Here is a 461373-nt window from a genome sequence, read left to right as displayed (position 1 = left end):
AATAATACCATGGTAGAGAAGGACATGGCTTGTACACCTTGTTTTTTTAGTTCATATTCAATCTCAGCAATTACTTCAAGTTCAGTAATGCCTTCTTTTAGAGCGTTCACTCCAGTTTGAACACCGAAATCAGCAAGCTCAGCAGCTTTTTTTAGTAATTCATATTCCTGTTGATTTTTAATGACTCGAAGGGATGCTAAAAGTTCTTGTGACTGCTTAACTTCCGTATCAGGTAGAATTCCTTTTACACTATTATAGCGGCTTAATGTAAGATAATCTTCCTCTACACCGAGTGTCTCAGGTATTTTTCCAGACTTATTCAGAAATGCTAGAAATAATTCCCAAGGATCCTCGTGATCATGATAATCAATCATGGAATAATTCCAACCAGCAGCTTTTGCATCTTCTGCTTCCATCGCTGGTAAAATTAAGATTGGATCATGTTGTGTTGTAACGTAAACAGCAACCACTCTCTCGTGTGGGTCAGTATAATAGTTACTTAAATAATAGACATTAGCTGGAGAAGTAACCAATATGCTATCTAGTTCTTTTGTGTTTAGTTCGTTTAATAATGCTTCAATTCTTGTAGACATATATATCACCTCATTTATTATCCATTATAAACTTTTTAAAAAATATTGTACAACTAGATAAATATTTGAAACCATTTTAGTTTATCATCGTATTAAAGATAAACGTGTTATAAAATTTAAATAATTGGAGGGTACTTAGTATGTTTAAATTTTTCAAGCGAATGAAGACAATTGTAAGTTCAGAATTAAATACAATGCTAGATAAAGCGGAAGATCCAGTTAAAATGCTGGACCAATTCCTGCGTGATATGGGAGAAGATATACGCGAGGCTGAAGCCGCAGTTGCGAAACAAATTGCCAATGAGAAGATTCTGAAGCGTAAAGCAGAAGATGCGCAGGCTATGGTGGATAAAAGACAGGCCCAAGCTGAAAAGGCAGTGGTAGCAGGTGAAGATGAGTTAGCGAAACGCGCATTACAAGAAAAGAAAGAATATGAAAACCAAGCTACATTATTACAACAGTCATATGAGCAAGCTAAAAACGATTCACAAATATTGAAAAGTAAGCTTGATGAAATGAAGAGTGAATACCAAGAAATGAATCTGAAGAAGGATTCATTAAAAGCACGTGCAGAGTCTGCACAAACACGTACGAAGATTAACCGTAGCATGTCATCAATCGGTGGCGATGAATCAAGACGTGGTTTTGAACGAATGGAAGAAAAAGTACTTCGATTTGAAGCGGAAGCAGAAACAAGTGAAGATTTATCCACCGAAAGCCGTACGTTAGATGATGAGTTTAGAAAGTTAGATTCTAATGTGGATGAGGAGCTAGAAGCTTTAAAGAAGGCAATGGGGAAAGAGTAAACTAAGATGAAAAGACAGCATTTTAAATGAATGCTGCCTTTTTTTATGTTTATGAAAGGAATATTCGTGTAAATATAGAATCTATAATAGTAGACCAATTGGAAAGGATGATTTTAATGAAAGTATCATATCACGGACATTCAGTCGTATTAGTTGTAACAGGAGACCATACTATATTAATTGATCCGTTTATCAATGGGAATGGATTATGTGATTTAAAAGCGGATATGGTAAAAGCAGACTACATACTGTTAACTCATGGTCATAATGATCATGTAGGGGATACAGTGGAAATAGCGAAACGAAATAATGCTGTAGTCATCGCTCCAAATGAGCTTTCTGATTATATGGTGACTAAAGGTGTCAAGTCGCACGGAATGCATATAGGTGGCTCTCGTGAGTTTGAGTTTGGAAGGGTGAAGTTTACCCAAGCATTCCATGGTTCTGCTTTTACGGAAGAGGATGGAACAATGGTCTATACCGGAATGCCATCAGGAATACTATTAACTGTTGAAGGAAAAACCATTTATCACTTAGGTGACACTGCATTATTTTCAGATTTAAAGATGTATGGGGAAATGAATGATATTGACCTTGCATTTATACCAATTGGGGATAACTTTACCATGGGTCCTGAAGATGCATTAGTTGCAGCTGAGTGGGTTAAAGCAAAAACAGTAGTACCAATTCACTATAATACCTTCCCAGTAATTGAACAAGATCCCGTAGAATTTGTTCAGAAATTGCTTTCAGGGCAAGGGAAGGTTATGCATCCCGGTGATGAATTGGAATTGTAGGATGAAGTCACGTGGCAATAAATCATCAAAGGAGTGAATGAATGGATTTTCTTAGTTGGCATGATTTTATTCAACCAACAAATCCGATTGCTTCGATATTTTTTGGGTTAATATTTGCGATTATTGTGACATTGGCAGCTTGGTTTGAGACAAGGGAGAAGAAGACAGCTGTTGTGTTTTTTGCTATAGGGATTATTGTTGTGATTGTTGGAGTTGTAGTTTTAAATATCTTCGGGTATTACAAATGACACCATAAAGTTAAAAAGCCGCTACTTTAAGCGGCTTTCTTTGAGTAATTAATTACTCAAATACTATTAATCCCAAAAAAGCTCAATTTCACATGATTTTATGTTATTGATATCTTCAACTTTACAAACTTTCCCTTCCACTTCAATTTTGGCATTAGGCTTATAATATTCTTGAGATTGAATATAAAGATTTCCCTTTATAATAATTCTTACATGGTTACCTAAAGTGAAATTATTACCGAAAACATACATATTCTCATTTACAGTAATAGTATTATGATTAAAAACCTCCAATCCCCCAAAAAAGGCAGCGTTTTTCAAAAAGTGAAATTCCCCGTCACATAGTGCTCTATTTTGATTTCCGTTTGTAGAAATATTAACGTAACTATTAAATTTTGTGTTTTCCTCAAAAATACAACCTGAAATATCATCTTCTTCAGTAAATTCATTAGGTGGTTTATTACCACTCAATAATTCCATACTATACGATAATGTTTTTTTTTCAAAAGCAGTTTTAAATTCTTTCTGATTACCGTTAAGTAATGCAGTCAGTGTAAAAGACAATGTGTCCTGTGCAGGATCTACTTCTATACAATTTTCACTTGGAGTTCCATTTGTAATATCGACAAACGTAAATTGAATATCAGCTTTTGTAATGCAAAGCAAATCCTTACCATCATCATATTGATTACGTAATTCATTTAAAGCTACATTGACTTCTTGATTCAGTGAATTATTATTACTGACAGTTTCTTTGTTGCCTATTAATTGGGTTAATGCTGAGCTAGAAAGTACTATTACAACTGCTAATAATCCAATAGCAGCGAGTAATTCTATTAATGTTACCCCTTTTTCATTAGAAAGATGAGATTTATTCATATATACACTTCCTCTAGGAATGATATAATAGGTATAAATACATACAAAGGATTGAACTCTATTGTATTCCAAAATAGATCGTCATTCATATAATGGTTTTACTCTTATTGAAATTATAGCATCAATTACGATTGTAAGCATTGTGATTATAATATTAATACCAATATTTTCGCAAATTCTTAATTGGTCAGAACGATCAGAAGCGAATTTGACTACTAGTAATTTGGTGGGTCAAATTACCTATGAGTTAAAAAATAAAACTAATGATTGGAAAGAATTTATAGAAGGAAAAACGGTTAACACTTGTGGACATTCAGTTCTTTTTGCGGATGACTATAAAACTTACACTTTAAATAACGAAACATATGAAGCAAAACTGTCTATTTGTCAGGAAGAAGAGGTAGATTTATATCGTGTAAATATCAAACTTTATGACTTAAGTAGACTAGTAACTCAATCTTTTACATATCTGCCAGTAGAAGGTGAAACGAATGAATAATAGAAAAGAGGATGGGGTGGCGCTAGTATTTACGTTAATGATAGTGACCTTAGTTCTATTATTTATATTAGTAATATCAAACCAAATATTAAATACTAATAAGCAGATTACGAAAATGGAAAAGCAAATTATCTCTGAACAAATAGCTCAAATGGGGGTAGATTTTTATCGTGCAGCTATTAAAAAGAATCTACCTAAAGAATTTAACAAAGATGAATTGAAATTACCTAATATGCAATTAGATGAAGTTGTATTAGATAATGAAAATAATTTTGCGTTTTTGATTAAGAATCCCACTTTAGATGAAACAGAAATGGTGATTAGATTTACAAGTGTAGGTAAAGCTTATGATGAAGTAAGTGAAATTGAATCATCTATTATCATTAATATAGTAGAAAGTGGTGAATAATTTGTCTTTTCGTAAACGGTTAGGAGATCTTCTTCAAGAAGCTGGGCTGGTGACCAGTGAGCAGATTAACGAAACACTTGAACATAAGCGAAGTAATCAAAAACTAGGTGATGCATTATTAGAACGTGGTTACATTACAGAGCGACAGTTGATAGAGGTATTAGAATTTCAATTAGGCATCCCTCACGTTTCCTTATATCAATACCCGATTGATGAAAGGGTACTTGGATTTGTTTCAAAGGAAATTGCTCAAGAACGACATATAATCCCACTTAGAATGCAAGATAATGAACTGTTGCTTGCTATGAACGATCCCATGGACTATTTTGTAATTGATGATTTAGAAATATCAACAGGATTAGGTATATCCCCAGTTATTGCGACAAAGGACGACATCTTATTTGCCATAAATAAGTACTACTTTAAAAGTGATGAAGGAATAGACCCAGGAGTATTTGAGGATGATGATGAATCCCCTGTAATCAATATACTAGATCAAATATTGGCAACGGGTGTTCAGCTTAAGGCAAGTGATATTCATTTAGACCCACAAGAAGCAAAGGTACATATACGATATCGAATTGATGGACAGTTACGTTCAGAAAAAATTGTTCCAAAACAATTACAAAACTCTTTAATAGCTAGGATTAAAATATTAGCAAATTTAAATATTACTCAGACTCGTTTACCACAAGATGGACGGATTAAAACGACTGTTGGTGTAACACCTGTGGATTTACGAATATCAAGTTTACCAACAGTAAACGGTGAAAAAGTTGTTATTCGTATTTTAGATTTAAATAATGCATTGATGCAGTTAGGTGAACTTAACTTTTCAGAACAAAACAAGAAAAAATATAAACAATTAATTACTCAACCTTCAGGATTAGTTTTATTAACTGGTCCAACAGGTTCAGGAAAAACATCTACACTCTACGCTTCCATCAACCATTTAAATAAAGAGAGTGTTAATATCGTAACGATTGAAGATCCTGTAGAATTCCAAATGGAAGGCGTAAATCAGGTTCAAGTAAACAGTTCGGTTGGATTATCGTTTGCAGAGGGACTAAGATCTATTTTAAGACAAGATCCTAACGTTATAATGGTTGGTGAGATTCGTGATCAGGAGACTGCAGAGATTGCAATTCGAGCTTCATTGACAGGGCATTTAGTATTAAGTACGCTTCACACGAATAGTGCTTTGGATACCATTCCACGTCTAATTGATATGGGTATTGAGCCGTACCTAGTTGTATCGTCTTTAAATGGAGTAATAGCACAACGACTAGTACGTAAAATATGTCGAGACTGCACAACAAAAAGACAACCTACTGAAATGGAAAAAGAAATTTTCATAAAAAATAATATGGATGTTGAAAGTGTGTATTATGGTAGAGGTTGTAGTAGCTGTCATCAACGAGGATACCGAGGTAGAATTACAGTCCACGAGGTTTTAGTTATGGATGAACAAATTAAAAGTATGTTATTAAATCATCGTTCAATAGCAGATATTCGTTCTTATGCAAAAAATGAAGGAATGGAATTTTTAATTCATGATGGACTGAATAAAGTAAAGTCCGGCCAAACAACAATCGAAGAAATTATGCAGGTTTCAATAAGTGTTTAAGGTGGAATAAAGATGCAGGAAATATTTAATCAATGGTTAAAAGATGCTTTCTACCAAGATGCATCAGACGTACATTTAACGATTGGAAAAGCCCCTATTTTTCGAGTTAATGGAAATTTGATTGAACAAGGTATGCCAAAATTAAATCCAGGTGAGACGAAAAAAATTGTACAATCTATTATCCCAGAAGACTTATGTGTAAAATTAGAAAAAAACCGGGAGTTAGATTTTTCTTATGGCATTAATGGTATCTCAAGATTTCGTATTAACACTTTCTTTCAGCGTGGGGAACTATCATTGGCAATACGTATCGTTCCCACTAGAATTCCATCAATTGAGGAACTGTATTTACCACAGATTGCAAAACAAATTGTAAACGAGCAGCAAGGTTTAGTGCTCGTTACTGGACCAACAGGAAGTGGAAAGAGTACAACCTTAGCTTCGATGATTGATTATATGAATCAGACGATGCAGAGGCATATTATAACATTGGAAGATCCGATTGAGTATATGCACTCACATAAGAAATCTGTTGTTGATCAACGTGAAGTGGGTTTTGATACTAATAGTTTTGTCAATGGATTACGAGCTAGTTTACGTCAGGATCCTGATGTTATTTTGGTAGGGGAGATGCGTGATTTAGAAACAATCTCTACTGCCGTAACTGCTGCGGAAACCGGACACTTAGTACTAGGGACGTTGCACACGACTGATGCTGTTTCAACAATTGAACGAATAATCGATGTTTTTCCAGCAGAGCAACAAACTCAAATACGAATCCAACTTTCATCTATACTTAAAGCGGTAATTTCACAGCGCTTATTGATTACAAAGGATGGGACAGGCCGGAGAGTAGCTACGGAAGTATTAATGAATACTTCTGCGGTCAAAAATTTGATTCGCAATGAAAAGCTTCATCAAGTTCAAAATGTATTGCAAACGTCAAGAGAACAAGGTATGCATACATTAGAAATGGATTTAAAACGATTAATGCAAGAAGATATTATTTCATTTGAAGCGGCAGCTCCTTTTATGCAGGAAAGGGGTTACTAAAATGAACTTTCAGTACGTTGCAAAAAGATTATCAGGTGAAAAGGTCAAAGGAAAGATAGATGCCGAATCTAAGAAAGAAGCTTTACTAGAATTAGAAAAAAGTGGATTAATTGTTATTAACGTAGATGAAACAAAGCCATGGAATAAAGATATTATTCTAAATAAGAAGATTAAAAATGAAGATTTTGTTATATTTTTAAGGCAGTATGCAACCTTAATACACGCCGGTGTTTCCATATCAGATGCTACAAAAACGATGAGTAAGCAGACCAATAATTATGCATTAAGGAATGCGTTAGAAGATATTGATAAGCATCTTGATCAAGGACAAGCTCTTTCAGCGGCTGCAGAACGCCATCCTAAAGTTTTCCCGACATTACTTGTAAATATGATTAATGCAGGTGAAGTAGCTGGTAAACTAGATGATATTTTAAATGAGATGGCTGACTACTATGAAAAAGAGCACAGAAACAAGCAAAAATTAGTTTCAGCTTTAATGTATCCTGCAGTTGTTGGTGTTGTAACGTTCTTTTTATCTGTATTTTTATTAGTGTTTATTGTTCCGCGGTTTGTTGGTATGTTTAATTCTTTTGGAGAAGACATACCAGCTTATACAAAATTCATTCTTAATCTAAGCGAATTTGTCGGTAGTTTTTGGTGGGTACTAGTAGTGTTTGCAATTTTGTGTTTTATTCTTTATAAGTACTTTTTACAATACGATAAATTTGCCTTTCGCATTGATTACTTGAAAATTAAGTTTCCGTTTATTGGGGTTCTTGTGCATAAAGGGGCTCTAGTCAGAATGACCCAAACGTTAAGTACTTTGGTTAATAGTGCTGTACCTATTTTACAATCAGTCGAAATAACGGAGAAAATTGTTGGTAATCGTGTAATTCAAGGAGTATTAGTGAAATCTAGAAAAACGTTGGAGAAGGGCGAATCCATGACTAAGCCAATGAAAGATAGTTGGGCATTCCCTCCACTGGTTATTCAAATGATACAAATTGGTGAGAAGACTGGTACATTAGACCAAATGCTGCAAAAGGCTGCTCAGTTCTATGAAGAAGAACTGGAACAACTATCTAATCGGATTAAAACTTTAATAGAACCATTGATGATTATTATACTTACAGTTATTGTCGGAAGTATAATTACAGCAGTAGTTATCCCGATGTTCTCTCTATTTGAAAACATTCAATAAAAATGTAGATATTAGTCAAATAGTGGCTTATAATAATTATGTAGTACTTATGTAATGGATAATAATAACTACTGGTAATTGTTGTTGCTTAATCAATAATTACTAATACAACAATGGCTAGACATAAATATACTTTTAATAGGTAGAGGGTGGGAATTAAATGTTGAAAAAGCTTTGGAAGAAAGTAAAAAGAGAAAAAGGGTTTACATTAGTTGAACTTTTGGCTGTAATTGCTATTTTGGGGATTATTGTGGCGATTGCTGTTCCTGTTATCGGGAATGTTATTGGAAGTTCTGAGACTAAGGCCCACGAAGCTAATGTGGAGTTAATAGAAAATGCAGCAAAACTTGCAGCTATCTCTGAAAGCAAAACTACAGTTACGTATACTATTGAAGACCTTGTAACAAACGGGTTTTTAGAAAATAAACCTGAAGAAGTTGGATCAAACACATATGATTCAACAGATGAAGTAGTAGTAACAAATTCCATAGCGGTTTATACTAAATACAGCAACTAGAAGGTTCAATATAATAATTTTTAGCAGTATAATAATTAGTTTTTATAGACGCCCATGCATCATATAGTGCTGGGCGTTTTCCAGATATAATATTTAAATAGATTTTTTAAGGAGAAATAATAAGTTGTTAATGATATTTTTATTATTAGGTTTAATCTTAGGTTCTTTCTTCAACGTAGTAGGGATTCGTGTACCAAATAACCAAACCTTCACCAACGACCGTTCCTACTGCCCACACTGTAAACACACATTATCCTGGTACGAACTCATTCCAGTTTTTTCATACATACTCCAACGTGGAAAGTGTAGAAACTGTAAAACCAAAATTTCTATCATATATCCTGTCTTCGAATTAGCAACAGGATATTTATTTGCGTTAAGTTATGTGCATTATGGATTAACAATAGAATTAATTACTTCACTGCTACTAGTATCCATGTTAGTTATTATAACTGTATCGGATATAAAGTATATGCTAATCCCAAATAAGATACTCTTATTTTTTCTCCCGTTTTTTATCATCATGCGAGTCATACAGCCGCATGACCCATGGTGGTCGCCAATTGTTGGTGCGATAATTGGTTTTGGAATTATTGCTATTATTATATTTGTTAGTCGTGGTGGCATGGGGGCTGGGGATATGAAATTATTTGCTGTCTTAGGAATAGTCTTAGGAACGAAAAATGTACTGTTAGCGTTTTTTCTATCTTGTTTAATAGGATCAGTTGTTGGTATAGTATTGTTGGCTACTAAGATAATAAATCGTAAGCAACCAGTTCCATTCGGTCCCTATATTGTGATTGCTACTTTAATAACATATTTTTATGGGGAGAATTTAATAAACTGGTATGTAAATCTGTTAATATAAGCGGGTGAAATAATGGCTTTATTGAATAATGGTAGAATTAATATGGCGATTACAAATCGATTTCTACGGTATTCCTATCATAAAAGCCCTTCCATTGATAGTCTTGTCACCCATGGTGAAATAGAACTACCAGAGGGTGTTATGGAAGATGGGATTATTGCAAATGTTCCTGTATTTGAAGAAGTGATAAATAAGCTGGTTAAAGAAAACAAATGGAGAGGGAAGAAGTTATTTTTTTGTATGCCTGACGATACTGTCGTTATCAGGAAACTACAAATACCTGTTTCTTTAACCAAGGAAGAATCGATCGGATATATTAAAACACAAATAGGAAATAGCTTTTATCTTCCTTTTACTAATCCTGCCATTGCAGTGGAAAATTTAGATGCAGATGAGAAGGAGAGAAATGTACTTTTATATGCCTATCCTAATGATAAAATTTTAGCTTTTAAAAATGCTTTTGAGGATAAGGGACTTAAGCCAGTTGTTGCTGATTTAACTTCTTTGTCCGTCTACCGCTATTATTACCAGCAAAAGCAGGTGGATAAAGAGAATATTTTACTAATCCATTGGAATCAGGATGCTTTATTCTTAACGGCTTTTAAAGAACATAAAGCAGTCTTTACGAGGCATATGAAGTTATCATATTCAGATGAAAAAGTTGAAGACACAAAAGAAAATATAAATCGATTGATAAATGAACATTTGATAGAAATTAATCGGATTATCGATTTCTATCAATACTCCATTACAAAAGGTCAATCTAGTATTAATTTATTACTCTTATCTGGCGATTTCCCATACCTTACTGATGTAAGAAAGATGTTATCAGATAATGTGCAGATTCCGTTACATCAATTTAGTGAAGAAAAGCTACCCGTCAAATACCTGGATATAGTAGGCTTGGCTATTAAGAATGAAGTGTAAGGGGGAAATGTATGAACACCGAAATTAATTTTCTCGAGAAAAAATCTAATAAATATATTATTTCTCTTATACTTGGGCTAGTTTTTTTATTACTATCTTCAGTTGTTGTTGGTGTAATACTTTTTCAACAACATAGATATGAAACGGCTATCAATAGCACTAATGATAGAATTAATCAATATGAAATACTAATGCAAGAACAAAGTGCTAAAAAAGGAAATGTGAAACAACTTCAACAGCTCAGTGAGGAAGTTGGATCCATTAAAGAAGAATTAATTCCTAATGTTGCCCTTTATAAAGAGATTCTGGGGGAATTAGATAATTTTAATCAAATGATAAGCTATGATTTTAACGGGGAAAATCAGTTTGTCATTGTGGCTATATTTGATGACCTGGATTCTATAGCCCACTATGTAAGATCTATAATGGAACTTGGTTATATATTAGATGGAGAGTTATCTAATGTAATAAATACTGAAGGAGCTTACGAGGCTACCTTAACGTTTATAGTAGACACTAAAATAATGCGAGAGGAGCTTGTTGACAATGACTAAGTGGACAAGAATCTCAACCTTTATTTTACTCGGAATTATTTTACTAAACGTTGCTCTTTATGGTATTGGTTATTTATTATTAATTAAACCTTTGCAGGAAGAACGCAATTCTGTACAACAGCAATTAGATTTGTTTGAATCTCACTTTGAATCTTCAAGTAATTCGCCGGATGAAAGTGATATGAAAGAATTCTCGAACCTAATGTTAGAGGTTCCTAATAAGAAAGTACCTGATCATGTATTATTAAATTTGCAAGAATTAGCATCTGCTACAGATGTGGTGATTACGTATATAGCTTCTAATGGCAGCGAATCTGTTGAGGATACGGAAGATAATAATCTTGTTCATACTTCTGGATACGCAATTGACGTAACCGCTAATAATTTGGGAGATGCCAATACATTTATAGATTCCATACTTGATTTGGATTTGTTAATCGTAATTGATAGTATGTTTATTGATAAGAATGATGACTCTGTAGAACTGAATTTAATGATTACAACCTTTTATGCAAATTATTAAGCTATAAGAAATATCCTTTCTAAATTAAAATATAATTTCCAGAGGACAGCTCTTTTGAAGCTGTCCTTTCTTACTAGAATTTGGTAAGTTCTGTTTGCCCAAACTCAATCATAAATATAATATTAGAAAACTTGGCGTTCACTCAGTATTTGTGTGTATGCCTTAGTTGTACTTATGCAGAAGGGGAAGATTATCTTTTCTGCCAAAAAGGAGGGAATTGTCCATGAGACACTACGCTTTTTTAAGGTTACTACTAGCAGCATTTTTTCTATACTTCGCCTGGCCACTAGTACCACAAGCTACTTCACAATTAGAAATGTTATTCTGGGGAGTTTGGTTAGCATTTTTTGTATTAGTCTTTGGAGCAAACTTTGCTACTTTACTAAAGATGTCAGAGCCGCCTGTAATGGAACAGGAGTATGCTAATATGAGGCAAACAGATGGTTAAACATTGAGTCTGAAGCCATTCATCTGTATAATATAGTTACTAAAGTTGACTAGTACAGTTGGAAGTTGGTGAATAAAGTAGTGGCTACAAAACATGAACAGATTATTCAACATATTATTTCTTTGTCTGTCGGGAGTAAAATATCGGTTAGACAAATTGCAAAAGATTTAAATGTAAGTGATGGTACTGCTTACCGTGCTATAAAAGAGGCAGAGAATATTGGTTTGGTTAGTACAATTGAAAGAGTTGGAACCATTCGAATAGAACGAAAGAAGAAAGAGAATTTTGAGAGATTAACGTTTGCTGAGGTAATCAATATTGTTGATGGACAAGTACTTGGCGGACGCGAAGGGCTTCATAAGACACTTAACAAATTTGTAATTGGTGCGATGCAATTAGATGCGATGATGCGTTACACGGAGGCAGGATCATTACTAATTGTTGGAAACCGAATTAAAGCACATGAATTGGCGCTAAATGAAGGTGCTGCTGTTTTAATAACAGGCGGATTTGATACTGAAGATTATATTAAGAAACTTGCCGATGAAAAGCAGCTTCCGATAATTTCAACAAGCTACGATACATTCACTGTAGCTGCAATGATTAACCGCGCAATTTATGACCAACTAATAAAGAAGGAAATTGTACTGGTTGGTGACATTTGTACAACTGTTGAAAATGCCCATTACATGCAAATAGGAGAACAAGTAAGGGATTGGTATGAAATTAATGAAAAATCTACTCATTCTAGATTTCCTGTTTTGGATGGGAAAAAACGTGTAGTTGGAATGGTGACATCAAAGGATATCATCGGAAAAGAGAAGGATTTTCCAATTGAAAAAGCTATGACAAAAAATCCAATAGTAGTGCAATCTAAGACTTCTTTGGCAACTGTAGGACATATGATGGTATGGGAAGGGATCGAAGTGGTGCCTGTCGTTGATGAATCATCCGTTCTGAAAGGAATCGTATCAAGACAGGATGTTCTAAAAGCATTACAACAAATACAACGTCAACCACAAATAGGTGAAACAATAGATGATATTGTAAAAAATAATGTGGAATCCATTGAGGACGAAAAAACTATCTATCGTGCTAAAGTAATTCCTCAAATGACAAACCAGTTAGGTACCTTATCTCCTGGAGTATTTACATCACTAGTTACTGAGGCTAGCAGTCGTTTATTACTCCGGTTGAAAAAAGGAGACCTAGTAGTAGAGAACATTACCGTTTACTTCATCAAACCGGTACCAATCGATGCCAACCTAACAATCAAACCAACCATCATCGAAACCGGTCGTATCTATGCTAAAATAGACGTAGAAATGTACAATGAAAAAAAACTAGTAGGAAAAGCACTACTAATGGCTCAAATAATCGATAGATAAAACATAGTGGTTTATTATTACGATAAAATAGAGTTTTAATTATTGGCATTATTCTCTGAGTGGCCTGTATACACGTAGACTGTAGCGGGAGGATAAGCAAAGGTGAGACCCCGCGATGGTTTATTTGAGCAGATGTCGCCCCTGTGCTCTGGAGTAAAAGTGAAGTGTATACGGGTCACGGATTAGGCCAGAAAGCCCAAATTAAAAAAAGCTGACTAAAATCTAGTCAGCAGGATTTAATCTTTTCCATTCATTACGATAATGCTTCGTTTCTTTGAAGCCCCGAACAAGCTGCATAGCACCAAGAAAAACAAAGAGAATACCAATAAATAAAGAAATTCTAGTCTGATAGAATACATATTGGTTTATTCCAAATGCAAATAAAAATAAACCAAGACAAATCCTAGATTTTGCATTAAAATAACTTTGAGTTAACCCATCCTTTGTCTTAAGGATTGAAACCTTATAATAAATATACATAACAGCGGATATGACAATAACAATTGGAAAAATAACCATAAAATCCATATAATCTACTCCTAATCAATACTAAAAGTTGTCCAACACATATTCTAACATTTTATATACAACCTTAGCCAGTTATTATGTGATAATATATTGAACAGTAAGGAGAACAGCAATGTCTATAAAAGCAATTCAACAAGCCATAAAAGAATATAACACGATTATTATCCATCGACATGTTCGACCAGACCCGGATGCGTTAGGCTCTCAAGCTGGATTACGAGAGTTAATTAAAGCATCGTATCCAGAAAAACAAGTGTATGTAGTTGGAGAAGACGATCCATCACTAACCTTTCTAGTTAAAATGGAGAAAATTGATGATTCTGTTTATCAAAACGCTCTAGTCATTATCTGTGATACAGCAAATACTGCAAGAATTGCGGATGAAAGATATTCTCTTGGCGATAAAATTATTAAAATAGATCATCATCCAAACGTTGATCCATACGGAGACATCAGATGGGTAGACCCAACCGCTAGCTCAACAAGTGAAATGATCTATGCGTTTTATTTACAGGCAGAAGGATTAACCATGAATGACGCTGCAGCTAGATTACTTTATGGCGGAATTGTAGGGGATACTGGAAGATTTTTATTTCCAAGTACTACAAATAAAACATTACAATATGCAGCTGAATTAGTTACATATGACTTTGACCGAACAAAATTATATGATGGTATTTATAATGTCAAAGATAATATTGCTAGAATGCGCGGATACATTCTCCAAAACTTTACACTTGATAATGGACTAAGTGTTATCAAATTAAAAAGAGATATTCTGGATGAGTATAATATTAGTCCGTTAGAAACTGGACAGCTAGTTGGTACTTTAGGAGAAGTTGAAGGAATTTTAGCATGGGTATTCTTTATCGAAGAAGAAGACCAAATCCGTGTACGGTTACGGTCAAAAGGTCCAGTAATTAACGGAGTAGCTGCAAAATACAATGGTGGCGGACATCCACTAGCATCAGGAGCATCCATCTATTCCTGGGAAGAGGCTGACGACGTTGTAGAGGATTTAAAAGAAACGGTCTTGCAATATAAGTTATAGTATTACTTTCTAATTAAAAGGAAAGAACAATTAGATTTTAGCTATGAGCAACCCACATACAAGGAAATCGGAGTGTATATAGATTACTTGTTAGTTTATCAACAACAAACCAAACAAAAAAGGTGCTGATTTCCTTTTAGAAATCAGCATCTTTTAACTACTCTTACTAGCCTTCACAGGAATAAACCAACAACCAGTAGGGGTTTCATCGTAAAACACATTAAGTCCATACCGTTCTATATCTCTCTTAATCAAACGGATAACCTCTTTTGATTCCGCATATGCAGTACGACCATTCATTAATTGCTCAATCTTCCGGTCCCGAATACTTCTTTCATTCATAATTAACATAAGATCTTCCCCTTTCCCAAATTATACTAGAACAAATAACACTTTATTTATTAAGGTACATCTGTTTTTGTTTTCAATATGAATGTCTATTCATCTATACTTATTTTACTTGAAAAAATTTCAAATTAATACCTCCAAAAGTACTGTTTCATTAAATGTTCACATTATCTAAAAGCCAATGTAAAAACCCTTCCCTCATAAACATATGAAAAAGGGAAGGATAGGGTGTTTGTATACGTATGAATTTAATTTGAAAGTTTAGCGTTAACGACAATTCTGACCGTAGGAGAAATAATTAACCGTTCTATTTCAAAATAATACGTGAAATCATCTACTTTAAACGTCTTATTCTCAATAGAAGAGAACAGGAGAGAATCACTATCAGCGATGGACTCGATATTTCTTCCAATAATATCGTCAATTTCTTCTTTGACTAAGCCTTCTAATTGGTGAAGTAGCAACTTATCGATTTTTAAATCCTTTGCATTTAGAATTACTAAGTCAATTTCCTCGATTGTTATTTTTTGCTTGGATTTTTCATTTAAGTCCTCTTTGTCCTTCTCTAATGCAAGGATTTTATTTTCGGCATCATTCAACTTTTCTTGAATTTTACTGTTTTCTTCTAATAATCTCTCATACATCGTTCCATACATAAATAACACAACCCAATATGAAATAAGTCCACCAAAGAAAATACCAACTAAGAATCGTTGCCATCCAGGTTTTCGGTAGTATCTAGGGATATGCATTACGTAAATTCCTCCTGGATGAGCCACTCTAGAATAATCATACCGACTTTTGCTCCTCCCATTGCGGATAAAATGAGAAGGCCTTGTTTCAGAACTTCAATAAATGGACCTTCGAGAAACCCTTTTTGTAAGTTTTCAATCGCATCAAATGTACCTCCTATTGCAGCAACAATAGCCCAGATACCAAGCTTTTTGGCAATTCGGAGCACCTCTGTTAAGGGCGCATCACCAGTAGCAAAAGCACCGATACTGCCAATTAACGATCCACCAAGAATTACACCTAAGGCAATAAAAAAACAATGTATAAATTGTGCAAAAAATCGTTCCTCCATTATAACTTCTCCTTAATTGATAGTTGTGTTCCCTTCATTCTATGAAGAATAAGGACAAGTTATGTTTGTTGATATACAGATAGCCTCTAATTTGGCTATAATAGAATAAGAGAAAGAAGAGGCGGGATAGTATGTCGTTTACTCATTTACAAGTTAAAACTGGTTATAGTTTCTTTAATAGCACGATTACCATTGAGAAGTTGGTCAAACAGGCTAAGCAGTTAAACTTTGATGGGCTGAGTATTACAGATGAGAATGTGTTACACGGTGTTATTCCATTTTACAAGGCCTGTAAGGAGAATGGTATCAAACCCATTATTGGAATGACAGTTAGCCTATTAGACGATGAGGAAAATATAGAGGATATTATTTTACTTGCTAAAGATACTAGCGGTTACAAAAATTTAATTAAGTTAAGTACGGATATTCAACGAAATCAGGAAAAGCGTATGGCAAAAGATAAGATAGTAAACTATATCGGTAATCTGGTTGTCATTCTACCTGCACATAAAAGTAGGGTGCACGATTTAATACAACATTCCACCCATAACCATCTAGAAGATTATCTAGCATTTTGGAAAACTCATGTAAATCATAATGACTTCTATTTGGGTATTAGTGATTTTGGTTCAGAACAGGACAAACTGATAAATAAAGGGATACGCTCCTATCATGATATACACCAAACACAGGTTGTTGCAATCAATGATGTTTCATATCTCCAGGAGAAGGATATGTATGCTTTTGATTGTTTACAAGCAATGAAACAAGGAAAAAATTGGTCCGTTCAACAGGCAAGCATGAAAAAGAAGCATCATCATTTACGTTCAGCCTATGAAATGGAACAATTATTTTATGATTGGCCAGAAGTAATTCAAGAAACAAGAAACATTCAACAAAAATGTACTGTTAATTTTGATTTTGATGCAAGAATGCTTCCGACATATCCGGCCCCCGATGGAACACAAGCACATGATTACTTGGAAAAAGTTTGTTGGACAAGCATTCATAAACGTTATCCAACCATAACAGAAAAGATAAAATCAAGACTTGAGTATGAACTAAACATTATTAAATCGATGGGTTTTAGTGATTACTTTCTAATTGTTTGGGATTTTATCAAATATGCGAAGGAACAAAGCATAATGGTTGGGCCAGGACGTGGTTCTTCAGCAGGATCGATTGTAGCCTACACCCTAGGGATAACAGATGTAGATCCAATTAAATATAATCTATTGTTTGAACGTTTCTTGAATCCAGAGCGAGTTACCATGCCTGATATTGATATTGACTTTTCTGATATCAGAAGGGACGAAGTAATTGCTTATGTTCGGGATAAATATGGTCCTGAGCATGTTGCGCAAATTATTACCTTTGGTACATTTGCACCCCGTTCCTTAATTAGGGAGCTAGGGAAAACCATGGGTATAAACCAACAAGATATTTATTTTATTTTAAAACAAATTCCAAGCCAAACTCCTGGTACATTGGCAAGCATTTTAAAAGCATCTCCAGAACTTACGAATTACGTACAGCAATCAGAGAGTTTAAAAGGGCTATTTAAAATTGCAACTGTCTTAGAAGGTATTCCAAGACATGTTTCCACACATGCTGCAGGTGTCGTGATTAGTGAACAAGCCCTTGTGGAGCATGTTCCACTTACTATCGGGGCAACCAGTACAGCTTTAACACAGTATCCAATGACAGATTTAGAGTCATTAGGTTTACTCAAAATGGACTTCTTAGGGTTACGTAACTTGACGCTTATCGAACGAATTGTGGATTCCATTCGTTTAAAGGATGCGAAGAACTTTCAATTAGAAGAAATCCCTGAACATGATGGCGTAACTTTTGAATTATTAAAAAGAGGAAAAACGAATGGTGTTTTCCAATTGGAATCAGATGGAATGAAACAAGTATTGGAACAATTAAAGCCAAGTACATTTGATGACATTGTTGCGGTAAATGCCTTATACAGACCAGGTCCTATGGACTTTATTCCAACTTATATTGAACGAAAGCATGGTAGAAAAAAAGTAACATACCCACATCCAGACCTAGAACCTATTCTGAATAAAACGTATGGAGTATTAATATATCAAGAACAAATTATGGAAATTGCCCATCGAATTGCAGGGTTCTCATTAGGGGAAGCCGATGTTCTAAGGCGTGCCGTCAGCAAAAAGAAACAAGACATCATGGACCAACAAAAAGAAGCATTTATCCGAGGCTGCGTGGAAAATGGTTATGATCGAGAAGTGGGAGAAGAGATTTTTGCATGGATTGTAAAGTTTTCTAATTATGGATTCCCCAAAAGTCATGCAGTTGCTTATAGTAAAATATCTTATCAACTCGCCTATTTAAAGGCTCATTTTCCGAAACATTTTTATTCGGAGTTGTTAACTTCAATCGGTAATCAGCACGATAAAATTCACACGTATATAAAAGAAATGAAAGACTTAAATATCAAAATTGGTTCTCCATCGATAAATAAAAGTTATGGCCGATTTACAGTAGAAAAAGAATGTATTCGAATGGGATTACAATCCATTAAAGGGGTTGGAAATCAAGCAGTTCAAGAGATTATCCAAGCTCGTAAACAGGGACCATTTAAAAACCTATTTGACTTTTGTCTACGTATCACACCAAAAATCGTGAATAGAGCAACAATGGAATCCTTAATATTAACTGGAGCATTTGATGAAACATACGAAAATAGAGCGAGTCTTTTAGCTTCCATCGACCAGGCAATTGAATCTGGTGAATTATTCAGAGAATTTACCGATCAGCCAAGTTTATTTCAGGATCAATTCGATTTAGAACCTAACTATGTAGATATAGAAGATTTTACCAAAATAAAAAAACTTTCGGATGAAAAAGAGTTAATAGGCATCTACATATCCAGTCATCCACTCCTTCAATTTCGAAATCAGCTAAGGGAGAATGGTTATATTTCCTTATTTCATACTGAAAGTATAGAAGCTAGTAGAAGCTATAAAAGTGCAGTAATTGTCCAAGAAATTAAAACGATTCGTACTAAACGAGGTGAGCCAATGGCTTTTCTAACCATAAGTGATGAAACTGAAGATATGGATGCTGTAGTATTTCCGGAACTTTATCGCAAGGAGAGCCGTTATATTGAAGAAGAAAAGTTAATTTTTATTACTGGGAAAATTGAAACACGAAATGGTAAGAAACAATGGTTGCTATCGACTATTGAACCTTTTGATGAAAATAAATTGGATAAAGAAGTAAATCAGAGATTGTTTATCAAGACTACAGAGCAAACTAGTAAGGACGCTTTACCTGTAATCCTGAAAATAGCAAAAGCTAACCCAGGATCAACCCCTGTCATTGTATATCATGCAGAACAAAAAAAATCCTATCAGTTAGCAAAAGATTATTTTATCCATGTTAACAAAGAAACAATGAACTCTTTAACAAATTACTTTGGAAAATCAAACGTAGTTTATGAAAGGTCGTAATAAAAACGAAACTTTACAGAGTTCAACATTTTGTTATAATGTAATAGTTAAGTGGTCAGACCACTTTGACTCGCAAAAAGGAGCGAAATAGAAGTGAATTTAAAAGATGAAGCATTGCATATGCACAAACAAAATAAGGGGAAACTGGAAACCGTATCAAAGGTGCAGGTAACAAATGCAAAAGAATTAAGTCTTGCATATTCCCCTGGTGTTGCTGAGCCATGTAAGGTAATCCATGATCGGAAAGAAACTGTTTATGATTATACGATGAAAGGCAATATGGTTGCCGTTGTAAGCGATGGTTCCGCGGTTCTAGGCTTAGGTAATATTGGTCCAGAAGCTGCATTACCAGTTATGGAGGGAAAGTCTGTACTATTTAAGACTTTTGCCGGAGTTGATTCTTTCCCAATTTGCTTGGATACTCATGATGTGGACGAAATCGTAAAAACCGTAAAACTGATGGAACCTACTTTTGGTGGGGTTAACTTAGAAGATATCGCAGCTCCTAACTGCTTTATTATCGAAGAACGATTAAAAAAGGAAACGAATATTCCTATTTTTCATGATGATCAACATGGTACGGCAATAGTTACAGTTGCTGGTTTAATCAACGCCTTAAAACTGGTTGGAAAATCTTTCTCGGAAATTAAAGTAGTTTCCAATGGTGCAGGTGCGGCGGGTATTGCGATTGTTAAATTGCTTTATCATTTTGGTGTGCGAAACCTTATTATGTGTGATTCCAGAGGTGCAATCTTTGAAGGGCGTTCTTACGGGATGAATGATGTCAAAGATTCCGTTGCCAAAATTACAAACCGTGATAAAAAAGAGGGCTCATTGGAAGAAGTGCTTGACGGTGCTGATGTTTTCATTGGCGTATCCGTAGGTGGAGCTCTAACACAAGATATGGTTAGAAAAATGAATGCCGATCCGATTATTTTTGCAATGGCCAATCCAGATCCGGAAATTCTACCAGAAGATGCAAAGGAAGCAGGAGCAAAAGTGATAGGTACAGGACGCTCTGATTTTCCTAACCAAGTTAATAATGTACTCGCGTTTCCGGGGATTTTCCGTGGTGCTCTAGACGTACGTGCAACACGGATAAACGAGAAGATGAAGGTTGCTGCAGCAGAAGCAATTGCGTCATTGATAGCAGAGGAAGACCTGAATGAAGACTATGTGATCCCTGCTCCATTTGATCCAAGAGTTGCCCCATTAGTCGCTTCAGAAGTGGCAAAAGCAGCAATGGAATCAGGAGTGGCACGCATGCAAGTAGACCCTGAAGAAATTAAAGAAAAGACCAGTAAACTTGCAAAAATTAAATAATACTTTTCCTTCCTAGGAAGGGGTTTTTCTTAAAGGAGTGAAACATGGGGTGTCCATGTCACCAAAACAAAAGGTATATCAAGGGGTTTTACAAGAAATTCGCAAGTTTATAGAGGTAAATGATTTGAAACCTGGTGATAAACTTCCATCTGAAAGAGAATTATCGGATAAGTTAGGTGCAGGAAGATCTTCTATTCGGGAAGCACTCAGAGCAATGGAGTTAATAGGAATTATCGAGACTAGACATGGAGGAGGTACATTTTTAAGTAAGTACCGCCCTTACCATACTGTTGAGCTTTTATCTACATTTATTCTTAGCCAAACTACTAAGGATGAACTACTTATTGTCAAGGAACTCTTAGAAAAAGAAGCAGCCAAACTTATCTTTCAACAGCTAGATCATGTGAAACTAGAACAGTTAAAAACTATAATGAATGATTCCTCTTTAACGATGAAGGAACAGCATTATTCCTTTTTTAAATATATAGTAGAGTTGACAGACAACCAATTTTTAGCACGTATTTGGGGATTAATTAACGAGTATTCGAAAAGTTTTACAGGTCACTATTCAAGAGAATTTTATATGAAATTAATTAAACTCTATAAAACCCAAAACTATCCATCAATTGAAGGTCTTTTTAACGAAGAAAAAACGTATTAGGTTTTGTAATTATATACTATTATTTTTTTCTATTTCTTCGACTATTAATGACAACTTTTTTGGATAGACTTCTGTATAGTTAAATAATCAGGTTAAAAATATGGTGTTTAGACGGAGTGGAAATCTGTCAAGTATAGTGGTTGGTTATGAAAAGGGGGACTTATATCTTGCTTAAAGATCTTTTTAATAAGAAGAAGAAATACGCCTCTATCCCGACTGAAGGATCAAAGGTTGATATTCCAGAAGGATTAATGAAGAAGTGTGATAAATGTAATAAAATTATTTATCGCAAGGAATTGAGTACGAATTTAAATGTATGTCCAAACTGTGGTCATCATCATCAATTAAGTGCATGGGAACGTATTAATAGTTTATTTGATGAGGGCACATTTATTGAATGGGATAGTAATTTAATAACTTCAAACCCATTAGATTTTCCGGGATATGATGAAAAAATGGAGAAGGACCGGGAAAAAACTGGGCTAAATGAAGGTGTTGTCACTGGTAAAGGTTTAATAGATGGACAAGAAACCGCATTTGCTGTAATGGACTCAAGATATCGAATGGGTAGTATGGGCTCTGTAATGGGTGAAAAAATTGCTAGAGCAATTGAAAATGCTAGAAAGGAATCTATACCATTCATTATCTTTACTGCATCTGGCGGAGCAAGAATGCAAGAAGGCGTTCTAAGTTTAATGCAGATGTCCAAAACATCAGTGGCAATTAAACGATTTTCGGATGCTGGTGGACTAATGATTTCAGTCATGACTCACCCTACAACCGGTGGGGTTTCAGCTAGTTTTGCCTCTCTAGGAGACTATAACTTTGCTGAACCAGGTGCATTAATCGGCTTTGCCGGAAGACGTATTATTGAGCAAACAACTAGGGAAAAGTTACCAGATGACTTTCAAACTGCAGAGTTCTTGTTAAAGCATGGACAACTAGATAAAGTAATCCATCGCCATGATCTAAACAATGTTTTAGGAACACTGCTTAAGATGCATCAGAAGGGGGCTCGTCCTGAATGAAGCAAATACTAGAATTTGAAAAACCAATAGTGAATTTAAAAGAAAAAATTGCTGAGTTAAAGAAGTTTACAGGAGAAAGTGATATAGATTTGTCCCAAGAAATTTCTACCCTTGAAAAGCGTTTAGAAGATTTAGAGGATAATATTTATGGTAACTTGAAACCTTGGCAACGTGTTCAGATGGCAAGACATCAAGAAAGACCAACCACTTTAGATTATATTGACGAATTGTTCACGAATTTTCTTGAATTCCATGGAGACCGAAACTTTGGTGATGATGAGGCAATTGTATCAGGTATTGCTTATTACAAGGACATGCCTGTAACTGTTATTGGTCATCAACGTGGTAAAAACACGAAAGAAAATATTCGTCGTAATTTTGGAATGCCGCACCCTGAAGGGTATCGTAAAGCTTTAAGACATATGAAACAGGCTGAGAAGTTTAACCGACCTATTATTTGTTTTATTGATACAAAGGGAGCTGATCCTGGTAAGGAATCTGAGGAACGCGGTCAGAGTGAAGCAATTGCAAGAAACTTAATGGAGATGGCAGGTCTTAAGGTCCCAGTAATATGTATTGTTATTGGTGAAGGTGGAAGTGGTGGAGCGCTTGCTCTAGGTGTTGGAGACCGCATTTTTATGCTAGAAAACTCAACCTACTCTGTTATCTCTCCAGAAGGTGCAGCAGCACTCTTATGGAAAGACTCTGGACTTGCTCAGCGAGCTGCTGAATCCATGAGGATCACAGCGCCAGATCTATTTGAACTTGGAATTATAGATGAAATTATTCCAGAACCTAAGGGTGGAGCTCATCGAGATATTAAACAACAAGCAAAAAACATCGATGTTGTTATAGACAAATCACTTAAAGAATTAATTAATTTATCTAACGATGAATTATTAGAGCTAAGATGGGAAAAATATAAAGAAATTGGAGAATACAAGGAACTGTAAAAAGAGCTGTCTCATACAGGGGGGATTCCCCCTTGGGACAACTTTTTTTATTTGTTTTGTAATGGGTATAACGTAATTCCAATATGTTTTACTTATTCATTCGAATCATTAGAATAAGTAAAACACATATCAATAAACTAGCTAATTTCAGCGTTTTTTATTGATATTTTAAGATTTTAAGCTTATCTTGTAATGGAAGGTTAGCAATTTCGGCTACTATAAATTAGGTTTACGTACCACTACTAATCGTAGTAAACCAAACTATCAAGTACATACTAAAACTGAAAATGATCATAGAGGTGGGAATGGTATGAAGAGACTAGGAATACTGACGAGCGGCGGAGATGCCCCGGGGATGAATGCAGCAATACGAGCAGTTGTAAGAAAATGCATTTATCATGATGTTGAAATATATGGAATTAAGAATGGCTACCAAGGATTAATGGAAGGAAATATTGAAAAAATGGATGTTGGTTCTGTTGGAGACATTATTCAACGTGGCGGAACGATGCTTTATTCGGCTAGAAGTGAAGAATTTAAGACAGAAGAAGGTCAACAGAAAGGTATAGAGCAATTAAAGAAATTTGGAATACAAGGATTAATTGTAATTGGTGGTGACGGAAGTTTCCGTGGTGCTCAAAAATTAACAGAAAAAGGATTTCCTTGTATTGGTGTTCCAGGTACAATAGATAATGATATCCCCGGTACTGATTTTACAATCGGCTTTGATACTGCCCTCAACACAATTATTGAGGCTATTGATAAAATTAGAGACACGGCTACTTCGCATGAACGTACATATATAATCGAGGTTATGGGAAGAGATGCTGGTGATTTAGCTCTTTGGGCTGGACTTGCAGATGGAGCGGAATCTATTCTTATTCCAGAGAAAAAGGATGATTTAGATGAAGTAGTATCACGTCTAAAGCGTGGTATTGAACGTGGGAAAAAACATAGTATTATTATTTTAGCTGAGGGTGTAGGAAGTGGGATTGAATATGGCGAAATGATCAGTAATGCTGCTAAACTAGAAACAAGAGTTACCGTTCTTGGTCATATTCAACGTGGAGGATCGCCTACCGCAAATGACCGTGTACTAGCTAGTCGATTAGGTGCAAAGGCTGTAGATTTACTATTGGCAGGAAAAGCTGGACGTATGGTTGGTATCCAAAATAATCAATTAGTAGATCATGATATTAATGATATTTTGAACAAAAAGCACTCCATTGATGAAGAAATGTACCAATTATCTAAGGAATTATCGATATAATTTAGGAGGAATTTATTCATGAGAAGAACAAAAATTGTCTGTACAATTGGACCAGCTTCAGAATCGGTGGAAACATTGGTAAATTTAATGGAAGCTGGGATGAATGTGGCACGCCTGAATTTTTCCCATGGGGATTATGAAGAGCATGGTGCACGAATTAAAAATATTAGAGAAGCCGCTGAAAAGACCGGGAAGACTATTGCCATCCTACTTGATACAAAAGGTCCTGAGATTCGTACAGGTAATTTTAAAGAAGGACAAGCAGAACTTATACAAGGTAATACCGTATTTGTTTCTATGAATGAAGTTGAGGGTACTGCCGAACGTTTTTCCATTACCTACCCAGGATTAATTGATGATGTTCATGTTGGATCTAAAATCTTACTAGATGACGGATTAATCGAACTGGAAGTATTGGAAATTGATCAAGTTAACAAAGAATTAAAAACAGTGGCACTTAACTCCGGACTAATAAAGAATAAAAAAGGTGTTAACGTTCCAAATGTTTCCGTAAATCTTCCGGGTATTACAGAAAAGGATGCAAATGATATTATGTTTGGTATCGAACAAGATGTTGACTTTATTGCTGCTTCCTTTGTACGTAGACCTTCCGATATTTTAGAGATTAAAGAATTACTTGAGCAACAAAATGCAACCCATATTCAGCTTATACCTAAAATCGAAAACCAAGAGGGCGTTGATAATATTGACAGCATCCTTGAGATTAGTGATGGTTTAATGGTTGCTCGCGGGGACTTAGGTGTCGAAATACCGGCAGAAGATGTACCACTCGTACAAAAAATGTTGATTCAAAAATGTAACACAGTTGGTAAGCCAGTCATTACAGCAACTCAAATGCTGGATTCCATGCAACGAAATCCGCGTCCAACAAGGGCAGAAGCATCGGATGTGGCGAATGCTATTTTTGATGGAACAGACGCTATTATGCTTTCTGGAGAAACTGCAGCTGGAAATTATCCAGTTGAATCTGTTAGAACGATGAATAACATTGCCGAAAAGACTGAAACAGCCCTTGATCATCAGTCCATTCTAAAAAACCGTAGTCAATTAGTTGATATGACAATAACCGATGCAATTAGTCAATCTGTAACACATACGGCTATGAACCTATCTGTAAGTGCAATTGTTACTCCAACAGAAAGTGGACATACGGCTCGAATGATTTCTAAGTATAGACCAAAAGCTCCGATTGTTGCTGTGACTCATGATGAGCGTGTTAACCGTCAGTTATCGTTGGTTTGGGGTGTCAATGCTATCTCTGGTGAAAGAGCAAACTCAACAGATGAAATGCTTGATAATGCAATTGAATTAGGGCTTACCAAAAACCTACTTAAACGTGGCGACCGAGTAGTGATTACAGCAGGTGTTCCTGTTGGAGAAACTGGTGCAACGAACATTATGAAAGTTCATATTATTGGTGATGTCATAGCCAAAGGTCAAGGTATTGGAAAGCGCAATGCATATGGAAGAGCAGTGATTGTAAAGAATGCAGAAGAAGCACTCAGCAAGGTACAGCAAGGAGATATTATTGTTACGTATGGTACTGACCGTGATATGATGCCGGCAATCGAAAAGTCTGCTGGTATTGTAACTCTCGAAGGTGGATTAACCTCACATGCGGCAGTAGTAGGATTAAGTCTAGGAATCCCAGTTGTCGTTGGTGTGGAAAATGCATTCGAATTAATAAAAGACGGTGAAGATATAACAATCGACAGTACAAAAGGTGATATTTATAAAGGTCATGCTGGAGTACTATAAATTGGCTAAGGATATCTAAGTTGATTGTTATTCTTTAATAGTAGTTTTACGTTGTAATGTACAATTTTAAGAGGCTGAGACAAAACTTTTAGTGTGATTCCATTGACGAACAATGCGCAATATTTCCGGACCGGGTATATGCACCTACCATCAATTTGTTCGGTTTTAATACACTTTAGTCACAGCCTCTTTTCCATGAAAGGGTAGATGTTCATGAAATGGTTGCTATTTTTTCTAGTTTTATCTGCAGCAGAGATTGGATTATTTGTTTGGGCTGGTGGGATTATTGGACCATGGTGGGTCGTTATTCTCATCTTACTAACAGGATTCATAGGAGTCTCTTTGGCCAAAAAAGAAGGTTTGGAAACCTGGAGACGTGCGCAAAGTGCTCTACAATATGGGCAAGTTCCTGCTAGAGAGATCATCGATGGAATATGTATCTTCGTAGGTGGGGTCCTTTTGTTTAGTCCAGGATTTATTACTGATGTTACAGGTTTTATACTTGTCTTACCTTTTACAAGAAAATTTGTAAAACCATTCCTAGGGATATTAATCAAAAGATTGGTAGATAAGAATAGGATTATTATCCACCGAAGATAATATTAGCCCTTTATAAAATGGAACAACTTGATGAATATACCAGATTGAAATAATACATAAACAGATATTAGAATAAGTGGTGCAATAACGACACCTGCAATTCCCCAAAGTTGAATGGTAACAAACAATATGATTAAACTAACCAAAGGGTTTATTCCAATGCTTGCAGATAGTATCTTTGGCTCAATCATTTGTCGAACTATGATAACTACCATATAAAGAATACTCAATCCAATTGTTAATGGAAAATCTCCCGTTATAAAGGTGTAAAGTATCCAAGGTACAAAAATAATTCCTGTTCCAATAACCGGTAATAGGTCAACAATTGCTGCAATTGCTGCAATAGTTAAGGCATGATCTACTTTCAAGATTACTAACCCCATATAAATCTGTACAGCTGATACAAAGATTAAGATGAATTGTGCTCTTATATATCCTGAAAATGCCTTTTTAGTGCCCTTATGAAGATCACTTATAAAGGCTAGTATATTTTGCGGAAGCACATGATGTAATTTTTCACTTAGATTATGCCAATCCTTTGTCATCATAAATGTAGCAAGCAGAATAAAGATGAAAATTGTAATGGAATTTGGAAAAAAACCAACAATTTCAGGTAATTGGCCAATAGCAGTCTGGATAATCTTAGTTCCGGTGTTTGTAAGATTCTCAAGAAAATTTTCCATGTTTTCTTGAATGGCAGTTTGCTGTGAAGGATCCAAGGATTTAAATAATGTAGCAATGTTTTGATAGATTGGTATGATTTGTTCATTTAAAATAGTTTCCATTATTTTCACTAAGGATTGTAAGTAGTCTGGAAGTTTTTCTAGTAGTGAGAACATACCTTGAATGATTTCATTTATTATGAAAACGATAATGCCAAAAAATAGCAGAAAAATAACGGAAATAACTACAATAGTTGCAACGGTACGTGGAATCTTCCATTTCAGTTCCAAATAGGTAACGGAAGGATTCAGCATTGCAGCAACAATAAAAGCAATAATAAAAGGATAAATATAGATAATAGTAAACTTTGTCATAAAGAATAAAAAAGTTAAGATTAGAAGTAAAAAAAATCCCCTAGCTATCGGTTCAATAAACTGCTTGTACAAGATAATAACCCCATTTAAAAGTATTGTAGGTAAGCAATCGCACAAGATGAATAGTGTTCAATAATAAGTGAAAAAATGGCCTTATCTATAAAACTATATGTAAACAAGAGAAGAAATATTATTAGACAAGTACTCATTGGAAAATAAAAACATGATACTAATTAAACGGTTTCATTTCACTTTAACCTAAAAATACTTTATAATTAGTTTGGGGTTGACGATATCCGATTAAATCACTAGGGAATTGTCGAAATTATTTAACATTATTCAATGCTTAATGTTAGAACAATATAGAAAAAGGAGAGGGTTTTATCATGACAGCAACGAAAGGTCTTGAAGGGGTTGTAGCAACACAATCATCAATTAGTTCTATCATTGATGACCAATTAACGTATGTAGGATATAGAATTGATGATTTAGCCGAGAATGCAAGTTTTGAAGAAGTAGTGTTTCTGCTATGGAATTTAAAATTACCAAACCAAGCTGAATTGGAAGCCTTTAAAAAAGAACTTGTTGATAATATGGAAGTCCCTGATGCAGTATTAGAACAATTACGTTCTTATGACTTAACCAGTGTTCATCCTATGGCAGCACTAAGAACCTCTATTTCTTTACTAGGATTATATGACGAAGAATCAGATGTGATGGAGGAAGCGGCGAATAGACGTAAAGCAGTTCGTATTCAAGCTAAAATTGCTACTATCGTTGCAGCATTTTCTCGCATTAGACAAGGTAAAGACCCAGTTAAACCACTGAAAGATGTTAGTTATGCAGAAAACTTTCTATATATGTTAAAAGGTGAAAAACCAAGTCCGATAGAAGTAGAAGCAATTGATAAAGCATTAGTTTTACATGCTGACCATGAATTAAATGCATCTACTTTTACTGCAAGAGTATGTGTTGCTACATTATCAGACATGTATTCTGGTATTACTGCAGCAATTGGCGCACTTAAAGGGCCACTTCATGGTGGTGCTAACGAGCGCGTGATGAAAATGCTTACTGAAATTGGCACAGAAGAAAATGCACTTCCATATGTTAAGGAAAAACTAGCAAACAAAGAAAAAATTATGGGCATGGGCCACCGTGTATACAGAAGTGGTGATCCTAGAGCTAAACATCTTCAAAAGATGTCCAAAGAATTAACAGCACTTACTGGCCAAGAAAAATGGTATAATATGTCTGTTAAAATTGAGGAATACATTAAGCAGGAAAAGGGTCTACCTGCAAACGTAGATTTCTATTCTGCATCTGTATACCATAGTATTGGAATTGATCATGATTTATTCACACCAATTTTCGCTATGAGTCGTGTATCTGGCTGGATTGCTCATATTCTTGAGCAGTATTCTAATAACCGTCTTATTCGTCCTCGTGCGGAATATGTTGGTCCAAACACACAAGAATATGTACCATTAGAAAATCGTTAAACATTAATCATGTTAGTTCTAATAGCCGGTCTTCCGGCTATTATTACGATAAGCTTACTAGTCTAGGAGGAATTATTTATGTCACAAGGTGAAAAAATAGTAGTAGAAAATGGTAAATTGAACGTTCCAAATAACCCGGTTATTCCATTTATTGAGGGAGATGGAACTGGACCAGATATTTGGGCAGCTGCAAGTCGTGTATTAGAAGCAGCAGTTGAAAAAGCATATAACGGAACAAAGAAGATCGAATGGTTAGAAGTTTATGCTGGCCAAAAAGCTTTTGATAAAACTGGTGAATGGTTACCACAAGATACACTAGATAAGATTGATGAATATAAAATTGCAATCAAAGGGCCACTTACAACACCAATTGGTGGAGGAATCCGTTCTTTAAACGTAGCATTACGTCAAGAGCTAGACCTATTTACATGCCTACGTCCGGTACGTTACTTTGAAGGAGTTCCTTCTCCAGTTAAACGTCCGGAAGATGTAGATATGGTTATTTTCCGTGAAAATACAGAAGATATCTATGCTGGCATTGAATGGCAAAAGGGTTCTGACGATGTGAAGAAAGTTATCGAATTCCTTAAAAATGAAATGGGCGTACATAAAATCCGATTCCCTGAAACTTCTGGTATTGGTATTAAACCTGTATCAGAAGAAGGAACTAAGCGTCTTGTACGCGCTGCAATTGAATATGCGCTAAATGAAGGACGCAAAAGTGTTACATTAGTTCATAAAGGAAACATCATGAAGTTTACGGAAGGTGCATTTAAAGGTTGGGGTTATGAAGTTGCCGAAGAAGAATTTGGTGATAAAGTATTCACTTGGGCACAATATGATCGTATTGCTGAAACAGAAGGCAAAGACGCAGCTAATAAAGCACAAGATGAAGCAGTTGCTGCAGGAAAAATCATCGTAAAAGATGCAATTGCTGATATCTTCTTACAACAAATTCTTACTCGTCCAAATGAATTCGATGTAGTAGCAACAATGAACTTAAACGGAGATTACATCTCTGATGCTCTTGCTGCACAAGTAGGTGGAATTGGAATCGCTCCAGGAGCTAATATTAACTACAATACTGGTCATGCTATTTTTGAAGCTACTCATGGTACAGCACCTAAATATGCTGGCTTAGATAAGGTAAACCCTTCTTCTGTAATTCTCTCTGGTGTGCTAATGCTTGAACACCTGGGATGGAGAGAAGCTGGTGATTTGATTACGAAAGCAATGGATAAAACTATCGCTTCTAAAGTAGTTACATATGACTTCGCACGTCTAATGGATGGTGCAACAGAAGTTAAATGTTCCGAGTTTGCTGATGAATTAATTAAGAACATGGACTAATCCATAAGGAGGAAACCAATGAGAAACAAGCGCAAAAAGATATCAGTCATCGGATCTGGCTTTACAGGAGCAACAACAGCATTAATGCTAGCTCAAAAAGAGCTTGGGGATGTCATTTTAGTGGATATTCCAACTATGGAAAATCCAACTAAAGGAAAAGCACTTGATATGTTAGAAGCAAGTCCAGTTCAAGGATTTGATGCTACTATTATTGGTACAGCCAACTATGAAGATACAAGAGATTCTGATTTAGTAATCATTACTGCTGGTATCGCTAGAAAGCCTGGAATGAGCCGGGATGACTTAGTGAATACAAACGCTAAAATCATGAAGTCTGTAACACAAGAAGTTGTAAAGTACTCTCCAGAAGCAGTAATTGTTGTATTAACAAATCCTGTTGATGCTATGACTTATACTGTCTTTAAAGAATCTGGATTTCCGAAAGAACGTGTTATCGGTCAATCAGGGGTTTTAGACACCGCTCGTTTCCGTACTTTTATTGCACAAGAGTTGAATATATCCGTGAAAGACATTACTGGATTCGTTTTAGGGGGACATGGTGATGACATGGTTCCATTAATTCGCTACTCTTATGCAGGTGGTATTCCTTTAGAAAAGTTAATGTCTAAAGAACGTCTCGATGAAATTGTTGCCAGAACACGTACTGGCGGAGGAGAAATCGTTAACTTATTAGGGAATGGAAGTGCCTATTATGCACCTGCTGCCTCACTAGTTGTGATGGCTGAAGCAATTCTTAAAGATCAGCGGAGGGTATTACCTTCTATTGCTTATCTTGAAGGTGAATATGGGTATAACGATATCTACCTTGGCGTGCCAACAATCTTGGGTGGTAACGGTATTGAGGAGATAATTGAATTAGAATTAACAATGGATGAAAAAGCAGCACTTGATCAATCTGCTTCGTCTGTTAAGAAAGTTTTAGATGTATTGAAATAAACACAGGCTTCATTCCACTAGTAAAGTGGGGTGAAGCTTTTTGTTTTACCCGCATACCAGAGCCTAAGAGGACATCTAATCATCATTTTGGATGGATATCTGAGTTTAATTGGATAAAAATAGTTAAGTTATAAATAGAATTAATTTCTGATAAAAGGAGTAAGACACTTAACATCCTGAATCCAATCTAAGATAATATAAATGGATTCGGGACTAAAGTTAGATAATCCCCCTATTCAATGTAAAAATTTATTTACAATAGCTTTCTATCATTTTCTTTACTCTGGTTTCATTGTAAGATGAAGATAGATAGTTTAGTTCGTAGCATAATAGAAATGGGGAAATGATAGTATGAATGAAAAAGTACTAATTGTAGATGATGAACAGTCTATTGTAACATTACTAAAATACAACCTAGAAAAAGCAGCCTTTACAACAGATGTTGCTTATGACGGTTTAGAGGCTATCCGAAAAACGGATAGCAATAGCTATGATTTTATTATTCTTGACTTAATGCTCCCTGAAATGGATGGAATTGAAGTTTGTAAGCATCTAAGAAGAAATCAAATTGATACACCAGTTCTGATGCTTACAGCGAGAGATGAAGAGTTTGATAAGGTATTGGGACTAGAAATAGGGGCAGACGACTATTTAACCAAGCCGTTTAGCCCTAAAGAAGTAATAGCAAGAATCAAGGCAATTTTGAGAAGAACGAATACGACAGGAACTAGCAAGACTAAACAACTAAAAGTAGGTGATATCACGATTTTTCCAGAACGATATGAAGCAGAGAAGAATGGTGATGTACTCACATTTACTCGTAAGGAATTTGAATTGTTGTATTACCTTGCCACACATAAGGATAAAGTATTATCAAGGGATCAATTATTAAGCGCAGTTTGGGATTATGATTTTGTAGGTGATACTAGAATAGTGGATGTACATGTTAGCCATCTACGGGAAAAAATTGAACCAAATACCAAAAAGCCAATTTATATTAAGACCGTCCGTGGACTTGGTTATAAAATGGAGGACCCAATGTGAGTTTCTTTTCATCAAAACTAATTATGCGATATGCATTAATTATATTGTTTATCATCATTCTAACAGGAGCTGTATTTAGTCAATTTACCGATAATATAATTGTTTTAATTATCGTGTTGTTAACAGAATTCATTATCCTCATGATGATGCTTCATTATGTATTTGATAAGTATGTGAAGCCAATTAAGAAGGCTACCGATACATTAGATGAATTAGTAAAAGGGAATTTTCGTGCTAGAATGCATCATCCTGTTTCTGGAAGTATGGCCTCGTTACTGATGAAAATTAATAAGCTTGCTCGTAGTTTAAGTGAATTATCCATTAATGAAAAAATCCAGGCGGAACAATTAACAACGGTTATAGAAAATATTCAAAGTGGATTAATATTAATCGATGAAAAAGGATATATACACCTGGTAAATAAAAACTTCCTTTCCATTTTTGGCAATACAGATAAGGATTATATCGGTTATTTGTATTATGATGTATTAGATAATGAAATATTGCATAAAACGATTCAACATACATTTTTATATGAAAAAAATGTTAAAGAATCCATTATGGTCGAAAATGGTTTAAAGCAATATTTTGAAATTGTAGGAGCTCCGATATTTGATGAACGTAATATGTTAAAAGGTGCTGTATTAGTTTTATATGATATAACGGAATTAAAGAAATTGGAAACGATGCGAAAAGACTTTGTTGCAAATGTTTCCCATGAGTTAAAAACACCTATTACGTCTATTCGGGGATTCTCCGAAACATTACTTGATGAGGATCTTAATGATAAGGATACAGCGCGGCATTTCCTAGGAATTATTAATGAAGAAAGCAAACGTCTGCAAACCTTAATTCAAGATTTGCTTACATTATCAAAGTTAGAGAAGGACGATTCGAGAATACAACTTTCTACTGTTGATTTGTCTGAAGTCATTAAGGAAGTTATTCCTGTTCTTAGTCAATATTCTGAACGAAAAGAAATTACATTAAATGTACAAAGTGGGAGTACCTTAAAGTTTAGTGCGGACTTATCTGGTGTCAAACAAGTCCTCATTAACCTACTAGAAAATGCTATCAATTACACGCCTAAAGGTGGAGAGATAACACTATTTTCAGAAGAGCAGGAAGATTTTATTCATATTATGGTGAAAGATACTGGTATTGGAATTCCAAAAGATGCATTATCCAGAGTGTTTGAACGATTTTATCGCGTGGACAAGGCAAGAAGTCGAAATACTGGTGGGACTGGTTTAGGGCTTGCTATTGTGAAACATATTGTAGAACTTCATAAAGGAAGAATAGATATTGAAAGTGAAGTTAATGTTGGAACCGAATTTCATATTTATTTTCCAAAAGATTAAAAGGCTTAGTTAAAGAAAAATCCGAATTACGATACAAAATTCTTCTATTAGAATTTGTATTAGTTCGGATTTTTCTATTTTTGGGTAAAACTTTGTTTATAATTGATAGAAACTGTGCGGTAACTATTGACTAATATCTTTTTCTTACGGATGGAGTGCTAGGATACCGCTCCGGAATACTATGCTTTCCGTAGCGGGTACGTTGCTGTAACAAAATTCTCAAATACCGCATAGTTTCTATCGACTACTAATTAAGCTTATAACCTAGCATACAACAATCAACAGTCAATATTTTTACGACAGGTTGTTTAAATGGTAAAATAGACTAAAAGCGTGAGGCGGTAAGGAGGAATTTAGACATGACGAATAAATTAGTATTGATAGACGGAAATAGCATTACTTATAGAGCCTTTTTTGCACTTCCTTTGTTAAACAATGATAAGGGTGTCTATACCAATGCAGTCTATGGATTTACAACGATGTTACTTAGAATATTAGAGGAACAAAAGCCAACACATTTGTTGGTGGCCTTTGATGCAGGAAAGACAACCTTTAGACATAGTACTTTCAAAGAATATAAGGGTGGCCGACAAAAAACACCACCTGAATTATCAGAGCAATTTCCATTAGTTAGGGAATTACTTGACGCCTTTAATATACGTCATTATGAGCTAGAGAATTATGAAGCAGACGATATTATTGGTACATTGTCTAAGCAGGGCAAAGAAAAGGAATTTGAGGTTACCGTTATTTCTGGAGACAAAGATATGTTGCAATTAGTTTCTAATGATGTAACTGTAAATGTAACCAAAAAAGGAATCTCAGAAGTAGAAGCATATACACCTGAGTATTTGTTTGAAAAGATGGAGGTCACACCTGAACAGATTATTGAATTGAAGGCGCTAATGGGAGACACCTCAGACAATATCCCCGGGGTTCCAGGTGTTGGACAAAAAACTGCAACTAAGTTATTAAAACAATATAAAACATTAGATAACCTATACGACCATCTAGAAGAGGTTAGTGGTAAAAAGTTAAAAGAAAACTTAATCAATCATAAAGATGATGCATATATGAGTAAAGAGCTTGCAACGATTAACTGTGCATCACCAATTGAAGTATCAATAGATAACCTGTCATATGAAGGCTACTCTAGTCAGGATGTTTCAACTCTCTTTAAGGACTTGGGTTTCCAATCTTTATTAAATCGTATCGGTGCAGAAGAAGTAGTTGTAGAAACGCAAGAAGAACTGGAAGAGATAAACTTTGAAATAGTGGACGATGTTAGCCCGGAGATGTTTACAGGTGATGAAGCATTGATTATAGAAATGCTTTCTGATAGTTATCATACAGCTCCAATTGAAGGTATCGGTGTTGCTAACCGGGAAAAAGCATATTTTATTCCAACTGAAGTAGCATTAAAATCAGATGCGTTTAAAAAGTGGGCAGAGGATTCAAAGAGTAAAAAAGTTGTTTTCGATGCAAAACAATCTCTAGTTGCTCTATTAAAAAAAGGAATTCATCTACAGGGTATGACTTTCGATGTGCTACTAGCCTCTTATTTGCTAGATCCTTCTGAAAATAATCATGATATTCCAGCAATTGCTCACAGAATGGGTTTAAAGTCAGTCCTATATGATGAAGAAGTATATGGTAAGGGAGCAAAAATGAAAGTACCCGGGCAAGAAATACTTGCGGATCATATGGTTCGGAAAGTTAATACACTCCATATGCTTCAAGAAAGAATGGAAGAAGAACTTCGTGAACATGAACTTTATACATTATTGAAGGAACTTGAAATGCCATTAGCATTAATCCTAGCGGAAATGGAGCATACTGGTGTCCTAGTCGATGTTCCCCGATTAGAAGAAATGAGAACAGAATTAAAACGACGTCTCGAGGAAATAGAGAAGGAGATCTATAAACTAGCGGGGGAAGAATTCAACATAAACTCGCCTAAACAATTAGGTCCTATTCTATTTGAAAAACTTGGGCTTCGAACCATCAAGAAAACGAAAACAGGTTATTCAACAGCTGCAGATGTATTGGAACAGCTAGAACATGATCATGAAATAATTCCGAAAATCTTGTTATATCGTCAACTTGGAAAGCTCCAATCAACTTATATTGAAGGATTATTAAAAGTGGTTGATAAGGAAACTAGCAAAATTCACACTCGATATAACCAAGCTTTAACGCAAACGGGTAGATTAAGTTCAATTGAACCCAACTTGCAAAATATACCGATTCGTATTGAAGAAGGACGTAAAATTAGACATGCATTTGTACCTTCTGAAAAGGATTGGATTTTATTTGCAGCAGATTATTCTCAGATTGAATTAAGAGTATTAGCTCATATTGCCAAAGATGAGAAGTTAATTGCTGCCTTTAATAGTGGGCAAGATATCCATACTCAGACAGCAATGGATGTTTTCCATGTAAAAAAGGATGAAGTTACATCAAATATGAGAAGACAAGCAAAAGCTGTTAACTTTGGTATTGTGTATGGTATCAGTGATTTTGGGCTCTCACAAAACCTTGGTATTACTCGTAAGGAAGCGAAACAATTTATTGAACGTTATTTTGAAAGCTATCCAGGGGTAAAAGTATATATGGACGAAATCGTTCAAGAGGCAAAACATAAGGGTTATGTTACAACATTAATGAATCGTAGAAGATATTTACCAGAAATCACAAGCAGAAATTTCAATTTAAGAAGCTTCGCCGAAAGAACAGCAATGAATACGCCAATTCAAGGTTCTGCAGCAGATATAATTAAGAAAGCTATGATTGATTTAAAGGAAAAGCTTAGAGAAGAAAAGATGCAGGCACGTATGCTTCTCCAGGTACATGATGAACTTATCTTAGAAGCGCCAAAAGAAGAGCTTGAGAAATTAAAGGAAATTGTTCCAGCTATGATGGAAAACACTGTCGAGCTTAATGTGCCACTAAAAGCTGAGTATTCATATGGAGAAAGCTGGTACGATGCAAAATAAGGAGAAATTGAAATGCCAGAGTTACCAGAAGTGGAAACAATACGAAATACACTAAAACGTTTTGTGTTAAATCGTACGATTAAGGATGTCCATGTATATTGGGGGAAAATCGTAAAAAAGCCAGATGATGTAGAAGAGTTTAAGCAACTTTTATTGGGGCAAACCATACAGGATATAAAAAGAAAAGGCAAATTTCTGTTATTTGAGTTAGATGATATAACATTGATTTCTCATCTTAGGATGGAAGGGAAATACAGTGTTCATTATAAGGATGAACCAGTTAAGAAGCATACACATGTCATATTTGAATTTACAACAGATGAGGAACTTCGTTATAACGATGTTCGTAAATTCGGTACGATGCACATTGTGAAGAAGGGGGAGGAATTAATTCAGAAGCCATTAATTCAACTCGGCCCCGATCCGTTTGATAAAGGATTTACGTTAGATTATTTTTACAAAAAACTAAAGACTACAAACCGCTCCATAAAGGCGGTGCTGTTAGATCAAACTGTAGTTGCTGGATTAGGAAATATTTATGTTGATGAAACCTTATTCAAAGCACGGGTTCATCCGTTAAAAAAGGCTAGCAAGCTGACTAAAAAAGAAGTCGGAGAGGTTCGTAAACAGGCAATAGCGACACTAGAAGAGGCGGTCAAGCAAGGCGGAACTACTATACGATCCTATGTCAATAGTCAAGGGGAAATGGGAATGTTCCAACAGGAATTATCTGTTTATGGTCAAGAGAATGAAGAATGCCCGAGGTGTGGAAGATCTATTACTAAAATGAAGGTCGGCGGACGGGGTACCCATGTCTGCTTACATTGTCAAAAGCTCTAAAGGAGAATTAGTATGACTTTAGTGATTGGGTTAACAGGAAGTATTTCTAGTGGAAAAAGTACTGTATCTTCTATGTTTAAAGATATTCAGATTCCAGTTATCGATGCAGACCAAATTTCAAGAGATGTAGTGGAACCTGGTGAGGATGCTCTAAAGGAGATTGTTAGTGAATTTGGGAGAGACGTACTTTTTCCAGATGGAACCCTTAATCGAAAAAAATTAGGGTCGGTTATCTTCTCTGATAATGAAAAACGTAAGAAATTGAATTCGATTGTTCATCCTGCAATAAGAAAAAGAATGCTAGAACAGAGGGAATCTTATCTGGAAAATGGGGAACCCTGTATTGTCATGGATATTCCTCTGTTGTTTGAAAGTAAGCTGACACATATGGTTGATAAGATATTAGTTGTATATGTAGATGAGTATGTCCAACTGGAACGGTTAATGGAGCGGGATAACTCCACAAAAGAGGAAGCATTAGAACGAATTCAGTCGCAAATAGCACTAAAAGAAAAAGTGAAACAAGCAGATGCTGTAATTGATAATAATGGGTCCAAGGAAGCCTCCTATAAGCAGCTAAGAAATATTCTAGAAAAGTGGCAAGTTCTATCATAGTGGAGAATATCCTTGGTAATTAACAGGAATGACTATCAACGTTCAGTTTGATAGTCATTTTTTGCCTAGTTGCTATCCTATTAAAAGAAACTTTACGAAAATGATTGATTCTTTGTAAGGTTTACTTGACATTGGAAATAAAAATAGTTAATCTATATGTAAGGTTAACCTTACTTGTGAAAGGGTATTAGAAATTGAAAAATAATGTCAAAGTATTACGAGAACAAAACGGTCTAACACAAGCACAGTTAGGTGAAAAAGTTGGTGTTTCAAGACAGGCAATTAATGCAATTGAAAAAAATAAATTTGACCCGTCTATTTGGTTGGCTTATGACTTAGCGAAGTTTTTTAATATGTCAATCGAAGCGTTATTTGTTTTTGAGGAGAGTGATAGGAAGTGACTTTGTTAAAGGAGCCAATAGTGAATATTGTTTTTATAAGTCTATTGTCTTTTTTTTACGCATTTATCTTCATTTTTACAGCTGGTCATATGGAACTTGTAAGTATGCTGTCAAATGCCAAAACTTTAAATTCATCTTTTTGGAATGGGTGGTCTGACTATATTACTGAAGGAAAAATGCGATTTATTGGGTACATTATTATCGTCTTAACCATTGCAATTATTGGATTTATTATAGTGAAAAGAAAGAAGAAATACGATGAGTATCAGGTAAGTATTCTAGCTAAAAGTTTAATTGTTACTGGTATACTGTCAATCATAATGATTCCTTTTTTAATGCTATTATTACTAAGTGATCCAAACTATACAATAGAAACAATATTTCTTTTTGCATCTGTACAATGGATGGGTCTTTTGGTTTCATATTTAATTTATGTTATTAAGTTTTAGCATTATAAATGTTGTAAGCTGAACTTTTCCAATGTTTAAGATGCAATATCTCAGGAAGGGCAAAAATACCTCTCCTGAGTTTTTTTATTTATGCTTACATTCCGACACTAATGTGTTATACTATATGTGAATTTTTATAAAATAGTATATCATAATGCGGGAGGACTTTTCATGAGTAAAACTCGAATTGCAATTAGTGGATTTGGACGAATTGGGAGAATGGTTTTCAGGCAAGCAATTACAGATCCTAATTTAGAGGTTGTAGCCGTTAATGCTAGCTATCCTCCAGAAACATTAGCCCATCTTATTAAATATGATAGTGTACACGGAATTTTTCAACCCGAAGTGAAAGCGCTTCATGGCGAATTGCAGGTAGATGGAAAAAAAGTCAAACTCGTAAATTCTAGAGAGCCAGAAAAATTACCTTGGAATAGACTTGAAATTGATGTTGTAATTGATGCAACTGGAAAATTTAAAACAAGAGAAACTGCTGGATTACATTTAAAAGCTGGAGCAAAAAAAGTTGTCATTACAGCACCTGGAAAAGAAGTAGATAAAACAATTGTAATGGGGGTAAATCATGATACGTACGACGAAGCAAATGATAATGTTATATCTAATGCTTCTTGTACAACAAACTGTCTAGCACCAGTGGTAAAAGTTTTAGATGAAAACTTTAAAATTAAGAACGGGCTTATGACGACTGTTCATGCTTTTACCAATGATCAAAAAAACTTAGATAATCCACATAAGGATTTGCGTCGTGCACGAGGTTGTACGCAATCCATTATTCCAACATCAACAGGTGCAGCCAAGGCTTTAGGAGATGTACTGCCACATCTAAATGGAAAATTACACGGAATGGCTTTGCGTGTTCCAACACCGAATGTTTCATTAGTTGATTTAGTAGTTGATGTCGAGGAATCTGTAACGACAGAAATAGTGAACAATATATTCCAAACTGCAGCTAAGAATGAATTATCTGGCATTATCCAATATAGTGATGAACCGTTAGTGTCAATAGACTATACAACTTCAGAATTCTCAGCAATAATAGATGGATTATCCACCATGGTAATGGATAACAACAAGATTAAAGTATTAGCATGGTACGATAATGAGTGGGGCTATTCTACTAGAGTAGTCGAGCTTGTGAAATATGTTGGAAGTTTTTTAAAGGCAAAAAAAGTATCCGTTTCATAACCGAATAATATGATAGAATGGTAGAGAGTTGAGCTAAATATTACGCTCAACTCTCTTTGCTTTTTTAATTTTTACTAGGGTAAATCTATAAAACATGTTAAAATAAATAGAGTTATAGTATTCGGAATGAGAAGAAATGGGAGTGGAATGGATGTCTTTTGGCAAGAAATTATCCAGGTTTTTTTATAATCAAGCTGAAACATCGGAGAAGCATTGGGACAAGGAACTCGAGACCCATTATTATAAAACAACTAAGGATAAAGGACTAACAAAACTAGAGGAGATAATTAAAGGATCAACTAACTATAATATCAATTCCGTCTCTTTAGAACACGGTGAAATAAGCTTCCATGTTGTGAAAGGTAATAAAGCATTTGTTATTGCAACCGTTATTATGGTCCGTCCATATCAAACCGCAATTGATTTTACAGTTACAAGTGAATCTGCACTTCCATTTGACTTTGGAAAGAGTTCGAAATTAATTAAACAGTTTTATGAGAAGTTAGATAAGGAATTACCATTAATTGATAAAAATTAGTCATTGTTTAGTAAATGGGGTTATTTAGGATGAGATGTTCAAACTGCCAAAATAAAAATACAAAAGTTTTAGATTCTAGACCAATCGAAGAAGGGCGTTCTATTCGTAGGAGACGCGAATGCGAAAACTGTGGCTATCGTTTTACAACGTTTGAGCGTATGGAGGAAGTCCCGTTAATCGTTGTTAAAAAAGGTGGTACTAGACAGGAATTCAGTCGTGAAAAGTTAGTTCGGGGACTAATTAAAGCGTGTGAGAAGAGACCCGTTTCAATCGACCAAATTGAAACACTTGCTTTTAATGTAGAAAAAGAATTACGAAATACAGGAGCATCTGAGATTGATAGTAAAGAAGTTGGAGAAATGGTGATGGAGCTTCTTTCTAAGGTGGATGATGTTGCGTATGTACGTTTCGCATCAGTATATCGTCAATTTAAGGATATAAATGTTTTCTTAGATGAATTAAAGGATTTAATACAGACAGACAAAAAGAACTCCTAAGACTCCTTATTATCTTGAAAGAAGGGTTTAGATGAATTTTATTGGAAAAATATTACCAGTTGATGGTTATACGGTTGTTTTACATGGTAATTTGCCAGTTGACTATTCAAAGTCATTAACCCATCTTTATCAGCCATTACTTGGGATTAAAGCAGTTATGCTTTATCAAACATTACTACATGAAATGGACTTTCAAAAAGAAGTACCTATTCAGACACACCATACATTGATGAACTATTTAAACATCTCATTAGTTGAAATTTATGAGGCGAGGTTAAAGCTTGAGGGAATAGGATTATTAAAAACATTTGAGGAAAAGTCAACGGAAGAAACGGTCTTTCATTATGTATTACAAAGCCCCTTCTCACCGTATGACTTTTTCAGAGATGCCATGCTCTCACAACTCTTATACCATCATATTGGTGAAGATAAGTATTCTTTACTTAATTCTCATTTCGTTAGGCAACCGGAACAGTTATATGGTAGCAATATTACCGCCTCATTCGGGGATGTATTTGATACGATTCATTCAGATTTTATGCCAAAACAAAATGTAAATCGTTTACCAGAGAGCAATGGCCCGCAATTAGAGACCATTGACTTTTCTTGGATGGAACATGTGTTGAAATCACGGATGATTCCATATAAGCGTGTTTTGACAACTGAAAATAAACGAATTATTAACCAAATGATGCAGCTTTATGGATTAGCAGAATATGAAGTAGAGAAATGTGTTTTATGGGCGCTAACTGATGAAAACAAACTAGACATCGCGGAATTTAAAGAGGCGTGTCACGATATCTTTAAGACCTCACGTAAAGAAGCTTCTGTTCAATTAGTTACGAAACAGTCGGAACCTATAGTAGACATAAAGCAAGCCGATCTTAAGAAAGCAATGAGTAAAGAAGAACAACTGATTCATGAACTTGAAACAATTTCACCAAAACAATTACTAGAGGATTTATCTAGTGGTAATCACGCTTCTGAACAAGATTTGAAGGCGATTCGAGAAATCATGACAACTCAAGGGCTACCATCTCCAGTTATGAATGTATTAATTCATTATGTATTGTTACAAACTAATATGAAGCTATCAAAAGCATATTTGGAGAAAATCGCTAGTCATTGGTCGAGAGCAAATTTGCAAACAGCAAGAGAAGCTATGGTGTTTGCCAAAAAAGAAAAAGAACAATATCGAATAGCTACTGAGAAAAAACAGCAAAACTATCGCAATTATAAGCAACAAGGCAATCGTAAGGAAGTTGTTCCAGAGTGGTTTAAGGAACGGAAAAACAATACCAATGAAACGAAAAAGGGCTCTACAATTGATCTAGAACGAGAAAAAGAAGAGATTTCTTCTTTACTAAAACAATACTCCAATAATTCAAAAAAATAATCATGTATATACAAGGATGATGGACGTGAAACCAGTACAATCCACACTCAAACAATGGATGGACAAGAACAAGAATTTTCAAGAAAACTATATAAAGATTAAAAATGAAGTATTGAGTGACCCTGAGATTAAAGAATTCTTATCTTTACATCCAGAATTACCGAAACATGAAATTGAAAGAAGTCTTATCAAATTATATGAGTATAAATCTCAGTCGAAACAATGTGAATTTTGTGCTTCTTATGGATCTTGTAAAAATATTGTTCCAGGATATTCCCCAATTCTTCGTGTGGAAAACAACGAAGTCAGTTTATCATATGAAAAATGTCATAACCGCATCTTACATGAGAAGAATCAACAACAGCATAAGTTAATTCAGAGTCTATATATGCCGAAAGAAATTTTAGAAGCTACAATTGATGGGATTGATAATGATCCAAATAGAAGTAAAGCAATTCGTGAGATCATTCATTTCCTAGGAGAAGTCAAAAATGGTCTACCAAAACGAGGACTATATCTTTACGGACCATTCGGTGTAGGGAAAACGTACTTCCTTGGAGCAATTGCTAACGAATTGAAAAAATACAATCTTTCATCGATGCTAATATATATGCCTGAATTTGTCAGAGAAATGAAATCATCCATTAAAGACGACTCTATTAATGAAAAGATAGACTTTTTCAAGAAAGCTGACGTATTAATGTTGGATGATATTGGTGCTGAAACGCAGTCTGCATGGTTCCGTGATGAAGTACTTGGAACAATTCTGCAGTATCGCATGATGGAACGTTTACCAGTTTTCTTTACATCTAATTATAGTATGGATCAGTTAGAGGATCATTTGGCGAAAACTAATCGTGGAGATATAGAAGCGGTTAAAGCAGGGAGAATTATGGAGCGAATCAAGCAAGTAACAACAGAAGTTCCTATCTTTGCAGATAATAGGAGAGATACGTAAGCCAGTAAAAGATTTATCTTTTATTGGCTTTTTTATATTATTAAAGAAAATAAGGTAGAATTATTTAAGTTTATTCAAAATGAACTCGAACTCCATATTAGAGCTTTGTTCAAACCCTCCTTAATAACTATTGTTACTAGTTTTAATGGATTTATCATTTTTTAAAAAGTATGTCCATATAATGTAACAGTTTGGTTTTTGATGAGGGTGAGTGAAGCTTAATGGATGTTTATTTTTCTTCGAATAAAGAAGTTATTAGTTTCTGTGAGCAATTATTCCATTATAACAAGAAAATTGAATTACACTGGAAAACACATGAAGATTGGGGGAATCAATTAAAAATAGACTACCATCAACCTGATAATGAATTAATCGAATCTGTTGTCAAATCAATGATTGATGTTTTTGTCACACATCGGTTATCAACCATGATAAAAGGAATTACAGAAGAGTATTATTATTATTCTGATCCAGATGAAATTGAAAAGATATTGGATATTACACATTGGCTTTTTGCTGGTGAAGATGATGAAAGTGTACAAGTGAGGAAGGAAAAAGATGACCCATTGCAATTGCTTTACTCCTTATTTGTATCTAATGTGAAAAATACAACAACCGTACATTTTGATTCGATTGTTAATTTTCGCTTGAAGGTATTTAAAGATTATTTAATAAATATGGTTGGATTAGCTATTGACGAATATAAGCGGGAAGAAGACCACCAGGAATTTGTAAACATGTTACGAGAATATATAGCCAAAAAAGTACCAATATACAATGTAGTTCATATCGTGCAGGGTACTACATTCTCATTTTTTAAAGCCGATGGTAAACGATTTACCCGGATGGAATTACGAATGTTAATGCAAAAGGAGCCACTTTACATTGTTGGTTTAGATGAAGATGAACTAAATTTGGCCCCGTTAGTTGCACTAGCGCCTAAGAAAATTAAAATATATGGGGATCATCCTTCCGAACCGAAAACATTAACCGTTATAAATGTATTTCAGGAAAGAGTAGATTTTGAACCGTTTAGTAAGTTTCCATTTCCTATTTATTTAAAAAATGAACGATAGGTCTTGATTATCCTTGTAAGTAGCGCTATAATGTGGATTATATTTAGTATATTTATCTGTAACGATAAGGACATGATCATTTGAATACTGTTATGCATAGAGAGGGAAGCCAAGTGGTGAAAGCTTCCACATACAGCCAAATGATTACCACCTTTGAACTCTACTATCGAAATTTTTCAGTAGATGGTAGCGTAGATCTGCGTTAAAGATTTAAGCCGTGTATTTTTTACGGAAATTAGGGTGGAACCACGTGACCAACGCTCGTCCCTTTGCAAATGTATGCAGAGGGATGGGCGTTTTTTAATTACAGAGAAAATAATAGAATAAGGAGTGTTAGTCATGGCAGAAATCAAAATCGTTTTTCCAGATGGCGCGAGTAAAGAGTTTCCACAAGGAACGACTGGAGAAGATATTGCAGCCTCTATTTCTCCAGGTTTAAAGAAACAAGCATTGGCTATTAAATTAGATGGGAAACCGTATGATTTAAAGCGTGAATTAAACCAAGGTGGGGCAATTGAAATTATTACCTATAAAAATCAAGAGGGTGTTGAAATCGCAAGACACTCAACAGCCCACTTAATGGCACAAGCAATTAAACGTCTGTATAAAGATGTGAAGTTTGGCGTTGGTCCTGTTATTGAGGAAGGATTCTACTACGACTTTGATATGGATGAAAAAGTTACTCCAGAAGACCTTCCAAAGATTGAAAAAGAAATGAAACGTATTGTGGATGAGAATCTAGAAATTGAGCGAATTGAGGTAAGTCGAGAAGAAGCGAAGAAAATGTTCTCTGAAATTGGAGACGACTTAAAGCTTGAATTAATCGATGCAATACCGGAAGAGGAACAAGTAACCATTTACAAACAAGGAGAATTTTTCGACCTTTGTCGTGGAATCCATGTTCCTTCTACTAGTAAAATAAAAGCATTTAAATTATTAAGTATTTCCGGTGCTTACTGGCGTGGAGATAGCAATAACCAACAACTTCAACGAATTTATGGTACAGCTTTTGAAAAGCCAGCACAGGTTGAAGAGTATCTGCAAATCTTGGAAGAGCGGAAAGAACGTGATCATCGTAAACTTGGTAAAGAACTTGGTATTTTTACAGTCAACCAAAAAGTAGGTCAAGGTTTACCACTATGGTTACCTAAAGGTGCTACCATTCGTCGGCAGATCGAGCGTTATATTGTTGACCTAGAGGAACGTCTAGGATATAACCACGTGTATACACCAGTACTTGCAAATGTTGAGTTATACAAGACAAGTGGACACTGGGATCACTACCAGGAGGATATGTTCCCTACTATGCAAATGGATAATGAAGAATTAGTTCTTCGCCCAATGAACTGTCCACACCATATGATGATTTTCAAAAATCAACTATGGAGCTACCGTAACATGCCAGTTCGTATCGCAGAATTAGGTACAATGCATCGTTACGAAATGTCTGGTGCTTTAGCTGGTTTACAACGTGTTCGTGCAATGACACTAAATGATGCACATATTTTTGCTCGACCAGACCAATTAAAAGAAGAATTTATTCGTGTGGTTGAACTAATTCAGCATGTATATAAAGACTTTGGAATTGAAGATTATTATTTCCGTTTATCATATCGTGACCCTGAAGATAAAGAAAAATATATCGACAATGATGAAATGTGGGAAAGAACACAAAGTACTTTAAAAGAAACAATGGAAGATATGAACCTGGAATATGTAGAAGCAGAAGGAGAAGCAGCCTTTTACGGACCGAAGCTAGATGTACAGGTTAAAACAGCTTTAGGTAAAGATGAGACACTATCAACTGTACAAATTGATGTTCTGTTACCAGAGCGTTTTGAACTATCTTATATAGGTGAAGATGGTAAAGAACACCGTCCAGTCGTAATTCACCGTGGTGTTGTATCCACAATGGAACGATTTGTTGCCTTCTTACTAGAAGAATATAAAGGTGCCTTCCCAACTTGGTTAGCACCAGTTCAAGTGAAGATTATCCCGGTATCACCACAGGTTCACCTTGATTATGCTAAGAAAGTAGCTGAAAAGTTACAATATCAAGGAGTTCGAGTAGAGGTTGATGAGCGTGATGAGAAAATTGGTTATAAAATCCGTGAAGCTCAAACTGAAAAAATACCATTTGCTCTTGTAGTTGGAGACAAGGAAGTAGAAGACAACGCGGTTAATGTAAGAAGATACGGAGAACAAAAATCTGAAACACTTGTCTTTAATGACTTTGAGAAACTTATTAAAGAAGAAATTGAGAAGAAGACATTACACAGAAAAAAATAGCTCGAAAAAATTATCTTGTTATGATAAAAAAGACTATCAAATGAAGTTGATTTGATAGTCTTTTTTTATAGTTAAGTGAAGTGAGCTTGATATGTTATTCGGAATATTGTGGTAAAATAAAAGCGGAGTTCATAGAGGAAATTCCTTAAAAATCAAAACAGTTTTGATAGGTTGGAGAAATAATTATAAATATCCTGGAGTTACATAAAAAGGGGTGAGTTCAGTGGACAATTTATTTTTATATGAAACATTATAATTTATTAAGAAAGGGGCATGTTTTTGGAAACAAAATTACTATTGGTAGAAGGACTTCCCGGATTTGGTAAATCCACTACAGCGAATTTGCTTTACAATATTTTATCAGAAAGTAAAGTAGATGCTTCCTTATTTCTCGAAGGTAATTTAGACCACCCTGCAGATTATGATGGGGTATCCTATTTTAATAAAAGTGATTTCGAGAATCTGATAGCAAGTTGCGGAGAAATAAAAGAAGTATTACATGATAAAGTTATAAAAAGAGATAATGCCTACTTTTTGCCATACCGAGAAATTACAAATGAATATGGATCGGTTTTTCCCAACAACTTATTCGAAACTATCTTCAAAAACGATATTTATGAATTACCATTAGAAAAAAATATAGACTTAATCACTCAGAGATGGGTAGAATTTGTTGAACAAGCACTCAATGAAAATAAAACTTATATATTCGAATGTTGTTTTATACAAAATCCACTAACAATTGGAATGGTTAAGTATGGTGTGGGAAAAGAGAAAGTTATAAATTATGTTCTTACATTAGAAAAAGTCATAGAAAAGCTAAATCCTGTACTGTTTTACATCGAGCAAGATGATTTAGATTTCTCATTCAAAAAAGCATACAAAGAGAGACCAAAAGAATGGTCCTCTGGATTTATAGAGTATTACACAAACCAAGGTTATGGGAAGATGAAAGGATACAAGGGTTTAGAAGGAACCATTAAAGTGTTAGAAGCAAGAAGACATATCGAAAATGAATTATTTGATATGTTACAATTAAAAAAGACTAGAATAAATAATTCACAATATGAAACTGCTAATTATAAGTCAATGTTAATTGAAGAATTATGCTCATTTGAAGTTTTAGATTAATGTAGTATACGTAACTAGTGAGTGTAAAAATCTATAATTAGTTTCCATATTTTTAACCAATAGTTTTACTCAGGTCTATGGGGTACTATACAATTAAATTATGAAAGTCGATATAGACTTCCATAATTGGGGTAAGTAGTGTATACTAGATATTGAACAAAGGGTTGACAATTTATTCATATACATGTTACTCTATAAAAGTTGAATAAAATTGAATGATTCTGATGACAAGTAGAGGCACCCGCTTCTCACCTTTCAACGCTACTGTGGTTGTTGGCTGGTTTACATCTTTTATGAACGACTAAAGACGTGTGGGTGCATTTGTGTGCCCACACTTTTTGTTTAATAAGAACTTGTCAGGTAGTGGATCAGAAACCCAAAAAATTTGGAGGTGGCTGGCTATTAGCAAAGATATGAACGTTAATGAAAAGATTCGTGCGAAAGAGTTACGATTGATTGATGCAAACGGTGATCAACTTGGAGTAAAATCACGTCAAGAAGCATTGGAACTTGCACAAAAACAAAATTTAGATTTAGTTTTAGTTGCACCAACTGCAAAACCACCAGTTGCAAGAATCATGAATTACGGTAAATTCCGTTACGAGCAACAAAAGAAAGAAAAAGAAGCTCGCAAAAATCAAAAGATTATTAACGTCAAGGAAGTACGTTTTACACCAGGAATCGGCGAACATGATTTTAATACGAAATTAAAGAATGCTCGTAAATTCCTTGAAAAAGGCGACAAAGTAAAAGCAGCAGTTCGTTTCCGCGGACGTGCAATTACCCACAAGGAGCTTGGCCAAGAGGTTTTAGACCGCTTTGCAAAAGAAGTAAAGGATATTGCAACAGTGGAATCAAAACCGAAAATGGAAGGCCGCAACATGTTTATGATGCTAGCTCCAATCAATGAAAATAAGTAATAAGCATTAAGCTTTCGAGGAGGAAATCAACATGCCAAAAATGAAAACTCATAAAGGTTCTGCTAAACGTTTCAAAAAAACTGGTAGCGGAAAAGTAAAAAGATCACATGCTTACACAAGCCATATGTTTGCTCATAAATCTCAAAAGCAAAAACGTAAATTACGTAAAGGTACACTAGTTTCTTCTGGTGACTACAAGCGTATCAAAGCAATGCTTCCTAAATAAGAAGTATTTCTAGTATCAGCAATCATTAAAACTAAACTAAATTGACATATATCGAGTCGTATTAGGAGGGAATTACTATGCCACGTGTAAAAGGTGGAACAGTTACGCGCGCTCGTCGTAAACGCGTACTTAAATTAGCTAAAGGTTACTACGGTTCTAAGAGAACGTTATTTAAAACTGCAAAACAACAAGTAATGAAGTCAGGTCAATATGCTTATCGTGACCGTAAAAATAGAAAGCGTGAATTCCGTAAGCTGTGGATCGCACGTATCAATGCTGCAGCACGTACAAATGATCTATCTTACAACAAATTAATGCACGGTTTAAAATTAGCAGGTATTGAAATTAACCGTAAAATGTTATCTGATCTAGCTGTTAACGATTCACAAGCATTTGCTCAATTAGCTGAACAAGCTAAAGCTGCATTAAACAACTAATTGAAATAACCAAACCAGTAAAAGCTGGTTTGGTTATTTTTACATAATGGGAGGAAAAAGAATATGGGTGAATTACCTGAGTTGTTGTTTTATATTGGATTTGCTAATCTTCTTGGTTTTGTTTTAATGGGGGTGGATAAAAAACGCGCAAAAAAAAATGAGTGGCGTATACCTGAACGAACCCTCTGGGGAGTAGCTGTTTTAGGAGGAGCAATTGGTTCTTTTATTGGAATGCATGTATTCCGTCATAAGACAAAACATACCCCTTTCCGTATTGGAATGCCATTATTGATTATTGTTCATGTTGTGCTTTATGGTTATTTTTTCATGTCATAATAGCTCGTCTCTTGTCATATACATGTACCGTTAATAGATCATGCTTTTTATATCTTTCTTACCTGTGAAAGAAGGAGGAGTCGTATGGAAATATTCGGGAACTACATCATGGCAATTGTACAGACAGGAGGATTATTTGCCCCGTTATTATTTATAAGTGTACACTTACTCCGTCCTCTGTTTTTCTTACCTGTTGTGTTTATTTGTGTATCTGGTGGGATTATATTTGGTGTGTTTTATGGTACTGTATTCTCCATCATTGGTATTACATTATCTAGTATGATTTTTTATATTGTTATTCAGTGGATGCCTAAAACATCGAAACGTTTAATACGTATGAAGAAAAAACTAATTGGTAAACATACCGAATTAACAATGACACAAATTTCTTTGTTACGTCTTATACCTTTTATACATTTTCATTTATTATCGTTATGTTTAATTGAAATAACATCAGATTTCTCTGATTATACGAGGTCATCTCTATTAACTAGTATTCCACTAGCGTTATTGTATACATCTATTGGTGGATGGTTATCAAGCTTATCCCCTATGCATATCCTCTTATCCTTATTTGCATTATTGCTTTTAATCTACGCATTAAGACGTAAAGAGATTGTTATAAAATGGGAAGATTTCTTTCCATCTAGTACACAGTAGTAAAAAAGATGGCTTAGGGGAGAAACCCTTAAGCCATTTTTTTAGTTAGTAAGCAATAATTTATTAATAGGATGTTTCCAATTTATTGTTGCATGTGGATAATGAATCAATAGTTCTTGTTCTAAAAAGTAAAGATCTTCACGGGTTAAGCCTTGTAATTCAAGTGGATTAACTACTGTTACATATATATCTACAATTTCAAAGGAACTTTCTGTTGTACCTACATACTTTTCTCCTTCAAATTGACATCCTTTATAGACAAAACGAATATTTTTCTTACTGTTTCCCTGTTCATCCAAATAGTAAAACCCTTTTGTTTGTTTGGCATTTTCTAAGAGTCTTTGCGGATTGCGAAAGTATTGTATAATAGAATAAGTTAGCAAAATAATGGCCGCCACAATTAATACACGAAACATAATCACTATCATTACCATCGTCTCCTAAGGTTTAGGTTATTATTATGCAATACGTATTGAAGGTAAACAAGGTTTCATATTTTATGTGAAAAAGATGTTACAAATTGATATAAATTTATTATACCAATACTGTTACACCAGAAATCAAAGAAAAAGAGGGATAGAAATGGACTATACATTAAAGATTAAGTTAATCCATGAGGATGCAAAAATGCCGTATCGTGCGAATGAAGGGGATGCTGGTCTAGATTTATTTTCTACTGAAGAGAAGATAATTAAACCTGGTGAATCTGCGTTAATTGGAACAGGCATTCAAATAGAATTACCAAAAGGAACCGAGGCACAGATAAGGCCGAGAAGCGGTTTAGCATTAAAACATTCCATAACCATACTGAATACACCTGGAACCATTGACGAAGGGTACAGAGGGGAAATAAAAGTAATCTTAATTAATCATGGGAAGGAAGATTTTATAGTTGAGAAACAGATGAGAATTGCTCAAATGGTAATCGCACCAGTGTTAAAGGTTAAACTTGAACGAACAGAGGTATTATCCAGTTCCGTTAGGGATCAAGGAGGATTTGGTTCATCTGGAAAGTAACAGTTGATATCTTGACTTTATAATTACATACTAATATATAATATGAAAGATACTGCTATGGGTAAAATAAAGGATGAGAATTTGGCTATAATATGCGAATGGCAAACACAATAACTTTAGTAAACAAATATCTAATAATATCCAAAATTTTCATTTCGCGTTATACTAAGAGAATAAAGAAATAGGAGGGAAACATATGGCTCAATTAGACGAAACGCTATCGATGCTGAAGGATTTGACAGATGCTAAAGGAATTTCTGGAAATGAAAAAGAAGCAAGAGATGTGATGGAAAAATACATAAGCCCTTATGCAGATGAGGTGTATACTGATAATATTGGTAGTTTAATCGCCAAAAAAGTCGGTAATGAAAATGGACCGAAGATAATGGTAGCCGGTCACTTAGATGAAATTGGATTTATGGTAACTAGAATTGATGATAAAGGATTTGTTTACTTCCAAACGATTGGTGGCTGGTGGAGCCAAGTTATGCTTTCCCAACGAGTAACTATAGTTACTTCAAAAGGTGACGTTACTGGGGTAATTGGTTCAAAACCACCACATATCCTGTCTGCTGCGGAACGTAAGAAACCAGTTGAAATTAAGGATATGTTTATTGATATTGGTGCTTCAAGTAAATCTGAAGCGTCTGATTTTGGTGTGAAACCAGGGGATTCAATTGTTCCGTACTTTGAATTTACTCCAATGAAAAATGAAAAACTATTACTTGCAAAAGCGTGGGATAACCGAATTGGTTGTGCGATTGCAATTGAAGTCTTAAAGCAATTACAAGGTGAAAGCCATCCAAACGTCGTGTACGGTGTAGGAACAGTACAAGAAGAGGTAGGACTTCGTGGAGCTAAAACTGCCGCGCATGCGGTTAAACCGGACATTGGATTCGGTGTTGATGTTGGTATCGCTGGTGACACTCCAGGAGTTAAAGAACAAGATGCAGATAGCAAAATAGGAGAAGGTCCACAACTTGTTCTTTACGACGCATCGATGATTTCCCATAAAGGTGTACGTGACCTAGTTGTTCAAACTGCTGTGGAGAACAATATTCCATTCCAGTATACATCTATTGCAGGTGGAGGAACGGATTCTGGTTCTATCCACTTAACAGCAAACGGTGTACCGTCCTTGTCTATCACAATTGCAACACGTTACATTCATTCACATGCAGCAATACTTCACCGAGATGATTTTGAAAATGCTGTGAAGCTAATTGTTGCTGTTATTAAGAAGCTTGATCGTGAAACCGTAAATGAGATTTTCTTAGCTTAATTCATAGATAAGAATCGTACAGTAATCATTACTGTACGATTTTTTTGCATCTAGAGGAATTTGCCCAAACAAATAGGGCTTGAATAATAAAAATTATCTGAAATATATGGTACAATGTCTGTATTAATGGTTAGTGCATAGATGATTAAACTAGAAACAGTTTGGCGGGGGGAGAATTTATTGAAAAAAAAATGGGGTTATATAATTGCCTTTATTATGTTGTTATTAATAGGGTCTCAAATTCATCTGAGTCTAAGTTATTTTTACACACCACTTACATATCCTAAAGGAAACATTTCCCTATTTGAAGATATTACGTTTACAGATTTCAAGAAAAAAATGGGAATTGAAGTGATAAAGTGGGAAAATGAAGTTCGAAGTTCTTATCAATTTGTTACGGATAAGAAAGAAATAAAAGATCTATTGGAGCAATTTGACAATGCTGATAAGCTTGAGGATTATGATATGGATAAGTATTTGGCGGACTTACCCGAAAAAGATAAAGGTACAAAGTATAATATTATGTTTAGACAATTAGAGGAATTGGACAATAATTTAAAGGTTGGTGGAAGAGTAATTATTTCATTTGAATTTTATGAGAACCATGATGTCTTGGAAGTATCAGATTTTTATTTCTTTACATTAAGTAAGCGTTTTAAAGAGGATATATATTCTGCAATATCAGATGAAGAAAAATGGATAACGAATGATTAGTAACACAACGTTACGGGATGAGGTATTTGAATGAATTTACCAAAGGATGTAGAAACCATTCTAGAAGAATATATAAAACTATTAGATGAGCATTTTCCTAGTACTCTGGAGGAATTTTATATACATGGCTCAATTGCTATCGGAGCTTATGAAAAGAACTCTAGCGATATAGATTTTCTTGCGGTAATGAACCGCCGTTTGACAGAAGAAGATACTGAATCGTTAAATTATATCCATAAAATATTAGCACAAAATTACAGGAGGCCAGAATTGGATGGAGTTTATATCAGTTGGGAGGAATTATCGAAAAACAATTCTAAATCAATTGATAGCAATGGAAAATACCCGTTTTATAATGATGGTGAGATACATTTTGGCAACTACTTTAATTTTAATCCGGTAACCTGGTGGACCTTAAAAAATAATGGAATCAAGTTAATCAGTAGAGATCCAAAGGAATTTGATTTTGAGGTGTCAGCAGAAGAATTACTTTTGTACGTACATGACAATATGAATTCATACTGGTTAAGTTATATACAGCAAATAGAAAAGAATAAACCGCATTTACTTAATTTTATGTCTGAAGAGATAGATCAAGAGATTGAATGGATTGTTCTCGGATTGTTACGTCAGTTTTATACCATGAAGGAACAAAATATAGTTTCGAAGTTAGGAGCAGGAAATTATGGACTAAGCCATCTTCCAAGTAGGTGGCATAATATAATTCAAGAAGCAATTAATATAAGAAAAGGAGAAAACGATAGAATGTTTTCCTCAGACATGGAAAGAGTGGAAAACACTATACATTTCTCTCAATATTTGATTGAGCATTGTAATAGTTTTGTAGGTATTAATTAGTTTAGAAATAAAATCTATCTTGGGGTGAGGGTATTGTTGGAAATGATTCAAACAGTTGAGTTAACAAAAGAAAATATACATGACAATGGGTGTTATTGTCTTCGTAGCCAACCTAAATCAACTGGTTACAAAAATAAAACGGAATGGTTATTGGATAGGTTCAATGAAGGATTAACATATAAAAAAATAATGGAGAATGGTAAACCAGCAGGATTTATTGAATATACACCTATTGAGTACTCCTCAAGAGTCATTTATGGAGAGAACTATTTAGTAATTCATTGCTTATGGGTGGGTATAACAGGGAAAGGCTATGCATCAGAACTGATCCAGCAATGTATAAATGATGCGAAGGAACAAAATAAAGCTGGTGTTATCGTTGTCACGAATCCAGATACTTCATGGACACCAAGTAAGGAAGTTTTTATTAAAAATAATTTTGTTGAAGTAGATCATGCACCTTATGGGTTTGAATTACTTGTGCATAAACTGAATGATTCAACAAATCCATATTTTCCCATTGACTGGGATGAAAGACTAGAGATCTTTGAGAAATTAACAATTATTCGCACACAACAATGCCCGTTTATTGAGATCGCAACTGATAATGTTCTTACTGCAGCAAACAAGTTAGGTATAAAAACAGACATTGTAAACTTGAAAACCCGGGATGAATTGATGGGGTTATCACCAACTCCATATGGTGTATATGGAGTAATCTATAAGAAGAAATTAATTGCTTTTCATAGACTTACTACTCACTCTGCTTACAAAAAACTAAAAAGTATGTCTAATATGTAAATTACTTTATCGTAACTATAAGAATAGCGAAGAGGAAGTCCTAAAAGGAAAGGACGACCTCTTTGTTTTGAAGTGTTAATAATTTGCTAATTACAACGATGCATTAAGTTGCTTCATTTTCCCTTACTAAATAAATGGGACCAGGTACTTTTTTCGGTCAATTAACTCATCGGAATACTAATTGTAACTTTAGTTCCTTGTCCAAATGTACTATCAATTTCCAAGCGGCCGTGATGAAGATCGATAATATGCTTACAAATAGCCAGTCCAAGCCCTACACCAGTAGTCTGCTGATTTGGTTTATAAAAGGGATTTGAAATATTTGGCAAATCAGTATTTTTAATTCCCGCTCCATTATCTTTCACCTCAATCATACAATGGTTTCCACTTAGGTAACAAGAAATGATTATTTTTCCTTCTGGACTACTGAATTTAATAGCGTTGTCTAACAGATTTATAAGTACTTGCTTTATACGATTGCGATCAGCAATTAAGTCTATATAATCTGAAACATGAATACCCAATTCGATTTGCTTTTTTTTAAGTTGCTTTTCTAATTGCTCCGCGACTTCCTTGATTAAATTTTCAACATGGAACTTATTTGGTTCAATATGAAAAGCCTCGTTATTCATCCTGGAAAAGTCTAATAGTTCCTCTACTAGAATAATAAGTCTCTCCGTTTCCCTCGAAATTATCTTCATCCCAGTTTTCATTTCATCAGGATTATTTAAACTTCCTACCAATAAAGTTTCGCTCCATCCTTTAATACTTGTTAATGGTGTGCGTAATTCATGGGAAATAGAGGACACAAATTGGTCTTTTAGTTTTTCATGTTGCAATAATGCATTGCACATGTCATTAAAGGATTTTGCAAGTGTTCCTAATTCTCCAATATAACTTTCATTAATACTTGAGTCAAAATCACCTTTGGCAAAACGCTTTGAAGCCTCTGTTATTTGTGTTAGTGGAGTGGTGATTTTTGTTGCCAATGCTTTACTTAATAACAAAACAACAAAGATAATGCTTACACCAATTGCTAGAGCGATGGTAATGATTTTTTGTACAAGATGATCAATGTTGGACAGTGAAATAACATAACGAAAATAAATAATCGTTTGACCATCATAGTTTAAAGGTACCACTGCTGCCATTATCCGCTCATCCGTTCCTGGATTTTTCCCTTTCCAAACACTTGGTTGATCAATGGAAGCTGTATTTAATATGTTTTCTTCAATGTTATGCTCCGGAAGAAAACCAGTTGAAGAAGCTAATACCTTACCTGAGGGTAAAACAATTTGCATTTCTGCTCCTTGCATTTTAAATTCACGAATCATATCCGGAAGGCTATTCTTCAAATTGTAAGGTGATAGGTCTGAAAATTTCATGGCAAAGTTTGCTGAGCTTTGGGCATGAGAGGAAATAACATCCTCCGTATTTCTGTAATAATATTGATAAATACCTATAAAGAAAATACTCTCGAATAAGACCACTGTTAATGTAATAATGAACAGGTGTAGGCGCAAGAGACGTTTTCGTATCCCTGGTTTTGATTTATTTACTTTTCCCATTTATATCCATAACCCCAAACAGTCTGAACATATTTTGGATCAGAAGGTGTATCCTCAATTTTTTGTCTAATACGACGAATATTTACGTCAACAATCTTGGGGTCGCCGGGAAAATCAAGTCCCCAGACCTCATCTAAAATATCATTCCTACTTACTGCTTTTCCCTTGGCCAGATCCAGAATAGAAAGAATTCCATATTCCGTAGGGGAGAGCTCTATCTTAATTCCATCCTTTTGGATACAGCGTTGCTCTCTATCCAATTTTACTCCGGACACCACGTTTGTTTTATTGAGATTGATACGACGCAGTAGAGAATTTATTCTGGCGATTAATTCATTGGGACTAAAGGGTTTTGGAATATAGTCATCGGCTCCAGTCACAAGTCCAAGTATTTTGTCCGATTCTGTTGTTTTTGCTGTTAGCATAATGATACCCATTTGTTGATTGGTTTCCCGGATTCTTTTTGCAACCTCGAAGCCATCTATACCAGGGAGCATAATATCTAATAAAATAATCGAAGTGTCAGGATTCTTCTCTAAAAGTTGAAGTCCCTCCTCACCAGTCTCTACTTCCATTACGGTAAACCCATATCGTTTTAGATTTATTGTAATAAAACCTCTAATACTTTCTTCATCTTCAATAATTAATATTTTTTCCATTTTTTCATCCCTCAGTTAATTAAATCAAGTGGTTCTATTAAATGAAATAAGAGCCTATTGTTGTTTTTAGTTGTTTTAGTAAGATAGAGATATTCATCTGTTTCAGCTATAACATGCCAATCATCATTAGGTGCTTTCTTATTTTTGGTTATATAAACATCAAAAAACACAACTTCTGTTCCGGCTGGTTTTATCTCAAGATGTCTTCGGTCATCAGAACGATCAATTTGAATCCTGGGCCAGTCCAATGGAATGTCTACTCGAAAAAGATGTTCATAGTCATAGTACGCTTTTGAAACAACTTCTGAATTCCAATTATCATTTAATTGATAGTGAGTTGTAATATAAGGTGTGGTAGCATATGGAAGTAATTCCTCCATATAGGGTTCTTCTAACACGCCATATTCTAGAATACCATCATTGTTTGTGTCAGTGCTAACTACAGCAGATGCCTTAAAGGTGGGGTCTTCTGAACCAGAAAATAGATTGGTTAACTTACCGTTCTTAATTGAAATGACAAAAGTTTGAGCAGAATGTGCTCCGACACCGGCATCTAGCATCAGTCCGTGCTCTGTATTTGATATTTGGCCACTTTGATAACTGTAATATCCATTAATATAAGAATCTAATTCTAGATGATCCCGTTCTACAATGCTAGAATTTAGGTTTTCATATAGATAAACTGTATTATGTTGTCCCCTATTAAATTTTATTAATACTAGACTGTTTTTATCTTTAGAAAATTGATCCACAAGTAAGTAAGAATAAGGTTTATCAAGCAGAATCTTCGGTTTGGATCCAGATGATATATCATAGACCAACAAACCATAATCCTCAGAATCCTCTGTATAGGCATATCCTGCAAGAATCTCTAAAATTCCATCCTGATTTAGATCATAAAATGCTAAATCAACCAGAATTCTCCCTTCTCCATCAATATTCATCACCTTTGTCCAACCATTAATATCTTTTAATACGATTCCTTTTATTAAATTTGATTGTTGCTGTGATTTATAAAAGGCTACTGCCTCATTCACTTGGTCTCCATCTAGGTCAATAAGCTCAATTGGACTTCCATCTTCGTTATTTAAAGGAGTTAGTAATTCAACATTTTCAGGCAGATATTTTTCTATTGCAATTCTTAGTTCTTCTTTTGCCAATGGAAGTTGTGGAGGAGTTATTAAATCGGCATTTGATTGAAAAATAGAACACCCTCCAACTACAATCAAGGCACCGATTAATAGCAATAATTTAAGCAATAACTTCATTTAAGTCCATCCTTTAACATTAGTCCTAAGATAATAGTATACCGAAATAATTAAATAAAAAAACATCAAATTAGTTACAAAAGGATTGTCATTTTAATGTAACTAATGACATAGAAAGATAGCTTACTATTGTGATAGAAGATATTGTCGAGGAGCTGAGAATTTTGTCAATGACAACACGAAAAAAATACAGATTAAACAAGAAGGGGAAAGTAGCAGTTATATTCATATTTCTTATGCTTATCATACTAACATATTTTACTTGGGGATTAATTTCTAATCAAAAGGTTGTGGCAAAAAATAGTAATTTATCAAAAACTAGCTCATTAAACTATGAAAAGCCTTCAAAAGAATTGGTTAAGAAACCCTTTCCAGTGCAAAGGGATAAGGTAAGTAAAGAAACATTAAAAAAAGATGAAAAAGTAATTTCTCCATTAGAGGAATCTGGTAATAAAGATATAGAACCCCCTTTGGAAACTGGCAAAATTGTTTATCTAACATTTGATGATGGACCACATCCAATTGCTTCTAAAGAAATAATTGAATTACTAGACCAATATGACGCCAAAGCAACATTCTTTATGCTAGAGCCTAATATGAATCGAAATACGGAAATTGTAAAGACTATGAAAGAAAAAGGGCATACCCTAGGGGTACACGGAATAACACATGATGTATCCAAAGTATACAAATCACCAGAAAACTTCGTTAATGAAATGAACCGAGCAATTGATTCTATTCATGAAATAAGCGGAATTAATACACACTTAGTTAGGGCACCATATGGATCAAAACCTTACATTACTCCTAAATTTAAAGAAGCTTCAGATAAAAATAACTTTATTCTTTGGGATTGGAATGTGGACTCGAGGGATTGGCAATTAACAAATGGAGAATTTGTCGAAAATACAATTACACAAGTAAATCACCTTGTTGAAAAAGAGCCAATAGTGATATTGTTACACGAAAAAACAACAACTTCGGCACACTTAAAGAGATTACTTCAATACTTTGTGGATAATGGATATGAAATGCGAGCAATAAATGAATGGATGATACCTGTTCAATTTAAATAAGCAAAGAATTAATTTAAACTAGATGTTAGGTAGTAGAATAAGTCTATCTAATTCTAGTATTTACAATGAATGAAAACTAGATTAATAGAAAAAAATACGGTTTAATAGTAAAAAAACTAAAGGCACTTGCAAATTGTATTGCAGTGCCTTTAGCTCATATTCTTATACGAAATAATTCTCCATAACTTTCTTCACATAGTTCTGAGTTGCTTCAAATGGTGGCACACCTTGATATTTATCCACATTACCTGGGCCAGCATTATAAGCAGCTAATGCAAGCTCCATATTTCCATCATATCGGTCTAACATCTCACGCAAATACTTCGTTCCACCATAAATATTCTGTTGAGCATCATAAGGATTCAAAACACCCAATCCACGAGCAGTTGTAGGCATTAGTTGCATCAAGCCTTGTGCACCAGCACTACTTTTAGCAAATTGATTATAATTTGATTCTGTCTTTATAACAGAATGAATTAGTTTTTCATCAATACCATAACTTCTAGATGCTTCTGCAATAATAGAATCATAGTCATTTGGTATTGCCTGTAAACCACTAGGTTGTAAGTTATTCAGATTATACAACTGTGGGGAGGACAATACAGGAGTGTTGACCTGTTTGCTTGTCAAAGTCGTATCACCCAATTTGCTTTCTAGTATTTGCTTAAAAGCGAGGTCTACAATAGGAGAATAATTTGATAATCCACTATTGTTTGAGCTCAAAATCGACATGGCTTGATATGTCATAAGGGTCTGTAATTGTCTTATATCCATCGTAATATCGCTCCTAATCTCTTCTACTATTTTACTATATTCTTTCGAAAATACTAGATAGAAATTATTTCCTTACCTGATTTTGCTAGAATACCCTCATAAAACGGATCATGACCAATACAGATAATTCTATCACAGAGCTCTTTTATTTCATCCATATCATGTGAAGTGTAGACAATCATTTTATTATGTTCTTTAGCCTGTTTCCATAAATAGGAACCAATTTCCTTTTTGGACTTTAAATCAATTCCTACAGTAGGTTCGTCTAGTAATAATAAATTCGGATCATGGATTAGCGTGATGGCCATATTTAGTTTTCTTTTCATTCCACCAGATAGGGTCTTGGCTTGTTCATACCATTTATCGAGATTCATTTCTAAGCATAATTCTCTAAGCTGACTTTCGCTTTTTGATGCATAGGACAACTTCTCAAAAAAGAGCATATTTTCCTTAACTGATAATTCTTCCCAAATGGCAATATCTTGTGGGACATACCCAATAGATTTACGTACGTTTTTACGTTTTGTTTCGTAGGAAAAATTAAACAGTTTGATACTCCCATTATCTGGTTTATCTATGGTGGCTAGTATTCTTAATAGAGTAGATTTACCGGCACCGTTTTCCCCGACAAGCCCAATGACTTCACCAGGATTAACCGTAAAAGAGAGGTTGTGTAATATATGATTTTCATCATAACTTTTGGCTAGTGCTTGTACATCAAGCATTGGAAGTCTCCTTTCGTATAAGAACCATGGTAATGGTGATGATCCCGGTAATATTCCATAGGATTGTTAGATCCCCTTTTAAAAAAGCTTGAAGGGGATTTAAGAGTTCTATCATATTACTTTGTGGCAGAATAGGAATAATTGTACCACTGATAACGGCTAGAATTAATGTAATAAGAATAGAAAAACCGTAAAACACACCTGTTTTTCTAAAGCATTGTGCAAGGCTAAAAGTTAGCAAACAAAGCATCACTCGAAATGTTACTATAACGAATAAAAAACTTATGGAGAAGGCTTCGTTTAAATAGATCGTAAATACTGTTATGCTAATTAAATCAAATAAGAAAAACAGTAAGAAATAGCATACAATGTTTTTAAAATAGTAACTAAATCGAGTCATCTTTATAAAGGAGAACCGATTTGTCACAGCTAATGACTTTTCTCTGATAATCCAGTCTGATAAGAAAAGGGCACTTAGTAAACTAAGGATAGCCCATATACCCCATGTATCCCAAGATAGAAGGGATGGGTTATCAACAGGCTCATTAGTATTAGAATAGGAAAAGCTAGTATTCAATAAATTTTCATCGACCTGAATCTCTTTACTCTTTTCATTTACTTCTTCCCATGTCCAGTTGTCTTCGCCCTTATATTCCTCATTCATGTTTAGGATAAAGTTTGCGACCTTTGCTCGGCCACTTTCTTCTTGAACGAGGGAAACAATCAATTCTTTTACTGGGGAATAAGCAAATGAAAGCTCCGTTCGGTAGCTAGAAATAAGGTTATTTCGCTTACCGCTTAATATGGCTTTTTCAAATCCATCATGTATGACAAAGACACTATCGAGCTCGTGTTTTTCCAATTCATAAAGTGCTTGTTCTACTGAATATTTGGATACTCGAACTAACTCTGATGCTTCTACGGAATTGATTAATTCCGAAGCTAACTCAGTATTATCCTCTGAAATAATGCCTATTGGTACTTTAGAATCTTCTTCAATTGTACTCACAGTAGTGATAAATAAGCTTGTACCAACTACAGGCAAGAGTAACCAAAATAGCATACTGACAGCTTTTTTCTTCCATAGAAGTAGTCGTGTAAATAATATATCCATCATGATTTAACACGCTCCCTCAGTGTCGAGATTCCTACTGTCGCAAATGCCCCAACAATGATTGATAGTAGTAGGGGAGTATAGTCCACATATATTCTTTCATTTAGTAAGATTTCTTCTAACCAAAAAAATATTTGATTAGAAAATACAAATTGCAAATAATCTTGCATGTACAATGGTAAATAGATATCAGGAATAAATGACCCACTAGAAAGCATTAAAACAGCAGTTAAGCCAATTTGTAGAAATAATCGTATTTTCTTGGAATCAATAATTGATTCAATAATGGTTAATACAAATAAGAAAGTAAGGTTAAAAATGCTTATCAACACAAACATTCTAGCGTAATTTTCTAGAGGAATATCTAATTGTAAAAGATGAATGATTCCTATAAATAGTAGTATTCCTAAGAAAGTTGTTAAGAAAAATGTAACGATTACTCTTGCTATCATTTGTTGTAGTTCTGTAACACCGTAAAGCATCATTCTAGTTTGGATTTCTTTCGATTGTTCCTTAAATAAAAGCTGATAAACCGAAAGTACCCATATAGTTAGGATGAAAAAACCTGCTGCTAAACCAAAATATTCCTTTGGTGAAGTGGTTACTTTATTGGAAAGGACTTGTTGGTCTAATACATTGTCTTTTCCAATTGCATAAAGCAAGAACTCGTTGAATTGTTCTAAGACAATCTGATTTCTTGTTTCAGAATCCATATCCAATTGCTTTGCAAAGTAATTAATGGTTAGGATATTCGCTTGTGATGAGCTAATATGTCTTGTAGCACTATCAACCAATTCTTTAATAAAATAGCTTTCCATTTGTCGATTAGGATGGCCGATTACCGACACAATAACGGATTCACCATTGTATAATTTTTTGGTAAAGCTTTCAGGGAAAAGGATGTACGCGATTAATTCATCTTGGGCAATTTTCTTTTTGGCTTCATCCTCTGATACTTGTTCCATATGTAAAAAGTCACCAAGCTGAGAGGATTCGGCTAACAGTTTCAACACCATTTCAGTTTCCGTTGATTGATCTAAATCTACTAAACCAATATGTAAGGGTTTCTCATCTAAGCTAGTAATATAATTCACAAAAATAAAGGATACTAATCCAATGAATAAAAAAGGAAAAAGCAAAAGAAGAGGAAGTGATCGCCACTTCCTCCTAAGTTGCAAGAAATTATTTTTGGTGAATAATGATAAAAGCTTAAGAAAATGCATTATGTTCACCTTCTTCAATTGTTACAGAAAAAATTAAAATCCAAAACCAATAACACTCATTAGCCATTCTTCAAATTGTGGAGCAACTTCCGTTTCAAAATATGTCATTAACTCTTCAGCAGACATACTTCCAATATCTTTTACTTCATCTTCTTTAGGTAATTCAATACCATCCGATACTTTTGCTTCTTTATCAATGTACAGCACAACTAGGTCTTGTGCAATATCATTACTAGCAACGGATAATTCATGCGAGGAATTCATGCTATCTCCATTATATTCAGCATTTCCTGACCAAATCAGGTCAAATTGATAAGATGTTGCGTCTACAAAAGAGAATGTACGGTTGAATTCTTTATTACTATCTTTTAATGTTTCATTAGATTCATAGATTAGTTTACCATCAGGAATAGAGAGGGTAACGGAATCATTAATTTCACCTTTATCATTTGATAGTGTACCTTCAAGTGTAAGGGATTGGTCAAGACCCTGTTCCTCAACACCTAAGTCATATTCAAATGAAAGGTCAGTTTTATCTTGGCTCAGGTTACCGGTTAGATACAATGTAACTAGTTGATCTGCAGTTGGACCTAACTCAATGGAAAAATCACGCTTTACGATAACATCCTCCGCAACCCAAATGGTAGAAGTAAATCCTTCTGGAACCTTAAAATTATCTAGTCCATCGATAGCATCTTGTATCACTTGGTCATACTCTTCTTCAAAATTAGGAATTTCAAGGTTTGCATTTTCACCCAATACAAATGGTCCTGTACCTTGAGTTTGAATGTAATTTAGTAAGATGTCTTTTAATTTTTCATCTTCTGCCATTTTTGTTAATGTATCGTTTAATATTTCTTTTACTTGCTCTTCAGTTAGGTGGAAAGTGATTTTTTCTGATTTTACATTGTCATTTCCAATTTTAACAGTTTCGCCTACAGATTCAAATGCTTCATCTGGAAGAGCATCATATAATGCCTTAACATATTCATCTTCCAAATATTTTGCATCTTCTTCAGCAATAACATTACCTTCGAATAGCATATTAAAATCCAGTTTTTCTTCCCCGGTAAATGTCATTGGGTCGAATTGCTGCACTAACTTACCAAAATCGTCACCTTTAAGTTGAAGTACCTCATTAATAAAAGGAAGACCAAGCATTAACTTTTCAGAAGTTAAGTAAAAGTTAATGTCTTCAATTGTAAAATTGCCGAAACCACCCTTTAATTCAGCAGAGGCAATTTTTTCTTTGCGATCTAAGTTTGTTGTTAATGTAACAGTAGAGTTGTTAATGATTTGATCAGGTGATACAAAGCCAGTGCCCTGTGACAATGGCATGTTTACTTCGGCTGATAGCTCGTAAATATTTTCAATTGGTTTTTCGAGTGATTTTTCAGACCAATCTATCTCAGAACCATAGCGATCCTCCATTTGTTCAACAAACAAATCATAGGTATTCTTTTCAGCAAGAAAATAGTTTACTTTAGGATTATTATCTAATAGGACAAATGCAGCTACACTTCCGCCTAAGAGTAAAACTGCAGCAGCAATAATAATTGCAATTACCTTATTAAATCCCTTCTTTTTTTGTCCCACTTCATGATTGTTTTCTAACATCGATATTCCCCTTTCAAAGCTCCTAAATAATAAAAAAATCAATACATTCATTGTATAACACCAAGTGCAAAAAGAGTCAATTAATTTTCGAAAAGCTCTAAATAAACTAAAATGAATAAAATTACCTATTTAAGAGGGTTTTAATGATTTTTAAGTAGTTCTTTTTACCTGATATCATTAGCCTATCAGCAGTTGAATTTTCTGTTATTAAAATATATTAGACAAGCTTAGGTAAAATGACTTATTTTTAGAAAAAAAAGAAGGTATCATATTGATACCTTCTATACTTCCTGATGCTATTTAGCTAGTTGTTGCGTTTTTAACACCTTGTTCTAATGCCTCGACCATTTCTTGCTTCTCTTGTTCATCAGATTGATTCCATATTAACTCAAATAATACACCGAGTCCCGGTAGCATCTTTTCCTCACCAGATTGAATAGCATCTACGATAGTTGCTTCAAGTTGGCTCTGGTCATTTGATTCAATATTGGAAAGAATCGCATTACGTAAATTCAAATTCAAATAAATCACCCCTTATTTGGATTAAACTATGGATAGTTTGACCAGATTAGTCTTAAATATGTATGATGGTATGAGATTAAAGATAAGGAATGAAATAAATGTTAACATCTATTAAAAATGAAAAAGTTAAAAACTGGCGAAAACTTCATAATCGTAAAGATAGAGAAAAGTCTGGAACCTTTTTAATTGAAGGGTTTCACTTGATAGAAGAAGCAATAAGGAGTCATTGGGAAATACAAGAGGTCATTCTTCAAGCAGGGGTTGAACTGCCAGATTGGGTTGGGGAAATTAATGTGGTAGAAGTTGACGAGAAGGTATTTCACCATATTTCGCAAACAAAAACTCCACAGGGAATTGCAGCAGTTGTTGACTTTAAAAAGGTAAAGAAGGTAAGCGGAGAATTTGTATTATTACTTGATCGTATTCAAGATCCAGGTAATTTGGGGACGATTATTCGTACTGCAGATGCAGCAGGTTTTGATGCTGTAATTCTAGGTGAAGGTACGGTTGACCTCTATAATGATAAAACAATTCGTGCAACGCAAGGATCCGTATTTCATATTCCTGTGGTTCAGGAAAATCTTTTTGAGCAAATACATAATCTGAAAAAAGAAGGGTTCAGAATTTGGGCTAGTGCACTCACTAATTCAAAAGATTTCCATACAATAAAGACTAATTCAAGAGTTGCTCTAGTTTTAGGTAATGAGGGAGCCGGAATTCAACCGCAAATATTGGAAGTAGCTGATGAAATTGTAAAAATTCCAATCTACGGGAAAGCAGAATCCCTTAATGTAAGCATTGCAGCAGGAATTCTAATGTACCATATAAAAGGATAATTCTTGCAAAACTTCGGTAAAATGACTATAATTTAATCTAAATGTAAATAGAAAAAAGCAATGAAAGAGCGATTAACAGTATCGATATGGATTACAGGGAAGAAATGCCCTAGACTGCAAGCATTTCTACCATAAACTGTTTAATCTTTCACTCTGGAGCTGACACTCGGACCTAATTAACATTAGTAAAGGTGTTCCGGATCAAATCCGTTATGCAAACTTAAGTTGGACACATCATTAAAAGTGTCAACAAGGGTGGTACCGCGACCAAAGCCTCGTCCCTTTTTTAGGGATAGAAGGCTTTTTTATTTGGTAGAGTTTTTTGATAGCTTTTAAGAAATTTGGAATAAAGAGTTAAATATTCTTGGATTCTGCAGGGAGCGGGCCGAATACACGTAGACTCCCGCGGGAATAGTGGCAAAGGTTTTCGATGGGGCGAGTAAACGCAGTCCCAAGGGTGAGACCCCGCAAGAGCTTAAGCTCTGAGGAGGCTCACCGCCACCCGCAAAAAAGCGTAGGACCGCGGACTTGGCCGAAGAATAGACTCACTTTATTAACTTAACATAATGATTAATAGGAGGTAAAAACCATGCAAGAACAATTAAAAGCAATACAACAAGAAGCACTTGCAAAAGTACAAGAAGTAAACAATTTAAAAGAGCTACAGGCCATTAAAGTTTCTTACTTAGGAAAAAAAGGCTCCCTTACTCAAGTACTACGTGGAATGGGCAAACTTTCCCCAGAAGAAAGGCCAATCGTTGGTGAAGTCGCTAACCAAGTACGCGAAGCGATCACTAATGCAATCGAAGAAAAAAATACAACCCTTGAAAATGCTGCTTTAGAAGAAAAACTACAAGCAGAAGCAATCGACGTGACGTTACCAGGACGTCCAACAAAAGTTGGAGGACCACATCTTCTTACTAAGGTTATTGAAGAAATTGAGGATTTATTTATTGGTATGGGATTTGAAGTGAGGGAAGGTCCTGAGGTAGAAACAGACTATTTCAACTTTGAAGCATTAAACTTACCTAAAAACCACCCAGCAAGAGATATGCAGGATTCATTTTATATCACAAATGAATTATTACTTAGAACCCATACTTCACCAGTACAGGCTCGTACAATGAAAGAGTATAAAGGTGAAAAAGCGTTTAAGATGATTTGTCCGGGTAAAGTTTATCGTCGTGATACTGACGATGCAACACACTCTCATCAATTTACTCAAATTGAAGGGCTATTTGTGGATAAAGATGTTAAAATGAGTGATTTAAAAGGCATTCTTAACTTGTTTGCGAAGAAAATGTTTGGTGAAGAACGAAACATTCGCTTACGTCCAAGCTTTTTCCCATTCACAGAACCATCAGTTGAAATGGATATTTCCTGTAAGGTGTGTCAAGGTGAAGGTTGTTCTGTATGTAAAGGAACAGGTTGGATTGAAATTTTAGGAGCAGGAATGGTTCATCCGAAAGTACTGGAAATGGGTGGATACGATCCAAAAGTTTACTCAGGATTTGCTTTTGGAATGGGGCCAGAACGAATTGCAATGTTGAAATATGGTGTAAATGATATTCGTCAATTCTATTTGAATGATAGTCGATTCTTAAAACAGTTCCATCAAGCTTAAGGAGGTCTGAAACATGTTAGTTTCATTAAATTGGTTAAAAGAATATGTAGAAATAGATGGTATTAGCCCAGAAGAACTCGCAGATAAAGTAACGAGATCCGGGATTGAAGTAGATAATGTTGAGTATGTTGCAGAGAACAGTTCCAACGTTGTAATCGGTTATGTTGAATCATGCGAGAAGCATCCAAATGCGGATAAGTTAAATCTTTGTCAGGTGGATGTTGGTGAAGAGAAACTACAAATTATTTGTGGTGCACCAAATGTGAGTCAAGGTCAAAAAGTAGCCGTCGCAAAACCGGGAGCAGTTTTACCAGGAAATTTTAAAATTAAGCGTGCAAAACTTCGTGGTATCGAGTCAAATGGTATGATTTGCTCCTTACAAGAATTAGGCTTTGATGAAAAGCATATTGCAAAAGAGTATGCAGAAGGGATTTTTGTGTTTCCTGAAGACGCACCAGTCGGGGAAAGTGTAGAGCCTCTATTAAATTCAACTGATGCAATCTTAGAATTTGATTTAACACCTAACCGCGCAGATTGCTTAAGTATGCTTGGTGTCGCTTATGAGGTTGGTGCTTTACTTGATAAGCCAGTTAACTTACCAAGTGAAGAAGTTCATGCAGGGGAAGAAAAAGCAGCCGATTATATATCAGTTAAAGTAGAAGATGAAAAACTAAATCCTTACTACGGTGCTTTTGTTATCAAGGATGTTGAAATAAAACCTTCACCACTTTGGATGAGAAATTATCTGTTAGCTGCGGGTATCCGTCCTATTAATAATGTAGTCGATATAACAAACTATGTGCTTTTAGAATACGGTCAACCACTACATGCATTTGATTATGACCGATTAAACTCTAAAGAGATTGTTGTTCGTACCGCAAAACAGGATGAAACTATTGTTACGTTAGATGATGTAGAGCGTACCCTAAATCCTGAAAATCTTGTCATTACAAATGGTCAAGAACCAGTTGCACTTGCTGGGGTTATGGGTGGAGCAAATTCAGAGGTAACAAGTGATACTAAAAATATTCTATTAGAAGCGGCTTACTTTGATTCTGTTTCTGTAAGGAAAACAGTGAAAGCTACTGGTCTTCGTAGTGAATCTAGTACTCGTTTTGAAAAAGGAATTGATCCAAATCGAGTAAAACATGCTGGTCTACGTGCATGTCATCTGTTAGAAAAATATGCAGGTGGAAAAGTACTTGAAGGTGTTGTGGAATTCGATACCTTAGATCGTTCTGAAAAAGAAGTCGATATTGATACAGAAACGATTAACAATCGACTAGGAACTGATATTTCTTCTGATGAAATCGCAAAAATTCTAGAACGACTACAGTTTAATTTTGATCGTAATGAAGATCGCTTCAAGGTATATGCTCCATCTCGTCGTGGTGATATTACTATTTTTGAAGATATGTTAGAGGAAGTAGCGAGAATTTATGGTTACGATAATCTTCCATTTACATTACCAACTGGTACTGCAACTGCTGGTGGTCTAACAAAAAGACAACTGTTAAGGCGTGCAGTTAAGAACTACTTAGAGGGCGTAGGATTATTGGAAACAAGAACCTATTCCTTAACGAGTGAAGCATATATTCAAAAACTTGTAAGTAATGAAGTAAAAACATTAAATCCAGAACCGATTAGCTTGGCAATGCCAATGAGTGAAGATCATAAGTATTTGCGCTTAAGTATTTTACCTGAGCTCTTAAAAACGGTTAGTTATAATCTTGCAAGAAATCAATATAACCTTTCCTATTATGAAATAGGTTCAATCTTCGTTACCAATGAAAAAGATTTAACGAAACAACCAGATGAGCAATTAAGACTTTCAGGAGTGTTAACTGGTAAATGGTTAGAGCATCTATGGCAAATGGAAAATAAGAAAGTTGATTTCTATCTTGTAAAAGGTATTGTGGAAGGTTTATTTGAACACCTAGAATTACCTTTAACTGTCAATCAGGCTCAACTATCTTATATGCATCCTGGCCGAACTGCTAGCCTTATGTTAAATGGTAAAGAGATTGGGTTTATGGGTCAATTACATCCAGCACTTGAAAAAGAAATGGATCTAAAAGAAACCTATGTATTCGATATTAATATGGAAACTGTACTTGAAGAACATCATCACGAACCAAGTTATACACAAATTCCAAGATACCCATCCGTAACAAGGGATATTGCATTTGTATTGGATAATGATGTTCATGCTGGTGTTGTTCAAGCGACAATCTCTGAAGTTGGTGCTCCACTTGTAAAACAAGTAAACGTATTTGACCTATATAAAGGGGAAAACCTACCAGAAGGCAAGAAGTCTGTAGCATACAACTTACTATACCAAGACCCAGAAAAGACACTAGTAGACGAAGAAGTAGAAAAATCTTACCAAGAAATAATTCAGGCAGTAAACGAAAAATATAACGCATATGTAAGATCATAATTCATTCGATAAATTCAGAGCCGGTTCGGATGATGCAGGGACATAGATCACATAGTCAATATAGACTGTGTGATCTTTTTTTTGGTATTGAATTGGAAAAATACAGTGAAAAGGAGAAAAAGCGTTAAAGGAGTCAGAGTATTATGATAGAATATGAATTACTCTTAGGATTATTTATATTGGGGGATTAAAACATGGGATACATAGAAGAATTAAGAAAGCAGGTTGGTAGTCAACCTTTAATTTTAGTTGGGGTTGCAGTTGGGGTTATCAATGATAAAGGTGAAATATTGCTACAAAAAAGGCATGATGGCAGGTGGGGAGTGCCTGGTGGGTTTATTGAATTAGGAGAATCAACAGAAGAAGCTGGCAGAAGAGAAGTTTTGGAAGAGACAGGAATTGAAATTGGAAAAATGGATCTAATTACTGTTGTCTCAGGTAAAGAACACTTTGTTAAGCTACCAAATGGTGATGAATTTTATTCGGTGACTATTGCTTACATTTCCAACGATGTTGTAGGTGGAGAATTAAAAGCGGACGGCGTTGAATCAGTAGAAGCTATGTTTTTCAAACCAACTCAATTACCTGAAAGTCTAAATCCATTGATTAAACAAATAATATACTCATTTGCTACAAGAAAATAACAGTTAAACGGAGTGGTGGTTATGAACGTAGAGTTAACTAGGTTTAGAGTTAAAGAAGGTAAATCAGAAAAAGTTGATGAATGGTTAAGGTTTTTGAACGAAAATATGAAAGATGTTCTTCTCACTTTGGAGGATGAAAAGATGTATGTGGAAACCATTTTTCGAGAGACACTTAATGGAATGGAGTACTTATATTGGTATTCCGTGCAAGGTAAAGGTGGACAAGAAGTTGAGGAGTCAGAAAGTTGGATTGATAAAAAGCATTTAGAGTTCTGGGATGAATGTATCGATCCAACATTTAGACCGGTCGATTTATCGACAGAGGTTGTTATGATCCCTGAAAAAATTCAAAAGGCAATGGATGTTAAAATATAGAGGGTGATTGAAGTTGAGCAATACTGATTTTCGCTACACGAATAGAATGAATCGCATAAAGAGAAACGCGGAGAAAGAATCCCTTATTTCGAAGGCTGGAGTAATAAAACCTGCTCATTTACTAATCGCTTGTTTGCAAGAAAAAGGCGGTGCGATGGGTGAGTTAATTTTATATGCTGACATCTCTTTAGACATACTTCGGGAAGCTGCGGGAAGTATGGAAACCTATAAAACTATTAAAGTTGATTTCTTTAATAATTTAGTAACGGAAGAAGTAGCTGAAGTATTCGGTGTCGCTGTTGATTTGATGAAGCGTTATAACCAGATTTTTGTTAATGAAGGACATTTGCTAAAGGCACTAATTACGACAAAAGTATTGGATGCATATTTATCTGAAGAAGCAAAGCGGATTATTCTAACACTCGGTACAACCTCCCGAGATATGATTACCCATCTTGGGAACTATACTTTTCCTGAAGTCAATTGCGAACAATTAAGAAAAGCTAAACCAGATGATGAAGAAAAACTTGTTAGTTTTGTGGAAGAGAACTTTTCAGATGAGTGGGCTGGAATAATAAAAGATGCCTTTTTATCTAGCGAACCTACAGTTTATGTAGCTCTTGATGAAAATGATAATTTTATAGGTTTTGCGGCCTTCGATGTTTATCAAAATAAAAAAGGATATTTCGGACCAATGGGAGTAGTGACTACGAACCGTACCCATGGCACAGGTTATGCTCTTCTTCATCATTGTTTAAAAGAGATGAAAGAAGTTGGATATGAATATGCGATTATTGGTGGTGCTGGGCCAATTGAATTCTACGAAAAAGCTTGCAATGCGGTAGTGATTCCAGTAGCAAAGTAGAAGTAAAAAGGGGAAACACTTATGGTAACAATTGAACTAATGAAACAAAATGAATTAGAGAATGTGTCAAAGTTTATATCAGAATTAAATAACAATGAAGAATCCCATATAGGATTCTGTGGAAAAGATAGTAAGGAAATTGCAGAATACATAAAGGAGGAAATTCCATATACTGAATGCTTTGTAGTTGCTTATGATGCAGAGAAATTAGTCGGAGTCATTGGCTATGACCCTGATTATGATAGTAGTGTCGCAGAAATATGGGGGCCGTTCTTGTTAGAGGAACATTGGAAAACTGCTAATGTGATGTGGGAAAGATTGATGGGCATTCTACCGAATAAGATAAATGCTATTCACATGTTTCCAAATAAGAAAAATAAAAAAGCATGTGAATTAGCAACTAACAATAATTTTACAAAACTTAGTGATCAAGCAATATTAGTGTTTAACCGTAACGATAGCCAACTATTACCTGATGTGCATATGAAAGAACTAACTCCTGAATATCACTTCGATATGGAAAAATTACATGATGAAACCTTCCCAGGTACTTATTACAGTGGGCAACAAATTATCAGACGGTTGAATGAAAATAATAAAGTTTTTATAGTAACTGAAAATGAGGAACTTTGTGGATATATCTATGTTGAGGCTGATCCGGAATATGGGGAATCTAATGTTGAATTTTTCGGGGTAGAGAAGTCGAAAAGGGGGAAAGGCATAGGGGTGCAATTATTAACTGGCGCAATAAACTGGCTGTTTTCATTTGAAGCCACAGATTCTATTATTCTCACGGTTAATTCTGAAAGTGAAATCGCTATTAAATTATATAAGAAAGTTGGCTTTCAGCTACGACATGAGTTGCATTATTTTAAAAAGATTATACGAGCAAAGGTTAACAGTTTGTGTGAATAAATAGTCAGTAGGGTAGTGGTATGGTGAAAACAAATGCCTTAATGGAAAAAGTCCTTTTTCCCCGGACATTCATAAATAAAAATAAACTTTATAATGAATTAACTGGTAAAACAATTCTAATTACGGGTGCTAGTTCGGGAATAGGTGAGCAGCTAGTTTATTATTTAGGAGATATAAATTGTCATTTAATACTAGTGGCTAGAAGAAAAGATAAGCTATTAGACATTCGGAATATCATTAAAGCAGCAGAGGTAAGTATTTTCGCTGCGGATTTAAGAGATGAATATGATAGGAATGAATTTCTTGTATTTATTAACAAGCTAGATCATATAGACTACTTTGTAAACAATGCTGGGATATCCATTAAAAGATCGATTTATGATTCTTTGGATCGATTTCACGATTTTAAGCGATCCATGGCAATCAATTATTTTGCACCTGTTGAAATTTTGTTATCTATCATTCCGCTTCTAGAAAAAAATAAGGGACAGATCATAAACGTTTCAACAATAAATACACTACTGATACCGTTTCCTAATTTTTCTGCTTATCAAGCATCAAAACAAGCTTTGGATACTTGGTTTCAATCTGTTTCACCTGAGTTAAATGTTAAAGGAATATTCACAACTTCTATTTATCTGCCATTAGTTCGCACACCAATGATTGAACCGACAACCGGATATCAGAGAATGCCAGCAATGTCTTCTGAGCATGTTGCTATTATTATAAGCAAGTCTATGTATACAAAAAGAACTAGATTTAAACCTTGGTGGATTATTGGTGGGCAAGTAGCATCACTTCTATTTCGTGGATTATGGGGAAAAATCGGGAAAAGTTTTATGAAAAAGAGGGGATCACGATGAAAGTTATAAAACTAATTCTCGTATTATATAAAGTTAATTTACTTTCGCCTTCAAGTATAGTTTATCTACTGAAGGCTCTTTTTCATTCCGGGATGAATTTAATGACACTATTAGAAGTAGCTGCTATACGTTATGGAAATCAAATAGCTATAGTAGACGATGAATCAACAATCACCTATAAGGATTTACTCTATAAATCAAATAGTTTAGCTAATTACTTTTCTAGCGGATTGAATTTGCATAAAGGAAAAAAGGTAGCAATTCTTTGTCGCAATCATATCTCACTTATACAAACTATATTTGCTGTTTCTCGAGTAGGATCGGATATATATTTCCTAAATATAGAAATTGGGAAAGAGCAGCTAAAGGAATTGGTGAAGTATGGCAAATATGATGTGCTTGTTTATGATTTTGAATTTAATTGTCTTATTGAAAGCTTGGACTTCACAGGGGTTAAATTTATTTGTAACAAAAATATAAATCATAATACCAGTACAGACCTTCCAAGAGTTTCAAGTGGAAAGATTATTTTACAAACTGGAGGAACAACGGGAAAACCAAAAGAAGCAAGACACAAGCCTTCTCTATTTAACTATTTAGATCCATTTATTGCCTTTATACAAAAACTGAAGGTATCCGACTATCAAACAGCTTATATTGGAACGCCAATCTTCCATGGATATGGTATAGCTGTATTATTGTTGTTTATTCCATTAGGTAAGAAACTTGTGATTACCTCTCGCTTTAAAGCTTATGAGGCTTGTAAATTAATTGAAAACAACCAAGTTGAGTTTATAACCGTTGTTCCAGTTATGTTGGATAGAATGTTGCAATGTAATGTAAAAGAATTAAGTTCATTACGCTGTATTGCATCAGGTGGAGCTAAGCTTAATTCCAAGCTCGTGAGAAGAACTCTTAATCACTTGGGGGATGTTCTATACAATTTATATGGTACTTCAGAAGCAGGGCTTAATATCATTGCTGGCCCAAAAGATTTACAGTACTCACCAAACACATTAGGGAGGAAAATAGCTGGTGTCCATTTAAAGTTAGTAGATAGAAATGGTCATAACGTAAAAACGGGGGTTATTGGAGAGTTTGTAGTTCGAAATTCTTGGTCCATGAAAAATAAAAATAAGGGTTGGATTAGAACTGGGGATATGGGCTATAAAGATAAAAATGGTTACTTATTTTTGAGTGGTCGAACTGATGAAATGATTATATCAGGTGGAGAAAATGTTTTTCCTAATAACGTCGAACAAACCCTTTATGATCACCCTCAAATAGAGGATGCTATTGTAATAGGAGTGAAGGATAAGGAATATGGACAGCGGCTAAAAGCTTTTGTTAAAACAAAAGGACTAACAGAACATGATATCAGAATCTGGTTAAAGGATAGAATTGCTAGATATCAAATGCCCAAAGAGATTATTATCGTGAATGAAATTCCATATACACCAGTCGGTAAGCCTGACAAGAAAAGATTAATAGAAAATGAAATCAATCGTGCCAAACTTTAGTAACAAATCCATTTAATATATTTGACCCAGAATAAAGGTCCCGGGCTCTCTTCCGAATTCGAGAAAATCCAAGAGGCCTGGCACCCTCCTCATCTATAAATACTGTCTTGCTTTCTGTGTATTTGCAAAGTGTACTTTTGCACAGGAATTGAGTTTACCTTCTCCTTTTTCGAGTATTATTCTAGCAATTGTTTGATCGACTATCTTGGATGCTCCTTTTTTCAATTCAAAACCCATATCTTCAGAAAGCTTATCCATTTCCTCTACAAAGCTTGCTCTGGCAATAATAGACCCAGTGGCAACTGCAATCGAATAACTTTCAGCTTTGGTCATGAAATAGGTATTGTTTGGAAGTACGCCTTGCTCTGAAGCAATATGTCTTTTATAGATACCAGGCTCACAAAACTGGTCGATAAGAATTCCATCATATTCTGCATTGCCAATCTTTTTTAATAGTTTCTGGATAGCGTGATGATGGAGCATTGCCTTCATCTTTCCTTGTGACCACCCTCTCTTTTGCAAGGTGTTGTATTTGGGATTATGTAAAATTAATAAAGAGTATGGTATGCGTAAGTTAACAATTTCTTTTGCTAATTTTAAGATAGTATCATCTGTTAAGTTCTTCGAATCCTTAACTCCTAGTTCCTTAAGTAATCTAATTTGAGATGGAGTTACATAAGCACTAGCAACTGTAATAGGACCAAAGTAATCACCGGTTCCAGCTTCGTCCGAACCAATGTGGGAAGAAGAAAAAAGAGATTCTGGTGGTGTATAAAAAGATGTTTTCGGAGATTTTTTTGCTTTTGAATCATTCGGTTGTATAACTTGATTATCTGCCCATTTCTCATATTCTATCTGTGGGTTATTTCCTTGAAATAATACCTTTCCAGATCTATATGCTGTAATTACTGCATCCTTCGTTTTTGCTCTGAAAATAGCCCCTTGTGGAGTTGAAGTTAGTGATTTATGATAATATTGTTTCATTTTTTCTATAGTTTCGACTGATAATACATAAACGTTTTGAGACATAAAAAACACCCTTTCTTTACAATATTGACTATATCAAAGTATGAACAAGAAAGAAATGTAAAAAAATCTGGGGAGAACAGTTTCCCATTTGTTATCTTCATGTTAAGATAAACTATAAGAAAAAATGCTAGAATCGTAAGAATTAAGTAGGAGGCTAACCCCAGTGACCCAAAACTCAGAAAAAACTCGGGTAACAGTTGAAATAAGAAATAGATCCTATACAATTGTCGGTGATGAGGAAGCTAGCCATGTTCGTTTAGTTGCTAGTCTAGTGGACCAAAAAATGAGAGAAATACATGAACTGAATCCATCACTTGACACAGCAGCTCTTGCTGTTTTAACTGCAATAAATTCCATGAATGATTATTTAACTTTAAAAGAAGACTATGCAACACTATTAGGTTCAATAAAAAAAGAAAGAGGATAAACGGCTCATGATAGATTTGATACTAATATTATTATTGATTTTCGGATTCCTTGTGGGACTTAAAAGGGGTTTGATACTTCAGGCTGTACATTTAATTGGATACATAGCTGCATTTATAGTTGCTGCCGTATTTTATGATGACCTTTCAAGTAAATTAGCACTTTGGATACCTTATCCAGAATTACCAGATGAAAGCCTTTGGGCAGAATTTTTACAGACTCTACCATTAGAAAGTGCTTTTTATAATGCGATTTCTTTTGCAATTATCTTTTTTGTCGTTAAATTTGGTTTGCAAATTTTTGCATCTATGATTGATGTAATTGCCTCATTACCAATCTTGAATTCTATCAATAAAATATTAGGTGCTATTTTAGGATTCCTTGAAATTTATTTGATTCTTTTTGTCATCCTATACATACTTGTATTAACCCCACTTGGAGTTATTCAAGAATGGGTAAATGATTCAAGTGTCGCGTTATTTATAGTTGAGAATACACCATATTTCTCAGAGAAAATAAAAGACCTCTGGTTTACCCATGTTGTGACCATGATTAATTAATAAAAAAAGGGCTAATTCAAATACTAGGAATATCATTGTATGGTCGGTACAATACAGATAGCTCCTAATTGAATTAGCCTTGTTTTATGGATTAGGCTTTTTCGAATAGTTGTTGTAAAACTGGGGTATACACTTGGGGTTACTCCCGAGTAAAGGGGAGAAAAATATACTTGTGTGGAAAATATCGCAGTATCTATCTTGACGAGTATGTAGAAGGGGTATTTAGGGTTTTCTACGATTGCCTCGATTGCTCTAAGAAGAAATATCATTTAAGCAGGTGATGGAAATGGCTATTAATAAGAAAGATGTTATTAAATTACTAGAAACCATTGCAGTATACTTAGAATTGAAAGGAGAAAATTCCTTTAAAATTTCAGCCTTTAGAAGAGCAGCTCAAAGCTTAGAACGTGACGAGCGTTCTTTAACCGATATAGAGGATTTTACGGAAATAAAAGGCATTGGTAAGGGTACGAGTACTGTTATTGTAGAATATTTACAACTAGGAAAATCTAAAACATTAGAAGAACTACAGGAAGAAGTGCCAGAAGGACTCATACCACTATTAAATGTTCCTGGTTTAGGTGGAAAAAAACTTGCAAAGTTGTACCAGGAATTAGGTGTAAATGATGCAGATAGCCTTAAGAAAGCAATAGAATCCGGTAAAGTAGAGAGCTTGCCAGGGTTTGGTAAAAAATCTGCGGAGAAGATTTTAGCGGCACTAAATGAAGTTGGCAAAAGGCCTGATAGATTGCCTATTGCTTATATGTTACCTATTGCAGAGAGAATAGAAGATTACTTAAGTGGTATTTCATCTATTAGACAGTTCTCGAGAGCAGGTTCACTTAGAAGAATGAGGGAAACCATCAAGGATTTAGATTTTATCATTTCGACAGATAACTCAAGTGAAGTAAGGGAAGAATTATTGCAGATCCCTAGTATCAAAGAGGTAATAGCAAAAGGGGATACAAAGGTCTCTGTAACCCTTGATGATGTGTATGATGTGAATGTTGATTTCAGATTGGTAACCGAAAATGAGTTTGTTACCACATTACACCATTTTACCGGATCGAAGGACCATAATGTTGCTATGCGTCAGTTAGCAAAATCTCGTGGTGAAAAGATTAATGAGTATGGTATTGAAGTAGAGAAGACAAATGAAATTTTGACCTTTTCTTCTGAGAGAGATTTCTTTAACCATTTTGGTTTAGAATTCATTCCTCCTGAGGTTAGGGAAGATACTGGAGAGGTTGATGCTTTTAAGGAACCAGTGAAATTAGTGGAATTAAGCGATATTCTTGGTGATATCCACATGCACACCACTTGGAGTGATGGTGCACAAACATTGGAGGAAATGGTCAATCAAGCTAGAGGAATAGGTTATGAATATATTGCAATTACAGATCACTCGAAAAACTTACGTGTTGCGAATGGTTTAGATGAAACTCGTTTAAGGAATCAACGTGAAGAAATCATGAAATTGAATGAAAAATACTCCGACATTCATATTTTTGCAGGAGTAGAAATGGATATCTTATCGGATGGCACATTGGATTTCACCGATGAATTTTTACGTGAAATGGATTATGTAATAGCAGCCATTCATTCAAGCTTTAGTCAAACAGAAGAACAAATTATGAAAAGGTTATATGCAGCCTTAGAAAACCCTTATGTATCATTAATTGCGCACCCAAGTGGAAGATTGATTGGTAGAAGAGCAGGCTATAAGGTTAATATGGAAAAGTTAATCGAACGTGCAAGTCAAACAAATACTGCGCTTGAGATTAACGCAAACCCAAACAGATTAGATATAACTGCAGATTGGGCTAGAGCTGCTCAAGAAGCTGGAGTAAAAATAGCCATTAACACCGATGCCCATAGTTATCAAATGCTTGAGCATATGAAATATGGGGTAGGCGTTGCTAGAAAAGGTTGGTTGCAAAAAGATACCGTGTTAAATACTTGGAAAAAAGAGAAACTTATCCAGTATTTCAATCGTAATAAGTGATAGGTCGTATAGACATCATGTAAAGGAGCAAGACAATGAATGAACGTATCTTACGAGTACTAGATTTTCAAAAGATAATAGATCGATTAATGAATCGCGCTCAAACTAGTTTAGGAAAAGATTTAGCGGCAAACATAAAGCCTTCTACTGAATTAGACGAAGTAAATCAATTACAAAAGGAAACAGATGAGGCAGCTCAAGTTGTTAGGTTAAATGTACCTGTACCGCTTGGTGGGATATTTGATATTCGAGCTAGTCTGAAACGCAGTGTGATTGGTGGCATACTTAGCACTTCGGAATGCCTAGATGTAGCAAATACTATTTACGGCGGGCGTCAAGTAAAGGATTTTATTGATGGATTAGAAGAGGAACTTCCTATCCTAAAAGAGTTAGTCGGAGGGATAGAGCCTCTTCGAAATCTTGAACTACAAATCAAGAGTTGTATTGATGACCATGGACATATAATGGATAGTGCAACTGAAAAACTTAGAGGAATTCGGTCTTCTATAAGGACACACGAAAGTAGAGTTCGTGAAAAGCTTGAAAGTTATACTAGAACAAAAAGTAGCATGTTATCTGATGCAATTATTACCATTCGAAATGACAGATATGTATTACCAGTTAAGCATGAATATCGCGGAGCATTTGGTGGTATCGTCCACGACCAATCAGCATCAGGTCAAACTTTGTTTATGGAACCAAAAGCAGTAGTTGACTTAAATAATCAGTTACAGGAATTATATGCCAGAGAGAAGCAAGAAATTGAACGTATCTTAAGGGAATTAAGTCAAAGCATTGCAGTTGAAGAAAGCTTTTTATCAGAAAATGTTCGTATTCTGGCTCAAGTAGATTACATGTTTGCCAGAGCTAACTTAGGTCGAGAAATGAAAGCAAGCCGACCTACGATGAATGACCAAGGTTATATTAGGATGCAACAAGCTAGGCATCCACTAATTGATATAGAGGATGTAGTTGCCAATGATATTGAAATCGGAAAAGCATATACTTCAATTGTAATTACAGGCCCTAATACAGGTGGGAAGACCGTTACAATAAAAATGGTTGGGTTATGTACCTTAATGGCACAATCTGGTTTGCAAGTTCCTGCACTTGATGGGTGTGAAATGGCTGTCTTTGAGCATGTCTTTGCAGATATTGGTGATGAACAATCGATCGAGCAAAACCTTAGTACGTTTTCTTCGCATATGACCAATATAGTAGATATTTTAAAGCATGTAGATGATCGTACACTAGTGCTCTTTGATGAACTTGGTGCAGGAACAGACCCACAGGAAGGTGCTGCACTAGCTATGTCAATCCTGGATGAGGTTGTTTCTAGAAATGCAAGAGTAATTGCCACGACTCACTATCCAGAGTTAAAAGCCTATGGATATAATCGTAAGCATGTTATTAACGCTTCAATGGAGTTTGATGTACAAACATTACAACCAACATATCGGTTGTTAATTGGTGTTCCTGGAAGAAGTAATGCCTTTGAGATTTCTAAAAGGCTCGGATTAGACGAATCAATTATTGAAAGTGCGAAGAGTCATATTGGGGTAGATTCCAAGAATGTTGAAAATATGATTGCGTCACTAGAAAAGTCTAAAATCCAAGCTGAGAAGGAATATGAGGAGGCACACAACATTCTACTCGAAAGTGAAAAGTTACGAAGCCAAATTGAAGACGAATGGAGTCAATTTGAACGTAAAAGAGAAGGATTATATAAAAAAGCAGAAGAAAAAGCTGAAAAAGCTTTAATGAAAGCTCGGGAAGAAGCGGAAATAATTGTTAGTGAAATTCGAAAAATGAAATCCGATGCAAAGTTAAAGGAACATGAATGGATTGAAGCAAAGAAAATGCTAGAAGAGGCTCAACCACAATTATCAACAAAACAGAATAAGCAGAAGGAAACAAATACTTCAAAGGAAACCCTAAGCCCAGGAGACGAAATAAAGCTATTAACAATTAATCAAAATGGCACAGTGCTTGAAAAGGTAAATGATAAAGAATATTTAGTGCAGGTGGGTATTATGAAGATTAAGGTAAAAAGAAGTGAACTTCAATTAGTTGGAAAACCGAAGCAAACTTTTCAGAAGCCGTTGACAACTGTTAAAGGTTCGAATTATCATGTACCACTAGAATTAGACTTGCGTGGGGAACGTTTTGAGGATGCATTGTTGAAGTTAGAAAAGTACGTAGATGATGCAACATTGGCGGGTTATCCAAAAGTCTTTATTATTCATGGGAAAGGAACCGGAGCACTTCGCAAAGGCGTTCAGGATTTTGTGAAAAAACATCCAAGTATTGCATCTTCAAGACCAGGCGCTGCTGGTGAGGGTGGAAGTGGCGTAACGGTAGTTGAATTTAGGTAATTAAAGGGGATGTTGAAATGGAAAGCTTTTGGGAAAATGTGTTAGTTGACACTGCGGCAAGCTATAGTGTTGTTATCCTTTGTACAGTTGTATTCCTAGCAGTCTTTGAACTTGTAACAAAATACAAAAACTGGGTCGAGATTAAAAAGGGAAATATGGCTGTCGCTATGGCTACTGGTGGAAAGATTTTTGGTATATCCAATATATTTCGTTATTCAATTGAACATAACGATACATTAATAACAAGTATCGCTTGGGGAACAGTTGGTTTTATTTTACTTTTACTTGGCTATTTTATTTTTGAGTTTTTAACGCCTTCGATTAGAATTGATGAGGAAATTGGAAAAGGAAATAAAGCCGTTGGTCTTATTTCAATGATTATTTCCATTGGGTTATCATATGTGATTGGTGCAAGTATAATTTAGCATAAGGGAGATTTATATGTTAGAGACATTAGCAAAGATTTGTATTGGAGTTGCGCTTTTATTTGTAATAGTAGGTGTATTATATCTCGTATTTGATTTTGATTTTAGTATTTTTTAAGTTATTAGGGACCTGTACTGGCCAAGTCCACGGCTCGAATACACTCGTTATTACTCTCAGACAGGGGCGACATCTGCTTGAAAGTACCTCGCAATGTCTTCTTTACCGTAGGTGGCCGGTGAACTTCCTTAGAGCTGAAGCTCTTCCGAGGTCTCACCAATTAATTTTCTCCACAGGACAGATATTTTCGATGGGAAAAGTAATTGCAGTTCCAGTCCCAAGGAATGCTTCGGTAGCGATACATCGCACGCAGAAAAAATGTTCTTCTTTTTGAAGGACTCTCCGTGTATTCGGGCAACTATATCCTTAAAGAATTTCTAGCACACACTCCAAAATTACCCAATAAACGTAAAAATAAAAAAATATCAAGAAAAAATAAAATAAGATTTCAAAAAATACTAATTAGTCGCTATAATGGAAATAAGTACATAAAAAAGGAGGTTTAGTTATGGGGGAAGAAAAAAGATGGCATCAACATTATCCAAAGGAAATACCGACTACGCTTTCGTATGATGATAAACCTCTCCATATGTTTTTAGAGGAAGCTGCTTCTGTTTACAAAGAAAAGAAAGCGCTTTATTTTATGGGGAAGGAATTATCCTATGCAGAAGTCAATATTCAGGCAATGAAATTTGCAAATTACCTTCAAAGCTTAGGGATTCAAAAAGGCGACCGTGTAGCTATAATGCTACCAAACACACCACAATCGGTTATTGGCTATTATGGTGCTTTAATGGCAGGGGCAATTGTGGTTCAGACCAATCCTTTGTACACGGAGAGAGAACTTGAGTATCAATTGAATGATTCTGGTTCGAAAGTGATTGTGTGTCTGGACATCTTAGTTCCGAGAGTGAGTAACGTGAAAAAGAATACTCCTTTAGAGCATATGATTGTTACTGGAATTAAAGATTATCTACCATTTCCAAAGAACTTAATCTATCCATTTATTCAAAAGAAGCAGTATAACATGGTAGTTAAAGTTGAGGAATCAGCTGATACTCATGTCTGGAAGAGTGTAATGGATAAAGCAGAAGCAAGTTATCAGAAAGTAAAGGTTGATCCAATAGAAGATACAGCTTTACTTCAGTATACTGGTGGAACAACTGGTTTTCCAAAAGGGGTTATATTGACACACCGTAACCTTGTTGCTAACGCGCAAATGTGTGATGCCTGGATTTACAAAACCAGAAAAGGGGAAGAAACTGTCTTAGGTGTATTACCATTTTTCCATGTTTATGGTATGACTGCTGTTATGAATCTATCTATCTTAAATGGTTCTAAAATGGTTCTTCTACCAAAATTTGATGCTGGTGATGTGTTGAAAACGATTCATAAACTTAAGCCAACATTATTTCCGGGGGCCCCTACAATCTATATTGGTTTACTCAATCACCCAGAACTTAAGAAATATGACTTATCTTCCATTGAGGCTTGTATTAGTGGTTCTGCACCTCTTCCTGTTGACGTTCAAGATAAATTCGAAGAGGTCACTGGAGGAAAGCTTGTTGAAGGATATGGATTAACCGAATCTTCTCCAGTTACTCATGCTAATTTGATATATGGCAATCGAATTAGTGGTAGTATTGGACTTCCATGGCCAGATACAGATGCTAAGATTTTAAATATGGAAACATATGAAGAAGTCGAAGTTGGCGAGGTTGGGGAATTGGCAGTTAAAGGGCCGCAAATAATGAAAGGCTACTGGAATAAGCCCGAAGATACAGATAATACATTAAAAGAAGGATGGTTATTAACCGGTGATTTAGGATATATGGATGATAATGGCTATTTTTATATTGTTGACCGCAAGAAAGATATGATAATTGCCGGTGGATACAATATCTATCCTCGTGAAGTAGAGGAAGTTCTTTATGAGCACGAAGCCATTTTAGAAGCAGTTGTTGCGGGAATACCTGATCCATACCGTGGCGAAACTGTCAAAGCGTATGTTGTCTTGAAAGAGGGATATGCTGTTACAGAGGATGAGTTAAACAAACATTGTAGAGAAAATTTAGCAGCTTACAAAGTTCCAAGAATATATGATTTTCGTGATGAGCTTCCTAAGACTGCTGTAGGTAAAATTCTCAGAAGACAACTTGTGGATGAAGAAAAAAGAAAAGAAGAAAAAGAAGAAGTTAGTAATTCCCTGAGCTAATTGCTCAAGTTTTTTTTCTAAAAAGTGTACAAGCATTATATTGACAGAAGATTATTTGACCTTTACAATAAATTATGAATGATGATTCATTCATTCGTCTATTTTGCTTGTACGCTTGAAGGAGAAAAGTAATGAAGAATAACAAACCGAAATACAAGTTAATTATTGAAGCAGCTGTCGATGTAATTGCAGAGAATGGCTATCATGCATCACAAGTTTCGAAAATAGCTAAAAAAGCAGGGGTAGCTGACGGTACTATTTACTTATATTTTAAGAACAAAGAAGATATATTGATTTCTGTTTTTAAGGAAAAAATGGGACAATTTATAGAACAAATTGCTGCTGCAACTAGTGGTAAAGAAAATGCAAGTGAAAAATTACTGACGTTGGTTCAAATGCATTTTGGTCAATTAGCAGCAAACCACCATTTAGCAATAGTAACACAGTTGGAGTTAAGACAATCTAATATTACCTTACGGCAGGAAATAAACCGTATCTTAAAACCATATTTAGTTGTTATTGATGGCATTGTTAAAGAGGGAATGGATGAGAATTTGTTTAGACGCGATATTAATGTACCGCTAATAAGACAAATGATTTTCGGTACTCTCGATGAAACGGTAACCAACTGGGTAATGAACGAGGAGAAATATGATTTAGTAGCCCTTGCTCCTTCTGTTCATCAATTAATTACGAGAGGCATTATAGTCAATTAAGTTACATACCTTTTTTACGGAGATTTAATTGACTTATTTAAATAGATGTAACCTATAAATGTTTTAATATACCCGGGTACACAATAATTTTATCTTAAACCACTTTTTAGTGTATTCGGGTAAAGAATATCAGTATTATAAGAGAGAAGGGGTGTGAAGCTTTGGGAACGATAAATTATGAACTACAAGGGCATGTGGCGACATTAACCATTCAAAGTCCACCTGCCAATGCTTTATCTAGCAAACTATTGAATGCGCTTTCCGAAAAGCTGGATTTAATTGAGAAAGAAGATAAAGTCAAAGCGATTATTCTAAAAGGAGAAGGAAGATTCTTCTCGGCAGGAGCTGATATTAAGGAATTTACCTCCTTACAAAAAGCTTCTGATTATCGGGAGCTCTCTAAATATGGTCAAAGACTCTTTGACCGAATTGAAAACTTTTCTATACCGGTAATTGCAGTCATTCATGGGGCATCTTTAGGTGGAGGTTTGGAACTAGCTATGGCATGTCATATTCGAATAGCTGCAGATAATGCAAAACTTGGACTTCCTGAGTTAACACTTGGGATTATACCGGGATTTGCAGGGACACAACGCTTACCACAATATGTGGGTACAGCAAAAGCTTATGAAATGATATTATCCGGTGAACTGATAACAGCAAAAGAGGCTCATCAGTATGGATTAGTTAATCAGGTAGTTAGCGAAGAGGAAGTATTTGAAGTAGCAGCTAACTTAGCAGTAAAAATTGCATCTAAGAGTAAGCTTTCTATCCATCGAATTATGAAATTAATACCATATGCAAAGGCTGATAATTTTGCACTAGGTGCAGAAGCAGAAGCAAATGCATTTGGAGAAATCTTTGGTTCTGAGGATGCAAAAGAAGGGGTTCAAGCTTTCATTGAAAAACGAAAGCCTAAATTTATAGATAAATAGATAACCTGAGGAGGAAATCATATGAACATTTTTGTTTTATTAAAGAAGACATTCGATACGGAAGAAAAGATTGTTGTGTCAAATGGACGTATTGAAGATGATGGTGCTGAATTCATCATTAATCCTTATGATGAATATGCAGTTGAGGAGGCAATTAAACAGCGGGACGAACACGGTGGGGAAGTAACCGTTATTACAATTGGTGATGAAGATTCTGAAAAACAACTTCGTACAGCACTTGCGATGGGTGCTGATAAAGCAGTTCTTATTAATACAGAGGATGACCTTGACGAAGGTGATCAGTTTACAACAACTAAAATTTTGGAAGCGTTTTTTGAAGATAAGGATGTTGACTTAATTCTGGCAGGTAATGTTGCTATTGACGAAGCAAGCGGGCAAGTGGGTCCAAGACTTGCTGAACGTTTAGGATTCAATTATGTCACCACCATTACTAGCTTAGAAATTGATGGAAATACAGCAAAAATTGATAAGGATGTTGAGGGAGATGTAGAAAAAATCGAAACATCTCTACCACTACTAGTTACATGTCAACAAGGTTTAAATGAACCAAGATACCCTTCCTTACCTGGTATCATGAAAGCGAAAAAGAAGCCTTTAGAAGAGCTAGAAATCGATGATTTAGAACTTGATGAAGATGAACTAGAACCAAAAACGAAGACAGTTGATATTTTCTTACCACCAGAAAAAGAGGCAGGTAGAGTGTTAGAAGGAGAAGTCGATGCACAGGTGAAAGAACTGGTTACGCTGCTTAGAAACGAAGCGAAAGTACTTTAATTGGATGACGGAAAGGAGAAATTATGATGAGTGAAAAAATATTGGTTATTGGTGAATCAAGAGATGGTGTTCTACGTAATGTGACTTTTGAAGCAATCGGTGCAGCGAAAAAAATAAATTCTAGTGCTGAAATTGTTGGTGTTCTTTGTGGTAATGATAATTTAAACAGTCAAGCAAAAGAAATGATATATTATGGAGCAGATAGGGTTGTTACTGTAACGAATGAAAAGTTAGCAACTTATACTTCTGATGGTTATGGGCAAGCAGTATTAGCTGTAATGGAAGAAGAAAGTCCTGACGCAATTGTCATGGGACACACAGCAGTAGGTAAAGATCTAACGCCAAAGCTTGCTAGTAAATTAGAATCTGGTTTGATTTCAGATGCTGTCGACATTAATTTAGTGGGTGACCAGGTTGTATTTACAAGACCAATATATTCAGGTAAGGCATTTGAAAATAAAATCATAACAGAAGGGCTTGTATTTGCAACAATTCGTCCAAACAATATCAAAGCATTAGATCGTGACGATTCTCGTTCTGGTGAAGTTCAGGAAAAGTCTGTGGATATATCTGATTTACGTACTGTTATTAAGGAAGTATTACGTAAAGCGTCAGAGGGTGTTGATCTATCAGAGGCAAAGGTTGTTGTAGCTGGTGGGCGAGGTGTTAAAAGTGCAGATGGATTTAAACCTTTATATGAATTAGCTGATGTTTTAGGTGGTGCAGTTGGTGCTTCTCGTGGGGCATGTGATGCAGATTACTGTGACTACTCCCTACAGATTGGTCAGACAGGTAAAGTAGTTACACCAGACTTATATATTGCAGTAGGTATTTCAGGAGCAATACAGCACCTAGCAGGGATGTCAAATTCAAAAGTTATTGTAGCAATCAACAAAGATCCAGAAGCGAATATCTTTAATGTTGCAGACTATGGAATTGTAGGAGACCTTTTTGAAGTTATTCCTATACTTATTGAGGAAATTAAAAGTCTTAAAGTTAACGCGTAGTTTTTTCTTTTAAAAGTATTTTATTAATTATTATTCTGTTGGAAGAAAGGCAAATTAATAACTGCTCGTAGCTGCCCGTATACACGTAAACTCCTATGGGAGGATAGGCAATAGGTAAGACCTCAGAAGAGCGTTAGCTCTGTGGAGGGCTCACCTGCTACCCATGGAAAGCGGAGTGTATACGGGCTTCGGTCTTGGATAAATAACAAAAACCAAATCAATCATTTGACTCGGTCTTTTTCAGAGGCTGTTTTCTATAAGAATGTTGTCTCTAAAACAATAGATAGAAATTGTGCGGTAACTTGTAACGCACAAAGTTTTCGGTCAATGGTCCCCTGATTTGGGCAAACCAAAATTTTCAAGCTACCACACACTTTCCATCAATACAGAAGATTAAAAGCAGCAAACTATACGAAAAAAGCCTTTCCATTTGGATATTGTTTGGATAAGAATTTCTAGAATAAGCAAACTGTTAGTAAGGATTATATAATAATGGTATACTCATTTTGAAATGATGTATGAAGAGGAGGAAATAAAGTGGCAATTAAAAATGTAACCGATCAAAACTTTGCAGATGAAACTGGCAAAGGTCTGGTTTTAGCTGACTTTTGGGCACCTTGGTGTGGACCTTGTAAAATGATTGCGCCAGTACTAGAAGAAGTAGATGGCGAAATGTCTGATAAAGTACAAATCGTTAAGTTAGATGTGGATGAAAATCAAGAAACTGCAAGTAAATATGGTGTGATGAGTATCCCAACATTACTACTATTCAAAGATGGTAATGTGGTGGACCAAGTAATTGGTTTCCAACCTAAAGAAGCACTTGTTGAACTAATCAATAAGCACGCTTAATCTAATATATAGTTTTACATGAACAATCCCTTGTTGCATATTGTGACAGGGGATTATTTTCTAGAAAGCACTTTATTTGTTAAGGAATGACGAGAATGAACCAGAAAATTCAAGAAAAATTAGCTGTATTACCTGCTAAACCAGGTTGCTATCTCATGAAGGATAAGCATAATACAATCATATATGTTGGTAAATCAAAATTACTAAAAAATAGAGTTCGTTCATACTTTACAGGTGCACATGACCAAAAAACACAAAGGTTAGTTCAGGAGATTGAGGACTTTGAATATATTATAACTTCCTCTGAGATAGAAGCACTTATTCTAGAAATGAATTTAATTAAAAAGTATGACCCGAAATATAATGTCATGTTAAAGGATGATAAGTCCTATCCTTATTTAAAAATAACCTCAGAACGACATCCTAGATTACTCATCACCCGTAAAGTAAAAAAAGATAAAGGTAAATATTTTGGTCCCTATCCGAATGTTATTGCAGCTAGGGAAACAAAGAAGTTACTGGACCGGCTTTATCCCTTGCGTAAATGTAATAATCCCTCGGGAAAGCCCTGTCTGTATTATCATTTGAACCAATGTTTAGCATGTAGTGATAAACCACCTTCTGAGGATTTTTATAAAGATATCATTCATAATATTACATCATTTTTGCAGGGTGGATTTAAGGAAATAAAGAAAAATCTAATTCAAAAAATGCAAGAGGCTAGTGAGCAATTAAACTTTGAACGGGCTAAAGAGCTTCGTGATCAAATTCAACATATTGAAGTTGTGATGGAGCAGCAAAAAATGACGTTAAATGATAGAGTGGATCGAGATGTATTTGGTTACAGCTTTGATAAGGGGTGGATGTGTATCCAAGTATTCTTTATACGGCAGGGGAAACTTATTGAACGAGATGTTTCTGTATTTCCATTCTTTGATGAACCAGAGGAAACATTTATTAGCTTTATCGGCCGATTCTACTTACATGAAAATCATCCTAAGCCAAAGCAAATTTTCGTTCCAATTGGTATTGAAACTGAACTGTTACAAGAATTACTAGAAGTTGACGTTCACACTCCATACCGTGGTAAGAAAAAAGAATTAGTAGAACTTGCAATGGAAAACGCAAAGGCTTCTTTACTAGAAAAGTTTTCTATTATTGAACGGGATGAGGAGCGAACCATTCTTGCGGTTGATAAACTTGGCAGTGCATTAAATATTGAAATTCCTCATCGAATTGAGGCTTTTGACAATTCTAATATTCAAGGGACAGACCCCGTTTCAGCAATGGTAGTTTTTGTGGATGGTAAGCCAAGTAAGAAAGATTATCGAAAATACAAAATTAAGGATGTCAAGGGACCGGATGATTACGAAACGATGAGGGAAGTAATTAGAAGAAGATATACTCGTGTTCTAAAGGATTCTCTTCCATTACCAGATTTGATTCTTGTAGATGGCGGTAAAGGGCAAATGAGCGCTGCATTGGATGTGTTAGAGAATGAGTTAGGCCTGGATATTCCATTATGTGGACTAGCGAAAGATGATAAACATAGAACTAGTGAATTATTGTACGGTGATCCGCCAAGTGTTGTTCCGCTTTCAAGGCAATCACAAGAGTTTTATTTAATTCAACGGATACAAGATGAGGTACACCGCTTTGCCATTACATTCCATAGACAACTTCGTGGAAAGAACTTATTCCAATCCGAATTAGACAAAATTCCTGGTGTCGGTGAAAAAAGAAGAAAATTATTATTGTCTCACTTTAAATCAGTAAAAGAGATTCGAAATGCTTCCATACAGGATATCGCCAAATTAGGTATTCCACAAAATATTGCTATGATTGTTCTAAATCATTTAAATGAACCAAAAGAGAAAAAGGATGCTGAAGACTAATCCCATACTAAGGGAGTTTGTCTCAGCATCCTTTTTATTCTACAAAGATGATTGTGAATTCAACCTGATGTATTTTTTTTCTTACTTCTTCAATACACTCACATTCTGCACCTTTTAGCATAGAAATAGCCTCAGCTAGAAATCCAGCTTCCAGTCGGAATTCTACATCTACAGGCATTGCTAAACGCTGCACAACTGCGTCGGAAAGTAGATGGAATTCAAGTTGATTACTTTTTTCTTTAAATAATTCCAATCGTCCCCAACCAATTTTTTCAAAAAAGTAAATAATATCACTCAAGGCGTTAATTTCAAATTTTCTTGCTAAGCTTCTCCCCATGAAGTAAAGTAATGCTTCAGATTCAGACCCGAATATATCTGGCAAACTAACATATCGTAATAAATCATATCCAGCCCCAGATGATTGAATCTGATCCAGTAATTCAATTGGAAGCGTCTCTTTGTTTGTTTTCATCGTTAGATTCCTTCCTGTATGTAAAATTCACATAATAACATTATAAGTCTAATAATATTATCCATGCATTTTAATTTAAACGCAAGGTTATTGAGTACTATAATCAGGATATTTCGTTAACTAAAAATGAATACCTTTTCTTGACGCTAATTGGAGATAGTCGTACAATAAACATGTTGCAAAATCTACATTTTAGACAAAAATAATCTTTTCTTTTTGTACGAAATGTCAGACTAATTATTAAAAATCATCAGAAGAACTAAGGGGGGTATCACATGGCGGAACATAGGGAGTATTTTTATAGGAGATTACACTCGTTACTCGGGGTAGTTCCTATCGGGCTTTTCATGGTTCAACACTTGGTCATTAACCACTTTGCAGTATATGGAGAGGAAAGCTTTAATAAAGCAGCTAACTTCATGCATAATCTTCCTTTCGTACTTGCATTGGAAATCTTTATTATTTATTTACCCATTTTATTCCATGCGATTTTAGGGGTTTATATTGTATTTGTTGCAAAAAACAATGTAAGAAGATATGGATTTGTCCGTAACTGGTTATTTTTCTTACAACGCATAACTGGAATTATTACGTTAGTATTTATTGCATGGCATGTGTTTGAAACTCGTGTACAAGTAGCTCTTGGTGCGAGCTTGGATTACAGTCTTATGGAAGGGATTTTAACAAACCCAATCATGTTTTGGTTTTATGTTATTGGTGTTCTTTCTGCTGTATTCCATTTCTCTAACGGCCTTTGGGGATTCTTGGTTTCTTGGGGAATTGCACAATCACCAAGATCACAGAAGATTGTTACATATGCTACTATACTAGTATTTTTAGTAGTAAGCTATATCGGTATTAGAACTTTAATTACATTCGCTTATGGAGTTTAAGTAAAGAGAGAAGGAGTGAGGTTTCATAATGAGTAACCGTAAAATCGCTGTTGTTGGCGGAGGCTTAGCTGGTCTAATGGCAACAATCAAGGCTGCTGAAGCTGGTGTAAGCGTTGACTTATTTTCAATAGTTCCAGTTAAACGTTCTCACTCTGTATGTGCCCAAGGTGGTATTAATGGTGCAGTAAATACAAAAGGGGAAGGGGACTCTCCATGGATTCACTTTGATGATACCGTTTACGGAGGGGACTTCTTAGCTAACCAACCACCGGTAAAAGCAATGTGTGAAGCGGCACCGGGAATTATTAATATGTTAGACCGTATGGGTGTTATGTTTAATCGTACCCCTGAAGGTCTACTGGACTTCCGTCGTTTTGGTGGTACACAACACCACCGCACAGCATTTGCTGGGGCAACAACAGGTCAACAATTATTATATGCATTAGATGAACAAGTTCGTCGTTATGAAGTAGAAGGTTTAGTAACTAAATATGAAGGATGGGAATTCCTTGGAGCAGTACTAGATGATGAAGGTGTCGGACGTGGAATCGTTGCACAAGACATGAAGACTCATGAGATTAAATCATTCCCATCAGATGCAACAATCATGGCAACAGGTGGCCCAGGAATTATCTTTGGTAAGTCTACAAACTCCATGATTAATACTGGTTCTGCGGCATCTATTTTATATCAACAAGGTGCGAAGTATGCTAATGGTGAATTTATTCAAATCCACCCTACAGCAATTCCTGGTGATGACAAGCTTCGTCTTATGAGTGAATCTGCTCGTGGTGAAGGTGGACGTGTTTGGACTTATAAAGATGGAGAACCATGGTATTTCCTTGAGGAAAAATACCCTGCATATGGAAACCTGGTACCTAGGGATATTGCAACTCGTGAAATCTTTGATGTCTGCGTTAATCAAAAATTAGGTATTAATGGCGAGAACATGGTTTATCTAGACCTTTCTCACAAAGATCCGAAAGAACTTGATGTTAAACTTGGTGGTATCATTGAAATCTATGAAAAATTCGTAGGCGAAGATCCGCGTAAAGTCCCGATGAAAATTTTCCCTGCTGTTCACTATTCTATGGGTGGACTCTGGGTTGATTATAATCAAATGACAAGTATTCCTGGAATTTTTGCTGCTGGAGAATGTGATTATTCTCAGCACGGTGGCAACCGCTTAGGTGCTAACTCATTACTATCTGCAATTTATGGTGGTATGGTTGCAGGACCTAAAGCAATAGAATATACAGAAGGCTTAGATAAGCATGTTGAAGATTTAGATTCTAGTCTATTTGAAAATCGTGTTAAAGAAGAAGAAGAAAAATTCGAAGCACTTATGAATATGAGTGGAGAAGAAAATGCTTATCAAATTCACCATGAGCTTGGTGAATGGATGACAGATAATGTTACTGTTGTTCGTGAAAATGCGAAACTACTAAAAACAGATGAAAAGATTCAAGAATTACTGGAACGCTTTGAAAATATTAATATCAACGATACTTCTCGCTGGAATAACCAAGGTGTTATGTTTACTCGTCAGCTTAAAAACATGTTACATCTAGCTCGAGTTATTACAATTGGTGCCTACAATCGTAATGAGAGCCGTGGGGCACACTATAAGCCAGAATTCCCAGAACGGAATGATGAGGAATGGTTAAAGACAACAATTGCAGAATTTGATGCAAATGCGAATACACCAGTATTCTCTTATGAAGATGTTGATGTATCCTTAATTCCGCCACGTAAACGTGATTACACGACAAAACACTAGGACGGGAAAACAAATAGCGAAGGGAGTAAGTGAAAATGGCTGAACAAAAGACTGTTACATTTATTATTACGCGTCAAGATAGCCCAGATTCTGCTCCATATGACGAAACATTTAATGTTCCATATCGAAAAAATATGAACGTTATTTCTGGGTTAATGGAAATTCGTAAAAATCCCATTAATGCTAAAGGGGAAAAGACAACACCTGTAGCATGGGATATGAACTGTTTGGAAGAGGTTTGTGGAGCTTGTTCTATGGTTATCAATGGAGTGCCAAGACAATCTTGTGCAGCTCTTGTAGATGAATTAGAACAACCAGTTCGACTAGAGCCAATGTCTACATTCCCGGTAGTTCGTGACTTAGTTATTGACCGTGAGCGCATGTTTGATGCGTTGAAACAAGTAAAAGCTTGGATTCCAATTGATGGTACTTACGATTTAGGTCCGGGACCCCGTATGCCAGAGAAAAAACGTCAATGGGCTTATGAACTATCAAAATGTATGACTTGTGGAGTTTGTTTAGAGGCTTGTCCAAATGTGAATGACAAATCAAACTTTATTGGACCTGCTCCAATCTCTCAAGCTCGTTTATTTAACTCACATCCAACAGGTGAAATGAATGCAAGTGAAAGATTAGAAGGATTAATGGAAGAAGGCGGACTAGTTGGTTGTGGTAACGCACAAAACTGTGTACAAGTTTGTCCGAAAGGTATTCCGTTAACAACTTCAATTGCAGCTATGAACCGTGCAGCTACTGTACAATCATTTAAGAATTTCTTTGGTAGCGATAATGCACATTGATTCATAATGTAAACAACAAGATCCTTACCTCAAGTTAGGTAGGGGTCTTTTTTTCATCAAGCGAAAGGAATGTAAATCATGCGAAAGATTTCATATATTCAAGACCTAACTACATGGAGAGAAGAATTTTCTTTTTTTATACCTATTCGAATTCGTTTTTCAGAAACAGATATGTTTGGGCATGTAAACAATGTTAGTCCTTTTATTTATTTTGAAGAAGCTCGAATAGAGTATTTAAAATCAGTAGGTGTTTTTGGTGATGATGCAAATACAGAAGGAATTCCAATTGTAGCTGACTTACAATGTGATTATCTAAGACAATTGTTTTTTCAGGATAGTTTGCGAATCTATGTTAAAGCAGATCAAGTGGGTAATACATCATTTGATATCCATTATATGGGTGTTAACCAAGAAGATGAAATCTGTCTGACGGGTAGGGGACGAATTGTTTATATAAATTCCGTTACAGGAAAATCACTGCCATTGGGTGAAAATATAAAGGAAAAATTATCAGTTATTAGTTCCAATCAATAAATAAGTATGTTTTCGAAATGATTGTTTTTTTATTCTCAAGGTTGAAAGAAACTATGCGATATCTAATTCAATTCCCCCATAGTTAATGAATAAAGTGGTACGATACCGTTCCGACCCGCTTTCCGCAATCACGGCCTCAGCCAGGATACTACTTGAATATGTTTCTTTGCACCGCGGAATACTCTTCGTAGCGTTACTAGAAGACGCAGGTGCATCTTTTGCGGGGTCTTCGGACACACGTGCTATTCACACAGGAGTCTTCCTATTCTGACTACGCTAGTTTAGCTTTCTAATTATGGTTAGTAATTAAATTATGTTCTTGAATTGTGTGATGTCAAATTCATACCACTATCATAGCGGAAGAAATACACGGAGACTCCTGCGGGAGGATAGGCTTCGGTGAGACCCCGCAGTGTGAAAATGCGAGGATACTCACCAGTCGCCAAGTGGCAAGATAGACACTGCGATTGTCTTTTCGAGTAGATGTCGCCCCTGTGCTGGAAGTGAAAGCGGAGTGTATTTTCGTAGCGGGTATGATGCTCAACCATATATCTCTAGTTAATTCACAGTTTATAGAAATTGTGCAATTAACAACTATTCTTTAGAAAACAGCCATGAATAAAAACCGACTTCCGATTAAGGAAAGTCGGTTTCTTCTAGAGCTTCAATTCACCCATACGGATGAGCTCTACAACTGCCTGTGAACGCCCCTTGACTCCTAATTTTTGCATAGCATTTGAAATATGGTTACGGACAGTTTTTTCAGAAATAAACAATTCCTGGGCAATTTCCTTTGTTGTTTTGTCTTGAACTAAAAGCTCGAATACTTCTTTTTCTCGTTTTGTTAATAATTGCTTCGGTTTATACTCGTTGTCCTTCAAATGTTAACCCCTCCTTGCTGTCATAGAGCTGCAATTTGAGGGAAATTATTTAGTCATTATAGCTTATGTGGTGATTAGTAATCGGTGCGCACAATTCTTCAATGTTAAAAATATATTATCATACCCCCTAATACCTATAAAAATTACTTTTTGAAAATAATTCACAAGTTTTTCGTTTCTTTATGATAAAATATGACTATATGACTGGAATTTCGGGAGGAAACGTCTTGAAAAACAATAAATCACCAGAATCTATTGCTCAAATAGAAAAAACACTCCGACATATATCGGGAGCTATCAAGCAAAATGGTCGTAAGATATTAAATAATTATCCAATAACAAATCCGCAATTTATTGCTTTACAATGGTTGAGAGAAGAAGGGGATTTAACTATTGGCGAACTATCCTCTAAGAACGGGCTAGCATTTAGTACAACAACTGACTTAGTCGATCGTATGGAAAAAAATGACCTAGTGGAACGCGTGCGTGATACAAATGATCGACGTGTCGTTCGAATACATGTTTTAGAAAAGGGTCATCGTATAATTGAAGAGGTAATTTTAAAAAGACAAAATTATCTTAACGAGGTCTTAGAGAATTTTACCGAGGACCAAACAAAAACATTAATTGAACTTCTTAACTTATTGCATCATCAAATGAAAAATGTAAATGAAAAATAACATCTTAGAAGAGGCGGTAATTTTGAATAAACCCATTGGTGTCATTGACTCAGGAGTCGGTGGATTAACAGTTGTACATGAATTGATGAGACAACTTCCTAGAGAAAAACTTATTTATCTTGGTGATACATTACGTTGTCCATATGGACCGAGAACAGCGAAAGAAATCATACGATTTACTTGGGAAATGGTTGATTTTCTATTAACAAAGGATATTAAAATGCTGGTTGTTGCTTGCAATACCGCTACTGCTTATACACTAGAAGAATTGCAGAAAAAGCTAACTATTCCAGTTGTAGGTGTTATTCAACCTGGAGCAAGAGCAGCTATTAAGTCAACTTTAAATAACCATATAGGTATCATTGGTACTGAAGGTACTATTCGAAGTAATGCGTATTCTAATGCCCTATCTATGCTAAAGCCTGATTTGTATACTATTTCTTTAGCATGCCCAACATTTGTACCGATTGTAGAGAAAGGAATACTTTCTGGTAGCTTAGCTGAACGGACTGTAGAACATGCACTTTTACCTTTGAAGAAGTTTGATGAAATGGATACACTTATCTTAGGATGTACACACTATCCGTTACTAAAAGAAGTGATTCAACAGGTAGTTGGACCTGAAATAACTTTAATTTCTTCTAGTGAAGAAACTGCTAGGGAAACAAGTACAATATTACAAATTAACCAGCTATTAAACGATGAAACAGAATCATTTTACCATCAATTTTACACAACTGGTGATGTAGCTAGTTTTACTTCTTTAACGAAACGTATATTTAATAGTTCAATTGATAATTTAAAATCTGTAGCTATTGAAAAAGCAGTTATTTAACTTAATATATGTAGGAATTAGCTCTGCCCTTCAAATTTTTAATATGAGGGGCGGATTTTTTTTTTGATCAAAAGGTCTAAATTAAAAATAGGCTCGTATACATAATAGTACAAACCATCGTAGGAGGGAATGACATGAGAAAGCGATATTTGCTAATATTACTTGCATCATTATGTACGTTATTGTTATTAACTGGATGTTTCCAAGGAGAACAATCTCTCCCAGATATGGATCCACCACCAAATGCTGAAGCTGTTGATGGACAAGAGAATCAAGCTACTGATAATGAAGCAGGCAATACTGAGGACACAGGAGAAGCAGACCAAACAGAAGAACCGAATCAAACAGTTCTACGTCAATTGTTTTTGCTAGATTCTAATGGTCTAGTAGCTCCGCAATCAGTGGAGTTACCAGTTCCTGATTCAAAAGCAGTGGCTTCACAAGTTTTGGAATATCTAGTACAGGATGGCCCAGTTACATCATTATTACCAAATGGATTCCAAGCGGTTTTACCTGCTGGAACAGAAGTTCTTGGGGTAAGTATTGAAGAAGGAACAGCAACTGTAGACTTATCAGAAGAATTCAATGAATATGCAGCCCAGGATGAGAAGAAGATTTTAGAAGCAATGACATTTACATTGACCCAATTCGATACGATTGACCGTGTTAAGCTTCGGGTCAGTGGGAAAGATTTAACTTCAATGCCTGTAGATGGTACACCGATTTCAAATGGGTACACAAGAGCTAATGGAATTAATATCGTCCAATCGGATACTATTGATTTAATTAACAGTAAAGCAGTTACCATGTATTTCCCAACAGAACATGATGATAACCAATATTTTGTTCCGGTAACCCAGTACGTTGAAGTCAAGGATGGAGATGTACATCAAGCAATTGTAGATGCACTTATCGAAGGTCCAACCTATGACACAAATTTAATGCATGTGTTTAATGATCAGACCATGTTACTAGATGATCCGAAATTAAATAGTGGTGTACTTGAACTCGTATTTAATCAGGATGTTTTAATAGACAAGGGAAATGGAGTAATACCGGATGAAGTAATGGAAACGTTGGTACGAACATTAACAGAACAAGAATCTATTGAAGCAGTAAATATCAAAGTAGAAAATGTTGAGCAAATTGCCAATGAAAATGGTGAGGTATACTCAGAACCTGTAACACGTGAATCACTTTCACCTTCAGAAAAGTTATAGTAATAACAGATAAGTAGAGCAGTCTAATGGTACCGCCCCCCAAAGGTTAGAGTAGAAATCTAACTTTTGGGGGTGTTTTTTTTATTTTACTTTGGCTATTAATTTCATATAATATGAAAAGGCTTTGTGTTATTCAATTGTAATAAGGTGAATCTTTCCAGTAAAATATGATAAGCTAATTTCTAGAGAAGGAGGAGTAATAATGAGAACAGATCAAAGAAATGTAAATAGTTTACGACCTATAACGATAACTACAAATTTTATTAAACATCCAGAAGGCTCTGTCTTAATACAAGTTGGCGAAACAAAAGTAATTTGTAATGCTACCATTGAAGACAGGGTTCCTCCTTTTATGCGTGGTCAAGGAAAAGGGTGGATCACAGCAGAATATGCAATGCTACCACGTGCCACCCAAGATAGAAATATTCGTGAATCTTCAAAAGGTAAAGTATCTGGCAGAACCATGGAAATTCAACGACTAATTGGAAGAGCTCTTCGGTCCGTTGTTGATTTAGATAGTATCGGGGAAAGAACAGTATGGATTGATTGTGATGTCATTCAAGCGGACGGTGGGACTAGAACAGCATCTATTACTGGAGCGTATGTTGCACTTGTGCTTGCCTTTGGAAAACTACTCGAAAAAAATACATTAAAGAAAATGCCAGTAAAGGATTTTCTTGCAGCCACATCTGTTGGTGTACTTTCGGATGGTACGGAGATACTTGATTTGAACTATGAAGAAGACTCCAAAGCAAATGTCGATATGAATATTGTTATGACTGGTTCAGGTGAATTTGTTGAAATTCAAGGAACAGGGGAGGAAGCTACGTTCTCCATGAATCAATTACAGACACTGTTGAAATTAGCAGATGAAGGTTTGCAGGAAATCTTTTCAATACAAAAAGAAGCCTTAGGTGAACTAGCAACCCGAATCGGTGAAACTGCTAAATAAGGAGTGAAATAGATGAATGAAATCTTAATTGCAACAAAGAATGCAGGAAAAGTGGAAGAATTTAAGACGTTATTTGAACGATATGGAATAAAAGCAGTTTCCTTATTAGATTTAGATGAAGAACTTCCCGATATTGAAGAAACAGGATCAACGTTTGAGGAAAACGCTACTTTAAAATCGGAAGGAATACGGGAGATACTAAACATTCCGGTCATGGCAGATGACTCTGGGTTAATCATTGATGCATTGGAAGGGCGCCCTGGAATATATTCCGCACGGTACGCAGGAGAACCTAAAGATGATAAAAAGAATATTGAAAAAGTATTAAATGAGTTAAAGAATGTACCAGAAGAAGAGCGCACTGCCAGATTTGTATGCGTATTATCTGTTTCTATACCGGGGAAACCAACACTATATAAGAAAGGTTTCTGTGAGGGAACAATTGGCACTGAAGAAATAGGAAACCGTGGGTTTGGCTATGATCCTATTTTTATACCAAAGGGATATCAACAAACTATGGCAGAACTAACCCCAGACGAGAAAAATAGAATTAGTCATCGTCGTAATGCAATCAGTCAGCTAGAGGATTGGATAATAAATCAAAGCTAGTGGAGTGGATAGCGTGACAAAAATAGTGATTTTGAGTGATAGCCATGGGTTAACAAACGATATTCAAAAGATTAAGGATCGTGAGAAAGCAGATTTAGTTTTCCATTGTGGTGATTCTGAACTTAGAGAGGATGCCAAAGAATTAGAAAATGTTATTACCGTTGCAGGGAATTGCGATTTCTATGGAAATTTTCCAATTGATCAGAAGAAGGTAATTAATGGTATAACATTTTTCGTTGTCCATGGTCATTTACATAATGTGAAAATGAACCTGATGAATTTAGCTTACCGAGCAGAAGAAGAAAATGCAGATGTTATTTGCTTTGGACATTCACATATTGCAGGAGCAGAAAAAGTCGGGACAAAGCTATTTATTAACCCTGGAAGTATCCGTTTGCCAAGATTAAGGACAGAAAAAACCTATGCTGTCTTAACATGGGAGTCATCTGGTAAAATCGAAGTAGACTTTTTTACTATAGAAGGACAAAAGGTTGAAGAATTATCTTTTACAACCTCTTTATAAGGATTCAGTTGAAGGATGAATTGTTTCAATCCTTCAACTGAAATTTTAATTAACTTTGTGCAATAAAATAAAGTGTTGACATTAAGTACTAAACTGCCTATAATGATTCTTGTGACCAAAAATTGCTGGTTGGAATTGCAAAGTTAACAAAATTAAATAATACTTATTCTGATTCTAAATGCGGGTGTAGTTTAATGGTAAAACTCCAGCCTTCCAAGCTGATGTCGTGGGTTCGATTCCCATCACCCGCTCTTATACATTTGTCCCAGTAGCTCAGCAGGATAGAGCAACAGCCTTCTAAGCTGTGGGTCGGGAGTTCGAATCTCTCCTGGGACGCTAATGAGAAGAAACCTATTTTTATAGGTTTCTTTTTTAATGTTTAGGTCTTCGAATTAAATACGCGTCAGGGACTACAATGTATTTTACATGTGTCAATCGATAAAACTACTTAAATAAGAGGTGAAAACATGCATACTGAGGATGAAAATATTATTCTTTTTCCAAAATGGAAAGCAGCTTTAAAAGATGAGAGTCTTCAAGACTTACAGGCGAAACGATATGATGAAGCATTGGAAAAAATAAATGAACTAATCCAATATCATGTAAAGGATCACGAAATACTTATTGGTAAAATGATGTGCTTAATGGAGTTAGGTCGTTTTCAAGAAGCAGAAGATATGTGTGAAGAAATTATCCGGGATAAGCAAGATGAGCATTATTTTCATTACGTACATATTTATTTAACCATTTTATTTCAAACTAATAAATATGATCTTCTAATGGACAGAATAGAGGATGAACTCTCCTCTGATAACTTACCATCTGTTCTCAGAGAGCAGTTTCTACAGTTATATGACGTAAGCGAAAAAATGGAATCCGATTTAGTCGAGAAGAAAACGCCTATCTACATAGTAGAATTACTAGAAGCTGTACAACAATCTGACCATAGGAAACAATGGCGCAGTCTAATGAGACTAAAAACAATGAATATTAAACCGGATAATGTTGTCATACAATTATTGGAACATGATGATGTACATCCAGTTTTGAAGACTGCCATTTTTAATTGGCTAAAAGAACTTAGCCATTCCAAGGTGGTTAAGGTCCGTAAACTTGGGCAAGAATTACTGATAAAGCCAATAGACATCTCGGAAATAAAAGAATTGGAGATGTATAAGGAAATTATGTCTCATTTGCAAAATATAGAACAAAAAAATCCAATAATGCATACGTTTTTAGCGGACGCATTATACCGCTATTTTTATGTGCGATATCCAATACTTCCACCAAGTGAGGATACAGAATTTATAGCTGATGCTTTGAAGAATATGTATTTATTTCTACTAAATAATGATTCCCCAGATTTGGATGATGACCTTGTTACATATTACATTGATGAATTAAGGAAGGGTGAGAAACTATACCTTTCTATCATTGAAGATTAACTTATGAACTTTTGCTTATGGCTTGAAAGGGTATGTAATTATGGTATAATAAGATGGTTGCAAATTAACAAATGAATTGTAAAACAAGTACAAATCTAATTAATGAATTTAAGTAGTTAATGGAAATAATAGATTTTGGAGGGAATTTATATGTCAGTAAAATGGGAGAAAAAAGAAGGTAATGAAGGAGTATTAACGTTTGAAGTTTCTGCAGAGGAATTTGAAACGGCTTTAGATAAAGCCTTCGCAAAGGTTGTAAAAACAGTTCAAGTTCCAGGATTCCGTAAGGGTAAAATGCCACGTGGAATGTTTGAAAAACGTTTTGGTGTGGAATCATTGTATCAAGATGCGGTAGATATCGTATTACCTGATGCTTATGTAAAAGCAGTTGAGGAATCTGGTATTGAACCAATTGATCAACCAAGTATAGATATTGAAGAAATTGAAAGAGGTAAAGCTTTAGTATTTACTGCAGATGTAACAGTTAAACCTGAAGTAAAACTAGGTGATTATAAAGGTCTTGAAGTGGAAGAGCTAGAAGTAGCAGTAACAGATGAGGACATAGATAATGAATTACAACAATTAAGAGAACGTCATGCAGAATTAGTTGTTAAAGAAGAAGGTACCGTTGAAGAAGGCGACACAGTAGTAATGGACTTTGAAGGTTTCCTAGATGGTGAAGCTTTTGATGGTGGAAAAGGTGAAAACCATTCGTTAGAAATCGGTTCAGGTCAATTTATCCCTGGATTTGAAGAAAAATTAGTTGGTAAAGAAGCTGGCGTTGAAACGGAAATTCAAGTTACCTTCCCAGAAGATTATCATGCTGAAGAATTAGCAGGTAAAGAAGCTACATTCAAGGTTACCATCCATGAAATTAAGTCAAAAGAGCTTCCAGAACTTGATGATGAATTTGCAAAAGATGTTGATGATGAAGTAGAAACATTAGATGCATTAAAAACTAAAAAACGTGAACAACTAGAATCTGAGAAAAAGCAAAGTGCAGATAACGCAAAACGTGAAGATTTAATTAATAAAGCTACTGATAATGCAGAAGTTGATGTGCCAGAAGTAATGGTCGAATCGGAGCTTGACCGTATGATGCGTGAATTTGAACAACGTTTACAAATGCAAGGTATGACTCTAGATCTTTACTATCAATTCTCTGGTCAAGATGAGAATGCACTTAAAGAGCAAATGCGTGAAGATGCTGGTAAGCGAGTGAAAACAAACCTTACTTTAGAAGCTATTGTAAAAGCTGAAAAGCTAGACGTAACCGATGAGGACGTTAATACTGAATTAGAAAATATGGCTGGTATGTATGGAACTGATACGGAACAATTAAAACAAATGCTAGGTGGCAACCTGGATGCCATTAAGGAAGATTTATTATTCCGTAAAGCAATTGATTTCTTAGTAGAAAACAGTAAAACAGTTGCATAGTCTTATACAAAATTGTTACGATACAAAAAAACAAGGTGCGAAATTTCGTACCTTGTTTTTTTACACTAAAGATCGAATATAACTACTTTAAAAAAGGGATAAGAAAACACAACCCTTTTCTTTAGTAATTTAAAGAATTTTTTAGTATGATTAAAAACAAAGTCCAAACTTGCGTGTTTCATTGTCAATTTTATTGGGCATAGTGACATATACTAATATAAACAAATAAAATACAAAATGAATAGGTTATCAATAACAATAAGATTGGAATACAAAGTAAACCATTTTAAATAAGCTATTATAACAACCTCAGGGTAAATTATTTTGTTTTCAAAACACCTTCTGATATGATAACTATTATAACTTAACGTTTTGTGTTATTCGACCAGAAACTTTAGGGGTGAAATTTATGTTTAAATTTAATGATGAAAAAGGGCAGCTTAAGTGCTCGTTTTGTGGAAAAAGCCAAGAACAAGTACGTAAACTAGTCGCTGGTCCTGGCGTTTATATATGTGATGAATGTATAGAACTTTGTACTGAAATCGTAGAAGAAGAGCTTGGAACAGAAGAAGAAATGGAATTCAAAGAAGTTCCAAAACCGAAGGAAATCTGTGACATATTAGACGATTATGTAATTGGACAAGAAAAGGCTAAAAAGAACCTTTCTGTAGCAGTATATAACCATTATAAGCGCATTAACTCACCTAAAAGTAGTGATGATGTAGAATTATCAAAGAGTAATATTGCGATGCTTGGGCCAACAGGTAGTGGTAAAACATTACTTGCACAAACGTTAGCTCGGATTCTAAATGTTCCTTTTGCAATGGCGGACGCTACTTCTCTTACAGAAGCAGGATATGTTGGTGAAGATGTAGAAAATATTCTTCTCAAACTCATCCAAGCAGCGGATTATGATATTGAAAAAGCTGAAAAAGGAATTATTTATATTGATGAGATAGACAAGGTTGCTCGTAAATCAGAGAATCCATCTATTACAAGAGATGTTTCTGGTGAAGGTGTACAACAAGCACTTCTAAAAATCTTAGAAGGAACTGTTGCAAGTGTACCTCCTCAAGGTGGTCGTAAACATCCACACCAAGAATTTATTCAAATTGATACAACAAATATCTTATTTATTTGTGGAGGAGCTTTTGATGGTATCGAACAAATTATTAAAAGAAGACTTGGTAAAAAAGTCATTGGTTTCGGTGCAAATGAAAAGCAAGAAGAATTGGACAAAGGCCAACTATTAGCTAAAGTTTTACCAGAGGATTTACATCGTTTTGGATTGATACCTGAATTTATTGGGAGATTACCTGTAATTGGTAGCTTAGAGCCATTAGATGAATCTGCTTTAGTTGAAATTTTAACGAAGCCTAAAAATGCCCTTGTTAAACAATATGAGAAATTATTCCAAATAGATAATGTAGAACTTGAATTTGAAGAGGAAGCATTAGCTGAGATTGCTAAAAAAGCCATCGAACGAAATACTGGTGCACGTGGCTTGCGTTCTATCATTGAAACAATTATGTTGGATGTTATGTTCGAACTTCCATCACGTGAAGATATAAAGAAATGTGTGATTACAAAAGAAACGGTCATCAATGAAAATGGTAGCCCAAAACTTTATTTTACTGATGGAACAGTTATGGAAGAAATTACAAAGTTACCAAAAGAAAGTGCTTAAACAATAAACAAACTTTAACCAAAGAGGCTGACTAGGATTCTTTGCTCCCAACCAGATGCAACATCTGAAGCGGAATTAAAGTCCCTAGCCAGCTCTTTTTAATGTAGGTATTTTCTCAAATATTGTTGTTAATTACACTTGATAGAAACTGTGCGGTACTAGGAATTTTGTTAGAACAACATACCCGCTACGGAAATACACTCCGCTTTCCGCGGGCGGCTGGTGAGCCTCCTCGCGCTTACGCACTGCGGGGTCTCACCGAAGCCTATCCTCCCGCAGGAGTCTCCGTGTATTTCCTACGCTATAATAGCGTGAATAAATTAACAGCACTTATATCTAAAAATCATAATTCACCAACTATCTATTAATTAGGAAACTAACCTAGCGCAGGCAGAATACGGAGACTCCTGCGGGAATAGCACGTGTCCGAAGACCCCGCAGAGGCGAACTTTTCTCGAGGAGGCTGAGGCCGTGACCGCGGAAAGTGGAGTATTCTGCCGGAGCGGAGGATTACACTATACTCATTAATCATGGGAGAAGTTATAGTAAGTACCGCGCAGTTTCTATCAACTGTGATAATGAAAAAACATATACTCTGAAAACAGCATTAAGGTATTATGAATACTTTTAAAATTATTTGTTTATAGTTATTATGGTGCTAGAAGAAAAAAAGAAGTGTGACTTGTTTTGGATATGACCTGAACGTAATTTCAAGAATTAGTTAAGAAATCCAAGGGTAAACTATTAATGAAACACAATTAATTTACAAACTAATTATAGTTCTATAAACTTTAAGAGAATGTAGACATATTTCTAAAATGAAATTTGATTGTTTGGAGGTACATACATAATGACAAGTGAATCAAAACAAGTTCCCCTCCTTCCATTACGTGGTTTATTAGTATTTCCAACAATGGTGCTTCATCTAGATGTAGGAAGAGATAAATCCGTCGCTGCAATAGAAAAAGCAATGGTAGATGATCAAATCATCTTTCTTGCTGCTCAAAAAAAAGTAAGTATTGATGAGCCGACTCCTGAAGAAATTTACCGAATAGGTACATTAGCAAAAATTAAACAAATGCTAAAGCTTCCAAATGGAACATTTCGAGTACTTGTGGAAGGGCTAAACCGAGGAGAAATAATACGTTTTATTGAACAAGAAGAGGAATTTATAGTTGAAGTGCAAGATTTAGAGGAAGAGAACGGTGACGCAATCGAAGAAGAGGCAATGATGCGGAACATATTAGAGCTTTTTGAACAATATGTAAAAGTCTCTAGAAAGATAACAAAGGAAACACTTACAACGGTTAGTGATATTGAAGAACCAGGTAGACTAGCTGATATTATTACCTCCCATCTTTCACTAAAATTAAAAGAAAAACAAGAGTTACTTGAAATGTTGAATACACAGGAAAGACTTCGACATTTAATCCAATTAATTTCTAATGAAAAGAAAGTATTAGATTTAGAAAAGAAAATTGGTCAACGTGTAAAGTCGTCCATGGAGAAGACACAGAAGGAATACTACCTCCGTGAGCAAATGAAAGCAATTCAAAAGGAACTCGGTGATAAGGATGGTAAATCCGGTGAAGTAAGTGATTTACGAAAAAAAATTGATGACTCGGATATGCCAGACCGGATTAGAGAAGTTGCACTTAAGGAGTTAGGTCGGTATGAAAAAGTTCCACAGTCATCCGCAGAGAGTTCCGTAATCCGTAATTATCTAGAATGGTTATTAACCTTACCATGGACAGAAAAGTCACAGGATACAATTGAGATTAATCATGCTCAAGAGATTCTTGATAAGGATCATTTTGGACTGGATAAAGTCAAGGAAAGAATTCTAGAATACTTAGCTGTTCAAAAGCTTACGAATTCTATAAAGGGACCAATTCTTTGTTTAGTTGGACCTCCTGGTGTCGGAAAAACTTCCCTGGCCAGATCTATTGCCAAATCAGTTAATCGAAACTTTGTTCGAATTTCCTTAGGTGGCGTCCGTGATGAAGCTGAGATTCGCGGTCATCGTAGAACGTATATTGGAGCAATGCCAGGACGAATTATTCAAGGCATGCGTAAAGCAAAAACAGTAAATCCTGTATTCTTATTAGACGAGATAGATAAAATGTCAAATGACTTCCGTGGTGATCCTTCTTCGGCAATGCTTGAAGTACTAGACCCTGAGCAAAATAATAGCTTTAGTGATCATTTTATTGAAGAACCATATGACCTATCCAATGTTTTGTTCATTGCAACTGCAAACTATGTAAACAATATACCAGGTCCCCTTTTAGACCGAATGGAACTCATCTCACTATCGGGCTACACAGAGTTTGAGAAGCTTCATATTGCCAAAGAACATCTTGTTTTAAAACAATTAAAAGAAAACGGTTTGAAAAAAAGCAATTTGCAAATTCGTGATGAAGCCTTGTTAAAATTAATAAGGGTGTATACAAGGGAAGCCGGTGTACGTACACTTGAAAGACAAATTGCTAAGATTTGTAGGAAAGCTGCCAAACTAATTGTCTCAGATGAGAAAAAACGTGTAGTTGTTACAGAGAAGAGCCTAGAAGATTTGCTAGGAAAACCAATCTTCCGCTATGGGCAGATGGAAAAAGAAAACCAAATTGGTGCAGCAACAGGTCTTGCGTATACAACAGCTGGAGGAGATACGCTATCGATCGAGGTCTCACATTATCCCGGGAAAGGTAAACTAACACTTACTGGAAAACTAGGAGATGTTATGAAAGAATCTGCTCAAGCTGCATTCAGTTATATACGCTCCAGGGCTGAAGAGCTCGGAATTGACCCTGATTTTTATGAGAAATATGATATTCATATTCATGTTCCAGAAGGGGCGACCCCTAAGGATGGCCCATCTGCTGGGATAACGATGGCAACAGCTCTAGTTTCAGCACTTTCCAATCGTGCTGTTAAGAAAGAAGTTGCCATGACTGGTGAAATTACATTAAGAGGTCGAGTTCTACCGATTGGTGGCCTCAAGGAGAAATCATTAAGTGCCCATCGTGCGGGAATTACTACGATTATTTTCCCTGAAGATAATAAAAAAGATTTAGATGATATTCCTGAAAGTGTAATCAAAGAACTCACATTTATATCGGTTAATCATTTAGACCAAGTCTTAAAGCATGCCTTAGTGGAGGAGTCACATGAAAGTAACAAACGCTGAAATTGTAATTAGTGCGGTTAGCAAAAAGCAATATCCAAATGATCAACTACCAGAGATTGCGCTAGCAGGTCGTTCTAATGTTGGAAAATCTTCTTTTATAAATAAATTAATTAATCGTAAAAGTTTAGCTAGAACATCTTCGAAACCAGGGAAAACACAAACACTAAATTTCTATAGAATAAATGATGCTTTTTACTTTGTGGATGTTCCAGGTTATGGATATGCAAAAGTATCCAAGACAGAACGTGAAAAATGGGGCAAGATGATGGAGGAATATTTCCAAACAAGAGAAAATCTAAAAGCAGTTCTTCTTGTTACGGATATTCGTCATGAGCCTACAAGAGATGACATTCAAATGTATGATTTCCTAAAGCATTTTGAACATCCTGTCATTGTAGTGGCAACAAAACTGGATAAAATACCAAAAGGAAAGCGTGCAAGTCATTTGAAGAGAACAATTAATACGTTACAAGTCGAAAAAGGTGATTTAGTATTACCATTCTCAGCAGAAACTGGTGAAGGTAAAGATGAGGCATGGGGTATTTTGAAAAAATACTTATAAGAATGATGAAAAAGATCAAATTCGTAAAGGATTTGGTCTTTTTTTGTCTGTCAAAACTAACCTGATTCTTGACAGAAGATATTAGGCACCCACAAATAAATAAGTTTTTATTCTAATTTTGATGATTTTAGAGTTTCAGGAAGTATCTATTAGTATTTATAAGGGATATACAGTTATACGCCCATAGCGAGGATAGTTCCCATTCAATTCATATTAATCTGATTATTTGCAATTAGTTGTTCGATTGATAACTTGTTATACTTTTAAAACAGGAAATGATTTTCGTCATTTTCAAAAATAGGAAGAGAGGAACTATTTATCTTATGAGAAAACTGAAAATTGTATTTTTTTCCGTGTTATTTATAGTAGGGTTAGCTGCATGTGGATTGAAGGAATCTACAGATGATTCTAAAGATAATTCAACAAACGGCGACAGTAAAAACTCAGCTTCGGAATATGGCCTGATTGAGGAAGGTAAACTTATATTTGCTGCATCTGGGGAGTTTAAACCGTTTAGTTATATGGAAGGTAATGAAATGGTTGGTTATGACATTGCTGTAGCAGAAGCAATTGCTGAAAAGCTTGGCCTTGAAGCAGTTCAACAAAAAGCAAAGTTCTCTGGTATTGTTACTGGGGTAAATGAGGGACGTTATGACATTGCGGTTGCTAGTCATACGATTACGGATGAAAGACTAGAGAAAGTTAATTTTTCAGAAGCCTATTATTATTCTGGTCCAGTTATCTATACCAGACCAGATAGTGATATCCAATCAGCAGATGATCTGAATGACAAAGAAATCTCAGTTTCAAGAGGTTCAACCTATGTAGAGATGGCGGGTGAGTATACAGATAATATCCCTCAGGTTGATAGTGATGTTGTAGCACTACAATCGTTAGCGAAAGGGCACCATGATGCAGTAATCACGGATGACATTACAGGTCAAACTGCAATTCAGAATGGGCTAGAAATTGAAAACCGTGGACAATTAGGGGTTAGTGAGCAAGCTATTGCTATCAACCAAGAAAATGAAGTTTTATTGGCAGCTGTTAACCAAGCACTTCAAGAGTTGAAAGATAGTGGTGAACTAGCGAAGTTATCAGAAAAATGGATAGGTGTTGATATAACTCAAGAACCAGAAGAATTAGAATAAGTACTTCATCAACATGTATAAATCGTAAGGAGTTGTCACACGTTGTCTCATTTTTTTGATGTATTTATGGTAAGCTATCCAATTTTTTTGGAAGGTCTAAAGATTACACTGTATCTATCGGCGGCTTCCTTGATTATGGCATTTGTAATTGGATTGTTCTTTGCAATTTTAAAAATTTCCAGTATCAAGCCATTACAATGGATTGCTGATGGGTATATTTGGTTAATCAGGGGTACCCCCTTAATTGTCCAGATTTTTGTCCTATACTATGGGATTACCGAAATTATATTGATTGATGCGTTTTGGGCGGGTGCAATAGGTTTAGCTATTCATAGTGGTGCATATATTGCGGAAATAATCAGAGGGTCCATACAATCCATTGCTAAAGGGCAAATGGAAGCTGGTAGATCTCTCGGTATGACTAAGCTTCAAACCATGAGAAGAATTATTCTACCTCAAGCATTTCGCAGAGCCATTCCTTCACTAGGAAATCAATTCATAATTGGTATAAAAGACTCTTCACTTGTATCCTTTATCGGAGCTCAAGAGTTATTTGGTGTTTCAAGCTCTTTAGGCTCTAATTCATTTGATTTTCTAACTTTCTATTCCATCGCGGCAGTATATTACTTAGTTATAGTGCTAGTCCTGTCTGTTGTTGTGAATAGGATAGAGAAAAGATTGGCGAAAAGTGATTAAGGAGGTATTAGAGGAATGGCTAACAAATTAATGGTGCAAGTAGAGCAATTAAACAAATCTTTTGGAGATTTACACGTATTAAGAAATGTTGATTTGCAAGTGGAAGAAAGTAATGTTGTTGTCCTTATTGGTGCAAGTGGTTCCGGAAAGAGTACGTTATTACGTTGCTTGAATTTCCTTGAAATTAAAGATGAAGGAAGAATATTTCTAGAAGGTGAGCAAATTGAAAAAGAAACACATAATTTAAATGAAATTCGTCAACGAGTTGGTATGGTCTTCCAACATTTTAATCTTTTTCCACATAAAACGGTGCTAGAAAATGTTATTGAAGCACCGATCTTAGTGAAAAAAACGCCCAAAAAACAAGCAATCGACGATGGCAAAGCATTGTTAGACAAGGTAGGGCTGGCAGATAAATATCATGTCTATCCATCAACATTGTCTGGTGGACAAAAGCAAAGAGTTGCCATAGCGAGGTCACTTGCAATGAAGCCAGAAGTTATGTTATTTGATGAACCAACTTCAGCACTTGATCCAGAGTTAGTTGGGGAAGTATTAAACACCATGAAAGAATTGGCTGATGAGGGAATGACAATGGTAGTTGTAACCCATGAAATGGGATTTGCTCGTGAGGTAGGAGACTGGGTAGTTTATATGCACGATGGAAAAATCGTTGAATATGGACGACCTGAAGAATTATTCGATCAACCGAAAGAACAACGAACAAAAGAATTCTTAAGCTCTATATTATAAGTGACAAAGAGAAATCCGAACTATTCCTTTAATTAGTTCGGATTTCTCTTTGTTTGTTTTTCAAAACTTTGTTGCTAATTAGATAGAAACTATACGGTAATATTTCATGGACAGTACTATACTACCACTTCGGCAGAATACTCCGCTTTTACTTCCAGCACAGATGTCGCCCCTGTACTTGAAGTGAAAGCGGAGTGTATTTCCGGAGCGGGTATGATTCTCAACTATAAATTTCAAGTTACTGCACAGATTCTATCAATAATGAAATAGGATTCTACTCTTTTAGAAGCAATATTTATCTTGTAATCGCAGGTCTTTCTCGTTTTGCGATCTAGTAATGTCTGGGCCAAATTATTTCTTTTTAAGAAGATAAATACCAATTATAACTAATACTATTGGCCAATAAACATCAATGAAATTGACCACATCATGAATCCAATTAAACCACGAAGGAATATTAATAGAAAAGATAAAGATACAAGAAATAAGCAGAAGAATAAGTCCAGGCAATAATCCTTGTTTTGTCTTGACATATCGTACAAGAAAAGCAATTCCGACTATCAACGGATACATAGCCCAATGGTCAATCCAAAAACTATAGTGTCTAATTCCATGGAAATGGATCCCAAGTCCGAAAACAAGCGTTCCACTAAATAATGAATTATAATCTTTTGTTTGAAAGCTATAGATTAAGAGTGCAAGACCAATAATAATTAGGATTGTAGGCCAAGAATAAAAGTCTGTAAAAATTGGAAGCTTTAATTGTCTTAGTAAAAAATAAAGACCAATTCCGATTAACACATAAGCAGTTAATGCATTTTTGTTTTTCATTGTTTCACCTCGCATATCTTAAGAGTTCCATATAGTAATTGTTGATTTCTTGATTCTAATACTCTGGTATGTTAGAGTACATCTGTATTTATCTATATGATAGCATATTGTTTCGAAATCTGTTCACAAAAGCAGAAAATGAAACGATATTACTATGTTATAATATAAAGTACCATTATTATGTTCAAACCTATTTGAACCGCTTAACTTTTGGAGGAGAGATAAGGTGCATATATTAAAAGTTGGTTTAAATTATAAGACAGCCCCTGTTGAAATTAGAGAAAAACTGACTTTCTCAGAAAACTCTCTTCAGGATGCCATGAGAGAATTGAAAGAACGTAAAAGTGTATTAGAAAACGTTATTGTTTCAACATGTAACCGAACTGAAATCTACGCTGTAGTCGACCAAGTACATACAGGTCGTTATTATATAAAGCAATTTCTTGCTGATTGGTTTGGTATGGATAAGGAAGAGTTTTCTTCTTTTCTACGAATTACAGAAGATGATGGAGCTTTAGAGCATTTGTTTAGAGTTTCTTCAGGACTAGACTCTATGGTTCTTGGTGAAACACAAATACTTGGTCAAGTAAAAAATGCGTTTCTAGCTTCACAAGAAATTAAAGCAACAGGAACAGTTTTTAATGAACTGTTTAAACAGGCAATTACATTTGCAAAAAGAGCTCAAAAAGAAACAGCTATTGGTGAGAATGCAGTCTCTGTAAGTTATGCTGCAGTTGAACTTGCTAAGAAAGTCTTTGGCACTTTAGCAGATAAACATGTTGTTATTCTTGGTGCTGGGAAAATGGGTGAATTAGCAGCAAAGAATCTACAAGGTTCCGGTGCAACTAATATAACCGTTGTAAACCGTACATTAGAGAAAGCAATGGATCTAGCAGAGCAATTTAATGCAAAGGCCGAACAACTTGATAACCTTACTCAAGTGTTAGTCAATACAGATATCTTGATTAGCTCTACGGGCTCTAAGGAATATGTCATTACAAATGAAATGCTTCAATCCATTCAGAAATACCGTAAAGGTAAAGCACTGTTCTTAGTTGATATTGCTGTGCCTAGAGATATAGATCCTGTTATCAGTAAAATGGACAATGTATTTCTATATGATATCGATGATCTTCAACATATTGTTGATGAGAATTTAGAATCGCGTAAAAAAGCTGCAGAACAAATAGAAATTTTACTCGAAAAAGAAATTATCACCTTTAAGGAATGGCTAAAAACATTGGGTGTCGTGCCAGTAATCTCAGCGTTAAGAAAAAAAGCTCTTACTATTCAAGCGGAAACTATGAAGAGTATTGAAAGAAAGATGCCGGACTTAACAGATCGAGAAAGAAAAGTTCTCAGTAAACACACGAAAAGTATTATTAACCAGCTTTTGAAAGACCCTATTACACAAGCAAAAGAACTAGCAGGTTCTAATAATGCTGCAGAAGCATTGCAATTATTCATTGATATTTTTGGTATTGAAGAACAGGTGAAAGAGGAAGTCACTAAACAAGCAGAAAAAAATGAGATTATATTACAATCAATAAAAAACGAAATTCCTTTAATTAATAATCTCGCTACGAATTAAATAAGTAAAGGATTTGTAGTATGGTTGATGTTCGTTGGTTTTATGAGGGAATATTATTTATTTATATGTTAAGTTTAATTGGATTCTTTATTGATTTTGTACAGCAAAACCGGAAGGCTAAAAAATTCGCCTTCTGGTTACTTTGTATGGTTTGGGTCTTACAAACCTTTTTTTTATTTCAACATGTATTGATTGAAAAAAGTTTTCCTATTGCCACAATAACGGATAGTCTTTACTTCTATGCTTGGGTACTTGTAACGTTTTCAATCATAATGAATCGACTTTTTAAAATGAATTTTATTGTTTTTTTCATTAATTTATTTGGATTTTTTATCTTACTAATGCATGTATCCCTTGTAGCACAAACACAGATTGTTAATAGTGGAATTAAACTTGTGGATGAAATACTAATCGCCCATATATCTTTGGCTATTTTATCATATGGTTTTTTTACAATTTCGTTTCTTGTATCGTTAATGTATATGGTGCAATATCATTTCTTAAAAGAGAAAAAAGCGATAAAATGGATGTGGCGAATGGGAGATTTAGATAGGCTAGAGCACTTCACCTTTCGAACAATATCAATCGGTGTTCCATTATTATTTATAGGCATAATTTTAGGCTTCGTGTGGGCCTATACTGAACAGGTTGAATTTTATTGGTTTGATTTAAAAACATTAGGATCTATACTAGTTTTATGTGTATATACTGTGTATTTACTATTACGGATGGTTCGTAGATTTTCTGGCAAAACACTAGCAAGATATAATACGTATGCATTTCTAATATTAATTATAAATTTCTTTTTATTTACCAGACTATCGAACTTTCATATTTAAGTAGGAGGAATTAGATTGCGAAAAATTATTGTTGGTTCTAGGCAAAGTAATCTTGCATTAACTCAAACAAATTGGGTTATAAATGAATTAAAAAAAGCTGGAGTAGAAAATGAAATTGAAGTTAGAAAGATAATGACAAAAGGAGACCGTATCCTTGATGTAACACTATCTAAAGTTGGTGGAAAGGGCTTATTTGTAAAAGAAATTGAAAAAGCTCTATATGATAAAGAAATTGATTTCGCTGTTCATAGTATGAAAGATATGCCAGCTGTATTACCTGAGGGATTAGTTATTTCTTCTATACCAGTTCGAGAAGATCACCGAGATGGCTTAATATCCAAGAACAATATGTTGTTAAAGGATCTACCGCAAGGGGCCATTGTTGGAACGAGTAGCTTACGTCGTGCTGCACAAATACTTGCTACTAGACCAGATATTGAAATTAAATGGATTCGCGGGAATATCGAGACTAGAATTCGTAAATTAAAAGAAGAAGATTATGATGCAATCATTCTTGCTGTTTCTGGTTTAAAGCGTGTTGGATTAAATGAAGAATTGATTACGGAATACTTGGATCCAGAAGTGTGTGTTCCTGCGGTTGGTCAAGGAGCATTAGCAATAGAATGCCGTGAAGAAGATGATGAGATTCGTTCTATTCTTTCAAAAATCAATCATGATTACACCGTAAGAACGGTGACTGCTGAAAGAACATTTTTGAATCTACTAGAGGGTGGATGCCAGATCCCAATTGGTGGATTTGCCTATTTAGAGAATGATGAAGTAGTCTTAAATGCACTAGTCGGTACGCCTGATGGAAAAACTATTCTAAATGAGGTTGTACGTGGAATAGACCCAGAGCAAGTGGGAAGAGAAGCTGCTGAAAAATTATTGCAACAAGGAGCAAAAGAAATTATTGAGCAAGTGAAAGAGGAGCTCGATAAGTAATGGCTCTTCCATTATCGGGGAAGGAAGTTTTGGTAACACGAGAAGCGAGCCAAGCTAAGTCGTTTTCAAAACAGCTACAAGATTATGGAGCCAGTGTAATAGAAGTTCCATTATTGAAAATAGCATGTGAGAATGATAATTTCGAAAAAATACCTCATTTGAATGAATTTGAGTGGATATTTTTTACGAGTGTTAATGGAGTAGAATGTTTTTTTGAAATACTAACGAATAAGAATATTAATTTACCCCAAGTAAAATTTGCTGTAGTTGGTCACAAAACAGAGGAAATATTAAACAAATATGGTTACCAAGCTGAAATAGTCCCTTCTAAATATGATGGAGAGACCATGGTCAAGGAATTCCTTGAAAATTTTCAAGACATAGGACAAGTATTATTAGTTCAAGGGAGCCGCTCTCGTGATGTAATCGAAAAAGGGTTAATGGAAGCGGGAATACGCTATCATACATTAATCGTTTATAAAACAATTTATAATGATGAAGTGAAAGAGCGATTACAGCATGTGCTTGGTACAAGTAATTTTGATTTTATTACCTTTACGAGTCCCTCAACAGTTGAGGCATTTGTTAAGTTTTCAAATCGTGAAATGTTGAATACAACAATAGTTGTTTGTATTGGAACAACAACCGAGGACCGGGCGAGACAACTTGGATTCAAAAATGTCATTTCATCAGAAATATTTACAATAGAGGGTATGGTACAAGTTATGTGCGATATTGCTAAGAGAGAGGATCGAAGAACATGGAATTAAATACAAATTTTAAACGTCATCGTCGATTACGTTCATCATATTCTATGAGAGCAATGGTAAAGGAAAATCATCTGAGAGTAGAAGATTTTATCTATCCAATGTTTGTTGTAGAAGGAAACAATATTAAAAAGGAAGTTCCATCTATGCCAGGCGTTTTTCAAGTTTCAATGGATCTTTTACTCGATGAAGTGAAAGAAGTGGATGATTTAGGTATCAAATCTATTATTTTGTTTGGAGTTCCAAATGACAAAGATGAAGTCGGTACCGGTGCTTATCACAATCACGGTATCGTTCAAGAAGCTACTCGCCTAGTTAAAAGTAAATATCCAGAGATTTTAGTTGTTGCAGACACTTGTTTATGTGAATATACTTCGCATGGACACTGTGGAGTAATCCATAATCAAGATGTCGATAACGACGAATCATTAAAATTACTAGCAAAAACTGCCGTATCTCAAGCAGAAGCTGGTGCTGATATTATTGCACCATCAAATATGATGGATGGATTTGTACGAGTAATTAGAGAGGCATTGGATGGAGCTGGATTTTCAAATATCCCAATCATGTCATATGCTGTAAAATATGCTTCTGCATTTTATGGTCCTTTCCGTGATGCTGCAGATAGTACACCTCAATTTGGTGACCGTAAAACATATCAAATGGACCCAGCGAATCGCTTAGAAGCTTTAAGGGAAGCTGAATCTGACGTAGAAGAAGGAGCAGACTTTCTTATAGTGAAACCAGCAATGTCTTATTTAGATATTGTACGTGATGTGCGAAATAACTTTAATCTACCAATTGTTGCTTACAATGTAAGTGGAGAATACTCCATGGTTAAAGCGGCAGCTCAAAATGGTTGGATTAATGAAAAGGAACTTGTATTAGAGAAACTAACGTCGATGAAACGTGCTGGTGCCGATTTAATTATTTCGTATTTTGCTAAAGATGTTGCAAATTGGCTAAAAGAGGCTAAATAGTGAGGTGTAAAAATGAAGCAATTTAATCAATCAATTGAAGCATACAAGGAAGCCGTAGATTTAATGCCTGGTGGTGTTAACTCACCAGTTCGAGCATTTAAATCAGTTGGTATGGATCCAATTTTTATGGAAAGTGGAAAAGGCTCTAAAATAATAGATATCGATGGGAATGAATATATCGATTATGTTTTGAGTTGGGGACCACTTATTTTAGGACATGCTGATGAGAGAGTTGTCGGTAAGTTACACGAGGTAATTGAAAATGGAACAAGCTTTGGTGCTTCTACTCTATTAGAAAATAAATTAGCTAAATTAGTTATTGAACGAGTACCGTCTATTGAAGTTGTTCGTATGGTTAATTCCGGTACTGAGGCTACCATGAGTGCTTTAAGATTAGCGCGAGGGTTTACTGGCAGAGACTTAATCTTAAAATTTGAGGGAAGCTACCATGGTCATGGAGATTCTCTATTAATCAAAGCGGGTTCTGGAGTTGCAACACTTGGACTACCAGATAGCCCAGGAGTACCGAAGTCAATTGCTCAAAATACGATTACAGTGGCATATAATGACCAAGAGGGAGTGCGGACTGCTTTTGAGAAGTACGGCGATAACATTGCAGCAGTAATTGCTGAGCCAGTCTGTGGTAATATGGGTGTTGTACCACCAGTAAATGACTTCTTACAATTCTTAAGAAAAATAACGGAAGACCATGGTTCATTATTAATATTTGATGAAGTTATGACAGGATTCCGTGTTGATTATCAGTGTGCACAGGGTTATTATGAGGTAATACCAGATTTAACTTGTCTTGGTAAAGTAATTGGTGGAGGATTACCAGTTGGAGCATATGGTGGAAAACGAGAAATCATGCAGCAAGTCGCCCCAGCGGGACCGATTTATCAGGCTGGAACCTTATCTGGTAATCCTTTAGCAATGACAGCGGGGTATGAGACATTAGATGCACTAACGAAGGAATCCTATGAACAGATGAATAAAAGAGTGGATCAATTAGTAGAGGGCTATACAAAAGCAGCAGAAGACTACAACGTTCCACTACAAATTAACCGTGCTGGATCTATGGTAGGAATTTTCTTCGCTGAAGAGCCCGTTACTAGTTTTGAGACGGCCTCAAGATCAAATCTGGAATATTTCAACCAATATTACCGAACAATGATTGAAGAAGGTGTCTTCTTACCTCCATCACAATTCGAAGGGTTATTCCTATCAACCAAACATACAGAGGAAGACATCGAAAAAACAATCCAAGCAGCAAGAAAAGCATTTTCAACATTTAAGTAAAGTAGAATAATGATTTAGAAAGAAGGCTAAATTTGAGAACTTTCTCAAAATAGCCTTCTTTATTTTATATTTTATCTTATAGAGATATATATTTATATTTCCGTTGCGGGCTTGGCAAATGTTAGTCTAAGGTCTGTAATTTAAAAAGAGATTTCCCTTACTTAGCATATCCTAGGGTCTTGGCTCATATAGATAATTAGTAGCTAAGAGCATATCGCATGCATGTTTTGAAGGGAGGAAACAACTTGGTAAACGAAAATTCAGTATTTCGTTTTGAGCTAAATGAATCGCTTTATTTTGAAAAAGGCCAAGAAGTCGCTGAAATTATGGGGATTTCCCTAGAACCTGAGATTTCAATACAAGAGTTTTCTGATTATATTTCCATTAGAGGGGTAGTTGAATTACATGGTTCTTATCAAAAAACTCAACATTTAGGAAGTGAAGATGACGAGTCATACTTAGAAGGATATGATTCAAAACGTTATATGGAGAGGGTTACAGATACGCAGTTTGGAGGAGCCGAATTTATGCATCGCTTCCCAGTGGAAATAACTGTACCATCCTATCGCGTGGAAAATTTAGATGATGTCACGGTGATGATTTCTGAATTTGATTATGAACTACCAGAGTCAGATCATCTATACTTACGATCCACCATTGAAATTCATGGTATCAATAGCCATGCCGAAGAATTAGATGAGGAAGAATCTGAGAGTATCGAGAATGAAGAATTGAGTTTAATGGCAAGAGATACAGACGATCATTTTGAGTTTGAAGTTAAACAAGAACTCGAATCTTCCAGTTACATAGAAGATTCACCAGAACAACTACCAACATTAGAAGTCCAAGAAGAAGAGGACGATAGTGACCGTTGGAAATTTATGCAAAAGACGCAAACTTTTGATGAATTCTTCCAAAAGAACAAAGAGCCTGAGGTTGTAGAAGAGGTAGAGGAAGAATCATCATCATCCTTCTTAGATGCTGAATCACCTAGCATCGATGAGAGCTATGAATCTAGGACAGAAAAAGCAGACCTGACGTATCTTGCAGATATGTTCCGAAGTGATGAGGAAGAATTTGCAAAGGTCCGATTTTGCATTGTACAGAACAAAGATACATTAGAAACGATAGCGGAAAAGTACGAAACCTCAACATTACACATTCGTAATCATAATAGCTTAGAAGATGATGATGACTTAAGAGAAGGGCAATTACTATATATACCTGTGAAAAATTAAATGAAAGTATGTGCTACCCCTTGCCTTCTGTCAAGGGGTCTATTAATGGATACACAATAGGTGGTGAAAAGTTTGGAGAATGTCAGACGAGTACTAGAATCCTATCAAGTCTATCCGATAGATATAAATAAAGTTACCAGTCGAGTTTATCACGTGAAAGGTAATAAACAACAGAGCTATGCTTTAAAAAAAGGTTCCATACAGGATAAAAGTCTTCCGTTTTGGCTAGAAATTTACCGGATAGCACAAACACAGAACCTCCAAAATATATTACCTGTATATCTGAATCAGTCAGGTAATTTATATTCAATGGATGGGAACGATGTTTATTATTTAACCCCTTGGATTGAATCGCATAATCGAAACCACTCAATAGAAAAAATCTATCAAAATTTAGGTTTAATTCATGCTAAAACTAGAAAAGTTCAGTCTCTTTCAAATGAAATGAGGGAAAGCTCTCGTGAAAATTTTCTAGTCTATAAAAAGAAAGTTGGAGAATTAAGAAAGAAGTTGCTAAACCACGTTGAACAATTCGAAGCACAGCATTTCATGTCCCCGGTAGAATTGTTGGTTTGTACACAGTATCGTGATTTAGTTCAAGTGTTTTATGTGTTAGAAAGAAGATTAAACCAATACTTGGAATCACTTGAGGATATAACGGAATGGAAGGTAAGTCTATGTCATGGAAAATTAAAAGATTCCCATGTGCTTCATGGGAATCAGCTCTATTTTATTAATTGGGAACATGCTACATATCAACACCCAATCATGGATTTAGCTATGATTATTAAGGATAAGACCTTATATTTTGATACGGACAAAAGATTATTATTAGATAAATTAAAAGTATATACAGAAGAAAATATACTGGAAAATCATGAATTAACATTACTGGCTATCTATTTACTCGATCCAGAGCGTTATCTTCAAACCATCGATAATTATGTTAATAAAAATTCAGAAGATAATACGATAGATTATGTGATAAAATTACAGCGATACCATCGTCAAGTTTTATTTGGAGTTCATTTTTCTGAATTTGTAGAAGAAGAATTTGAGATGGTCTCGTTAGATGAAAGTGGAAGCGAAAGCTAAATCCATTTTAGGTAAAATGCGATAAAGATGGTTGCAAATAATAGTGTAAGTAATACATCAAATGTTGTTGGTATGAATATCGTACGAATTAATTGGAATATGAGTAATGGCAATGTTACTTTTTCTGCGATATACAAGCAATTTCTAGCCCAGGGTGGTAAGCGGTAGCGGTAGTATCTAGACATAAACGGTCACCTCAATCTATTATTGATTCACCAAACAGACTTCTTTGTAATAATATATGAATAAACCAAGCTAATTCGTGCAATAATCCATTTAATAGTTGATTTTAAAATGGAAATTGGCTAAAATAAGAAAATAATACTATAGGTGAAGCAAGTGAGAGGGAAGAGTACAGAATAGTTGCTTTTAAGAGAGGAAAACATTTGGTGAGAGTTTTCCAGGTAAACGTTTTGGAAGTCGCCCTTGATGCAGCAACTCTGAAATTCGAAGTAGGAGATTGCCGGTTCATGACCGTTATCAAGCAATGAGTGTACAGGTTTCTTTACCTGTAAACAAAGGTGGTACCACGGAAATTATACCCTTTTCGTCCTTTTATTTGGATGAAAAGGGTTTTTTATATTTAAAAGGAGGAAAATAAAATGCAGGAAAAGAACACAACATTACCACCCAAGTATGATCACAAGACGGTAGAAGAATCCCGTTACAAGTTTTGGCTAGATGGAAAATATTTTGAAGCAAAAGATGACCCAGAAAAGGAACCTTTCTCAATCGTCATTCCACCTCCAAACGTTACTGGACGTTTACATCTTGGCCATGCATGGGATACAACTATGCAAGATACGATTTCTCGTATGAAAAGAATGCAAGGATATGATGTCTTATGGCTACCAGGAATGGACCATGCCGGAATTGCAACCCAAGCAAAGGTTGAAGCACGATTAAAGGAAGAAGGAACAAACCGTTACGAGCTTGGTCGAGAAAAATTCCTTTCAAAAGCTTGGGATTGGAAAGAAGAGTATGCGTCATTTATTCGTTCACAGTGGGAAAAGTTAGGGTTAGGTCTTGATTATTCAAGAGAACGATTTACCCTTGATAAAGGATTATCGGATGCGGTAAAGGAAGTATTTGTTTCACTATATGAAAAAGGCCTAATTTACCGTGGAAAATATATTATCAACTGGGATCCACAAACTAAAACAGCATTGTCAGATATTGAAGTTATTTATAAAGAAGTCAAAGGTAATTTCTATCATATGAAATATCCAATTAAGGATAGTGATGAAACAATTGAAATTGCCACTACACGTCCAGAAACAATGTTAGGGGATACTGCAGTTGCAGTTCATCCTAAAGATGAGCGCTACCAACACTTAATAGGAAAAACCGTTATTCTCCCAATAGTTGGCCGAGAGATTAAAATTGTTGCTGATGAATATGTAGATAGAGAATTTGGATCTGGCGCAGTTAAGATTACACCAGCACATGACCCAAATGACTTCGAAATCGGAAATCGACATGACTTAGAACGAGTTCTAGTAATGAATGAAGATGGAACGATGAATGAAAATGCTGGAAAATATGAAGGTATGGACCGTTTTGAATGTCGAAAACAGATTGTAAAAGATCTTCAGGATATGGAAGTACTATTTAATATAGAAGAGCATATCCATCAAGTTGGACATTCTGAACGTAGCGGTGCAGTTGTCGAACCATACTTGTCTACACAATGGTTTGTAAAAATGCAACCACTGGCCGATGCCGCACTAGAAATGCAAAATACGGAAGAGAAAATTAATTTTGTACCGAAAAGATTTGAACAAACATATTTCAATTGGATGGAAAATATTCGTGATTGGTGTATAAGTCGTCAGCTATGGTGGGGACATCGTATCCCAGCATGGTACCATCAAGAAACTGGTGAAATTTATGTAGGGAAAAATGCACCAGCTGATGTTGAAAATTGGGTTCAAGATGAAGATGTATTAGATACTTGGTTTTCAAGTGCGTTGTGGCCGTTCTCTACAATGGGTTGGCCGAATGATGACTCAGAGGATTTAAAACGTTATTTCCCTACAGATTTGTTAATTACCGGATATGATATTATCTTCTTCTGGGTTGCACGTATGATTTTCCAATCGAAGGAATTTACTGGTAAAAGACCATTCAAGGACGTATTACTTCATGGTTTGATTCGTGATGAGCAAGGTCGCAAATTTAGTAAATCATTGGGGAATGGTGTTGACCCGATGGATGTTATTGAAAAGTATGGTGCCGATTCTTTGCGCTACTTCTTATTAACTGGTACATCACCAGGTCAAGATATGCGATTCTTTTGGGAAAAGGTTGAATCTACGTGGAACTTTGCAAATAAAATTTGGAATGCATCGCGATTCTCCTTGATGAATTTAGAAGGCTTTACTTACGAGGATATTGATTTATCTGGTGAGTTATCACTTGCTGATAAATGGATTCTGACAAGGTTAAATGAAACAATCGAACATGTAACCCGTAACACTAATAAATATGAGTTTGGTGAAGCGGGACGCCATTTGCATAACTTCATTTGGGATGAACTTTGTGACTGGTATATTGAAATGGCAAAAATTCCACTATATGGTGAAGATGAAAAGGCTAAGAAAACGACACAATCTGTTTTAGCGTATGTTTTAGATCAAACAATGCGCCTATTACACCCGTTCATGCCATTTATTACGGAAGAAATTTGGCAAAAGTTACCACATCAGGGTGAGTCTATTACCGTCGCTAAGTGGCCAGAAGTAAGAGAAGATTTCCATGATGAAAAAGCATCGGAGGAAATGAAAAGATTAGTATCTATCATTAAATCTGTTCGTAATATCCGTGCAGAAGTAGATACGCCAATGTCCAAACAAATTAGTCTTCTAATTCAAGCGAAGGACGATACTATTGTAGCTGTACTAGAAACAAACCGAGGTTATTTGGATCGTTTCTGTAATCCTAGTGAGTTAGTAATTGCTACAAAGGTAGACGCACCAGAAAAAGCGATGACTGCAGTTATTACGGGTGCAGAAATTTTCCTACCACTTGAAGGATTAATTGATTTTGACAAGGAAATTGCACGGCTTGAAAAAGAATTAGATAAGTGGAACAAGGAAGTTGAGCGTGTTCAGAAGAAACTACAAAATCAAGGCTTTATTTCTAAAGCACCTGAAGCGGTAATTGAGGAAGAGAAGAAAAAAGAAAAAGACTATTTAGAAAAGCAGGAAGCTGTAAAAACTCGATTAGCTGAATTAAAGGGTTAATAATAAACCCAGGATTCATATGAATTGCTATGAATCCTGGGTTATTTTTGTTTTAATAAATGAAACATATTTTTCTAAAATATTTATATTACTAACTGTACTTAAGGTTCTGGAACCAACAACATCTTCTATTTCATTAAACAATAACTCATCTTGATGACCAATTAAAAAATCTATCCCAACCATTCCAAAATCGAAATGGTTGACTATCTTATTAATTATCTTCATTTCAGCTTGAGAAAGTTGGTATAGACTCGCTAATCCACCGAGTTTAAAATTTGCTCGGAAATCCGTGTTACTTTCTCTTAAAACAGCTGCAACGATTTCTTTACCAATTACAAAAACTCGCAAATCTTTGCCTAGTTTAACTGCAGCGGATTGTATTACATAATCTGCGGCTGTAGCTTGTGGAATAAACGCTTTCCATTGATGTTCATTTTCAATAAAATAAACTTGTTTTCCGCCCCTTCCAGTTGCTTCCTTAATGACAAATGGATAGGGTATTTGTCCTTGATTTGTTATATTATTTCTTTTAATAAAAATTGTGTCTACCATTGGAATTCCGAGTTTAGCCACTTCATAATATGTCCTTGCTTTGTGGTTAGAAATCTCGGATACATCGGATGAGTTAAAGACAGACATACCTAGCTGTTCTAATTGTAGATTTAGCAATGGTTCAACCGTTCTAACTATAGCAAAATGCGGTAACTCTGTTTTCTTTCCCTTTAATAATACCAAATGTTTATTTTCGAAAACTCCTATCGTAATTTCTTCACGTAGAACTAATTGAAGAGTGATATTCTGTTTAGTTGCTTCTTCCATAAACCAATTTATATAGGAGTGATTTTCTATTGCGTCTTGTTCGCTATAAATTAGCCAACCTTTATACATACTTAATCCTCCAACTTTTCTAGTATATAGGCAACAATCGAGTCTGCTGCATTAATTCCTGTACAGTCGTATAGATTCCTGATATGTGCGTTTGAATTGATCTCACAAATTATATATTGGTCATTTTCCCCAAATAATAGATCCACTCCACAAAAATCTGCACCAATGGCTTTTGAAGCTGAAATAGCAATTTCTATTGCTTTTAGAGATGGTTCATAGGCTTCCATTTGACCACCTGCTGTTATGTTTGCCCGAAAATCATCCGCAGATGTACGTTTCATTGCTGCAACTACTTGATTTCCGACTACCTGTAGCCTTAAATCTCTTCCTTCACTTGTTCTAATAAATTCCTGAAACATAAATGGTTTCCCATAAAGCGCCTGCACCTTTTCTATCAGTTCTTCGCGAGTATGAATTAAGTAAACCTGTTCACCAAAGGAGCCAAAGGCCTCTTTAACAATCATTGGTAACCCAACACTTTCAATAATTTTATCTAGGTCAGGGAGGTATTTTTCATCGCGATTAAAATACACTTTGGGTGCAACTATTGTTCTTGGAATGGGTAGTTTATGTTTTGCTAGGATTTGGTAAGTTGCTATTTTATCATCACTTGTTTCGATGACACGAGCACGATTAAAAACAGGAATTCCTAACAATTCAAGTTGTTTTGCTAGATAAATATCCTTGTCGGTAAATATTACAAAATCCGGTAATTCATAGTCCGTAATAATACCAAGATTTTTAGAATCAAAAGATGAAATAAGGTCATTATTTTTTATTATATGTGTTATGGAATTTTGCTTAGTTGCTGCTTCATGAAGCATCTCAGCAAAATCTATGAACTTATTGCCCGGCAAGTTGCCATTATAAATAATCCAACCAGTTTTCAATGAACGATTTTCCTTTCTTCTTATGCTATACTTTATGTCTAATTGACTATAAAGATGGTGATGTAGATGTTACAAAGTCTTGAACAAGTAGAATCTTTTTTTGACGGAAGAAAAGCATTTGGGATAAAACCTGGCCTTACCCGTATGTATAGACTATTAAAATCGCAATCTAATCCACAGTTAACGTTTCAAGCGATTCATATCGCTGGGACTAATGGTAAAGGGTCAACATTAACCTTTATCAAAGATGCTCTTCAAGAAAATAACTATAAAGTTGGTGTTTTTACCTCACCTAGTTTAACTGGCTACACAGGACACATGTTAATTAACGAACAGCCAATTGGTAAAGAGCACTTCTTACGATTATTGAATCAATTATTACCTGTCATCCATACACTTGATCTAGAAGAGATGTATCCAACTGAATTTGAAATTATTACCACAATAGCTTTTATGTATTTTGCTGGAAATGTTGATATTGCTATTATAGAAACAGGAATGGGCGGTCGGAAGGATGCGACAAATTGTATTCAACCCATTTTATCTATTATAACAAATATCGCCATGGACCATGCCAAATTTTTAGGTAACACGCTTGAAAAAATTGCCTATCATAAGGCAGGTATTATAAAACAGAATGTACCTACTGTAATTGGTGACGTACACCCTACTTGTCTACCTGTTATTTATAAAGAGGTAACTAATAAAAACTCTCCCATCTATCAATTAAACAATGATTTCACCTATGAGGAAACTTTGAGAACAAGGAATAGCCATTTGTTTAAATGGAGATACAAAGAGTGGACCTATCCGATTGAAATCCAAATGAAAGGCCAGCATCAAGTTGAAAATGCATCAATAGCCATGATGGCATTAAAAATCATCAACGAACAAGGGCTACCATTAGATTGGGATAACGTGTATAGAGCCTTAAGCTCGGCCCAACTTACTGGGAGATTTGAGAGAGTACATGAAAAACCGGTAATTATTCTAGATGGTGCCCATAATCCAAATGGAATGGAAGCATTTCTCCATACGGTTCGTCATCTATATGGAAATAATAAGAAGCATTTAATTTTTGCTGGTTTTCATGATAAGGAATTAATCAAAATGATAAAAATGGCATTACCTGTTTTTGATACGGTTTCGGTAACTTCATTTGACCATCCTCGGGCAGAAAAAGCAGAGAACTTAATGGAGAGCTTGCCAACTGGTATGGTTAAACACGTCAATTGGTCGGAAAAAATAACCGAAATTCAGAGCCAGCATGACATCTATTTCTTTGTTGGTTCTCTTGCGTTTATTGGAATAGTACGAGATTATATAACTAAAAAAATGATGTAGAGTTATTGCACTTTATGTTGAAATAAATTGTATTAGACATGACAATATTCTCCTTACTTTTTAGTTTTACTATGCTAGAGTTGATTAAACTAATCTAGCGAAGTGGGGGACATAATGTGAATGCAAAGAAACCGATTGTTGTCAGGATAGATGGAAAGCAAACGAAGGAAAAACTTAATAGAGAAAGAAATCGTAATATTGAAGTGATAGAAAAGTTAGGAAGGGAAGAAGAGGCAGCTACTCTAGAGGAATCTAGTGAAAACAAAATCCATACTTTAGCTAGAGAGTATGATGCACCCTTAAAGCTTTCCAAATCTCCAACAAGGAAGCAGAGTAGCTTTAAAATGTTTAAACCTATTATTATTGCAGTTATTTCTGCAATTACCATTGGTTCCATAATGGGTTTTGTCATGTTAAAAATAATTGTGAATTTCGATAATGATTTAAATGCTACCCCTGCATATTCAATACCTGGTCAAGGTCAAGATGATCAAGATACAGGTAACCCGTCTAGTGAGGGCACATTAATTTCCCTTGATTCAATGTCCGCATTTGTTATACAAGGAGGAGTTTTTTCAAGTGCTTCTAATGCAGATGCTGAGTCAGTAAAGTTTATTGACCAGGGTTATTCACCTGTAATTTGGGAAAAGGATAACCAGTTTTACCTTCTGGTCAGTTTAGGATTATCGAAAGAAGATCTGCAAGGTGATATAAATACTCTAGTAAATAGCGGAATAGATGTTTATGCAAAAGAATGGATAATTGGTGAGAGAGAAGTAAAGCTTTCAGAAGAAGAATATAACTGGGTAAATTCTTTCCAAGATGAATGGAATATTGCCACGGGTAAAGGTACTGTGGAAGTTGATACTTGGAAAAAATTAGTGGAGCAAGCGCCTAAGGGGACAGAATCGTTTAATAGTTTTGTGAAGAGCATAAATGAACAAATAACTAGTGTAAACGATGAAAATTCAGGCCAACTATTACTAGCTATGTGGAAGGCGTATGACGAATTCTTATCATTTGAGTGAATGAATCTTGAATAATATATAATTTTTAATTTTGTATGATAGGCAGTATTGAAAATTGGTATTTTCAATACTGTTTTTTGATGTTTTTAGAGTAGAGTACTATCGCAAAATAAGTATTAATAAATTTGTAAGGTGCATCTATCTGGGCTATTCTATTTTTGAATAGAAAGGAGGTTATTTAATTGAAATCGACATCTATTATGATAAAAGATGTTCCAAAAGAGGATCGTCCAAGGGAAAGGCTACTAAATTTAGGAGCTAATCATCTATCCAATCAAGAATTACTAGCTATTTTATTGGGAAGTGGATCTAGAGATGAATCTGTAATGGCCTTAGCGAACCGATTGTTAATGCATTTTGAAGGTTTAAAGCTCTTAAAGGATGCAACAATTGAAGAATTAACAGCAATAAAGGGTATTGGTAGTGCTAAGGGGGTATTAATTCTATCTGCTTTAGAATTGGGTAAGAGATTAAGCCAATATAAGCCAAATGAACGATATGTTATTCGTTCCCCGGAAGATGGTGCAGATTATGTGATGGAGGAGTTGCGAAACCTTAATCAGGAGCACTTCGTTGTTCTATTTCTTAACACAAAAAACCAGATTATTCATCGGCAAACTATCTTCATTGGTAGTTTAAATGCCTCTATCGTACATCCTCGTGAAGTTTTTCGTGAAGCTGTAAAACGCTCCGCAGCCTCTATAATTGTAGCACATAATCACCCTTCTGGGGATCCAACGCCATCCCAAGAAGACATCCATGTTACTAGAAGATTAGCAGAATCAGGAAAAATGATTGGGATTGAGTTGCTCGATCATCTTGTCATAGGTGACCGTAATTTTGTATCGTTAAAGGAAAAAGGCTACTTATAGCACTATCAATTTTTATCATTTTTTCGTATAATTGTATAGATGGATACATTGCGCCATTTTCGTTCTCTCTGAAAGTGGCGCTTATTAGTTGAAATAAAGGTAGAGAAATTACATACCTGTTTTGGAAATTGAGATATTTGGATTATATTATCTGGAGCATCACATAAACTAAAATAAGAGTCAAGCTTTAATATAAAGAAATACTGGAGAGGGAGATTTTATTGGGGATTTTTGGCTTTTCTCAAGATTTAGGTATTGATTTAGGTACAGCTAACACACTAGTATTTGTTAAAGGAAAAGGTGTAATTTTACGAGAACCATCTGTGGTTGCCAAAAATGTGGAAACTGGTGAAATTGAAGCGGTTGGAAAATCAGCAAAAAATATGATAGGTAGAAATCCTGGTACAATTTCTGTCATTAGACCAATGAAAGAAGGGGTCATTGCTGATTATGATACGACTGCAACAATGATACAATATTATATTAAACGCGCAATGAGAAGCCGTTCTTTTTTTGCAAAAAAACCTAATGTGATGATTTGTGTTCCTTCTGGGATTACAATGGTTGAAGAGAGAGCAGTAATTGATGCGTCTAAACAAGCCGGTGCTAAAGAGGCTTTTCCAATAGCAGAACCATTTGCCGCTGCTATCGGTGCTGGTCTTCCCGTTTGGGAACCGACTGGAAGTATGATTGTTGATATAGGCGGTGGAACGACAGAAGTAGCGGTTATTTCATTAGGTGGAATTGTAACAGCACAGTCGATTCGAAAAGCTGGTGATAATATGGATCTATCTATCATCAATCATATTCGTAAAACTTATAACTTAATGATTGGTGAGAGAACTTCGGAACAGATTAAGCTCGAAATAGGTTCGGCTTGTGATGTAAACCTTGAAAATACGGAGATGGAAATTCGCGGTAGAGATTTGCTGACAGGATTACCAAAAACGATTACGATAAATGGTAAGGAAATCTCGACGGCATTACAGGACACAGTAAACGCTATTGTTGAAGCTGTAAAAGCTACATTGGAAAAGACCCCACCAGAACTCGCTGCAGACATTATGGACCGAGGCATTGTGCTCTCTGGCGGGGGGGCATTATTAAGAAATTTAGATCGTGTATTAAGTGATGAGACAAAGATGCCAGTCTTTGTGACGGATAATCCACTCGATAGTGTTGTTATTGGAACAGGTAAATCCCTGGAATACATTCAGCACTTTAAGTCACAGCCTAATGTATCAACTCGTCCCACGGTAGAATAAGTAGGTGTTTTTTATGTTTCGCAAAAAGAGATTATTTACAATATTAATTGGAATTATTATTTTAGTCGTCTTAATAGGGTATTCATTAAGGGATAGGACTAATTTAACTACTGGAGAACAATTTGTTAGTGACATTATAGGCATGATACAAAATGTGATTTCAACGCCCGTTAAATATGTAACGAATATTTTTGAAAATATTGATGATATTCGTAATACATATGATGAAAATCAACTATTGAGAGAAAAACTAGCACAGTACAAAGGATTAATTTATGAGGTTCAAGAGCTTAAGGAAGAAAATACGGAGCTTAGAGATATAGTAGATAAGGCAGACTCCATTCGTGCCTATAATCCAATACATGCAACTGTTACAGCTAGGTCTCCTGAACGCTGGATTGATCAAGTAACAATTAATAAAGGGTCACTTGCAGGAGTTAAAGAGAATATGGCAGTTATTACTGCAGAAGGTATGGTTGGAAAAATCCAAAGTGTTTCTAAGTTAACCTCAACGGTTCAGCTTTTGACTGGTTTCGACGAATTCAATCGTATTTCGGCTACGATTTCTCGTAAAGAAGGAAATGATATTTTTGGTTTAATTGAAGAATATGACGAAAAGACAAATTCGTTATTTCTTAGAATTATCGAAGAATCAGACAAAGATTTGGAAAAAGGAGAACTTGTTGTTTCTTCTGGAATGGGTGGCGTTTTTCCAGCCGGATTACTAATTGGAACAGTTAAGGAAGTTATTCCTGACCAATATGGATTAACTAGAACGGCATTAGTAGAGCCAGCAGCCAATATGTATGACATCAATAATGTTATCGTTGTAGATCGTGTATTAGAAGGAGAAGGAGAAGAAAAGGGGGAGGAGGAATGAGACATATATTCCTACCCCTTATTCTGCTACTTTTAGTTGTATTAGAAGGGGTTGCATTGGATATTTTGCCGAGTAGTCTCATTGATGGAGACATTCTGATAACCCCACATTGGGTACTAATGTTTTTAGTATTAATTGCAGTCTTTTATGACCGAAATAATTCATATCATTCTATTATCTATGCACTGTTCTTTGGTTTACTAATTGATATCGCCTATACTGGGATATTAGGTGTTTACATGTTTACCTATGCAGTGGTAATTTACGTTATTCGTGAACTTAGAAATATATTGCATAGTAATATTTATTCAACCTTATTGTTTGGTATAATAAGTTTAACGATTGCTGAATTAATTATTAATCTAATTTATTATGTTGTAGGCATAATGGATTCGGTTTGGATGGATTATTTGATGGAGCGCTTATTACCATCAATTTTAGCTAATTCTATTTTCTTGTTGATATTATATCCATTGTTTGCAAAACGACTTGATAAATGGAAAAATAGTAAGATAAAGTAGAGTATACAAATATTTTTTAACCCTACACGCTAAATATGAAGCAGGTACCAGAGGTGAAAGTATGCAGGATACGAAAACAAAACAATATGTAACAATTAAAGGCACTCGAGATGGTCTTACACTCTTCATCGATGATCGCTGTTCCTTTGAGGATGTGTGTAGGGAGCTAATAGATAAATTAGCAGTTAACCGGCCTCAAAAAGACGAACAAGAAGTACCAGTTACCATTAAGTTAGGTAATCGTTATCTTTATGATGATCAAAAGGAAGAATTAAAAAAAATAATTACAAATGAAAGTCAATTTACCGTACAAAGTTTAGAGTCTAATGTAATATTAAGAAGTGACGCTCTCGAAATGTTAGAAGACACGGAAATAAAAATAGAGAATCGGATCGTTCGTTCTGGACAAGTTCTAGAAGTTAAAGGGGATTTACTATTAATAGGTGATGTCAATCCAGGTGGAAAAGTTATTTCAACTGGTAACATATATATCATGGGAAGCTTGCATGGAATTGCCCATGCAGGTGCTAAAGGTGATAAAAACGCAATCATAGTTGCTTCCTATATGAATCCGAGTCAACTCCGGATAGCGGATTTTATTAGTCGTGCTCCAGATTATGAATCAGATGGTGTATATATGGAATGTGGTCTCGTCGATGTTGAAAAAGATAAAATAATAATTGATAGATTACAAGTTTTAGCTCATAAACGTAAAAGTTTACGGGCATTCGAAAGGAGAATAATCAATGGGTGAGGCAATCGTAATAACATCTGGTAAGGGTGGGGTAGGAAAAACTACTACTACTGCCAATATAGGAACTGCTCTAGCATTAATGGATAAAAAAGTTTGTTTAATTGATACGGATATTGGATTGCGAAACCTAGATGTCATTATGGGCTTAGAAAACCGAATTATTTATGATATTGTAGATGTCATAAATGGTAGGTGCAAATTAAAACAAGCCCTAATTAAGGATAAGCGTTTTGATTATCTATCATTGCTACCAGCTGCTCAGACTAGTGATAAATCAGCTGTGACAACTGATGGTATGCGTGAAATTATTAAAGAGTTAAAAACAGAATATGACTATATTATCATTGACTGCCCAGCCGGCATTGAACAAGGGTTTCAAAATGCCATTGCTGGAGCAGATAGAGCAATCGTTGTAACAACACCTGAGAAATCTAGCGTACGTGATGCGGATCGAATTATTGGATTACTAGAAAAAGAGGAAATAGAAGCACCAACACTTATCATTAATCGAATTCGTAAGCACATGATGAAAAATGGTGACATGTTAGATATTGATGAAATCGTACAAGTGTTATCTATTGATCTAATTGGTATCGTGCTAGACGATGATGAAGTAATCAAAGCATCTAACCACGGTGAACCAGTAGCATTTCAACCGAACACCAAAGCATCAATAGCGTATAGAAACATCGCTAGACGAATTCTTGGTGAATCCGTACCTTTACAATCATTAGAAGATGAAACAGGAATGTTTAAAAAGGTTAAAAAGTTCTTTGGTATTAGAAGTTAATATGCTTTACCCGTTATAAATATAGGCTATTCGATCAAGAGTTCTAAATTCAACATGGATTTTAGAGCTCTTTTTTGATTTCTGCAATATTTTGGGAGAAACATATGAAATCTATTTCGAGAAACCAAATTAATCTCGGGTTTGTTTTAATTGTCTTATCTGGATTGTACAATCATATCTTGTCCAACACCTTCATACAATTGTATAAACAAGGAATGAGGGAATGAGGAGAATGAAAAAAGATATAAAACACATTCGGAAATCAATAAACGATCGAAAAAAACTTCGAGGCATACCATCGAAAACAGACAGAGGTAAAGTGAGCACAATTATGCCTTCTCTACCGCAAGAAGAAGAAAAACATGGATTCTATCCAAATTTTATCGACCCTTCAGCCTCCAACCAGTCAAGGAGTAATGCAATTACAGGGGTTATATTAAAAGGTATTTTTTCTGTCATGCTATTTTTCTCCATCGCTATCATTTGGCAAAACGATGCAGAAATCTTTGAAAAACCAAGACAATGGACAAGTAATGTATTAACAGAGGAATTTCCGTTTGCTAGTGTTTATCAGTGGTATAAAGACTCATTTGGTACACCCCTATCATTTATACCTGGAAATGATTCCAAGGTAGTAGAAGAGGCTGCTCTTGCTTTACCGGTATCGGGAAGTGTAATTGAAACATTCCAAGCTAATGGTAAAGGTATTATGATTGCTCCTAATGAAACAACCTCAGTATCTGCTCTTAGAGAAGGTGTAGTAATCTTTTCAGGGAAAAAGTCAGACACGAATAAAACAGTTGTAGTTCAACATGCAGACGAATCTACTACTACTTATGGTTTTATGAGTTCAATTGATGTTCATTTGTACCAAATTGTCGATGCAAACCAACGAATAGGTGAATTCACCCCAACTGAAGCGAGCGAAATGGTCTATTTTGCTATTGAAAAAAATAATGAATATGTCGACCCTGTCCAGGTGGTTGAAGTTGATGACAATCCGTAAAATTATACCACCTATACATATTCATCCAATACTATTTGTGTTTATCATTATATCTTTCTTGACCGGTACATTTGTTGAAATGATGATTATCCTAGGTATCGTTTTATGGCATGAGCTTGGACATTATCTAGCAGCAGCACATTTTAAATGGCGAATTAATAAAGTGATGCTATGGATATTTGGTGGGGTTATGGACACAGATGAGCATGGAAATAGGCCTGTTATCGAAGAATTTATTGTAACTATAGCAGGTCCTTTTCAACATGTAATCATTTATGTTTTTATGCTTATTGCATCTTCTTTATCACTATTACCGTCTTCTATAATTAGTACAATTCTGATCTATAACACGACTATTCTAGTCTTTAACTTGTTGCCTATATGGCCTCTTGATGGAGGAAAGCTATTGTTCTTTCTATTATCTAAAAGATTATCTTTTCAAAAGGCGTATCATATGATCATTATCATATCAATCTTGTTATGTTTCATTATTATTATGGTACAACTACTATTTCTTCCATTTACATTGAGTTCATTTCTAATTATGGTTTTCCTATTAATAGAAAATCGATCGGATTGGAAAAATAGACATTTTGTGTTTATTCGATTTCTCTTAAATCGTTATAAAGGTAATAACTGGATAAAAACGGTAAAGCCTATTATAGTGCCTTCCCATTCATCACTTATGGAGGTGTTTTCACAGTTTAAAAGGGATGTGAAGCATTCTATTTATATCCAACTACCTAATGATAAGCGACTAGCAATAGATGAAACGGATTGTTTAAAAACTTACTTTTATGATAAAAGCTATCATAAAACAATTGGTGAGGTTGCAACAATAACTACAATGTAGAAATAAGCTTGACAAAAGAATAGTTCACGTGATAACATTTGTATGTTATTCATCGTAGCACCCGTGCTACAACCGCACAGAACAGGTTTTTAAAACTTACATAAGTTACCTGTATGGCGAGTCTGAGTTTAACAAGGAGGTGCAGTTATGTACGCAATTATCGAAACTGGTGGTAAACAAGTTAAAGTTGAAGAAGGCCAAGTAGTTTACGTTGAAAAAGTTACAGCTGATGTAGATGAAACTGTTACGTTTGACAAAGTACTTTTCGTAGGTGGGGAAGACGTTAAAGTTGGTTCTCCTTACGTTGAAGGTGCTACTGTTACGGCTAAAGTTGAAAAACACGGTCGTCAAAAGAAAGTCACTGTATTCAAATTCAAAGCTAAGAAAAACTACCATAAGAAACAAGGTCATCGTCAACCTTATACAAAATTAGTAATCGAAAAAATTAACCAATAAGGGTTCTGCCATGATAAAGGTAACTTTATACCGAGATAATAATCAAATAACTTCTTTTGAATTATCTGGACATGCAGAAAGCGGACCTTACGGATATGATTTGGTTTGTGCTGGAGTATCTGCAGTTTCAATTGGGGCAGTTAATGCCGTATTGGAACTTACAGATATCGATCTAGCAATCGAACAAGGTAGTGAAGGTGGCTATCTTCGTGTAACGATTCCCAACTCTGTTGATACAGAAATAAGGGAAAAGGTACAACTCCTGTTCGAAGGAATGATTGTTTCACTTCAAACAATTGAACGTGATTATAGTCAATTTATTAAGATACAAAGTAAATAGGAGGTGCTCTAATGCTACGTCTAGATTTACAGTTCTTCGCGTCTAAAAAAGGTGTAGGTAGTACAAAGAACGGTCGTGACTCTGAGTCCAAACGTCTTGGTGCTAAACGTGCTGATGGTCAATTCGTATCTGGTGGATCTATTCTTTACCGTCAACGCGGTACGAAAATCTATCCAGGTGAAAACGTAGGCCGTGGTGGAGATGACACTCTTTATGCAAAAATCGACGGTGTTGTAAAATTCGAACGCTATGGTCGTGACCGCAAAAAAGTTAGTGTATACCCAGTTGCTCAAGAAGCATAATATGACATATAAAACTCCAATCATTTAGTGGTTGGAGTTTTTTTGTTGAAATATGGCTAAAGTTACATGAAGAGCCCAACTTCGAGGTATAAACTTCAACTTGAATTGGAAATCATGACTCAAATGACTATAGAAGTCGTCTAAACATCATTATGAACTAAACTTCAAGATTAATTGATGAATCAAAACATTTTTTAAACTAAGAAAACGGATGCTATCACCAGAAGTACGTTTGCAGGATAGTAGTTATCAACCCAAAAATGAACTCTTCCACGTTTTCTGCTATAATTCTACATATTGGGGGAGGATAAATGTGGAAGCAAAGGACGTCATTCAGTTATTACGATTACAAAGACATGATTTGATGAATGATCTACAAATTGTTCATGGCTATTTAAGTATGGGAAAAACAGACAAAGTAAAATCAAAAGTAAACAATATTATTGATAACCTAAATCAAGAAAGAAAACTCATGAATATTAATTGCCCAAAGTTTGCTTTGTGGCTAATTCAAGTGAAATTACATCATAAACATATCCAATTTACATACGATATACATACCGAAAATAAAAATTTACTAAGTTATGATGGTACCTTAAAGGAAATTGGAACCACAATTATTGATTATATTATAGCTAGTAAATTAGATGAAATAACAGGTGATCTGCAAGTAATAAACAATAATAATTCAATCGATTTGGTCATGACAGTAACTAGTCAAACAATCGATTATAATGCATGGAAAAATCATTTGGCTGAAAAGCTAAAAAATGTGTTGATACAGTCAGAGGAATTGGAAACCAAAGTAAGATTTATCTTCTCAATTCCCTCTGCTGATTAGATGAGGTGAGAATATGTTTGTCGATCAAGTCAGTGTCTACGTGAAAGCTGGAGATGGAGGTAATGGTCTCGTAGCGTATCGTAGAGAAAAATATGTTCCATTAGGTGGACCAGCAGGTGGCGATGGTGGAAATGGTGGAGATGTTGTATTTAAGGTGGATGAAGGACTAAATACATTAATGGATCTCCGTTATAACCGTCATTTCAAAGCGAAACGCGGTGAGAATGGGATGAGCAAGAACCAACATGGAAAAAACTCAACACCACTTATAGTGTCTGTCCCTCCAGGAACCACCGTTATTGATGAGGATACAGACCAAGTAATTGCCGACCTTACCATTCATGGACAAGAAGCTGTTATTGCGAAAGGTGGTAGAGGTGGTAGAGGAAATTCCCGATTTGCTACTCCTCGTAATCCTGCACCAGACTTTGCTGAAAATGGTGAACCAGGTGAAGAAAAAAATATCAAAGTAGAATTGAAACTAATTGCCGATGTGGGATTAGTTGGATTTCCGAGTGTTGGTAAATCAACCTTTTTATCTGTTGTAAGTGCTGCAAAGCCCAAAATAGCTGATTATCATTTTACTACATTAGCTCCAAATTTAGGTGTTGTTGATACAGCAGATAATCGTAGTTTTGTTTTAGCAGATTTACCTGGGCTAATTGAAGGTGCTCACGCTGGAGTTGGACTGGGCCATCAATTTTTACGACATGTAGAGCGAACTAGAGTAATCATTCATGTAATTGATATGGCTGGTACTGAAGGTCGTGATCCATTTGAAGATTATCAAAAGATTAATAAGGAATTAAGCGAATATGATGAAAAGTTAATGACTAGACCACAGATTATCGCCGCAAATAAAATGGATATGCCAGATTCAGAAGAAAATTTAAAACAATTCAAAGAGCAGATTGGTAATGACATTCCTGTCTATCCAATATCCGCTTTAACAAAAGAGGGTTTACGTGATATTCTATTCGCCGTGGCAGACCTATTGGAAACAATTCCGAAATTCGCACCTGAATTAGAGGAAACAGATGAAACGGTAGTGTATCGATATCAGAAAGAGGATAAGGGGTTTGAAATTAATCGAGATGATGATGGGGCATTTGTTATCTCGGGACCAAAGATTGAAAAATTATTTAAGATGACCGATTTCAATCGTGAAGAGGCTGTACGTCGGTTTGCTCGTCAAATGCGCTCTATGGGAGTTGATGAAGAACTCCGTAACAGGGGTGCAGAAGACGGTGATACCATTCGTATTTTACAATTTGAATTTGAGTTTGTGGATTAATATATCGTTGTCGTTCTCCAATATGGAGGGCGACTTTTTTTCTTTTGATAACAGCAGGAAATATAGCTTGAAAAATGAAGTTTCACTTTATGTTCAACATTTGGATTTATTTTGCATATCTTGATATAGAGTGATTAGCCCAGAATACAGAAGGGAAAGGAGTTCGATTTAACATTGAAGATTCATATTGTCCAAAAAGGAGATACATTATGGGAGCTGTCTAAAAAATATGGGGTGGATTTTGAAGCATTAAAAAGCGCAAATTCACAGCTGTCAAGCCCTGATATGATTATGCCGGGGATGAAGATTCGTATTCCAACAACAGCTAAAATGGTTAAAAAAGAAATGGTTAAAAAAGAGGCGCCAATTAAAGAGCAGGTACAAATGCCAATGAAAGAACTGCAAGTAGAAACACCATATAAGGATATTTCACCAAAACCAATGCCAGTTGTTAAAGAAGATGATATCAAGGCTCAGCTGAATTTAAAACCAGAAATGCCGATGCCACAAATGCCGCAGATTCCACAAATGCAGACACCCCCTATGATGCAGGCTACAACAATCGAACAAGATTTATATATGCAATTTAATTTCCAAGAAAGTGATTCTTCAGAGGAAGTGGAACATATGGAACAACCACAACAACAGCCAATGTTCCATCAACCAATGTACCAACCGGTTCAAATGATTCCGTGTTATCCTGTACATCCATGCTGTTATGGTATGCCACCAATAGGTCACCATGGATTTCCAATGCATCATCCACACGGAATTGCGCCTATGGCTCATCCGGGGATGATGATGCCAATACAAGAAGATTATAATGATTGCGGTTGTGGAGGAAATAATTATCAAGTACCACAAATGGGTGAAGTGCCTCAATTCAATTTAGGTATGAATATGTATAATTCTCAAGTTCAGGAAAATATGCCACAAATGGGTTCAAATATGACTATACCAGGAATGTCTGGATTCCAGTCAAATGGCTTTCCTTCCCCTCCAGGTTTTGGTGAGTTAAGAATGCATGAGGACGAATCCTCTGATTGAGTTACCATCTAAGTAGAGACGATCAACGATTCAATCGTCTCTCTTCTTTTTTATATTGGGAGGGGAACTTAGAGGCTAAAAAAATACACCCAATAAAACGTAATATTTATTATATTGAAACTGCTTCAGGAGAAAAATTTGTTCTAAAGGGTCATTCCAATACTTCCAATATGAGACAACAATGGGAATTTTTTGAGCGGATTCATTCAAAAAATGTTGTACCATTTGTGCGTTATCCAAATGGTAAAAAAGAAATTTCAACAGGGACAAATTATAGTTGGACCATTTCATCTTATGTTTCAGGAAGAAAGCTGAACTATGAAGCTGCAGAAGACCGAAAAAGAGCAATAAATTTATTAAAAAAGTTTCATGCTGAAGCAACACAAGTCTTTGTTAGAAATTTATTGAGGAAACAACCGTTTTATAAGAGATGGCATGCTAGGCATTATAAATTTTTGGAAACGGAACAAATTTTTGAACGGAATGGCTATTTAACTCTGTTTAACGATATTTCTTTCATGATGAAAAAGTATCTCGAAATTGTTGAGTCTTATCATTGGTATAAAGAACAATTAGATGCGGAGCGGAACGGATTATGGGTACATGGTGATGTTGCCTCTCACAATTTTATTCAGAATGGAAAAACATACATGATTGACTTTGACCTATTACACTGTACCCCTCAAATATACGATTATATTCAATTAGGTCAACGCTTTTTGCCTCATGTTAATTGGGATATCGAGCAGTTAGTTGGCTATAAAATGGTCAAAGATGAGGAACTCGAGAAGTATATAAATTCCGTTTTTGTTCCAAGTGACTTAGTCCGTGAATGGTTACATTTTCTAACACGGAAACGTCGGGTAAGTGTAGAGGATTATATGGAAACAATGGAGATGGAGTGGATTAGCCGTAAGGAATTTCTAAATAAATCCAAGTTAATTCTTTAAATAATGATTACAAAAATATTTTTAGAAATGTGAGCTAAATTCTGCTTCCACAATTTATTTGAAAAGGATAATTTAACCGGTAGTAAATAACCTCTCTTTTAGCAAACTAGCTATAAGGGAGGTTTTATGATGCGAGTAAGATATTTTATTATCCTATCTAGTTTGTTCCTACTTGCAGCATGTGGCAATGAGAGTGAGCAAGGGATGAATAACAATACAAATCAAAAAAATATTCAACCCATTAATTATGAAACGCCAAATGAGCAAGAAAGTCGTTCGGGTGACCAGGACAAATCTATTGGTGAAATCGGGGGATATAAACAAAGTGACCAAGAATATGTCAATGAAGGAGATAAGAATTTTAACGCAAAGAATGAGGACCAATACACAAGTGAAAGAACATATTTAATTTCAGAGTATTTATCAGAGAGAAAAGAAATTGTTCAATCACAAATTGCAGAAACTGATGATCGAATTATTGTTGCGGTTATGACTGGAAATCAGTACTTTCCGGATTTACCGGAAATTATTACAAGAGATGTCAAAGAAATCGTACCAGATAAAGAAGTAGTGGTCTATACGGATAAGGCATGGTGGGATCATATGCGCAATCTGAATAGTAACCCAAAAGATCTTGATCAAGATATAGAGAAGAATTTACATGATTTCTTTAACAATAATTAAGCCTTTGTCCCTCAAGGGCTTTTTTATTATTTATCCACAAAGCCCCAAACCTATGCTCCCATTCTCTATTTATGGTAGAATAGGAAAAGGATTTATAGTGGGGAGAAGATAAAATGATTTCTTATGTACGAGGTAAGTTAGTCTCTATTCATGAAGAGGCTGTTATTATAGATGTTCATGGTGTAGGATATGAAGTTATTTGTCCAAATCCATTTGTTTTTCAGAAACATCTAAATAACGAACTTCATATACATACTTATTTCCATGTTCGAGAAGATGCCCAAATATTATATGGATTTAAAAATTTAGACCAAAAGTATTTGTTTACCAGGTTATTATCAGTATCTGGTATTGGACCAAAAGGAGCCTTGGCAATTCTTTCTGGTGTAAATATACCCGAATTTGTTTCAGCTATTGAAAGGGAAGACGATAAGTTCTTAACTAGTTTTCCTGGAGTCGGTAAGAAAACTGCAAGGCAAATTATTTTAGATTTAAAAGGAAAATTAGTAGCGAACTTTAATATTACAAAAGAAGAATTAGAAACAACAGCCAAGAAATCAAGTCAATCTGTAGAATTAAAAGAAGCGATTGAGGCATTGAAAGCATTAGGTTATGTGGATAGAGAAGTTAAGGCAATCATTCCAGATCTTCAAAAGAAGATTACTGATGAAACCAATACTGATGAAATTATTCGAAAAGCTTTAAGTTTATTAATGAAAAAATAACGAGGGGGCAATATTATGGATGAGCGAATGGTTACCGGTGAATTACATGAAGAAGAATCCTATGTAGAGCTTAGTCTCCGCCCCACGACGTTAAATCAGTATATCGGTCAGGATAAGGTGAAAGAAAATCTAACTATCTTTATTCAAGCTGCAAAGATGCGAAATGAACCATTAGACCATGTATTACTTTATGGACCTCCAGGACTCGGAAAAACAACACTAGCTGCAATCATCGCTAATGAAATGGGTGTTCAATTTCGTTCCACATCTGGACCGGCAATTGATCGTGCTGGGGATCTTGCTGCTATATTAACGTCCTTAGAGGCTGGTGACGTCCTGTTTATAGATGAAGTTCATCGATTGCCAAGGGCTGTTGAAGAAGTATTATACTCGGCAATGGAGGATTTCTTTCTAGATATTGTTATTGGAACAGGCCCAAGTGCTAGGTCTGTAAGAATTGATTTACCTCCATTTACACTTGTTGGTGCTACCACCAGAGCAGGACTTTTGTCAGCTCCATTAAGGGACAGGTTTGGTGTATTGTCTAGACTGGAATACTACGAAACAAAAGACCTATGTGCAATAGTGGAGCGTACAGCAGAAATTTTTGAAACGAAAATTACCAAAGAGGCAGCTATGGAAGTAGCGCGCAGGTCAAGAGGAACACCACGCATTGCCAATAGATTACTCCGAAGAATCCGTGACATTTCCCAGGTTAAAGGCGAGGAAGAAATTAGTTTAGGAACAACAGAGGTAGCTTTAGGGATGCTACAAGTAGACGATGTGGGGCTCGATCATATAGACCATAAACTTCTTAAAGGTATTATTGAAGGATTTCAAGGTGGTCCAGTTGGATTAGATACCATAGCAGCAACCATTGGAGAAGAATCACAAACGATAGAAGATGTATATGAACCATATTTATTACAAATCGGTTTTATTCAACGTACTCCTAGGGGAAGAATAGTAACACAGAAGGCATATCAACATTTTGGTATGAAAGTGAATGATGAAACGTGAATTTAGGTAAGATGTTTATTATAATTGGAATTATGTTTCTAGTAATCGGAGTAGTATGGACTTTTATTGGTCGATTACCAGGTGATATCTCTTTTAAAAAAGGGAATTTTACCTTTTATTTTCCAATTATGACATCCATCGTAATAAGTATTGTTTTATCGATTATTTTCTTTATTCTAGGAAGATTTCGCTAATCTTACATGAAGGAGCAACACCCATGAATATTGAGGATTTTGATTTTGAATTACCGGAAAACTTGATTGCACAAACTCCGTTAAAGGATCGAAGTGCATCAAGATTAATGGTGTTAAATAAAGTAACTAGGGAATTGGAACATAAACATTTTAAGGACATAAAAGGCTATCTAAAAAAAGGTGATTGTCTAGTTTTAAATGATACGAAGGTACTTCCAGCTAGGCTCTACGGGATTAAAGAAGATACTGGAGCGAAAGTAGAAGTTCTTCTGCTGAAACAGAATGAAGGAGATACATGGGAAGTCCTAGCAAAACCTGCCAAGCGAATGAAAGTCGGTACTAAACTATCATTTGGAGATGGAAAACTGAAGGCAACATGTATAGAAACGTTAGAACATGGTGGACGAATATTGAGTTTTGAATATGAGGGCATTTTTTATGAAGTCTTAGATGATCTAGGAGAAATGCCGTTACCTCCTTATATCAAAGAACAATTACCTGAAAAAGATCGTTACCAAACAGTTTATGCAAAAGAAGAAGGTTCAGCAGCTGCTCCAACAGCAGGATTACACTTTACAGAGGAATTGCTGGAAGAGATTAAAGATATGGGTGTTACCATTGCATTTATTACACTTCATGTGGGCCTTGGAACTTTTAGACCAGTAAGTGTTGAGAATATTGATGATCATCAGATGCACACTGAATTTTATATGATGTCAAAAGAAACTGCTGAAACATTAACAAAAATACGAGAACATGGTGGTAGAATTATCTCTGTTGGTACAACCTCCACAAGAACTCTTGAAACAATTGCACGGGATCATAATGGTGAATTTGAAGAGTCTAGTGGTTGGACCGATATATTTATATTTCCAGGGTTTGAATTTAAGGCAATTGATGGTTTAATTACCAATTTTCATTTGCCAAAATCTACATTAATAATGCTGGTTAGTGCTTTTAGTGATCGAGAGTTTATTTTAAAAGCATACAATGAAGCTGTAAAGGAAAAATATCGTTTCTTTAGTTTTGGAGATGCGATGTTCATTATTTAGTAAAGGAAAGATAGAATGAATTCACCTATACGTTATGAATTAATTAAAACTGACAAACAAACTGGCGCAAGACTAGGAAGAGTACATACACCTCATGGGTCTTTTGAAACACCCATGTTTATGCCTGTAGGTACTCTTGCTACTGTAAAGACAATGAGTCCAGAGGATTTAGAAACAATGGGAGCAAAGATAATTTTATCCAATACCTATCATTTATGGCTACGACCAGGAGAGGATATAATTAAAGAAGCAGGTGGTCTTCATAAATTTATGAACTGGGATGGTGCAATATTAACTGATTCCGGTGGGTTTCAAGTATTTAGTCTAAGTGATATGCGTGAAATTAAGGAAGAAGGAGTACATTTTCGAAATCATCTAAATGGGGATAAATTATTTCTTTCTCCAGAAAAAGCGATGCAAATTCAAAATGCACTTGGCTCTGATATTATGATGGCATTTGATGAATGCCCACCATATCCCGCTACACATGAATATATGAAAGCATCTGTGGAAAGAACTTCTAGATGGGCAGAGAGATGTTTAAATGCGCATGAAAGAAAAGATGTACAGGGGTTATTTGGAATCATTCAAGGTGGAGAATTTGAAGACTTGCGTAGATTAAGTGCTCAGGACTTAGTTTCTCTAGATTTCCCGGGATATGCGGTAGGGGGACTTTCTGTTGGTGAACCAAAGGATGTCATGAATCGGGTACTAGAATTTACAACACCTTTAATGCCGAGTAATAAGCCAAGGTATTTAATGGGCGTGGGATCTCCAGATGCCTTGATAGACGGGGCTATCAGAGGAATAGATATGTTTGATTGTGTATTACCAACGAGAATTGCTCGTAATGGAACTTGTATGACATCGAATGGTAGACTTGTAGTTCGAAATGCAAAATATGCTCGTGATTTTGGCCCAATTGATGAAAATTGTGATTGTCATGTTTGTCGAAATTATTCTCTTGCTTACATTCGCCACCTAATAAAATGCAATGAAACTTTTGGATTTAGACTTACTACTTATCATAATCTATATTTTCTGCTAAAATTAATGGAGCAAGTACGAAACGCAATTCGCGAAGATCGACTTGGTGACTTTAAAGAAGAATTCTTTGAACAGTATGGTTTGAATAAACCGGATGCGAAGAATTTTTAATGAACGTTTAGAAGACTTCCGTTTTTTAAACGAATTGTCTGGAAAGGAGGGACATATACATGGAAGGATTAGCTACTTTATTACCGTTAATAGCTATGTTTGTTATTTTCTACTTCTTGCTCATTCGTCCACAACAAAAGCGTCAAAAACAAGTTAGACAAATGCAGTCTGAACTTAAAAAAGGTGATTCTGTTGTAACGATTGGTGGATTTCACGGTGTGATTCATGCTTTAGATGAAGGAACAGTCGTGTTACAAGCAGGTGATGGTTCTAAACTTACATACGATCGTTCTGCGATTCGTGATGTTAAATCTGTATAAAGAACTAAAGAAGAGGTAATCATGTTGATTACCTCTTTTAAAATTGCTTGGTTATGATAAGATTAAACATTATTTTTGTCTTGAGATAACTGAAATCTATTTATTTTTCATTTATGATTGGAAGCAATATTTACTCCAACTGCTCCACCGAATAGAGCTGCTAGGATATAAAATAAATGATGGATAGTTTGTTGTAGGCCAAATCCTTCTTGGAAACCTAGATATTGTACTAAAAAAGTAAAAACGGTAAATCCTAGGCCTGTTAATGCTCCGATCATCCAGCCTTTTTGTCTTCCTTTTCCTCCAGCAACAGCTCCACCAATAAATAGTGATATTAAGCCTATAACAAGTGTTACCCAATTAAGTGCAGGTTCATTAAAACTTGAAAAGCGTAATAGTAAAGCTAATGCCATACTAGAAACTAAAATTAATCCAAGTACTACAATCCATCCATAAAGTAATGCGGTAAATTGTTGATTACGCATATTTATCCCCCTCGTAAATAGTCCTTTTATAGAATCATATTCTTGTCCTAGCTAAAGTAGACGAGTTTTTTCTTAAATTTATTGTGAAAAATCAATTTCCAAGTTCGCTGCCCGAACACTCTCCGCTTTAGCGAATCCATTTTTGTAAAAATGGTATCTGTTCTAGTTCATCTTTTGATATAAACTTAAGTATGAAAAGTAGGATAATGTAGATTATGGTTAAGACGATTAGTGATAAACCAAATAGAGCTATGTTTGGATCATAGGTAATATAAAAATCATATATTATCTTTCCTAAGCCCCATGTTGCCAGAATTAATGCAACCATCTTGAATATGTCTTTAAATGGAATATAGAAGTTGATTTCTTTTCGTAAAGATGCTAAATGTAATAACGTAATTAGAATGACACCAACAGACATTGCGATAGCGACACCCATGATTCCAAAGCTTTCATTAGAAGCGAGAATAAATAAGACGATAAACTTTACAACAGCTCCAATTAGACTATTCCACATTGCTGGTTTTGCAAGATCTAATGCTTGCAATGCTGCTTGTAATGGCGATTGAATATACAACAAAATATAAAATGGTGCCATAAATACAAGAATTGTACTAGCATTTGCTGTCCCATACATAAACGATAAAATTGGTACCGCAAAAATGGATAATACGACAGTAGCTATTGCTCCTGAAGCAAATGAAATACGAATAGATTGGTGAATTCTGTAGTGGATTAATTTCCTGTTTTCTGTTGCTTCTGCCTCAGAGATGTTGGGTACTAGCGCAATTGACAAGGACTGGGTGATAAAGGTAGGTAAAAATAATAATGGTAGGACAAAACCTGTTAATTCACCATATTGCCTTGTTGCAAGTGCACTTGATATTCCAGCTAGGGCTAAGCTATGTGCAACTATAATAGGTTCCAAAAAATAAGAAAATGAACTTATCATTCTACTACCAGTACTAGGAAGAGCGATAGAAAAGAGTTCCTTCATGGTTTGTTTACTGGATTTTACGTATTTGAAAAATCGATGCCTAATCCGAATCGTTTTCTTGCTTTTAAATTGATAAATCATATAAAGTAAAGAGACGAATTCTCCTAAGATAACACTAAACATTGCTCCTGCAGCTGCAAATTCCACGCCATAAGGTAGTAATAGGTTCACAAATAAGGCAACAAAGCTTATTCGAACGATTTGCTCGATTACTTGTGAATAACTTTGTGGTTTCATATTTTGCATTCCTTGGAAATAACCACGCAAAACGGAAGAAACAGCAACTATTGGGATTATTGGACTTACAGCTATTAATGGGTAGAGTGTTCGATCATCTGTTAATAAGGTTGTTGCAATAAATGGAGCTGCAAAGATCATGACTACGGTGAAGAAAATACTTGAAATTGATGTTATGATAATAGAAACAACTAATATACGTTTGACTTTAGCTCTGTCATTTCTAGCATCTGCTTCTGCAACTCGTTTCGATATGGCTACAGGTAGTCCAAGTTGTGTTAGTGTCATGACTAAAAATAAAGTAGGAAGGGCCATCATATATAAACCGATTCCTTCTTCACCCATCAGTCTAGCGACTACTAAACGGTTAATGAACCCTAAAAAGCGAGTAATCATGCCAGCTAATATTAAGATTAGTGTGCCTTGTAAAAAAGTTTGTTTAGACAACAGCGACAACCTGCCTTCTCAAAAAATAAAATTTCATATACAATGATATATATGCAAGATTAGTGGCCAAGCATGACAACTTGTCTTATGAAATAAATTCTTTCTTGAAGAGGTGAACGTCTTGGGATTAGTAAAGGCTGTTGAAGCATGGAAGCAAGAGTTAAAACCGGTATTAATAAGTAAAGCGGAAGAATTACAGTTGATGGGATATTCGAAAGCAACTCATGAGGATATTTGGAAATGCCTTGTAAATAAGGTGTGGAAAGGCAATCCTGAAAAAATGTTACACGAGGTTGTCCAAGACATATTTCACCTAAGTTCTAATATCTACATGAGTTATTTAACTATTGATGCGTATCAGGATGATGACTTGATGGCTTCTATTGCAGCTCTAACAGGGAAAAGTTAAATCCCTTTGCACATACGTTTTTACATATTAGTTTTTGATACAGTTTAAGGAGGAAAAGTTTTATGAAAAATAAAGGACGTATTACATCCTTTTTCCTAATAGTGATTGCATTAGGAGTTATCATTGGATTATTTACACCTAAGATTGCCAATAATGTTAATCTTGGTTTGGATTTACAGGGTGGATTTGAGGTTTTATATGAAGTTAAACCGATTGATAAATCTCAAGAAACAACGCGTAAACTACTGGAATCGACAGTTCAGCTATTAAATGACAGGGTAAATAAACTTGGAATCAGTGAAGCAGTAATTGATATTGAAGGTGAAGACCGAATTCGTGTACAGCTAGCAGGTGTCGAGGATCAAACTCAAGCTCGTGAAATGTTAGCTACTAGCGCTAGATTATCATTTCGTGATGTAAATGATAACGTGTTATTGGATGGAGCAGATATTAAAGAAGGTAGTGCAAAACAGGACTTTGATCCAACTACAAATGCGCCTATTGTTACACTTCAAGTAAAGGATGCCAAAAAGTTAACAGAAGTAACTACAGAATTGTCGAAAAAGCATCCTGGAAATCGAGAATCAATTACGCCACTACCAGAACGTGAAGATTTACTTGTTATTTGGATGGATTTTCAAGAAGGAGATTCATTTAAAGAAGAAGTACTAAAAACTGATCATAAATATATTTCAGCACCTGGGGTAGAAAAACCAATTCCAGGTACAGATGTAATGATTAGTGGAAACTTTACCATTGAATCTGCTCAATACCTCGCAGATATAATTAACTCTGGTTCTTTACCAGCTGACATGACAGAAATATTTTCCACCTCTGTTGGTGCACAATTTGGTGAGCAAGCATTAAATGAAACAGTAATTGCTGGAATGATTGGTATTGCTATTATTTTCTTATTCATGATAGTTGTATATCGTTTTCTAGGTGTTATTTCTGTAATTTCATTAAGTGCTTATACATTTTTAGTACTTGTTATTTTTGAAGCATTAAATGGTGTCCTTACACTACCGGGAATTGCGGCGTTAATTCTTGGTGTAGGTATGGCAGTAGATGCCAATGTTATTACCTTTGAACGGATTAAAGAAGAATTACGTGAAGGTAAATCACTTCCTGCATCATTTAAAGCGGGTACTAGTAACTCCTTTAGAGCAATTCTAGATGCAAATATTACAACTATTTTAGCTGCAGCAGTATTATTTATATTTGGTACAAGTTCTGTTAAAGGTTTTGCTACCATGTTAATCATTAGTATTCTAGTGAGCTTTCTAACAGCAGTCTTTGGAACAAAATGGTTACTGCAATTATGGATTAAAGTGAAATTTTTTAAACATAACCCGAGTTGGTTAGGAGTTAAAAAATCAGATGTCCGTGATATTCGCGACAATACAGAGGTCCCAGCTAAATTTGCAAACAGAGAATGGAATATTGTAGATAACCGTAAGAAATTTTTCATGTTTACATCTATTCTAGTAATTATTGGTGCCATTTCACTAATGTTCTTTAGATTAAATCCAGGAATTGATTTTACAAGTGGTTCAAGGGTACAAATTATGGCAGAAGAAAGCTTGAACACAGAGGAAGTTGAAGCGGGTCTTGAAGAACTAGGGTTAGAGGCTAAAGTTGTTCTATCCGGTGAAAACAATGAAATTGCAGTAATTCGCTACGAAGAGATTATAGAAGAAGATAAGATTGCTGAATTAAAATCCTATTTTAAGGATGAGTATGGTGTTGAACCTAGTGTAAGTGTTGTTTCCTCTATTGTGGGAGAAGAACTGGTTAAAAATGCTATTTATGCACTTGCCATCGCATCTGTAGGAATGATTATTTATGTAGCATTCCGCTTTGAATTTTTCTTTGCGATTACAACGATCATTGCATTACTGCATGATGTATTTATTATGTTAACGGTCTTTAGTATTTTTAGAATTGAATTTGATGTTACGATTGTTGCAGCTATTCTAACCATCATCGGTTACTCGATTAACGCGACGATTGTTACCTTTGACAGGATTCGAGAAAATATTCAAAAGCGGAAAAAGGCAGTCAAGTCGTTTTCAGAACTTGCTAGCGTCGTCAATACAAGTATTGTACAAACGATGACAAGAACAGTGAATACCACGATTACGACGTTAATTGCTGTATTAGCCTTCTTGTTCCTAGGTGCTGATCCAATTCAAGGATTTGGAATTGCCTTAGCTGTTGGTCTTATTGCTGGTACATACTCTTCTCTTTTCCTTGCTACTCAATTATGGCTTGTATGGCGTGGAAAGAATGTGAAGGATAAACCAGTTGATTTTAGAAAGAAAAAGCGTGTGGAAGGACCACAGGTCTAACATAAGATCCCCTTGGCCTACGCCAAGGGGATTATTATTATTCTGATGGTAAAAAAAATATATCCAAGGAGGTTTACTGATGAAAGGACAAACTTATGTCATTATTGCCATCATATTCATGATACTAGTAGCTGTATTTGCTGTAACAAATGTTAATCCAGTTGAAGTAAATTATTTCTTCTGGCAAGTAGAATCACCGTTGATTCTTGTCATTCTTTTCTCCGTATTAATGGGAGGGGTTATCACGGCTGCTGTTGGGATGGTACGGATGTTTAAAATGCAAAAAGAGATTAAACACTTAAAAAAGGAAAATCAACAACTAACTCAGCTAGTTGAGGAAAATGGTTTAGTAAAAGGGGAAATTCATTCCCAATCAGAAACTGAAGCGGAATCTAATAAGCCTAGTTAGAAATTTAATTGCTACCCCTGACTGTATTTGTGTATAATAGATTAGTCAGGGGTGAATTTATGTTACGAAGCAAGTCAAATTGGAAATTTGCTAGCATACAAGAGAATATGAATGATTGGATGGATGACTCAAGCGAATTATCCCCCGTGATAAAAGAACTGCTTTTACAACGCGGTATGACTACAAATGAAGAAATACAAAATTTCTTGAATCCGTCCATCGATCATCTAATTGATCCTAATAGATTAGCATCGATGAATATTGCTAGAGAACGAGTATTGCAGGCAATTGAGACAAATGAAAAGATCCTAGTTTTTGGTGATTATGATGCAGATGGGGTCAGTTCAACAACAATACTTATTAAGGCACTACAAGAAATAGGCGCAAATTGCGATTTTTATATACCGAATCGTTTTACAGAAGGATATGGACCAAATGAAAATGCCTTTAGACAGGCAAAAAAAGAAGGATTTCAATTAATTATTACTGTTGATACAGGTATAGCCTCTGTTCACGAGGCAAAAGTCGCTAAGGATCTAGGAATTGATTTAATTATTACAGATCACCATGAACCTCAAGAAGAATTACCAGATGCATTTGCAATCATACATCCTAAATGTTCACCAGATTATCCGTTTAAAGAACTTGCTGGAGCAGGCGTGGCATTTAAATTTGCCGAAGCTTTACTTGGTTATTTTCCAGAGCATTTATTGGATTTAGTAGTGATAGGAACCATTGCTGATTTAGTACCATTAGTTAATGAAAACCGTATATTAGCTTATTTTGGTTTGCGTACATTATCTAACACGAAACGAGAAGGACTTATAGCGTTAAAAAAACGATGCAAGATGGAAGGCAAAACAACAGAAGAGGATATCGGATTTCTTATCGGTCCACGATTAAATGCTGTTGGTAGACTTCAAGATGCAGATTTGGCAGTTCATCTTCTCATGACGGATGATAGACAAGAAGCGGAAGAACTTGCTGAAATGATTGATCAGTTGAATCAAGAGCGTCAGAAAGTTGTTGCCTCTATCGTGAAAGAAGTAGAAGAAACTGTGGCAATTGATTCTCAAAAAGGTGTTATTGTAGTTGCGAAAGAAGGATGGAATCAAGGTGTGCTGGGAATTGTTGCCTCCAGGTTGGTGAGAAAATATGACCGACCAGCAATTGTGCTTGCAATAAATGAGGAAGATGGCACAGCAAAAGGTTCAGCAAGAAGTATTCCTCGTTTTGATCTATTCCAAGGTTGTATGAGAATAAAGGATGTTTTTACTCATTTTGGTGGACATGCTCAAGCGGCAGGAATGACTTTACCAATTGAAAATGTTCAACTGCTCGAGGAAAAATTAGATAATATTATTAGCGAAGAACTATCAAGTGAAGATTTCAAACAAGAAATTCTTATTAGTAAAACACTGGGGCTTTCGGATGTAAGTGAAGAGCTTATTGATGAGATTAGTCAATTAGCCCCATTTGGTATGGCTAATCCGAAACCAAAATTTCATATTAATTGTAAACCGGTTGATATTAGACAGCTTGGTAACTTGAAAAAGCATCTTAAGTTACAATTTAAAGAAGATAGTCATTCATTAGAAGGTATTGCCTTTGGGATGGGTGATTTATTCCATTATATATCTACAAGTGTTACAGTATCTGTCGCGGGAGAATTAGGAATTAATGAATGGAACGGAATTCGAAAACCGCAACTTGTAGTGGAAGATATGAAAATTGATCAATGGCAATTATTTGACCATCGAGGAAAGAAGCAGACTGATTTAACTAATTATCTTGACCAATTTGATAATCATTTACTATTGTATAATGATAACAGCGGGAACCTTCATACATTTCCAGATAGGATAAGGCAAGTTACCTATGAAAATGCATTTGAATTAGTTGATCAAGTAGAAGTATTATACCTTGTCGATTTACCTCCTAATTTGAATGATTTAAAAAAATTTATTAACAAGGTCAAGCCCTTGTGCATCCATGCATGTTTCTATGTAGAAAACAGTGCGTATTTATCTGCTTTTCCGACTAGAGAAGATTTTAAATGGTTATATTCATTAATATGGAAAAGAAAAGAATTAGATATCCGAAAAGAACTGAATGCAATACTGAACTCGAAAGGCTGGACTAAGGAATCCGTTCGTTTTATGTTAAACGTGTTTTCTGAGTTAGAATTTGTTAATATAAATAATGGACTTATTAATTTAAATAATTCACCACAGAAAAAGGATTTGCAAGAAGCAATTGTTTATCAAGAACGGTTAAAACAAGCTGAAATTGAAAAAATCCTCTATTACTCAACCTATGATGAATTAATGAAATGGTTTCAAGATAGTATGGAGCAGAAGGTTAAACCTAAGGAGGAAGTAACCCATGGATTATAAGAAATATATTAAAATTGTAAAAGATTGGCCCAAAGAAGGTATAGAATTTAAAGATATCACTCCATTAATGGATAATGGAAAAGCCTTTAAATCCGCAGTTGATGAAATAGTTGAATTCGCCAAAGACAAAAAAATTGATCTTGTGGTTGGCCCGGAAGCAAGAGGGTTTATTGTTGGATGCCCCGTATCCTATGCGCTAGAAGTAGGATTTGCACCAGTAAGAAAAGAAGGAAAATTACCACGTGAGGTAATCAAAGTAGACTACGGTTTAGAATATGGGCAAAACGTGTTAACGATTCATAAGGATGCCATTAAGCCTGGACAGCGCGTGTTAATAACAGACGACTTGTTAGCTACTGGTGGAACAATCGAAGCAACTATCAAATTAGTAGAAGAACTAGGTGGTATTGTTGTTGGATGTGCATTCCTAATTGAGTTATCTTACTTAGATGGTTTAGATAAACTTAAAGGCTATGATGTGTTAACATTAATGAAATACTAATTACACCAATAGGGTCTGATGAGGAAAGGTTTCATCAGACCTCTTCTAATACGTAAATATTAAATTTTTCTTTACATTTATGAAAATCTTTTTGATACTAGTAAGTAAGTATCTTCTACAATTAAAGGTGATATTATGGCAAAGAATGACATTATAACAATCGAACAATTAATAGAGAAAGCCCGAGACTATCTTACTGCGGAAGATGTGGATTTTGTTTCTAGGGCTTACGAATATGCAGAAAATGCCCATAAAGATCAGTATCGAAAGTCTGGGGAAGCGTATATCATTCACCCTATTCAAGTTGCTGGGATCTTAGTGGACTTAAAAATGGATCCTGTAACAATAGCTGGTGGATTTTTACATGATGTTGTAGAGGATACAGAAATAACACTTGAAATGATCGAGGAAGAATTTAATAAAGAAGTTGCCATGCTTGTTGATGGTGTAACGAAACTAGGGAAGATTAAATATCAGTCCAAGGAAGCACAACAAGCAGAAAATCATCGGAAAATGTTTGTTGCAATGGCTAAGGATATTCGCGTTATCTTAATAAAGTTAGCGGATAGACTACACAATATGCGCACATTAAAGTTTTTACCACCTGAAAAACAGCGCCAAAAAGCGAATGAAACCATAGAAATTTTTGCTCCATTAGCCCATCGCCTAGGAATCTCAACGATTAAATGGGAGTTGGAGGATATCTCGTTACGATATTTAAATCCTCAGCAATATTATCGTATTGTTCAATTAATGAAACAAAAACGAGATCAGCGTGAATCGTATATTGAAGAGGTAATTAAGGAAGTTTCAAGTCAATTAGTTGATGTCAATATAGAAGCTGATATCTCCGGAAGACCTAAGCATTTATACAGTATCTATCAAAAGATGTATAAGCAAAACAAACAGTTTAATGAGATTTATGATTTATTGGCTGTTCGTATTTTGGTCAATAGTATTAAAGATTGCTATGCTGTATTAGGGATAATCCATACTTGTTGGAAACCAATGCCAGGTAGATTTAAAGACTACATTGCGATGCCAAAACAAAATCTTTATCAGTCCTTGCATACGACTGTAATTGGTCCGAAGGGTGACCCATTAGAAGTACAAATTCGTACAAAAGAGATGCATGAGATTGCGGAATATGGTATTGCTGCGCACTGGGCTTATAAAGAGGGGAAACAACTTAATAAAGATAAAAAATCTTTTGAAGAGAAGTTAACTTGGTTCCGTGAAATATTGGATTGGCAAAGTGAAACACATGATGCGGAGGAATTTGTTGAATCATTAAAAGTAGATCTATTCTCGGATATGGTCTATGTATTTACACCAAAAGGAGATGTGATTGAGCTTCCATCTGGATCTGTTCCACTTGACTTTGCTTATCGAATTCATACAGAAATCGGTAACCAAACGATTGGGGCAAAAATAAATGGTAAGATGGAGCCTCTTGATTACGAACTTAAAAATGGTGATATTATTGAAGTAATGACGTCAAAGCATTCCTATGGCCCATCTCAGGATTGGATAAAGATTACACAAACGTCACAGGCTAAAAATAAAATAAGAGCATTCTTTAAGAAACAACGACGTGATGAAAATATTGCTAAAGGTAAGGATTTAGTTGATAAAGAGATTCGAGCCTTAGGTATTGAACCGAAAGAAGCACTAACAGAAGATAATTTAAAACGTGTCTACGAACGTTTTAACTTTACTACTGATGATGATTTATATGCTGCGGTCGGCTATCAAGGAATTACAGCTGCATTGGTAGCTACTAGATTGACCGATAAAATTCGTCAAACACGGCAAAAAGAACAAGATCTTGCTCAAACCCTTGAGGGGGCTAAAAACGAGTATAAAGAAAAGGAAAAGAAAAAGTATAAAAAAGACTCCGGAGTTATTGTGGAAGGTGTCGAAAACTTACTTGTACGGCTTTCTAAATGCTGTAATCCAGTTCCAGGTGATGAAATACTCGGATATATAACAAAAGGGCGAGGTGTTTCGGTTCACCGGTCTGATTGCCCTAATGTACAAACAGAAGAAGCTAAGGAACGCCATTTAAATGTTGAGTGGGAAGTAGATCAAACACAAAAGCAGTATCATGTGGACCTTGAAATATCTGGTTATGATCGAAGAGGCCTCTTAAATGAAGTACTTCAAGCAGTAAATGAAATGAAAACAAACATTACCCATGTAAATGGTCGTTCTGATCGAAATAAGATGGCAATTATCCAGATTACCATTTTGATTCATAACACTGATCACTTAAGAAAGATTGTTGATCGAATAAAGCAAATTAAAGATGTTTATACCGTAACAAGAACATTACAATAGCCCCATAAATATTATGGGGTTTTTTATATATAGAAAGGGAGTTTGGAATGAGGACTGTGGCTCAACGTGCAAAAGATGCATCAGTAACTGTAGACAACAAAGTAGTTGGAGAAATTTCCAATGGATTAGTAGTCCTACTGGGTGTGACACACGAAGACACAATGGATGATGCAAAATACCTTGTGAATAAAATCGTAAATTTACGTATTTTTGAAGATGAGGATAATAAAATGAATCTATCACTTAAAGATGTAGAAGGTGATATTCTTTCTATTTCACAATTTACATTATATGGGGATACACGAAAAGGAAGAAGACCTAATTTTATGCAAGCAGCGAAACCTGAATTAGCGAATCAACTGTATGAACAATTTAATGATTTGATTCGTGCTGAAGGAATAAAAGTAGAGACTGGACAATTTGGTGCTATGATGGATGTAAAACTAACTAATATTGGTCCAGTAACTTTAATATTGGATAGTAAGGATAGGTAATTCGATTAACCTCTATGGAATGTAGATTACGGAAGATACCAAACGTGGTCATCGTGTAGATGATCGCGTTTTCTTTGAGTTGTATTATTTTCAGAAAATTTGTGATAAAATTAAACTAAATTAATTTGATTCATTAAGTTAGTTATAAAACCAAAGCCTTACAATTGGGTTAAAGGGGGATTAAAAAATTGAAGTTGGTATTATTTTTAGGGTTAATACTGATTTGTATGATAGCATCAGTTTTATTGGCCTATGTTTGGATGAAAAAAACGAATAAATTCTGGCTAACATTTATTTTTGTGGTCATCTTGAATGCTATCATTCTCGGATTAGGAAGTCTATGGTGGTTTTTAACAGAAATAGATGGAGTTAGTCAAGGTTTAGGAGTTATATTTTATGGAATTGCATTTTTAATAATAAATTTGATTGATCTGATGGTACTGTATGCTATCAATGGTAAAGGAAATCAAGCCTATTAATAATAAAGAAAGTAGGGATTAATATATTAGAAGGGAAAAAGAGAGTGATACTAAAAGGAAGTGCACCGCAAGAGCGATGCACTACTTAGATTATGGGAAGGTAAAACCACCCTTTTAGTTTTATCTATTGAATAGCGAAGTACCGCTGTAAACCGTTGACAATACCTGTAACTAATTTTTCTTGATAAACATTCGTAAGTAATAGCTGTTCAATTTCGGGATTTGATATAAATCCTAGTTCGATTAGGACTGAGGGCATTAAATTTTGGCGAATTACCTGGAAATCACCAAAGTCTACTCCACGGTCACGATCCTCTGATTCTTTAATAATTTCTTGTTGAATGTAATTTGCTAAAGGTTCAAATTGTTCCTGATAGTAATACGTGCTGATACCTGTTACATTCGGTAAGTTAGGTACACTGTTATAGTGTAAACTTATAAAAGCGTCTGCGTTAACAGTGTTAGCTAACGTGGCTCTACTTGCTAACGAAACAAATGTTTCTTCATCTCGGGTCATGATAACTTCTGCGCCAAGGATAGAAAGTTCTTGTGCTAATATATCTGCAGTTTTATACGTCAAGTCTCTTTCATAAACCTCATTAACACTTAATGCACCTGAATCATCACCGCCGTGGCCGGGGTCAATTACAATTGTTTTTCCACTTAATCCTTCCGTTAATTTTCCTGTAGTTTTTTCAATTAATTCTTTGAAAACATACCCTTCAGAATCCTCTAGCTTTACCTTCAACCAACTATCTGATTCCTCAATAACCTGAAGTTTCTCGCCTTTACTGGCTAAGTATATAATTTCGTATTCAGTAGAGGGACCATTACGGACTTGTGTCTGGTTATATACCACATTAATAGATTTTTGTACGGCATGTTCTTCTGTATCAGTTGAGTCCGCTATATCCTCACTATTAGCTGTATCTTCAATACCAGTTGCACCGGATGTAAATGGGTCAGTAAATTCTCCTTGAATCGAAACATAATCGGTGGATACCCATGCGGTATATCCATCTAACAGGATCTCAACCCAACCCGCTTGTTCTTTAATAACGGTATAAACTTCATCCTTATGTACTTGTCCTAAATTACCATAGGTAGTGCCAGGACCGCTTCTAAGATTCAAATTATCTTCATTTATAATGACTTCCTTTGTACTAGCGGTTACAGGAAAATTCCAGCTAACAAGTACCAGACAAATTAATATGACTACTATATTTCTTTTTCGCAAATAACTTCCTCCTATTTTATGAACAACTCTTTCTTTTATATTCTAATAAATATTACACAAATAGGCAAAGCTAGTCTTATGAAAAGAGGAGGCGGAAATCTTGCGAATGAACGAAAAGCATTGGAGTTCTCAGAATAACCGGGATATTTTTGGCGTTAATTTACATCGTTTTGTTGAAATGCAAGACTCATCAGGACATATGGAAATTGCACAAGAACTTGGTATTTCATTAGGTGAAGTAAAAGCATTGAAGAAAAAAATTAATCGTACTTGACATTCTACATCTGAAACATTATGATAATAATCATTCAAGTATTAGGAACGAAATATACAATAATCCAGTGAGGGAAAGAGTAACTAGATTCTGTATGTACAGAGACAAAATGCCTTAGGCTGCAAGCATTTTGCATTACAATTTAGTGAAAGACATTCCTTAGGATCTATATTGAACGAATTAACTAGTAAATATAGACGTTTTGCAGGCGTTAACTGTGAAAGGTGGATGCATCAATTGCATCAACTAGGGTGGCAACGCGGGTAACTCTCGTCCCTTTTTATAAGGGACGGGAGTTTTTTATGTTTTTTTACATAGTTTGAAGGAGGATTATATCAATGGAAATTAAGGCGCCAAGAGGAACTGCCGACATTCTACCAAAGGATGCTAAGAAATGGCAGTACGTGGAAAGTATAATAAAAGGAATTTGTGATAACTATCATTACGAGGAAATTCGCACACCATTATTTGAACATACAGAGGTTTTTGCACGTGGAGTAGGGGACACTACGGACATTGTTCAAAAGGAAATGTATACGTTTGAAGATCGTGGAGGAAGAAGTTTAACACTACGTCCTGAAGGCACAGCTTCTGTAACGAGAGCATTTGTTCAAAATAAATTATTTGGGGAACCAAATCAACCCGTGAAATTATACTACTTTGCTCAAATGTTTCGATATGAGCGACCTCAGCAAGGTAGGATGCGTCAGTTAAATCAATTTGGAGTTGAGGTGCTAGGTAGTGCTGACCCTGCTGTTGATGCAGAAGTAATTGATTTAGCAATGACCGTTTATAAAACGCTAGGACTGTCCTCTTTAAAACTAGTTATTAATACACTAGGCGATGTAGAAAGTAGAACGAATCACAGAGATGCTTTGATAAAACACTTTACACCACATAAAGAGGAATTATGTAAGGATTGTCAATCACGTTTAGAACAAAATCCAATGAGAGTACTTGATTGTAAAGTAGACCGTGATCATCCTTCTATGAAGACTGCACCATCCATTTTGGATTATTTAAATGGGGAATCAAAAGAGTACTTTGAACAAGTTAAACGCTATCTAGACTTAATGGGAATTGAATATGAAGTAGATTCAAACCTAGTTCGGGGTCTTGATTACTATAACCATACTGCATTTGAGATTATGAGTGAGGCAAAGGGATTTGGTGCCATTACCACTCTTTGTGGTGGTGGTAGATATAATGGTCTTGTTGAGCAACTTGGTGGCCCTACTACCCCAGGGATTGGTTTTGGAATGGGAATTGAGCGTTTACTAATGGCCTTAGAAGCAGAAAATGTTGATATTCCATTAGAAGATGAGCTTGATTGTTTCATCGTCACTTTAGGTGAAGGTACTAAAGAGAAAGCAGTGCAATTAGTTCACGAACTTCGCCAACATAATATTCAAGTAGATCAGGATTACCAGGGTAAAAAGGTAAAAGCACAGTTTAAAGCAGCTGATCGCTATAAGACAAAATTTGTCTTAGTACTTGGAGAAGATGAATTACAAAAGCAAGTAATTAATGTTAAGGAAATGGCAACAGGCGAACAGGTTGAAGTTCCTCTAGATCAATTGATAAATACTATGAAGGAAAAGCTATTAGGAGGAAAATAGAATGAGTGAAAGAGTACTTGCCGGAACTATTCGGGAATCAGATGTTGAAAAGGAAATTCTATTAAAAGGTTGGGTGCAAAAGCGACGTGATTTAGGTGGATTAATTTTCATCGATCTTCGTGATAAATCTGGAATTGTTCAAGTAGTTTTTAATCCGAAGTACGAAGAAGCACTAGCAGTGGCTGAAAATGTCAGAAGTGAATATGTTATTGAAGTAAAGGGACAAGTTGTCTTGCGTGATGAGAATACGATTAATCCATTGATGGAAACTGGCACCATTGAAGTTATTGCCAATGAGGTAATGGTATTAAACAAATCCAAAAATCCTCCATTCCTAATACAAGATGATACAGATGTCTCGGAAGATTTACGTTTGAAATATCGATATATTGATTTACGAAGAGCTCCACTACAAGAAACCTTTAAAAAGCGTCATCAAATTTCACAAGTAGTGCGAAACTTCTTAAATGACGATGGGTTCTTAGAAATGGAAACACCAATTTTAACGAAAAGTACACCAGAGGGGGCTCGTGACTATTTAGTTCCAAGTCGAGTTCATCCAGGTGAATTTTATGCCTTACCGCAGTCCCCTCAATTATTTAAACAGTTAATTATGATGAGTGGATTCGAAAAGTATTATCAAATTGCACGATGCTTCCGTGACGAGGACTTGCGCGCAGACCGTCAACCAGAATTTACACAAATTGATATCGAAACTTCTTTTTTGACTAGTGAAGAAATTATGTCTATGACCGAACGTATGATGCAGAAGGTTATGAAAGAAGTAAATAATGTTGATATTGAGCTTCCATTACAACGCATGCCATATCAAGAAGCAATGGACCGTTACGGTTCAGATAAACCAGATACTCGTTTTGAGTTAGAATTAATACATGTTTCTGATGTACTTGAAAACTCGACCTTCAAAGTATTCCAAGGTGCAATTGAGAGCGGAGGTAAGGTTGCACTCTTAAATGTTAAAGGAGAGGCGGCTAATTACTCCCGTAAAGATATTGATAAACTAACAGAATTTGTGAAGGTTTATGGAGCAAAAGGTTTAGCGTGGCTTAAAGTGGAAGAGGACGAATTAAAAGGACCAATTGCTAAATTCATTTCTGAAGAGGAGAAGCAAGGTCTATACGGACGTGCGAATGCTGAAAATGGGGATTTATTGTTATTTGTGGCAGATAAAACGTCTGTTGTATATGACAGCCTTGGTGCTTTACGATTAAAACTTGGTAAAGAGATTGGATTAATCGATGAAAGTAAATTTAACTTCTTATGGGTTACAGATTGGCCACTATTAGAGTATGATGAAGAACTTGGTCGCTATTTTGCAGCACATCATCCATTTACCATGCCATTTGAGGAAGATTTTGAAAAGTTATCCACAGATCCTGGAAGTGTTCGAGCAAACGCCTATGACCTTGTATTAAATGGCTATGAATTAGGTGGAGGATCTATTCGTATATTTAAGCGAGAAGTACAGAATGAAATGTTTAAAGTACTTGGCTTTACAGAAGAAGAAGCAGAAGAACAATTCGGTTTCTTATTAGAAGCATTGGAATATGGTGCTCCACCACATGGGGGAATAGCACTTGGATTAGACCGTATTGTTATGCTACTGACAGGTAGAAGTAATTTACGTGATACGATTCTATTTCCGAAAACGGCATCCGCATCAGATCTTTTAACAGATGCTCCAAGTGATGTTAGTGAAGCACAGCTAACGGAATTGTCTATTCAGTTAAAGCAAAAAATATGACTAAAATAAAGATATGTTTGTAACCTGTAACATTTGTAATTAAATCTTCATATAAAGAGATATTGAATGGACTCGGGTTCATATGTTAAGATAATTTTACAAATAGAATGTATCATAAATAAGTCAATCCTGATATGTTAGTCTATAAAATACGTTTTGACCGAACAGTTTGACTGAGGGAGCCTGATTGTTTTCGAGTGGCATACATGCCTTTTTATGAGGACGTATAATATTCGAAACAAGGCACCCACCTGCTAGGAGCGGGGATCAAAACTTACTATAGACGGCATAATTGGGATTGATGAAATACATAGAATAAATAAAGGTCAGAATCTATTATTAATAGATTCTGGCTATTTTTTATTTAATATAAAAGGCAGTTTCCTAAAAGATTGTTGTTAATTGCATAATTGATAGTAGCAACAAACACTTCGAAAACAGCCATATTAAAAAGATGTCTTAGGAAAATTCCTAGACATCTTCATATTAATTGGAACCTTGTGCAATTTGTTCTAGATTACCATTCTTATCCATGCGAAATGCTGGTGCTTTAAATGAACCTTGATCTTCAAGAACCGTCATTTTTCTAGCACGATCCATAATTTGAACAAATACCTTGTAATCTTCCTGTATGGTGACAAGCTCTTGTTCTGTTTCGGATAGTCTCTTTTCAAGTTTAGCAATCTGTTCTTTTAACATAATATTCTCTTTTTGTGCTTGATCCAATGAAGCTTTTGATTGATTAGAAGCATAATAGTCTCTTTTAAGTTGATTTAAGAACTGAATAACTGTTTCTAATGTAATAGTCGTAGGCTGTACTTGTGTAACTTCAGCTGGTTTGTCCGCATCCTCATCTAAAACGGATGCATAGTTTGGCTGAAAGGTTACAACGGATGGCCGCGTATTTTTCTTAGCCTTTTCAATGGCACGCTTCTTTTCTTTACGTTGCCTTTTTGCAAGATCTATTGCATTAATATATTTTTTTCGGATTTCAGCATTCCACCTAAATCCACATGCAGCAGAAGTACGATTTAATTTATCGCCAACTTCTTCAAAAGCATTTAATTGAGTACTTCCTTCTCTAATATGACGCAGCACTGTTTCAGCTAGTAACAGGTCATCTTCATGTGACCAAGCATCTTGTCTTACTTTTGTCATGTATGGTTCATCTCCTTTTTCTGGTAACTACCTGATCAAAACAATAGATTTTAACTAGTAAATTGTGATGGTAAAAAGTCAGTTCATTAGATAGACAGTTTTAGAAGTGACTTCCAGGTCAGTGTTTCGTTTTCAATAGTTTTAACCGGAGGAATACTTTTTATACGTTATGCCGGGATAAAATTTTGTCATTTACCTTATTTCTTAACTTCACTCGGGTCCAAAAAAAGACATCCAAAAATGGATGCCTTGTATTATTCCTCTTTATTTATGATTCTTTTTCTCTTTGACTATTTTTTCATATACTTGTTTCATTGCTTGTTCAAACTTTCCAGTATTCTTAGGATGGTAATATTGTTTATATTTTATAGTATCTGGTAGATACTGTTGATAAACCCAACCACCCGGATAATCATGGGGGTACTTGTACTCTACACCTCTACCTAGCAACTTAGCACCTTGATAGTGGGAATCCTTAAGATGATTCGGAATATCACCACTTTTACCACTACGAATATCGGATAAAGCAGCGTCTAATGCTGAGTATGCCGTATTTGATTTAGGAGACAAACACAACTCTATGATAGCTACAGCTAGCGGAATTCTTGCTTCTGGAAAGCCTAGTCTTTCGGCAGCTTGAACCGCTGCTATTGCACGTGGTCCTGCTTGTGGATTGGCAAGACCAATATCTTCATAAGCAACAACAATCATTCTTCTAGCAATGGAATCAAGGTCGCCAGCTTCAATTAATCTGCCTAAATAATGGAGAGCTGCATCAACATCGCTACCGCGAATTGACTTTTGAAAAGCAGAAATGACATCATAATGGGCATCACCATTTTTATCATGGGAAAAACTTTTTCGTTGCATACACTCTTCCGCAACTACTAAATCTATAAAAATTTCATTATTGTTATTCTTTGGTGTAGATGCTACAGCTAACTCGAGACCATTTAATGCCGAACGCATATCACCGCCTGAACTTCCAGCAAAATGGTCTAAAGCTTCATCGGTAATATGTATGTTTAGTTCACCAAACCCAATTTTTTCATCAGTAAGTGCCCTCATTATTGCTTCCTTAACATCGCTTGGATCGAGTGCATGTAATTCAAAGATATGACAACGACTTCTGATGGCGGGATTAATCGCATGGTATGGATTACTAGTGGTACAACCAATTAACGTAATCAAATTGCTTTCTAAGTGTGGTAGTAGAAAATCCTGTTTTGCCTTATCAAGACGGTGAACTTCATCAAGTATCAAAACCAAGTTGCCAGACATTTTGGCCTCTTCTACAACAATCTCCATGTCTTTTTTCTTATCAACAACTGCATTTAATAAACGAACTTGTAATTTCAGGCTTTTTGCGAGTGCGGTTGCCAAAGAAGTTTTTCCGGTGCCAGGAGGACCATACAAAATCATGGATGCTAAACTTTCGGCCTGTACCATTCGATTTAGTATTTTTCCTTCGCCCACCAAGTGACCTTGTCCGATGATTTCATTGATATGGGTTGGTCTCATCCGATAGGCAAGTGGTTTTAGTTTCATTTTCATCAACCTTTGAATAAAATAATAGTTTGGTATTCTTAGCCTAAGCCTGATTCGAAAAAAATGCAAGAAGACTAACTTCATGCTATAATACCATGTATTTTAAAGTTAGCAGTAATAATGGTATAGTTAATATAGAAAAAACACGTTAGTTTTACGTACGGACAAGAGGAGTATTATTATGAAAATTTCTACTAAAGGCCGTTATGGGCTAACTATAATGATTGAATTGGCACGAAATTATGGTGAAGGTCCAATTCCGTTAAAAACAATTGCCAGAGATAATAACTTATCGGAGCATTATTTAGAACAACTAGCAGCACCTTTAAGAAATGCTGGACTAGTAAAGAGTGTTCGCGGTGCTTATGGTGGATATATCTTACCAAGAGAACCAAAAGAAATTAGTGCAGGTGACATAATTCGGGTGTTAGAAGGACCAATTGCCTTAGTGGAGGGAATTGAAGATGAAGAACCTGCAAAGCAAGCCCTTTGGAAACGTGTAACCAAGGCAGTTAAAGAAGTTTTGGATACAACAACTTTAGAAGATTTAATCAATCATGAAAAAGATGATCCAATGGATGGCTATATGTTTTATATATAAGCCCGAGATTAGAAAGGACGAACTCAACATGGAACATATCTATTTAGACCATGCCGCAACTACCCCAATGGATAAAAGGGTTATAGAAGCTATGGTTCCTATATATGAAGAGGTATTTGGAAATCCATCAAGTGTACATGCCTTTGGTAGAAAGGCAAGACAATTATTAGATGAGGCTAGAAGGGTACTAGCAAGTAGCATTCATGCGAACGAAAAAGAAATCATTTTTACCAGTGGTGGAACAGAAGCAGATAATCTTGCATTAATAGGCACTGCCCTTGCGAATAAGCATAAAGGAAATCATATTATTACAACAAATATTGAACACCATGCTACACTTCATACTGCCGAATACCTAGAAAAGGAAGGCTTTGAGGTTACGTACCTTCCAGTCCATAAGGATGGAAAAATTTCTGTTGGAGATTTAAAAGATGCATTAAAAGATGAAACAATTTTAGTATCCGTTATGTATGTCAATAATGAAACAGGAATAATTCAACCAGTTGCAGAGATTGGTGACATCCTTAAAGAACACCAAGCACATTTTCATACAGATGCCGTTCAAGCATATGGAACTTTAGAAATCAATGTGGAAGAACTAAACGTTGATTTATTATCTGTTTCAGCCCATAAAATTAATGGCCCAAAAGGGATTGGATTTTTATATGCTAAGGAAGGGATCAAGCTAAACGCATTACAATTCGGTGGTGAGCAGGAACGTAAACGCCGCCCAGGTACAGAAAATGTAGTTGGTGTCATTGGATTTAAGACTGCAGTTGAAGTGATGCGTGAGGAGAGAGGGAGTCGTAACCAAAAATACGAGGAATTTAAACAACTATTCTTACAAGTACTAAAAGAAGAAGAAATCTCTTTTGATATAAATGGGGACGTTAATAATACGATTCCCTCTCTAGTGAATATTAGTTTTCCAGGTACGAATGTGGAAAAATTATTAGCTAATTTTGATTTATCAGGTGTAGCTGCATCTAGTGGAAGTGCATGTACGGCGGGGGCTGTTGAGCCATCACATGTCTTATCCGCGATATATGGTGCAAATAATCCATGTACAACAAATTCCATTCGCTTTAGCTTCGGAGCTGCTAATACGAATGATAATGTGTTAGAAGCCGCACATCGTGTAGCAAAAATAATTAAGCGATTAGTAAAGTAGGTGACAATGATGAAGGAAAATAAGGATATACGTGTCGTTGTTGGGATGAGTGGTGGAGTAGATTCATCTGTAGCAGCATTATTACTGAAAGAACAAGGATATGATGTAGTTGGTATTTTTATGAAAAACTGGGATGACACGGATGAGTTTGGAGTTTGTACCGCAACAGAAGACTTTGATGATGTTGTTCGAGTATGTAATCAGTTAGATATACCGTACTACTCCGTGAATTTTGAAAAGCAATATTGGGATAAAGTATTTACCTATTTCCTTGATGAATACAAAGCAGGACGTACACCAAATCCTGATGTTATGTGTAACAAGGAAATTAAATTCAAAGCATTTTTAGACTATGCTCTTGATTTAGGTGCAGATTATTTGGCTACAGGCCACTATGCACAAGTTCGTGAAAGTAATGGTAAATTTAAAATGTTACGTGGTGTAGACTCTAATAAAGATCAAACTTATTTCTTAAATCAATTAACGAGTGATATTTTAGAAAAAGTTATGTTCCCACTTGGGGCACTACCAAAATCCAAGGTTCGTGAAATTGCGAGTGCTCATGGGCTTGCTACTGCAACTAAAAAGGATAGTACTGGTATTTGCTTTATCGGAGAAAGAAATTTTAAAGAGTTCCTAAGTGAATATTTGCCTGCACAACCAGGAGAAATGCAGACCCTTGAAGGAGAAGTTAAAGGCAAGCATGATGGACTAATGTATTATACAATTGGTCAACGCCAAGGCCTTGGAATAGGAGGTTCTGGTGATCCTTGGTTTGTTGTTGGTAAGAATCTAAAAGAAAATATTTTATATGTCGAACAAGGTTTCGGTAATGAAAGTCTCTATTCAGATGAACTTACTGCTACAGATTTAAATTGGATTAATCCAGATGATGTCTCACAAACATTTTCATGTACAGCTAAATTCCGTTACCGTCAAGAGGATAGTGCTGTAACAGTTCAACGATTAGAAAATGGTAATGTTCGAGTAATTTTTGATGAAAGACAACGAGCAATTACTCCAGGCCAAGCAGTTGTATTTTATAATGGGGAAGTATGTCTAGGTGGAGGTACGATTGATAAAGTAATCAGACAAAATCAGGTCCTAGACTATGTAGGCTAAAGCCTTCCACCTAAAGGAGTTAGAAGATGAATAAAATTTCAGAAGCTGTTAATTTAATGAAAGAGAATAAGTACGAAGAAGCGGCTCAATTATTTAACGAATATATTGAAGAAAACCCAAATGATCCAGTTGGTTTTGTGAATTTCGGTAACTTACTATTGCATCTAGGAGATCATGAACATGCCGTTAGCTTTTTTGAAAGAGCAATCACCTTAGATAATAAAGCAGCTACGGCTTATTACGGTTTAGGAAATGTCTATTTTGAGAAAGAGGACTTCTCTAAAGCGCAACAAAACTTCTTGGAGGCTATTAAGAATGGTTTAGAAGAAGCTGATGTTTATTTTATGCTGGGAATGGCTCACCAAAATCAACAACAATTTAGATTAGCAATACCTTATTTGCTTCGTGCTAAAGAGCTTTCGCCAAAAGATGTAGAAGTAACCTTTCAGTATGGACTTGCATTAGCACAAAGTGAATTACTGTCTGAAGCGAAGGAAGTGTTTGAGACAGTTCTCAATTTGAATAAAGAACATAGCGATGCATTATATAATTTAGGTGTTATCGCATTATATGAAGAGAATGTTACTAAAGCATTGGACTGTTTCAAACAGGCATTAGAATTTGATCCCAGTCATGTGTTAGCAGCTAATGGAAAACGAGTGGCGGAAGAAGCCCTAATTTAATCGTTTTTTTAAGTGAGGTATCTTTTATGGAAAATAGTCATATGGAACAAGTAGAAGAATATATTAAAGGCGAGCTCCTCTATACTATTTTCCAAAATGATGTAGAACATTTTTCGATTGCAAAAGTAAAAGTACTAGATACCAATTTAAAATACGACGAAAAAGAAATTGTCGTAAAAGGGTATTTCTCACAATTGCTAGAAGGAACCGTCTATCAATTTTTTGGACAGCTTGAAAGACATCCTAAATATGGCCAGCAATATAATGTGACTACTTACCAAAGCTTCATTCCTGACACCAAGGATGGATTAGTTGCCTACTTATCTAGTGATTTGTTTCACGGAATTGGTAAGAAAACAGCAATGAGAGTAGTCGATTCTCTGGGGGAATCTGCTGTTTCTAAGATTCTTAATAACCCTGAAGTGCTTCATTCAATACCAGGGTTAAAGAAAGATGCTGCAATTACAATTTCCAATACGCTTCAGGAAAATCAGGGCTTTGAACATATTGTTGTTAATCTATCTAAATATAATATTGGGTTAAAAATGGCTCAAAAAGTTTATGAAAAGTATAAAGATGAGACGATTGATATGTTAGCAGAAGACCCGTATCGGTTAGTTTTCGATATTGAGGGATTTGGATTTAGAACAGCAGATGAGATTGCTAGAAAAAACGGTATATCCTTATCCAGTCCTAACCGAATTGGGGCTGGATGTATTTATATATTGCAAAAGAGTGTGCTCGAAGGACATGTGTTTCTTCCGTTAGGCATGTGTCTGGATGAAGTTTTAAATCTACTACAAAATCCGGAAAAACCATTAACAGAGGAGCAACTAACCAATGTCTTAGAAGAATTAAATAAAGAGAAGAAAATTATACTTTTCCAAGGTAATGTATATCTTCCGTCACTGTACTATGCAGAGGATGGATTTGCATCAAGCATAAAACGAATTATTACGCATCAGGTGGAAGATGAAACAACTCTAGCAGACCTCATGAAAATCATTGGACAAATTGAAGAGGAAGAAGTGCTTAGCTATGGAAAAGAACAATTTTCTGCCATCGAACAAGCATTAAAGTCAAAATTAATGATATTAACTGGTGGTCCGGGGACCGGTAAAACTACCGTTATCAAAGGTATTATAAAAGCTTATGCTGCTATTCATCAAGTATCTATTGACCCAACATCCTACCAGCATAAAAAAGATTTCCCGTTTGTCTTGGCTGCACCGACAGGAAGAGCTGCCAAACGGTTAACAGAGTCCACAGGTATACCGGCAGTAACGATTCATCGTTTATTAGGATGGAATGGTAGTGAGGGATTTGAAAAGGATGAACATGAACAGTTAGATGGAAAATATTTAATTATTGATGAATTTTCCATGGTTGATATTTGGCTTGCAAACAATTTGTTTAAGGCAATACCTACAGATATGCAGGTTCTACTGGTGGGAGATGAGGATCAGCTTCCATCTGTTGGACCTGGGCAGGTGCTCTCCGATTTACTAGAAAATGAAACGATACCAAAGGTTAGTTTACATGAGGTTTATAGACAAAAAGAAGGTTCTAAAATAATACAATTAGCCCATGGTATTAAAAATGATAATTGTTCCATGTCGTTATTAGAGAACGATAAAGATTTTAGTTTTATAACTTGTCGTGAACACCATATTGTAGATGTTATCACCCAAGTTTTTGAGAAAGCAATGAAAAAAGGTATGGATACTAGGGATATTCAGGTCTTAGCACCAATGTATAAATCACAGGCAGGTATAACGCTAATTAATAAATCTCTACAAGAATTAATTAATCCCAAGACAAAGGGGAAAAGAGAAGTTAAAGCAAACGATGTCGTTTTTCGTATTGGGGATAAAGTAATCCAGCTGGTAAATCAACCCGAAGATCAGGTGTTTAACGGGGATATCGGTGAAGTTGTTGCCATATTTAGGGAAAATGAAAATACAGAAAATGTCGAGCAATTAGTGGTTTTATTTGATGACCGTGAAGTGGTTTATGAACGTAAGGATTATATTAATTTAATGCATGCCTACTGTATTTCGATCCATAAATCTCAGGGAAGCGAGTTTCCTATTGTGATTTTACCAGTAGTATCAACCTATCATCGCATGTTAAGAAAAAATCTTTTATATACAGCGATTACTAGAGGAAAACAATCTTTGATTATTTGTGGCGAGAAACAAGCATTTTTTCGTGGGATAAAAACACTTGATACCAATAAACGATATACATCACTTAAAGAACAATTAGTTGGAAGACTAGAAGACTTATCCGCTCCTCACGAAAATCAAGTTGAGGAAGAAGAGGATATTTCCCCGTACGATTTCATGTAGGTAGGTATATTTATAGAAAAGTCGGGCAAGCATAACATAATACTTATAACTTAATTTCAGGAGAGATTAGTACTTATGTTAATGCGATGCCCGAATTGTAGTAGTAAAGATATTGGTAAAATAGGTTCACAACAATTCTATTGTTGGAATTGCTTTGTAGAGATGTCTATAACAGGTAATGAACTTACGATACACCAGGTAGAATCCGATGGTAGTTTAAGTTCACTTAATGACTTGTTTACAGAAGAAGAGAGAAAACTAGAATGGTAAACCTTTAGTTCGAACAGTTAATACAGGTACTTAAGGGGTGTGCCAAATGTTTTCTTCTAAGAAACCAGTTAATTTTCTTTATTGGATTATCTCAGGAATTTTACTTTTTCTTTTCATTTTTTTACTAGTAAAGCTTTTTCCATATTATAAAGCTTTTTTTTCTTTCTTATGGCATTTGGCTGCACCTTTTTTAATTGCATGCCTAATTGCTTATTTACTTTATCCAATTGTACAAAAAATAAATCAATATAATATTCCAAGAGGTATAGCTATACTATTGATATACCTACTCTTCTTCGGTGTTACGGGATACTTAATTTATCGTGTTTATCCGGCAATCGTTACCCAATTAAGAGATTTAGATGAATATTTACCGCAATTAGTAGCAATGTACCAAGATATCATTTACCAAGTATATGAATCAACCTCTTTCTTACCGGAAACTGTGCACGATAAGATTGATCAGATGATTAGCTATATAGAGCAATCTATTGATACTTTAATTAGTAAGTTAATTGGCGGAGTAACCAAGATTATTGATTTTATCGTTATCCTAACCGTTATTCCTGTGTTAGTTTTCTATTTTCTAAAGGATTACAAGAAAATAAATTACTACATAAAACGAAAGTTACCTCGTAAATATAGAGATTCAGTTAGCAATCTTGTTCATGCGATAGACGAGGGACTTGGAGGATATATAAGAGGCCAATTACTTGTCTGCCTTTTCGTAGCTATAACAAGTTACCTGATCTATCAGTTTTTGGGATTAAAATATGCTCTGTTATTAGCTATTTTTATGGGACTGATGAATTTTATACCTTATTTTGGTCCGATTATTGGAGCTATTCCTGCTGTGTTAATTGCCTTAACTATTTCGGGGAAAATGGTTCTCTTCGTGTTGATTGGGGTGTTTGTTATTCAACTTATCGAAAGTAATCTATTATCCCCATATATTGTAGGAAAAAGTATCAAGATTCATCCAGTTGCCATTATATTTGTCCTACTACTTGGAGGAAAGCTTTTTGGTGTTTTAGGGATGGTACTTGCTGTTCCAACATTTACTATTTTAAGAGTGGTAATAAAACATATGTGGATTATGATAAGAGATAATTGACTTTTATAGTAAAGTTAACTATAATATCGCTAGTTATATTAATTATCACGATGAAGGTTATAAGTACATGGCACTCGATTTGTAGAGAGGGATTTCCTAAGGCTGAAAGAAATTCTATGTTAGAACCATGGAAAGCTAAACCTGAGTACGGCTAATCCCCGTCGGTTCGCAACCGTTAACATGCCAAAAGTGATGAACAAATCATTGTTCATAATTAGGGTGGTACCGCGTTTAATCTCGTCCCTGCTATTAAGCAGAGAGGGGATTTTTTTGTTTGTTTAGAATTTTAATTGTTGTTTTTTGAAAGAAGTAGTACCAATATTTGATGCTCTGAACGGCCTGAATACACGTAGATTTCAGTTGAAGGATAGTCTGCGGCTAGACTCCTGTGCTAGAAGTGAAAACTTAGTGTATTCGGTCGCGGATAAAGTAAGAACATCTAAAGGTTATATTAAAGGAGGATATATAAGTTGAAAAAACTAACATCAGCTCAAATTAGAAAAATGTACCTAGATTTCTTCAAAGAAAAAGGTCACAAAGTTGAACCAAGTGCATCACTAGTTCCACAAGATGATCCATCATTACTATGGATCAACAGTGGTGTAGCAACATTAAAAAAATACTTCGATGGAAGTGTGATTCCAGAAAATCCACGTATTGTAAATGCTCAAAAATCCATACGTACTAACGATATTGAGAATGTTGGATACACCGCGAGACACCATACATTCTTTGAAATGTTGGGGAATTTTTCAATTGGTGATTATTTTAAAAAGGAAGCTATCGAATGGGCTTGGGAGTTTCTTACAAGCGAAAAATGGTTAGGCTTTGATCCAGAAAAGTTATCTGTTACTGTTCACCCGGAAGATGATGAAGCATTTGATATGTGGCTAAATGATATTAAACTTCCAAAAGAACGAATAATCCGTCTTGAAGAAAACTTCTGGGATATTGGGGAAGGTCCTAGTGGGCCGAATACGGAAATATTTTATGATCGTGGCGAAGCTTATGGAAATGACCCAGAGGATCCGGAATTATACCCAGGAGGGGAAAATGACAGGTACCTAGAAATTTGGAACCTTGTATTTTCTCAATTTAACCATAATCCAGATGATACTTACACACCATTACCAAAGAAAAATATTGATACTGGTATGGGGCTAGAACGTGTTGTATCAGTTATTCAAGATGCACCTACAAATTTTGAGACTGATTTATTTATGCCGATCATTAAGAAGACAGAAGAATTAGCAAATGTTAAATATGGTGTGCAGAAGGCAAGTGATACTGCATATAAAGTAGTCGCGGACCATATTAGAACGGTTAGTTTTGCAATTAGTGATGGTGCTTTACCATCAAATGACGGAAGAGGCTATGTTTTAAGAAGATTGATTCGTAGAGCAGTACGTTTTGCAAAAGAAATTGGAATTGAAAAACCATTTATGTATGAATTAGTTGACACAGTAGGACAAATTATGAAGGATTTCTATCCTGCTGTAATAAACCAGCATGATTTTATACAAAATATTATTAAGGTTGAAGAAGATCGTTTCCATGAGACTTTAAATGAAGGACTTGAAATGTTAACCGACCTTATTAAAAAAGAAAAAGCAAAACATTCTACTGTTATCCCAGGTCATGAAGTATTCCGTTTATATGATACGTATGGTTTTCCGAAAGAGTTAACCCAGGAGTATGTAGAGCAACTTGGATTTACAGTGGATGAGGCTGGATATGAAAAGGAAATGGAAAAACAACGGGAACGTGCTAGAAATGCACGCCAAAAAGTAGATTCTATGCATGTTCAAGATGAAGTATTAAGTAAACTAGATGTCCAAAGTGATTTTGTAGGTTATGAAGCATTAGAGAACCAAACAAAAGTGGTCGCAATCATAAAAGACGGTGAATCAGTAGACGTTGCAAAACTAGGTGAAGAAGTGTTACTCTTTCTACAAGAAACACCATTCTATGCCGAGAGCGGTGGACAAATTGCTGACCAAGGAATTATCTCTTCCCAAAATGGATCAGCGACTGTGAAGAATGTACAAAAGTCTCCTAAAAAGCAAAACATTCATCACGCTGTGATTGAGGATGGTGAATTGCATGTAGGGGAAAGCGTGAAGGCTTTAGTTGATATGGACTCTCGTAATTTAATTATTAAGAACCATACTGCAACCCATTTACTTCATCAAGCACTGAAAGATGTATTAGGCAAACATGTAAACCAAGCTGGATCATTAGTAGCCCCTGAACGGTTACGGTTCGACTTCTCACACTTTAGTTCTGTTTCAAAAGAGGAATTAGAACAGATTGAAAAGATTGTTAACGAAAGAATATGGGATTCCATTCACCTAGATATTAGCTTTAAGAATCTTGAAGAAGCTAAAGCAATGGGGGCAATGGCTTTATTCGGTGAAAAATACGGTGAAACTGTCCGTGTTGTTCGAATTGGTGACTATAGTTTAGAATTATGTGGTGGCTGTCATGTTCGTAATACCTCAGAAATCGGTCTGTTTAAGATAGTTTCAGAAGGTGGAATTGGTGCAGGCACACGACGTATTGAGGCAGTAACAAGTAAATATGCTTACGACTTCCTTTCAGGTAAGCTAAGTTTATTACAAGACACTGCACAACTTTTAAAAACAAATGAAGAAAAGGTACCAGAACGTGTGGATGCATTATTCCATGAAATGAAGGAACTACAGAAAGAAAATGAATCACTAGGAGCTAAGCTTTCCAATTTAGAAGCTTCTTCCATATTGGATCAAGTAAAAGATGTAAAAGGAGTAAACGTATTAGCACAAAAGGTTAATGTTAAAGATATGAATCAATTAAGGACGATGCTTGATGAATTAAAACAAAAGCTGGGTTCTGCAATTGTGCTATTAGCAACAGAAAATGATAATAAAGTACAATTAGCCTCAGGTGTTTCAAAAGATTTAATTGATAGAGGGTTACATGCAGGGAATCTAATTAAACAAGCAGCACAGATTTGCGGCGGCGGCGGCGGCGGACGTCCTGATATGGCACAAGCTGGTGGTAAAGATCCAAATAAGATTGACGAGGCGTTACAATACGTAACAGAATATGTAGAGTTGAATTTACAAGGATAAATATATAACCTTCATTCTATTTATTAAATTATTATATTTAATCTTTTAAACATGATAGAATGGAAATAGAAACAAAAAGTGGAATGAGGTGTCGTGATGAGTTCAATCGATAAAACAATGAAATTCAACTTTTCAGAAGAGCCATTTGATCGAGATATTAAAGAAATTCTAATGACTGTCCATGAGGCACTTCAGGAGAAAGGCTATAATCCAATAAATCAAATTGTTGGCTATCTATTATCTGGTGACCCTGCGTATATTCCAAGATACAAAGATGCTAGAAATTTAATCCGTAGAATTGAACGTGATGAAGTAATAGAAGAACTTGTTAAATACTATCTAGAACAGCAATATAAAGGTAAATAAATGAAGATAATGGGTTTGGATGTTGGTTCGAAAACAATAGGCGTTGCAGTTAGTGATGGATTGGGATGGACAGCTCAAGGTTTAACTACAATAAAATGGGAAGAATCGGAGATAGAGTCTGCTGATAATCAGTTAAAGGAGATTATTAAGGAACATCATGTAGAAAAAGTAGTTATCGGGCTACCCAAAAATATGAATGGCACAATTGGTGAACGTGGTGAGGCATCAATAAATTACGCAGAACATATAGAAAAGGTACACGGTTTACCAACTGTTCTATGGGATGAGCGCCTTACTACTATGGCAGCAGAGCGTGTATTGCTCGAAGCCGATGTAAGTAGAAAAAAGCGGAAAAAGGTAATCGATAAAATGGCCGCAATGATGATTTTACAAGGCTATCTAGATCAAAAATGAAAAGGAGATTACATTTATGGCAATTGAAGAAAAAGAACGCATCATCATTCCTGACGAAAATGGTGAAGAACATTTATTTGAGGTACTATTCACATTTGATGTAGATGAAACTGGATATTCCTATATCGCAGTAGTGCCAGCAGAACAAAAAGACGACGAGGAAGTTGAAGTCTATGCTTTCCGTTATGAAGAAAAAGAAGATGAAGACCTATCCCTATATGCTATCGAATCTGACGATGAATGGGATATCGTTGAAGAAATGCTAAATACCCTAGCAGAAGAAGAAGAATTAAAAGAATAGGTTTCTGTATTCTATTCTATGTTAAAAGTAGGTGCCACGTTTTGGTACCTACTTTTTTGTATGGATGTTTATTAAAAGAATATAATAAATCCTAGCGTATATTGTCTTTTTTTAGTATAATATACCGGATGAGAGGGGGATAATGGATGTCTGAGGGTAAAGATAAAAATAAAAATAAACGTAATTTTAAAGATAATTTAGTTGCTAGAGGAGAAGACGCAAGAACGGTTCGAAAAATTGTAGCTATCGTTATCTTATCTCTTCTTATAGTCCTTGTTGTTGGAGGAATATCTGGCTATACATATGTTAAATCAGCATTAGAACCAGTCGACCCAGGAAATGAGCAAGGTGTAGAAGTTGAAATCCCTTTAGGTTCATCAACATCAGGTATTGCTGAAGTACTAGAAAAAAGCGGAATTATAAAAGACTCCATGATTTTTCGGTTCTACATTAAGTTCAAGAATGAATCCGGATTTCAGGCAGGTAACTATACATTTACAAAAGCAATGACTTTGGATCAAATTATTGAATCGCTAAAAAGTGGTCGTATTATCAAAGAACCTGTACATCGGGTAACAATACGAGAAGGTTTAACAATTGATGAAATTGCAGCAATCTACGCCGATAAATTACCGATTTCTGAAGAAGAGTTTTTAGAGAAGGTTAACGACCCTGATTATGTCAATCAACTAATGCAAAAATATCCTTTCTTAACAGAAGATATACTCAATCCTGAGCTAAGATACTCACTCGAAGGTTATTTATTTGCTGCTACGTATGACTTTTACGAGGAAAGTCCACCAATAACAACAATTATAGAGAACATGCTGGATAAAACACAATCTGTTCTAGGGCAATATATGGATGCAATTAATGAAAAGGGTCTTACTATTCATGAAGCTGTTACCATGGCTTCATTAGTGGAAAAAGAGGCAGTAACAGAAGATCAACGTAAAAAAATAGCTGGAATATTTTATAATCGACTTGATGCAGGTATGAGATTGGAAACAGACCCAACAGTTCAATACGCAAAGGGTATTCATACTGAAAAGGTACTGTTAAAGGACTTAGAGATAGAATCACCATTTAACACGTATCGAAATGATGGGTTACCAATTGGACCAATTTCGAATTTCTCACAGAATGCATTTGAAGCGGGAATAAACCCAGAAGAAACAGAATTTTATTTCTTCCTTCATGATGGGCAAGGAAATATACATTATGCTGAAACGTTTGAAGAACATTTGGTTAATAAAAATCAACATATCCAGTGAAAATGAGGAAGTGTGAATTTATTTCACATTTCCCGTTTTTTTGGTGAATTGAAGAGATAAACTCTAACTTTTCCCCAAAAAAATTTTACACTTCTTATGATAAGGATATTCTAGGCAGTAGCTACCTTGCTAAAGTAGCAAGAAGTACAAAAGAGAGCCTCTGATGGGCTAGCCTCGTAGATTTCTAAACATATTTCGGCATTATCTTGGTATCCTAATAGGATAAGCATAAAAATGAGGGTAAAAAATGGATGAAATGTTAAATAATTATTTAGTTAAGCATTTACCCGACACGGAAGCCTGGGTAAAGGAATTGGAAAATCAAGCAAAAATTGACCATGTCCCAATTATGGATCCAGTCGGGATTAATTTTTTGATGCAATTAATTCGGTTAAATAAACCAACTAAAATATTGGAAATTGGAACTGCTATTGGTTATTCAGCCTTAAGGATGAATGAAGCAAACCCCAGTTCAAAAATTACTACCATTGAGCGTGATGATAGTAGGTATGAACAAGCGGTCGAAAATATAAAGAAACAACATAAAGATAACGTGATTGAGATCATTCATGGGGACGCACTAGATGAGTTAATGAAGCTTGCTAATAAGGGTGAAAAATACGATTGCATATTTATTGATGCTGCTAAGGGTCAATATATGCGATTCTTTGAATTGTCACAGCCACTCCTAGAAGAAAATGGAGTAATTGTCTCCGATAATGTTCTATTTAGAGGGTATGTTTATGACCCCAATTTTGAACATCCAAGATACAAGAAAATGGTTGAGAAAATAAGAGCATATAATGAATGGCTGGTAAACCAACCTAGTTTTATTACAACAATATTACCTATTGGTGATGGGGTTGCTATTAGTGTTAAAAAATCATGAAAAGAGGTAGCAAGATGCAAGACAAACCAGTAGTAATTGGTGTTGCAGGTGGTAGTGGTAGTGGGAAAACATCTGTAACAAAATCAATCTGCCAGCGATTTACGGATAAAACAATTCTTGTAATTGAACAAGATTATTATTATAAAGATCAAAGTGATTTACCGTATGAAGAACGTTTAAAAACAAATTATGACCATCCACTTGCTTTCGATAATGATTTATTAATTAAACATGTACATTCATTATTAAATCATAAACCAATTGAAAAGCCGATATATGATTATAAAATTCATACACGTTCAAAAGATGTTATTAAAGTTGAACCTAAGGATGTTATCATCCTAGAGGGGATCTTAATATTAGAGGATCCTCGTTTAGTGGATTTAATGGATATCAAGGTATTTGTTGATACAGATGCTGATTTACGTATTATCAGAAGATTACTTCGAGATATAAAAGACCGTGGTAGAACGTTAGATTCCGTCATTGATCAGTACTTAAATTCTGTTCGTCCTATGCATTTGCAATTTGTTGAACCAACAAAAAGATATGCTGATATCATCATCCCTGAAGGTGGAGAAAACCATGTTGCTATTGACATAATGGCGACAAAAATCGAGCATATATTGTCAAAAAATAATGAAAATAGTTTGAACAAAAGTATTGAAAATTAAAATAAAATCTGCCATAGTTATGGTTAGTATACTTTTTAGTTACTAGTTGCATTATATACAACACAACCAAAATATAATTGTTGGTAGCAGTAGATAGATAAAAGGAGTGTTTTTTTATGGCTGTAGAGAAAAGTTATTATATGACACATGAGGGGAAAGAGAAATTAGAAAAAGAGCTTCTATACTTGAAGACGGAAAGAAGACAAGAAGTAGTCGAGCGGATTAAGGTTGCACGTGATTTTGGTGACCTTTCTGAGAATTCTGAGTACGATGCTGCAAAGGATGAGCAAGCATTTGTAGAATCACGCATTTCTCAAGTTGAGAAGATGATTCGTAATGCAGTAATTATTGAAAACGATAACCAGAATCCTAATATGGTATCTCTAGGGAAATCGGTTACTTTTATGGAATTGCCAGACGGTGAAGAAGAAACATATACAATTGTCGGAAGTGCTGAAGCTGATCCATTTGAAGGAAAGATCTCTAATGATTCACCAATGGCAAAAAGTCTTCTAGGCCATGAAATAGGTGAAGAAGTAGCCGTAACTACACCAGGCGGAGATATTCAAGTAAAAATACTTAAAGTTGAATAGTGATCAAAAAAGCGGAGTAGATGCTCCGCTTTTTAATTTTAAGCATGTGAAAAAGAGGCAGTAGTAGTGTAATCGGGCCACGGATTAGGCTGATAGTTATGTATAAATAATATCACCAAACTGAAATATAAAATTAAAGATAAGGATATTATTCCTGGCATATAAATTATGGTAATATAATAACGTATACATAGGGAGGGGAAGATTGAATGAGTGATTTTGATAGATATACTCGTGTAAACAAATTCGAAAAAAGACGCAAAAATACAAAGCTAATGTCCTTATTAACTATTGCTGGAAGCTTCCTTATTATTCTATTAATCGGTCTTTGGATATTTGGACCAGATGATGAACCAGAGCAACCGAATAACATCGCAAGCTCTAATGATAATACAACAGAAAGTGAAAACCAAAACGAAGAAGAAAATATAGATGAAACCGGGTCAGATACTGGACAAGACTCTACAGAATCCGAGGAAAGTTCTACTCAAACTGAGGAAGATGAGAGTAATGAAACAGAATCTGGTTCTGATGAATCAAATGAAAACTTGCAAGATCCAGGTGAGAAAGAACAAGTAGATCCTGCCGCAAACGATGATAAAGTAGTAGAGGCATACACAAAAAATTGGCAACCAATTGGTACAGAACAAGAAGGAACACATTCAGTGGTATATGAAGACGGTTCTCAGGACAGAATTGAAATGGAAAAAGCACTTCAATATGCTACTGGATTATCAGAAGATAATATAATTACTTGGTGGCTACAACGAAATGGTGATCAAAATGTTATCGGTACGGTATCGGATAAAGCAGAAACACAAACTTATCGAGTGTATATTAGTTGGGTGGACAATCAAGGTTGGCAACCTACTTTAGTAGAGGTATTAAGTGAGAACGATCAAAAATGGAGATTTGAATAGGGTTTTGATAATAGGAGGTTTATGACATCATGGCAATAGGTATTATTGGTGCAATGGATGAAGAAATAGAAATAATAAAAGGGAAATTGGCAGAAAAAGAAGAAACAATCATTGCCAATAGTCTATTTATAAGTGGTAAATTACAAGGGAAAGATGTAGTACTATTAAAGTCTGGGATTGGAAAAGTAAATGCTGCTATGGCAACAACGATATTAATGGAAAGATTTTCACCTGAGTACATTATTAACACGGGTTCCGCCGGAGGATTTTCTTCAAAGCTTGAGGTTGGAGATATTGTCGTATCTTCAGAAGTTGTTCACCATGACGTAGATGTAACAGCGTTTGATTATGTATATGGACAAGTACCGGGCATGCCTGCGACATTCAAAGCTGATTCTACACTCATAGATGAAGCCATGAACGCAATCGAACTACTAGATGTTAATGGTGAAATTGGTTTAATTGCGACAGGGGATTCATTTATGGAGGACCCAATTCGAGTAGAAGATGTACGTGAAAAATTTCCTAATATGATTGCATCAGAAATGGAAGCAGCAGCGATTGCGCAGGTTTGTCATCAATATAACTGCCCATTTGTTGTCATCCGAGCTCTTTCGGATATTGCCGGTAAGGAATCTTCGGTTTCGTTTGATGCTTTCCTTGAGAAGGCTGCAATGAACGCCTCAGAAATGATTTTTAATATGCTTGACGATTAGATTAATAAATGGATGCCACCGGTGGAGTTAATCCCCAGAATTGGCATCCTTTAATTATTACTAATTAAATAGCTGTAGGATCCCCACTTCGGAGATTACAGATTAATTCAGAATTATTATAAGCGGGGTATCAACATCCCATAAAAGTCCGACGCATACAATCAAATTCAGTGGGGGAAGAATAACCTACTTAATGATGCTTCATACTATACCCATTTATCCTTTACGTTCATTCCGATAATACTCATGAAAAACCTTCATTAATGCCCTTTTTTCTATACGAGATACATAACTTCTAGAAATGTTGAGTTTTTTTGCAATCTCTCGTTGAGTCATTTCTTTTTTATTATTCAATCCATAGCGATAAATAATTACTTCCCTTTCGCGTTTATCTAGAATTGAAAAATAATCCTGCATTTTCTCAATTTCCATATTTAATTGGATGTATTCAATCACATTTTCATTTTCTGCTTCTAAAATATCAATAAGACTAATCTCGTTTCCCTCTTTGTCCTGACCAATCGGATCATGTAAAGAAACGTCCTTTTTAACCTTTTTTAAAGCCCGCAAATGCATCAAAATCTCGTTTTCAATACATCTTGCTGCATAGGTTGCAAGCTTTGTACCTTTACCCACAGAGAAGCTCTCAATCCCCTTAATTAACCCAATTGTTCCTATAGATATTAAATCTTCCATATCTTCTCCGGTATTTTCGAATTTTTTAACGATGTGTGCAACTAGACGTAAATTATGTTCAATCAATTTATTTCTTGCTTCTTCACTTCCATTTTGCATTTCCGCAATGTACTTAGCTTCGTCTTTGGAAGAAAGGGGTTGTGGAAACGCATGATTTTTCACATAGGAAACAAAGAATAGAGCTTCTTTTATTAGCAATGCAAGGACACTCAATATTCCGGACAAACACATACACCTCCTGACTAGGCTGGGCTATAGCCTATATAAACACCCTATGATGATAAAGCGTGTCTTGTGTCTGTCCTTCCAAAATAAAGATAAAATTCCTTTAGCTTAGGTCATAAATCAAACTGTGGTAAGAAAATCAGGAAATAATGTATGGAGATGGAAGCTAGCGTCATAAGATTACCAGATACCAAAATAATGTAAGATAATGACAGGGTAGATTTTGAAATGACCTTGAAGCTACAGAAGGGAAGCTCTATACTTGAAAACCACAAAAAGACGGTTCTCATGCTACTTTGCAAAACAAAGAGAATAAACCGTCTTTAAGTATCCACATTCCAACTAGTTTTTACTTGTTCCTTATAATCTTATCTACTGTATTACGATTACGGATAGTAGAGCGTGTTTGAAGCTTTCTTTCAAAAAAGGCATTGTTATATTTGGTTTGATGAAAATTTTTGGAAAGATGGATTATAATGTTTTGTTGATCTATCACCTCAAATTCATCGTCAACAACTTCTTTAATGAGTTCAAGTTGCTCGTTTGAAATTGGAGTTTTTAGAAATAGAATGTAAACATTGTCTTTAGTAAATAGGGGATGTTGCTGAATTTTTTCTAGAACTTCTTTAGGACGTACTGTGACTGGAATATCAAACCCAAATGTCTCCTTTAGTTGTAATTCAATTTGCTGTTCGTCACAAATGAGTTCTTCGAATAATACATTACCCGTTTGAATATATGTCCTTACGTTTTGAAAGCCCATTTCTTGGAAGAGAGCCTTTAATGATTTCATATCAACTTTATTCTTTTTACCTAAGTTGATCCCTCTAAGTAGTGCAACATAAGACATTCTCAGTTTTCCCCCTAGAAAATTTTTCTAATTCTATTATAAGATTTCAATTCGATTCTTTCAATATTGTAAATAGTCTTAATAATTAACGAGTAGTTATTGACAACAAAAACAATTATTATATAATTTTAGATAGGAGATATATGGAAGGTGGAATTGGATTTGCCAAATTACTTGTAATGGTTAAGCAATTAAATAGTACATTTCTTTTTGAACAGGACGGTTCAACGACGGGAGAAGTGTGCCTATTTTTAGCCATTACAGGGAACGCGGAATAATCTGTTGTGTACATTCCAAGCGGGATACCTATAAGGTGTTCTGCTTTTTTATGGGAAAAATTTCTCCCATCAGCTATTATTGGCGTTCCTCTGGAAAAATAGGAGGAACTAGATATGAGTTTAAATCATGTCATAACATATGAAATTATTGCACAGGAAACGCCTAAAGTTATACGGAATTGTAGGAATTGTAAAAGGAGTACGGAATACTATTGTAGTGATAAATTCAGGGTGAATGCTAATCGAAAATTGGTAGATATTTGGCTTATTTATAAATGTATACATTGTGAAAATACATGGAATTACCCTATTTACTCTAGAGTACATGTAAGCCGATTAGATCCAATTCTACATCAAAAATATATGAATAATGATAAAGAAACCATCTGGTATCATGCCTTTCAATCGGGTAAATTACAAAAGCTATGTGATGCTGTGAATCAAGAGATAAACTATGAGATAAAAAAGGATAAGTTTGATTTAGTTTCTAATGAAGTGACAATTAATATTTGTTGTAAATATGATTTTGGTCTTCGAATAGATAAACTACTAGCAGAAATAGTGGGGATATCACGATCACAAGTAAAAAAACAAGTACAGGCAGGAATGTTATTGCTGAACCCAGATGTTACTATGAAAGACAAAGTTACCGATAAATTACAAATAACTGTTAAAGGGAATTGGCATCAAGAAGTTGCCCCAACTTTTCTTAGGGATTATGTTGGGAGTACCACTTAATAAAAAGATGGGGATTTAATAACTGATGTTTTAAGTCTAAAATCAAACAATAAAAAAGGATTGGTAAGATTAATTTACCGATCCTTTTTTACATTTTTATCGGTCAGCTTGAATATTACAGATGAATTGAGCCACCATTTGCGGAACAGAGATCCTCTAATAAAATCACATAATGCATTTTTGATTGTGAAGGGTTACACTTAAACCCCTCAGTTAGTTTCAATTTACTCTTAATTACTCGCAGGATTTCATACCACTTATCAGAACAATAACGGATGATGGAATGAGTTTCGAGAATTAAAAGGCTACATGAAGGCATGCGGAAATAGAGGAGTAAAAACTCCATTTTTTAGATTATACTGCATGCATTCTCCACGCCGCCCCTGGAGGCTTTCCCCCCATGTCTCAACTGGAGAAAAGCTTAGCCCGTGCGGAGGAATACATGCAATTAGAAAAGGTGGAAGATAGTAAGAAGTTGGTGAAAATGGATGTGTTTGAATTAAGAACTAAGCTAACTAATAGGCGATAAATGGAGCAAAAAGAAAAGCCCTTTACGATCTAAATCTTTGGAAGTCGTCCCAGTTTTCTTGTTTAGCAAACTGGGGAAAGACAGATATAAAATTTACTATGATTGGTACATAATCTAGATTTGGATAGATAGAAAATAATTTTCGATCACCGTATCGAATAGCTTCTAATGCAAGTGGCAATTTACGTCTATAGACTTCATTACGTTTTGCTGACTCACTTTGGTTAAATGGTGCTTTATCTACCTGTAGATAAACGCAATAAATGAGGGATTCTCCATTTGTTAACCATTCCCCTAATACTTCATCCCTCATCAGATTAAGTTTCTCCCAGGCAAATTGCATTCCAATGGTAAGAAATAAATCACCAGTAAGATCCGAATGTGTTAATGTATACCGGCGTGGAATGACAGGTCCGATAGGAGAAACACCATCCACATATTCAGTTTTTATTTTTTCTGGTTTAAAGTTGCCCAGTGCAATCAACCCAATTGTTTTTTAAGACATTATATTAGTAATGCTTAAGAACGGTCCCTTACTATTAAGGCTAAATTCTATTAGCAAAAGAAATTAGAATAGGAGAAACCTGAGTCCAATAAAGGGTACTCAGGTTTCTTATGGTTTGAAATATAATTTCATCTGGTTTTTATGCACCTTCTAAGTAACGGTCTGTGATAATTAGTTCATTTAAAAGGACACTATATTTCCATACATGTTCTATTTATATCATTTCTTTACACTTTCTTTATACTTTCTTTATACTTTACTTGTCTAATTCTTTAAACTTGTTACCTATACTAAATTTAACAACAATAAAAGGATGATAAGTTATGTCAGAAACAATTCTTAAATCAGTGAATATCTCCAAAATATATGGTAAACACATAGCCCTTGATAAAGTCTCAATAGAAATAAAACGTGGGATGATTTATGGGTTAATCGGGAAGAACGGTGCAGGAAAATCGACTTTTATGCGCATTATTATGGGGTTGATCACCATTGATGAAGGCAATATTGAGTTGTTTGGGGAAACCGATAAGAAAGCACTCCAACATGCACGAAGAAGAATGGGGCAATCCATTGAAACACCAGCACTATATCCGGAATTAACAGCCCGAGAGAATCTGCAAGCACAAGCAGCAAATGGTGGTGTTAGTGAACGCGAGATTGATGATTTACTTCACTTAATGAAACTGGAGCATACCAGGAAGAAAAAAGCGAAGAATTTTTCATTAGGAATGCGACAACGTTTGGCGATTGCATCCACTCTTATTACTAACCCAGAATTCTTAATTTTAGATGAACCTACCAATGGTCTAGACCCCTCTGGAATTGTGGAAATGCGAGAAATTATTCAACGACTGGTGAACGAACGCGGTATCACCGTCTTACTTTCTAGCCACTTGCTTGATGAACTTTCACAGATTGCGACTCACTACGGTATTTTGCATAATGGGAAAATTATTAAGGAGATTTCCAAAGAAGACCTAGCGCTTGAAACTCGTCAATACGTTGAATTAGAGACAACTGAAGTACAAAAGGCAGTCACCGTACTAGATAAATTAGGGATAAGCGATTATGAAGTGAAAAGTAAAACGGAAATTCATATATATGAACGTTTAGATGATGTAGCATCGATTAACCGTTCATTAGTCTTAGCTAACTTGGATGTTTCACGGATTGGTACAACAAGGCAGAAATTAGAGGATTATTTCTTGCAATTAACAGGAGGAAACAGTTATGTTTAATCTATTAGCCGCTGAAAAAATTAAATTATCCCAAAGTAAAAAATTAATGATTGTTATTGGTATTTTTCTCTTACTCCCTATTATTCAAGTAGTAAATACGAAAGTAAATGTTGCATACGGGAAGGAACTCGTCCAGGTCATTGATACAGTTATCAATGGCGCAACAGGTATTCTAATGATAGATAAAAATGGGCTCACTATATTACTAGTAATAAGCGCATTTATAAGTTTCTTTATTGGAGAAGAATTTCAAAATGGTACGATCCGAAATGCATTGTCATTAGGTCGCAGCCGTATGCATTACTATCTGTCCAAATTTGCGACAGCTGCGATTGTTTCCCTTTTTGGAGTGATTGTACTTACTGCAATTGGTATGATAAGTTTTTCTATAGCATTTGGCTTTGGAGGTGTTGCGGAAATTAGCAATTACGTTCCATATGCAATTAAAACGTTTAGTACCTTATATTTATTAATTTTGGCTAATGTTTCGATCTATGTCATGATTAGCTTCCAAACCAAAAATAGTGGTGTTTCCCTAGTATGGAGTTTTCTTTATACTATTGCTACCGGATTCTTGCCTAACATTTTCCAACAGACAGAACACTTTAAACACGTTTCAAACTGGTTTACAGAAACATTCTTGTTTTATTACGATTTTGCTAGCCCTGATGGATTAGCTACCTATCCTAATATGATTTTGGTGAGTATCATCACAATCCTGTTATCATCAACATTAGGAATTATTTTGTTTAATCGAACAGATATAAAGTAGGTTGATAAATATGGCAACGATATTAATCGTGGAAGATGATGTTACGATTCACTCCCTTATCAAAGAAACCTTAGAACTGCATGGATTTCTAACCCTAAGTGCATATTCGGGTACTGAGGGGAAATTGGTGTTCGAACAACATAATATCGATATGGTTCTCTTAGACTTAATGCTTCCTGGTATGGATGGAGAGGATCTTCTTAAAGCATTTAGACAACACGTTTCTATTCCTGTTATTGTCATATCGGCAAACCATGACCAAACTTCGAAAGTAGAACTTCTAATGAATGGAGCAGATGATTACATCACTAAACCCTTCGATGTAAAGGAACTACTTGCGAGAATTGACATTCAATTACGTCATGCAACCACGTCTTCCATTAATAAGAGGAAAGAAGTACATTACAAAGATATTCGGGTCGATATCGATACACGAGAAGTAAAGGTAGAAGACCAATCGATTCATCTTACGGGACGCGAATATGAAATTCTTCTATTATTTCTTGAGAACCCACAGAAGGTATATAGTCGTGCTAATATTTATGAAAGTGTTTGGAATGAACCGTTTTTTGATAGTGATAAAACGATAAACATGCATATCAGCAATTTGCGAAATAAGTTAAACTTAGCTGAAGCAAACTATATTAAAACAATATGGGGAGTAGGCTTTAGATTTGATTAAACGAAAGGGGTGTTAATGGAAATGTGGGGATGGATATTTTTCTTACTATCATTAGCGCTCTTTTTTTATATATTCTTTATAAAGCAGGAGATTAGAAAAATACAGCGGGAAGTGAAGGAGCTTCCAACCCGTTCAAGTTATGGTAATAGGCTTTCACTTGATTTTCGTGAAAAGACATTGTTGGATCTAATCGATGAATTGAATCGACTGGTCGATACCTTTGAAGAAAAGCATCGTCTCGCCAAGAATATGGAAGAGAATGTTAAATTAACTATTGCTGGACTTTCCCATGACTTACGTACACCACTTACATCCATCCATGGCTATGTTCAACTATTACATGCAACAACAGATGATAAGAAACAAACAGACTATTTAATGATTATCGAACACGCTGTCAAAAGATTACTTGAGATGACAGATCAATTTTATGACTTAGCACAGGTGGAAACGAATCAAAAACAATTAACCTTCGTCTCGATGTCTCTCGCAAATTTAGTGGAAGATATTTTCTTATCCTTTTACGCTCAACTACTAGAAAAGAACATCGAAGTTCACTTTCCGGAAGAAGTAAGTCAGAGTCAGGTTATTACTGACAAGGTAATGCTTACCCGTGTCCTGCAAAATATAGTGCAAAACATATTACGGTATGCTAAAAGTGAAGTGGTGATCAGCTACCAAAGCGAAGGGGATTATCTTAAACTTAGCGTAAAAAATGACATTATGGCCGAAAGTGAAATTGCCGTGGAAAAAGTATTTATGCGTTTTTACACAGAGGTGACCAGTAGAACGAATACAGAAGCAAGTGGGCTTGGTCTGTACCTATCTAAAAAGCTAGTGGAAAAGATGAATGGAAAATTGAAAGCAGAGTTGAAGGGGAAATGGTTTATCATTCATATGTATTTGCCTATGAATAGGATTCAAAGTTTAAGTTGGAAGAAGGAGTAGTATATGGAAAATAACGTGTTTGAACAGCTGGCAAAGCGCTACGATACGGAAGAAAGAAAACAATTAGCTAAAGTGATAACGGAAGAAGTGAGATTAGAATTACAAGATAGTCTATCAAAGTCTTTGATAGACTATGGGAGTGGTACCGGTCTCGTTAGCCTGGAAATAACAGACCTAGTAGATACTGTTTTGTTGGTAGATTCATCCAAACAAATGTTGGAGGTTGCAGAAGCTAAGATTTCCCACAATAGAGTTACCAACACAAACGTACTGTATTCCGATTTTACACAAGAAACTCCTAGATTAGAGGCAGATGTCATTTTAATGTCTCTCGTTCTACTGCATATTCCTGATACTAAAAAAATTCTACAAGAACTTTACGACATTTTAAATGTGGGTGGGAAGTTAATCATTGTTGACTTTGATAAAAATGACAAAGTCAATCATCCGAAAGTCCATAATGGTTTTGTGCATGAAGGATTGAAAAGACAATTATCAGAAGTGGGATTTGTCTCAACTGAAATTAAGACTTTTTATCATGGGAGTCGTATTTTTATGAATCAAGATGCATCTATGTTTATATCCAACAGTATCAAGTAAATAAATATTGCTATGCCCCTGTCAAGTAGACAGTGGAATAATAAAAGAGAACTAAGTGGCTTTGGCTCTATATTCCATAGGGCTATGGCCGTTTAATCGTTTTTGATACCTATCATGATTAAAGAAATTTATGTATTCATTTATCGCAAAAGAAAGTTCCTTAAATGTCTTGTACTTACGTATATAATACTTCTCACGTTTAAGTGTTCCCTAAAAGGATTCCATCGGTTCGTTATTCAATACACCTCCAACACGTGACATACTCTGCATCATTTTTGCGGCATCTATCCTTCGTTTAAACCCTTGTGAGGTATATTGGAATCCCCGGGTCACTATGGATCAATTAAGAACTTGAGTACCATATATAATATTTATATTTCCAATCTCGGGTTATTGTTTTACTTACCTTATCCCCTCTGCTTATCTGAGTTAAGGTAAGAGTACCATCTTCCCAAACTTTTAAAACTTCAAATTTAAACTCAGAAGTGAAAGCTCTTTTAGAAATAAAAATACTCCCCTTTAAGTTAGCCAGATTTTTATTTTTTAATCTGTCTACTTTAAGGGGAGCATATCAAAAACTTCCTCAAGCTTTTTGTGCCATTTGCATAGTTAATTGTTTGGCTTTTTCATATTTTATTTAACTGAACTACTTATCAGAAAAGAATGATTACTCTCTTAAGATGTTCTGTATCCTTTATTGATGTTTTCGCATGGCTTCTTCATATGCATCAGTTCGATTTTTGGTTAGTGGTTTAATCCCACTATTATGTGCTGCTCGACCAATCATATGAGCTGAAACAGGAGCTGTTACCATAATAAATATAATACCGATTAAGAGTTTTCCGCTTACAATATCTTCTTTTACGTATAAGTAGAGAAATGCGGCAATTAATATGCTTGTTACGCCTAGGGTAGATGCTTTTGTTGCGGCGTGTAGTCTTGTATATATATCTGGAAAACGGACAATCCCAATCGTTGCGGAAAGGGTAATAAACGCTCCGATTAAGAGTAATACAATTACAATAATATTTACAACTAATTCAATCCATGTCCCGGTCAATTATAACACCCTTTTCTACATATTTTGCCGTAGCAAGTGTACCCAAAAACCCTAGTATCCCGACAAGTAAGGCAACATCGTTTAAATATGGTGTGGAAAGGTAAATGGCGATAATTCCCGTTAATGCCATTAAGTTAATCCCAATTGTATCTAAACCAACAGCACGATCTGGGTTTGTTGGCCCCTTAAAAATACGATATAGAAGTAATACTAGTGAAATTCCGATGAAGATGGAAGAGATAATAATAGTGTATTCCAGTAATGTGTCTGTAAATGCAATAGCATCTGCCATCTATCTTGTCACCTCCAGAATTGCCTTCTCGAAGCTATCCTTGATTTCCTGAATGGATTGATCTACCTCATCAATATCCATTGCATGGATAAATAGTGTGTCATTGTTATCTGAAACAGCTACAGATAAGGTGCCTGGTGTTAATGAAATCAAATGTGCTAATAATGTAACTTCCCAGTTACTTTTTACCTCTAGAGGTAGAGCAAATATACCTGGTTCAATCTCTGGCTTAGGAGTATATATCAGTTTAAGAATACTTAAATTGGATAATACTAATTCTCTTATAAATATGAGAATTAGCTTTATGATTTTTACAACACGTATACCGTAAAATCTGCCAGGAATAAATCTATTTAATAAAAGTACTAATAGTAATCCCCATATATACCCAGCAATGAAACTAGCAAATGTATAAGATTCACTTAAGAACATCCACATAAGCGCAATAATGATATTAATTAAAATCTGAAAGGCCATAGTCGTCTACTCCTTTAACACAGAATCTATATAAATTTGGGGATCTAATAAGTATTCTGCAATTCCATCAATAGCTGGATAAACAAATTGTGCTCCTATTCCCAGAAAAACAGAAATAGTTAATAAACAAACAATAGGTATGATTAAACCTGCAGATACTTTCTTAGTATATGTCTTGTTTTCTTCTTTTTCACCCCAGAATCCGCGAATGAATATTTTCATAACGGAGTATAGAATTAGTAAGCTGGATAAGAGAGCGATAATTGTGATTGCTATTTCATCTGCTGATAGAGCTCCTCTAAGTAGTAAGAGCTTTCCAATAAAGCCACTAAATGGAGGTATACCAGCTAATACAAACGCGCTAATAAAAAGTAGCCATCCTAAAACAGGGTAGTGATGGATCAGCCCTTTCATCCTTCTTAAGTCTGAAGTTCCAGCTACATATGCTATAACACCAACTAATAAGAATAGTGCTGATTTAATAATCATATCGTGAATTAAATAATAGATAGACCCGCTTAATGCATCTTGGTTGAAGATGCCTATCCCCATGATGATAAAACCAATTGCAGGAATGATATTGTAAGCAATGATGAGTTTAATATTGTTTGTCGAAAGTGCACCAATAACCCCAAATATCATGGACAACCCTGCTATCCATATAAACGCCTCATGTGTTATTTCCATTCTGTAGACGAAAATTAGTGAGAATACACGAAGTATCGAGTAAATACCTACCTTTGTTAAAAGGGCACCAAATAAAGCAGAAACAACCGGATTTGGAACAATATATGGTCTTGGAAGCCAGTAATACAATGGGAACAATGCTGCTTTAGTTCCGAAAACAAAGAATAATAATACTCCAATAGTTGTTAATATTCCTTTTTGTTCTACTTCTGCAACACGTTCAGCAATATGTGCCATATTCACAGTTCCAACGACACCATACAATAATGCTACTGCTGTAACGAATAACATAGAGGAGAATAAGTTTATCAAGACGTATTTAACAGATTCTCTCAGTTGGATTTTATCGCCACCTAATACGATTAACGCATAAGAAGCCATTAGTAGTACTTCAAAGAACACAAATAGGTTAAATAAATCTCCTGTTAAAAATGCGCCAGAAACACCAGTAATCAACAGGAAAAAGAAGGTGTAATAGTAATGTGTCTCTTGTTTTATGTTTAATGAATGTGGAGCATAAAATGCAGCAGTTGCTGCAATAATATTTGTCGTTAGAATGAGTAATATGGATAATTGGTCAGCTACTAGAATAATTCCATATGGTGCAGCCCAATCACCTGTTTCTAGAATAATAGATCCATTCGAGAACACTTCATAAGTAACATATGCTGCTACAAGTAAACTAATAATCGAAAATAGTTTTGATAAGAAACGTGTAATTTTAACATTCTTATTCGTAAAAGCAACTATTATACCGGCTAACATAGGGATGATAATCGGTAAAACCGCTAAATTACTCATTCGATTCACCCCTCATTTCTTCCATATTATCTGTATTATTTTCTTTTGCTGTCCGGTAACTTAATACAAGTAACAAACTAGTAATACCGAAACTGATAACGATTGATGTTAAAATCAATGCTTGTGGTAGGGGATCAGTATAACTAGTAACATTCTCATCCAATATAGGAGGTTGGCCGCGTTTTAACTTCCCCATTGTTAATAAAACTAAGTGAGCACCGTGTGATAGCAATACGGTCCCAATTATAATTCTTAGTAATTGTTTTTGTAAGAGATTATAGATAGCTGTTGCAAATAAGACACCAGCTAATAGCAAGATAATATATTCCATTACTCTGCCTCCTTGTCCTTTCTAACTTTAATGAGGCTATAAATTGCTAAAGCAGCAATACCTAGTACCGCAATCTCAAATAATGTATCCAGTCCACGCATATCTACTAAGATAACGTTAACGATATTATTTCCCCCACCTAATGTATAAGAGGTTTCCACAAAGTAATCTGATATTGTATCAAACCAATCTGAGCTATGGGCAGCAATGCCTACCATTGTAATTAACGCACCAGTACCAATAGCTAGAAATAGGTTTGTAAATGAAGTCCCGATTGTTTCATTTCTTTTCCTTAACTCTGGTAAGTGGTAGTAGGCAAGTAAGAATAGAGCCATCGATATTGTCTCCACGACAAGCTGTGTTAGAGCAAGATCTGGTGCACGGAAAATAACAAAGAGAATCGAGATACCAAATCCAACAATACCAGTAATGATAATTAATGCTAGTTTATTATTAATAAAGACTGTACTAATGGCTGCTAGAACCATAATCAAGACAATTGCAATATCAACTATTGCAACTTCTTCTAAGTCATCAAAGGTGATATTATTAAATCCACCAGTTGTAGACATTACCGTAAAGGTTAAAAATATTATAGCTGCTAAAATAATCGACATATATAATCTCAGTGACCCAGTCATGTAAGAGTTCGTTATTCTAGCAGAATAGTCATCTGTTTTTCCAATAATCTTATCATAAAGCTTATTTAGACTAAGTTTCCCTGGGATAGCTTTGTAAATGTTACTCCATTTCTTACGAGTTAAAAACAGAATAATACCCACTCCGACTACTACTAATGACATTTGAAAAGCAAGTGAGTCGAATCCATGCCAAAAAATAATGGGCTTTATTTCAAATGCACTATTTCTAATAGCATGAGCTGCATGTGTTAGTAACGAACCATTCACAAGATTTGGAAATAGCCCAATGATAACCACACCTAGTATAAGCACAATAGGGGATATAAGCATCCCAATAGGTGCTTCATGTGGTTTTTTAGGTAATAGCTCGAGCTTCTTCGGTCCTGTGAAAACACCGAAGAAAAAGTACATGGAATATACAAAAGTAAAAATACTACCAAATACAGCTAGATAAGGGATTGCTTCCGAAAGGAAACTAGCAAATGAATTTGCATTTTCACTTAAGCCGGTTGTTGCTTCAAAGAATAATTCCTTACTATAAAACCCGTTTAAGAATGGTAGTGGAACACCGGCCATAGAGAAGGTTCCGAATAACGCTAATGTTGCAGACATTGGCATAAAAGTAAGTAATCCTCCAAGCTTGCGGATATCTCTTGTACCAGTTTCATGATCAATAATTCCTGCAATCATAAAGAGACTTCCCTTAAAGGTTGCGTGGTTTAGTATATGGAAAACAGCAGCAAAAACAGCTGCTTCTGTACCAAAACCAAGCATAGCCATAATCATACCTAATTGGCTGATAGTAGAGAAAGCAAGTATACCTTTTAAATCTGTTTGTCTAACTGCCATATAGGAAGCCCATACTAATGTAACGATTCCAACTAGGCTTACAGTTATAAAGAACCATTCATAGTCTACAAAAATAGGTGAGAAGCGGGCGACAAGGTAGATACCTGCTTTTACCATAGTAGCGGAATGCAAGTAAGCACTCACAGGTGTTGGTGCTTCCATCGCATCCGGAAGCCAAATATGGAATGGGAATTGAGCAGACTTCGTAAATGCACCTAATAAAATGAACACTAATACTAGTGGTAAATATCCACTATCTGCAATCACATCAACTTGGTCAATCATGGAGCGTATGCTTGTCGTACCAGTAATTACAGAAAGTAAAACAAGCCCACCTAGCATACTCAATCCACCAAAAATCGTGATAAGCATGGATTTTTGTGCACCGTAACGTGAACGTTCACGGTGATGCCAATAACCAATTAACAAGAAGGAGGATATAGATGTTAATTCCCAAAATGTGTATAGTACAAATACATTATCAGACAATACTACCCCTAACATAGCTGACATGAACATCAGTAAGTAAACATAAAAATGACCTAGTTTCTCAGAAATATGTAAGTAGTAGATGGAATAAAAAACAACAAGGGTACCAATACCACTGATCAATAATACAAAAAGTAAACTAAGGCCATCTAAATAAAAATCAAAATTAATATTAAGGGAAGGAATCCAGTTATATGTATGATGCACAGGAGAAAAGCCATTTCCAACAAAACTTACAAAATAAAGGAAAATTCCTAAGGGGATAAAAACAACGAAAATACCTGTATGTACTTTTTCTTTAAATTTACTTATGACTGGAATAAATAAAGCAAGTACAAGTGGTAATAAAACTGCAAAAATCATGTACGATTAAACCTCCTATTAAAGAATCGATAATTCCAAAAATAATAAAGCGTTTTCTTCTTGCCAGATTGTTCTCACTTAAATCAGTATCCTACAATCATTCTAATACATACATAGCTAAGTCTCAAAACGAAATAGCGCAAGTATATAGAAAATAGCTTATCATATTTTAAAGGTAGGAAAAAATAAAAACTCTCATCATTCAAATGAATGACAAGAGTGATAATTTTTTTCTTCCTATTTAATATATTTATATGTTTCATGTCGAATTTTCGCTAACTAGAGAATTTGATTTTATGGGTTAAACCTCTTCGATATATTTCATCTTTTATAAGTGAAACAAAATCAGGGCTTAATTTTAATTCATTTGCTTTATGATACGATTCGATTAATAATTCATCTGACAAATGTTCCATAAATGTAGCCCTCCTATATATTTCCTGCTTTTTTGCTAGGTTTAGGATAGTTATAACGTAACACGAAATAAAAGACAGGACAAGATGCGACTTATCTACAGTGGGTTGTAGATAAGTTGTGTATAAAGTGGTAATTTTTGCAATAAACCCAGTAATATTACTGTTGATAATGTGAATAGACTTATCCACAATGCGAGAAATGTAGGGATTTGTCGAACGATTTTCGAGTTTTTTATCTGCAATTTACATATTTCTACCTTCTATAACATATATATGGTATTTTTATATGCGTAGGTATGAAATTGGTATACTTTCTTGCCGAACCCATGTGTCAATGTATAATTAATTACTATAATAATAGCCCAAAATACTATAATATAAACATAATGCTATTGATGTCATGGGTAATGAATAGATTTATTAAGTTATGAGGTGTGAATATTGTTAAAGCGATTTTTACCTAACGAGCATGTTAAAAATATATTTGAGATTAAGCCTAGTGTGTTAAAGAAACAGGGTATTAAAGGGATTATTACTGATTTGGATAATACATTGGTTGCCTGGAATGTGAAGGAAGCTACCCCTGAGGTAATAAGTTGGTTTAAACTTATGAAGGATAATGGCATTAAAGTCACGATCATATCTAATAATAAGGAAGATCGAGTAAAAATGTTTTCAGAACCACTTGGAACTCCTTTTGTGTTTAGTGCTAGAAAACCTTTAAGACGTGCATTTAAAACTGCTGCAAAGCAAATGGAACTGAAAAAAGAAGAAATTGTAGTTGTAGGAGATCAACTAATGACAGATGTATTAGGTGGAAATTCGGCAGGTTTTTATACGATTCTTGTCGTTCCTATTGTTAAAACGGATGAAAAGATTACACAGGTGAATCGGAAAATTGAGCGTAAAATTATGAATTACTTTCGAAAAAAGGGATTGATTAGTTGGGAGGAATAGAATTGGAAGACATCTATTGTGTAGGGTGCGGTGTTAAAATACAAACAGAAAATCCAGAAGGAATAGGATATACACCAAAATCTTCCCTAGAAAAGGATACTATTTTGTGTAAGCGATGTTTTCGCCTAAAGCATTATAATGAAATTCAAGATGTTTCAATACATGACGATGATTTTCTTAAAATGGTAAGTTCTATCAGGGATAAACAAGGGCTTGTTGTACATATTATTGATATTTTTGATGTGAATGGAACATTGATTAAGAGTTTACCAAGAATTGTTGGTAATAATCCGATTATCTTAGTTGGTAATAAAATGGATTTATTGCCAAAATCTACAAACCGAAGTAAACTAATACAATGGTTACGCTCCTCCGCCAAAGAAGTGGGTTTAAAGGTGAAGGATGTTTTCCTAATTTCTTCTGTTAAAGGACAAGGAATTGAAGAATTAACAGAACAAATTGAATACTATCGTGAGAATCAAGATGTTTTTATTGTAGGTACGACAAATGTTGGTAAATCAACGTTTATTAATCGATTAATTAAACAGTCTATTGGTGAAAATGATGTCATTACAACTTCCTACTTTCCTGGAACAACTTTAGGCTTTATTGAGATTCCTTTGGATGACCATTCCGTACTTATTGATACACCTGGGATTGTTAATCAAGAGCAAATTGCCCATTATATATCTGATAAGGATTTAAAGTTTGTTACACCTACAAAGGAAATCAAACCAAGAGTATATCAGTTAAATGCTGGTCAAACTTTATTTGTTGGAGGTTTGGCACGTTTAGACTTTATTAAGGGAGATAGGCAATCCTTTGTTTGTTATTTTTCCAATCAACTTCCTATTCATCGAACTAAATTGGAAAAAGCAGATGAATTATATGAAAATCACGTTGGTGAATTATTATCTCCACCTGATGAGGAGTCAATGAAGTTATTACCTGAGTTTACCAATAGTGCATTTCGCTTAACGGGTGAAAAAACCGATATCGTATTCCCTGGTTTAGGTTGGATTACCGTGAATGGTAATAATACGACAATTGTGGCACATAGTCCAAAAGAAGTTGCTGTATCGATTAGAAAATCATTGATTTAGGAGGAGTATAATGGAATACAAACTTGGATTAATTGGTTATCCGGTCAAGCATTCCTTATCTCCGTGGATACACAGTCAATTTCTTGAAAATGCAAAGATAAACGGGACATACACCATTCATGATATAAAGGACGAATGTTTGTCTAAACAGATAGATATGATGAGAGAAACGGAATATAAAGGATTTAATGTAACTCTTCCATATAAGCAAAAAGTCATTCCTTATCTGGATGAATTAGATGACAATGCTAGTAATATTGGTGCAGTAAATACTGTATTAAACGACGAAGGTCGATTAATTGGCTACAATACAGATGGTACTGGCTATTTACGATCTTTGCAGCAATATTATCCGCAGATAGTAGAGGAAAAAGATAAAAGTATTCTTATTATTGGTGCTGGAGGCGCAGCTAGAGGTATATATTATGCATTGAGTCAATTGGGATTCCAAACAATCGATATTGTGAATCGAACTAGAGATAATGCGGTGTCAATCCAAGAATTAGCTTCAAGGAATACGGTTACCCATGTCCTTTCGCTTACACAAGGTGAGGAGAATATACATCAATATGATGTGATTATACAAACTACAAATGTAGGGATGAAGCCAGGCGTTCAATATTCACCATTAAAACTAAACAACATTCGTGATTCAGCTATTGTTAGTGACATTATTTACCAACCGATTTGGACGAACTTTTTAAAAGAAGCCTTTTCAAATGGAGCACGTATTCATCATGGTCATACCATGTTATTATATCAGGCACAATATGCATTTGAATTATGGTTCGGATTTCGGCCAGAGATAGGACGTATGGATCAACAATTAAAACAACTATTAGAAGGGTGATAAAATGCTATCAGGCAAACAGAAGCGATTTCTTCGTTCAAAAGCACATCATTTAAAACCAATTTTCCAAGTTGGAAAAATTGGTGTCAATGAAAATATGATTGTACAAGTAAATGAAGCACTAGAAAAAAGGGAATTAATTAAGGTTAGTATTCTTCAAAATTGTATGGATGATAAAGAAACAGTTGCGGAAGATTTAAAGGCAGGTACACATTCCGAGATTGTCCAAATAATTGGAAACAACATTGTTTTATATAAGGAATCAGAAGAAAATAAGCAGATTGAGCTACCATAACAATTTACTGTTTAAGGAGTTCAAAGAATGAAACGAATTGGAATTTTAGGTGGAACATTTGATCCACCACATATTGGACATTTAATTATTGCTCAGGAAGTTTTGGATTCGTTACAGTTGGAAGAAGTATGGTTTATTCCAACGTATGAACCTCCGCATAAGCATGAAGCTAGACTTCAAGTCAAAAATAGAATTGAAATGCTTCAACTTGCTTTAGCTGGCAATGGTTTGTTTCAGTTGAACACAATTGAAGTGAAAAGAGCGGGAAAATCATATACATATGATACGATGATTACCCTCAAAGAACAATATCCTGATTCGGATTTTTACTTTATTATTGGTGCAGATATGGTGGAGTACTTACCAAAATGGTATAAAATTGATGAATTAATTAATTTAGTTAGCTTTGTAGGAGTTAAACGAACTGGATATACACTTGAAACAATGTACCCTATTACAGAAGTTAATATTCCGTTGGTTGACATCTCTTCTACATTAATTCGGAAGCGACTTCGAGAAAATAAAAGCATTCAATACCTTGTTCCAGATTCTGTACATACTTATATTAAGGAGCATGGTTTTTATGTACAAAAATGAAGCGATTGCTATTGTGAAGCCTTTATTAACGCGTCAGCGGTTTGAACATACATTGCGGGTTACAGAAACAGCAGTGAAATTAGCAGAGATTTATAATGTATCTACTGAAAAAGCTGAAATAGCATCTATTTTCCATGACTATTGTAAATATCGTTCCCTAGATGAAATGAAAAGAATAATTCAAACCACATACTTACCGAAAGACCTACTTTTATATCACCATGAATTATGGCATGGACCGGTAGCTTCTCTTATGATTGAACAAGAATATGGGATTGGGGACGATGAAATTAAGGCAGCCATTTACTATCACACAACTGGTAGAGCTAATATGAGTGATTTAGAACTTATTGTTTTTGTAGCAGATTATATTGAACCTGGAAGAAGTTTTCCGGGGTTGGATGAAGTTCGTGACATGGCAGAGAAGGATATAGTTAAGACGGCTTGGATGGTGTCCAGGAATACAATAAATTATTTAATGGAAAATAAAAATCGTATATATCCGGATACATTCCATGCATATAATGATTTGACAAGACTTTTAAACGGAGGGAATAAATTTGGACAATAATCCTTTGGAAATTTTAAAGCTAGCAGCAGAAGCATGTGATGACAAACGAGCTGAGGAGATATTGGCACTTGATTTAGCAGAAGTGTCATTAGTGGCTGATTATTTTCTTATTTGTCACGGTTCGAATGAGCGTCAAGTTCAGTCAATTGCAAGAGCTGTAAAAGATAAGATGGAAGAACATAATATCTCAGTAAAACGTCTTGAAGGTTTTGAACAAGCGAGATGGGTATTGGTAGACCTAGGGGATGTTGTATGCCACGTTTTCCATAAGGATGAAAGAAGCTATTATAATTTGGAACGCCTATGGGGAGATGCTGTCCAAGTGCCTTTAGAGGTGGGCTGGTAAAGCATGTCTTATCAATTAATGGCAAGATTATATGATGAATTTATGATGGAAGCACCATATGGAAAATGGGTTGAATTTACAGAATATGTAATAAATAAATATAACTTAAATGCGCCTAAAATGATTGACCTAGGTTGTGGGACAGGTGAGATCACCGTTCAATTGGCAAAGAAGTATCCCATTACTGGCGTAGATTATTCTTCAGATATGCTTACAATAGCCTCGCAAAAGGCAGCAGAAACTAATCTGACGATAAACTGGATTCACCAGGATTTACGAGAATTAGAAGGATTATCTGAATTTGACTTGGCAATAAGTTTTTGTGATGTCATGAATTATATTACGACAGAGTCAGAACTCAATAAAGTTTTTTCTAATATAGCCAATTTATTAAATGAAGATGGTATTTTCATTTTTGATGTACATTCCATGAAGCATATTGAAGAAGAATTAATTGAAAATACATTTGCAGATGTTACGGAAGACAATGCATATATTTGGTTTTGCTATCCTGGTGAACATAAAGGTGAAATGTTTCATGAGTTAACTTTTTTTGCCTCAGACAGGGACAACTATTCTCGTTTTGATGAGACACATCATCAACGAACGTTTTCAGTAAATGTTTATCAGAATTTATTAAAAAACTGCGGCTTAGAAATATTAAATATCTATGCAGATTTTTCGATAGAAAATGATTTTTCCGAAGAAAGTGCAGATAGAATTTTTATTATTGCTCAAAAAAGGACGAGATAACACAAATATCTTGTCCTTTTCTTTTTTTGTCAGAAATACATCCTTTATGTATGATGAGGAAACAAGCTTAATAGGATGTGGTGTATTTGATAGAAATATTACGCAGAAATATGTTTATCATTTTCATTGGTATTGGGTTCATAGTAGTTTTACTACTCATTATGAATCAAGAGGAGGAGCCATCTCAGGCATTATTACCAGTTTCGACGGAAACTTCAGCTGAAGAAATGAGTGTAAAAGAAGTAGGTCAGGGAGAATTAATTGTTGACATAAAAGGAGAGGTAATACACCCTGGTGTATATAAAATGGATCCAGGTGCTCGCGTTAAGGATGTTGTCAAAGAAGCGGGAGGTTTTACTGAGGAAGCGGATCAACAGGTAATCAATTTAGCTCAGAAAGTATTTGATGAAATGATTCTTATTGTTCCTAAATTTGGTGAAGAGATTGGAAGTAGTAACAAGGATAAACAAAGTTCAAAAATTCGAATTAACTATGCAACTGTCGAAGAAATACAAGAATTACCTGGAATTGGTCCATCTAAAGCAAAAGCGATTGTCGAATATAGAGATGAGACAGGTTTTTTTCAAAAAGCAGAAGACCTTTTAAATGTCTCTGGGATTGGAGAGAAAACATTGGAGGCTCTATTAGAAGAAATTCAAATTCCATAAGCAATTGACGGTATAAAGAATAGCAAGTTAAACTAGAGTTAATAGAGAGAGGAGTTTTAAAGATGGAAAGAATTTCATGGAACCAATATTTTATGGCACAAAGCCAATTACTAGCTTTACGTAGTACATGTACTAGACTTATGGTTGGAGCGACAATTGTTCGTGATAAACGAATCATCGCAGGAGGTTACAATGGAAGTGTTTCTGGAAGTGTACACTGCATAGACGATGGTTGTTATGTAATTGATGGACACTGTGTTCGTACGGTTCACGCAGAAGCAAATGCTCTCCTACAATGTGCTAAGTTTGGAGTACCAACGGAGAATGCAGAAGTCTACGTTACACATTTTCCTTGTTTACAATGTACGAAACAACTAATACAGAGTGGAATTAAAACAGTCTATTATGCAGAGGATTACAAAAATCATCCATATGCGATTCAACTTTTTGAAGAGGCTGGAGTAAAAACGGAAAAGGTTGAGTTAGATTACTTAGCACTGGATTTATCTTTTAAAGAAAAAGCCTCTGTTGTACAAGAACTCCTTAAAACAATGGATGCACAGGAGTCAGAAGAAATCATGGCATTAAAAGAAAAAGCACAAGATTTATTTAATTTATCAAGGTAGAGATAAACAATGAAAGGCTATTGGTATATACCAGCACTGGCAGGTCTATGTAGCTTCTTTACAAGAGTATTTGATTCGATATTATTTTTCATTGTACTTCTTGTATGGTTAGTTTATTTATATATTTCGAAGAGGTTAGGGAAAATTCCAATTATCATTTCCCTAGCCACCTTTCTTTTTTTCTTCATTTATATTCCTCAAATCGAACTAAACACATCTACTAACACTCAAGAGAAGATGACTTTAAAAGGTGAAATAGTGAGTCCTATTAACACCTCGGAAACCGTTCTTCAATTTGATTTTCAGGAAAGCGATACAAAAAATACTATTAAAGTACTCTTTTTCAGTCCTGATGCAAAACATCCAAATTATTCATCATTACAATTAGGTGCGGATTGTCAACTAGAAGGAGAGGTGGGAACACCAGAAGAAAGTACAAATCCAGGGCAATTTAATTATCAAAAGTATCTTGCTACTAGTGGAATTCATTATGAAATGGAAATCAAGTCAATGGACGATATTAGTTGTCATGGGAAAACAAACTGGAGCTTGCTTTATTCACTAAGAAAAAGTATTAAAGAATATGTTTCAATTACCTACTCAGAAAAAACGAGTGCATGGATTAATGCGCTTGTATTAGGTGATGATAGCCTAATAAGTGAAAACACGACGGAACTATTTCAAAGGTGGGGATTATCTCATTTATTAGCTATTTCAGGCTTACATATTGGATTAGTAGTCGGCCTGTTATTTATGATAACAGTCAAATTAAATTTACTTACAAAGGAAAAAGCTCAATATGTGTTAATTATATTTTTACCAATTTATGCGATTCTTGCTGGTGGTGAACCATCTGTTTTAAGAGCTAGTTTAATGGTGTTACTAGTAATTGTTATTCAAAGGCTCAGGATAAAGCTCTCCTTGACAGATGTAATTAGTGTTACCTTTTTTCTCCTAATTGTTTTGGATAAGTACATTATATATCATGTTGGTTTTCAATTATCTTTTATTGTAACGTTTGGTATTATTTTATCTAGAAGATGGATTTCAGAAGGAAACTCTTTATTTTTTCAAATGATTAAACTAAGTTTTATCTCTCAAATGATGATTATTCCATTACAAATTATTTACTTCTTTCATTTTAATCCCCTATCCATTATCCTTAATGTCTTTGTCGTACCGTATTTCTCCTTCTTCGTTATTCCGCTGATGTTCACACTAATTTTTATTTCTCTTATTCCATTAGTTCGTGGTCTTGTAGACAAGCTTTTTTCTACCATCCATGAAGCTATTTTCTTAGTACCATTAGAATTCATTGATCAGTATGCTTTTTATCCATGGATTACAGGTAAATTTCCAACCATACTAATCATGGTCTACTATATTTTATTAATCTTAATGATGGCTAGCGTTAAACGTAATAAAAGTCGAAGAGCTTTTGGCTATGGTGTTATATTAACCGGATTATTATTTTCATTAGTTATTCGTCCTTTTTTATCTCCATACGGAACCGTAACAATGCTTGATATTGGTCAAGGTGACGCAATTGTTATTGAGTTTCCGTATAGAAAAGGAGTTGTGTTAGTGGATACAGGTGCTAATTTTTCCTTCGATGATTTTGAGCCTTCAGATTCAAATTATAGCAGAATAATAAAACCATTTTTGCAATATCAAGGAATTAATAAGATTGACGTGGTGTTTATCAGTCATGAGGATATCGATCACGTTGGCAGTATTACATACTTATTAGAAGAGTTTAAAGTTGAGAAGATTATAACCAGTAAATTTTTCGTGTATGATCATTTATTCGAGAGTTTAGAGCCGAATGGACCTGGAATTTTACAAGTAGAGGCAGGACAAAGCCTTGATATTAAAGGAAATAGGTTTATGGTTCTCTCCCCGTGGGTAGATAAAAAGAACAGTAATGAAAATTCATTAGTGCTTCAAATAAACCTTGGAAATTTATCGTGGTTATTTACCGGTGATATTCATGTTAATAATGAACAAGAGATTCTACACAAGTACCCAAACTTAGCAGTAGATGTACTAAAAGTCGCTCACCATGGAAGTGATACGTCATCAAATCGTGAATTTATTTCCCAACTCAATCCAAAGTTTGCGTTAATCTCAGTTGGACGACAAAATCGTTATGGCCATCCATCTAGCGAGGTAATTGATATATTGAACCAAGAACATGTAACTACTATGAGAACAGATCAAAATGGTGCAATTATTTATCGATATACCGAAAAGGGCGGAACCTTTTATCCATTCAAGCCATAGGTTATATATTGAGAAATGTACAAAAAAACAAAAGAGACAGGAAAATACCTAGTCTCTTTTGTTCACTTCAAATATGTACCTTTAAGAGCCAACTACACTAATGGTTACGCCAATAGCAAAAATTAGTAGAAAGAAAACTAAAGAAAATGCGAACCCCTTAATGGAATCAACAACATCATTATTTTTGGATTGTGGATCCTTTTCAAATTCATTCATAGCTAACCCTCCTATATCAACCTTTAGTATAAATTAATTACATAAAAAAATCCACCAATGATACAAAAAGTTCATATTTAATTTTAATAACCAAAATTAGAAAGAACTAACAACTATACTTTTGGATAGAAGGGTCATGCTATAAATGTAGGGAAAACATCGTTTAACATAACGTTCCTAGGGCCTTATGTTAAACGTTTATATAGATAGGGAGGGAAATTTATTACCCCTAAATTTCCCTCTCAGGTTTTTCTTGCTATTCACTGGTATACCAATTACCATAAGTATATAACAAGTTGGAGTGAATGGCATGAATTATGCGGAAACAATAAAGCAGATTAAGAAGCAAAATATACCAGAGGTCATTTTATTATATGGTACTGAAAACTATTTTATCCAGAAAATAAAGGATTTATTGGTTAAAAATGTGTTATCTGACGAAGAAAACCTTTCTACATATGATTTAACAGAAACATCGATTCAAGAAGTGGTTGCGGATGTGGAAACATATCCTTTTTTTGGTGATCGTAAATTAATATTTGGCACTAATGCCACCTTCTTAAAGGCTAAACCGGATAAGCTCTCATTCGAACATCAATTGGAAGTATTAGAACAATACCTCGAAATGCCAGTAGACTATTCTATTCTAGTTTTAATCGCGCCATATGAAAAAATAGATGAACGTAAAAAAATTAGTAAAGTCTTAAAGAAAAAGGGCCTAGTTGCGGAATGTAATCCAGTAAAGGAATATGAACTGAAAAATTGGATAATGAATTTAGCTAAGCAATTAAATATTGAAATAGCTGAGAATGCGTACGAGATTTTTGAAAATGAACTCTCAACTGATTTAAATATCATGGAGAGGGAACTGGAAAAGATTGCACTATATATTGGTGAAGGTGGCACTGTAACCAAGCAAGTTGCTGAAGAAATGGTTTCGCATACAATTAGTAGTTCAGGAATAAGGTTAGTTGATGCTGTTATCGAAGGAAATCTGGCCAAAGCTATTTCCATATATAAAGATCTAGAAAAAATGAAAGAAGAGCCAATAGCTTTAATCGGTTTATTAGCCTTCCAATTCAGAACGATACTTCGAGTGAAATTATTGAAACAAAAGGGATACAGTTCTGGTCAAATGCAAAAACAACTAGCTGCACATCCATATGTAATAAAAATCGCCTTAAATCGCGAAGCAAAATTTACAACGCAACAGCTAAAACAGTTCATGGATCACCTAGCAGAAACAGACGCCATTATGAAACAGGGGAAAATGGACAAAGAACTAGCATTTGAATTGTTATTGTATAATCTCATAAAACAGTAAGTAGTCGTATTCAAGATATTAGTACTAAGCAGCAGAATATATAGAAAACGGAGTGTATTCGTGCCACGGTCATGGCCAAAAGAAAACCCAAAAAAAAACGATCCAATCCCGGATCGTTTTTTTTTGTGTTAGGCACCTAGTCCGTTAACTTTTTTAGTTAGACGAGCTTTTTGACGGTTTCCTGCATTTTTATGGATAAGACCTTTTTGTACTGCTTTATCAATCTTTTTAATTGTAGCAGTTAAAGCAGTTTTAGCATTGTCAACATCGTTTGCTTCAACAAATTTTTCAACTAATTTAATTTGAGAACGCATTTCTGATTTGTCAGATTGGTTTTGAACACGCTTTTTATTGTTTACATCAACACGTTTAATTGCGGATTTAATATTAGCCATTATTTCACCTCCTAAAAACAAAAACGTTCATTACATTGAACAAGAGTCATTTTACCAAAGTTAGAGCTTGTTTTCAATAACTATTATTTATCGTTCCATAATTTGTATGATTTTAATAAAAGTGTGAAGGCTAATGCTATAGATAGTGTATTGTTATACTTTTCATCCGCATATTGCTGGGCAGTATACTCCTTACTTCACTATTTGTAGAAAATTGTAGTTAGAAAAATCGGGTGGAAAGAACCGCACAGAAAGATTTTTTACTTTACCTGAAAGGATGCGATTAAATTTGGATTTGGATGTAAATAAAATGCAAGTTCGAACAGATCTAGCAATTGAAGCAAAGGATATGTACGTTGAAAAGGAAACACCTGACGAAGACAAGATAACAGGTGTTACATTAAAAGATCATGAAGAAGACGGTATAAAAGTATCCTATGTTGATATTGATAAAGAGGGGGCAAAATTACTAAGTAAGAAACCTGGATCATATGTAACCATTTATGCAGATGGCGTAAAAAGACAAGATACACAGCTACAGGAAAATGCCGCCAAAATACTTGCTAGAGAATTAGAGAACTTATTAGAAAAAAATAATATCACTAAAGATGGTACAGCTTTAATAGTTGGGCTTGGGAACTGGAATGTTACACCTGATGCGCTAGGACCAATGACTGTGGAGAAAGTATTAGTAACAAGTCATTTGTTTAAACTTGAGAATGAATCCGTATCGGAAGGATATCGCCCAGTTGGGGCTGTGACCCCTGGAGTTATGGGGGTGACTGGAATAGAAACAAGCAATATTATTTTTGGTATCGTAGAGAAATTTAAACCAGACTTTGTTATTGCCATTGATGCGTTAGCTTCACGATCAATTGAGAGGGTCAATGAGACTATTCAGCTTTCGGATTCTGGAATACATCCCGGCTCAGGTGTTGGAAATAAAAGAAAAGAAATAAGTAAAGAAACACTTGGAGTGCCAGTAATTGCAATTGGAGTTCCGACAGTTGTAGATGCAGTAACGATTACAAGTGATACGATAGACTATATCTTAAAGCATTTTGGTAGAGAATGGAGAGAAAAAGATCGTCCATCAAAGGCACTAGCCCCAGCTAGTATGTCTTTTGGGGGGAAAAAGTTTACCGAAGACGATTTACCGGACCCAGAAAAAAGACAAACGTTTATGGGAATTGTTGGGACTCTATCAGACGAGGAGAAAAGGAAGCTTATTGCAGAAGTCCTTACCCCAACTGGTTATAATATGATGGTAACTCCAAAAGAGGTTGACGGTTTTATGATTGATATGTCACATGTAATCGCTAATGGAATAAATGCAGCTCTCCATGAGGCAGTGGATGTTGATAACTTTGCTAATTATTCAAGATAGGCAAGCTGAATTAATCTATTAAATTTTGTGGAAAATGAGAGTATCGGTTCTACCTTCCTAAGATTCGTCATAGAGTATATTATAGACAAACAGGAAGGTGGAACATTATGGTAGGATTTACTAATAATGTAAACAAACAAAAAGCTTTTCTACTTGTAAAAAAAAGCGCTTTATATGTTGTGAGTGTACTGCTTTTATTTGTATTAATAGGATTATTTACTACTATTTCCCCTGCACTTCGTTTTTCTTCTAATACTTTAACGAACTGGACCAGTGAGATCGAAAGCTCAACTTTCTTATATCTATTAGGGATGGAAAACCGAGTGTTTTTGGAAGGACTTCCACCAGATTCTGAAATACCAAAGATAACGTCAACCATTTTTCAGATTGCTACAAGTATAAAACCGGATGATCCGAGAAGTTTATTAGGGAGTGAACTTCCTGGCTTATCCATATATGATAGCGAAATATATATAGCAGGAGAAGGAACGAATTATACCAATCTTCCTGTTGAATCCTCACCACCATTAGAAGAGGTTTTAAAAGATAGGGAAGCGATTGTTGATGAAGGACTAGATAATGATGAGTCTAATGAAGAACCAGGTAATTCACCATCTACAGGTGAAAAAGATGTCGTATATATCTACAACACACATAATTATGAATCCTTTTTACCACATTTGCCAGAAGAAACGGATCCAAATCTGGCACAACATAATGAAGTCAATATAACCATGGTAAGTGACCATTTTTCCAAAGCGTTAGATAAACATGGGATTGGTAATAAATTAGACAAAACTGACACAATGAAACTATTAGACCAAAAAGGAATGGAATATTGGCAATCCTATGATGCAATTCGTAATAATGTACAAGAAGTATTTGCTAGTAACAAAGATATCCGCTATGTATTTGATATTCACCGGGATTCAGTAAGAGGTGATGCTACTACAAAAACAATTAATGGCCAATCTTATGCAAAGATAGCTTTTGTTATCGGCGGTGAAAATAAAAACTATGAAAAAAATGTTGAAATAGCTAGTAAACTCCATAAGATAATGCAGAAAAAATATCCTGGATTAAGTCGAGGAGTTTTACCACCTAAAAAAGGCCCGGGGACAGATGGGGTCTTCAACCAAGATTTACATGAAAATGCACTAACAGTGGAAATAGGTGGGGTTGACAATAATCTTGAAGAATTATATCGATCAGCGGAAGCTTTAGCGGATATTTTTAGTGAATATTATTGGGATGCTGAAAAGGTCAGTGTGGAATAAAGGAGGTTCGAGAAATGGCTAAGTTTGTATCTGTCTTGTTACTTTTAGTTGTATGCTTTCTAGTAGGAACACTAGTTGGAATAGATCACAAAGGTAAATCTATTCTCCCGGCGGCCAATACAAAAACTAAAACCGAAGTAATAGAATCAACACCGGAGGTACAGCAGACAGTAAAACAACAAACACAAGAAACAGAAAATGTAAATCAACAATCAGTAGCTGAGGAACTATCTGCTTCTAGCACAGACCACCTGAGTCAAAAAACAGCATCATTTTTAGAAGTAATCGTCCAAGGCTTCTACGATCTAATCGTCCAAATTCTATATCAAATATCACAATTGTTCTATTAAGCCAAGTGAGACTGGAATAAAAGTGTCTAAGGTAAAGAATAATTCGAACTATAATTCTTAGGATTCATTTCCAGGTCGGATTATTCTTTTTGTCTACTTTGGTTTAAATATTGTTGTTCATTTGATAGAAACTGCTCGGTACTAGGATTTTTGTTAGAGCATCATACCCGCTAAGGAAATACACTCCACTTTTAATTCCAGCATAAGTGCGACATCTGCTCGAAAGAACCTCGCAGTGTCTTCTTTACCGCTTGGCGGATGGTGGTGATTCTCCTCGCGCTTACACACTGCGGGGTCTCACCGAAGCCTTTCCTTCCACAGTAGTCTCCGTGTATTTCCGGAGCGGTATCTTAGCACTACCTCTAAAAATTGAGTAGTTACCGCGCAGTTTCTATCAATTACTTATTAAAATCCAACTGTCTAAAAATGATAATTATACCTCTACTAACAACTCTTTCTTGAAACTAATGGTCGCAATTGCTATAATCATCCTAGCAAATATCGTAATTTAATATGTATTAAATTTGTACTTTTACTGAACATTGGTAAAGGCAATAGGAGTGAACACCAAGTATGGCGAGAAAACAAGAAAATGTACGTAATTTTTCTATTATAGCCCATATTGACCATGGAAAATCAACACTGGCAGATCGTATATTGGAAAATACACGAACGGTTTCAAAACGAGAAATGAAAGAACAATTGCTTGATGCAATGGATTTAGAAAGAGAACGTGGAATTACCATTAAATTAAATGCAGTTCAACTACACTATCAGAGTAAGAGTGGAGAGGACTTTACTTTTCATTTAATCGACACCCCGGGACATGTTGACTTTACATATGAAGTTTCAAGAAGCCTTGCAGCATGTGAGGGAGCTATTTTAGTTGTCGATGCTGCACAAGGGATCGAAGCACAGACACTGGCAAACGTCTATCTAGCGTTAGATAATGAACTTGAAATTATTCCTGTTATTAATAAAATTGACTTGCCAAGCGCAGATCCAGAGCGTGTTAAAAAGGAACTACAAGATGTGATTGGAATTGATCCAGACGATGTTATTCTTGCTTCAGCGAAAGCAAACATTGGAATAGAAGACATCTTGGAGAGGATTACGGAAGCTGTACCACCTCCGATGGGAAATCCAGAAGAGCCATTAAAAGCACTTATTTTTGATTCTTTATATGATTCTTATCGAGGCGTAGTAGCCTACGTTTGTATTAAAGAAGGATCAGTTAAGGTTGGCGATAAAATTAAAATGATGGCCACAGGTAAAGAATTCGAAGTCAATGAAGTTGGAGTATTTACACCAAAGCAGCTACCACTCAAGGAATTGAATGTTGGCGATGTTGGATATTTAACTGCATCGATTAAAAATGTAGGAGATACACGCGTAGGAGATACCATTACCTTTGCCAATAACCCAGCTTCTGAACCATTACCGGGCTACAGAAGATTAAATCCTATGGTTTACTGTGGACTTTATCCGGTAGATTCAAACAAGTACAACGATTTACGCGAGGCATTAGAACGGCTAGAACTAAATGATTCCGCACTTCAATACGAGGCTGAAACATCTCAGGCATTGGGATTTGGTTTCCGTTGTGGCTTTTTAGGGCTATTACACATGGAAATTATTCAAGAACGTATTGAGCGTGAATTCAAGATTGATCTAATCACTACTGCGCCAAGTGTTATTTATGAAGTTGAAAAAACAGATGGAGAAGCAATAATTATTGACAACCCGTCCGTTATGCCTGACCCACAGGTGATTCAGGAGATTCGAGAGCCGTTTGTTAAAGCGACAATTATGGTTCCAAACGAATATGTTGGTCCCGTTATGGAAATTTCCCAGAAAAAGCGTGGTCAGTTTATTGATATGGAATACCTTGATGATATTCGTGTTAACGTAATTTACCATATACCGCTTTCAGAAATCGTTTATGACTTTTTTGACCAACTGAAATCAAATACAAAAGGATATGCTTCTTTTGACTACGAATTAATTGGTTATCAACCTTCGAAATTAGTTAAGATGGATATTCTTCTTAATGGTGAAACCATTGATGCGTTATCATTTATTGTTCATAAAGATTTTGCTTATGAACGAGGTAAGCAAATTGTTGAAAAACTAAAAGAACTAATCCCTAGACAACAGTTTGAGGTTCCGGTCCAAGCAGCAATTGGAAATAAAATTGTAGCAAGGTCAACGATTAAAGCTATGCGTAAGAACGTTCTAGCAAAATGTTATGGTGGAGACATATCCCGTAAAAGAAAGTTACTTGAAAAGCAAAAAGAAGGTAAAAAACGCATGAAAATGGTCGGTTCTGTAGAAGTGCCTCAAGAAGCATTTATGGCCGTACTTAAAATGGATGACGAATAAATATAAAGAGCGGAGAACTTTTTTAATAGGGGAAATTTAGTAGCTGGTTGTTTGTTAAGTACAGGATAAAATGGGTTTCGCACTAATCAGCCCGTGTACACTGATGCAAAGTGTATACGGGCTGCAGACATTAATTAACAACAAACTGTTTGAAAAAAATAACCTTATAAAGTTTTTCTCTCAATCTTTTGAACATAAAAAAATACAAATTCACCTTGTTAGGAGTTAGTACCATGATACATTCCGTATATATTCATATCCCTTTCTGTCATCATATTTGTCATTATTGTGATTTCACTAAATTCTTCTACAATGAGCAAATGGCTACTGATTATTTAGAAGCACTCTCGAATGAAATAAATACTCAAGTTGATGGCACAAAGAATCCTGTTAGAACAATTTTTATCGGTGGTGGGACTCCTACTTCTTTAAATCATACTCAATTAAAAACTCTTTTAGCGTTAATCGCGGATAAATTTGATGTGGCACATTGTGAAGAGTATACAATTGAAGCAAATCCAGGAGATTTTGATGAAGAGAAGGCAAAGTTGTTAAAAGAATTTGGGGTAAATAGAGTATCACTAGGTGTTCAAGTATTTGATGACGAGATGCTTGAAAAACTAGGAAGGGCACATCGAATCCAAGATGTTTATAAAACAGTTAACCTATTAAAACAACAAAGCTTAACGAATATTAGCCTTGATTTAATTTATTCCTTACCTAATCAAACTGCTGAACATTTTGCGAAAACAGTCTCAGAAGCACTCGCTTTTAATCTACCCCATTATTCTGCGTATTCCTTACAAATAGAACCTAAAACAATCTTCTATAATCGTTATAAAAAGGGTCAATTACACCGACCAACGCAAGAAGAAGAAGTGAAAATGTACGACATTTTAAAGGTAAAAATGAAAGAAGCCGGCATACAACAGTATGAAATCAGTAATTTTGCTAAATCCGGATTTGAAAGTAAACATAATTTAACGTACTGGAATAATGACTATTATTATGGATTTGGTGCGGGAGCTAGCGGGTACCTACCTGGAAAGCGTACAAACAACATTAAGCCTATACCTGCCTATATTAAACAAGCAATGGAAGATGGAAACCCAACGTTAAAAATCGAAAGCATTGGATTAAAAGAAAAAATTGAGGAAGAACTATTCTTAGGATTACGCAAGCTAAGTGGTATAGACAAGCAGAAGTTTTTATCGGAATATGGCTTTCCACTTGAATTGCTTTATAAGAGTGAAATCGACTATCTAATCCAAAAGGGATGGCTTGTCGAAGAGGAAAAATCCATACACCTTACGGATGATGGTGTGTTATTTGGTAATGAAGTGTTTGAACATTTTCTGCTAGAGGATGAAGACTTAGAGGCAATAGCATTGACAAAAAAATAAGGATTTGATAATTTATTATTAGAATTAGCACTCAGATGGTTAGAGTGCTAACAGGGGTGGTCATTAATGTTAACAGAAAGGCAATTGTTGATTTTGCAAGTTATTATTGATGATTTTATTGAATCAGCTCACCCAGTTGGCTCACGTGCTATTTCCAAAAAAGATGAAATATCCTTAAGTGCTGCAACGATACGAAATGTCATGGCTGACTTAGAAGAATTGGGTTTTCTTGAAAAAACACATTCTTCATCTGGTCGCGTGCCCTCTGAAAAAGGGTATCGATATTATGTGGACAATGTTATTGGATCAACTATGGCTAAAGGAAATCTCAGTATTATGAGAGACCTTGTCAGGGATGAATTCATCGATTTTGAAAAATTGGTGCAAAAGTCTGCAGAGGTGTTGTCTGACTTAACAAACTATACATCCATTATTTTAGGTCCAGAAATATTTGAAACTAAATTAAAGCAGCTTCAAATAGTCCCATTAACAGATCATTCTGCTGTGGCCATATTAGTTACAGATTCAGGGCATGTTGAACATCGATCTTTTACATTTCCAGCTGAAATCAGTCCTAATGATTTGGAGAAGATCGTTAATATCCTGAACGATCGATTACATGGTATATCTCTTGCTCGTTTACCAGAAGTCATTACAAAGGAAGTACTTTCCTTAATGCAAATGTATGTCCATGATTTTGAAAAATCTTATCAATACTTGAAATCCGCTTTCTTTCAGGAACAGCCAGTTAAATTATATATTGGCGGTAAAACGAAATTGTTAACACAACCTGAATTCAATGATATCAATAAGATTCGGGCGTTTTATCAAATGATGGAAAACGAAGATCAAGTTGTGAACTTATTGAAGGCTCCTCAACATGGCATTAAAGTAACGATTGGCAATGAAAATAAAATTGATGAGATTAAGGATTTTAGTCTTATAACAGCTTCTTACCAGTTTGGAAGTGAGCAAATGGGGACAATAGCATTGCTTGGGCCAACTAGAATGGAATACCGAAAAGTGATAACTCTTTTAAACGCGTTATCAAATGAAATGACAGAAGCGTTGTATCTATGGTATAAAAACAACGGATACTAAAAGATTTTAAACGGACCTACTTGTAATTTGATTGTATTTTGGAGGTGCACGAAATGGAAGAAAAGGATGTTACAGGTATTGAGGAAGAAAAAGAAGAACAACTAGATGATGCTTCAATAGAGTCAGAGGTTATCGAACAAGAAGAAGTCCCTTCTAACACAGCTGATGAAATTGAAAAACAAAAAGAAGAAATGAATAAATTACAAAAGGAAAAAGAAGAACTATATCAAAAATTTCTAAGAACACAGGCGGAATTTGATAACTTCAAGAAACGCTCTATTAAAGAACGAGAAGCGGCAGCTAAATACAAAGCACAAGATCTTGCAATTGAACTTTTACCAGCTATTGATAATTTCGAGAGGGCCTTACAAGTTGAGGTTGATGAGTCTAATAAAGGATTACTTGAAGGTATATCGATGGTATACAGACAACTTATTGATGCATTGAAGTCACAAGGTCTAAAAGAAATTGAGGCAGTTGGTAAAGAGTTCGATCCGAACATACATCAAGCTGTTATCCAGGTTGAAGATGAATCAATGGAATCAAATGTGGTTGTAGAAGAATTACAAAAAGGATATTTGATTAAAGATCGCGTTATTCGACCTGCTATGGTGAAGGTAAATAAATAAGTTAGGCTACGATTCAAGGAGGAAATAAATATGGGTAAAATTATTGGAATTGATTTAGGTACAACAAATTCATGTGTTGCAGTAATGGAGGGTGGAGAAGCAGTAGTTATTCCTAACCCTGAGGGTAACCGTACAACACCATCAGCTGTAGCATTTAAAAATGGCGAAAGACAAGTAGGAGAAGTTGCTAAACGTCAAGCAATTACGAACCCTAATACTATTCTTTCTATAAAACGTCATATGGGTACAGACTATAAAGTAGAAGTTGATGGTAAAGAGCACACACCCCAAGAGCTTTCTGCAGTGATTCTCCAATACTTAAAGTCATATGCTGAGGACTACATCGGGGAGACAGTTGATAAAGCTGTTATTACAGTACCTGCATATTTCAATGATTCAGAACGACAAGCAACAAAAGATGCTGGCCGTATCGCAGGACTTGAGGTTGAACGTATTATCAACGAACCAACTGCTGCAGCATTAGCATATGGTATTGATAAGGCTGATCAAGATCAAACAATTCTAGTATTTGACCTTGGTGGAGGTACCTTTGATGTATCAATCTTAGACATCGGTGATGGTACTTTTGAAGTTGTTGCTACTGCTGGTGATAACCGTCTTGGTGGAGATGATTTTGATGATGTAATCATTAATCATTTAGTAGCAGAATTTAAAAAAGGAAATGGAATTGACCTATCCCAAGATAAAATGGCAGTACAACGTCTAAAAGACGCTGCTGAAAAAGCAAAGAAAGATTTATCTGGTGTTTCTCAAACACAGATATCCTTACCGTTTATTACAGCTGGTGAAGCTGGGCCATTACACTTAGAAATGAATTTAACTCGTGCTAAATTTGAAGAACTTTCTTCAGAACTTGTGGAACGCACAATGATTCCAACACGTAAGGCGTTACGAGATGCTGATTTAACAGCGAATGATATTGATAAAGTTATTCTTGTTGGTGGTTCTACTCGTATTCCAGCAGTACAAGAAGCTATTAAGCGTGAGATTGGTAAAGAGCCTTCTAAAGGTGTAAATCCTGATGAAGTAGTAGCACTTGGTGCAGCTATTCAAGGTGGAGTTCTACAAGGAGACGTGAAGGATGTTGTATTACTAGATGTTACACCACTTTCGCTAGGTATCGAAACAATGGGTGGCGTATTTACTAAGTTAATCGAACGTAATACTACTATCCCAACTAGTCATTCACAAGTATTCTCAACTGCTGCAGATAACCAAACAGCAGTAGACATTCATGTTCTTCAAGGGGAACGTGAAATGGCAGCAGATAATAAAACGCTTGGCCGTTTCCAATTAGCGGATATTCCACCTGCACCTAGAGGTGTACCTCAAATTGAAGTATCATTTGATATTGATTCAAACGGTATCGTTAATGTGCGTGCGAAGGATATGGGGACTAATAAAGAGCAATCCATTACAATTAAATCTTCATCAGGTTTATCAGATGAGGAAGTAGAACGTATGGTAAGGGAAGCAGAAGAAAATGCCGAGTCCGATAAGCAACGTCGTGAAGAGGTTGATCTTCGTAATGAGTCAGATCAACTTATCTTTACAACAGATAAAACTTTAAAAGATTTAGCGGATAAAGTTTCTGAAGAGGAGAAACAAAAAGCAGAAGCTGCTAAAGAAGAATTGAAAAAAGCACTAGAAGGTTCTAACTTGGATGAAATTAAAGCGAAGAAAGAGGCTTTACAAGAACAAGTTCAACAATTATCTGTTAAACTTTATGAACAAATGGCACAACAAAATCAAACAGCTGAGGGCCAAGAAGGTCAAAGTTCAAGTGATGATGTTGTAGACGCAGATTATCAAGAAGTTGACGACGAAGATAAAAAATAACTGAACTAAATAAATTTAGGAGAAAGTCAAAGTCAGGACCCCCTTGACTTTGACTTTTTTTCTAGGGAGCTTTAATGTGAAAATCTTATTGGCAAATGACAAAGAAACAATTATGTATAACCTTTGTTTGCCCAAATATCACGGAGACTCCTGTGAAGACTCACCAACCACCCGCAGAATAGGAAGGTTACTCGGGGCACGGGTTACTTAATGAGAAAATCAACTTGTACTACATTTGCCATCAATCAATTTTTAGTGTTATGATTTACTTTATGTGAAGAGATTCGGGAGAGTGATACACAGTGTCAAAACGAGATTATTATGAAGTCTTAGGTCTTGAAAAAAATGCATCAAAAGAAGAAATCAAAAAAGCATACCGTAAACTTGCTCGCAAGTACCACCCAGATGTTAATAAAGAGCCAGATGCTGCAGATAAATTCAAAGAAGCAAAAGAAGCGTATGAAACATTATCAAATGAACAAAAGCGTGCCCAATACGATCAATTTGGTCATGCAGGAATGAATAGTCAAGGGTTTGGTGGCTTCGGTGGAGGTCAAGATTTCGGTGGCTTTGGTGATATATTTGATATGTTCTTTGGTGGTGGAGGTGGTCGTAGACGTGACCCAAACGCACCACAACAAGGTGCTGATCTACAATACACCATGATTCTTGACTTTGAGGAAGCTATCTTTGGAAAAGAAACAGACATTTTGATTCCTAAGGATGAAGAATGTGCAACTTGTCACGGTTCTGGCGCAAAACCAGGAACGAATTCGAAAAATTGTTCCCATTGTAACGGATCTGGTCAATTAAACACTGAGCAAAATACACCTTTTGGACGTGTTGTTAATCGACGAGTTTGTCACCACTGTAATGGTACTGGAAAAATTATTCCAGAAAAATGTACGACTTGTGGTGGAGAAGGAACAGTTAAAAAGAACAAAAAGATTCACATTAACATACCAGCCGGTATCGATGATGGTCAACAAATACGTGTAGCTGGTAAAGGAGAACCCGGAAAAAATGGTGGTCCTGCAGGGGACTTATATGTTGTCATCCAAGTGAGACGACACGAGTTCTTCACACGTGAAGGGGATAATATATTCTGTGAATTACCGTTAACATTTACGCAAGCAGCTCTAGGTGATGAAGTGGAAGTTCCAACAGTTCATGGAAAAGTAAAACTTAAAATTCCAGCGGGTACACAGACAGGGAAGACGTTCCGCCTAAAAGGAAAAGGTTCCCCAAATGTAAGAGGATATGGAAATGGAGATCAACATATCAAAGTTCGCATCATAACTCCTACTAAACTAACAGACAGGCAGAAAGAATTATTACGTGAATTCAATGAAATAGCCGGGAATGATAGAACTGAGGAGCAAGAGGATTCAATCTTTCAAAAATTTAAAAGAGCTTTTAAAGGGGATTAAATTCCTATTACCCCTTTACATAACAGAGCTCATCAGGGGTAATAGTTAATAACAATAAGGAAATGAGTGAGATTCGTTTGAAATGGTCAGAGATATGCATTCATACCACAAATGAAGCCATTGAACCAATTTCGAATATTTTACATGAAACAGGTGCTAGTGGCGTTGTTATTGAAGACCCACTAGATTTAGTTACTGAAAAAGAAAACTTATATGGTGAAATATTTGAACTTGACGAAAATGACTACCCGAAAGAAGGAGTCTATATAAAAGCGTATTTACCTTTAAATAGCTTCTTAGGTGAAACTGTAGAAGAAATCAAACAAGCTATTAATAACCTGATCACGTTTGATATCGATTTGGGTCCAAATCAAGTAGTGCTAAGTGAAGTCAATGAAGAGGATTGGGCAACTGCTTGGAAGAAGTACTACAAACCAGTTCAAATCACTAACAAGATTACAATTACACCAACATGGGAAGACTATACACCAAAATCTAACAAGGAAATTGTTATTGAGCTAGATCCTGGTATGGCATTTGGGACTGGAACACATCCGACAACAGTATTAAGTATTCAGGCTCTCGAAAAATATATTAAAGGGAATGAATCTGTCATTGATGTTGGTTGTGGTTCAGGAGTACTTAGTATTGCTTCTGCATTACTAGGGGCAAGAGAAATTTATGCGTACGACTTAGATGAAATTGCCGTTAAGAGTACGCAGTTAAATGCAAAAGTAAACAAGGTAAATCATATGATCAAAACAAGGCAAAACAACCTACTAAGTCATGTTCAAATGAAAGCTGATATTATTGTCTCAAATATATTAGCAGAGATTATTGTCCGATTTATTGATGATGCTTATGAAAATCTTGTAGAAGGTGGTTATTTTATCACTTCTGGTATTATTCAAGCAAAAAAACAATTGGTTTTAGATAATTTGGAAAGTCAAGGTTTTGAACTTGTAGAGATTAATGAGCTAGAAGACTGGGTTTCTGTCGTAGCGAAGAAAAAGTAGGTGCTTTTATGCAGAGATATTTTATCCCAGAAGAAAATCTGAATAATGATATTATCACTATCGATGGTGAGGATGCCCATCACATTGTCCGTGTAATGCGAATGCAAGTTGGAGATAAAATTATCTGTAATCCACCAAATGCGAATGGGGCAATCTGTGAGATTATACAGATAGAAGATTACTTTGTAATGGCTAAGACAATTGAATGGCTTAATTATAATGCGGAATTACCAGTTTCTGTTACTATTGCACAAGGATTACCAAAGGGAGATAAAATGGATTTAGTCCTGCAGAAGGGCACAGAATTGGGAGCATCAGCATTTATTCCTTTTCAGTCGAAAAGATCTGTTGTAAAATGGGATGCTAGAAAAGCAGATAAAAAAATTGCTCGTTATGCTAAAATAATAAAAGAAGCAAGTGAACAGTCTCATCGTAGTAACTTACCTGAAATTAAATCAGTTATGAACTTAAAAGAATTAATTAAGGAAAGTGAAACATATCAAGTGAAAATAATCGCATATGAGGAAGAGGCGAAAACACATCCTTTCCAATCATACGCAAGTATTATCAGTAAGCTAAATACAGGTGACCGAGTTCTTATTTGTATTGGACCCGAAGGAGGATTTTCTTCTGAGGAAGTACATAGTTTGAAAGAACATCAGTTTATACCCGTAAGATTAGGTCCACGTATATTAAGGACAGAAACAGCTGCTTTATATGCACTTGCTAGCATATCGTATCAATTAGAAGAATTGGGGGGGCAATAAATGCCAACTGTAGCATTTCATACATTAGGATGTAAGGTAAATCATTATGAAACAGAAGGTATTTGGCGTATGTTCATGGATCAGGGATATGAGCGTGTTGACTTTGACCATGACTCTGATGTATATGTCATTAATACATGTACTGTAACAAATTCTGGAGACAAAAAAAGTAGACAGACGATTAGACGTGCAGTACGTAAAAATCCAGATGCAATTGTTTGTGTCACAGGTTGTTATGCACAAACCTCTCCAGGTGAAATCTTGGAGATTCCTGGTGTTGATGTAGTTGTGGGTACACAAGATCGTAAAAATATGATCAAATATATTGAAGAACATAAGAAAATCAGAGAACCTATAAATGGTGTTTCTAACATTATGAAAAATCGCGTATTTGAAGAAATGGATGTTCCAGAATTTACGGATAGAACACGTGCCTCTTTGAAAATTCAAGAGGGTTGTAATAATTTCTGTACTTTCTGTATTATCCCTTGGTCAAGGGGCCTCCTACGCTCAAGAGATCCAGAGAGTGTTTTAAATCAAGCACAAAAATTAGTCGAAGCTGGTTATAAGGAAATTGTTCTCACTGGAATTCATACAGCGGGATATGGTGAAGATTTAAATGACTATAATTTTGCTGCGCTTTTACGTGATTTAGAATCAAAGGTGGCTGGATTAGAACGTATCCGAATCTCCTCGATTGAGGCTAGTCAAATCACGGATGAAGTAATAGAGGTATTGGACAAATCAGAGAAGATTGTACGTCATTTACATATTCCACTACAATCTGGTTCTGATACTGTCCTAAAGCGTATGAGAAGAAAGTATTCAACTGATTTTTACTACCAAAAAGTTGAAAAAATCCGTAAAGCTTTGCCAGATTTAGCGATAACTTCAGATGTAATAATAGGTTTCCCAGGTGAAACAGAAGAAGAATTTATGGAAACTTACAACTTTATTAAAAAAGTTGGGTATTCAGAACTACATGTTTTCCCATTCTCAAGAAGAACAGGTACACCAGCCGCTAGAATGGAAGAACAAGTAAATGAAGATGTGAAAAACGAGCGAGTTCAAAGGATGATCGATTTATCTGAAGAATTAGCTAAAGAATATGCATTACGTTATGAGAAAGAAGTACTGGAAGTTATTCCTGAAGAACGTATACTAGATGAGGATAATCCAAATATGTTAGTGGGTTATACAGATAACTACCTTAAAATTAAATTTGAAGGAACAAATGACATGATTGGTAAAATTGTACGTGTAAAAATTACCAAATCAGGGTATCCATATAATGAAGGTACCTTTGTCCGTATAATGGATAACGCCACACACGGTAAAATTAAAATGAATGCCTAGTCGTAAGACTGGGCATTAGAATTTATTAATTCGCATTTAACAAAATAGAATGCTATTATTCAAGAGGTATGTACAACATAAGAAAGGATGTTTATCTTGGTAAAAGATATTGCAAAATATATTGATCACACCTTACTAAAGCCTGATGCAACTAAAGAATCTATATTAAAAATTGTTGAGGAAGCTAGAGATTATGAATTTGCATCGGTCTGTGTAAATCCACATTGGGTTCCTTTATGCTATAAACATTTAAAGGACACTACTGTAAAAGTATGTACAGTTATTGGTTTTCCTTTAGGAGCTACATCTACAGAATCAAAAGTTTTTGAAACAAAACAAGCTATTTCTGATGGTGCTACTGAAGTTGATATGGTTATTAACATTGGGGAGCTAAAATCAGGTAATGAAGAATTTGTGAAACAAGATATTCAAGCTGTAGTCGAGGCTGCAAAAGGAAAAGCTTTAACAAAAGTAATTATTGAAACATCATTACTAACTGAAGAGGAAAAAGTAAAAGCCTGCCAAATAGCAAAAGAAGCCGGCACAGACTATGTCAAAACATCTACAGGTTTCTCTGGTGGAGGGGCAACTGTAGGGGACGTAGCGCTAATGCGTAAAACCGTAGGACCAGATCTTGGTGTTAAAGCTTCTGGAGGAGTACGCGATCTAGCTCAAGCAAAAGCAGTAATCGAAGCAGGAGCAACTAGAATCGGAGCAAGCTCCGGAGTAGCCATTGTCAATGGAATCCAAGGGACATCTGATTATTGATTTTAATTATTTGGTAGTACTTGGAGTTTTCCTTGGCTTATAAGCTAAGGTATTATTATTATTTTGCACTTAGTGCCCAGAATACATGGAGACTCCTGTGGTAGGAAAGGCATCGGCGAGACCACACAGTGCGAAAGTACGAGGAGGCTCACTAGCCGCCCATGGCAAGGTAGACACTGCGACGGTTTTTCGAGCAGATTTAGTTCCCTATGCTCTGGAGTTAAAGAGGAGTGTATTATGGCCACTTACTTGACATAATAACAATGAAAAAATAATCAGTTGACCATTACTTAGCAATATATTATAATTACAAAAGGCATGATATATTTCAAATGCCTTATTAATCTGTTTTTTTGCTTCGGAGGGAGGGAAATTAGCATGTCAAATACAACTCGCGTTCGTAAAAACGAGTCTCTTGAGGATGCTCTTCGTCGCTTTAAACGTAGTGTAGCAAAAAGTGGGACACTACAAGAATATCGCAAGCGTGAACACTATGAAAAACCTAGCGTTCGTCGTAAAAAGAAATCTGAAGCTGCTAGAAAGCGTAAATTCTAAAGAAGGTGCTAGAAGATGTCATTACTATCACAGTTAAACGACGATATGAAGCAAGCAATGAAGAATAAAGACAAGGAAAGACTTAGTGTTATTCGAATGGTTAAGGCTTCATTACAAAATGAATCGATAAAACTTGGTAAAAGTGAATTATCGGAAGACGAAGATTTGACAATTTTATCAAGAGAATTAAAACAAAGAAAAGATTCCCTCCAAGAATTTAAATCAGCTGGACGCGAAGATCTTGTTGAAAAACTTGAAATGGAAATCAAAATTATTCAAGAATATATGCCTGAACAGCTTTCTGATGATGAGCTTTCAGTAATAGTTCAAGAAACGATTCAAGAAACTGGCGCATCTTCAAAAAAAGATATGGGTAAGGTTATGAGTGCAGTAATGCCTAAAGTAAAAGGAAAAGCTGACGGCTCTAAAATTAATAAATTAGTTCAAGAATTTTTGAATTAAGTTTGCCCTTAAAAACCCTTGCTATTTGCAAGGGTTTTTTATTTTTGTCTTATTATATGATAGTTATCCATTACATTTTTTCATATCTCTACCTTTCCAGTATTAAACTGTGATACTATTTATGTAAATAGGGATGTACATATGAAATTTTTTGAAACTTTATTCTGTCATCAAACGTATGAATAAATGTACAGAGAAGGAGGTGTAATAGTTGCCGAGAAAGCGTTTGGCATTTTTTTTCTCTATTTATATTGTCATCATAATATCTTTGTTATTTCCAGGATTTGATAAGGCTGTTTATGCTGATACGCAAGGTGGAGGAAAGCAAATCTTTGTTATTCCTATTGAGGATGACATAGAACGTGGATTAGAAGCTTTTCTATCAAGAACTACGGGTGAAGCAATAGAAGCAGGAGCAGATCACATCATTTTTGAGATTAATACTCCTGGTGGAAGTGTGGAAGCTGCAAACAATATTGGTACCATAATTGCTAACCTTGATATTCCTACAACCTCTTTCATCGTAAGTGAAGCCTTTTCAGCAGGTTCATATATTGCCCTACACACGGATAATATTTACATGACTCCAAGGGCTAGGATGGGAGCTAGTGGCGTCATAAATTCTGATGGGACTGCTGCAGATAAAAAAGCACAATCAGCTTGGTTGAAAACTATGACAAGTGCTGCTGAAGCTGGTGGAAGGGATCCATTATATGCCGCAGCAATGGCAGATGCAAGTATAGATCTACCTGAATTGGATGCTCCTGAGGGCGAATTCTTAACATTAACCCCTCAAGAAGCATTAGAAGTTGGTTATTCTGAAGGAATTGTTCAGGATCGGACGGAGTTATTATTTGAGCTAGGTTTATCAAATGGGACGATTATTCAAACTGAACCTACACTTGCAGAAAATATTGCTAGATTTATTACGAACCCAATCGTGGTTCCGATTCTATTATCTCTAGCAAGTTTAGGGTTGATTTTAGAACTTTATTCACCTGGATTTGGGGTGCCTGGTAGTGTTGGCTTACTTTCATTAGCGCTATTCTTTTATGGCCATTTTGTTGCGGGACTCGCAGGAATGGAAGCTATAATAATTTTAATTCTTGGTATTGTTTTACTTATTGCAGAGTTTTTTGTCCCCGGAGGTATACTAGGTATTTTAGGTATAGGAGCAATTATTGGCTCATTGTTTATGTCGGGTGCAAATGTAGGTCACATGATGACAAGTGTAGCTATAGCTTTTTTAGTTGCTGTTGTAGCTTCCGTAATTTTATTTAGAAGGATTGGACTAGATAAGGGGATTTTCCGTCATGTCATACTAAAAGATCGAACGACAACTGAGCTAGGCTATGTATCCAATCAAAATCGCCTAGATTTAATAGGGATGGAAGGTATTTCTGCAACAGGATTAAGACCATCTGGAGTAGCTATAATTGCTAATGAGCGAGTTGATGTCGTAACAGAAGGTAGTTTTATTCAAGCGAATACCCCTGTTAAAGTTGTAAAGGTGGAAGGGGTACGCGTTATAGTAAGAGAATTATAAGGTTATAATGACCTATAATATAAAACAATTTAGGAGGAATTATACATGGATCCAAATATTATTATGCCTGTGATACTTATCGCAGTGATCCTGATTGCTGTGGCAATTTTATTTACATTTATTCCAGTAACACTATGGATTAGTGCTTTAGCTGCTGGAGTACGAGTAGGAATTTTACAATTAATTGGTATGAGATTACGTCGAGTTGTACCTAGTCGTGTTATCAATCCATTGATTAAAGCACATAAAGCAGGACTTGATGTTAAAACAAATCAACTTGAGAGTCACTACCTTGCTGGTGGTAATGTAGACCGTGTTGTTAATGCATTAATTGCAGCACACCGTGCAAACATTGAATTATCTTTTGAACGTGCAGCAGCCATTGACCTAGCTGGTCGTGATGTATTGGAAGCTGTACAAATGAGTGTTAATCCAGAGGTTATTGAAACACCTTTCATTGCAGGTATTGCAATGGATGGAATTGAAGTAAAAGCAAAAGCTAGAATTACTGTACGCGCAAACATCGACAGATTAGTTGGGGGTGCAGGTGAAGAGACAATCATCGCCCGTGTTGGTGAAGGAGTCGTAAGTACAATTGGTAGCTCAGAAACACATGCAAAAGTATTAGAAAATCCTGATATGATTTCACACACGGTTCTTGCTAAAGGGTTAGATGCTGGTACTGCATTTGAAATCTTATCGATTGATATAGCTGATGTGGATATCGGTAAAAATATTGGTGCAATGCTACAAACAGATCAGGCTGAGGCAGATAAGAAAATTGCACAAGCGAAAGCAGAAGAGCGCCGTGCAATGGCTGTAGCCCAAGAACAAGAAATGGTTGCCCGTGTTCAAGAGATGCGTGCAAAAGTTGTGGAAGCGGAAGCTGATGTTCCACTAGCACTTGCAGAAGCATTACGCACTGGAAAATTAGGTGTTATGGATTATTTAAATTATGAAAACATCAATGCTGATACTGACATGCGTGATTCTATTGGTAAACTTTCTAAAGACAATAATGATGATGATAATTAATAACATAGGAACCAAAAGGAAAGAAGGGGGGATTTAAATGGATAGTTTACTCGAATTCTTACCTATAATCGCTTTTATTGTGTATGGAATTATACGAGCATTGGGCGGAGCAAAAGAAACCGAACAACAACAAAAACCAAATCGTCCCAATGTGCCAAGACCTACTGCAACCCCTTCAGGAGGTCAAGACAATCCAAAAAGGACTGTCTATAAATCTTCAAATTCGGAGGATCATAAGAAAACAGAACAAACACGACATTCTCCAAAACAGACAGTCTATACATCTACTCCAACAAATGTTTATGCGGAAGAACAACAGAAACAACAAGTGGAGAGATTAAAAGAACGGATGAATACAGGTACAAGTGATGCACATGATTCTTTATCGCAGCAAGATTTATCAATTGGACCTACTATTCAAGATGCGATTAAGCACCATTCTTTACAGGATAAAAACGTAAAGAAAGAACAATTTAAGAAGGATGTAAAAACGGGCTTAAATTATAAAGGTTTGGTTAATGGCATCATCATGTCGGAAGTTCTCGGGCCACCAAGAGCTAGAAAACCTTTTCGCAGTGTGACTGTTGAAAGAAGTAAGAAAATACAATATAAATAATTGATTAAACCCAAAAGTATCGCTTTGATGCTTTTGGGTTTTTTAGTTCTTATCTGTTTCATTTTCTCATAAATATGTATGTGAGAGGGGGCTTTATCTAGTGAAGAATCTACAACAACGATTACGACCATGGCTAGTAAAGTATCTTGCATTGCCTTCTGATGTTGTAATGGAATTACCTCGAATAACCATTATTGGTCAGTTACACGTATATATTGAAAATCATAAAGGGCTTGCAGTTTTTACAGATAATGAATTAAGACTTAAGACAACTAAAGGATATATTCAGATAAAGGGATCATCATTTGTCTTGAAGATGATGTTACCTGAAGAGATATTGTTGGAAGGGAAAATTGCAGAGGTTAAATTCATATCAGGATAATGATTTTACTAGGAGGTCGAAATGAAACAGATACAAGGGTCATTTATTAAGGGGTATGTACGAATAGTAGTGACAGGAGATAGACCTGAGATGTTTATTCAGGAATCTGTTAATCGGGGAGTTACGGTATGGAATATTAAAAGAGAAGGCAGAAAATCTTGTAGTGGAAATGTTAAGCTTTCAGATATCCCAGAAATCAGAAAAATAAGGAGAGAGCGGAACTATAAAATAACATTTGAAGAACGACGAGGATATCCCTTTTTATTTAGTCGCTTTTTCCGAAGAAAAGAATTTGTTTTTTCATTTATCATGAGTATACTACTAATATTATTTATGTCTAATATTATTTGGAAGGTCGAGATCACCGGAGAACTTCCAAAGGAAATTGAAGAAAAAATTGCGACACAGCTAAATGCTTACGGAATACATGCAGGAGCATGGATTTTTACTATAGATCCTCCTGCTAAAATTCAACAGAAGCTTACGGATGATATACCCGAATTACTGTGGGTTGGTGTACGTCAAAAAGGGACAACCTACCAACTAGAAGGTGTGGAGAAAATCGTCGTACAAGACGATAAAGTCGAGGGACCAAGGAATCTTGTAGCAACTAAAAAGGGGATTATCAAACGAATGTACGTTTCAAAAGGTGTTCCCCAAGTCGAAATTAACGACTATGTTGAACCAGGGAAAATACTGGTTTCTGGAAAATTGAATGAGGTACCAGAAAGTGAAGAAGAGGATGAGAATAAGGAAAATAGAAAAGAGATTGTTGTACCTGCGGAAGGAGAGATTATTGCAAGTACTTGGTATGAAGTAGATGTAACCATCCCACTTAAACAGAATTATGAACTTCTGACAGGACAACAAGAAAAGAAATACTACATAGGTATAAAGAATTTTAAATTCCCAATTTGGGGATTTGGATCACCTGATTTTCAAGATGTTCACCACGATAGTACTACATCCCCGATAAAATTCTTAAAATGGAATTTACCGATTAATATTATAGAATCAACACTTAGTGAAAAACAGTTACAGAAATTTGAACGGACCAAAGAAGAAGCGGTACAAGCCGGTATTAAACAAGCTAAGGAGGAACTTCAACTACAGCTTGGTCCGGATGCTAAAATTACCTCAGAAAAAGTTTTGCATGAATCTCTAGAGAATGGTAAAGTTAAATTATACTTATATATAACAGTAGAAGAAAATATTGCTAAGGCACAACCAATAACTCAAGGAGATTGAATATGCCCGAAAACTTAAACGCTATTGATATTGAATTAACAAATCCGGAAGAGGCTCTTGAGCTTTTTGGGAACAATGACAAATATCTGAAACATATTGAGGATAAACTCAATGTTTCTATTGTTACTCGTGGAGAAAAGATTAGTGTTTCTGGTACAGATAGCGATATAGCTATAGTACAGGATGTATTACTGACCCTACTGAATGTTGTACGGAAGGGAATCACAATTGCGGAACGTGATATTGTTTATGCAATTGAACTGGCGAAAGATGGTAAAATCAATCAATTTGAAACCTTATTTGAAGATGTTATTACTAAGAATGTTAAAGGAAAAGAAATTCGTATTAAAACCCTAGGTCAAAAAAGTTATGTATCCGCTATAAAGAAGAATGATCTAGTTTTTGGCATTGGCCCAGCGGGAACGGGAAAAACATATCTTGCTGTTGTAATGGCTGTTCAAGCACTAAAAAATGGTGAAGTAAAACGAATTATTTTAACAAGACCAGCTGTTGAAGCAGGGGAAAGTCTAGGTTTTTTACCCGGGGATCTAAAGGAAAAGGTTGATCCTTACTTAAGACCACTTTATGACGCACTTAATGATGTCCTAGGTGCAGAGCATACACTAAGATTGATAGAGAGAGAAACAATTGAAATAGCTCCGTTAGCATATATGCGTGGAAGAACGTTAGATGATGCCTTTGTCATTTTGGATGAAGCTCAAAATACAACACCAGAGCAAATGAAAATGTTCTTAACGCGATTAGGTTTTGGTTCAAAGATGGTTATAACTGGGGATATCACACAAATAGATTTACCAAAAGGGGTTAAGTCGGGGTTACAAATTGCAGACAAATTGTTAACATCTATTAAGGACATATCCTTTGTTTATCTAACACAAACAGATGTTGTAAGGCATCCGCTAGTGCAGAAAATTATTGATGCATATGAAAAAAGCAACATGACTTGATAGGTATAGAAGACCCGGCTAATAAAGGGTCTTATTTCTTTATTGTATGAAAACTGTTTTCTAGTAATATTCTTAGGGGGGAGAATATGAATTCGTTTAAAAACTTGATGGCGTATCTGATAAAACTACGGACAAAATGGGTTAGAATACTGGTTCCAGTATTAGCTTTAGGACTTTATCTCTTTCTACTGACATTTACAAATGTATACACAGAGACCTATGATATTGAACCACTTACAACTTCAAGAGAAACCATTCGATCTCCTATTACAATTGAAAATGAACAAGAGACAGAACGGAAAAGAAGAGAAGCGGTTCAAGCCGTTGAAGACAGATTTGATATATCTACTAATATTGCTAGTGAGCAAATTGGTTACATAGAGGAGATATTTACAGCTGTTGATAAATTAGAGTCTGAATCTCTAATTGAAGATGAAAAAGAAGGAGTACCAGTACAATTAACAAACCGAGAAAAGGTTCAAAGACTGAAAGAATTATTATCAAATAGTATAACCGAAAAAGTAGAAGATAGTGTCTTTTTGAGACTTATCGATGTTCCGAAAGAAGATAGGAAAAATGGGAAGGAAGTATTCATTTCCTATTTACAAGAAGAGTTTCAAAATGGCGTAAGAACAGAAAATATGAATAGTGCAATCGAAAGTGTACGTGAAAATATTCGCTATTCAAATCTTAATCAAAATTTAATTGAAGCATTTCAAGAGTTAACAGAATTCGCAATAGTCGAGAATTCTTTTTATGATTCTGAAAAGACTGCGGAGGCCAAAAAACAGGCAGTAAGTAATGTGGAACCGGTTATGATTAATGGTGGAGAAGTAATTGTACGTGAAGGGGAGACAATAACAAATGAGATTTTTGAAAAACTTCAATTAGTAGGGTTACTTAATAAAGATCGTAATGTATTTCCTGTAATTGGATTAGGTTTATTAATACTATTAGTGGGATCTGTTATTGTTTATGAAATGAATCGAATAGACAGTAGAAAAGGACTTGATAAAGGCACAATTGCGTCCATTTTATTAATTAGTTTTATTGTTGTATCTTTGATGAAAATTATTAGTATTTATACAACTCAAGGTAACCAATTCTTTTTTATCGTACCAGTCGCTACGGGTGTATTATTAGTGAAACAGTTAATTAATGAACGATTAGCGATTGTGTTATCTATCTTATATGCCGTTTTGGGTGGAATTATCTTTAATGGGGAAATTCCTGGTACGTTAAATGTAGAAGCAATTGTTTATTTCTTCTTCTCGCAATTTGCTGCAATTGTATTTTTAATTAATGTAAAAGATCGCTTATCTATTGTACGTTCAGGTATCGGAATGTCAATCGTAAATATTTTATCTATACTATTATTTGTATTCTTGTCCTTTGAAAAATATTCTATTGGCGATTTACTTATCTTGTCGGGATTTGGTGTAGCTTCGGCTTTTTTATCAGCAGTTTTAACAATTGGATTACTCCCATTTTTTGAAACTGGACTAGGTATACTATCTGATATCAAGTTGCTACAACTTTCTAGTCCGAATCAGCCACTGCTTAAAAAGATTCTAACAGAAGCACCAGGGACATATCACCATTCCATCATGGTTGCTAATTTAAGTGAAACAGCTTGTGATGCAATTGGGGCAAATGGTTTACTAGCTAGGGTTGCAGCCTATTACCATGATATTGGGAAAACTGTGAGACCGCATTATTTTATTGAGAATCAACTATCAATTAAAAACCCACACGATGTGATCTCACCGGAACAAAGTGCTGAGATAATTATTAAGCATCCATATGATGGGGCGGAACTGTTAAAGAAGCATAAAATGCCAAAAGAAATAATAGATGTTGCCATGCAACATCATGGTACGACATTATTAAAGTATTTTTATTTCAAAGAGAAGGAAACTAATAAAACAGTACAAGAGGAAGACTTCCGTTATCCTGGACCAAAGCCTCAAACAAAGGAGGCCGCAATAATATCTATTTGTGATTCTGTCGAAGCGGCAGTTCGTTCCTTAAAAGAACCAACAGAACAAAAAATAGAAGAGATTGTGTCAAGTATTGTTAATGACCGCTTGATGGATGGACAGTTAGATGAATGTCCATTAACAATTAAAGAGGTAAAAATAGTTCATCAGACAATATGCGAAGCTTTAAAAGGTATCTTTCACTCAAGAATTCAATACCCAAATAAGGAGGCAAAATAGTGGAAATTGATTTTCAAGATAACACTAACTCAGTCCCGGAAAACCATTTTGAACTTATTGAAGGTCTACTTAATTTAACTGCTCAGAAAGAAAAAATATCAGAGAATGTAGAGGTCTCCATAACTTTTGTCAATAATGATGAGATACAAGAAATCAATCGTGATTATCGCAAATTAGACAAACCAACTGATGTTATTTCATTTGCATTGGAGGAAACCTCTGAAGGTGAGGTGGAGATTATTGGTGATGATATTCCGGTTATATTAGGAGACATTATCATCTCTGTTGAAAAGGCAAAGGAGCAAGCGGAGGAATATAATCATTCTTTAGAAAGGGAACTAGGCTTTTTGGCAGTGCACGGCCTACTTCATTTACTAGGCTATGACCATATGACAAAAGAAGATGAAAAAGAAATGTTCCAAAAACAAGAAGAAATATTAGGGGAATTTAATCTTGGAAGGTAAGAAGAAATCGATTGGATTTAAATATGCCGTAAATGGCTTAAGAGAGGTTTTTAAATCTGAAAGAAACTTCCGACTACATTTGTTTTCAACTATTATAGTGATTATTGCGGGGATTTTTTATGAAATTCACTATACGGAATGGACTGCAGTGGTTGTCGTTGTAGGACTGGTAATCACAGCCGAAATTCTCAATACTGCGATAGAAGAAATCATTAATTATGTCAAACCAGAAATTCACCCGGCAGCTAAAAAAATAAAAGATTTAGCTGCTGCAGGGGTGTTTATGGCCGCTATAACCGCTTTAATTGTAGGTCTAATAATATTTCTACCCAAAGTTTTTTAATAATTATTTTATGATGTATAAGGAGATCTCCTTATACTTTTTTGTTTTTTTCAATGTTGTATGAATACGTTGAGGCATAAATTGGTGCGATACATCTACATAACGTTAAACTTGCTATCTTCATACAGAGTTTACTAAAAAGCATTGTAAAGGTTCAGTTGGGGCAAATTATAGTATTGGTTTATAGTGGAGGTTATTTACTAAAAAGATTGTAGTTATTTACACAATTGATAGAAACTACGCGTTAATACTTTTGTTTGGATAGTGCTAAACTACCGCTCCGGGGTCTTCGGACACGTGCTATTCCCCCAGGAGTCTCCGGCCGGAGCGGTATCGTACCACTATACTCATTAGATATTGGGGAATTGACAGTAGTTACCGCACAATATCTATCAACCACGAGGATAAAGCACCAAACCTGTTGAAAAAAGTCTTGGCAAAAAATACCTGGGAATAGCCAATTGAAAATGCAATATGGAGAGAATTATCGAATCATACAATCTTTTTAAAGCTTTTGTCGATAACATGAAACTACAAAGATTTTGTAGTATAATAGACCAAACATAGATTGAATCTATCTAAACTTCCTGGAGGAACTACTACATGGACACAAACTTTAAATCTGGATTTATAACCATTATCGGAAGACCAAACGTTGGTAAATCAACCTTTATGAATAAAGTAATTGGCCAAAAAATAGCTATAATGAGTGATAAACCACAAACAACTCGAAATAAAATTCAGGGTGTACTAACTCAACATGATGCTCAATTTGTCTTTATCGATACACCAGGTATACATAAACCGAAGCATCGCTTAGGCGATTTTATGGTTAAAATTGCTGAAAATACATTAAATGAAGTAGATGCAATACTTTTTATGATAAATGCGGAAGAAGGATATGGACGAGGTGATCAATTTATCATTGATCGTTTACAACGTGTTAAAGGTCCAGTCTTTCTTGTTGTGAATAAGATAGATAAAGTGCATCCTGATGAATTGTTGCCATTGATTGAATTTTATAATGAAAAGTATGATTTTGAAGAAATCATTCCAATTTCTGCTCTACAAGGAAATAACGTGAATCATTTATTGGATGTTTTAAAAAGTCACTTACCAGAAGGACCGCAATTCTACCCAGCTGACCAAGTGACAGACCATCCTGAGCGGTTTATTATTAGTGAATTGATACGCGAAAAAGTATTGCATTTGACTCGTGAAGAGGTTCCGCATTCTATCGCTGTTGTCATTGAAAATATTGAAAAAAGAGAATCCAATGCGATTTTTATTCAAGCAGCTATTGTAGCGGAAAGAAAATCGCAAAAAGGTATATTGATTGGAAAACAAGGCAGCATGCTTAAAAATATTGGTAAAGATGCAAGAAAAGATATTGAAGCTTTACTTGGTTCGAAAGTTTACTTAGAACTTTGGGTAAAGGTCCAAAAAGACTGGAGAAACAAGCAAAGTCAGTTGCTTGAATATGGCTTCCGTGAAGATGAATATTAGAGATGGAAAATTTTTTAACTAATTGTTTTCTGACATAGTGGAAACGATAATAGTATCCGGAACATTGGTTGCTGCGAGCGAGCAATACATGTATCCAGATTAATGAAAGTATATAATCAGTGTTCTAACTTACAAAAAGATACTTCTAGAAAAGTATAAAGAAAGGTGTGTTTTCTTGTGATCGACTTAGTATGGAAGCTATTTAGTCAAACAGGAAATATTGAAACCTATTTACTGATGAAAGAGTTAGAAAGTGATCCAAGTGAGCTAGACTTAGATGAAAGTTCAACAACTAATCTGGAGAACCTACCGGTGGATTCCAATATGTAGCATGCAGTAAAAAAGGGGAATTTGTATGCTAGAAAAAATAGACGGTATTATTATTAAAACTAAAGATTATGGTGAAACACATAAAATAGTTACGATATTTAGCAAAAGAATTGGAAAGTTCTCTGCTATTGCCCGAGGTGCAAAGAAACCGAAAAGTAGAATGGCTGCTGTTACGCAGCCATTCATTTATGGTCAATTTTTTGTTTATCTTTCGAAGGGATTGAGTTCCATCCAACAAGGTGAAATTATTGAATCCTATCGAGTTATACGAGAAGATATCATGAAGACTGCATATGCTGCTTATGTAGTGGAGTTAACGGATAAGCTATTGGATGAAAAAGTACCTAATCCAGAAATATATGAACAATTAATGGCAACCTTTGAATGGATATCAGAACATGATGATGTTTCAATTCCTTTAATGATGTACGAAATGAAGCTTTATCGAGCCGGCGGTTTTGCACCAACTGTACACCTGTGTACACATTGTGGTGAAAAGAATGCACCCTATTCCTTTTCAATGGTCGAGGGGGGACTATTATGCTCGAGATGTCAGCATGTAGACCCAGAGGCTGTTCCGTTATCTAATTCAGTTGTAAAGCTGTTATATATTTTTTCAAAAGTAGGTTTAGAACGAATTGGAAATGTTACGGTAAAAGAGGAGACTCGTCAATTATTAAGAAGCCTTTTTGATTCTTATTATGACCGCTATGGTGGATATTACTTAAAATCGAAAAAATTTCTTAATCAGATAGCTAAATTTAGTGATATTTAAAATTTGACAAATCCTGTCTTCATAAAGTAAGATGATACATATTCAAAAAATGATGTGATGAAAGAGAAGAGTACTTTCTGATACCATTTTAAAAAGCGAGTTCGGGATAGTGAAAGCTGAACAAATGGTCAGATGGGAATGGCACTCTGGAGCATGTTTAATAAAGTGGCTTTATCATGGATGATAAAGCAAATAGGGTGGAACCGCGGACTAAAACCCGTCCCTATGTCTATAATCTATTTATAGGCATAGGGACGGGTTTTTTTATATTTTATTTTTGTATTAATCATCTATTATGGCTCTGGCTGTCTATATTCTTGCCGTGGACTAAGCTAAAAGCTGTGTATAGATGAGATTAAACTATTCGGAGGTTATTGAATGAATATCCAAAATATGATTTTAACATTACAAAAATTTTGGTCTGAGCAAAATTGTATACTAGTACAAGCTTATGACGTTGAAAAAGGTGCAGGTACAATGTCACCGATGACTTTATTAAGGAGTTTAGGTCCAGAACCATGGAGAGTTGCGTATGTAGAACCTTCTCGTAGACCTGCTGATGGTCGTTATGGGGAAAACCCTAACCGCTTATATCAACATCATCAGTTTCAAGTGATTATTAAACCATCACCTGATAATATTCAAGATCTGTATTTGGAATCACTTCAAGCACTTGGTATTAACCCGTTGGAGCATGATATACGATTTGTAGAGGATAACTGGGAAAACCCTACACTTGGGGCAGCAGGACTTGGTTGGGAAGTTTGGCTTGATGGGATGGAAATCACTCAGTTTACCTATTTTCAACAAATTGGTGGATTAGAAGCTAACCCTGTAACAGTTGAGCTAACTTACGGGATTGAGAGACTGGCATCTTATATTCAAGATAAAGAAAATGTATTTGATTTGGAATGGACGGAAGGCTTTACTTATAAGGATATCTTTAAACAACCTGAATATGAACATTCTAAATATACATTTGAAGAATCCAATGTAGATATGTTATTCCAACTTTTTTCTATGTATGAAGAAGAAGCACGGAAGACCATGGAAAAAGGTTTAATTTTTCCAGCCTATGATTATGTATTGAAATGTTCACATACCTTTAACCTGCTAGATGCCAGAGGAGTCATTTCTGTTACAGAACGTACTGGTTATATAGGAAGAATCCGAAATTTAGCACGTAATATTGCTAAGGCGTATGTTGAAGAGCGTGAACGTTTAGGGTTTCCTATGCTGAAGGAGGAGGAGAAATAATGGCTAAGAATGTATTATTTGAAATAGGTTTGGAGGAATTACCTGCTCGATTTATTGACGATGCGGAACATCAATTAAAAGAAAAGACGATCAAATGGTTAGATGAATTACGTATTTCCTATACAAAAGTCGAATCATTCTCCACTCCAAGAAGATTAGCTGTGATAATTCATAATATTGCTGAAAAACAAGCTACTATAGAAGAAGAAGCAAAAGGTCCAGCAATAAAAATTGCACAAGATAATGAGGGTAATTGGACAAAAGCGGCAGTTGGTTTTACAAGAGGGCAAGGTAAAACAGTGGATGATATATATACAAAAGAAGTTAAGGGAACAACTTATATTTATGTAAATAAAGTAATTGAAGGAAAACCAACCGACACTATCCTACCGGAATTCAAACAGATTATCGAATCAATTCAATTTGGTAAAAATATGCGCTGGGGCACAAAAACGATGCGTTATGCAAGACCGATACGATGGATGATTGCTTTATATGACGAAGAAGTAATTCGTTTCGAAATTGAAGGAGTTCAAACTAGTAATGTAACTTATGGGCATCGCTTCCTCGGGAGTGAAATTGTTTTAACGAATCTTTTACATTACAAGAAACAATTAGAGGAAAACTTTGTTATTGTTGACTCGAGAATACGTGAAAAAATGATAATGGAAGGGATTAAACAAGTAGAAATAGAAGGGAACTTCCATGTGCATATCGATCAAAACTTGCTCGACGAAGTTCGAAATCTTGTGGAGTATCCAACTGTTTTTGTTGGTTCATTTGAAAAGGAATTCCTAGAATTACCTGATGAAGTGTTAATCACTTCCATGAAAGAGCATCAACGTTACTTCCCAGTTAAATCAGATTCTGGTATGTTACTTCCTTATTTTGTTGCTGTGCGGAATGGTGATTCGAATGCACTTGTGACTGTAAAAAAAGGGAACGAAAAAGTATTAAGAGCTCGGTTGTCTGACGCCCAGTTTTTCTATGAGGAAGACCAAAAGAATTCTGTATCGTATTATTTGGATAAACTCAATCACGTTGTTTTTCAAGTAAAGCTAGGTACAATTGGTGAAAAAGTTAATCGTGTTGTTACTATTTCAAAAAAAATAGCTGATGCTTTGAACGTTGATACAGAAGTGATAGAGAAAGTAGTTAGAGCTGCACAGTTAAGTAAATTTGACTTAATGACAAATATGGTTAATGAATTTACGGAGCTTCAAGGGATTATGGGGGAGAGATATGCTCGTATCTTTGGAGAAGATGAAACGGTAGCAGTCGCAATTCGTGAACATTATATGCCAACAAGTGCAGGTGGAGAACTTCCAAAGACATTAGTTGGTGCAATTGTTAGTGTAGCGGATAAATTAGACACAATTGTGGGCTGTATTGGTGTAGGATTAAAACCAAGTGGTTCTCAAGATCCATATGGCTTGCGTAGACAAGCAACAGGAATTCTGCGTATTGCCAATGATAGAGAATGGGAGATTCCGGTAGGCCAGCTTTTTAATAAGACTATTGAACATTATCAGTCTTTAATGCTTGAGCATTTTGATTCAGAATTGGTTAAACAAGAATTGCATGCCTTTATACAACAAAGAGTAGCTTTTCAATTAAGAGAGCAAGGCATAGAACAAGATATTATCCAGGCAATTATTAGTCGTCATATTGGGATGATGTCCAATATGATGAAAAAGGCAAGTATTCTATCTGCTAAAAGAAATGATGCTTCCTTTAAACCTATCCAAGAGGCATTAGTGCGTGTTTTAAATCTAGCTGAGAAGACAGAAGAGACAGAGATAAATCCGGAATACTTTGAAACGAATTCTGAAAAAGAATTATTTTCTTCCTATGAAAAGGTAAATTCCACTTATCAAAATCTTGTTGAACAAGGTGACCTTGATGAAGCATTTAGTGAGTTAGAAAAACTTGCTGCCCCAATTCATCTTTTCTTTGATGATAATATGGTAATGGCCGATGACGAGAAATTAAGAACAAATCGGTTAGCATTATTAAATCGAATTGCAATCTTAGTAAATAATTTTGCCAATTTAAATGCAATAGAGTGGAAGCAACATTTTTAGGAAATAACTCCTAATTCCTCTTTTTGTCTATATAGGCTATAATATTATTAAATCGTATGTCTCTTTTTAGACCGTTGGGTGGTGAAAATGTGGAATTATCCAATCGACAAGAAAAAATAATAGAAATTGTAAAAAATAATGGTCCAATAACTGGGGAACATATTGCCGATCGATTGAATCTAACTCGAGCTACATTAAGACCTGATTTAGCCATACTAACAATGGCAGGGTTTTTGGATGCTAGGCCACGTGTAGGATATTTTTATACAGGGAAAACAGGATCAGAACTCTTAACGGAGAAAATTAAAAAATATAAAGTTTATGAATATCAATCTGTTCCAATCGTCGTACAAGAAAATTCTTCTGTATATGATGCAATATCTACCATGTTCTTAGAAGATGTGGGTACGTTATTTATTGTGGATGAAAATTCTTGTTTAACAGGAGTTGTCTCTCGTAAAGATTTATTGCGTGCTGCGATTGGAAAGCAAGACTTAAATGCTTTAGCAGTTCATATTATTATGACAAGAATGCCAAATATTACTGTCTGTCGTAAAGAGGATTTGCTAATCGATGTAGCCAGGAATTTAATTAATAAACAAATCGATGGGTTACCGGTTATTAAAGATACGCCTAAAGGCTTAGAAGTAATTGGCAGAGTAACAAAAACAACGATTACAAAGGTTTTTGTGGAATTAATAACAGATAATCATATCTAACCTTAGGGGGATGATGATACAAATGAATACTAAAAAGCCTGTTTTTATATTGTCAGATTCTGTTGGGGAAACAGCTGAACTAGCTGTGAAAGCAGGATTAAGTCAATTTAGTATGGATTATGTGATTCAACGCGTACCTTATGTCGAGGATAAAAAGACAATCGATGATGCATTATACAGAGCAAAAGAAGAGAATGGAATCATCGGATTTACTCTAGTTGCTCCAATGCTCCGCAATTATCTTAATGCAAAAGCAGCAGAGTTAAACATTGAAGCAATTGATATTATGGGTCCAATGTTAGAAGCTATGGAACGAGTATTCAATAAAAAGCCAAGATTAGAACCAGGTTTAGTACACAAGTTGGATGAAGATTATTTTAAAAAAGTTGAAGCAATTGAATTTGCTGTTAAGTATGATGACGGTCGGGATCCGAGAGGTATTGCAAGAGCGGATATTATATTGCTAGGTGTATCAAGAACTTCCAAGACACCTTTATCTCAATTTCTCGCTCATAAGAGATTAAAGGTCGCCAATATACCAATTGTACCAGAGGTAGAACCACCCGAAGAGTTATTTGAAGTAGATCCATTGAAATGTATTGGCTTAAGAATTAAACCAGAGAAATTAAATGATATACGTAAAGAAAGATTGAAGGCACTAGGACTTGGAGATCAAGCAACATATGCTAATATTAAACGAATTCATCAGGAAATAGATTATTTTAATAAAATTGTGGATAGAATTGGATGTAGGGTAGTAGATGTTTCTAATAAGGCAGTAGAAGAAACTGCCAATGTCATACTACAAATGATAAAGTGAAAACTTCTTTAAAAAGGAGCATGACCATTTGGTATGCTCCTTTAATACGGATTTTAGGGAATATTTTCAAGAAATCAAGCATATTTTGAATTTATTAATAGTATTTTTCTGTAAAATGTATTATAATTATTTTTTGTGTAAAAATAGATGATATTGTAAAAAAAATATCGATGCACTTTATTGGATATTCAGAAAAATAAAACATTCATTTAAAAGAAGGAATCTGCATTTTTTTGTAGAATAGTATTATTAGACTAATTTTAATTGATTATTCATAAGTTAGTCCAAATATGTAAGGATTGTTATAGCAGCAATATTGATAATTATGATTACTTCTATATCCTTCTAAGAGTATTACGTACATAGAAGGAATTTTTTTCGACTTTCACAAAAAAACTTGTCGAAATATGAAGGATTTTATTGGGGGAATATCGAATAACTATTAGTATAAAACTCCTTAAGTATGGTGGTACGAATGTCTAATCAAATACCAGAAGAGTTAATTGAACAAATTCGTGGAGCTAATGACATTGTAGATGTAGTTGGAGAATATGTTCAATTAAAAAAACAAGGTAGAAACTATTTTGGACTTTGTCCATTTCATGGTGAAAAATCTCCTTCCTTTTCTGTAACCCAAGAAAAGCAAATCTTTCATTGCTTTGGGTGTGGTAAGGGTGGAAATGTGGTTACTTTCTTGATGGAGATAGAAAGTTTTACTTTTTATGAAGCCATTAAGCATCTTGCTGATCGTACTGGAATTGAGCTGCCATCAGATTCTATCAAAACAGAATCCTCACTTTCAAAGGAAAATCAGCAAATCCTTTCAGCACAAGAATGGTTGACAAAGCTTTATCACCATCTAATTCGCTATACAAAGGATGGGAAAATAGGGCTAGACTACCTTAATGAACGAGGCATAACAGAAGAAGCAATAGATACATTTAAACTTGGATATGCCCCGAACACCAAAGATTTTATTGCGACTTTCTTGGAAAAGAAAGGCTTCCATAAGCAATTGCTCGTAAAGTACGGTTTACTTAATAGGAATCAGGATAATGATACTGTATCTGACAGATTTCGAGGAAGAGTTATTTTTCCAATTCGAAATCATTTAGGGAAAACGGTGGCCTTTGGTGCTAGAGCATTAGAGAGTCAAGAACCAAAATACTTAAATAGTCCAGAATCAGACCTATTTCAAAAAGGAAAATTACTTTACAATTTTGACTTAGCAAAAAAACATATTCGAAAACAAAGCGAAGCAATACTTTTTGAAGGGTATATGGATGTTATTTCCGCATATCAATCTGGAGTAGAAAATGTTGTTGCTACAATGGGTACTGCATTAACTGACACACAAGCAAAATTATTAAAACGGTATGTTGATACAGTTATCATTTGTTATGACGGTGATAAGGCTGGAATAGAAGCTACATATAAAGCTTCAAAATTACTTCAGCAAGTTGGTTGTCAGGTCAAGATAGCAAGTCTGAAAGATGGACTTGATCCAGATAGCTTTATCAAAAAATATGGTGGAGAGGTATTTAGACGAGAAGTTATTGGGGCACCGCAAACATTTATGAGTTTCTATATGCGGTATCTGAAAAAAGATTTTAATGTAAGTCTAGATAGTGACCGTATTAAATACTTAGAAGAAGTATTAAAAGAACTAGCTAAAATAGATAGTTCAGTTGAAAGAGAACTTTATATAAACGAACTAAGTGCTGAATATAATATTACAGCTGAATCATTATTAGAACAAATAGAGCAGTATAGAGAAAAATCAGGTTCTGAAAAGGATAAGAGGGAAAAAGACAGATATACTAATAAGGGACAAAAGTCAAGTGGAAAATTATTACCCGCTTTCCATAATGCCGAGAGAAAATTATTAGCTTATATGCTTCAGAACCGATCCATTGCTGATAAAGTTCAAGAGGAATTAGGAGCTTCATTTAATATAGATGAGCATAAAATTATTGCTACCTATTTATATGGATATTATGAAGAAGATAATCCAGAGGATGTAAGTTTGTTTATTGATCGAATATCAGATGAAAATCTTAGAAAACTTGTTATTCAACTTGCTCTCGTTCCTACTCAGACTGAAATTAGTGATAAAGAAATTAATGACTATCTTCATATCATTCGTGCTGAGGGTAGTACAGGGGTAGACATAAAACAATTAAAGGCCGAACAGAGATTGGCTGAACAACAAAAAGATCCAATTAAAGCTGCCCAAATTGCGCTGAAGATTATAGAATTACAAAGACAAGTGAAACATTAAATTTGATTCAAGTAGTATGGAAGGAGGGGGACTCATGGCTGAAAATAAACCTTCACAAACAAAAGAGAATGAGCCTGAGTTAACTTTAGAACAAGCAAAAGAACAGCTTGTTGAGATTGGTAAAAAGCGGGGCGTACTTGCCTATGAAGAAATTGCTGATCGATTATCAAGTTTTGTAATCGAACCTGATCAAATGGACGAATTTTATGAACATCTTGCTGAGCAAGGTGTAGATGTAATAGGTGAATCAGAAGATGATCCTAAAATGAAAGAAATTGAAAAAGAAGAAGAATTTGACCTACATGACCTGAGTGTACCACTAGGGATTAAAATAAATGATCCCGTGAGAATGTATTTAAAAGAAATTGGTCGCGTAGATCTTCTATCCGCTACAGAAGAAATCGAACTTGCAACACGAATTGAAGAAGGGGACGAAGAGGCTAAGAAAAGACTTGCTGAGGCTAACCTAAGACTTGTAGTTAGCATAGCCAAGAGATATGTTGGTCGAGGTATGTTATTTCTTGATTTAATCCAAGAAGGTAATATGGGTCTAATAAAAGCAGTAGAAAAATTTGATTATCGAAAAGGATTTAAATTTAGTACCTATGCAACTTGGTGGATTCGCCAAGCAATTACTCGAGCAATCGCAGACCAGGCGAGGACCATTCGTATACCGGTTCATATGGTAGAAACAATCAATAAGCTAATCCGTGTACAAAGACAATTATTACAAGATTTAGGTCGTGAACCTACACCAGAAGAAATTGGCGAAGAGATGGATCTAACTCCTGATAAGGTTCGTGAGATTCTAAAGATTGCACAAGAGCCTGTTTCACTTGAAACACCGATTGGTGAGGAAGACGATTCCCATTTAGGTGATTTCATTGAAGACCAAGAAGCAATTTCACCCTCTGACCATGCAGCATATGAACTGTTAAAAGAACAATTAGAAGATGTGTTAGATACATTAACAGATCGTGAAGAGAATGTTCTAAGGCTGCGCTTTGGTCTTGATGATGGCCGGACTCGTACGCTTGAGGAAGTCGGCAAAGTATTCGGTGTTACGCGTGAAAGAATTCGTCAAATTGAAGCAAAAGCACTTCGTAAATTAAGACACCCTAGTCGTAGTAAACGATTAAAAGACTTTTTAGATTAAATTAGGTTGGTCATTGGTCATTAGGGCAATGACTTTCCTTTCTTTTTAAAATCTAATGCAGTAGCTTTCTCTCTACAATGAGGTGGTAACATTGACGGATGATCGTACCCGAATCATCGTAAAAGAAATAAAGTATTGGAAGGATCATAAATTACTTCCACAGGCACAGTGTGACTTTTTGCTTGCCTTATATACACAAGGGGAAGAATTTGAATCATCAACTACTACTTTGAATAAGAGGTATCAAGTTAATTATTATCTTCAATTGATTCTTTTAGTCCTATTGATACCGTTTTCATTTCTTGTAGTTTATTTTACTCAATTTAATTTCATTTTGCAACTGGGTATATTAGTTCTATTTTTAAGTTATTCTTTCTGGGTCTTTCGTTATTTTCGGAAAAAAGATATAAAATATGTACATATTTCTATAACCGTTCTTCTATTCTTACTGTTAATTACGACAGACTTTATATCCAATATACTAAATCTCAATCAATACCTTTCTGTTGTCTTTTTTGTCATGAATTTTATAGGGTGGTATATATTAAGTCGTAAATTAAACTATAGATATCTAATGTTTTCCAGCTTTTTTGCTATAATTACATTATTGTTCGTAAACATTTCACATCTTTTTTCTTTTAACTAAAGGAATTTTCATATAGAATAGATATAGCTATGTGGAATATTTAATTATTCCGGGGATACATAAGGAGGAAATACTAATGAAACGAAACCCAATAATCCCTTTTGCACTAATTGCGATTGTAGGGATACTAGCAGTAATTGTTATTTCATTTGTAGGAGTCAATCAAAGGGAACAAATTGCTAACCCTGACGAAGGACAAGAAGAAGGTGCTGTACAAGATCCAGAAGCAATTTACGAAGCATCATGTTTAGGTTGTCACGGAACAGATCTTTCTGGTGGTGCAGGTCCTGCATTATCAACAATTGGTTCTGAGTTATCTTTAGACGAAATTAAAGATATCATTACAAACGGTACAGATGGGGGTATGCCAGCGCAATCTGGTACACTATCACCTGAAGAAATTACAGTCATCTCTGAATGGTTAAGCGAGAAAAAATAAATAGTGATGGGGAAAGCTTTCTGCTATAATACAGAAAGCTTTTCTTTTATAATTTGTTTAAGTCAAAACCAAATCTTTATATTGTTGGAGGTTACATATGACAGAGGAAATTAAACTGTCGAATCGATTGTTACGAGTTGCTTCATATCTTCCAAAAGGGGCAATTTTTGCAGATATTGGTTCAGACCATGCATACCTTCCATGTTTCGTATGTCAGAATGATCCCACTGCACATGCAATAGCAGGAGAAGTAAATGTTGGACCATTGTCCAGCGCCCAGGAAACCATTAACAAATACGAGTTAAAAGATTATGTGGAGGCAAGACTGGGTGACGGTTTATCTGTATTACAACAAGATGAAGTTAACCAAGTAGTTATAGCTGGCATGGGGGGATCATTAATTCGATCTATTCTTGAGAATGGTCAAGACAAGCTTCTAAGTGTCGATTTAGTTATTGCACAACCAAATGTTGATGAGAAAAATGTTCGAAATTGGTTCATGGAGAATAATTTTAAAATTCAGGATGAAACAATACTGGAAGAAAATGGACATATCTATGAAATAGTAGTAGGAAAACGTGTAAATTATACTATTACTCTTACCGAGAAAGAACAACTTTTTGGTCCTAAATTGTTAACACAAAAAAATAAACTATTTTATAAAAAGTGGGAATCAGAACGGGAAAAATTAATTAGGGTAATAAATCAAATGCAGAATGCAAAATTTCAAGACCATCATAAATTAAGAAAGTTTCAAGAGCAATTAGGCTGGATAGAGGAGGTATTAGAAGATGTCAACTATGACTAATTCCGATATTTTTAAATTAATGGAGAAGTGGGCACCTAAGTCTCTTGCTTATGATTGGGACAATGTCGGTTTACAAGTTGGGTCTCATAACAAACCAGTAAGAAAGATAATGATCACATTAGACGTATTAGAATCAGTAGTAGATGAAGCTATTGAAGAAGATGTGGACCTAATCATTGCACACCATCCTTTACTATTTAAACCTCTTAACCATTTAAATTTAGACAATTGGCGTGGAAGAGTTATCCAAAAGTTGATTCAACATGATATAACGGTTTATGCTGCCCATACAAACCTAGATATTGCTACAGGTGGCGTGAATGATATGCTTGCTAATTTGTTAGGTTTAGAAAATACAGGGGTTTTAGTAGAATCAGACCCCGAAACAATCTATAAATTTGCTGTATATGTTCCTGAAACCCATTTGGATACGGTAATAGATGCACTTTCTCAGGAGGGGGCAGGACATACTGGTAATTATAGTCACTGTACATTCCAATCTAGAGGTATAGGAACATTTATGCCGCTGTCTGAAGCTAATCCATTTATTGGTGAACAGAATAAACTTGAAAAAGTGCACGAAGTTAAAATTGAGACGATTGTAAAGGAATCCAAATTAGCAAATGTCCTTAAAGAAGTGATTGCTGCACATCCCTATGAAGAGGTTGCTTATGATATATTTCCTTTAAAAAATGTGAATGACAAGATTGGTGTAGGGCGGGTAGGCTCTCTGAATAAATCTATATCATTAGATGCTTTTATAGAGCATGTAAAACAATCACTAGGTATAGACAACTTGAGGGTATCCGGAAATTTATCTAAGAAAATAAAACGTGTCGCCATTTTAGGGGGTAGCGGAGAAAAATATCTCTATGCGGCTTTAAATAAAAAGGCTGATGTATATATAACTGGCGATATGAGTTTCCATAATGCGCAAGAAGCTATTGAAATGGGAATTTCTGTTATCGATGCAGGGCATTATATAGAACAAGTAATGAAATCAGGAACAAAGAATTATTTGGATCAACATATTCAAAATGGCTCAATGGCAGACTCTAATATTGAAGTAATTGTGTCTTTAGTAAATACCGATCCATTTCAATATAGATAGATCTCTCGTAAGGCAAAAAAAGGAGCAGTATAATGAATACTACATTTAAATCAATATCATTAAGCCCAATTATGTTAGAAGTTATTGACAAACTACATTTCCAACAACCGACAGAGATACAACTAAAAGTGATCCCTGCGATTCTAAAAGGAAAAAGTGTAATTGGTCAGTCGAATACAGGTTCAGGAAAAACACACTCATTTTTACTACCTATATTTGAACAATTAAATGAAAAAGAGAAACAAGTTCAAAGTGTTATTACAGCCCCAACCCGTGAGCTAGCAACCCAGATTTATGATGAAGTAAAAAAGATAATTAAGCTTGCAGGTAAGGAGCAAGACTGGAGTGCAAAATTACTCGTTGGTGGAACAGATAAGCAGAAAATGATTGATAAACTAAAAGAACCACCACAAATAGTTGTCGGTACACCAGGTCGGATATTAGACCTTGTAAAAGACGAAGCTCTTTCCATATACTCCGCTAATTCATTTGTTATTGATGAAGCAGACTTAATGCTTGATTTAGGTTTTATCGATGACGTTGATCAGCTCCTTGTACGTTGTAAAAAGGATATACAATTGATGGTATTTTCTGCTACAATACCACAACGTTTAGAACACTTCTTTAAGAAATATTTAGAAAATCCATTACATGTCAAAATAGCTAATGAGTTATCTCCCGAAACAATGGAACATCGTTTAATAGCTGCAAAACACCGAGAAGAAGATGAAATAATATACCAAATCTCAAAAGCAATTAATCCCTATCTGGCCATCATTTTTACTAATGGTAAGGAAAATGCTAATCGTCTACATGGTAAATTATTGGATAAAGGGTTAAACGTAGGAATAATCCATGGAGGTCTTCCTCCGAGGGAGAGGAAACGAGTATTAAAAGAGATACAAAGCCTCAAATATCAATATATTGTTGCAACTGACCTTGCTTCAAGAGGAATTGATATAAAAGGTGTAAGTCATGTTATTAATGCACAGTTACCAAAAGAAGAAGAATTTTATATACACCGTGTGGGAAGAACAGCAAGAGCGGGATTAGAAGGAACTGCAGTTAGTCTATATAGAGAAGAAGATATAAAATTAATTGAAAAGCTTGAGCAGAAAGGTCTTGAATTTATTTTCTATGATGTTCGTAACGGAGAGTGGAAGGATGCAAAAGCTTGGAATGAGCGTAACCTTCGTTTGAAAACGACAACAGATGTTGAAAAAGAGGCTTGGAAACAGGTTAGAAAACCTAAAAAGGTAAAGCCTGGATATAAAAAGAAAATGAAACAGCAACAGGAATCCATAAAGAGGAAACTTACAAAGAAATCAAAGAATCACAAGAGGTAATGGGGGAGAAATACAATGTTGAAAATTGGATCACATGTTTCAATGAGTGGAAAGAAAATGCTTTTAGCTTCTAGTGAGGAAGCAGTTTCTTATGGTGCGAATACGTTTATGATTTATACAGGCGCTCCTCAAAATACGAGAAGGAAGCCAATTGAAGAACTAAATATTGATGAAGGCGTAAAACATATGGCAGAAAACGGAATTGCCGATATTGTAGTTCATGCGCCATATATAATTAATATTGGAAACACGACAAAACCAGAAACCTTTGAATTGGGAGTAAACTTTTTAAGAACTGAAATAGAACGTACAGAAGCAATTGGAGCAAAGCAAATTGTACTTCATCCTGGAGCCCACGTTGGTGCTGGACCGGAGGATGGCATTAAGAAAATTATTGAAGGACTAAATGAGGTCTTAGAAAGAGATAACCATGTCCAAATTGCATTAGAAACTATGGCTGGAAAAGGGTCTGAAATTGGAAGAACCTTCGATGAGTTAGCGAAAATTATCGATGGTGTTACACGTAACGAAAAATTATCCGTATGTTTAGATACTTGTCACATTCATGATGCTGGTTATGACATCGTAAATGATTTTGATGGGGTATTAGAGGAATTTGATAAAATTATTGGAGTTGACCGAATTAAAGTGGTTCATGTAAATGATTCCAAAAATGAAAGAGGAGCTCACAAAGATCGTCATGAAAACATTGGCTTTGGTCACATTGGTTTTGAAGCCTTACATTATGTAATTAATCACCCTCAGTTAGCTGCGTTACCTAAGATTTTAGAAACGCCATATGTAGGATTGGACAAGAAAACTAAAAAACCTCCATATAAATTTGAAATTGAGATGATTCGTAATGGTAAATTCAATGATGATTTACAGCAAATAATTATGAATCAATAGATAGTGATTTTGAAAAAGCTACCTCGGATTATCGAGGTAGCTTTTTAATTGAAAAGATGTTCTAAACCATATGATTTAATAAGTTCATAAAAAAGCTTGTTTGCTTTGATTGCTGTTTTTTGATCGGTTATTTCAGTTAAATCCTTCAGCATCTTTTCGCGTTCTCTTCTGTCAAAAGGGTTAATTTTCTTTTTGCGTACATAATTTGAAATTTCTATTGCTTGTTCCATACTAATAACAAATCCATATTTCTGGGAATAATCTAATATTTCTTCAGGTGTAATTTGTCTCATTTTATTGATTATCATTTGTTTAATAAATATAGACATATCAACCAACGCCTCCTGCTTTTCACTATATGCATCCATTTGTTTATTATCAACTTGTTTCATTAAAATAGTGGTTGATTCAATTTATGGTAAAATGTAACATTATAGAATTTCCTATTCGTCATAAACTATAGATGCACCTCATCATATTAGAAGGAGGTCAATCATGGACGATAACAATCGTACAAATGACGTTGAGAAAGCTCCAAAGCATGGCGAAGAGGATTATTATATTTCCAATCACACGGATGGTATCTTTAGTAGCCGTGATGAGGAAACTGCTGCTGAGTTAACAGCAGATGACTACAGAAGAAATGTGACAATTGAAGATGATGGCGAGCGTGCGAATACTTCCATAGGATGGATTGCATTAGCTTTATCTATCGCATCTTTCTTCTGGGCGCCTATTCTTCTCGGTGGTGCGGGGATTATTGTAGGATTTATAGCCAGAAACCGCCATGCCAATACGCTTGGTAACATTGCTATAGCGGCGGGAGCAATTTCAATCTTGATAACACTATTTATATTGCCATTTGTTTAAATGAAGGGGCTAGGTTATTACCTGGCCTCTTTTTTAATGGTGGTATTTTGGGAAGAAGTAAAAGTGATTCTGTTGCAAATGGTTAGGGTTTATATTTGGATTTAACGATGAAAAATCCTGTAGGATTTGTTCAATGTTTAGGTTGCTCCATGTTGGATTTAACTTCTCCATTACGGTCAATACAGTATCCCCAGCATTAATTTTTACTTTTATAACATCAAATGGCAGTTCGTCCATATTTTCAGTTGGATTATCTACTATTTTATTTTTAGTGGAAATATCTGTACCAAACGTTAAATCTTTATAGACACTGATTAAAAATAGTATAATGAAAATATTAACAATTGTTTTTTTCATCATATTACTCCTTTATTTTGAAACTATTTATTATAATAAAACGTATATAAAGAAAGAACATTGTGAGAGGGAGAAGAATATGGAAATATTTTCTCAAGAATGGATTGCTTTAGTTATAACAGGTCTAGGTACATTATTTTTACTTGGTGAAGTATTAGTAAATATGAGAGGGATTTTTGCATTATTAGGTATTGGATTTATTACTGTTTACTTCACAGTATATTTGGAAACTGACTCCCTTATTCTTATGCTAATAATTTATTTCATCGGAATACTCTTAATCATTATTGATGGTAAAGTGTTAAATGATGGAACCTTGGCAGTTATTGGAACTGCAAGCATGTTAGCTTCTGTAGCACTTCCTGCTCCAAATTTCGCTGCAGGGTTATATGCTGTTCTTGGCGTTTTACTCGGTACAGGGGGATCTCTATTCTTTTTGAAAGTTTTTAAACGAAGAGATATGTGGAATAAAATTACCTTAAAAGATCAATTAACAAGCGAAGCAGGGTATAATTCCATTAATAAAGAATATCGAACATTATTAAATCAAAAAGGTATAACTTTAAATGATATGCGACCTGTTGGTACTATTCGTATCGGGACGAAGGATTATAGTGCTGTTTCAAATGGCCAGTGGATTCCTAAAGGGACCGAAATTATTGTCATGCAAGTGGATGGTACAAAAATATTAGTTGAACCTCAAAAAAATTCTTAGGTATTTGCCTAAGAATTTTTTTTTGGACTTAAGGCAAACTATTTTTATGAACTTTACTGAATAAGTAAACTCAATTGTAAATTTAATGTAAAGTTTTTCATAATTACTTTACAAATCATGTAGTTTTTACAATAATGATTAGGGTGTGTGCAAATAGGGAATACATACGACAACTTTTTTAAAGGGGCGAATATCCATTGGAAATAGATGTACAAAAATTGATTTTTGAATTCATCGGTGGTTTAGGTATATTTCTTTTAGGTATTAAATTTATGGGCGATGGATTACAAAAGTCTGCCGGAGATCGTTTACGGGATATATTAGACCGTTTTACAAGCAATCCTTTCCTTGGGGTTCTTGCTGGTATAATTGTAACGGTATTAATTCAAAGTAGTTCTGGAACTACTGTATTAACGGTAGGTCTCGTGAATGCTGGTTTTATGACGCTTAGACAAGCTATAGGTGTCATAATGGGTGCCAATATAGGTACGACGGTGACAGCGTTCATCATAGGTATTGACTTAGGTGAATATGCGTTACCAATCCTTGCGGTAGGTGCCTTTTTAATTTTCTTCTTTAAACACCAAAAAGTAACTGCAATTGGACAAACAGTGTTTGGTTTTGGAGCCTTGTTCTTCGGACTTGAATTGATGAGTAGTGGTATGAAACCATTACGTTCCTTACAAGCGTTTCAGGATTTAACAGTAAGTATGAGTGAACATGAGGTTTTAGGAGTTGTTATCGGGACATTATTTACTTTAATTGTTCAAAGCTCTAGTGCAACTATTGGGATATTACAAGGATTATATTCAGAAGGTGCCATTGGATTAGATGCTGCATTACCAGTATTATTTGGAGATAATATAGGAACTACAATAACAGCAGTGTTGGCATCTCTTGGAGCTTCGGTGGCTGCAAGGCGAGCTGCGGGTGTACATGTTATATTTAACCTTGTAGGGACTATAATATTTTTGCTAATCCTCGGACTATTTGAAAGGTACGTACTATACTTACAAGATTTATTTTCATTGAATGAAGAAATGACGATTGCTTTTGCTCATGGAAGTTTTAATATTCTCAATACAATTATCCAATTTCCATTTATAGCAGTATTAGCATGGATTGTAACAAAGATTGTTCCAGGTAAAGATACAACGATTGAATATAAGCCGCAGCACTTAGATCCGATCTTTATTCAACAGTCATCTGCATTAGCATTGGACCAAGCTAAAGCAGAAATTGTCAGAATGGGTGAATATGCACACCAAGGGTTGGAAGAAACTAATCTTTATTTAACAACTAATCAGACGAAACATGCTGATTTGGCAATGCAAATTGAAGGTGCACTTAATAGTCTAGATCGAAGCATTACCGATTATTTAATTGATATATCTGGCGGTTCTTTGTCTGAATTTGAAAGTGAAAAACATACCCTGTTAATGGATTCCGTTCGTGATATTGAGAGAATTGGCGATCATTTCGAGAATATAATCGAATTAATCGATTATAAGATATCTAATAAAGTAGTTATAACCGATAAAGCTCAAGAAGACTTAAATAATATGTTTGATTTAACGATGTCGACAGTAAAGCAAGCTATACATGCACTTGATAAAGAAGATAGAGAAGAAGCGCTTGCTGTCATGCAAAAAGAAGATCAAATTGATAAAATGGAACGTAATTATCGTAAAAAGCATATCATTCGCATGAATGAAGGAGAATGTAGTGTATCAGCGGGTATCGTATTTGTTGATATCGTTTCTAACTTAGAACGTATTGGTGATCATGCTGTTAATATAGCTGAGGCAGTCTTGGCAGATCATTAAAACGAAAAAGGCTGGCATATGTTTTAGATAAAGTGAAATTCGAACTATGATCAAATTCTTTCATTAGAATTAGCATTAGTTCGGATTTTTCTTTTTGGTTTGGATTGTAGCTTTGGTGGCTAATTGATAGAAACTGCGCGGAAGTGTTTTAATTTATATCAATAGTATTCATTATCGCTTAATTCTACAAGTAATTTTAATATTTCATTTAAATTGATAGATTAAGTTAAATAGAGGATGGATTCTTCCTCACAACAGTAGTATTTAATGGTGTTAATGAATTTTTAATGATGCGTAGTTGAAGATCGTAGAAAAAAATTAATTTTTATATTGAAATATTATTGTAAAGGTGTTATAGTAAATATTGTCGTTTTCAAATACATTTTCAAATACATATTTAGTAATAAAATTTTTGTTGACATGGATCCTTGAATATGATAAATTATATCTCGTGCCACTTAAAAAGTAGATAGTAATTCTAGGGAATGTACTTTGAGGAATAGAATAACTTGATAGGTAAATATATTATTATTCCACAGTAGCTCAGTGGTAGAGCAATCGGCTGTTAACCGATCGGTCGTAGGTTCGAATCCTACCTGTGGAGCCAAATATAAATGGCGGCGTAGCTCAGCTGGCGAGAGCGTACGGTTCATACCCGTGAGGTCGTGGGTTCGATCCCCTCCGCCGCTACCATTTACTTTCACATTTAACATCATGGCGGTCGTGGCGAAGTGGTTAACGCACCGGATTGTGGCTCCGGCACTCGTGGGTTCGATCCCCACCGATCGCCCCATATTATAAAGGACCCTTAGCTCAGTTGGTTAGAGCTATCGGCTCATAACCGATCGGTCGCAGGTTCGAGTCCTGCAGGGTCCACCAATAAAACTCGGAGGTATACCCAAGTCTGGCTGAAGGGATCGGTCTTGAAAACCGACAGGCGGGTCAAACCGCGCGGGGGTTCGAATCCCTCTACCTCCTCCATACTTAGAATAATTATTAGGTTCAGTAGCTCAGTCGGTAGAGCAACGAGCATAACATCCAATGAATTATCTACGAGTAACCCCAAAGAATTTACGTCTTTGATACAGCTAGTAGATGCAGGGGTCAGAACGTAGCCTGAGAAATCATTGTAATTCAACATCATATTATATTAGGCTCGGTAGCTCAGTCGGTAGAGCAACGGACTGAAAATCCGTGTGTCGGCGGTTCGATTCCGTCCCGAGCCACCATTTTATACAAGCTTATGGCTTGTTTTTTTATTTTGCTGAAAATTATTAAACAACAACAGTTTAGTTGAAATTTAGCCTACGCGAGTATTTCAATCTCCAAACATCACCTACATATTTAATTTGGTAATCTAGGGCAAAAAATTTGCAAGATATGGTAACGCGTGATAACCTTTCAAATAAAGGGTATTATATCCTTTTAAACCATAACAAAATTTAAGGAGGAGTTCGTTTTGGCATTTCAATTACCTGAATTACCTTATGCATATGATGCATTAGAGCCACACGTTGACAAAGAAACAATGAACATCCATCATACAAAGCATCATAATACTTATGTAACAAAATTAAATGCTGCACTAGAAGGGAATGCGGATCTACAAGCTAAGTCTATTGAGGATTTAGTAAGCAATCTTGATTCAGTTCCTGAAAATATTCGTACAGCAGTTCGTAATAATGGTGGTGGCCACGCTAACCATAGTCTTTTCTGGAAAGTACTATCTCCAAATGGTGGCGGTGAGCCAACTGGTGAGTTAGCTGAAAAGATTAATGTTAAATTTGGTAGTGTAGATAAATTTAAAGAAGAATTTGCTAATGCAGCAGCTGGCCGTTTTGGTTCAGGTTGGGCTTGGTTAGTTCTAAATAACGGTGAACTTGAAGTTACAAGTACTCCTAACCAAGACTCTCCTTTAATGGAAGGTAAGACTCCGCTACTAGGACTTGATGTTTGGGAACATGCATACTACCTACATTATCAAAATAGACGACCTGACTATATATCAGCATTTTGGAATGTTGTTAACTGGGATGAAGTTGCAAAGAACTTAAGTGAAGCAAAATAAGTAATCTAATAGTAAGAAGGATGTCCATAGGAGTGTAAACTTTATTGGACATCCTTCTTTTTTCTTTTTGTATATCTCATTTTGAATTGCTTACACTAAGAAAAGAGAGAAAAGGGGCAATTCAACATGCATAAAACCTTACAAACTGTAATCGGTAAAACTGAAATAAATAGAGATTTGATTTTATTGTTGGTGATTGGTGGTCTATATTCATTAGGAATATACTTATCCAATACATTTGTAAACATCTACTTATGGAAGCAAGCAGATGGAAATTATTTCACAATAGCTTATTATAACTTAGCCATATTTGTTTTTCAGCCAATTACCTTTATATTTGCGGGGAAAATTGCAAAGAAAGTTGACCGAGTTATTGTGTTAAGGCTAGGAGTTATATTTTTATCATTGTTTTTTTTAATGGTACTGATGATAGGGGAAAATGCAGCATATTTTAATATTTTGTTAGGCAGCCTTTTGGGGGTAGGTTATGGTTTCTATTGGTTAGCCTTTAATGTGTTAACGTTTGAAATAACAGAACCGGATACGAGGGACTTTTTCAATGGATTCCTGGGTGTGTTACAGTCATTTGGTGGAATGATTGGACCGTTTTCTGCTGGCTTTATCATTTCTAAAATGGAAGCAAATATTGGATACAGTACGATTTTCACTGTATCATTTATATTATTTATTTGTGCAGTTGTTTGTAGCATGTTTTTAAAAAGGAGGCCGGCTAAAGGTATATACCTCTTCAAGCGAATAGTTGAGGAAAGAAAAAATAATAAAAACTGGAATCGTATTCTATATGCACACCTTTTTCAAGGTTTCCGTGAGGGAATATTCCTATTCGTAATTACATTATGGGTATATATTGTAACGCAGAGTGAACTCTCACTTGGAATGTTTAACTTATACTTTTCCGGCTTCTCTTTCGTTTTTTACTTTTTGGCTACTAAGCTCATTAAACCAGCCAAACGAAAGAAGGCAATTTTAATTGGGAGTCTAATGCTTTATCTTTCTCTATTTATCATTATTTCGCATGCTAGCTATGTCACGCTGATTATTTATGGTATTATCATAGGAATTGCCTATCCAATTGTGAATGTACCATATATTTCGATGACATATGATGTGATTGGAAAAGCATGGAAGGCAGGAGACCTTAGAATTGAATATATTGTCGTTAGAGAATTGTATATAAATATTGGGCGGGTTATTTCGATTATCTTCTTTATACTAGGCATCACTTTTTTTGAATCAGAAATAATTATACCAATTCTTCTAGTTGTATTTGGAGCAATGCATTTAGGTGTTTACTTCTTTATTCGTAAAATCTTCTTAACGGGCCCAAATAATAAAGAAGTGCTGATTAAAGACCAGGTTTCAGACGAAAAAAACCGTTAATATCTAGTTCAATACATGATATAATATAAAGATAGAGAATGATATTAACCACAATTATTGGGGGAGACATATGAAAAAAGAAAAAAAGAAGAAAGCACAGCTTCCCTTCCGTTTAAATATATTATTTTTTGTCGTTTTTATTTTGTTTGCTGTATTAATTCTGCAGCTAGGGGTTGTTCAAATCCTCAATGGGGAAAGTTTTCAGGAGCAAATCAATCAAACAACACAGGATACGACGAAAGTTCCTGTACCTCGCGGTGAAATATATGACCGTTACCATAACGTGATTGCTAAGAACAAGCCTATGTACGCCATTACGTATACACCACCAAAAGGTGTACAAGCACAGGATAGATTAGCAGTTGCTAGGAAGCTTTCACAGTATATTGATATGTTTCATCCGGATAAAGAAGAAAGGGAAAAACAAATCAATAGAATAACGGATCGGGATAAAAAAGAGTATTGGTATCTTGAAAATGAGAAAGAAGCAACGAGTAGACTATCGTTGGAAGAAGCTGACGATTTGGAACCTGCAGAGCAATATAAAAAGATTTTAGAACGAATTAATCTAAATGAGTATGAGAATGTAACCATGCAAGATTTAGAAATTATCTTGATTAAAAAGGAACTCGATCGAGCATATTCTCTAACACCTCAAATCGTCAAAAGTGAGAATGTAACGCCAGAGGAGTATGCAAGAGTTGCAGAACATCTGTCTGAATTACCAGGTATCAATGCCACAACAGACTGGGTTCGGGAATTCCCTAATGATGAAACCTTAAAAAATATAATCGGAAATATTACAACAGAAAAAGAAGGCGTACCTGCTGAAAACATTGATTATTATTTAGCCAAAGGTTATAACAGGAATGACCGAGTTGGCACAAGTGGTCTTGAACAACAATATGAGGATTTACTTCGAGGTCGTAAAGAACAAGTTGAATATACCATGAGTAAATCTGGTGTCATCCTTGACTCTGATGTTATCGTTTCTGGAGAGAGTGGAAAAGATTTAATTTTAACGATTGACATGGAATTCCAGAAAATGGTGGATGAAATTCTTCGAAGTGAACTCGAAAAAAACGGTGCTAAGGAAAGACATTTACGTGATGTAATGGCTGTGGTGATGGATCCGAATACAGGAGAATTGTTGGCAGTATCAGGCCAGAGCTACTACGACGATCCAGAAACAGAAGCCGAAGAAAAAGAGAAAATTGTCGATTCTGCTTATAAAACACTGTATGATGCCCATCGACCAGGTTCAATTGTAAAAGGTGCAACAGTTCTTGCTGGATATGAATCTGGTGTGATTTCACCTGGTGACGGTTTAGTTGATAAGCCTGTTAAAATTGCTGGTACCCCAATAAAAGCTTCGTGGACGAATTTAGGATATGTAAATGATCTTGATGCATTAAGACGTTCATCCAACGTATATATGTTTCATATAGCTATGAAGATGGGTGGAGAATATAATTATCAATACGATAAATCGGTAACCTTTAACCCTGCAGCTTATACTCAAATGCGCAATTATTTTAGACAATTTGGGTTAGGTGCGGCAACTAATGTTGACTATCCTTTTGAAGAAAAAGGTTTTGTTGGACCAACCAATATTGCTGGTGCAGCTGGTCTATTTCAAGACTTTTCTATTGGCCAGTATGATACGTATACAGCAATGCAAATGGCCCAGTATGTATCAACAATTGCAAATGGTGGATACCGACTTCAGCCCCATTTCTTAAAAGAAGTTCGTAACCCTACACCGGAAGCAGGTAGTCTTGGAACAGTTTATCGAAGTGTAAATACGAAGATTCTTAATAAAATTGAGATGAGCGAATCAAATATTAAGCGGGTCCAAGAAGGATTTCGTCAAGTGTTTCAAACACCAGGCGGAACAGCCTATAACTATTTTAATGGTACAGACTTTAATGCAGCAGGAAAAACGGGTACTGCCGAGAATGAAATTTATAAGGATGGTAAGTTAGTTGCTAACACGATTAATTTAACAATGGTAGCCTACGCACCAATTGATAACCCAGAGATTGCAATATCGGTAGTTGCTCCTAATCTTAATCAAGATTCGACTTCTTCAATAAACCATGATATTACTCGTAGAATATTTGATGCCTATTTCACTCTTAAAGAAAAGAGAGCGAAAGGTGAATCTACAGGGGAAAATACGGTTGGTGAGGAAGAAGAACAATCTGAAAATCAGGATACAGAATAATAGAGAACCCTAAGACTAGTTATTGGTTTTAGGGTTTTTTATCGAATTTACAAAAATTTTACAATGACTTAATATGCTCTTTATAAAAACGGTATATCATTTAGAATATGGTTACTATTTTGATAGGAGAGCGATAAAATGCGAAGTAGAGAACAGTTTCATTCTGAATTGAAAGAATTAAATAATGATATTATTCAGTTGGCAAGCCGGGCAAATCAGGCACTTAGAGGATCAATGGATGCATTATTTAATCAGGATATTGAATTGGCGAAGAAGATTATTACTGATGATAAATTAATTGATAAAGAAGAAACGGCCATTAATGACAAGGTGATTCTATTAATTGCGAAACAATCACCAGTTGCAACAGATCTACGTAGACTAATTATTGCCCTTCGAGTTGTAACGGATATTGAGCGAATGGGAGATAATGCGAAGAACATTGCAAAAGCTGCTATTCGGTTGGGGGATCATTATCAAACAGAACTTCCACAAGAATTAATCACCATGCGTGACACATCTTTAATTATGTTGGAAACTGCTATAAGTGCATTTCAGAATGAAGATATTTCTGTTGCACATAAGTTAGCGGAGATGGACGATAAAGTAGATAAATTATATAAAAACGTCATAACAAATATGCTGGAAAAAACGGCAATTAATTCAGAACAAGTTCAATATGTTATGCAAATTGCTTTTAGTGCCCGTTATATTGAAAGATTTGCTGACCATATTACGAATATCGGAGAAAGTATTTTGTTCTTAGTTAAAGGTGAAATCATTGATTTGAATGATTAATAAAATAGAGGTGTTATCGAGGGATTGCCCCTTGATGACACCTCTATTATTATATTTACTTTGTTAATGCTTCTGCAATCTCAAAATAGCTCATATCACTTGTTAATTGGAATTCACCAAGTTGAATACGAACTGCATAGCCTTCATCTTCTAGATAACTAATAAATTCAGCTGCATCATCAATTATACCATTAGCTTCTAGCTCATTACTAATTGTTGATGATGGCATACCAGATTCAATGACTAGTTTGAAATTCTTTGCACTGTCTTGTTCTTTCTTGCTATCTTCATTTTCCGTAGATTCTTCGGTAGATTCTGTTTGAGCATTATTCTCTTCATTAGTTTCGGCACCTTCAGTAGTTTCAGTAGTGTCTACTTCTTCATCTGTTGTCTCAACCTTTTCAGAATCTGATGATGCAATTTCCGTTTCTTTCTTAGCTACTTCACCGTTCATCGATAAAGAGATATAATCAGATTCCGATAGAACTCGGTAACCCTTTTCTTTTAGTTCATTGACAATATCTTCTATTGGCATCTCGGAAAATTCTTGTTTAGAACCATTTGAAAAATAATTGACAATCAACATTATGATTGCTGCTGTGAATAAGCCAACAGCAAATGCGCGTATCGGTTGCTTCATGTTTTCCACCTTTACCTTTATAGATTAATAGATATCAGTTGTTTCAAAGTCCTCTGTTAATAATTCTTCTTCTAAAACTTTAACTTTTTTCTTTAATTGATACGTATCCTGCATGGTTGAAATTGATAATTGCTCTAGTTCGCTTTCGATTTTCTCAAAACGGTCATTCAAGAAAAAGGATAGTATAAATAAAGCAATTGCTATAATCGCAATAGATGCTCCTGAAACAAAAATCATCATTATATTTACCTCCATTTCATATACAATACTAGTTATATCATATATTTCGACACGAAGAAACCATAAATTTTTTCCATACACTTGATTGATTGCCAAACATCTGCTATTATTAACTAGTCTGAAATGAACTAATACATGCGATTAATGCAAGTCTTGATGAGTTTGGAGGGAAAAACATGCGCGTAAACATTACTTTAGCTTGTACTGAAACAGGAGAACGTAACTATATTACTACAAAAAATAAGCGTACAAATCCTGAGCGTATTGAGCTTATGAAATATTGTCCACGTCTTAAAAAACACACTTTACATCGTGAAACAAAATAATTTTCACAATAAAAAAAGCTTGCTCTTTTATTATATAGAGCGAGCTTTTTCTATACAATCAACTCAAGCGAAGGGGGATGATGGGATTGAAGAAAGAAGAACTACGTAAACAAACAATCGATATGCTAAAGAAACTAACTCCGGAACAAAAAAGTGAAATAAATGTACAGCTACAACATCAATTATTTCAATCTGATTTATGGAGACAGGCGAAGACAATTGGTGTAACCATATCGAGAGGTTTTGAGTGGGACACTCATAGAATTATCGAGGTTGGTTGGGAGCAAGGAAAGACGATTGCTGTCCCAAAGTGTGATCCAAAAGGAAAGAGCCTTGAGTTTTACCAATTACATAGCTTCGATGAGTTAGAAACAGTTTATTATAATCTTTTAGAGCCTAAACCAGTAGAACAGAATCGAATACATAAAGAGGTAATGGATTTAATAATTGTTCCTGGGATAGTATTTGATCAGAATGGGTATCGAATTGGTTTCGGGGGAGGATATTATGACCGATTTCTGAATTCGTATGAAGGTACTACGGTATCATTATTAAGTAAAACCCAACTCATGGACATAACACCATTTGAGTCATTTGATATTCCTGTTAAGCATCTCCTAACAGAAGATGGCTTCCAAAAGTAATAGCCCGAATAATTTTATCTGGAATGAAAAGACTATAAACACCAAACCTTATAAAGGGGTGTTTTTATGAGAGTATTTGTTATATTAACAGCAATTGTAGCTGCAATATCGATGCTATATAAGTGGCGGTACAAGCTTATGAACGCTATGTTAGCTGTTAGTTTTTTAAGAAGATTCGCCGTGTCAATATCCATGAATTTACCTTCCATCCGAAAGAATATTCTCCCCAGTATTTTTAAGGAGACTTCAGATTCAACTACTTAATTTATTTTAGAAAAGGGCTGTTTTTTTACAGTTCTTTTTTTGTGTTTAATAGGCTGTATGTTAAAGCATTTATTTTGGGATTTTGTTATGATGGATAAGGGAGGGGAACTGATGGAACAAAAGGCAAGCTACATAATGTATCATTATGCCTATCAATTAACTGAGCAACATGGCTATGATATCTTATATATAAACAATAATGTGGAGGAAATCTGGTTAGAAAAATATCAAAACAAAACTTCCACTATTATAAGAATTTCAACGACAGGATTTGATTGGAAAAATCATTTGAAAAAAGATATTGGGATTGTATTCCAAAAGACTCGAGCAATGAGAAAGATGCTTCGAGGCAAAGAGATTGAAGTACATAATGTATATATCTCCCCACATACGCCTATAGATAGCTGGGAAATATTAAAAAAGCCTATGATGGTACAAGAAAAAAATCCCATAAAAGTGAATATTTACTATTTATCTGGAAAAGAGATAGTAACCGAACATAATAGATTAGAAAAGAATATTGCCGTTTCTTTTGAAGAGATACCTGATGAAAAAAATACAGAACTATTGGAGCAAGATATCCATCAATATAAAGTGGATTTGTACCATAAGGTTAAGGAAAAGCAAAAGAAAGAGGATAGCGTCTTTAACTATGGAAAGCCATTCATTACGTATCTATTTATTGCTATAAACACAATACTTTTCCTACTACTCGAATTTAATGGTGGAAGTGAAAATACATCAACCTTAATTGAATTTGGAGCTAAATTCAATCCGCTCATTACAGATGGTGAATGGTGGCGTATACTTACCTCGATGTTTTTACACTTAGGACTATTGCATTTTGCATCGAATATGTTATTCCTTTACTATTTTGGATCTTTAGCAGAACGTATTTTTGGTTCCGTTCGATTCTTAGTAATCTATATGCTTGCAGGAATTGGTGGTGGTATTGCTAGTTTTGTTTTCGTTGCCAATATATCTGCTGGAGCATCTGGTGCGCTATATGGCTTATTTGGTGCATTTATTTATTTTGGGATATTCCATAAGCGAATCTTCTTTCAAACGATTGGTAAGAACATCATGTTTCTTCTAGGGATAAACATCATCATAGGTTTTTCACTACCACAACTAGATGTATCGGCACATTTTGGTGGTTTAATTGCAGGATTTATTGCAGCTGGTATTGTGCACTTTCCAAAGAAACGAAAGCATATCGTCCAAATATTTGCCACCGTTTTATATTTAGCGGTTATATTGGCAGTATTTTCGTACGGCATTCAAGAGAATGGAAGTAGTGCTAGTTATCAGTTAATGAAAATCGAGAAATTCATCCAAGAGGAACAATATGAAGAAGTTATTGAAAGTGCAACGATAGGCCTTGAAAACCCCGGTAACTTTGAAGCTATTTTGTTGTTTCAGAGGGCTTTTGCCTATATTCACTTAAATGAAATACAATCAGCGATTGAAGATCTGGAACTAAGTATTGATAAACTAGAAACCCCCGAAAATCTCCCAGAGGCATATTATAATTTAGCTGTTTTATATACTGAAGTAGGGAATAATCGGGCCGAAGACATGATTAAAATAGCTTACGAAGCTAATCCAAATGATGAACGTATAGCGAAATTGTACGAAACATTAACGGAAAAAAAAATCGGTGATTAAGTGTGTGTACTTAACCACCGATTTTTTGTATCAATTTTTTCCTTCTGACGATTCATTTCATATATTTACTCTTGTTGTCTGTAGTACTATCGGATACGGAAATAATAGTGATCTATCCATTGACTTCGCATACCATGAAACATACCATTTGTAAAAAATAGGGATAATAGTAGTAGAAAAAATAGTTGATACATATATATGTTACAAACTAATAGATTATGAATAGACTCGTGTGTATAGAATAACTAGTTGTGCAGAAAATAGAAAGGATGACAGTATTGCATGGAGGAATTATGGAAAAAGAAAAAAAATCCCTATTTTCGTCTTATGAACAAAACAACTCCTATATGCAAGATAGGTTACAAGTGGATAAGAGCTTTGATATTGTAAATCTAGATTTACAATATGCTGGTAGAAAGATGTCCATGTTCTTTATAGATGGGTTTGCTAAGGATGATATTCTTCATTTAATTATGAAATTTTTAGCAAAACTAGAACCGGAACAGTTGGAACCAGATACTCTAAGCAAGCTTCTTAAAACATATTTACCCTATGTCGAATTGGACCAAGTAGATGATTTAAATCAGGCAGCTGATACTATTTTAGCCGGCCCGACTGCACTATTAGTAGAAGGTATCAATAAAGTCATTATTATTGATGCCAGAACTTACCCTGTTCGTTCACCTGGTGAGCCTGACTTAGAAAGAGTTGTAAGGGGTTCTAGAGATGGTTATGTAGAAACAATTGTCTTTAATACCGCTTTAACAAGAAGAAGAGTACGTGACCGTTCACTGCGCATGGAATATATGCAAATTGGTAGAAGGTCTATGACCGACATATGTATCTGTTATCTAGAAGATATTGCTGACAGTAGTAGGGTGGAAGACATAAAAAGCAAGCTAAAGGAAATAGATACAGATGGACTTCCAATGGCAGAAAAAACAGTTGAGGAATATTTAAGTGGTAGACATTGGAATCCATTTCCTACAGTTCGGTATACCGAGAGACCTGATACCGCAGCGTCACATTTATATGAAGGACACGTACTACTAATTATTGATGGCTCTCCTAGTGTAATGATTACACCTACAACCTATTGGCATCACTTACAACATGCTGAAGAATACCGTCAGAAGCCTCTAATTGGAGCATATTTAAGGTTTGTAAGGTTTATTGCTGTTTGGGCATCAATATTTATTTTGCCATTGTACTATTTGTTTTCTGTTAATCCGGAACTATTACCAGAGGGTATGGAGTTTATTGGACCTAATGAATTTGGGGCAATTCCAATTTTACTTCAATTTCTCATCGCTGAAATTGGAATTGATATGTTAAGGATGGCTGCCATACATACACCAACATCTTTAGCAACCGCCATTGGATTAGTGGCAGCTATATTAATTGGCCAAGTGGCGATTGAAGTAGGTTTGTTCTCTTATGAAGTAATCTTATATTTAGCAGTTGCCGCAATAGGTACATATGCAACACCAAGCTATGAAATGAGCCTTGCCAATCGCATTGTTCGGCTCTTTTTATTGTTGGCAACAGCTGCTTTTGGCGTTGTTGGCTATATGATAGGAACCTTGCTATGGATCTTGTATACGGTACGGATGAAGTCCTTTGAGATTCCGTATTTCTGGCCAGTATTACCATTTTCTTTTCATGCATTTAGGGATGTGTTTATTCGTACCCCAATTCCACTTAAAAGACAAAGGCCAAAAGTTCTACATCCTAGAGACCCTGATCGATAATGATTGGGGTCTTTAGATTTATATTGGCATTCTTTTATGAATTTTTTGGGGATATACATGTTGCTCCGAGTGTAGGGCTGCTATTCATTTTTGTAAGGAAATTACAGTCTTTTAGAAAAATCCTAATAATCGCTTTCAGGTTTCTTGTAATGTTGGTATAATATAGTTTGGTGATTTTATGAAAACAGTTTATGATGTGCAACAAATATTAAAAAGATTTGGAACCTTTATTTATACAGGAAATCGACGCGGCGATATGGAATTGATGCAGAGTGAAATTAATGAGCTATTTACAGTTGGGGTCATTGATGTAGAGGAATATCGCTTGGCTATATTAATTCTACGAGGAGAAATTAACAAGCTTAATTCTGAAAAAGGTGAGAAATAATGAATAAAAACAACATAGTCGGAGTAGACATAGGAGGTACTACGGTTAAAATTGGCCTCCTTAAAGATGATGGCAAAATAATCAAAAAGTGGGAAATCGAAACAAAGAAATCGAATGATGGTACTCAAGTTATTGATGATATTTGGAATTCAGTATTGGTTACATTAAAGGAATTATCCATTGACCTTAATCAAGTACTTGGTATAGGTATTGGTGCTCCGGGTTTTATAGATGGAAAAAAAGGGTATGTATATGAGGCTGTTAATCTTGGATGGAAAAACTTTAAACTCTCAGATTATATGTCTGATAAATCCGGATTACCAGTTTTTGTAGAGAATGATGCCAATATTGCGGTTATAGGTGAGAACTGGTTAGGTGCTGGTAATCAGTCAAAAGACGTGATTGCAGTTACCCTTGGAACTGGTGTCGGTGGTGGTATAATAACGGGTGGAAAGATTTTAAATGGTGCAAATGGAACTGCTGGTGAAATCGGACACATTATAGTTGATTTAAATGGATATGATTGTAATTGTGGACGGAAGGGTTGTTTAGAAACGATAGCATCTGCAACCGGAATCGCGCGACAAGCAATGCAAATAGTTGAAGATAAACCTACAAGTAAGTTAGCGGTTGTTTTTCAAGAAAATAATACCATCACCTCAAAAGATGTATTTGAGTTAGCTGCTCTTGGTGATGAGGATTGTAATCAGATTATTAATCATACTGCCGATGTTATTGGTTTTGCACTGGCTAACCTGTCCATAACATTAAATCCTTCTAAAATATTAATTGGAGGAGGCGTGTCTAAGGCAGGCAATCAATTATTACAAACTATTAATAAATATTTTACAAAATATGCATTGCCTAGAATTAGAGAGGCATGTGAATTAAGAATTGCAGAGTTAGGAAATGACGCTGGAATCATTGGTGCTGCTTACTTGGTGAAGAATCATAAAACAGAATAAACAATTTTTCTCCTAAAAGATGTAAAATATTTGAAACCTTTTTGTGATATTAATCGTCTAATAGAATAGTATGTTTTTTCTGTTTGTCATTTATGCCGTTACTATGTGCATAAATAAACATATATTAAAGCAGTAGTTTCTTAGGAGGAAATGTTATGAATATTAAAGGACTAAAGCTTCCTTTATATGTCACAACGACTATATTATTTGGAATTAAAACCTATTTTGTATATCGATTTTTATTTAGTCTTGAACTGGAAAACACGATGCAGGAGTTTATTCTCTTCATAAATCCGTTCGTGTCTGCATTTTTAATATTCGCCTTGAGTGTATGGATAAAAAAACCTGAAAGACAAATGAAATATTTAAGGTATACCATGTTAATTGGAACACTGATTATTTATGCGAATCTAGTATTCTATCGCTCGTTTTCTGACTTCATTACTATTCCACAACTAATGCAGGGTGGTAATGCAGGTGATTTGGGATCAAGTATATTATCCCTTATTAAATTTTACGATGTTATATTGTTTGCTGATGTAATTGCGATTTGGTATTTTAGTAAAAAACGACAGAAAATGGTAGTTACTAATTATCCGAGAAGTGGTAAGGTTTTTGCACTAGCCCTTTCTTTAGCCCTAGTGGTAGGTAACTTCTTTTTAGCGGAAATGGAAAGACCGCAATTATTTACTCGGGCATTCGACCGAGAATACTTAGTAAAATATATTGGGCTATTTAATTATCATGTCTATGATGCAGTGCTTCACTCAAAAGTTAAAACGCAACATGTTTTTGCTGATGGAAGTGAACTACCAGCAATTAAGGAATATGTTAATACAGAAATTGATCAGAATGATAAGTCAGAGTTATTTGGTGTTGCGGAAGGGAAGAATGTTATCTTTATTTCTGCAGAATCATTACAAAGCTTTGTCATCAATAATACAGTAAATGGTCAAGAAATTACGCCATTTTTGAACAGTTTAGTAGAAGATGAGGACACATACTATTTTGAAAACTTTTACCACCAAACTGAGCAAGGTAAAACATCTGATTCAGAGTTTCTAGTAGAAAACTCTTTATATCCATTACCAAGAGGTGCTGTTTTTTATACCCATGCACAAAATGACTATCATGCACTTCCAGAAATCTTAGGTAATGAGGGCTACTATACTACAATGTTTCATGCTAATAATGATAGTTTCTACAATCGTGATCAAATGTATCCAAATTTAGGCTTTGATTATTTTTACGATGTAGAGGCATACGAAGTAAATGAGAATAACAAAATTGGTTGGGGATTGAAGGATAAACCATTTTTTGAACAATCGATGAAATACCTAAAGACCTTGCAAGAACCTTATTATGCAAAGTTTATTACCTTAACGAATCATTTTCCTTTTGAATTAGATGAAAAAGATAAATCCATTGAACGTTTTGATTCTAATTCTAATACGTTGAATAATTATTTTCCTACGGTAAGGTATATGGATGAATCGATTGAGTTGTTTTTTGAACAGTTAAAAGATGCTGGAATATATGAGAACTCCATTATTGTTATAATGGGTGACCATTATGGAATAAGCTCAAACCATAACAAAGCAATGAGTCTATACCTGGAGAAAGAGGAAATAACGCCGTATGATCACGTACAATTGCAGCGTGTACCTTTATTTATTCATATACCTGGACATGGAAAAGGAGAAGCAAAATCTACTATTGCCGGGCAAATAGATATGAAGCCTACAATTCTTAATCTATTAGGAATAGAAATGGGTAGTGATATCTATTTTGGTAATGATTTATTTAATGACGACAGGAAAGATTATATTGCTTTACGAAATGGTGATTTCATTACAAAGGACTATGTCTACACAAATGATAGTTGTTATGACTTTACGAGTGGTGAACTTTTAGACGAAGCAGCTTCAAAATCATGTCTGGATTTAAGTGAAACTGTAAAGAAAGAACTAGGTTATTCAGATGACATCATTTATGGTGACCTGTTCCGATTTGTTGATTTTAAAAAAGAGTAGTAAAGTTTGGAACAAACGATTTGTTAATTTTTAGTGAATCGTTTGTTTTTCTTTTTAGGAGAAAATAGTAGTGTTCTCTGACACATAAATAAAAAGCTGCTCAAAATTATTGAGCAGCTTTTTATTATAAGGAATCTTTTAGAATAGAAATTATTGTACTTATAGAGAAAAATCCAAAAACAATAACTGTTAGAACAGAAAATAATAGGGCAAAGTAATTTCTGAACTTTAGTTGGCGAACAACTGATACAACCGCTACAATTGTTACGATTAAAAATAGAATACCTAATACAATATGAGTTACTGGCATTGTGTATTAACCTCCTTACGCTTCTTACAATTAATCTTTGTTGTCTTATAAAAGCCTTTATATTAATATGTATCTTACTACCACATTTATTCTAGTATAAAATGTAGGTTTTGTCGAGGAAATCACGTAATCTTTCTAATTTGTTCATATTCATTTTGAAATGGGGGAGAGATATTGAAAATCAAGAGTTTTTCCTTAGGGCCCTTAGGGACAAATTGTTATATTCTTCATAAGGGAGACAAATCAATTATTGTAGATCCAGGTGCTGAAGGAGAAAAGGTTAAAAGATGGTTATCTAATAATAACCTTCAGCCAATTGCTATTTTGTTAACACATGCTCATTTTGATCACATAGGCGCAGTAGATTTTTTACGAAATTATTATGGTATTAGAGTGTATATGCACAAAGAGGAAAAATCATGGTTAGGTAATCCGAGTCTTAATGGGTCTATTTTATTAGTTGGTGAGGAGATAACGATAACAGAGCCAGATGTATTAGTAGAACCGGGACCCTTTTCAATTGAGGCCTTTCAATTTGAGGTTATTCACACACCGGGACATTCACCAGGAAGTATTAGCTTTTTAGTCGTTGGAGAGAAAATGCTCATTAGTGGGGATGTTTTGTTCCAACGTGGAATTGGAAGAACAGATTTACCTGGAGGGAACTATAAGTTTATACAAGATTCTATTCGAAATAAACTATATCATTTAGCAGAAGAAACAATTATATACCCAGGCCATGGTCCAGTGACAACGATTGGGGAAGAAAAATTACTAAATCCATTTGTACCAGAATTATAAATTAAACAAAACAAAAACCCTGCGGTAAAAAAGTATGTAAGCAGGGTTTTTGTTTTTTTAATGCCCGAAACCAGGCACTAAAATAAATTCTGAATACCATGTAAAACCTATCATGAAAACAGTACAATAAGCTCCGAACAAGTACATATACATACGCTCAGATAATTTTAAGTAACTTACTGTTAGGAAAAATACCGTTTGAACTAGGAATAGCAATGCAGTGTTAGTCATACCACCAACATAGAACATTACTGTAAAGATACCAGTCCAAAAAGCAAGGACGCGAAACATTCTGTCCATCATTTCCCCTCCTTTTCGGTGACGTCATCAATGTTATTATATACAACTAGTAGCATAATGTAAATGAAACATAATTTTAGTTTGAAATTTAGTCAAAAACAGGAAAATATGTTAGCTCACGTCGTTATTAGGGAGCAACCACATTAGTATTGATATTTGACAATTTTGTGACGGAGTATTTAAAATCGTTATTCGTTTGTATCGTAAACTCTAATTGTATTATTTCTCCCGTAACTGTCGGTTTTACTTCTGCAATTCCAATTGGGAAAGAATACTCAACAGTTTCCTTTATTTTATTTTGTGTTAGATAATCTTTTTTATACTGCACATATGCCATTTGAAATACTGTCTGACTCTTTACTTGTTCTATTAGGTTATACGTTAACTGGACATCATGTTTATAAGTAATTAAACTTGTTGAGAAATAAAGTAATACGATGGTAGTAAGAAAAAGTACAGACGGGAGGAAGAAACCTTTTTCCTTATGGATAGAATGTAATTGTTTTTTCATATTGCTCACCCTCAGACGATGTGATATAAACATTGAATCCGTATTCTAAAGTTTGAACTTGGAAATCTTGGATGTTCCTCAAATATATTTCATGTCCTTGTCCATCAACTTGCCTTCTTATTAAATTCCCATATTGTTCGATGGTAACGGTTTCTCCATTATATAAATTAAGGTATATCTTTCCACTTTCTGCACGATAGTTTATGGCTTTAATGACATCTTGTTGGATGAAGTGGAAGACTTGTTGAATGGAAATCTCATTATAAGACGAATTTTCCTTAAGTGTCTTAAGTATGGCTCCATATAATGGAATGCACATTATTAATATCGTAAGGGCGAATAGTAACGTGTAAAAAGTAAATCCTTGTTCATTTTTCTGATAGTCCATATAAACAAACCTCTTCTTGTCGATTCATTAGATTATTCCAAACGGCACAACCTTGAATGTATCCCTCATCTGTACCAGTAAAACTGAAAATGACATCCACTGTTTCTATGTTTTCCCTCCAGGTTATGGGAACAAAGTCGTCTTGTAGGATAGCTTGTAATTCATCCTGTAGTTTATAAGTGATGATACGTTTCTGACTAAGAGTTTTTCGTTCGTTGGCCACAAAGGATGTTAGAGGAAGAACAGCGGTGCTAATAATCAATAATACTGTTAATGAAACTAATACTTCAGAAATAGTAAAGCCTTTATCGCTTTTCAATATAACCACGTCCTTTACCGATGGGAAACGTTAGTGTATACCTGTTATTAGGTGAAATAATTTCTATTGTTCCTGAATATCTTGTTGTACCACCATGTTTAAATGAAATATAGTTTAAGGTACGGGTATCGATTTCCCAACCTTTGGGGAGCATCCTAGTGAGTAGTTCTTTGTTCGTATCCGTGAGGGTATAGCCATTTTTTGAAAATACCATCCGTAAATAATCCTCTCGTCCATTTGCAATGGACTGATTTTGAAGAAATAAAATATCGTATTGAAACATCTCTAGTACTTTCTCCTCGGTCTTCTTCTCAAGTAAAGAATAGGAGATAGGTAAGGTTAGAGTGAGTAGTATTGTGAATAGGGATAGTACCACTAATACCTCTATAAGTGAGAAGCCTTGTTGTTTATGGAACATTAACAACTCCAGTACTTGAATTATAATTTAATGAGTTTTCTTCGCTTGAACAGTAGGTTTGATTTTCCTTTATATATTTTTTAACTACCAATTCTTGTAGATCACTTGGATATTTATTGTTTTCTAGGTAAAAGGTGTCGACCTGTGCCTGAACTACAGATACAAGTGCTTCACACCCTTTAGATTGCACGTCTTGGCTTTTACTGCCCAAATTAGGAATGATCAGAATCATTAATACAGAAACAATCATCAATACAACTAGCATTTCAACTAATGTGAACCCATTTTGATTTTTTAACATATTAAATCGCTCCTTTATAATGTTTGGATAATCTCATATATCGGTAATAGTAGTGAGAGATAAATCAAGATAATGATAATACCCAGTAATATGAAAAATATCGGTTGAATGTAGGTAATAGCCTTCATAATCTTTTGATTAAGTTCATCGGTAATAATAGTAGAGTAAGTTGATAGGTCTTTTTCTAGGGATTCCGTATTGCTATTTTTTTGAAAGATAGAGGCTAGTTGAGTGTTAATAAATGTAAATTGTTTCATTAATATGGAGACATGGTGCCCTTGGTTTAATCCACTCATTAAAGTAGTTGCATAATGTGCGACTATCGGTAGTTTTTGTTGTTTAGATAAGATAGCAAGTACATCTTTAATGGAAAGTCCTGTTTTTAATAAGGATCCAAAATGAGTGGAAAATTGAAAAGAAGTATTTAATCTTAGATAGCTCCGATATATGGGGATCACCGATAATAATTTTATTTGTAGATCGATCGGGATTCTTACTTTGACATATTTCCATAGAAGTCTAACTAATACACAAGCAATCAATAAGAGGATAAATCCATAGTAGGCTAATGATATTATCGTGATGGCAATGGGTATTCCATTTGAGTCATTTTGTTGAAAAAGGGTTAGCAGATTTGGAAGCACGGAATGTTGAATGAAGAAAAAGACGAAGGAAAAGATAGCAACAAGAACGAAGGGATATCGTATAATTTGGGTAAATTTCTTAGCGTATTCTAGTCTTCTCTCATAAAGCTCAACACATTTGATAATACTGGTTTCTAAATCTCCAAATTCTTTGGCAAAGTATAAATATGTTGTAATTATTGGATGAAAGGCTAGTTCATCCAGGGCCTGATCCAATGTTTGTCCACTTTTTAGTAAGTGGATTATTTTATTTGATATTTCCTCAAGGTTTCTATCCCATGTTAACGTTTCTAATGCAGTTAATAGAGTATATCCATTCTCAAGAGACCTAGATAACCGTTTTAACAAGTTTAATTGCATGGAGGGTTTAATCTTTTGTTTGGTAACGTTCATACGTAGCTTTTGATATAAAACCATATCGTAAGGCCTTCTTTCTAATATAATCAAAGGAATGTTTATTGTGGTTAAGATTTACCTGATGACCATTAATTGCCTGTCTTAAGAGATTTCCATCTAATAGCTCCAACGCGGCAGCCCTCCTTGTCTCTGAGAGAAGGGGGAGTAATTGGATAGAAGAGATACCTATAAGAGACTGTTCAAGTTCCACTTTTGTCAACCCCATTTCTAAAAGCCTATAAATAGTTCCCATTGTATTTTTTGCGTGAATCGTACTTAGGACTAAATGTCCTGTTAAAGAAGCCTCAAACGCAAATTTAGCGGTTTGCCGGTCACGTATTTCACCAACCATAATGATATCCGGATCATGGCGTAGTGCAGCTTTTAGGCCAGTTTGATAAGTAATACCCGCTTTTTCATTCACTTGTACTTGTAATATATCCTGTATGTTTTTTTCAATAGGGTCCTCTAGGGTAATGGTTTGAAAGGATTCTTCCTTTAGAACTTCTTCCAGTAATGCATAAAGAGTTGTTGTTTTCCCACTACCTGTGGGACCGGAGAGCAATATAAGACCGGAGCGGAATTTCATCCAGGTTTTTATTTTGGTTAACTGATTTTTAAAAAGGAATAGTTGATCTAAAGAAAGGTTTAACTTCTCTGGGAGAATACGAATAGCAAGACTTTCCAATTGATTAACTGGAAGAGTGGATAATCTTAAAGAGAAACTCTGTGAATGAATTTGAAAGGGCAATGTTCCATTTTGGGGTTTTCTGATTTCACCAATATCCATACCTGAGGTAAACTTATAATACGTTAGAAGTAATTCATATTTTGTGATGGCGATTCGTTTGAATAATACTCGTTTACCATGAATTCGAAAATAGATGTCTGTGGTTGTATTGATAGGGTAGAAGTGGATATCGGTGGCCTGTTCTTTAATGGCAGATGTAATTATTTTCTCTGAAAGCATCTCTGCTGAAAACAATAGACAACACCTCCTATTTATTTGTCTTTATAAACATTCGACACAAAGTGATAAATTCCTTCTTTTTATATAAAATAATTTTAAAAGGTGATGGAACATGAAACATATTTATTTAATTGGCTTTATGGGAAGTGGTAAATCCACTGTAGCGAAACGTCTAGGTGAAAAGTTAAATATGGGATATCTGGATATTGATAAGGCAGTAGAAAAAAGTAGAAATAAAAAAATAACAAGTATTTTTAAGGATGAGGGGGAGAAAGCTTTTCGCAGCTATGAGACAACCTCTCTTAAAACTAATGGAAACACACCAATAATTTCTACAGGTGGGGGAATAGTCGAGAAAGAAGAAAACATCAAATGGATGAAAGATACTGGCATTATCATATATTTACAAACGTCATTCAAGGTTATCAAGAAAAGATTACAAAAAGATATCTCTAGACCATTATGGCGGGAGGATGAAGAAAATAAAGATTTATATAAAAGAAGGACAGCTATCTATGAAAGGTGTGCGGATTATATAATTGATTGTGATACCTCATCACTTGAAGAGATAATTGATGAAATTATTAAAATATATAGGTATAAAGGGAAAACGGAAGGTGAAAAATAAACATAATCCCACTCATAAACGAGGTGATACACATAAAAGGAAATGATTATGTAAAATTCATGACTGAGCAAGTTGTATCCTATATTGAACTCCCTAAAGATGAGCGTAAACAAAGGAAATTAGAACACAAAGCACAAAGACCTCAACCTCCAATTGGTAATAGATGGTTTGGTGCATTACCTTTTGCAATCAAGTCATTTTTTAAACGTGCTGAATGAAAAGATCAGAGGGTCTGAATCCTATTTAGAACAAGGGATTCAGACCCTAATAAGACATCCTTCTAATTCCCTCTTATATAAAATATTCCACCGTTAACAACTTTTATTTGAATTTTAGGTTGGTAACGCTCCTTTAGATCCCGTAATTCTTTCTCCATTTGTTCTAACTCTTCATCATATGCTCCTTCATAGAAATGTTTTAGCAAGTTCATCTCATTTTCTAACTCTTGAAGGGATTCCTTAGCCCACTCATGATCTAAATCTTGAATATACTGATCTAAAACGGACAGTATTCGCTTGTAACCACTTATCGGTTTAATAATGGGAGTAATGGTATAACAAAAATCAGAAATTTTCATGCCAAATTCCTTATCAGATAGTGACTCCATCATTTCTGTTTTCATGATTCCATTTATTAAATTTAGACCAATTGAAAATACTTCATCCTTCTTATGCTTACCAATATAACTGATTTTAATATTCACAACCAACCAGGGCTGAAGTGCGGTATTTTGATTAGCCTGAATAACTTGAAATAATCTGGTAAAGCGTTCATTTTCTTTTAAATGATTGAGTATTTGTTGCAGTCGTGGGCTTCCAAAATGGATACGTTCTCCTCTTTCTTCAAGACTGTCTTGGTTTGAAATGAGAGTTAACTGCATCGGGTCTCCATCTCTACCCATTTTCTTAATATAATGCCAATAAAATGGACGGTTCATAAGAGCACGATCCATTTTTTCGTTTAATTGTACTTTTAAAACCCCATTTTGATTCGATAGTATGTCACAATGATGGGCTTCAAAATAGTTTTCTAAAAATGAATGAAGATTAATTGCCATATTGAGACTCCTCTTGCCAAGAATTTTGAGTGCTTTGAATGATAGAAGCTAGATTATCAAGCTTGATTTTAAGTTCTCCGGTTGATGATGATTCATTCATGATAGCTTTCACTTCACCCTCGAAACTTTTTATGTTTAATTCTGCCAAAATATCATCTAGATGTCCTATTACCTTTTCAAACAATGCAATTTTTTCATAAAGTAATGACATAATATGTTCCTCGAGTGTATTGCGGATGGCAAAGTTATATATATGAACATCATTTTCTTGTCCATAGCGATGAATCCTACCAATACGCTGCTCGAGGCGCATCGGGTTCCAAGGCAAGTCATAATTAATCATATAGTTGCAAAACTGTAGGTTAATCCCTTCACCGCCAGCTTCTGTAGCGATTAATACTTGGGCTTTATCTTTAAATAGCTGTTTCATCCAATCTTTTTTTCCACGTTTAAATCCACCTCGAAATGGAACAGAGGTAATTCCATGTTGCTGTAGATACCATTGTAAATATAATTGTGATGCTCGGTACTCTGTAAAAATAATTACTTTCTCATCGCCGATATTTTTAAGCAATTCGACTACTTTTTGTGCCTTTGCATGATGGGGCAGCTGCCCTATCTGATCGATAATAGGTTGTAACACTTCTCTTCCGTGGTTATTTTCATCATTAACAAATTTTTGCAAGGAAAGAAAGCACGCTTCCCTTGATGAGCACAGCTCACGTAAGAAAGTAATCTTAGAAAAAGTTGAGAACGGTTGAAACGTTTTATCTAACTCTTTATATACCTTATATTCCTCAGGAGAGAAATCCACCCAAACCGTTTCAATATGCCGTTTCGAATTATCTAATGAAGTATCTTTCCTGGTGTTCCGAACCATTACTTTCTGTACTAGTTGTTTGAGAAAGGCATCCTGGTTAATTTTCTTACGGTCTTTTCCATATTTCTCGAGAAATGATTCATAGTTTCCTAAATGACCAGGTTTAAGAATAGACACCAGGTTGAAAATTTCAATCAATTGGTTTTGAACTGGTGTAGCAGTCAATAAGAGACAGTATTTTTTCTTAAGAGCACGAACAAATTCAAAGTTTTTTGTTTTATGATTTTTTATTTTATGTGCTTCATCAATTAATATTAGGTCATAATGCAGGTCTAGTATCGCTTCCCGATGTGGAGATCGTTTAGCGGTATCAATAGATGTTACAATTATATCGTAACTATCCCAAGGATAGTTCTTACGAAAAGTAGCTGCAGGAATATAGAATTTTTCATTTAATTCTTTTACCCATTGATTCACTAATGATGCGGGGACTAGAATTAGTATTTTCTTAACCAATCCACGAATCATATACTCCTTCAATATTAATCCGGCTTCAATTGTTTTTCCTAGTCCAACTTCGTCTGCTAATATAGCACGACCATTCATTTCTTCGATTGCTTGTTTTGCCGTTTCGATTTGGTGCGGTAAGAAATTCATGTGCGGTAAAAACTCCAAAGCTCTTAATCCATGAAATTCGCTTGTTATGGTTGTTAGCTCAGCTTCGTAAGCCATTTTAAATAGTTCCCAAGAAGAAAAAGGACCATCAAGGTCTAGTTTTTCCTCTAGTGTTTCAATAAAGTTAGTATCTTGTACAATTTCTATGTTTTTCATTTTATACTTCCTTTATCCATAGATTCATAAATGTTGCTCTCAAAGTACTAAGAAAAGAGTTTTACAATAGCGTTGTATCTCCATGTAAAAAAGTAAACTTCTCCTTTAAGTATTCCCCGTATAATTACCCCTATTAAATGTTTCCTTGTTCGGTTTTAATATTGATTATGTTAGGTTCTAGATATTTGAAGCGCTTTCTTGTGGCTATTAGAAACTTATTGGTTAATTTAGGTTGAATATAAAGGATACATTTTAATAGTTATATGGTATAATGATAATAATTCTTTTTGGTAAAAGAGTTTTGATACATAGTATAACCATAATTACAGAATTTCATAAAAGCGGATGATTACAAGGGGAGAGATTACTTATCTGAGCAGATAAGTAACGCCGAAGGAGCAAGCTAATATGTGAATCTCTCAGGCAAAAGAACTCTTGTAGGACGCACCTCTGGAGAGAGTTTACATATGTAGACCACCCACGAAGCACGCATTTTTTAACTTTGAAGATGCTAAACTTTCTGGTTACAGGACAGGGGCAGTATTGTAATGGGATGTTCGAGTCCTTGTGTCAATACTGCCCTATTTTTATGGTTAAAAATTAGAATATTTTAAAGGGAGTGGAAAATTGTGAGTGAACTGAAAAGAACCCCAATCTATCCGGAATATGGAAAATCAGGGGCGAAAACAATTGACTTTGGTGGATGGGATTTACCAGTGCAATTTTCAAGCATCAAGGAAGAACATGAAGCGACTAGAACTAAAGCCGGATTATTTGATGTTTCCCATATGGGTGAGATCTTAGTTACAGGTCCAAAAAGCTTGGAATTTTTACAATATGTAACTACTAACGATGTATCAAAATTAGTTTCAAACAAAGCGCAGTATGCTTTTATGTGCTACGAAGATGGTGGAACGGTTGATGATTTTCTGATTTATATGCTAGATGAGAATATGTACTTAGTTGTTGTTAATGCAGCAAATACAGAAAAAGATTATGAGTGGATGGTTAAAAACAATCTATTTAGTAGTGGTGAAGTAACCATTCAAAATGTTTCTTCCGATTATGTTCAAGTTGCATTACAAGGACCAAAAGCAGAGGAAATATTACAAACTATTACAGAAACAAATTTAAGTTCTATCAAATTTTTTAGATTTGATAAAGAAGTCCATTTTTCTGGTATCGATAAACCGGGTCTTGTATCAAGAACTGGATACACAGGTGAAGACGGTTTTGAAATATATATTGCAGTTGAAGCTGGGCCAAGACTATGGAATTTAATACTTGATGCTGGAAAAGATAAAGGTCTCTTACCAGTAGGCCTTGGTGCAAGAGATACCCTTCGTTTCGAAGCGAACCTACCACTTTATGGTCAGGAATTATCTGCATCTATTTCTCCAATAGAAGCAGGCCTTGCGTTTGCAGTAAAAGTTAACAAAGAAGCTAACTTTATTGGAAAAGAAGTATTAAAGGAACAAGTGGAAAATGGTACCAAACGTAAGATTGTTGGCATTGAAATGATTGATAAAGGTATTCCACGTCATGGTTATGAAGTATTCCATGGTGAGGAAGAAATTGGTGTTGTAACTTCTGGTACACAATCACCAACCTTACAAAAAAATATAGGTTTAGCCTTAATTAATACGGAGCATGCAGTTGAAGGTACTGTACTTGAAATTCAAGTTAGAAAACGACGCCTTCGTGCAAAGGTTGTTCCAAGAACATTCTTAAAGCAAGACTAAAGAGGGGGAAGTAGAATGGATTTTCGTTTTTTACCAATGACAGAAGCTGATAAAACAGAAATGTTAGATACCATTGGCGTTAGTTCAACGGATGAATTGTTTTCTGATATTCCGGAAAAAGTTCGCTTAAAGGAAGTTTTGAATTTAAAAGCACCTAAAAGTGAAGCTGATTTGAAAAAAGAGCTTGTTCAAATGGCAAACAAAAATTATAACCTTAAGGAATATATCTCATTCCTTGGTGCAGGTGTTTACGATCATTTTATTCCATCAGTAGTCGATCATGTGATCTCTCGTTCAGAATTCTATACTGCTTATACACCATACCAACCAGAAATCTCTCAAGGGGAATTACAAGCGATATTTGAATTCCAAACTATGATATCTGAATTAACTGGGATGCCTGTAGCCAATTCCTCTATGTATGATGGAGGGACATCACTTGCAGAGGCGGTAAACTTAAGTGCGGGCCAAACAAGAAAGAAAAAGGTTCTCGTTTCGAAAGCAATCCATCCGGAATCACAAGCAGTTATTGAAACTTATGGTAAAGGACCAAATTTAGAAATAGTTTACATTGATCATGTGAACGGGCGTACGGATCTTGACCAATTAGCAAAAGAATTAGATGAGAATACTGCAAGTGTTGTGATCCAGTATCCAAACTTTTTTGGACAAATTGAACCGTTAGCTGAAGTCAGAGAATTATTAAACAAACAACCCAAATCAATGTTTATTGTTTCTAGTAATCCATTATCGCTCGGATATCTAACACCTCCTGGTAAGTTTGGTGCAGATATCGTGGTTGGGGATACGCAAGTGTTTGGAATTCCAGCACAGTTTGGCGGTCCTCACTGTGGTTTTTTTGCAACAACAGAAAAATTGATGCGTAAAATTCCAGGGCGATTAGTTGGCCAAACAACAGATGAAAATGGACTTCGTGGGTTTGTTTTGACACTTCAAGCTAGGGAGCAACATATTCGTCGCGATAAAGCAACATCAAATATTTGTTCAAATCAAGCATTAAATGCTTTAGCAAGCTCTGTTGCGATGAGCTCTATTGGTAAACATGGATTGAAGAAAATGTCTGAGCTAAATATGCAAAAGGCTCGTTATGCTAAGCAAAGATTTGAAGAGGAAGGTTTTGAAGTTATTTCGAATGGTTCCTTCTTTAACGAATTTGTTGTGAAGCTACCAATTACTGTTAAAGAGGCAAATGATAAGTTATTGGAAAAAGGTTTTATTGGGGGATATGATCTGGCCACTTACTATCCAGAGCTTGAAGGTCATATGTTAGTAGCTGTAACAGAAATTCGTACAAAAGAAGAAATTGATGCTTTTGTAAAAGAATTGGGGGATATCCATGACTAATCAAGATTTTCCATTAATTTTTGAACGTAGTAAAGAGGGAAGAGTAAGTTTTAACTTACCAGAGATTGATGTGCCTGAGGTTGATTTAGAAGCGGAGTTAACAGATACGTACGTTAGACAAGAGGCTCCAGATTTACCTGAAGTTAGCGAACTTGATATTATGCGACACTATACTGGCTTATCCAACCGCAATTATGGTGTGGATTCTGGTTTTTATCCATTAGGTTCCTGTACGATGAAGTACAATCCGAAAATTAATGAAGATGTTGCACGATTAGATGGATTTAGCCATATTCATCCGTACCAAGATCCGAAGACAGTTCAAGGTGCTCTTGAAATGATGTATGATCTACAAGAATCATTAAAAGAAATTACGGGTATGGCTGGAGTATCATTACAGTCGGCAGCTGGAGCGCATGGTGAATGGACTGGACTAATGATGATTCGTGCATTCCATGAGGCGAATGGTGATTTCCATCGAACCAAAGTTATTGTTCCAGACTCTGCTCATGGGACAAATCCGGCTTCTGCAACTGTTGCTGGATTTGAAGCGGTGACCGTTAAATCCAATGAAAATGGATTAGTAGATTTAGAAGATTTAAAGCGTGTAGTTGGGGATGATGTGGCAGCATTAATGCTAACGAATCCAAATACACTTGGTCTATTTGAAACAGAAATTCTAGAAATGGCAGAAATAGTTCATGATGCTGGTGGTAAATTATATTATGATGGGGCAAACCTAAATGCTATCATGGGTTACGCACGTCCTGGAGACATGGGATTTGATGTGGTTCATCTTAACTTGCATAAAACATTCACTGGTCCACACGGTGGTGGTGGCCCAGGATCAGGTCCTGTTGGGGTGACTGCAGAATTAGAACCTTACTTACCAAAACCATTAATTGTAAAACAAGATGACTTCTATACATTTGAATATGAACGACCACAATCGATTGGCCGTGTAAAACCTTATTATGGAAACTTCGGAATCAACCTCCGAGCATACACGTATATTCGAACTATGGGTGCTGAAGGACTTAAGAAGGTTAGTGAGTATGCGGTACTAAATGCTAACTATATGATGCGTAAGCTAGAAAAGGCTTATGATCTTCCATATTCTCAGCACTGTAAGCATGAATTTGTACTATCAGGAAGAAGACAAAAGAAACTAGGGGTACGTACATTGGATATCGCAAAACGTCTACTCGACTTTGGTTATCATCCACCTACCATCTACTTCCCATTAAATGTAGAAGAGGCGTTAATGGTAGAACCTACGGAGACAGAATCTAAAGAGACGTTAGATGGTTTTATTGATACTATGTTACAAATCGCTGCGGAAGTGGAAAATAATCCAGAGATTGTTCAAGAAGCTCCTCATAATACCGTTGTAAAGCGGATGGATGAAACTACTGCTGCTAGGAAACCGATTTTAAGATATTATAAAGCTTAACAAATAAATGCCTTAGGGGATATCCCCTAAGGCATTTATTCATTCTTTGTTATTATCCTCTTTTAACTTTTCCAGTCCATTTTTTAAATCCGCCTTTTAATTGGCTAATATCTTTATAACCTTTTTTATGAAGAAGTTGTGCAGCTCTTTGAGATCGTGCTCCACTCTGGCAATAAAGATATACTGGTTTATCTGGACGTATTTCGATTAAACGCTGTTTCATTTGTGTAACTGGAATGTTTCTAGAACCTAAGATATGGCCGTTCTTGAATTCTTGTGGTTCTCTTACGTCTATCAACTGTGCTTTACGGTAACCTTCACGGAATTGCTCTTCTGTTATCGTTTTAAGGTAGGTTCGCTGTCTAAAGTAACGAAATACTGAAATTACAATGACAATAATTAGTGCTAATAATAGGTACTTCAACATAAATTAATCCCCCGTCTTTCTCATTGTACTATCCTATTATAGGCTTAAATAAGGTTTTTTTCAAAGTTTTTCTATAAAAGAATAAATCGAATTTTTGTCGAATCCTGGCGATCAACCGTTAATACCACAACTATATATTTGGATGCAATTATAGAATTTGTTTAATTTAATAGATTTATACAATGTTATCTTTGAAAATCATTGTTTTTCTTTGTTTTTTGCTTATTATTGTTTTTGACAAAAAAATCATTATGTGCGTTATTCACTATATATAGTGCTTTTTGTAAATTTGATATACAAGATGTTGTAAAAGTTAATCCAAATATGGTATGGTAATACTTAAGTATTCTAGATTACTAGAATGGAGAATTTTGTCTAAAAGGAGAGGTATAATGTCTACGGTTGTCGAATCAAGAACAAACATTAATGTGGAAGTGTTAAATGAAGATATAAAACAATTTCCACAAGTACACCCAATTACCCCAGATATGAAGCTATTACATAAGGGTGTGTCTAGGCTAGTCATGCTGGACCGTTATTCCTTTAAGGATACAGAGAAAAAGACATTAAAAGAAGGGGACTTTGTTGTTCTAACTGTAAAGGCAGATCCGAAATTCCCAGCAAGAGGGTTAGGTTTCATCAAATCTATTGACCGCATCAATAATGAAGCTTTAGTCCATGTGGAGCCAGATTATGTATCGGTTTTAGATGGGGAAGAAGCTGAAACTGGAGTAGTTAAAATAGGACTAGATAGTATTGATAAACCACTTGAAGTCTTTTATGAGCAAATAGCAAAACGTAATGCAACTGGGCTAGCTAGTGTTGAACCTACAAAGGAATTACGAAAAGAATGGTTTGAGAAATATTATCATGAGTTATCTGGTCTAAATTTCATTCCCGCTGGAAGAGTATTATATGGTGCAGGTTCAGACACAGAAGTAACCTACTTTAACTGTTACGTAATGCCGTATGTAAAAGATTCTCGTGAAGGTATTTCCGAGCACCGTAAACAAGTAATGGAAATTATGAGTAGAGGTGGAGGCGTTGGTACGAACGGTTCAACCCTTCGTCCACGAAACGCACTTGCAAGAGGAGTAAATGGTAAATCATCCGGTTCGGTTTCTTGGTTGGATGATATTGCGAAGCTGACACATCTTGTCGAACAAGGTGGTTCGCGCAGGGGAGCACAAATGATAATGCTAGTAGATTCTCATCCTGACATTATTGAGTTTATTATTTCTAAAATGCAAAATCCAAGGATACTTCGGTATTTAATCGAAAATACCGAAGATGAACAAATAAAAAAATTAGCACAAGAAAAACTGAAATTCACTCCACTAACGGAGACTGAATCTGATCTTTACCAAGGGGTATTAAACTATAAGAGTATTCCTGGTCAAGGTGGATTTACAAATCAAGTTATTAGAGAAGCAGAAGATAAATTAAGAACAGGTGGTACCTACTCCGTTCATAATTCAGAATTCCTAACTGGTGCAAATATCTCAGTGTGTATTACAAAAGAATTTATGGATGCTGTAGAAAATGATACTTGGTATGAACTGAAATTCCCAGACGTAGAGAATTACGATGAGGAAGAAATGAAAGAATATAATGAAAACTGGTACAATGTTGGTGATGTACGTAAATGGGAAGAGATGGGCTATGGTGTCCGCGTATATCGCCGAATAAAAGCGAAAGAGCTTTGGAATCTAATTAATATTTGTGCTACGTATTCTGCTGAACCTGGTATTTTCTTTATTGATAATGCGAATGACAAGACGAATGCAAAAGCATATGGTCAGCAAGTTGTAGCAACAAATCCATGTGGGGAACAACCACTTGCACCATTTTCTGTCTGCAACTTAGCTGCGGTTAACCTTGGAGAAATGGCAAACAAAGATACAAAAACAGTAGACTTTGAAAAGTTACAACAGACCGTAAAAACTGGTGTCCGTATGCAGGACAACGTTATCGATGCGACTCCATATTTCTTAGAAGAAAACAAGAAACAAGCACTAGGAGAGCGTCGTGTTGGACTTGGAGTAATGGGCCTACACGATTTACTTATTTACTGTGAAACTGAATATGGATCCGCAGAAGGAAATCAATTAGTTGATAAGATCTTTGAAACGATTGCTACTACTGCATATCGTGAATCTGTTGAACTAGCGAAAGAAAAGGGGAGCTTCCCATTCTTAATTGGAGAAACAGATGAAGAAACCAAAGAACTACGCGAAGCATTTATTAATACTGGTTACATGAAAGAAATGCCTGAAGATATCCGTGAAGATATTCTAAAATATGGTATTCGTAACTCACATTTACTAACTGTTGCTCCGACCGGTTCAACTGGTACAATGGTTGGAGTTTCAACAGGTCTTGAACCCTACTTCTCATTCTCATACTTCAGAAGTGGAAGATTAGGTAAATTTATCGAAGTAAAAGCAGATATCGTTCAAGAATATCTAGATGCCAACCCAGACGCAGATGCAAATACCCTTCCGGAGTGGTTTGTAACTGCAATGGAATTAGCTCCAGAAGCACATGCAGATACGCAATGTGTCATCCAACGTTGGGTTGATAGTTCCATCTCTAAAACTGTAAATGCTCCAAAAGGTTATACAGTTGATCAGGTTGAAAGTGTATACCGTAGATTATATCGCGGTGGAGCAAAAGGTGGCACGGTATATGTAGACGGTAGCCGTGATTCTCAGGTATTAACATTAAAGGCAGAAGAAAATACGTTTGAACAAACTGAGTTATTTGAAGAAACTATTGAACCGAAAAAGGTTGTATTAATGGATACAATCCAAGAACTCAAATCAACAGATGTGACAATAGGTTCTGAAGTGGGAGATACATGCCCTGTTTGTCGTGAAGGAAGCGTTGAAGATATCGGCGGCTGTAATACATGTACAAGTTGTGGCGCACAATTAAAGTGTGGGCTATAAAATATTAAAGACGAAAGTGGCTAGCTAAATGCATAGCCATTTTCGTCTTTTATTTTGGCAGTTTTCGAAATGTTTGTTGCTCATATTTTCACGGTTGATAGATATTGTGCGGTAACCACTCAAATTTTATAGGTAGTGCTTGATACAAGTATTCAATTATTATATGAAACAAATGCTTTCCCAACAACGTATGATATATAAATAAAATATCGTACTGGAGAGATGAAAATGGAAGATTGGTGGAAGAGGAAAAAAGAAAAAACAAGAAAACATCGAAAATTAGATGATCGCTATACGTTTGGTGATTTTTTAATGGGCGTATTATTTTGGGTGCCAGAAATTATTCTAATTCCGTTCCGTACGCTCTTTTGGGCCCTCCGCGGTGTCTGGAGATTTCTTGATTTTACCTAATAGCTTGTCTCTGATAAATATTTCCGGTATCCTCATTATAGAAACAATTTTGCATAAGATAAAAAATTATTCTATAGAAAGAGGAGAACAGGATGCCTACACCTAGTATGGAGGATTATATTGAAATTATTTATAACTTAATTGATACAAAGGGGTATGCTCGAGTTTCCGATATTGCAGAGACGTTAGAGGTTCACCCGTCTTCTGTAACTAAAATGGTTCAAAAGCTAGATAAAGATGAATATTTGCTATATGAGAAGTACCGCGGATTTATGTTGACAGAAAAGGGTAAGAAGGTTGGAGAGCGGTTAGTATTTCGTCATGAATTACTAGAGGACTTTCTAGAAATAATCGGTGTAGAAAAAGAAAATATTTATAATGATGTTGAAGGGATTGAACACCATTTAAGCTGGAATTCAATCGATAGGTTAGGTGATTTAGTAAAATATTTCAAAGAAGACCAAAAACGATTAGATGACCTAAAAGCAGTTCAGTTGAGGAAAAAGTAGTAACTGGAGAAGGACAATGTTCTAAATTTACTTCCTTATGCTTACACATATATAAAAAGCGATAAGGAGATATTGTATGAAAATAGACGGTGTCTTCTCTGGTGGTGGTGTCAAGGCATTTGCTTTTTTAGGAGCTCTTGAAGTTATAGCAGAAAAGAATCTAAAGTTTGAACGTGTTGCAGGCACATCTGCAGGATCGATATTGGCTGCATTTATAGCTGCAGGCTACAATATTGAAGAAATGAAAAGACTACTAGATAAATTAGAATTAAAGGAATTCCTAGACCCGCCACTACTGGCTAAAGTAATCCCAGGTAGCAAATGGTTCTTTCTATATTTTCAAATGGGACTAAACAAAGGGGATAAATTTGAGAGATGGGTTTATAATCAACTAGCGGAGCGGAATATTTATACATTTGGTGATTTAAAAAGTGGTTATTTGAAAGTAGTTGTCAGTGATTTAACTTTAGGTAAACTAGTCGTCATACCAGATGATCTAGAGAGGGTTTATGGAATTAACCCTAATGATTTTCCAGTTGCCAAAGCAGTTCGAATGAGTGCTGGTTTCCCATATTTTTTTATGCCTAAAAGAGTATTAGGGGAGAATAAAGTGAAGAGTTTAATGGTTGATGGTGGTTTATTAAGTAATTTTCCAATTTGGGTTTTTGAAAGTGAAACCAATAAACGTACGAGGCCAATACTTGGCTTGAAACTAAGTGATTCCCCAGAACAATCCCATCCAAATAATATTAAGAATGCACTTGATATGCTACACGCCTTGTTTACTACAATGAAGCAAGCCCACGATTCTAGGTACATTGCAAAATCCGAAAAAGATAACATTATCTTTATACCGGTTAAAGATGTTCAAACGACAAATTTCATGATAAACGAAGAGGTCAAAAGTAAATTAATACAAAATGGCCGTGAACAGGCACAAAAGTTCTTGAAACGCTGGTCTACATGAAGAAAGCGGGCTTCCTTAATTGGAAGCCCGCTTTTTACGTTTGGACTTATTCCCATCAATGACACGTAAATGATTTGGGCGTTTTTTTAATCTCTTTTTTATAGGATCCACCTGGTACTTATTTTTAACGGTTGGAGTACTTCTAGATTGTGTGTATTTTGAATTAGATTGTCTGACAGCCTGTTTATACTTTTTGGCATCGGATGATAAATTACGACCTCCAAGTAAAAAATAGTAAAAAAATCCAAAGATTAACAGGGCAAATACGGCGGCAACTAGAATATTGGTTAAGAAGCCTGTAGCATTTGTAAACAATTCCATGATTAGTCCAAATGCAGCTAGCACGACAATCCCAATGATAATATATTTTAGTATAGATTTTTTTCGCATATGAATCTTCCTTTCCAAACTATGTAGCAGATATTTTAACTAATCCTATTTAATATAAATAATCTAATAGAAAGTTATCCTTCTTATTCTAGTATAATTCTTTCCTACTCAACTTAAAATATTCAAGTTCTTTTTTTATCATGTTAATTATTATAAAGGATACAATTTTTTTGCTGTAATTTGATTTGAAAGAGTGGGTAATACTAAAGTTGGAGGTGCATATTTTGGAAGATAAAAAGCTCGAACAAAATAAACCCGAAGATACTTCAACTTTTCTAGGAAGGTCATTATTAACCGGATTCATTGGCGGTATTTTAGCAGGCTTAGCAGGACTATTCATGTATTATTTTAATTTTATGGAAGTCTCTGCAAAATCTTATTTACTTCGTTCTTGGACAACTGCCGGCTGGACGGATACTTGGTTAGGAGAATTGCTTACGATTATCCTAGTTGGTTTGCTATCCATTGGGGTTGCACTAGTTTACTATGGTGTTTTAAAAAAGGTAACTTCCCTATGGATGGGAATAGTTTATGGATTAATTCTATGGGCAATTGTATTTTTTATTTTACAACCGATATTCACAAATGTTCCCAATTTAGCAGAGATGGAAATTAAAACGATAGTATCTACATTATGCCTCTATATATTATATGGTATATTTATTGGCTATTCGATTTCTTTTGATTACCAAGATACAATAGCAACAGCAAATAATGAATCAAAGAAGGTATCTGACTAAAATCATCTATTCCCCAACTAAATCAATATTCAAAGTTGTCTATTTATGGTAAACTGATAAAGTCATAATAAACAATAGACTGAAAAATATTGAGTTTAAATGCTAGTGGCAGTGGGAAAGGGATGAAGAGATGGAAAAAATTAATAAAATTAGACAAGCACTTCAAGAATTAAATTTAGATGCCATAATGATTAATAGCCCAATTAACCGTAGATATGTTACTGGATTTACAGGTTCATCCGGTACAGTTATTGTAAGTCAAGATGAGGCAATTTTTATGACTGATTTCCGTTATACAGAACAAGCCGCTGAACAAGCGAAAGATTTTACAGTTGTAGAACATAAAGCGTTAATAGAAGAGGAAGTAAAGTCTCAATTAACCCGTCTACAAGTAAAACGTCTTGGTTTTGAAAAAAATCATGTCACGTATGCTACATATGATCGATATCGAGACTTGTTAGATGTTGAACTAGTACCAACAAGTGAAGTCATTGAGAAAATTCGTTTGATTAAATCTCCAGAAGAGTTAACAACCTTAAAGAAAGCAGCTGAAATTGCTGACGCAGCATTTGAGCATATTCAAAAGTATATAAAGCCGGGGGTAAAAGAGATTGAAGTTTCCAATGAACTGGAGTTCTTTATGCGTAGACAAGGTGCTTCCGGGTCAAGTTTTGACACAATTGTCGCATCAGGATTCCGATCCGCGATGCCTCATGGAGTTGCATCAACCAAAGAAATTCAAGCTGGCGAACTAGTAACACTTGATTATGGTGCTTTATATAATGGATATGTTTCAGACATTACTAGAACAGTTGCGGTAGGCGAAATTAGTGATGAATTAAGAAAGATTTATGATACTGTATTGGAAGCTCAACTTCGAGGAGTTAATGGAATTAAGCCGGGTATGACTGGTATTGAGGCTGACGCTTTAACAAGAGATTATATAAAAGGACAAGGATATGGCGATTACTTTGGTCACTCAACAGGACATGGAATTGGTCTAGAAGTTCACGAAGGGCCAGGATTATCATTCCGTAGTGAACTAAAATTAGAACCAGGTATGGTTGTAACCGTAGAGCCAGGTATCTATATACCTAATGTTGGTGGGTGTCGTATTGAAGACGATATTATAATTACAGAATCAGGTAATAAACGTTTAACAACATCAACTAAGGAACTTATTCAGTTATAAGCGTTTGTGCTTTAATTAAGGAGGACAATTATGATTTCAGTAAACGATTTTAAAACAGGTTTGACCATCGAAATAGATAATGATTTATATCAAGTTGTTGATTTTCAACACGTTAAACCAGGTAAGGGTGCCGCTTTTGTAAGATCAAAGCTTCGTAACTTGCGTAATGGGAATATCCAAGAAAAAACTTTTCGTGCTGGTGAAAAAGTAGGAAAAGCGCATATAGAACATAAAAAAATGCAATATTTATATGCTTCAGGTGATGCCCATGCATTTATGGATACAGCTAGCTACGAACAAATTGAACTTACTTCTGCTCAAATTGAGCATGAACTAAAATTCATTAAAGAAAACATGGAAGTATCCATGATCCAGTATCAAGGTGAAATTCTAGGAATTGATTTACCAAATAACGTGGAACTAGAAGTAGTAGAAACAGAACCGGGAATTAAGGGTGATACCGCAAGTGGCGGCTCTAAACCAGCTACTGTAGAAACAGGACTCATTGTACAAGTTCCATTCTTTGTAAATGTTGGCGACAGACTTGTCATTAACACTTCTGATGGAAAATACGTTTCAAGAGCATAAGTTGTAAACGCAACAGGAGATGATCATCGATTTTTTTAGGATGGTCATCTTTTTATTAGCGATAATTATCAATATATTCCTAATGATTAATAAAAATGTAGAGGTGATTTTAAAGTGGAAAAGATTAGAGCAAAACAGTTCAATATGACGAAAGACTTTTTATATCAAAACTGTCGTGAGTTGGAAATTGCCCGATTTGAATTTCTATTTGGAAATGGTAGTAAAGAAAATGTAATGGAGAAGCTTAAGTCATTCCAAAACGCTGATGGTGGATTTGGCCATGGAATTGAGCCTGATTTTTGGCTACCTAAATCTTCACCAATGGCAACATGGGCTGGAGGTCAGGTCTTACTGGAAATAAAAGCAAAAAAAGATGATCTAATAGTTGAACAGATGCTTTCCTTTTTAGTAAGTACATATAATGAAGAAACGGGGAAATGGGCCTCTGTAATACCAGCATTCAACGATTACCCACATGCACCATGGTGGCATTGGGAGGAAGGAGCAGAAGAAAGTTGGTCGTTTAATCCAAGTGTCGAACTGGCAGCATTTCTTGTACACTGGTCTGATCCCGAAACTAGATCAGCTCAAATTGGGTGGCGTTCTATCGAAAAAGCAGTGACCTATTTAATGAACCAAACAGAAATGGATAAACATGAAATCAATAACTTTCAGGCATTTATCAAAATAATAGAGCCTCACAAGTCAACATTGAAGACTGAGACAGGTTATTCATATAGGGGAGTTTTAGAAAAAATAGCTGATCTTGCCTATAAATGTATTAACAAGGATGTATCAAGTTGGGATTCAGGTTATGTACCGTTACCATTGGATTTTATAGACAACCCAGAGAGTCCATTATGTGATAAGCTTGGGTCATTAGTGGTAGAAAATTTGAAATTTTATAGAATGCAAATGTCTGAAGAAGGTGTTTGGGATATTTCATGGGGGTGGGGTAGTCATCCAGAAGAATTTGAAAAAGCTAGAATCTACTGGAAGGGAATTCTTGCTGTTGAGAGATATAAAAAATTAAAGGCATTTGGTTATGTCGAATGATAGGAAATTTATACCAAAGAGCAAATGTATTAGGACTACTATTTAAAGATGATTATATTCTCTTGAAGAATTGGTAGGAAACCATTTCAAAGGTAATGGGCCATATTACCGCCCAATAGGCGGAGCGATAGAACACGGTGTACTGTCGACAGAATCTCTAGTAAGAGAATTTAAAGAAGAACTAGGAATCGAGATTAACATTAAAAGCTACCTTTCTTGTATAGAGAAATATTTTCTATTGATGGATAGGTAGGTCATAATAAGTCCTACACAGTATATTTAGGTCGCGAATTAGTGAGTAGAGTACAATAAGAAAGTTGTAGGCTAGTATGGCCATATATTTAGTTTTTACTATTTTTACTGTTTCAGCCAATTCTTCTATTTTATTAGTGTTACGGTGTTGTTTTTAATAGACTGGAGTTATTGTAATAATGCAATACTCAAACTTTCAAGTTTAGTTGCTAGGTTATTATTTTGTAATTTGTTAAATGATTTTCATCTGTTCATTTGTAAAGAAGGTCGTTTCTGTATTGAAGATGAAATTTAGTTTGACTTCTAGGGATTCATTAACATTCTTTTCACTTTCCATCACCCCTATAGATAATCATAGTAATTAAAAGTAATCCTAGAGAATATACTCTCTAAGATTACTTTTTTTATACGGTTTAGATATCCTCAACTATATCTGTGATAGCACCTCTAATACTATCAAACAGCTTTGATATCCATAATACACTATGTAACGTTGAAAAACCGGAGCTAGTCAATCAAGAATTAATAAAGTAAATAGTGAGAATCCGATTGGAAAACAGCATGGAACCATATTGCTGTTTTTTCTTAGGCTTTTAAACGAATGTAACTTTAATCTATTTTTCGAAATTATCAACTCTATTATTTCTCTTTCAACAGTCATAATTATTCCATTAAGACATACATTTACTTATAGAATATGAAAATTCTCAGGGATTAATGGGAGTGATAATAAGCTATGGAGGAGATATTACGATTATTTCCCGATGAGATTCAATATGCCATTAAAGTAAGTGTTGGTAATAGATGGGACAAGCTACAGGAAATAAGGGTCCGGTTACTTCAACCAATTGAATTAATCTTTGATTACGGAATTGAGTGGATCACACAAGCAAGGACAAATAAAAAGGATAATACATTTATTATTAATCAGCTAAGTGAGTTCTCGTTATATCGGATGGAGGATGAGCTTAGGGAAGGCTATATCACAATAGAGGGCGGACATCGTGTCGGTCTAGCTGGAAAAGTAAATACGGTAAATGGTTCTGTGAAAGCAATTCAATATATTACTTTTTTAAACATCCGGATTGCGAAAGAGAAGATTGGTGTAGCAACAAAAGTGATTCCCTATCTTTACGAAAATAGATTTCTTAATACGTTATTTGTTGGGTCTCCACAATCTGGAAAAACAACGTTAATACGTGACGTGATACGGATTATCTCTTCCGGATGGAATCATGTTCCCCCTAAGAAAGTAGGCGTAGTAGATGAACGTTCTGAAATTGCAGCCTGTTTAAAAGGAATACCGCAGCATAATTTAGGTAAGCGAACGGATGTCTTGGATGCCTGTCCAAAGGCAGAGGGAATGATGATGATGATTCGATCGATGTCACCAGAAATATTAGTAGTTGACGAGATAGGTAGTGAAAAAGATGTACAAGCTTTAACCAATGCTATCAATGCAGGTGTTACTGTGGTTTGTACCATTCATGGACAAACTCTCGAAGAGCTAAAGAATAGACCATCTATCTTACCATTATTAGAAAAAAAGGTTTTCAGGCGAATAGTCCTTCTCAAAGGACAATCATCTCCAGGTAGCCTTAAATCGATTTACGATGAAAATGAAAAAAATATCTTTCAGAAATCGGGGTGCTTGCCAAATGAAGTGGATCGGAGCACTTCTCTTCATAAGCGCAACGACATGGCTCGGATTTGAGTGGAGCAATAAACTTACTAGACGGCCAAAGCATATACGTCAATTAATTAATGCTCTGCAAGTATTGGAAGCAGAAATACTTTATAGTCAGCTACCATTACATGATGCCTTTTCTTCAATTGCCAGGCAGATACCGGATCCATGTTCGTCTTTTTTTCAATTAGTTGCTAACAGAATGGTAGAAAAGTATAGCTATTTTGAATCAGTTTGGGAAGAGAGTGTTGCAACTTTTATGGAATCATCCAGTCTTAGCGTAAATGAAAAAGAAATTCTTTTACAATTTGGTAGAACACTTGGCCAGCATGATTTTAATCAACAACAAAAACATATTCAATTGACGATTAAACACTTGGAAAGAGAATTACAAGATGCAAGAGACGAACAGGATAGGTATGGGAAAATGGCCAAAAATCTCGGCTTCCTAACTGGCCTGTTTATCGTGTTATTGCTCATATAGGAGAAAGGGGCACTTGTTATGCTATCAGATGCATCTATATTATTTCAAATTGCAGGTATTGGCATTATTGTCGCGCTAATTCATACCATCTTAAAGCAAATGGGAAAGGAAGAAATAGCCCAATTTGTAACACTTGTCGGATTTATTATCGTACTCGTAGTTGTCATTAATGGTCTTTCAGATCTGTTCCAACAAATCCGATCAGTATTCTTATTTCAAGGGTAATTCTGTATGGATATCATACAAATAGTCACTCTCGGAATTATAGCTAGCATATTATACATCATCTTAAAAGAGATGCGAGGCCCCTTTGCTTTTATTATTTTGTTAATTACCGGTATCGTGCTATTTTTAGCAGTTATTAGCCAAATAGGATCAATTATTAGGTTGATTGAGACTTTAGGGCAAAAAGCGTCCATAAATGGTATGTATATCGAGACTATCTTAAAAATAATCGGTATTGCTTATCTCACAGAGTTAGGTGCTAGTATTACGAAGGACGCTGGACTAAGTGCTGTTGCTTCCAAAATAGAATTAGCAGGAAAAATATTTATTTTACTACTAGCAATCCCAATTATCTCAGCAGTTGTAGAAGCAATCCTAAATTTCTTGCCTGCAGCTTAAGGGGGAGAAAGCTTTTTGAAAAGAAGGAGCGGGTGGTAGTGCATGAAACGGAGTAGCCGTATTCAATGTTTACTAGTTTTTATACTATTTTTTGGACAAACCGTTGTTTATGCAGATGATAAAGTGGAAGCTCCTGTGGAAGATTTATTGATGGAAGATGTCTCATTTGATGGAATGCAGCAATATTGGAATGTTGTTGTCGATGAATATGGTGGATATATTCCTGAGCTTGAGAAGAATAGTCTGTATGATTTCATTAAAGGAAATGATAAATTTTCTATAAAAAATATGCTTACCGGTGGGCTAGAGTATTTGCTTCATGAAGTGATATTAAATGGAAAGCTGCTAGGCTCACTACTGTTATTAACGCTATTTTCTGTTTTATTACAAACGATGCATACAGCATTTGAAAAAACCTCTGTTAGTAAAATCGCATATTTTGTAGTTTACATTGTCCTTATTTTTATTGCCTTAAATAGTTTTTATTTAGCAGTTTCCTATGCAAAGGAAGCCATTAGTATGATGAGTAGTTTTATGATTGCTCTTATACCTTTGGTGCTTGGGTTAATGGCTACATTTGGTAGTGCCATATCCGTGTCCTTCTTTAATCCGATTACAATCTTTTTAATTAATGCAATCGGGATATTAGTTTCCAATTTTATTATGCCGTTACTCTTTCTATCTGCTTTATTAATTATTGTTAGTAGTTTGAATGACAATCATAAGGTAACCCATTTGGCTGATCTATTCCGGTCAATTGCAATCGGTACTCTAGGTATTTTTTTAACGATATTTATAGGTGTTTTATCGGTCCAAGGTGCAGCAAGTGCCATTCAAGATGGTGTAGCAATGAAAACCGCTAAGTTTGTCACAGGAAATTTTATTCCAGTAGTAGGTAGAACACTAACTGATGCTGCAGATACAGTTTTGAGTGCTTCATTATTATTAAAGAATGCGGTTGGTATCGTTGGTGTAGCGATCATTATTTTTATAGCCATATTTCCAGCAATCAAGATATTTGCGATTGCTCTAATTTATAAAATTGCAGCGGCAGTACTCCAACCAATTGCTGATGGACCTATCATCACAAGCTTAAATACCATTAGTAAATATATTGTTTATATTCTGGCTTGTCTTCTAGCAGTTTCTTTAATGTTTTTCTTAAGTATCGTCATAATTGTAACGGCAAGTAATATTACATTACTACTGCGATAGGAATGATGGATTTGAATCTACTAATAAATTGGGTTTCACAAATAATCATTTTTATTTTACTTGCAACCATTATTGATTTACTAATTCCAGCTGGAGGAATGAAAAAATATATAAAATTTGTTATTGGCTTGATATTAATTTTAATTTTTTTACAACCTATTTTTTATATCTTTAAAGTGGATATACAGGAAGCCGTCAGAAACAGCTTCTCTAGCATAATTGACGACGATTCACAGGCATCGGAAATAGAAAATTTGATTGAAATGCAAAAAAGTGAAATAGAATCGTCATCTGGCGCATATATTTTAGAACAAATGGCTGTCCAATTGAAAGATATAGCGAGAGCTCCTCTTTTGGACAACTATCAAGCTGTAATAAGAGACTTAGACTTTCAGTTCATAGATGGTGCAGCATATTCCTATGAGGGGCTAGAAGAGGTCATTGTTTATCTTGAACAATCAGAAGCAGGGGAGGGAACAGTGAATGCAGTAGAGGATGTTGTCATCGATATGGGCGACAAGCAAAAGCATACCCCTACAGAGGAAGTCGATCTTAAGGGGATTGAGAGCTTGTTACGAGAAACTTGGGAGTTAACTGATAAGAAATTAACTGTTAGATGGGAGGGAGGGGCATCTTGATAAAAAAATTACAAGAATTTCTGAAAGAAAAAATTAGTGGTTCTAAAAAAACAGCGTATGTCGTCATTATTGGACTTGTTAGTTTACTAGTTATATTGGTATCCAACATGTTTAATACCTCATCCCAAGAAGATTTGGGACAAGAATTACCAAAGATGGATTTAGAGGCACAGTCCCAATCTGAAGAAGTAAGTTCCCATGAGTCTTCTAGGACTTCCGATGTTAGTGTATTGGAGGAGAATTATGAGAAGCAATTACAGACTATGTTAGAAAATATCGATGGCGTCTCTGAAGTGGAAATTATGGTAAATCTTGATTCTACTAATGTAAAAGTCTATGAAAGAAATTTAATTAACGGACAGCAACATACTGAGGAAAATGACCAAAATGGTGGGACAAGGCAAATTGAGGAAAGCACAGGGGAATCTCAAGTTGTAATAGTAAGGCAAGGTGATCAAGAATCACCAATCCTAGTGTCGACGAAGAAACCCGAGGTTAGAGGTGTCTTAGTTACAGCAAAGGGAGTTGAAAAAGCTACTGTCAAACAGTGGGTGGTAGAAGCTGTCTCAAGAGTGCTCGATGTTCCTACACATAGAGTTTCTGTAAATCCTAAAAATTAAGGGGAGGAATATTTAATGATGAAAAAACAAACAGTATGGCTATTAACAATGCTAAGCTTAATGATTGTGTTGAGTGTGTACTATATGACCCAGAAACCAGGGGATTTTGCTTTTACGAATACTGGCGATGAAAATAATGCGACAGAAGAAACGGCAATGACAGGTGAAGAGACCAACGTGGATATATCACCTGGTGAAAATGAATTATTCGCATCGTTACGTTTGGAAGTGCAAGATGAAAGAAGCAAGAAATTAGATCGATTAGATGATGTTGTTGCAAACAGCTCAGCTTCAGTCGAAGAAAAAAAGAAAGCTTATGACGAGATGGATGCAATTGAACAGTTAAATACAAAAGAGATGATATTAGAAGAAACTATTTTAGCATCTGCTGAATACCAAGATGTATTAGTGCGTGCAGATAGTGATAAAGTGTTTGTTCATATACAAGTAGACGAGCTATCTAAAACTGAAGTTGTCAACATCATGCAAATGGTACGTGATGAATTAGGCGACATTCCTGTAACAGTAGTACCTGAAACAATGACAGAAAGCTAAAAAACTAATTATTAGCATCAAGTCTCGCAGACTTGATGTTTTTATTTTGTCTGTTTTTTAAAGATTTTTATTTAGAAGAAATGTAATTTCGCTATATCCGCTATGCAGCCAATATACACGGAGAGCCTTTGAAAAAGAAGAGCGCTTTTTCTTCATGCGATGTAACCACTCTGAAGCATTTCCTAAGCCGGCGGCCCGAGCTCACCTGATGCCCGTGGCGAGGGAGACACTGCGATGGTTTTTCACGAGCAGATGTTGCTTCTCTGCCAGAAGTAAATAGAGAATGTATATTGGCTCAGGATTTTGATTAACAATAATGTTTACGATTATAGCCTTATCTTAATATTTATTCGCTAATCCTCATAGGACTTGCTATAATTAAAAGTAGTGAAAACGCTTAACATATAATTAAACATTTAATTGTTGATGTTTCCCTAGTTTTTATCGTAAAATACTAAGAGGAGTTATTAGTACCTAATTATAAAAAAGGTAAGGGAGTGCTATATTATGCTAAAAGTACAAGAAATTCGTGAAATAATTAAACTAGTAGATCAATCTTCCATTAATGAATTCACTTATGAAACAAATGGCACTAAAGTGTCTATGAAAAAATTATCTGATCATGTTGTTGTTCCATCTCAACCAGTTGTTCAAGTTGAAAAAGATGTAACTGCAGTTCCACAACAACAACTAGGAAAACAAGAAACAATACAAACGGTAGAAACACCAGTAAAGGAAAATACCGTTAATTACGATTTTGAAATAACATCACCAATGGTTGGAACATTTTATTCTTCTCCAAATCCAGAAAGTGATCCATTTGTATCGGTTGGAAGCTCAGTTTCTAAAGATTCGGTTGTATGCATTGTTGAGGCGATGAAACTATTTAATGAGATTGAAGCGGAAGTTTCTGGTGAAATCGTTGAAGTGCTAGTTGAAAATGGAGAACTTGTGGAGTATGGTCAACCATTATTTAGAGTTAAAACGAAGTAAGGGGACGTGCTAATATGATAAAGAAACTGCTTGTTGCAAACAGAGGAGAAATAGCTGTCCGAATTATTCGTGCCTGCAAAGAGTTGGGTATAGAAACAGTTGCTGTTTATTCAGAAGCTGATAAAGAATCATTACATGTTCAATTAGCGGACGAGGCTTATTGTATAGGTCCTAAAGCAAGTAAGGACAGTTATCTAAATGTCACCAATATTATTAGTGTGGCAACATTGACTAATGTTGATGCAATACATCCTGGTTATGGATTTTTAGCTGAAAATGCCGATTTTGCTGAGATATGTAAAGCTTGTAATATTACATTTGTTGGACCTACTCCAGAAGCTATTCAAAAAATGGGTATAAAGGATGTAGCACGAGAAACGATGCGTCAAGCAAATGTGCCCATTGTACCCGGTTCAGATGGTATAATTGAAAGTGAAGATGAAGCGATCCAAATTGCAAAATCAATTGGGTATCCTGTTATTATTAAAGCAACTGCAGGTGGCGGTGGAAAAGGAATCCGAGTTGCAAGAACAGAAGGAGACCTTATTAAAGGAATTCGTATTACACAAAAAGAAGCCGAGACTGCATTTGGTAATCCTGGTGTTTATATTGAAAAGTTTATTGAAGACTTCCGACACGTTGAAATACAAGTATTAGCAGATACTCATGGAAATACCGTTCATTTAGGGGAACGTGATTGTAGTATTCAACGTCGATTGCAAAAATTAATCGAAGAAACACCTTCTCCTGCACTAAATGAAGAAATTCGTGCTAAAATGGGAGGAGCAGCAGTAAAAGCTGCTGAAGCTGTTAATTATGTCGGGGCAGGAACTATTGAGTTTATTTTCGACCGTAAAACACAAGATTTTTACTTTATGGAAATGAACACAAGAATCCAGGTTGAACATCCAGTAACAGAAATGGTTACCGGCATCGATTTAATTAAAGAGCAAATTAAAATAGCAAATGGTGAAAAGCTATCTTTCAACCAAGAAGAAGTAACATTTGATGGATGGGCAATTGAGTGTCGTATTAATGCTGAACAACCATTTAAGAATTTTATGCCTTCACCTGGGAAAATTAATATGTACTTACCTCCAGGTGGTCTAGGAATTCGTATTGATTCTGCTGCATACCCTGGCTATTCTATACCACCATATTATGATTCGATGATTGCTAAACTGATCACATATGGTCCATCACGGGAAGAAGCAATTGCTCGAATGAAGCGAGCACTAGATGAGTTCCTTGTTGAAGGGATACATACAACCATTCCATTTCATCGATTAATAATGGACCATGAAGTGTTTGTAGGTGGAGACTTTAATACGAACTTTTTAGAAGAACATCCAATTACGGAACCAAATGAAGATTAAGGCTTAAAACTCAATTTTCATAAAGGAGTGACAAAATGGCGGATCAATCATTAGTTAATATGAGCGAAAATACTGGACTTGGCAAAGTAGAAATTGCCCCTGAAGTAATTGAGGTAATTGCTGGAATAGCTGCATCAGAGGTAGAAGGTCTGGCGAATATGCGTGGGAATTTTGCTACTGGTGTAGTAGAACGTTTCGGTAAGAAATCACATAGTAAAGGTGTTAAAGTGGAATTAACTGATGAAGGAATATTAATTGACCTGTTCGTTGTTTTAGAATTTGGTGTGTCTATTCCTGAGGTAGCACAAAAAATTCAAGCAAACATCAGACAAACTTTAAAAAATATGACTTCATTAGAAATTTCAGAAGTAAACATTCACGTAGTAGGACTACAGATGGAAAAAGAAGTAACAGAAGAGGATTCGGAATAAACACGAAGGGTCAAAAGGTATAAATATATCTTTTGGCCTTTCTTCATTATTATTGATTCTAAAGCACATTTTTGCATTCTTGTCTAGGGGAAGACAGGGGAAATGATCGGGGCAGCTATAAACATGGAAACTCCTTGAAATCGAAATGCGCACTTTCTGCGTGAGATGAGCCACTTTCTAGTGTTCCTTATGACTGGGAATTGCGATTTTATCCTACCGAAAACCTTTTTCCCATTGAGGACAGATAAAGGTAGATCCCTATAGAAGAAAGGGTGAGGAGGCTCAACAACCGCTCATGGAATGCAGATAATTTACGGACTATGGACGTCATCTTACAAATACGTAAAAAGTATTGATAGTTTGTGGCGTCCAGTTCATAAAAATGATATGATTTGAACAGAGATTATCAAAGGAGTCATGAAAATGAAACGTCACGAAGCAAGAGAAAAAGCATTCCAAATATTATTCCAATTAGACTTACTAGAAGAAGATATGGAACAAACCATACAAGATAGACTGACAGAAGAAGAAAGAAATGAATTTTTGCAACAAATTGTTAACGGTGTAGTAAAAGAAAAAGAGACCATTGACCAAAAAATCTCAGCAAACCTCGAAAAGTGGTCACTACAACGTCTACCAGCAGTAGAGAAAACAGTATTACGAATAGCTACTTTCGAAATATTATATATAACTGACATCCCAGAAAATGTATCTATAAATGAAGCAGTAGAACTGGCGAAAAGATACGGAGATGAAAAATCAGGAAAGTTTGTTAACGGTGTACTATCAAAGATAATTAAATAAGAAGAATTCATATGCGTCTGGTTAGGAACGTATAACAGACCTTTCCAATCCAAGTTATGGCTAAAAATGCAATAAAGGGGAAGATAATTATGGTAGCTAAGGTTATTAATGGTAAAGAATTGTCCATGGAATTAAAAAAGGAAATAAAGCGAGAAGTGGAAAATCTACACCAACAAAATGTAATCCCTCATTTAACAGTAATTTTGGTTGGAAATAACCCTGCATCAAGATCTTACGTTAATGGTAAAAAGCGGGCTTCTGAAGAAGTTGGTATTAGCTCAGAGATTATCGAGTTATCAGAGTCAGTTTCAGAAAAAGAGCTACTAGATATAATTCATCAATTAAATAATAATGAACGGGTACATGGAATATTAGTCCAACTTCCACTTCCAGAACAAATTAATGTGCAACATGTAATTGAATCTATTGATCCAAAAAAGGATGTGGACGGCTTTCATCCAGTTAATATTGGCAGAATGATGACAGGTCAAGATACATTCTTACCATGTACCCCTTATGGAATTATTAAAATGCTTCAATCTAAGAACATTACAATTGAAGGTAAACACGCTGTTGTATTAGGTAGAAGTAATATTGTTGGAAAGCCTGTTGGTCAATTGTTACTTAATGAGCATGCAACTGTTACCTATTGTCATTCGAAAACGAAGAGTGTAACAGAAATTACGAAACAAGCAGACATACTTGTTGTTGCAATTGGTAGACCAAATGCCATCAATAAAGAGCACATAAAAGAAGGCGCAGTAGTTATTGACGTTGGAATTAATCGGCTAGAGGATGGTAGATTAACTGGTGATGTTGATTTTGAAAGTGCTGCAGAATTAGCATCTTACATAACACCAGTACCACGTGGTGTAGGGCCGATGACTATCACCATGCTTTTACATAATACATTAAAAGCTGCTAAGGAAATGGTTATATGACAGAAAAATATTTAACAGTTACAGCCCTTACGAAGTATATTAAGCGAAAAATGGATACGGATCCACATCTTCGTAGTATTTGGTTGAAAGGTGAGATATCTAATTTCAAATTACATTCAAGAGGGCATATGTACCTTACCATTAAGGATGATCAAGCTCGAATTAATGCGGTTATGTTTGCAGGAAATAATCGTTATTTAAAATTTAAGCCTGAAGATGGTATGAAGGTACTTATACGTGGGGAAATAAGTGTATTTGAAGCATCAGGTCAATACCAATTATATATACAACAAATGGAACCAGATGGAGTAGGATCTTTATATCTAGCTTTTGAACAATTGAAGGAGAAGCTACGAAAACAAGGATATTTTGATCCGAAATATAAAAAGGAAATACCTCAGTTTCCTAACCATATTGGAGTTATCACATCACCCACAGGTGCAGCGGTAAGAGACATTATTACCACCATAAAGCGACGTTTCCCAGTTGTACAAGTAACTGTTTTACCTGTACTCGTCCAAGGCGTAAATGCAGCGGGTTCCATTACGAGAGCAATTAAAAAAGCAAATAAAGGTAATCTCTTTGATGTGATTATTCTCGGGCGTGGTGGAGGCTCCATTGAAGAATTATGGTCCTTCAATGAAGAAGTGGTAGCGGAGGCAATTTTTCAGTCCACAATACCTATTATATCCGCTGTAGGGCATGAAACAGATGTAACGATAAGTGATTACGTTGCGGATTTAAGGGCTCCAACACCAACTGGTGCTGCTGAACTAGCAGTCCCATCACAATATGAGTTGTTAGATAAAATTTCTAGGATAAAACAGTCGTTAAGTAGTTTAATAGGAATTACAGTTAAACAAAATCGTGATCAATTGGAACGAATGTCACAATCTTATGCATTTCGATACCCCGAACAGTTAATAAGACAAAAAGAACAAGAGTTGGATAAAAATCGGGAGCGAATGGACCGTGGCTTTCAGCTTATCCTACAAAGTAAATCAGATCGGCTTTCCAATTATAAAACAAGACTACTAACACAACATCCGAAAAGGCAATTAGATCAAGCAACCAAAGCTTTTCAATTGTTGGTGAAACAGAAGGATCAAGTCATGAACCAATACATAGAAAAGCAGTCTCTACAGCTAAGTAGAGCAATGGATAAGCTGACTTTACTAAATCCATTAGAAATTATGAAGCGGGGATTTGCAATCCCTTATACTTCAAGTGGCGATATTATTAAGTCAAAATCTCAGATAAAGAGAAGCGATCATATTCAGATTAATTTACATGATGGTCTAGTTGATTGTGAAGTTTTGGATATAAACTAGAACCTATTCAGTGGTTTTACCAAATGAATGCTAATACCACAAGGGTGGCCAAACCTAAAACGTGCTATAAGGAGTTAAAAATGGATAAATATAAAGATTTAACCTTTGAAGAGGCTATGGAGAAACTAGAAGAAATAATCGGTAAACTTGAAGAGGGCGATGTGCCTTTAGAAAAAGCAATCTCCTATTATCAAGATGGCATGATTCTCTCCAAAATCTGTAGTGATAAATTAAATCATATCCAAGAAAAAATGGTGCAGATTATGAATGAGCAGGGAGAACTTGTTCCTCTTGATTTACAGGAGGATGAGAACTAGTGGTTGATACATTAAGACAATATATTGACTCAAATCAAAAAATGTTTCAGAAATTGATGACTAAGTATGTACTGACTCTTGATATACCTGAACAACTTAGAAAATCAATGTTATACTCTCTCGAAGCAGGAGGAAAGAGATTACGTCCAGTACTTTTATTAGCTAGTTTTGAAGCGTATTCAACAGAAATAAATAAAACGTATAGTTCTGCATTAGCATTAGAAATGATTCATACTTATTCATTAATTCATGATGATTTACCTGCAATGGACGATGATGACTTTCGACGCGGTTTACCTACTAACCATAAAGTATTTGGTGAAGCAACCGCTATTCTTGCGGGTGATGCACTCTTAACCTATAGCTTTGAAATAATTGCGAATGATCCCCTATTAACAGATAAAGAAAAAGTGTATTGTTTAAACCAATTATCTCGAGCAAGTGGTCCATCTGGAATGGTTGGTGGTCAAATACTTGATATGGAAGCTGAAAACCAAACCGTAACTATAGAAAAGTTGGAGAAAATTCATGCTTTAAAGACAGGAGAACTACTTAAATTTGCAGTTACTGCTGGCGCTTATTTAGGAAACGCTACTGAGGAACAAATATCACATCTTCGGGACTACGCTTACTATTTGGGTCTCATTTTCCAAGTTCAGGACGATATTTTAGATGTAATTGGTGACCAGGAAAAACTAGGTAAGGCAGTAGGTAGTGACGAATCAAATGACAAAAGTACCTACCCTAAATTATTGGGATTAGATGGAGCAATTGAGATGAAAAGTTATTATACTGAAAAGGCATTAACTTTATTAGAAAAAGCAAATGCCCACACATCAAAATTATTGGAATTAACTAATTATGTAAGCGAGCGAGACCACTAAACTGAAAGATAAAGGATTTAAACAAAAATGGGTAAAATACGACTTGATGTTCTACTTGTAGAACGGAATTTAATTGAAACAAGGGAAAAAGCAAAGCGAGCGGTTATGGCTGGTTTAGTTTATTCAGAACAGGAAAGACTTGATAAACCAGGGATGAAGGTCGAAGAGGACATCCCTTTAACAGTCAAAGGAAAATTAATTCCTTATGTTGGAAGAGGTGGATTGAAGCTAGAAAAGGCTTTGAAAGTGTTTTCTTTGGATGTTCATGATAAAATTATGATGGATATAGGTTCATCAACTGGTGGATTTACGGATTGCGCTCTTCAATCTGGGGCTAAGCTTTGTTATGCAATCGATGTCGGGTACAATCAACTAGATTGGAAACTCCGTAATGATTCTCGTGTGGTTGTGATGGAAAGAACCAATTTTCGATATGTAACAGATGACATGTTGGGAAAAGGATTGCCAAACTTTGCCTCTATTGATGTTTCCTTTATATCATTAAAATTAATCTTACCTGTGTTGAAGAAGCTCCTACTTCCTAAAAGTGACGTAGTTGCATTAATCAAGCCACAATTTGAAGCAGGTCGAGAGCAAGTTGGGAAGAAAGGCATTGTTCGTGATAAAAGAGTTCATGTGGAAGTTTTGAAAAAAATCCTCTCATTTGCGGAAGTAGAGGGATTTGAATTATATGGTTTAACCTATTCTCCAATCACTGGTGGGGACGGAAATGTTGAATTTTTAGCTCATTTAGGTTGGGGAAAAGAAGAACCTGCTATATCCATTGAAGAACTAAATCCCGAAGTTGTAGTCAATGAAGCTCATTCAGATTTAAAATCAGCACAGAATACATGAGTATAAGGACTACATTATTGTAGTCCTTTTCAATGTTGGGATTACGACTACAAATGACTGAATTTTTCCTGTAGAGAATTTCTGTTTCGGAGTTAGACAAATAAGGAGCTTCCACAAGTCCGTATATGGATGCTGCGTTTTCTAATACTAGGGGGTCAATATGAGTAAGGTTCAAAGACAAATAAAGATAAGAGAATTAATTACAGAAAATGATATTGATACACAAGATGAACTGGTGGATCGATTGAAGAACTTAGGTTATAACGTTACACAAGCAACAGTTTCAAGAGATATCAAAGAATTACATTTAGTGAAGGTACCATCTAGAGGTGGTAAATATAAATATAGTTTGCCTGCAGACCAGCGATTTAACCCTCATGACAAATTAAAACGTCTGATTATGGATGCTTTTGTTAAAATTGATCATACAAGTCACTTCATTGTACTAAAAACACTACCAGGTAACGCACATGCCGTTGGTGTATTAATTGATAACCTTGACTGGGATGAAATTATGGGTACGATTTGTGGTGATGATACTTGCTTAATTATCTGTCGTACAGAAAAGGACACGGTTACAATTAAAGAACGTTTTATTAATATGCTATAGATGAGGTGACGACATGTTAACCGAATTATCGATACGTAATTTTGCTATTATAGAACAAATGACGATTACGTTAAAAGACGGACTTACCGTTTTATCTGGAGAAACAGGTGCTGGTAAATCAATAATAATTGACGCAATTCAATTATTAGCTGGAGGAAGATCTTCAGTAGAATTTGTCAGACACGGCGAGGAAAAAGCAGAAATTGAGGGGTTATTTTCTATTCACTCTAATTCCCATACCATATATTCCATTGGAAAAGAGTATGGAGTGGAAATCCAAGATAATGAGGTAGTTCTCCAACGAGTAATAACAACTTCAGGAAAAAGTATTTGTCGTGTAAATGGTAAATTAGTTACACTTGCTATTCTGAAGGAATTTGGTAAAACATTAATCGATATACATAGTCAACATGAAACCCAATCCCTAATGAATCCAGAAAATCATATTGAATTACTGGATTTATACAACCTAGCAAAAGTGGAAAAAGCTAAAGAGGAATATTTGGTTCTGTATGAAAAGCTTCAATCATTAAAGAATCGATATAAGGGTCTAAGTGAAAATGAACAGGAAATAGCACAAAGATTAGACCTTCTCGAATTTCAATTAAGTGAATTAGAAAATGCCAATCTTGTTCCAGAAGAGGTTGTTGAATTAGAAAAAGAGAGAAAACAGTTAGTAAATTATGAACGAATCTATAAAGGTGTAATGGACGCTTATAATTCCTTATATGGCGAACAAAAGGGATTAGAATGGTTAAGTATGGCTCAACGGTCACTCGAGGAAATCAACAGTTATGACAAGTTTATTGCATCGAAGTCAGAGGCATTATCGAATCATTTTTATATGATGGAGGATTTAACATTTGAACTTAGTAATTTCATTGAGAGTTTAGAATATAATCCAGACCGTTTGAATGAAATTGAAGGAAGACTTTCAGAGATTAGTCGTTTGAAAAAGAAGTACGGATCTACTGTTAGTGAAATGATTGAATACATGGGTTTAATTGAAGAAGAGATTGAACAAATTAGGAATAAAGACTCCCACTTGCAAAAATTAGCTAAAGAAATGGAAGATCTACAAGAAGATGCTTATTTAGAAGCTAAACAATTACACGATATTCGAAAGAAGGCAGCAAACGATTTAATTCGTGAAGTTCAAGAAGAATTAAAAGACCTATACCTTGAAAAAGCTTCTTTTTCAATTCAATTTTTACCTGAGAACCCAAGCGGTGGTGTTTCACTACATCGAAATGGATTCGATCAAATACGCTTCCTTATCTCCACAAATTTAGGGGAACCACTAAAAGAAATAAATAAAGTTGCTTCTGGTGGCGAGCTCTCTAGAATTATGCTTGTGTTAAAGAAATTATTTGCCAAACATCAAGGTGTTACTAGTGTGATTTTTGATGAAGTTGATACCGGTGTAAGCGGTCGAGTAGCACAAGCGATTGCTGAAAAGATTTTCCAAATTTCTAATGATTCACAAGTGCTTTGTATCTCACATTTGCCACAAGTAGCAGCGATGGCAGATACGCATCTTTTTATTGAGAAAAAAGAAATGCAAAACCGGACGACAACACATGTTTTAGAACTAAGTGAAACTGAACAGATCAAAGAACTAAGTAGAATGATGACAGGAACAAAGTTAACGGACACTGCAATTGATCATGCTAAAGAGTTACATGAACTAGCAAAGAATTTTAAAGAAGTAACCCTAACAACTAGCTAAAATACTTCTTTCATAATATTGGGATTAGAAGCTATTTCTAATCCTTTTATGTTTTCATTTCCGTCACTTTTGTTCTAATTTTTATTATGTTTAGAAACAATATGGAGTGAAATCTTAATAAGACTGCCTCTAGCTCTTTACATATATTGTAAAGGAAATGATACACATCTTTTCTTAACTTTTCCCAGTTTAAAAATGACCATTAAAGGTCAAATTAGAAGTACAGATATAAAAACATGGTATGGGTTTAGGAACAAGGAGAGTGGACATTTGTGAAACATATAAATAAAATTCGTATCATTACTGGAGTTCTACTCCTACTCGGATTGCTAATTGTTCCTTTTACGCCCCCGATACAAAATTATTTTACCATTCCCAATAAGATTATTACGTTTCAAAATCAGTTCCCCCATAACGTTCCTAACTTAGGAAAAGCAGTTCAAGTTCATGCTTCTGTAAATGATAATAACGATGAAGCTATTAATGCATCGAGTTTTGCCTTTAGTGAACCTGGAGATCGACAGTTGGTATATTCTGTAGCAGGAATTCCAATTAAAAAAGTGGATGTTTCGGTCTTGAAGGATGTAAAAGTAATTCCCGGTGGTCAGTCTATCGGTGTACAGCTTCAAACGCTTGGTGTATTGGTTGTAGGTCATCATCTGGTAAATGGTGAAAATGGACAGATGTCACCCGGAGAAGAAGCTGAGATTAAAGTCGGTGACGTTATAATGGAGATAGATGGGCAAAAAATTGAAGAAATGAAAGATGTTAAACCAATTGTCGAAGAGGCCGGAAAAGCTTCGAAACCATTAGAGGTGAAGGTGAAAAGGGGAAAAGAAACCTTCACTACTGAATTGAATCCAGTTAAGGATAAGAAGGAAAATGAATACCGAATTGGTTTATATATTCGTGATTCTGCAGCTGGTATTGGAACAATGACATTTTTTGAGCCAAAATCTAAAAAGTATGGTGCGCTTGGGCATGTCATCTCGGATATGGACACAAAAAAGCCGATTGAAATACACGATGGTACAATCGTTAGATCTTCAGTAACATCGATTCAAAAAGGCAATAATGGAACACCAGGAGAAAAACAAGCTAAGTTTTCCATTAAGGAGAACCGAATCGGTACTATTACAAAAAATAGTCCATTTGGGATTTTCGGTAAACTTGATCAATCCATTGAGAATGGAAAATATGATAAACCAATGCCAATTGCTTTATCACATGAGGTTAAAGAAGGGCCAGCTAAAATTTTAACAGTTATTGACGATGAGAAAGTAGAAGAGTTTGATGTTGAAATTGTAAGCAGCGTACCACAAAAATCTCCTGCAACAAAAGGAATGGTAATTCAGATTACGGATCCAAAATTATTAGAAGCAACAGGTGGAATTGTACAGGGAATGAGTGGAAGCCCCATAATCCAAAATGGAAAAGTAATAGGAGCGGTTACCCACGTATTTGTAAATGACCCAACAAGCGGCTACGGTGTCCACATCGAATGGATGCTCCAAGATGCAGGTGTTGACATTTATAAAAAAGAAGGAAAAAAAGCAAGTTAATCAATCCGAGCTAATAAGTATTCATATACAGAATACTTATTAGCTCGATTTTCTTTTCCTGCTGCATTGTGAGTAGCAGATGTCGCTCCTGTCCTGGAAGTAAAAGCGAAGTATTCTGCCGGAGCGGTATCGTACCACTGTACTCATTAATTATGGGGGGGATTGAATTAGATACCGCACAGTTTCTATCTACTTTCATTTTAAAAATAAATTTAAATATTATTCGACAAAGTAGAATAACTTGTGTCAAAATTCATCGAATCACCACGAAAACAAAAGAAAAACAAAGCAATTTAAAGAAATAATAAAAAAAAGCAAAGTTTTTTTAAAAAAAGAAGGAATCTCTAAAGTTTTGTCGAATACATAGAGTGGACATGAACAGAATTAAAGGAGGAGCATTTGTGGACAAGATATCAATTTGTTTAGTAGATGATAACAGAGATTTGATAAATTTGATGGAGGAGTTTTTTGAGGAACAACCTGATATAGAAGTTGTGGGAATTGCTTATAACGGTAAAGATTGTCTAACATTAGTCGAAGAAAAGAAACCAGACGTTCTTATTTTAGACATAATCATGCCACATGTTGATGGATTAGCCGTTTTAAATATGCTTAGAGAAAAAGGGAAACCAAGTAACGATCCACATGTTATTATGTTAACTGCTTTTGGTCAGGAAGAAGTTATGAAAAAGGCAGTAGATCTTGGAGCTTCTTATTTTATTTTGAAGCCTTTTGATTTAGAAAACCTAGCAGAACAGATTCGTCAAGTTAATGGACGTACGGTTCTTTCGAATCGTTCTACAATTGGTGTCAAAAAAGAAAGAAAGAAAAAAGATCTAGAAGCAAGCATTACGAATATTATTCATGAGATTGGCGTCCCGGCACATATTAAAGGTTATATGTATTTAAGAGAAGCGATAACAATGGTTTATAATGATATTGAATTGCTTGGTTCTATTACGAAAGTATTGTATCCAGATATTGCAAAGAAATTTAACACAACGTCTTCACGTGTTGAACGTGCTATTCGTCATGCGATAGAAGTCGCTTGGAGTCGTGGGAATATAGATTCGATTTCTGCATTATTTGGTTACACCGTGAGTATTTCAAAGGCAAAACCAACAAATTCAGAATTTATTGCGATGGTTGCTGATCGTCTAAGATTAGAACATAAAGCTAGCTGATATAAAAAATTACTGTATGCTTTCATACAGTAATTTTTTTAAATTTTAGATTTAATTTTTATTGTTTGTTGCTTTTTGATCAACACCAATCGTGTTCATCATACCCTCTCCAACTACCAATATTACTGTAAGTCCTTAATTGATAAGTTATCAGAATGTAGCTATTAATAATCCTCTCCATTACCCTTTTACAATTTCCACTGTAAATTGTCTTTCACGTATTAAAGAGAAAGATCGTTAATGCCTAATGGAGCATGTTCAAAGGATATGACTCTGCAGAAATGGTTTCATTTTTTATTTTGTTTTTTTTCTAACTGTTTTTTACGATCACGATGTATAATAAATCCACCTAGGAAGGCTAATCCACCAATGAAAAGTAGTAAACCGAAAGTAAATTGAACACCCGAATTGATAAATATAGGATGAAAGTCGTCAAATAATGTGTCCCTCATTAATTTAATACCTATTGCAGCAATAATTCCGGGTATAAAAATAAGGATTATAGCGATTAATCTAATCATTTTAGCTCCTTTAATTGATAAATTGTAGTATTATATGCTTCTAGTATAGCTCATACCAAAAGGTAAAAGATAGATAAAAAATTTTGATTTGCCATAATTCCAATCATAACGTATGATAGAAAAGTAGAGTACTTCGCAACATATGAAATTTCAATAAAGCACTATAATTTTAAATATTTAAAAAACATTTTTTAAATATTTAATAATTAAAGCGCTTTCATTTCCTGTTTGTAGTTATTTTGTATTATAATAGTATAGAATGAGAATTAAACTAGTTTTATTAGTTAGTTATTTAACGTCATGCGAAAATGTTATTGATAGCTCCTGCTGTTTTTCGGTAAGAGTTTATAATAAAGAATATTTCTGTGTATGAGGAGGAAAAGGAATGGAAATTTTCAAAAGTATGGAAGCGTATGATTATGAACAACTAGTCTTTTGCCAAGATAAAAATTCTGGCTTAAAAGCAATTATTGCAATTCACGACACAACATTAGGTCCAGCGCTTGGTGGTACTAGAATGTGGACATATGCTTCAGAGGAAGACGCTATTATAGACGCACTACGCTTAGCTAGAGGCATGACATATAAAAATGCCGCTGCGGGATTGAATTTGGGCGGTGGGAAAACGGTCATTATTGGAGATCCAAGGAAAGATAAAAATCCTGAAATGTTTCGTGCGTTTGGAAGGTACATACAAGGTTTAAACGGACGATATATAACAGCTGAAGATGTAGGAACAACGGAAGAGGATATGGATATAATCCACCAGGAAACTGATTTTGTTACTGGAATTTCTCCGGAAACCTCTGGGTCGTCAGGGAATCCATCACCAGTAACTGCCTATGGTGTCTATAGAGGAATTAAAGCTGCTGCACTAGAGGCGTTTGGTGATGATTCATTGGAAGGTAAGACCGTTGCAGTACAAGGGGTTGGTAATGTTGCTTATGCGTTGTGCGAATACTTACATAAAGAAGGCGCTAAATTAGTCGTAACAGATATCAATATGGCAGCTGCAAATCGCGCAGTTGAAGCCTTCGATGCAAAAGCTGTCGATCCAAATGATATTTATGATGTGGATTGTGATATATATGCTCCTTGTGCATTAGGTGCTACAATAAATGATGACACAATTTCTCGTTTGAAAGCAAAAGTTGTTGCTGGGTCTGCGAATAATCAACTTAAGACAACAGAACATGGCGATATACTATATGAAAAGGGGATTGTTTATGCTCCTGACTATGTAATCAATGCGGGCGGTGTAATCAATGTTGCGGATGAACTGAATGGATATAATCAAGCAAGAGCAATGAAAAAAGTAGAAACTATTTACGATAATCTACGTAAAGTTTTTGACATATCGAGGCGGGATAATATTCCTACATACCTAGCTGCAGATAGAATGGCTGAGGAACGAATTGAGTCAGTAAGAAAATCGAGAGGTCAATTTTTATTAAACGGGCATCATACATTAAGCAGAAGGTGAGGGGGAGGTAATAATGGCAGAGGAATATGATTTAGTAGTACTTGGAGGCGGAACCGGTGGTTATGTTGCTGCAATCCGTGCCTCTCAGCTGGGAATGAAAGTGGCCATTGTTGAAAAGGAAAAACTAGGTGGAACTTGTCTCCATAGAGGATGTATACCATCTAAGTCATTATTAAGGAGTGCTGAAGTATTTAGACAGACGAATAATAGTGAAGAATTCGGAATTTCAACAGGTAAAGTAGAATTAGATTTCACAAAGGTTCAAGAAAGAAAAAGTGGGATAATTGATACACTTCACAAAGGTGTAGTGGCCCTCATGAAAAAAGGGAAAATTGATGTTTTTCAAGGTTTCGGTAGAATTCTTGGACCAAGTATTTTTTCGCCACTCCCAGGAACAATCTCAATTGAATATGCAAATGGAGACGAGAACACGATGTTAGTACCAAAGAATGTCTTAATTGCAACAGGTTCTTCTCCAAGAACTTTACCAGGTCTTGAAATTGATGGAACATATGTTATGAGCTCAGATGAGGCATTGCAAATGGAAACCCTACCTAAGTCCATCATTATTGTTGGTGGAGGTGTTATAGGGATTGAATGGGCCTCCATGTTAGCTGACTTTGGTGTTGAAGTTACCGTTATAGAATATCTAGATCAAATTTTGCCAACAGAGGACCGAGATATCGCTTGGGAAGTCGAGAAACAATTAATACGCAAAGGTATAACTTTTGTAAAAGAAGCAAAAGTTCTACCGGATACCCTTCAGAAGGAAAATGGCGCTACAATTGAAGCTGAGATTGGTAATGCAAAAAAGGCATTTTCTGCCGATAAAATACTAGTTTCCGTTGGAAGAAATGCAAACACAATGAATATTGGATTAGAGAATACAGATATTGTTGTGGATAAAGGTGTTATTAAAACTTCTGAATTCTACCAAACAAAAGAAGCTCATATATATGCTATTGGAGATGTAATAGGCGGAATGCAATTAGCACATGTAGCATCCCATGAAGGAATAGTAGCAGTGGAGCATATGAGTGGACTTAAACCTGAGCCGTTAAATTATGATAATATACCTGCTTGCATTTATTCCAACCCAGAAGCTGCTAGTGTTGGGCTTACGGAGATACAAGCAAAGGAAAAAGGTTTTGATATTAAAGTTGGAAAATTCCCGTTTAAAGCAATCGGTAAAGCTTTAGTTCACGGAGAAACAGATGGTTTTGTTAAGATAATTATGAATAAGGAAAATGAAGACCTTCTTGGTGTACATATGGTAGGTCCACATGTAACAGATATGATATCAGAAGCAGGGCTAGCGAAATTATTAGATGCCACTCCATGGGAAATTGCACAAAGTGTACACCCACATCCAACATTATCGGAGATTATGGGTGAAGCAGCACTTGCAATAGAAGGGCTACAAATACACGGATAATGCCAGAATGTAAATTTGTTAAGGGAGGGACCATATATGGCTACAAATCGTCATGAGGAACTTGGACTATCCAATGAGGAAGTATTGGAAATGTATAAAACAATGCTACTTGCTAGGAAACTAGATGAAAGAATGTGGTTATTAAACCGCGCAGGTAAAATTCCTTTTGTTATATCATGTCAAGGTCAAGAAGCTGCTCAGGTTGGGGCTTCATTTGCATTAAACAGAACGGAAGATTATGTTGCTCCGTATTATCGCGACATGGGAGTTGTACTTGCGTTTGGTATGACTGCACGTGAGTTAATGCTTTCTGCTTTTGCAAAAGCAGAGGATCCAAACTCAGGTGGTCGTCAAATGCCAAGTCACTTTGGGCAAAAGAAGAATCGAATATTAACGGGATCGTCACCAGTAACAACACAGGTTCCACATGCTGTTGGAGTTGCACTCGCAGCTAAAATGGAGAAAAAGAACCTAGTTTCATTTGTTACATTGGGAGAAGGTTCATCTAACCAAGGTGATTTCCATGAAGGATTAAACTTTGCAGGTGTTCATAAACTACCTGTTATAACGATGGTTGAGAATAATAAGTATGCTATTTCGGTACCTAGTAATAAACAACTAGGCAATGAAAAGGTTTCTGATAGAGCATTAGGCTACGGGATGCCAGGGTTTACAGTAGATGGAAATGATCCATTAGAAGTTTATAAAATAGTAAAGGAAGCTCGAGAAAGGGCTCTTAATGGCGAAGGACCAACTCTTGTTGAGGCAGTTTCTTATCGATTGACCGCTCACTCAAGTGATGATGATGACCGTGCATATCGTGATAAAGAAGAAGTAGAGGCTGCTAAAAAGCTGGATTCTATTTTTACATTTGCAACCTACCTAAAAGAATTAGGTATTTTAACGGATGAAATAGAAGTACAGATTACGAATGATATTGTTAATATTGTTAATGAAGCAACTGATTATGCAGAGAACGCTCCATATGCAGAACCAGAAGATGCATTAAAGTATGTATATGAAGAGTAGGGAGGGAAAAACATGACCGTAATGTCATATATACAAGCTGTTACTACTGCTTTACGTGAGGAAATGCAGCGTGATGAGAAAGTATTTGTGCTTGGGGAAGACGTCGGGAAAAAAGGTGGCGTTTTTAAAGCTACTGAAGGATTATATAATGAATTCGGGGAGTATCGTGTCCTAGATACACCGCTTGCGGAATCTGCAATTGCTGGTGTGGGAATTGGTGCAGCAATGTACGGCATGCGCCCTGTTGCTGAAATGCAGTTTGCTGATTTTATTATGCCAGCAGTAAACCAGATTATTTCTGAAGCAGCAAAAATTCGTTACCGTTCCAATAATGATTGGAATTGTCCAATTGTTATTCGTGCACCATATGGTGGTGGAGTTCATGGAGCATTATATCACTCGCAGTCAGTTGAGGCTGTATTTGCGAATCAACCAGGCCTTAAAATTGTCATGCCTTCTACACCTTATGATGTGAAAGGTTTATTAAAAGCAGCTATTAGAGACAATGATCCAGTATTATTTTTTGAACATAAACGTGCATACCGTCTATTAAAAGGTGAAGTGCCTGATGAGGATTACGTTCTACCTATTGGAAAGGCAGATGTGAAACGAGAAGGTTCAGATATTACTATCATTACATATGGGTTATGTGTTCACTTTGCATTACAGGCGGCTGAAAAACTTGCAGAAGAGGGGATTGAAGCTCATATACTTGATCTACGTACTGTTTACCCTCTAGACAAGGAAGCAATCATAGAAGCGGCTAAGAAAACTGGTAAAGTACTACTTGTGACGGAAGATAATAAAGAAGGTAGCATTATTGGTGAAGTTGCTGCAATTATTGCAGAGAATTGTTTATTTGATTTAGACGCTCCAGTTCAAAGACTTGCTGGTCCTGACGTTCCTGCAATGCCATACGCACCGACAATGGAAAAATTCTTTATGATGAACCCAGATAAAATAGAAAAAGCGATGCGTGAGCTGGCAGAATTTTAATAGATAGGAGGGATATAGATGGCAGCTGAAAAAATAACAATGCCCCAGCTGGGGGAAAGTGTAACAGAGGGTACAATTAGTTCTTGGCTAGTAAAAGCAGGTGACCAGGTTAACAAATATGATCCAATTGCTGAAGTAATGACAGATAAAGTAAATGCTGAGGTTCCTTCTTCTTTTACTGGAACAATTAAAGAAATTGTTGTACCAGAAGGAGAAACAGTTGCAGTTGGTGAGCTTATTTGCTATGTCGAAACGGAAGCTAGTGGAACTGTAGAGGTACCCGCTACTGAGAATACAGAAACAAATGAAGTCACTTCATCACAAGCAGACTCTTCTGATGAATCTATGAAGAAGCGCTATTCTCCTGCTGTTCTAAGACTAGCACAGGAAAATAACATAGATTTAGAGCGTGTTACTGGTACTGGTCGTGGTGGAAGGATTACTCGTAAAGATATCGAGCAAGTGATTGCTACAGGACAAATTCCATCTACATCTGAATCAAGCACTCCAATAGTAAATAAAGAAAAAGCACAACCAAAAGCTGCTAAACCTGTACCACCTGGTCAACAACCTAAAACACAAATTGGCGATATCGAAATTCCGGTTACAGGTATTCGTAAAATTATCGCTCAAAATATGGTACGTTCGAAAACGGAAATTCCACATGCTTGGATGATGGTAGAAGTAGATGTGACTGATTTAGTCAGCTACCGTAATAAATTGAAGAATGAGTTTAAGAAAAATGAGGGCTACAACCTAACGTACTTTGCATTCTTTGTGAAAGCAGTTGCGCAGGCTCTTAAGAATTTCCCTCAATTGAACAGCACGTGGGCAGGGGATAAAATAATCCAACGTAAGGATATTAACCTTTCCATTGCTGTAGCCAAGGACCAAGAGCTTTTTGTTCCTGTAATCAAGCATGCAGATGAAAAAAGTATTAAAGGAATTGCTAGAGAAATAAACGAACTTGCACTGAAAGCCCGTACAAATAAGCTTTCGGCTGATGATATGCAAGGTGGAACCTTCACCGTTAATAATACTGGTTCATTTGGTTCCGTCCAGTCAATGGGGGTAATTAACTATCCTCAAGCGGCTATCTTGCAAGTTGAATCAATTGTGAAAAAACCAGTCATCATTGATAACATGTTTGCTGCAAGAGACATAGTTAATCTATGTTTATCACTTGATCACCGTATCCTTGATGGGTTAGTTTGTGGCCAATTCTTAGCTTATGTGAAAGAAATATTAGAAAATATGAATGAAAAAACAGTTCAAGTTTACTAAAACAAGCTCTATAAATTGAAATTTGCTACCAAACTTGATAACCTAGGTGTTAGGTAGGATTAAACTAACATAAGGGGTGCTTATATGGATTTCAACCTATTCATGAATGATATTGTTGATGCTGCACGTAAGGATATAACAGAAGCGGGTTTTGAGGAGCTTCGTACTGAGGAAGATGTTGATACTGCTCTGAATAGAGAAGGTACAACACTAGTTATGATAAACTCAACATGTGGTTGTGCTGGAGGAGTAGCACGTCCTGCTGCAGCGAATGCAATTCACTTTGATAAACGTCCGGATCACTTAGTTACAGTGTTTGCTGGTCAAGATCGTGAGGCAACTGAAAAAGCACGTACATATTTTGAGGGTTATCCACCATCATCACCATCTTTTGCGTTTTTAAAGGATGGTAAAATTGTTACGATGCTTGAGCGCCATGATATTGAAGGTCATAGTGCAATGGAAGTTATGACTAAGCTCCAGGATATTTTTAATCAACATTGTGAAGAAGTATAATAAGTGATTTAAATGAGGCTGTCCTACACATCAGGCCAGCCTTATTTCTTATAGAGGAGAAAACAAGGTGAAAATCGGGTATCGGACCATCAAAACTGCAATCGGCACACCAATCGCAATCGTGATTGCTCAAACACTAGGACTGGCAAATTTCACTTCTGCAGGGATTTTAACGATACTCACAATAAAACCATCACGAAAACAATCGGTATTAAGTGCATGGCATCGGTTGCTTGCTTGTGTGATCGCGAGTATTTTCTCATTTGTATTTTTTGAATTTCTTGGCTATCATCCCATTGTTTTAGCAATAATGTTTATTTTATTTATACCGGTTACCGTTTTATTAAAAGTAACTCCTGGTATTGCAACTAGTTCAGTTATCACGCTAAGTTTTTATGGCGCTGGTGATATACCTATACACTTTTTGTTTGAACAATTCCTTATCATTATTATTGGGATTGGTACTGGACTTTTAGTTAACTTATATATGCCTGGGAATGATCGAAAATTAAGGCTATATCAAAAGAAACTTGAAGATAACTTCCAGATAATTTTAAAGGAAATAGCATTATATATACGGGATAAGAATACAGTATGGGATGGGAAAGAATTAAGAGAATCAGAAGAGATGTTACAGGAAACGATTGTAATGGCAGAGATTGACAGAGAAAACCATCTATTAAGATCTAAACATGCGTATTTTGACTATTTCATAATGAGAAATGAGCAACTAGATTTATTACGAAAAATGCTTCCTTTAGTTACTAAATTACCTAATCGAGATGAGATATCAGTAAAAATTGCTACCTTTTTTGAAGAGTTGGCAGAGTTTGTACATCCAGAAAATACTGCTATCGTTTTTTTAGAAAAACTAAAAGAGTTAAAGGATGAATTTAACCAAGAAGATTTACCAACTACGTATGAGGAATTTGAAACAAGGGCAAATTTATTCCGTTTATTACATGAAATAGAAAACTATCTAATCATTAAAAAACATTACAAAAAAAGCGACGTAAGTCTTATACGTCGTCCAACATAAATAAGGATGGAACTCACACTAGTAACAAAAACTAGATATAAAAAAGACTGCGATTACAAAATTATGTAATCGGAGTCTTATCACACATTATTACATATTCACAAATAGCGCTAGACCATAAGTAATGGAAGATACTACCATTGCAATAATCATAATATAAATTGCCAATTTCATACGTCTTTCGCGCTTTGACTTTCTTCTTGGAGCAGGTTTAGTAGTTTGCTTTGCAGCCATTCTTAAGTCCTCCTTAAATCCCATATGCTCTATATATTTTAACGTTAAAATAAGATTTGGACAAGTATAATATTTAAGTTATAATTTTTTTATAATAAATTTTCCTAATATTTACCTTATTGCAAGCGGTGTCATTGTCAATCTATTAACTGAATGGGGGAATAAGAATGAAAATTGATCAAAAGGATATAGAAAAGAAATGGAAGGAATCGGTTGATAATAATATAAAACGCTTCCCTGAACGAAAAAGCTCCTTTCAAACTAGTTCGGAAATTGATGTGGAACGACTTTACTATCCTGAAAATGATAATGATTATTATGAAAAACTAGGTTTTCCCGGTGAATATCCCTATACTCGGGGAATACAGCCAACCATGTACCGAAGCAAGTACTGGACAATGCGTCAATATGCTGGATTTGGTTCGGCAATAGAAACCAATAAACGATTTCGGTATTTATTAGAACAAGGACAAACGGGACTATCTGTTGCATTTGACTTACCTACTCAGATTGGTTATGACTCTGATGATATGATGGCAGAAGGTGAAGTTGGAAGAGTCGGTGTAGCTATTGACACATTACATGATATGGAGGCATTGTTAGATAAAATACCATTAGATAAAGTTAGTACATCAATGACTATTAATGCACCTGCATCGGTATTGCTTGCTATGTATATTGCTGTTGGTGAGAAGCAAGGTGTTGAGAAGGGGAAATTAACAGGTACTATTCAAAATGATATTTTAAAAGAATACATTGCTAGGGGAACTTATATATTTCCACCCAAGCCGTCTATGAGATTGATAACGAATATTTTTGAATATTGTGGGGAACATGTCCCAAAATTTAACACAATAAGTATTTCCGGTTATCATATCCGTGAAGCGGGATCTACCGCGGTGCAAGAAGCGGCATTTACTATTGCCAATGGGATGGCTTATGTAGATGCGGCTATCGAAGCGGGGTTAGACGTCGATGCGTTTGCGCCTAGACTAGCATTCTTCTTTAACGCTCATAATAATTTCTTTGAAGAGATTGCTAAGTTTAGAGCAGCGAGAAGAGTGTGGGCAAAAATAATGAAGGAACATTATCAAGCTAAAAATCCCAAAAGCTGGAAATTACGATTTCATACTCAAACAGGGGGATCTACCTTAACTGCCCAACAACCTGATAACAATATTGTAAGGGTTACCATGCAGGCATTAGCAGCCGTTCTAGGAGGCACACAAAGCTTACACACGAACTCTAGAGATGAAGCATTGGCATTACCAACAGAGGAATCTGCGCGAATTGCATTGCGTACCCAACAAATTATTGCTAATGAAAGTGGAGTTGCAGATACGGTCGATCCATTAGGTGGATCATATTTTGTTGAGGCTTTGACAGATAAAATAGAGGAAGAAATGGAAGCTTATTTAGACCAGATAAATGAGCTAGGTGGGTCAGTAACCGCTATCGAAGAGGGATTCATGCAACGAGAAATTCATCGTACAGCATATGAAACGCAACTGCGAATTGAAAAAGAAGAAGAAATTATCGTTGGCCTAAACAAATATAAAATTGATGAAGAGGTTAATCCGGAACTATTAAAAGTTGACGAAGCTTTAGAACGTCAGCAAAAAGCCTCATTACAAGAAATCAGACACGATCGTGATAACGAGATGGTTGTTAGTACCTTAAAGCAACTAGGATGGGCAGCAAAAAAACCAGAAGAGAACTTGATGCCATATATTTTAAATGCCGTGAAAGCCTATGCTTCTGTTGGGGAAATTTGTAATGTTCTTCGTAAAGAATTTGGGGAATATGGCATCTAATATTTACTATTTGGGAGGAGAACATATAATGGCGAAAATTAGAGTATTAATTGCCAAACCAGGTCTTGATGGACACGATAGAGGCGCATTAGTAATTGCACAGGGACTCAGAGACCATGGAATGGAAGTTGTGTATACAGGATTAAGGCAATCCCCAGCACAAATTGCAAAAGCAGCAATTCAGGAGGATGTAGATGTAGTAGGCTTGTCTTCCTTATCCGGGGCACATCGAACCCTATTCCCAAAAGTAGTAGAGGAATTGAAATCATTAAACGCTGGTGATATACCAGTAATCGGTGGAGGTGTAATTCCTTCTGAGGATATTTCATTTTTGGAGGAACAAGGTGTTAAGAAAATATTTACTAGTGGGTCTTCCATTGAAGAACTAGCAAACTATATCGTAACATTAGTTGGTCCTATGGAAGGGGAAGTAACGAAAAAAATATCACATATTGGTATTGCAGTTAAGTCAATTGAACAGTCACTCCCATTTTACACCAAAATATTAGGCCTAGAATTAGAGGGGATAGAGGAAATAGATTCTGAAAGTGTTAAAGTGGCATTCCTAAAAATCGGAGATAGTCGCTTTGAACTACTTGAGGCAACCACAGATAACTCTCCAATCCACAAATTTATCGTGAAAAGAGGAGAAGGTATCCATCATATAGCGCTAGATGTAGAGGATATAGAAGCGAGGATGAGAAGTTTATCTAAAAACGGTATTGAATTCATCAATCCGGAACCCAAAACAGGTGCTCACCGGTCGCAAATAGCTTTTATGCATCCTAAATCAACACAAGGTGTCCTCTTTGAACTATGTGAAGAAGCGGGGGGCGAGTAAACATGGTGGATATGTTTGATAAAATTAATGAACTCTATGATAAAAGAAGATTAGCTGAACGCGGTGGTGGAGATGATCGAATCGAAAAGCAACATGCTAAGGGAAAGTGGACTGCTAGAGAAAGAATTGATTACTTACTCGATGATGGAAGCTTTGTAGAATTAAATACGTTTATCGAAAATCGTGGAACAGATTTTAATATGAATGGTTCAAATGGGGCAGGAGATGGTGTTGTTACTGGATTCGGAAAAATTAACGGACGTCCTGTTTACTTATTTGCCCAGGATTTTACGCTGTATGGTGGAGCTCTTGGTGAAATGCACGGTAAAAAAATTGCTGCAGTAATGGATTTAGCAGCTAAAAATGGTGTTCCTTTTATCGGATTAAATGATTCGGGTGGCGCTAGGATTCAAGAAGGGGTTTCGTCATTAGATGGGTATGGGCAAGTTTTTTACCGTAATTCGATTTACTCGGGATTTATACCTCAAATTTCTGTTATTATGGGTCCAAGTGCAGGGGGGGCAGTTTATTCTCCAGCAATAACAGATTTTGTAATTATGGTGGAGAAAACGTCACAAATGTTTATTACGGGTCCGAAGGTTATAGAAACGGTTACCGGTGAAAAAATAACTTCAGAGGACCTTGGCGGCGCATATATTCATAATAGTAAAAGTGGAAATGCTCACTTTAAAGCAGAAAATGAAGAGGAAGCACTAGATCATGTAAAAAAACTACTATATTATCTACCAGATAATAATAGTGAAAAGCCTGTTGTGAGAGAGTACCAAGAAGATGAGCTTAGAAACTATCGTCCTGAGTTAGTTGATATTGTTCCTTTTGACTCTACTCGCCCATATGATATGAAGCAGGTAATTTCTCAAGTAGTAGATGAAGAGTCCTTTTATGAAATTCATGCTGATTTTGCTAAAAATATTGTAATTGGATTTGCTAGAATAGAGGGACAGACAGTGGGACTAGTATGTAATCAACCAAAGCATCTAGCTGGTGGATTAGATATTGATTCCAGTGATAAAGCAGCTCGATTTATTCGTTTTTGCGACTGTTTTAATATCCCAATCATAACCTTTGAAGATGTCACAGGTTTCTTTCCTGGCATAAAACAAGAACATGGTGGTATCATACGTCATGGAGCTAAAATTTTATATGCATATTCAGAAGCAACTGTTCCCAAACTAACCGTTATTGTACGTAAGGCATATGGTGGAGCGTATGTGGCCTTAAACAGTAAGTCGATTGGAGCCGATTTAGTATTTGCATGGCCAAATGCGGAAATTGCCGTAATGGGTCCAGAAGGTGCAGCCAATATCATCTTTGCTAAAGAAATTGCTGCGAGTGAGGATCCTGAACGTACACGACAAGAAAAAATTAATACATATCGTGATAAGTTTGCCAATCCTTATGTTGCGGCTAAGTTAGGGATGGTTGATGATGTTATTGATCCAAGAGAAACAAGAATTAAGCTAATCCAAGGATTAGAAATGCTCGCATCTAAACAAGAGGATCGTCCTAAAAAGAAGCATGGGAATATTCCTCTTTAACATAGGAGGCTAGACAGATGGTAAATCAAGAGAGACTAGTAAATGAGTTTATGGAACTTGTTCAGGTAGATTCTGAGACAGGTTTTGAGGCAGAAATTGCAAAAGTATTGAAAAAGAAATTTACAGATTTAGGTCTAGAAGTGGTAGAAGACAAAGCAAAAGAAATAACAGGTCATGGTGCAAACAATTTAATTTGTACATTAAAGGGTACAAAAGACGAAGTAGATACAATATATTTTACATCTCATATGGATACAGTAGTTCCTGGAAAAAGAATTAAGCCATCTATTAAAGAAGGATACATTGTATCTGATGGTACAACTATTCTTGGTTCTGACGACAAAGCAGGACTAGCAGCAATGTTTGAAGCAATTCGTTCATTAAAAGAGAATAATATTGAACACGGTGATGTTCAATTTGTTATTACGGTTGGAGAAGAGTCCGGATTAGTTGGTGCAAAAGCACTTGATCCTTCATCTATTCATGCTAAATTTGGATATGCACTGGATAGTAATGGGGAAGTTGGCGATATTATTGTGGCCGCCCCGACACAAGCGAAGGTTAATACGATCATCAAAGGGAAAACAGCACATGCTGGAGTTGCTCCTGAAAAAGGTATATCTGCAATTACCATTGCTGCTAAGGCAATTGCTAAAATGCCATTAGGCCGAATCGATGAAGAGACAACAGCAAATATTGGTCGTTTTGAAGGTGGAAAACAAACCAATATTGTTGTCGATCATGTTGAGATTCTTGCTGAAGCCCGTTCCCTTGTTCCTGAAAAAATGGAAGCACAAGTTTCTAAAATGAAAGAAGCTTTCGAGTCAACCGCAAAAGAAATGGGCGGGGAAGCTATCGTTGATATTAAAGTAATGTACCCTGGATTTAAGCAAAAAGCAGGGGATGAAGTGGTAGAAGTTGCCAGACGTGCAGCTGCATCTGTTGGAAGAGAAAGTAAACTTCTTCAAAGTGGCGGAGGTAGTGACGCCAACGTTATCGCAGGTTTTGGAATTCCAACGGTTAACCTTGCTGTTGGTTATGAAGAAATTCATACTACAAATGAACGTATACCAGTTAGTGAGTTAGTTAAGGTGACTGAACTTGTGGCAGCTATTATTCAAGAAGTTGCTGTTGCAAGCAACTAAATAAATAATGATGAAAAGGCTACTGTAATAATATTGAGTAGCCTTTTTTTCGTATGTTAAAATTTGAAATATTTTCTCTAAACGAAGCGTCAAATTACAGAAGTACTGATAAGCTGATAAATAACATAAATGATAGTATAAGAAAACATAATTAAAAAGGATGAGTCCTGTATGCGTACTAAAATCATATATTACTTTCCGTTAAGCTTCATTATTGCATTATTCATATTATTTGGTTCGCCAAGGTCGAATAAATTAGCATAGGGCCCTCCAATCCCAATTAATTATTTCATGCTCGAGAAATACTTAAACAAAGAAATAATGCCACCTTCGTGTGAAGGAGAGTTTTTTAACTCATATGAGATTCTTAGATACAATACAAATAGGATGGAATTATACATTTGGGCTGTAATAGAGGAGTACTCCAATTATCATGATCGATTAGAATTGGGATCTGGTATGTCTGGACCAATAGTGTTAGAAATAGAAGATGAATCTGGTTCAGTCAACATTCACGGCCATATATTACCTAGGGATATTAGTTACAGGTTGTAAATATGGCTAATCCAGAATATAAGCTTGATATTGGGAGGGAAACATTTTTCCTTTGGTTAAAAGGCAATAACTCCTCAATTATAAATACAATGGAGACAAAAAAATTTATCGTCTATCTGAGAACTATACAAATGCAATTAGATTAATTATTGAATAACATTACAGTCTTTTACTAAGGTAAAAGGCTATTTTATTTATGTTATAATAGATGTTAGATGTGAAACAACTGTTCGGAAAGGTGTCTAATTGGATGAAGGCAAATAAGGCTCGTATTATTTTTCATTTAGATATGAATAGCTTTTATGCATCGGTTGAGATGGCTTATAACCCTGCTTTTAAGGGAAAACCTTTAGCTGTTGCTGGTAATCCTGAAGAACGAAGAGGAATTATTATTACTAGTAATTATGAAGCCAGAGCAAACGGAGTAAAAACGACTATGCCTATTTGGCAAGCAAAAAAACTTTGCCCAGATTTAATAGTTGTTCGCCCTAATTTTGATCGATATCGAACTGCATCCCGTGAAATTTTTAAAATTATGTATGGTATTACTCCTTTTGTTGAACCAGTTTCCATTGATGAGGGATATATGGATATTACCGATGCAGTTGAAGTGGATAAGACGTTACAGTTAGCTGAATCCTTACAACAAAAAATCAAAAATGATTTAGATCTACCATGTAGCATAGGGATTGCTCCTAATAAATTTCTAGCAAAAATGGCATCCGATATGAAAAAGCCTATGGGAATCACGGTCCTTCGTAAACGTGATATTCCAGAAAAATTATGGCCATTACCTGTTGGGGAAATGTATGGTGTAGGAAAGAAAACAGCAGAAAAATTAATTTCGATAGACATTAATACCATTGGCGAACTTGCTGAAGCGGATGTTTATCGACTAAAACAAATTCTTGGAATAAATGGAGAACGTTTGAAGAACCGTGCAAACGGTATGGACCTTAGACCTGTTGATCCAGATGCAGTTAATGAATTTAAAAGTATTGGTAGTTCAGAAACATTACCGATGGATACGACTGATGAAATGGAAATAAAAGGATTATTTTCAGCTTTAGCAGAAAATGTTGAAAAAAGAATGAAGCGAAAGCAAGCAGCAGGACGATCTATTCAAATTACAATACGTTACCATGATAGGAAAACGATCACCCGTAGTAAGAAAATACCTAACTTTATTGATAAAAAAGAAGAAATACTTAAAGTAGCTCTAGAACTATTTGAATTACATTGGAATAAGGAACCGATTCGTTTACTTGGGATAACTGTACAAGATGTCGAAGAAAAACAGAATATCGTACAACAATTAGATTTATTCACATATAAGAAAGATGCTGAAAAGGAGAAACTATATTCTGCAATTGAGGAATTGACGCAAAAACTAGGGAAGAATCCCTTTATTAAGGTAAAGGAAAACGTAAAGGAGCAGCCAAGAACTAGTTTTCAAAAAGACTTTTTGGATGATTTTAGAAAATAAACATGCAGTAAAGACCTGCTTTTGTGAGAAATGAGGATATAAAGATGGATATTATGATTAGAGAGGAACTAAACAATGACCAAAACATCAAGCGGATAACGGAACGGGATTTGACCTTAGGTAAAAAACTAGGAGAAATCTAATAGAGTACTAGAATTAGTAGTAATTCAACAATTAAACAGCATCTAGACTTCTAGTAGGCACTGGATTTTTATGAGTCTGTTGGAAAAACGGGAATACTCATTACAGTTGTTAATAATAGAGAAATTCCGTATATTGCTTTAATAGATTGTTACTAAAAACAGTAGGACAGTCCATGGACTGTCCTACTGTTTGTACTAAATTATTTCTACTTCATAAGCTTCTTAATTAACGAAAAAGCTAACTTCCCACCACCTGGATAACGAAGTGGTATATCAAATTTAGTGGTTTGTTTTAAGATACTTTTGTGATGGGAGAAGGTATCAAAGCTATGCTTGCCATGATATCCACCCATACCGCTTTGACCTACACCGCCAAAAGGTAAATTTGGATTCGCTAGGTGATATAAGGTATCATTAACACAGCCGCCACCAAATGAAAGTCTAGTCATCACTTTTTCCTGATTTTTTTCTTTTTCACCAAAGTAATAAAGAGCCAGTGGTTTCTCGCGGTGTTTTAGCTCTGTAATAACCTCGTCAATGTTATTAAAAGTAAGGACAGGTAATATAGGACCAAATATTTCATCCTGCATAACAGGGGCATCCCATGTGACCGAATCAAGTATTGTGGGCTCTATCTTCAATTGATCCTGGTCTATATCTCCACCATATACAATAGTTCCATTTGATAAATATGCTGACAAACGATTAAAGTGGTTCTCGTTAATAATACGCGCGAATTTATCATATTGAAGTGCATTTTTACTGTACATTTTTTTAATCTGCTTTTTCATTTCCTTTAATAGTTTATCTTTTATTTGATCGTGTACATACAGATAATCAGGTGCAACACATGTTTGGCCAGCATTAGTAAATTTGCCCCAAACAAGGCGTTTTGCCGTTAAGGAAATATTGGCATCTTTATCAATGATTGCGGGACTCTTTCCGCCTAGTTCCAATGTAACAGGAGTAAGAAATTTACTAGCTTCACGCATAACTACTTTTCCAACGGCTGTACTACCTGTGAAAAAGATATAATCAAATCGTTGGTTTAATAATTCCTGACTAATTTCCTTGGCACCCTCCACAACGGCAATAAACTTTGAATCAAACGTTTCCCCAATTATTTTTGCTAAAAGTGAGGAAGTTGATGGACTATATTCGGACGGTTTAATCACTACTGTATTACCTGCAGCAATAGCACCTATAGCAGGAGCTAATGCTAACTGTAAAGGATAATTCCATGGTGACATGACTAATGTAACCCCATATGGTTCTTTTCTAATAAAGTTTTTGGTTCCTTTATGTGTAAGTGGTGCATCTATGGGATCATCCTTCATCCAGTCTTTTAAGTTATTTTCTGTATGTTTAATTTCGTTGTACAGAAAACCAAGTTCAGTTGTAAAGGCATCGAAATTGGATTTATTTAAATCTTGTTTTAATGCCTTATAAATGCTTTTTTCATATTTTTCTAGCATACTCCGTAGTGAACGCAACATATTAATTCGAAATCGATAATCGTGCGTTTCTTCTGATAAGAAAAAATTGCGTTGTGCTTGAACCAATTCTTTAATTTGCACCGTCATACCACTCCTTTTAGTTGGAAGGGATACTTACTTGATAAAAGTCACTTGCTATCTCCGTATTTGGAAAGATTGCTTGTGTTTCCTGTAATAGTTCCTCTATTTCATGTTGCTGGTATCGGGATGAAATGTGATTTAATATTAACCGCTTCACGTTTCCGGACTTAGCTAAATTGGCTGCTTGTTCTGTTGTTGAGTGATAATATTCCTTGGCTAAGTCTACTTTATTCTTATCAAAAGTGGCTTCATGAACAAGTAAATCAGCATTTTTAACAAAATCTTGATTTTGTTCGGTTGACTTTGTGTCACCTAGAATAACGAGTTGCCTTCCAATTTTTTCTGCTCCTAAATAATCATGGCGATGAATTTCCCGTCCATCTTCTAATATGGTAACCTGATTTTCTTTTATTTCGCGATAAATGGGGCCGGGATGAATTCCGATAGCCTTTAACTTATCAACCTGCAATTCTCCGGGCTTATTTTTTTCTTCAATCCGGAAGCCATAACTAGGCATACCATGTACTAATTTTTTGCAATATACGATAAAATGCTCATCTTCTAATATTTTTCCTTCTTTAATAATAACGAATGTGAGGGGATAGGTTATATGTGTTCCGCTAAGCTTTAAACTTGTTTGTACAAATTCCTCTATGCCTTTAGGACCATAAATCACCATTTCCTCCTCGCCCCCTTGAAATGAACGTGAGCTTAATAATCCAGGTAACCCATAGATATGATCACCATGCATATGGGTAATAAAAATTTTATTGATTTTTCGTGGCTTTATGGAGGTGTGTAAGATTTGATGCTGTGTTGCTTCACCACAATCAAATAACCATATACTATTTGTCTCCTGAAGCAGCATTAGTGCTAAGCTAGAGACATTTCTCTCTTTAGAAGGTATACCTGAGCCTGTACCAAGAAATAATAACTCCATGTTATACCTCCTATCTCCATCCGCGTGTATACTGTTTTGGAGCATCTAATGGATATTCTAATTCATCTGCCGCCTGTTTTGCCCAATATGGATTTCTTAATAATGATCTTCCAATAAAAATAAGGTCAGCTCTGTCATTTTGGAGGATTTCTTCTGCTTGTATACCTGTTGTAATTAACCCAACAGCACCAGTTGGAATACTTGCCTCTCGTTTGATTGTTTCACATTGTTTCACTTGATAACCAGGGTACACATTTATTCTCGCCGGAACAATTCCGCCAGTACTACAATCAATCAAATCAACGTCCATATCTTTTAATTTAGAGGTGAAGAAAAGAAAATCGTCAATTGTATTTCCATCTTTATGATATTCATCAGCAGATATGCGAACAAAAACGGGGCCGTTGAACTCTTTTTTCACAATCTCCGTTATTTCACTAAGGAAACGAAATCGATTTTCCCGATTTCCACCGTATGCGTCAGTACGATGATTGGATAAAGGTGATAAAAACTGGTTAATTAAATAACCGTGAGCAGCATGGACCTCAACCATATCAAATCCTGCCTTTTTGGCTCGTCTTGCGCCATTTCCAAAAGCCTCTACTATTCTTTTTATGCCAGAAGTAGTTAGTTCTGTTGGTATTTTGAATGTTTCGTTAAATGGTAAAGGAGAAGGCGCAAAGGTAATATCTTCATCTTGAGCTTTTCTTCCAGCATGGGCAAGCTGGATACCAGTTTTCGCTCCATAAGCTCGAATTTGTTCTACAAGATTTTTATAGCCATGAACCTGTTCATCTTCCCAAATTCCCAAATCCTGTGCCGAAATTCGTCCTGATTGCTCTACTGCAGTTGCTTCGAGAATGATTAATCCTACTTCACCGACAGCGCGAGAGATATAATGTGTCATATGAAACGGTGTCAATTTTCCATCTTGTTTTTCAGATGAATACATACACATTGGAGACATCACGATTCGATTTTTTAGAGTCATATCCTTAAAGGTTATTGGTGAGAATAATTTTGCCATTTATAAGTCCTCCAATTATAATTTTTTTTTATACTGAAATACTTTTCGAAAAGTCAGTGCCTTATACGGAACATCGGTAAAAATACCATCACAACCTTGGTTAAAGCAATGCATCATAGGTTTGTATTTATTTACTGTATAAACACGTACGGGCATGTTTTTTTCATATGCTTGTTCCATGAGTTGCTGATTTACTAATCGATATTTTACATGAAGTGCATTTGCTCCTAACTTCCTTGCATATTCCACTAAGTTAGGGTATTTTTTCGATGTAAGAAAAGCAATTTCAATATTATTCTGGTACGTTACCAATCTTTTTACACTATTCGGATTGAATGTTGATAATGTTGTCCGTTCGAGTAAACGATGGGTCTTTAGCATGTTGTAAACTATTGACTCTAAGTTTTTATAGTCAATTTTATTATTTTTTAATTCAATATTAATGTAAAGATCTTTTGGCTTTATCCAAACTAAAAATTCCTCAAGCGTTATTATTCTTGCATTACGAAATTCTGGAGAAAACCAAGACCCAGCATCTAATTTACTAAGCTCTTCATACGTATAATCCTTTACATAACCAGTGCCACTTGTTGTTCGTTTGACTGTTTCGTCATGGATTAACACCGGGATATTATCCTTTGTTAATTGGACATCAGTCTCTATACCTTCTGCTCCAAGTTTATAACCCAGTTCAAATGCATACATCGTATTTTCAGGTGCTAGCTTGCTAGCTCCACGGTGGGCAATTATTTTTGTTATCAAATCATTCACCTCTAGCATTGATTTTGTTTGAAAAGAGTGGGAAAGTCAACAAATACACAGGTGGAAATAATCTTTAAGTTTTCATAAGTGACTTCTCTTTATTTTAACGTTAAAATGAAAATAAGTGAATGAATCGCAATTCAGTTTCGTGGTTTATTTAGTGGTTCCTTGGCAAGAAGATACGATACTTTCTGTAGTGTCTGACGCTTAAATTGTACTAAATAATTAACTTTTTAATTGTACATTTAATAACTTTAACATAATTAATTTTCTAAGAATCGAGGGGAATAAGATGATGGTGGCTAAAAAGTTTATACATCAGCTCACAGTTCCAACGCCTTTTGCAGTAGGAGATACACATATATATCTTTTAAAGGGGGACACTCTTTCTTTAGTTGATGCTGGTGTTCGAACAGAAGCGGCATGGGATGCATTGGTTGCCCAGTTAAAGGAAGTTGGATATAAGCCTAACGAGATTGAACAGGTTATTTTAACTCATCATCATCCTGACCATACTGGTTTAATAGATAGGTTTGAACAAGCACAGAATATTGTAGGACACGAAAATGTGAATCCTTGGCTCACAAGGGATGATGACTATTTTAATCATTTCGAGGATTTTTATTATGACTACTTCGATATAAATGGCGTCCCGCGTCACTTTCGATCATATTTAGGTAAGTTAAGAGCTCAACTGGATTGGGCTGGAAAGGGAAGGCTAACTATTCGAATTGACGAAGGTGATTATCTACCTGGACATCCTGAATTTAAGGTGATTGAGACTAAAGGACACGCCCAAAGCCACCTATCATTTCTAGGGGAAGACGGCACTTTTATTGGTGGAGATCATCTTTTGCAGCATATTAGTCCAAATCCTATTATGGAACCTCCAAAAATAGGGGAGAAGGAACGACCAAAGCCGTTATTACAATATCGAGCTAATTTAGAAAAATGTTTTTCATTAGATATAAATATAGTTTTACCGGGACATGGTGAAATATTTTCTAATGTTAAAGAGATAATTCCTCAGCGGTTCGCCAAACAAGAAAGTCGTGCCAATAAAGTTCTTGGGTTATTAAAGGAATATGCTCAAACTCCTTTTCAGTTATGTGAACAGATTTTTCCAAGGCAATATGAAACACAAATTGATTTAACTATGTCAGAAATAATAGGGCAATTAGATTATTTAGAGGATATCGGATTGGTTACAAAAACAATCGAGGATGGAGTACTATTCTACCATGCAAATTAATTATCAAGGGAAAAAGGTTGTCGTTACAGGTGCTTCAAGCGGAATTGGTGAAATGCTGGTAAGAAGAATCGCAGCAAATGGAGGAACTCCAATCATGCTAGCTCGTTCACTAGACAAACTTAGACAATTACAGCAACAAATAAAAGAGGAATATAATATTAGAGCGTTTTACTATAAAGTAGACCTTACAGATGATGAAGAAATGAATGAGGTCATTGCTTCAGTAATTCGTGAACATCATGTTATTCACGCCCTTGTTAATAATGCAGGTACGGGTATTTTTCAATATGTGGAGCATACAAAATGGAATGATGTTGAGCTGATGTTTCGATTAAATGTACTGGCAGTAATTCGTATGACAAAGCTCTTTATACCGCATTTTAAAGCCAATAATGAAGGTCATATCGTAAATATAGCATCACAGGCAGGAAAAATATCAACACCAAAATCGGCAGTTTACGCTTCAACAAAACACGCAATTCTTGGTTTTACCAATGCGTTACGACAAGAGTTGGCAGATTATCATATAAATGTTACTGCAGTTAACTTAGGGCCAGTTAAAACAAATTTCTTTTCTCATGCTGATCCAGATGGTAACTACCAAAAAAGTGTAGCAAAATATATGCTGGATCCGGAGAAGGTAGCATTAAAAATCGGTGAGAACTTATTTACTAGGAAGCGAGAAATAAACATGCCGATGTGGATGGATATTGGGAGTAGATTTTATCAACTCTTCCCTGGTATGATGGAAAAAGTATTAAAAAAACAATTTAATAAAAAATAACAGCATAGGGGAAGCAATATGAAATTAACTATTACGGAAAAGGCAATTAGTAAGATACAAGAATTTAATACACGAAATCATCACTATCTTTTGCTTCACTATGACACGGTTGGATGTGGTTGTGGTGTTAATGGTGTACCAACGATTGGGTTAGTGGATCATAAAGATGATAGTCATATAGAAGTGGAGACACATGCAATGCCTACTATTGTGAATAAAATGCAATCAGTCTTTTTTGCTGAAAATATGAAGCTAGATTTTGTGGGTGGAACATTTCGTTTATCCAGTCCAGAGGGGATATTAAATCCATTTATTTCAACTACAAACCTTATGGATTGAAGGGTAAGAGGCTAGGACAAAACTATATGATAAACTAATAAAAAAATTTAGTGCTAATATTGGTTTCGGAAATATACTTCGCAGCAGCTTGAACGGCTGGTGGGCCTCCTCATACTGACTTCATAAGGGGTCTCACCCACGCCTTTCCTTTAGCGGGACAAATGCTTTTACTGGGGCGAGAACCGCAGTCCTATTCCCAATTTCCAAGGAATTTCTCGACAGTAAATACACCCCACTAGAGAATACAGGCTCTCTTTCAAAGGGCCTTGCAAAACCTAATTAAGCGATAAATTGTTCATCTTTAAAATAGTAATATTATTGTGTCCACACCCCTTTTGTTTATCTATGTTGAATATATTTATTGGCTTTTGTTACTGATTTCAATTGATTATATAATGTATCTGAAAGACTTTTCTCTACATCAAACAACGTATTTTCTTTTACTTGTTCAATCGAACTTGCACCAAAAACAGCACTTGCCACAGCAGGATGTTTTAATACATATTGTAAAGATAATTCATTTAGATTATCTGATATTGATGATAGCTTTTGATGTGTTTCTTGAAGCTCTTTAAATGTATAATCTAAAAATCCGTCTCTTCCTTTCTTTTCAATTTGTTCTTTAGCATTATTACTTAATAAACCTTTAGCAAGCGGTCCACGAGCAAGTACACTTATATTATGTTTGTATAGTAAATCTAATGTTTCTTCCTCAGGTCTTCGGTCTAATAAACTATATTGGGTCATGACACCATCAATGGATGACTTTTTTACATACTCTCGAATTACATTCGGCCTGATAGAGGATATACCATAGGCTCGTATCACACCCTCTTTTTTTAACTCTTCAAACGCTTCAATTGTTTCATCAATGGGGTCATCTAAAGTTCCACCATGTAGCATGTAAAAATCAATATAGTCTGTTTGTAGTCTACGTAAGCTTTCCTTTACTTCAAATTGAATGTAAGTTTTTGAAGGATTCCAGAACCATTCCTTGGTATCCTTATTAAAATGGTTTCCCACCTTTGTAGTTAAGATTACTTGATTGCGTTTCCCTTTGATTGCTTCACCAACGATTTCCTCATTCAATCCGAATTCGTATAAGTCAGCTGTATCAAGATGATTAATACCGCTATCTAAAGCCAAATTAATAATTTCTTTAGCGTTTTCTTTATCTGTTCCAAGTGACATACATCCAAGTGTTAACACTGAAATCTCTATATCTGAATTTCCAAGTCTATTTTTCTTCATACAATCAACCTCCTTTCCCAATCATATTTGAATTACTCATTTATGCCAAATCAAAAGACAGGAAAAATTAACTTACCCAATTGCATGTGCTAAAATAAAGCTATCTGTATCAGTAGATTATTAAAGTTAAAGGATGACATAAATGAAAAAGTTTGAAGAAAAAACAATACATACGGAAACGATATATGACGGTAATGTTGTTAAACTACAGGTAGATGATGTTGTGCTACCGAATGGTAAAGAAGCAAAACGTGAACTAATTAAGCATCCAGGCGCGGTTGCTATCATTCCAATTACAAAAGATAAAAAGATCGTTCTGGTTGAACAATACCGTAAGCCACTTGGAAAGTCTATTATCGAGATACCAGCTGGAAAGCTAGAACCAGGTGAAAGTCCTGAATTAACGGCAGTTCGTGAATTGGAAGAAGAAACTGGGTACACGACAAAAAAACTAACGAAGGTTACATCCTTTTATACTTCACCGGGCTTTGCTGATGAGTTAATGCTTATCTATTTAACGAATGAACTCGAAAAGCTAGATTTTCCTCCAGCTCTTGATGAGGATGAATTTGTTGAAATCCTAGAATTAACATTAGAAGAAGCGAAACAATATGTGGAAGAACAACGAATCCATGACGCCAAAACGAATTATGCCATTTTATACTTAGAGACGCAGGAGATTTTATAAAATGTTGAAATCTTTTTTTGCTGATATGCACATCCATATTGGAAGAGATATTTTTGATAAACCAGTCAAGATTACAGCATCCAAAAACTTAACTATTACCAATATTTTAATAGAAGCGAGCCGTAATAAAGGAATTAAATTAATTGGTGTTATTGATTGTCAATCCCCAACCGTACAGCTTGAACTTAAGCAATTAATGAACAAGGGGTTAGCCTATGAACTTGACGACGGTGGTATTCGCTTTGAAGAAGTTACTTTAATCTTAGGTTCTGAAATTGAAGTATATGATGAAAATTGTCGTGGTCCAATCCATGTGCTTTGTTTTCTCCCTAGTTTAAAGGAAATGGAAAAATTCTCAGAATGGTTAGTTACCAGGATGAAAAATATCACTTTAAGCTCGCAACGCTACTATGGTTCTGCAAAGGAACTACAATACAAAGTAAAAGAGCTTTCTGGAATCTTTATTCCTGCACATGTGTTTACACCGTACAAGAGCCTATATGGGAAAGGTGTTCTGCATTCTTTAGCAGAGGTATTTGATCCAGATTTAATAGATGGAATTGAATTGGGGTTAAGTTCTGATACTTCAATGGCAGACCAAATTACTGAACTACATTCGTATACGTTTGTAACAAATTCCGATGCACATTCACTTGCCAAGATTGGAAGAGAGTATCAAGAAATCCTCATGGAAGAACCTTCCTTTAAGGAATTTAACTACGCGCTTCATTTAGTTAAAGGAAGGAAAATTGTTCATAACTATGGGATGAATCCCAAACTTGGGAAATATCATAATACAGTTTGTGATAAATGTTTACATGCCATGAAACCTAATTCATTGGTTTGTGAGAAATGTGGTTCAAAAAAGATTGTTAAGGGTGTGGCAGATCGAATTAATGAACTTGGAAGCTTCAAAGGGGAGATCGAGGGTCGGCCACCATACCTATATCAAGTTCCATTAGAGTATTTACCAAAATTAGGGCCAAAAACATTTAAAAAATTGCTAGAGCACTTTGAAACAGAGATGAATATCATCCACCATGTTTCCTATGAAAAATTAGCAGATGTTGTTCCAGATAATATTGCAAAATCTATTATTCTTATGAGAGAAGGTAAATTATCCATTCAAGCAGGTGGAGGCGGCAAGTATGGTAGTGTTTCCAAAACATGACAGAATTATTAATTATTAAAAGATAGTTTTGATAGGCATTTTTAATAGGGATTCTTCATAACTTTTAATATAGGCAATAAGTGAATGGAGGATTCCTATGAATAAACGAACTCTTGCAATGGATCATATGAAAACACACGCAACAATCTATGTATTTATGCTAATATTATTTCTCACAGGAATAGCTTTTGGAGCAATCGTTGTGAATAGTATGGGAACGATTCAAAAGCAAGATCTCTTTTTTAATTTAGAACGGTTTTTTGGGTATATTACAACTGACAATACAATTGATAAAAATGACATTCTAAAAGAAAGTTTCTTTTATCATGCTAAGTATTTACTTCTACTATTTATATTAGGCCTTTCTGTAATAGGACTGCCAGTTGTATGGGTATTAATCTTTTTAAAAGGTTTAGTGGTAGGATTTTCGGTTGGTTTTATAGTGAGTCAATTAGGTGTTCAAGGGTTCCTACTAGCAACCTTTTCAATTGCACCTCAAAATATTATTGCAATCCCAATTTATATTCTAGCCGGTAGTCTCTCAATGATATTTACACTTGGACTTTTAAATAAATTATTTATTAAAAAAGCCTCTTTTTCTCAGCCAATCCTACAGCCATTTGTAAAATATATATCATTTTTTGCTGCTTTACTTTTGCTAACTATTGTTCCAGCAATAATTGAGGCTTATATTGCAAACGAAGCAATGATATCGTTTATAAAATCACTATATAATAATGAAAAGGCTATTTAGAATATATTAGATTCAAGTTTAGCTTTATGCTTTGACACTCCTTATTCATGTGCATATAATAAAGGTGGGATATGAGGGAGGAGATCGCCGTGGAACATCGTATTGATCGTATAAAGAAACAACTTCATGCACAAAGCTATAAGCTAACTCCACAACGAGAAGCTACTGTACGAGTATTACTTGAACGCGAGGCTGACCATTTAAGCGCAGAAGACATATTTTTACTAGTAAAAGATAAAGCTCCTGAAATAGGTCTTGCAACCGTATATCGTACATTGGAATTATTATCCGAATTGAAAATAGTTGATAAAATAAATTTTGGCGATGGCGTCTCCAGATACGATCTACGAAAAGAAGGAGCCGAACATTTTCACCATCATCTCGTTTGTATTGAATGTGGGTCTGTTGAGGAGATTATGGATGATTTGTTAGGTGATGTCGAAAAAATAGTGGAAAGTGAATGGGGATTTAAAGTACAGGATCATCGATTAACTTTCCATGGATTATGTAAGACATGCCAAAAAGCTGCAGTTGAATCTACTAGGTAACGGAAATGCCTTTTCATTATAGAGAAGGCATTATTTATTTTTCTTTGCATTCTTTTTGGTGTAAAATAAGGGTAAGTTATTTATGATAATAAAATAGGACTAGTTTTCTAGTTATTATGTATAAAGTGAATCTTTTTTGGCATATCTTTTAATATTAGTACATGATTAAAGGAGAAATGCCATATGAAAAAGATGGTATGGGATACTGTAAAAGTTTTTGTTATTTTTGTCGCGTGCACGTGTTTGTTTTACTTTGGACTTCAAGTAATGCATGCGGAGTACGAACAGTTCCATCGCTATGATACACCTGATGGCCCATCTGTAAAGGTATTCAATAGTGAGCAAAGCTTTATCGAGCGTCTAAATATCTTTTTTCGATTAGGGGAGTAGAGAATGTTAAATCATGCTTATAATGATTTTTTTCATTATCTGCAAGTTGAACGAGGATTATCAGATAATACACTTGTTTCATACAAGAGAGATTTAAATCGATATACAGAAAAAATGACGAAAGAACAACATGCATCTTGGAACGAGATTCATAGGGTGGATATTATTAATTTCTTATACCAATTAAGAGACGAGGGGAAATCAACAGCAACAATTGCTCGCACAATTTCTTCTATTAGGCAATTCCATCACTTTTTATTACGTGAAGAGATTGTAAATCATGATGCAACTTTACATATTGAAACACCTAAAAAAGAGAGAAAGCTCCCAGATATCTTATCCGTCGAAGAAGTGGACAAGCTGCTAGATATTAATGGTAACAGTCCATTAGATATTCGTAACAAGGCGATGCTAGAACTCATGTATGCAACTGGACTGCGTGTAAGTGAGTTAGTTACCTTAAAAACAGATGATTTACATTTAACAATGGGCTTTGTGCGCTGTTTTGGTAAAGGATCGAAGGAGAGAATAGTTCCCCTTGGGGATGTGGCAGAAATGGCCGTTGAAAATTATTTACAGTACTCCCGACAAATTCTATTAAAAAAGAACAGAGTTGAAAAAGTATTATTTTTAAACCAGCACGGAAGACCAATGACTAGACAAGGATTTTGGAAGATTCTGAAGAAGCTTACAACTGAAGCCAATATTATAAAGGATATTACACCACATACGTTAAGACATTCTTTTGCAACACATTTATTAGAAAATGGTGCTGATTTACGTGCTGTTCAAGAAATGTTGGGACATTCAGATATTTCTACTACACAAATCTATACACATGTAACAAAAACAAGATTAAAAGATATGTATAAATCTTATCATCCTCGTGCATGAAAGATTTTTCTTTTTTAAAATGGTTGTCTGACATCCTACAACGTATTTGTTTTAACATATTATAATAAAAATAAGACAACATAAGATATAGGAGGTACAAAGATGAGAAAATTTAACCGTGTTTTTTTAATTGTGATGGACTCTGTCGGTATTGGGGAAGCACCTGATGCTGAACAATTCGATGATATAGGAGCTGATACATTAGGACATATTGCGGATCACATGAATGGTTTACATATGCCAAATATGGGTGAATTGGGTTTGAGTAATATTAGAGAAATTAAAGGAATCGAAAAAGCAGTAAATCCAAAAGCTCATTTTACGAAAATGCAAGAAGCATCCAATGGGAAGGACACGATGACAGGCCATTGGGAAATAATGGGTCTACATATTGAACAACCATTTCAAACTTTTCCAGATGGGTTTCCGAAAGAATTAATTGATGAACTGGAAAGTAGAACTGGACGAAAGATTATCGGGAATAAACCAGCTTCCGGCACAGCCATTTTGGATGAACTAGGAGAGAAACATTTGGAGACTGGTGCATTAATCGTTTATACTTCTGCGGACTCTGTACTACAAATTGCTGCTCATGAGGAAATTATTCCTATTGAAGAACAATATCGTATTTGTGAAATTGCCAGGGAGCTTACACTAGATGAAAAGTATATGGTTGGTAGGGTAATTGCCCGTCCATTTGTTGGAGAACCGGGTGCATTCGAACGTACATCCAATCGTCATGATTATGCATTAAAACCTTTTGGGAAAACAGTTATGAATACTTTAAAGGAAGAAAACTATGATGTTATTGCGATTGGTAAAATATCGGATATCTATGATGGTGAAGGGGTAACAAAAGCCATTCGTACAAAGGACAATGATGATGGAATGTCTAAAATCGTGGAGACATTAGATATGGACTTTACTGGTATTAGCTTTTTAAATCTAGTTGATTTTGATGCAAAATATGGACATAGGCGTGACCCACAAGGTTATGGTGAGGCTTTAGAGGCTTATGATGCAAGACTTCCTGAGATTATTAATAAGATGAAGAATGACGATTTATTAATTATTACCGCTGACCATGGTAACGATCCAATTCACCATGGTACTGATCATACACGCGAATATGTACCATTACTTGCTTATCATAAAGGAATTGAAACAGGTAAAGAATTACCCGTGAGAGAAACATTTGCTGATTTAGGAGCAACTATTGCAGAAAACTTTCATGTGCAACTTCCTGAATATGGAAAAAGCTTTTTAAACGAGATTTAATTGGGAGAGATTAAAGATGGATTTTTCAACTATTAAAGAAGCTAGTCAATTTATTGGTAATAAATTATTAACTAAGCCAGAGCTTGGCTTGGTTCTAGGATCTGGTCTGGGTGTCTTAGCTGAGGAAATTGAAAACCCAGTAGTCATTCCTTATAACCAAATTCCATACTTCCCAGAATCAACCGTATCTGGTCATAAAGGGCAATTAGTTATTGGTATGTTGGAAGGGAAGCAAGTTCTTGCCATGCAAGGACGTTTTCATTTTTATGAAGGGTATACAATGCAACAAGTAACGTTTCCAATTCGAGTAATGAAGGAACTTGGAATCAAGTCCATCATTGTAACAAATGCTGCCGGTGGCATTAATGAAAGCTTTAAACCTGGAGACTTGATGCTAATTACGGATCATATAAATAATATGGGAACAAGTCCATTAATTGGACCAAATGATGATCAGTTAGGTGCACGATTCCCTGATATGTCATCTGCTTATGATAAGAAGTACTTAGAGCTTGCCCGAGAAGCAGCAGAAGGGTTAGGGTTAAATGTACAAGCTGGGGTTTATGTAGGTAACACTGGTCCTGCTTATGAAACGCCTGCTGAAATTCGTATGTTAAGAACTTGGGGTGGAGATGCAGTTGGGATGTCCACTGTTCCAGAAGTTATGATTGCTAATCATGCCAATATGAGAGTACTCGGTATTTCCTGTATATCAAATATGGCTGCAGGAATATTAGACCAACCACTAACACATGACGAAGTAATCGAGACAACTGATAAAGTTAAACAGGACTTTTTGAAATTTGTTAAAAAAATAATTCATACCTTACCAGAAAATTAAGAGGAGGTGTATTTACGAATGCGTATGTATGACATTATTGAGAAAAAACGTGATGGAAAAGAACTATCAAAGGAAGAAATCTACTTTTTTGTAAATGGTTATACAAGCGGTGATATTCCCGATTACCAAGTTAGTGCATTAATGATGGCTATCTATTTTCAGGATATGACAGAGAAAGAGAGAGCAATTCTTACAGAGGCGATGGTGGAATCAGGAGATAAAATTGACCTTTCTAGGATATCTGGTATTAAAGTAGATAAACATTCGACTGGTGGTGTAGGGGATACTACTACATTAGTGTTAGCCCCACTTGTTGCATCTGTTGGTGCACCAGTTGCTAAAATGAGTGGCAGGGGACTTGGACATACAGGTGGTACGATTGATAAATTGGAGTCCGTCCCAGGTTTTCATACTGAGATAACAAATGAAGAATTCATAGACCTTGTTAATAAAAATAAGGTATCTGTAATTGGTCAAACTGGTAATTTAACACCTGCAGATAAAAAGTTATATAGTCTTCGTGATGTAACGGCGACAGTTAATTCGATACCATTAATAGCAAGTTCTATTATGAGTAAAAAAATTGCTTCTGGTGCTGATGCAATTGTGTTAGACGTAAAAACTGGTGCTGGTGCATTCATGAAAGAAATTGATGATGCAAAAGAACTAGCCCATGCTATGGTGTCTATTGGAAAGCAAGTCGGTAGAAACACGATGGCAGTTATTTCTGATATGAGCCAACCATTAGGGTATGCCATTGGAAACTCGTTAGAGGTAAAAGAAGCGATTGATACATTGCAAGGAAAAGGACCAGAAGATCTTACAGAATTATGTCTGGTACTTGGAAGCCAGATGGTGGTCTTGGCAGAAAAGGCTACTAGCATTGAAGAAGCAAGAAAAATGCTAGAGGAGAATCTTTCCAATGGAAAAGCATTGGAGCATTTTAAAATCTTCCTTGCTTCACAAGGTGGCGATTCAACTGTGGTTGATAATCCTAACCAACTTCCTCAAGCAAAGCATCAAATAGAAGTTTTAGCTAAAAGACCGGGAACTGTTAAAACCATAGTTGCTGATCAAATCGGAACAGCAGCAATGTTGTTAGGCGCTGGAAGGGCAACAAAGGAATCGGTAATTGATCTAGCGGCAGGTCTGATGCTTAATAAAAAGGTAGGCGACGCAGTTTCAGAGGGAGAGTCCCTTGTAACCTTACATAGTAATGTTGAGGATGTCAGATCTGTAATAGAACTAATTGAAAAAAGTATCGTGATATCAGATGAAAAAGTCGAAGCTCCTAAATTAATTTACGGTACAATAACAGAATAAAAATAGAAAACTAGGCAACTTACTGAGTGCCTAGTTTTTTATTTATCCTTTCAAGCCATAACTTTACTATTATATTTTACAGTTCTGTTATAAGTTTGTTTCATTTTGGAAAACCTAGAAGTATATTGATTGCTGGAGGTTACCAAAATGAAAAAATATATTCTAATGATTACAATACTAGTAATAACACTTTCTTTATTTTCCATTCAAGTTATGGCAGAAGGAGGTACTGCAACACAGAAAAAATCGTTGGATTTAGCACCTGAAGCAAAATCTGGCATTTTAATTGAGCGTGATACAGGAAACGTTATGTATGAGAAAGATGCTAATAAAAAGTTACCACCTGCAAGTATGACGAAGATTATGACCCTTCTTCTAATCATGGAAGAACTAGAAAAGGGTTCATTAAAAAAAGATGATGTTATTCGCATAAGTGAAAATGCCGCTTCGATGGGTGGTTCACAAATATTCCTAGAAGCTGGAGAAGAAATGATAGTTAATGATCTTTTAAAAGGAGTAGCGGTAGCTTCTGCAAATGATGCAAGCGTTGCACTAGCTGAAAGAATTGCAGGTAGTGAAGAAGAGTTTGTTAATCGAATGAACGACAAGGTAAAAGAATTAGGATTAAAAAATACCCTGTTTCAAAATACAACTGGATTACCAGCTGAAAATCATTATAGCACAGCACATGATATGGCAATGATGGCAAAGGAACTATTAAGTCATGAATCTATTACAGAATATACATCTATTTATGAGGATTATTTACGAAAAGACTCTGAGGATGAGTTTTGGCTCGTCAATACGAATAAATTGGTTCGATTCTATCCAGGTGTCGACGGTTTAAAAACAGGATTTACAAATGAAGCGAAGTATTGTTTAACAGCAACTGCTAAAAAGAATGACATGCGAGTAATAGCAGTAGTGATGGGTGTTGATACTCCAAAAGAACGAAATGCTGCTGTTTCTAATATGTTAGATTATGCTTTTAATACGTATGAAACGAAAAAGCTATTTGATAAAGGGCAAGCCATTACAAAACTTGATCTACTTAAAGCAGAGCAAAATAATGTAAATGTCGTCGCTGCTGAATCGATAAGCACCCTTTACAAAAAAGGTGAGTCCGTTGAGAACTTAACAACGTCCGTAGAATTAGATAGTGTTGAATTACCTTTAAATGAGGGAGACCGAGTGGGAACACTAGTTGTAAAAAACGGTGAGAACTTGATTTCGGAAACACCCCTAGTAGTTGAATCAGACATAGAAAAAGCATCACTATTTACATTATTCAAACGTTCGATGCAGAAACTGTCGAAGAATAACTAAATAACTCTAATTTCATCGGATTACTTCTTCTTTTGTCTGGAGGCAGGAATTTGCACCTTTCATCTTGAATTTATACTTACAAAGGTATGTAAGGAGGACTATTGAATGGGGCTTAATTTTTCTTTTGAAGTGAAGGAAGAAGTGCTAATTGTTCGCTTATCTGGTGAATTGGATCATCATGAAGCAGAGGGTTTACGTGATGAATGGAAGGACATGCTGTACCATAATTCAGTTAAACATGTCGTATTAAACCTTGAACAGGTTAGTTTTATGGATAGTTCTGGTCTAGGAGTAGTCTTAGGTAGATATAAAGAAGTTCTACAATTAGGAGGTCAAATGGTTGTATGCTCCATACCACCATCAATCAAACGTTTGTTTGAAATGTCTGGTATGTTTAAAATTATTCGCCTTGAGGAGAATGAAGAATTTGCATTAGAGACTTTGGGGGTGGCTTCATGAAGAATGAAATGCATGTTGAGTTTGCTAGTGTCAGTCAAAATGAATCTTTTGCTCGTGTAACAGTTGCTGCTTTTGTTGCACAGTTAGACCCTACGATGGAAGAATTAACCGAGATTAAAACAGTTGTTTCTGAAGCAGTTACAAATGCTATTATCCATGGCTACAATAACGAGCCGGACCATAAAGTGGCAATTAGCTGTAAGATAGATGATGACGGTGAAATTGAATTAACGATTCGTGATTATGGAATAGGTATCAGTGATGTGGAAGAGGCTAGGCAACCGTTGTTTACCTCAAAGCCTGAACTAGAACGATCAGGGATGGGTTTTACTATTATCGAAAATTTCATGGATGCTGTTGAAGTTATTTCCAAACAGGGAGAGGGAACAACCGTTTACATGAGAAAACAGCTAACCAATAGTAAAACGGTTTATAATTAGGGATGTATGCCTATGGATGTTAATGTAAAAAACAATAAAAAAAGTGAAGCATTAACGGATGACCAGGTAAAGGAATATATCCTAAAGAGTCAACAAGGTGATAAAGAAGCCAGAGACTTTTTGGTGGAAAAAAATATTCGATTAGTTTGGTCTGTTGTTCAGCGATTTATGAATAGAGGATACGACCCTGACGATCTCTTTCAGATTGGGAGTATTGGGTTAATTAAATCCATTGATAAGTTTGATCTTTCTTATGATGTTCGTTTTTCGACATATGCTGTTCCAATGATTATTGGTGAGATTCAACGGTTTCTTCGTGATGATGGAAGTGTTAAGGTAAGTCGATCACTTAAAGAAATCGGGAATAAAATTCGTAAGAAAAAAGATGAACTTACAAAGCAATTTGGAAGATCGCCGTCCATCAATGAGATTGCTGAAGCATTAGAAATATCACCAGAAGACGTTGTCCATGCTCAGGAAGCGTCTAAAACGCCTCATTCCATCCACGAAACGGTATTCGAAAATGATGGCGATCCAATTACTCTTTTAGATCAAATTGCTGACCAAGATTCTAATTGGTTTGATAAATTATCTTTAGAAGAGGCAATTAGAGGGTTAAATGAGCGGGAAAGATTAATCCTGTTTTTGCGGTATTATAAGGACAAAACACAATCAGAGGTTGCGGAGAGACTAGGGATATCACAGGTGCAAGTGTCCAGGTTAGAGAAGAAGATACTTTTTGAGATGAAAAATAAAATGAATCCTTAAGAAGGTTGTTATGAGGGGCTTCCTCATAACAACCTTTTTTTTTCTTTTTACATGAGGCTTTGTAATTCTAGAGTGAGTTTTCCTCATAATATTTCCATTTAGACTAATAATAACAAGTACTGAAATTGTTTTTTCTGAGGTGAAACGTAATGGAAGGAATTGTTTATTTGCGTTTGAGAAGAAAGTTAGAAATAAAGAATCTAACTGAGATTAAGTTAAAAGATATTGCGTTTATTTCTTCTCATTCAAAAGAGATTGTACATGAATTAGAAAAAATTAAGCTATATCGGGTTACCGAGAAAGATAAAGAGTTGGTCGTTTTAGATAGTTTTTTAATCATAAAACACTTAACACAAAGCTACCCTAACATTGAAATTCAATTGCTTGGTCCAGAACAAACAATAGTTAAAATAGTAAATAACCAAAAATCACCAAGTATATTGATAATGGCCTTCGTATGGATTCTATTATTTATTGGGACAGCCATGACGATTATTAACTTTCATTATGATGTTAGTATGCAAGAGGTGCAACAAAAGCTACATTACCTATTAACTGGTGAGCAAAATGAGTTTCCATTATGGATCCAAATTCCATATTCATTTGGATTAGGTATAGGGATGATATTATTTTTTAACCATTGGTTTAATAAGCGATTTAACGAAGAGCCAAGCCCCTTAGAAGTTGAAATCTATAACTATCAAAAGTCCCTTGATGATTACGTGAGCTTCCATGAGAATAAGTTAAATGATCCTAAACATCATCATTAATATATTAGAGGCCATAATAGGCTTTTCAGGAGGACTTGCAGTTGGTAGTGGGTTTGTTGCTTTTCTAACTGTTTTAGGGATTATACCTAGACTAATTCAATTAAGTAGGACATCCCATTTGATAAAAGTATACACAGCATGTGTTGTGCTCGGTTCCATAGTAGGTACTTATTTCTCTTTTACTAATGTTACCTGGTCTCACCCTGTCATACTATTAGCACTTTGGGGTGTTTTTCATGGGGTTTTTAATGGTATGCTTGCAGCTGCGTTGACTGAAGTGTTAAACGTATTTCCACTTGTATCTAGACGAATCGGCTTGGAAACGAAGATTATTACATTAATAATGGCTGTTGTTTTTGGGAAAATAGTAGGTTCCTTATTTCAGTGGCTCATCTTAGTAAAATAAGAAAATGGAGGGCTAAGTTTGACTCAACATCCAATATCATCAAAAATAAAAGAAAATGCTACCTACTTAAAAGAAAGAATAGGTGTAGATGTTTCTTTTGATGTAGGTTTTAGAGAAATAACGTTGCTAAAGACAGATATCCAACTGTATTATGTGACTGGATTAGTTGATAGTTTAATCATTCAAGATATTATAGAAGAACTAGTTAATCTTAATGAGAAGGAAAGAGAAAAGAACAAAGTAGCTGAAATAATTCGCAATAGAATTCTTCACCAACAAGTAACAACTATAAAAACAATGGATGAAGCTGTTGACCAAATGTTATCTGGTCTAATCGTTATTTTCATTGATGGAGAAAGATTTGGGTATACGATTGATGTTAGAAATTACCCAGGAAGAACCCCACAAGAACCAGATACCGAAAGGGTTATACGTGGGTCGAGGGATGGTTTTACAGAAAATATCATTGAAAACACGAGCTTAACGAGAAGAAGAATTCGCGATGCTCGCCTTAGAAATGAGATGCTTAAGGTTGGAGAACGATCCAAGTCCGATGTTTGTGTAAGTTATATAAAAGATATAGCAGATGAAGGGTTAGTAGAGTTACTAAAAGATAAGATTAGAAAAATTAATATTGATGGTAATACCATGGCGGAAAAACCAATAGAAGAGTTCCTAGTAGAAAGGAAGTGGAATCCTTTTCCGTTAGTACGGTTCACAGAAAGACCAGATGTTGCCGCAAACCATCTTTTGGAGGGACATGTGTTAATAATAGTAGATACGTCTCCTAGTGTTATGGTTGTTCCTACTACTTATTTTCACCATACACAGCATGCGGAAGAATATCGTCAGGCGCCGCTAATTGGTACGCTAATTAGATGGATTCGATTTTTGGCAATAGTTCTATCCGTATTTTTGTTGCCCACATGGTTACTATTTGTAATGGACCCCACGCTCTTACCAAAGGAGCTTTCCTTTATTGGTCCAAATGAAGATGGGAATATCCCAATAGCCGTCCAATTAATACTTGGGGTAGTAGGGATGGAATTCTTAAGAATGGCAGCGATTCATACACCTACTGCACTTTCGACTGCTATGGGATTAATAGCAGCAGTATTGATTGGACAAATTGCTATTGATGTAGGTTTACTTAGCCCGGAGGTGATTTTATATACAGCCGTTAGTGCAATCGGAACGTATGTAACCCCAAGCTATGAACTTAGTGTAGCGAACAAAGTTGCTAGTGTTGTACTGCTTCTTTTCACGGCATTCTTTGGCTTGATTGGTTATATAATCAGTATCTTGTTGCTGATTATATTCCTTGTTAACTTAAAGTCATTTAGAACACCTTATTTTTGGCCTTTTATCCCCTTTAACGCCAAAGCAATGTTAAGGACTATCATTCGGATACCAACTCCATACGTGAATACAAGACCTTCTATCGTACATCCGAGAAATGTGTATAGCCAATCAAAGATTCGGAAGTCTTAAAAATAAAATCCCTCCATTATGAGGGATTTTATTTTATTTCTTTTGTTTTTGATATGTTTATGATAAGTTTTTTATATGTATTTTTAACTAATTGAATGAATAGGTGAGGGAAATGTCATTGGAGCAATATCCATTTCAAATAAATAATGAAGGACATCTGGAGATAGGGGGAATGGACACCGTAGAACTTTCCAAAAAGTACGGTACACCTCTTTATGTGTATGATGTATCATTAATTCGTGATCGCTGTAGAGCATTTGTAGAAACTTTTAAGGAACTTGGCGTTCGTGCACAAGTTGCATATGCTAGTAAGGCTTTCTCTTCAATTGCAATACTCCAGGTTGTGAAACAAGAAGGTTTATCAGTTGATGTTGTATCGGAAGGCGAACTGTATACTGCTCTTAAAGCTGGTATTGACCCGACAAAAATACATCTACATGGAAACAATAAAAGTGTACAAGAACTAAAAATGGCCATTGAACATAATGTCGGTTGTATTGTTGTTGATAACTTTTATGAGATTGAGCTATTAACAGCGCTTTTAAAACAAAATAATAAGAAAATGGATGTCATTATCCGTGTTACTCCAGGAATAAAATCGGATACCCACCAATATATCATGACAGGAAATGAAGATTCGAAGTTCGGATTTGATTTACATAATGGGCAAGCAGATGAAGCCTTTAATCAATTGCGTGAAAATAATGACATAAACTTTAAAGGATTACACTGTCATATTGGTTCTCAGATATTTGAAACGGATCGTTTTGTAACAGCAACCAATATCTTGTTTAGAAAATTATCAGATTGGAAAAGGAGATATGGTTATATCCCGGAGGTGTTAAATCTAGGGGGAGGATTTGGGATTCGTTATACGGAAGATGACCAACCAATACCACTAAATCATTATGTTGAACAGTTAGTGGAAACTGTTCAAGAGCAAAGTGAAAAACTAGATATCCCAATGCCTGAAATTTGGATTGAACCCGGTCGCTCTATCGTTGGTGATGCTGGCGTTACATTATATACGGTAGGTTCACAAAAGCATATACCTGGAGTTAGAGATTACATTTCAATCGACGGTGGAATGACAGATAACATTAGACCAGCACTTTATCAAGCAAAGTATCACGGGTTACTCGCAAATAAAGCATTAGAACCAAGTGAAACAGTTGTTGCCGTCGCAGGCAAATGCTGTGAATCAGGAGACATGTTAGTTTGGGATCTACCAATTCCCCAAGTTAAAAGCGGGGATATACTGGCGATTCTATCAACAGGAGCATATGGATACTCTATGGCAAGTAACTACAACCGCATCCAAAAAGCCGCAGTTGTCTTTGTAGAAAACGGTCAAGACAAATTAGTAATCAAACGAGAAACCTACCAAGACATCCTAAGCCACGATCTATCTTATGAATAATTGGTGATTAAAAATTTCTATATTGTTAATTTTTGAAAATATTCAACGCTGTTTTAACTCTCTAGAAGGTATACCAGCCTCCCATGGGAAGGTAGACACTGGGATGGTTTTTTTGAACAAATGTTGCCCTTGTGCTTTGACAGTAGAATCGGAGTGTATATGAGCCTCGGACATTATAGGGTAGTAATTTAATATAAAAGGGATGAAACTTTAATTATACCACCAAAAATGTTATCATAAACATGATATTAACAAGAATCACTACATAACAGGAGATGAACAAATTGACAAAAAAAGGCTATATCCTTATGGAAAACGGAAATAAAATCGAATTTGAGCTATATCCGAACGAGGCACCAGGAACTGTAGAAAATTTTGAAAAACTTGCAAACGAAAACTTCTATGATGGTTTAACGTTTCACCGTGTAATTCCGGGCTTTGTCAGCCAAGGTGGATGCCCGGTTGGTAATGGAACTGGTGGTGCAGGCTACACAATCAAATGTGAAACTGACAATAACCCACATAAACACGTTGAAGGTTCACTTTCCATGGCCCATGCAGGAAGAGACACTGGTAGTTGTCAATTCTTCATCGTACATGAGCCTCAACCACACTTAAATGGAGTTCATACAGTGTTTGGTCAAGTAACTTCTGGAATTGAACATGCTAAGGCTATGAAAAATGGTGATGTAATGAAAGAAGTAAAAGTTCTTTCGGAATAAGAAAATTTAATTTAGGAAGGATTAGATGAATACAGTTTTATTGATTTATTTAGTGTTTATCGTTGCACCGATAAGTAATCTTATTCATGAGTTGGGTCATATGCTTGGTGCAATGCTTGCAAAAGCTGATGAGATTACCTTATATGTAGGTAGAGGTAGAAAATTGTGTGGATTGTTATTTCGTCAAACTGAAATTCAATTTGGTATGGCATTTTTTACCTCCGGGTTAACTATAAGTACACGGAAAGAAGACTATCGATCTCATGAGATGATCTATATTGCATTCTTTGGACCACTACTAAATGGAATAATGGTATTCATCTTTTACTTTCTCTATATTAATCTGCCAAATACATTTATATTTATTTTCATGTTATACAATGGTTGGTTATGTTTAATGAATTGTCTCCCTTTCAAAATTGGGAAACAAGAATCTGATGGCTATATCATTGTTAGACAAATGTTTTCGAAAAAAAATGTATACAAGTAGGTAAAAATTGTCAATAATAGTAAAGGATGAGAACTTTGAACCAACGAAAGAAAAATATCCTACTATTTGTTACATTACTATTGATTGGAATTATCTGGGGCTTTCTTTATTGGATTATTTTTGTATTTTAAAACAAAATTTGACAAATATAGATTAATAGGTCAATAATATAATACGAACTCCAACCTGAAAAGTATACTACTAGATAAAAAGTTATTCTTATAATGAGGGGTATCTATGTTAAATCGCTATAAAAAAAATTCGGAAAAGATTGCAATGGGTTTATTGTCTTTTATGCCTGAAGAAAAAGATGTAAAGAAGTTGCAACAAACGATAAAAGAGTATGAGTCTAATTCAGATTGGCATCTTTATCTATGGAAAGAAGCTGATGACATTATCGGTGCAATCGGATTACGAGTTGATGGTGATAAAGCAATTATTCAACATATTTCCGTAAATCCTTCACATAGAAATTTTGGCGTAGGTAAAAAGATGATTCAAGAAATTCGTAAACTTTATGGTTCAAAGTATGATGTAACGGCATTAGAACCAATACAGCGTTTTTATGAACATTGTGTTCACGAAAATAATCTTGATGCATAGGGAAGTCAATTACGATAGTAATTAAGACTTCTAGAAAAAAAACCAGCCCTACTTTAATATAGGGCTGATTTTTGTTACTAGGCTATGCATTTTGTTCGGATGAATTTAATCGTAGTTAAATTCTATATTAGAACCAAGCAGCACCAACAATGATTAATAGAATAAACAATACTACGATTAAAGCAAATCCTCCGCCATAGTTATATCCTGAACCCATGAAAAATTCCTCCTTTAGATTAAACTAAAATAAATGTTTGGGTAACATCTACCTTACGTTAATAACTTATGTAGGTATCCTCCCCAGTGTATAGGCGTATAAAACGGGTTGCGTTATATTTTTTATTAACTGATTATTTTAAGAAAGGGTCGACATGTATGAATCAAGCATATCAAGTAAAAATAGATACGTTTGAAGGTCCGCTTGATTTATTATTACATCTGATTAATCATTATGAGATTGATATATATGACATTCCTGTGGCCCAAATTACGGAACAATATATGAATTATATACATGCAATGCAACATCTTGAACTGAATATTGCAAGCGAATATCTTGTTATGGCTGCAACCCTACTTGCAATCAAAAGTCAAATGCTTTTACCGAAACAAGAGATTGAAGTAGAAGATGATGAATACATGGAAGATCCTAGAGAAGAATTGATGCAAAGATTAATTGAATATCGAAAGTTTAAAGAAGCTGCTGAAGCTTTTAAAGAAAAAGAATTAGAGGCTCATCAAACATACACAAGACCACCAGTCATTTTTGATAATCTAATTATTGAAAAGACCGTTATACAAGGAGATATATCGATTTATGATATGCTCGGTGCCTTAGGTAGAATGATAGAAAGAAAGAAATGGAAAGAACCTCTTGATACAAGAATACAAAGAGCTGAAATACCAATTGAAGAGCGAATGGATGAAGTCTTAAGCGTAGTTAAACAAGCTAGACGAAATGGTGTTTCTTTTGATGAACTATTTACAAAACGTACCAAATCGTATATTGTCATAACATTTATGGCACTTCTAGAATTAATGAAGATTCACCAAGTAACATGTAAACAGTCCAAACATTTTGATACATTATATGTATATTATTCAGGGGTTGAAATTTAGGATGAAAAATGTTAAAGCTATTTTAGAAGGGCTGTTATTTGCATGTGGTGATGAAGGGATTACCATAAGAGAGCTTGCAAAAATTATGGAAATCTCAGAAAAGGCTGTAGAACATTTAATTGAAGAATTGAAATATGATTATGAGCATGCAAGTCGCGGTATTATGATTATGGAATCTCAAAACGTGTTTCATTTGACGACTAAGCCCGAGCATAGCGAATATTATAAAAGACTTGTAGAAGAACCACAGACATCTAGAATGTCGCAGGCTGCTCTCGAAACTCTTGCAATCATTGCATACAGACAACCAATTACTCGTTCAGAGATAGATGAAATTCGTGGCGTCAAAAGTGATCGTCCAGTCCAAACTTTAATTGCAAGATCACTTATTGAAGAGGTTGGGCGTAAAGAAGGTGTTGGACGTCCGGTATTATTTGGGACGAGTAAAGACTTTTTAACTTATTTTGGCTTAACTTCTATAGAAGAGCTTCCACCGCTTCCGGACAATTTTGATGCTGACGAATTAGAGGATGAAGCAGACTTGTTTTTTGATCGTTTTAATCAACTTGAAGAACCGAACAAATAGTGTTTATTGAAATAATACATACGAATATTCTAAAACTCTTACATGTAATAAGGTAAGAGTTTTTTATTTTGATTTGATGTTAATAAATTTTCGATTGAGAAAATAAATATCCGAAAACATTGATATCAGGGTTTCATTTCGTATTGAAATAGTCTTTTGGATGTATTTACTAAAAGGTTGTTCAATTTATTCATATCGGCTTTCCTCCAGCATAAAATGTACAGACATGATTTTTGGGAGGACAAACAATGCGTTTTATTGTCATAACTTTAATTACTTTGATAATCTTAACTTTTTCATCTCCACTTATTGGACATGCTGATCCTGGTGTGTCTGCCAACAACGCTGTTCTAATTGAGCAATCTACAGGTAGAATTTTGTATGAGAAGAATGCACATGAGAAATCCAATATAGCAAGTATTACGAAAATCATGACCGCAATTATTGCTATTGAATCAGGGAAAATGGAAGAAATGGCTACTGCAAGTAAAAAGGCAATATATACAGAAGGTTCTTCTATTTATTTAAAGCAGGGTGAAAAAATGAAGCTAGAAGACCTAGTATATGGTCTAATGCTACGTTCAGGTAATGATGCAGCAGTCACGATTGCAGAGCACGTTGCTGGAAGTGAGGAAGGCTTTGCCTATTTAATGAATGAAAAGGCTGAGTGGCTAGGTATGACTAACACACATTTTGATAATCCACATGGGTTAGATTCGGATACCCACTATTCCTCAGCATATGATATGGCACTATTAATGCGATATGCAATGAAAAATGAAAAGTTCCAACAAGTTACTGGCGCTAAATCCTTTAAATCGGAAAATAGGGAATATAGCTGGAAAAATAAAAATAAATTATTAACCGTTTATTATAAATATTGTACTGGAGGCAAGACAGGCTTTACAAAGCAAACAGGCAGGACTCTTGTCTCTACTGCAACAAAAGATGGAATGAATCTGATTGCTGTTACTCTAGATGCTCCTGACGATTGGAGAGATCACATGCAAATGTTTGAATGGGGATTTGCGCAATACGACATGGAACCATTAGGTGGTAAGGGATTTATTGATATCGAGTTAGGCTCAAAAGAAAAGATAAGGGGTTATATCCAGGAAGAAACAATGTATCCATTAAAAGCTGGAGAGAAGAAAGCAATCCGAAGTGAAACTTCTGCATTCGAAAATAATCTCACCTGGTTGAGTGAACAAATAATTGGAAAACAGACTTATTACTTAGGTGATGAACCAATTACAGAAATTGCAATTTATCAAGATGGTCAACTAAAAGAACCATCATTCATTGAAAATTTTATTTCAGTTTTTAAGCAAATATTTAGGATGGGGTAGCATGGTTAATTTAATCTGGGCTTTTATGGCAATCATTGGTATTGTCTATGCAATGTTTAATGGTACGATGGACGAGGTTAACAAGGCAGTATTTGAGAGTGCGAATGAAGCGGTTACCTTATCAATTGGACTTATTAGTGTATTAGTTTTTTGGCTAGGGATTATGAAAATTGCTGAAGAAGCAGGCATATTAAGAGGACTAGCTAAAATATTTCGTCCAATTGTAGTTAGACTTTTCCCCGAAATTCCAAAGGATCACCCAGCAATTGGTTATATACTATCTAATATAACGGCAAATATGTTTGGTCTGGGTAATGCCGCAACACCAATGGGGATCAAAGCAATGGAACAAATGAAACAACTAAGTGGTTCAGATGAGGCATCAAGGTCGATGATTACTTTTCTAGCTATTAATACTTCTAGTTTAACACTTATTCCGACTACCGTAATTGCTATACGTATGCAGTATGATTCCATGTCTCCAACTGAAATTGTAGGAACGACGATTCTTGCAACAATGATTGGAACATTGAGTGCGATAATTATAGATAGACTTTTCTATTATCAAAGTACACGGAGGAAGTAATATGGTTTTCATCACACAGGTAAGTTTGTGGATTATCCCATTATTTATTATGATTGTATTGTTAGTGGGAACCTGGAAAAAGGTTCCTTCCTATGAATTATTTGTTGAGGGAGGAAAAGAGGGCGTTAAGATAGCCTTTTCTTTACTTCCCTTTTTAGTAGGGATGATTGTTGCAATATCGATATTTCGAAGTTCGGGTGCTCTAGATGCTTTAATCGGATTAATTTCTCCTTTGCTATTATTTTTTGGTGTACCCCCGGAAATTGTACCATTAGCACTAATCAAACCCATTTCCGGTTCTGCCGCACTTGGCGTAACAACTGAACTTATTGCAACACATGGTCCAGATTCCTTTATTGGGAGACTTGCCTCTACTATGCAAGGGAGTACAGATACAACGCTTTATATATTAACCGTTTATTTTGGGGCTGTCGGGATACGTAAAATGGGCTATGCGCTTAAGGTTGGACTTTTAGCCGATTTAGTTGCTATAATAGCAGCAATAGTTATTGTTACATTAGTTTTTGGTTAGGTAATTAGTATACAGACAACAATAATAATGCTTTTGTGTAGCGTTACCCAATGGTTAACGCTATTATTATGTTAAAATAAGGTTGAAAATGGTGATATTATGTCGAATACACATGAACGTTTACAAAAAGTAATTGCTGCTAGTGGTGTAACCTCAAGAAGAAAAGCGGAAATGCTAATTGTAGAAGGAAAAGTAAAAGTTAATAATAAAGTGGTAACAGAGCTAGGTACTAAGGTGAGCCTAGATGATAAAATTGAGGTTGATGGCATTCAATTAGAAAAGGAACCACCTGTTTATTATCTCTTTTATAAACCTAGAGGTGTCATTTCAAGCGTAAAAGATGATAAAGGAAGAAAAGTTGTTACAGACTATTTTCCTGAAATAGATGAACGTATTTATCCAATTGGAAGATTAGATTACGATACCTCAGGTATTTTGCTTTTAACGAATGATGGGGAATTTGCCAATATGGTCATGCACCCGAAGTATGGCGTTGATAAGGTTTATGTAGCTAAAGTAAAGGGAATACCTTCAAAAATTGAACTGTCCAAGCTTAAGAAGGGTGTCAAAGATAAGAATGATATTCTAAAAGTGATTAAATATCATGTTATTTCAACAGATAAAAAGAAAAATACAGCAATTTTAGAATTAACTTTAAGGGAAGGTAAAAACAGACACGTTCGACGGATGATGGAACAATTAGGCTATCCAGTACTAAAATTAAAACGAGAGAGATATGGTATGCTGACACTTGATGGTTTACGAGTTGGGGAATATCGAAAAATGACACCAAAAGAAGTAAAACAAATGATAAACCTCGCTTCACAAATTGTTGAAGATTAGACAAAATTTCATTGACCAAATAATGGTATAATTGGTCGGGGAGTGGTTAGTGTGAGTATTGAGCAGGCAAAAGAAAAGAAAAAAAATAAAAGGAAAAATAGGTTAATATTTCGCTCTGTTATATTGGCATTGTTACTACTTGCAGTAGTGTACGCACTGGTAACCAATATTACTGCGGATAGAACTATTTATAAAGCAGGGGACCAAGCACCGGATTTTCAACTAAATCAGGTAAATAACCATAATGATTTAGAGACAGTTCGTTTAAGTGATTATCAAGGAAAAGGAGTTATGTTGAATTTCTGGGGAACATGGTGTGAACCTTGTAAAGATGAAATGCCTTACATGCAAGCTCTTTACCCTGAGTATCAAGAGAAAGGTGTGGAAATTATTGCAGTGAGCCTTGATGCAACTGAATTTGTTGTGGATAAATTCATTGATCAATATGACTTGACATTTCCTATTCCACACGATACGAAAGACCAGGTTCGTGACTTATATAAGATAGGTCCGATCCCTAGTACATTTTTTATCAGTCCCGAGGGAGAAATTGTTGAAATTGTAGAAGGTGCTCTTTCGCTTGAAAGACTTGAGGAGTATCTACAACAAATTCAGCCAACTGAATCATAAATCAGAGAGGGATATTCATGAAACATATAAAATGTGAATGTGGCCACGTGAATCCAGAAGGGACAGTCCTTTGTGAGGCATGTGGTAAACCTATTGAAGAAAATCAATATATTGATGGGAACGATAAAAAGAAATTATTAAATATGCGTTATGAAGGTAGCGCCAGAAGATCGACTACATATAACAAGACAGTTGTAGATAAAGTTTGGAATTTTTTCTCTTCTGTTAAAGTTGCCGTATGGTTAATTGTTATTGCATTAATTGCCTCCGGTATTGGTACAATCTTACCACTAGAGCAATACATACCTATGGATGCTATTTCACGTGACCCAGCTATTTTTTATCCTGAAACCTATGGTCTGTTTGGAAAAATCTTTTATCAATTAGGCTTTCATAACTTATATAGTTCTTGGTGGTACTTAATTTTAATCGCATCAATCGGAGTATCATTAGTTATTTGTAGTATTGACCGATTTGTACCTTTATATAGGGCACTAAAGCGTCAAAAGGCAAAACGCCACGAATCGTTTATTAATAGGCAACGTTTGTATAGTGAAACAGAAAGTGTATTAAATGACGAAATACAGACAGTTAAGGAACGTCTAGAAAAGAACCGTTATCGCATAAAAGAGGAAGACAATCATATTGTTGCCGAGAAAGGTAGATTCTCTAGATGGGGCCCATATGTTAACCATATTGGTCTAATTATTATTCTTGTCGCAGCATTAATTAGGACTATACCTTTCTTTTACATGGATGATTATGTCTGGATTAGGGAAGGGGAATTACGAGTAGTTCCTGGAACAAATGGTGAATATTATATTGAAAATCATGAGTTTATTCTGGATACCTATTCCGAAGATGATGAGCGTTTTAAAGATGCCATTGCCAAACAAGGAATGATTATCCCAAGTAACTTCCAGACAAACGCAACCATCTATAAAGCGAAGGATGCTGAGGTTCTTGGAGCTGAAGAGGATCATGAAAAAGTAGGTGATTTTCAAATAAGCATGAATAAACCAGCGAAGTTCGGAGGCTATACCCTTTATCAACAAGGATATCAGTTAAATGAATTCTCCAAAATGACCTTCAAGTTATATGAAATGAATGATCCAGAAGCTGATGCACTAGGAGAATTTACAATTGATTTATTTGACCCGAAATCTGAGTATGAACTCGATAATGGATTCAAAATAGAAGTAACGGAATACTATCCAGATTATAGTTTGACTGAAAATGGTGTTACATCAAAGACAAATGATTCTAATAATCCTGCGTTTATCTTTAATTTGCATATGCCAGAGAATGAAGATTCAGAGACAAGTTTTGTTGGAGATGTAATTGGTTCTGCAGAGAAATTAGGAATTGATACATCTGTTGTCGAGCTTAAGCCAATGGGGGATGTAATAGGAACATTTGCAGCAACTGTACCAGGTTCTGAAGATAATCAGTACAAAATATTAATTGATTCTATTCAATTTGATCGAAAGAGTGGACTTAGTGTAAAAAGAGACTATACTCTACCTTTATTTGTTCTTGGTGCGATTATATTTATGATTGGTGTTATCCAAGGAATGTATTGGCAACATCGCAGAGTATGGATTCACCCTAAGAACGATGGCATATTATTAGCTGGCCACACGAACAAGAATTGGTTTGGTCTGAAGAAAGATATTGAAAAAGTTATTGAAGGTACTTCCATTAAAATGGTAGAGGATCAAAAGGAAGACGAATAGGAAGTTCAAGGAGGACAACTCATGGAGAGTTTACTAGAGACGAGTAGTTCGATGCTATTTACTGCATTTATACTCTACTTAGTCGCGACGTTTTTTTTCGGTTTTACAATAAAAGATAAGACTAGTGAAGAGAAGAGGTCTGGTTTTGCGGGTAAGTTAGCAATAACATTGACAATAATTGGCCTTGTTGCACAATTAGTTTACTTTATCACCAGATGGATGGCTTCAGGGCATGCTCCGGTAAGTAATATGTTCGAGTTCGTAACATTTTTGGGTATGTGTCTAGTATTAGCATTTATTATCATTTGGTTTATTTACAAATTTAATCTGTTAGGATTATTCGCATTGCCAATTGCAATGATCTTTATTGCTTATGCTAGTATGTTCCCAACAGAAATTTCACCGCTCGTCCCATCTTTAAAAAGTCATTGGTTATATATTCATGTAACAACAGTTGCACTAGGTTCGGGTATTTTATTTATTAGCTTTGTTGCTGGTTTAATTTACCTAATTCATGGGATAAATCAAAGTGAACGTAATGCACGTACAGTATCACTTGAGATTGTACTATATATCATTTTCTTAATTATTGGTTTTGTTGTTATTTCTTCTGTATTCGGGGCTATGAATTATAATGCCACCTTTGAATATGATTTAAATGGTAAGACAACTCAAACAGAATATAACTTACCTGCAATAGCCGCACCTTATGAAGGAAATTTATTAACTGAAAATGTCATGGAGCCTTGGTTTGATACTCCAGAATGGATGCATGGTGCAGATGCAGGTAGGAAATTTAATAGTGTAATTTGGTCATTTATAGTTGGTACACTTATATATGCACTAACAAGATTAGTCCTTAGAAAGCGAATAGGAGCAGCAATTCAGCCAATGCTTAAAAACGTAAAACCAGACTTAGTGGACGAAATCAATTATCGTTCTGTTGCGATTGGTTTCCCGGTATTTACTTTAGGTGGTTTGATTTTCGCCTCTATATGGGCACAAGAAGCATGGGGACGCTTTTGGGGCTGGGATCCAAAAGAAGTATGGGCACTAATTACATGGTTCTTCTATGCAGCTTACTTACACTTGAGACTATCACGAGGATGGCACGGTGAGAAATCAGCATGGCTCGCAGTTATAGGATTCGGTATAATCTTATTTAACCTTATCGTAGTAAACCTGGTATTAGCAGGCTTACACTCCTATGCTTAGAAAATATTTATGTAAATACTTTTTACAAGTAATTTTGTATTAGTAGAATGGTTTATTATATGCACTGATCTGCCCGAATACACGGAGACTCCTGTAGGAGGACAAGATTCGGTGAGGAGCAAGGAGGATCCCGGCCGTTTGTGGAAATTGAAGTGTATTCGGGCTGCGGATTTGGCCAGAAAAGTCAATAATAATTATTGTTGGAAACATGACATTTTTCGCACAAATGTCATGTTTTCTTATACAATTTAACCTCCTTGGTTTATACTGAAATTAATTAGTAACAATAAGGGGGAGCAATCATGGAAACAAGAGTACTTGTTGTTGATGACGAAGAAAGAATCCGCCGACTAATACGAATGTATTTAGAACGGGAAGACTTTATTGTAGAAGAAGCCGAAAATGGTGCAGAAGGACTAAGTTTGGCTTTAGAAAATAATTATGATGTCATTCTATTAGATATTATGATGCCTGAAATGGATGGAATTGAAGTCTGTGAAGAATTACGTAAAGAAAAGAATACACCTGTAATCATGCTCACTGCAAAAGGTGAAGAAACAAACCGTGTTCAAGGATTTGAAGTTGGGACAGATGATTATATCGTAAAACCGTTCAGCCCAAGAGAAGTTGTTCTACGGGTAAAAGCATTATTACGGAGAACTGGTTCAACAGCTAATCAAGATGTGAATACACAAACAAGAGATTTGTTAGTATTTCCACATCTAACTATTGACCATGATGCACATCGTGTGGCCGCAGATGGAGAAGAGGTAGCATTAACACCTAAAGAATATGAACTGCTCTGTTACTTAGCAAAATCACCTGATAAAGTGTTTAATCGTGAACAGTTACTTAAAGATGTATGGCAATATGAATTTTTTGGTGATTTACGTACAGTAGACACACATGTTAAACGATTACGTGAAAAATTAAATAGTGTCTCCAAAAAAGCTGCTAAGATGATTGTTACAGTTTGGGGAGTCGGATATAAATTTGAGGTAGATGATGAATAATGTTTTGGCGTAGCGTAGTAGGGAAACTAGCGGTAACCATTTTATTGCTAGTTTCTTTTGTCTTATTTGTATTAACGATATTCTTACTGGAGTTCTTTGAAAACTTTCATCTTCAAGAAGCCGAAGAGGACTTATTGCAAACTGCGACAAAGGTTTCGGTTATGGTGGAAAATCATGAAGATGAGGCACTTATCCATGAAACGACAGAGCGAGTGAAGGACCCTTCTAGTAAGGTTGTTATTACGTTTTCTGATGGTGATATTTGGAGTTCCAAAACGGATGATGAAGATTTATTAGCATTAAATGAAAAGTGGTTTAAAGACCAAGCAATAAATTCAGAAGTAATATCCTCAAAAGAACCAATTAGTAAACAGATTGGAATACCTAATCAGGAACTTGGAGTAATGTTAGTCGGAACATCTGTGCCAAATACGGATGCTGGCGTATTTGTCTTTCAATCCCTTTCGATTGTTGATAAAACAAAGGCTGAAACTACAAAAATTATTTTGGGAGCAGCAGCTGTTTCGATAGTACTTACTACTATTTTTGCCTTCTTTTTATCAACACGTATAACATCTCCACTCATAAAAATGCGAGAAGCGGCTTTTGATTTGACTCGAGGAGAATTTAATACAAAGGTTCCAATTTTGACGCATGATGAAATTGGGGAACTAGCAATGGCATTTAATCATATGGGAAGACAGCTTAAGTTCCATATTAATGCTTTACGTCAGGAAAAAGAACAACTTTCTAGTATTGTAAATTCAATGGCAGATGGTGTGATTACTTTAAGTAGAAGTGGTGATATTATTGCAACTAACCATCCTGCTGAAATGTTCATTGAAGATTGGTATTTCGAAAAGAATATCACAACTAAAGATGGAACACGTAAATTACCAAAAGAATTATATGAATTCCTCCAACAAGTAATTGAAGGAGAGAAAGAGGTCATGGAGGAAATAACTATACAGGGAAGAACCTGGGTTATGATTATGACTCCACTCTATGATCAATCGTACATTCGTGGGGCTGTAGCAGTTATTCGTGATATGACAGAAGAACGAAGATTGGATAAACTACGTAAAGACTTTATCGCTAATGTTTCACACGAATTACGTACGCCGATTGCTATGTTACAAGGATACAGTGAAGCGATTGTCGATGACGTAGCAGAAAGTAAAGAAGAAAAAAACGAGTTAGCACAAATTATTTATGAGGAGTCATTAAGGTTAAGTCGTTTGGTAAATGAACTATTAGATTTAGCAAGTATGGAAGCTGGTCATTTAACACTAAATAAAGAAAAAGTCCAAGTTACCCCTTATATAGATCGTATTTATCGAAAGTTTAAAGGGATTGCCGAAGATAATAAAATTGACTTAACGCTTACCAAAACTATTGAAGAACCATATGCTTATTTTGATCCAGATCGAATTGAACAAGTATTTACAAATCTAATTGATAATGCAATTCGCCACACGAATGAAAATGGCTTTGTGAAAGTACTGGTAACCAACAATAAAGATGGATTCGCCGTTTCGGTTGAGGATAGTGGTAGTGGTATTCCAGAAGAGGATTTACCATTTGTCTTTGAACGGTTTTACAAGGCAGATAAGTCAAGAACAAGAAATAAAAAAGTAAAAGGGACTGGACTTGGTTTGTCTATTGCAAAAAATATTGTAACTGGTCACAAAGGGATTATTTCTGTGAAAAGTAAATTAAATATCGGAACGACCTTTAATTTTATGTTACCAAGAGAAGAAAATAAATAAATCTTGTTTTTTAATAATTGTGTGTTACTATATTTATTAGAATTGAATACAAAACTAATGATACGGGTGTATCTTTTACTTAAAAGGGAATCTAGTGAAAATCTAGAACTGTCCTCGCAACTGTGAGTGATGACGAAATAAGTGTAACCACTGTAGTTTATCTATGGGAAGGGCTTAGAGTAGGTTCGAGTCACAAAGTCAGTAGACCTGCCAATTATCATTTGTATCAATGATCCCGAGGATAGGACAATTGAGACAATCTAGTACATAAAATAGCTTTTTGTGCTTTTTTATTGGTTACAGACTGTCGAAAGAGTTAACTTGTTGCGGGGTTAACTCTTTTTTCATGCTCCCATTCTCAGGTTTTACATAATTGGAGGAGAGAATAGTGAAATCATTATTATTTAAATTAGTAGCAGTATTAACTGTATTAACTCTATTAGTAGCTTGTGGAAATGAGGATTCAACCAATAATGCAAAGCAAAATCAAGCAAATAACAACTCTACTAATGAAACAAATGAACAACAAGAGGAAACAAGTATTACTGTAACCTTAACGAAAGATAAAGGATCAGAGACGTTAGAAGAGAAGGAAGTTGTTATTGAAGAAGGAGATATCCTATTAGATGTTATGAAAGAGAACTTTGACATTGAAGAAAAAGAACCTGGTTATATCTTGGCTATTGATGGAATATTAGCCGATGAAGCTGAATCCATGTTTTGGGCTCTTTCCATAAATGGTGAAATGTCAATGGTTGGTGCAGCTGAAGTAGAGCTAGAAAATGGTGACAGTGTCAATTTTGACCTTCAGTCATGGGAATGAGTTAGTTGAATATCTATAAAATTACATTACTTGCTTTACTTGCAACATTAGCTGTAGTTGGACGCATTGCTACAAGCCTTATACCAAACGTTCAACCCGTAACCTCAGTTATTATTTTATGTGGGATATTTTTGGGTCCAATTGCTAGTATTATTTTAGCTGTATTAGTAACATTTTTATCAAATATGATATTAGGAACTGGCCTTTGGACCATTTGGCAAATAGTATCATGGGGACTTATTGGATTAATTAGTGGAATAATGGGGAAGACCATGAAAAAACTTCCATTCTTTGTTATCGTTATCTTTTCCATCTTTAGTGGGTATCTGTATGGATTTATTGTTTCATTAACAAATTACCAAATAACGGGACAAGGATTTATGGCTTATTATCTAGTGGGATTACCATTTGATACGAATCATGCAATTGGTAATGCGGTCTTTATGATACTCTTATACCCAACCATATCCTATGTTTTTAAAAAGTATGTACAAAACCATTTGAACACCAACTAATGAGTTGGTGTTCAATTATTAATCCTCGTATTTATTTGGATTTCCGTTAAACGGTTTTTTAGCTATTTTAATAGAACCGCTTGGGCATCCTTCATAGGCATCAAGTACATCATCTTCAAATTCTTCGGGTATTTTTTTATCTCCAGTATTATCGTCTATTGTTACAAAGGCTAGGCCTTCTTCATCATAATCATAAATAATTGGACATGTCACCCCACAAGCACCACAGGCAATACAAGTTTCTTTATCAACAATGGTATATTTAACTCTCATTAATTTGTTTCCCCTTATTTTCATACTATTAAAATTGGTGCTAGATTCTATTTTAAAGTGAAAAAAAATATAATTCAACTCATCATAAATGATATGATAGAGGTAGTTATATTGAGGAGTCAATAATTATGTATGTTGAGGGAATTACTTTAGACTGTTTAACTCAAATAAAATTCAATAGATCCATCTATGGAATATATCATCTTCTTACAGGAAAGAAATCTATTCAATCCGTACATGATGCACGGATATTTCAACTGGAAAAATATTATGGAGTACATTTATCCCTAACTAGAAATCAATTTCTGCAAATTGTTAATGTTATGCTAGAAAACGGTTTGCTTAATAAGGATGATGGGAACGAATTTTATCATGTTACTAAAGCGGGAAAGGAAAAACTGTCCCTCTTTCAAGGAACAACCATTTTTAGTTATTTAAACGGACTATCTTTTTCTGGAATTGAAAGGCAATTTAGAGATAGGTTGTATTTATTGGTCCAAACCTATTCAAATATTTTAGTAAATAATTATTCGTTTATACCAATTGTCGATTCTCAGGAGGTAACGAAATGGGTAAAAGACTTTTATCGTCGCCACCAACAATCCAATTTTCCTGATCAACTTTATCATGAATTGTATCAATTACTATCCTTACTTCCAAAGGGGGAGGCAGACTTTTTTGTGGATAGGTTAAGTGGGTATCAGTATTATGGATTAAGTATGGAACAGTTAGCCATTAAATATAATTTATCTAGAGATGATACAATCATATACTTAACTGGAATTACACATGTACTCATTAATCTGGTTAGCCAAAAGAAAGAAGCCTACCCGATTTTAAGTCAATTAATTATAGGTTTTGATCAACAGAAGTTTATAACGAATACTGCAAACCAAACCTTTCATCTATTAAAGAAACAATACAGCTTAGAACAGATAGTACAAATACGAAATTTAAAATTGAATACTATATATGACCATATTGTTGAGATTGCACTATATGATAGTAGCTTTCAAATTGAATCTTATGTAAATAAGAAAGAGCAAGAGGAAATTATAGCTGCAATACAGTTGAATAATACATTTAAACTGAAGACAATTAAAGAGAGTTGTAGTTCCACCATTAGTTATTTTCAAATAAGACTAGTACTAACAAGGTTAAAGGAGCTCTTACCGGAAGGTGAAATTCATGTCTAATACAATATTGTTAGAAAAAGAGTTGGAAACTTATTTTGGATATTCCACCTTTAGGGTTGGTCAAAAGGAAATTATCTCTGATGTATTAAATGGTAAGAATGTTTTAGGCATTCTTCCTACAGGTACCGGAAAATCAATTTGCTATCAGTTGCCGGCTCGTTTATTAGAGGGTGTTACGATTGTTGTTTCTCCGCTTATCTCACTAATGATGGACCAAGTAAAGGAGCTAAAGGCTACGAATTTTAAAGAAGTAGTCGCTCTTAATAGCTTTCTAGATTATGATAAAAGAAAGCAACTATATAAAAATTTGTATCGATATAAACTAATTTATGTTTCACCTGAAATGTTGCAACAGAAGGAATTACAATTCTATTTAAAGAAGATGACAGTATCTTTGTTTGTGATTGATGAAGCTCACTGTATCTCCCAATGGGGGCATGAGTTTCGTCCAGATTACCAGAAGTTAAAGACTGTTATAAACCAAATTGGTGATCCACCAGTACTTGCTTTAAGTGCAACAGCTACTAGGGAAGTTCAAGATGATATAATCAATTCTCTTGAGCGTCCTATATGTAAGCATATATACCCGATGGATCGTAGTAATATTACGTTATCTATTCAAGAAGTAATAATTAATGAGGAGAAGTTAGAGATTATAACTAACGTTCTTTCAGAGCATAAAGTTCCTTCTCTTATCTATTTTTCTAGTAAGAATGCTGCGGAAAATGTCTCACATTTACTTTCAAAAAGACTGCCAGAACATCGAGTTGCCTTTTACCACGGTGGTATGGAACAAATGGATCGGGTTGCTATACAGCAACAATTTATGAATGATCAAATTGATATTGTTTGTTGCACAAGTGCATTTGGGATGGGAATTAACAAAAATAACATTCGTTTTGTGTTTCATTATCATTTTCCAGGTCAAATAGAATCGTATATTCAAGAGATTGGTAGAGCTGGAAGAGATGGGAACCAAAGTATAAGTGTCCTTTTATACTGCAGACAAGATTCTTTCTTACCACAACAAATGATAGAAAGTGAATTACCCTCAGATGGAGATTTGTTTCGTGCTAGGCAATTATTCATAAAATACCAAGATGAAGATAAGATCTTGCCAGTAGAATTCCAAGAGATTCAAGCAATGTTCGAAATTAGTGAAGTACAATGGCGTTTTATCTCTTCCCAATTAGAAAAACATGGCATAAAGCATAAAAATGGTATAAAATATGATGAAAGTAAAGTTGACGAAACATTTGAACAGATAAAAAATATTCGCGATGAACGTTTGTATGTAAAACAAACAAAGCTAAAAGATATGATGAATTGGATTCATCTAAAGACGTGTTTAAGAGAGGGTCTCTATACTAGATTTCAAAATGGCTATACCAAGGTAGAAGAGTATTGTTGCAGTAATTGCGGTATCCATTTGCAAGATTTTAATCCAAAGCAAACAATACCTCTGAAACAACTTCCAACATGGGAAATGAAACTGAAACGTTTATTAGTAGTAGGGGAATCCAAATGAAACAAAGTGAAATCATTAAGCAGTTAACGGATCAAGAATTAAGAAAATCAGTTGTTTATTCTCAACTACTGTTTATAATTATCACGCTTTTAGTCAGTTTTATTTTATTTGATAGCTTGACAAAGTGGACAAGTTTAGTTCATTTCGACATAAAAGAAATTGTTTATTTTGGTATGTTACCGGGAATCATCATTGTAGTTATTGACCTTATAATGATCTCCATTCTACCAAAAAAACTTTATGATGATGGTGGAATAAACAAACGTATCTTCTCGGGTATGTCACTTCCTAATATATTTATCTTGACACTTTTAATTGCAGTATCTGAGGAATTACTATTTCGAGGTGTAGTACAAACTACATTCGGATATATTATAGCAAGCCTTAGTTTTGCTTTCGTTCATTTCCGGTATTTAAAAAAGCCAGTACTATTGATATCAATCGTATTCGTTAGTTTTCTGATTGGATATATGTATGAAATAACTGGTAATCTGCTTGTCTCGATAACATCACATTTTATTGTGGACTTTTTATTAGGGTTAGTTATTCGTTATAAGATATGGGGTGACTAAAATGGAAGATATGAAACCAGAAAGTAATGATCAAGCTAAAGAATTACGTGAACTTCTTCAAGAGGTTAACAACAACAGTGTAGAAGAGAAAAATCAAAGTTTAGATGACCAACACAATTATTTAGATGAAACAGTTAACCTAATAACATCTGAAGACAAAACATTAAATGTATTAAATCTTCCCCCTAGAAAAGTAGTACACAGCCAAAAGAAAAATAGAACGCATGTTAAAATAAGTAAACCATTTATTAGGTTAGCTATTGTTGTTATTTTACTACTTACAGTAATAGGGCTGTTATTTTTCTATGGTGATGTTTTAAAGAGCCTTTAATTATTGATAATTTACTAATAGAGAATAGATACCGGAGGGCCAGAATGCACGCACAAAACAAAAGCGTATTCTGGCCCCGTCTACAGCACTAAAGAATTCAAAATTCAGAAACACAAAGTTAATAAGTTTAGGGTTGTATATCGTTCAACAATTTTAAAAAAAGCATATACTAATAAAAAGAAATTAACCGTTTTAGGTCGAAAATGGGTCATTCTAAATTTATTGGTTTTATTTGTTATTTTGAGGAGGATGCTATGTGCGAATCGAAAGGGTGTCCAGTAGTCAATTTACAATATTTTTGACGTTTGACGATCTGGTAGAACGGGGATTTAATAAAGAGGAGTTCTTATTGGATGCTACAAGCATCCAGAATCTCTTTACAGATGTAATGTATGAAGCTAGTTCTGAGCTAGGATTTGAGCTTGAAGGAAAGTTATACGTTCAGGTTTATTTAATGCAAGCACAGGGAATGCATGTCATAGTGACTCAAAACTCTGATAATATAGATTGGGATGAGGATTTCATTGAAATGAAAGTGACACTTGATGAGAGCAAAGAATTAATTTTTTCATTTGATGATTTCGAAAATGTTATTCAAGTAACCTCCTATTTAGATACTCTCTCCATTAATGGTGGGCAGATTTTTTATATGGGTAATCGATATTATATGTTACTAACACGAGATGAATTAAATGGTAATAATAAGGAAAATATAATTGCATTAATGTCCGAATTTGCTAGCCCAAGCATTGTTACCTCTTATCGATTAAAAGAATATGGCAAAGTGATCATCAAAACAAATGCGATACAAACTATCATGAAGGCTTTTAACGAATAGGTTTGTTTTTGTGATATGAAGCAAATATTCTTCATAATCCCAAAACGGTATAAAGCGCTTTCATTTTTTGAAACTTTATAAGTGTTTTGTATTGCATATTTGTATTTAAAGTGTATACTAATCTCTGAGAATAGCTATTATAAATATTTATTAGTTCTTTAGGAGGTAAATTCATGGTGGCCGAAAAAGCAGCAGATACTACCAAAGAGAGAAATAATCAATTGGATGTTCTTAGTTCAACTCAAGCTACTATTAAAAACGCACTGGAGAAATTGGGTTACCCTGATGAAGTTTATGAGTTATTAAAAGAGCCACTTCGTATGATGACGGTTAGAATTCCTGTACGTATGGACGACGGTTCAACAAAAATCTTCACTGGATATCGCGCACAACATAATGATGCAGTTGGACCTACAAAAGGTGGAATAAGATTCCACCCGGATGTTACCGAAAATGAAGTAAAAGCTTTATCCATTTGGATGAGTTTAAAAGCAGGAATTGTGGATTTACCATATGGTGGTGGTAAAGGTGGCATTATCTGTGATCCACGTGAAATGTCATTCCGTGAATTAGAGGCACTGAGTCGTGGTTATGTAAGAGCCATTAGTCAAATTGTTGGACCAACAAAAGACATTCCGGCTCCAGATGTATTCACAAACTCACAAATTATGGCATGGATGATGGATGAATACAGTAGGATGGATGAATTTAATAGCCCAGGTTTCATCACAGGAAAACCGATTGTTCTAGGGGGATCCCATGGTAGAGAATCTGCAACGGCAAAAGGTGTTACAATTTGTATTAATGAAGCAGCTAAAAAGCGTAATTTAAAAGTTAAAGGTGCCAAAGTAATTGTTCAAGGGTTTGGTAACGCTGGTAGTTTCTTATCCAAATTTTTACACGATGAAGGTGCAATTGTTGTAGGTATTTCTGATGCTTATGGAGGACTATATGATCCTGAAGGGTTAGATATTGATTACTTACTTGATCGTCGTGATAGTTTTGGTACAGTAACGAAATTATTCAATAATACTATTACTAATAAAGAGTTATTAGAAAGCGAATGCGACATTTTAGTTCCAGCAGCTGTAGAAAACCAAATCACGAAGGAAAATGCACACAATATTAAAGCTTCTATAGTTGTTGAAGCAGCAAATGGACCAACAACAACAGAAGCCACTAAAATCCTGACTGAAAGAGGAATATTGTTAGTGCCAGACGTACTTGCTTCTGCCGGTGGTGTTACTGTTTCTTACTTCGAATGGGTTCAAAATAACCAAGGTTATTATTGGACAGAAGAAGAAATAGAACAAAAACTTCTTAAAACAATGGTTAAGTCCTTCAATACGATATATGATACAGCGCAGACTAGAAAAGTTGATATGCGTTTAGCTGCATACATGGTTGGTGTACGAAAAATGGCTGAAGCATCACGATTCCGTGGGTGGGTTTAAGGTTAGATAACTGGAAAAAACTATAAAAAACTCTTATCATAGAATATGGTAAGAGTTTTTTATTTTTTTTTGTTTCAAAAAGGTTATTGGGGTAACTAAATATACAGTCTAATTTATGGCTGTCTTCTAAATGATTGGTGTTAATTTAAAATTTGTTAGACACTGCGCGGTACTTACTATAACTTCTCCAATGATTAATGAGTATAGTGTAATACGACCGCTCCGGCAGAATACTCCGCTTTCCGCGGGAACGGCCTCAGCCTCCTCAAGGAAAGTTCGCCTCTGCGGGGTCTTCGGACACGTGCTATTCCCGCAGGAGTCTCCGTATTCTACCTGCGCTATTTAGGATTCCAATTTAAAGTTTGGTATTCAAATAATAATTATTGCAACTTCTTGCTTCCCTTTGAACTAATCCAAACTAGCGTAGGAAATACACGGAGACTCCTGCGGGAGGATAGGCATAGGTGAGACCCCGCAAGAGCTTTAGCTCTGAGGAGGCTCACCAGCCGCCCGCGGAAAGCGGAGTGTATTTCCGGAGCGGGTATCATGCTCAACCAAAGATTATAGATTACCGCACAGTTTCTATCAACTGTGAAAGTAAAGGCAACAAACATTTATAAAACAGCTTATTCTATAAAGGATGCGATAAAATGCATAAAGAGAAAGTCATCATAATTGGAGCTGGTCCTTGTGGCCTAGCAAGTGCTATAGCACTGAAAAGGTTAGGAATAGACGCCTTACTAATTGAAAAAGGTAATATCGTAAATTCGATATATAATTATCCAACACATCAAACATTTTTTAGTTCCAGTGAAAAACTTGAAATTGGAGAGATCCCATTTATAACCGAAAGACAGAAACCAGTTAGGAATCAGGCTCTGGCATATTACCGTAATGTAGCAGAAAGAATGAATTTACGTGTACACGCTTTTGAGAAAGTAACGTCGTTAAAAAAGGAGAACAATGAATTTAGGATTGAGACAGAAAAGTTTTCTGGAGAAAAATCAGGATATCTTGCTCAGCATGTCATTATTGCAACAGGATATTATGATCAACCAAACTACATGAATATCCCAGGTGAAAATTTATCAAAGGTGATGCACTATTTTAAAGAAGGTCATCCGTACTATAACAAAAACGTTGTGGTTATCGGTGGTAAGAATTCAGCAGTTGATGCAGCACTGGAACTTCATAAAGCGGGGGCAAGAATAACCGTTCTATATCGAGGTGCTAATTATTCGAAGAGTATTAAACCTTGGATATTACCAGATTTTGATTCTTTAGTACGTAAAAACATTATTACAATGGAATTTAACGCTATTGTGACACAAATAACAGATGAATTTGTTTGTTATAGGGTTAATGAGAAAGAGAATAGACTTGAGAACGATTTTGTATTTGCGATGACTGGTTATCGCCCGAACTTTGATTTAATTAAAGAAATTGGTGTGCACTTTAATCCAGTAAATGGTAAACCAATTTATGATGAAGAAACCTATGAAACGAATATTAAAAATGTGTTTGTAGCGGGAGTTGTCGCAGCGGGCAACAATAACAATGAAATTTTTATTGAGAATGGAAGATTTCATGGTAGTAAAATTGCTAACACAATTGCAAGTCGAATAGACTAATGGTATAGGGAGAGAAGTATAGCAATGGAATTAGGAATAACTACATTTGTTGAAACTACCCCAGATGTTCATACAGGAAAAGTAGTAAGTCATGCAGAAAGAATCCGAGAAGTAGTAGATGAAATTGTATTAGCTGATGAGGTAGGTCTTGATGTATTTGGTGTTGGCGAGCATCATCGTAAGGATTATGCTTGTTCAGCGCCAGCAGTTTTGCTAGCCGCTGCGGCTTCTCGTACTAAACAGATTCGATTAACAAGTGCTGTTACTGTACTTTCATCAGATGATCCGGTTCGGGTTTACGAACAATTTACTACTGTTGATGCTATTTCAAATGGCCGTGTAGAGATTATGGCTGGAAGAGGTTAGTTCATCGAGTCCTTTCCATTATTCGGATATGACTTAAAGGATTACAATGAATTATTTGATGAGAAATTAAAACTACTATTAAAAATACGTGAATCTGAAATGGTTAATTGGGAAGGCAAACACAGAGCCTCAATACATAATCGAGGCATATATCCTCGTCCTGTTCAGGATCCTATTCCATTATGGATTGCTAGTGGTGGTACCCCAGAATCGGTTGTCCGTGCAGGAATCTTAGGTCTTCCGTTGGTTCTTGAATCATTGGTGGAAGCCCAATACAATTTTCACCAGTAGTGGACTTATACAAAAGAGCTGCATCACAAGCGGGGCACGACCCCTCAAAATTAGCTGTAGCATCACATTCACATGGTTTCATTGCAGAAAGTTTAGAAGAAGCTATTGAGAAATTTTTCCCTCCAACTCAGCAAGCTATGGATCTGCTAGCAAAAGAACGTGGATGGGGACCATACACAAAACAAACCTTTGACCATGCACGTAGCTTAGAAGGAGCATTATATGTGGGTGATGTGAACACAGTTACTAAGAAAATCATTTTTCTAAGAAAGAATGTTGGGATTACTAGATTTATGTTACATGTACCAGTTGGGTCAATGCCACATGAGGACGTTATGCGTGCTATTGAATTGTTAGGAAAGGAAGTAGCACCGATAGTTCGTCAAGAAGTTCTCCAATGGGAAAAAGAGAATGTATAGTAGAGGGTAATCCATAGTTCAATATAATGATAAATTAATCATTTATTCATAAAAGGGGGCTGAGAAGTAACTAAATTGTCACATATGGACTAAAATGTTATGTCTCAGCCTCATGGGTTTAGAACTCTTTTTCAAAAATATCACGTAATACCATATGATCAGTGGTATTTTCAAGTGCAATTAATAATTTTAATCTTGCCTTCGGACCTGTTAATCCATTTGTAAATATAACGCCCATATCCTTTAGTTGTCTACCTCCACCTTCGTAAGCATAGGTAGGACCTACTGTGCCCCTAAAGCTTCTTGAAACTAACACAATCGGAATGTTTTCATTAATTAATTTACGGATTGATGGTATTGTTTCTTTAGGTAAGTTTCCTTGCCCAAGCCCTTCAATAACTAATCCATCTGGATGACCGTCATGAATTATCTCAAATAATTTGTTATCCATTCCAGCGTAGGCTTTCAATAAAAAAACTTGTTTAGAGATGTTTTCCACTGGATAAGTTGTTCTTGCAACTAATTGATGATGAAAGATAATGGACTCCTTTGTGATGATCCCTATAGGACCATATTGAGGACTTTGGAACGTCGCAATATTACTTGTAGATGTTTTTGTAACATTAATTGCACTATGAATTTCATCATTCATAACAACAAGAACCCCTTTTGAATAGGCATCAGGAGAAAGGACTACACGTATAGAACTTATTAAGTTATATAAGGCATCAGACCCAATTTCATTGCTAGACCTCATGGCACCAGTTAAAATGACAGGTTTTTCTGTATCTAATACTAAATCTAAGAAATAAGCTGTTTCTTCTAATGTATCTGTACCATGCGTTACGACAATACCATCATACTCAATTAGAAATTTATCTATAGATTTTGCAAGTTCAAGCATATGATTAGGTGTGATATGAGGTGACGGTAAAGAAAAAGCAATATGTTCATCGATAATCACATTTGTCCTAAAATTATAAGGAATATTTGACAATGGATGATCTTCTGTCGTATTTACTTCACCAGTATCCTTATTTTCTAGCATGGAAATTGTTCCACCCGTATGAATAATAATTAATTTTTTCAAAAGGAACACCTATCTTTCTTTTTATCTTGGATTGAAATATGATACTTACCTTGCGGGTCTCTCGTTTGTTTTAAATAATGTATTTTCAATCTAGTTGTAAAATGGTACGATTGTTATAGGTCAAAGGGGTAGGTATCATTATGCTGGGAATTATTTCTGCTGGGGTTGCACCTGCGCTCGCACTTATGTCATTCTTCTATCTGAAAGATAAAATAACCGAGCCAATCCCATTAATTATTCGAACATTTATATACGGCTGTCTGCTTGTTTTTCCAATTATGTTTATCCAATATGCGTTTACTAGTGATCAAATAGGGAATCTATTTGTACAGTCATTTTTGGTTGTTGCATTCTTGGAAGAATTTTTTAAATGGTTTATATTCTTATATGTGATTTATCAACATACAGAGTTTGATGCACACTATGATGGAATCGTGTATGCAGTATCTATTAGTTTAGGTTTTGCCACAATTGAAAATATTCTCTACCTATTGGTCAATGGAATAGAATATGCTTTTAGCCGAGCATTATTTCCAGTTTCCTCACATGCCTTATTTGGAGTGATCATGGGTTACTATTTTGGTAAGGCTAAAATGAATGAAGAACATAGAATTGGAAATATTGGTTTAGCTTTAGCTATCCCAATGACATTACATGGACTCTATAATTTTATTTTAGGTTCTGTAGGAGAAAACTGGGCTTTATTTGTTATTCCATTTATGATAATCCTCTGGTTTTTTGGATTACATCGTATGAAAGTAGCAAATGCAAATTAATATCATGTACCTACTAAAGAGGCTGTCATAGTCTCTTTTTTTATGTCTATTTTGAAAAATATCATCGTAATTCTAGATTAGTATGCATAAATTAAGTGTTTCATCGAAAAATAGATACTACTAGATAATCAAGAAAGTGAGAGGTATCAACATGACAATTAAAAAATACATCTTTATCATTATTATATGTCTAGTAGCCATAGGACTTCAAGAAACTTACAATCCTAAAGAAGTAGATGCCTTTACGAATCAGATTGTTCAACGTGGGTCTGTAGGGGATGATGTTATTGAACTACAAGCAAGATTACAGTATATCGGGTATTACAAGGGTAAAATTGACGGTGTCTTTGGATGGGGAACTTATTGGGCACTCCGTAATTTTCAAAAAGATTTTAGCTTAGACATTGATGGTCTCGCAGGACTGAAGACAAGGCAAAAGCTAGTTGATGCGAGTAAGTTTGATGGGAAATGGGTTCACACACAAATTGCACAAGGAAATGATTTTACGTATTACGGTGGTACTCCATTGTCCGAGCAAACACGTTCAAAAAAAGGGACTGGTGGAAAAAGTAATACCGGTGGTGGAGAGGCTGCTCCGCAACAAGGAGCACAGAATACTGGGAATAACAATAATACCCCAGAAAGAACTACAACAGCTGTTAATGTGCCCCAAGGCTTCTCTCAGAATGATATTAACCTAATGGCCAATGCTGTACATGGGGAGGCTAGAGGAGAGCCATATGAAGGGCAAGTTGCGGTTGCTGCAGTAATCCTTAATCGTGTGGAAAGCTCAAGTTTTCCCAATACGGTTGCTGGGGTAATTTTTGAACCGAGAGCCTTCACGGCAGTTGCCGATGGTCAAATATGGTTAACTCCTAATGAAAAAGCAAGGGAAGCAGTCTTGGATGCTATTAATGGATGGGATCCTACAGGAAATGCAATCTATTACTTCAATCCAGATACTGCAACATCTAGCTGGATATGGGGAAGACCACAAATTAAACGTATTGGGAAGCATATCTTTTGTAAATAGAGGTGAAAAATAATGTTGCGTTGGATAGCAATTATTGCGTTAGCAGTAGGGGTAGCTGGAACTGCCGCCTGGGGCTATAAAGAACACCAAGAAAAAAATGCAATTTTGATTCAAGCAGAGAATACGTACCAGCGTGCCTTTCATGAATTAACATATAATATTGATTTAATGCATGATAAAATTGGTACCGCCATTGCAATGAATTCAAGAGAACGATTATCACCACAGCTCGCTGAGATTTGGCGGTTAACATCAGATTCTTTATCCAATGTTGGGCAACTTCCCCTGACGTTATTACCATTCAATAAGACGGAAGAATTTTTATCCAATATCGGAGAATTTACTTATCGTACAGCAATTCGCGATTTAAAGAAGGATCCGTTATCGGATGAAGAATTGGAAACATTAGAGAATCTTTATTCTCAAGCTGGTGAAATAAAGGATGAGCTAAGACAAGTTCAGCATACTGCAATGGAAAACAATTTACGTTGGATGGATGTTCAGTTAGCGTTGGCAACAGAAGACGAACAAGCAGACAACACAATCATTGATGGTTTTAAAACGGTTGAGAAGAAAATTGAAGGTTTTTCAGAAGGAAATATAGATTCATCTATATCTGGTACTTCATCTGAAGATCATAAATATGAAAATGTTAATGGAACAAAAATTAATGAAGAGAAAGCATTAGAATATAGTAGAAATCTATTTAACATTAAACAAACACAGGATCTTAAAATAACTGGAACTGGGGATGGTGCTGATATTCCACTTTATAGCATAGCCTATAATGATGGAAACAAGAGTGCGTATCTTGATCTCACCCAACAAGGTGGACATCCAATTACATTACTTGTAGACAGACCAGTTAAGGAAAAGACTATTAGCTTAAATGAAGGTTATAAAAAAGCTAAAGACTATATTCAAAAGCACAACTTTGAAAACATGGAATTACTCAATAGTAGTGAGTATGGAAATGTAGGTATATATACATATATCTATAATCAAGATGGTGTTAGAGTTTTTGCGGATGCAATTGAAGTAAAAGTAGCTCTGGATAATGGCGATATCCTTGGCTTAACAGCAAATAATTATTATTTAAACCATCATAAGCGCGATATTCCAAAACCAATTTTAAGCTCTAACGAAGCAAGAGATTTCGTGAATCCTAATGTGGATATACAAGAAGAGTATTTAGCTGTGATTTCTAATGATCTGGGAGAAGAAGTACTAACGTACGAATTCCTAGGCATTTTAGGTGATGACACATATCGCATCTTTATTAATGCTGAGGATGGCACAGAAGAAAAGGTTGAGAAACTTAACGGTAAAGAAATTAATTATGCAGGGATTTAGTTGGGAAAGGCTTTTGCCCTTTCCCTTTTTTTGTTTTTTTGTGATAATGAAAATAGTAACTATTATTTCAATGAGATTTATGGGGGATAAACATGAAGATTGGGGATTTTTTAATGATTGAAACCTATGGAACCGATTTTTTATCCATAGAGAAGTATCGTAGTAAAATTATTGATAAAAACAGTAGTTATATATACGTGGATTATCCTGTACATGTAAAAACTAAAAGAACAACTGGTTCTTTTCGAATTGGTACAAAAGTGATGGCCGAATATTTAGGAAATGACCAATCTATATATCGTTTTAAAACAGAAATAATAGATAAGAGAAATGGAAAAATACCAACTATTGCATTGCAGTTACCAAATGAAGATCAAATCGAAAGAATTCAACGAAGACAATATGTGCGCGTAGAAACAGCGGTAGATGTTGCAATACATAGTAACGAAAATAGTAATGAACAGAAAATAAAGCCTTTTTCAACCGTTACCCTCGATTTAAGTGGGGGTGGTCTTTCCATTGTTGTTCCTAAAGGTTTTCGTTTAACAGACGGTGATAAATTAAGTATATACCTTGTGCTCCCAATGCACTCTGGCCATTATCATTATCTCGAGCTATATGGAGAGGTAGTGCGATTTATGGAGAAGGAGTCTGCAGCGACCATAGCATCCATTAAATTTTTGGAACTTAATGAGCAAGATAAACAATTTATTATTCGTTATTGTTTTGAAAAACAAAGAGAAGCTAGACAAAAGGAACTTCAATAGAAAAGATAAAAATGGTATCATATTAGAGCATGCTTGGATTGACAATGAGAGGAATGAATCAATAAATGACAAATAAGATTGCAATTGCGATTGATGGCCCAGCTGCTGCGGGTAAGAGTACGGTAGCAAAAATTGTAGCAAATAAATTAAATTACATATACATTGATACTGGTGCCATGTACCGTGCTATAACATTAAAAGCATTAGAAAATACAATAAATGTTAATGACGAAGAGGCACTAGTAACATTACTAGACTCGACAGAAATTACATTAATTCAAAGCGAAGAAGGACAACGTGTTCTTCTTGATAATCAAGATGTTACCTTAAATATACGTTCAAAAGAAGTGACCAATAATGTTTCTTATGTGGCGCAGCATCCAAAAGTAAGAGATGATATGGTTAGTAGACAACAAAGATTAGCCAACGAGCGTGGAGTCGTCATGGATGGACGTGATATTGGCACCAAAGTTATACCAGATGCAGAGGTGAAGATTTTTCTAATAGCATCAGTTGAAGAAAGAGCAAAACGAAGACATGTAGAAAACTTAAATAAAGGCTTCCCGTCTAACTTAGAAGAATTAAAAAAAGAAATTGAGAAGCGAGACCATATTGATTCAGAAAGAGCAGCTTCTCCTTTAGTTAAAGCAGTAGATGCAATAGAAATCGATACGACTTCATTGTCAATTGAGGGAGTTGCAGAACGAATACTTGCTGAAGTGAATAAATTTAAATGATTTATGTAGGATAAGAATGAAGTTTCATATGTTACCATATTTTTATGGTAACAATTGCTTGACAAATATTTGTAAATATTAGAAGTTATAAAAAGAGAGTTTTTTCTGAAATTATGTATTGTTATCTTGTTTTTTGGTTAAGGAGGAATAGAAATGAGTGAAACAAATCAAGAAAATCTAAACTTGCAAATTGGGGATAAGGTATCTGGAACAGTTGTTAAAGTAGAGGAAAAACATGTTCTTGTCGATATTGGCTATAAAACAGAAGGAATTATTCCGATTAGTGAATTATCAAATCTACATATTGAAACCCCAAATGAAGTAGTTAAAGAAGGTGACAAACTTTCTTTGGCAATCAAGAAGATAGAAGATGACGAGGTCATTCTTTCTAAAAAAGTAGTGGATTCTGAACTTGCCTGGGAAGATTTGGAAACTAAATTCCATTCTGGTGAGGTTTTTGATGTTCAGATCAAGGAAGTTGTTAAAGGTGGGTTAGTTGCTGATGTTGGAGTTCGCGGTTTTATGCCTGCCTCATTAGTAGAAGCTCATTATGTGGATGACTTTTCCGAGTATCAAGATCGTATTCTTACAGCTAAAATAGTTGAATTAGATCAAGAACAAAACCGTGTAATTCTATCACACCGTGCCGTAGTAGAAGAGGAACAAGCTAGCAAGAAGTCCCAATTACTACAATCTATAGAAGAAGGACAAGTAATCGAAGGTACAGTACAACGCATAACTGATTTTGGTGTATTTGTTGATTTAGGTGGGGTTGATGGATTAGTACATATCTCACAACTATCACATGACCATGTAAGCAATGCTTCTGAAGTGGTTTCTGAAGGGGAGAAACTTAAAGTAGAAGTTCTATCGGTTGACCGTGACAATGAGCGTATTGCATTATCTAGAAAGAAATTACTACCAGGACCATGGGAAAATGTAGAAGAACAGCTGAAGTCTGGGCAAGCAATCGAAGGTACAGTAAAACGTCTTGTGAATTTTGGTGCATTTGTAGAAGTACTACCAGGTGTAGAAGGATTAGTGCATATCTCACAAATAGCAAATCGCCATATTGGTACTCCTCATGAAGTGCTAGAAGTTGGTCAAAAAGTTAGAGTTAAAGTACTAGATATTAATGAATCCGAAGAAAGAATGTCATTAAGCATTAGAGAATTAGAGGCTGAAGAGGAAGCGAAAGAGTTTAAACAATACGAAAAAGATGAGGAACAATCTAGCTTCCATCTAGGTGATTTAATTGGTGATAAACTGAATAAATTTAAGCAATAAGATTAGGTCATATTCTTAAAACTCCTTTCTGACAAAGAGAGGGGTTTTTTTTGTTTAAAAAAGCTATATCAAAGCAATAATAAAAGATGGTGGGTGAGCATAAATGGTAGGAATATATTTTTATTGGATTTGTTGGCTCCTATGGGTAATGGTTACATTTTTATTACCAAGGGACAAAGCAAGAACGGTTTTAGCGATATGGATTTTATTAACATTAATTGTTTCCAATCTATATATTTCGATTGATGGTTATGAGTTTTCAATATCCTATTTATTCATTGTATTAGGAGGTTTTGTGCTGCTTGCTAAATTAAGTCAAAAAGGATTACAAATATTCTCTACAATTACGATTATGGTTGGTTTTACGAGTTTGTTAATATGGGAGGCAAACGCCCCAGTATGGATTTTTATGCCGAGATTAATAATCATCCCTATGATTTGTGTCATATTAACGATGATGGTGAACAAACATTTTATTAATAGAATAACCATTAGCATTATTGGCTTATGTAGCGGAGAATTTTTATATAACCTATTGCTATCTAATTATTCCATTACGCACACAATAGGAGATCATAATTTTTTAGATATGCTATGTATAACTCTTTTTTTATTGATTTCTATAGAATTATTACGAAAAGTGAAAGACAAACTACTACTGTCTTTTAATGTCAGTAAAGTATAAGGTTCTAGCAATAAGTAAATTCGTCAACGGTTAGTATTGTTTTACTACATATAAGAATTAATAAAGATTGGGTTAAATAAGAGAAATGTTGAGTTTTACTAGCAAAAAATAGTACAACATATGAGGTGTCTAAATGAATGAATATACAATGCCGATAGTATTTGGTGTGGTAGTAGGTACAATCGCTAGGATGATTATGCTACGGACAGATTATAGACAATATCCCACATATTTACATGGTAAGATTATACATGTAGCATTAGGATTCATTGCCGCTTCCCTGGGTGCTGTAGCCGTTCCAGCAATTATGGAGATGAACTTTACAGCAGTAACATTTTTGACCGTTGCGGCTACGCAGTTCAGAGAGGTAAGGAATATGGAGCGAAATACGTTATCAGAAATCGATGATTACGAACTTGTGTCAAGAGGAAAGGCATATATTGAGGGAATAGCGATATCCTTCGAGAGTAGAAATTATTTAGTTATCCTAACTGCTTTTGTAGGAACATTATTTTATTTGATTTGGAATGTTTACATTGCTTTTGTTGGAGCAATCATTTGTTTAATTATCAGTAAGGTACTACAGAGTGGTAGTACTATTAAGGATCTTGTTGAAATTGAATATTCCCCTCCACATTTTGATGGGGCTGGGTTATATGTAGACAACATTTATATTATGAATATTGGACTTCCGGAGAGACAAGAAGAAATATTAAAATACGGGATGGGATTTGTATTGACCCCAAAAAATATAAATGTGGTTAATACAATTGCTCATTTGGGACAGAGACAAGCAATATTACATGATGTATCGGTTTCATTAGGAGTTTTCCGAGATTCGGGAACTCCCGCATTAGTTCCGCTTATAAAGCGAGATTTAGATGATGGAAGGATTGGGGTATTTATATTACCTCAAATCAGAGATAGAGAAAAAGCAATTAATATTATCGGGGCAGTTCCTGTATTGGAAACGGCAATCCGAATGCCTTCTAAATCGAATAGCCGTAATAGGGAGGTCAACTAATATGGTAATAGAAAAAGCGGTTCTAGCAATAATTACAACGAATAGGGAAACGGTGTCTGGTGGTGCGCCAATTTTTATTTGCAAGGATTTTGACGAATTACAAAAAACCGCAGCAAATTTGGAGGCAATTATTGACGGTATTGCACATGCATTAAGTGATGAATTATTTATCATCGTAAAACATTAATAATTGTTAAGATTGGTATCTTTTGCTAGAATAGATAAAGTTATTAAGTTGTCGAAGATGTTATGTTAGCGTTCTAATCGAACTTGCGACCTGAATGCCCTTATAATTATTCAAAAATAGGACGATTATCAACGAATAGCCATGTATTCGAATCATCCAGGGCTACATCATAATTTAATAACACTTCTTTTAAAGAAGTTACAAATGAAATAAGAGAGGATGTTCCTTTCGATGAGGAAAGCTGTTGTTGCCATAGTTGGCCGACCAAATGTAGGTAAATCTACCATTTTTAATAGACTTGTTGGAGAAAGAATTTCGATTGTTGAAGATATTCCTGGTGTAACCAGAGACCGCATTTATTCACAAGCGGAATGGCTTAATACTAAATTTGACCTAATTGATACTGGTGGTATTGAAATTGGAGATGAGCCACTACTAATTCAAATGCGTCAGCAAGCAGAAATAGCAATTGATGAAGCAGATGTTATTGTTTTTATTGTGAATGCAAAAGAAGGTATAACCGGTGCTGATGAAGAGGTAGCAAAGCTTTTATTTAAATCTAATAAACCAATTGTACTCGCTGTAAACAAGGTTGATAACCCAGAAATGCGAGACGAGATCTATGAATACTATTCTCTAGGTTTTGGAGAACCTTTCCCAATCTCAGGTGCACACGGACTGGGCCTTGGAGATTTATTAGATGAAGTGGTAGGCCATTTTCCAAAACTGGTACAAGAAGAAAAAGATGAGGACACTATTTATTTCAGTTTAATTGGTAGACCAAATGTTGGAAAATCATCTTTGGTGAATGCTTTATTAAATGAGGAACGTGTTATTGTGAGTGATATAGAAGGAACTACACGTGATGCAATTGATACTAAATTACATAAAGATGATCAGGATTATGTCATTATTGATACTGCCGGAATGCGAAAACGTGGGAAGGTGTATGAATCCACAGAAAAATATAGTGTGCTCCGTGCTCTAAGAGCAATTGAACGTTCAGATGTTGTTTTGGTTTTGATTGACGCAGATACGGGAATAAGAGAACAGGATAAAAAAATTGCCGGATATGCTCATGATGCTGGACGTGGAATTGTCATTGTGGTTAATAAATGGGATACAGTTGAAACAGATGAAAAGACAATGAAAGAATATGAAGAAAAAATACGAGCGCATTTTCAATTTTTAGATTATGCTCCGGTCGTTTTCTTATCTGCAGTAACAAAAAAACGTTTACATACATTACTTCCAATGGTGAAAATTGCTAGTGAAAATCATTCAAAGCGAATAGCTACCAACGTGCTGAATGATGTAATAATGGATGCTATCGCTATGAATCCTACTCCAACAGTAAAAGGACAAAGATTAAAGGTGTTATATGCAACACAAGTTGCTGTTAAGCCACCAGCATTTGTTATCTTTGTCAATGATCCGGAATTGATGCACTTTTCATATAAACGTTTTCTTGAAAACAAAATAAGAGATGCGTTTGAGTTTGAAGGAACACCGATAAAAATAATTGCACGTAAACGAACTTAGGGGGAGTACATTTTGAAAAAAGTAGCTGTTTTAGGTGCGGGAAGTTGGGGAACTGCATTAAGTATCGTATTAGCTGATAATGGACATGATGTTCGCCTGTGGACACATCGCAAGGAACAGGCGGACACGATCAATTCAACTCATAAAAATGAACATTATTTAGAAATTATGATACCTGATAAAATAAAAGCTTTTTATGAAATGGAAAAAGCCATTCAAGATGTTGATTTTATTCTGCTTGTAGTGCCAACTAAGGCAATTCGAGATGTATGTCGAGATTTGAGTGGAATTCTTAAACACAATCCGATTATTATACATGCAACAAAAGGCATTGAGCCTGGAACTTTAAAACGAGTATCGCAAATGATTGATGAAGAATTAGTAAATGTTGACTATGAGGATATTGTAGTTCTTTCTGGACCAAGCCATGCCGAGGAAGTTGCACAAAGACAACCAACTACTGTTACCGTTGCATCTATCAATGATAAGAATGGTAAAGAGTCACAAGACTTGTTCATTAATGAGGTTTTTCGCGTGTACACAAGTAATGATGTGATTGGTATTGAACTTGGTGGTGCATTGAAAAATATTATTGCCTTAGGAGCTGGCATTTCAGATGGTCTTGGTTTTGGTGACAATGCTAAGGCTGCTCTTATTACTAGAGGATTAGCTGAAATCACAAGACTTGGAACCTTTCTAGGTGCAAATCCTTTAAGTTTCCTTGGTTTACCAGGTGTTGGGGACCTGATTGTGACGTGTACAAGTGTTCATAGTCGTAACTGGCGAGCTGGTAATCTTTTAGGCAAAGGTAGAGATTTAGATGATGTACTTGAGCAAATGGGGATGGTTGTGGAAGGAGTACGTACAGCGGAAGCGGCTTACCAATTTGCAAAAGAACAAAATATAGACATGCCTATTACAACTGGAATTTATGATATTGTTCATCATAACAAAAAGCCAAAAGAGGTAGTGGAGCGGTTGATGAACCGTGATAAACGGGAGGAAATGGATGATTTAGCTTCATTATTAAAGAACAGGTATACTCGCTAACACAAAGCAAATAATCCTTGCATATACTATGTTGAAGTAATATAGCAGCAAGGAGGCGAGCGTGTGAGCAATAAAAGTAATAATCCATTTGACAAAATTCAGCAAGGTGCTGGTATTAGTCCTAGCGAAATATATAAAGTTGCTGATTCAGTAAAAAATGCCAATTTTTCGGATGAGAAAACCGTTCGAAGGTTGGTTAGGCAATTGGCGAAGATGGCTAATAAACCTCTTTCTAAGGAGAAAGAAGACAAATTAGTTAAGTCCATTACCGGAAATAAAGTCCCAACAGATCTTAACTCGCTGAATCAGTTATTTAAAAAATAACTTCAGGCTGGGCAGGTGAGGATACAACCTCGTGTCTACTCGCATAAAATAAAACGCACAAGCATTCATAGATAGAGTCTGCGTGGGTATTATTTAGTCAAACCAGGGTGAGGAAGGCCCCTCTTCATCCTGGATTTTTTTGTTTGGTTGTTAAGAATTAACCGTTCCTTCTCCTTGGGCAAGGATATAAATCAAAAATATAAAAAATTCTATGAACCCTATTTTAAATGCTCATTTCGCATCTGTATGATATAATAACGGATGCAGAATAAATGGACAAGTAGATTTAGAGGTGAAGAAATGTCAGAATCAATGCTTAAAATGTGGATCTCTCTTGCTGGAATGGGGTTATTGATACTAGCAATTGGTCTTATTTTATTAAGCAGACATAAGCTAAAGGGGTTCTTTTCTATAATTGTTTCGTTATTAGCATATGTTAGCTTATTTTTGGGAGGCATTATTATACTTTATATCGTATTCAGTGGACCAACTATATAGGCTAATGGAGGTTTAATGCATGAGGCATACATATATATTAATTGCAATTACCAGTTTATTGCTTTTGTTGAGCGGATGTGCATATCCTAGTAGTGAACTCAAGAAGAATCAGACTCCTAATCAAGCACAACTTGATATGGTGCAGTCTGCTATAGAAGATTATCAAGAACGTACTAGTGGTCTATTACCAATTCGTACGAAGCCAAATGAGACGCCTATCTTTGAAAAGTATTTAATTGATTTTAATCTTTTGAAAGAACAGGGTAGTCTAACCGAGATTCCAGGAAATGCTTATGAAAATGGGGGAATCTATCAGTATGCTATTCTTAATCCCGAGACAAATCCACAGGTGAAAATAATTGATTTGCGGATTACTGATGAGCTTAGAAGTGTTCTATTAAGAATTAATACCTATCGTGACAAAAATCTATATCCTCCATATGGTGAAAAGGTGGGGACCGATGTTTTCACCGTAGATTATGAAAAAATAGGTTTAGATTCCCCACCAGTCGTAGAAAGTCCCTATTCAGATGCATTACTTCCAATTGTAATGGATTCAAAAGGTAGTATCTATGTGGACTACCGAATTGATTTAAACAATGCATTAAAAGAATATGATCATAGCTTTAAAGAAGGTGATGATATCCGTTATCTGTTAGCGGAACATACACCATTCTTACCAGCGTATTCATTACCGATTACAATTAAAGATAATGAACCTGTCTTTTTGGTTGAATAAATTTTCATAATTATTCCCTTGCAGCATATATTTGTTGCAGGGGTTTTTTATTGCTTTAGTAGGGGTGATTAAAAAATACCGAACTACGAAAATTGAAATAATCATTTATTTTAATTCTTTTGCATATATTAAGTCATAATTTGATAGGACAACATCATAGAATTGTAGTGTCAATTATTCGTAGTTTGTTCATTTAATATTGTTGTGATCGGGAGGGGATCGTTTGAAAAAGGTAGATATTTTTAAAGATATTTCTAAACGTACGAACGGCGATATATACCTAGGGATTGTGGGAGCTGTTCGGACAGGAAAATCAACATTCATAAAAAAATTTATGGAATTAGTTGTGCTTCCAAACATTGAAGAAGAAAGTGAAAGAGTAAGAGCACAAGATGAACTACCTCAAAGTGCAGCAGGCAAAACTATTATGACAACTGAACCTAAGTTTATACCTAATCAAGCAGTAAATGTAAAAGTTGATGAAGGTTTGGATGTCAATATTAGATTAGTGGACTGTGTAGGGTATGCCGTTGAAGGTGCAAAAGGATTTGAAGATGAGAACGGACCAAGAATGATTAACACCCCTTGGTATGAGGAACCAATCCCATTTCATGATGCCGCAGAAATCGGTACAAGAAAAGTAATACAGGAACATTCTACAATTGGTGTGGTCGTTACAACGGATGGATCTTTTGGTGACATTGCTAGAGGAGATTATATTGAAGCTGAGGCCAAGGTTATCGAAGAACTAAAGGAAGTTGGTAAACCGTTCATCATGGTTGTGAACTCCGTACATCCTACAAGTAAGGAAACCGAAATGCTAAGACAAGATCTATCGGAACAATATGATATCCCTGTATTAGCAATGAGTGTGGAATCCATGACAGAGCATGATGTATATAACGTTTTACGTGAAGCACTTTATGAATTTCCGGTATTAGAAGTTAATGTTAATCTACCAAGCTGGGTAATGGTACTTAATGATAACCATTGGTTGAAAGAAAGCTATCAAGAAGCTATTCAGTCAACAGTCAAGGATATTAAAAGATTACGTGATGTAGATACTATCGTAGGAAACTTTACAGACTATGATTATATTGACAAGGCAAATCTTGCTGGTATGGAAATGGGAGAGGGTATTGCAGAAATTGATCTACATGCACCGGACTACCTTTATGATCAAGTTTTAAAGGAAATAGTAGGGGTAGAAATAAGAGGGAAGGATCACTTACTAGAACTAATGCAAGACTTTTCTTATGCAAAGAGGCAATATGATCAAGTTGCAAGTGCCTTGCAAATGGTAAAGCAAACAGGATATGGTATTGCAGCCCCAACCTTGGAGGATATGGAACTAGAAGAACCTGAAATTATCCGACAAGGATCTAGATTCGGTGTAAGACTAAAAGCTGTTGCTCCTTCTATCCATATGATTAAAGTAGAGGTAGAGTCGGAATTTGCTCCAATAATTGGTACAGAGAAACAAAGTGAAGAATTAGTGAGATACTTAATGCAAGATTTTGAAGAAGACCCATTATCTATATGGGAATCTGACATATTTGGTAGATCACTGAGCTCTATAGTGAGGGAAGGAATTCAAGCAAAGATTTCTCTAATGCCTGAGAACGCTCGCTATAAGCTTAAAGAAACACTAGAGAGAATTATCAACGAAGGCTCTGGTGGATTAATAGCGATAATTTTATAAAATAAACAGCAGCTAAACAGCTGCTGTTTATTTTTTTGGTCGTTATGTGTTACTAATTACACTATTGATAGAAACTGCGCGGTATTTGAGAGTTTTGTTACAGCAACGTACCCGCTACGGAAATATACTCCGCTTTCCGCGGGGGGCTGGTGAGCCTCCTCACGCTTACGCACTGCGAGGTATTTTCGAGCAGATGCAGCCCCTGTACTGGAAGTGAAAGAGGAGTATTCTGCCGGAGTGGTGTATCATAGCACTACACTAAAAAATTGAGTAGTTACCGCACATTTTCTATCAATAGAGAAGATAAAAGGAGCAGACTTTACGAAAACAGCATTTTCCTTCTTGAATTTAAAAATTTAAGAAGGAAAATTGATAAAAGTATCGAATAGCTATGTAGAAGGCTTTTGTACGAGAAACTCATTTCTTACCATAAAATGGTAGTGTTTTAGCCGTTATAAGGGAAAAATCGCATAAAATATGAAAAAATAGTAACTTTTTGTTGAATTTTAAAGGAATCTCGTTTAATATTAGCCTTGTCACTATTGATTATAGGGGCATTCGAGTATAAAAGTTGGTAAATTGGTTAACAAATGATGAGAGAGAATGTTTGTACCAATGTGACCCTATTTTTTATTTTGGGAGGAGGTGAATGTCATGAATAAAACAGATTTAGTAAATGCTGTTGCTGAAAAAAGCGAACTTTCTAAAAAAGATGCTACAAAAGCTGTTGATGCAGTTTTCGAAGCTGTCATGGATTCACTTAAAAATGGTGAAAAAGTACAATTAATCGGTTTCGGTAACTTCGAAGTACGTGAACGTTCTGCACGTAAAGGTCGTAACCCACAAACTGGGGAAGAAATCGAAATCCCTGCAAGTAAAGTTCCTGCTTTCAAACCAGGTAAAGCCCTTAAGGACAGCGTAAAATAATACGTACATAGGGTTAAAGGGTGCGTTCATTCGCACCCTTTTTTCTTTTCATATTACTTTAAAATGCGATAATACTAATAGTAATATACGAAGGAGTGAAAAATATGAATAATAATACTGACTTTTTCGTCATAAAAGCTTTAGAAGACGGAGTGAATGTTATTGGTTTGACAAGAGGTTCGGATACAAAGTTTCACCATTCCGAAAAGCTAGATAAAGGTGAAATAATGATAGCTCAATTCACAGAACACACGTCAGCGGTTAAAGTAAGGGGAAAAGCTGTAATTCAAACTAGCCATGGTGAAATAAGCAATAGTTAACCGGAAAATTATAACAACAATTCAATACATATAATCCAACTTTTAGACTATCGCACATAAATAAATATGTTATAATGGCTTAGGTGACATTAAGGCTTTGAAGGGCTAAGGTGATTATATTGCTTGCTATGGAGAGGGAAATACAACAATTGAAGTTACAGATTGAAGAGACAGTTCATCATTCTTTCCTTATAAAACATATACCAAAACCTGAAGTTGATGAATATAAACTCTACTTTCTTCATTACATTTTAAATAAAACGATATTAGCCCCTAATGTAAAAGAGCAACTAATTATTACGACTATGCTTGTTCAAACTGCATTAGATATTCATGAAAATATTCCAGACTATACTGGAGTTGATCGTCCGTCTATTGGAATGGATAGTCAATTATCTATACTTGCTGGTGATTATTTTAGTGGATTATATTATTCCATACTAGCGAATATAGAAGAACGAGAATATATAACATTACTTGCAACAGCAATTAAACAAATCAATGAATTGAAAATGAACCTTTATTATATGGAGAATGAGACTCCTGAAGATTACCTGGAAACACGAAAACAAATTCAGTCGTTGTTGATTAAATATATTGCAGAACATGTTCAAGTGGTACAAGAAATCCATGTAATAGAAGAAATATTATTTACAAATGAAATAATAAATAACATTACTAATTCTTTTGAATTAGAAAAGCAAGACATTCTGGAAAAGCAAGTAAATAAAACAAAAGGTATGATAGATAAACTTTCTGAACGTCAAAAACAAGACTTTATGCAAATACTTGACTCCATTATCTATCAACATACCTCTTCGGAGATGGAATAAAAATGCAACAAAAATCAAAAGAAGAACGGGTACACCATGTATTTGAAAAAATATATGATAAATACGATACGATGAACTCAATCATTTCTTTCCAAAGACATAAATCTTGGAGAAAAGATGTAATGAAGCAAATGAATGTGTCGAAAGGCGATTCTACTTTAGATGTTTGCTGTGGAACAGGAGATTGGTCTATTTCTCTTGCAGAATCAGTTGGACCTACCGGAAAAGTGGTTGGGTTAGACTTTAGTAAAAATATGTTGTCAGTTGCCGTCGAGAAAAATAAAGAATATAACTATGACCAACTATCATTTATTCATGGAAATGCCATGGAATTACCTTTTGACGATAATTCCTTTGACTTTGTTACCATTGGATTTGGACTTAGAAATGTTCCTGATTATATGACTGTGCTAAAGGAAATGTACCGAGTAGTTAAACCTGGTGGTAAAGTTGTTTGCTTAGAAACATCTCAGCCAACCATGCTCGGATTCAAGCAATTATATTTCTTTTATTTCCGTTTTATCATGCCATTATTTGGTAGGATATTTGCTAAAAGTTATGAAGAATATTCTTGGTTAAATGAATCAACTAGAGATTTCCCTGACAAACTTACTTTAAAGCAAATGTTTACAGATGCTGGATTTTCACGTGTGAACGTTAAAAGTTATACTGGCGGGGTTGCAGCCATGCATATGGGGATTAAATAATTCATATTAGCTTGTACAAAACAAAAGGTGAATCACATGAAATTACCAAAAACATATAACTACCTAAAGAAAGATTTGGACTTAATTGAATCATATTTAATGGATGCAATACAGGCCAATCATCCCGTTTTACGAGAAGCGTCTACACAGTTGCTAAAGGCAGGAGGAAAACGAATTCGACCTGTCTTTGTTTTGTTGTCTAGTCAATTCGGTAGGGTTGATATGGAACAAGTAATCAACGTTGCTGTTTCGCTAGAATTAATACATATGGCTACCCTAGTTCATGATGATGTCATTGATGATGCGTCCTTACGAAGGGGAAAGCCAACAATAAAAAAACAGTATGGGAACCGCGTGGCGATGTATACCGGTGATTATATATTAGCTCGTGCATTAGAGACAATCACACAGATTCCGAATCCCGAAATACATAAAACTCTTTCAGAAGCATTAGTTGAAGTAAGTTTAGGTGAGATTGAACAGATTAAAGAGAAGTATAACTGGGATCAAAATATAAAAACTTATTTTAGAAGAATTAAACGGAAAACTGCATTACTACTAGCATCAAGTTGTAAACTAGGGGCCATGACTTCTGGTTTATCTCAAAAAGAAATAAACAAATTATACCATTATGGATATTATATTGGAATGAGTTATCAAATAATCGATGATATTCTGGACTTTACGTCATCTGCTGAGCAACTCGGGAAACCAGCCGGGAATGATTTATTTCAAGGGAATATTACATTACCAGTTTTATTTGCAATGGAAAATGAAGAATTTAATTTACTAGTGAGAAATACTTTTAAAAATCCTAATGAAGTAACAAAAGAACAGATGGGTATTGTTATCCGTGCACTAAAAGAAACAAATGCTATCGAAATGTCTTACGAAATTAGTGAGCGTTATTTAAGAAAGGCTTTTCTTGCTCTTCATGATTTCCCGCACAATAAGGCAAAAATTACGCTTGAACAAATTGCAAAATATATTGGTAAGAGGAAACAATAGAATTTATTGTTATTTTTACAAAAGTTTGATAGAATTTTAAACGGTTACATAATCATATGATACATAAAAACTGAGGTGTAGAACATGGAAAAAACATTTTTAATGGTTAAACCAGATGGCGTACAAAGAAATTTAGTAGGTGAGGTAGTAAATCGCTTCGAAAGAAAAGGTTTTAAGTTAGTAGGAGCTAAATTAATGCAGATCTCTGATGAATTAGCTAGCGAGCATTATGGTGAACATAAAGAACGACCATTCTTTGGTGAATTAGTTGACTTCATCACTTCTGGACCAGTATTTGCTATGGTTTGGGAAGGAGAAAACGTTATTAAAACGGCTCGCGAAATGATGGGTAAGACAAATCCAGCGGAAGCAGCACCAGGAACTTTAAGAGGAGACTTCGGTGTAACAGTTGGAAAGAACGTTATCCACGGTTCCGATTCACCGGAAAGCGCTGAAAGAGAAATTAACTTATTTTTTGACCAAAAAGAACTAGTAAGCTATGAAAAACAAGATAAAGCTTGGATCTACTAATTTACAAAAATACCTCCTTTATAAATATGGAGGTATTTTATGTTTTTTGGTACTTTGTTTGGAAAATCTAAATTTGATTAAGCGCGGGAACGGTCCGAAAACACAGAAAAGCGAAGTGTATATTAGGTCCGTAAACTTTATAGATAGAAAAATAAAGAGGGGAAAGTTATGTCAGACGATTACCAGTTATTTACCGAGAAAGTCTACACCAAACTAGGAATAGACCTTCAAAAATATAAAGAAGCCCAAATGAAGCGAAGATTAACCTCATTACGAGAAAAAAGAGGCTACCAAGATTTTACTTCATATTTTAATGCAATTAACCAGGACATAAATTTGTTACATGAATTAGTAGATAGAATAACGATTAATGTTTCCGAATTTTACAGAAATCCAAAACGCTGGGAAGTATTAAGAGATACAGTGATTCCATTAATTAAGATGAACAATCAAGAGCTAACTATTTGGAGTGCTGCATGTTCAACAGGTGAAGAACCATATAGTATCGCAATTTTATTAAACGAATACTTTCCAGAATTAAACACGAAAATACTTGCTACAGATATTGATGAAAAAGTACTCGCTAAAGCAAAAAAAGGAATTTATGTTGAACAAGCTCTAAAAGAATTACCAACTAATTTAAAAGCAAAGTATTTTAAACAAAAAGGGAGTCAATTTGAGATCGATTCAGCCATTAAACGAAAAGTAATCTTTAAAAAGCATAATCTGCTAGAAGATAAGTATCCGACTCAAGTAGACTTAATTATTTGTAGAAATGTGTTAATATATTTTACTGATTATGCAAAGGACACTATTTACCATAACTTTTCCAAAGCCCTGGCGAATAACGGTATTCTGTTTGTAGGAAGTACTGAGCAAATTTTCAGTCCAAATAAGTATGGATTAACGTTACTAGATACCTTTTTCTATCAAAAAATAAGTCAATCATAAAAATACTCTTATCCATACAGATTAAGAGTATTTTTTTCTATTATTGGCCTTACTTGGTTTATACTACAAATAAAGGATACCATGAGAAATAGTTGTTAGGTATTTTATAAAAACAACTGGAAAGTGGATCAAAGGAGGAAAATAATGCGCTATTTAACAGCAGGTGAATCACATGGAAAGCAATTAACAACAATAATAGAAGGAATTCCGGCGCAAATGCCTTTAATAAAAGAAAATATTAATGAATCATTACTTCGAAGACAAAAGGGATATGGACGAGGAAAACGAATGCAAATCGAGAAAGATCTAGTAGATATAGCAAGTGGGGTTCGCCATGGATATACGCTAGGATCACCCATTTCCCTTGTAATTCATAATGATGATTTTAAGCATTGGACAGATATAATGGGAGAAGATCCTATCAATGAAAATGTTTCTTTAAGAAGAGTTGTCACCAGACCGAGACCGGGCCATGCCGATTTAAATGGTGCGTTAAAATATGGTCATCGAGACATGCGTAATGTTCTAGAACGCTCTTCCGCTCGTGAAACTGCTGCTAGAGTGGCAGCAGGAGCGGTGGCGAAAACCATGCTACGTCAGTTAGGTATCGAGATTTGCGGCTATGTAAAAGAAATCGGTGGAGTTAAAGCGGAAGAAAATTCCACCATAACTATAAAGGAAAGACAGGACATATCAGAAGATTCACCAGTCAGAACCTTAGATAAGAAAGCAGAACAGCAGATGATGGAAAGAATAGATTTAGCTAAAAAGAATGGAGATTCTCTAGGGGGGGTAACAGAGGTATATGTAGAAGGTATGCCAGCTGGAATTGGATCTTATGTTCATTATGACCGAAAGTTAGATAGTCGTATTGCTGGAGCTGTTGTCAGCATTAATGCATATAAAGGTGTCGAATTTGGTATCGGATTTGAAGCTGCAAGAAGAAATGGTAGTGAAGTTCATGATGAAATTTGTTGGGAAAAAGGTTATGGGTATTATCGAAATTCCAATCGTTTAGGCGGTTTTGAGGGTGGGATGACTACCGGAATGCCTATAGTAGTAAAAGGAGTAATGAAGCCAATCCCAACTTTAATGAAGCCGTTAAAAAGTGTAGATATTGAAACAAAAGAAACATTTCAAGCAAGTGTTGAACGCTCGGATGCCTGTGCTGTTCCTGCTGCGGCAGTTGTCATGGAACATGTTGTTGCCTTCGAACTGGCTAGAGCACTGCTTGAACAATTTCCGCATGATCGCTTCTCTGTACTAAAAGAAGCTATTGATCAATACCGGGAAGATATAAGGAGTTTCTAAATGAATATTATTCATGTCAATTCTGTAATTCAATCCTATGATATTATAATTGGTAACAAGATACGACATCTTGTTGGGAAGTATCTACCCAAAAGTTATTCTGCTATTCTTATTATTACCGATTCGAATGTAGCTAATCTGTATGTTGAAGACATTGTTCATGGATGCAATGTACAAGATGTTTTTGTCGAAGTTGTTAGTCCTGGGGAACAGGCAAAGAACATTAATACTTACTATAATCTTCAATCAAAGGCAATTGAATATCAGCTAGATCGAAAATCACTTATCATCGCATTAGGTGGAGGGGTAATTGGCGACTTGGCTGGATTTGTTGCAGCAACATTTATGCGTGGAATCGATTATGTTCAAATCCCAACTACTATATTAGCGCATGATAGTAGTGTTGGCGGTAAGGTAGCAATAAATCATGAAAGTGGAAAGAATTTAATAGGTAGTTTCTACCCTCCTGTATTAGTGTTTTATGATACGGATATGCTTAAAACTCTTCCGGAAAGAGAAATACGTTCTGGTTATGCCGAGCTTATTAAAGAAGCAATGCTTGCTGATTCAGAATTACTAGAAAGGTTATGGAATGTTTCCTTACCAGAGGTTCACATGGAGGAAACAACGTATTTTCTGGAAAGAGGAATATCGATTAAAGCTGATATTGTCGAACAAGATGAAAGAGAATCTGGAAAACGTATGTTTTTAAATTTAGGACATACATTGGGGCATGCATTGGAAACAAAATTGGGATATGGCGTCATCACTCATGGTGAAGCGGTTGCAATTGGTTTATTGTTTGCACTATTTGTTAGCAATAGAGAACTTAAGGCTGATCTCCCGATACATGCCCTAAAGACATGGTTAATTAAAAATCGTTATCCATTAGTATTATCTCTTGAAATGATCGATGATTTAGTAAAAATAATGAAGTATGACAAAAAAACGATATATAAACAAATTCAAATGGTTTTACTTCAAGGCATATCAGCACCTGTTATTCATATGATAGATGATTCCAAGTTAAAGAAGTATCTGACAGCCTTTGTAATGGAAGAAATGAAGGAAGGGATATAGATGCCAGTTTTAGCAAAGCAAGATTCTATACGCATTTATGGATCCATGGAAGTCCCAGGTGATAAATCCATTTCACATCGTGCAGTAATACTAGGATCAATTTCCAAAGGAACCACAACAATAGAAAATTTCTTAGACGGTGAGGACTGTATGCGAACTGTCGAGGCATTTCGGTTAATGGGCGTATCCATAGAAAAATCAGGTAATACTCTGCAGATTGATGGGAAAGGAAAGAGTGGATTGCAAGAGCCCCAGGAACCAATATACTTTGGTAATTCAGGAACAACAGCTAGGTTGATGCTTGGATTACTAGCAAGTTTACCATTTTCCTCGTTTGTTTACGGAGATTCTTCACTGGCTCAACGGCCCATGGACAGAGTAATCATGCCTCTGAGAGAAATGGGGGGGAAATTTATTGGTAGAATGGAAACAAGCTATCTTCCAATAGCACTTGATGGTGGTAATTTACATGGAATAACATATAACATGCCAATAAATAGCGCACAGGTTAAATCTGCCATTCTATTAGCAGGCTTAGGTGCAACAGGTGTAACAAAGGTGATCGAGAATTATCCAACACGAGACCACACCGAAAATATGTTGCAAGCTTTTGGTGCTAATATTAATGTAATGCATAACGAAATTGAAGTGATTTCAAATGGTGAGCTTCATGGTACGGAAGTTTATGTTCCTGGTGATATATCCTCGGCATCATTTCTACTGACAGCTGCAGCGATTATTCCTGGTAGTTGCTTAGTCATTAATAATGTTGGAATAAATAAGACAAGAGCAGGGTTTCTAGAAGTATTAGAGGAAATGGGTGCAAGCGTTACTGTTCTGAATAAAACTGTAATTGGAGGAGAACTAAAAGGTGATATTCAAGTTGCATACCGGTCATTAAGGGGCATTACGATAGAAGGTGAAATTATTCCGAGGCTAATTGATGAAATTCCAATCATTGCTCTACTCGCTACGCAAGCAGAGGGTAAAACCATCATTCGGAATGCAGAGGAATTAAAAGTAAAGGAAACCGATAGAATACAAGCGGTTGTCGAGGTATTAACGACGCTAGGTGCTCAAATCCAAGCAACTAAAGATGGCATGGTGATCGAAGGGAAGACCCAATTAATTGGCGGGACGGTTATGTCGTACCATGATCATCGTATAGCAATGATGGCAGTAATAGCCTCCCTCATAACGGAAGGAAATGTTATCATCGACGAGTTATCATCAATATCTATATCCTATCCAAATTTTATGGATGATCTAAATAATATTGTTCATAAGGTTTAAAGCTATGAGAATGTTAAAATAGAAAGGGATTTTGTATGTGACTGTTTTAGAAGAAGCAAATAAATTAATGGAAATGGACCAAGTCGATCAAGCGATAGATCATATTAGTAGTCATTTGGAACATGCAACTGATGATGAACGATTTGGGTTTGCAGAATTTTATATGAATTGGGGTTTTTTACTTGAAGCAGAAGATATATTACTACACTTGTTAAAGCAATACCCTGATGAAAGTGAACTGAAGTTATTATTAACAGATATCTATATAGAACAACAGATGGATGAAAAAGCAATTGACCTACTAAATTCTATTCCTAGTGATGATGAAGCATATTTACAAGCGTTAGTGGCACTTGCTGATCTTTATCAGTCTCAAGGGCTTTTCGAAGTTGCTGAGCAGAAGCTTCAGTTTGCAAAGGAAATAAGCCCAACAGAACCAATTATAGATTTGGCCCTAGGAGAACTTTATTACTCATTGGGTGATTTTAAACGAGCAATTACTTTTTACGAGAAGTCATTGAAAATAGAAGCACCTGACATCCCAATTCATGAAAGATTAGCAGAATCTTATTTAAATGTCGGAGAATTTGAGCTTGCACTTAACTTTTACGAGAAAACAAATAGTAAAAATCCAGACACATTATTTAAATACGGTTTCACTGCTTTTGAAGCTGACAGGAATGATATTGCTATCAATGTATGGAATGAATTAATTGAAGAAGATCCGTATTACCATACTGCATACATCCAACTAGCAAAGGCATATGAGGAAGACGAAAGAATTCAAGAGGCGTATGAAACGGCACTTAAAGGAATCAAAATGGACGAGTTTAATAAGGAATTGTATTTTCTGGCTGGAAGCTTAGCACATCAAGTGGGTCTTGAGGAGGAAACCGAGAAATACATGCGTGAGGCGGTTAACTTAGATGCGGATTATAAGGAAGCTGTCTTATTCCTTATAGAAATCTTGAAAGAAAAAGATAGACAGGATGATATTATTGAGTTAATAAAAGTAGTCAAAGAAACAGGTGGAGAAGACCCATTATATGATTGGGAGTTAGCACGTGCATATAATGAAATTGAATCATATAATGATGCATTAAATCACTATCAGGAAGCATATAATAGCTTACAACATGATAATGACTTCCTAAAAGAATTCGGCTACTTCTTAATGGAGGAAGGGAGGACTGGGGAAGCGATTAAAATATTTACTGCATATTTACAAGATGATCCTCAAGATGATGAAATTGTTGATTATGTAAATCGTTTACGGCAAATGTGAATCTAGGCAGTAGGGAGGAGGTAGTTAACTCTATGCAAGCTCCGGTATCCGTTAAAGATAAAAAGAAATTTTTACAATGGTTTCTTAATCATTATCAGTTAAAAAAAAGGGAAAGTGTATGGATCTTAAACTATCTAATTAATCATCATGAAATTTTAGAAAATGTCCATTTTGTTCATGATGCAAAATTTTGTTTGCGGAGTGTGATTATTACAAGTCAATGTTCGAAAGAAGTCCCATTTCGCTTCTATAAAAATCATTTGGTAACAACAGATGCTGAAAAGGCTTTTCATGATATCCGTTTAAATCAACATGAGTCCCTTTATATTCAACTAAACTTTAACAACGCAAACCAAAACCATATGTATGCTGCTGTTTTAGAGGAAAACCCCTTTGTTCCCGATGAATATATGATAACCCAACAAGATAAAGAAAATGCAACTATTCTTTTGGAACGTTCATTATATGATTTTCAAAAAAAACAATTATTAGATCAAATTGATCGGACATTAGATGAAGACAACCGAGAGGAATTTAATAGACTAGTAAAAGAACTTCGGATCCTCGAGGCTAAAATGTTAAGTCAACCTAGCTTACAAGAGCAATAGGTTGATTTTTTTTTTGTTCATGCGTAACATTTACAAGGGAAATATAATTATTTTGCTAATCTTGGTAAATACTAGAGAAAGGTGACTACATAAAATGCAATGGACTAAAAAGGATATGGGTCTATATGTCGGATCTAAAGAGTACATTGATACTGCGATTATACCGATTTTACCCTTTCAATTATCTCAAGAAAGTAATTTAGGCAAAAGCACTTCAAAACGAGAAATTTTATCAATTTTTGCGTCAGAGATTGAAAATGAATTATCTGGAAGATTGTTATTAATTCCAAATTATTATTATTTGGAATATGGAGACAAAGCAGAAGAAGTGAAGCGTCTGAACAGTTGGACCGGAGAAATACAAGAACAACCATTTGAACATGTATTTATTTTAACATTTGATTCAGGGTGGAAGCGGTATGAAAAAGATTTGCTGGCAAATCTTTTATGGTTGCCGGGATTTCAGGCAGAAAATCCAAATTCTGATGAAATGAGGCAGATGATACGGGGGCAAGTATCAGATGTCGTCGAACTTATACGTAGTTACTGGTAAATCCGACTAAAAAGTGAAATCTTTCAGAACAAAGATGGATATTTATTGACCGAGCAGTTAGTTTGCGCTATCATGGTAATGTCCTAGTAATCTGATTAAAATTATTGTCCGTGATTATTGTGAAGAGGGGGGAAAATCATGAGCGAAGATAAGCAACAAGTATCCCGTCGTCAATTTCTAAATTATACACTAACTGGTGTTGGTGGTTTTATGGCAGCAGGTATGCTTGCACCGATGCTCAGAATGGCAATTGACCCAGTTTTACAATCAGCATCAAGCGAAGGTGAATTTGTAAACGTTGGTCTAGCCGTTGAAGATATCACAACAACACCTCAACGTGTCGATTGGCAAATTGAACAAGTAGATGGCTGGTATGAGTCTAAACCTAGTAGAACTGCGTGGGTATATAAGGATGATAGTGGCAACATTATAGCACTTTCCCCAGTTTGTACACATTTAGGATGTGTTGTATCTTGGGAAGGTAATGATAATCATCCGAACGAGTTTTTCTGCCCATGTCATGATGGACGCTATACCAAGGATGGTGTAAACATTCCTGGAACACCACCATTAGCACCACTTGCTACATATGAGCAAAAAGTGGAAAATGGAATGCTTTATCTAGGAAAAGCAATATCTAGAAAGGGGGCGTAATGATTTATGCTACAGAAAATTTATGACTGGATTGATGAGCGTGTTGATATTACGCCTATCTGGCGCGATATTGCTGACCATGAAGTACCAGAACACGTAAACCCTGCACATCACTTCTCTGCATTCGTTTATTGTTTTGGTGGCTTAACCTTCTTCGTGGTAGTAATTCAAATCTTATCTGGTATGTTCCTAACTATGTATTATGTACCAGATATCGAAAACGCTTGGAAATCTGTTTATTACTTACAAACAGAAGTTGCTCATGGACAAATTGTTCGTGGTATGCACCACTGGGGTGCTAGTGTAGTTATCGTAATGCTTTTATTACATACTTTAAGAGTGTTCTTCCAAGGAGCATATAAGAAACCTCGTGAATTAAACTGGATGGTTGGGGTATTAATCTTCTTCGTTATGCTAGGTTTAGGTTTTACTGGTTACCTATTACCTTGGGATAACAAAGCATACTTTGCTACTCAAGTTGGACTCCAAATGGCTGAACAAGTACCTATTATTGGAGATGAATTGAAGATATTACTTGCAGGTGATGATGAAATCGTTGGGGCACAAACCCTAACTCGTTTCTTTGCGATTCATGTCTTCTTCTTACCAGGGGCATTATTTGCTTTATTGGCAATTCACTTCGTCTTAATCCGTAGACAAGGTATTTCTGGACCACTATAAAAGGAGGGGAAAGCTATGCATAAGGGAAAAGGAATGAAATTTGTTGGAGACTCTCGTGTTTCCGCAGAACGTACAGCATCACAAATACCGAAAGATTATTCTGAGTATCCTGGAAGAACAGAAGCTTTTTGGCCCAACTTTTTATTAAAAGAGTGGTTAGCAGGTTCCGTGTTCTTAGTAGGATTTATGTGTCTAACATTAGCACATCCTTCTCCTTTGGGAGGATTAGCTGATCCAACGAATGCTTCATTCATACCATTGCCAGACTGGTATTTCTTGTTCTTGTATGAATTATTAAAGTATGAATTTGCAAGTGGGGACTTTACACTTGTAGGTATGCTAGCAATTCCTGGGCTTGCTTTCGGTGCTCTACTTCTTGCTCCATTCTTAGATAATGGTCCAGGACGCAGACCGCATCAACGCCCAATTGCTGTAATAATGATGCTTTTGGCATTAGTATCAACTGTTTGGTTAACATATACATCTGCATCACATGTGGATTGGGAAGCTCGTGCTGCAATGGATCAACCTGTTCCACCAACTACAGTAGAAATTGATAAAGAAGATCCAGGTTTTGCAGTGTATGAAACAAGCTGTTTAAACTGTCATGGTGACGCTTTACAAGGTACATCTGCAGCACCTTCACTTATTGGTACTGAGCATACAGCAGAAGAAATTGCTGTAATTGCCAAAGAAGGTATTGGTGGAATGCCTGCAGGAATATTCACTGGTACAGATGAAGAATTGGAACAACTCGTTGACTTTATTATGACTGTAAACGAACAGGCTGCAGAATAATCTATATGCCTTTAAAGCACCTTTGCCTATATTGGTAAAGGTGCTTTTTCATCAGTGAAGGAGGAGGACAAAATTAATTATATGTTGAAGGCAATATTTCTGGATAAACGCTTCCTAATACTGTTATTTGTCATTAACCTCTTTGGTACAATTTATGGATATGACTGGTATGGTTGGCAATTAGAAAAAACACCTGATATTTTCTTGATCTTTGTACCGGATAGCCCAACTGCAAGTTTGTTTTTTACAATCTTTTTATTATTATTCATATTTAAGAAGCACTTTCCGCTAATAGAGGCACTCGCCATTATTACCTTATTTAAATATGGAGTATGGGCTGTTGTCATGAATGTATTGACATTATGGTTTAACGGAAGTTTGCCAGCAGAAGCATACATGTTAATTGCTTCACACGCAGCTATGGCAATTCAAGGATTACTCTATGCACCGTTCTATAAAATAAGAGTTGTCCATATAGTAATAGCGGCAATATGGACATTACATAATGATGTAATTGATTATGTCTTTGGAATGATGCCAGTTTATTCTTCACTAACAGATTATATGAATGAGATAGGATACTTTACTTTTTGGCTAAGCATACTCTCTATTTTTATTGCTTATAAATTGACTATTAGTCGTAAAAATAAGCCAAGCTTATAAAGTTATATAATCTGATTACCATTCATACATTTATAGAGATTATGATATTTGGGGTGATCTCTATGAATAAAACAACATTCCTTAAGGTTATCATCTGGTTAATCATAGGGATTATATTGTATTTTGTAATGGAAGCAATCATAGGTGAGGCTGTGAGTGCCAATATAGGTGGACAAGGAAAGGGAAACGATGAAATGTTTCCCTTTTATTGGTTGTTAATAATTGTTGGTGGAATAATAGCAAGCACATTATCTTACGTAAGTTGGAGAAAATATAAGGGTGAAAAGAATGAAAAACGAGTTGAGGATAACGACAAATCAATTGACTGAATGAGGAAATTTGACTAAAATTGACTATAAGGAAACATGAAAATTTATCATATGGAGGAATTAGTGAATGGGTTTAGGTTCATATATAATTTATATTGCTCTACTTATGATTATCCCACTTTGGGCACAATCAAGGGTGAAAAGCACCTATAAAAAATATTCAAAAGTACCAACATCATCTATGATGACTGGTGCTCAAGTAGCTCGAAAAATATTAGACGATAATGGTCTTTATGATGTAGAAATACATGAAACAAAAGGGATGTTAACCGACCACTACGATCCTCGCAAGAAGGTTGTAAGGCTATCTACTGGTATATATCATGGTCATTCCATGTCATCCTCTGCTGTAGCGGCTCATGAAGTTGGACACGCTATTCAGGATGCAGAGTCCTATGCATTTTTAAGATTTAGAAGCGCGTTAGTTCCAGTTGCCAATTTTGGTTCTAATATTTCATTTTTCCTAATACTTGCTGGTTTATTATTAGGAATGACAGGATTAGCGACTATCGGAGTTATTTTCTTTGCAGGTGCTGTTTTGTTCCAATTAGTTACTTTACCAGTGGAATTTGATGCATCAAACCGTGCAATGACACAACTCGTATCAACGGGAGTAATTCGTAACAATGAGGAACGTGAAACGAAAAAGGTATTAAATGCTGCAGCCATGACCTATGTAGCAGCTGCTTTAGTTGCTGTTGCTGAATTAATTCGATTTATTTTAATGATTGTGGCTAGTAATCAAGAGTAATGATACAAAAATATTAAAGGTAAAGAGAAATCCGAACTTTAATGCGAAATTCTTACTATAGAATTCGTATTAGTTCGGATTTTTCATTATCTTGTCTTCAATACCTTCGCCGCCAAATTGAAAGAAACTGTACGGTAACTACAGATTTATGGTTGAGCAACATACCCGCTACGGAAAGCGGAGTATTCTGCCGTAGCGGTAGTTCCTAGCTTCACTAATATTTAAATGGTTACCGCACAGTTTCTATCGACTATATATTTAAGCCAAAGCCCTAAAGCAAATTGACATGATAGTAACATTTTGACATACCATACTGTAGTATTTGAATCTTACCTTTTAGGTGAAAACCCCGGGAACTCATTAAATTGTGTTAACGTTCTAATCATTTATTGGATTTTTATTTTCATCTAGAGTGAACCCTTCACCTAGAACGTCATGAACAGCACCTACTGCAACAAATGCATGTGGGTCTATGGAGTTGATAATGTTTTTAAGTTTAACTATTTCATTTCTACCCACAACACAGTATAATACATCACGTTTTTCACCCGTGAAGCTACCACGACCATCTAGTACAGTAACTCCTCGTTCCATTTTATTCATGATTTTCTGAGCGATTTCGTCACTTTTAGATGAAATTATCGTTGCACCTCTAGCAGTATATGCTCCTTCTTGAATAAAATCAATAACCCTTGCACCAACGTAAACGGCAACTAATGTATACATTCCTTGTGCTAGTTCGAGGATAGTGAAGATTGAGGTTGCAATAACAAGGAAGTCAAACATAAACATCGTTCTTCCCATACTCCATCCGACATATTTATGGACAATCCTCGCAATAATATCTACCCCTCCGGTAGTACCCCCATAGCGAAACACGATCCCAAGCCCAACTCCGATAAATACACCGGCAAATAAGGAGACAAGAAACATGTCCTGTTCCAGATGAATATCAAAAGGATTAATTTGAAAAATACTCAAGAACAATGAAACGGACAACGTTCCGATGATTGTGTAGAAAAATGTATTTCTCCCAAGGAATTTCCATCCGACAAGAAGAATGGGTATGTTTAATATAATATTCGTGATAGCTGGATCCCAGTGAAACGCAAAGAACAAAATAAGCGTGATGCCCGTAAATCCACCTTCTCCTAAGTTGTGTTGCATATTAAAGTGAACGATTCCAAAAGAAAATATGGCAGCTCCAAGTAAAATAAATATGATATTCTTAATTCTCAACCCAAAAATCATTGCTGTACCTCCAATTATGTATGGACCACCAAGATAAACACGCTATTAATAGTTAGTACAATTAAAGTTGCTTTGTCCAGGAGTCCCTGCGCTTTACTCATTATAATCAATTTAAAGATGTAGAACAATGTTTTACCTAGCTAAATAATTTGTCAAATATACCGCTATTCGCTAACATTAAAGAATATAATAAATAAAGGAGTCGGAATATCATTAATAGGTCAGGATTAACAACAGAGGAAATTCAAAAAAGAGTAGACGACTATATTAGTCAGTATAAAGAGGGATACTTTTCTCCACTTTCCTTGATGGCTCGGTTAACCGAAGAAGTAGGAGAACTTGCTCGTGAAGTAAACCATTATCATGGCGAGAAGCCAAAAAAGGTAACAGAAGAAGCGAATACAATTGAAGATGAATTAGGTGATATTATCTTTGTCATAACATGCATAGCAAATTCACTGCAAATAGATCTTTCTGATTCATTTAATAGATCTATGACTAAATTTGAAACAAGAGATAAAGATAGATGGACTAAAAAGTAACTGCATCAGGAGGAATTGTAAAATGAGTATAAAAATTGTTATTGCAGGTCCCCGTGGTCGAATGGGCAGTGAGGCAATCAGAATGGTAATAGGAGAACCAGATTTTGAATTAGTTAGTTGTATTGATCGAAAAGAAGCCGGAATATCATTATTAGCTGAAAAAGGTATCCCTGTCTTTCAACATCCGGAGGAAGCCTTTTATGGATCCGATGTCGATGTTTTAATTGACCTAACTGTTGCAGAAGCAAGTTATAATCATATCATGATGGCATTACAAAAGAAAATTCGCTGTGTAGTTGGAACAACAGGTTTTACTGCTGAACAGCTAGCAGATATTGAAAGGGCTTCTAGAGAAAGTAATACTGGATGTATTATTGCACCAAACTTTGCAATTGGAGCCATTCTCATGATGCATTTCTCAAAAATAGCTGCAAAATATCTTTCTGATATTGAAATTATTGAAAAGCACCATGACAATAAGGTTGATGCACCATCAGGAACAGCCTTCAAAACAGCTGAAATGATTAAAACAGTCCGTAAATCGAAGAGACAAGGTAATCAAGAGGAAATTGAAGTGCTAAAAGGTGCAAGAGGAGCAGTGGATGATGGGATACATATACATAGTGTGCGATTACCTGGATTAGTTGCGCATCAGGAAGTGATCTTTGGTGGTGAGGGTCAGTTACTAACAATAAAGCATGATTCTATGAATAGAAAGTCTTTTATGGAAGGGATCAAATTATCTGTGAACAATGTCTTAGGTTTAGAAGAACTTGTTTATGGATTAGAGAATGTGCTCGACTTAGATTCATAATGGGAGGTAGCTAAATGAATATTGCATTAATTGCCCATAACAAAAAGAAACCCATCATTATTAACTTTGCACTAGCGTATAAGCATGTACTAGAGAAGCATAACTTGTTTGCAACTGGTACAACGGGTCAAAAGATAAGTGAGGAAACTGGTCTTTCTATTCATAGGTTCCAATCAGGCCCTTTAGGGGGTGACCAGCAAATAGGTGCAATGATAGCAAATAATGAAATGGATATGGTTATTTTTTTCCGTGACCCATTAACCGCACAGCCACATGAGCCTGACGTGAGTGCACTTATTAGACTGTGCGATGTTCATCAAATTCCGCTTGCTACCAACATAAGTTCTGCTGAGATATTTATACATGGTTTAGAACGAGGGGATATGGATTGGAGAAAAGTATTAAAAGAGAGAAGAGATAAGGAAGTATGAAAAAAATAGGAATCACATGTTATCCAACTGTAGGTGGGTCAGGTGTTATTGCAACAGAGTTAGGTATGCTATTAGCAGAGCAAGGATATGAAATTCACTTTATTACATCTGGTTTACCATTCCGATTGAATCAGGTGCACCCCAATATTTATTATCATGAGGTGGAGATGAGTCATTATCCAGTCTTTCAATACCCTCCATATGATTTAGCGTTGGCAACAAAAATGGCAGAAGTGATTGACAGAGAGGAATTAGATATTCTTCATGTTCATTACGCATTGCCACATGCTGTCTGTGCTATTTTGGCGCGTGATATGGCTAAACGTCCTGTGAAAATTGTTACAACCCTTCATGGAACTGATATAACTGTGCTAGGAATTGACAATACGTTTAAACGGATGATTAAATATGGTATTGAAAATTCCGATGCTGTAACTGCAGTATCCAAAGATTTGGTCGAACAAACTAAAACAATGATTGATGTAGAGAAAGATATTAAAGTCATTTACAATTTTGTTAATGAAGAGGAATACTTTAAAAAAGATTTAAAACATATTAAAGCCCAGTACGGAATCGAAACGGATGAAAAAGTTGTAATTCATATTTCTAATTTCCGAAAAGTTAAACGGTTAGATGATATTGTCCATACTTTTAAATTAATTCGTGATGATTTGAAAGCGAAACTGCTTTTAGTGGGAGATGGGCCAGAGTACTCGAATACCATTCAATTAGTTGACAAGCTAGGTTTAAGAAACGATGTCTTATTCCTTGGTAAACAAAAAAATATTAGCGATCTTCTTTCGATATCAGATTTAAATTTACTAATGTCCGAAAAAGAGAGCTTTGGACTGGTACTGTTAGAGGGAATGGCGTGTGAAGTTCCTTGTATCGGAACAAATGTTGGTGGGATACCTGAGGTTATTGTACAAGAGGAAACAGGGTTTGTTGTTGAGTTAGGGGATATCGAAACGGCAGCAATCTACGCAAAAAGATTATTGACAGACGAAAATTTAATGAAGAAATTTTCAAGTAATGCATTACAGCATGTTAAAGATTATTTTCATTCCACTATTATTTTGAATCAATATATCGAGCTATATAAGGATGTATTATATGATTAGTAAAATTGAGGTGTATTTATGAGCCTATTAACAGGTCCTTTCCAAGATGCACTTTATATAATTGATAAAATTGAACAGGCAGGACACCAAGCATATTTTGTTGGTGGATGTGTTCGTGACTTATTGTTAAAACGCCCTATTGGAGATATTGATATTACAACCTCCGCTAAACCGGATATGATCCAAACAATCTTTGACGAGGTCATACCGGTTGGTATTGAACATGGAACGGTGATTGTAAGGTATAATAAAGTCTCGTACGAGGTTACTACTTTTCGTGTTGAGAGTGACTATTCTGATGGTCGTCATCCGGATTCGGTTCAGTTTATTGACAAAATTGAACAGGATTTAGCCCGACGTGATTTTACAATTAATGCTTTGGCGATGGATAAAGATGGGAAGATTCTTGATCTATTTCATGGTCAAGAGGATTTACTTCATGGACTTCTTCGTACCGTTGGAAACGGAAAAGAACGATTAAAAGAAGACCCACTGCGCATTTTACGAGCATTTCGATTTTCTAGTCAGTTAGGTTTTACAATTGAACAAGAAACACTTCTTGCTATTCAAGATGTTAAACCAGCAATTGAAGGGCTGGCTATAGAACGGATTACCGTAGAAATACAGAAATTATTTTCAGGTATGTTTGTTAAAACAGGTTTGAAGTATATGAACGACTTAGGGATTGAGCAGCATTTACCGGTACTAAATAAGTATCATATTTTACATAAGATAGGTGAAAAAGTACGACCAGTTCATTCATTGGCAGAAGTGATTTGTCTCGTTCATCAAACAGAACCTAGTGTCGATATACGAACAATTACAAAGGGTTGGAAATGCTCAAACAAAGTACAAAAAGAAGCAGTACTTTTAAATGATGCAATTAATTATTACAAGTCAAACGGTTTAGATAATATGCTTGTTTACAAACTTCTACCAGACATGCATATGGCTTTTTCACGTTTAACAGAAATTGTTTTTTCTCAGAAGGTTAATGAGGAAAGGTTATTAAAACTTAAAAGTGATTTAGTAATTTTGTCTAAATCAGACCTAGATATTAACGGAAATGATATAATAGAACTGTTTCCCAATAGGAAAAAAGGACCTTGGATTCAGGAGATTTTAATAAAAATTGAGAAATTAGTGGTTGAAGGCAAAATTGAAAACAAGAATTCAAAATTAAAGGACTGGATAAAATGGAATCCACCCGGAGTAAACTAATACATGTATTATCAATAAATGATGGAAATTTTATCTCTGGACAGGAAATTTCTGATCTACTGCAGATTTCACGGAGTGCTATTTGGAAGCATATGAAGGAATTAGAAAAAGACGGTTATGTTATTGAGGCAAAACGTAATAAAGGATATCGAATCATAAAATCCCCGAGTAAAGTTAGTGAAAATACTGTCCAATGGGGGCTAGAAACGAATTGGTTAGGGAAATCAATTTTACATAAAGAAACAATAAATTCAACTCAATTACTAGCACATCAATTAGCAATGGATAATGCCCCCCATGGAACAGTTGTTATCGCAGATGAACAAACTGCCGGAAAAGGTAGATTACAACGCGAGTGGTATAGTAAAAAAAACAAAGGGATTTGGATGAGTATTATTCTAAGACCTACAATACTCCCTTATTTAGCACCTCAATTAACGCTTCTAACAGCAACAGTGTTAGCTGATGTGATGAAAAAAGAACTAGAATTAGACCCAAAAATTAAATGGCCAAACGATATTATCCTACATGATAGAAAAGTTTCGGGCATTTTAACAGAGATGCAAGCAGAGCAAGATCAAATTCAATATATTGTAATCGGCATTGGGATGAATGTGAATCATGATGATGGTGAAATACCAGATGATATACAATCAAAAGCAACATCCTTGATGATTGAATCTGGTAAAGAGTGGGATATTACGAAATTAATCCAAAGGATTTTTGTTGCGTTTGAAAAGTCATATGCCGAATATATCAACCATGGTTTCTCTATTATTAAAAAAAGATGGGAAAGCTATGGATATCGTCTTGGTGAAAAGGTTCAACTGAAAACTTTCCAGAGTGTTCAAGATGCAATTCTAACAGGTATAGCGGAAGATGGAGCACTACTGGCTAAGTACGATGATGGCGTTATTCATAAGATTTATTCTGGAGAAATTGATTGGTTCGGTATCCGTCATTAAGCAAATGCTTTGAAGGTGTCTTTTGGTATTTAACCTATTACCTGGGACAACCTTCTACCTGTAGTTTTAATCTGGTGTTCGTCCATAATTAATAGGCTGTTTACTAAAAGATTGTGGCTTTTAGAAGCAATGTATATACGGGCTGCTTACATCCGTTACGAACTGTATAATAGAAATGAATTTTTATTTGGATACATTATATAATGAAAGGCAAGGGTGGTGATGAAATGAATCGATTTGTTGTCTTGGATCTAGAAACAACAGGAAACTCAAGCGCAAGCCAAGATAAAATTATCGAAGTGGGTATGGTTGTAATTGAAAATAATGAGATTGTTGATGAATTTTCTACCATGTTATACCCAGGTAAGTCTATACCACCATTTATTACGCAATTGACTGGTATTAAAGATGAAGATGTTGCGGATGCTCCAACTTTCTCTGAAATGGCTGAAGTAATTGTTGAAATACTTGAAGATAGCTATTTAATTGCCCATAATGTTCCATTCGATTTAGGATTTTTAAATGCAGAGTTATCTGCAATCGGAAAACCAAGTTTGAAGAACCCTGTACTTGATACCGTTGAACTGACAAGAATATTATATCCTCATTCACCTGGATATAAATTGGGCATCCTAGCAGAGTTTCTAAATATAGAACATGATAATCCACATCGTGCCTTGTCAGATGCCTATGTTACCGCTAAACTTTTTATTAAGTTACAAGACAAGATTTCTACCTTACCAAATGAGACAATTAACCATCTTTTAAAAATTGAAAAGATATTAAAATCAGATTTATATGAGCTATTAAACCTACAGTTAGAGGCGTTATCTTACTCAGTGGAAGGTACAAAATTTACGAGCTATAAAGGGTTAGCTTTTCGTAATATATCACCAGAAAAACGTGATAAAGTCACCATTACCTCATCATTTGGTGAATACCTGGATTCCATCTATGAAATAGGTGGAACGATGGAATCCACAATGAAAAATTATGAGAAGAGGGATGGACAGCGAATCATGTCTGAGGATATATTTGATTCTTTTCAGGCGAGTAAACACGCATTAATCGAGGCCGAAACAGGTACCGGGAAATCATTAGCATACTTAATTCCGAGTATTTATGAGGCTGTTAAATCAAATAAAAAAATTGTAATAAGTACGTACACAACACAATTACAGTCACAATTACTGGAAGAAGAAATACCTTTAATAAGAGAGCTAGTTAAGATTCCATTTAAAGTTGCATTACTGAAGGGAAAGCAGCACTATATTAGTATTGAAAAGTTCGCTAATGAACTTTATTCAGTACAACATGATAATTATGACACAGCTTTAACAAAGGCAATGATACTTGTATGGTTATTAGAAACAGAGACAGGTGATATCGATGAATTGCATTTACCTTCCCATGGCCAAATTTTCTATAAGCGAATATCAGCTGAAGTGGAAGGACTTGCAGACCCAACGTCACCATGGTTTAAATACTCCTATTACCAAAAGGCCAGAAGAAATGCTCAATTAGCAGATATTATCATTACAAATCATGCATTATTATGTACAGATATCTTTCATGATTATCAGTACCTTCCAAACTATGACAAGGCTATCATTGATGAGGCACATCATTTGGAGGAAACTGCTTCTAAGTATTATGGTTTAAAATTAGATTATGTGAATATGCAACATCTATTCAACCAAATAGGTGCTTTTGGAGAAGGAAAATGGCTAGATAATTTGAATATTGATCTTGCCGCTAATGGAGATGTTGATGTTAAAGATCGTTGGAATGATCTATTGACATTAGCGAAATATGAATTAGATGATTTGTTTCGAACCATTTTTCAATATGTTTTAAATAAAAATGGATCACAAAAGGTTCTTAGTGATGTCGGAAGAATTCAATACCGATACGAGAAAAAGGATGAAGTCGATAAGAACTGGAGTCTAATTAAGGAAATGGCAACAAGATTAATATTCTATATTCGTGATTTGGTACATTTATTAAACTTACTAAGTCAAAATTTAGCTGTTAAAGAAGTAAAAGATGAGACAGAACGTCGAATTGAAATATTACAGTCGTTCATTGATGGGTTAGAGCAGTTATTCTTAATGGATAATGATTCGGTCAATGTAAAGTGGATTGAAATCGAAGCATATGGCGCGAAAAATGCAGTTTATTTATATTGCGAACCTATAAATGTATCATCGATTTTACAAAAAAACTTCTTTGATGTGAAAGAAAGTGTTATTTTAACAAGTGCAACTCTAACTATGAGAAATTCATTTGATTTTATCCGAAAAAGAGTAGGAATTCCAAAAGATAGGCTGTCCACAAAGAAGATAGCATCTCCTTTTTTCTATGATAAACAGGTTAGGGTAATGGTACCGAATGATTTTCCAGATATTAATTATGGAAATATAGATGATTTTATTGCAGCAACATCGGAATCCATATTATCCCTTGCTGAAATTACAAATGGTAGGATGTTGGTATTATTTACATCTTACGATATGCTTAAAAAATCTTATTATTTACTGAAAGAAACAATGGAAAATGAAAAGTTTGTACTCATTGCACAAGGTATATCCAGTGGAAGCAGGGAAAGATTAAAAAAGAATTTTCAAACTTTTGATCAGTCTATTCTTCTTGGTACAAGTTCGTTCTGGGAAGGGGTGGATATTCCGGGTGATGATTTGTCATGTTTAGTAATTGTAAGACTCCCATTCCAGCCACCGAATCATCCAGTTTATGAAGCAAAAGCAGTAGATATGAAAAGGGCTGGTGGAAATGCTTTTTATGACCTTTCATTACCGAATGCGGTGATCCGTTTTAAGCAAGGATTTGGAAGGCTAATTCGCTCCACAAATGACAGAGGAATTGTCTTTATATGTGACGCACGAATTATCAGATCATCCTATGGTAAATACTTTACTGATTCTATACCACAAATACCAATTTCTTTCGATACTACAAAACAGCTAATGCAAAAAGCGAAAGAATGGTTTTAATAAATATGAAAGCTCACTAGACCCAATTACTAGGGAGACACTATGAATCATTTCGAATTGATGTACCCTGTACTTGAAGTGTTTTCTAGCCGTGGTTCTGTCTAAAAAGTAAAAAAAGAACTGATGCAAGTGCATCAGTTACGCAAGGTGGTATGGAGTTTAGAATTATTTGGTTGAAATAAATAAAAATAAAACAAAAATGTAGATATGCTTGGTATAATGGTTAGGTGTTTCATCTTATTTAAGTTCAACGTAAACTTAGTATAGACAGCGGATATGGTAAGTATGTTTAGCAATAATTGATAAGAATAGAAGTAAATTGGAATGTATAGAAAAATGGAGGGTGAAAGTATGGTAATACAAGGGATTTTACAGTCAATACATATTTGCATTTTGAACATAAAGAAAGAAGTTGGTAGTATTCCAACACATTACCATGCATAGAAGAGATTTTCGATTCCCCGCTTGGACAAAATGGACTTTGCTTGTATTATTTTTTATTATTATTGCTATATTTATCTTTATAATAAATTTATATTCCGATATTCAAGAAAGTAAGACAAAAGGATTTTCTGATGCAGAACATCGTGTCTTACAGGAGACTGATATTGTGGAAATAGAGAGTACATCAAGGTATCAAGCTGATTCCCTTTATCATGTTGTTTTCGGTAAAACAAAAGCAGAACAGAGCATTATTGTGTTTGTTCCAGAAGATGATGAGAAGAAGTTGACAATTGTTAATCAAACTGAGATTTTACAATATGATACTGTAAAAGCAAATTGGATGAATGAATGTGTAAAGTGTGAGCTAATTGACATTGTTCCTGCTATTAATAAGGGTAATGCTCTATGGGAAATAACCTATTATGACGAAGCTAATCGATATGTCTTAGACTATGTATCCATTTTTGATGGTACCAAATATGAGGAATTTCGTTTTAAAAAAATGTTTGATTAAGTGAGGGAAATGTAAATGGAGATTGCAAACAGAGTAAAAACATTAACACCTTCAACCACTTTAGCAATAACTGCTAAAGCAAAGGAATTAAAGCAAAATGGCTTTGACGTAATTGGTTTAGGAGCTGGGGAACCGGATTTTAATACTCCAGATTATATTATTGAAGCTGCAAAAGATGCAATGGATCAGGGGAAAACGACATATACTCCAGCCGGTGGTATTAATGAATTAAAACAAGCTATCATTGATAAACTGTACAAAGAAAACAAGCTTTCCTATGATATGAATCAGATAATTGTTACTTCTGGTGCAAAACATGCTCTTTACACACTGTTTCAGGTTCTTTTAAACAAAAATGATGAGGTGATTGTTCCATCACCTTATTGGGTGAGCTATCCTGAGCAAATAAAACTTGCTGGTGGAAAGCCAGTTTATGTTGATGGGAAAGAAGAGAATAATTTTAAAATAACACCAGAACAGCTCAATGCAGCTATTACAGATAAAACAAAAGCAGTCATAATTAATTCTCCAAGTAATCCAACTGGAATGATGTATAGCAAAGAAGAACTATACACCTTAGGAGAATTGTGTCTTAAACATAATATTCTTATTATATCGGATGAGATTTATGAAAAACTGATTTATACCGATGATGAACATCTTTCCATTGCACAACTTTCAGAAGAATTAAAAGCACAGACCGTTGTCATTAATGGAGTGTCAAAGTCACATGCAATGACGGGTTGGAGAATTGGATATGCAGCAGGTCCATTAAATATTATTAAAGGAATGACAAATTTAGCGTCTCACTCCACATCGAATCCTACTTCAATCGCACAATATGCAGCTCTTGCTGCATATCAAAGAGAAGTTGACCCAACTGTGGAAATGCGCAAAGTATTTGCAGAAAGACTTGATGCATTATATGATTTAATCGTTAAGATTCCGGGTGTAACATGTAAAAAGCCTCAGGGAGCTTTTTATCTTTTTCCTAATGTATCGGAAACTGCTAAACTTAACGGCTTTAATACAGTTGACGAATGGGTTCAAGCATTATTGGAGGAAGAAAAGGTTGCCGTTGTGCCTGGATCAGGCTTTGGTTCATCCGATTATATTCGATTGTCATATACTATTTCAAAAGAACAATTAGTTGAAGCGGCGAACCGGATTAAGCGCTTTGTAGAAAATAACATGAAATAGTCTTTGTCGAAACAGAGCAAATTATTTATTTATGGAGGTTATATCGTTGAAAACAACAATCGCACAAGTACCTAAGTCTTTAGGTCAAAAAGTAACTATCGGAGCATGGCTCGCAAATAAACGATCAAGTGGAAAGATTGCCTTTTTGCAATTACGTGATGGAACAGGATTTATCCAAGGAGTAGTTGCCAAAAGTGATGTTAGTGAAGAAACATTCCAATTAGCAAAAAATATGTCTCAGGAATCTTCTATGTACGTAACTGGTACTATTGTAGAAGATTCCCGCTCGCCATTTGGTTATGAAATGCAAGTGGAAAATATTGAGTTAATTCATGAATCAGTTGATTATCCAATCACTCCCAAAGAGCACGGTACGGAATTTTTAATGGATCACCGTCATCTTTGGTTACGATCAAAAAGACAACATGCTGTTATGAAAATCAGAAATGAAATTATCCGAGCTACATATGAGTTCTTTAATGAAAATGGTTACGTGAAAATTGATCCACCTATTTTAACAGGATCTTCCGCGGAAGGAACCACAGAACTTTTCCATACGAAATATTTTGATGAAGATGCTTATTTATCACAAAGTGGTCAATTATATATGGAAGCAGCTGCTATGGCTCTTGGAAAAGTATTTTCATTTGGTCCAACTTTCCGAGCAGAAAAATCTAAAACAAGGAGACATTTAATTGAGTTTTGGATGATTGAGCCGGAAATGGCATTTGTTGAACATGATGAAAGCTTGGAAATTCAAGAAAACTATGTTAGTCATATCGTTCAATCTGTTCTAAAAAACTGTAAATTAGAGCTAGCTGTCTTGGAAAGAGATACTTCTAAGCTTGAGAAGGTAAAAGCACCATTCCCAAGAATTTCTTATGATGATGCGATTTCCTTATTAAAAGAAAAAGGGTTTACAGATATTGAGTGGGGAGAAGACTTTGGAGCTCCACATGAAACAGCTATTGCAGAAGACTTTGACATGCCAGTCTTTATTACAAACTGGCCAAAAGATATTAAAGCATTTTATATGAAGCCAGATCCAAATAGAGAAGATGTCGTTCTATGTGCGGACTTAATTGCACCAGAAGGTTATGGTGAGATCATAGGTGGATCCCAGAGAATAGATGACTTAAATTTAATGAAACAACGTTATGAGGAACATGGACTTAACGGACCTGCATATAAGTGGTACCTTGAATTGAGCCAATACGGAAGTGTTCCCCATTCTGGTTTTGGTTTAGGTCTAGAACGTACAGTAGCGTGGATTTCTGGAGTTGAACATGTTCGAGAGACTATTCCGTTCCCAAGATTATTAAATCGTTTGTATCCATAGAATATTATATCTTTAAGGCTGTCTCCATATGATTGAGGCAGCCTTATTTTATCTAGTCGAATATAATAGAAAAATGTCGTAATCATGCTATACTAGATAGGAGGTGCTCACAATATGAAAAAACAACTATCATTTCAAGATTTCTTATATGATCAAATAACCATACCTAATAAATTGCTCATTTCTTATAAAATACTTGGCCTTAATGAAACGGAATTAATGGCGGTAATATTAATCCACCGTTCAATTTATAAGGGCAATAGTTTTCCCACGTTAGAAGAATTAACTGCTAACTTAACAATCGATGAAAAAGAATGCTCCATGATACTTCGGAAACTTATACAAAAAAATCTCTTGAAGATTGAAAGGACAGAGAATAGCCAACAACAGTTAAGTGAAGTATATTCTCTTGAACCATTATGGGAAAAACTTTATCAACCTGAGATACCAGTGAAAAAAGAGACCGAGGACGGTTCTCTATTTATTTTATTTGAACAAGAGTTTGGTAGACCATTATCTCCATTTGAAATTGAAACGGTAAATGTATGGCTTGATGAAGATGAGATTTCTCCAGCGTTAATAAAAGCTGCCCTAAGGGAATCCGTTTTGATGGCAAAACTAAATTTTAAATATATGGATCGTATTTTGAGAGAGTGGAAAAAGAAAGGGATTCATACAGTAGAACAAGCACGGCTTGCTTCAAAAAAATTCCACGATAATCAGGCAACAAAACTAGCAAATACAGAAAATAAACAGAGAGATACATCCTTTTATTATAATTGGCTAGAGGGAGAGGACTAATGTTAAATAAGAAACAAGTAAGATTTTGTCTTGATGAAATTGGTGAGATGTTTCCTGATGCAGATTGTGAATTAAATCATAATAATCCATTTGAGCTTGTTATAGCAGTGCTTTTATCTGCACAATGTACAGATGTATTGGTTAATAAAGTCACAAAGGATCTTTTTAAAAAATACAAGACACCAGAGGACTATTTAGTAGTTCCACTTGAGGAACTACAGCATGATATAAAGTCAATAGGATTGTATCGTAATAAAGCAAAAAACATTCAAAAGCTATGTAAAGTACTAATTGATGAATACGATGGGGAAGTTCCGCGTTCGAAAGAAGACTTAGTAAAATTGGCTGGAGTAGGAAGAAAGACCGCTAATGTTGTGGCATCAGTTGCTTTTGGAGAACCAGCAATCGCAGTTGATACACATGTGGAACGTGTATCAAAAAGACTAGGAATATGCCGTTGGAAGGACTCTGTACTTGAGGTTGAAGAAACATTAATGCGAAAAGTTCCAAAGGAAGAGTGGAGCGTTACACACCATCGATTAATATTCTTTGGTAGATATCATTGTAAGGCAAGAAATCCAGAATGTCCAGAGTGCCCATTACTTGAAGTATGTAGAGAAGGGCAGAAGCGGATGAAAAAAAGAGAGGCAATGTAAAAAATGCTGTCACAAAATCTGTGACAGCATTCTTTTATTCTTCATTATCTTCACCAGGTTCAGGAACTCCTGTTTCTTCATCATCTCCCGGATCAGGCTCTGTACTAGTTTCTCCAGGTATTTCTACCGAAGTAGTTCTAGTTTCTCCACGTGAACCCTCATTTGCACCATTTTGTCCAATTGGAGTTACATGGATGGTGTAAACTTGCCCTGGTTCAAAACTACCATTAATTTCAATTCCGTTTGATTGAACCGTCTGTGTTCCACCTTGTGGTCCTTCCACGGTTACTTCAAATATGGCAGGAGGGCCATTATAACTCCAACTTACATCAATGAATGAATTATTTTGATCAAAAACTGCTGTTAATCCATCCACCGGGTTTATTGGTGTGTTTTCTTCCTCTTCCTCTTCTTCTTGTTCAATCTTCACTTTAACCGATTTTGGTTCACTTCGATTTGCTTCATCCTCATTGCTTACTACAACAACTTGAATGTTATATTCAGAGCCAGGACTGACTTCTGTTATTTCTATTCTTTTGTCATTCGTAGAAGAGAGGACTTGCATATCACCACCATCGACACTTGCGGATACTTCAAATGAAACATCCTCATCTGAGTCATACTCCCATTCAGCAATTATCGCATTATTGCCTTCGCTGTACTCAGCTTTAAGTTTTTCAACTGGATCTAACTGATCGTATTTTTCGGATGTTTTAGTCGGTTCTGTCCCCTTTACAAAAAGCTCTGTTACAATTTCAGACTTTGGAGTAAATTCACTTGGTAATGCAACAGGATTTGAACCTTTCTCTACCGCAACCTCTACAACGGAATCTGGTTTTACAAAGTCAGGAGTTTCAACCCCATCATGTAAATTAGTCATAAGTTGCTTGAATAGGGCATGAGCAATCCATTTCTCATCATCCATTGTTCGCTGGGTTTCATCATAACCAACCCATATCGCTGTTGTATAGTTTGTTGTGTATCCAGCAATCCAAGAATCTTTAGCTCCTTCAACGTCTTTTAGGTTTGTTGTACCAGTTTTAGCTGCAATCGGTAATCCCGGTATTCGAGCTGGTCCGCCAGAAGAACCTTGTGCTAATGCGGTTTTTAACATGTCAGACATCATATAGGCTGTATAATCCGACATTGCAACCTCTGGTTCTGGTGTAAGCTCGACTGTACGGCCATCTGGAAATACCACTTTTGTAACAGCATACGGTTCATAACGCATACCTTCGTTTCCAAATGGTTGGTATGCACCGGCAAGTTGGAGTGGATTTACGTTTGTTTCGTGACCACCAATTGCATCTGTTAATTCTGGTTTTCCATTAGCAAATTCAATACCTAAGTTATTTGCAAATTTCTGTGAGTTTTCATATCCAACTTCTAATAATGTTTTAACAGCTGGCACGTTAAGCGATTCTTGAAGCGCATATCGGGCTGACATCCAGCCTTGATATTGTCTATTCCAATTTCGGACTGCTTGATCAGTACCAGCGATTTCAAACGGTTTATCATCATTTATTTGATGATAGGTCGACATTTTATTAAATTCGATAGCCGGTCCATATGCAACAATTGGTTTAAATGCTGATCCAGGTTGGCTACCACCTTGAATAGCATAGTTCCATCCATTTTGATAATTTCTATCTCCACCGATTGCTCGAATTGCACCAGATTTGGTATCGAGTACTACAAGACCAGCATGTAAATCTCCATTAGGGAAGTTAATCGGATTATTTTCCGAGTCAGACAATAAAAGCTCAACATAATCTTGAGCGTTCCTATCTAAAGTAGTATAAATTTTCAATCCGTCAGAATAGATGTCTGCACCATCTAATTTGGCTTCTACTTCTTTTTCAACTTGCTGTATAAACGCATCATATGGAGTTGATTCAGGACGATCCTCTACTAACAGTGAAGGAATATCTACTTTTAGTGCTTCATCAGCTTCCGCTTGTGATATTTTATTATGACGAACCATTAATTTTAATACTGTTTCCATTCTACCCCTTGTTAAATCTGGGTTTTTGAATGGATCATAAGCAGATGGGCGCTGTGGTAATCCTGCTAAAATTGCTGCCTCTGGTAATGTTAGATCATGCAAATCAGTTTTACCAAAATACGTTTCAGCTGCCTTAGCAACCCCATGTGCACCTGCACCGTAATAAATTTTATTTAGATACATCTCTAAAATTTGTTCTTTTGAGTAATCCCTCTCTAATTGAAGAGCAAGCCATTGTTCTTGAACCTTTACCTTCATTTTCTTTTCATTAGTCAGGAAGGATTTTTCAACCAATTGTTGGGTAATGGTACTTGCTCCTTCAGAGCCAAAACCATTTCGGATATTACCAATTATAGCTCCACCGATACGTCTTATATCGATACCTGGGTGTTCAAAAAACCTTGCATCCTCGGTAGCAATAACTGCATCAATTAACACATCGGGTAAATCTTCATAATTAATCTTTGTTCTTTTTGTATCACCTAGGTCAGCAATCAATTCACCATCTGGATCATAAACCTGAGATGAGAAGGGATCGGCTAATTTTGATGCATCAATTTCAGGAGCAGTGGCAACATAATAGGTGAATAGGCCGGCAACACCTAATCCGACAACAAGAAAGAACAGTACAAGTCCTAAGAATATTTTTTTCCATTTTGGTTTCTTTTTTGATTTTTTCTGTTTTCTACGCGCAGTGCGAGTTTGGCGATTTTCTGCCATTTCTCACTACCTCCAATCTAAAAATAAAGTTGATCAATAATAGATAGATAATCAACTCTAGCTTGATATTTAAAAGGTATAAAATATCCTTGCTGCTTTATATAATCGTATGGTATCGATTTTCTACCATTTGCTGCCTTTTCATACCAATAGGGGAGCAATTTATCTGCTTCCAAATAATATGTTTCATTATGAGAAGCAAAATGGATAATCATAAAACAAATACCGCCATGTTGAACTACTGATTCCATATGGGTAATCTGATGTTCATGTATGTTGGCTAATGGAAAAGATGTTTTGTTTTTTGTTTCTTTTGCCTCAAAGTCTACATATCGATTTCGATAAATACCATTATAATCCGTAGTAGATGCTTGTTTGAAGTATGCTTCTGTTATGACAGCAGCACTTCGTTTAGGATAATTTACTTTTACAATTTGAATCGGTGTTGGTTTCTTATGAATAATCGCAAGGTCCATATCTAGGTAATATTGATTCGTCAGGTTAATATCCTCTTCAAGTGTCATTCCGCGATTTGAAAAAGATTGCTTTGTCAGGTTACTGTTAGTAGGTAGCGACCGTTTTCCGTTTGGATAATTCATACTATGCCTCCTAGCATAATCAGTATCATATCAGAAAAAACGCCCACAGTGTTACTTTAATGATAAAAATATAGTAAATTTATTACTTAAGGCAGGATTCCTAAATGTTGAACTCGCAAAAAAGGGATTACCTCTATTATATAATAAATAAAACAAGGAAGTATAATATTGACAACATTTCTCGAACGAAAGCTTACCAACGTTTTTTTATAAAGTATCCAGAAATTAAATGGGCAATAGTTGCATCTATTGTATCCCGAAATGCTGGTTGGAATATGACAGACTTGTATTTACTTCCATATAAAAAGATGTTAAGTGATAGAGAACGCAATCAGTTATTTATGACATATGAACGTGCAAATTGGCTTATTTTTTCTGATGCTTTTCCACAATTATTAATTTATGAATTATCCCTTAAAAATGATTTAGTAATGTTTGACCTTCTAGATGACCTACATGTCTCATCGTTTATGAAGAGAGAATGGCAGATTTTCAGCAAAACGAAAGATAAAAATCGACTTTTGACTGCATTAATTATAAATGAACAAAATGTAATACAACGTCCGGTTATTTCACAGCCCTATTTTAGAAAAAAAGTGTTTTTAAGTTTTCCATACGTATTGCAAAACAATCTGATGTTAAACGCTGTTTTACTTCCCACAACCACTGGAAGATTATATGGTTCATATATCCATGGGTTTACAAATGTTACAAACCGTATAACGTTAGGGAAAAAAATTGCTAGACAACTATTTCACCCTGATATTTACCCAAACTTAATGGATTTCATGCTCCAAGTAGAACACACAGGTTCACGATATGATTATGAACAGTTATTACCTGTTGATTTTCCTAAAAGTCCTATGTTACGTACGGTTTATCCAATAATAGATCATCAAGATAATATTCGAATAGACTGGTTTAAATACGGGGGTATCAAGAAAAAATGGTTCTTTCCGGAGCAAAGTGAAGTAGAGGATATCGGAAAATCGTTTTACCAAAAACGTAACCTTTTATATGCTTATTATCATGTAAAAAATATCTTCAACTAGAAGATTATATCCATTAGGAAAAGAGGATGATCAGGAAGGGAAATTACCTGAAACATCCTCTTTTGCTCAAGTAGAAGGTCGATTAGGGCCGTTTAACTTCTTGTCTCCACTCTTAAGAGATTTACCGTTTAATACTTCTTTTTGTTTATTTTTCTGTTTGTCTTTCATATTTTAGACCTCCTTTTACTTTTTAGTGTGTCTAAAAGATGAAAAAAAATGAGTTTAAACACTAGTTTTGTACGATAACTTCTAGTTTTGTCGAACATGAAGGACATACAGCCTCCTATGCAGAACTTAGGAAGTAACATTATTCTTAAATTGAGGTGAGTGCCATGGGACTAGCAATATTAAAGGAGAAGGATAGTTGTGGGGGATTTCGGAAGGATTTTGAAGAGGCTCTTCTTCAACTTAGCGATATTGCACGACTAGCAGAACAAAAATTAAGTCTAAAAGTGGATAATCATATTCAAGAACAATATAGAAAACAAAATCAAGAAATCCATCATTTAACAGAAATAGTGAATTCCTTGCAAAAGTAAGTTGCAGAACTATGAAAAGAAATATTCTGACGAGAACCTGAATCATGCCTTAATTGCCCATACATGATAAAATAAAATTATAAAATGGATGAATAGAGGCGTTAGAATGTTACTCGTTGACTACACAAATCAACTAAAAGAAGATTTGCAGCATCTTAAAGACCTATTCGAGCAAAGCAGTCCCCCGGAGGATCTTCGTGATAAAGACTATTTTGAAATGGTCAAGGAAAAGACTTTACCGGTCTATGAATTACTCTCGAAATGGGAGGAACTTGCATTAAAGATAATAAAAGAGAGTAAGATAAGTGTGCATCCTAATCAAATTGTTTCTACTAGAGAAAATATGGAACTTTTATTAATGCATAGCTTTTATATTGATGTAAGAAGAAGGCGCTATATGGAATTAAATCGCTCTGTGTTATATGTATTCGACCAATTATTAAGAGCGGTAGAATAAGCATTCCTGCTTTACAATTCTGATTACTTTTACTATAATTAGCTTTCAAACTTCAGGAGGGGGAAAGGCTTATGGTTAATCAAGAGCTAATAAATAATGCGATTGAAATAAGAGAACGTGCATATGTGCCCTATTCAAAATTCAAGGTAGGTGCAGCTCTTTTAACAAAGTCAGGGAAAGTATATACTGGCTGTAATATAGAGAATGCAGCATACCCTGTTTCATTATGTGCGGAAAGAGTCGCAATTTTTAAAGCAATCTCAGAAGGTGAAACAGAGTTTGTTGAGTTGGCTGTGGTTGCAGACACGGAGCGTCCTGTTCCACCATGTGGTTCTTGTCGCCAGGTGATGAGTGAGTTTTTTGAATCTGAAATGAATATACATTTAACAAATTTAAATAATAATACAATCACAGTTAAAATGGATGAGTTACTCCCATTCTCATTTCAAAAATCAGATATGGAAAAATAAGAAGGAATAATAAGTAAGAAGCGGATTGTTCAGCTTCTTACTTTTTTGCTATAATAAAAGGCGGAAGTCGTACATATAGTAAAATAACTTGTTTCATATTAAACTTAAGGCATCAAGTGACTAAAAATGAAATGGAATTATGGGGTGAAGAAAATGATGAATAACCGAATTCAGCTAGGCAGTAAAGAGATTCTTGAAAAAGATTTTAAAACGGCAATGAGAGGGTATAATCAAGAAGAGGTAGATGAGTTTTTAGACATTGTCATTCAAGACTATGAGGCGTTTGGTCAAGAAATAGATCGCTTAAAGCAAGAGATTGTAAAGCTTAAAAAGTCGAGTGAAAGCCAAGGAAGAACTAGATCTTCTAATCCTATGCCGCAACAGGTTAACTATGATGTATTAAAGCGACTCTCTAATTTAGAGAAGGCTGTATTTGGGAGTAAATACGCAAATGCAGATTCATAAAAACTTACAATAATTTCCAATGAAAAAATGGACTAGTTATGGTAAGATAAGTCTTAGGAAATATGAATACTCATGTAATCGCTGCGACAATGCAGAGGAAAGTCCATGCTCACACAAACTGAGACGTTTGTAGTGTTCGTGCTTGACGAATTCATAAGTCGAGGTAGCCATTTGGCTAACGGCAGGTGAAGTTCCTAAGTCCTTTTAGGATATGGAATTCTAACCTTGAAAGTGCCACAGTGACGGAGCTAAAATGGAAACATTTTAGGTGGAACGAGGTAAACCCCACGAGTGAGCAACCCAAATTATGGTAGGGGCATCCTCTAATAGGGAATTGAACCGAACGAGGGACAGGTGATAACCTGTAGATAGATGATTACAACCTGTGTACGAGGCTGACCACCGTTTGGAGTACAATGGTACAGAACATGGCTTATCGAGTATTCAATGGTCTATATGTGAGATAAACATAACCTTTTTGCATGCAAATGCAGAAAGGTTATTTTATTATTATCAGGAAAGTGTGGTAAACTAATTTTACTGAACAAACAAGCTGAAGGGACTTTTTTCATGTCAAATCATATTAAATTAATAGCAACTGCTGCGATGGGATTAGAAGCCGTTGTTGCAGAAGAAGTAAGAAACCTTGGATACGAAGTACAGGTTGATAATGGAAAGGTAATATTTGAAGCTCCAATTTCGGCAATACCAAGATGTAATCTTTGGCTGAGGACAGCAGATCGCATTAGATTAGTTGTTGGTGAGTTTAAAGCAAAAACGTTTGATGAGCTCTTTGAAGGAACAAAAGCGCTTCCATGGGAACATTATGTTAGTGAAGATGGTCAGTTCCCTGTATCCGGAAAATCAGTAAAATCGACATTATACAGTGTGCCTGACTGTCAAAAGATTGTAAAAAAAGCGATTGCCGAACGTTTAAAGAGGAAATACGGTATGATATCAAAAATGCCTGAAACAGGCGCGCAGTATAAGGTAGAAGTATCGCTATTAAAAGATGTTGCCTTACTTACTATTGATACATCAGGTGTTGGGTTACATAAAAGAGGCTATCGTGTAGGTCAGGGGGAAGCACCCCTTAAGGAAACAATGGCTGCAGCATTAGTATTACTAACGAATTGGAAACCAGAATATACACTAGTGGATCCATTCTGTGGTTCTGGAACTATTCCAATTGAAGCGGCGTTGATTGGACAAAATATCGCCCCTGGTTTTAATCGAGAATTTGATTCTGAGGATTGGAGCTTCATTCGGTCTAAACATTGGGATGATGCCTTCCAGGAAGCAGAAGATTTAGCAAACTATGATCAAAAGCTCGAAATTATCGGTAGTGATATAGATCATAATATGATTGATATTGCTAAAAATAATAGTTTAGAAGCAGGACTTGGTGAATTAATTACTTGGAAACAAATGCAAGTAAGGGATTTATCGATCAAACGTGAAAATGGATATATCATTGCAAACCCACCTTACGGTCAACGGATAGGTGACGAGGAAGTAGTCGAAAGTATCTATAAGGATTTTGGGCAGGTTATGAAGAAACATCCTTCATGGAGTGTTTACGTGTTAACTGCCTATGAAGCTTTTGAAAAGTATTATGGACAAAACGCTACTAAAAAAAGAAAATTATTTAATGGGTTTATCAAAGTGGATTACTATCAATATTTTGGTAAGAAAAGCAAGGGGGAATAACTGTGAGTTTAGCACATACAGAAAAAGCTTTTTTAGAGTATCTGAAAGAACAAAACGCTTATCGTGAAGCTATCACTTTAATTCAATGGGATTTACGGACAAAAGTTCCTAAAAAGGGTGTAGAACAGCGTTCGGAGGTAGTCGGTTATCTATCGCAAAAACTCCATCAAATGCAAGTCTCTGATAAAATCAAGGGATTTATTGATGAATTAAAAGGGCAATCAACTAATGAAATTATTCAAAAGTCAGTTCTAGAATGTGAAGAGACATACGAAAAGAATCGCAAAATTCCAGAGAAAGAATTCAAAGAGTATGTTATGTTACAGTCGAAAGGTGAAGCTGTTTGGCAGGAAGCAAGGGAGAAAGCCGATTTTGCTATGTTTCAACCCTACTTAGAAAAGCTAGTGGAATATAATAAAAAGTTCGCTAATTACTGGGGCTATGAGGATAACATTTATGATGCATTACTTCATAACTATGAACCAGGGGTAACAGTCAAAACTCTAGATAACGTATTTCCGAAAGTAAGATCATCGCTAACGGGTTTACTACAAAAAATTGAAGCAAGTTCTGTGAGACCGGATACCGCATTGTTGCGTACTCATTTTCCAAAAGATAAGCAAGAGGAGTTGTCGGTAGAAATCTTGAATCGAATGGGTTACGACTGGGATGCCGGTCGACTAGACGATACGATTCATCCATTTGAAATTACCGTAAACTTAAACGATGTTCGGATTACGACACGTTACGATGAACAGGACTTTCGAATGGCAGTGTTCGGAATTATTCATGAAGCCGGTCATGCACTATATGAGCAAAATATTGATAAGAAGTTAGAGGGAACGCCATTAGCAAGTGGTACTTCAATGGGCATCCATGAATCTCAATCGCTATTCTGGGAGAATTTTCTAGGGAGAAATAAGGTCTTCTGGGAATCGCATTATGATTTATTTAAGAAATACGCACCAAGTCATTTTGAAAAGGTGCCATTAAATGATTTTTATCAGGCAGTTAACGAAGTAAAACCTTCCTTTATCCGAATCGAAGCAGATGAATTAACCTATCCGCTTCATATTATGGTCCGATATGAACTTGAAAAAGCACTTATAAATGGGGAAATCGACGTAAAAGAATTACCACAGCTTTGGAATGAGAAAATGAAAGAATACTTAGGTATAAAACCACCATCCGATAGGGAAGGGGTCCTGCAAGATATACACTGGGCGGGAGGGGATTTTGGTTATTTCCCTTCTTATGCATTAGGATATATGTACGCAGCTCAGTTCGAACACAAGATGCGTGAAACTGTTGATATTGATAAATCAATAAAATCTGGAGACTTTTCACCAATTCGTAATTGGATGACAGAGAATATTCATCAGTATGGAAAAATGAAAAAACCTCTAGATATCTTACACGATGTAACAGGTGAAGGACTAAACCCAGATTATTTAGTAAGATACTTAACAACAAAATATCAGGATATTTATCAATTTTAAAGGATGTTTTCGTAATGTTTGTTGTTTCATAATTTCATATTTTATTAGACACTGTGAGGTCTTTTCGAGCAGATGTCGCCCTGTGCTGGAAGTAAAAGCGGAGTGTTCTGCCGAAGCGGTATCATAGCACTAGCACAATAAATTGAGTGGTTACCGTACATTTTCTATCAATTGTGTAATAACAACTTTCTTTTTGAGATCAGATATTTTTAAACATTAAACAAGGAGTGTCTTATTACGGACACTCCTTGTTTAATGTTTATCTACCTATAGGAAAGTCAAACGGAACAGATCCCAATGGGGAATGTTGAACAATATCAATTACTGGTACGGTGTATGCAGCTAAGATAAGTGCAACTGTAATACCAATCCATAATTTCCAATTTTCAAACCATGCTGGAGTTTCTTCAGCATCTTCTTCTTCTTCCGCGATTGGAAATTCTTCCTCACCTTTAGGTGCAAAGAATGTTAGTTTAATAAAGATGTAAACCATTAGAAGAATGCCAATAAATAGTATAGTTCCGCCAACTGCTTGTGCTAATTGGTAACCAATCCATTCAGAAGCTTGTTCCCCGCCACCATACTCAGAATAAGAGGAGCGTCTTGGTGCTCCTAGTAATCCTTGAATATGCATTGCACCAGACATAATAGTCATACCAACAGTCCAAACAAATGCTTGAATGATACCTAATCGGTTGATTTGTGGTGTTAATTTTCTTCCTCTTAAGTGAGGAACTAACCAATAACTAATTCCAAAAAATGTTAACATAACAGTAGTTGCTACGGTTAAATGGAAGTGACCAGTAACCCATATCGTATTGTGAATTAAAGCATTCATTTGGTGAGAAGCATTAATGATTCCTCCAGCACCACCAGGGATAAATGCTAACATTCCAATAAATGGTGCGAGGAAACGTACATCTCTCCATGGTAACTTTTTGAACCAACCAAATAATCCTTTAGCACCTTTTCGACGTCCCGTAATTTCGAAAGTCGCAAACATGGAGAATGCAGTCATTAAGCTTGGGATTATTACCATGAATGTTAATACTACTTGAATAAATTTCCATGTTGGATCAATACCAGGCTCTGTTAATTGATGGTGGAAACCTACTGGAATCGAGAAGAATAAGAATAATACAAATGACAATCTAGCTAAGGAATCACTAAAGATTTTTCCTCCAATAATCTTTGGAATAATTGCATACCATGCCATATAAGCAGGTAACAACCAGAAATATACTAATGGGTGACCAAAATACCAGAATAAAGTTCTACTTAATAAAACATTGATTGTTTCAGCGTATCCGAGTGACCACGGGATAAATTGAACTAGAACTGCAACAGCTACTCCTAATGAACAAATAAACCACATTGCAGTATTAATGGTAACCATAAACGCTAATAGTGGTGATTTTTCACCAGGATGTGCTTTTTTCCAAACTTTCAATTGATGCCAGTTTACAAATCCTGCAATCCAGCTACCGATGATAACTAATGCTAAGCCAATATAAAATGCTGGATGAGCTCGAAGTGGAGCGTAAAATGTATAAAGTACACTTGCTTCACCATATAAAATGGTTACGGCTGTCATTACGGTTCCAATTACCATAATCCAAAATGCAATCCATGCAACTTTTCGTTGTTTTATAGAGATTCCAACTGTTTTTCCCATTAAAGAAAAATGGAAACCAATAATAAAATAAGTCGTTAACACAAGTCCTAAGATGACACCATGAACAGTAAGAACTTGATAATAATCAATTCCTGCTGGTAAGGTAAACTTTCCAGATCGTACTAGAACTTGGAGTAAACCCATTAATCCACCTATAAATAAAGAAATAAAAGCAACTGATATATAAGACATGTAGAGCCTTGATTCGGTTTTAGAAATAGCTAGTGCTTGAAATGATGCTTTAGATTCTGTTTCTTTCTTGGCTAATTGCATTATTCATACACCTCCACTGTGGCATACATCATGTGATGCCCTATTCCGCAATACTCATTACAAACAATCGTATAAGTGCCAGGATTATCCATAACAGTTTCTAAACTACTTACATAACCTGGTTCAACCATCATATTGACATTCGTTCCTGCCACCTGAAACCCATGAACAACATCTTTTGTAGCTGCCTGCCATAATACTTTAGAGCCCTTTGGAATACGGATAGTTCTTACTGACTTTCCTTCTTCATCCTTACCAAGGTCATAATAAAATGCACTAGCAGTAATGTTAACGATGTATTCATTTTCATCTACTTTTGTTAACCCTAAGTTTTCAGGTTTAAAGGCCTCATTAGATTCAATATTATTCGGATCGATTGTAACACCATGACTTTGAGGATGAGTACCTTGCCAAAAAGCTCCATAACCGACTACGAATAGAAATACAACTAATGAACCAATCCCAAATGTTAACCAAATTTTTTCATACTTATGCAAATGCATAGTACCTTCACACTCCCTTTAGTTGAACTACCTTGAAATAAATAATGCAAATGCGCCAACCCAAGTAATAATGATAAAGACGCCAAGAAGCATTACAGAAACAAAAGTTCCTTTTAAATCGGGCTTATCTTTCTCAGATGCTTTTTTATCTTCCTGTATTCGCATTAGAGATCCTCCCTTTTCTTTGTAATAGTTGGTTCAATTTCATCATACACAAATTTCCAGTGATGAAAATGCACAAAATATAACGTTCAATTATTGTTCAATTATCCTTTGAAAGCCGTGATATGATTGGTTTTTAGGGGGGATGGCTAATTTTATTTGTGGCAGAAATTTGTAAAAATAAGTAATAAATTATGAAAACGTCCACAAACTAACCCTAAAATTGAAATTTTAATAGGTGAGATAATGGCAATTGTATGTTCAGTTGGAAAAGGTATTCCAAAGTATCAAATGGAGCAAAATAGAGTCAAAGAATTAGTCGGAAATTTATTTAGCTATTCAGAAAGGGAAGTTACAAGGTTGTTACCGGTATTTGATAATGCGGCCATCAGGATAAGACAATTTGTTGTACCTGAAGAGTGGTTCCTAGTCGAACATAGCTTTGAAGAAAGGAATGACTTGTACCATCAAAATGCCATTCATTATGCAACGGTTGCTATGGATGATTGTTTGAAAAACGCTGGTTTTACAGATGAGATAACATACGAGGATATTGATTTACTGTCATTCGTATCCAGTACCGGTATATCAACGCCATCTATTGATGCATTTCTAATAAATGAGCGTCCTTTCCGTACGAATGTTGAACGAATGCCACTTTGGGGCCTTGGGTGTGCAGGCGGTGCAATTGGGTTATCACGTGTATACAACTGGTTAAAAGCTAACCCAACTAAAGTAGCCTTACTAATTAATTGTGAGATTTGTAGTTTAACCTTTCAGAAAAGTGATCAAAAGAAAAGTAACTTAATTGGTACTGCATTATTTGGAGATGGCGTAAGTTGTCTATTACTCATTGGTGAGGATTCTAAATACAGGAAGTCGTTAACAAAGCCAACACCATTTATTAAAAGCTACAGTTCTTATACGGAGAAGGATAGTACAAATGTTATGGGTTGGAGAATTATTAATACAGGATTTGAGGTAATATTCTCTAAAAGCATTCCCGCACTAGTTAATACAATTTGGAAAACTCATATGCAAGAATTCGTTCAACGGGAAGGGATAAGTATAGATGAAATTGATGCATTTATTTCTCACCCCGGAGGCAAAAAAGTGTTAGATGCTATGATGGTGACTTTTCAAATTTCAGAAGAAAAGTTACGTTATTCTGCAGATGTACTTCTTGAACACGGAAATATGTCGTCGGCTACCGTTCAATATGTCATGGGAAGATGGTTAGAAGAGGATATGAAATTGGGAGCTAAAGGTGTTTTAACAGCATTAGGACCAGGATTTAGTTCAGAAATATTATTAGTGGAGTGGGATGAATAATGGCATTATGGATTTGGGCATTGATTTTAGTTATCATAGGACAAAGGCTTGTGGAACTTGTCATAGCCAAAAATAATGAAAAATGGATGAAAGCACGAGGGGGAATAGAAGCAGGGGCAGAACATTATAAATGGTTTATATACTTACATACATTATTTTTTTTAAGTGTCATTGTAGAGATGTTAATGAAAGTTAATAATCAAGAGGTAGTATTCAATTATGTATATTTTGTAGTGTTTATTGCTGCACAACTTGCACGATTTTGGTGTATTTATTCATTAGGCCGGTTTTGGAATACGAAAATTATCGTCTTACCTCGGGTTGCACTAATAAAGAAAGGACCTTACAAGTACGTAAAACATCCGAATTATATTATCGTAGCGGTTGAATTATTTATTATTCCGATGTTACTTGGTGCATATTTTTCAGCGGTTATTTTTCCTATATTGCATATTATTTTACTTAGGATTCGGATACCAGCTGAGGAGAAGGCATTGGCCTCTATTCCTAAATTATAATTGGAATTATATTGGTATTAGTTTACTCAACAAGTCCTCTCTGTTCAAAACACTATTTAATGATTAAAAGATCGGTAATCTCCAATGAAAACCAAAAAAAACGGTAATCTTAGAAGATTACCGTTTTATATATAGATGATTTTATTTTTTAACTACATTAGAAGCTTGTGGACCGCGTTCACCTTCAACAATATCAAACGTTACTTCTTGGCCTTCTTCTAAAGATTTGAATCCTTCACCTTGTATTGCTGAATAGTGTACGAATACATCGTTCCCACCTTCAACAGAAATGAAACCATAACCTTTTTCTGCGTTAAACCATTTTACTACTCCGTTTTCCATGTAACTTAATCCTCCTAAAAACTTCACGTAAAACGTGTTAATACAAATCAGAAAAATGAGTATCAAAAAAGGCAGCTCAGACAGAAAGATTGGATCATACTTAACCCACTTCTTTCAATCGAAGCCACCATTTCTAATGATCCATAAATCTTCTTTGCTTGTGTCAACTATAGCTTATTTTAAATTGACAGTCAAGTTGCATATTGTGAAATATGCAGAATCATCCAATGTGTCTGTTAATTAACAGGCATTCATTGTATAATCTTAGTATATTTATTTTTTAATGTTTTATGTACCCTGTACAGTTTTTTTCTGAGTACTTAAAGGCTGTTTTCTATGACAATCATATTGCTTTAAGAATATAATTTTTTAGCAACATCAATGAAAACAGTGAATCCAATAAGGAGAAGGGAAGTAGAAAAATGAAAACAGATATAGAAATAGCACAACAGGCAACGTTAAAACCCATACAAGAAATAGCACAAAATTTAGGGTTATCTAATAAGGACTTTGAACCTTATGGACATACAAAAGCAAAATTATCCGATAAGCTCCTAGAAAAAATGGCTGATAAGCCTAATGGAAAAGTAATTTTAGTTACTGCAATTAGCCCAACACCTGCTGGCGAAGGTAAATCAACCGTTACAGTTGGGCTTGGACAAGCATTAAATAAAATCGGAAAGAAGGCTATTATTGCTCTAAGAGAACCTTCTCTTGGTCCGGTTATGGGAATTAAAGGTGGAGCAGCTGGTGGTGGGTATTCTCAAGTATTACCAATGGAAGATATCAACTTACACTTCACGGGTGATTTACATGCTATAACAAGTGCGAATAATGTGTTGGCTGCAATGATTGACAATCACATACACCAAGGAAATACTTTAAACATTGATCCTAGAAGAGTCGAATTTAAACGTGTGTTGGATGTGAATGATCGCGCGCTAAGGCAAATTGTTGTTGGACTCGGGGGACCTTTGCGCGGTGTACCTAGGGAAGATGGATTCAATATTACTGTTGCTTCTGAAATTATGGCTATACTTTGTTTATCTAAGGATTTGGAGGATTTAAAAACCCGAATTTCCAACATAATGGTAGGTTATACTTATCAAGAAGAACCGATATATGTTCGAGATTTAAAAGTGGAAGGTGCATTAACACTATTACTTAAAGATGCAATAAAGCCTAATCTAGTACAAACTATTGAAAATACACCTGCAATTATACATGGAGGTCCATTTGCTAATATTGCACATGGCTGTAATAGCATCATTGCAACCAAAACAGCTGCAAAATTAGGAGAATTTGTTGTGACAGAAGCGGGTTTTGGAGCAGACCTAGGTGCAGAAAAGTTTCTTGATATTAAAACAAGAGCCGGTGATATTGATACCGATGCGGTTGTAATTGTGGCTACAATTCGTGCACTCAAGATGAATGGCGGTGTCACAAAGGATGATTTAAAAGAGGAAAATATTGAGGCATTAAAAAGTGGTATGAAGAACCTTCAGAAGCATATTGAGACCATAGAGCATTTTGGATTGCCATTTGTTATTGCTATCAATAAGTTCCCTACTGACACAATGAATGAAGTGGAATATATTAAGGCCTGGTGTGATGAAAGGGAATATGAGGTTGCTTTAACCGATGTATGGGCAAAAGGTGGAGAAGGCGGAATCGAACTTGCTGAAAAAATTGTTCATACGATTGAAACAAAGGATAAGAATTTTAAGCGAGTATATGAACTAGAGGATTCTATCGTGACCAAAATAGAAAAAATCGTACAAAAGGTTTATGGTGGTCAGGGTGTTGAGCTTTCACCAAAAGCAAAAAAACAACTGGCTTTCTTTGAAAAGCAAGGCTGGGACAAGTTACCTGTTTGTATGGCCAAAACACAATATTCCTTATCGGACAACCCAACTCTTTTAGGTCGACCTACTGGATTTAATATTACGATTCGCGAATTCCGTCCATCAATCGGAGCTGGGTTTATTGTTGCGTTAACAGGAGACATTATGACAATGCCAGGTCTCCCGAAAAAACCAGCAGCACTTAATATGGATGTAACAGAAGATGGAAAGATTGTAGGGTTGTTTTAATGAATCCTATGGAACAACTTGAGGCTATACAAGAGTATTGTCGTGAACTATTTGAAACAGATTCAAGTGGACATGATTTTTACCACCTAAAACGTGTAGCAAGACTTGCTAGCCAAATAGCCAAGGAAAAAGGGGCAGATTATTTTATTTGTGTAGCAGGGGCTTGGCTCCATGACGTTGGAGATCATAAATTGTTTTTGCACCCCCAACAAGCTTTCTCGGAAATGGATCAATTTCTAAACATGATTAAAATATCTGACGACAAAATTGAAGATATTCATTTAGCAATTGAAGATATTTCTTTTAGTAAGGGAAGGATACCTTCTACAATAGAAGGTAAAATCATTCAAGATGCCGATCGAGTTGATGCAATCGGTGCTATTGGCATAGCAAGGACATTTGCTTATGGTGGAGCAAAGGGGCAGTTAATTTATCATGATGAGAAGAGAGAAGGCACCTCTGTTCAGCATTTTTATGACAAGATCCTAACTTTAAAGGATACTTTACATACCGAAGGAGCCAGACAAGAGGCAGAAAAAAGACATGCTTTTGTGGAAGCCTATTTAGAACAATTTTTTAATGAATGGGATTAGACCTTGTATAAAGCAAGCAATGGGATAGGGCATTGCTTGCTTTACTTTTTGTGATACAATTATTTACAGAAGATTTTTTAATATAAAAAATTTTATCTGTGGAGCCCTAATAATAGTATTCCATACTTGGCTGGATATGCATATAAAGCGTTTCTAAATTTCTTCAAACACAATCGTAGAATTACTTATCGCCGAATTGTTTGAAGTGAATTCACTAAGGATAATTCAGGAATATAAACAATGAATGTATCAAGAAAACAGGGAGGAATTAAAGTGAAATTTGATAATAGTAAGATCTTACTAGGCATATTAATTTGTTTAATAATTATTGCCTTAAAATCCCCACCAGAGTATCCAGCCTATCAACCATCGCATTTTCCTTCTTCGCTGGATATATATGATGGTGAAAGGGTCGTTTCAATGGGTGAAAACAAAATAGCTATTGTAGATACAGACATTTCTTCGGATACTTATGGAGAGGTTATTGTGTTGGAATATAATGAGACTAGTGGTGAATTCGACTTGATTGGTAAGGATAATTATCTAGAAGATTTTCCTAATCGATAACGTTTTCCAAGAGTAACTTTCATTAAGTATATTTATTGTTTAAATGTAAGAAGAAATTGATTTGATAATATGTTAACTGCCACTAATCCGCTTCGCACCTAAGTATCGAGATTGCCAATATGAATCAGACATGTTACTTACTTCAACTCCATCCAAACCTGCATGGATAAATTGACCATTCCCTATATAGATTCCCGCATGGGAGGGACCAGGCTTGTAGGTTTGATAGAATACTAAATCTCCAACCGATAGTGAATCAACGGATGCACCGAAATTCCAAATATCACTAACCGTTCGTGGAATTGAAATGCCATGTGAACTATAAACATATTGTAGGAATCCACTACAGTCAAAACCACCAGGAGCAGAACCACCCCAAACATAGGGTGTACCTACATGTGCATAAGCAGTCTGAATTATATTAGAGTAATTGGCATTTACTTTTACGTTTTTGACATTTGCTGAAGACTTGTTTGAGACACTGGATGTTGCTTGTTCTTTTTCTTCGTTATACATAGTAGAAAGGGACTGCCTAGGTGCTTCATCTAAAAAACCAATATCGTGCTTCTCCTCAGCAATCTCTACTGCTTTTTTAGTTAAAGGTCCATACATCCCATCAATTTCACCTTCATAATACCCAAAGTACTGTAGGGATTCTTGAACAATCTTAACCTCTTCACTTTGTAGACCAGGATAGACTGAATCTGATAAGTTTTCTAACCTCTTAATATTACGATCGATATCCCTTTCAATCAAGGCAACTATAGTTTCTGTATCTGCTTGGCCTGTAATCGTTATATTATGGTCTCGTTGAAATTTTTTAACAGCATGCTCGGTTAACACACCGAGTTCTCCATCTACTTTGTCTTCATAATAATCTAGTTCATTTAGTTTATATTGTAAAATTCGCACAGCTTCACCATGGTCACCATATTCTAATTGCTCGGCTTCTAGTAATGTTTTATTTTCGAAAATAGGATAACTACCAGCATAGACAGCAAAAGGCTGGCTTAATACAAAACTATAAAGAAGAGTGTTTTTTGCTATATTTTCCACCGTTCCATTTAACATGCGCAAAAATCCCCTTTCACTTAACCTCTTGTTAACTAGTTTTATTGCATTTATAATGATTTTATGAGTTACGATTATGTTACAGGTTTATTATGATACAATTAAAATACTACTAGAAAATGGGGGAGAAGCCTAATGGTAATAGGAGAACAAGCATACCTAGACTTATGTAATCACATCCTAACAAATGGCACTAAACGCGAAGACCGAACAAATACCGGTACATATTCTGTGTTTGGTCATCAAATGCGTTTTAATTTAAAAGAAGGATTTCCGCTACTTACAACCAAAAGAGTTCCTTTTCGTTTAGTAGCTAGTGAACTTCTCTGGTTTATAAAAGGTGATACTAACATTCGTTATTTGCTAGAAAATAACAATAACATCTGGAATGAGTGGGCATTTAAAAAGTGGGTTGAAAGTGACGAATATTCTGGTCCAGATATGGCCGATTTCGGCATTCGCTCTCAAGATGATCCAGATTTTAATCAATTATATAAAGAACAAATGGAAATTTTTAAGCAAAATGTATTAGATAATGAAGAGTTTGCTCGTCAATATGGTGATTTAGGTTTTGTTTACGGGAAACAGTGGAGATCATGGAAAACATCACAACATGAAACGATTGATCAGTTAAGAGGTGTTATTGAAGATATTCGTAACAATCCGAACTCCCGTAGACATATTGTATCTGCATGGAATCCTGAAGATGTCCCTAATATGGCGTTACCACCTTGCCATACATTATTCCAATTCTATGTTTCGGATGGTAAGCTTTCTTGTCAGTTGTATCAGCGTAGTGCAGATGTGTTTTTAGGTGTACCTTTTAATATTGCTAGCTATGCACTATTAACACACCTAATCGCTCATGAAACTGGGCTAGAAGTTGGAGATTTTGTTCATACTTTTGGTGATGCACATATCTATAGCAACCATGTGGAACAAGTGAAAATCCAAATGGAGCGAGATATTCGCGAGTTACCTAAGATTAAATTAAATAAAGATAAAAAGTCCATCTTTGATTTTGAATTGAGTGACTTTGAAATTATTGGTTATGATCCACATCCCACAATCAAAGCTCCAATTGCTGTCTAGGAGGTAGAATATGATATCGTTGCTTTTTGCGATGGACCAAAATCAACTCATTGGGGCAAATAATGATTTGCCTTGGCACTTGCCTAATGATTTAAAGTTTTTTAAAGAAAAAACAACAGGCCATACCATTGTTATGGGGAGAAAGACTTTTGACTCAATTGGAAGAGCACTTCCTAATAGAAGAAATGTAGTATTAAGTCGTCAGGAAGTACAACTTCCTTCAGATGTTGAATTAATTCATCATGTGGAGACTATTATAGAGTGGAATAACGATTATCCAGAAGAGGAGATATTTGTGATTGGTGGTGGAGGGTTATTTAAACAGATCCTACCATATGCTGATCGGATGTATGTAACCTTAATTGATGAAGTATTTAAAGGAGATGTATTTTTCCCAGAGTTTTCACTAGAAGATTGGAAGGAAATGTCCAGAGAAAAAGGAATCAAAGACGAAAAAAATCCCTATGATTATTTCTTTATCCAATACGACCGAATCAAATGAATCGCTTGAAGGTTGTATAATATAGTGTTAACTGATAAAATAAAGATGGTTCTTACGTAACCATCTTTATTCTTTTTGAACTTTTTGTGATAGTTTTCTTGGTTACATATCAATTGTTTATTTTTTGCTCTATAATGACATTAATTAAATAGAAGAAGGTGTAGATATGCCGAATATCGGTATTGGTGGTTTAATTTTAATATTGATTATTGCATTAGTTATTTTTGGACCGAAAAAGCTACCGGAAATAGGAAAAGCAGCAGGTCAAACATTGCGTGAATTTAAAAAATCAACTAAGGGTTTAACAGATGATGTAATGGATGAAACAAATGATGCAAAAAAAGATAAAGATACTAAATAAATCTTTTGGAGTGACCGATCATGGGTAATATTGGTGTTGGCGGGTTAATATTAATTCTTGTTGTTGCATTAATAGTTTTCGGTCCTTCTAAGCTACCGGAAATAGGAAAAGCTTTTGGTAGTTCATTGCGTGAATTTCGTAATGCTGCAAAAGACATTGTTTCAGAGGACAACAATAATCACGTAAAATCAACCAATGAAATTAAAACTACGATAAAAAATGATTAAGGAAAGGTGTAAGGTTCTTAACCTTGCATCTTCTTTTCTGTTAAAAATAGATTTACTATTTGAGACACTTGGGGTGTATGTATGGCACGTAAAAATAAAGAGAAAGATATGAATTTTACCGGCCATTTGTCGGAACTTAGAAATAGGCTTGTTGTAACAGCTATTTTCTTCGTTGTTTGTTTTATTGCAAGTTATGTTTTTGTGGAAGATATTTATAATTTTTTTGGAAGCCACATAGATTTTAAGTTAGCAATTATTGGTGTAGGTGAAGTGTTTTGGGTTTATTTCACTATTGCAGGTATTGTTGCACTTGCAGCAACCATTCCGTTACTTGCTTTCCAATTATGGGCTTTTATTAAACCAGGGCTAACTCCAAAGGAAAGAAGAGCTTCTCTTGCTTATATTCCTGCAATTTTCCTTCTATTTGTTGCTGGGCTAGTTGCTGGATATATTGTTTTTATTAACTTAATTCTACCATTTTTATTGTCATTGAATAGTGGAACATTTATTGAAGTGTTTTCCGTGGAAAAGTATTTTAAGTTTGTTTTTCGAATTATGTTACCATTTGCGATTATTTTTGAAATACCTGTTATCTCTATGTTTTTAACAAGTATCGGAATATTATCGCCAGGTTTCATGAGAAAAATTAGAAAGTATGCTTATTTTATTCTAATTATTATTTCTACAATGGTAACACCACCAGACTTTTTCTTGCCAATTATTGTTTCGATTCCATTCTTTCTTTTATATGAAATCAGTGTTCATCTTTCAGCGATCGTGTATAAGAAGAGAGAAAGTAAACACCAAGAATTTATGGAATCCTAAATCTGTATTTTGAGGTGTCCTTTATGCGTTCATTTTATCATTTTATGATGACCTATCGTGGAAAAAAGAAAGCAGATGATGAGAGTAGGCTAGCGGACTGGATGTTTGGAGATCATAATTTCCCAAAGCACTCAAGTAGTTACCATGAAGTTAGTGAGTATTTAGAGTGGAATATTCCCTTTACTAATGCATTATCTGTCTTTGATTCGTTATGGGATGAATATCTTTTAAAAGAAAAAGATTAAATAAATGGAGAGGGTCTTCTGTCAAAAACTTGACGGTTGACCCTTACTCTTTTAAATAACCTGAAAAATATTTCTAAATGGAATTGATATAATTTCTCCTGTTGAATTTTTAATTAATATCTTCTGATGTAGTGAATCTAATTTTTTTATTATTCCTCGTATTTCCAGCATCTGATTATCCTGATAATATTCAATCTGTATAAATTGTTTTTGATGATATGCTTCGAGAATTCGATTGTTTAATACCTCAAGCTCTTGTTCATCTAGATGGGGCTTTACTACTTTTTTATCTTCGTTCCATATTTTTTTTAATAACTCTACATGTTCTGGCAGCATTAATGATGTCCATTTAATTGATCCTCTATCATGCACCATTGATCACCTCAATTATCATTATATGCGAACACTTGTTTGTTTATCAAGAATTCGATATACTTTAGTCGATACAATCGTGATAAAATGATAAAGAAACGCTGTTTGAATAGGACTTGTTGTCGATTGGGACCGCAGTCCCAGTCCCAAGGAATGCTTCGTCAGCGATACATCGCACGCAGAAAAAGAGAATTTCTTTTTCAAGGAGTCTCCGTGTATGCGGACAACTCAGGAGCGTACAACTATAAAGCAACATTAATGATAAATTACATAAATAACTATTTACAAGGGGGAAGTAATATGAAAATATTGCATACTGCAGATTGGCACTTAGGGAAGATTGTTAATAGTGTTCATATGACAGAGGATCAGGACTATATATTAAACAAATTACTGGATATCATTCAAACAGAGAAACCAGATGTGTTGGTGATTGCGGGTGATTTGTATGACAGAGCAATTCCGCCGAAAGAAGCTGTGGATTTATTAAATCGAGTATTAACTACCCTTGTAAACGACATTAAGATTCCAGTACTAGCAATATCTGGTAACCATGATAGCCCAGAACGATTAGAGTTCGGAACAGAATTGTTTAGGTCACAACAACTGTATATTGAAACGAAATTGAGTAGAAGTCTAAAACCCGTTGTGATTGAAGATAAACATGGTCCAGTATATTTCCACCTAGTACCTTATATTGAGCCAGCTGAAGCAAAAATGTTTTTTAATGATAATAGTATAAGTTCCCATCAATCAGCAATGGAAGCTGTAACGAATTATATTAAAGAAAATAATGATATGAGCGAACGTCATATTTTTGTTGGACATGCTTTTGTTGCTGGAGGTATGGAAACAGAATCGGAAGAGCGTCTTTCGATGATAGGTGGGACACCTTATGTCGACGCAAATCTTTTTGATGAGTTTGTTTATGTTGCTTTAGGACATCTACATCAAGCCCAACGAATTAAGCGTGATGTTGTCCGGTATAGTGGCTCTATTTTAAAGTATTCCTTCTCAGAATCTAATCATAATAAATCTGTTGCTGTAATTGATTTAGATGGGGAAGGAAACTGTAAATTGAATTATATCCCATTGGTCCCTAAACGTGATATGCGTGTTGTTGAGGGATATTTTCAGGAGTTAATAGATCAACCAATGGAAGGAAAGGATGATTATTTGCATATCCGTCTTCTAGATAAGGGTCAAATAATAGACCCAATGTACAAACTCCGAAAAATATATCCAAATATTTTACGATTAGAGCGCGTAGGGTTCTCCACTACAAAGAGTTTGTTGGATTTGCAGCAAATCCGTCAAAAGCAAACACAATCACATACAGAATTGTTTGCTTCTTTTTATAAAGAAATAACCGAGGAAGATATCGATGATAAGCGAATGAAATATATTGAAAAGACTATATCAAGTGTTATAACAAAGGAAAGAGGGGAATAATATGCGCGCGATTAAGCTCAGTGTGACTGCTTTCGGTCCCTATTTGGAAAAGCAAACCGTTGATTTTGATAGGTTGGGCGATGAATCAATATTTCTAATCACCGGACCAACCGGAGCAGGAAAAACAACCATTTTCGATGCGATTTGCTACGCATTATATGGAAAAGCTAGTGGCTCTGATCGTGACCAGGATTCCTTAAGAAGTCACTTTGCAGCGGTAGAAGAGCCAACAGAAGTAGAATTTCGTTTTGCTTTAAATAATAATGTGTATGAGATTATCCGTAATCCCAAACAATTCAAGAAAAAAGAACGTGGTGAAGGTTATACAGAAGAACCAGCTAAAGCTGTGCTCTATGAGATTGCAGAAAATGAAAAGCAACTGGTTGCGTCCAGAATTAAAGATGTTAATGAAACCATAGAGGAAAAACTAGGATTTGACTATGAACAATTTCGTAAAATGGTATTAATTCCTCAAGGTGAATTCCGAAAGCTAATTTCAGAGAACAGTAGAGATCGTGAAGCAATTTTGCAAAAGATCTTTCGAACACATTTTTATGAAAAAATGACAGATGAATTAAAGGCACAATCTAAACAGCTAGAGGTTCAAATTAAGAAATTAGAGACTGATATTCAATATGAGTTTACAAAAGTTGAATGGAGTCATGTTCCGCTTCAAGAAAGTGATACAAATGAACAACTACTTGAAAAATTAAAGGTAGAAATATTAGAAACAAAAAAAATAAAATTAGAACAACAAAAAATAAAGGAAAAACAGCAAGAAAAAGTAACCATGATGGAGAAAAGGCTACAAAACGCGAGCATTATAGAGGAAAAATTTAAGGAACACGAATCTTTACTGAAAGAAAATGAACAATTAGAAGTAATAAAAGATTCTATTGCCCTAAAAAAAGACAGGCTTCAACTCGGAAAAATTGCTCAGCAAATCATACCATTTGAAGAGCAGAGTAATGCAAGGAAAATTGAATGGAATACACATGTAACGCGTTTACGAGAGCAAGAAGAGTTTTTACGCCAAATCCAAAATGAATTTGCTGTAGTTAAAACCAACTATCAGAATGCGGCTAATAAAGAACAAGAACGTGAAAACTTAAAGGAAGAAATTAAGCAGGTTAAGAAGCAGCTTGAACAGGTAAACGCCTATTTGGAATTAAAGAAAAAAGCGAAAAACCTGAAGCTAGAAAGAGAAAAAGGCGATAGTGAGCTTCATAGTATTGAAATTGAGCTAAAGGATAATGAGTTTAAAATAGTAGACTTTGAAAAGCAACTTGCTAATGAAGGAATACTAACGAAAGCATTCTATGAAACAAAAGAAGCTTTAGGGAAACAAGGAGATATAAAGAAAAAATTAGTGGATTATCAACTAGAGCACAGTAAGCTAATTAAACTAAGAAAAAAATATTCCATTGCTCAACAGCTATATAAAGATAAACAAGAAGAAATTAAGCGTTTAGAAGCACAATATGACGCTTTCGTTCTAGCTCAAAACGAACAGTATGCGAGCGTTCTAGCTAGTCAATTAATATCTGGTGAACCATGTCCCGTTTGCGGTTCAATACATCACCCCAAAAAAGCTGTTGGGGAATCGGTTGAGGGAAATTTTGAGGAAATAGAGCGGTTGAAGGTACTCATTCAAAAGAAAAAGGAAGAATTTGAATCTGTTCAACTAGAATTTGTAGATCATAAAACAAACGGACAAACTCAGCGAAGTGTTGTGGATAAACTGCAGGATGAATTGAATGATAGTTTCCCTAATATTACTATTGAATCAGTCCAATCCATTATGACGAACGTAGATAATGAGATTCGAAGTCTAGAAGAGAAATTGAAAGGAATCACCATAAAGCAAAAGGAAATTGAACGAATTCAAAGAGAAAAGGAAAGTACTCAGAACAAGAATAAAGAATTAAAACAAACGTTTGATTTAATTTCAAAAAGAACACAAGAACGTAAAGAAGAATTAGCAAGAACAGAAGCGATTAAAGATGAAATAGAGAAGCAATTACCAGAGGATTTAATGGATCCAATAGCTTTTACCATTTCTGTAGAAGAGAAAGAAAAACAGTACAGACAAAATATCCAAGAGTGGGAGCAGTTAAAAACTTCTTATGAAAAGACAAACGAAATGTTACAAAAGCAAACAACTGTATTCGAGCAACTACAAGATTTTGAAAAAGAAACAAAAGCAAATTATGAATTACAGTATGAGAAATTTATTAACGCCATTAAGGAAAATGGTTTCGATGTTCTGGAGGATTACCAAAATGCAAAATTATCGTTAGAAGTACAAATGCAAATGGAAGAGGAAATTGAAGAATTCGAAACAGCTATTAAACGGATTCATTATCGACTAGAGCAATTAAAAGAACAGCTAGTTGGTGTGGAAAGAGTAAACTTAACTGAGATAGAGGATGAAGTTACTACTTATAAAGGTGAGTTGCAAAAAACACTAGAGATATTACTCTCCTTAAATGCAAAAATCAACCAGGATGAAGGAACCTTGAGCCGCTTAGTGGATGTTATGAAGAAGATAAAGGAATTAGAAGAAGACTATTATATCGTTGGTAGTTTAGCGGATTTATCTAGTGGAAATAATGCTTTGCGATTATCTTTTGAACGGTATGTCCTTGCCTCATTCTTAGATGAAATATTGCTACAAGCAAATATCCGTTTAGACCGAATGACAGAACACCGTTACCAGTTAATTCGGAGTGGTGAAGTCGCTAAACGCGGCGCGCAAAGTGGACTTGATCTTGAGGTAATGGACCACCATACCGGAATAACCAGATCTGTAAGGACATTATCTGGAGGAGAGGGGTTTAAAGCGGCACTTAGTTTAGCACTTGGTCTTGCAGATGTTGTACAAGCACATGCAGGAGGTGTTCAGCTGGACACCTTATTCATCGATGAAGGATTTGGAACATTAGATGAAGTTTCCTTACAACAAGCGATTGATTGTTTAAAAGATTTACAAGAAAGTAATCGATTGCTCGGAATAATTTCCCATGTTCCTGCACTTAAGAACGAAATTCATACTAAATTAGTAATCTCACCTTCCCATAGAGGATCAAGTTTAGCTTTCAACTTTGGAAAATAAAGTATCTTTCTAGCAATGAATTTAACAATAATTGTAATTTCGTCAATAATCGCATAAATTCGCACAAATAATGTTGATTCTTGCGGTTACCCGGGAAATATAACCAATCATTTCAAATTATCTGTTTTGATAGCCTACACGCTTTAAAAGCCAATACGTACAATGAACTAGATATTATTTATGAAATGAGGGATGGCTTTATGATATTCCCAGCGCAGAGACAATCACAACATATGAGGCAGCATAATGATTTTATGTTTCCAAGTCGAGGGTTTCAACAAATGCCAACGCGTAACAATCCTATTGCAGGAATGCTGCAACAATTTATGGGTCAAAATCAAAATATCGGTCATATGGCTACAAAAGGTGTTGACGGATTATCGAAAACGTTGAATGGTGTTCAACAGTTCTTAAGAGTAGTCGATACAGCTGCTCCAATTGTTAAACAATATGGACCGCTCGTCCGGAATTTACCTGCTATGTACCGGATGATGAAGGCATTTAAGGATGTAGACGGTACAGAGGTAGAGAGTGGAGTAATCGAAAGTACTAGCGTAGAGTCATTATCAAGTAGTTCAGAGACTTATGATGAATCATCTGTTAAACGAACAGGAGAAGGCCAATCAACCCCGAAATTATTTATTTAGGAATCTCTACACTTGATTTTTCCTACTAAAAAGTAAAAAATGAGTATAGTAGGAATAATTGGAGGTAAGGAACATGACAAATCAATTAGAAAAAGCAACGTTTGCAGGTGGTTGCTTTTGGTGCATGGTTGAGCCTTTTGATACGAGACTTGGTGTTGAAAGTGTTATTTCAGGATATACAGGTGGACATGTAAAGAATCCAACTTATGAACAAGTTTGTTCTAATACTACGGGTCATGTCGAAGCAGTGCAAATTACTTTTGATCCTGACCTAATGCCTTATGAACAATTACTAGAAACATTTTGGCAACAAATTGATCCAACAGATCCAGGTGGGCAATTTAATGATCGTGGAGAATCATATCAAACTGCTATTTTTTTTCATAATGAAAAACAAAGGCAACTAGCAGAAAAATCCAAACAAGTACTTGACGAAAGCGGAAAGTTTTCAAAGCCAATAGCAACAAAAATACTTCCTGCCATGCCTTTTTATGAAGCGGAAGCATCACATCAAGATTATTATAAAAAACAATCATTCCATTATCGACTTTATAAAAAAGGATCTGGCAGGGAGGACTTTATTAAAAGCAACTGGAATTCCGATAAATCCGACCTTAAAGAAAAACTCACCCCTCTTCAATATCATGTCACACAGGAAAAAGGTACAGAGCGTCCATTTCAAAATGAATATTGGGATATTGAGGACGATGGGATTTATGTAGATATCATTTCAGGGAAACCATTATTCTCATCTAAGGATAAATATGATGCAGGGTGTGGCTGGCCAAGTTTTACAAAACCTATTGATGCTTACGAAGTAGTTGAAGAACTTGATACCTCACATGGTATGATTCGAACAGAGATAAGAAGTAGAACTGCTGACTCTCATCTGGGTCATGTTTTTGAGGACGGGCCTAAAGAACAGGGTGGTTTACGTTATTGTATGAATTCAGCAGCAATGCGTTTTATTCCAAAAGATAAAATGGAAGAAGAAGGTTATGGCAACTTATTAAAATTATTCAATTAAAAAAGTTTACAATAATATTATTATGTTAACTAAAAGGGGTAACGTCAAGATGATGCATTTAAAATGGGAAAATAATCCAACGATAAAACAAATCGAATGTGTACATGCTAATGCAAAGAAATTTGTAGTTGATAACAAATTAACTCCTGGAAAAGTATACGATGTCAAAAATGAAACAGATGAGTTTTATTTTATTTTTGATGATAGTAATCGTATTGCTGGTTTCCGTAAAGACTATTTTAAAGAAGTGTAAATGGTAAACCGGTCTCTAAAGGATCGGTTTTTTCCTTTTATCAAATGTTTTGAAAATGAGCTTTTCTGTGGTAAACTTTTATATATTATTTAATTTTCACTATACGCAAAGATAAACAAAACCCTTTAAAATTCTTCCTTAACAGTTTTACTTCCCTTCCATGATTTATCTATCTTATTAATACATTTAAAAAACACTATTACATTTTACGAACCATACACTAGGAGTTGATTTTTTTGCGTGTTCTTGAATTAGAAACTGAAAATGTTAGAAACTACGTTAATCACTTATTTGAAATGGTAAAGTCACGTAATCCTAACGAAGTAGAATTTCATCAAGCTGTTAAAGAAGTATTCGATTCTTTAGTACCAGTACTTGTGAAAAACCCTACATATATAAAATTAAGAGTACTTGACCGCATGGTTGAACCAGAAAGATTTATTACTTTTCGTGTTCCCTGGGTGGATGATGAAGGTATTGTTCAAGTAAATCGTGGTTTTCGTGTTCAGTATAATAGTTCAATTGGTCCATATAAGGGCGGTTTAAGATTTCATCCATCTGTGAACGCTAGTATTATTAAGTTTTTGGGATTTGAACAAATTTTTAAAAATGCGCTAACAGGACAATTCATTGGTGGAGGTAAGGGCGGTTCGGATTTTGATCCAAAAGGTAAATCGGATATGGAAATTATGCGATTTTGCCAGAGCTTTATGACAGAACTAAGCAAGCATATTGGGCCAGATTTAGATGTTCCTGCAGGTGATATTGGTGTTGGTGCAAAAGAAATCGGTTATTTGTTTGGTCAATATAAAAAACTTAAAGGTGCATATGAAGCTGGAGTATTGACTGGGAAAGGGATTGATTCTGGAGGCAGTCTTGGTCGTAAGGAAGCAACAGGATATGGAACAGTATATTTTGTTGAGGAAATGCTAAATGAGAAAGGCTATAGCTTTACTGGAAGTACTGTGGTTGTATCTGGTTCTGGAAATGTGTCGATTTATGCAATGGAAAAAGCGATGGAACTTGGGGCGAGTGTCATAGCATGTAGTGATTCTAGTGGTTACATTTATGACCCAAATGGTATTAACCTAGATACAGTTAAGCGACTAAAAGAGGTAGAAAATAAACGAATTAAAGAATATGTAAAAGCACATCCAGAATCCACTTATGTAACGGGTTGGAAGGGTATTTGGACGATTCCTTGTGATATTGCATTACCATGTGCTACTCAAAATGAACTTGATTTTGAATCAGCAAAACATTTAATATCTAATGGCATAAAAGCAGTTGGAGAAGGAGCAAATATGCCTTCAACATTGGATGCAATTGATGAATTTTTAGCAAGTGGTGTGCTATTTGCTCCTGCAAAAGCTGCAAATGCTGGGGGAGTTGCAGTTTCATCCTTAGAAATGGCACAAAATAGTGCTCGCATTTTCTGGTCACAGGAAGAGATTGATGCAAAATTAAAGGTAATTATGAAAACTATTTATAAAAAAAGCATGGAGGCTGCAACTGAATATGATTTTCCAGGTAATTTAGTAGTTGGTGCAAATATTGTTGGTTTCATGAGGGTTGCAGATGCGATGATTGAACAAGGTGTTATTTAACTTGGTTGACCAGTAAAAGGGAGCTTGAATTTTCAAGCTCCCTTTTACTAAGTAGTTGTGTCTAGATATAACGTTCCAGTTAAAATTATCACATTACTATGGTTTGTTATATTCTTTTGTACTTTTAAATATAAATACGCTAACATAATCCCCAATGTGTTTCCTCTGTATATTTCATCAAATTATAGGATTAAGATTCTCTGACCTATTATTAATTGTGAAGGTGTAATACTAGCGTTTAATTGAATGATTAAAGTGAGTGGTTCATTATATAGTTGCACCACAATGAATCGCCACGCCTAACGTATATCTCCATGACATCTCTCCTTTAAAAACTAACTGTTAATAGTATGAAAAAAATGAAAAAGGTGATTCTATTAGTAATTGCTTGAACAAAAAAATAATGTTCTGTAGTATAATTACTATATTATGGTATTTCAAGATAGAGGCTTTTTAATTTATTAATAGAGGAGGGTATTACATGGCATTTGTCATTACATCGCCTTGTAAAACAGAAAAGGCAGCTGAGTGTGTGGAAGTCTGCCCTGTTGATTGTATAGAAGAAGGGGAAGATATGTTTTATATAGATCCAGATATTTGTATAGATTGTGGAGCATGTGAAGCAGTTTGCCCCGTTGAAGCAATCTTTATGGAAGATGAAGTTCCTGAAGCGGAAAATGAATATATTCTATTAAATCGTAAGTTTTTTGAAGATCGATAATACAAGGATTCGCTACCTGTTAACTAGGTAGCTTTTTTATTTAGAAATTCTTTACTTATAAATGTTTATTTCATTACTATCTAAACATTTATAGTCTCGTTATGTTTATGTGAGGGTAAAATTTTCCCCTCTAAAATTATGAATGGTAGTCAAATAATTCCAGGTTCGATGGGGAATACTGACAAATATAGTTTCAAAATGACAAATTAGACGATTGAAATTGTAGATTGTAGATTATGAGGAGTGAAAAAACATGAATGAATCAAAAGAATTACCTCAGTTCCCAGAACCATATTGGCGAGATAAACTTGATTTTCCTAGTTTTCCAAAATTAAAAGAGTCCATCAAAGCAGACGTTGGAATTGTTGGAGGGGGTATAGTAGGGATTACTGCTGCTTATTTGCTGTCCAAGCAGAACATTAAAGTAGCACTTATTGACGCAGGTGTAATTTTAAATGGTACTACAGGACACACTACGGCAAAGATTACTGCTCAACACGATATCATTTATGACGAATTTATTAAGCATTTTGGAGAAGATAAAACAAAATTATATTACCAAGCCCAAATGGAGGCCAAAGAGTTTATTGAGAAAACAACAACGGAATTAAACATTGATTGTGACTTCAAAGAACAAGATGCCATTATTTACACCAATTCAGATGAATACATAACACAATTAGAGAATGAGAAAAAGGCATATGACCAGCTAGGAATAGAAGGTGAATTAACGGATTCTGTACCGTTACAGGTACCACATAAAAAAGCCTTAATAATGAAAAATCAAGCTCAGTATCATCCATTGAAATTCTTAAAAAGGCTAGCCGAGGAAAGTGTCAAAAATGGAGCACAACTATTTGAAAACACTACAGCAATTGATGTGGAATATAATAAGAACCCAGCAATTATAACTAGGGAAGGGCAACGAATTGTTTGTCAATATGTAATAGAAGCCTCCCACTTTCCTTTTTACGATGGGCAAGGGTTTTATCCAGCTAGAATGTATCCGGAAAGATCATATGCGTTAGCAGTCAAAGCAAAAAAGAAATTTCCTGGTGGAATGTACATTTCTGCAGAGTCACCCACTCGCTCTCTACGTTCTGTAGAGATAGATGGAGAAGAAGTGTGGTTAGTTATTGGGGAGAAGCATAAGACCGGACAAGGGAAATCAACAATAGAACACTATCAAGCTTTGCAGGATTTTGCAGAAGCACATCTTGGCATCGAGAAAATCTTATTCCGTTGGTCTACTCAGGACTTAACAACATTGGATAAACTTCCTTATATTGGCCGCGTTTCAGAGGAAGAAGAGGCTGTGTTTGTAGCAACAGGCTTTAGAAAATGGGGTATGTCAAATGGAACAATTGCAGCAAAGATATTAACAGATTTAATAACCGGAAAAGAAAGTCCATATAAAGATCTATACACACCATCTAGGTTCCAAGCGGATCCATCTTTACGTAAATTTGCCCGGATTAACGCAGATGTAGCAAAACATTTAATAAAAGGTAAATTGGAATTTACAGATAATAACATCAAAACGTTATCTACTGATGACGCTACCGTTACCCGTATTAACGGCAAGAGAACAGGTGTATACAAGGACAAAGAAGATAAATTCTTTGCTGTTGATACCACCTGTACCCACATGGGCTGTGAAGTGGAATGGAATTCGGGTGAGAGATCGTGGGATTGTCCATGTCATGGTTCAAGGTTTTCCTATACTGGCGAGGTAATGGAAGGGCCAGCAAAGAGACCACTCGAGCGAATTGATTTGGAGTAAAAAACAAATCTAGAGTTTGATTATAATGTAACCAACAAAAGAAAAATGACTATAACTCTCAAGTTAATAGTCATTTTTCTTTTGTTTAACTAGCTATTAAGAATATTATGGTAGTATGGTTATATCGAGTTAGTTTTCTAACAGGACAATTTATTAAAAACTTGTATTGGGGGGATATTCATTGAGTAGGGATATTGGAACTCCTGAAGAAGGAAGAGAAAGATTGAGATGAGAAATTATTTATTATGCCTAATCACGAGGTGGATATAAGATGAAGAGACAAATAATTACTCTAGGAGGTGGGGGCTTCTCTATGGAGCCTGATAATCCTTTGCTAGATACATATATACTGAATCAGTCTGATAAAACGAATCCAAAAATTTGTTTTATACCAACTGCAAGCGGAGATTCCGATCATTATATTTCAAGATTTTATAACTTCTTCAAAAACCAATCATGTCAACCTTCACACTTATCATTATTTAAACCACCAACAAGAGATTTAATGAACTATATTTTAGAAAAAGATATTATATATGTTGGTGGAGGAAATACTAGAAACTTGTTAATCTTATGGAAAGAATGGGGATTAGATACTATCTTAAGAAAGGCTTGGGAGAAGGGTGTATTATTAACAGGGATTAGCGCAGGCTCCATTTGTTGGTTTGAAGAAGGAGTGACTGATTCTTATGGCGAAGGACTAGAACCAATAAAATGTTTGGGTTTTTTGAAGGGGAGTAATTGTCCTCATTATGATGGAGAAGAAGATAGAAGACCTACTTATCATAAATTAATAGATTCTAAAAAAATTCAACCTGGAATTGCTGCTGATGATGGTGTTGCCATTCATTATATTGATCGAACCATACATAAAGTTATAAGCTCCAGACCAAATTCAAAGGCATATAACGTTTATTATGATCAGCAAGTTAAAGAAATGGAATTGGAAACAACATACCTAGATTCACTTTTTCCTGGTTAACCTGATTTGATTGGTTTTCTATAAGATAGAGCACACCGCAAACGAGACTGATGGAATTACATAATCCTAATATATAATGTAAACTTAAGTCATACAACTATTCTATTGAACGGTAAGCATGTAAATATGTTTAAAAATATAATGAGTAAAAATCTAGGAGGAAAAGTAACATGTCAACTAGCAATAAAAAGAAATTATCTCAAGAACAGCATGATTATCTACTAGGAGTATTGAAAGCCCGTTTCGAGTCCAATATGGACCGTCATCAAGGTCTTAAATGGGATGAAATTCAAGCAAGGTTAGTAAGTAATCCAGAAAAACTATGGTCACTACATGAAATGGATAGAACTGAAGGCGAACCGGATGTTATCGGTTATGATCAGGAGAAGGACGAGTATATTTTTTGTGATTGTTCAAAAGAAAGTCCAAAAGGCCGCAGAAGCATATGTTATGATCGTGCAGCACTGGAGGCAAGGAAAAAACATAAGCCAGAGACTAGTGCTATGGATATGGCAACTGCCATGGGCATTGAAATATTAACAGAAGAACAATATAGGGAGTTGCAAAAACTAGGGAATTTCGATATGAAAACATCGAGTTGGATACAAACACCATCGACTATTCGAGAACTTGGCGGTGCACTTTTTTGTGATTATCGCTACGATCATGTTTTCGTATATCACAATGGTGCAGATTCTTACTATGGAGCTAGAGGGTTCCGTGGGTCACTAAGGGTCTAAATTTTTCTTCTTTTTATTGGGCATTTTACATAGTATTAGGGCTAATTTGTCAGTATTTCACTAATAAAATTAGCCCTTTTTAAGTTCCTTAATTAGTTACTTTTGTACGTACAAATAATAGCATGAGAAAAGATATAAACACGATTGAAATAACCCACATCCATGCAAGTGCCATATTTCCTGAATCAATTGCAATGTAGATTGCAGTCGGGATTGTTTGGGTTTCCCCGGGAATATTACCTGCAAACATTAACGTTGCACCAAATTCTCCCAATGCACGAGCAAAACTTAAAATACAACCTGCAATTAGTACTTTGGAAGCAAGAGGAATAGAAATAAAGAGAAATACCTTCCATTCATTTGCTCCGTCTAACCTGGCAGCTTCTTCAATATCAGAATCTATACCTTGAAAGGCTGATTTTGCAGATTGATACATCAACGGAAATGCAACCACTGTAGCAGCTATTACAGCAGCCCACCAGGTAAAAATTATGGGTTGGTTAAATAGCCATTCAATCATCTGACCTGCAAAACTATTTCTCCCAAACATTACGATTAGGAAGAATCCAACAACAGTCGGGGGGAGTACCATTGGTAGCATAATGATTGTTTCTACAATTGACTTCCCCTTAAAATGATTACCCGCAAAAAATTTCCCAATTATAGTTCCCAATACAATGACAACAATGCCTGAGACTAAGGCGATTTTTAAAGATATGTCTATTGGACTGAGAAATTCTTCTGAAAATAACTTATTTAGGAATGAATCCATTTCTCTTAAAAACCCCTAATGCCTCGTCACTTTGGAGATAATCATAAAAATCTTTAGCAGCCTCATAGTTATTAGTCTCTTTAATGATGCCTATAGGATAGTGAATGGGTGTATGTGTTGATGAATCAATTGTATGAATAATTGTTACCTTGTTTGAACTAAGGGCATCTGTATAATAAACAATTCCTGCTGCTACATTGCCCGTTTCTACATAGTATAAAACTTGGCGTACATCTTTTGCTGGGACAATTTTTGACTCTAATCTTTGCCACAAGTCTTGGATAGTAAGTGATTCCTTCGCGTATTTTCCAGCTGGAACGGTTTCGGGAATGCCAATAGAAATATGATCGACATCTTTATGTATTAAGTCTTCAAGACCTGCAATATCCATTGGATTATTAGACGGAACAATCAATACTAATTCATTTGTCAGCAATGTATTCCCATCTTCCTTAGCTATCAAACCCTCCTTAACTAATTCGTTAAACTTATCTTCAGCTGCTGAGAAAAATAAATCCACTGGAGCACCTTGTGTGATTTGCTGTTTTAAAGAGCCAGAACCACCAAAATTAAATTTTAATTTAACATGAGGATGGTTGAGTTCATATTCATGTTGTATTTTTCCCAATGACTCTTTCAAACTCGCTGCTGCAGATATGGTCAGTTCAACAGTATCCGTTGAACTTGATTCTAGTGGATTATTTGCTGAACATCCAGTAACTAAAACAAGTATAAGGATTATTAGAAAGATGCGTATCAAATAAGTTCGCATGCACTCACCTCGTTTTGCAATGAAAATAGTAAACTATCTATATTTTACTATAATTCTCTTAAAATTACCGAACATGTTAATTTCATTAACTGAAATGGAAAGAAGATATAAAGTTCATTAGTTCTGAATCAAATTGTTGATCATTCTTATAAACAAAGTACATACACGCTTTTGGAATATCGATTGCATCAATGGGCACTTCTAGTAATCTGCCTTCTAACAATTCTTTATTAATGCTGGATTTAGGCAGAAAACTAACCCCCATGCCTTCCAGTACAAATCTTTTTGTAATATACGATTGGTTAACCTTCATCATTCTAAGCGTTGGAAATTTGGTTTTAAGATTTTCCTTTAAACCTGTCCAGTAAAAGGGATGGTTATCAGTAAAAACAATATTATTATCAAGTATTTCTATAGCATCAAGTACTGGTCCAGTTTCAAAATCATATCCATCATGTCTTGTAATTAAAGAGACATCCTCTTCGTGAAACGGAATAGTCTTGGTAAGGCTCGATCCAGGAAGACAAGATAATCCAAAATCAACCATACCGTTTTCAATTTGCTCGGATATTTCTTTTGATTCCATCACTTGTATGGTGAACTCAACATTAGGATTGGCAATCATATAGTTATGCAAAACTGTTGGTAAAATTGTATCTGCAAGCATAGGAGAAATAGCAATTCGTAATAACTTATTAAACCCTTGTTTAAATTGATTTACGCGATGTAAGCTATTTTCATACTGGGTGTTTATATCTAGTGCCTCACGATAGAACATTCTTCCAAACTCCGTTAATACAATGTTTCTACCGTCCTTTACAAATAATTTACCACCTAATTCTTTTTCTAATTGTTTTATTTGGAATGAAATAGCAGGCTGGGTGATATATAGTTTTTCTGCAACTTCTCGGTAATTTTCATATTTAGCTGCTAATAAAAAGGTTTTGATCGTTCGAATATCCATGTAGTTTCACCTCATTAATAAATATTATTTATTATTATAGTAAAAAATATTAAATTTTAATAATCTTTTGATTAACTTATAATAAAGTAAAGAGGGAAGGAGAGTGGGGAGGATGTTTAACCCAGGATTAAAAGGTGTAACCGCCGTAAAGACAACCCTATGTCATATCGATGGGGAGAAAGGGATTTTATCTTATAGAGGAATTGAAATTCAACGTTTAGTTGGAATGTATTCATTCGAAGAAGTTGTCTATTTTTTAATTTACGGAGAATTTCCCGATTTGGGAATGAAAAATCGCTTTAAGAATAAATTAGTTAACCATCGTTCAATACCTAGTCATATCGTAAAGATCATTCAGCTATTACCAAAAGAAATGCCATTAATGGATGTATTAAGAACCGTTATTTCTGCAAATTATACGGATAATCATGAGGATATTTATGATGTTGCTGAACGATTAATTTCAGTATTTCCTACGTTAATAGCATATCGTTACAGACAATTAAATAATTTACCTGAAATCCCACCTAGTGAATCTCTAAATCACGTGGAAAATTTTGTTTATATGCTTACTGGAAGTACAAATTCAACACATGCTAAGATATTAGAATCCTATCTAATTCTTACAATGGAACATGGATTAAATGCTTCTACATTTGCAGCGAGAGTCACAATCTCAACTGAAAGTGATCTAACTTCAGCAATTACAAGTGCACTTGGAACTATGAAAGGTCCGTTACATGGAGGTGCACCATCTGGGGTAATAGCACTCTTAGAGGAAATAAAGACAGAGGATGCAATATGTGAAATAATTCACATGAAAGTAAAAAATAAAGAACGAATTATGGGATTTGGCCATCGTGTATATAAAACAGTTGATCCTCGAGCATTAGCCTTAAAAAATACCATTATTAAGATGGATGATTTACCGGATTGGATTGATTTAGCACTTAAAACAGAACTAGAAACGATTAAAATTTTAAAAGAATTAAAACCAGACCATAAACTATATACGAATGTTGAATATTATGCAGCGGCAATCATGAAAACATTGGATATAGATGAATCATTATTTACAGCGATTTTTAGTTCAAGTAGAATTGTTGGCTGGTGTGCACATGCAATGGAACAATTAAATAACAATACAATCTTTAGACCAAACGCAATGTATATTGGTAATTAATAATATATTTCGCTATAAAATGGCTTTACATATTTTATAGCGTTTTTTTATTTTCGTCTCACTATCTAGAGTAAACTTAGAAATTGAGATATTTTAGTTATTTTGCCAGTTACTTCCCATAATAAGTATTATGTTAACTCCAAAAACGATTAAAATATCCCCACCTCATTGGATGACTAATAACATAAATGTGTTGCCTTTTATAACACAATTGCGTTTACTCTTCTCCCCAACTATTACTGCTAAGAAAATATAATGACTAACAACAAAGTGATCACTTGTTATTAGTCATTATATAATTTCACAGTATTCCGTTGTTAATTATGCATGGTGCTAATACTCCCCATAGAAACCTTCCGTATTCATTGGGAATTTCAAAACTGATTCCTGGTTTCATTATTTTCTCCTGTCTTTATTTAATTGAATTAACGACTCCTATAATAACGGGTGCATCTTCCTTCTTGAAGTAATGCACCAGTTTGTTTAAGTGATTACAATCACAAATAAAATCTATTATTTCAGACCACTTTCTTCACATAAGAAATGAATGAAAAAGAATAAACTATTTGAAATAATAATTCCGCAATATTTATCAAAAATGAAAAGCATAAACTAGCAAGTATCCTAAAATAGATAACAAAATTGACCCTATAAATCCTGCGCCGAATGACTTGAGACCAAGTCTTCTAAAAGTCTTTATATCTACATTAAGGCCAAGCCCTGCCATTGCCATTGCTATTAACATATAAGCAATAAGGACTACCTTTTCCGCAAAATTGGCAGAAAATATTCCTGTTGAATTTAAAGCACTCATTGCCAAAAATCCTATTATAAACCATGGTACAGGGATGGATTTCCAAGAGTTCCAATTCTCATTTACACTTTTAGTGTTAGTATCACGATGACTTGACCATATTCCAATAAAAATAGCTACTGGTACCAACAATGCCACTCTTGTTAATTTTACAATAACCGCAATGTCAACTGCTTCTTTTCCACTTGGGTTAGCAGCTGCAATTACATGTGCAATTTCATGTAAGGTTCCACCTGAAAAGATGCCATATCCGTATGCAGATAATCCTAAGATTGGATAAAGTACCGTATATATAAGTGTAAATATTGTCCCCAATATAGCTACTGTTGCTGCACTAATTGCTGTTTCATCATCATTTGCTTTAATTTGTGGAGCTATTGCAACAACGGCTGCTGCACCACAAATAGCAGTACCACAAGCAGTTAAAATTCCTAATCTTTTTTCCACTTTAAACACACGAGTTATGCCATAAACCACAATTAAAGTGAAGATAATATTAATAACTGCGATTGCAAACACTTTAGGTCCTGCGTGAAGTATATCAACAAAATTTAATCTCATGCCCAATAATATAATACCTAAACGAAGCAATTTCTTACTTGAAAAATTTGTCCCAGCGATCATTCCCTTGGGAACTTCCACTATAGCTTTCCAACCCATACCAATTAAGATAGCAAGTACTAATTGACCCATAATACTTAATAATGGTAAATCTCCAAGATATTTTGCAAGGATGGCAATAAAAAGAGTTAAGCCAATACCTAGAATAAAACTGTACCTTTTTTGTTTTTCTTTCACAATTGATTGCTCCAATCCTAACACCCCAAACTTTTTTGTGTGTGAGATAATTTCTTATTTAACTATAAGTAAGATTTAATAATAAGTTAAATACATATTTGCTATTTCAATAATTATAAAAACTTATGATAAAATTACTTTGTAAAGTAAAAATATTTGGAGGGAGCATAAACAGTGATTGTAGATACTATGAAGGTTTTTGTAACAGTAATTGAGCAAAAAAACTTCACTAGAGCAGGAGAAATGTTGAATATTTCACAACCAAATGTAAGTCTACATATTCGCAACTTAGAAAATGAAGTAGGAACAAAACTCATTCATCGAACACCTAAGTTAGTACAAATAACAGAGGCCGGACAAATACTTTATAGACATGCTAAAAGGATATTATTACATTATGAAGAAGCAAAACATGAAATTAATGACTTACGAAATGTTGTAACAGGAAAAATAAGAGTTGGAGCTAGCTTTACAATTGGTGAATATATACTCCCAAAAGTATTGGCAGAATACGCTAATCAATTCCCTCAAGTGGAAGTTCAAACCATTATTTCTAATAGTGATGAAGTGATTGGTGGAGTAAGAACAAAAATACTTGATATTGGATTAATTGAAGGGAATAATAAAGAGTTAGATATTCAGTTAATACCATTTATGGAAGACGAAATGGTTCTAGTAATTCCTCTGAACCATCCACTATCTCAAATGCAACAGATTGAAAAGGACATGTTACAAAATCAAACTTGGATCTTTAGAGAAACTGGTTCTGGAACAAGAACTTATATGGATAATTTAATCTCAGAACTGGACTTAACAATAAAACATTCCTTTGTATTTAGTAGTAATCAAGGAGTAAAGGAAGCCGTAAAAGCAGGGCTAGGGATTGCGTTGTTATCAAAATGGACAGTAAATAGAGAAATAATGACAAATGAACTACTTACTATACCCATTAAAAATAAAAAAATCATTAGGTCTTTTTCATTTGTTCAACATGAAGAGTCAGATGTATCAAAGGCATTAAAAATTTTCGCACAAAAAATTGAAGAATTTTCTACAAATTATTAACAAGCATTTTTATCTACAATATTTTTATCACATGGTTGGTTAGATGGCAGGTATGCAAGACTAATACTAATATGTAATATTCTGATATGGATAGAATAATCGCTCCTTGCCGTTCTACACGTAAAGGTATTGCCAAAGGAGAAAATACTATTAAACAGGAAAATAATTAATAAACTGGCTATTTAAAAAGGAGAGTTTATAAACTCTCCTTTGTTTGTCTTTATATAAGTGCTAACAGTCCTAAATAATGGAGAAAAGAATGTTGCTTTGCCATTATTTTATATCCTATATTCTTCATTTTTATATAAGTATTCAAACAGAGTTCTGTTAACGTTTCCCCTTTTACAGGAACTTCTTCACAAGAGTAAATCTCAAAATCACAAATATCTAATTATTCTTTTAATTTTATCTTTTCTGCATGAATCTTTTTAATTCCTAAACGAAGTGGGTCAATTCCTTCTATAGGTATACCCTCCGCTATTTATAGCCTTCTTGAACGGAAACTTGAATTAATCAAACTTTGTTATCGCTAAAATTATATTACTTCACTCTGACAATTTAGATAAGTACACATTTTATTAGCGTTATCACCAGAGTTTTAACTTTTTTAATGGAAAATATTGACAACCATTAGCTAGTTTAGTTGAAGTTCTTTAATCGAGCGTTCAATGACATAATAATAAAGAAAATTAAACTACCAGCAACACTATAAATACCTAACCATAAAAATTTAAATGAAAATGTTCCAAAACTTATTACCAATGTAATCACACCTACAATGTAACCACCCATTAAGTATAATGGGAGTTTTACTATAAATTTATCAACATATTTATCAATTAATATTGAAACGGGAATCCCACCGAGAATATATGGTACACCAGTTATTATAATTAAAAATGGAATCGGGGAAATAAATGAGCCGTATGATGTGTCTGGAATTCTTTCTGAAACAGGAGTATAATCTATATAAGCTAAAATTAGACTAAATACAATTGTCGACAATAGTGCAGCAATTACTCTTCTTTTGAACAAATGCTTCCCCCCCCTTATTCAATTTTCTACTTACCTTGTTCAACTAAACTGTCCCGTTAGGACCATAAGGAGTTGATCATCTTAAACTAATGAACCCTTTAGTGTAAGAATCGAACTTTTATTAACTGGTTTAGTATTCTAAAAAAATCATATTTACAACTTTATCTTTCAATTTGGTAATCATTTATTATTACTTTTATAATGTTAAATGATTCATCTGCGATTGTTTTGCTAGATTGCTTATTATAACTGTAAGTTATTAAAGCCTTCCATAGAGCCCAACCTCTTGCTCTATTCCATGTTCCATCATTAAAATTCAATGTATCCTTAAATATCTTTCTACTACTATCATCAAAAAAAGTCCAAGCCATTGCAGCATCACAAGAAGGGTCTCCTACTCCCAATATTCCAAAATCAATAACTGCATACAATCTACCATTCTTAATTAATATATTTCCTGGGGCAACGTCACCGTGAACCCAAACTGGTTCACCATCCCATTCTGAAGTTAATGCCAATTCCCAAATTTCTTCTAATAAGTGTTTATTAAAAGTATCGACATTATTATTGATGGCTTCTCTACACTCATCATCGTATACAACAATATGTCCACCTCGATAAAAATTATGTTTCCCAGCTAAAGGACCACCAGTAGCGTCAATAGACTGTAGGTCAACTAGAAATTTTCCCAAATCATATGCAAATTGGTTTAAATCATCTATTTTATCTATAGATAATGTCTCTCCATCTAACCATTTGTTAATTGACCAAGGATATGGGTAATCCTTACTTGGTTCTCCTTTAAATAATGGTTCAGTTATAGGTGTGGAGAGATGCTTAGCGAGAAAAGGTAACCATTTTTGTTCTTTTTCTACTTGGGGTACATAAGCTACATCACTTGGCAACCTAACGCTCATCCTATTCCCTAAGTGAAAAGTTCTATTATCATTTCCACTTTTTTCAACAGGCTTGATTTCCAATTTACACAACTCTGGAAATTGGCTATTTATTAGCCGCGAAACTAAATTTTCATCGATTTTTATCATAAAACCACTCCCTTTAATTTGAATACATTTAATGTAACTGTAATATTTCATTTCTTTAAGAGGACTTCTTCTTGAACTAACCTGCCCAGTTCGTATTATAAGGTTAACCAGAAATTACTGGTTGACCTTATTTCATATGGTCTTATCATTACAATTGTAGCCGGGGTAGAACGTCCCTGCCCGT

Annotated in this window: 476 protein-coding genes, 8 tRNA genes, 2 other RNA genes, 2 pseudogenes, 3 riboswitches and 7 other annotated features (1 of these 498 only partly in view); of the genes and pseudogenes, 403 read left to right on the top strand and 85 right to left on the bottom strand. The window is 35.3% G+C overall.

Translation table 11 applies throughout. From position 1 onward, the window contains the following. A protein-coding gene (locus TY11_RS11925; RefSeq protein WP_042146385.1) for a M24 family metallopeptidase crosses the window boundary here: on the bottom strand, positions 1–593 show its 5' portion. 505 nt of this gene lie to the left of the window's left edge; 593 of the gene's 1098 nt are visible here — the first part of the coding sequence; the start codon lies at positions 591–593; its stop codon lies beyond the left edge, outside the window. Between the two features lie 140 nt (positions 594–733). On the opposite strand from TY11_RS11925, the gene TY11_RS11920 reads away from it, so the two are divergent. From TY11_RS11920 to TY11_RS11910, 3 genes are all read left to right on the top strand, one after another. Beyond that, entirely contained in the window at positions 734–1399 is a 666-nt protein-coding gene (locus tag TY11_RS11920; RefSeq protein WP_042146384.1) for a PspA/IM30 family protein, read from the top strand. Positions 1400–1515: 116 nt separating this feature from the next. After that, positions 1516–2196, top strand: a complete 681-nt coding sequence (locus TY11_RS11915) for a metal-dependent hydrolase (protein WP_042146556.1) — start codon at positions 1516–1518, stop codon at positions 2194–2196. 41 nt (positions 2197–2237) lie between these two features. After that, the gene (locus TY11_RS11910; RefSeq protein WP_042146383.1) at positions 2238–2444 is read left to right on the top strand and encodes a hypothetical protein; all 207 of its coding nucleotides are present in this window, start codon (positions 2238–2240) and stop codon (positions 2442–2444) included. A 66-nt stretch (positions 2445–2510) separates the two neighbouring features. Here TY11_RS11910 and TY11_RS11905 read toward each other — a convergent pair whose 3' ends face one another. After that, positions 2511–3323 carry a PulJ/GspJ family protein gene (locus TY11_RS11905; protein ID WP_042146382.1) on the bottom strand — a complete coding sequence of 271 codons (813 nt, stop codon included), beginning with the start codon at positions 3321–3323 and terminating at the stop codon, positions 2511–2513. 61 nt (positions 3324–3384) lie between these two features. Between TY11_RS11905 and TY11_RS11900 the strand changes: the two genes are divergently transcribed. From TY11_RS11900 to TY11_RS11845, 12 genes are all read left to right on the top strand, one after another. Beyond that, entirely contained in the window at positions 3385–3822 is a 438-nt protein-coding gene (locus tag TY11_RS11900) for a prepilin-type N-terminal cleavage/methylation domain-containing protein (RefSeq protein WP_042146381.1), read from the top strand. Next, the gene (locus TY11_RS11895; RefSeq protein ID WP_042146379.1) at positions 3815–4231 is read left to right on the top strand and encodes a hypothetical protein; all 417 of its coding nucleotides are present in this window, start codon (positions 3815–3817) and stop codon (positions 4229–4231) included. Before TY11_RS11900 ends, TY11_RS11895 begins: the two co-directional genes overlap by 8 nt. A gap of 1 nt (position 4232) precedes the next feature. Further along, positions 4233–5858 (top strand): GspE/PulE family protein, encoded by a 1626-nt coding sequence (locus tag TY11_RS11890; RefSeq protein ID WP_042146377.1) that lies wholly within the window; start codon positions 4233–4235, stop codon positions 5856–5858. A gap of 12 nt (positions 5859–5870) precedes the next feature. Continuing rightward, positions 5871–6911: a type IV pilus twitching motility protein PilT gene (locus TY11_RS11885; protein WP_042146376.1), complete on the top strand. Its 1041-nt coding sequence runs from the start codon at positions 5871–5873 to the stop codon at positions 6909–6911. Between the two features lies 1 nt (position 6912). Further along, positions 6913–8112, top strand: a complete 1200-nt coding sequence (locus TY11_RS11880; RefSeq protein WP_042146375.1) for a type II secretion system F family protein — start codon at positions 6913–6915, stop codon at positions 8110–8112. A 160-nt stretch (positions 8113–8272) separates the two neighbouring features. Then, positions 8273–8629: a competence type IV pilus major pilin ComGC gene (locus TY11_RS11875; RefSeq protein WP_042146373.1), complete on the top strand. Its 357-nt coding sequence runs from the start codon at positions 8273–8275 to the stop codon at positions 8627–8629. Positions 8630–8759: 130 nt separating this feature from the next. Then, positions 8760–9497, top strand: coding sequence for a prepilin peptidase (locus TY11_RS11870; protein WP_042146554.1), 738 nt, complete (start codon positions 8760–8762; stop codon positions 9495–9497). A 12-nt stretch (positions 9498–9509) separates the two neighbouring features. After that, on the top strand, positions 9510–10424 hold the full coding sequence (pilM, locus tag TY11_RS11865) for a type IV pilus biogenesis protein PilM (RefSeq protein WP_042146371.1): 915 nt from the start codon (positions 9510–9512) through the stop codon (positions 10422–10424). Positions 10425–10435: 11 nt separating this feature from the next. Further along, positions 10436–10978, top strand: coding sequence for a hypothetical protein (locus TY11_RS11860; protein WP_042146369.1), 543 nt, complete (start codon positions 10436–10438; stop codon positions 10976–10978). Beyond that, a complete protein-coding gene (locus TY11_RS11855; protein ID WP_042146366.1) occupies positions 10971–11501 on the top strand; it encodes a hypothetical protein in 531 nt (176 codons plus the stop codon). Before TY11_RS11860 ends, TY11_RS11855 begins: the two co-directional genes overlap by 8 nt. A 223-nt stretch (positions 11502–11724) precedes the next feature. After that, a complete protein-coding gene (locus TY11_RS11850; RefSeq protein WP_042146364.1) occupies positions 11725–11949 on the top strand; it encodes a hypothetical protein in 225 nt (74 codons plus the stop codon). 80 nt (positions 11950–12029) lie between these two features. Further along, positions 12030–13337, top strand: coding sequence for a DRTGG domain-containing protein (locus tag TY11_RS11845; protein ID WP_042146362.1), 1308 nt, complete (start codon positions 12030–12032; stop codon positions 13335–13337). Positions 13338–13559: 222 nt separating this feature from the next. Here the strand turns inward: TY11_RS11845 and TY11_RS11840 are convergent, their stop codons facing one another. After that, positions 13560–13856 (bottom strand): YtpI family protein, encoded by a 297-nt coding sequence (locus TY11_RS11840; RefSeq protein WP_042146551.1) that lies wholly within the window; start codon positions 13854–13856, stop codon positions 13560–13562. Between the two features lie 121 nt (positions 13857–13977). On the opposite strand from TY11_RS11840, the gene TY11_RS11835 reads away from it, so the two are divergent. Then, positions 13978–14916, top strand: a complete 939-nt coding sequence (locus tag TY11_RS11835) for a DHH family phosphoesterase (RefSeq protein WP_042146360.1) — start codon at positions 13978–13980, stop codon at positions 14914–14916. A gap of 153 nt (positions 14917–15069) precedes the next feature. On the opposite strand, the gene TY11_RS11830 is transcribed toward TY11_RS11835, so the two are convergent. From TY11_RS11830 to ytrH, 3 genes are all read right to left on the bottom strand, one after another. Next, a complete protein-coding gene (locus tag TY11_RS11830) occupies positions 15070–15267 on the bottom strand; it encodes a YtzJ family protein (RefSeq protein WP_042146358.1) in 198 nt (65 codons plus the stop codon). Between the two features lie 245 nt (positions 15268–15512). After that, positions 15513–16016 carry a sporulation membrane protein YtrI gene (gene ytrI, locus TY11_RS11825; RefSeq protein ID WP_042146356.1) on the bottom strand — a complete coding sequence of 168 codons (504 nt, stop codon included), beginning with the start codon at positions 16014–16016 and terminating at the stop codon, positions 15513–15515. Continuing rightward, positions 16016–16348, bottom strand: coding sequence for a sporulation membrane protein YtrH (gene ytrH / locus TY11_RS11820; RefSeq protein WP_042146353.1), 333 nt, complete (start codon positions 16346–16348; stop codon positions 16016–16018). The genes ytrI and ytrH overlap by 1 nt, the downstream gene beginning before the upstream one ends. 131 nt (positions 16349–16479) lie before the next feature. Between ytrH and dnaE the strand changes: the two genes are divergently transcribed. From dnaE to TY11_RS11780, 8 genes are all read left to right on the top strand, one after another. Then, the gene (gene dnaE, locus TY11_RS11815) at positions 16480–19833 is read left to right on the top strand and encodes a DNA polymerase III subunit alpha (protein WP_042146351.1); all 3354 of its coding nucleotides are present in this window, start codon (positions 16480–16482) and stop codon (positions 19831–19833) included. A gap of 120 nt (positions 19834–19953) precedes the next feature. Continuing rightward, on the top strand, positions 19954–21156 hold the full coding sequence (gene ystJ / locus TY11_RS11810; RefSeq protein ID WP_081755911.1) for an NADP-dependent malic enzyme: 1203 nt from the start codon (positions 19954–19956) through the stop codon (positions 21154–21156). A gap of 55 nt (positions 21157–21211) precedes the next feature. Continuing rightward, positions 21212–21817 carry a FadR/GntR family transcriptional regulator gene (locus tag TY11_RS11805; protein WP_042146549.1) on the top strand — a complete coding sequence of 202 codons (606 nt, stop codon included), beginning with the start codon at positions 21212–21214 and terminating at the stop codon, positions 21815–21817. Positions 21818–21984: 167 nt separating this feature from the next. After that, complete coding sequence (accD, locus tag TY11_RS11800; RefSeq protein WP_042146347.1) at positions 21985–22845, top strand: acetyl-CoA carboxylase, carboxyltransferase subunit beta; 861 nt, start codon at positions 21985–21987, stop codon at positions 22843–22845. Next, positions 22842–23798 (top strand): acetyl-CoA carboxylase carboxyl transferase subunit alpha, encoded by a 957-nt coding sequence (gene accA / locus TY11_RS11795; RefSeq protein WP_042146346.1) that lies wholly within the window; start codon positions 22842–22844, stop codon positions 23796–23798. The genes accD and accA overlap by 4 nt, the downstream gene beginning before the upstream one ends. A gap of 310 nt (positions 23799–24108) precedes the next feature. After that, the gene (gene pfkA, locus TY11_RS11790; RefSeq protein ID WP_042146345.1) at positions 24109–25068 is read left to right on the top strand and encodes a 6-phosphofructokinase; all 960 of its coding nucleotides are present in this window, start codon (positions 24109–24111) and stop codon (positions 25066–25068) included. Between the two features lie 18 nt (positions 25069–25086). Beyond that, entirely contained in the window at positions 25087–26847 is a 1761-nt protein-coding gene (pyk, locus tag TY11_RS11785; RefSeq protein ID WP_042146344.1) for a pyruvate kinase, read from the top strand. A 213-nt stretch (positions 26848–27060) separates the two neighbouring features. Further along, positions 27061–27447: an FxsA family protein gene (locus TY11_RS11780; RefSeq protein ID WP_042146343.1), complete on the top strand. Its 387-nt coding sequence runs from the start codon at positions 27061–27063 to the stop codon at positions 27445–27447. 2 nt (positions 27448–27449) lie between these two features. On the opposite strand, the gene ytvI is transcribed toward TY11_RS11780, so the two are convergent. Beyond that, on the bottom strand, positions 27450–28556 hold the full coding sequence (gene ytvI / locus TY11_RS11775; protein ID WP_052345812.1) for a sporulation integral membrane protein YtvI: 1107 nt from the start codon (positions 28554–28556) through the stop codon (positions 27450–27452). Between the two features lie 314 nt (positions 28557–28870). Here ytvI and citZ point away from each other — a divergent pair, with 314 nt between their 5' ends. From citZ to TY11_RS11660, 23 genes are all read left to right on the top strand, one after another. Beyond that, positions 28871–29986, top strand: a complete 1116-nt coding sequence (gene citZ / locus TY11_RS11770; RefSeq protein WP_042146341.1) for a citrate synthase — start codon at positions 28871–28873, stop codon at positions 29984–29986. A 78-nt stretch (positions 29987–30064) separates the two neighbouring features. Beyond that, positions 30065–31336, top strand: coding sequence for an NADP-dependent isocitrate dehydrogenase (gene icd, locus TY11_RS11765; protein ID WP_042146339.1), 1272 nt, complete (start codon positions 30065–30067; stop codon positions 31334–31336). An 18-nt stretch (positions 31337–31354) separates the two neighbouring features. Next, positions 31355–32293 carry a malate dehydrogenase gene (gene mdh, locus TY11_RS11760; protein ID WP_042146338.1) on the top strand — a complete coding sequence of 313 codons (939 nt, stop codon included), beginning with the start codon at positions 31355–31357 and terminating at the stop codon, positions 32291–32293. A 351-nt stretch (positions 32294–32644) separates the two neighbouring features. Then, positions 32645–33337 carry a response regulator transcription factor gene (locus TY11_RS11755; RefSeq protein ID WP_042146335.1) on the top strand — a complete coding sequence of 231 codons (693 nt, stop codon included), beginning with the start codon at positions 32645–32647 and terminating at the stop codon, positions 33335–33337. Beyond that, a complete protein-coding gene (pnpS, locus tag TY11_RS11750) occupies positions 33334–34698 on the top strand; it encodes a two-component system histidine kinase PnpS (protein WP_231495810.1) in 1365 nt (454 codons plus the stop codon). Before TY11_RS11755 ends, pnpS begins: the two co-directional genes overlap by 4 nt. A gap of 359 nt (positions 34699–35057) precedes the next feature. Beyond that, positions 35058–37694, top strand: a complete 2637-nt coding sequence (polA, locus tag TY11_RS11745; RefSeq protein WP_042146333.1) for a DNA polymerase I — start codon at positions 35058–35060, stop codon at positions 37692–37694. Between the two features lie 12 nt (positions 37695–37706). Further along, positions 37707–38534, top strand: a complete 828-nt coding sequence (gene mutM / locus TY11_RS11740) for a DNA-formamidopyrimidine glycosylase (RefSeq protein WP_042146332.1) — start codon at positions 37707–37709, stop codon at positions 38532–38534. Positions 38535–38546: 12 nt separating this feature from the next. Next, entirely contained in the window at positions 38547–39149 is a 603-nt protein-coding gene (gene coaE / locus TY11_RS11735; protein WP_042146330.1) for a dephospho-CoA kinase, read from the top strand. Between the two features lie 194 nt (positions 39150–39343). Further along, complete coding sequence (locus TY11_RS11730) at positions 39344–39550, top strand: helix-turn-helix transcriptional regulator (protein ID WP_042146328.1); 207 nt, start codon at positions 39344–39346, stop codon at positions 39548–39550. After that, on the top strand, positions 39547–39999 hold the full coding sequence (locus TY11_RS11725) for a hypothetical protein (protein ID WP_042146326.1): 453 nt from the start codon (positions 39547–39549) through the stop codon (positions 39997–39999). Before TY11_RS11730 ends, TY11_RS11725 begins: the two co-directional genes overlap by 4 nt. A gap of 171 nt (positions 40000–40170) precedes the next feature. Further along, complete coding sequence (locus tag TY11_RS11720; protein ID WP_042146324.1) at positions 40171–41202, top strand: glyceraldehyde-3-phosphate dehydrogenase; 1032 nt, start codon at positions 40171–40173, stop codon at positions 41200–41202. 151 nt (positions 41203–41353) lie between these two features. Then, positions 41354–41740, top strand: a complete 387-nt coding sequence (locus tag TY11_RS11715) for a hypothetical protein (RefSeq protein ID WP_042146323.1) — start codon at positions 41354–41356, stop codon at positions 41738–41740. A 29-nt stretch (positions 41741–41769) separates the two neighbouring features. After that, positions 41770–42237 (top strand): transcriptional regulator NrdR, encoded by a 468-nt coding sequence (gene nrdR / locus TY11_RS11710; protein ID WP_042146321.1) that lies wholly within the window; start codon positions 41770–41772, stop codon positions 42235–42237. 31 nt (positions 42238–42268) lie between these two features. Continuing rightward, positions 42269–43633, top strand: coding sequence for a replication initiation and membrane attachment family protein (locus TY11_RS11705; RefSeq protein ID WP_042146320.1), 1365 nt, complete (start codon positions 42269–42271; stop codon positions 43631–43633). 25 nt (positions 43634–43658) lie between these two features. Next, positions 43659–44591: a primosomal protein DnaI gene (gene dnaI, locus TY11_RS11700; RefSeq protein ID WP_042146317.1), complete on the top strand. Its 933-nt coding sequence runs from the start codon at positions 43659–43661 to the stop codon at positions 44589–44591. Between the two features lie 221 nt (positions 44592–44812). Next, positions 44813–45667, top strand: coding sequence for a sporulation protein YtxC (gene ytxC, locus TY11_RS11695; RefSeq protein ID WP_042146315.1), 855 nt, complete (start codon positions 44813–44815; stop codon positions 45665–45667). A gap of 52 nt (positions 45668–45719) precedes the next feature. Beyond that, positions 45720–45939 (top strand) — a binding site (T-box leader). Positions 45940–46006: 67 nt separating this feature from the next. Continuing rightward, positions 46007–47956, top strand: a complete 1950-nt coding sequence (thrS, locus tag TY11_RS11690; protein ID WP_042146313.1) for a threonine--tRNA ligase — start codon at positions 46007–46009, stop codon at positions 47954–47956. A 279-nt stretch (positions 47957–48235) separates the two neighbouring features. Continuing rightward, a complete protein-coding gene (locus tag TY11_RS11685) occupies positions 48236–49087 on the top strand; it encodes a P-loop NTPase family protein (RefSeq protein ID WP_042146312.1) in 852 nt (283 codons plus the stop codon). 223 nt (positions 49088–49310) lie between these two features. Next, positions 49311–49434: a sequence feature (ribosomal protein L20 leader region), on the top strand. A 66-nt stretch (positions 49435–49500) separates the two neighbouring features. Continuing rightward, a complete protein-coding gene (gene infC, locus TY11_RS11680) occupies positions 49501–50007 on the top strand; it encodes a translation initiation factor IF-3 (RefSeq protein WP_042146310.1) in 507 nt (168 codons plus the stop codon). 31 nt (positions 50008–50038) lie between these two features. After that, positions 50039–50233, top strand: coding sequence for a 50S ribosomal protein L35 (gene rpmI / locus TY11_RS11675; protein WP_042146308.1), 195 nt, complete (start codon positions 50039–50041; stop codon positions 50231–50233). 77 nt (positions 50234–50310) lie between these two features. Further along, complete coding sequence (gene rplT, locus TY11_RS11670) at positions 50311–50670, top strand: 50S ribosomal protein L20 (RefSeq protein WP_042146306.1); 360 nt, start codon at positions 50311–50313, stop codon at positions 50668–50670. Positions 50671–50733: 63 nt separating this feature from the next. After that, positions 50734–51006: a DUF1294 domain-containing protein gene (locus TY11_RS11665; protein WP_042146304.1), complete on the top strand. Its 273-nt coding sequence runs from the start codon at positions 50734–50736 to the stop codon at positions 51004–51006. Positions 51007–51090: 84 nt separating this feature from the next. Further along, a complete protein-coding gene (locus TY11_RS11660; protein ID WP_042146303.1) occupies positions 51091–51666 on the top strand; it encodes a TVP38/TMEM64 family protein in 576 nt (191 codons plus the stop codon). Positions 51667–51707: 41 nt separating this feature from the next. Here the strand turns inward: TY11_RS11660 and TY11_RS11655 are convergent, their stop codons facing one another. Then, positions 51708–52094 (bottom strand): hypothetical protein, encoded by a 387-nt coding sequence (locus tag TY11_RS11655; RefSeq protein WP_042146301.1) that lies wholly within the window; start codon positions 52092–52094, stop codon positions 51708–51710. A gap of 154 nt (positions 52095–52248) precedes the next feature. Between TY11_RS11655 and dut the strand changes: the two genes are divergently transcribed. From dut to TY11_RS11630, 5 genes are all read left to right on the top strand, one after another. Then, positions 52249–52683 (top strand): dUTP diphosphatase, encoded by a 435-nt coding sequence (gene dut / locus TY11_RS11650; RefSeq protein ID WP_042146299.1) that lies wholly within the window; start codon positions 52249–52251, stop codon positions 52681–52683. Between the two features lie 196 nt (positions 52684–52879). Further along, positions 52880–53965: a M42 family metallopeptidase gene (locus tag TY11_RS11645; protein WP_042146296.1), complete on the top strand. Its 1086-nt coding sequence runs from the start codon at positions 52880–52882 to the stop codon at positions 53963–53965. Positions 53966–54145: 180 nt separating this feature from the next. After that, positions 54146–54679: a hypothetical protein gene (locus tag TY11_RS11640; RefSeq protein WP_042146294.1), complete on the top strand. Its 534-nt coding sequence runs from the start codon at positions 54146–54148 to the stop codon at positions 54677–54679. Positions 54680–54709: 30 nt separating this feature from the next. Beyond that, on the top strand, positions 54710–55537 hold the full coding sequence (locus TY11_RS11635) for an aminoglycoside adenylyltransferase domain-containing protein (RefSeq protein WP_042146292.1): 828 nt from the start codon (positions 54710–54712) through the stop codon (positions 55535–55537). 42 nt (positions 55538–55579) lie between these two features. Beyond that, positions 55580–56338, top strand: coding sequence for a GNAT family N-acetyltransferase (locus TY11_RS11630; RefSeq protein WP_081755909.1), 759 nt, complete (start codon positions 55580–55582; stop codon positions 56336–56338). 161 nt (positions 56339–56499) lie between these two features. On the opposite strand, the gene TY11_RS11625 is transcribed toward TY11_RS11630, so the two are convergent. The 3 genes from TY11_RS11625 to TY11_RS11615 are packed head-to-tail and all read right to left on the bottom strand — an operon-like array spanning position 56500 to position 59833. Continuing rightward, the gene (locus tag TY11_RS11625; protein WP_052345811.1) at positions 56500–57906 is read right to left on the bottom strand and encodes a sensor histidine kinase; all 1407 of its coding nucleotides are present in this window, start codon (positions 57904–57906) and stop codon (positions 56500–56502) included. Next, a complete protein-coding gene (locus TY11_RS11620; RefSeq protein WP_042146288.1) occupies positions 57894–58565 on the bottom strand; it encodes a response regulator transcription factor in 672 nt (223 codons plus the stop codon). The genes TY11_RS11625 and TY11_RS11620 overlap by 13 nt, the downstream gene beginning before the upstream one ends. Before the next feature lie 11 nt (positions 58566–58576). After that, positions 58577–59833: a hypothetical protein gene (locus TY11_RS11615; RefSeq protein ID WP_042146285.1), complete on the bottom strand. Its 1257-nt coding sequence runs from the start codon at positions 59831–59833 to the stop codon at positions 58577–58579. A 170-nt stretch (positions 59834–60003) separates the two neighbouring features. On the opposite strand from TY11_RS11615, the gene TY11_RS11610 reads away from it, so the two are divergent. Then, the gene (locus TY11_RS11610; protein ID WP_231495813.1) at positions 60004–60909 is read left to right on the top strand and encodes a polysaccharide deacetylase family protein; all 906 of its coding nucleotides are present in this window, start codon (positions 60004–60006) and stop codon (positions 60907–60909) included. Positions 60910–61071: 162 nt separating this feature from the next. Here the strand turns inward: TY11_RS11610 and TY11_RS11605 are convergent, their stop codons facing one another. From TY11_RS11605 to sspI, 6 genes are all read right to left on the bottom strand, one after another. Then, on the bottom strand, positions 61072–61683 hold the full coding sequence (locus TY11_RS11605) for a lytic transglycosylase domain-containing protein (RefSeq protein WP_042146283.1): 612 nt from the start codon (positions 61681–61683) through the stop codon (positions 61072–61074). Positions 61684–61736: 53 nt separating this feature from the next. Then, positions 61737–62408: an ABC transporter ATP-binding protein gene (locus tag TY11_RS11600; RefSeq protein ID WP_042146281.1), complete on the bottom strand. Its 672-nt coding sequence runs from the start codon at positions 62406–62408 to the stop codon at positions 61737–61739. Then, positions 62401–63525, bottom strand: coding sequence for an ABC transporter permease (locus TY11_RS11595; RefSeq protein WP_042146279.1), 1125 nt, complete (start codon positions 63523–63525; stop codon positions 62401–62403). Before TY11_RS11595 ends, TY11_RS11600 begins: the two co-directional genes overlap by 8 nt. Continuing rightward, entirely contained in the window at positions 63522–64745 is a 1224-nt protein-coding gene (locus TY11_RS11590) for an ABC transporter permease (protein WP_042146277.1), read from the bottom strand. The genes TY11_RS11595 and TY11_RS11590 overlap by 4 nt, the downstream gene beginning before the upstream one ends. Before the next feature lie 33 nt (positions 64746–64778). After that, the gene (locus TY11_RS11585; RefSeq protein WP_042146275.1) at positions 64779–66362 is read right to left on the bottom strand and encodes a DUF6583 family protein; all 1584 of its coding nucleotides are present in this window, start codon (positions 66360–66362) and stop codon (positions 64779–64781) included. A 300-nt stretch (positions 66363–66662) separates the two neighbouring features. Next, positions 66663–66884 carry a small acid-soluble spore protein SspI gene (gene sspI, locus TY11_RS11580; protein ID WP_042146273.1) on the bottom strand — a complete coding sequence of 74 codons (222 nt, stop codon included), beginning with the start codon at positions 66882–66884 and terminating at the stop codon, positions 66663–66665. A 98-nt stretch (positions 66885–66982) separates the two neighbouring features. Here sspI and TY11_RS11575 point away from each other — a divergent pair, with 98 nt between their 5' ends. From TY11_RS11575 to TY11_RS11535, 9 genes are all read left to right on the top strand, one after another. After that, the gene (locus TY11_RS11575) at positions 66983–67720 is read left to right on the top strand and encodes a TrmH family RNA methyltransferase (protein WP_042146271.1); all 738 of its coding nucleotides are present in this window, start codon (positions 66983–66985) and stop codon (positions 67718–67720) included. A 589-nt stretch (positions 67721–68309) separates the two neighbouring features. Continuing rightward, complete coding sequence (gene pheS, locus TY11_RS11570) at positions 68310–69344, top strand: phenylalanine--tRNA ligase subunit alpha (protein WP_042146270.1); 1035 nt, start codon at positions 68310–68312, stop codon at positions 69342–69344. A gap of 13 nt (positions 69345–69357) precedes the next feature. Next, the gene (gene pheT / locus TY11_RS11565; protein WP_042146267.1) at positions 69358–71784 is read left to right on the top strand and encodes a phenylalanine--tRNA ligase subunit beta; all 2427 of its coding nucleotides are present in this window, start codon (positions 69358–69360) and stop codon (positions 71782–71784) included. Positions 71785–71978: 194 nt separating this feature from the next. Beyond that, complete coding sequence (locus TY11_RS11560) at positions 71979–72428, top strand: NUDIX hydrolase (RefSeq protein WP_042146265.1); 450 nt, start codon at positions 71979–71981, stop codon at positions 72426–72428. Between the two features lie 21 nt (positions 72429–72449). Next, on the top strand, positions 72450–72803 hold the full coding sequence (locus TY11_RS11555; RefSeq protein WP_042146263.1) for a DUF6176 family protein: 354 nt from the start codon (positions 72450–72452) through the stop codon (positions 72801–72803). Between the two features lie 13 nt (positions 72804–72816). Then, positions 72817–73668 (top strand): GNAT family N-acetyltransferase, encoded by an 852-nt coding sequence (locus TY11_RS11550; RefSeq protein ID WP_231495809.1) that lies wholly within the window; start codon positions 72817–72819, stop codon positions 73666–73668. A 21-nt stretch (positions 73669–73689) separates the two neighbouring features. Continuing rightward, positions 73690–74583 carry a GNAT family N-acetyltransferase gene (locus tag TY11_RS11545; protein ID WP_042146261.1) on the top strand — a complete coding sequence of 298 codons (894 nt, stop codon included), beginning with the start codon at positions 73690–73692 and terminating at the stop codon, positions 74581–74583. Positions 74584–74603: 20 nt separating this feature from the next. Continuing rightward, on the top strand, positions 74604–75446 hold the full coding sequence (locus TY11_RS11540) for an SDR family NAD(P)-dependent oxidoreductase (protein ID WP_042146259.1): 843 nt from the start codon (positions 74604–74606) through the stop codon (positions 75444–75446). Then, complete coding sequence (locus TY11_RS11535; protein WP_042146256.1) at positions 75443–76966, top strand: AMP-binding protein; 1524 nt, start codon at positions 75443–75445, stop codon at positions 76964–76966. Before TY11_RS11540 ends, TY11_RS11535 begins: the two co-directional genes overlap by 4 nt. A 93-nt stretch (positions 76967–77059) precedes the next feature. Here the strand turns inward: TY11_RS11535 and rnhC are convergent, their stop codons facing one another. Beyond that, the gene (gene rnhC, locus TY11_RS11530) at positions 77060–77995 is read right to left on the bottom strand and encodes a ribonuclease HIII (RefSeq protein ID WP_042146255.1); all 936 of its coding nucleotides are present in this window, start codon (positions 77993–77995) and stop codon (positions 77060–77062) included. A gap of 163 nt (positions 77996–78158) precedes the next feature. Here rnhC and zapA point away from each other — a divergent pair, with 163 nt between their 5' ends. The 12 genes from zapA (at position 78159) to uvrC (ending at position 92259) form a co-directional block, all read left to right on the top strand. Then, positions 78159–78422 (top strand): cell division protein ZapA, encoded by a 264-nt coding sequence (gene zapA, locus TY11_RS11525; protein WP_042146252.1) that lies wholly within the window; start codon positions 78159–78161, stop codon positions 78420–78422. 7 nt (positions 78423–78429) lie between these two features. Beyond that, positions 78430–78981, top strand: a complete 552-nt coding sequence (locus TY11_RS11520; RefSeq protein WP_042146251.1) for a CvpA family protein — start codon at positions 78430–78432, stop codon at positions 78979–78981. A gap of 286 nt (positions 78982–79267) precedes the next feature. Next, positions 79268–80986: a DNA polymerase/3'-5' exonuclease PolX gene (polX, locus tag TY11_RS11515; protein WP_042146249.1), complete on the top strand. Its 1719-nt coding sequence runs from the start codon at positions 79268–79270 to the stop codon at positions 80984–80986. A gap of 35 nt (positions 80987–81021) precedes the next feature. Then, the gene (locus TY11_RS11510; protein WP_042146247.1) at positions 81022–83361 is read left to right on the top strand and encodes an endonuclease MutS2; all 2340 of its coding nucleotides are present in this window, start codon (positions 81022–81024) and stop codon (positions 83359–83361) included. Between the two features lie 17 nt (positions 83362–83378). Continuing rightward, complete coding sequence (locus TY11_RS11505) at positions 83379–83786, top strand: DUF350 domain-containing protein (protein WP_042146245.1); 408 nt, start codon at positions 83379–83381, stop codon at positions 83784–83786. Between the two features lie 566 nt (positions 83787–84352). Further along, a complete protein-coding gene (locus TY11_RS11500; protein ID WP_042146243.1) occupies positions 84353–86059 on the top strand; it encodes a long-chain-fatty-acid--CoA ligase in 1707 nt (568 codons plus the stop codon). 131 nt (positions 86060–86190) lie between these two features. Further along, positions 86191–86775 (top strand): fatty acid metabolism transcriptional regulator FadR, encoded by a 585-nt coding sequence (gene fadR / locus TY11_RS11495; protein ID WP_042146241.1) that lies wholly within the window; start codon positions 86191–86193, stop codon positions 86773–86775. A 161-nt stretch (positions 86776–86936) separates the two neighbouring features. Continuing rightward, positions 86937–87710, top strand: a complete 774-nt coding sequence (locus TY11_RS11490) for an enoyl-CoA hydratase (protein ID WP_042146239.1) — start codon at positions 86937–86939, stop codon at positions 87708–87710. Between the two features lie 21 nt (positions 87711–87731). After that, the gene (locus TY11_RS11485) at positions 87732–88505 is read left to right on the top strand and encodes an electron transfer flavoprotein subunit beta/FixA family protein (RefSeq protein ID WP_042146236.1); all 774 of its coding nucleotides are present in this window, start codon (positions 87732–87734) and stop codon (positions 88503–88505) included. A 26-nt stretch (positions 88506–88531) separates the two neighbouring features. Next, positions 88532–89512, top strand: coding sequence for an electron transfer flavoprotein subunit alpha/FixB family protein (locus tag TY11_RS11480; protein WP_042146234.1), 981 nt, complete (start codon positions 88532–88534; stop codon positions 89510–89512). A gap of 537 nt (positions 89513–90049) precedes the next feature. Continuing rightward, positions 90050–90364, top strand: coding sequence for a thioredoxin (gene trxA, locus TY11_RS11475; protein ID WP_042146232.1), 315 nt, complete (start codon positions 90050–90052; stop codon positions 90362–90364). Between the two features lie 95 nt (positions 90365–90459). Beyond that, positions 90460–92259 (top strand): excinuclease ABC subunit UvrC, encoded by a 1800-nt coding sequence (gene uvrC / locus TY11_RS11470; protein WP_042146230.1) that lies wholly within the window; start codon positions 90460–90462, stop codon positions 92257–92259. 34 nt (positions 92260–92293) lie between these two features. Here the strand turns inward: uvrC and TY11_RS11465 are convergent, their stop codons facing one another. Continuing rightward, the gene (locus TY11_RS11465) at positions 92294–92731 is read right to left on the bottom strand and encodes a YslB family protein (RefSeq protein WP_042146228.1); all 438 of its coding nucleotides are present in this window, start codon (positions 92729–92731) and stop codon (positions 92294–92296) included. A 275-nt stretch (positions 92732–93006) separates the two neighbouring features. Here TY11_RS11465 and TY11_RS11460 point away from each other — a divergent pair, with 275 nt between their 5' ends. From TY11_RS11460 to TY11_RS11445, 4 genes are all read left to right on the top strand, one after another. Next, positions 93007–93624, top strand: a complete 618-nt coding sequence (locus tag TY11_RS11460) for a succinate dehydrogenase cytochrome b558 subunit (RefSeq protein WP_042146226.1) — start codon at positions 93007–93009, stop codon at positions 93622–93624. Between the two features lie 28 nt (positions 93625–93652). Beyond that, positions 93653–95404, top strand: coding sequence for a succinate dehydrogenase flavoprotein subunit (gene sdhA / locus TY11_RS11455; RefSeq protein WP_042146224.1), 1752 nt, complete (start codon positions 93653–93655; stop codon positions 95402–95404). A 35-nt stretch (positions 95405–95439) separates the two neighbouring features. Next, positions 95440–96204 carry a succinate dehydrogenase iron-sulfur subunit gene (gene sdhB, locus TY11_RS11450; protein ID WP_042146222.1) on the top strand — a complete coding sequence of 255 codons (765 nt, stop codon included), beginning with the start codon at positions 95440–95442 and terminating at the stop codon, positions 96202–96204. Positions 96205–96282: 78 nt separating this feature from the next. Further along, positions 96283–96738 carry an acyl-CoA thioesterase gene (locus tag TY11_RS11445; protein ID WP_052345808.1) on the top strand — a complete coding sequence of 152 codons (456 nt, stop codon included), beginning with the start codon at positions 96283–96285 and terminating at the stop codon, positions 96736–96738. 656 nt (positions 96739–97394) lie between these two features. Here TY11_RS11445 and TY11_RS11440 read toward each other — a convergent pair. Continuing rightward, positions 97395–97619 carry a helix-turn-helix domain-containing protein gene (locus TY11_RS11440; protein WP_010099041.1) on the bottom strand — a complete coding sequence of 75 codons (225 nt, stop codon included), beginning with the start codon at positions 97617–97619 and terminating at the stop codon, positions 97395–97397. A gap of 227 nt (positions 97620–97846) precedes the next feature. Between TY11_RS11440 and TY11_RS11435 the strand changes: the two genes are divergently transcribed. From TY11_RS11435 to TY11_RS11360, 16 genes are all read left to right on the top strand, one after another. Then, a complete protein-coding gene (locus TY11_RS11435) occupies positions 97847–98299 on the top strand; it encodes a MarR family winged helix-turn-helix transcriptional regulator (RefSeq protein WP_042146217.1) in 453 nt (150 codons plus the stop codon). A gap of 22 nt (positions 98300–98321) precedes the next feature. Next, positions 98322–99134: a glutamate racemase gene (racE, locus tag TY11_RS11430; RefSeq protein WP_042146537.1), complete on the top strand. Its 813-nt coding sequence runs from the start codon at positions 98322–98324 to the stop codon at positions 99132–99134. Between the two features lie 134 nt (positions 99135–99268). Further along, complete coding sequence (locus tag TY11_RS11425) at positions 99269–100354, top strand: GerMN domain-containing protein (RefSeq protein WP_042146215.1); 1086 nt, start codon at positions 99269–99271, stop codon at positions 100352–100354. 202 nt (positions 100355–100556) lie between these two features. After that, positions 100557–101306 (top strand): ribonuclease PH, encoded by a 750-nt coding sequence (rph, locus tag TY11_RS11420; RefSeq protein WP_042146213.1) that lies wholly within the window; start codon positions 100557–100559, stop codon positions 101304–101306. A gap of 12 nt (positions 101307–101318) precedes the next feature. After that, on the top strand, positions 101319–101915 hold the full coding sequence (locus TY11_RS11415) for an XTP/dITP diphosphatase (protein ID WP_042146212.1): 597 nt from the start codon (positions 101319–101321) through the stop codon (positions 101913–101915). A gap of 13 nt (positions 101916–101928) precedes the next feature. Further along, the gene (locus tag TY11_RS11410; RefSeq protein WP_042146211.1) at positions 101929–102438 is read left to right on the top strand and encodes a metallophosphoesterase; all 510 of its coding nucleotides are present in this window, start codon (positions 101929–101931) and stop codon (positions 102436–102438) included. A gap of 180 nt (positions 102439–102618) precedes the next feature. After that, positions 102619–102689: transfer RNA gene (locus TY11_RS11405), tRNA-Gly, on the top strand. 11 nt (positions 102690–102700) lie between these two features. Further along, positions 102701–102774, top strand: a tRNA-Arg gene (locus TY11_RS11400). A 131-nt stretch (positions 102775–102905) separates the two neighbouring features. Continuing rightward, the gene (locus TY11_RS11395) at positions 102906–103883 is read left to right on the top strand and encodes a tetratricopeptide repeat protein (protein ID WP_042146210.1); all 978 of its coding nucleotides are present in this window, start codon (positions 102906–102908) and stop codon (positions 103881–103883) included. Positions 103884–104033: 150 nt separating this feature from the next. Further along, positions 104034–105323, top strand: a complete 1290-nt coding sequence (tig, locus tag TY11_RS11390) for a trigger factor (RefSeq protein WP_042146209.1) — start codon at positions 104034–104036, stop codon at positions 105321–105323. Between the two features lie 409 nt (positions 105324–105732). Beyond that, a complete protein-coding gene (clpX, locus tag TY11_RS11385) occupies positions 105733–107010 on the top strand; it encodes an ATP-dependent protease ATP-binding subunit ClpX (RefSeq protein WP_042146207.1) in 1278 nt (425 codons plus the stop codon). An 850-nt stretch (positions 107011–107860) separates the two neighbouring features. Further along, positions 107861–110197 (top strand): endopeptidase La, encoded by a 2337-nt coding sequence (lon, locus tag TY11_RS11380; RefSeq protein ID WP_042146205.1) that lies wholly within the window; start codon positions 107861–107863, stop codon positions 110195–110197. Continuing rightward, positions 110178–110759: a ribosome biogenesis GTP-binding protein YihA/YsxC gene (yihA, locus tag TY11_RS11375; RefSeq protein WP_042146203.1), complete on the top strand. Its 582-nt coding sequence runs from the start codon at positions 110178–110180 to the stop codon at positions 110757–110759. The genes lon and yihA overlap by 20 nt, the downstream gene beginning before the upstream one ends. A 323-nt stretch (positions 110760–111082) precedes the next feature. Continuing rightward, the gene (locus TY11_RS11370) at positions 111083–111910 is read left to right on the top strand and encodes a transporter substrate-binding domain-containing protein (RefSeq protein ID WP_042146201.1); all 828 of its coding nucleotides are present in this window, start codon (positions 111083–111085) and stop codon (positions 111908–111910) included. Between the two features lie 66 nt (positions 111911–111976). Continuing rightward, positions 111977–112606 (top strand): amino acid ABC transporter permease, encoded by a 630-nt coding sequence (locus tag TY11_RS11365; protein ID WP_042146535.1) that lies wholly within the window; start codon positions 111977–111979, stop codon positions 112604–112606. 15 nt (positions 112607–112621) lie between these two features. Beyond that, positions 112622–113359, top strand: a complete 738-nt coding sequence (locus TY11_RS11360) for an amino acid ABC transporter ATP-binding protein (RefSeq protein WP_042146200.1) — start codon at positions 112622–112624, stop codon at positions 113357–113359. A 351-nt stretch (positions 113360–113710) separates the two neighbouring features. Here TY11_RS11360 and TY11_RS11355 read toward each other — a convergent pair whose 3' ends face one another. Further along, positions 113711–114190, bottom strand: coding sequence for a LiaI-LiaF-like domain-containing protein (locus TY11_RS11355; protein WP_042146198.1), 480 nt, complete (start codon positions 114188–114190; stop codon positions 113711–113713). A gap of 226 nt (positions 114191–114416) precedes the next feature. On the opposite strand from TY11_RS11355, the gene hemA reads away from it, so the two are divergent. From hemA to TY11_RS11315, 8 genes are all read left to right on the top strand, one after another. Further along, entirely contained in the window at positions 114417–115781 is a 1365-nt protein-coding gene (gene hemA / locus TY11_RS11350; RefSeq protein WP_042146196.1) for a glutamyl-tRNA reductase, read from the top strand. Between the two features lie 20 nt (positions 115782–115801). Further along, positions 115802–116620, top strand: coding sequence for a cytochrome C assembly family protein (locus TY11_RS11345; protein ID WP_042146194.1), 819 nt, complete (start codon positions 115802–115804; stop codon positions 116618–116620). A 15-nt stretch (positions 116621–116635) separates the two neighbouring features. Beyond that, entirely contained in the window at positions 116636–117565 is a 930-nt protein-coding gene (gene hemC / locus TY11_RS11340; protein ID WP_042146192.1) for a hydroxymethylbilane synthase, read from the top strand. After that, a complete protein-coding gene (locus tag TY11_RS11335) occupies positions 117565–118335 on the top strand; it encodes a uroporphyrinogen-III synthase (RefSeq protein ID WP_042146190.1) in 771 nt (256 codons plus the stop codon). Before hemC ends, TY11_RS11335 begins: the two co-directional genes overlap by 1 nt. Continuing rightward, entirely contained in the window at positions 118326–119312 is a 987-nt protein-coding gene (gene hemB, locus TY11_RS11330; RefSeq protein WP_042146188.1) for a porphobilinogen synthase, read from the top strand. Before TY11_RS11335 ends, hemB begins: the two co-directional genes overlap by 10 nt. 12 nt (positions 119313–119324) lie before the next feature. Beyond that, the gene (gene hemL / locus TY11_RS11325) at positions 119325–120611 is read left to right on the top strand and encodes a glutamate-1-semialdehyde 2,1-aminomutase (protein ID WP_042146186.1); all 1287 of its coding nucleotides are present in this window, start codon (positions 119325–119327) and stop codon (positions 120609–120611) included. Positions 120612–120856: 245 nt separating this feature from the next. After that, positions 120857–121849 carry a stage VI sporulation protein D gene (gene spoVID, locus TY11_RS11320; protein ID WP_052345807.1) on the top strand — a complete coding sequence of 331 codons (993 nt, stop codon included), beginning with the start codon at positions 120857–120859 and terminating at the stop codon, positions 121847–121849. A gap of 72 nt (positions 121850–121921) precedes the next feature. After that, positions 121922–122944 (top strand): phosphotransferase, encoded by a 1023-nt coding sequence (locus TY11_RS11315; RefSeq protein WP_042146181.1) that lies wholly within the window; start codon positions 121922–121924, stop codon positions 122942–122944. On the opposite strand, the gene TY11_RS11310 is transcribed toward TY11_RS11315, so the two are convergent. Next, complete coding sequence (locus TY11_RS11310; RefSeq protein WP_042146179.1) at positions 122941–123129, bottom strand: YszA family small membrane protein; 189 nt, start codon at positions 123127–123129, stop codon at positions 122941–122943. The two genes, TY11_RS11315 and TY11_RS11310, sit on opposite strands and share 4 nt — an antisense overlap. Before the next feature lie 145 nt (positions 123130–123274). Continuing rightward, positions 123275–123502 (top strand) — a binding site (T-box leader). 44 nt (positions 123503–123546) lie between these two features. On the opposite strand from TY11_RS11310, the gene TY11_RS11305 reads away from it, so the two are divergent. Next, positions 123547–126189 (top strand): valine--tRNA ligase, encoded by a 2643-nt coding sequence (locus tag TY11_RS11305; protein ID WP_042146177.1) that lies wholly within the window; start codon positions 123547–123549, stop codon positions 126187–126189. A 27-nt stretch (positions 126190–126216) separates the two neighbouring features. Here the strand turns inward: TY11_RS11305 and TY11_RS11300 are convergent, their stop codons facing one another. After that, the gene (locus TY11_RS11300; RefSeq protein ID WP_042146175.1) at positions 126217–127080 is read right to left on the bottom strand and encodes an ATP-grasp domain-containing protein; all 864 of its coding nucleotides are present in this window, start codon (positions 127078–127080) and stop codon (positions 126217–126219) included. A gap of 2 nt (positions 127081–127082) precedes the next feature. After that, a complete protein-coding gene (locus TY11_RS11295) occupies positions 127083–127970 on the bottom strand; it encodes an ATP-grasp domain-containing protein (RefSeq protein WP_042146172.1) in 888 nt (295 codons plus the stop codon). A 66-nt stretch (positions 127971–128036) separates the two neighbouring features. On the opposite strand from TY11_RS11295, the gene TY11_RS11290 reads away from it, so the two are divergent. The 24 genes from TY11_RS11290 to yajC all read left to right on the top strand — a co-directional run bounded on the left by TY11_RS11290 (position 128037) and on the right by yajC (position 147666). Continuing rightward, positions 128037–129314 carry a bifunctional folylpolyglutamate synthase/dihydrofolate synthase gene (locus TY11_RS11290; RefSeq protein ID WP_042146170.1) on the top strand — a complete coding sequence of 426 codons (1278 nt, stop codon included), beginning with the start codon at positions 128037–128039 and terminating at the stop codon, positions 129312–129314. Positions 129315–129430: 116 nt separating this feature from the next. Next, entirely contained in the window at positions 129431–130342 is a 912-nt protein-coding gene (locus TY11_RS11285; protein ID WP_042146169.1) for a hypothetical protein, read from the top strand. Between the two features lie 200 nt (positions 130343–130542). After that, positions 130543–131214, top strand: a complete 672-nt coding sequence (gene radC / locus TY11_RS11280) for a RadC family protein (RefSeq protein ID WP_042146531.1) — start codon at positions 130543–130545, stop codon at positions 131212–131214. Between the two features lie 221 nt (positions 131215–131435). Continuing rightward, positions 131436–132479 carry a rod shape-determining protein gene (locus tag TY11_RS11275; protein ID WP_042146167.1) on the top strand — a complete coding sequence of 348 codons (1044 nt, stop codon included), beginning with the start codon at positions 131436–131438 and terminating at the stop codon, positions 132477–132479. A gap of 13 nt (positions 132480–132492) precedes the next feature. Continuing rightward, positions 132493–133359, top strand: coding sequence for a rod shape-determining protein MreC (gene mreC / locus TY11_RS11270; RefSeq protein ID WP_042146164.1), 867 nt, complete (start codon positions 132493–132495; stop codon positions 133357–133359). Further along, positions 133356–133880: a rod shape-determining protein MreD gene (mreD, locus tag TY11_RS11265; protein WP_042146163.1), complete on the top strand. Its 525-nt coding sequence runs from the start codon at positions 133356–133358 to the stop codon at positions 133878–133880. The genes mreC and mreD overlap by 4 nt, the downstream gene beginning before the upstream one ends. Before the next feature lie 61 nt (positions 133881–133941). Then, positions 133942–134634 carry a septum site-determining protein MinC gene (minC, locus tag TY11_RS11260; protein WP_042146160.1) on the top strand — a complete coding sequence of 231 codons (693 nt, stop codon included), beginning with the start codon at positions 133942–133944 and terminating at the stop codon, positions 134632–134634. Then, positions 134627–135424, top strand: coding sequence for a septum site-determining protein MinD (gene minD / locus TY11_RS11255; RefSeq protein WP_042146158.1), 798 nt, complete (start codon positions 134627–134629; stop codon positions 135422–135424). Before minC ends, minD begins: the two co-directional genes overlap by 8 nt. Before the next feature lie 232 nt (positions 135425–135656). Beyond that, positions 135657–136430, top strand: a complete 774-nt coding sequence (locus tag TY11_RS11250) for a M23 family metallopeptidase (RefSeq protein ID WP_042146155.1) — start codon at positions 135657–135659, stop codon at positions 136428–136430. Continuing rightward, the gene (locus TY11_RS11245; RefSeq protein ID WP_052345806.1) at positions 136417–137283 is read left to right on the top strand and encodes a site-2 protease family protein; all 867 of its coding nucleotides are present in this window, start codon (positions 136417–136419) and stop codon (positions 137281–137283) included. Before TY11_RS11250 ends, TY11_RS11245 begins: the two co-directional genes overlap by 14 nt. Before the next feature lie 60 nt (positions 137284–137343). Then, positions 137344–137417 (top strand) — a sequence feature (ribosomal protein L21 leader region). 13 nt (positions 137418–137430) lie between these two features. Next, entirely contained in the window at positions 137431–137739 is a 309-nt protein-coding gene (gene rplU / locus TY11_RS11240) for a 50S ribosomal protein L21 (protein ID WP_042146153.1), read from the top strand. A 10-nt stretch (positions 137740–137749) separates the two neighbouring features. Next, entirely contained in the window at positions 137750–138079 is a 330-nt protein-coding gene (locus TY11_RS11235) for a ribosomal-processing cysteine protease Prp (RefSeq protein WP_042146151.1), read from the top strand. 11 nt (positions 138080–138090) lie between these two features. Further along, complete coding sequence (gene rpmA, locus TY11_RS11230; protein WP_042146149.1) at positions 138091–138381, top strand: 50S ribosomal protein L27; 291 nt, start codon at positions 138091–138093, stop codon at positions 138379–138381. 313 nt (positions 138382–138694) lie between these two features. Next, positions 138695–139222, top strand: coding sequence for a Spo0B domain-containing protein (locus TY11_RS11225; RefSeq protein ID WP_042146147.1), 528 nt, complete (start codon positions 138695–138697; stop codon positions 139220–139222). Between the two features lie 13 nt (positions 139223–139235). Further along, a complete protein-coding gene (gene obgE, locus TY11_RS11220) occupies positions 139236–140516 on the top strand; it encodes a GTPase ObgE (RefSeq protein WP_042146145.1) in 1281 nt (426 codons plus the stop codon). A 174-nt stretch (positions 140517–140690) separates the two neighbouring features. After that, complete coding sequence (gene safA, locus TY11_RS21040) at positions 140691–141563, top strand: SafA/ExsA family spore coat assembly protein (RefSeq protein ID WP_052345805.1); 873 nt, start codon at positions 140691–140693, stop codon at positions 141561–141563. Further along, a complete protein-coding gene (locus tag TY11_RS11210) occupies positions 141560–142513 on the top strand; it encodes a phosphotransferase (RefSeq protein WP_042146144.1) in 954 nt (317 codons plus the stop codon). Before safA ends, TY11_RS11210 begins: the two co-directional genes overlap by 4 nt. A gap of 129 nt (positions 142514–142642) precedes the next feature. Beyond that, the gene (locus tag TY11_RS11205) at positions 142643–143197 is read left to right on the top strand and encodes a YhcN/YlaJ family sporulation lipoprotein (RefSeq protein WP_042146142.1); all 555 of its coding nucleotides are present in this window, start codon (positions 142643–142645) and stop codon (positions 143195–143197) included. 113 nt (positions 143198–143310) lie between these two features. Next, a complete protein-coding gene (gene ruvA / locus TY11_RS11200; protein ID WP_042146140.1) occupies positions 143311–143922 on the top strand; it encodes a Holliday junction branch migration protein RuvA in 612 nt (203 codons plus the stop codon). Positions 143923–143937: 15 nt separating this feature from the next. Then, the gene (gene ruvB, locus TY11_RS11195; RefSeq protein ID WP_042146137.1) at positions 143938–144942 is read left to right on the top strand and encodes a Holliday junction branch migration DNA helicase RuvB; all 1005 of its coding nucleotides are present in this window, start codon (positions 143938–143940) and stop codon (positions 144940–144942) included. An 11-nt stretch (positions 144943–144953) separates the two neighbouring features. Continuing rightward, positions 144954–145136 carry a DUF2905 domain-containing protein gene (locus TY11_RS11190; RefSeq protein ID WP_042146523.1) on the top strand — a complete coding sequence of 61 codons (183 nt, stop codon included), beginning with the start codon at positions 144954–144956 and terminating at the stop codon, positions 145134–145136. Positions 145137–145159: 23 nt separating this feature from the next. Continuing rightward, the gene (gene queA, locus TY11_RS11185) at positions 145160–146188 is read left to right on the top strand and encodes a tRNA preQ1(34) S-adenosylmethionine ribosyltransferase-isomerase QueA (RefSeq protein ID WP_042146135.1); all 1029 of its coding nucleotides are present in this window, start codon (positions 145160–145162) and stop codon (positions 146186–146188) included. Positions 146189–146203: 15 nt separating this feature from the next. After that, complete coding sequence (gene tgt, locus TY11_RS11180; protein ID WP_042146133.1) at positions 146204–147346, top strand: tRNA guanosine(34) transglycosylase Tgt; 1143 nt, start codon at positions 146204–146206, stop codon at positions 147344–147346. A 59-nt stretch (positions 147347–147405) separates the two neighbouring features. After that, a complete protein-coding gene (gene yajC, locus TY11_RS11175) occupies positions 147406–147666 on the top strand; it encodes a preprotein translocase subunit YajC (protein WP_042146131.1) in 261 nt (86 codons plus the stop codon). A gap of 107 nt (positions 147667–147773) precedes the next feature. On the opposite strand, the gene TY11_RS11170 is transcribed toward yajC, so the two are convergent. Together TY11_RS11170 and spoVB are read right to left on the bottom strand one after the other, a co-directional pair. Beyond that, on the bottom strand, positions 147774–148151 hold the full coding sequence (locus TY11_RS11170; RefSeq protein WP_052345804.1) for a TIGR04086 family membrane protein: 378 nt from the start codon (positions 148149–148151) through the stop codon (positions 147774–147776). 127 nt (positions 148152–148278) lie between these two features. After that, positions 148279–149832: a stage V sporulation protein B gene (gene spoVB, locus TY11_RS11165; RefSeq protein WP_042146128.1), complete on the bottom strand. Its 1554-nt coding sequence runs from the start codon at positions 149830–149832 to the stop codon at positions 148279–148281. A 121-nt stretch (positions 149833–149953) separates the two neighbouring features. Between spoVB and TY11_RS11160 the strand changes: the two genes are divergently transcribed. From TY11_RS11160 to TY11_RS11125, 8 genes are all read left to right on the top strand, one after another. Then, positions 149954–150241 (top strand): post-transcriptional regulator, encoded by a 288-nt coding sequence (locus TY11_RS11160; protein WP_042146126.1) that lies wholly within the window; start codon positions 149954–149956, stop codon positions 150239–150241. A gap of 62 nt (positions 150242–150303) precedes the next feature. Continuing rightward, complete coding sequence (gene secDF, locus TY11_RS11155; RefSeq protein ID WP_042146124.1) at positions 150304–152592, top strand: protein translocase subunit SecDF; 2289 nt, start codon at positions 150304–150306, stop codon at positions 152590–152592. A gap of 79 nt (positions 152593–152671) precedes the next feature. Continuing rightward, the gene (locus TY11_RS11150; protein ID WP_042146122.1) at positions 152672–153001 is read left to right on the top strand and encodes a LapA family protein; all 330 of its coding nucleotides are present in this window, start codon (positions 152672–152674) and stop codon (positions 152999–153001) included. 59 nt (positions 153002–153060) lie between these two features. Continuing rightward, positions 153061–155397: a single-stranded-DNA-specific exonuclease RecJ gene (recJ, locus tag TY11_RS11145; RefSeq protein WP_042146120.1), complete on the top strand. Its 2337-nt coding sequence runs from the start codon at positions 153061–153063 to the stop codon at positions 155395–155397. Further along, positions 155387–155899: an adenine phosphoribosyltransferase gene (locus tag TY11_RS11140; protein ID WP_042146118.1), complete on the top strand. Its 513-nt coding sequence runs from the start codon at positions 155387–155389 to the stop codon at positions 155897–155899. The genes recJ and TY11_RS11140 overlap by 11 nt, the downstream gene beginning before the upstream one ends. A 135-nt stretch (positions 155900–156034) precedes the next feature. Continuing rightward, the gene (locus TY11_RS11135; protein ID WP_042146117.1) at positions 156035–158239 is read left to right on the top strand and encodes a RelA/SpoT family protein; all 2205 of its coding nucleotides are present in this window, start codon (positions 156035–156037) and stop codon (positions 158237–158239) included. Positions 158240–158286: 47 nt separating this feature from the next. Beyond that, the gene (dtd, locus tag TY11_RS11130; protein ID WP_042146115.1) at positions 158287–158733 is read left to right on the top strand and encodes a D-aminoacyl-tRNA deacylase; all 447 of its coding nucleotides are present in this window, start codon (positions 158287–158289) and stop codon (positions 158731–158733) included. A 188-nt stretch (positions 158734–158921) separates the two neighbouring features. Further along, positions 158922–159212 carry a hypothetical protein gene (locus TY11_RS11125; RefSeq protein ID WP_042146114.1) on the top strand — a complete coding sequence of 97 codons (291 nt, stop codon included), beginning with the start codon at positions 158922–158924 and terminating at the stop codon, positions 159210–159212. A 124-nt stretch (positions 159213–159336) separates the two neighbouring features. On the opposite strand, the gene TY11_RS11120 is transcribed toward TY11_RS11125, so the two are convergent. Continuing rightward, the gene (locus tag TY11_RS11120) at positions 159337–160449 is read right to left on the bottom strand and encodes an N-acetylmuramoyl-L-alanine amidase family protein (RefSeq protein ID WP_042146113.1); all 1113 of its coding nucleotides are present in this window, start codon (positions 160447–160449) and stop codon (positions 159337–159339) included. A 100-nt stretch (positions 160450–160549) separates the two neighbouring features. Between TY11_RS11120 and TY11_RS20660 the strand changes: the two genes are divergently transcribed. The 4 genes from TY11_RS20660 to ssrS all read left to right on the top strand — a co-directional run bounded on the left by TY11_RS20660 (position 160550) and on the right by ssrS (position 164410). Continuing rightward, positions 160550–160723, top strand: coding sequence for a hypothetical protein (locus TY11_RS20660; RefSeq protein ID WP_197025083.1), 174 nt, complete (start codon positions 160550–160552; stop codon positions 160721–160723). Positions 160724–160781: 58 nt separating this feature from the next. Further along, positions 160782–161004: a binding site (T-box leader), on the top strand. A gap of 57 nt (positions 161005–161061) precedes the next feature. After that, on the top strand, positions 161062–162342 hold the full coding sequence (hisS, locus tag TY11_RS11115; protein WP_042146112.1) for a histidine--tRNA ligase: 1281 nt from the start codon (positions 161062–161064) through the stop codon (positions 162340–162342). A 1-nt stretch (position 162343) separates the two neighbouring features. Then, positions 162344–164107, top strand: coding sequence for an aspartate--tRNA ligase (gene aspS / locus TY11_RS11110; RefSeq protein ID WP_042146111.1), 1764 nt, complete (start codon positions 162344–162346; stop codon positions 164105–164107). Between the two features lie 123 nt (positions 164108–164230). After that, positions 164231–164410: non-coding RNA, 6S RNA (ssrS, locus tag TY11_RS20140), on the top strand. Between the two features lie 183 nt (positions 164411–164593). Here ssrS and TY11_RS11105 read toward each other — a convergent pair. Together TY11_RS11105 and TY11_RS11100 are read right to left on the bottom strand one after the other, a co-directional pair. Continuing rightward, complete coding sequence (locus tag TY11_RS11105; RefSeq protein WP_042146110.1) at positions 164594–165265, bottom strand: RsfA family transcriptional regulator; 672 nt, start codon at positions 165263–165265, stop codon at positions 164594–164596. A gap of 264 nt (positions 165266–165529) precedes the next feature. After that, a complete protein-coding gene (locus tag TY11_RS11100) occupies positions 165530–166813 on the bottom strand; it encodes a replication-associated recombination protein A (RefSeq protein WP_042146109.1) in 1284 nt (427 codons plus the stop codon). A gap of 181 nt (positions 166814–166994) precedes the next feature. Here TY11_RS11100 and cymR point away from each other — a divergent pair, with 181 nt between their 5' ends. From cymR to mtnN, 17 genes are all read left to right on the top strand, one after another. After that, the gene (gene cymR / locus TY11_RS11095; RefSeq protein WP_042146107.1) at positions 166995–167414 is read left to right on the top strand and encodes a cysteine metabolism transcriptional regulator CymR; all 420 of its coding nucleotides are present in this window, start codon (positions 166995–166997) and stop codon (positions 167412–167414) included. A gap of 28 nt (positions 167415–167442) precedes the next feature. Continuing rightward, entirely contained in the window at positions 167443–168585 is a 1143-nt protein-coding gene (locus TY11_RS11090; protein WP_042146105.1) for a cysteine desulfurase family protein, read from the top strand. Between the two features lie 9 nt (positions 168586–168594). Further along, a complete protein-coding gene (gene mnmA / locus TY11_RS11085) occupies positions 168595–169707 on the top strand; it encodes a tRNA 2-thiouridine(34) synthase MnmA (RefSeq protein WP_042146103.1) in 1113 nt (370 codons plus the stop codon). A gap of 26 nt (positions 169708–169733) precedes the next feature. Further along, the gene (locus TY11_RS11080; RefSeq protein WP_042146101.1) at positions 169734–170390 is read left to right on the top strand and encodes a tetratricopeptide repeat protein; all 657 of its coding nucleotides are present in this window, start codon (positions 169734–169736) and stop codon (positions 170388–170390) included. Positions 170391–170416: 26 nt separating this feature from the next. Continuing rightward, complete coding sequence (gene recD2, locus TY11_RS11075; RefSeq protein ID WP_042146099.1) at positions 170417–172741, top strand: SF1B family DNA helicase RecD2; 2325 nt, start codon at positions 170417–170419, stop codon at positions 172739–172741. Between the two features lie 75 nt (positions 172742–172816). After that, on the top strand, positions 172817–173011 hold the full coding sequence (locus TY11_RS11070) for a YrzR-like zinc ribbon domain (protein WP_042146097.1): 195 nt from the start codon (positions 172817–172819) through the stop codon (positions 173009–173011). Positions 173012–173057: 46 nt separating this feature from the next. Continuing rightward, positions 173058–174125 (top strand): AI-2E family transporter, encoded by a 1068-nt coding sequence (locus tag TY11_RS11065; protein WP_042146095.1) that lies wholly within the window; start codon positions 173058–173060, stop codon positions 174123–174125. Between the two features lie 41 nt (positions 174126–174166). Then, positions 174167–174373 (top strand) — a binding site (T-box leader). 222 nt (positions 174374–174595) lie between these two features. Next, positions 174596–177238, top strand: a complete 2643-nt coding sequence (alaS, locus tag TY11_RS11060) for an alanine--tRNA ligase (protein ID WP_042146093.1) — start codon at positions 174596–174598, stop codon at positions 177236–177238. 96 nt (positions 177239–177334) lie between these two features. Beyond that, positions 177335–177604, top strand: coding sequence for an IreB family regulatory phosphoprotein (locus TY11_RS11055; RefSeq protein ID WP_042146092.1), 270 nt, complete (start codon positions 177335–177337; stop codon positions 177602–177604). After that, positions 177605–178018 (top strand): Holliday junction resolvase RuvX, encoded by a 414-nt coding sequence (gene ruvX / locus TY11_RS11050; protein WP_042146091.1) that lies wholly within the window; start codon positions 177605–177607, stop codon positions 178016–178018. Between the two features lie 16 nt (positions 178019–178034). Beyond that, positions 178035–178319: a DUF1292 domain-containing protein gene (locus tag TY11_RS11045; RefSeq protein WP_042146090.1), complete on the top strand. Its 285-nt coding sequence runs from the start codon at positions 178035–178037 to the stop codon at positions 178317–178319. Positions 178320–178465: 146 nt separating this feature from the next. Further along, positions 178466–179593, top strand: coding sequence for an endolytic transglycosylase MltG (mltG, locus tag TY11_RS11040; RefSeq protein WP_042146088.1), 1128 nt, complete (start codon positions 178466–178468; stop codon positions 179591–179593). Positions 179594–179840: 247 nt separating this feature from the next. Further along, positions 179841–180482, top strand: coding sequence for an O-methyltransferase (locus tag TY11_RS11035; RefSeq protein WP_042146086.1), 642 nt, complete (start codon positions 179841–179843; stop codon positions 180480–180482). Between the two features lie 14 nt (positions 180483–180496). Then, on the top strand, positions 180497–181156 hold the full coding sequence (gene udk, locus TY11_RS11030) for a uridine kinase (protein ID WP_042146085.1): 660 nt from the start codon (positions 180497–180499) through the stop codon (positions 181154–181156). 116 nt (positions 181157–181272) lie between these two features. Then, the gene (gene greA, locus TY11_RS11025; RefSeq protein ID WP_042146083.1) at positions 181273–181749 is read left to right on the top strand and encodes a transcription elongation factor GreA; all 477 of its coding nucleotides are present in this window, start codon (positions 181273–181275) and stop codon (positions 181747–181749) included. Positions 181750–181958: 209 nt separating this feature from the next. Further along, on the top strand, positions 181959–182669 hold the full coding sequence (locus TY11_RS11020; protein ID WP_042146081.1) for a YrrS family protein: 711 nt from the start codon (positions 181959–181961) through the stop codon (positions 182667–182669). A 29-nt stretch (positions 182670–182698) separates the two neighbouring features. Continuing rightward, positions 182699–183385: a 5'-methylthioadenosine/S-adenosylhomocysteine nucleosidase gene (gene mtnN / locus TY11_RS11015; RefSeq protein WP_042146079.1), complete on the top strand. Its 687-nt coding sequence runs from the start codon at positions 182699–182701 to the stop codon at positions 183383–183385. Between the two features lie 216 nt (positions 183386–183601). Here mtnN and sigK read toward each other — a convergent pair whose 3' ends face one another. Together sigK and TY11_RS11005 are read right to left on the bottom strand one after the other, a co-directional pair. Then, positions 183602–184306, bottom strand: a complete 705-nt coding sequence (gene sigK, locus TY11_RS11010; protein ID WP_042146077.1) for an RNA polymerase sporulation sigma factor SigK — start codon at positions 184304–184306, stop codon at positions 183602–183604. 349 nt (positions 184307–184655) lie between these two features. Beyond that, the gene (locus TY11_RS11005) at positions 184656–185156 is read right to left on the bottom strand and encodes a DUF1697 domain-containing protein (RefSeq protein ID WP_042146074.1); all 501 of its coding nucleotides are present in this window, start codon (positions 185154–185156) and stop codon (positions 184656–184658) included. A gap of 143 nt (positions 185157–185299) precedes the next feature. Between TY11_RS11005 and TY11_RS21005 the strand changes: the two genes are divergently transcribed. The 3 genes from TY11_RS21005 to TY11_RS21000 all read left to right on the top strand — a co-directional run bounded on the left by TY11_RS21005 (position 185300) and on the right by TY11_RS21000 (position 186701). After that, positions 185300–185434: a hypothetical protein gene (locus tag TY11_RS21005; protein WP_255342675.1), complete on the top strand. Its 135-nt coding sequence runs from the start codon at positions 185300–185302 to the stop codon at positions 185432–185434. Positions 185435–185548: 114 nt separating this feature from the next. Further along, a complete protein-coding gene (locus tag TY11_RS11000) occupies positions 185549–186172 on the top strand; it encodes a DUF1062 domain-containing protein (RefSeq protein ID WP_042146073.1) in 624 nt (207 codons plus the stop codon). Between the two features lie 400 nt (positions 186173–186572). Further along, the gene (locus TY11_RS21000) at positions 186573–186701 is read left to right on the top strand and encodes a hypothetical protein (protein ID WP_255342674.1); all 129 of its coding nucleotides are present in this window, start codon (positions 186573–186575) and stop codon (positions 186699–186701) included. 22 nt (positions 186702–186723) lie between these two features. On the opposite strand, the gene TY11_RS10995 is transcribed toward TY11_RS21000, so the two are convergent. Further along, positions 186724–187185: a staygreen family protein gene (locus TY11_RS10995; RefSeq protein WP_231495808.1), complete on the bottom strand. Its 462-nt coding sequence runs from the start codon at positions 187183–187185 to the stop codon at positions 186724–186726. Between the two features lie 344 nt (positions 187186–187529). Here TY11_RS10995 and TY11_RS10990 point away from each other — a divergent pair, with 344 nt between their 5' ends. From TY11_RS10990 to TY11_RS10970, 5 genes are read left to right on the top strand one after another with little or no spacing between them, the layout of a single operon-like run. Next, the gene (locus TY11_RS10990) at positions 187530–188447 is read left to right on the top strand and encodes an ABC transporter ATP-binding protein (RefSeq protein ID WP_042146072.1); all 918 of its coding nucleotides are present in this window, start codon (positions 187530–187532) and stop codon (positions 188445–188447) included. After that, positions 188440–189219 carry a DUF2705 family protein gene (locus TY11_RS10985; protein WP_042146070.1) on the top strand — a complete coding sequence of 260 codons (780 nt, stop codon included), beginning with the start codon at positions 188440–188442 and terminating at the stop codon, positions 189217–189219. The genes TY11_RS10990 and TY11_RS10985 overlap by 8 nt, the downstream gene beginning before the upstream one ends. A gap of 10 nt (positions 189220–189229) precedes the next feature. Next, positions 189230–189901, top strand: coding sequence for a response regulator transcription factor (locus TY11_RS10980; protein WP_042146066.1), 672 nt, complete (start codon positions 189230–189232; stop codon positions 189899–189901). A 21-nt stretch (positions 189902–189922) separates the two neighbouring features. Continuing rightward, entirely contained in the window at positions 189923–190849 is a 927-nt protein-coding gene (locus TY11_RS10975; protein WP_042146518.1) for a sensor histidine kinase, read from the top strand. 3 nt (positions 190850–190852) lie between these two features. Next, positions 190853–191449, top strand: a complete 597-nt coding sequence (locus TY11_RS10970; protein WP_042146064.1) for a class I SAM-dependent methyltransferase — start codon at positions 190853–190855, stop codon at positions 191447–191449. A gap of 51 nt (positions 191450–191500) precedes the next feature. Here TY11_RS10970 and TY11_RS20845 read toward each other — a convergent pair. The 8 genes and pseudogenes from TY11_RS20845 to TY11_RS10935 all read right to left on the bottom strand — a co-directional run. After that, a pseudogene (locus tag TY11_RS20845) lies at positions 191501–191792 on the bottom strand (transposase); the annotation flags it as partial. 351 nt (positions 191793–192143) lie between these two features. Further along, positions 192144–192509 carry a monovalent cation/H(+) antiporter subunit G gene (gene mnhG, locus TY11_RS10965; RefSeq protein ID WP_042146062.1) on the bottom strand — a complete coding sequence of 122 codons (366 nt, stop codon included), beginning with the start codon at positions 192507–192509 and terminating at the stop codon, positions 192144–192146. Then, positions 192490–192801: a Na(+)/H(+) antiporter subunit F1 gene (locus TY11_RS10960; RefSeq protein ID WP_042146060.1), complete on the bottom strand. Its 312-nt coding sequence runs from the start codon at positions 192799–192801 to the stop codon at positions 192490–192492. Before TY11_RS10960 ends, mnhG begins: the two co-directional genes overlap by 20 nt. After that, the gene (locus TY11_RS10955; protein ID WP_042146058.1) at positions 192802–193278 is read right to left on the bottom strand and encodes a Na+/H+ antiporter subunit E; all 477 of its coding nucleotides are present in this window, start codon (positions 193276–193278) and stop codon (positions 192802–192804) included. Between the two features lie 6 nt (positions 193279–193284). Continuing rightward, positions 193285–194766, bottom strand: coding sequence for a Na+/H+ antiporter subunit D (locus TY11_RS10950; RefSeq protein ID WP_042146056.1), 1482 nt, complete (start codon positions 194764–194766; stop codon positions 193285–193287). Beyond that, positions 194759–195097 carry a Na(+)/H(+) antiporter subunit C gene (locus TY11_RS10945; RefSeq protein WP_042146054.1) on the bottom strand — a complete coding sequence of 113 codons (339 nt, stop codon included), beginning with the start codon at positions 195095–195097 and terminating at the stop codon, positions 194759–194761. The genes TY11_RS10950 and TY11_RS10945 overlap by 8 nt, the downstream gene beginning before the upstream one ends. After that, complete coding sequence (locus TY11_RS10940; protein WP_042146052.1) at positions 195097–197439, bottom strand: Na+/H+ antiporter subunit A; 2343 nt, start codon at positions 197437–197439, stop codon at positions 195097–195099. The genes TY11_RS10945 and TY11_RS10940 overlap by 1 nt, the downstream gene beginning before the upstream one ends. Before the next feature lie 275 nt (positions 197440–197714). Then, positions 197715–197855: a sporulation histidine kinase inhibitor Sda gene (locus TY11_RS10935; RefSeq protein WP_042146050.1), complete on the bottom strand. Its 141-nt coding sequence runs from the start codon at positions 197853–197855 to the stop codon at positions 197715–197717. A gap of 441 nt (positions 197856–198296) precedes the next feature. On the opposite strand from TY11_RS10935, the gene TY11_RS10930 reads away from it, so the two are divergent. The 11 genes from TY11_RS10930 to TY11_RS10880 all read left to right on the top strand — a co-directional run bounded on the left by TY11_RS10930 (position 198297) and on the right by TY11_RS10880 (position 206904). Further along, the gene (locus TY11_RS10930) at positions 198297–198812 is read left to right on the top strand and encodes a YqeG family HAD IIIA-type phosphatase (RefSeq protein WP_042146048.1); all 516 of its coding nucleotides are present in this window, start codon (positions 198297–198299) and stop codon (positions 198810–198812) included. 2 nt (positions 198813–198814) lie between these two features. Next, complete coding sequence (yqeH, locus tag TY11_RS10925) at positions 198815–199915, top strand: ribosome biogenesis GTPase YqeH (protein WP_042146047.1); 1101 nt, start codon at positions 198815–198817, stop codon at positions 199913–199915. Between the two features lie 10 nt (positions 199916–199925). Continuing rightward, positions 199926–200765, top strand: coding sequence for a shikimate dehydrogenase (gene aroE, locus TY11_RS10920; protein ID WP_042146045.1), 840 nt, complete (start codon positions 199926–199928; stop codon positions 200763–200765). A gap of 4 nt (positions 200766–200769) precedes the next feature. Continuing rightward, positions 200770–201060 carry a ribosome assembly RNA-binding protein YhbY gene (yhbY, locus tag TY11_RS10915; protein WP_042146043.1) on the top strand — a complete coding sequence of 97 codons (291 nt, stop codon included), beginning with the start codon at positions 200770–200772 and terminating at the stop codon, positions 201058–201060. 27 nt (positions 201061–201087) lie between these two features. Further along, positions 201088–201657 carry a nicotinate-nucleotide adenylyltransferase gene (locus TY11_RS10910; RefSeq protein ID WP_042146041.1) on the top strand — a complete coding sequence of 190 codons (570 nt, stop codon included), beginning with the start codon at positions 201088–201090 and terminating at the stop codon, positions 201655–201657. After that, positions 201644–202228, top strand: a complete 585-nt coding sequence (gene yqeK, locus TY11_RS10905) for a bis(5'-nucleosyl)-tetraphosphatase (symmetrical) YqeK (protein ID WP_042146039.1) — start codon at positions 201644–201646, stop codon at positions 202226–202228. Before TY11_RS10910 ends, yqeK begins: the two co-directional genes overlap by 14 nt. Further along, positions 202218–202574, top strand: a complete 357-nt coding sequence (gene rsfS, locus TY11_RS10900; RefSeq protein ID WP_042146037.1) for a ribosome silencing factor — start codon at positions 202218–202220, stop codon at positions 202572–202574. The genes yqeK and rsfS overlap by 11 nt, the downstream gene beginning before the upstream one ends. Before the next feature lie 3 nt (positions 202575–202577). Continuing rightward, positions 202578–203327: a class I SAM-dependent DNA methyltransferase gene (locus TY11_RS10895; protein ID WP_042146035.1), complete on the top strand. Its 750-nt coding sequence runs from the start codon at positions 202578–202580 to the stop codon at positions 203325–203327. Positions 203328–203413: 86 nt separating this feature from the next. Beyond that, on the top strand, positions 203414–203995 hold the full coding sequence (locus TY11_RS10890) for a helix-hairpin-helix domain-containing protein (protein WP_042146033.1): 582 nt from the start codon (positions 203414–203416) through the stop codon (positions 203993–203995). 62 nt (positions 203996–204057) lie between these two features. Continuing rightward, positions 204058–204621 carry a ComE operon protein 2 gene (locus TY11_RS10885; RefSeq protein WP_042146031.1) on the top strand — a complete coding sequence of 188 codons (564 nt, stop codon included), beginning with the start codon at positions 204058–204060 and terminating at the stop codon, positions 204619–204621. Between the two features lie 9 nt (positions 204622–204630). Next, positions 204631–206904 carry a DNA internalization-related competence protein ComEC/Rec2 gene (locus TY11_RS10880; RefSeq protein WP_042146029.1) on the top strand — a complete coding sequence of 758 codons (2274 nt, stop codon included), beginning with the start codon at positions 204631–204633 and terminating at the stop codon, positions 206902–206904. Positions 206905–206985: 81 nt separating this feature from the next. Here TY11_RS10880 and TY11_RS20130 read toward each other — a convergent pair whose 3' ends face one another. Further along, positions 206986–207120, bottom strand: a complete 135-nt coding sequence (locus TY11_RS20130) for a YqzM family protein (RefSeq protein WP_042146027.1) — start codon at positions 207118–207120, stop codon at positions 206986–206988. Between the two features lie 310 nt (positions 207121–207430). Between TY11_RS20130 and holA the strand changes: the two genes are divergently transcribed. After that, positions 207431–208444, top strand: coding sequence for a DNA polymerase III subunit delta (gene holA / locus TY11_RS10870; protein ID WP_042146025.1), 1014 nt, complete (start codon positions 207431–207433; stop codon positions 208442–208444). Between the two features lie 128 nt (positions 208445–208572). Here the strand turns inward: holA and rpsT are convergent, their stop codons facing one another. Beyond that, on the bottom strand, positions 208573–208839 hold the full coding sequence (gene rpsT / locus TY11_RS10865; protein WP_042146022.1) for a 30S ribosomal protein S20: 267 nt from the start codon (positions 208837–208839) through the stop codon (positions 208573–208575). 277 nt (positions 208840–209116) lie between these two features. Between rpsT and gpr the strand changes: the two genes are divergently transcribed. The 38 genes from gpr to TY11_RS10675 all read left to right on the top strand — a co-directional run bounded on the left by gpr (position 209117) and on the right by TY11_RS10675 (position 250590). Next, complete coding sequence (gene gpr / locus TY11_RS10860) at positions 209117–210226, top strand: GPR endopeptidase (RefSeq protein ID WP_042146019.1); 1110 nt, start codon at positions 209117–209119, stop codon at positions 210224–210226. Between the two features lie 107 nt (positions 210227–210333). Next, on the top strand, positions 210334–211503 hold the full coding sequence (gene spoIIP / locus TY11_RS10855) for a stage II sporulation protein P (RefSeq protein ID WP_042146018.1): 1170 nt from the start codon (positions 210334–210336) through the stop codon (positions 211501–211503). 14 nt (positions 211504–211517) lie between these two features. Beyond that, a complete protein-coding gene (locus tag TY11_RS10850; RefSeq protein WP_042146016.1) occupies positions 211518–211853 on the top strand; it encodes a hypothetical protein in 336 nt (111 codons plus the stop codon). A 573-nt stretch (positions 211854–212426) separates the two neighbouring features. Beyond that, the gene (gene lepA, locus TY11_RS10845) at positions 212427–214235 is read left to right on the top strand and encodes a translation elongation factor 4 (RefSeq protein WP_042146014.1); all 1809 of its coding nucleotides are present in this window, start codon (positions 212427–212429) and stop codon (positions 214233–214235) included. Positions 214236–214468: 233 nt separating this feature from the next. After that, entirely contained in the window at positions 214469–215638 is a 1170-nt protein-coding gene (gene hemW / locus TY11_RS10840; protein WP_042146012.1) for a radical SAM family heme chaperone HemW, read from the top strand. Between the two features lie 66 nt (positions 215639–215704). Continuing rightward, on the top strand, positions 215705–216739 hold the full coding sequence (gene hrcA, locus TY11_RS10835) for a heat-inducible transcriptional repressor HrcA (protein WP_042146010.1): 1035 nt from the start codon (positions 215705–215707) through the stop codon (positions 216737–216739). 53 nt (positions 216740–216792) lie between these two features. Further along, entirely contained in the window at positions 216793–217368 is a 576-nt protein-coding gene (gene grpE, locus TY11_RS10830) for a nucleotide exchange factor GrpE (RefSeq protein WP_081755900.1), read from the top strand. Positions 217369–217398: 30 nt separating this feature from the next. Then, entirely contained in the window at positions 217399–219228 is a 1830-nt protein-coding gene (gene dnaK, locus TY11_RS10825; protein WP_042146008.1) for a molecular chaperone DnaK, read from the top strand. A 302-nt stretch (positions 219229–219530) separates the two neighbouring features. Then, positions 219531–220658 (top strand): molecular chaperone DnaJ, encoded by a 1128-nt coding sequence (dnaJ, locus tag TY11_RS10820; protein ID WP_042146006.1) that lies wholly within the window; start codon positions 219531–219533, stop codon positions 220656–220658. 77 nt (positions 220659–220735) lie between these two features. Then, on the top strand, positions 220736–221674 hold the full coding sequence (gene prmA / locus TY11_RS10815) for a 50S ribosomal protein L11 methyltransferase (protein ID WP_042146515.1): 939 nt from the start codon (positions 220736–220738) through the stop codon (positions 221672–221674). An 8-nt stretch (positions 221675–221682) separates the two neighbouring features. Further along, a complete protein-coding gene (locus TY11_RS10810) occupies positions 221683–222441 on the top strand; it encodes a 16S rRNA (uracil(1498)-N(3))-methyltransferase (protein WP_042146004.1) in 759 nt (252 codons plus the stop codon). Next, positions 222442–223797 (top strand): tRNA (N(6)-L-threonylcarbamoyladenosine(37)-C(2))-methylthiotransferase MtaB, encoded by a 1356-nt coding sequence (mtaB, locus tag TY11_RS10805; protein WP_042146002.1) that lies wholly within the window; start codon positions 222442–222444, stop codon positions 223795–223797. 96 nt (positions 223798–223893) lie between these two features. Beyond that, positions 223894–224565 carry a deoxyribose-phosphate aldolase gene (deoC, locus tag TY11_RS10800; RefSeq protein ID WP_369797408.1) on the top strand — a complete coding sequence of 224 codons (672 nt, stop codon included), beginning with the start codon at positions 223894–223896 and terminating at the stop codon, positions 224563–224565. A 378-nt stretch (positions 224566–224943) separates the two neighbouring features. Beyond that, positions 224944–225120, top strand: a complete 177-nt coding sequence (gene rpsU / locus TY11_RS10795) for a 30S ribosomal protein S21 (RefSeq protein WP_042145999.1) — start codon at positions 224944–224946, stop codon at positions 225118–225120. A gap of 15 nt (positions 225121–225135) precedes the next feature. Beyond that, positions 225136–225582, top strand: coding sequence for a GatB/YqeY domain-containing protein (locus tag TY11_RS10790; protein ID WP_042145996.1), 447 nt, complete (start codon positions 225136–225138; stop codon positions 225580–225582). Between the two features lie 211 nt (positions 225583–225793). Further along, positions 225794–227128 (top strand): NfeD family protein, encoded by a 1335-nt coding sequence (locus TY11_RS10785; RefSeq protein ID WP_052345803.1) that lies wholly within the window; start codon positions 225794–225796, stop codon positions 227126–227128. Positions 227129–227173: 45 nt separating this feature from the next. Further along, a complete protein-coding gene (gene floA / locus TY11_RS10780) occupies positions 227174–228163 on the top strand; it encodes a flotillin-like protein FloA (RefSeq protein WP_042145994.1) in 990 nt (329 codons plus the stop codon). 37 nt (positions 228164–228200) lie between these two features. Next, positions 228201–228779 (top strand): YqfB family membrane protein, encoded by a 579-nt coding sequence (locus TY11_RS10775; protein WP_042145992.1) that lies wholly within the window; start codon positions 228201–228203, stop codon positions 228777–228779. 100 nt (positions 228780–228879) lie between these two features. Then, positions 228880–229161 carry a sporulation protein YqfC gene (yqfC, locus tag TY11_RS10770; protein ID WP_042145990.1) on the top strand — a complete coding sequence of 94 codons (282 nt, stop codon included), beginning with the start codon at positions 228880–228882 and terminating at the stop codon, positions 229159–229161. A gap of 21 nt (positions 229162–229182) precedes the next feature. Next, on the top strand, positions 229183–230409 hold the full coding sequence (gene yqfD / locus TY11_RS10765) for a sporulation protein YqfD (protein WP_042145988.1): 1227 nt from the start codon (positions 229183–229185) through the stop codon (positions 230407–230409). 2 nt (positions 230410–230411) lie between these two features. Then, the gene (locus tag TY11_RS10760) at positions 230412–231377 is read left to right on the top strand and encodes a PhoH family protein (RefSeq protein WP_042145986.1); all 966 of its coding nucleotides are present in this window, start codon (positions 230412–230414) and stop codon (positions 231375–231377) included. A gap of 86 nt (positions 231378–231463) precedes the next feature. Next, a complete protein-coding gene (locus TY11_RS10755; protein ID WP_042145984.1) occupies positions 231464–233596 on the top strand; it encodes an HD family phosphohydrolase in 2133 nt (710 codons plus the stop codon). Next, positions 233596–234060, top strand: a complete 465-nt coding sequence (ybeY, locus tag TY11_RS10750) for an rRNA maturation RNase YbeY (protein ID WP_081755899.1) — start codon at positions 233596–233598, stop codon at positions 234058–234060. The genes TY11_RS10755 and ybeY overlap by 1 nt, the downstream gene beginning before the upstream one ends. Next, entirely contained in the window at positions 234050–234403 is a 354-nt protein-coding gene (locus TY11_RS10745; RefSeq protein WP_042145979.1) for a diacylglycerol kinase family protein, read from the top strand. The genes ybeY and TY11_RS10745 overlap by 11 nt, the downstream gene beginning before the upstream one ends. A gap of 603 nt (positions 234404–235006) precedes the next feature. Next, positions 235007–235909: a GTPase Era gene (era, locus tag TY11_RS10740; RefSeq protein WP_042145977.1), complete on the top strand. Its 903-nt coding sequence runs from the start codon at positions 235007–235009 to the stop codon at positions 235907–235909. 177 nt (positions 235910–236086) lie between these two features. Continuing rightward, entirely contained in the window at positions 236087–236239 is a 153-nt protein-coding gene (locus TY11_RS20125; RefSeq protein WP_081755898.1) for a YqzL family protein, read from the top strand. A gap of 25 nt (positions 236240–236264) precedes the next feature. Then, positions 236265–237014: a DNA repair protein RecO gene (gene recO / locus TY11_RS10735; protein ID WP_042145975.1), complete on the top strand. Its 750-nt coding sequence runs from the start codon at positions 236265–236267 to the stop codon at positions 237012–237014. A 48-nt stretch (positions 237015–237062) separates the two neighbouring features. Beyond that, positions 237063–237242 (top strand) — a binding site (T-box leader). A 150-nt stretch (positions 237243–237392) separates the two neighbouring features. Next, positions 237393–238271 carry a glycine--tRNA ligase subunit alpha gene (gene glyQ, locus TY11_RS10730; protein ID WP_042145973.1) on the top strand — a complete coding sequence of 293 codons (879 nt, stop codon included), beginning with the start codon at positions 237393–237395 and terminating at the stop codon, positions 238269–238271. Further along, positions 238271–240355 (top strand): glycine--tRNA ligase subunit beta, encoded by a 2085-nt coding sequence (glyS, locus tag TY11_RS10725; RefSeq protein WP_042145971.1) that lies wholly within the window; start codon positions 238271–238273, stop codon positions 240353–240355. Before glyQ ends, glyS begins: the two co-directional genes overlap by 1 nt. Positions 240356–240444: 89 nt before the next feature. Further along, positions 240445–241074, top strand: a complete 630-nt coding sequence (gene ccpN, locus TY11_RS10720; RefSeq protein ID WP_042145968.1) for a transcriptional regulator CcpN — start codon at positions 240445–240447, stop codon at positions 241072–241074. A 22-nt stretch (positions 241075–241096) separates the two neighbouring features. Next, entirely contained in the window at positions 241097–241894 is a 798-nt protein-coding gene (locus tag TY11_RS10715) for a pyruvate, water dikinase regulatory protein (RefSeq protein WP_042145966.1), read from the top strand. 475 nt (positions 241895–242369) lie between these two features. Beyond that, complete coding sequence (dnaG, locus tag TY11_RS10710) at positions 242370–244175, top strand: DNA primase (protein ID WP_042145964.1); 1806 nt, start codon at positions 242370–242372, stop codon at positions 244173–244175. Between the two features lie 34 nt (positions 244176–244209). Further along, positions 244210–245331 carry an RNA polymerase sigma factor RpoD gene (gene rpoD / locus TY11_RS10705; RefSeq protein WP_042145962.1) on the top strand — a complete coding sequence of 374 codons (1122 nt, stop codon included), beginning with the start codon at positions 244210–244212 and terminating at the stop codon, positions 245329–245331. Positions 245332–246053: 722 nt separating this feature from the next. Next, positions 246054–246416 (top strand): cytochrome c550, encoded by a 363-nt coding sequence (gene cccA / locus TY11_RS10695; RefSeq protein ID WP_042145960.1) that lies wholly within the window; start codon positions 246054–246056, stop codon positions 246414–246416. Positions 246417–246513: 97 nt separating this feature from the next. After that, positions 246514–247224 carry a tRNA (adenine(22)-N(1))-methyltransferase gene (locus tag TY11_RS10690; RefSeq protein ID WP_042145958.1) on the top strand — a complete coding sequence of 237 codons (711 nt, stop codon included), beginning with the start codon at positions 246514–246516 and terminating at the stop codon, positions 247222–247224. Beyond that, positions 247208–248335: a Nif3-like dinuclear metal center hexameric protein gene (locus TY11_RS10685; protein ID WP_042145957.1), complete on the top strand. Its 1128-nt coding sequence runs from the start codon at positions 247208–247210 to the stop codon at positions 248333–248335. Before TY11_RS10690 ends, TY11_RS10685 begins: the two co-directional genes overlap by 17 nt. 32 nt (positions 248336–248367) lie before the next feature. Beyond that, positions 248368–249681, top strand: a complete 1314-nt coding sequence (locus TY11_RS10680; protein ID WP_042145956.1) for a DEAD/DEAH box helicase — start codon at positions 248368–248370, stop codon at positions 249679–249681. A gap of 15 nt (positions 249682–249696) precedes the next feature. Continuing rightward, the gene (locus TY11_RS10675) at positions 249697–250590 is read left to right on the top strand and encodes a deoxyribonuclease IV (RefSeq protein ID WP_042145955.1); all 894 of its coding nucleotides are present in this window, start codon (positions 249697–249699) and stop codon (positions 250588–250590) included. A gap of 44 nt (positions 250591–250634) precedes the next feature. Here the strand turns inward: TY11_RS10675 and TY11_RS10670 are convergent, their stop codons facing one another. After that, a complete protein-coding gene (locus tag TY11_RS10670; protein ID WP_042145953.1) occupies positions 250635–250919 on the bottom strand; it encodes a DUF2624 domain-containing protein in 285 nt (94 codons plus the stop codon). 166 nt (positions 250920–251085) lie between these two features. Here TY11_RS10670 and TY11_RS10665 point away from each other — a divergent pair, with 166 nt between their 5' ends. Then, positions 251086–251460, top strand: coding sequence for a hypothetical protein (locus tag TY11_RS10665; protein WP_052345801.1), 375 nt, complete (start codon positions 251086–251088; stop codon positions 251458–251460). A gap of 33 nt (positions 251461–251493) precedes the next feature. Here TY11_RS10665 and TY11_RS10660 read toward each other — a convergent pair whose 3' ends face one another. Then, a complete protein-coding gene (locus TY11_RS10660; RefSeq protein ID WP_042145951.1) occupies positions 251494–251817 on the bottom strand; it encodes a hypothetical protein in 324 nt (107 codons plus the stop codon). A gap of 79 nt (positions 251818–251896) precedes the next feature. Here TY11_RS10660 and TY11_RS10655 point away from each other — a divergent pair, with 79 nt between their 5' ends. The 12 genes from TY11_RS10655 (at position 251897) to phoU (ending at position 260852) form a co-directional block, all read left to right on the top strand. Further along, positions 251897–252532: an NfeD family protein gene (locus TY11_RS10655; RefSeq protein WP_042145950.1), complete on the top strand. Its 636-nt coding sequence runs from the start codon at positions 251897–251899 to the stop codon at positions 252530–252532. 197 nt (positions 252533–252729) lie between these two features. After that, positions 252730–254358, top strand: a complete 1629-nt coding sequence (locus TY11_RS10650) for a Na/Pi cotransporter family protein (protein WP_042145948.1) — start codon at positions 252730–252732, stop codon at positions 254356–254358. A gap of 532 nt (positions 254359–254890) precedes the next feature. Then, a tRNA-Asn gene (locus tag TY11_RS10645) sits at positions 254891–254965 on the top strand. A gap of 9 nt (positions 254966–254974) precedes the next feature. Next, positions 254975–255051 (top strand) — tRNA-Met (locus tag TY11_RS10640). Between the two features lie 24 nt (positions 255052–255075). Beyond that, positions 255076–255151: transfer RNA gene (locus TY11_RS10635), tRNA-His, on the top strand. A gap of 9 nt (positions 255152–255160) precedes the next feature. Then, a tRNA-Ile gene (locus TY11_RS10630) sits at positions 255161–255237 on the top strand. A 9-nt stretch (positions 255238–255246) separates the two neighbouring features. Continuing rightward, positions 255247–255339, top strand: a tRNA-Ser gene (locus TY11_RS10625). A 172-nt stretch (positions 255340–255511) separates the two neighbouring features. Further along, positions 255512–255587, top strand: a tRNA-Phe gene (locus TY11_RS10620). 230 nt (positions 255588–255817) lie between these two features. Next, complete coding sequence (sodA, locus tag TY11_RS10615) at positions 255818–256426, top strand: superoxide dismutase SodA (RefSeq protein WP_042145946.1); 609 nt, start codon at positions 255818–255820, stop codon at positions 256424–256426. Between the two features lie 126 nt (positions 256427–256552). Then, on the top strand, positions 256553–257827 hold the full coding sequence (locus TY11_RS10610; RefSeq protein ID WP_042145944.1) for an MFS transporter: 1275 nt from the start codon (positions 256553–256555) through the stop codon (positions 257825–257827). 70 nt (positions 257828–257897) lie between these two features. Next, a complete protein-coding gene (locus tag TY11_RS10605; protein WP_042145942.1) occupies positions 257898–260054 on the top strand; it encodes a peptidoglycan D,D-transpeptidase FtsI family protein in 2157 nt (718 codons plus the stop codon). Between the two features lie 138 nt (positions 260055–260192). After that, positions 260193–260852 (top strand): phosphate signaling complex protein PhoU, encoded by a 660-nt coding sequence (gene phoU, locus TY11_RS10600; protein WP_042145940.1) that lies wholly within the window; start codon positions 260193–260195, stop codon positions 260850–260852. Positions 260853–260907: 55 nt separating this feature from the next. Here phoU and TY11_RS10595 read toward each other — a convergent pair whose 3' ends face one another. Continuing rightward, the gene (locus TY11_RS10595) at positions 260908–261492 is read right to left on the bottom strand and encodes a hypothetical protein (protein WP_042145939.1); all 585 of its coding nucleotides are present in this window, start codon (positions 261490–261492) and stop codon (positions 260908–260910) included. Between the two features lie 24 nt (positions 261493–261516). Then, complete coding sequence (locus TY11_RS10590; RefSeq protein ID WP_052345800.1) at positions 261517–261732, bottom strand: hypothetical protein; 216 nt, start codon at positions 261730–261732, stop codon at positions 261517–261519. Between the two features lie 176 nt (positions 261733–261908). Here TY11_RS10590 and rpmG point away from each other — a divergent pair, with 176 nt between their 5' ends. The 8 genes from rpmG (at position 261909) to TY11_RS10555 (ending at position 269771) form a co-directional block, all read left to right on the top strand. Further along, complete coding sequence (gene rpmG / locus TY11_RS10585) at positions 261909–262058, top strand: 50S ribosomal protein L33 (protein ID WP_042145937.1); 150 nt, start codon at positions 261909–261911, stop codon at positions 262056–262058. Between the two features lie 80 nt (positions 262059–262138). Then, the gene (locus TY11_RS10580; RefSeq protein ID WP_081755897.1) at positions 262139–262702 is read left to right on the top strand and encodes a 5-formyltetrahydrofolate cyclo-ligase; all 564 of its coding nucleotides are present in this window, start codon (positions 262139–262141) and stop codon (positions 262700–262702) included. Positions 262703–262768: 66 nt separating this feature from the next. Continuing rightward, positions 262769–262966: a protein YqgO gene (gene yqgO, locus TY11_RS20120; protein WP_081755896.1), complete on the top strand. Its 198-nt coding sequence runs from the start codon at positions 262769–262771 to the stop codon at positions 262964–262966. 111 nt (positions 262967–263077) lie between these two features. Then, positions 263078–264634: a rhomboid family protein gene (locus TY11_RS10575; RefSeq protein ID WP_042145933.1), complete on the top strand. Its 1557-nt coding sequence runs from the start codon at positions 263078–263080 to the stop codon at positions 264632–264634. A gap of 293 nt (positions 264635–264927) precedes the next feature. Further along, positions 264928–266385 (top strand): spore germination protein, encoded by a 1458-nt coding sequence (locus TY11_RS10570; RefSeq protein ID WP_042146506.1) that lies wholly within the window; start codon positions 264928–264930, stop codon positions 266383–266385. Between the two features lie 178 nt (positions 266386–266563). Further along, entirely contained in the window at positions 266564–266773 is a 210-nt protein-coding gene (locus tag TY11_RS10565; RefSeq protein ID WP_042145931.1) for a YqgQ family protein, read from the top strand. Then, positions 266773–267738, top strand: a complete 966-nt coding sequence (locus TY11_RS10560; protein ID WP_042145929.1) for an ROK family glucokinase — start codon at positions 266773–266775, stop codon at positions 267736–267738. Before TY11_RS10565 ends, TY11_RS10560 begins: the two co-directional genes overlap by 1 nt. A gap of 155 nt (positions 267739–267893) precedes the next feature. Beyond that, positions 267894–269771, top strand: coding sequence for an LTA synthase family protein (locus TY11_RS10555; protein WP_042145926.1), 1878 nt, complete (start codon positions 267894–267896; stop codon positions 269769–269771). A 124-nt stretch (positions 269772–269895) separates the two neighbouring features. Here the strand turns inward: TY11_RS10555 and TY11_RS10550 are convergent, their stop codons facing one another. Next, on the bottom strand, positions 269896–270081 hold the full coding sequence (locus TY11_RS10550) for a DUF2759 family protein (RefSeq protein ID WP_042145925.1): 186 nt from the start codon (positions 270079–270081) through the stop codon (positions 269896–269898). Between the two features lie 174 nt (positions 270082–270255). Here TY11_RS10550 and TY11_RS10545 point away from each other — a divergent pair, with 174 nt between their 5' ends. Continuing rightward, positions 270256–270882, top strand: a complete 627-nt coding sequence (locus TY11_RS10545; protein WP_042145923.1) for an MBL fold metallo-hydrolase — start codon at positions 270256–270258, stop codon at positions 270880–270882. 57 nt (positions 270883–270939) lie between these two features. Here TY11_RS10545 and TY11_RS10540 read toward each other — a convergent pair whose 3' ends face one another. From TY11_RS10540 to comGA, 8 genes are all read right to left on the bottom strand, one after another. Then, positions 270940–271182, bottom strand: coding sequence for a DUF2626 domain-containing protein (locus TY11_RS10540; protein ID WP_042145920.1), 243 nt, complete (start codon positions 271180–271182; stop codon positions 270940–270942). Between the two features lie 127 nt (positions 271183–271309). After that, positions 271310–271693, bottom strand: a complete 384-nt coding sequence (locus TY11_RS10535) for a hypothetical protein (protein ID WP_042145919.1) — start codon at positions 271691–271693, stop codon at positions 271310–271312. After that, on the bottom strand, positions 271665–272081 hold the full coding sequence (gene comGF, locus TY11_RS10530) for a competence type IV pilus minor pilin ComGF (protein WP_042145917.1): 417 nt from the start codon (positions 272079–272081) through the stop codon (positions 271665–271667). Before comGF ends, TY11_RS10535 begins: the two co-directional genes overlap by 29 nt. Beyond that, positions 272062–272400 carry a PulJ/GspJ family protein gene (locus TY11_RS10525; protein ID WP_042145916.1) on the bottom strand — a complete coding sequence of 113 codons (339 nt, stop codon included), beginning with the start codon at positions 272398–272400 and terminating at the stop codon, positions 272062–272064. The genes comGF and TY11_RS10525 overlap by 20 nt, the downstream gene beginning before the upstream one ends. Continuing rightward, positions 272387–272818 (bottom strand): competence type IV pilus minor pilin ComGD, encoded by a 432-nt coding sequence (gene comGD / locus TY11_RS10520; RefSeq protein ID WP_042145915.1) that lies wholly within the window; start codon positions 272816–272818, stop codon positions 272387–272389. The genes TY11_RS10525 and comGD overlap by 14 nt, the downstream gene beginning before the upstream one ends. After that, complete coding sequence (comGC, locus tag TY11_RS10515; RefSeq protein WP_042145914.1) at positions 272808–273119, bottom strand: competence type IV pilus major pilin ComGC; 312 nt, start codon at positions 273117–273119, stop codon at positions 272808–272810. The genes comGD and comGC overlap by 11 nt, the downstream gene beginning before the upstream one ends. A gap of 14 nt (positions 273120–273133) precedes the next feature. Further along, positions 273134–274180, bottom strand: a complete 1047-nt coding sequence (gene comGB / locus TY11_RS10510; RefSeq protein ID WP_042145913.1) for a competence type IV pilus assembly protein ComGB — start codon at positions 274178–274180, stop codon at positions 273134–273136. After that, positions 274131–275144 carry a competence type IV pilus ATPase ComGA gene (comGA, locus tag TY11_RS10505; RefSeq protein WP_155982695.1) on the bottom strand — a complete coding sequence of 338 codons (1014 nt, stop codon included), beginning with the start codon at positions 275142–275144 and terminating at the stop codon, positions 274131–274133. Before comGA ends, comGB begins: the two co-directional genes overlap by 50 nt. Positions 275145–275241: 97 nt before the next feature. On the opposite strand from comGA, the gene TY11_RS10500 reads away from it, so the two are divergent. After that, complete coding sequence (locus tag TY11_RS10500) at positions 275242–275757, top strand: shikimate kinase (protein ID WP_042145912.1); 516 nt, start codon at positions 275242–275244, stop codon at positions 275755–275757. Between the two features lie 32 nt (positions 275758–275789). Beyond that, the gene (locus TY11_RS10495) at positions 275790–275975 is read left to right on the top strand and encodes a YqzE family protein (protein ID WP_042146501.1); all 186 of its coding nucleotides are present in this window, start codon (positions 275790–275792) and stop codon (positions 275973–275975) included. A 62-nt stretch (positions 275976–276037) separates the two neighbouring features. On the opposite strand, the gene TY11_RS10490 is transcribed toward TY11_RS10495, so the two are convergent. After that, positions 276038–276814 carry a YqhG family protein gene (locus TY11_RS10490; protein ID WP_042145911.1) on the bottom strand — a complete coding sequence of 259 codons (777 nt, stop codon included), beginning with the start codon at positions 276812–276814 and terminating at the stop codon, positions 276038–276040. Then, on the bottom strand, positions 276804–278465 hold the full coding sequence (locus TY11_RS10485; protein WP_042145910.1) for a DEAD/DEAH box helicase: 1662 nt from the start codon (positions 278463–278465) through the stop codon (positions 276804–276806). Before TY11_RS10485 ends, TY11_RS10490 begins: the two co-directional genes overlap by 11 nt. Positions 278466–278810: 345 nt before the next feature. Beyond that, positions 278811–278910, top strand: a riboswitch (glycine riboswitch). Between the two features lie 2 nt (positions 278911–278912). After that, positions 278913–279003, top strand: a riboswitch (glycine riboswitch). Between the two features lie 91 nt (positions 279004–279094). On the opposite strand from TY11_RS10485, the gene gcvT reads away from it, so the two are divergent. The 3 genes from gcvT to gcvPB are packed head-to-tail and all read left to right on the top strand — an operon-like array spanning position 279095 to position 283025. Continuing rightward, positions 279095–280207, top strand: coding sequence for a glycine cleavage system aminomethyltransferase GcvT (gcvT, locus tag TY11_RS10480; RefSeq protein WP_197025081.1), 1113 nt, complete (start codon positions 279095–279097; stop codon positions 280205–280207). A gap of 15 nt (positions 280208–280222) precedes the next feature. Then, positions 280223–281572 (top strand): aminomethyl-transferring glycine dehydrogenase subunit GcvPA, encoded by a 1350-nt coding sequence (gcvPA, locus tag TY11_RS10475; protein ID WP_042145907.1) that lies wholly within the window; start codon positions 280223–280225, stop codon positions 281570–281572. Then, positions 281565–283025 (top strand): aminomethyl-transferring glycine dehydrogenase subunit GcvPB, encoded by a 1461-nt coding sequence (gene gcvPB, locus TY11_RS10470; RefSeq protein ID WP_042145905.1) that lies wholly within the window; start codon positions 281565–281567, stop codon positions 283023–283025. The genes gcvPA and gcvPB overlap by 8 nt, the downstream gene beginning before the upstream one ends. 52 nt (positions 283026–283077) lie before the next feature. On the opposite strand, the gene TY11_RS10465 is transcribed toward gcvPB, so the two are convergent. Beyond that, positions 283078–283452 carry a rhodanese-like domain-containing protein gene (locus tag TY11_RS10465; protein ID WP_042145903.1) on the bottom strand — a complete coding sequence of 125 codons (375 nt, stop codon included), beginning with the start codon at positions 283450–283452 and terminating at the stop codon, positions 283078–283080. A 392-nt stretch (positions 283453–283844) separates the two neighbouring features. Here TY11_RS10465 and TY11_RS10460 point away from each other — a divergent pair, with 392 nt between their 5' ends. The 4 genes from TY11_RS10460 to TY11_RS10445 all read left to right on the top strand — a co-directional run bounded on the left by TY11_RS10460 (position 283845) and on the right by TY11_RS10445 (position 288290). Next, a complete protein-coding gene (locus tag TY11_RS10460; RefSeq protein ID WP_042145902.1) occupies positions 283845–286403 on the top strand; it encodes a vitamin B12-dependent ribonucleotide reductase in 2559 nt (852 codons plus the stop codon). Between the two features lie 228 nt (positions 286404–286631). Beyond that, entirely contained in the window at positions 286632–286814 is a 183-nt protein-coding gene (locus TY11_RS10455) for a hypothetical protein (RefSeq protein ID WP_042145900.1), read from the top strand. 92 nt (positions 286815–286906) lie between these two features. Continuing rightward, positions 286907–287323, top strand: a complete 417-nt coding sequence (gene mntR, locus TY11_RS10450) for a transcriptional regulator MntR (protein WP_042145898.1) — start codon at positions 286907–286909, stop codon at positions 287321–287323. A 76-nt stretch (positions 287324–287399) separates the two neighbouring features. Beyond that, positions 287400–288290: a patatin-like phospholipase family protein gene (locus tag TY11_RS10445; RefSeq protein ID WP_042145896.1), complete on the top strand. Its 891-nt coding sequence runs from the start codon at positions 287400–287402 to the stop codon at positions 288288–288290. Positions 288291–288305: 15 nt separating this feature from the next. Here TY11_RS10445 and TY11_RS10440 read toward each other — a convergent pair whose 3' ends face one another. Then, entirely contained in the window at positions 288306–288680 is a 375-nt protein-coding gene (locus TY11_RS10440; protein WP_042145894.1) for an SA1362 family protein, read from the bottom strand. Between the two features lie 215 nt (positions 288681–288895). On the opposite strand from TY11_RS10440, the gene TY11_RS10435 reads away from it, so the two are divergent. The 25 genes from TY11_RS10435 to spo0A all read left to right on the top strand — a co-directional run bounded on the left by TY11_RS10435 (position 288896) and on the right by spo0A (position 311348). Further along, positions 288896–289420, top strand: coding sequence for a YqhR family membrane protein (locus TY11_RS10435; protein WP_369797409.1), 525 nt, complete (start codon positions 288896–288898; stop codon positions 289418–289420). A 130-nt stretch (positions 289421–289550) separates the two neighbouring features. Beyond that, positions 289551–290612 (top strand): M24 family metallopeptidase, encoded by a 1062-nt coding sequence (locus TY11_RS10430; protein ID WP_042145890.1) that lies wholly within the window; start codon positions 289551–289553, stop codon positions 290610–290612. Between the two features lie 30 nt (positions 290613–290642). Beyond that, entirely contained in the window at positions 290643–291200 is a 558-nt protein-coding gene (efp, locus tag TY11_RS10425) for an elongation factor P (protein WP_042145888.1), read from the top strand. 114 nt (positions 291201–291314) lie between these two features. Next, a complete protein-coding gene (locus tag TY11_RS10420) occupies positions 291315–292256 on the top strand; it encodes a hypothetical protein (RefSeq protein ID WP_231495806.1) in 942 nt (313 codons plus the stop codon). A gap of 988 nt (positions 292257–293244) precedes the next feature. After that, positions 293245–294222 (top strand): stage III sporulation protein AA, encoded by a 978-nt coding sequence (spoIIIAA, locus tag TY11_RS10415; RefSeq protein WP_042145886.1) that lies wholly within the window; start codon positions 293245–293247, stop codon positions 294220–294222. Beyond that, a complete protein-coding gene (gene spoIIIAB, locus TY11_RS10410) occupies positions 294167–294679 on the top strand; it encodes a stage III sporulation protein SpoIIIAB (protein ID WP_042145884.1) in 513 nt (170 codons plus the stop codon). The genes spoIIIAA and spoIIIAB overlap by 56 nt, the downstream gene beginning before the upstream one ends. 18 nt (positions 294680–294697) lie before the next feature. Then, positions 294698–294904: a stage III sporulation protein AC gene (gene spoIIIAC, locus TY11_RS10405; RefSeq protein ID WP_010093209.1), complete on the top strand. Its 207-nt coding sequence runs from the start codon at positions 294698–294700 to the stop codon at positions 294902–294904. A gap of 6 nt (positions 294905–294910) precedes the next feature. Next, complete coding sequence (gene spoIIIAD, locus TY11_RS10400; protein ID WP_042145880.1) at positions 294911–295303, top strand: stage III sporulation protein AD; 393 nt, start codon at positions 294911–294913, stop codon at positions 295301–295303. 42 nt (positions 295304–295345) lie between these two features. Continuing rightward, positions 295346–296518 carry a stage III sporulation protein AE gene (gene spoIIIAE / locus TY11_RS10395; protein ID WP_052345798.1) on the top strand — a complete coding sequence of 391 codons (1173 nt, stop codon included), beginning with the start codon at positions 295346–295348 and terminating at the stop codon, positions 296516–296518. Between the two features lie 11 nt (positions 296519–296529). Beyond that, positions 296530–297156, top strand: coding sequence for a stage III sporulation protein AF (spoIIIAF, locus tag TY11_RS10390; protein WP_042145878.1), 627 nt, complete (start codon positions 296530–296532; stop codon positions 297154–297156). After that, entirely contained in the window at positions 297153–297776 is a 624-nt protein-coding gene (gene spoIIIAG, locus TY11_RS10385) for a stage III sporulation protein AG (protein WP_231495805.1), read from the top strand. The genes spoIIIAF and spoIIIAG overlap by 4 nt, the downstream gene beginning before the upstream one ends. Before the next feature lie 15 nt (positions 297777–297791). Continuing rightward, on the top strand, positions 297792–298331 hold the full coding sequence (locus TY11_RS10380; protein ID WP_042145873.1) for a SpoIIIAH-like family protein: 540 nt from the start codon (positions 297792–297794) through the stop codon (positions 298329–298331). Positions 298332–298838: 507 nt separating this feature from the next. Next, on the top strand, positions 298839–299324 hold the full coding sequence (gene accB, locus TY11_RS10375) for an acetyl-CoA carboxylase biotin carboxyl carrier protein (protein WP_042145872.1): 486 nt from the start codon (positions 298839–298841) through the stop codon (positions 299322–299324). A 14-nt stretch (positions 299325–299338) separates the two neighbouring features. Beyond that, positions 299339–300700: an acetyl-CoA carboxylase biotin carboxylase subunit gene (gene accC / locus TY11_RS10370; RefSeq protein WP_042145870.1), complete on the top strand. Its 1362-nt coding sequence runs from the start codon at positions 299339–299341 to the stop codon at positions 300698–300700. 35 nt (positions 300701–300735) lie between these two features. Beyond that, positions 300736–301131 carry an Asp23/Gls24 family envelope stress response protein gene (locus tag TY11_RS10365; protein ID WP_042145869.1) on the top strand — a complete coding sequence of 132 codons (396 nt, stop codon included), beginning with the start codon at positions 300736–300738 and terminating at the stop codon, positions 301129–301131. 423 nt (positions 301132–301554) lie between these two features. Continuing rightward, complete coding sequence (gene nusB / locus TY11_RS10360; protein WP_042145868.1) at positions 301555–301935, top strand: transcription antitermination factor NusB; 381 nt, start codon at positions 301555–301557, stop codon at positions 301933–301935. Between the two features lie 89 nt (positions 301936–302024). Beyond that, positions 302025–302876, top strand: a complete 852-nt coding sequence (folD, locus tag TY11_RS10355) for a bifunctional methylenetetrahydrofolate dehydrogenase/methenyltetrahydrofolate cyclohydrolase FolD (protein WP_042145866.1) — start codon at positions 302025–302027, stop codon at positions 302874–302876. Continuing rightward, positions 302873–304207, top strand: a complete 1335-nt coding sequence (xseA, locus tag TY11_RS10350) for an exodeoxyribonuclease VII large subunit (protein WP_042145864.1) — start codon at positions 302873–302875, stop codon at positions 304205–304207. The genes folD and xseA overlap by 4 nt, the downstream gene beginning before the upstream one ends. A gap of 80 nt (positions 304208–304287) precedes the next feature. After that, on the top strand, positions 304288–304524 hold the full coding sequence (locus tag TY11_RS10345) for an exodeoxyribonuclease VII small subunit (RefSeq protein ID WP_042145862.1): 237 nt from the start codon (positions 304288–304290) through the stop codon (positions 304522–304524). Continuing rightward, complete coding sequence (locus tag TY11_RS10340; protein ID WP_042145860.1) at positions 304524–305408, top strand: polyprenyl synthetase family protein; 885 nt, start codon at positions 304524–304526, stop codon at positions 305406–305408. The genes TY11_RS10345 and TY11_RS10340 overlap by 1 nt, the downstream gene beginning before the upstream one ends. 27 nt (positions 305409–305435) lie before the next feature. Continuing rightward, a complete protein-coding gene (locus tag TY11_RS10335; RefSeq protein ID WP_042145858.1) occupies positions 305436–306263 on the top strand; it encodes a TlyA family RNA methyltransferase in 828 nt (275 codons plus the stop codon). A gap of 160 nt (positions 306264–306423) precedes the next feature. After that, a complete protein-coding gene (gene ahrC / locus TY11_RS10330; protein ID WP_042145856.1) occupies positions 306424–306873 on the top strand; it encodes a transcriptional regulator AhrC/ArgR in 450 nt (149 codons plus the stop codon). Between the two features lie 13 nt (positions 306874–306886). Beyond that, a complete protein-coding gene (gene recN, locus TY11_RS10325; protein WP_042145854.1) occupies positions 306887–308602 on the top strand; it encodes a DNA repair protein RecN in 1716 nt (571 codons plus the stop codon). A gap of 272 nt (positions 308603–308874) precedes the next feature. Further along, the gene (spoIVB, locus tag TY11_RS10320) at positions 308875–310164 is read left to right on the top strand and encodes a SpoIVB peptidase (RefSeq protein WP_081755893.1); all 1290 of its coding nucleotides are present in this window, start codon (positions 308875–308877) and stop codon (positions 310162–310164) included. A 401-nt stretch (positions 310165–310565) separates the two neighbouring features. Beyond that, on the top strand, positions 310566–311348 hold the full coding sequence (spo0A, locus tag TY11_RS10315) for a sporulation transcription factor Spo0A (RefSeq protein ID WP_042145852.1): 783 nt from the start codon (positions 310566–310568) through the stop codon (positions 311346–311348). A 287-nt stretch (positions 311349–311635) separates the two neighbouring features. On the opposite strand, the gene TY11_RS10310 is transcribed toward spo0A, so the two are convergent. After that, positions 311636–311869, bottom strand: a complete 234-nt coding sequence (locus TY11_RS10310) for a DUF2627 family protein (RefSeq protein WP_042145851.1) — start codon at positions 311867–311869, stop codon at positions 311636–311638. A 385-nt stretch (positions 311870–312254) separates the two neighbouring features. Between TY11_RS10310 and bcd the strand changes: the two genes are divergently transcribed. The 7 genes from bcd to TY11_RS10275 all read left to right on the top strand — a co-directional run bounded on the left by bcd (position 312255) and on the right by TY11_RS10275 (position 319651). Further along, the gene (gene bcd, locus TY11_RS10305; protein WP_042145849.1) at positions 312255–313352 is read left to right on the top strand and encodes a branched-chain amino acid dehydrogenase; all 1098 of its coding nucleotides are present in this window, start codon (positions 312255–312257) and stop codon (positions 313350–313352) included. 13 nt (positions 313353–313365) lie between these two features. Next, positions 313366–314787 (top strand): dihydrolipoyl dehydrogenase, encoded by a 1422-nt coding sequence (gene lpdA, locus TY11_RS10300; protein ID WP_042145846.1) that lies wholly within the window; start codon positions 313366–313368, stop codon positions 314785–314787. 36 nt (positions 314788–314823) lie between these two features. Beyond that, positions 314824–315816 (top strand): thiamine pyrophosphate-dependent dehydrogenase E1 component subunit alpha, encoded by a 993-nt coding sequence (locus tag TY11_RS10295; RefSeq protein WP_042145844.1) that lies wholly within the window; start codon positions 314824–314826, stop codon positions 315814–315816. 12 nt (positions 315817–315828) lie between these two features. Continuing rightward, positions 315829–316812: an alpha-ketoacid dehydrogenase subunit beta gene (locus tag TY11_RS10290; RefSeq protein WP_042145843.1), complete on the top strand. Its 984-nt coding sequence runs from the start codon at positions 315829–315831 to the stop codon at positions 316810–316812. Positions 316813–316830: 18 nt separating this feature from the next. After that, on the top strand, positions 316831–318096 hold the full coding sequence (locus TY11_RS10285) for a dihydrolipoamide acetyltransferase family protein (protein WP_042145840.1): 1266 nt from the start codon (positions 316831–316833) through the stop codon (positions 318094–318096). An 84-nt stretch (positions 318097–318180) separates the two neighbouring features. Beyond that, positions 318181–318612, top strand: coding sequence for a BrxA/BrxB family bacilliredoxin (locus tag TY11_RS10280; RefSeq protein ID WP_042145839.1), 432 nt, complete (start codon positions 318181–318183; stop codon positions 318610–318612). Positions 318613–318679: 67 nt separating this feature from the next. Continuing rightward, positions 318680–319651 (top strand): aromatic acid exporter family protein, encoded by a 972-nt coding sequence (locus tag TY11_RS10275; protein ID WP_042145837.1) that lies wholly within the window; start codon positions 318680–318682, stop codon positions 319649–319651. A 90-nt stretch (positions 319652–319741) separates the two neighbouring features. Here TY11_RS10275 and prli42 read toward each other — a convergent pair whose 3' ends face one another. Beyond that, the gene (gene prli42 / locus TY11_RS20420) at positions 319742–319885 is read right to left on the bottom strand and encodes a stressosome-associated protein Prli42 (RefSeq protein WP_155982694.1); all 144 of its coding nucleotides are present in this window, start codon (positions 319883–319885) and stop codon (positions 319742–319744) included. 167 nt (positions 319886–320052) lie between these two features. On the opposite strand from prli42, the gene TY11_RS10270 reads away from it, so the two are divergent. From TY11_RS10270 to TY11_RS10250, 5 genes are all read left to right on the top strand, one after another. Further along, complete coding sequence (locus TY11_RS10270) at positions 320053–321699, top strand: acyl-CoA mutase large subunit family protein (protein WP_042145835.1); 1647 nt, start codon at positions 320053–320055, stop codon at positions 321697–321699. Between the two features lie 28 nt (positions 321700–321727). Continuing rightward, positions 321728–322540: a methylmalonyl-CoA epimerase gene (gene mce, locus TY11_RS10265; RefSeq protein WP_042145833.1), complete on the top strand. Its 813-nt coding sequence runs from the start codon at positions 321728–321730 to the stop codon at positions 322538–322540. Between the two features lie 5 nt (positions 322541–322545). Further along, complete coding sequence (locus tag TY11_RS10260) at positions 322546–324099, top strand: acyl-CoA carboxylase subunit beta (RefSeq protein WP_197025087.1); 1554 nt, start codon at positions 322546–322548, stop codon at positions 324097–324099. Positions 324100–324116: 17 nt separating this feature from the next. Beyond that, entirely contained in the window at positions 324117–325244 is a 1128-nt protein-coding gene (locus TY11_RS10255) for a M20/M25/M40 family metallo-hydrolase (RefSeq protein ID WP_042145829.1), read from the top strand. A gap of 805 nt (positions 325245–326049) precedes the next feature. Next, positions 326050–327285 (top strand): DNA polymerase IV, encoded by a 1236-nt coding sequence (locus tag TY11_RS10250; protein WP_042145825.1) that lies wholly within the window; start codon positions 326050–326052, stop codon positions 327283–327285. Between the two features lie 349 nt (positions 327286–327634). On the opposite strand, the gene TY11_RS10245 is transcribed toward TY11_RS10250, so the two are convergent. Genes TY11_RS10245 through TY11_RS10230 form a run of 4 tightly spaced genes read right to left on the bottom strand, consistent with a single transcriptional unit; the run spans position 327635 to position 331743 of the window. Continuing rightward, positions 327635–329011, bottom strand: a complete 1377-nt coding sequence (locus TY11_RS10245) for an aldehyde dehydrogenase (protein WP_042145822.1) — start codon at positions 329009–329011, stop codon at positions 327635–327637. Between the two features lie 10 nt (positions 329012–329021). Beyond that, positions 329022–329945 (bottom strand): ribonuclease Z, encoded by a 924-nt coding sequence (gene rnz / locus TY11_RS10240; RefSeq protein WP_042145819.1) that lies wholly within the window; start codon positions 329943–329945, stop codon positions 329022–329024. Between the two features lie 10 nt (positions 329946–329955). Further along, positions 329956–330972, bottom strand: coding sequence for an NADPH dehydrogenase NamA (gene namA / locus TY11_RS10235; RefSeq protein ID WP_042145817.1), 1017 nt, complete (start codon positions 330970–330972; stop codon positions 329956–329958). Between the two features lie 15 nt (positions 330973–330987). Further along, complete coding sequence (locus tag TY11_RS10230) at positions 330988–331743, bottom strand: glycerophosphodiester phosphodiesterase (RefSeq protein ID WP_369797407.1); 756 nt, start codon at positions 331741–331743, stop codon at positions 330988–330990. Positions 331744–332029: 286 nt separating this feature from the next. Here TY11_RS10230 and TY11_RS10225 point away from each other — a divergent pair, with 286 nt between their 5' ends. Genes TY11_RS10225 through TY11_RS10215 form a run of 3 tightly spaced genes read left to right on the top strand, consistent with a single transcriptional unit; the run spans position 332030 to position 334109 of the window. Beyond that, on the top strand, positions 332030–332986 hold the full coding sequence (locus tag TY11_RS10225) for an MBL fold metallo-hydrolase (protein ID WP_369797406.1): 957 nt from the start codon (positions 332030–332032) through the stop codon (positions 332984–332986). Then, positions 332976–333770: an SDR family NAD(P)-dependent oxidoreductase gene (locus TY11_RS10220; protein ID WP_042145811.1), complete on the top strand. Its 795-nt coding sequence runs from the start codon at positions 332976–332978 to the stop codon at positions 333768–333770. The genes TY11_RS10225 and TY11_RS10220 overlap by 11 nt, the downstream gene beginning before the upstream one ends. Positions 333771–333788: 18 nt before the next feature. Next, positions 333789–334109, top strand: a complete 321-nt coding sequence (locus TY11_RS10215) for an iron-sulfur cluster biosynthesis family protein (protein ID WP_042145810.1) — start codon at positions 333789–333791, stop codon at positions 334107–334109. A 339-nt stretch (positions 334110–334448) separates the two neighbouring features. On the opposite strand, the gene TY11_RS10210 is transcribed toward TY11_RS10215, so the two are convergent. Then, positions 334449–335360, bottom strand: coding sequence for an aldo/keto reductase (locus TY11_RS10210; RefSeq protein ID WP_042145807.1), 912 nt, complete (start codon positions 335358–335360; stop codon positions 334449–334451). Between the two features lie 142 nt (positions 335361–335502). On the opposite strand from TY11_RS10210, the gene TY11_RS10205 reads away from it, so the two are divergent. The 20 genes from TY11_RS10205 (at position 335503) to TY11_RS10110 (ending at position 352142) form a co-directional block, all read left to right on the top strand. After that, positions 335503–336048: an NUDIX domain-containing protein gene (locus tag TY11_RS10205; protein ID WP_042145804.1), complete on the top strand. Its 546-nt coding sequence runs from the start codon at positions 335503–335505 to the stop codon at positions 336046–336048. Between the two features lies 1 nt (position 336049). Then, positions 336050–337219 carry an endonuclease Q family protein gene (locus tag TY11_RS10200; protein ID WP_042145802.1) on the top strand — a complete coding sequence of 390 codons (1170 nt, stop codon included), beginning with the start codon at positions 336050–336052 and terminating at the stop codon, positions 337217–337219. A 97-nt stretch (positions 337220–337316) separates the two neighbouring features. Then, the gene (spoIIM, locus tag TY11_RS10195) at positions 337317–337973 is read left to right on the top strand and encodes a stage II sporulation protein M (protein WP_042145800.1); all 657 of its coding nucleotides are present in this window, start codon (positions 337317–337319) and stop codon (positions 337971–337973) included. Positions 337974–338062: 89 nt separating this feature from the next. After that, entirely contained in the window at positions 338063–338521 is a 459-nt protein-coding gene (gene fur, locus TY11_RS10190; protein ID WP_042145799.1) for a ferric iron uptake transcriptional regulator, read from the top strand. Positions 338522–338704: 183 nt separating this feature from the next. Continuing rightward, positions 338705–338911, top strand: a complete 207-nt coding sequence (locus TY11_RS10185; protein ID WP_042145797.1) for a DUF4227 family protein — start codon at positions 338705–338707, stop codon at positions 338909–338911. Positions 338912–338914: 3 nt separating this feature from the next. Further along, positions 338915–339805, top strand: a complete 891-nt coding sequence (gene xerD, locus TY11_RS10180) for a site-specific tyrosine recombinase XerD (protein ID WP_042145795.1) — start codon at positions 338915–338917, stop codon at positions 339803–339805. Between the two features lie 102 nt (positions 339806–339907). Further along, positions 339908–341083 (top strand): phosphopentomutase, encoded by a 1176-nt coding sequence (gene deoB / locus TY11_RS10175; RefSeq protein WP_042145794.1) that lies wholly within the window; start codon positions 339908–339910, stop codon positions 341081–341083. 16 nt (positions 341084–341099) lie between these two features. After that, positions 341100–341924: a purine-nucleoside phosphorylase gene (locus tag TY11_RS10170; RefSeq protein ID WP_042145792.1), complete on the top strand. Its 825-nt coding sequence runs from the start codon at positions 341100–341102 to the stop codon at positions 341922–341924. A gap of 18 nt (positions 341925–341942) precedes the next feature. Continuing rightward, the gene (locus tag TY11_RS10165; protein WP_042145790.1) at positions 341943–343247 is read left to right on the top strand and encodes a pyrimidine-nucleoside phosphorylase; all 1305 of its coding nucleotides are present in this window, start codon (positions 341943–341945) and stop codon (positions 343245–343247) included. Positions 343248–343394: 147 nt separating this feature from the next. After that, complete coding sequence (locus TY11_RS10160) at positions 343395–344573, top strand: D-alanyl-D-alanine carboxypeptidase family protein (RefSeq protein WP_042145788.1); 1179 nt, start codon at positions 343395–343397, stop codon at positions 344571–344573. A 105-nt stretch (positions 344574–344678) separates the two neighbouring features. Continuing rightward, positions 344679–345032 (top strand): anti-sigma F factor antagonist, encoded by a 354-nt coding sequence (spoIIAA, locus tag TY11_RS10155; protein WP_042145786.1) that lies wholly within the window; start codon positions 344679–344681, stop codon positions 345030–345032. Next, the gene (gene spoIIAB / locus TY11_RS10150; protein ID WP_042145785.1) at positions 345029–345472 is read left to right on the top strand and encodes an anti-sigma F factor; all 444 of its coding nucleotides are present in this window, start codon (positions 345029–345031) and stop codon (positions 345470–345472) included. The genes spoIIAA and spoIIAB overlap by 4 nt, the downstream gene beginning before the upstream one ends. A 12-nt stretch (positions 345473–345484) precedes the next feature. Further along, positions 345485–346240, top strand: coding sequence for an RNA polymerase sporulation sigma factor SigF (sigF, locus tag TY11_RS10145; RefSeq protein ID WP_042145783.1), 756 nt, complete (start codon positions 345485–345487; stop codon positions 346238–346240). Between the two features lie 149 nt (positions 346241–346389). After that, positions 346390–347010: a stage V sporulation protein AA gene (locus tag TY11_RS10140; protein WP_042145781.1), complete on the top strand. Its 621-nt coding sequence runs from the start codon at positions 346390–346392 to the stop codon at positions 347008–347010. Continuing rightward, on the top strand, positions 346988–347416 hold the full coding sequence (locus TY11_RS10135) for a stage V sporulation protein AB (RefSeq protein WP_042145780.1): 429 nt from the start codon (positions 346988–346990) through the stop codon (positions 347414–347416). Before TY11_RS10140 ends, TY11_RS10135 begins: the two co-directional genes overlap by 23 nt. A gap of 18 nt (positions 347417–347434) precedes the next feature. After that, positions 347435–348907: a spore germination protein gene (locus TY11_RS10130; protein ID WP_042145778.1), complete on the top strand. Its 1473-nt coding sequence runs from the start codon at positions 347435–347437 to the stop codon at positions 348905–348907. Positions 348908–349019: 112 nt separating this feature from the next. Further along, positions 349020–350327, top strand: a complete 1308-nt coding sequence (gene lysA, locus TY11_RS10125; protein ID WP_042145776.1) for a diaminopimelate decarboxylase — start codon at positions 349020–349022, stop codon at positions 350325–350327. Between the two features lie 284 nt (positions 350328–350611). Beyond that, positions 350612–351049, top strand: a complete 438-nt coding sequence (locus TY11_RS10120) for a peptidylprolyl isomerase (protein ID WP_042145775.1) — start codon at positions 350612–350614, stop codon at positions 351047–351049. A 25-nt stretch (positions 351050–351074) separates the two neighbouring features. Continuing rightward, positions 351075–351539 carry a site-2 protease family protein gene (locus TY11_RS10115; RefSeq protein WP_042145772.1) on the top strand — a complete coding sequence of 155 codons (465 nt, stop codon included), beginning with the start codon at positions 351075–351077 and terminating at the stop codon, positions 351537–351539. Positions 351540–351776: 237 nt separating this feature from the next. Further along, the gene (locus TY11_RS10110) at positions 351777–352142 is read left to right on the top strand and encodes a GNAT family N-acetyltransferase (RefSeq protein WP_042145770.1); all 366 of its coding nucleotides are present in this window, start codon (positions 351777–351779) and stop codon (positions 352140–352142) included. Between the two features lie 127 nt (positions 352143–352269). Here TY11_RS10110 and TY11_RS20115 read toward each other — a convergent pair whose 3' ends face one another. Then, positions 352270–352359, bottom strand: a complete 90-nt coding sequence (locus TY11_RS20115; RefSeq protein WP_081472447.1) for a YjcZ family sporulation protein — start codon at positions 352357–352359, stop codon at positions 352270–352272. Between the two features lie 158 nt (positions 352360–352517). On the opposite strand from TY11_RS20115, the gene TY11_RS10105 reads away from it, so the two are divergent. The 13 genes from TY11_RS10105 (at position 352518) to TY11_RS10045 (ending at position 364858) form a co-directional block, all read left to right on the top strand. Then, positions 352518–353261 (top strand): segregation/condensation protein A, encoded by a 744-nt coding sequence (locus TY11_RS10105; RefSeq protein WP_042145767.1) that lies wholly within the window; start codon positions 352518–352520, stop codon positions 353259–353261. A 1-nt stretch (position 353262) separates the two neighbouring features. Further along, complete coding sequence (scpB, locus tag TY11_RS10100) at positions 353263–353847, top strand: SMC-Scp complex subunit ScpB (protein WP_042145764.1); 585 nt, start codon at positions 353263–353265, stop codon at positions 353845–353847. Between the two features lie 248 nt (positions 353848–354095). Then, positions 354096–355196, top strand: coding sequence for a D-alanyl-D-alanine carboxypeptidase family protein (locus TY11_RS10095; RefSeq protein WP_042145762.1), 1101 nt, complete (start codon positions 354096–354098; stop codon positions 355194–355196). Position 355197: 1 nt separating this feature from the next. Beyond that, the gene (locus TY11_RS10090) at positions 355198–355782 is read left to right on the top strand and encodes a nucleoside recognition domain-containing protein (RefSeq protein WP_042145760.1); all 585 of its coding nucleotides are present in this window, start codon (positions 355198–355200) and stop codon (positions 355780–355782) included. A 1-nt stretch (position 355783) separates the two neighbouring features. Further along, positions 355784–356314, top strand: a complete 531-nt coding sequence (locus TY11_RS10085; protein ID WP_042145758.1) for a spore maturation protein — start codon at positions 355784–355786, stop codon at positions 356312–356314. Between the two features lie 99 nt (positions 356315–356413). Beyond that, positions 356414–357157 (top strand): pseudouridine synthase, encoded by a 744-nt coding sequence (locus tag TY11_RS10080; RefSeq protein ID WP_042145756.1) that lies wholly within the window; start codon positions 356414–356416, stop codon positions 357155–357157. Between the two features lie 51 nt (positions 357158–357208). Then, positions 357209–357787, top strand: coding sequence for a thiol-disulfide oxidoreductase ResA (gene resA / locus TY11_RS10075; protein ID WP_042145754.1), 579 nt, complete (start codon positions 357209–357211; stop codon positions 357785–357787). A gap of 17 nt (positions 357788–357804) precedes the next feature. Next, positions 357805–359523, top strand: coding sequence for a cytochrome c biogenesis protein ResB (resB, locus tag TY11_RS10070; RefSeq protein WP_042145752.1), 1719 nt, complete (start codon positions 357805–357807; stop codon positions 359521–359523). Positions 359524–359544: 21 nt separating this feature from the next. Continuing rightward, positions 359545–360738, top strand: a complete 1194-nt coding sequence (gene ccsB, locus TY11_RS10065) for a c-type cytochrome biogenesis protein CcsB (RefSeq protein WP_042145749.1) — start codon at positions 359545–359547, stop codon at positions 360736–360738. Positions 360739–361040: 302 nt separating this feature from the next. After that, positions 361041–361751, top strand: a complete 711-nt coding sequence (locus TY11_RS10060; protein ID WP_042145745.1) for a response regulator transcription factor — start codon at positions 361041–361043, stop codon at positions 361749–361751. Continuing rightward, on the top strand, positions 361751–363520 hold the full coding sequence (locus TY11_RS10055; protein WP_042145743.1) for an ATP-binding protein: 1770 nt from the start codon (positions 361751–361753) through the stop codon (positions 363518–363520). The genes TY11_RS10060 and TY11_RS10055 overlap by 1 nt, the downstream gene beginning before the upstream one ends. A gap of 47 nt (positions 363521–363567) precedes the next feature. Then, positions 363568–363750: riboswitch (cobalamin riboswitch) on the top strand. Positions 363751–363908: 158 nt separating this feature from the next. Then, positions 363909–364343, top strand: coding sequence for a DUF4430 domain-containing protein (locus TY11_RS10050; protein ID WP_042145740.1), 435 nt, complete (start codon positions 363909–363911; stop codon positions 364341–364343). A 5-nt stretch (positions 364344–364348) separates the two neighbouring features. Further along, positions 364349–364858 (top strand): ECF transporter S component, encoded by a 510-nt coding sequence (locus tag TY11_RS10045; protein WP_042145737.1) that lies wholly within the window; start codon positions 364349–364351, stop codon positions 364856–364858. A gap of 18 nt (positions 364859–364876) precedes the next feature. Here the strand turns inward: TY11_RS10045 and TY11_RS10040 are convergent, their stop codons facing one another. Then, positions 364877–365131, bottom strand: coding sequence for a ferredoxin (locus TY11_RS10040; RefSeq protein WP_042145735.1), 255 nt, complete (start codon positions 365129–365131; stop codon positions 364877–364879). A 128-nt stretch (positions 365132–365259) separates the two neighbouring features. Between TY11_RS10040 and TY11_RS10035 the strand changes: the two genes are divergently transcribed. The 8 genes and pseudogenes from TY11_RS10035 to TY11_RS10000 all read left to right on the top strand — a co-directional run bounded on the left by TY11_RS10035 (position 365260) and on the right by TY11_RS10000 (position 373757). Continuing rightward, positions 365260–366327 (top strand): YpbB family protein, encoded by a 1068-nt coding sequence (locus tag TY11_RS10035; protein ID WP_042145732.1) that lies wholly within the window; start codon positions 365260–365262, stop codon positions 366325–366327. Then, on the top strand, positions 366320–367855 hold the full coding sequence (locus TY11_RS10030; protein ID WP_042145730.1) for a RecQ family ATP-dependent DNA helicase: 1536 nt from the start codon (positions 366320–366322) through the stop codon (positions 367853–367855). Before TY11_RS10035 ends, TY11_RS10030 begins: the two co-directional genes overlap by 8 nt. Beyond that, positions 367852–368427, top strand: a complete 576-nt coding sequence (locus tag TY11_RS10025; RefSeq protein ID WP_042145727.1) for a CPBP family intramembrane glutamic endopeptidase — start codon at positions 367852–367854, stop codon at positions 368425–368427. Before TY11_RS10030 ends, TY11_RS10025 begins: the two co-directional genes overlap by 4 nt. A 1-nt stretch (position 368428) precedes the next feature. Beyond that, on the top strand, positions 368429–368758 hold the full coding sequence (locus tag TY11_RS10020; protein ID WP_042145725.1) for a hypothetical protein: 330 nt from the start codon (positions 368429–368431) through the stop codon (positions 368756–368758). Positions 368759–369014: 256 nt separating this feature from the next. Continuing rightward, positions 369015–369596: a genetic competence negative regulator gene (locus tag TY11_RS10015; RefSeq protein WP_042145722.1), complete on the top strand. Its 582-nt coding sequence runs from the start codon at positions 369015–369017 to the stop codon at positions 369594–369596. 173 nt (positions 369597–369769) lie between these two features. Then, complete coding sequence (locus TY11_RS10010) at positions 369770–371050, top strand: Glu/Leu/Phe/Val family dehydrogenase (RefSeq protein WP_042145721.1); 1281 nt, start codon at positions 369770–369772, stop codon at positions 371048–371050. 650 nt (positions 371051–371700) lie between these two features. Continuing rightward, positions 371701–372681, top strand: coding sequence for a YpdA family putative bacillithiol disulfide reductase (locus TY11_RS10005; protein WP_042145719.1), 981 nt, complete (start codon positions 371701–371703; stop codon positions 372679–372681). A gap of 24 nt (positions 372682–372705) precedes the next feature. Beyond that, positions 372706–373757, top strand: a pseudogene (locus tag TY11_RS10000) (LLM class flavin-dependent oxidoreductase). Between the two features lie 118 nt (positions 373758–373875). Here TY11_RS10000 and TY11_RS09995 read toward each other — a convergent pair. Then, complete coding sequence (locus TY11_RS09995; RefSeq protein ID WP_042145717.1) at positions 373876–374847, bottom strand: asparaginase; 972 nt, start codon at positions 374845–374847, stop codon at positions 373876–373878. Between the two features lie 140 nt (positions 374848–374987). Here TY11_RS09995 and prsW point away from each other — a divergent pair, with 140 nt between their 5' ends. The 34 genes from prsW (at position 374988) to TY11_RS09825 (ending at position 403834) form a co-directional block, all read left to right on the top strand. Next, entirely contained in the window at positions 374988–375623 is a 636-nt protein-coding gene (prsW, locus tag TY11_RS09990) for a glutamic-type intramembrane protease PrsW (RefSeq protein ID WP_042145714.1), read from the top strand. 151 nt (positions 375624–375774) lie between these two features. After that, positions 375775–376656 carry a spore cortex-lytic enzyme gene (gene sleB, locus TY11_RS09985; RefSeq protein ID WP_042145711.1) on the top strand — a complete coding sequence of 294 codons (882 nt, stop codon included), beginning with the start codon at positions 375775–375777 and terminating at the stop codon, positions 376654–376656. Between the two features lie 12 nt (positions 376657–376668). Then, positions 376669–378009 (top strand): germination protein YpeB, encoded by a 1341-nt coding sequence (ypeB, locus tag TY11_RS09980; protein ID WP_042145709.1) that lies wholly within the window; start codon positions 376669–376671, stop codon positions 378007–378009. A 92-nt stretch (positions 378010–378101) separates the two neighbouring features. After that, entirely contained in the window at positions 378102–378776 is a 675-nt protein-coding gene (locus tag TY11_RS09975) for a flagellar brake protein (protein ID WP_042145706.1), read from the top strand. Between the two features lie 65 nt (positions 378777–378841). Further along, positions 378842–379513: a (d)CMP kinase gene (gene cmk, locus TY11_RS09970; RefSeq protein ID WP_042145703.1), complete on the top strand. Its 672-nt coding sequence runs from the start codon at positions 378842–378844 to the stop codon at positions 379511–379513. 153 nt (positions 379514–379666) lie between these two features. Continuing rightward, entirely contained in the window at positions 379667–380800 is a 1134-nt protein-coding gene (gene rpsA, locus TY11_RS09965; protein WP_042145701.1) for a 30S ribosomal protein S1, read from the top strand. Between the two features lie 103 nt (positions 380801–380903). Further along, the gene (locus tag TY11_RS09960) at positions 380904–381485 is read left to right on the top strand and encodes a YphA family membrane protein (RefSeq protein ID WP_042145699.1); all 582 of its coding nucleotides are present in this window, start codon (positions 380904–380906) and stop codon (positions 381483–381485) included. A 133-nt stretch (positions 381486–381618) separates the two neighbouring features. Beyond that, a complete protein-coding gene (locus tag TY11_RS09955; protein WP_042145697.1) occupies positions 381619–382509 on the top strand; it encodes a YIEGIA family protein in 891 nt (296 codons plus the stop codon). 1 nt (position 382510) lies between these two features. Further along, entirely contained in the window at positions 382511–382696 is a 186-nt protein-coding gene (locus TY11_RS09950) for a capping complex subunit for YIEGIA (protein ID WP_042145694.1), read from the top strand. Positions 382697–382927: 231 nt separating this feature from the next. Continuing rightward, a complete protein-coding gene (der, locus tag TY11_RS09945) occupies positions 382928–384238 on the top strand; it encodes a ribosome biogenesis GTPase Der (protein WP_042145692.1) in 1311 nt (436 codons plus the stop codon). A gap of 12 nt (positions 384239–384250) precedes the next feature. Next, positions 384251–385288, top strand: a complete 1038-nt coding sequence (locus TY11_RS09940; protein ID WP_042145689.1) for an NAD(P)H-dependent glycerol-3-phosphate dehydrogenase — start codon at positions 384251–384253, stop codon at positions 385286–385288. A gap of 63 nt (positions 385289–385351) precedes the next feature. Continuing rightward, on the top strand, positions 385352–385612 hold the full coding sequence (locus TY11_RS09935) for a stage VI sporulation protein F (protein ID WP_042145687.1): 261 nt from the start codon (positions 385352–385354) through the stop codon (positions 385610–385612). A gap of 300 nt (positions 385613–385912) precedes the next feature. Then, complete coding sequence (locus TY11_RS09930; protein ID WP_042145684.1) at positions 385913–386110, top strand: DUF2768 domain-containing protein; 198 nt, start codon at positions 385913–385915, stop codon at positions 386108–386110. A gap of 19 nt (positions 386111–386129) precedes the next feature. Further along, on the top strand, positions 386130–386849 hold the full coding sequence (locus TY11_RS09925; RefSeq protein ID WP_042145682.1) for a YphF family lipoprotein: 720 nt from the start codon (positions 386130–386132) through the stop codon (positions 386847–386849). A 223-nt stretch (positions 386850–387072) separates the two neighbouring features. Continuing rightward, positions 387073–388551 carry a stage IV sporulation protein A gene (spoIVA, locus tag TY11_RS09920; RefSeq protein ID WP_042145680.1) on the top strand — a complete coding sequence of 493 codons (1479 nt, stop codon included), beginning with the start codon at positions 387073–387075 and terminating at the stop codon, positions 388549–388551. A 654-nt stretch (positions 388552–389205) separates the two neighbouring features. Continuing rightward, entirely contained in the window at positions 389206–389478 is a 273-nt protein-coding gene (locus tag TY11_RS09915) for an HU family DNA-binding protein (RefSeq protein WP_036688170.1), read from the top strand. A 104-nt stretch (positions 389479–389582) separates the two neighbouring features. Then, complete coding sequence (mtrB, locus tag TY11_RS09910) at positions 389583–389798, top strand: trp RNA-binding attenuation protein MtrB (protein WP_042145678.1); 216 nt, start codon at positions 389583–389585, stop codon at positions 389796–389798. Positions 389799–389947: 149 nt separating this feature from the next. Next, entirely contained in the window at positions 389948–390631 is a 684-nt protein-coding gene (locus TY11_RS09905) for a heptaprenyl diphosphate synthase component 1 (protein ID WP_197025079.1), read from the top strand. Between the two features lie 2 nt (positions 390632–390633). Next, positions 390634–391338: a demethylmenaquinone methyltransferase gene (gene menG, locus TY11_RS09900; protein WP_042145676.1), complete on the top strand. Its 705-nt coding sequence runs from the start codon at positions 390634–390636 to the stop codon at positions 391336–391338. Positions 391339–391374: 36 nt separating this feature from the next. Beyond that, positions 391375–392346: a heptaprenyl diphosphate synthase component II gene (gene hepT, locus TY11_RS09895; protein WP_042145673.1), complete on the top strand. Its 972-nt coding sequence runs from the start codon at positions 391375–391377 to the stop codon at positions 392344–392346. A gap of 84 nt (positions 392347–392430) precedes the next feature. Continuing rightward, on the top strand, positions 392431–392877 hold the full coding sequence (gene ndk / locus TY11_RS09890) for a nucleoside-diphosphate kinase (RefSeq protein ID WP_042145670.1): 447 nt from the start codon (positions 392431–392433) through the stop codon (positions 392875–392877). A gap of 168 nt (positions 392878–393045) precedes the next feature. Next, positions 393046–393828 (top strand): CheR family methyltransferase, encoded by a 783-nt coding sequence (locus TY11_RS09885; protein WP_042145667.1) that lies wholly within the window; start codon positions 393046–393048, stop codon positions 393826–393828. A 144-nt stretch (positions 393829–393972) separates the two neighbouring features. Next, positions 393973–395139, top strand: a complete 1167-nt coding sequence (aroC, locus tag TY11_RS09880) for a chorismate synthase (protein ID WP_042145665.1) — start codon at positions 393973–393975, stop codon at positions 395137–395139. Then, entirely contained in the window at positions 395140–396219 is a 1080-nt protein-coding gene (gene aroB, locus TY11_RS09875; protein ID WP_042145663.1) for a 3-dehydroquinate synthase, read from the top strand. After that, positions 396220–397512 (top strand): 3-phosphoshikimate 1-carboxyvinyltransferase, encoded by a 1293-nt coding sequence (gene aroA, locus TY11_RS09870; RefSeq protein WP_042145661.1) that lies wholly within the window; start codon positions 396220–396222, stop codon positions 397510–397512. Positions 397513–397549: 37 nt separating this feature from the next. Then, a complete protein-coding gene (locus tag TY11_RS09865) occupies positions 397550–398797 on the top strand; it encodes a tetratricopeptide repeat protein (RefSeq protein WP_231495804.1) in 1248 nt (415 codons plus the stop codon). A 32-nt stretch (positions 398798–398829) separates the two neighbouring features. After that, positions 398830–399405 (top strand): ReoY family proteolytic degradation factor, encoded by a 576-nt coding sequence (locus TY11_RS09860; protein WP_042145659.1) that lies wholly within the window; start codon positions 398830–398832, stop codon positions 399403–399405. A 94-nt stretch (positions 399406–399499) separates the two neighbouring features. Then, positions 399500–399958 carry a DUF2487 family protein gene (locus TY11_RS09855; protein WP_042145656.1) on the top strand — a complete coding sequence of 153 codons (459 nt, stop codon included), beginning with the start codon at positions 399500–399502 and terminating at the stop codon, positions 399956–399958. A gap of 138 nt (positions 399959–400096) precedes the next feature. Further along, positions 400097–400612 (top strand): QcrA and Rieske domain-containing protein, encoded by a 516-nt coding sequence (locus tag TY11_RS09850; protein WP_042145654.1) that lies wholly within the window; start codon positions 400097–400099, stop codon positions 400610–400612. A gap of 6 nt (positions 400613–400618) precedes the next feature. Next, a complete protein-coding gene (gene qcrB, locus TY11_RS09845; RefSeq protein ID WP_042145651.1) occupies positions 400619–401293 on the top strand; it encodes a menaquinol-cytochrome c reductase cytochrome b subunit in 675 nt (224 codons plus the stop codon). Between the two features lie 15 nt (positions 401294–401308). Next, on the top strand, positions 401309–402091 hold the full coding sequence (locus tag TY11_RS09840; RefSeq protein WP_042145649.1) for a menaquinol-cytochrome c reductase cytochrome b/c subunit: 783 nt from the start codon (positions 401309–401311) through the stop codon (positions 402089–402091). A gap of 81 nt (positions 402092–402172) precedes the next feature. Continuing rightward, positions 402173–402754, top strand: coding sequence for a lipoprotein heptaprenylglyceryl N-acetyltransferase LhaT (lhaT, locus tag TY11_RS09835; protein ID WP_042145646.1), 582 nt, complete (start codon positions 402173–402175; stop codon positions 402752–402754). Between the two features lie 62 nt (positions 402755–402816). Further along, positions 402817–403083 (top strand): sporulation protein YpjB, encoded by a 267-nt coding sequence (locus TY11_RS09830; protein ID WP_042145642.1) that lies wholly within the window; start codon positions 402817–402819, stop codon positions 403081–403083. A 67-nt stretch (positions 403084–403150) separates the two neighbouring features. Continuing rightward, positions 403151–403834 (top strand): zinc metallopeptidase, encoded by a 684-nt coding sequence (locus tag TY11_RS09825; protein ID WP_042145640.1) that lies wholly within the window; start codon positions 403151–403153, stop codon positions 403832–403834. Positions 403835–404212: 378 nt separating this feature from the next. Here TY11_RS09825 and TY11_RS09820 read toward each other — a convergent pair whose 3' ends face one another. Then, positions 404213–405085, bottom strand: coding sequence for a YitT family protein (locus tag TY11_RS09820; RefSeq protein WP_197025078.1), 873 nt, complete (start codon positions 405083–405085; stop codon positions 404213–404215). Positions 405086–405294: 209 nt separating this feature from the next. Between TY11_RS09820 and TY11_RS09815 the strand changes: the two genes are divergently transcribed. The 12 genes from TY11_RS09815 (at position 405295) to nth (ending at position 418144) form a co-directional block, all read left to right on the top strand. Further along, entirely contained in the window at positions 405295–405627 is a 333-nt protein-coding gene (locus TY11_RS09815) for a nucleotide pyrophosphohydrolase (RefSeq protein ID WP_042145638.1), read from the top strand. Positions 405628–405649: 22 nt separating this feature from the next. Next, positions 405650–406441 (top strand): 4-hydroxy-tetrahydrodipicolinate reductase, encoded by a 792-nt coding sequence (gene dapB / locus TY11_RS09810; protein WP_042145636.1) that lies wholly within the window; start codon positions 405650–405652, stop codon positions 406439–406441. A gap of 14 nt (positions 406442–406455) precedes the next feature. Next, positions 406456–406872, top strand: coding sequence for a methylglyoxal synthase (mgsA, locus tag TY11_RS09805; RefSeq protein ID WP_042145633.1), 417 nt, complete (start codon positions 406456–406458; stop codon positions 406870–406872). Then, positions 406869–407993 carry an N-acetyl-alpha-D-glucosaminyl L-malate synthase BshA gene (bshA, locus tag TY11_RS09800; protein WP_042145630.1) on the top strand — a complete coding sequence of 375 codons (1125 nt, stop codon included), beginning with the start codon at positions 406869–406871 and terminating at the stop codon, positions 407991–407993. Before mgsA ends, bshA begins: the two co-directional genes overlap by 4 nt. A gap of 18 nt (positions 407994–408011) precedes the next feature. After that, positions 408012–409214: a CCA tRNA nucleotidyltransferase gene (locus tag TY11_RS09795; RefSeq protein WP_042145628.1), complete on the top strand. Its 1203-nt coding sequence runs from the start codon at positions 408012–408014 to the stop codon at positions 409212–409214. Further along, the gene (locus TY11_RS09790) at positions 409190–410179 is read left to right on the top strand and encodes a biotin--[acetyl-CoA-carboxylase] ligase (protein WP_042145625.1); all 990 of its coding nucleotides are present in this window, start codon (positions 409190–409192) and stop codon (positions 410177–410179) included. The genes TY11_RS09795 and TY11_RS09790 overlap by 25 nt, the downstream gene beginning before the upstream one ends. 227 nt (positions 410180–410406) lie before the next feature. After that, the gene (gene dinG, locus TY11_RS09785) at positions 410407–413190 is read left to right on the top strand and encodes an ATP-dependent DNA helicase DinG (protein WP_042146487.1); all 2784 of its coding nucleotides are present in this window, start codon (positions 410407–410409) and stop codon (positions 413188–413190) included. A 481-nt stretch (positions 413191–413671) separates the two neighbouring features. Continuing rightward, on the top strand, positions 413672–414148 hold the full coding sequence (locus TY11_RS09780; RefSeq protein ID WP_155982691.1) for a cell wall elongation regulator TseB-like domain-containing protein: 477 nt from the start codon (positions 413672–413674) through the stop codon (positions 414146–414148). 15 nt (positions 414149–414163) lie between these two features. Then, entirely contained in the window at positions 414164–415348 is a 1185-nt protein-coding gene (locus TY11_RS09775) for a pyridoxal phosphate-dependent aminotransferase (RefSeq protein WP_042145618.1), read from the top strand. Positions 415349–415394: 46 nt separating this feature from the next. Then, positions 415395–416687 carry an asparagine--tRNA ligase gene (asnS, locus tag TY11_RS09770; protein WP_042145616.1) on the top strand — a complete coding sequence of 431 codons (1293 nt, stop codon included), beginning with the start codon at positions 415395–415397 and terminating at the stop codon, positions 416685–416687. A gap of 114 nt (positions 416688–416801) precedes the next feature. Beyond that, positions 416802–417488, top strand: coding sequence for a DnaD domain-containing protein (locus TY11_RS09765; protein WP_042145613.1), 687 nt, complete (start codon positions 416802–416804; stop codon positions 417486–417488). Then, on the top strand, positions 417488–418144 hold the full coding sequence (nth, locus tag TY11_RS09760) for an endonuclease III (protein WP_042145611.1): 657 nt from the start codon (positions 417488–417490) through the stop codon (positions 418142–418144). The genes TY11_RS09765 and nth overlap by 1 nt, the downstream gene beginning before the upstream one ends. Before the next feature lie 34 nt (positions 418145–418178). Here nth and TY11_RS09755 read toward each other — a convergent pair whose 3' ends face one another. Continuing rightward, positions 418179–420869 (bottom strand): transglycosylase domain-containing protein, encoded by a 2691-nt coding sequence (locus TY11_RS09755; protein WP_042145608.1) that lies wholly within the window; start codon positions 420867–420869, stop codon positions 418179–418181. A 17-nt stretch (positions 420870–420886) separates the two neighbouring features. Next, the gene (gene recU, locus TY11_RS09750) at positions 420887–421468 is read right to left on the bottom strand and encodes a Holliday junction resolvase RecU (protein WP_042145605.1); all 582 of its coding nucleotides are present in this window, start codon (positions 421466–421468) and stop codon (positions 420887–420889) included. 104 nt (positions 421469–421572) lie between these two features. Between recU and TY11_RS09745 the strand changes: the two genes are divergently transcribed. Then, positions 421573–422520 carry a DUF2515 family protein gene (locus TY11_RS09745; protein ID WP_042145602.1) on the top strand — a complete coding sequence of 316 codons (948 nt, stop codon included), beginning with the start codon at positions 421573–421575 and terminating at the stop codon, positions 422518–422520. 66 nt (positions 422521–422586) lie between these two features. Here the strand turns inward: TY11_RS09745 and TY11_RS20650 are convergent, their stop codons facing one another. Beyond that, positions 422587–422688: a spore protein gene (locus TY11_RS20650; RefSeq protein WP_197025077.1), complete on the bottom strand. Its 102-nt coding sequence runs from the start codon at positions 422686–422688 to the stop codon at positions 422587–422589. Between the two features lie 164 nt (positions 422689–422852). Between TY11_RS20650 and TY11_RS09740 the strand changes: the two genes are divergently transcribed. From TY11_RS09740 to TY11_RS09715, 7 genes are all read left to right on the top strand, one after another. Further along, on the top strand, positions 422853–423059 hold the full coding sequence (locus TY11_RS09740) for a hypothetical protein (RefSeq protein WP_042145600.1): 207 nt from the start codon (positions 422853–422855) through the stop codon (positions 423057–423059). Between the two features lie 106 nt (positions 423060–423165). After that, positions 423166–423516, top strand: a complete 351-nt coding sequence (locus TY11_RS09735; RefSeq protein WP_042145597.1) for a DUF1798 family protein — start codon at positions 423166–423168, stop codon at positions 423514–423516. A 71-nt stretch (positions 423517–423587) separates the two neighbouring features. Then, positions 423588–423986 carry a cytidine deaminase gene (locus TY11_RS09730; RefSeq protein WP_042145596.1) on the top strand — a complete coding sequence of 133 codons (399 nt, stop codon included), beginning with the start codon at positions 423588–423590 and terminating at the stop codon, positions 423984–423986. Between the two features lie 153 nt (positions 423987–424139). Next, complete coding sequence (gene gpsB, locus TY11_RS09725) at positions 424140–424451, top strand: cell division regulator GpsB (protein ID WP_042145594.1); 312 nt, start codon at positions 424140–424142, stop codon at positions 424449–424451. Positions 424452–424517: 66 nt separating this feature from the next. Further along, positions 424518–424892: RNase P RNA component class B (gene rnpB, locus TY11_RS20110), an RNA gene on the top strand. Positions 424893–425021: 129 nt separating this feature from the next. Then, positions 425022–426161, top strand: a complete 1140-nt coding sequence (locus TY11_RS09720; protein WP_042145591.1) for a THUMP domain-containing class I SAM-dependent RNA methyltransferase — start codon at positions 425022–425024, stop codon at positions 426159–426161. Continuing rightward, positions 426158–427660: a carboxypeptidase M32 gene (locus TY11_RS09715; RefSeq protein ID WP_042145589.1), complete on the top strand. Its 1503-nt coding sequence runs from the start codon at positions 426158–426160 to the stop codon at positions 427658–427660. Before TY11_RS09720 ends, TY11_RS09715 begins: the two co-directional genes overlap by 4 nt. Positions 427661–427919: 259 nt before the next feature. Here TY11_RS09715 and TY11_RS09710 read toward each other — a convergent pair whose 3' ends face one another. The 3 genes from TY11_RS09710 to TY11_RS09700 are packed head-to-tail and all read right to left on the bottom strand — an operon-like array spanning position 427920 to position 430276. Then, the gene (locus TY11_RS09710) at positions 427920–429608 is read right to left on the bottom strand and encodes a b(o/a)3-type cytochrome-c oxidase subunit 1 (RefSeq protein ID WP_042145586.1); all 1689 of its coding nucleotides are present in this window, start codon (positions 429606–429608) and stop codon (positions 427920–427922) included. Continuing rightward, positions 429608–430111 (bottom strand): cytochrome c oxidase subunit II, encoded by a 504-nt coding sequence (locus TY11_RS09705; RefSeq protein ID WP_042145584.1) that lies wholly within the window; start codon positions 430109–430111, stop codon positions 429608–429610. The genes TY11_RS09710 and TY11_RS09705 overlap by 1 nt, the downstream gene beginning before the upstream one ends. A gap of 27 nt (positions 430112–430138) precedes the next feature. After that, positions 430139–430276, bottom strand: coding sequence for a cytochrome c oxidase subunit 2A (locus tag TY11_RS09700; RefSeq protein WP_042145582.1), 138 nt, complete (start codon positions 430274–430276; stop codon positions 430139–430141). A gap of 243 nt (positions 430277–430519) precedes the next feature. Between TY11_RS09700 and TY11_RS09695 the strand changes: the two genes are divergently transcribed. Then, complete coding sequence (locus TY11_RS09695) at positions 430520–431605, top strand: type III polyketide synthase (protein WP_042145578.1); 1086 nt, start codon at positions 430520–430522, stop codon at positions 431603–431605. Then, positions 431605–432123 (top strand): isoprenylcysteine carboxyl methyltransferase family protein, encoded by a 519-nt coding sequence (locus TY11_RS09690; protein WP_042145575.1) that lies wholly within the window; start codon positions 431605–431607, stop codon positions 432121–432123. Before TY11_RS09695 ends, TY11_RS09690 begins: the two co-directional genes overlap by 1 nt. Positions 432124–432264: 141 nt before the next feature. Here TY11_RS09690 and TY11_RS09685 read toward each other — a convergent pair whose 3' ends face one another. Beyond that, positions 432265–432465, bottom strand: a complete 201-nt coding sequence (locus TY11_RS09685; protein WP_026906517.1) for a cold-shock protein — start codon at positions 432463–432465, stop codon at positions 432265–432267. A 422-nt stretch (positions 432466–432887) separates the two neighbouring features. On the opposite strand from TY11_RS09685, the gene TY11_RS09680 reads away from it, so the two are divergent. From TY11_RS09680 to TY11_RS09670, 3 genes are all read left to right on the top strand, one after another. Beyond that, the gene (locus tag TY11_RS09680; RefSeq protein ID WP_042145570.1) at positions 432888–434558 is read left to right on the top strand and encodes a formate--tetrahydrofolate ligase; all 1671 of its coding nucleotides are present in this window, start codon (positions 432888–432890) and stop codon (positions 434556–434558) included. Continuing rightward, positions 434558–435151: an HD domain-containing protein gene (locus tag TY11_RS09675; RefSeq protein WP_042145567.1), complete on the top strand. Its 594-nt coding sequence runs from the start codon at positions 434558–434560 to the stop codon at positions 435149–435151. Before TY11_RS09680 ends, TY11_RS09675 begins: the two co-directional genes overlap by 1 nt. Before the next feature lie 240 nt (positions 435152–435391). Beyond that, positions 435392–435718 (top strand): hypothetical protein, encoded by a 327-nt coding sequence (locus tag TY11_RS09670; RefSeq protein ID WP_042145564.1) that lies wholly within the window; start codon positions 435392–435394, stop codon positions 435716–435718. Between the two features lie 72 nt (positions 435719–435790). On the opposite strand, the gene TY11_RS09665 is transcribed toward TY11_RS09670, so the two are convergent. Further along, positions 435791–436789 carry a C40 family peptidase gene (locus TY11_RS09665; protein WP_042145561.1) on the bottom strand — a complete coding sequence of 333 codons (999 nt, stop codon included), beginning with the start codon at positions 436787–436789 and terminating at the stop codon, positions 435791–435793. 135 nt (positions 436790–436924) lie between these two features. Between TY11_RS09665 and TY11_RS09660 the strand changes: the two genes are divergently transcribed. The 6 genes from TY11_RS09660 (at position 436925) to TY11_RS09635 (ending at position 440041) form a co-directional block, all read left to right on the top strand. Further along, positions 436925–437881 carry a thymidylate synthase gene (locus TY11_RS09660; RefSeq protein ID WP_042145557.1) on the top strand — a complete coding sequence of 319 codons (957 nt, stop codon included), beginning with the start codon at positions 436925–436927 and terminating at the stop codon, positions 437879–437881. A gap of 10 nt (positions 437882–437891) precedes the next feature. Next, on the top strand, positions 437892–438383 hold the full coding sequence (locus tag TY11_RS09655; protein ID WP_042145555.1) for a dihydrofolate reductase: 492 nt from the start codon (positions 437892–437894) through the stop codon (positions 438381–438383). A 166-nt stretch (positions 438384–438549) separates the two neighbouring features. Then, a complete protein-coding gene (locus TY11_RS09650) occupies positions 438550–438744 on the top strand; it encodes a twin-arginine translocase TatA/TatE family subunit (protein WP_042145552.1) in 195 nt (64 codons plus the stop codon). 17 nt (positions 438745–438761) lie between these two features. After that, positions 438762–438971 carry a twin-arginine translocase TatA/TatE family subunit gene (locus TY11_RS09645; protein ID WP_042145550.1) on the top strand — a complete coding sequence of 70 codons (210 nt, stop codon included), beginning with the start codon at positions 438762–438764 and terminating at the stop codon, positions 438969–438971. Positions 438972–439052: 81 nt separating this feature from the next. Beyond that, a complete protein-coding gene (gene tatC / locus TY11_RS09640; protein WP_042145548.1) occupies positions 439053–439796 on the top strand; it encodes a twin-arginine translocase subunit TatC in 744 nt (247 codons plus the stop codon). Positions 439797–439819: 23 nt separating this feature from the next. Next, positions 439820–440041: a YozE family protein gene (locus TY11_RS09635; RefSeq protein ID WP_042145545.1), complete on the top strand. Its 222-nt coding sequence runs from the start codon at positions 439820–439822 to the stop codon at positions 440039–440041. A gap of 51 nt (positions 440042–440092) precedes the next feature. Here the strand turns inward: TY11_RS09635 and TY11_RS09630 are convergent, their stop codons facing one another. Continuing rightward, positions 440093–440416, bottom strand: a complete 324-nt coding sequence (locus TY11_RS09630) for a YolD-like family protein (protein WP_042145542.1) — start codon at positions 440414–440416, stop codon at positions 440093–440095. A 297-nt stretch (positions 440417–440713) separates the two neighbouring features. Between TY11_RS09630 and TY11_RS09625 the strand changes: the two genes are divergently transcribed. The 10 genes from TY11_RS09625 to TY11_RS09580 all read left to right on the top strand — a co-directional run bounded on the left by TY11_RS09625 (position 440714) and on the right by TY11_RS09580 (position 452740). Next, positions 440714–441865 carry an exonuclease SbcCD subunit D gene (locus tag TY11_RS09625; protein ID WP_042145540.1) on the top strand — a complete coding sequence of 384 codons (1152 nt, stop codon included), beginning with the start codon at positions 440714–440716 and terminating at the stop codon, positions 441863–441865. Position 441866: 1 nt separating this feature from the next. Beyond that, the gene (locus TY11_RS09620; protein WP_042145538.1) at positions 441867–444980 is read left to right on the top strand and encodes an AAA family ATPase; all 3114 of its coding nucleotides are present in this window, start codon (positions 441867–441869) and stop codon (positions 444978–444980) included. 200 nt (positions 444981–445180) lie between these two features. Then, positions 445181–445627: a VrrA/YqfQ family protein gene (vrrA, locus tag TY11_RS19845; RefSeq protein WP_052345793.1), complete on the top strand. Its 447-nt coding sequence runs from the start codon at positions 445181–445183 to the stop codon at positions 445625–445627. A gap of 73 nt (positions 445628–445700) precedes the next feature. Then, positions 445701–446654, top strand: a complete 954-nt coding sequence (gene msrB / locus TY11_RS09610; RefSeq protein ID WP_042145536.1) for a peptide-methionine (R)-S-oxide reductase MsrB — start codon at positions 445701–445703, stop codon at positions 446652–446654. Between the two features lie 49 nt (positions 446655–446703). After that, a complete protein-coding gene (locus TY11_RS09605; protein WP_042145534.1) occupies positions 446704–446907 on the top strand; it encodes a DUF6501 family protein in 204 nt (67 codons plus the stop codon). Between the two features lie 236 nt (positions 446908–447143). Next, positions 447144–448514, top strand: a complete 1371-nt coding sequence (gdhA, locus tag TY11_RS09600) for an NADP-specific glutamate dehydrogenase (protein ID WP_081755888.1) — start codon at positions 447144–447146, stop codon at positions 448512–448514. 481 nt (positions 448515–448995) lie between these two features. Beyond that, on the top strand, positions 448996–449235 hold the full coding sequence (locus tag TY11_RS09595; RefSeq protein ID WP_042145531.1) for a ferredoxin family protein: 240 nt from the start codon (positions 448996–448998) through the stop codon (positions 449233–449235). A 253-nt stretch (positions 449236–449488) separates the two neighbouring features. Continuing rightward, entirely contained in the window at positions 449489–451018 is a 1530-nt protein-coding gene (locus tag TY11_RS09590) for an FAD-dependent oxidoreductase (RefSeq protein WP_042145528.1), read from the top strand. Between the two features lie 271 nt (positions 451019–451289). Then, the gene (locus TY11_RS09585; protein WP_042145526.1) at positions 451290–452000 is read left to right on the top strand and encodes a Type 1 glutamine amidotransferase-like domain-containing protein; all 711 of its coding nucleotides are present in this window, start codon (positions 451290–451292) and stop codon (positions 451998–452000) included. A 170-nt stretch (positions 452001–452170) separates the two neighbouring features. Then, positions 452171–452740, top strand: coding sequence for a DUF4256 domain-containing protein (locus TY11_RS09580; RefSeq protein ID WP_042145523.1), 570 nt, complete (start codon positions 452171–452173; stop codon positions 452738–452740). Between the two features lie 88 nt (positions 452741–452828). On the opposite strand, the gene modB is transcribed toward TY11_RS09580, so the two are convergent. The 3 genes from modB to TY11_RS09565 form a co-directional block, all read right to left on the bottom strand. Continuing rightward, on the bottom strand, positions 452829–453512 hold the full coding sequence (gene modB, locus TY11_RS09575) for a molybdate ABC transporter permease subunit (RefSeq protein WP_042145521.1): 684 nt from the start codon (positions 453510–453512) through the stop codon (positions 452829–452831). After that, on the bottom strand, positions 453493–454284 hold the full coding sequence (gene modA, locus TY11_RS09570) for a molybdate ABC transporter substrate-binding protein (RefSeq protein ID WP_042145517.1): 792 nt from the start codon (positions 454282–454284) through the stop codon (positions 453493–453495). Before modA ends, modB begins: the two co-directional genes overlap by 20 nt. Positions 454285–454369: 85 nt before the next feature. Continuing rightward, positions 454370–455248 (bottom strand): LysR family transcriptional regulator, encoded by an 879-nt coding sequence (locus tag TY11_RS09565; protein ID WP_042145515.1) that lies wholly within the window; start codon positions 455246–455248, stop codon positions 454370–454372. A 112-nt stretch (positions 455249–455360) separates the two neighbouring features. On the opposite strand from TY11_RS09565, the gene TY11_RS09560 reads away from it, so the two are divergent. Continuing rightward, the gene (locus tag TY11_RS09560) at positions 455361–456431 is read left to right on the top strand and encodes a citrate/2-methylcitrate synthase (RefSeq protein ID WP_042145513.1); all 1071 of its coding nucleotides are present in this window, start codon (positions 455361–455363) and stop codon (positions 456429–456431) included. Between the two features lie 592 nt (positions 456432–457023). Here TY11_RS09560 and TY11_RS09555 read toward each other — a convergent pair. Next, positions 457024–458058, bottom strand: coding sequence for a YeiH family protein (locus tag TY11_RS09555; RefSeq protein WP_042145510.1), 1035 nt, complete (start codon positions 458056–458058; stop codon positions 457024–457026). Positions 458059–458217: 159 nt separating this feature from the next. On the opposite strand from TY11_RS09555, the gene TY11_RS09550 reads away from it, so the two are divergent. Further along, the gene (locus tag TY11_RS09550) at positions 458218–459108 is read left to right on the top strand and encodes a LysR family transcriptional regulator (protein WP_042145507.1); all 891 of its coding nucleotides are present in this window, start codon (positions 458218–458220) and stop codon (positions 459106–459108) included. A 639-nt stretch (positions 459109–459747) separates the two neighbouring features. On the opposite strand, the gene TY11_RS09545 is transcribed toward TY11_RS09550, so the two are convergent. Both TY11_RS09545 and TY11_RS09540 read right to left on the bottom strand, forming a co-directional pair. Beyond that, a complete protein-coding gene (locus tag TY11_RS09545) occupies positions 459748–460143 on the bottom strand; it encodes a hypothetical protein (RefSeq protein ID WP_042145505.1) in 396 nt (131 codons plus the stop codon). Between the two features lie 161 nt (positions 460144–460304). Continuing rightward, positions 460305–461189 (bottom strand): aminoglycoside phosphotransferase family protein, encoded by an 885-nt coding sequence (locus TY11_RS09540; RefSeq protein WP_042145502.1) that lies wholly within the window; start codon positions 461187–461189, stop codon positions 460305–460307. Positions 461190–461373: the final 184 nt, after the last annotated feature.

This window comes from Paucisalibacillus algeriensis, from assembly GCF_000577245.1.
Lineage (GTDB): Bacteria > Bacillota > Bacilli > Bacillales > Amphibacillaceae > Ornithinibacillus.
This window is presented reverse-complemented; position numbering and strand designations above follow the sequence as displayed.

Bases quoted from the DNA above. Each gene is read 5' to 3' on its own strand.
- glyQ (WP_042145973.1), top strand. From the start codon at position 237,393: ATGAATATCCAAAATATGATTTTAACATTACAAAAATTTTGGTCTGAG.
- TY11_RS09695 (WP_042145578.1), top strand. From the start codon at position 430,520: ATGGCAATTGTATGTTCAGTTGGAAAAGGTATTCCAAAGTATCAAATG.
- mltG (WP_042146088.1), top strand. From the start codon at position 178,466: ATGTCTGAGGGTAAAGATAAAAATAAAAATAAACGTAATTTTAAAGAT.
- accA (WP_042146346.1), top strand. From the start codon at position 22,842: ATGAAGCAAATACTAGAATTTGAAAAACCAATAGTGAATTTAAAAGAA.
- mce (WP_042145833.1), top strand. From the start codon at position 321,728: ATGGCGAAAATTAGAGTATTAATTGCCAAACCAGGTCTTGATGGACAC.
- TY11_RS10310 (WP_042145851.1), bottom strand. From the start codon at position 311,869: ATGATTAGATTAATCGCTATAATCCTTATTTTTATACCCGGAATTATT.
- ytxC (WP_042146315.1), top strand. From the start codon at position 44,813: ATGGATGTTTATTTTTCTTCGAATAAAGAAGTTATTAGTTTCTGTGAG.
- TY11_RS11135 (WP_042146117.1), top strand. From the start codon at position 156,035: ATGGCAAAGAATGACATTATAACAATCGAACAATTAATAGAGAAAGCC.
- yqgO (WP_081755896.1), top strand. From the start codon at position 262,769: ATGAGAGTATTTGTTATATTAACAGCAATTGTAGCTGCAATATCGATG.
- mreD (WP_042146163.1), top strand. From the start codon at position 133,356: ATGAGACATATATTCCTACCCCTTATTCTGCTACTTTTAGTTGTATTA.
- TY11_RS09955 (WP_042145697.1), top strand. From the start codon at position 381,619: ATGAATGAATATACAATGCCGATAGTATTTGGTGTGGTAGTAGGTACA.
- TY11_RS10440 (WP_042145894.1), bottom strand. From the start codon at position 288,680: ATGCGAAAAAAATCTATACTAAAATATATTATCATTGGGATTGTCGTG.
- TY11_RS10550 (WP_042145925.1), bottom strand. From the start codon at position 270,081: ATGCCAGTAACTCATATTGTATTAGGTATTCTATTTTTAATCGTAACA.
- TY11_RS10290 (WP_042145843.1), top strand. From the start codon at position 315,829: ATGACCGTAATGTCATATATACAAGCTGTTACTACTGCTTTACGTGAG.
- TY11_RS10485 (WP_042145910.1), bottom strand. From the start codon at position 278,465: ATGAAAAACATAGAAATTGTACAAGATACTAACTTTATTGAAACACTA.
- TY11_RS11520 (WP_042146251.1), top strand. From the start codon at position 78,430: ATGATAGATTTGATACTAATATTATTATTGATTTTCGGATTCCTTGTG.
- dtd (WP_042146115.1), top strand. From the start codon at position 158,287: ATGAGGACTGTGGCTCAACGTGCAAAAGATGCATCAGTAACTGTAGAC.
- TY11_RS11235 (WP_042146151.1), top strand. From the start codon at position 137,750: ATGATAAAGGTAACTTTATACCGAGATAATAATCAAATAACTTCTTTT.
- TY11_RS09720 (WP_042145591.1), top strand. From the start codon at position 425,022: ATGTCAAATCATATTAAATTAATAGCAACTGCTGCGATGGGATTAGAA.
- modB (WP_042145521.1), bottom strand. From the start codon at position 453,512: ATGGATTCATTCCTAAATAAGTTATTTTCAGAAGAATTTCTCAGTCCA.
- gpsB (WP_042145594.1), top strand. From the start codon at position 424,140: ATGATGAATAACCGAATTCAGCTAGGCAGTAAAGAGATTCTTGAAAAA.
- recJ (WP_042146120.1), top strand. From the start codon at position 153,061: ATGTTACGAAGCAAGTCAAATTGGAAATTTGCTAGCATACAAGAGAAT.
- rph (WP_042146213.1), top strand. From the start codon at position 100,557: ATGAGAACAGATCAAAGAAATGTAAATAGTTTACGACCTATAACGATA.
- resB (WP_042145752.1), top strand. From the start codon at position 357,805: ATGAAACATATAAAATGTGAATGTGGCCACGTGAATCCAGAAGGGACA.
- TY11_RS21005 (WP_255342675.1), top strand. From the start codon at position 185,300: ATGGAAGGTGGAATTGGATTTGCCAAATTACTTGTAATGGTTAAGCAA.
- TY11_RS10080 (WP_042145756.1), top strand. From the start codon at position 356,414: ATGTCGAATACACATGAACGTTTACAAAAAGTAATTGCTGCTAGTGGT.
- sdhB (WP_042146222.1), top strand. From the start codon at position 95,440: ATGGCTGAACAAAAGACTGTTACATTTATTATTACGCGTCAAGATAGC.
- TY11_RS11425 (WP_042146215.1), top strand. From the start codon at position 99,269: ATGAGAAAGCGATATTTGCTAATATTACTTGCATCATTATGTACGTTA.
- TY11_RS09690 (WP_042145575.1), top strand. From the start codon at position 431,605: ATGGCATTATGGATTTGGGCATTGATTTTAGTTATCATAGGACAAAGG.
- TY11_RS09685 (WP_026906517.1), bottom strand. From the start codon at position 432,465: ATGGAAAACGGAGTAGTAAAATGGTTTAACGCAGAAAAAGGTTATGGT.
- rpmI (WP_042146308.1), top strand. From the start codon at position 50,039: ATGCCAAAAATGAAAACTCATAAAGGTTCTGCTAAACGTTTCAAAAAA.
- TY11_RS10270 (WP_042145835.1), top strand. From the start codon at position 320,053: ATGAAAATTGATCAAAAGGATATAGAAAAGAAATGGAAGGAATCGGTT.
- ytrI (WP_042146356.1), bottom strand. From the start codon at position 16,016: ATGCATATCCCTAGATACTACCGAAAACCTGGATGGCAACGATTCTTA.
- hrcA (WP_042146010.1), top strand. From the start codon at position 215,705: ATGTTAACAGAAAGGCAATTGTTGATTTTGCAAGTTATTATTGATGAT.
- TY11_RS11170 (WP_052345804.1), bottom strand. From the start codon at position 148,151: ATGCGTAATCAACAATTTACCGCATTACTTTATGGATGGATTGTAGTA.
- TY11_RS10910 (WP_042146041.1), top strand. From the start codon at position 201,088: ATGAAACGAATTGGAATTTTAGGTGGAACATTTGATCCACCACATATT.
- TY11_RS10005 (WP_042145719.1), top strand. From the start codon at position 371,701: ATGCATAAAGAGAAAGTCATCATAATTGGAGCTGGTCCTTGTGGCCTA.
- TY11_RS11840 (WP_042146551.1), bottom strand. From the start codon at position 13,856: ATGGTTATTTTTCCAATTGTTATTGTCATATCCGCTGTTATGTATATT.
- TY11_RS10565 (WP_042145931.1), top strand. From the start codon at position 266,564: ATGAAAACAGTTTATGATGTGCAACAAATATTAAAAAGATTTGGAACC.
- comGD (WP_042145915.1), bottom strand. From the start codon at position 272,818: ATGTTCCATAAACAACAAGGCTTCTCACTTATAGAGGTATTAGTGGTA.
- TY11_RS10670 (WP_042145953.1), bottom strand. From the start codon at position 250,919: ATGTCTATATTTATTAAACAAATGATAATCAATAAAATGAGACAAATT.
- grpE (WP_081755900.1), top strand. From the start codon at position 216,793: ATGGAAGAAAAGGATGTTACAGGTATTGAGGAAGAAAAAGAAGAACAA.
- TY11_RS10335 (WP_042145858.1), top strand. From the start codon at position 305,436: ATGGGTAAAATACGACTTGATGTTCTACTTGTAGAACGGAATTTAATT.
- sleB (WP_042145711.1), top strand. From the start codon at position 375,775: ATGACAATTAAAAAATACATCTTTATCATTATTATATGTCTAGTAGCC.
- TY11_RS10165 (WP_042145790.1), top strand. From the start codon at position 341,943: ATGCGTATGTATGACATTATTGAGAAAAAACGTGATGGAAAAGAACTA.
- TY11_RS10285 (WP_042145840.1), top strand. From the start codon at position 316,831: ATGGCAGCTGAAAAAATAACAATGCCCCAGCTGGGGGAAAGTGTAACA.
- hepT (WP_042145673.1), top strand. From the start codon at position 391,375: ATGAAATTACCAAAAACATATAACTACCTAAAGAAAGATTTGGACTTA.
- hemL (WP_042146186.1), top strand. From the start codon at position 119,325: ATGAAGCAATTTAATCAATCAATTGAAGCATACAAGGAAGCCGTAGAT.
- citZ (WP_042146341.1), top strand. From the start codon at position 28,871: ATGACAGCAACGAAAGGTCTTGAAGGGGTTGTAGCAACACAATCATCA.
- gcvPB (WP_042145905.1), top strand. From the start codon at position 281,565: ATGACTAATCAAGATTTTCCATTAATTTTTGAACGTAGTAAAGAGGGA.
- TY11_RS10555 (WP_042145926.1), top strand. From the start codon at position 267,894: ATGAATATTAAAGGACTAAAGCTTCCTTTATATGTCACAACGACTATA.
- TY11_RS10960 (WP_042146060.1), bottom strand. From the start codon at position 192,801: ATGGCAGATGCTATTGCATTTACAGACACATTACTGGAATACACTATT.
- recD2 (WP_042146099.1), top strand. From the start codon at position 170,417: ATGGAAAATAGTCATATGGAACAAGTAGAAGAATATATTAAAGGCGAG.
- TY11_RS11360 (WP_042146200.1), top strand. From the start codon at position 112,622: ATGGCTAACAAATTAATGGTGCAAGTAGAGCAATTAAACAAATCTTTT.
- dapB (WP_042145636.1), top strand. From the start codon at position 405,650: ATGAGTATAAAAATTGTTATTGCAGGTCCCCGTGGTCGAATGGGCAGT.
- TY11_RS10560 (WP_042145929.1), top strand. From the start codon at position 266,773: ATGAATAAAAACAACATAGTCGGAGTAGACATAGGAGGTACTACGGTT.
- TY11_RS10935 (WP_042146050.1), bottom strand. From the start codon at position 197,855: ATGGAACATTTGTCAGATGAATTATTAATCGAATCGTATCATAAAGCA.
- hisS (WP_042146112.1), top strand. From the start codon at position 161,062: ATGGAAATTAAGGCGCCAAGAGGAACTGCCGACATTCTACCAAAGGAT.
- TY11_RS09730 (WP_042145596.1), top strand. From the start codon at position 423,588: ATGGTTAATCAAGAGCTAATAAATAATGCGATTGAAATAAGAGAACGT.
- comGB (WP_042145913.1), bottom strand. From the start codon at position 274,180: ATGGTTTTATATCAAAAGCTACGTATGAACGTTACCAAACAAAAGATT.
- TY11_RS10380 (WP_042145873.1), top strand. From the start codon at position 297,792: ATGATGAAAAAACAAACAGTATGGCTATTAACAATGCTAAGCTTAATG.
- secDF (WP_042146124.1), top strand. From the start codon at position 150,304: ATGAAAAATAAAGGACGTATTACATCCTTTTTCCTAATAGTGATTGCA.
- TY11_RS10365 (WP_042145869.1), top strand. From the start codon at position 300,736: ATGGCGGATCAATCATTAGTTAATATGAGCGAAAATACTGGACTTGGC.
- TY11_RS11720 (WP_042146324.1), top strand. From the start codon at position 40,171: ATGAGTAAAACTCGAATTGCAATTAGTGGATTTGGACGAATTGGGAGA.
- TY11_RS11630 (WP_081755909.1), top strand. From the start codon at position 55,580: ATGATTCAAACAGTTGAGTTAACAAAAGAAAATATACATGACAATGGG.
- TY11_RS09540 (WP_042145502.1), bottom strand. From the start codon at position 461,189: ATGATAAAAATCGATGAAAATTTAGTTTCGCGGCTAATAAATAGCCAA.
- TY11_RS10955 (WP_042146058.1), bottom strand. From the start codon at position 193,278: ATGGCCTTTCAGATTTTAATTAATATCATTATTGCGCTTATGTGGATG.
- TY11_RS10090 (WP_042145760.1), top strand. From the start codon at position 355,198: ATGGTTAATTTAATCTGGGCTTTTATGGCAATCATTGGTATTGTCTAT.
- TY11_RS11560 (WP_042146265.1), top strand. From the start codon at position 71,979: ATGGGATACATAGAAGAATTAAGAAAGCAGGTTGGTAGTCAACCTTTA.
- TY11_RS10950 (WP_042146056.1), bottom strand. From the start codon at position 194,766: ATGAGTAATTTAGCGGTTTTACCGATTATCATCCCTATGTTAGCCGGT.
- rplT (WP_042146306.1), top strand. From the start codon at position 50,311: ATGCCACGTGTAAAAGGTGGAACAGTTACGCGCGCTCGTCGTAAACGC.
- TY11_RS11090 (WP_042146105.1), top strand. From the start codon at position 167,443: ATGGAACATATCTATTTAGACCATGCCGCAACTACCCCAATGGATAAA.
- TY11_RS11485 (WP_042146236.1), top strand. From the start codon at position 87,732: ATGAACATTTTTGTTTTATTAAAGAAGACATTCGATACGGAAGAAAAG.
- TY11_RS11415 (WP_042146212.1), top strand. From the start codon at position 101,319: ATGAATGAAATCTTAATTGCAACAAAGAATGCAGGAAAAGTGGAAGAA.
- TY11_RS10280 (WP_042145839.1), top strand. From the start codon at position 318,181: ATGGATTTCAACCTATTCATGAATGATATTGTTGATGCTGCACGTAAG.
- TY11_RS09740 (WP_042145600.1), top strand. From the start codon at position 422,853: ATGGGACTAGCAATATTAAAGGAGAAGGATAGTTGTGGGGGATTTCGG.
- TY11_RS10850 (WP_042146016.1), top strand. From the start codon at position 211,518: ATGGCTAAGTTTGTATCTGTCTTGTTACTTTTAGTTGTATGCTTTCTA.
- TY11_RS11905 (WP_042146382.1), bottom strand. From the start codon at position 3,323: ATGAATAAATCTCATCTTTCTAATGAAAAAGGGGTAACATTAATAGAA.
- TY11_RS09825 (WP_042145640.1), top strand. From the start codon at position 403,151: ATGGGTTTAGGTTCATATATAATTTATATTGCTCTACTTATGATTATC.
- TY11_RS11540 (WP_042146259.1), top strand. From the start codon at position 74,604: ATGGTGAAAACAAATGCCTTAATGGAAAAAGTCCTTTTTCCCCGGACA.
- minD (WP_042146158.1), top strand. From the start codon at position 134,627: ATGGGTGAGGCAATCGTAATAACATCTGGTAAGGGTGGGGTAGGAAAA.
- TY11_RS10200 (WP_042145802.1), top strand. From the start codon at position 336,050: ATGTTGAAATCTTTTTTTGCTGATATGCACATCCATATTGGAAGAGAT.
- radC (WP_042146531.1), top strand. From the start codon at position 130,543: ATGATAAAAGATGTTCCAAAAGAGGATCGTCCAAGGGAAAGGCTACTA.
- udk (WP_042146085.1), top strand. From the start codon at position 180,497: ATGCAAGACAAACCAGTAGTAATTGGTGTTGCAGGTGGTAGTGGTAGT.
- spoIIIAC (WP_010093209.1), top strand. From the start codon at position 294,698: ATGCTATCAGATGCATCTATATTATTTCAAATTGCAGGTATTGGCATT.
- TY11_RS10105 (WP_042145767.1), top strand. From the start codon at position 352,518: ATGAATCAAGCATATCAAGTAAAAATAGATACGTTTGAAGGTCCGCTT.
- TY11_RS10985 (WP_042146070.1), top strand. From the start codon at position 188,440: ATGTTTAATCTATTAGCCGCTGAAAAAATTAAATTATCCCAAAGTAAA.
- TY11_RS11000 (WP_042146073.1), top strand. From the start codon at position 185,549: ATGAGTTTAAATCATGTCATAACATATGAAATTATTGCACAGGAAACG.
- mnmA (WP_042146103.1), top strand. From the start codon at position 168,595: ATGAAGGAAAATAAGGATATACGTGTCGTTGTTGGGATGAGTGGTGGA.
- cccA (WP_042145960.1), top strand. From the start codon at position 246,054: ATGAAACGAAACCCAATAATCCCTTTTGCACTAATTGCGATTGTAGGG.
- xseA (WP_042145864.1), top strand. From the start codon at position 302,873: ATGACAGAAAAATATTTAACAGTTACAGCCCTTACGAAGTATATTAAG.
- TY11_RS10490 (WP_042145911.1), bottom strand. From the start codon at position 276,814: ATGGCAATTAATCTTCATTCATTTTTAGAAAACTATTTTGAAGCCCAT.
- mgsA (WP_042145633.1), top strand. From the start codon at position 406,456: ATGAATATTGCATTAATTGCCCATAACAAAAAGAAACCCATCATTATT.
- TY11_RS10185 (WP_042145797.1), top strand. From the start codon at position 338,705: ATGAAAAAGATGGTATGGGATACTGTAAAAGTTTTTGTTATTTTTGTC.
- TY11_RS11830 (WP_042146358.1), bottom strand. From the start codon at position 15,267: ATGTTAATTATGAATGAAAGAAGTATTCGGGACCGGAAGATTGAGCAA.
- TY11_RS11585 (WP_042146275.1), bottom strand. From the start codon at position 66,362: ATGTTAGAAAACAATCATGAAGTGGGACAAAAAAAGAAGGGATTTAAT.
- minC (WP_042146160.1), top strand. From the start codon at position 133,942: ATGCAGGATACGAAAACAAAACAATATGTAACAATTAAAGGCACTCGA.
- queA (WP_042146135.1), top strand. From the start codon at position 145,160: ATGAATATTGAGGATTTTGATTTTGAATTACCGGAAAACTTGATTGCA.
- TY11_RS11355 (WP_042146198.1), bottom strand. From the start codon at position 114,190: ATGAAAAACAAAAATGCATTAACTGCTTATGTGTTAATCGGAATTGGT.
- TY11_RS10095 (WP_042145762.1), top strand. From the start codon at position 354,096: ATGCGTTTTATTGTCATAACTTTAATTACTTTGATAATCTTAACTTTT.
- qcrB (WP_042145651.1), top strand. From the start codon at position 400,619: ATGCTACAGAAAATTTATGACTGGATTGATGAGCGTGTTGATATTACG.
- TY11_RS09680 (WP_042145570.1), top strand. From the start codon at position 432,888: ATGAAAACAGATATAGAAATAGCACAACAGGCAACGTTAAAACCCATA.
- lysA (WP_042145776.1), top strand. From the start codon at position 349,020: ATGTCATTGGAGCAATATCCATTTCAAATAAATAATGAAGGACATCTG.
- rpoD (WP_042145962.1), top strand. From the start codon at position 244,210: ATGGCTGAAAATAAACCTTCACAAACAAAAGAGAATGAGCCTGAGTTA.
- bshA (WP_042145630.1), top strand. From the start codon at position 406,869: ATGAAAAAAATAGGAATCACATGTTATCCAACTGTAGGTGGGTCAGGT.
- ruvB (WP_042146137.1), top strand. From the start codon at position 143,938: ATGGATGAGCGAATGGTTACCGGTGAATTACATGAAGAAGAATCCTAT.
- TY11_RS11005 (WP_042146074.1), bottom strand. From the start codon at position 185,156: ATGTCTTATGTTGCACTACTTAGAGGGATCAACTTAGGTAAAAAGAAT.
- TY11_RS10465 (WP_042145903.1), bottom strand. From the start codon at position 283,452: ATGTTGAAGTACCTATTATTAGCACTAATTATTGTCATTGTAATTTCA.
- yqeK (WP_042146039.1), top strand. From the start codon at position 201,644: ATGTACAAAAATGAAGCGATTGCTATTGTGAAGCCTTTATTAACGCGT.
- TY11_RS11395 (WP_042146210.1), top strand. From the start codon at position 102,906: ATGCATACTGAGGATGAAAATATTATTCTTTTTCCAAAATGGAAAGCA.
- TY11_RS09915 (WP_036688170.1), top strand. From the start codon at position 389,206: ATGAATAAAACAGATTTAGTAAATGCTGTTGCTGAAAAAAGCGAACTT.
- rpsU (WP_042145999.1), top strand. From the start codon at position 224,944: ATGTCAAATACAACTCGCGTTCGTAAAAACGAGTCTCTTGAGGATGCT.
- scpB (WP_042145764.1), top strand. From the start codon at position 353,263: ATGAAAAATGTTAAAGCTATTTTAGAAGGGCTGTTATTTGCATGTGGT.
- mntR (WP_042145898.1), top strand. From the start codon at position 286,907: ATGCCTACACCTAGTATGGAGGATTATATTGAAATTATTTATAACTTA.
- spoIIIAD (WP_042145880.1), top strand. From the start codon at position 294,911: ATGGATATCATACAAATAGTCACTCTCGGAATTATAGCTAGCATATTA.
- TY11_RS11595 (WP_042146279.1), bottom strand. From the start codon at position 63,525: ATGATGGATATATTATTTACACGACTACTTCTATGGAAGAAAAAAGCT.
- dnaE (WP_042146351.1), top strand. From the start codon at position 16,480: ATGTCGTTTACTCATTTACAAGTTAAAACTGGTTATAGTTTCTTTAAT.
- infC (WP_042146310.1), top strand. From the start codon at position 49,501: ATGAACGTTAATGAAAAGATTCGTGCGAAAGAGTTACGATTGATTGAT.
- pilM (WP_042146371.1), top strand. From the start codon at position 9,510: ATGGCTTTATTGAATAATGGTAGAATTAATATGGCGATTACAAATCGA.
- ystJ (WP_081755911.1), top strand. From the start codon at position 19,954: ATGCACAAACAAAATAAGGGGAAACTGGAAACCGTATCAAAGGTGCAG.
- TY11_RS10685 (WP_042145957.1), top strand. From the start codon at position 247,208: ATGTCAACTATGACTAATTCCGATATTTTTAAATTAATGGAGAAGTGG.
- TY11_RS10085 (WP_042145758.1), top strand. From the start codon at position 355,784: ATGGTTTTCATCACACAGGTAAGTTTGTGGATTATCCCATTATTTATT.
- TY11_RS09930 (WP_042145684.1), top strand. From the start codon at position 385,913: ATGTCAGAATCAATGCTTAAAATGTGGATCTCTCTTGCTGGAATGGGG.
- TY11_RS10035 (WP_042145732.1), top strand. From the start codon at position 365,260: ATGTATGTTGAGGGAATTACTTTAGACTGTTTAACTCAAATAAAATTC.
- TY11_RS10020 (WP_042145725.1), top strand. From the start codon at position 368,429: ATGGAAGATATGAAACCAGAAAGTAATGATCAAGCTAAAGAATTACGT.
- namA (WP_042145817.1), bottom strand. From the start codon at position 330,972: ATGGCAAAATTATTCTCACCAATAACCTTTAAGGATATGACTCTAAAA.
- TY11_RS10250 (WP_042145825.1), top strand. From the start codon at position 326,050: ATGAAGGCAAATAAGGCTCGTATTATTTTTCATTTAGATATGAATAGC.
- TY11_RS11070 (WP_042146097.1), top strand. From the start codon at position 172,817: ATGTTAATGCGATGCCCGAATTGTAGTAGTAAAGATATTGGTAAAATA.
- TY11_RS09850 (WP_042145654.1), top strand. From the start codon at position 400,097: ATGAGCGAAGATAAGCAACAAGTATCCCGTCGTCAATTTCTAAATTAT.
- TY11_RS10980 (WP_042146066.1), top strand. From the start codon at position 189,230: ATGGCAACGATATTAATCGTGGAAGATGATGTTACGATTCACTCCCTT.
- dnaG (WP_042145964.1), top strand. From the start codon at position 242,370: ATGTCTAATCAAATACCAGAAGAGTTAATTGAACAAATTCGTGGAGCT.
- dnaK (WP_042146008.1), top strand. From the start codon at position 217,399: ATGGGTAAAATTATTGGAATTGATTTAGGTACAACAAATTCATGTGTT.
- TY11_RS10345 (WP_042145862.1), top strand. From the start codon at position 304,288: ATGGATAAATATAAAGATTTAACCTTTGAAGAGGCTATGGAGAAACTA.
- TY11_RS11880 (WP_042146375.1), top strand. From the start codon at position 6,913: ATGAACTTTCAGTACGTTGCAAAAAGATTATCAGGTGAAAAGGTCAAA.
- yihA (WP_042146203.1), top strand. From the start codon at position 110,178: ATGAAAGTAACAAACGCTGAAATTGTAATTAGTGCGGTTAGCAAAAAG.
- recU (WP_042145605.1), bottom strand. From the start codon at position 421,468: ATGAATTATCCAAACGGAAAACGGTCGCTACCTACTAACAGTAACCTG.
- TY11_RS10225 (WP_369797406.1), top strand. From the start codon at position 332,030: ATGGTGGCTAAAAAGTTTATACATCAGCTCACAGTTCCAACGCCTTTT.
- TY11_RS09590 (WP_042145528.1), top strand. From the start codon at position 449,489: ATGAATGAATCAAAAGAATTACCTCAGTTCCCAGAACCATATTGGCGA.
- TY11_RS10680 (WP_042145956.1), top strand. From the start codon at position 248,368: ATGAATACTACATTTAAATCAATATCATTAAGCCCAATTATGTTAGAA.
- TY11_RS09630 (WP_042145542.1), bottom strand. From the start codon at position 440,416: ATGGTGCATGATAGAGGATCAATTAAATGGACATCATTAATGCTGCCA.
- TY11_RS09670 (WP_042145564.1), top strand. From the start codon at position 435,392: ATGAATGTATCAAGAAAACAGGGAGGAATTAAAGTGAAATTTGATAAT.
- sigF (WP_042145783.1), top strand. From the start codon at position 345,485: ATGGATGTTAATGTAAAAAACAATAAAAAAAGTGAAGCATTAACGGAT.
- TY11_RS10570 (WP_042146506.1), top strand. From the start codon at position 264,928: ATGGAAAAAGAAAAAAAATCCCTATTTTCGTCTTATGAACAAAACAAC.
- era (WP_042145977.1), top strand. From the start codon at position 235,007: ATGGACACAAACTTTAAATCTGGATTTATAACCATTATCGGAAGACCA.
- bcd (WP_042145849.1), top strand. From the start codon at position 312,255: ATGGAAATTTTCAAAAGTATGGAAGCGTATGATTATGAACAACTAGTC.
- aroC (WP_042145665.1), top strand. From the start codon at position 393,973: ATGCGCTATTTAACAGCAGGTGAATCACATGGAAAGCAATTAACAACA.
- TY11_RS10445 (WP_042145896.1), top strand. From the start codon at position 287,400: ATGAAAATAGACGGTGTCTTCTCTGGTGGTGGTGTCAAGGCATTTGCT.
- msrB (WP_042145536.1), top strand. From the start codon at position 445,701: ATGACAAATCAATTAGAAAAAGCAACGTTTGCAGGTGGTTGCTTTTGG.
- rpsA (WP_042145701.1), top strand. From the start codon at position 379,667: ATGAGTGAAACAAATCAAGAAAATCTAAACTTGCAAATTGGGGATAAG.
- spoIIIAB (WP_042145884.1), top strand. From the start codon at position 294,167: ATGAAGTGGATCGGAGCACTTCTCTTCATAAGCGCAACGACATGGCTC.
- mdh (WP_042146338.1), top strand. From the start codon at position 31,355: ATGAGAAACAAGCGCAAAAAGATATCAGTCATCGGATCTGGCTTTACA.
- TY11_RS21000 (WP_255342674.1), top strand. From the start codon at position 186,573: ATGTCTCAACTGGAGAAAAGCTTAGCCCGTGCGGAGGAATACATGCAA.
- ruvX (WP_042146091.1), top strand. From the start codon at position 177,605: ATGAAGATAATGGGTTTGGATGTTGGTTCGAAAACAATAGGCGTTGCA.
- TY11_RS11835 (WP_042146360.1), top strand. From the start codon at position 13,978: ATGTCTATAAAAGCAATTCAACAAGCCATAAAAGAATATAACACGATT.
- TY11_RS10245 (WP_042145822.1), bottom strand. From the start codon at position 329,011: ATGACGGTGCAAATTAAAGAATTGGTTCAAGCACAACGCAATTTTTTC.
- TY11_RS10590 (WP_052345800.1), bottom strand. From the start codon at position 261,732: ATGATGATTTTTGTTTCAGGAGCATCTATTGCGATTATAGCAATTGCT.
- TY11_RS11805 (WP_042146549.1), top strand. From the start codon at position 21,212: ATGTCACCAAAACAAAAGGTATATCAAGGGGTTTTACAAGAAATTCGC.
- TY11_RS09830 (WP_042145642.1), top strand. From the start codon at position 402,817: ATGAATAAAACAACATTCCTTAAGGTTATCATCTGGTTAATCATAGGG.
- TY11_RS10430 (WP_042145890.1), top strand. From the start codon at position 289,551: ATGGAAAAAATTAATAAAATTAGACAAGCACTTCAAGAATTAAATTTA.
- TY11_RS09620 (WP_042145538.1), top strand. From the start codon at position 441,867: ATGCGCGCGATTAAGCTCAGTGTGACTGCTTTCGGTCCCTATTTGGAA.
- der (WP_042145692.1), top strand. From the start codon at position 382,928: ATGAGGAAAGCTGTTGTTGCCATAGTTGGCCGACCAAATGTAGGTAAA.
- TY11_RS11655 (WP_042146301.1), bottom strand. From the start codon at position 52,094: ATGATAGTGATTATGTTTCGTGTATTAATTGTGGCGGCCATTATTTTG.
- lon (WP_042146205.1), top strand. From the start codon at position 107,861: ATGACAAGTGAATCAAAACAAGTTCCCCTCCTTCCATTACGTGGTTTA.
- mtnN (WP_042146079.1), top strand. From the start codon at position 182,699: ATGGCAATAGGTATTATTGGTGCAATGGATGAAGAAATAGAAATAATA.
- TY11_RS09950 (WP_042145694.1), top strand. From the start codon at position 382,511: ATGGTAATAGAAAAAGCGGTTCTAGCAATAATTACAACGAATAGGGAA.
- TY11_RS11345 (WP_042146194.1), top strand. From the start codon at position 115,802: ATGGTTGATGTTCGTTGGTTTTATGAGGGAATATTATTTATTTATATG.
- TY11_RS09885 (WP_042145667.1), top strand. From the start codon at position 393,046: ATGTCAGACGATTACCAGTTATTTACCGAGAAAGTCTACACCAAACTA.
- spoIIIAE (WP_052345798.1), top strand. From the start codon at position 295,346: ATGAAACGGAGTAGCCGTATTCAATGTTTACTAGTTTTTATACTATTT.
- holA (WP_042146025.1), top strand. From the start codon at position 207,431: ATGAATTATGCGGAAACAATAAAGCAGATTAAGAAGCAAAATATACCA.
- TY11_RS11895 (WP_042146379.1), top strand. From the start codon at position 3,815: ATGAATAATAGAAAAGAGGATGGGGTGGCGCTAGTATTTACGTTAATG.
- TY11_RS11545 (WP_042146261.1), top strand. From the start codon at position 73,690: ATGGTAACAATTGAACTAATGAAACAAAATGAATTAGAGAATGTGTCA.
- TY11_RS11875 (WP_042146373.1), top strand. From the start codon at position 8,273: ATGTTGAAAAAGCTTTGGAAGAAAGTAAAAAGAGAAAAAGGGTTTACA.
- cymR (WP_042146107.1), top strand. From the start codon at position 166,995: ATGAAAATTTCTACTAAAGGCCGTTATGGGCTAACTATAATGATTGAA.
- glyS (WP_042145971.1), top strand. From the start codon at position 238,271: ATGGCTAAGAATGTATTATTTGAAATAGGTTTGGAGGAATTACCTGCT.
- TY11_RS10205 (WP_042145804.1), top strand. From the start codon at position 335,503: ATGAAAAAGTTTGAAGAAAAAACAATACATACGGAAACGATATATGAC.
- TY11_RS11665 (WP_042146304.1), top strand. From the start codon at position 50,734: ATGGGTGAATTACCTGAGTTGTTGTTTTATATTGGATTTGCTAATCTT.
- TY11_RS11105 (WP_042146110.1), bottom strand. From the start codon at position 165,265: ATGACAAAAGTAAGACAAGATGCTTGGTCACATGAAGATGACCTGTTA.
- TY11_RS11870 (WP_042146554.1), top strand. From the start codon at position 8,760: ATGATATTTTTATTATTAGGTTTAATCTTAGGTTCTTTCTTCAACGTA.
- rpsT (WP_042146022.1), bottom strand. From the start codon at position 208,839: ATGGCTAATATTAAATCCGCAATTAAACGTGTTGATGTAAACAATAAA.
- TY11_RS10775 (WP_042145992.1), top strand. From the start codon at position 228,201: ATGGATAGTTTACTCGAATTCTTACCTATAATCGCTTTTATTGTGTAT.
- spoIIAB (WP_042145785.1), top strand. From the start codon at position 345,029: ATGAAGAATGAAATGCATGTTGAGTTTGCTAGTGTCAGTCAAAATGAA.
- spoIIIAA (WP_042145886.1), top strand. From the start codon at position 293,245: ATGGAGGAGATATTACGATTATTTCCCGATGAGATTCAATATGCCATT.
- ndk (WP_042145670.1), top strand. From the start codon at position 392,431: ATGGAAAAAACATTTTTAATGGTTAAACCAGATGGCGTACAAAGAAAT.
- gpr (WP_042146019.1), top strand. From the start codon at position 209,117: ATGCGATTAAATTTGGATTTGGATGTAAATAAAATGCAAGTTCGAACA.
- TY11_RS09735 (WP_042145597.1), top strand. From the start codon at position 423,166: ATGTTACTCGTTGACTACACAAATCAACTAAAAGAAGATTTGCAGCAT.
- spoIIP (WP_042146018.1), top strand. From the start codon at position 210,334: ATGGTAGGATTTACTAATAATGTAAACAAACAAAAAGCTTTTCTACTT.
- deoB (WP_042145794.1), top strand. From the start codon at position 339,908: ATGAGAAAATTTAACCGTGTTTTTTTAATTGTGATGGACTCTGTCGGT.
- TY11_RS10895 (WP_042146035.1), top strand. From the start codon at position 202,578: ATGTCTTATCAATTAATGGCAAGATTATATGATGAATTTATGATGGAA.
- hemB (WP_042146188.1), top strand. From the start codon at position 118,326: ATGGAATTAAATACAAATTTTAAACGTCATCGTCGATTACGTTCATCA.
- TY11_RS11590 (WP_042146277.1), bottom strand. From the start codon at position 64,745: ATGCATTTTCTTAAGCTTTTATCATTATTCACCAAAAATAATTTCTTG.
- ypeB (WP_042145709.1), top strand. From the start codon at position 376,669: ATGTTGCGTTGGATAGCAATTATTGCGTTAGCAGTAGGGGTAGCTGGA.
- nth (WP_042145611.1), top strand. From the start codon at position 417,488: ATGTTAAATAAGAAACAAGTAAGATTTTGTCTTGATGAAATTGGTGAG.
- TY11_RS11100 (WP_042146109.1), bottom strand. From the start codon at position 166,813: ATGAAACTAAAACCACTTGCCTATCGGATGAGACCAACCCATATCAAT.
- TY11_RS09820 (WP_197025078.1), bottom strand. From the start codon at position 405,085: ATGATTTTTGGGTTGAGAATTAAGAATATCATATTTATTTTACTTGGA.
- TY11_RS10595 (WP_042145939.1), bottom strand. From the start codon at position 261,492: ATGAAGCAACCGATACGCGCATTTGCTGTTGGCTTATTCACAGCAGCA.
- yhbY (WP_042146043.1), top strand. From the start codon at position 200,770: ATGCTATCAGGCAAACAGAAGCGATTTCTTCGTTCAAAAGCACATCAT.
- gcvPA (WP_042145907.1), top strand. From the start codon at position 280,223: ATGGATTTTCGTTTTTTACCAATGACAGAAGCTGATAAAACAGAAATG.
- dinG (WP_042146487.1), top strand. From the start codon at position 410,407: ATGAATCGATTTGTTGTCTTGGATCTAGAAACAACAGGAAACTCAAGC.
- TY11_RS09775 (WP_042145618.1), top strand. From the start codon at position 414,164: ATGGAGATTGCAAACAGAGTAAAAACATTAACACCTTCAACCACTTTA.
- TY11_RS11205 (WP_042146142.1), top strand. From the start codon at position 142,643: ATGCGAGTAAGATATTTTATTATCCTATCTAGTTTGTTCCTACTTGCA.
- TY11_RS10675 (WP_042145955.1), top strand. From the start codon at position 249,697: ATGTTGAAAATTGGATCACATGTTTCAATGAGTGGAAAGAAAATGCTT.
- TY11_RS11250 (WP_042146155.1), top strand. From the start codon at position 135,657: ATGAAAAAAGATATAAAACACATTCGGAAATCAATAAACGATCGAAAA.
- TY11_RS11045 (WP_042146090.1), top strand. From the start codon at position 178,035: ATGGCAATTGAAGAAAAAGAACGCATCATCATTCCTGACGAAAATGGT.
- TY11_RS10655 (WP_042145950.1), top strand. From the start codon at position 251,897: ATGGAAATATTTTCTCAAGAATGGATTGCTTTAGTTATAACAGGTCTA.
- TY11_RS10460 (WP_042145902.1), top strand. From the start codon at position 283,845: ATGTCTACGGTTGTCGAATCAAGAACAAACATTAATGTGGAAGTGTTA.
- TY11_RS10030 (WP_042145730.1), top strand. From the start codon at position 366,320: ATGTCTAATACAATATTGTTAGAAAAAGAGTTGGAAACTTATTTTGGA.
- TY11_RS20650 (WP_197025077.1), bottom strand. From the start codon at position 422,688: ATGAAAGACAAACAGAAAAATAAACAAAAAGAAGTATTAAACGGTAAA.
- TY11_RS11915 (WP_042146556.1), top strand. From the start codon at position 1,516: ATGAAAGTATCATATCACGGACATTCAGTCGTATTAGTTGTAACAGGA.
- TY11_RS11600 (WP_042146281.1), bottom strand. From the start codon at position 62,408: ATGCTTGATGTACAAGCACTAGCCAAAAGTTATGATGAAAATCATATA.
- TY11_RS09665 (WP_042145561.1), bottom strand. From the start codon at position 436,789: ATGTTAAATGGAACGGTGGAAAATATAGCAAAAAACACTCTTCTTTAT.
- TY11_RS11300 (WP_042146175.1), bottom strand. From the start codon at position 127,080: ATGTATAAAGGTTGGCTAATTTATAGCGAACAAGACGCAATAGAAAAT.
- TY11_RS10715 (WP_042145966.1), top strand. From the start codon at position 241,097: ATGAATACTAAAAAGCCTGTTTTTATATTGTCAGATTCTGTTGGGGAA.
- TY11_RS09595 (WP_042145531.1), top strand. From the start codon at position 448,996: ATGGCATTTGTCATTACATCGCCTTGTAAAACAGAAAAGGCAGCTGAG.
- aspS (WP_042146111.1), top strand. From the start codon at position 162,344: ATGAGTGAAAGAGTACTTGCCGGAACTATTCGGGAATCAGATGTTGAA.
- TY11_RS11480 (WP_042146234.1), top strand. From the start codon at position 88,532: ATGAGTGAAAAAATATTGGTTATTGGTGAATCAAGAGATGGTGTTCTA.
- mutM (WP_042146332.1), top strand. From the start codon at position 37,707: ATGCCAGAGTTACCAGAAGTGGAAACAATACGAAATACACTAAAACGT.
- TY11_RS10790 (WP_042145996.1), top strand. From the start codon at position 225,136: ATGTCATTACTATCACAGTTAAACGACGATATGAAGCAAGCAATGAAG.
- rnhC (WP_042146255.1), bottom strand. From the start codon at position 77,995: ATGTCTCAAAACGTTTATGTATTATCAGTCGAAACTATAGAAAAAATG.
- TY11_RS09925 (WP_042145682.1), top strand. From the start codon at position 386,130: ATGAGGCATACATATATATTAATTGCAATTACCAGTTTATTGCTTTTG.
- spoIIM (WP_042145800.1), top strand. From the start codon at position 337,317: ATGAATAAACGAACTCTTGCAATGGATCATATGAAAACACACGCAACA.
- TY11_RS10605 (WP_042145942.1), top strand. From the start codon at position 257,898: ATGAAAAAAGAAAAAAAGAAGAAAGCACAGCTTCCCTTCCGTTTAAAT.
- TY11_RS09585 (WP_042145526.1), top strand. From the start codon at position 451,290: ATGAAGAGACAAATAATTACTCTAGGAGGTGGGGGCTTCTCTATGGAG.
- lepA (WP_042146014.1), top strand. From the start codon at position 212,427: ATGGCGAGAAAACAAGAAAATGTACGTAATTTTTCTATTATAGCCCAT.
- TY11_RS10975 (WP_042146518.1), top strand. From the start codon at position 189,923: ATGTGGGGATGGATATTTTTCTTACTATCATTAGCGCTCTTTTTTTAT.
- pfkA (WP_042146345.1), top strand. From the start codon at position 24,109: ATGAAGAGACTAGGAATACTGACGAGCGGCGGAGATGCCCCGGGGATG.
- TY11_RS10455 (WP_042145900.1), top strand. From the start codon at position 286,632: ATGGAAGATTGGTGGAAGAGGAAAAAAGAAAAAACAAGAAAACATCGA.
- TY11_RS10010 (WP_042145721.1), top strand. From the start codon at position 369,770: ATGGTGGCCGAAAAAGCAGCAGATACTACCAAAGAGAGAAATAATCAA.
- TY11_RS10115 (WP_042145772.1), top strand. From the start codon at position 351,075: ATGAATACAGTTTTATTGATTTATTTAGTGTTTATCGTTGCACCGATA.
- ytrH (WP_042146353.1), bottom strand. From the start codon at position 16,348: ATGGAGGAACGATTTTTTGCACAATTTATACATTGTTTTTTTATTGCC.
- menG (WP_042145676.1), top strand. From the start codon at position 390,634: ATGCAACAAAAATCAAAAGAAGAACGGGTACACCATGTATTTGAAAAA.
- TY11_RS10170 (WP_042145792.1), top strand. From the start codon at position 341,100: ATGGATTTTTCAACTATTAAAGAAGCTAGTCAATTTATTGGTAATAAA.
- aroA (WP_042145661.1), top strand. From the start codon at position 396,220: ATGCCAGTTTTAGCAAAGCAAGATTCTATACGCATTTATGGATCCATG.
- prsW (WP_042145714.1), top strand. From the start codon at position 374,988: ATGCTGGGAATTATTTCTGCTGGGGTTGCACCTGCGCTCGCACTTATG.
- TY11_RS09660 (WP_042145557.1), top strand. From the start codon at position 436,925: ATGGTAATAGGAGAACAAGCATACCTAGACTTATGTAATCACATCCTA.
- TY11_RS11365 (WP_042146535.1), top strand. From the start codon at position 111,977: ATGGTAAGCTATCCAATTTTTTTGGAAGGTCTAAAGATTACACTGTAT.
- ccsB (WP_042145749.1), top strand. From the start codon at position 359,545: ATGGAGAGTTTACTAGAGACGAGTAGTTCGATGCTATTTACTGCATTT.
- TY11_RS10255 (WP_042145829.1), top strand. From the start codon at position 324,117: ATGGTAAATCAAGAGAGACTAGTAAATGAGTTTATGGAACTTGTTCAG.
- efp (WP_042145888.1), top strand. From the start codon at position 290,643: ATGATTTCAGTAAACGATTTTAAAACAGGTTTGACCATCGAAATAGAT.
- modA (WP_042145517.1), bottom strand. From the start codon at position 454,284: ATGCGAACTTATTTGATACGCATCTTTCTAATAATCCTTATACTTGTT.
- TY11_RS10055 (WP_042145743.1), top strand. From the start codon at position 361,751: ATGTTTTGGCGTAGCGTAGTAGGGAAACTAGCGGTAACCATTTTATTG.
- TY11_RS11290 (WP_042146170.1), top strand. From the start codon at position 128,037: ATGTTACAAAGTCTTGAACAAGTAGAATCTTTTTTTGACGGAAGAAAA.
- rpmG (WP_042145937.1), top strand. From the start codon at position 261,909: ATGCGCGTAAACATTACTTTAGCTTGTACTGAAACAGGAGAACGTAAC.
- TY11_RS11460 (WP_042146226.1), top strand. From the start codon at position 93,007: ATGGCGGAACATAGGGAGTATTTTTATAGGAGATTACACTCGTTACTC.
- TY11_RS11920 (WP_042146384.1), top strand. From the start codon at position 734: ATGTTTAAATTTTTCAAGCGAATGAAGACAATTGTAAGTTCAGAATTA.
- accB (WP_042145872.1), top strand. From the start codon at position 298,839: ATGCTAAAAGTACAAGAAATTCGTGAAATAATTAAACTAGTAGATCAA.
- TY11_RS11335 (WP_042146190.1), top strand. From the start codon at position 117,565: ATGGCTCTTCCATTATCGGGGAAGGAAGTTTTGGTAACACGAGAAGCG.
- TY11_RS09650 (WP_042145552.1), top strand. From the start codon at position 438,550: ATGCCGAATATCGGTATTGGTGGTTTAATTTTAATATTGATTATTGCA.
- mtaB (WP_042146002.1), top strand. From the start codon at position 222,442: ATGCCAACTGTAGCATTTCATACATTAGGATGTAAGGTAAATCATTAT.
- TY11_RS11535 (WP_042146256.1), top strand. From the start codon at position 75,443: ATGAAAGTTATAAAACTAATTCTCGTATTATATAAAGTTAATTTACTT.
- mtrB (WP_042145678.1), top strand. From the start codon at position 389,583: ATGAATAATAATACTGACTTTTTCGTCATAAAAGCTTTAGAAGACGGA.
- TY11_RS10755 (WP_042145984.1), top strand. From the start codon at position 231,464: ATGAATTCGTTTAAAAACTTGATGGCGTATCTGATAAAACTACGGACA.
- TY11_RS09960 (WP_042145699.1), top strand. From the start codon at position 380,904: ATGGTAGGAATATATTTTTATTGGATTTGTTGGCTCCTATGGGTAATG.
- TY11_RS11305 (WP_042146177.1), top strand. From the start codon at position 123,547: ATGCAGGAAAAGAACACAACATTACCACCCAAGTATGATCACAAGACG.
- TY11_RS11505 (WP_042146245.1), top strand. From the start codon at position 83,379: ATGGAAAGCTTTTGGGAAAATGTGTTAGTTGACACTGCGGCAAGCTAT.
- polA (WP_042146333.1), top strand. From the start codon at position 35,058: ATGACGAATAAATTAGTATTGATAGACGGAAATAGCATTACTTATAGA.
- TY11_RS09580 (WP_042145523.1), top strand. From the start codon at position 452,171: ATGTCAACTAGCAATAAAAAGAAATTATCTCAAGAACAGCATGATTAT.
- obgE (WP_042146145.1), top strand. From the start codon at position 139,236: ATGTTTGTCGATCAAGTCAGTGTCTACGTGAAAGCTGGAGATGGAGGT.
- TY11_RS11615 (WP_042146285.1), bottom strand. From the start codon at position 59,833: ATGAAGTTATTGCTTAAATTATTGCTATTAATCGGTGCCTTGATTGTA.
- TY11_RS09635 (WP_042145545.1), top strand. From the start codon at position 439,820: ATGCGTTCATTTTATCATTTTATGATGACCTATCGTGGAAAAAAGAAA.
- TY11_RS10610 (WP_042145944.1), top strand. From the start codon at position 256,553: ATGCATAAAACCTTACAAACTGTAATCGGTAAAACTGAAATAAATAGA.
- uvrC (WP_042146230.1), top strand. From the start codon at position 90,460: ATGAACCAGAAAATTCAAGAAAAATTAGCTGTATTACCTGCTAAACCA.
- TY11_RS11755 (WP_042146335.1), top strand. From the start codon at position 32,645: ATGAATGAAAAAGTACTAATTGTAGATGATGAACAGTCTATTGTAACA.
- clpX (WP_042146207.1), top strand. From the start codon at position 105,733: ATGTTTAAATTTAATGATGAAAAAGGGCAGCTTAAGTGCTCGTTTTGT.
- TY11_RS10535 (WP_042145919.1), bottom strand. From the start codon at position 271,693: ATGAAAAAACAATTACATTCTATCCATAAGGAAAAAGGTTTCTTCCTC.
- TY11_RS10575 (WP_042145933.1), top strand. From the start codon at position 263,078: ATGGAACAAAAGGCAAGCTACATAATGTATCATTATGCCTATCAATTA.
- TY11_RS10940 (WP_042146052.1), bottom strand. From the start codon at position 197,439: ATGATTTTTGCAGTTTTATTACCACTTGTACTTGCTTTATTTATTCCA.
- TY11_RS10540 (WP_042145920.1), bottom strand. From the start codon at position 271,182: ATGGACAGAATGTTTCGCGTCCTTGCTTTTTGGACTGGTATCTTTACA.
- TY11_RS10970 (WP_042146064.1), top strand. From the start codon at position 190,853: ATGGAAAATAACGTGTTTGAACAGCTGGCAAAGCGCTACGATACGGAA.
- TY11_RS09975 (WP_042145706.1), top strand. From the start codon at position 378,102: ATGAAGATTGGGGATTTTTTAATGATTGAAACCTATGGAACCGATTTT.
- TY11_RS09655 (WP_042145555.1), top strand. From the start codon at position 437,892: ATGATATCGTTGCTTTTTGCGATGGACCAAAATCAACTCATTGGGGCA.
- TY11_RS11780 (WP_042146343.1), top strand. From the start codon at position 27,061: ATGAAATGGTTGCTATTTTTTCTAGTTTTATCTGCAGCAGAGATTGGA.
- yqfD (WP_042145988.1), top strand. From the start codon at position 229,183: ATGAAACAGATACAAGGGTCATTTATTAAGGGGTATGTACGAATAGTA.
- sdhA (WP_042146224.1), top strand. From the start codon at position 93,653: ATGAGTAACCGTAAAATCGCTGTTGTTGGCGGAGGCTTAGCTGGTCTA.
- TY11_RS11140 (WP_042146118.1), top strand. From the start codon at position 155,387: ATGGATTATAAGAAATATATTAAAATTGTAAAAGATTGGCCCAAAGAA.
- TY11_RS10220 (WP_042145811.1), top strand. From the start codon at position 332,976: ATGCAAATTAATTATCAAGGGAAAAAGGTTGTCGTTACAGGTGCTTCA.
- TY11_RS11910 (WP_042146383.1), top strand. From the start codon at position 2,238: ATGGATTTTCTTAGTTGGCATGATTTTATTCAACCAACAAATCCGATT.
- aroB (WP_042145663.1), top strand. From the start codon at position 395,140: ATGAATATTATTCATGTCAATTCTGTAATTCAATCCTATGATATTATA.
- TY11_RS10295 (WP_042145844.1), top strand. From the start codon at position 314,824: ATGGCTACAAATCGTCATGAGGAACTTGGACTATCCAATGAGGAAGTA.
- coaE (WP_042146330.1), top strand. From the start codon at position 38,547: ATGACTTTAGTGATTGGGTTAACAGGAAGTATTTCTAGTGGAAAAAGT.
- TY11_RS11190 (WP_042146523.1), top strand. From the start codon at position 144,954: ATGTTTATTATAATTGGAATTATGTTTCTAGTAATCGGAGTAGTATGG.
- ruvA (WP_042146140.1), top strand. From the start codon at position 143,311: ATGATTTCTTATGTACGAGGTAAGTTAGTCTCTATTCATGAAGAGGCT.
- pyk (WP_042146344.1), top strand. From the start codon at position 25,087: ATGAGAAGAACAAAAATTGTCTGTACAATTGGACCAGCTTCAGAATCG.
- TY11_RS11645 (WP_042146296.1), top strand. From the start codon at position 52,880: ATGGCTCAATTAGACGAAACGCTATCGATGCTGAAGGATTTGACAGAT.
- TY11_RS20115 (WP_081472447.1), bottom strand. From the start codon at position 352,359: ATGGGTTCAGGATATAACTATGGCGGAGGATTTGCTTTAATCGTAGTA.
- TY11_RS11445 (WP_052345808.1), top strand. From the start codon at position 96,283: ATGCGAAAGATTTCATATATTCAAGACCTAACTACATGGAGAGAAGAA.
- tgt (WP_042146133.1), top strand. From the start codon at position 146,204: ATGAATTCACCTATACGTTATGAATTAATTAAAACTGACAAACAAACT.
- cmk (WP_042145703.1), top strand. From the start codon at position 378,842: ATGACAAATAAGATTGCAATTGCGATTGATGGCCCAGCTGCTGCGGGT.
- TY11_RS11575 (WP_042146271.1), top strand. From the start codon at position 66,983: ATGTTAACATCTATTAAAAATGAAAAAGTTAAAAACTGGCGAAAACTT.
- TY11_RS11625 (WP_052345811.1), bottom strand. From the start codon at position 57,906: ATGGGAAAAGTAAATAAATCAAAACCAGGGATACGAAAACGTCTCTTG.
- TY11_RS09605 (WP_042145534.1), top strand. From the start codon at position 446,704: ATGATGCATTTAAAATGGGAAAATAATCCAACGATAAAACAAATCGAA.
- TY11_RS20130 (WP_042146027.1), bottom strand. From the start codon at position 207,120: ATGAATGAATTTGAAAAGGATCCACAATCCAAAAATAATGATGTTGTT.
- rplU (WP_042146153.1), top strand. From the start codon at position 137,431: ATGTACGCAATTATCGAAACTGGTGGTAAACAAGTTAAAGTTGAAGAA.
- TY11_RS09765 (WP_042145613.1), top strand. From the start codon at position 416,802: ATGAAAAAACAACTATCATTTCAAGATTTCTTATATGATCAAATAACC.
- TY11_RS11510 (WP_042146247.1), top strand. From the start codon at position 81,022: ATGAATGAACGTATCTTACGAGTACTAGATTTTCAAAAGATAATAGAT.
- TY11_RS10990 (WP_042146072.1), top strand. From the start codon at position 187,530: ATGTCAGAAACAATTCTTAAATCAGTGAATATCTCCAAAATATATGGT.
- yajC (WP_042146131.1), top strand. From the start codon at position 147,406: ATGGAAGGATTAGCTACTTTATTACCGTTAATAGCTATGTTTGTTATT.
- TY11_RS10885 (WP_042146031.1), top strand. From the start codon at position 204,058: ATGGAAAGAATTTCATGGAACCAATATTTTATGGCACAAAGCCAATTA.
- icd (WP_042146339.1), top strand. From the start codon at position 30,065: ATGTCACAAGGTGAAAAAATAGTAGTAGAAAATGGTAAATTGAACGTT.
- TY11_RS11855 (WP_042146366.1), top strand. From the start codon at position 10,971: ATGACTAAGTGGACAAGAATCTCAACCTTTATTTTACTCGGAATTATT.
- vrrA (WP_052345793.1), top strand. From the start codon at position 445,181: ATGATATTCCCAGCGCAGAGACAATCACAACATATGAGGCAGCATAAT.
- rnz (WP_042145819.1), bottom strand. From the start codon at position 329,945: ATGGAGTTATTATTTCTTGGTACAGGCTCAGGTATACCTTCTAAAGAG.
- TY11_RS10215 (WP_042145810.1), top strand. From the start codon at position 333,789: ATGAAATTAACTATTACGGAAAAGGCAATTAGTAAGATACAAGAATTT.
- TY11_RS10945 (WP_042146054.1), bottom strand. From the start codon at position 195,097: ATGGAATATATTATCTTGCTATTAGCTGGTGTCTTATTTGCAACAGCT.
- TY11_RS10580 (WP_081755897.1), top strand. From the start codon at position 262,139: ATGGGATTGAAGAAAGAAGAACTACGTAAACAAACAATCGATATGCTA.
- TY11_RS11370 (WP_042146201.1), top strand. From the start codon at position 111,083: ATGAGAAAACTGAAAATTGTATTTTTTTCCGTGTTATTTATAGTAGGG.
- TY11_RS10880 (WP_042146029.1), top strand. From the start codon at position 204,631: ATGAAAGGCTATTGGTATATACCAGCACTGGCAGGTCTATGTAGCTTC.
- TY11_RS11620 (WP_042146288.1), bottom strand. From the start codon at position 58,565: ATGGAAAAAATATTAATTATTGAAGATGAAGAAAGTATTAGAGGTTTT.
- floA (WP_042145994.1), top strand. From the start codon at position 227,174: ATGGATCCAAATATTATTATGCCTGTGATACTTATCGCAGTGATCCTG.
- TY11_RS11715 (WP_042146323.1), top strand. From the start codon at position 41,354: ATGTCTTTTGGCAAGAAATTATCCAGGTTTTTTTATAATCAAGCTGAA.
- TY11_RS11555 (WP_042146263.1), top strand. From the start codon at position 72,450: ATGAACGTAGAGTTAACTAGGTTTAGAGTTAAAGAAGGTAAATCAGAA.
- lhaT (WP_042145646.1), top strand. From the start codon at position 402,173: ATGTTGAAGGCAATATTTCTGGATAAACGCTTCCTAATACTGTTATTT.
- TY11_RS09565 (WP_042145515.1), bottom strand. From the start codon at position 455,248: ATGGATATTCGAACGATCAAAACCTTTTTATTAGCAGCTAAATATGAA.
- TY11_RS10210 (WP_042145807.1), bottom strand. From the start codon at position 335,360: ATGAAGAAAAATAGACTTGGAAATTCAGATATAGAGATTTCAGTGTTA.
- tatC (WP_042145548.1), top strand. From the start codon at position 439,053: ATGGCACGTAAAAATAAAGAGAAAGATATGAATTTTACCGGCCATTTG.
- rpmA (WP_042146149.1), top strand. From the start codon at position 138,091: ATGCTACGTCTAGATTTACAGTTCTTCGCGTCTAAAAAAGGTGTAGGT.
- polX (WP_042146249.1), top strand. From the start codon at position 79,268: ATGGCTATTAATAAGAAAGATGTTATTAAATTACTAGAAACCATTGCA.
- TY11_RS10040 (WP_042145735.1), bottom strand. From the start codon at position 365,131: ATGAGAGTTAAATATACCATTGTTGATAAAGAAACTTGTATTGCCTGT.
- TY11_RS09795 (WP_042145628.1), top strand. From the start codon at position 408,012: ATGAGCCTATTAACAGGTCCTTTCCAAGATGCACTTTATATAATTGAT.
- TY11_RS11635 (WP_042146292.1), top strand. From the start codon at position 54,710: ATGAATTTACCAAAGGATGTAGAAACCATTCTAGAAGAATATATAAAA.
- TY11_RS11465 (WP_042146228.1), bottom strand. From the start codon at position 92,731: ATGAAAACAAACAAAGAGACGCTTCCAATTGAATTACTGGATCAGATT.
- TY11_RS11055 (WP_042146092.1), top strand. From the start codon at position 177,335: ATGAGTTCAATCGATAAAACAATGAAATTCAACTTTTCAGAAGAGCCA.
- nusB (WP_042145868.1), top strand. From the start codon at position 301,555: ATGAAACGTCACGAAGCAAGAGAAAAAGCATTCCAAATATTATTCCAA.
- TY11_RS09705 (WP_042145584.1), bottom strand. From the start codon at position 430,111: ATGCATTTGCATAAGTATGAAAAAATTTGGTTAACATTTGGGATTGGT.
- mreC (WP_042146164.1), top strand. From the start codon at position 132,493: ATGTTTCGCAAAAAGAGATTATTTACAATATTAATTGGAATTATTATT.
- TY11_RS09840 (WP_042145649.1), top strand. From the start codon at position 401,309: ATGCATAAGGGAAAAGGAATGAAATTTGTTGGAGACTCTCGTGTTTCC.
- comGF (WP_042145917.1), bottom strand. From the start codon at position 272,081: ATGGACTATCAGAAAAATGAACAAGGATTTACTTTTTACACGTTACTA.
- spoIIAA (WP_042145786.1), top strand. From the start codon at position 344,679: ATGGGGCTTAATTTTTCTTTTGAAGTGAAGGAAGAAGTGCTAATTGTT.
- lpdA (WP_042145846.1), top strand. From the start codon at position 313,366: ATGGCAGAGGAATATGATTTAGTAGTACTTGGAGGCGGAACCGGTGGT.
- accC (WP_042145870.1), top strand. From the start codon at position 299,339: ATGATAAAGAAACTGCTTGTTGCAAACAGAGGAGAAATAGCTGTCCGA.
- TY11_RS11860 (WP_042146369.1), top strand. From the start codon at position 10,436: ATGAACACCGAAATTAATTTTCTCGAGAAAAAATCTAATAAATATATT.
- hemW (WP_042146012.1), top strand. From the start codon at position 214,469: ATGATACATTCCGTATATATTCATATCCCTTTCTGTCATCATATTTGT.
- TY11_RS11605 (WP_042146283.1), bottom strand. From the start codon at position 61,683: ATGGATATAAGACAATTACAGACCCTTATGACATATCAAGCCATGTCG.
- phoU (WP_042145940.1), top strand. From the start codon at position 260,193: ATGCGAAGTAGAGAACAGTTTCATTCTGAATTGAAAGAATTAAATAAT.
- fadR (WP_042146241.1), top strand. From the start codon at position 86,191: ATGAAGAATAACAAACCGAAATACAAGTTAATTATTGAAGCAGCTGTC.
- tig (WP_042146209.1), top strand. From the start codon at position 104,034: ATGTCAGTAAAATGGGAGAAAAAAGAAGGTAATGAAGGAGTATTAACG.
- TY11_RS09700 (WP_042145582.1), bottom strand. From the start codon at position 430,276: ATGCGAATACAGGAAGATAAAAAAGCATCTGAGAAAGATAAGCCCGAT.
- TY11_RS11610 (WP_231495813.1), top strand. From the start codon at position 60,004: ATGACAACACGAAAAAAATACAGATTAAACAAGAAGGGGAAAGTAGCA.
- TY11_RS10810 (WP_042146004.1), top strand. From the start codon at position 221,683: ATGCAGAGATATTTTATCCCAGAAGAAAATCTGAATAATGATATTATC.
- TY11_RS10060 (WP_042145745.1), top strand. From the start codon at position 361,041: ATGGAAACAAGAGTACTTGTTGTTGATGACGAAGAAAGAATCCGCCGA.
- TY11_RS10660 (WP_042145951.1), bottom strand. From the start codon at position 251,817: ATGAAAAAAACAATTGTTAATATTTTCATTATACTATTTTTAATCAGT.
- recO (WP_042145975.1), top strand. From the start codon at position 236,265: ATGCTAGAAAAAATAGACGGTATTATTATTAAAACTAAAGATTATGGT.
- TY11_RS10500 (WP_042145912.1), top strand. From the start codon at position 275,242: ATGAAACATATTTATTTAATTGGCTTTATGGGAAGTGGTAAATCCACT.
- TY11_RS10135 (WP_042145780.1), top strand. From the start codon at position 346,988: ATGATCCTAAACATCATCATTAATATATTAGAGGCCATAATAGGCTTT.
- pheT (WP_042146267.1), top strand. From the start codon at position 69,358: ATGTTAGTTTCATTAAATTGGTTAAAAGAATATGTAGAAATAGATGGT.
- TY11_RS10140 (WP_042145781.1), top strand. From the start codon at position 346,390: ATGGAAGGAATTGTTTATTTGCGTTTGAGAAGAAAGTTAGAAATAAAG.
- TY11_RS09860 (WP_042145659.1), top strand. From the start codon at position 398,830: ATGCAAGCTCCGGTATCCGTTAAAGATAAAAAGAAATTTTTACAATGG.
- thrS (WP_042146313.1), top strand. From the start codon at position 46,007: ATGGCAGAAATCAAAATCGTTTTTCCAGATGGCGCGAGTAAAGAGTTT.
- TY11_RS09855 (WP_042145656.1), top strand. From the start codon at position 399,500: ATGCAATGGACTAAAAAGGATATGGGTCTATATGTCGGATCTAAAGAG.
- TY11_RS09755 (WP_042145608.1), bottom strand. From the start codon at position 420,869: ATGGCAGAAAATCGCCAAACTCGCACTGCGCGTAGAAAACAGAAAAAA.
- TY11_RS09790 (WP_042145625.1), top strand. From the start codon at position 409,190: ATGGAATCCACCCGGAGTAAACTAATACATGTATTATCAATAAATGAT.
- TY11_RS10690 (WP_042145958.1), top strand. From the start codon at position 246,514: ATGACAGAGGAAATTAAACTGTCGAATCGATTGTTACGAGTTGCTTCA.
- xerD (WP_042145795.1), top strand. From the start codon at position 338,915: ATGTTAAATCATGCTTATAATGATTTTTTTCATTATCTGCAAGTTGAA.
- TY11_RS09745 (WP_042145602.1), top strand. From the start codon at position 421,573: ATGTTGAACTCGCAAAAAAGGGATTACCTCTATTATATAATAAATAAA.
- TY11_RS11245 (WP_052345806.1), top strand. From the start codon at position 136,417: ATGACAATCCGTAAAATTATACCACCTATACATATTCATCCAATACTA.
- greA (WP_042146083.1), top strand. From the start codon at position 181,273: ATGGCTGTAGAGAAAAGTTATTATATGACACATGAGGGGAAAGAGAAA.
- comGC (WP_042145914.1), bottom strand. From the start codon at position 273,119: ATGTTAAAAAATCAAAATGGGTTCACATTAGTTGAAATGCTAGTTGTA.
- TY11_RS11705 (WP_042146320.1), top strand. From the start codon at position 42,269: ATGAATTTTATTGGAAAAATATTACCAGTTGATGGTTATACGGTTGTT.
- TY11_RS11020 (WP_042146081.1), top strand. From the start codon at position 181,959: ATGAGTGATTTTGATAGATATACTCGTGTAAACAAATTCGAAAAAAGA.
- TY11_RS09560 (WP_042145513.1), top strand. From the start codon at position 455,361: ATGTTTAACCCAGGATTAAAAGGTGTAACCGCCGTAAAGACAACCCTA.
- TY11_RS09625 (WP_042145540.1), top strand. From the start codon at position 440,714: ATGAAAATATTGCATACTGCAGATTGGCACTTAGGGAAGATTGTTAAT.
- folD (WP_042145866.1), top strand. From the start codon at position 302,025: ATGGTAGCTAAGGTTATTAATGGTAAAGAATTGTCCATGGAATTAAAA.
- ahrC (WP_042145856.1), top strand. From the start codon at position 306,424: ATGAGTAAGGTTCAAAGACAAATAAAGATAAGAGAATTAATTACAGAA.
- prli42 (WP_155982694.1), bottom strand. From the start codon at position 319,885: ATGGCTGCAAAGCAAACTACTAAACCTGCTCCAAGAAGAAAGTCAAAG.
- TY11_RS11080 (WP_042146101.1), top strand. From the start codon at position 169,734: ATGAATAAAATTTCAGAAGCTGTTAATTTAATGAAAGAGAATAAGTAC.
- TY11_RS11885 (WP_042146376.1), top strand. From the start codon at position 5,871: ATGCAGGAAATATTTAATCAATGGTTAAAAGATGCTTTCTACCAAGAT.
- nrdR (WP_042146321.1), top strand. From the start codon at position 41,770: ATGAGATGTTCAAACTGCCAAAATAAAAATACAAAAGTTTTAGATTCT.
- dut (WP_042146299.1), top strand. From the start codon at position 52,249: ATGGACTATACATTAAAGATTAAGTTAATCCATGAGGATGCAAAAATG.
- TY11_RS11500 (WP_042146243.1), top strand. From the start codon at position 84,353: ATGGGGGAAGAAAAAAGATGGCATCAACATTATCCAAAGGAAATACCG.
- TY11_RS11310 (WP_042146179.1), bottom strand. From the start codon at position 123,129: ATGTCTAGATACTACCGCTACCGCTTACCACCCTGGGCTAGAAATTGC.
- TY11_RS11065 (WP_042146095.1), top strand. From the start codon at position 173,058: ATGTTTTCTTCTAAGAAACCAGTTAATTTTCTTTATTGGATTATCTCA.
- aroE (WP_042146045.1), top strand. From the start codon at position 199,926: ATGGAATACAAACTTGGATTAATTGGTTATCCGGTCAAGCATTCCTTA.
- TY11_RS10665 (WP_052345801.1), top strand. From the start codon at position 251,086: ATGGACGATAACAATCGTACAAATGACGTTGAGAAAGCTCCAAAGCAT.
- TY11_RS11850 (WP_042146364.1), top strand. From the start codon at position 11,725: ATGAGACACTACGCTTTTTTAAGGTTACTACTAGCAGCATTTTTTCTA.
- TY11_RS10110 (WP_042145770.1), top strand. From the start codon at position 351,777: ATGTTAAATCGCTATAAAAAAAATTCGGAAAAGATTGCAATGGGTTTA.
- TY11_RS09710 (WP_042145586.1), bottom strand. From the start codon at position 429,608: ATGCAATTAGCCAAGAAAGAAACAGAATCTAAAGCATCATTTCAAGCA.
- TY11_RS11150 (WP_042146122.1), top strand. From the start codon at position 152,672: ATGAAAGGACAAACTTATGTCATTATTGCCATCATATTCATGATACTA.
- TY11_RS11660 (WP_042146303.1), top strand. From the start codon at position 51,091: ATGGAAATATTCGGGAACTACATCATGGCAATTGTACAGACAGGAGGA.
- pheS (WP_042146270.1), top strand. From the start codon at position 68,310: ATGCAAGAACAATTAAAAGCAATACAACAAGAAGCACTTGCAAAAGTA.
- TY11_RS10025 (WP_042145727.1), top strand. From the start codon at position 367,852: ATGAAACAAAGTGAAATCATTAAGCAGTTAACGGATCAAGAATTAAGA.
- TY11_RS10760 (WP_042145986.1), top strand. From the start codon at position 230,412: ATGCCCGAAAACTTAAACGCTATTGATATTGAATTAACAAATCCGGAA.
- recN (WP_042145854.1), top strand. From the start codon at position 306,887: ATGTTAACCGAATTATCGATACGTAATTTTGCTATTATAGAACAAATG.
- TY11_RS11035 (WP_042146086.1), top strand. From the start codon at position 179,841: ATGGATGAAATGTTAAATAATTATTTAGTTAAGCATTTACCCGACACG.
- TY11_RS10160 (WP_042145788.1), top strand. From the start codon at position 343,395: ATGAAAAAATATATTCTAATGATTACAATACTAGTAATAACACTTTCT.
- TY11_RS09675 (WP_042145567.1), top strand. From the start codon at position 434,558: ATGAATCCTATGGAACAACTTGAGGCTATACAAGAGTATTGTCGTGAA.